The organism is Shimia sp. Alg240-R146, assembly GCF_947331465.1.
Classification (GTDB): Bacteria; Pseudomonadota; Alphaproteobacteria; order Rhodobacterales; family Rhodobacteraceae; genus Shimia.
The window spans coordinates 1-461373 of record NZ_CAMZOK010000002.1 but is presented as its reverse complement, the minus strand read 5'-3'; the positions used below and the strand labels follow the sequence as shown (position 1 = coordinate 461373).

Below are 461373 nucleotides of genomic sequence, written 5' to 3'. Positions count from 1 at the left end.
ACCAATCGCCTTCCTGCTCTGTCAGATTGGTGTCGCTCTGTGTCATTTTTCTGCTCTCCCGGCATACGGTCTTGATCGGTCTTTGCGCGCACCCTAAGACATGGTTCTAGTGATTACAAACGAGGCCCCAATGTCATTTTTATCCAAGACCCTGTCGCGCGTAAAACCGTCTCCCACTATTGCAGTCACGACATTGGCCGCCGAGCTGCGCGCCGCTGGCAAGGACGTGATCGCTCTTGGTGCGGGGGAGCCGGACTTCAACACGCCCGTCAACATCCGCGACGCGGGCAAAGCGGCAATTGACGCCGGCAAGACCCGCTACACGGCGCCCGATGGCATCCCGGAATTGAAACAGGCGATCTGCGCCAAATTCAAACGCGACAACGGGCTGGATTACACGCCTGCTCAGATCACCGTGAATTCCGGCGGCAAGCAAACGCTCTATAACGCCCTCATGGCCACCATGAACCCGGGCGACGAAGTCGTCATCCCTGCCCCCTATTGGGTGTCCTACCCTGACATGGTGCTTTTGGCGGGCGGCGAGCCTGTGGTTGTGAAGACCTCGATCCAGACCGGTTTCAAACTGACTGCAGACCAGCTTGAGGCCGCAATCACACCCAAAACCAAGTGGCTGATCTTTAACTCGCCGTCTAACCCCACCGGCGCAGGCTATTCCCGCGCCGAGCTCAAAGAAATCACGGACGTCCTGCTGCGCCACCCGCAGGTCTGGGTGATGACCGACGACATGTACGAACACCTCGCCTATGACGACTTTGAATTCTGCACCCCCGCAGAAGTCGAGCCACAGCTTTATGACCGCACCCTGACCTGCAACGGCGTGTCCAAAGCCTATGCAATGACCGGCTGGCGCATCGGCTATGCCGGCGGCCCGCAGGACTTGATCGCGGCCATGCGCAAAATTCAGTCGCAATCCACCTCAAACCCCTGCTCCGTCAGCCAATACGCAGCCCTTGAGGCCCTCAACGGCACGCAGGATTTTCTCGCACCGCACAACGAAATCTTCGTGCGTCGGCGCAATATGGTGGTGGAAAAGCTCAACGCGATTGACGGCATCAGTTGCCCGACACCCGAGGGCGCTTTTTATGTCTATCCCTCGATTGCCGGTCTGATTGGCAAAACGACACCCGACGGCGTGGTGATTGACAGCGACGAGACCTTCTGCACCCAGCTTTTGCAAAGCCACGGCGTCGCGGTAGTGTTTGGGGCCGCCTTCGGTCTTTCGCCCAACTTCCGCGTCAGCTACGCTACCTCAGACGACGCTCTGGCCGAAGCATGCGACCGCATCCGTGCTTTTTGTGAATCACTGAGCGCATAAAGACAAAGGGCAACAGGCAATGGGCGGCGATCTTCCAGAGTATTTTTTCCGTGTGCGTGAAAACGGCGCGATGGTGTTTCGCGTGGACACCCAAAACCAACAGCGCCGGATCGAGATGGATCAAATCGCAGTTGCGAACGTTAAAAACGGCGAAATCAAAGCCAATGGTGATCGCAAACTCACCGATGACGACATCGCAGAAATCAGCGCCTGGATGGAAGAGCGCCGCGCTGTGCTGGCGGACCGCGATATCGACGACATCCTGCGCACGGTGGATCACCTGAACCTGACGGCACAATGGGCGCAATCCAAGGCCGAGCCGGAACAGCTCGAAGAAATCACCGACACATTGCTTTTGGCCATGCACGATCTGCGCTCAGTGCTGGTGCGCAAAAAGGCCGACCGCTTGCTAAAGGGCAAATAAAATCAGGGCCAGCTCAAAGCGCTCAATGAACTTTGGCTCCGCCTCTCAGCTGATATCTAACAGACTTCGGTCAACCAACGCATAGCAGTCCGATCGTCTCAAATCTGCGCTATCTCACTTGGCTGGCACAACATCCATGCCGACGGCTCCAAGACTGGAAACAATCTGGAACTTGTAAGATCCGTGTGGGCCGGTCCAGATTTCTGTTTCCCTCCCAACAGCATTTTTCCGAATACTCTTTTTGTAGCCGTTTGTTTTCAACTCAGTGCGCAGCGCGTTCAGAACCTCATTGAACTCAGGCGATGATCTCTCAACCGCCAGTCGATTTGGAAGGGTCAGATGGAAGCCGCACCTCCGATAATCCTGATCACCGGATTTTTTGGCAACTGTAAAAAGGAAAGCCGTGGGTAAAAGCCCGCTCTGCTCCACCTTCTTAAAGAGGGTCCTCTTTTTGGTGCTACGATTGATTTCAAAACCCGATTTAGTAAGCGCAGTGGTCGCTTGTCCGCTTGCCAAAAATCCAAGGCAGGCTTTGGCCACGGCCTTACCATCCGATCTGTAATTAATTTCCGTTGTTCCAGAGGCATAAGTCGGGCCGCAGAAAAACACGAGGCCCAGCGAAGCAAGCCCAACGATGCTTGCACGAATTTTCAGTTTCACATTTTTCCTCCGCCAAAGAACGAGCATTTGCCCCATATGAAATTTCCAAAGACAATCAACTTCTGTCAAAAGGCTTTGACGTTCAAAAACCAGAACGAGATCGTTAGCTGAGCCGAGGAACGTTGCTTCAGTTCGCGGCAATTTTCAGCTCTCAAATGACTTTGGCACATAATCCTTGCCCATGCTACGCAAAGGGCGTGACTGGCGAAGATCAATCAATCCGGTTTTGCTGAAAACGCAGGACATGTTCAGATATGGTCACACGCCGGATCCTGTGCCGCCCAATTCCTTTAGGACGCGAATTTTTCCCGCAGCCGGCCCAAATTGGTCACCCAAAAGCGATACATCAACATCACCGCCGCCGCAGTCAGGCCCAATACCAGACCTAACCAAACGCCTTCGCCGCCAAACCCGAGGACAAACCCCAAAACGTAGCCCGACGGCACGCCAATCACCCAATAGCTGATCGCTGCGATCACCATTGGCCCACGCGTGTCCTGTACGCCCCGTAACAGGCCCAGCGCCATGATTTGCGCCCCGTCCACGAACTGAAACAAAGCCGCGACGTACAAAAGGCTCACGCCGGCTGCCAGAATGACCTCCCGCTGCGGCTCTTGCGGGTCGATAAACCCGCCCAGCAATTGCTCGGGAAACAACACAAACGCCAGCACAGCCGCGCAGGCAAACCCAAATGACATCGCAATCGCAACCTTGGCACCACGCGCCATGTGGTCCGCATCCTTGCGTCCCATGGCATTGCCCGCCCGTACGGTTGCCGCATTGGACAGCCCGAGATGCAACATGAACGCCAGACTTGCGAGTTGCAGCGCAATGCCATGCGCCGCCAGTTGGACCGTGCCCAGCCACCCCATCATCACAGATGACGCCGCAAACAGACCAACCTCGGCGAGGTTGGTCAGACCAATCGGCACCCCGAGGCGGAAGACACGCATGAAAACTTCCCAGTCAGGCCGCCAAATGCGCTGAAACAACGCGTGTTCCGGCAAGGCCCGTACAGCATAGGTGACAACACCAATCAGCGACACAAACTGCACAATGATCGACGCAATAGCCGCCCCTTTGACGCCCAACTCAGGCGCGCCCCAATTGCCAAAGATCAGCGCATAATTCACCAGCGCATTTACCGGCACAGCGGCGGCGGTGACCCAAAACACCACGCGTGTGTGCTCCAGCGCCGCCAGATAGGATTTCAACACCATCACCAGCAAAGCGGGAAGTAATCCGAGTCCCGCAATGCGCAAATACGCCTGCGCAAGTTCGGCCACTTCGACTTCTTGCTGAAGCGCCAACAAAATCGGCCCCGACATCAAAAACAGCGGCAGCGCCACGACCCCAAAGATCACCGACAGCCACAACCCCATACGCGTCACCCGCCGCAAAAGGACCTGATCGCCCTCCGCATCCGCTTGCGCCACCAGCGGCATCACCGCGATGGCAAAGCCCGAGCCGAGAATAAAGATCACAAAGAAAAACGTGCTGCCAATCACCACCGAGGCCAGCGCTTCGACGGAATACCAGCCCAGCATGATGGTGTCGGTCAACCCGATGCCAAATTGCGCGATATGCCCGCCGATCAATGGCAGGCCAATGCGCAGCAACGCACGCGCGTGTCCCGATGTGCTCATGACTGTGTCCATAACCCAGCCTTATGTCTGTTGAGGGAGGGCCACAATAGGCCCATCAAAGTTGAATGATCTTCTTGGTTTTGCCACCATATCCAAAGCACGTCTTTTTCACACCCTCAATCGAGGTATTTCCATGCCCTCAGAATTTTCCCGCCTGCTGCCCGACGCCCGTGCATTTTTTAATGAGCTGGCCCAAGACAACACCCGCGACTTCTTTCTTGCCCACAAGCCACGCTACGAAGCGGACCTGCGCGCGCCTGCGCTGGTCTTGCTCGACACCATCAGCGCCGATTTGCAGCGCGCCTATGGTGCGACGCCCACGCAAAAACTCTTTCGCCCCCACCGCGACGTGCGCTTTTCCAAAGACAAAACCCCTTATCACCTGCATCTGCACATGCTCTGGTCCACCCCTCCGGTGGGTTGGTTTCTTGGCATTGCCCGCGATTACCTTTCGGTCGGCGGTGGCGTCATGGGATTTGACAAAGACGGCCTGATAGACTGGCGCGAGGTCGTTGATGGTCCCAAAGGCGACACCCTCGCCGCGATCATCTCGGACCTCCAAAGCAAAGGGGCTCGTCTGGATGAACCGGACCTAAAACGTGTGCCCGCACCTTATGACAAGGACCACCCACAAGGCGACCTGCTGCGCCGCAAGTCCATGACGGTATGGTTTGATCTGTCCGACGCGGATGTGGCCAAACACGGACTGCACAGCGCAACATTGACGGCCTTTGAAAAGCTTAATCCGTTGCAGGAGGCCTTGCGAGACATCTTCTGATGCCCGCAAACGGCACCTCGCGCTCGCCCCTCTCAGCAAAAGAAAAACCCGCCGCCCCAAAACGGGGCGACGGGTCATTTCACTGTCCAATTGGCCAATCAGCCTTTGCGGGCTTCCGGATGCAGCGCGGTGCCCAAAATGTGCTCTGACTTGTGGATCACATGGCTCGCCTCATTCACAATCAGCGGATCGGGCGCTTTGATGGTCTTCACATCTTTGCCCGGATAATCCAGCGAATCCAGAAAGTGCAGCATGCAATTCAGACGCGCACGCTTTTTGTCGTCGGATTTGATCACCGTCCAAGGCGCATCTGCGGTGTCTGTATAAAAGAACATCGCCTCCTTGGCCTCGGTATAGTCGTCCCACTTGCTCAACGACGCCTTGTCGATCGGGCTCAGCTTCCACTGTTTCAGCGGATCATTGGCCCGGCTCTCAAAGCGGCGTTTCTGTTCTTCTTGGGTGACCGAGAACCAGTATTTGTACAGCCGCACGCCAGAGCGCACCAACATGCGTTCAAAATCCGGCGTCTGGCGCATGAATTCCAGATATTCCGCAGGTTCACAGAACCCCATGACCCGTTCCACTCCCGCGCGGTTATACCAGCTACGGTCATACAGCACCATTTCGCCCTCGGTAGGCAAATGCTGCACGTAGCGTTGGAAATACCACTGGCCCCGCTCTGACTCAGAGGGTTTGTTCAGCGCCACAACACGTGCCGCACGTGGGTTCAGATGTTCGGTAAACCGCTTGATCGTGCCGCCCTTGCCGGCCGCGTCGCGGCCTTCAAACAGCATCACAAATTTCTGACCGGTTTCCTGCGCCCACAGCTGCACTTTCAAAAGCTCAGCTTGAATTTGCGCTTTCTGGCGCTCGTAAACCCGGCGGGATAGTTTCACGTTATACGGATACTCACCCCGTTCAAAAGCCGCGCGAATAGCTTCCTTGGAGGGTTTCTTGGCGCGCGCAGGCGGCGTGAGCGGCGGCGCGTTTGGTCCTGAATGCAACCCACCGTTTTCCTTCTGCGTGTCCTCAGAATTGGCCATTCATGTCTCCTTTGATCCGCGATTTTCTCAAGGGCTACCTGCTTTCGCACGACGCCGCCTTGACACAGCGCAAACCCCGTTACCAATTTGTTACATTCCTCAGCTTGCCAGATTTCGAACCCTGCGTCACTTTCGCATCGCAAAGGTGCTTTTTCGATTTTTTTCGCTTTTACTTTGCGCCATGCAACAGGAGGACTTCTGATGACAAGAATGATGAGAGCTGCGCTTGTGTCTCTGACAATGGCAACACCCGTTCTGGCTGAAAACCGGATCGACCAAATTCGCCCCGACGCGCCAGAACTGGCAGCGCACGGCGACCACGTTGTGGGTGTAACCACCCGCACCTTTTCCAACCCCGACCAGATCGACGTGCTGAAATCGACCGCGGACGCACTGGCGACCTACACCCGCGATCTGACAGTCGAAATCTGGTATCCTGCGGCTGACGGCACCACACCTGGAGGCACCTATACCGCGCCGTTGCGTGACCCCTCCGTTCAGGTCACCCTGCACGGCCAGGCCGCGCGTGACGCAGACCCTGCATCTGGTGAGACTTTCCCGCTGGTAGTGATCTCCCACGGCTATCCCGGCAACCGCTTTTTGCTGAGCCATCTGGGCGAAAATCTCGCCTCCAAGGGCTACGTTGTGGCCTCGATTGACCACACCGACAGCACCTACTCCGATCAGGCGGCTTTTGGCTCCACGCTTCTGAACCGTCCGATCGACCAGAAATTCGTGATCGACAGCATGGCGGCTCTTGATGGCCCTATTGGCGCCATCACCGACGCCTCCACCACAGGCGTCATAGGTTATTCAATGGGTGGCTACGGCGCGCTGATCTTCGGCGGTGCCGGTCTTGTCGCTGGCGTCGAAGCCTCGCCCTTCGCCCCGCCAAAAGGCGCTCTGATCCACAACGTGGCAGGCACCGACACCCACGAAGCATTGGTGGATGAACGCGTCAAAGCGATGATTGTCATCGGTCCATGGGGCCGCAACTATGGCCTGTGGGACGACGCTGGCCTTGCCGGTTTGCGCAAACCCACAATGTTGATGGCGGGCTCTGTCGACGACGTGTCCGTCTATGACGCGATCCGCCAGATCTTCATCAACTCAACGGGCACTGACCGTCACTTGCTGACGTTTGAAAACGCCAACCACAACGCCGCAGCCCCCATGGCCTCTCCCGAAGAAGGTTGGGCAATTTCCGAGGCCCTCGGCTTCCCGGCGTTTGAACACTATGCCGATGCGGTTTGGGACAACACGCGGATGAACAACATCACGCAGCACTTCTCAACCGCGTTTTTGGATATTCACCTCAAGGCTGACGCGGACAAAGCCGCCTACCTGGATCTTGTTCCGTCCTCCAACGACGGCGTCTTCTCAGCCGAAGACAACGGCACTCTCAAAGACGACCACACCTATTGGGCAGGCTTCCCGGCCCGCACCGCGGTTGGTCTGAAATTTGAGACCTTGAAAAAAGGCGAATAATCCAACCTCCACAACGGGTTGCTTGAAACCGCACTAAAAACACCCCGACGGTTCGGGGTGTTTTTCCTTTCTTTGAACGCTTCCTTCAAAGCAAATTTTGCCCTTTCGACCAAATTAGATCGCCCGATGTCCCGCGGCTAAACATCTATTAACAAGTTGCGCCCTAGGTTTCTCCATCATTCAAAAGAGGAACCCTTATATGAAGTTTTTTACAGTCACTATGACAGCCGCGGCATTGGCCCTTCCGATCGGCACCGCACATGCTGAGACCCTGAAAATCATGGCGGCTGATCTGCCACCGATGGTCAATTCCGATGGCACGGGCCGCGAGGCAGAAGTTGTTAGCAGCGTCATGCAACACTGCGGCTACGACGTCAGTTTTGAGTTGCAGCCGTTCACCCGCCACTGGGCTTCATTTGACAGTGGCGAGGGCGACGCAGTGATGACGGTTCCCACAGGAATGCCGATGGCCGGCACACAAAGCAAAACCTATGTGTCTTACCAAAACGGCGTGTCCTTTCTGGCGGATTCGGGGCATAACATTGCCTCGCTTGCTGACCTAAATGGTATGAAAATTGCCGCCTTCGAAGGCGCATCCGGCATTTTGCCCGGCCTTTCGGAAACCGTGGACTCCTTTGCCTCCTATCGCGAGATGGCGGATCAGGAAACCCAGAGCAAATTGCTTTTGGGCAAGCGCGTCGACGGTATCCTTGGGGACGGCATGCTCTTTGCGGCCTACATGACCAACCTACGCGACGCCGGTGCGACAAGCGGTGTGGATGCCAACCAACCCGTTCAGTTCCGAGCGATTTTTGAGCCCTCCAACTATGCGATGAACTTCCGTGACGCTGAGATTGCAGCCAAGTTTGACCGATGCTTCTCCGAACTCGAAGCAGACGGCACGATTGCCAAAATCAACACAAAGTGGGTCGACAAATATCGCGACACTTTGGCGGACGACTACCTCTCCATGTAGTAAGCTATGATGCAAAGGCCGCGACCCGGCCTCCCAACAGGTCTGGCCACGCGCATCATTTCGCGTCCATCCTTTGCGCGCCCCTGCACACCCTGTGCAGCTTGGGCGCGCAGCCCTGCCTCTGGCAATTCCCGTTCTGACACACATATAGTGAGAGCGACGCCAGCCATATTTGCAGCCACGCGCGCCCTGATCCTCACATCAATGGAGCCCGTATGACCACTCAAAACACCGCAACCGCCGCCACTGAAAACGCCAGCCGCTATTTGCAGCAACTCTGCAAACACTGGTCGCACAAATGCGAAACCGAGTTTTCGCCTCAGGCCGGCACTGTCGTCTTCCCCGAAAACCGCGGAACGCTGTCAATGCAAGCCAGCGAAAGCAGTCTCACCATGACGATTTCCGTGCCCGACGCCGCCAATCTTGCCAAAATGCAGGACGTGGTCGACAAACACCTGCTGCGCTTTGCCTTCCGCGAAGATCTGGCGATCAACTGGGCCTAAGCCTGGTCCACAATCTCTCTGGCTGCTCTTTCCCGCGTATTGGTCGCGCTTCGCACTTCCCCCCCTCGCCGTCCCCTGCCATAATGTGCGCCAAACAACACCAATAAGAGCAGCCACAGCATGTCCAACGACCTTTTGGCCGACACCAAAACCAAAGAGTACGACGCCTCCTCTATTCAAGTTCTCGAAGACATGGAGCACGTGCGCCTGCGCCCGGGCATGTATATCGGCGGCAAGGACGACCGCGCGCTGCACCATATGGTGGCTGAAATTGTCGACAACTCCATGGACGAAGCCGTGGCAGGTCACGCCACGTGGATCGAAATCGAGCTGCACGAAAACGGCCACGTGTCCGTGCGCGACAACGGACGTGGTATTCCCACCGACCCGCACCCCAAAGACCCGCAAAAATCCGCGCTTGAGATCATCTTTTGCACGCTCAACGCGGGCGGCAAGTTTTCCGGCGACAGCTATGAAACCTCGGGCGGTCTGCACGGCGTTGGCTCCTCGGTTGTGAATGCGCTGTCAGACCACCTGCGTGTCGAAGTGGCCCGCAACAAGGAACTCTTCGCGATGGAGTTTTCCCGCGGCGTGCCGCAAGGCAAACTTGAGAAAATCGGCACCGCCCCCAACCGGCGCGGCACAGCGGTGACCTTCCATCCGGACGCCGAGATCTTCGGCTCTCTGAAACTCAAACCCGCGCGCCTTTTCAAGATGGCACGTTCCAAGGCCTATCTGTTCTCCGGCGTTGAAATCCGCTGGAAAACCGCGATCGCCGATGGCGACACCCCGATGGAGGCCAAGTTTCACTTCCCCGGCGGCCTTGCCGATTATCTTAACGAAACCCTGTCCGGCGCGACCACCTATGCCGACAACCCGTTCTGCGGCACCGTGTCGTTTGAGAAATTCAAAGCACCGGGTAAAGTCGAGTGGGCGATCAACTGGACCCCCTCGCGTGACGGCTTCATTCAGTCCTACTGCAACACCGTTCCCACCCCCGAGGGCGGCACGCATGAGGCCGGTTTCTGGGCCGCGATCCTCAAGGGCATCAAGGCTTATGGTGAGCTGGTCAACAACAAGAAAGCCGCCACCATCACCCGCGAGGACCTGACCACAGGCGCCGGCGCGCTGGTTTCGTGCTTCATCCGCGAGCCCGAATTTGTCGGCCAGACCAAAGACCGCCTCGCCACGGTTGATGCGCAGCGCATGGTGGAAAATTCCGTGCGCGATCACTTTGACAACTGGCTTGCGGCTGACAACAAATCCGCCGGTGCCATCCTCGACTTCCTTGTGCTGCGCGCCGAAGAACGCCTGCGCCGTCGTCAGGAAAAAGAGACCGCCCGCAAGACCGCGACCAAGAAACTCCGCCTACCGGGCAAGCTGGTGGATTGCTCCGCCACCAACCGCGACGGCACCGAACTCTTTATCGTGGAGGGCGACTCCGCGGGCGGCTCTGCCAAAATGGCCCGCAACCGCAAGACTCAGGCGCTGCTGCCCCTGCGCGGTAAAATCCTCAACGTTCTGGGCGCGGCCAGCTCCAAAATTGGCACCAATCAGGAAATCAACGACCTGACTCAAGCGCTTGGCGTTGGGCTTGGCACCAAATTCAACGTCGATGACCTGCGCTATGACAAGATCATCATCATGACCGACGCGGATGTCGACGGCGCCCACATCGCGGCCCTGTTGATGACCTTCTTCTACACCCAGATGCGCCCGATGATCGACGCGGGCCACCTTTATATGGCCTGCCCGCCGCTCTTCCGCCTGACCCAAGGTGCCAAGCGGGTCTATTGCGTGGATGAGGTCGAGAAAGACGCGTGGCTTGAAAAAGGCCTCGGCGGCAAAGGTCGCATCGATGTGTCCCGCTTTAAGGGTCTTGGGGAAATGGACGCCAAAGACCTGAAAGAGACCACAATGGACCCCGGCTCGCGCAAGCTGATCCGTGTGACGATTGACGAGGATGAGCCGGGTGAAACCGATGAATTGGTCAGTGACCTGATGGGCAAAAAGCCCGAGAAGCGGTACCAGTATATACAGGAAAACGCGCGGTTTGTGGAGGAGTTGGATGTTTAAGTTCAAAAAACGGCTCTACTATTTCACAGGGCCGAATTTTGCACTCGACGTCGTCTCGCGAAGGCACCTCAAGATCTCTTTCCCAAATGAGGTAAATGACCTTTTCGAAATGATGCCCTTTGATTTTGGCCAAGGGAAAAAGGCCAAAGACATGCGGTTAGACTGGCAAAATGCAATCGCTGTTCACTCCCAAGAATTTGGATTTATTTCTTTTTCGGAACGATGGGACGTGCCAAGCATGTGGGGCCACTACGCCGAAAGCTATGCGGGAGTTTGCCTGGGTTTCGACGTCACAGAGAAACTCACAAAAATGGTTTATGAATCTGACTTTAAGGAGTTTCCTTACGAAGACCTTGGAACAGAACATGGGAAAAAACAAATCTTTGCCTATGCTCAAGAGACAAAGAGCATCCATTGGCAATTCGAAGTAGAATGGAGACGATTTGTTCACCTGAGCGAAGACGAAATCGCTCTAAAAAAGAGAGGGGCACGACATTTTTTCACCCCTTTCGACCACAAGCTGGAATTGAAAGAAGTGTTGATCGGACCACGATCGAACCTAACTTCGAAACAATTCAGAAAAGCACTTGGTTCTTATGAAGGAGTGGACATTAAGACTGTTAGGGCGTCGTTTCGAAACTATAAGATGACCACGCAAAAGCTTAAGAAACTTCAGAAGTAACTAGAACAAACGCCCGATCCGAGGGCGGAAGCGAACGCGCCCGCCCGTGGGGCGGATCGGGCGCGTGCGTGATGCAAAGCATCACGCATTGGTTGCCAGCCACTCAAATACACTTCACAACTCCAGTATGAAAATCTACGCCCTCGCTCCCGCTCTAGCCCTGCTCGCTGCCTGCACCCAAACGCCGGAAACCTGCGTTCTCACCGACGACCCCGCCACACGCGCAACAGTAATTACCGCCCTGCGCCCGCTCATCGAATACGAGCACTCCGACGGTTACGTCAACACCATGGAAACCGAGCTCCAATCCCGCGACCTCAGCGTTGAGGATTGCGGCAAAACCTACCGCGCCAGTTTCACAATCCACCAGCGCAACTCGCCGGACGGCGTCCGCATCGGCAACGATTCGGTGTACGTGATTGCCAAATCCACAGGCAAAGTCTTGTCGGAAACACACGAGTAACCCTGTACTTGCTGTCCCCACGCGCCTACCTTCCCCCCCATGCGCCTCGCCCTCCTCCTCGTCCTCCTGCTCCCCGCAACGGACACCCTCGCCCAAGCCCGCAAGGACTCCGCGCGCCATCAAAACAACCACCTCTCCGTGCCGCTCAACAAACCGCGCCAAGCGCCCACACCCCGCCAATGGCCGCAAAACCAAGAGCGCACACAGCTTTTCTGCGACCAATACGCCCGCGCCGCCGCCTCAACCGGCGGCCGCATCCAAGGCGCGCAGACCGGCAACACCTTTGGCAAGCAAACCGGCTATGTCGCCACCGGTGACCGCAAACAGGCAGAGGCGCTTGGCATGATCGGCGGCACCGTCGGCTCCGCCGCGGGTGCCAAAATTGACAAGCGCTTTTACGACTTTCACTTCGGAGAATGCATAAACGGTGGCCGCCTGATCACCACGCCGAAATAACCACCGCCGCCGCGCCATTGCCGCTTGCCCCACGCAACCGCGATGCTACGCTCCGCCTATGCGCGCATCCCTTCTCCTTCTTTGCCTTCTGCTTATCTCTTGTGGCAGACCCCTGACCGAGACCGAGCGCGCCTTCATGGCCGATCTCGCAGGCGACACGTTTGACGCAGAAACCGTGCGCATCACCAAAAATGCCCCCTTGGGCGTCGCCACCTTCACCCGCCAAGCCCGCCCCCGTCTGGCCTGCCGCGAGCGTATTTTCCCGCCATCCAAGCCCGGCCCGGTGACCACCTCACCCGCTGGTGTCGTGCTCTGGAACCATCTTTACACGTCCAAAGACTGGTCGGTGCCAAACTACATGCCGCGCTATCCCGAGAAAATTCACCTCAATGCCGCGATGTATTTCGCCCACGAAATGGTGCACGTCTGGCAATGGCAGAACCGCGACCTGACCGGCTACTCCCCCTGGAAGGCCGCCGAGGAGCATCAGATCACCGACGATCCCTATCTGTTTGAGGTCACCAAAGACGCCACCTTCCTCGACTACGGCTATGAGCAGCAAGCCAGCGTTGTCGAAGAATATCTGTGCTGCTCGCTGCTCGATCCGGATGCGCCGCGCACAAGGCGGCTTGCCGAACTGGTCGGCGAAGTGTTCCCAACGCACGATCTGCCACAGCCCGACGAGGTCACCCTGCCGTGGGACAAGGCCGAAACCCGCGGTATTTGCCGCTAAAATCGCCCGATTTTCACACCGTCGCGATACAGTCGCGTTACCGACGCGATACCGACGTGCCTTTCGGTTGCTTTTCCCCGCCGCGCCCGCCAAGACTCTGGCAACAAAAAGACAGGGAGTCCCGCAATGACTGACGCGCAAACAGAGACCATGATCGCCGTGATCGGCGGCTCCGGCATCTATGACATCGACGGGCTAGAGGACGCCAAATGGCAAGCCGTCGACAGCCCCTTTGGCACACCCTCTGACGAGATCCTCACAGGCCGATTGGGCGGTGTGAAAATGGCCTTTTTGCCTCGTCACGGACGCGGCCATGTGCACACACCATCGTCGGTTCCCTACCGCGCCAACATCGACGCGCTGAAACGCCTTGGCGTGACCGATGTGATCTCTGTGTCGGCCACTGGATCGTTCCGCGAAGAGATGTCGCCAGGTGATTTTGTTGTTGTAGATCAATTCATTGACCGCACTTTTGCGCGTGAAAAATCTTTCTTCGGCCCCGGTCTCGTGGCCCATGTTTCGGTGGCACACCCAACCTGCCCGCGCCTTTCAGCGGCCTGTTTTACTGCTGCCACCGACGCGGGTATCACCGTGCACAACGGCGGCACTTATCTGGCAATGGAAGGGCCGCAATTTTCCACATTGGCAGAAAGCAAAATGTATCGCGAAAGCTGGGGGGCGGATGTGATCGGCATGACCAACATGCCCGAGGCCAAATTGGCACGCGAAGCCGAACTTTGCTATGCCTCAGTGGCGATGGTGACGGACTATGACAGCTGGCACCCCGATCACGGCGAAGTAGATGTGTCTGAAATCATTGCGATTTTGATGGGCAATGCCGACAAGGCCCGTGACATGGTACGCCGCCTTCCTGACCTTCTGGGTGCAGACCGCGCGCCCTGCGATCACGGCTGCGACCGCGCGCTGGAATTCGCAATCCTGACCGCACCGGACATGCGTGATCCAGCCATGGTGAACAAGCTCGACGCAGTCGCAGGTCGTGCCTTAACTGCCTAAGGGCTGGACGTTGCGCCAAAGCTGAGGCTTGGTAGGTCCTGCACATTCAATTCAGGCTTCCTTCTTATGTCCTTAGATCTCTGGCTGACCTTCGTTGCCGCCTCCACCGCGCTCTTGCTGATCCCTGGTCCAACTATCTTGTTGGTTCTCAGCTACGCCCTCACCCAAGGCCGCAAGGTGGCTGTGGCCACGGCCGCCGGTGTTGCGCTCGGGGATCTGATCGCCATGACCGCGTCCCTGCTAGGGCTGGGTGCTATTGTGCTGGCCTCTGCCACGGCCTTCACGGTGCTCAAATGGGTGGGTGCAATCTATCTCATCTGGCTCGGGATCAAGATGTTGCGAAGTGCCAATCAGGCCGCATTGGGGGATCTCGCGACTGCCGGATCCATGCCCGCGCGCGGGGTCTTTACCCATGCTGCCGCCGTGACGGCCCTGAACCCCAAAAGCATCGGGTTTTTCATCGCCTTCGTGCCACAGTTTATCCAGCCGACACAGCCTCTGTTGCCACAATTTTCGATCCTTATCAGTACCTTCGTAGCCTTGGCAGCACTGAATGCCTTTGCCTATGCGTTGCTTGCGGATCGGCTGCGGACGCGGATTTCACGCCCCGAGGTCATGCGCTGGCTGACACGTGTCGGCGGGGCCACATTGATCGGAATGGGCGTTCTGACAGCGACGCTGCGGCGCGCGATCTGAGGCAGAAAGCAAACGCAGGATCAGTCTTCCGCGTGTGTCTTCATGAAGCCGCGAATAAAGGCGCGGATCTCCCGCGCGGCGCTGGTGTCTAGATCCTTGCAGAGGTCAACAAAAGCATCGCGTTCTTCCTTATCCAGACGCAGCACCAACTGGCTGTCCTTCTTGGATTTACGCTTGGCCTTATCCTTAACTTTTTGTTTGGAGTCAGCCTTCACCTTGTTCGTGGCGACCTCGTCATTCTTTCCCAACAGTCGATCATCCTGCGCTTTTGTTAGATTTTCTGGACCTTTGTATATACACTGGATATACAAAGCAAAGCATAAGTAAACGGTAGCAGTTTAAAAGAGGACTTTCAAAATGAACTTACACACGGCCAAATCTCTGCTCGTTCGCGACCGAATGGACTGGCACAAACCACACGCAAACTGGTTGACACAAACCATGTACCGCCTGCGCCGCTTTCGCAGCCAGTAATTACCGTCACCTCTATCTACAGCCCCTTGCGCGTACGCCCCGCATTTGTCAAAGCTGCCCCGTAAACTTTTCTACGGGAAACAGCCATGCCCCAAAGCGCCAACGTCAAAGATTACATCCGCACCATCGTGGACTTTCCGCACGAAGGGATCATGTTTCGCGACGTGACCACGTTGTTCGCCAACCCGCGTGGGTTTCGGATGGCGATCGACCAGATGCTGCATCCCTACGCTGGCACGCGGATCGACAAAGTTGTTGGTCTCGAGGCGCGCGGCTTCATTCTCGGTGGCGCAATAGCGCACCAGCTTTCGGTTGGCTTTGTGCCAATCCGCAAGAAAGGCAAGCTGCCCGGCACGACCATCAGCCAAGAGTACAAACTCGAATATGGTGAAGCGATCGTTGAGTTACACGACGACGCGATTCAGCCAGGCGAACAAGTGCTTGTTGTGGATGACCTTTTGGCCACAGGAGGCACGGCAGAGGCAGGGATCAAGCTGATCGAACGCCTTGGTGGAGAGATCATCTCCTGTTCCTTCATTATTGATCTGCCAGAGTTAGGCGGCCGCAAGAAACTCGAAGACATGGGCATGGATGTGCATGTTCTGTGTGAGTTCGACGGCCTGTAAAGACGGGGGCCAGCCCCCTCTTCGCCTATGGCCAATTCACCCCCGGGGTATTTTGGTCAGAAAGAAGCCGCAACCGATCATAGGATAACACCCGGATTCATAATGCCATTTGGATCCAGCGCGGCCTTGATCGCGCGCATGGCGGCCAATCGGGTTGGATCACCATAAGCCCTAAGCGTCGCAACCTTCATGCGCCCCACGCCGTGCTCGGCGCTGAAAGACCCGCCGAATGCATGCACCAAATCGTAGATGGCGGCGCTTACAGCGTGCCGGCGGTCGTTGTAAGCATCACGGCTTTCACCTGTAGGCGGAAACACGTTGTAGTGTAGGTTGCCGTCCCCAAGGTGTCCGAAACAATTGATGCGATAAGGCCCCATGGCTGCGACCTGCTTCCCCGCCCGAGAGATGAATTCAGGAAGCTCGCTCAAAGGCAGCGAAATATCGTGGCTCGCCACAGACCCAATCGCTTTGTTTGCGATAGGAATGTGTTCGCGCAGACTCCACAGTGCTCTCCGTTGTGCTTCGCTCTGAGCGATCACACCGTCTTTGACCAGGTCGGCCTCCAAAGCCGCGCCAAACAGCGCCTCTAGCGCCGCATCTGCCCCCCGGCTCATACCCACTTCGATCAACACTGACCACTCTGGGATCGCCTCAAAGGGCAGTCGCACATCCGGCAGCGTGTCGCGCACAAACCGCATGCCCTGCCCGTGCAGCAACTCAAACGCGCTGACACTTTCGCCAGCCACATCGCGCGCCATTGCCAACAGTTCCAACGCCGCTTGCGGGGAGCCAACCACCATCACCGCTGTCGCCACAGACTGTGGTCGCGGGAACAGCTTCAACGCCGCCCCGGTAATCACCCCCAGCGTACCTTCGGCCCCGATCATCAAGTTGCGCAGATCATAACCCGTATTGTCCTTGCGCAGACGCGTCAGGCCATTCCAGATCTCTCCATTGGGCAGGACTGCCTCCAGCCCCAGACACAGGTCGCGCGCATTGCCGTAGCGCAGCACGTTCACGCCGCCGGCGTTGGTCGACAAGTTGCCGCCAATTCGTGCTGTCCCTTCTGCCCCCAAAGACAAAGGAAACAACCGCTCCGCGGTCTGCGCTGCCGTTTGCACATCCGCGAGCACACACCCTGCGTCGGCAACGATCACATTCTCCAGTGGATGGACCGCACGTACGTCTCTCATGCGCTCAAGCGACAGGATCACCGGTGTCGGACCGTCAGGCATCACCTGCGCCCCGACAAGGCCCGTACCGCCGCCATAGGGCACCACGGCCACACGCGCCGCGTTACAGGCCGCAATGATGGTCGCTACGTCTTCTGTCGATCTTGGCCGCGCCAAAAGGCCCCCTTGGCCAAAATACCGCCCACGCGGTTCTTGCAGGTATCCGTCGCTTGGTTGGCTCAGGGTCGCCTTGGGCAACTGCGCAGCAAGGCGCTCGGCAAACTCGGGGGTGGCTGCATTCAATGTCATGGCAACAGGGGTAATTGCCTCGCCTTGCAACGTCTAGGGGTCTTGCAAAAAGCGAGGATACAAAAGCTTTATTGTCGGCTGAGATGGCAAGGTTCTCAGTGACACCTCAAGGCTGTTGCCTTCTGAGCGGTCAATCACATATTCCTCGGACATACCGGTCAAAAAACTGGTCAACGTCCAGTCTTCAAACCAATGCATCGGGATCACAACCTGCGCCCGCAGGCGTTTCAGAACCCGCATCATGGTCGCCGTATCAAGGCTCATGCCGCCGTCCACCGCCGCCATCACCACATCTAGCCGCCCTAGCGCCGCATATTGCGCATCGTTTGGCTCATGATGCAGATGCCCAAGGTGCCCGATGCAAAGCCCCGCGACTTCAAAAACAAAGATCGAATTGCCCTTTTCCTCAACGCCGCCATAGCTGCGAATATCTGTGGACACGTTGCGAACCAACATACTGCCAAGATCCAAATGGTGGTCTATCCCTTGCCTGTAAGGCCCCCAACCGCGCAACACATGCGGGATCGCTGGATCGGGGCTTGTTGTCCAATGCGTGTCATGAGCGTGGTTCATTGTGACGACATCAGGCACCAAATCCGTCACGCCGATAAAACCGGTATAGTCGGTGACCACATTTATCCCGTCATCACTCTGGATCAGAAAAGACGCATGGCTCAGATAGCTGATCCGGACAGAGTGTTTTTCTACCTTGTCGCGATAAGACGCCTTGTGAATAAAACTCACACCGGGCGTTTGTGCCAGCGCGATACAATGGCTCGGCCTTCGGTCCTGCGCGGCCGCTGGCAATGAAATCGACAAACAAAGAAGTATCAAGACAAACCGCATCCGGCGCTCCTTCCTTTTTGTCAGGATAGCAGAAAGGATGCCAATTCGCGCACGCCGTTTTCAAAAGCCGTGTTGGTTTCGTCTGATTGGAAAGAAATTCGGTGTCTAAAAGCCTAGAACTAAGCGCGCAAACACCTCTAGACTTGCCCGGCCGTTGTGCGTCCACGACGGTCATTGCGCAGCGCGGCATATAAAACATGTGTGCGCCAGCGCCCGTTGATTTGAAGATAGCTCTGCGCCACGCCTTCATATTTGAACCCGGATTTCTCCAAGACACCTCGGCTTGCCACGTTCTCCGGCAAACAGGCGGCTTCGATCCGGCTCAACTCCATGCGTTGAAAGGCGTGATGCACTACCGCTTCAATGGCTTCGCTCATGTACCCGGACCGCGCAAAAGGTTCGCCAGTCCAGTAACCAAGCGTGCCCGCTTGCGCCGGCCCACGTCGAATATTGTCCAGAGTGATGGCCCCTAGGAGCCGGTTGTCTTCCCGGCGCACCAGAAATAGTGGCACCGCCGTATCGTTGGAAATGGAGCGTTGCGCCCAATAGACACGGTTGGTGAAACTCTTCCGGCTTAGGTGGCTGGCCGCCCAAATAGGCTCCCACGGGATCAGAAACTCTGCACTGACCGAACGTAGTTCAGCCCATTCGCGAAAATCCGAATGAACCGGCGGGCGCAGGATCATGCGCTCGGTGTCCAGTTTCACCTTTCGACGGTTGATCAACATCAGGCAGCGCGCCTTTGCTGCAGCGCCTCCAACGCCGGAGCATCCGCCACAGGGCCATAAAGCGCCAGCGCCGGTCGCGCCGCGACGGCCATATGCTCGGCAAACCGACGCACATCCGCATCTGTCACCGCATCAATACGCTCAACCGTTTCAGCCAGAGTCGGTACACGATCCCAGATTGCAATCATCCGTGCCTGCCGTTCCGCGCGGCTCGACGGGCTTTCAAGACCCATCAACAGGCCTGCTTTCATCTGAATACGGGCGCGAGCGATCTCGGCTTCGTTCATATCTTCCGCAGCGCGTTTCAACTCATCAATGGTGATCTGCGCCAGCTCTTCGATTTGATCGCCGCTAGTGCCAGCATAAATCGTGGTCATACCGGTGTCCGAATATGCGCCGGTCTGGGCATAGATCGAATAACACAGGCCCCGCTTTTCGCGCACTTCCTGAAACAGGCGGCTCGACATGCCGCCGCCCAACGCTGTCGAATAAATCTGCGCCGTATAGATGTCAGGGCTGCAATAGTCAGGGCTTTCCAGACCGAGCGCAAAATGCGCTTGCTCCAGAGTTTTTTCCGTCCGGTATTCGCCGCCCGCAAATCGCGCAGGCGCCAAGGTAATCGCAGGGCCGCGTTTCAGATGGCCAAACTGCGCTTCAGCCAGCTTGATGATCTCATCATGGTCAATGCCGCCAGCCGCCGACAGGACCATCCGGTCCGGCGCATAATGCTCGCCAACAAATCCCGCGAGGTCCTTTTTGCCGAACCCGCGTACATGGTCGCCTTCTCCCAAGATCGTCCGCCCCAAAGGCTGATCCGGGTAGGCGCGCTCTTGCAACCAGTCAAAGATCACGTCGTCCGGCGTATCCAGAGCCTGACCGATCTCTTGCAGGATCACGCCACGTTCAACCTCGATCTCATCGGGATCAAATACCGGATTGAGGACAATATCGCCCACCACATCCATCGCCAACGCCACATCGTCCTTGAGGACACGCGCGTAGTAGGCCGTCACCTCGCGGCTGGTGTAGGCGTTTATATAACCACCCACATCCTCGATCGCCTCGGCAATCTCAAGCGCGTTGCGCTTTTGAGTGCCCTTAAAGGCCATGTGTTCCAGAAAATGGGCTATGCCGTTTTGCTCGGGCCGCTCGTGGCGCCCGCCTGCATTGACCCAGATCCCGATAGCGGCAGATTCCAGACCGGGCATATGCTCGGTCACGATGCGAAATCCGTTAGAAAGTGTGTGCAGTTTAACAGTCAACGCTGTGCGATCCGTTCTTTGATAAGTGCCTCCAACGCGCCCAGATCATTGGGCACGCGGGTCACGCGTTCGTCTTTGTCCATCATATCCACCATGTGCGGCGGCAACCCGGGGCGCTCCCCCATCGCAGACTCCACAGCATCCGGGAACTTCGCCGGATGGGCGGTCGCAAGGGTGATCATGGGTGTGGCCGACAGGTGGTCATTGCCCACCTTTACCCCAACCGCGGAATGCGGGCAAAGCACTTCTCCACAAGCCTTAAATTCAGCCGCAATCGTGGCGCTGGTTTCCTCTTCCGACGCCCGACCGCTGTCGAAATGCGCGCGTAGGGTTTCCATCGCGCCTTGGCTAATTGAAAAGGTGCCGTCGTTCAGCTCGTCCATCAATTGCGCCACGGCCCCGCCATCACGGCCATAGGCATAAAACAACGCCCGCTCAAAGTTAGAGCTGACCTGAATGTCCATCGACGGGCTTATCGACGGCGTCACGCCTTCTTTGGTATAGGCGCCGCTTTCCATGGTGCGGTGCAGAATATCGTTCTGGTTGGTGGCAATCACCAAACGTTCAATCGGCAGCCCCATTTGCTTTGCAATAAAGCCCGCAAAAATATCGCCAAAGTTGCCGGTCGGCACGGTAAAGCTCACTTTGCGATGTGGCGCGCCAAGGCTCACGGCGGAGGTGAAGAAATATACCACCTGCGCCAATACCCGCGCCCAGTTGATCGAGTTCACACCGGCAAGCTTGACGCCGTCGCGGAAGTCAAAGTCGTTGAACATGTCCTTGAGACGGGCCTGACAGTCGTCAAAGTCGCCATCCAGCGCCAGCGCGTGCACGTTGGCATCTTCTGGCGTCGTCATTTGTTTGCGCTGAATGTCAGACACGCGACCATGCGGGAACAGGATGAAGACATCCACATTGTCCAGCCCACGGAAAGCTTCGATGGCGGCCGAGCCGGTGTCGCCAGAAGTGGCGCCGACGATGGTCACGCGCTCATTGCGGCGCGCCAGCGAGAACTGGAACAGCTGACCGATCAGTTGCATCGCGAAATCTTTGAACGCCAGCGTTGGGCCGTGAAACAGTTCAAGCAAATAGTGGTTCGGCGCCAGTTGCACCAGAGACGCGCGCGCCTCATGGCGGAAATTGGCATAGGCGCGTGCGATGATGCCTTTGAACTCTTCGTCGGTGAAGGCGTCGCCCACAAACGGGCGCATCACGATGAACGCGGCCTCCTCGTAACTCGCACCCGACAAGGCCGCGATGTCATCTGCGCTCAACGTAGGAATGGTTTCAGGCACATAAAGCCCGCCATCTCGGGCCAAGCCGGTCAGCATCGCTTCTTCAAAGCTCAGTTCCGGTGCATTTCCGCGGGTCGAGATATATTTCACGTCGCTCAAGCCTTCTTAGTTTTGCGCATCCGGCGCAGGTAATACAGGGTCATCGCCACCCAGACAATCGCTAGTCCGTACCAGGTGACCACATAACCCAAGTGATCATTGGGAATGCCTGACGTGTCGACCGGCAACGGCGTCACGCTTGGGCCGTTTTCCGACACATCGCTTGTGGCCTCACGGACCACAATCAACACCGGTTCAGTCTTGAGCACAACGGCCATGTCGCCGACATCGCGGGCAAACCAGATGTTCGCGTCGACATCATTTTCGGGGGTAAACCCGTCGCGTTCCTCAGGCCACTGCAAATTGCCGATCAGCGTCGTGGACTGCGGGGCACGTGAGACGTTCTTGTCTTCGGTTTTGATCCATCCACGATCCGCCAGAACGCGGCGCCCATCCTCGGTTTCAAACGCGGTGATCACCCGATAAATAGCACCCACATCCCGAGTGCTGGCCAGCACGTGGATTTCCTGATCGGTCAATTGACCAGACAGTGTGACGGGCAGATAGGTGTCGCTCTCAGGGTCAGGCTGTTCAGGCAAAGTCACCGGCGGCGCCACAATCCGCGCGTTGATATCCGCCAGCACGCCCTCTTTCCACGCCAACCGCTGCAACTGCCACGTGCCAAGCCACACCAGCACCACAGTGCCGAGGATGCCAAAGAACAGGGGCAGGATCAAACGTCGCAAAGAAGAGGCCCTTTCATAAGAAAATCGCGACGAGGGATGGCCCCGTCGCGATCAGCTTTAAATCTCAAAGGCCCCACGGGATCAACCGCTCATCAAGGCCATTTGGCGTCTTACTGACCCCAGATATAAATCGCTGCAAAGAGGAACAGCCAAACCACATCCACAAAGTGCCAGTACCAAGCCGCGGCTTCGAAACCGATGTGCTTTTCTTGGGTAAAGTGGCCCTTCATCAAGCGGATCAAGCAGACCAGCAGGAAGATTGTGCCGATCACTACGTGGAAGCCGTGGAAGCCCGTCGCCATAAAGAACGAGGCGCCATAGATGTTGCCAGCAAAGCCAAAGGCCGCGTGGCTGTATTCGTAGGCTTGGAAGTATGTGAACAGCAGACCCAGAAGAACAGCAATGATCAGACCGTGCTTCATGTCTTTACGGTTGTTCTCATGTGCCAGCGCATGGTGCGCCCAAGTTGCAGCACAGCCCGACAGCAGCAGGATAAGCGTGTTGATCAGCGGCAGGTGCCAAGGATCAAACGTCTCAATGCCCACGGGTGGCCAAACGCCATCCACAGCTGGGCTTTCCGGGCCCATCGGATACATGGCGTGTTTGAAGAAGGTCCAGAACCACGCGGCAAAGAACATAACTTCGGACATGATGAACAGGATCACGCCATAGCGCAGACCAATCTGCACCACCGGAGTGTGATCGCCAATCTGGCTTTCGGTAACGACGTCGGCCCACCACGCGAACATGATGTACAAAACGCCGACAAGGCCTATCAGGAACATCCACGGGCCACCAGGCAAGGTGATGTCCAGCCCCAGAAGACCAAGGATCGGCATTCCGCCGGTCATCCAGACAACCGCCCCAACCAACATGACAAAGCCAGCCAGTGCGCCAAAAACCGGGTGGGTCGACGGCTCTAGAATGTGATAATCGTGATTTTTAGCATGCGCCATGTTCAGTCCCTCGTTTCCCTCGTTGGAAGGCGTATTTTAGTTTACGTCTTTGTTGGTTGCTTGCGTCAAGGAGGCAGTCTCCTCGGGCAAGTCGATTTCATAAAATGTGTAGCCCAGCGTGATCACCTTGACGTATTTCGCGTCACGGTCATCCACGATCGCGGGATCCACATAAAAGCTTACGGGCATGGTCACCCGCTCACCCGGTTGCAGCACCTGCTCTTCAAAGCAGAAACAGTCGATCTTGGTGAAAAACCCACCCGCGTCATATGGCACAACGTTGTAGCTCGCGCTGCCTCCGATGGGTCGGTCGGTCGGGTTGTAGGCCTCGTAGAAGGCCAACCCGGTTTCACCAATGCGCACTTCCATTTCACGCTGCAGGGGTTTGAATTCCCAAGGCATGTTACGTTCTTTGGACGCGTCAAATCGGATCTTGATGGTCTTTTCCAGAATGGTATCGCTGCCAGCATCCGCAGAGTTCGTAACCCCACCAAAGCCGGTCACACGGCAGAACCAGTCATAAAACGGCACCGACGCCCATGCGAGCGCGCCCATCAGGACAACCACGCTCAGGGTCTGTGCCAACGTCTTATGTTTGGGATCCATCGCCATCAGCGTTCGACACTCGCGTTTTCCGGCTCATAGTCGCCACGTGTGATCTTCACATAGGTCAATCCGAACACGATGAAGATAAAGCTTGTCAGCACAAGCGCCACGCCAAGGTTGCGACCAAAGCGACGTTTGTGAAGCTCATGAGGTTCGCGAAAACTCATCTTACCAGCCTCCAAAGCCATATGGCGCCAACAGGGCTTCTGCCAGAATCGCGCCGAAATGTAGGAACAGATACACCAGCGACAGCGCAAAGAACGCTTTTTCACGTTTGTATCCGTCAGCTTCCGCGACCGTTTCATCGCGGCGCCAGATCGACACGGCGCCCAGAACGAACAAGCCGTTCAGCACCAGAGCCGTCGTTAGGTAAATCGGGCCACCCACGCCGGTGAACGCCATGCCAATAGCGATAGCGGCCAGCAAAAGCGTGTAAACCAGAATATGATTGCGGGTCACGCGGCGACCGTGGGTCACGTGCAACATTGGCACGCCCGCGTCCTTGTAGTCGGACTTCATGAACAGGCACAACGCCCAGAAGTGCGGCGGCGTCCACATGAAGGTCAACGTGAACATCAGCACCGATTCAATTGCGACGCCACCAGTGACAGCTGCCCAACCAATCATCGGAGGGAAAGCGCCCGCCGCGCCACCAATCACGATGTTCTGGGGCGTCCAGCGCTTGAGCCACATTGTGTAGATCACGGCGTAGAAAAAGATCGTAAAGGCCAGCAGTCCGGCAGCAACCCAGTTGGTCGCCAACCCGAGCATCACGACAGAGAAACCTGACAGTGCCACGCCAATCGCCAAAGCTTCGTCGCGCTGCACTTTGCCCGCCGGAATGGGCCGGCCCTTGGTGCGTGACATCATCTGGTCAATGTCGCTGTCAAACCACATATTCAACGCGCCAGAAGCACCACCGCCCACGGCAATAAACAGAATGGCGCAAAAGGCTTCAAACGGATGCAGGCTGCCCGGTGCAGCCAACAGGCCAACAGCAGCCGTGAACACCACCAATGACATCACGCGCGGCTTCAGCAAGGCGAAATAGTCGCCAAAGCTAGCTTCACCTGTGTTGGCTTGCGTATTGATGCTTGCGTCGCTCATGGTCTTCCTTGTCGCAAAGACGGGCTTATGCCCGTCCTTATCGTAAACTAGTGTACGGGGCCCGTGGCCCCGCCAATTTGTTAGTCAACCGCAGCCACTTTGACAGCCGGAAGCGTGGACATATCGCCCGCATACTCTTCAATCGCGCCTTTCAGCCACGCGTTGTATTTCTCTTCCGAGACAACTTCGACCGTGATCGGCATATAGGCGTGGTCCTTGCCGCAAAGTTCGGAACACTGACCAAAGTACACACCTTCACGCTCAGCACTAAACCAAAGCTGGGCGATGCGGCCAGGCACTGCGTCTTGCTTCACGCCAAATGATGGGATGGTCCAGCTGTGGATCACGTCCGCACCGGTCACGTCCATCACAACGGTTTTGCCAACTGGCACAACAACACGGGTGTCGGTCGCCAGCAGGTATTCGTCTTCGTTGTAGCCGTTCTCAGCCAGCTCTTCTTTCGCCAGCAGGAAGCTCTCGAATTCAAACTCGTGGTCAGTGTACTCATAGCCCCAGTACCACTGATAGCCAGTCACTTTGATATGCACTTCGCCCTCGGGGATTTCCTGTTGGTTGAACAGGACCGGCAGGCTGTTTGCGCCAATAAACAAAAGGATCACGATCGGCAGAACCGTCCAAGCGATTTCCAGCGACGTATGGTGTGTAAACTTGGAAGGATTTGGGTTGGTCCGACGGTTGTAGCGGATCATGACCCAGATCAGCAAACCGGTCACAAACACCACAATAAGGGTGATGATTACCAGAATCAGCCAGTCGAGGCGGTGGATTTGGGTGGCCAGTTCGGTGGCCGCGGGCTGGAACCCCATGCCCTTGGGCTCAGGTTTGCCGATGTGTTCGGCGGTCTGAGCGATGGCCGGTGCGGCGGTTACTGCTGCCATAAGGCCCAGGAATGTCGATAGAATTCGCATGTATCACCCTGATCGGTTGCGGTGTTGTTTTTGTTCAGATTCGCGCGATTGCCGACAGTCCGGCGGAATCCCGCTGTTGTTTCGCGCCTAGAAACCATATTCTTGCGCCTAGATAAAGATCGAAGCTTGCGGCGAACCGTCGCTTTTTTGATTTAGATCAAAACCTGAGTGAGCAAGGCCCCCATGACCCACACCCCATTTCGTCCGTTTGAAACCTCGATTGAAGAGGCCGCCGCCCTGCGTTTACTGCGTCAGGCCACTGATGGCGCCGAAGACGGCGACCTGTTCCTGGAACGCCGCAGTTCCGAAGCACTGGTGTTTGACGACGGACGCCTCAAAACATCCAGCTTTGATGCAGCACAGGGGTTTGGCCTGCGCGCAGTCAACGGCGAAGTCTCCGGCTTTGCACATTCCTCGGAAATTTCCGAGGCCGCCATCGCGCGGGCGGTTCAGACCACACGCCTCGCGATTGCCGACGGCGGCGGCACTTTGGCGGAGCCCCCCCAGCCCACCAACCGCAAACTCTATACCGATGCCGATCCGATCAATGGCGTGTCTTTTCCGGTAAAAATTGAAACACTCCGCGAGATTGATGCCTTCGCACGCGACCTTGATGCCCGTGTGGTGCAAGTCTCTGCCATGCTGGCCGCATCGCACCAAGAGATCGTGATTCTGCGCCCCGATGGCGCCCGCATAACCGACGTGCGCCCCATGACTCGTGTGAATGTATCGGTGATCGTCGAGCAAAACGGCCGTCGCGAATCCGGATCCGCCGGAGGTGGAGGCCGTATTGGCCTAGACGGTCTGTTGGATCCAATCGATTGGCAGGCCAAAGCCCGCGAAGCCCTGCGGATCGCGCTTGTGAACCTTGACGCTGTCCCCGCTCCGGCGGGCCCAATGGAAGTTGTGCTTGGCCCTGGCTGGCCTGGCATTTTGCTGCACGAGGCGGTGGGACATGGCCTTGAGGGTGACTTCAACCGCAAGGGAACCTCAAAATTCGCCAACCAGATCGGTCAGCAAGTCGCAGCGCGAGGCGTCACCGTGATTGATGACGGCACCATCCCCGACCGCCGCGGCAGCATCACCATTGATGACGAAGGGACACCGTCCGGTAAAAACACCTTGATCGAAGACGGCATCCTTGTCGGCTATATGCAAGACCGCCAAAATGCGCGCTTGATGGGCGTCGCGCCCACTGGAAACGGACGACGCGAAAGCTATGCGCACGCGCCGATGCCGCGCATGACCAACACGTACATGCAAGGCGGCACCTCCGATCCTGCCGACCTTGTTACATCGCTCAAGGACGGCATCTACGCGGTCGGCTTTGGTGGCGGACAGGTCGATATCACCAATGGCAAATTCGTATTCTCTTGCACCGAGGCCTATCGCGTTGAAAACGGCAAGGTCGGCGCGCCAGTGAAAGGCGCGACGCTGATTGGTGACGGCGCCACGGCGATGATGCAGATCAAAGGGCTGGGCAATGACATGGCGCTGGACCCTGGCATGGGCAATTGCGGCAAGGCTGGCCAATGGGTGCCGGTTGGGGTCGGACAACCCACGGTGCTGATGGATGGGCTGACGGTTGGCGGGTCGTCCACCTGAGCCCGAATTTCGCGGCGCGGCGCCCCTGCGCCGCGCACAAGCTTGGTTAACAAATCAAATACGTATTCTTGAAAACCCTCTTAAATTTACCTGTCATTAACCAGATTCGCCCTAACGTTGTATTGCAATGAGACGGAGCCAAGGATGACTGAGGATCACACTTCTTCCACTCACCCCCAACTCCCACCCACCATGGAAGATGAGAGATTTTTCCGGCTCCGCCTCTTGCGCTCCCGACGGGTTGGTCCCGTTACATTTCACCGTTTGCTGGCCGAACACGGCAGTGCCAAAGCTGCGCTTGAAGCTTTGCCAGAAGTGGCAATGGCCGCCGGTGTAAAAGACTACAGCCCCTGCACAAATGAGGTTGCCGCCCAGGAAATTGCAGCCGCGCGAGCGGTGGAGTCGCGCGCTGTATTCTTTGATGAGCCCGCCTACCCCGCCGGATTGGCAACCATTGCCGACGCGCCGCCAATGCTCTGGCTGCGGGGCAATGCGTCACTATTACAAAAACCGATGATCTCGCTTGTTGGTGCGCGCAACGCGTCAGCGTTGGGAACGCGCATGACCCGCGCGCTAAGCCGGGAACTCTCCGAGGCAGGCTTTGTAATTGTTTCGGGCTTTGCCCGAGGCATTGATGCCTCTGCGCACAGCGCGGCGCTCAAATCTGGCACCATCGCCGTCTTTGCCGGCGGCATCGACATAATGTATCCGGCCGAAAACGCCCAACTCGGGCAAGACATCATCGCAAAAGGCCTCTGCCTTTCCGAACACCCACCCGGTCTCGCACCGCGCGCGCGCCACTTCCCGGCCCGCAACCGAATTGTCTCGGGACTTGCCCGCGCGGTTGTCGTTGTCGAAGCGGCTGCCAAATCCGGTAGCCTGATAACCGCACGTACCGCGCTTGATCAGGGGCGTGACGTGTTGGCTGTGCCTGGCCATCCGTTTGATGCCCGCGCTTCGGGCTGTAACATCCTGATCCGCGATGGCGCGCCGTTGGTGCGCACCGCACAGGATGTGATCGAGGCACTCGGCCCAAGCGAAACCCAAACTCGGACGCAACAGCCCCTTCCGCTGGAAGTGTCTGCGCCCGCGACGCGCCCCAAACGCACGCTGCGCGAAACCCATGCAGTGCACATGATGATCCTCGACCGCCTTGGACCAACGCCCGTCGCAGAAGATCAGCTAATTCGCGACATCAAAGCTGAGGCCGCCGAGGTGACCCCCGCTTTGTTGGATCTTGAAATGGATGGACGCGTCACCCGTCAATCCGGCGGGCTTTTGTCAAAGCCGTAAGCGCGACACGGAGTAGAACTGCACCTAAATTCGCGCCACTTGCAGCCTGCCTGATCGGCTCAAATCAAAGTTTTTACAGCTTCTGCCCAGCGATTTTCCGCGATGCATTGACAATCCCCCCTTTCGCCCCACATTTTTCGCGGCCATATAGCTCGCTCTGAGTCGAGAGGAATTTTTATGCCAGTTGTCGTCGTCGAATCCCCGGCAAAAGCCAAGACTATCAACAAATATCTGGGCTCCGACTACACCGTTCTTGCCTCTTATGGCCACGTGCGGGACCTGCCTGCAAAAAACGGTTCGGTTGATCCTGACGCCGACTTCGACATGTTGTGGGAGGTGGGAAATGACTCCCGCAAACACGTCAAAGCCATCGCCGACGCACTTAAAGACGACAACGAACTGATCCTCGCAACCGACCCCGATCGCGAAGGAGAGGCTATCAGCTGGCACCTTGAAGAGGCGCTGCGAAAACGCCGAGCGATCAAGAAAGACACGCCCGTCAGCCGGGTGGTTTTTAACGCCATTACCAAAGCCGCTGTCACCGAGGCGATGCAAAACCCGCGCCAAGTGGACCAGCCGCTTGTGGACGCATACCTTGCCCGCCGCGCGCTGGACTATCTCGTAGGCTTTAACCTGTCGCCCGTTTTGTGGCGCAAACTGCCCGGTGCGCGCTCTGCAGGGCGTGTGCAATCGGTCTGCCTGCGACTGATCGTAGAACGCGAGACCGAGATCGAAGCCTTCAACGCCCGCGAATACTGGTCCGTCAAGGCTCTGCTGGCGACCCCACGCGGCAAGGAGTTCGAAGCCCGCCTCACAGTTCTGGGCGGCGAAAAGCTCGACAAATTCTCGCTTGAGAACTCCACCGCAGCCGAATTGGCGCAGCAGGCCATCCAAAGCCGCGCGCTTTCCGTGGCCCGGGTTGAGGCCAAACCCGCTTCGCGCAACCCGTCCGCGCCTTTCATGACTTCAACTCTGCAACAGGAAGCCAGCCGTAAATTCGGCATGGGCGCGAAACATTGCATGAGCACCGCGCAGCGCCTCTATGAAGCAGGCTACATCACCTATATGCGGACGGACGGCATCGACATGGCGCCCGAGGCCGTCGCCGAAGCGCGCGACACGATATCAGCACTCTATGGCCCTGAGTACGTTCCGGAAAAACCGCGTATCTACAAGAACAAAGCCAAGAATGCTCAAGAAGCACACGAATGTATCCGCCCCACAGAAATGATGCGAAAACCGGCTGACCTAAAGGTGTCCGAAGAGGATCAGCGCAAGCTTTATGATCTGATCTGGAAGCGCACGCTGGCCTGCCAGATGGAAGGCGCCCGCATGGAGCGTACAACCGTCGACATCGCCTCTGACGACGCCCAGATTGAACTGCGCGCCACCGGTCAGGTGGTGATGTTTGACGGCTTTATGCGCGTCTATGAAGAAGGCCGCGACGATCAGGTTGTGGATGACGACGACGGCAAACGCCTGCCCCAGATCATGCAGGGCGAAGCGATGGACAAACGGTCTGTCTCGCCCGAGCAACATTTCACCCAGCCGCCGCCCCGCTACACCGAGGCGACGCTGGTCAAACGCATGGAAGAACTCGGCATCGGCCGCCCGTCGACCTACGCGTCTGTGATCACCACCATCCAGGACCGCGAATACGTCCGCAAAGAGCAAAACCGCCTCTTCCCTGAGGACAAAGGCCGGATCGTCACGATTTTCCTGGTCAATTTCTTCCGCCAATATGTCGGCTACGAATTCACCGCCAACCTCGAAGAAGAGCTTGATGACGTCTCTGCGGGCGATCGAGACTACAAAACCGTTCTGTCGCGCTTCTGGAAAGATTTCTCTGCAGCGATTGCTGAAACCAGCGACCTTCGCATTTCCGAAGTGCTCGACATTCTGGATGACGCCCTTGCGCCGCAGCTGTATCCGGCACGTGAAGATGGCACAGACCCCCGCGTTTGTCCGAAGTGCGGCGCTGGTCAGTTGCACCTTAAAACCTCTCGCACGGGCGGCTTTGTCGGCTGCGGCAACTATCCGGAATGCAACTACACCCGCCCGATCTCGGGTGAAGGTGCTGAAGGATACGAAAAGGTTCTCGGAGAAGATGACGGCGACGAAATCCATCTGAAATCCGGTCGTTTTGGTCCGTATGTCCAACGCGGAGAAGCCACGCCGGAAAACAAGAAACCGCCACGTTCATCCCTGCCCAAACAAGGCAAGGAATTCCTGCCCGGTTGGGGACCCAACGAGGTCACGTTGGAACAGGCTGTCACCTTGCTGACCCTGCCCCGCGAAATCGGCATTCACCCTGATGGCGGTGCCATCGCGTCAAACTTGGGGCGCTTTGGTCCCTACGTCATGCACCAGCTGCCTGACGAGGAGAAACCGGTTTACGCCAACCTCAAGGAAACGCTCGACGTCTTTGAAATCGGCATGAACCGCGCGATGGAAATGATCACCGAAAAACGCAACAACCCCGGCCGGGGCCGCCGCGCCGCGGCCAAAGCCCTGCGCGAATTGGGGGAACACCCCGATGCAGGTGGTCCGGTCAACATCATGGATGGCCGCTATGGGGCCTATGTGAAGTGGGACAAAGTCAACGCCACGATCCCCAAAGAGGTCGAGGTCAAAGACGTGACCATGGAACAGGCTGTCGAGTGGATTGCGGAGAAATCCAAGAAAAAGCCGACACGCAAAGCCGCGGCCAAAAAGAAGCCCGCTGCCAAAAAGAAGGCTCCGGCCAAGAAAGCAGCAAGCAAATAGGCAATAATACGCGCAAATAGTGAGGTTTGGCCGCCCAAACCTCACCCTGCCGTTGTGTTCACTGCTACGTGAATTGCCCTTTGCCACCGCTGTCCGCAAACAGCTGCCAAAAGAGCAGTTACGGACATCAAAATGACCCAGAGAAAACTCCCACGTCGCGCCTTTCTGGCTGCGCTGCCCGCCTTGGCGCTTTCAACCCGTACGGGGTTGGCGCAAGAACCTACCCCGCAGCCCGCACCCGCCCGGCGCAACATCTCAAGCTTTTCAAAACAAGACTGGCGTGACCATTTCGACGAATTGGGCGTCGCGACAATCGTGGCCGACACCACTTCCCGAGCCCTGCATTTCTGGGGCGGCGATGGCGCGGATTACCGCGTCTACCCGACGTCGGTGCCGATGTCTGAGGACCTAACCAAACGCGGCTATACAAAAATCGTGCGCAAGCGTGTTGGTCCGGATTGGACACCGACCTCCAGCATGGTTGAGCGGAACCCAGACCTCAAATACATGCCACCCGGACCAGAAAACCCGCTGGGCACCCATGCGATGTATCTGGACTGGCCCGCCTATTTGATTCACGGCACCCATGACACGCGCAAAATCGGCCGGCGCAGCTCTGATGGCTGCATTGGCCTCTATAATCCATCCATCGAGGAACTCTTTGCCATAAGCCCCGTCGGCACGCAGGTGCGGATCATCTAACTGCCTCCCAAGCCACGCCCGTAGTAATACCTTGCCGCCGCCGTCAACATTGACTCGCGACTGCCCTGACGTCACAACTCGCGGCAATTCCGATATCAAGGGGAGAGATCCATGAAAAAGGTATATGCAAATGCCGCAGACGCGCTCGATGGCGTGCTCAGCGACGGCATGTTCATTGCCTCCGGCGGCTTCGGCCTCTGCGGCATTCCAGAGCTTCTGCTGGACGCCATCCGCGACAGCGGCGTCAAAGACCTGACTTTTGCCTCCAACAACGCGGGCGTCGATGACTTCGGCATCGGCATCCTGTTGCAGACCAAACAGGTCAAAAAGATGATCAGCTCCTATGTGGGCGAAAACGCCGAATTCATGCGCCAGTACCTGTCGGGCGAGCTTGAGCTTGAGTTCAACCCTCAAGGCACTTTGGCCGAGCGCATGCGCGCTGGCGGCGCAGGCATTCCTGGCTTTTTCACCAAGACTGGCGTTGGCACCGTGATTGCCGAAGGCAAGATGGAAAAACAGTTCCCCACGGGCCCCGATGGCGCGATGGAAGACTACATCATGGAAGAAGGCATGTTTGCCGATCTCGCGATTGTCAAAGCATGGAAAGCGGATGAAACCGGCAACCTCGTGTTCCGCAAAACCGCCCGCAACTTCAACGCACCTGCCGCGACGTGTGGTAAAATCTGCATCGCCGAGGTCGAGGAAATCGTGCCCACAGGTTCGCTGGACCCCGACGCAATCCACCTGCCCGGCATCTATGTGAACCGCATCATTCAGGGCGATCACGAGAAACGTATAGAGCAGCGCACCGTGCGTCAGCGCGCAGAAGCCTGACTACATATTCGCCTTTCCTCTGAGAATACCGGTGCCACTTTGAGTGGCACCCCTCATAGGCAGGTCCATCAAAGCAGACAGAATCGTTTTTTTCGATTTGAGATCTTGGTACAAAAACATGCTTATTCAGTCTTGGTACATTGTTGAAACTAGCGCTCGCGCTTGCTCTGGCGAACAGGTGACAGCGGCATCAAGTACATTTTTGTAATTTGCCAGATAGGACCCATGCAATGACGTCTCCTTACTCAAATCTGCCTTCAAAAGCGTTTTGGCGTTCAGCCGTAACCGACCGCCCTGCGCTTGAGCCCGGCGACCTTTACGAGCCCAAGATTAAGATTCGAAAGAGAATGACAAAGATCGTGACAGCGGGGTCCTGTTTTGCCCAACATGTTGGCCGGACCCTGGCCAACTCTGGGTTTAATGTTCTGGACGGAGAGCCCGTGCCACTACGTATGTCCGACGCCCTTGCCAACCGTTTTGGCTACAAGCTGTTCTCGGGTCGCTATGGCAATATCTACACCGTTCGACAGTTGGTCCAAATGATGGACGAAGCTGAAGGGTTGTTCCAACCCGCCACCCCCGTCTGGGAAAAGAACGGTCGCTACTATGACGCGATGCGCCCAAATGTCGAACCCGAGGGGCTGGAAAGCCCTGAACTGGTGATGAAGCAACGCAAAGAACACCTAAAAAAAGTGCTTGAGACCTACAAGCAGGCTGATCTGTTCGTGTTCACATTTGGGTTGACTGAGGCTTGGATTCACAAAGAAAGCGGGACGGTTTACCCAACGGCCCCTGGCACGATCGCCGGCAGTTTCGACCCTGAGCTTTACGAATTCAAAAATTTCGGTTTCACGGAAATCATGGCGGATTTTGTCAGCTTCAGGAAGCGAATGAAGAAGTACAACCCCGCCATGAAATTCTTGATAACCGTATCGCCGGTTCCGCTTACGGCAACAGCAAGCGGGAATCATGTGGAAGTGGCCACAAGTTATTCTAAATCTGTGCTACGCACGGTTTGCGGCACGTTGTATGACAAGTTCCGTGACGTGGACTATTTTCCCTCTTATGAAATCATCACTTCGCCCAACAACCGCGGTGTCTATTTTGAATCGAACAAGCGCTCGGTGTCGTCCAAAGGCGTAGCAACAGCCATGGGGCTGTTTCTGCAGGCCCACAACCCTGGCGATGATGCAGAAAAAGGCGGTGCTACAGCACAGAAAGCTAAGAAAAAAGGTCCCCAAAACGCGGATAAGGCAAAGGACGACGAAGACGCTGTCTGTGAAGACGCACTGTTGGAGGCTTTTGCACGATGACGACGCGTGTTCTTATCACCGGTTCATCTCATGTTGCTGCTCTGAAGCTCGGCTGGGATCAAATCTCAACTGAATTTCCGGATATTGAATGCATTTTCCTAGCTATAAGTGGCCCGCAGCTTTGGCGGTTTTCAACCAATGAAAAGAATGAGTTTGGAATTTTTGACTTTACGGATATGTCGTCCACGCTGAGAGACCATTTCGCTTCGATCGAATCCTCTGTGGATTTGAACACAATCGATACCGTTCTAGTGTCTGGATCAAAATGGGAATTTCAAGCGGTGCTCCGCGCGCTCACTAAATGCGATGTAGATGGGCTTTTTACAACAGATAGGGATGTGCCCAGCATATCTCTTCCAATGTTTGAAGCCTTTTGCGCCGAGGTGGCTGAAAGGGCCTATCGGAGCAACGACTATTGGGCGAAGCATTTTCAAAACGTGCCCTTATCGTTTATTCCGCAACCTCGTTTGTCTGAAGCGTCGCTGAACAACGAAGATCAGTGGCACAAATTGAAGTCCTACACGGCAAACACAGCCAAGGCCCTTAGCGCACTTGAAAAGAAATATCTGGATGTTGTCCGTGCGCATGACATCCGTATTTTCCCGCAACCAAGCTCGACCATAGCGGATAATGGCTTTACCAAAGCAGAATACTCCCGCAATTCGGTTCGGCTGGTAGGGGGCGATCAGCATCCAGAACAGGATACCGCCCATATGAATCAAGACTATGGCGAGATTGTTCTTAGAGAAATTCTGCCGAAAATGGTCAGTGAATTGGCCAGGCTATCCTAAATCCAAGACGAGAAGGAACACGACATGGCATGGGATCGTAACCAAATGGCGGCACGCGCCGCACAGGAACTGCAAGACGGCTGGTATGTGAACCTCGGCATCGGTATCCCGACGCTGGTGTCCAACTACATCCCCGAAGGTGTTGAAGTGACGCTGCAATCTGAAAACGGCATGCTCGGCATGGGCCCTTTCCCGATCGAAGGCGACGAAGACGCAGACCTGATCAACGCGGGCAAGCAGACCATCACCGAGCTGCCGCAAACCGCCTATTTTGACAGCGCGCAATCCTTCGCGATGATCCGCGGCGGCAAGATCGCCATGGCCATCCTTGGCGCGATGGAAGTGGCCGAAAACGGCGACCTCGCCAACTGGATGATCCCCGGCAAGCTGGTCAAGGGCATGGGCGGCGCGATGGATCTCGTGGCCGGCGTGGGCCGCGTGGTTGTGGTTATGGACCACGCCAACAAACACGGTGTGTCCAAAGTTCTCAAAGAATGCACCCTGCCCCTGACCGGCAAGGGCGTTGTTGATCGCATCATCACCAACCTTGGCGTGATGGACGTCGTTGACGGCGGCCTCAAGCTGGTCGAGCTGGCGGATGGCGTCACCGATGAGGAGTTCCGCACCGCGACCGAGGCCACTCTGATCAACTAAGCACTTGATTGAACTATCATGAAGCCCCGCAGCGTTTTGTGGGGCTTTTTTTGTGATCGCTCGGCAGTCACAATTTTTCGAGAATTCATGATGCATTCTCACTTTCTCGACCGATCGCGATAACACCTTCTTAGCATCTGCCAAGCATGGTCCGAGTTCTGAAATGAGCATTTAAGAAACGGACTGACATGAAGAAGACCACCATCGCAATCGCTGCGGCTCTTTCTGCCCTTGCCACGTTTGCAAACGCCGGGACAGTCAAGCTGACGACTCTGGAATGGCCCCCGTATGTGAACGCCGACGCAACTGGCACAAGCACCGACACGGTAACGGCGGCCTTCGCCGCTGCCGGCGCAACAGTCGAGGCCGAAGTATTCCCTTGGAACCGCGCTGTAAATCTTGCCGCGAAAGACCCTGCTTGGGTAGGTCTGTATCCGGAATACTATGATGCCAGCGCAGACGCCGAAAAAGCCGGAGACCGCTGCATCTATTCCGCCCCATTTGGCACCAGCCCGGTCGGTTTCGTGCACCGCACGGACAATGCCTTTGACTGGTCGTCCCACGAAGATCTGGCCAACTACCGCATCGGCGTCGTGCAGGGCTACATCAACGAAGCCAAATTTGACGGCATGGTGGCCGATGGCAGCCTCGAAGTAGACGCTGGCCCAACCGACGCCTCCAACGTCGAAAAAGTGGCCGCCGGCCGCATGGATGCCGCTGTGATCGACCGAAATGTGTTTGAAAACCTGATTGCAACAGAACCGCGTCTGGCAGAACACGCCGGCGACTTGGCATTCCACGCCAGCCCACTGGCGAACCACAACTTGCTGGTTTGTTTCGAAAACTCTGACCAAGGTCGCGCGGCCCGCGACATGTTCAACTCCGGCCTCTAAGCCATATCACATACTGACACTGAACGGCGCCCAAACAAGGCGCCGTTTTTCTTTGCGCCTTCCTCTTTTGAGCGCGCTGTGCCAAACACTTGACCCATGGACCAATACGCCCTCGCCTTTGACCACGCCCCTGTGGGTCTGATCCTTCTGGAAAACCGTGTGATCCGCCGCGCCAATCCGCGCTTTGGCGAAATGTTCGGCCTGACGCCGGAAGCATGCAAAGGCCTGCCCATCGCGGAAATCTACGCATCGGAGGAAGACTTCCAGACAATCGGCGCCAAGGTTTACGCGGCCATCCGTGACACAGGGCGCTATTCCGATGAACGGATCATGAAGCGCGCCGACGGATCACTCTTCTGGTGTCGCGTACGTGGTCAAGCCGCCGCCACCGACACACCTGACACCCCCTTCAGCACTTCGGTCTGGTCTTTTGCCGATCTCTCCGAAGACCGCCCCATCGTGGCGCTGACCCAAAGGGAACGCGAAGTCGCCATCCTCACGTGCCGTGGCCTGACGTCCAAAGAAATTGGCCTTGATCTGAACCTGTCTTATCGCACTGTCGAAGAATACCGCGCCCGACTGCTTCGCAAATTCGGCGCACGCAAACTTGCGGAACTGGTCGCTAAACTCTCCGGAATGCCACTTTAAACCCGCAACACTGGACATCTGCTGTTAGCGCCCCCAACTGTCATGCAGTTCGGCTTTCCTAAGGGCAGCTTTTGACCTATAAGCCCCCGTTAGGGAAAACCAAAAAGACTCAACCGCGAACCGCGTGCAGAGGATAGAAAACGGACAATGAGCAAAAAAAACCACGATTCCGACGTCGCCTTTATTCAGGCTCTGGCAGAACTGCTTCGTGAAAACGATCTGACCGAACTTGAGGTCATGCGTGAGTACGGCGAAGATGACAGCCTCAACGTGCGCGTTAGCCGCCAAATGCAGATCGCCGCAGCACCTGTGGCTGTCGCCGCAGCAGCGCCTGCAGCCGCACCCGTTGCGGCAGCAGCCCCGGCGCCGGCCGCAGCGCCTGCTCCAGACGCTGCAACCGATCCAGCCAGCCATCCCGGTGCGGTGACCTCGCCCATGGTTGGCACGGTCTACCTGCAGGCCGAACCCGGCGCGCCGTCCTTTGTGTCTGCCGGTCAGACCGTGTCTGAAGGCGACACCCTGCTGATCGTCGAAGCCATGAAGACCATGAACCATATTCCGGCGCCGAAGTCCGGCACTGTCACCCGAGTTCTGGTCGGAGACGGTGACACCGTCGAATATGGCGCACCTCTGGTTATCATCGAATAAGGCGCAGATATGTTTGACAAAATCCTGATCGCAAACCGTGGAGAGATCGCCTTGCGTGTGATCCGCGCGGCCCGCGAAATGGGCATCGGGTCGGTCGCCGTGCATTCCACCGCCGATTCCGATGCAATGCATGTGCGCATGGCGGATGAAGCGATCTGCATCGGTCCTGCACCGGGCACCGACAGCTATTTAAACAAGGCCGCGGTGATCGCGGCCTGCGAAGTCACTGGTGCTCAGGCAATCCATCCCGGCTATGGTTTTTTGTCGGAGAACGCAGAATTTGTGCAGATGGTCGAAGACCACGGTCTGACCTTCATCGGCCCGACCGCGCAACACATCCGCACGATGGGCGATAAAATCACGGCCAAAGAAACCATGATCAAGCTGGGTGTGCCTTGTGTGCCCGGCTCTGAGGGTGGCGTGCCCGATCTGGAAAGCGCCAAGAAGCTTGGCGAAGAGATGGGCTATCCGGTCATCATCAAGGCCACCGCCGGTGGTGGTGGGCGCGGCATGAAAGTGGCTCAAACTGCCGCAGACATGGAAAGCGCCTTTATGACCGCGCGCGCAGAAGGCAAATCCAATTTCGGCAACGACGAGGTCTATATTGAAAAATACCTGACCACGCCGCGTCACATTGAGATTCAGGTTTTTGGCGATGGCAAAGGCAACGCCGTGCATCTGGGCGAACGCGACTGCTCTTTGCAGCGCCGTCACCAGAAAGTGTTCGAAGAGGCCCCCGGCCCCTCAATCACACCTGAAGAACGTGCCAAAATCGGCAAGGTCTGTGCGGACGCCGTTGCCAAAATTAACTACATCGGCGCCGGAACAATCGAATTCCTCTACGAAAACGGCGAGTTCTATTTCATCGAGATGAACACCCGCCTGCAGGTGGAGCATCCGGTGACAGAAGCCATCTTTGGCGTCGATCTGGTGCGCGAACAAATCCGCGTGGCCGGTGGCCTGCCGATGTCCTTTGGGCAAGACGACCTTACCATCAATGGCCACGCCATTGAGGTTCGGATTAACGCTGAAAAGCTGCCGAACTTTACGCCTTGCCCTGGCAAAATCACCGCCTACCACGCCCCCGGCGGGCTGGGGGTGCGGATGGACAGCGCGCTGTATGACGGCTATTCGATACCGCCCTACTACGACAGCCTGATTGGCAAACTGATCGTGCACGGGCGGGATCGCCCCGAAGCGCTCGCGCGTCTCAACCGCGCTTTGGGTGAACTGATCGTGGACGGCATCGATACCACCACACCGCTGTTTCACGCTCTTTTGGCCGAAACTGACGTCCAAACCGGGGATTACAATATCCACTGGCTGGAGAAATGGCTCGACGCCAATATGGCCGAGGGCTGACCCATAGTGGGCGCGCATCATGGGTGAGTTGACACCCGAACTTTTGATGCGCGCCTATTCCATGGGCGTCTTTCCGATGTCCGAACATCGTGATGATCCCGACATCTTCTGGGTTGACCCGATCCGCCGTGGCATCTTCCCACTCGACAGTTTTCACATCTCCCGCAGTCTTGCCCGCGCCATTCGCCGCGAGGACCACGTCGTCACACTCAGCCAAGATTTTGAGGGCGTGCTGGACGCCTGCGCAGACCGATCAGAAACATGGATCAGCGCGGAAATTCATCGCCTTTACATGGCCTTGCATGCCGAAGGCAAAGCCCATTCTCTTGAAGTATGGCAAGACGGCATGCTGGCTGGTGGCGTCTATGGCGTCGTGCTCGGCGGCGCCTTTTTTGGCGAAAGCATGATGTCTCGTCGAACAAATGGATCCAAAATCGCGCTGGCCTATCTGATCACGCATCTGCGTCGCTCGGGCTTCACGCTGTTTGATACGCAGTTCATCACCGATCATCTCACCTCATTGGGTGCGATCGAAATTCCTCGTGCGGATTATCACAAGCTTCTGACTTGGGCGATCCGGCAAAACGCCGACATCTCCGCTCAGTCGCTGCCTTCAGCCTCGGAAGTACTCGCCGCGTCCTGAGCCGCCTCAGACGTTTTGCAACGCATCACCCACACATCATAGCGCGCATGATCCAGCGCCATCAGCGCGGGGCTCGAGGCAATCATCCACCCCTGAAACAGCGTATCCCCTTCGCCGCGGTCCGCGATGATCGTGAGATAGGCATAGGCCTCACCGGTGGCATTGTCCGCGGGGTGGCGACACTGCGCCATATCTACCCGCAGCGGGCCCATAAAGGTGGAGTACCCATTCTCCAGCTCGAAATCCACACGCTCGCCGGTCAGCTTGTCCAAGCCCCGCAACAACGCGCCTTCGGCAACCGTGGCGGCTACCACGGATTCGCTGGACACATCGCCCAATGTCTGTGGTGTGGACAGCGATTCAAATTCCAGCGGCGCGATCTCCAGCGTCTCGATCACAATGTCTTGTGCACTCACCGCCATTGGCATCAAGGACGCGCAGGTCACTGTCAGGAACCGGCGCATCATTCGTCTCCACCGCTGACAAATTTCAACAGCAACGACACCAGACTTACAGAACTCTGGGTATCTTCGATCTCGTCGCCTGCTTCAAAGTTGAACGGCGAGCCACCTGGCAGGATCTCAACGAAGTTGCCACCCAGCAGCCCTTCAGAGCTGATCACCACCGCGCTGTCATCAGGCAGTTCAACATCGCCAGCAACTGAAAACTCGGTCACTGCGCGAAATCTTGCTGGATCCAGGGTGATGTCCGTAACCGTGCCGATCTTCACACCGGCAAGACGCACGTCCGTTCCGACACTGACGCCTTCGACAGACCGGAAAGACGCCATCAACCCATAGCTGTCACCGACGCGATCACGATCGGTGAACTGGCTGGCGTAAACTAGGAAGCTTGCAGCGGCGGCCAGTACGGCGGCGCCAACAAGCGCTTCTGTGCGCACTGCCGACATCGGTTTACTCCGGGCTCCACGCCTCGTAGTCGCGGCGCTCTTGCGGTGCGCCACTCCCACGGATTGATCCAGCAGGCGCATAGGCCTCAGCCAAACCCGTCAGGTTTTCCTGATGCGGTTTTTCCCAGTCTTTATGCGGCAAGGTCTTTTCAGATGGCACATCTTTGAACGTGTGGTGCAACCAGCCATGCCACTCGGCACTGATGCGGCTGGCCTCAACTTCACCGTTGAACATCACCCAGCGCTTGCTGTCGTCAGCATTGCGATAATAGACGTTACCGGCGGAATCCTCACCGACCTTTACCCCTTTACGACGAGTATAAAGTTTGGTGTTCAGGGTTCCCCCGTTCCACCAAGTCAAAACGCCGTTGATAGTGTTCAGAATGCCCATGGGTGCCTCCGCAAATTCCCTCTCCATATGAACCATTTGCTGCCAAAGGTCCAGTGCAGGCAAAGCTCAAGCACCGTGACAAAACACCCAATTTTCGCAGACCGAGCGTCCCGGTCGCCAATCTGCGCGGCGCCGCGAACTGCGCAGGCCTGGCACAAAGATTCGCGTTCCTCATCAACTCCAAACGCTCTTCAGCGCGCCACAGCCCGCCCACGCACGAGAATAAACAATCCCGACACCACAATCAGTCCGCAGCCCAGCCAGGTCGCCCCGTCTAGCTTCTCCCCGAAAATCAATACCCCAAGCGCCACGCCAAACAGCAAACGCGAATACCGAAACGGAGTCACCGCCGATACTTCACCGGTCCGCATCGCCTTCATCAGCGCCGTGTAAGCAAACACGCCAGTGACAATCGCCGCACCAAGGGCAAGGCCGCTTGTGCCTTCCAGCCGTACAAAAGGCTGCTGCTCATAGACAGAATACATCGCCCCCGCCGCAATCACGGTCAAGAACCCGTAAAGACCCAACAAGATCGTGCTCAACTCTTTGGGCGCGGCGCGGCTCGCCAAATCCCGCCCCGCAAAGCCCAACATGCCAGCAACCGCCAACAAGGAAAGCGCCGAGAAGCTGTCACCACCCGGTCGGATGATCACCACCACGCCTGCCAGCCCGATGCCAATCGCCACCCACCGGCGCCAGCCAACGCGCTCGCCAAAAATCACCGCCGCCGCGCCAACAACCACCAAGGGTGTAGCTTGTAAAATGACCGTGGCCGAAGACAGTGGCGTCAAAGCCAAGGCGAGAAAGTAAAACAGGCGCCCGAAGACCTCAAAGAACACCCGCACCCGCACCGCAGGTGCCCGCGCTGCCGCGGGGAATAGGGCCAACCCCTGTGCTTTGGCCAGTGCCGCGAAAATCACGGCACCACCTGCGCCAAAGATCACAAGGATTTGGCTCATCGGAATGCCCTGTGCCGCGCCTTTGATCAACGCGTCTTCAACAGCAAAAAGCGCCATAGACGCCACCATCCAGAAGCTGCCCAGCAGGTTCGCCCGCCTGTCTGTTGCGATTTGGTTGACCACTTTAGCCTGAAACCCGCGCCGTAACCTCAATCTCGATCTTCATCGCCGCTTCCATCAGGTCCGCAATGATCATCGTCGCCGCAGGTTTCGCCTTGGCAAACACCTCGCTTGTCACCGGCCAGCATTTCTCAAAGTCGCTGCCGTCAGGCAGAATGTAGTTCACCCGCACCACATCATCGAGCGAGCTGCCCGCATCCTCCAAAGCTTTGCCAATGGTCGCCAGCGTGTTGCGACACTGTTCAGCTACATCCTCGGGCATGGTCATGGTCTCATAGTCGTAACCTGTGGTGCCGGCGACGAACACCCAGCCATCCGCCACAACCGCGCGGCTGTATCCGATCTTTTCTTCAAATGGCGATCCGGTGGAAATGTGACGCACAGACATGGCAAGGCTCCTGAAATGAATGGGCTAAGACATCTTCTGTGCGAACGGGAGTGTCAAGAACGCCAATGCCAAATCAATGGTTTGACAGCGCCCGAACCGCCCCGCGGGGTGGGCGCTTTGCTTCCACCAATCGGTTCGTGCGCGGTAGCCCCCATCACCGATTCTTGCGAAAGACATCTGCAGCGAAAGTCCAGAGGCAGCCCAAATTGGCGTATGCTGCTCAAAGCACAAGCGGCAGCTATGCGCAGGAAGCGACCTTTGCCCAGTAACTCGATGGGTCCACAGCAGACTTCCGCACCAAATGGGGATACTGCGGCGCACGCCGTCAAATCGGACTTTCACCCCAACCGGATGAACATGAATTATGTTAGTCGAGTGATCCTGAGTGGAGAGACTTGCAATTCTGGGTGCGCTCAAGTGTGGTCGGCTCTCGTGGGTTTCGGTCTCGCCAAAACATGACACCCAATTTGAGGTCTCGTGGCAATTCGCTTGGACGATGCCAGTGTATCATTCAGCGGCCTTTGCGGTGGTTCCGCCTAAGCCAATTGACGCGGGCAGCGGTTGGTCTACGTCGTTCAGATGGCGCAGAAGATTGGCAATTTCGCCGCGCAGCCAACGGTGGGCGGGCTCATCTGTTTGCCAACGATTCCACGCCACCCACAACAATGCAGGCTCCATCGGGAAAGGCATCGGATGTAACGCCAGACCAAACCGATCGGCGACCGCACGTGCAAGCGTGCCGGGCAGGACCGCTAGCAAATCGCTTCCGGCCACGGTTTCATAAAGATCTCGAAAACTGCCAACCGCCAGGGTTACACGTCTTGAACGTCCAAGCGTTGACAGGACCTGATCCTCATAGCTGGAGTGAAGCCCTTCCGAGGAAAAGACAACGTGGTCCATGTCGCAATAGAGGTCGATGGGGATGTCGCCCCCATCACCAATGCCTGCGCGGGCCAATCTGGGATGGCCGGTTCTGGATACTATTTGCCACGCCGACCAGAACATGGGCTCCGCGACGATATTCGCCGGGATGTCATGGGTGCACGGAAGGGCAATATCTACGTCCATACGCCCCATTTCGTGCAGATTGCCGGGGTGAATTAGATCGACGAAACTCAATTTGACCTTTGGTGCCGTACTACCCAGCCGCTGCATCAGCATAGGAAGCAGCATGACGGAGAAATAGTCGGATCCGGAAATCCGGAACGAGGCGTCGCAATCGGCGGGGTCGAAGGGTCCCGCGCCAGCCAGAGTTTGCTCCAGCCCGCTTAAATGTGCGCGGATCGGTTCGCGCAGCGAAGAGGCGAAATCTGTTGGCCGCAAAGCCGTGCCATCGCGCACGAAAAGAGGATCGTCCAAAGCCACGCGAAGCCGCCCCAAGGCCGCCGAGACCGCCGGTTGTGACAGACCAACGCGTGTGGCGGCCCGCGTTGTCGAGCCCTCGATCAACAGGGCATCAAGCACTTTCAGAAGATTGAGGTCAAAGGCTGCAAGGTTCACGATGGCCCCTCCTGATTGCCATAATGGACGCAAGGACAGCTTTTGTCACGCCGACCAACGACCCCAGCAAATGCCGCTGGACTGACAGCGCCCGATCCGTTCCGGAAAGCAGATCAAAGCACGTCATTTTCCTGCGGGCTGACGGTGAGCACCTGAGCCTTGGCCCGCGGTATTCATCTGTTCTATGCCGTGGCGGAAAATGACAACAGCAAACAGGACCATCGATAGCAAGGCCAGAACAGAGCCGAGTTTGGCAAGGGTTTCACCGCTTTCAGAGATGGCCAGAGCAATACCGGGTGTCAGGACAAGGACGGCCGCAATTGCAATCACAAAATGCACATTTGCCAGTCGGCTTGCCGCAGCTTTCGGGCTGAGAGCGTAATAGGTCCCAAAGACCGACATCGCGACAAAGCCAATCAGGTTAAGATGCCCATGCGCCGGTGACAGTGTGTGGTCATGACTGGCGGACATCTGGATCCCCCAAATCATGCCTATCAAACCGCAAAGGGCGGCTGTGAAAAAGAAGCGCGTTGCCAAGTTGGTCATTGTCCCGTCTCCTTGTTGTCGTCTTCAAGTGGTGGGCCGGTAAAGCTCATGTTGTGGCGCGCGGCACTTTCATTGATGGCGGCCATATCTGCTGGAATGGCTAAATTTGCGGCGGCCATTTCGGCAAAGAACCCTTCGAACCCGCCGGGGGTCAGGATCACCAAGTGTCGGCATGGCAGGTCACCGACGATGCGAAAAGTGTGTTCGGTTTCGCGGGGGATGAAGACGGTTTCCCCCGGTCCGCGAGTGAACCTTTCTCCGGCCAGCCAGAACTCTGCATCCCCGGTCAGGATCACAAAAGCTTCGTCGGCATTGTGGTGAATATGGCGCGGCGGCCCTGACCCCGCGGGAGAGACGGAATCGGTGATCGACATCGCCCCTTTGGTTTCGACCGTTGTCAGTGTGGTTCGATAGTGGGTGCCAAGCCATTCAAAGGCTCCCGGTCCCAAAACTGTATTTTTCATCGCTTCCTCCAGAATGGTGTTGGAAACGAAGGCGCCTTCGATACACCGACTGTAGTGCCGTGGTGCTTATATGATAAATCGATAGTTTGTATGCGCTGGATAAGCGTCGTAAATAACCTCGCGCTTTACCCATCGCAAACCCCCGAAACTGGCTGTTCCCGAAAGTATTTTCGACTGATCCTCATCTGTGCGAATGCAGACAACCGGGGGGAATTAGCATCTGAAAGTTTGGGGCTCTTAACGGCTCTGCGCTGCGGTCGAAACAAGTGTCTGCTTTGGGCTGGGAACTGCCGCTGGTTCAGGTTTGGCGAACAGCAGAAAAGTCCCGCATAGCAGCTATAGATCACCGCCAAAACAAAAAAGGCGCCCAGAATAGGACGCCCTTCTAATTCTCTTTCGCGGATCGGGTTACCCTGCAGACGCGGGCTCTTTTTCGGCATCGCCGTGGATCATCAACGGCGCGGCCGCGCGGCTCACAGCTTCCTCGTTGACCACAACCTCGGTCACGCTGTCCATGCCCGGAAGCTCGAACATCGTATCCAGAAGGATATCTTCCAGAATAGACCGCAGACCACGCGCGCCGGTCTTGCGTTCGATCGCTCGTTTGGCAATCGCGCTCAGTGCATCGTCCGTGAACGACAACTGCGCGTCTTCCAATTCAAAAAGACGTTGATACTGCTTCACCAGGGCGTTCTTCGGCGCGGTCAGAATGGTAACCAGAGCGTCCTCATCGAGATCTTCCAGCGTTGCCAGAACCGGCAAACGACCGACAAACTCCGGAATCAGACCAAATTTCAACAGATCTTCCGGCTCCAGATCCTGGAAAATCTCTCCAACGCCTCGTTCGTCGTTGTCACGTACATCCGCGCCAAAGCCCATTGCCGAGCCTTTGCCACGCTGCGCAATGATGCGATCCAGACCCGCAAAGGCCCCGCCGCAAATGAACAGAATATTGGTGGTGTCCACTTGCAGGAATTCCTGCTGCGGATGTTTGCGACCGCCCTGCGGCGGCACCGATGCAACAGTGCCTTCCATCAGCTTCAAGAGCGCCTGCTGCACGCCTTCGCCCGACACATCGCGGGTGATCGACGGGTTCTCAGACTTGCGAGTAATCTTATCAACTTCGTCAATATAGACGATACCACGCTGCGCGCGCTCAACGTTATATTCCGACGACTGCAAAAGCTTGAGGATGATGTTTTCCACATCCTCGCCTACATACCCGGCTTCGGTTAGCGTGGTCGCATCAGCCATCGTAAACGGTACGTCCAGAATACGCGCCAGCGTTTGTGCCAACAGCGTTTTGCCGCAGCCCGTCGGACCAATCAGCAGAATGTTGGACTTCGCCAGCTCGATGTCGCCGGTTTTTTGCGCATGGTTCAGGCGTTTGTAGTGGTTGTGCACCGCCACAGACAGCACCCGTTTCGCCATCGCCTGACCGATCACATAGTCATCCAGCACATCGCAAATCTCACGTGGTGCAGGCACCCCTTCCGAGGACTTCAGCCCGCTGGCTTTGGTCTCTTCTCGGATGATGTCCATACATAGCTCAACGCATTCATCACAAATGAACACCGTCGGACCCGCAATAAGCTTGCGCACCTCATGCTGGCTTTTTCCGCAAAAGCTGCAGTAAAGCGTATTTTTGCTGTCGGTGCCGGACGTATTCGACATGTCTTCCCTTTCAGGCCTGCTACCTGTCCCATCTCAGGGACACCCCGCGTTCAAATCAGCTTAAGTCAGCCATCAAACGGGTACAATGCGAAAGTGCCCGTCAAGGTTTACGACTCGACGGACACCTCAACTCTTAGCTCTCTTCGTCGTCGCCTTTGGCGCGATTTTCCACGATCTCGTCAATCAGACCCCAGTCTTTGGCCTCTTCGGGGCTCATGAAATTGTCGCGCTCAAGACCGGCCTCAACTTCTTCATAGGTGCGCCCGGTGTGTTTGACGTAAATCTCGTTCAGCCGCTTTTTCAGCTTCAGCGTCTCTTCGGCATGGATCATGATGTCCGTCGCCTGCCCCTGATACCCACCGGACGGCTGGTGCACCATCACGCGGGAGTTCGGCAAGCTGAAGCGCATGCCTGCCTCACCAGCGGTCAGCAGCAGCGAGCCCATTGAGGCCGCCTGACCAATCACCAGCGTCGAAACCTTCGGTTTGATGTATTGCATGGTGTCGTAAATCGACAGACCGGATGTCACAACGCCGCCGGGGCTGTTGATATACATGCTGATCTCTTTGGATGGATTTTCCGCCTCAAGGTGCAGAAGCTGCGCCACGATCAGGGACGACATGCCGTCGTGCACAGGACCGTTGAGGAAAATGATGCGCTCCTTCAACAGGCGCGAGAAGATATCATAAGCCCGCTCACCACGGCTGGTTTGTTCAACCACCATGGGCACGAGGGTGTTCATATAGGTCTCATACGGATCGTTCATATTCGCCTGCCTGTTGTCGCTTTGGTTGCAGCTATCCGGTTCCGCGCGCGAAACCTCTCCCACAGAGTCTTAGTGGTGGGTTCTGGGGGCTGCAAGGCCACCTAAGAGATTTTACGTTAAGGTCGGGTAAAGGCTGCGCGAGCACGACGCGGCGAGACATTCGAAGAAATTCCGGTGTCGCTTTGGTGCATCAGGTGATGATGACCCCGCCAAATAGCCAAATCTCCGATTAGGTAGCGCCCCTTTGGTCGACAAGGACTTGCAAAGCAAGGTCCCGAAAAGCGCACCGCCCCCGTCAAACCAAAGGTTTGCCGACGGCAAAACGCAGCCTCTTCGCTTCCCCCTCTGTTCGTGCGCGGAATAAGTTTGCCACCTCGCTTGATTTTTTCATCTGTGGAGGAGACCATGACCTGAGCTTGTGAAAGAATTCGACCTATGGCGCACGCAAACTTTTTTTCGGTCAGCAACGACACAAAATGGCTCGAACTCAGAGAGTGCGTGCTGTCTATGCCGTCAGGCGAAGCCCCCAAATTCCGCTCAAAAGCTTTTCCAAACGGGCATTTGTCCTATTGGGATAGTGATTGGTACTACCATTTTATTGAAGGGGGCTTTGCCGACATCGAATGGTTCGAGTTAGAATTCCCCAATGGCTTTCGAGAAAAATGGGCAAAGGCAATCGCGTCTATTGGGTTCGCAGGCGAGCCCACTCAAAACGGCTTACGGCTATTCGGATATGTTAAAAACGGCTCTGAGGCTCATAAGATCACTTGCGAGATCTTGAGAAGCATTGCCCCGCAATTGGTTCAGAAATGACAGCCAGTGGCGCGAATTCAAACCACTAAAACCCTAGCATTTAGCCACCGGTTGGCGACATACTCCGCCCAAAACATCGCAACAGGACCCACCTCATGCGCACTTTCGACGAAATCTTCGCTATTTCCGCCGACCGCAAAGGTGGTGCCGACGCGCTCAACGCCATGCTCGAGCCTCCCAAATCCGCTGCAGACCTCGCGGCAATCCCCGAAGACCGCTGGCTCGCACAATTCACCAAAGGTGTGTTTCAGGCAGGCTTTAACTGGAAAGTCATCGAGGCAAAATGGGACGGCTTTGAGGCCGCCTTTCACGGCTTTAACGTCGACCGCTGCGCCTTTATGCATGACGAAGACATGGACAGCCTGATGTCCAACACCGACATCGTGCGCAACGGTCCGAAAATCCGCACCGTCATCGAAAACGCCCATTTCCTCCAAGGCCTGCGCGACCAAGGCGGCGCGGGCAAAGTGCTCGGCGGCTGGGCCAGCACGGACTATGTCAACCAATTGGAATTCATGAAAAAAGGCGGCTCCCGCATCGGCGGAGCGACGGGCCAATATTCCCTACGTTTCCTTGGAAAAGACAGCTTCATCCTGTCCCGCGATGTTGTCGCGCGCCTGATCGCAGAAGGCGTGGTGGACAAACAGCCCACCTCCAAAGGAGCCATGAAAAAGGTGCAGGAGGCCTTCAACATCTGGATGGCGCAATCCGGCCGGTCTCTGACCGAAACCAGCCGCGTGCTGGCGATGAGCGTTTGAACACGCGCGCCTACTGCTGTTTGCTCTTCAGATAGGCCACCAAATCGGACACCGGCTTTGAAGTCATAACCGGCTGCCCGCTCGACGTTTTCATCGTCACATCAAACCCTTCAAAGAACCGGCCATAGACCGGCATCGGGCTGCCGTGACTCACCAACGGATCGCGCCCGTCAATGCGCTTGATCACCCGCACCAAGGGAAAAGTCCCGTCATTGTCCTGCGCCAACGCCCGCAACTCGGTTGGCTTGATGGTCAACACGCCCGCCATCGGTCCTTTTCCATCAAGGTCGAGCCCGTGACAGGTTGCACAATGATCAAGATAAAGCGCTGCGCCCTCATCAGCATCTTCCGCGAAACACCCGCCAGCCAGCATCATGGCGGCCAAAGCATAGCCAAATCTCTTCATCTCTCCGCACCCTCCGTTATTTTTGCAAACTTTCGACATAGGCCACCAGCGCGTCCATCGGAACCGCCTTACCACTCAGCGTCTGGGCAAATTCCGGCATCGCAGCGCTGAAATGTTCCCCGCGCCCCTGCCCCTCGATGACGTTGGCCACATAAAGCGCGGGATAGTCCCCGCCATTTTCGCGCGCCAGTATTGTCAAATCAGGCGGCAGACTCAGGAACTTATCCGCAAAGGGTCCATCTCCCTGCCCGCGCGGGCCATGACACGGCAAGCAGTTCTCATCATAAACTGCCTTGCCCGATTGAAATCCGCTCCCACAGGCCACCAACACCGCTGGCAGGCAAAGCCAAACTGCAAACCGCCACATAGGCGCACTCCTCTGTGTTCCCCTCGCCAACCTGCCACCATTGCGCCCACCGCGCTTTGATCCGGATCATATCGCGTGACATCTCCCGGTTGAGCGCACATGCTAGATCGACACCGAACCGGAGATCCCGAATGCCTCTCACCCCTGACGATGCCCAGACCCTGCTGGCCAAAGGCTTTGCCCCTTGGGTGCAGGCTCTCGATCTGACGATCACCGACATTTCGCCAACAGGTGCCACCCTGACCATGCCAATCACTGACGCGCTGGCCCGCTTTGGCGGCATCATTTCAGGGCAAGCACTGGCGGCCATGGCTGATACGGCGATGGTTTTTGCCTGCTTTGGCCACCTCGATGCGTTCACTCCGGTCGCCACCACCAATCTGGACACGCAATTCCTGCGCCCTGGCACTGGCGATCTGATCCGCTGCGACGCCGAGATTGTCCGCGCAGGCAAAGCTCTGATCTTTGCCCGCGCCACAATGGTCGCCTTGCCATCAGACAAAGCGGTCGCGACAGCAACCGCGACGTTCTTTGTTCCCTAAATCCAGAGCCCTAACCGCCCTCAGGCGTCCACTAGGACCCCGTCTTCCAGCTTAACCACGCGGTCCATCCGCGCCGCCAGCTCCATATTGTGCGTCGCCACCAAAGCCGAAAGACCCGTGTCCCGCACCAATTCCATCAACGCATCGAACACCTGATCTGCCGTCGCAGGATCAAGGTTGCCGGTTGGCTCATCCGCCAAAATTACGCGCGGCGTGTTTGCCAATGCCCGGCAAAATGCGACGCGCTGCTGTTCTCCACCAGACAAGGCCGCCGGTCGATGCCCGGCACGCTGCGCCACCCCCACGCGACCCAGAAGTTCCAATCCCCGCGCCTCCGCAACAGGTTTCGCCACCCCATTGGCCATTTGCGGCACAGCAATGTTCTCCAGTGCGGTAAACTCCGGCAGCAAATGGTGAAACTGATAGACAAATCCCACATCCCGCCGACGCGCGTTGGTGCGGCGCCGATCCGACCGCCCACTCAACACTTCGCCGCCCACCGACACGTCGCCGGCGTCCGGAGTGTCTAGCAGCCCCGCTATGTGCAACAACGTCGACTTGCCTGCGCCCGACGGCGCCACAAGCGCCACCATTTCGCCCGCTTCAAGCGACAAATCGACTCCGCGCAGCACATGCACCTCGTTGGACAACCCTTTGTTATAAATCTTTTCCACGCCGTTCAGGCGCAACACCACATCATTCATACCGCAGCGCCTCCACAGGGTTCATCCGTGCCGCCCGCCGCGCCGGGAAAATCGTCACCACAAACGACAAGCCCAACGACAGGCCCGTCGCGGTCATCACGTCACCAATCTCAAGCTTGGCAGGCAGATGGTAAATTCCGCGGATCGACGGATCCCAAACTCCGCCGCCCATCATCACGTTCACGAAACTAAAGATCGGATCGATATAGGCCGTAAACAGAACCCCCAGCACCACTCCCAAAAGTGTCCCCAATGCGCCGGTAAACGCCCCGCAAATAAAGAATACCCGCAACACGGACCCTTCGGTCAGCCCCACCGTGCGCAAAATCCCTATGTCGCGCCCTTTGTTTTTCACCAGCATGATCAAGCCCGACACGATGTTCATCGCCGCAATCAACACGAGGATCGACAAGATGATGAACATCACGTTGTCCTCCACTTCCAGCGCGCGCAGAAACCCGCCCGAGGCGTCCTTCCACGTCCACACCAGCGCGCGATCTCCCCCGGCCTGCATCAACGGCACCAGCATCTTCTCCACATCTTCAGGACGCGAAATCATCACTTCGATCTCATCCGCCACGCCTTCGCGGCTAAAAAAGCTCTGCGCCTCGGCAAACGGCAAATAGACCCTGGTGCGGTCAATGTCATAACGTCCCGCACTAAAGATATAGACCACCTCATAGGCGTTAATCCGTGGCGAGGTGCCAAAGGCTGTTTTCACCCCATTGGGCGAGATAATCTTGATCTTATCCCCCACCATCACGCCCAATTCCTGCGCCACACCAGAGCCAACCGCGATGCCTTCTTCAAACCGTGCGATGTCACCACGGCCCGTTTCCGGATCGGCAATTCGGGGCAGTTCCGCCAGATTTTCGGCCCGAATACCAAACACCTCAACGCCCGCATTGCGCGTGCGCAGGTTCGCCATCACTTGCCCTTTGATCAACGGCGCCGCGCGGATGACACCATCCACGTCACGCAGCCGCGCCGCCATTGCCTCATAATCCTGAATGCTGCGATCAATCTGGCCGCTAACCTCATTGACTTCACCGGTTTGATAGACCGTCACATGGGCATTCGCGCCCAAGATCGTATCGACAAATTCGGCCCTAAATCCAGCTCTTACGGCCATTGTCGCGATCAATGCGAACACGGCCAAAGTGATGCCGATCAAGCTAATCCAGGTCATCGTGCTGACCCCGCCTTCGGCTTTGCGCGCCCGCAAATACCGCCATGCGATCATCCATTCAAAACGTGAAAACGGCGCTGTTGTGCCTGCCATGACTGCTCCGGCTTGTTGTTTTCTCAGCTATACACGCAGCGACAGAAAACGCCAATCATCACAGCGTAACACAGCCCATATTCCGCTAATGCCACCGCCCGCGCTTTCGTCACTTGTAAACGACAGCCACCATCGCCTCATCAAGCGCGCCGTTTTGCCGATCGGTCGTGCAGACATCATAGGCCGCCACCACCCCCCATTTGCCCATCCAACTGACAGCATAGCTGCCCGCCATCAGACGTCCGCGAAAACAATGTTTGCCAAAATGCCAGAAATTGAACTTCCCGCCACTGGGTCGCCAGAACGTGCCAAGTCCATAGCGCGCCCCGCCGCCCAGCGCCGCATTGGCATGACGCGATGGTGCGCGTCCGATCTGGCTTGCGGCCCCGAAATTCTTGCTGTGAAAGGCCGCATATGACTCCACCGACATCTTCCAACCACCCCAGGGCGCAAATCCACCGGTCAAGGGCGAGGCATTACCGCCCGGCACGTATTTGCTGCACGCCTGTACGTAGCTCCGGCCGCTGCGCAACTCGATGATTTTGCCCAAAAACGCATAGTTCTCGTTGCTATAGAAATACCGCCCCGGCGATCCCTGCTGCTTTTTGCGCTGCGCCACGGTTTTTATCACCGCATCATGCCTTGGCTTTTTGGACCCGAGCCATTTGCCCATGTCGCGCTGCGTGCTGTCGGGCTTGAGACCGCTTGTGTGAGTCAACAGCTGCGCCACGCTCACCTGCGCCACCCGCGCATCCCTGAACGAGACGCTGTCGCCGAAAATCTGCCCCACAGTGTCGGAATATTTCACACGCCCCGCACTCACCAGACCAGCCACACACACGCCGGTTACTGCCTTGCTCAGGCTATGCATTTCAAAGGCTAGCGAGGCCCTGCCCCCCCGCCCGCTGCTGTGCACGACTTTGCCATTCTTAGTAACAACAAAGGCCCCCTTGCGTACCCCGACCTTATCGGCCCATTGCGTCCAGGCGGCCTCGAATTTGGCAATCATCTCCGCGTCATTGGCCCGCACCGGCCCGCCGAAGGACAGAAGACAAAGCGCGACTGAAAGTCCGGCCGCTTTCAAAAAATACATATCAATCCCCACCAAAATACGGGCGCACAGTCACACAACACAGCGTCAAAAGAAACAAACAGGTGCGCCATCAAAGGCTCAACCCGCACCAAACCCCAAAGGACAGGCCTGCGCCAACCGCGTTGCCACCACGTCGCGCAATTGGCCCAGCGCAACCATGCGGGCGTCAATTTCGTCCAGCTTCTCACGCAAAACCGCCTCAAGATCGCCCTGCGACATGCCGCTGCCCATGCCTCGCAACAAACTTCCAATCTCATTTAGCGAAAACCCCAGCCCCTGCGCTTGCCGGATCAAGCCCACAAGCGCGACAGTGTTTTCCGAATAATCCCGGTACCCATTGCCATGCCGCTCGGCCCGAATAAGTCCCTGACGCTCATAAAACCGCAACGCATCGCGGCTCACGCCTGTCACCTCCGACACTTGTCCAATCCGCACGCGATTTCTCCTTGACCCTGAACTTAACTCCAAGGTTTACACCAACAAGCATCCAATCACCAACCCAAAGGATGCACATATGTCCCCGCAAACTTTTCACCGCTTGTTCCGACTGTCGGCCTATTACGACATCGCCGTCACATGGCCCTATGCCACACCACTCACGCTGGCGATGATGTGGACGATGCTCGGTGGCACACAGTCCGCTCTCGGCCTGCCGCCCCTACCCGATCTGAATGCGTATACCACGCTGTTTGCCAACTTCTTCGGCACAGTCGTTCTGATCTGGTCAATTGTCCGCCTGCGTATGAACGACAGCCGCCTCGCCCGCTATGACGCCGCCGGCCGTTGGCTTTTCTCTGCATGGATGCTCAACGCGCTGCTCAATGGCGCAAGCCCGATCCTCTGGGTGTTTCTCGCCATCGAACTCACCTTTGCGGTGCTGCAATCTCTGCCAGTCCGCGCCCCAAGTGTCGCCTGACCTCTCTCAATGGGCCCAAATACCCGCGCCGCAGGCACAAAAAACCCTCGCACATAGCGAGGGTTTTTCTTTTTTAACAAACCAGCGCGCCGTAAGGCGCTCACGCAAGTCAGCTGCTCTTAAAAGCCCACAACCCGATGATCGGCGTAAATCTCAATCAGCTTGGCCACAGCCGCTTCCGGCGCCATTTCTTCGCTCTCGCCAGTCCGGCGCGAGGTGAGCTCAACCACACCGTTTTTCAACCCGCGTGGCCCCACTGTGATCCGCCACGGCAGACCAATCAAATCCATCGTCGCGAATTTGCCACCCGCGCGTTCCTTGCGATCATCATATAGCGGCTCAAGACCGGCCGCGACCAAAGCCGCCTCCAGTGCTTCACAAGCTGCATCCGCCTCGGCGTCCCCCTGTTTGAGGTTCACAATCCCCGCATGGAACGGAGTCACACCTTCGGGCCAAATGATGCCATTCTCGTCATGGCTGGCTTCAATGATCGCGCCCAAAAGGCGGCTCACGCCGATGCCGTGGCTGCCCATATGCACTGCAACCGGCTTACCATCCGGTCCCTGCACCGTCGCGCCCAGCGCGTCGGAGTACTTGGTGCCAAAATAGAAAATCTGACCAACTTCGATGCCACGCGCCGTGCGGCGGCGCTCTTCTGGGACGTCATTAAACAGCGCCTCGTCGTGCGTCTCATCCGTGCGCGCATATTTGGAGGTGAACTCTTCCAGCACCCCCTGACACTGCTCGACACTGTCGTAATCAATCTCACGATCTCCAAACGTCAGATCGGTCACAGCGCTGTCGTAGAACACTTCGCTCTCGCCCGTATCTGCCAGCACCAAGAACTCATGCGTGTCATCGCCGCCAATCGGGCCACTGTCCGCGCGCATCGGAATCGCCTGCAAACCCATTCGCTCATATGTGCGCAGATAGCTTACCAAATGGCGGTTATACGCATGCAGTGCGTCCTCTTTGGACAAATCAAAGTTATAGCCGTCCTTCATATAGAATTCACGACCCCGCATCACACCAAAGCGCGGACGGATCTCGTCGCGGAACTTCCACTGGATCTGATACATCGTCAGCGGCATGTCCTTGTAGGAACTGACATTGCTGCGGAAAATGTCGGTGATCAATTCTTCTGCCGTTGGCGTGTACAACATCTCACGATCGTGCCGGTCGGTTATGCGCAGCATCTCGTCGCCATAGGCATCATACCGTCCGCTTTCGCGCCACAGGTCCGCCGATTGCACGGTCGGCATCTGCATCGGAATGTGACCGGCGCGAATTTGTTCTTCGTGCACAATGTTTTCGATCTTGCGCAATACTTTGAAACCCAGCGGCAACCACGAATAAATCCCGGCAGAGGACTGTTTGATCATGCCGGCACGCAGCATCAAACGGTGGCTGACAATCTGCGCCTCAGAAGGCGTTTCTTTCAGTACAGGCAGGAAATAACGGGTCAGGCGCATCGACAAAACTCTCTCAGATGGTGGTGCCCACAGGGCACACAGTCATGTTGCCCCTTCGCTAGCCCAAAGCCCGCCGCGTGGCAAGCAACGCCTGCCAAAGGCCGCTGTGTCATGCCACATCCGCGTTCCTCAAGCCCGCACCGTTTGTTGCGATAATTCTAAACTGCGTTACAACACGAAAAACCGAGCGGGATCTAACGTGCACTATAGACAAGACATAGACGGGCTGCGCGCCATCGCAATTCTCGGCGTGGTTCTTTACCACGCAGGTCTGAAAGAGATGTCAGGCGGTTATGCTGGCGTTGATGTGTTCTTCGTCATCTCGGGCTTTCTGATTGGCGGACGCATTCTGGACGACCTCGATCGAGGCGACTTTTCGTTCAAGGATTTCTACCTGCGCCGCGCCCGCCGCATCTTGCCCGCCTTAGTCGCCATGGTGCTGGTCACAATGATAGTTGGCTGGTGGACCCTCATACCACATGATTATCGCTATATGGGCGGCGCGGCCGTCACGGCACTGCTGTCACTCTCTAACGTGTGGTTCCTGAACCGTATCGATTATTTCAATCCAGAAGCCACGCTTGATCCGCTGATCCACACTTGGTCGCTGGGCATCGAAGAACAGTTTTATGCCCTAATCCCACTGCTTTTGTTTCTCATCTGGCGGATCAACCGAAAAGCGGTTCTACCCACTTTGCTCGTCATCGCTGCCGCGAGTTTTTTGGTCGCAGTGGCAACGTCCGGCGAGTATCGCCTCTGGGCCTTTTATCTGTTGCACACGCGCGCGTGGGAACTTTTGGCCGGAGTATTAATTGCCTGGAGCCAACGCAATCGCGCGCTCCCTACACAGTTTCACACACCTGCGTATCTTATTGGCCTCCTCCTGGTGGTGTTTGGTCTATGGGCCGTGCCTCCCAACGCTCCTTGGCCGGGTGTTTGGACGCTCCCGGCGGTTGCAGGCACCGCGCTAGTGTTGGCGGCACCGCAAGCGGCGCACGGTTTGTCGGTCCTTTTGGCGAACCCGCTGATGCGCTTTATGGGACTGATTTCTTACTCGCTCTATCTCTGGCACCAGCCGGTTTTTGGCATTCTCAAAAAGACCTATCTCTGGCCACAGACTTTTTTCGGTGTCGTCCTGATTTGTGTTGCACTTCTCGTGATCTCGACGCTCAGTTGGCGCTTTGTCGAACAGCCGTTTCGCACACATCACAAATGGAACTGGCGCAAACGCACGCCCTTCTGGGTGGGTATTGCCGCCATCTGGGTCATTGCCATTGGCGGCGGTGTAACCGAGGGCTACCCGAAACGTATGCCTACTGAGGTGACCGAGACGCTGGCAATGCGAAGCAGCTACAGCCCGACCTACCGCCGCTGTCTGCTGGTTCGTGGTAAAGTGCCTGGCTATGACTTCGCCGACGCCTGTACCTTTGGCGACACAACTGCGGCGCCCACTGTGGCCCTACTTGGCGACAGTCACGCCGGTCGCGCCGCGCTGCCTCTGGGGAACATGCTAAAGGCCCAGGGCAAGGGATTGGTGGAGCTAACACTCTCGAGCTGCCTGCCCGTGGCTGGCTTGATCAACGACGGCCAAACCCGCGCCGCCCAATGCCCCGCTTTCAACGACTCAGTGCGCGCGTATCTGGACGCCCACCCAAAAATCACGCAGGTCGTCGTCTACGCCAACTGGCTCAACTACATGTTTGACACGTCCGGACCAAACATCTTTGGACATGACGCTGGCGCGATCACCATTCCCAGCCTGCCGGTTGATGGGCCTACGCCAACCACGACGGCTCAGCGGGAAGACGCTTTCGTTGCCGCATTAGCCGCACAATTGCGTTGGCTCGGGCAACACCGAGAGGTGGTTCTCGTGTCCTCAACCGGACACCTCCAAGTGGACATTCCCCGCTACTACGCCAACCGTCAGTGGTGGGGTACACCCCTGCCACGGGATGCACATTATCCTCGCAGTATCGAAGCAGTACGCGGCGATCGGATGCGTTCAATGTTTGTCGCAGCAATTGTGGCCGCAGGTCCGCTCCCCAACACAGTGAGCCTGCTAAACGCTGACGAAAGCTTCTGCACCGACGAACACTGTGACTTGATACGGGACGGCGCCATTTTGTTCAGTGACGTGAACCATCTGACGTTGCCTGCACTGGACATCCTAGCCCCCGAGATCGCTCGGTCTCTGGACACGACTGCAAACTCAAAACAGCCTTAAAACACACGCCGATTGTAAGCCGGATCTCGTCGGCACCGCACATAGTTTGACAAGCAGGCATTATGCGCGGACTTGCAACCCTCACCGCTATCAGCGATCAATTGACGCGACATATGAAAAACAGCGAGCTCTCATGGCGCTTTCACCGAAAAAACAATTGCAATTCTGGGGCATTTTCACAGTCCTCTTTGCCGTCATCCTTTACGCGCTGGGTGACGTGCTGTTGCCGTTTGTTTTAGGCGGGGCGGTGGCCTATTTCCTCGATCCCGTCGCCGACCGCCTCGAAGAGGCCGGCCTGTCGCGCGCCGCAGCAACCGCGCTGATCACCGTCGCAAGCGTGCTAATTTTCGTAGTCATCGTGCTTGCGGTGGTGCCGCAACTAATTGCGCAGGCCGTATCCCTGATTGATACGATGCCGCAATTGCTGCGCGACCTGCAAAGCTTTGTGAACACACGCTTCCCGAGCCTGATGCAAGAAAACGGCGTGGTGCACAACGCGCTCGTCGCAGCTGGCGAGTTCTTGCAGACAAAAGGACCGCAACTCTTTCAGGGCGCTCTGAACTCGGCCATGTCTCTGCTCAATGTGGTGATGTTGCTGGTGATTGTGCCGGTCGTGGCCTTCTATCTGCTGCTGGACTGGGACCGGATGGTGGCCGAAGTTGATGCTCTGCTGCCGCGCGATCATGTGCCAACAGTGCGCAAACTGGCCAAGCAGATCGACAACACACTGGCGTCTTTTGTACGTGGGATGGGAACTGTCTGTCTGATCCTTGGCTCTTATTACGCAGTCTCTCTGATGTTGGTTGGTCTGCAATTCGGCCTCGTTGTCGGCTTCATCGCCGGTCTGGTCACGTTCATTCCTTATCTTGGCGCGCTGATCGGTGGCGCCTTGGCCATCGGGCTGGCGCTGTTTCAATTCTGGGGCGACTGGCTGTCCATCGGACTGGTGGCCGTGATTTTTGCCATTGGGCAAATGGTAGAAGGCAACGTGCTGACACCAAAACTCGTGGGCAAATCCGTCGGCTTGCATCCGGTTTGGCTGCTTCTGGCGCTGACGATCTTTGGCGCATTGTTTGGGTTTATCGGCATGTTGGTCGCAGTACCGGTTGCCGCCGCGATCGGCGTACTTGCGCGTTTCGTTTCGGGGCAATACATGACATCTCTGCTTTATCTCGGGACATCAAATTGGCCCGAGTCAGAAATCGAGCAGAGCGCAACCGACGACAACGACGGATAATAAATGGCCCAGCAACTGAACTTTGACCTGCCCGTTCGGGCGGCTTTGGGACGTGAGGATTTCTTTGTCAGCCCCGCCAACGCCATGGCATTGGGGTTGGTGGATGGCTGGCCAAACTGGCCGGGCGCTAAGCTCGTGATCTCGGGACCGGCAGGCTCGGGAAAAACCCATCTCGCAAGGGTTTGGGCCAAAATTGCCGAGGCCTCTGTGATTTCGGCGACCGATCTGACCGACACTGCCGTTCCCGATTTGGCCCGCGGACCAGTCGCCGTAGAAGACGTGCACTTGATCGCCGGCAATCCCGTCGCGCAAACCGCGCTGTTTCACTTGCACAACCTGACGCTTGCCGAAGGCCATTCGCTCTTGCTGACTGGCATCGGCACCCCGCCACAATGGGGCCTCACTCTTCCCGATCTGCTGAGCCGCATGCAAGGCACCACCGTCGCCACAATGCAGGATCCGGACGACATGCTTCTGATGGCGGTTCTGGCCAAACAATTCGGCGACCGACAACTCACACCAAATCCGGAAACGTTGGCTTACCTCGCAAAACACATGGACCGCTCCTTCGCTGACGCCGCCCGCATTGTTCAGGCACTGGACGCCCTCAGTCTCAGCGAAAAACGCCCCATCACGCGCGCCTTGGCCAAACGGATTTTGGATCAGGACTAAGGCGCGTAAAACCGCCCGCGACAGCCCGTCTCAGGTCACCTGTCTGGACCCTCACTGCAATCCGCCATAAAGTCATCTTCTCGTTACCTGCCAATGGCAAGAGACCGGTATGACACAATCTGACTTTCTGAAATCCGACTTCCCCACCCCCACCGAGATGCCCGATCTGGACTTCTCCGGACCAAGCCGGTTTTACAACCGCGAGCTTAGCTGGCTGGGCTTTAACTGGCGCGTGCTGGAAGAAGCGGAAAACACCCGCGTGCCGCTGCTCGAACGTCTGCGCTTTTTGTCGATCTCGGCCACCAACCTGGACGAATTTTACACTGTCCGCGTTGCCGGTCTCCGGGAACTGGCTCGTGAAGGCAACACAACCCCGGCTCAGGATGGCCTGACCCCGGCCGAACAACTTATCCTCATCAACGAAGACGCCCGCAACCTGCTTCAGGAACAACAGCGCATGTTCAACGTGCTGCGCAGCGAAATGGAAGCGGTCAACATCCACATTCTGGACCGCCACGCGCTTTCTGACGAAGACCGCGAGTTCCTTGCCGACGTCTTCATGAATCGCGTGTTTCCGGTGCTGTCGCCGCTCGCCATCGATCCGGCCCACCCGTTCCCGTTTATCCCCAACACCGGATATTCGTTGGCCCTGCAACTCGAACGCACCAAGTCCAAACGCCCCCTTCTGGCGCTTCTGCCGATCCCGCATCAGATTGACCGCTTTGTGTTCCTGCCGAGTGAGCCCGGCACCACGCGTGCATTGCCGCTCGAAGAACTGCTGCTTCTGCATTTGGAAAGCCTTTTCCCTGGCTACCGCGAAAAAGGCCACTGCGCCTTCCGTGTTCTGCGCGACAGCGATCTTGAGGTCGAAGACGAAGCCGAAGACCTTGTGCGCGAATTCGAAGTGGCGCTCAAACGCCGCCGCCGTGGCGAAGTGGTGCGTATGAAGATCACCAAAGACGCGCCTAACGCGCTGCGCGGCCTGATCATGCGAGAGCTCGAAGTCACCAACGACGAAGTCGTCGACATTGATGGTATGATCGGCCTCGCCGATCTGTCCGAGCTGGTGCTGGATGAACGTCACGACCTGCTGTGGCCCGCCTTCACCCCGCGCGTTCCCGAACGTGTGCAGGATTTTGACGGCGACATGTTTGCCGCGATCCAGCAAAAAGACATGCTTCTACACCACCCCTACGAAACCTTCTCGATGGTGGTGCGTTTCCTGCAACAGGCCGCGCGGGACCCTGACGTAGTTGCGATCAAACAGACGTTGTACCGCACGTCCAAGAAATCCCCCATTGTCGAAGCCCTCTGCGAGGCCGCCGAAGACGGCAAATCGGTCACAGCGCTGGTGGAACTCAAAGCCCGCTTTGACGAAGCCGCCAACATCCGTCAGTCCCGCCGACTGGAACGTGCTGGTGCGCATGTGGTCTATGGCTTCACCGACTGGAAAACCCACGCCAAAATCTCCACCGTGGTGCGCCGCGAAGGCGACCGGCTGGTGACCTACACCCACTACGGCACCGGCAACTACCACCCGATCACCGCCAAAATTTACACCGACGTCAGCCTATTCACCTGCGACGCCGATCTGGGCCGCGACGCTACCAAAGTGTTCAATTACCTGTCGGGCTATGTGAAACCGGGCAAACTTGAAAACCTCGCAATCTCGCCGCTCAACCTCAAATCTTCACTGATCGAGAGTATCGAGACCGAAATTGCCCACGCCAAGGCCGGCAAACCCGCCGAAATCTGGGCCAAAATGAACTCGCTGATCGAACCCGAAGTCATCGACGCGCTCTACCGTGCCTCGCAGGCCGGTGTGAAAATTAGCCTCGTGATCCGCGGCATCTGCGGTCTGCGCCCCGGCGTCAAAGGCTTGTCAGACAACATCCGCGTGAAATCCATCGTCGGGCGCTTTCTGGAACACTCCCGCATTGTCTGCTTTGGCAACGGCGGTGGCCTGCCCTCCAAAAAGGCGCGGGTTTATATCTCGTCTGCCGACTGGATGGGCCGCAATCTCAACCGACGTGTGGAAACGCTGGTGGAAATCAAAAACGCCACCGTCAAAGCCCAGATCGTATCGCAAGTCATGGCCGCCAACCTTGCGGATGTGGCGCAGAGCTGGGTGATGAAGCCTGACGGCTCATTCAAACGCGAGCCGGTTCCCGAAGGTGAATTTGCCTTCAACTGCCACCGCTTCTTTATGGAAAACCCCTCACTGTCAGGGCGTGGGTCAGCCGGGGCTTCAGATGTTCCGAAATTGACGCACACCGAAGATTGACCCCGACGCCTCTCTGGCGCACATTTGGGAACCACCCTTCGGGACCGTCTTTTAGGGATGACAATGACGACCGACCTCACCGATCCTGTGGCACAGGAAAGCGGCCTCTTTAGCCGCCCGATATTTGAAGACCCCGAAGCGCGCGCCCTGTCGCGCGTCGGCGTGGTGGATGTGGGGTCAAACTCCGTGCGCCTTGTGGTGTTTGACGGTGCGGCGCGCAGCCCCGCCTATTTTTACAACGAAAAAATCATGTGTGCCTTGGGCGCAGGTCTGGCCCAAACCGGCCGCCTCAACCCCGAAGGACGCAAACGCGCGCTGGCCGCCATCGCACGCTTCCAACGACTGGCTGAGGGTATGCGACTATATGGCGTGACAGCCGTGGCCACAGCTGCCGTACGCGAAGCCATCGACGGCCCCGAGTTTTGCGAAGAGGTACGGCGAGAAACCGGCGTGCACATCCACATCATCGATGGCCGCGAAGAGGCCCGCCTGTCCGCGCAAGGCGTGCTGCTCGGCTGGCCAGGCGCCTACGGTTTGGTTTGCGACATCGGCGGCTCGTCGATGGAGCTCGCCGAAATCATCGATGGCGAAGTTGGCCGCCGTGTCACCTCCTCTCTTGGCCCGCTAAAACTGCGAGACGTGAAGGGCGGCAAAAAAGGGCGCAGGACCTTTATCAACGACACGTTGGACCGTTTGAGAGACGAGATGGGCCAACAGAAAAACCGGCTGTTCCTCGTCGGCGGCTCATGGCGCGCCATTGCCCGCATCGACATGCACCGGCGCGGCTATCCGCTGCACGTCTTGCACGAATACCGCATGTCGGCCTCCGCCATTCAAAAAACCGCCAACTATATCAAAGACCACGACCTCGAAGACCTTCGCCAGAAATGTGGTATCTCCAGCTCACGCATGGATCTCGTGCCTTTAGCCATAGAAGTTCTCAAGGGTGTGTTGCGCCGCTTTCAGCCGCGCGACATCGCGGTCAGTTCTTATGGCATCCGCGAAGGTATGCTTTATGAGCAAATGCCCGACCATGTGCGACGCCGCGACCCCCTGATCGAAGCCTGCCGGTTTTCCGAAGCCAAAGACGCCCGCATGCCAGGCTTTGGCCGCTCGCTCTACAAATTCATCCTACCGCTGTTCAAAACTGCCAAATACGAAAAACAACGCCTGCTCAAGGCCGCCTGTTTGTTACATGACGTCAGCTGGCGCGCGCATCCCGACTACCGCGCCGAGACATGTTTTGACACCACCACGCAGGCCAATCTCGGCGGCCTGCGCCACTCCGAGCGTGTGTTCATCGGCCTTGCGTTGCTGCACCGCTATCGCAACCGCCGCGAAGGCACGCGGTTTGAAAACCTCTACGGCCTGATCGACGACAAAGCCCAAAAAGACGCCGAGGTTCTGGGCAAAGCCATGCGTTTTGGGGCGATGCTCTGGATGCAGAACCGCGAGGACATGGGGGAACTTTATTGGCGGCCCAAGAAACGCGAACTGCACCTGAAATTGCCGCCCGCCACCGGCGCGCTTTACGGCGAGGTGGCCGAAGCGCGCTTCCATTCACTCTGTCGCGCGCTTGATGCGGATCCGGTGGTCAAAATCGGAAAGTAAGCCTGGCCTCGCCACTGAGCGCGTTCTGGCTAGGTTCTAAAGCTCCACCCCATCCGCTGCGTCCTCTTCGGGCGCGGCCATTTCCTCGGGTGTCTTTTTGCGCAGAATGATGTCGCCATTCTCCAGCATTTGGGGCGCGTGATAGCTGCTCCAATCCTCAACTTGTTCGACAATGCCGGCCATCGCAGGTCCCATCTGCATCAGGAAATCCTGCATCTTCGGGCCGATCTGTCCGGCCAGCTCCCGCATACCGTCAAGCGCAGGCGCCATCTCCTCCTGCAAGCCTTTGAAAAACAGGCGCGCGCCTTCTTCCATCAGGCTGCTGCTTGCATCCGGCGCCTCCTGTGGCTCCGTCTCATCGGCCCATACGGGCCCCGCCGCCAATGCGGCGCATAGGATCAAAACATGCTTCATAACACTTATATGGGCCCCCGCCCGCCTGTCTTCAAATGTCGATATCCAGCACCACCGGAAAGTGATCGCTCGCCGTAAGCAACGCATTGCGCAACTCGGGTCGCGCATAACAGCTGTGGTCCTCAAACGGATGCCAAATCCGCCACTTCGGGTTCGCATCACGCAGACCTTCGGACACAAACACGTAATCCAACAGCGCCTGCAAGTAACGGTCCTCATCCGAAATGAAGAACCGCGCCGAACTCGGCTGCGCGCCGATCCTCTGTCCCAACGCCATCCGTGCATGTGGGTCAAACAGCCGCGACGCGTCGCCAACGCCCATGACAATCTCAACTGACGAGCGCCCGAACAGATCCTCATATTCATCCAGACCCGGCCCATCGTTTAAATCACCGAGAACAATCAGGTCTTCGCCTGCCTGTAAATGCCCCTCAATCCGGCGCCTCATCCAAATCGCCTGCGCCAACTGTTTGCGCCGGTTGGCAATCGACAGGCGCATAACCTCGTCCCGCGACTTGGCACCATGAGGGGCTTTGGATTTAAGATGTGCCCCGATCATCCGCAGCGTGCGGCCCGCTTTCGTGCGCACTGCCAATTCTAGCGGAGGCTTGGAGAACACCACCTGATCCTCGGTCGCATCGACATCCAGATCAATCCTGAACACCCCGTCAAACCGCGGCGCATCTGTCGACGTGTTGTGTCCAACCGGATCGTGGTGGGCGTCCAGCGCATCAGGATCAAACAACAGCGCAATTTCCTGCTGGGTGTCATTGGAAAATCCCATGACCGCTTGCCGCGCCCGCAACCCAAAGACCTGCGCAAAATGCTCCAACGCCGTCACCGTGCGGCGCGTCCGTCCGTGATCCGGCGCTTCGATCACCATGACCGCATCCGCATCCAACGCAGCAAACACGATGCCCAGCGCTTCCGTCTGCTGTTCCCGCGTCACGTTCCACCTGCTAGACCAGCCGCCATCCATTACCAGTTGGTCTTGATCGTCAAACAACGACGAAAACCATTCGACGTTATAGGATACAATCCGCATCAAGCGGCCTCGTTGATCTGCTCCCAAGCGCGGTTCACGTCAATCAGACGTTTTTCCGCCAGCTTGATCGCTTCCTCGGGCACGCCACGCGCAAACATCGCGTCGGGGTGTGTGTCTCGCACCAACTGCCGCCAGACCTTGCGGATTGCCGCCATATCCATGTCTGGCGTGACGCCCAACACGGTGTAGGGATCGGCCTCTGCGTCGGGCACAAACCGTGCGCGCATCGCAACAAAGGCGCGCTCCTCCATACCCAAAATATCCGCCACCCGCATCAAAAAGACATCTTCATTGGGGTGATATTCCCCGTCCGCAACCGCGATATGAAACAACCCTTCCATAAGGTCGTCCGGCGTGCCCTTGATGGCTCCAAACAGGCCTTTAATGCGTTGCGCGTATTCCTCAAAACCCGCCACATCCTGCCGCGCCATGTTGAACACACGCGCTGCGTTGGCTTCGTCTTTGGCCTCAATTTGGAACACCTCGCGAAAGGCCGTGACCTCATCGCGCGTGACCAGCCCGTCCGCTTTGGCCATCTTGGCACCCAAAGCGATCACAGCAATGGTAAACGCCACTGACCGCTCTGGCGGCGAACGCAGATGGTCAAATACCGTGGAAAGAGGCTCACCCTGACTAAGGGAAGCAAGCGCCTGAGATATGCGGGTCCAAATCGACATGACGCTACCTTAACTTTTGCACACGCGAAATAAAACGCCGCATTACAGCATTTTCTGCATCAAAACCAAGTCCATCCAGCGTCCGAACTTGCGTCCCACCTCAGGCATCCGTGCCACCTGCGAAAATCCCATCTTTTCGTGAAATCCAAGGCCCGCAGTGTTTTCGCCGCTGATGCCAGCAACCAAAACATGCACGCCTGCCCTTCGTGCCCGATCCTCCAACGCTGCCAACAGCTGTCGCCCGGCTCCACGCCCCCGCGCCGATGGATCCAAGTGTATGGTGTATTCCATCGTTTGCGCATACCCCGGCCCACCGCGAAACTGGAAAAAGGTCGCAAACCCAAGCACCTCGTCTGCCTCTTCCGCCACCAAAAAAGCGTCGCCACGTGCAGCAATCTCCGCCTTAAGTGCACCGTCGCTCTTTTCCGCTGTGGTAAACGTCGACACCCCATCCCGAATCTCACGATTCCAAATGGCCGCCACCGCCGCCACATCGCCGCTTTGTGCTGTGCGCAAAATCATTGCAAAACCCGCTGCCCATGCGGCGTATCAAACGTCGCTCGCAACCCAGCCGCACCTTCGACATAGACCACCCGCGCATCGCGGACCGGCACAGCGTCATGCAATCTTGCAGCGTCCGGATGCGCCACTTCCAGCCGTACCAATGTGCACCCTGACGGCGCCAACAAGGTCGCCGGCGTGGGCGACACATCCCATTGCATCAATGCCGGAAAGCAATCTTCAAACGGCAACACGCCACTTTTGGGCACGGCCATCCGCCAGCGCAAACCTCCGCGGGTCAATTTCACAGGCTGGCCAACATCCAATTCAATCGCCGCGACATCCGCAACCAGATCATCGCTCCGGCAAATCCAGTTGCCGAGTTTGGGGACACCCTCAAAACGGTCAAGATCAAACCATCGCGCATAGGGCAATTCGCCGACAGCGGGATCCACTGCAATTGCCTCCAGATAGAGACCGTCTCCCAGCCCAATCAACTGATTGTGCGTGCCAAAATGCGCGTGTTGCCCGCCCGGCCCCATTGCCACACCTAGCGCCTCTTCTACATGCGCTACTGCCTCCTCAAGGCTCTCGCCTGCCACGGCCAGGTGATCCAATTCCAACATGCGCCACTCCTCTTTTCCGCCTCACAGGAAACCCCAAAGCGCCCGCCGCCACAACGTAAAAAGGGACGCCAAAGCGCCCCTTCCTTTGCCAAAAATATTCTGGAGATGTGGAGGCTGACCCCCACTCGCTCACCCCCGCGCCGCGCGGATCAGGCGCAGAATATCCTGTGCCGCTTCCGGAATATTTGTGCCCGGCCCAAAGATCGCCTTCACGCCGGCCTTTTGCAGGAATTCATAGTCCTGTTGCGGAATAACCCCGCCACAGATCACCAGAATCTCACCGGCATCTTTGTCCTTCAAGGCTTGAATCAACTGCGGTGCCAAGGTCTTGTGACCCGCCGCTTGCGACGAAATCCCGACCACATGCACGTCATTGTCCACCGCGTCCTGCGCCGCCTCATCCGGCGTCTGAAACAGCGGACCCACGTCGACATCAAACCCAATATCGGCAAAGGCCGTTGCGATAACTTTGGCGCCACGGTCGTGACCGTCCTGCCCCATTTTCACCACCAGCATACGCGGACGGCGTCCCTCCTCGTCGGCAAATTCCTCTACCGACTTCTGGATCGCGGCAAAGCCTTCGTCGCCTTCATAGGCTGCGCCATAAACACCGGCCAATGTCTTCACTTCCGCGCGGTGACGCCCGAACTCTTTCTCCATCGCCATGCTGATTTCTCCTACCGAGGCCCGCGCCCGTGCCGCTTCCACTGCGGCGGCCAACAGGTTGCCGCCCTCTTTTGACACGCGCGTCAGATTGGCCAACGCCGCCTCACACGCCGCACTGTCACGTTCCGCACGGATTTTCTCCAAACGCGCCACTTGGCTTTCGCGCACAGCCACGTTGTCCACGTCCAGGATGTCGATCGGATCTTCGCCGTTTTTGCGGTATTTGTTCACACCCACAATGACTTCGTCACCTTTGTCGATCATCGCCTGACGGGTCGCCGCGCTCTCTTCAATGCGCAGCTTGGGCATGCCGCTGGCCACAGCCTTGGTCATGCCGCCCATCTCCTCGACCTCTTCCATCAAGGCCCAGGCCTTCTGGATCAGATCATCCGTCAGCGCCTCGACATAGTAAGAGCCCGCCAGCGGGTCGACCACGTTTGTCACGCCAGTCTCTTCCTGCAGTACCAGCTGCGTATTGCGCGCAATCCGCGCCGAAAAATCGGTAGGCAGTGCAATCGCCTCGTCCAGCGCGTTGGTGTGCAACGACTGCGTGCCGCCAAGAACCGCCGACATCGCCTCATATGCAGTGCGGATCACGTTGTTATAGGGGTCCTGCTCCTGCAAGCTCACGCCCGAGGTCTGACAGTGGGTCCGCAGCATTTTGGAGCGCTCGTTCTTCGCGCCAAACTCGGTCATGACTTTGTGCCACAAGAACCGCGCCGCGCGCAGCTTGGCCGCTTCCATGAAGAAGTTCATGCCAATCGCAAAGAAGAAGCTCAGTCGGCCCGCGAATTTGTCCACATCCATGCCCGCGTTCATCGCCGCACGCACATATTCGCGCCCGTCCGCCAGCGTATAGGCCAGCTCCTGCACAAGGTTCGCGCCCGCTTCCTGCATGTGGTAGCCGGAAATCGAGATCGAGTTGAACTTCGGCATCTCGTTGGACGTATATTCAATGATATCCGAGATGATCCGCATCGATGGCTCGGGCGGATAGATATAGGTGTTGCGCACCATGAACTCTTTCAGAATGTCGTTCTGAATGGTGCCGGCCAGCAAGGCCTTGTCGTGGCCCTGCTCTTCGCCTGCGACGATGAAACTTGCCAAAATCGGCACCACGGCGCCGTTCATGGTCATCGACACCGACACTTTATCAAGCGGAATGCCGTCAAACAGGATCTTCATGTCCTCAACGCTGTCAATCGCCACGCCCGCCTTGCCGACGTCGCCGACTACCCGTTCGTGATCACTGTCATAGCCACGGTGCGTCGCCAGATCAAAAGCCACCGACACCCCCTGCTGACCAGCAGCAAGGTTACGACGGTAAAACGCGTTGGATTCTTCAGCGGTCGAAAACCCGGCATACTGACGGATTGTCCAAGGGCGCCCGGCATACATCGTGGCTTTCGGTCCGCGCGTGAACGGACCAAACCCCGGAAGCGACCCCATATGGTCCAAACCCTCGGTGTCCGCCTCGGTATAAAGCGGTTTTACATCAATGCCTTCCAACGTTTTCCACGTCAGATCATCCAATGGCCGACCACGCAGTTCTTTTTCTGCCAGCTCTTCCCACTTCTTGGTGTCGCTCATCGCTTTACCCTCTTTTTTGTCCCTTGGTCAGGTTCCCACCAACGGGCGTTTGCCCGCCAGCACTGGATCCTTTTCCTCAATCAAATACGCCAGACCGTCTGCGCCTGACCGCAGCCACTTCAAATCGGCTGCGTATATTTCTCTCAACGTCTCTATTTGAACTGCGTTGAACGGCTGCCAGCGGCCACTGCCATCTGGCAGGTCCTCTTCGTCCTCATACCGATCCAACAGCACTTCGCGCAGCGCGTTCAACTGCGGGATCTGCGGTCCCATGCCAACGCGCAGATTGGCCGGCGCACCAAAACGCCCCGCCACAGCAAATTCCACGACATCATCAGGCCTCTCGCCGACCCGCTCGAACGGTGCCACCAAAATTTCAGCTCCCGGCATCGCCGCCGCCAAATCGGTGATCACGCGTCGCCAACTCCGCGGCTGCGTCACCAGACGATCCAACTCCGATTGCAACGGCAAAGGAAATCCGTTTGTCACAGCATGCGCCAACGCCGCCGCCCAGTAATCCTCAAGCGCACGAATGTTGACAAACACCCGCTTCACCCGCCCCTCAAACGCATGCGCCATCCGCGCTCCGCGCTCACCCGCCGCCGGATAAAGCCGTTCTGTTGCGACATTGTCAGACACGCCGCCCAGAATGCCGGGGTCACAGACCAAAAGCTCTTTGGCACGCGCCTTTTCCAACGCCGCACACCGCAGCCGCACCCGACCGGCGCCGCGCATACGCCGCCGCTCCACCCCATGCAGGCCGGACCGCAAAGTCAGCCCGTCAAACAGCCCTTTGCGGGTGTCTGACACTGTCCAAAGCGCCAATCCGTGATCGCGCAGTTTTCGCCGGTTTCGTTCGAGGTAATAGGTCAACGAGGACACACCGGTCAGATGCGCCCCCACGTGCAAAATTACGTCCATGTTTCCATGCACCTTGTCAAAGGCCGCGCTGCCGCCTTGCGGCGTGGCATAAAACGGCTGGATATCCATCCCGTCCATCATGCTGCTACACCTGTGCATTTCCGGTTAATCTTTGCGAAATTGGCCACCTTGGTCTGATAGGTGGTCGCAATAGCTGCCAAAGCGCCTATATTGGTCCCAACAGGAGAGACCATGAAACACCGCTTAGCCTTTGTTCTGACAAGCTTTCTCGCCGCTTTTACGGCCCCGGTTCTGGCGGCAGAGGACGCAGCCGAACCGTCTTTGGTGCGCGCCGCCTCAGAGGTGGACCTGAGCGACTTTCTCTGGATCAACCGGCCCCTAGCTGTATTTGCGGACACCGACCGCGACCCGCGTTTCATACAGCAAATGGCCTTGATCGAGACCCTTGCCCACGAACTGGCCGAGCGCGACGTGGTGGTACTTGTAGACACCGACCCCGACAACCCGTCCGCTCTGCGCACAAAGCTGCGCCCGCGTGGCTTCATGCTCGTGTTGATCGGCAAAGACGGCAATCCGTACTTGCGCAAACCCTTCCCGTGGGACGTGCGCGAAATCTCTGCCTCCATCGACAAAATGCCGATGCGCCAGCAGGAATTACGCGACCGCAACCTCAACTGATCCTGAAACCTGATATGTCGGCACACGCAGCTCACGGCATTGGCACCCCGCGCGCGGCCACCAGAACGTCATACCAATCCTGACGGCTCAGCTTCACATCAAATGCCTGTGCCGACGCCCGAATGCGGTCCACGTTTTGCGTGCCAATCAAAGCAAACACATTGGCCGGATGGGCCAGCACCCACGCCAAAGCGACGTGATCCACGTCCACACCTTCACGTGTCGCAATCGCATCCAGCACCGAAAGAACCCGCGCCTCTTGCGTCCCCGCTTCCGGCTGATGCGCCGTCGTCAACCGCCCGCCGCCCAATGGCGACCAGGCCATCGTGGCCAAACCAAACTCTTGCGCCACATCCAACGTGCCATCTTCCAGCGGATCAATCGCCAGGGGCGAGAACTCCGGCTGCGTCGCCACCAACGGAAAATCCAGCTTGGCCTGCAGAGCGCGCAGTTGGGTGTGGCTGAAATTGCTGACGCCCGCTTCACGGATCTTGCCATCGCGCCGCAACTGCGCCAACGCTGCCGCCACTTCATCAAACGAGGCCAAAAGATCCGGTCGATGGATCAGAAATACGTCGATTGTGTCGGAGCGAAGCCGCGCGAGTGATCCCTCGCAGCTCTCGATCAGATTTGACGCGCGGCTGTCGTAGGGCACAGGTGGATGAATTCCCGCCTTGGTCACCAAAACCGTGCGTTCCCGCAACCCTTTGTGCGCGGCATACACCTCGCCCAACACGGCCTCCGCACCGCCAAATCCTTGCTGCCCAAAACCGTAGATCGCGGCCGTATCAAGCATAGTGGCGCCGATCTGCAACGCCGCGTCGATCTTGGCTGTCGCCTCCGGAACGGATGAGCCCGCAAACCGCCAACAGCCATACGCCAAACGGCCGACCTCAAACGGGCCGACTGTTCCGATTCTGGATATTTGCTGCGTCTCAGCCGTCATAATACTACCCACCAACGCGGTCTGTGACCGCGAAATTTTTGCGCCCCCACCCACGCAACAGGAGGGGGCAGCCCGGCGATGCCGGGCCCGTTACGTCAGGCGATCACTCAAACTCCATGATCACGTCATCCACCGCGAGGCTGTCACCAGCCGCCGCGTTGATCTTGGTGACCACGGTGGTTTTTTCCGCCCGAAGGATGTTTTCCATCTTCATGGCTTCCACCGTGCACAGCGCCTGACCTTCCTGCACTTCGTCGCCCACTTCCACGTCGACCTTCACGATCAGACCCGGCATTGGACAAAGCAGCATCTTGGAAGTGTCCGGCGCGACTTTCTCGGGCATCAGTTTCGCCAACTCCGCCTGACGCGGCGTGCGCACATGTACCGTCATATCCGCGCCACGGGTGCGCAACCGGAACCCGCCTGGAAGTTTGCCAACCTTCAGCACCAATGGCCCGTCAACGTCCACCTCGGCCAGCTGATCGCCCGGTGTCCAATCCGATGCCACTCGTAGCTTGCTGCCATCGTCAAACTTGATGGTCGAGCCATCTTTGTCCGCCTTCACCTTCACTGCAAAGTCCTGACCTTGCAGGCTCACAACCCATTTCTTGCCGACGCGACGCTCGTGGTTGTCCATCCGGCCCGACACCCGCGTGCGACGGATCTCAGCCACGCGGTACATCGCCGCCGCAGCCGCCGCCACGCGCTTTAGCTGCGCTTCCGGCAATGCAACACCGTCAAACCCATCGGGATACTGTTCCTCGATAAAGGCCGTGGTCATGTCCCCCGCCATAAAGATCGGATGATCCATAACCGCACTCAGGAACGGCAGGTTGTGGCCAATACCCTCAACCTCAAAGCTGTCCAACGCCACGCGCATCGCCTCTACGGCTTTGTCGCGGGTCGGCGCCCATGTGCAGAGTTTGGCGATCATCGGATCGTAATACATGCTGATCTCGCCGCCTTCATAGACACCGGTGTCATTGCGCACGACAACGTCACCAGCACCGCCCGGCTGTGTGCCCGGAGTGTAGGCTTTGGTCTCGGCAGGCGGGCGATAGCGCGTCAAACGACCAATCGACGGCAGGAAGTTGCGATAGGGATCTTCAGCATACAGACGGTTTTCAATCGCCCAGCCTTGCAGTTTCACATCGTCCTGAGTGATGCTCAGCGGCTCACCATTGGCGACACGGATCATCTGTTCAACAAGATCAACACCAGTGATCAGCTCGGTCACAGGGTGTTCCACCTGCAAACGTGTGTTCATCTCAAGGAAGTAGAAATTCTTGTCGCCATCAACGATGAATTCCACGGTGCCTGCGCTGGCATATCCAACCGCCTTGGCAAGCGCGACGGACTGCTCACCCATCGCCTTACGGGTCGCTTCGTCCAGAAACGGGCTCGGTGCCTCTTCGACAACTTTCTGGTTCCGGCGCTGGATCGAGCATTCGCGCTCGCCCAGATACACGCCATTGCCATGCGCGTCGCACAGCACCTGAATCTCGATGTGGCGCGGCTGGGTCACGAATTTCTCGATGAAAATCCGGTCATCCCCAAAGCTGTTGGCAGCTTCGTTCTTAGACGACTGAAACCCCTCTCGGGCTTCTTCGTCGTTCCACGCAATCCGCATGCCTTTACCGCCACCGCCGGCGGAGGCTTTGATCATCACCGGATAACCAACCTGGTTTGAAATCTTGACCGCATCTTCGGCGTCCTCAATCAGCCCCATATAACCGGGCACGGTCGACACTTTGGCCTCCTGCGCGATCTTTTTGGAGGTGATCTTGTCGCCCATCTTCTCGATGGCACCCACAGGCGGGCCAACAAACGCCACGCCTTCGGCGGCCAGCGCTTCGGCAAATTTAGAGTTCTCCGACAAGAAACCATAGCCCGGGTGCACCGCCTGTGCGCCGCTTTTGCGGATCGCGTCCATGACCTTGTCGATCACGATATAAGATTGGTTCGCGGGCGGCGGGCCAATATGAACGGCCTCATCCGCCATCTGCACGTGCAACGCCTGCTTGTCGGCGTCCGAATAAATCGCCACCGTTTTGATGCCCATCTTGCGGGCAGATTTGATCACACGACAAGCGATCTCGCCGCGGTTGGCAATCAGAATTTTGTCGAACATATCAGTGTCCTTCTTGGTCTTGAACTGCGGACGCGGCCGCAGACGTTGGCAACAAAAAAGCCACCGCCGCGCTTATGCACGTCGATGGCCTTGGGGTCGGGATCGACTGCGAAGCAGCCGAAAATATCAGATCAATACGTGTGGCGCAGGCGCGCTCAGCACTTGTTGGAGAATTCCTGACAATAAATGGCGTTGGCTGCGCCGCCAATGATGGCACCCGCTGCAAGGTTGCCGCCAACCACGGCTGCGGTCGCGGTGCCCGCGCCAGCGCCGATAAGCGCCTGTTCGCCAAGCGTGTCGCCGCAGGCCGCAAGGCCAAGCGCCGTTGCTCCTGCCAGTATGATTTTGTGAATCCGCATCTGTCCTGTCCTCTTGCCCGTCCGGCTCTTGTGACCGGTTCTTTCGCTGTTTGGCATTGCCGATGCCCTAGGTATCCACTTGAAAAAACGGGTGATTCTGCAGGGACGCCACAGAACCACCCGAAAGGGGAAGGGTAACGGAATACACTGTTACAAGAGCCAGCCGCTCCCGGCCGAGGCTCCATGTCCACCACTTTGGCACAGGTCGCGCAGCGCGCAATTGACAGTTTCTTAACAGCCACGAGATGAGCACCTTCCTGCTCATTCCGTAAACCTCTAGGCGAAATCATGCCCATTCCTCGCCCTTGCCGTTGAAGGCGTCCGGAAACGACGCCCGCGCAACGTTCACATCGATGCGCAGCAAGGCGTCATAGCTTGCCGGATCAAACGGGTCTTCGGCGGGTACAACTTCGCGGCCAAACAGCCAGCTCAACCGACCCGCGTCCAGATTGCCGCGCTCAAACGGCTCTTCGCCGAACTGCTCCCAAAGCGCTTGCATGAAACCGGCATCGGCACGCCGGTCAGGCGGCCTGCGGTCGCGAAACCGCTCGCGCTCCGTAAGCGCAGTCACGCCTTTGGGGTTGGCGCGTCGGATGACAAATTGAAAATCGGTGCCGGGAAGGCGTCCGGGGAAGCCGCGATGTTTGATCATGCCGCGCCTCCTTTCTGCAAAGGGGCGCTAATGCGCGCGGTATCTCGGGAAAATCTCTGAGCCTGTGTCAGAGGCTGGACAGGCCGTCCGGCCTGCCCATATCGCGTGTAACCGGAGTTACTTATATTTGCCGGTGTATTCCGGCTCAGTCGAAATCGGCGCTGGGTCGACCACGACGTATTCTTCGACTGGTGCGTTATCGGCGCAGGCGGCCACGACAGTGACCAAACCAACGGCGAGGAATGCTTTGATGCTCTTGGACATCTTTGTCTCCACGTATTGTTTTCAATTGTAGCAGGGCCATTCGACCCTGCCTGCCTCAACGCCACAGGTGTGTGGCATGGGCGCACAATAGAGGATTCATAAGCAAAAAGATACGGATAGCCCACCAAGCTAATGTGCTGTGGCCGCAATGTCGCAAATTTCCGCTCGTCCACAGGCTTGGCCGCTAGATATTGTGGTGTCATCAGAAACCCTCCCAGATGCAGGCCCCGTTTTCGATGCTAAACGCCTCAAAAAACTGGGTTGCCAGGGTGGTTGTGACGCCAAATTCGGTTTCACGATCCGCCATCGAGATGATCACCTGATCGACCTCCTTGGCCTCAACCGCGAGGTAGGGCACGGCGACACCGATACAAAGATGAAAGAAATCATCTTCGATCTGGTGAAACTCCAGACCTTGCCGGATCAACGGCATCACATAGCGAAACCGCGCGACCTGACTGCTGTCCTGACGGGTCTCGAAAATGATCTCCTGCAAGCGGATCTCATTTCCGGAAGGCACGGCCGGTGTCTCCTCCAAGGCCCCGGCCGTGGCCGCGCTCCATAAGGTCCCTCCAAGCGCGGCAGATGCTATAAGTGCGGCGCGGCCGATCATGCAACCGCCCTCCCGCGAGTGGCGTGACGCACCCAGCGCGCACGGCGCTTGGGGCAATCCAGAACGCCCTGAATTGTGCCTTCCACATGGGCTTTGGCAACCGCTCCGGCCACCTGCCCCCCTGCTCTCACATGCAATGCACCGCCCTCGCGGCGCACCTCAACTGCTGGTGCAAAGCCCCGCAGCCCCTGCAACGCCCGCCACATATCCTGCCGCACTTGATGTGCCACAGCCAACCGGCTGCCATCTGGCAACACAGTGGATGCCGACACGTCAAACCGCGCCAAGGCCAATCGGCTCAGCGTCAGCGTGTCATCCACGCATGTGATATGCCAGCGGGCTTTGCTCACTCGGGTGCATCCTCATCACTGGTGTCAAACTCAGCGGGGCTGATGATTTCGATCAGCTCCATATCATCCGAGTGGCGCACTTCACGGTGTTTGATGCCAGGCGGCTGCAACACACAAGACCCCTCGCGCAATACATGCTCGCCCTCGCCTTCGTATTCAAACACCACCCAGCCTTTGGTCACATAAACCATCTGAAACTCAAGATCATGGCTATGCCACGCCGCAGGGCTTTCCATGCCCGGCACCGCGCGAATGACATGCGCTCCGAACTTGCCACCCGAAGCGCCTTCGATTCCCAAATCGCGATACTCAAAGAACGCACGCAGGCCTTTGCCCACGAACTTGCCCTCGTCGGCATGGACAATCGTAAACGCTTGGGTGTTGAAAACGGTGCTCATGCTTAGACCTCTCTGATGACCCAAAACCGCGCTAGGACGTATCGCCCGCCGCTGACGCGGCGGGCCTTTGACTCACAACGGAATATTATCGTGCTTCTTCCACGGGTTCTCGAGTTTCTTGTTCCGTAGGCTCGCAAACGCGCGGCTCACCCGCATGCGGGTCGACTTCGGTTGGATCACCTCGTCGATAAAGCCGCGTTCCGCTGCCACAAATGGTGTCGCAAAGCGGTCTTCATAATCCTGCGCGTGGGCCGCGATCTTCTCAGGATCACCCAGATCCGCACGATGAATGATCTCCGTCGCGCCTTTGGCCCCCATCACCGCGATCTCCGCAGTTGGCCACGCATAGTTGAAATCGCCGCGCAGGTGCTTGGACGCCATCACGTCATACGCGCCACCATAAGCCTTACGGGTGATCACAGTCACCTTCGGCACCGTCGCCTCGCCATAAGCAAACAACAACTTCGCACCGTGTTTGATCACGCCACCGTATTCCTGGCTCGTCCCCGGCAGGAAGCCCGGCACATCCACCAGCGTCAGGATCGGAATTTCAAAACAGTCACAGAAGCGTACAAACCGCGCCGCCTTGCGTGAGCTGTCGATGTCCAGACAGCCCGCCAGCACCATCGGTTGGTTCGCCACCACGCCCACGGTCTGGCCTTCCAGACGGATAAATCCCGTCAGGATGTTTTTGGCGTAGTCTTCCTGAATTTCGTAGAAATCGCCTTCGTCCGCAATCTTCGCGATCAGCTCTTTCATGTCATACGGCGTGTTGGCGTTTTCCGGCACCAGCGTATCAAGGCTGGTTTCAATCCGGCCCGGCTCATCAAAGAACGGACGCACCGGCGGCTTCTCGCGGTTGTTGAGCGGCAGGAAGTCCACCAGACGGCGCACTTCCGCCATCGCTTCCACGTCGTTTTCAAACGCGCCATCCGCCACAGACGACTTCTTGGTGTGCGTCGACGCACCACCCAGCTCTTCTGCCGTAACAACCTCGTTGGTGACGGTTTTCACAACGTCAGGGCCGGTCACAAACATGTAAGACGTGTCTTTGACCATGAAGATAAAGTCGGTCATCGCGGGGCTATACACTGCGCCGCCCGCACATGGGCCCATGATCACGCTGATCTGCGGCACAACGCCCGAGGCCATGATATTGCGCTGGAACACTTCGGCATAGCCGGCCAGCGAATCCACGCCTTCCTGAATACGTGCGCCACCCGAGTCGTTCAGACCGATGATGGGCGCGCCGTTCTGCATCGCCATATCCTGAATTTTGCAAATCTTCTGAGCATGTGTTTCACTCAGCGAACCGCCAAATACAGTGAAATCCTGTGAGAACACATAGACCATCCGGCCATTGATTGTGCCCCAGCCGGTAATCACACCGTCACCCGCAGGCTTTTGATCTTCCATGCCAAATTCGGTGCAACGATGCGTTTTGAACATGTCAAACTCTTCAAAACTGCCTTCATCAAGCAAGAGTTCGATGCGCTCGCGGGCTGTCAGCTTGCCTTTGGCATGCTGGCTGTCGATGCGGCGCTGACCACCCCCCAAACGGGCTGTTTCGCGGCGCTCTTCCAGTTGTTGGAGGATATCTTTCATAGCAGGACCCCTGTAATTTGGGGCGACCATAGTCTGCGATGCTGCGCTGCAAAAGGATTTTCCGGCAAATTTGCAAATCGCACCATCAACCATCCTAGTAAATTGCAAACCTGCAAATATTTCACAGTTTAACCACCCCATGGACATTCCGGCCCCACAAGCCTAATTCTGACCTTATGAACGATCATTCACCCGCCCAATTTCTTGACCGCCAAAGTCCTCCGAACATCGCCACGCTGATCCTGCTGGCGGGTGTGTCGGCGCTGTGCATGAACATCTTCCTGCCCAGCCTGCCGTCGATGACAGCCTATTTTGACACCGACTATGGCGTCATGCAGCTGTCGATTGCGGTCTATCTCGCCGTGAATGCGGTGCTGCAAATTGTGGTCGGGCCGGTCTCGGATAAGTTTGGCCGCCGCCCGGTGATCTTGTGGGGTTTGTTCATCTTTCTCATCGCCACTCTGGGCTGCATCTATGCACCTAACGTCGCGCTGTTTCTGACTTTCCGCATGCTGCAAGCCGCCGTTGTCGTCGCTATGGTGCTCAGCCGCGCTGTGGTGCGCGACATGGTCCCCGCGGATCAGGCCGCCAGCATGATTGGCTACGTCACCATGGGCATGACCGTTGTGCCGATGCTTGGACCCGCGCTTGGCGGTGTGTTGGATCAATACTTCGGATGGCAATCCAGTTTCTGGATGTTATTTCTTGCCGGTCTTGCCATCTTTTGGCTGACGTGGCGCGATCTGGGCGAAACCAAATCATCTTCAGGTCTGACGCTGAAGCAACAGTTCAGCGAATATCCCGAGCTCTTCCTCAGCCCCCGTTTCTGGGGGTACAGTCTCGCCAATGGCCTCACGTCTGGCGCTTTCTTTGCCTACCTCGGCGGCGCACCGTTTGTGGCCACCGAACTCTTTGGCATGTCGTCCGCCGAAATGGGCATCTACTTTGGCGCACCTGCGGTTGGCTATTTTCTAGGCAACTTCTTGTCGGGCCGCTACTCCGCCCGTTTTGGTGTGAACCGCATGGTGCTTGCCGGCTGCGCGATCTGCGGCGTCGGCGTCGGCATGTCGCTTTCCCTCTTCGCAGCCGGCTATGGCTCTGCCGAGGTCTTCTTTGGCTTTATGACGCTTGTCGGCATCGGCAACGGCCTCGCGATCCCCAACGCCACCGCGGGTGCGCTGTCGGTACGGCCGCATCTTGCGGGCACCGCCTCTGGCCTCGCGGGCGCAATTATGATCGGCGGCGGCGCCGCGCTCTCCGCTTTGGCGGGCGCACTGCTAAACACCGACACGGGCGCCTTCCCGCTCCTGTGGCTGATGTTTGCCACCAGCATCGCCGGCGTGTCCGCAATTTCTCTGGTCATCTGGCGCGAGAAACACCTCGGCATCTGATCGCTGCCCTTCTGACCGTCTCAATTTCACTGCAACCAAGACGTTTCGCCGCAACCCGCGCGAAACACTGGCGCACATGACTTTGCAAAGTTATGTTTGCAGCTATGCAAACCGGAGACTCACATGCCCACGCAAAAGCTTTACGCCGGCGCAAAACTGCGTGAAATTCGCACGCGGCTCGATCTGACACAAAAAGATTTCGCCCAGAAACTTGGCGTCTCCCTGCCCTATTTGAACCAGATGGAAAACAACAACCGTCCGGTTTCAACCACGGTTGTCCTATCTCTCGCACAGGAATTTGGCCTCGACGTCACCGAGCTTTCCGCAGGAGACAGCGAACGCCTGGTCAGCGACATGCGCGAAGCTCTCGCCGACCCTGTGTTGGCCGAGGTCTCGGCCCCACTTGCCGACCTGCGCCTCACAGCCTCAAACGCCCCCGCACTGGCCCGCGCCTTTCTTGAATTGCACCGCGCTTATCGCCAAACCCACGAACGGCTAGCGTCCTTGGACGAGGCCCTTGGTCGCTCAGATGTGCAAGCCCAAGCCAGCCCGTGGGACGAAGTCCGCGACTTTTTTCACTATTGTGACAACTACATAGACGCGGTCGACCGCGCCGCCGAACACTTCGCAACCTCGTCAGCTCAAGCTGGCGGCATCCGCGCCGCCGCCATCGCTGCACTGCAGGCGCGCGGCATCACCGTGGCATTCACAGACATCGACGCGCTGCGCGACTTTGACGCCAAGGGCCAAACACTGCAGATTTCGCGCTACGCCCAGCCCGAAACCCAAACCTTCCAGCTGCTTCTGCAAGTGGCCCTGCTACAAAGCGACAAACTGCTCGAAGCCACCCTCGATTTCGCCCGCTTCCACACCGATGCAGCCCGCGCGATTGCCAAAATTGGCCTTGCCAATTACTTCGCCGGCGCAGCTCTCATGCCTTACGGCGAATTTCTGGCCGCCGCGCATGACACCCGCCACGATCTCGAGCTTCTGGCAAACCGGTTTGGCGCCTCCATCGAGCAGGTCGCGCATCGCCTCTCGACCATGCAACGCCCCGGAAACAAAGGCATCCCCTTCTTCTTTGTGCGTGTGGATCAGGCCGGCACCATCACCAAACGCCATTCCGCCACCCGTCTGCAATTCGCCCGTTTCGGCGGCGCCTGCCCGCTCTGGAACGTGCACCGCGCCTTTGAAACCCCGGGCCATTTCCTGCGCCAACTGGCCGAAACCCCGGACGGCGTACGCTATATTTCACTGGCCCGCGATGTATCCAAATCCGGCGGCCATTTCGGCGCGCCTGTGCGCCGTTACGCCATCGCCTTGGGCTGCGAAATCCGCCATGCTGACGCGCTGGTTTACGCCGACCATATGGAGCTTGATAACCCGCAAGCCTTTGAGCCCATTGGCATCTCCTGTCGCATCTGCGAACGCGCCGATTGTCACCAACGCTCTGTGCCACCGCTTGAACGCCGCCTGACCATCAACGAAAACGCCCGCGGCGTGCTGCCTTACGAGGTTGGCTGATGCGTCTCGCTTTCCGGCTGCTTTCATTGACGATCATGTTGGCCTTTGCCGCCGTGACGCTGGCGGGACCAGCCGAGCGCCTGCTGATCTATCCGTTTGACAAGACCCAAGTCACTCCCGCCGACGCTGGCCTCTCCGGCGTCACCGAACAGGCTTTCGATTTTGATGGCGAAACCCTCGTTGTCTGGACCGCACCGCCAAAACTGGGCCAACCAGTGATCTTCTACCTACATGGCAATGCCGGCAATCTCGCCAACCGCGCCGGGCGCTTTCGGCGTTTCATGGATCGCGGTTACGGCCTCATCGCGCTGGCTTACCCGGGCAGCAGTGGCAGCACCGAAGCCCCATCAGAGGACTCTCTCAAACGCTCCGCCAAGCTTGTTTGGCTGGAAAAACACGCTCTCTTGCCGCTCACCTTTCTCCCGCCTAGCAGTTCAAAAACCATAGTCTACGGCGAAAGCCTTGGCGCAGCCGTCGCTATTGGGCTCAACGCATCGGCCGCCTCAGACCACATGAAAGGCGTCGGTCCAGCCGATGCAATTATCCTCGAAGCTCCCTTCACCTCCATCAAAGCGCTGGCGCAACATCACTACCCCGCACTGACACCACTGCAAGTGTACACAGAAGGACAGTGGGACAGCCTGCGATGGGCGGCTCAACTTCGACATCCTTTGTTGGTCATCCACGGCACAAACGACAGTCTCATCTCCATAGAAATGGGGCGACAGATTTTCTCCGCCGCCCCCTCCGAATCCAAGACGTTCCTTGCCGTCAAAGGCGCCGGTCATACCGACCTATGGCGCTCTGACACTCTGCCGAAACTCTATGCTTTCATCGATCAGTTCGCCTTAAGATAGGCGTAGATCTCGTCTTTGAGCGCACCGCGCCGTTTGCGCAAATCCATCTCCGCCAGCTCCTCACGCGGCTGCACATTGGTTTCCGCAGCATGCACCTTGCGATTGAGGTCGTGATAGTCTTCGGCCAGTCTGGCAAAATGCTTGTCCGCTACCTTAAGCGAACTCATTTTTTCAATGAACTCGGGGAATTCGGCGGCCAACTCGTGGGGGGTGTTCGACATTTTTAGCGCTCCTCGTTGAAAGTCGCCCAATTGCTAGGCGGAATTTAGCGCCCGCACATTGACTCCGATCAAATACCCCCAACAAAACCATTTGCGTGACAGATCATCGCCCCCTCGTGTAGCCTCCATTCTGAAACAATTTCTTTCCAAGCCCTTGGACGCACGCCTTTATCGGGGAACACCATGCGCATTTTCAAACCGGCAACGGCCCTTTTTGCCCTCACCTTTCTCACCGGATGCTTCAGCGACGGCGACGTGGTGCCCGTCAATCTCGACTACGCCAAAACCAACTACGGCTACATCAACTCCGGCGACTTCAAAGCCGGTAGCTTTTTCCTGTGGGACAAGGGCGAGCACCGCATGGTGCATTTGTCCGACGTGCCGGGGTTTGAGGCGCCGCCAAATCCGCGCGATAAGACCGTGCAAGTTGCAGACTACACCAGCGGCGCATCGTTTGGCGTCGGCGGTCAGAAAGCTGCGATCAAAGCCAAGGCCGACGCGATGATGTCGGCGCGGTCCGCCTTTGAAATTTCCTATCCAAACTCCGTTGTCTTTGACAACACCATCACCCGCGTCACCCGCTATTTGGGCAACGACATCCGCGACGGCGGCGGCCTTTTGGATGAATGGGGGTTCCGCACCGCCGTCAACGATCCTGAACAATTTTACGTGCTCGTGCGCAAGGTAACCTATGGCGACGGCATCAGGCTCCTGGTCGACGGCGAGACCGAGGTCAACGGTGGCTTTTCCGTGATCATCAAAGGTGCCGACGTGAACGTGCGGGTCCAAGGCAAAGGGCTCAACGCCATTCAGGGCACCGACACAGAAGTCGCCTTTGATGTTTACGTCATGCGCCCGTTCTGGAAGCAAACCGGCGCAGCCCAAACGCCAAGCTTTGCTGTAGATCACTTCGTCAAAATTGACGGGCTGCCCGACCTTTTCCGCTCCACCTCACGGCGCGACGGTTAACGCTGCGCTGTTTGCCAGTCCGGATGGAACCAAGGCTCGGCATTTGACGCCGCAAGGCTTCGGCCCAGAATGTGGTCAGACGCCTTTTCACCGGTCATGATCGACGGCCCATTGAGGTTGCCGTTGGTGATGCGCGGAAAGATCGAGCTGTCCGCCACCCGCAACCCGTCAACGCCAATAACGCGACACTCGGGATCGACAACGGCGCTCGGATCGTCCGCCGCCCCCATCTTGCAGGTGCCACAAGGGTGATAGGCGCTTTCGGCATGCTCGCGGATAAAGCCGTCCAGTTCTGCATCGCTCTGCAACGCATCTCCTGGCTGGATTTCATGTTTCACGAATGGCTTCATCGCGTCTTGGGCAAAAATCTCCCGCGTCAGGCGCAGCGCCGCACGGAAATCCACCCAATCCTGCTCGGTCGACATATAGTTGAACAGAATATGCGGCGCCGCTTTCGGATCTGCAGAATTCAGCGTCACCGCGCCCCGTGAGGGCGAGCGCATCGGGCCAACATGGGCCTGAAATCCGTGGCCTTCGGCTGCCGCCTGCCCGTCATAGCGCACGGCAATCGGCAAGAAATGATACTGGATATCAGGGTACTGCACGCCGGCACGCGACCGTATGAAACCCGCACTTTCAAACTGGTTGGACGCGCCCAGTCCCGTTTTGGTGAACAGCCATTGCGCGCCCACCATCGCCTTGCCCAACAGGTTGAAATGTTTATACAAAGTGATCGGCTGCTTACATGCCACCTGCATGTAGACCTCAAGGTGATCCTGCAAATTCTGCCCGACCCCCGCACGATCTGCGACCACGTCAATGCCATGCTCCGCCAGATGCGCCGCAGGCCCGATACCCGACAGCATCAGCAATTTGGGGGAGTTGATCGAACTCGCTGCAAGGATCACTTCGGCATTGGCGCGAATGACTTGCACCTGCCCACCGCGTTCGATCTCGACACCCACCGCACGGCCATTTTCGATGACCACACGACGCGCCAACCCTTTGACCAGATCACAGTTCTCCCGTTTCAGCGCCGGTTTCAAATATGCATTCGCCGCCGACCACCGTCGGCCATTGTGCACCGTCATGTCCATCGGGCCAAAACCCTCTTGCTGCTGCCCGTTGTAGTCGCCGGTAACCGGATACCCAGCCTGACGACCGGACTCGACAAAGGCCGCATGCAACGGGTTGTCGCGCGGCCCGCGGCTCACATGCAGCGGACCATCGCTGCCGCGCCATTCAGCATCGCCGCCCTGCCCGCTTTCGTGCCAATGCTCCATGCGCTTGAAATACGGCAGCACATCAGCATAGCTCCATCCGGTCGCGCCGCTCTCCGCCCAATGCTCATAATCGCCCGCATGCCCGCGCACATAGACCATGCCGTTGATCGAGCTTGAGCCGCCAATCACTTTGCCACGCGGGCAAACCAGCTGACGACCGCCCAGATGCGGTTCCGGCGCACTCATATAGCCCCAGTCATACATCGACATGTTCATCGGATAGCTCAGCGCGGCCGGCATCTGAATAAGGGGGCCAACGTCGCTCCCACCATGCTCAATCACCAAGACGGACTTGCCCGCCTCACTCAGCCGATACGCCATCGCGCAACCTGCGCTGCCCGCGCCGACAATCACATAATCCGCCTGCATCAGACGCACCCTCTAAACATTTGGAATCCCGGCCTTTTGGCGGTCGGGGTGGGTGGGTGGGCGACCGTCAAAGGGCCGACCCACACCGCAAAACCGATCAAAACGGCGCCTCTACATCGCCCATGCGCACATAGACTGACTTTACTTGGCTATAATGGTTGATGGCTTCTTTGGAGTTTTCTCGCCCCACGCCGCTCATCTTCACCCCGCCAAATGGCGCCTCAACCGGCGCATCATTGTAGGAGTTGATGAAGCAGCTGCCCGCTTCCAGTTTGCCGATCACACGGTGTCCGCGGCTCAGGTCCGATGTGAACACACCCGCTGACAGGCCAAATTCGGTGGCATTGGCGCGCGCGATCACCTCTTCTTCTGTGTCAAAATCCAGCACCGACATTACGGGGCCAAATATCTCTTCGCGCGCGATCGTCATGTCATCGGTCACATCAGCAAACACTGTCGGCGCAAGGTAAAACCCGTCGCGCTCCAATCGCTCACCGCCATAAACCAGCCGCGCGCCTTCATCTTTTCCTTTGGCCATGTAACCGAGCACAATGTTCATTTGCCGCTCGCTCACCATCGGGCCAAAGCTTGTCGCCTCATCCAACGGATCACCAATCACCGCATCACCCAGACGCTCGGCCAGACGGGCAATGAACTTTTCCTTGATGCCCTTTTGAACAAACACGCGCGTGCCGTTGGAACACACCTGACCAGAGCTGTAAAAGTTGCCCAGAATGGCACCGCCAACAGCGTTCTCAACATCCGCATCGTCAAAGATAATCAGAGGCGATTTGCCCCCCAATTCCATCGTCACATGTTTCATGTGGCTGGCCGCCGCCGCGTAAACTTTTTTACCGGTCGGCACCGATCCAGTCAGGCTGACCTTGTCCACACGCGGGTCATTCACCAACGCGGCGCCAACCTCACCCATGCCCTGCACAACGTTGTAAACGCCTTTGGGCAACCCGGCCTCAAGCAAGATTTCCGCGACTTTCAGCGCACACATCGGCGTGGTCTCGGACGGTTTAAACACCATCGCGTTGCCGCAAGCCAACGCTGGCGCGCCTTTCCAGCAAGCGATCTGCGTTGGATAGTTCCATGCGCCGATACCGACGCACACGCCCAGTGGCTCGCGCACGGTGTAAACCCAATCTTCGCCCAGCGGGATATGCTCACCCGTCAGACTGGCAGCCAGACCACCAAAGAACTCCAGCGCATCCGCGCCGCTTGTGGCGTCCACCGCACTGGTTTCCTGATATGGCTTGCCGGTGTCATAGGTCTCAAGAACCGACAGCTCGTGATTGCGCTCCATGATCATCGCCGCAGCACGGGTCAAAATCCGACCGCGTTCACGTCCCGACATCGCCGCCCATACTTTTTGACCGGCTTTGGCGCTGTCCAAGGCACGCTCGATGATTGTGGGGGTCGCCGCAAAGACCTGTCCAATCACTTCGCCAGTGGCAGGATAGACGATGTCAATCGGCGCGCCACTGGGGTCCTCAACATATTCCCCGTCGATAAAATGGCTGGCAGTCGGTTGCAGCTGCATCGTGCGCTCCTAGCAATTCTGCGCCCCAATTGGGCGACCTAATTCCTCCGGATTCCCTCCGGCAGCAAAAACCCTAGCACCGCTTTTTCATTTTTTAAATGCTCATTTAAAAATTTTATTTGAATGACAATATTGCACCTGACGGCGGCTCGCTCCAAAGTGGCGCCATGGGCCGTACACGTATCCGCGACATTCGACACGAAGAGTTAATCCACGCCACGATTTCGGCTGTGCACAAACGCGGCTATGCGGCTGTGACCATGGCAGAAATAGCGGCCGAGGCCGGTGCGTCTGCAGCGTCTATCAACTACTACTTTGGCTCCAAGGAAAAGCTGATGGAGGCCACCATGCGCCGTCTGCTGACTCTGCTCAAGGAGGCGCAGCTTGAACGCTACGCTTCGGCCAAATCACCACTGGATCGTCTCATGGCGGTCATTGACGCCAACTTTGCCGACCGGCTTTATACCATCGAGCAATGTTCGATCTGGATGCAGTTTTGGGCCAACGCGCCATACGTCGACAGCCTTTCCCGACTGCACCGCATCAACCGCGCACGGGTGACGTCGCATTTCCGGTCCGAATTGCGCAGCCTATTGCCGGACGACCGGCGCGAGATCGTGCGCGAAGCGCTGCAAAGCTATATGGATGGAGTTTGGCTCGAGGCCGCTCAATCCAACGAAACGCTCGACCCCACTGCCGCACGCAAAGAAGCCAGACGGTTTGCAAAGCTGCTTTTGGACAACGCCGCCTAGCGGATCAAGGCCGCACGTAGATCACCTGTGCACCGTCACCGCCAACCAGCCGCACCCGCATTTGATCCGGCGTCACGGCGTCCAGATACAAACAGGCCGGCGTGTCCCATGGATTGGCCCAGGCAATCAGCACCGGCCCAGCCTCGGATGCACCATCACACGTCTGCGCCAGCTCCATCACATATTGGGATTGCTCCTGCCCGTCGACATACTCCGTTACCACCGATCCGCTGACATAGCTTTGGTAAGCAGGCGCCGACGCCGCCATCCACCGGCCTTGCAAGTATCCGCGAGTTTCGGCGAACCAGTCCAGATCGGGGTCGAGCTCAAAAGCGTGAATGGCGATATCCGCTGTGATGTCGCCCATCGACACGATATCCGCTTTCAGCATCAGCGGCGCATTCTGATAAAGCGTGCCAATCGCCTCCAAAACATAGCCCGGCGTTGGCGCGTCCATGCTGGCATAGAGTGTCGATCCGTTGGCGACAAAGCTGCAATAGGGATCTTCGGTCTCGAAAATGCATTCCTGCACAAGAACCATACCCTCGTACGGGTCCCCCTGCGATCCCATTTCGGCGCCAGTGTCCACCGACATATTTCCCGCCATCGCAACCGCCGGCCCCAACGCCGCCGCCAAAGCTACCAATTGAATTTTCATGATACCGCTCCCTCTCTTTTTGGACCCTAACCCATTGCCTTTTAAACACAAAGCCCGATTAGACCTTGGTTTGCCCTACCAAAGGCGTGACTTGTCGCCGCTTGATCACTGCTTCGCGCCACGTGATGAAACTGATCGCCGCAATGATTACGCCCGCGCCCACGATCACCCAGAAATCCGGCTGCTCGCCAAAGCCAATCCAGCCAAGCAAAACCGCCCAGACCATTTGCAAAAAACTCACCGGTTGGGTGACTGTGATCGGCGCCGCCGCAAAGGCCAGCGTCATGGTGTAATGCCCCGCCGTCGCAAAACATGCGACCGCGAACAGGATACCCAGTTCTCCCAATGTCGGCGTGACCCAAACCGCCGCTGCCAAAGGCGCCAACCCGATCGTGACCGTCACCGACAGCATGCCGACAACAACGGTCGCGCTGACCTCTTCGCTCAGCTTCTTGGCGATGATGTAGCCGCCTGCAAACGTCAGCGCGGTGATGAGCATGGCAAAGTGCCCGCTGCTCAACTCGCGAAATCCGGGACGCAGGATGATCAACACCCCGATCAGCGCCAGCACCACCGCCAGAATCCGCCGCGCCGCCAACTTCTCCCCAAGGAAAAGCGCAGCGCCGACTGTGACATAAACCGGCGACAAATAGTTCATCGCCGTGACTTCCGCGATCGGAATGCGCGCCATGGCAAAGAACCAAAGCACCACGCCCAACGTGTGCAAAACACCACGCGACGCAAACAGCCCCACCTGACGACGGGTCAGGTTGGCGTTCAATATCGGTTTGATCATCGGGATCAGAAAAACGATGCCCAGCGCATAGCGCAAAAACGCGGTCTCCGCGGCTGGCAAGCGTGGCCCGACCATCTTCACAAGTGCCGTCACCGCCACAAAACACAGCCCTGTGACCAGCATCCAAAAGACGCCTTTGACCGGATTATACCCTTGCTCTGTTGTCATGGCCGCAATGGACCATGGCCTTTGGGAAATGTCGAGATAGGAAACAGGTTAACTACCGAAGCTTTTATATGTCTTTGGCTGGCGCACACGCCACCATGCCTACGGCAACGGAATGAACTCGCCCGTGTCACCCGGCGGCAATTGAAACCGGCCATGTTCCCAGTCGCCGTCCGCCCAGGCCTGCTTTGCTTCTTCGATCTTTTCCTTGCTGGAACTGACGAAATTCCACCAGATGTGGCGCGGCCCGTTCATGGTCTCGCCACCCAACGCCATCAACCGCGCGCCCTGTGGCCCTGCCGTGACCGTAATCGCGTCACCGGGTCGAAACACCATCATACGACCTGCCTCAAAGGTCTCGCCCGCAATCACGACTGACCCCTCCGACACATAAAGCCCGCGATCCTCATGATCATCCGGCATCGGCAGCTTAGCCCCCGCCTGCAACAGCACATCGGCGTAAAACGTCTCCGACATCATCGTCACAGGCGCGCGTTCTCCCCATGCGTTGCCAAGGATCAACCGAACCTCCTTGCCCTCGCCCTCAAGCAACGGCAGCGCGTCTTTGCCGTGATGTTCAAACATCGCGGGGTCATCTTCGCGGTCTTCCGGCAACGCAATCCACGTCTGAATACCAAACAGGTTTGACGGCGCCTTGCGCGTCTCCTCGCTGGTGCGCTCCGAATGGGTCACACCATTGCCCGCCACCATCCAGTTCACCTCCCCCGGATAGATCATCTGATGTGTGCCAAGGCTGTCGCGGTGCTCAAACTCGCCTTTGTACAGATAGGTCACTGTGCCAAGGCCGATGTGAGGATGCGGTCGCACGTCTACGCCAGAGCCGGTGATAAACTCGGCAGGCCCCGCCTGATCAAAGAATATGAATGGCCCCACCATCTGTCGCCGTGGCGCGGGCAACGCGCGACGCACTTCAAAGCCGCCAAGATCCCGTGCTCGTGGCACGATCACGGTTTCAATGGCGTCCAGATTGGTGCTGTCTGGCAAAGTTGGGTCTAGGGCTGGGTTCCAACTCATGGCGCGGTCTCCTCAGATGCGTTTCCACACATTAAGGCACTCGGACCTACGCACAAAACACCCACATGGTCACACTCTATGTGCACCTATGCAGGGCCTCAGTGTGACCAGATAAGGCTCAGCGCAATAACCCACATGGTCACGCCGACCACCACATCCAGCACCCGCCACGCGGTTGCGCTTGTGAACACCGGCCGCAACAGCCGCGCCCCAAAGCCCAACATAAAGAAGAACACAAAGCTCGACACAACGGCCCCAAATCCAAAAGCCCAGCTTGGTGAGTATTGCGCAGATATTCCGCCCAAAAGCACAATCGTATCCAGATAGACATGCGGATTGGCCCACGTCAGCGTCAAACACGTCGCCAACGCTGCCCCAAGTGAGCCCGCCGTGCCGCCTTTGTCATCCAACTGGTCGCCCCCCTGAAAAGCGGCGCGGAAGTTCATCGCGCCATAGACAAACAGAAAGGCCGCCCCGCCCCAACGCACAATGTCCAAGGCCCAGGGGTTGGCCGCGATCAGGCCGCCAAATCCGGCCACGCCCGCAGTGATCAGGATCGCATCCGAGATTGCACAGGTCAGCACCAGTGGCAGCACGTATTGCCCGCGCAGCCCTTGGCGCAGCACAAATGCGTTTTGCGCGCCAATCGCCATGATCAACGAAAACCCCAGCGCAAATCCCGCGCCCGCTGCTTCTAACATCCTGTCTCTCCACCGTTTCCAAAGTTTGACTAAGCTGCTGGGTTGAATTACTCAAATTAAAAAACCTTGAGCAACATAAGGCTGGCTAATGCAACTCGATTACGCCCAACTCGCGGCCCTCGCCGCCATCTTACGCACCGGATCGTTTGAAGCCGCAGCCAGTGAACTTGGCGTCACCCAATCCGCAGTTTCCCAACGGCTCAAAGCGCTTGAAGACCGCGCCGGTACACCTCTGGTGCGCCGTGGACAGCCCTGTCACGGCACCGAAACCGGTCGCCGCCTTGCCGCGCACCTTGATCAGGTTGGCATGTTGGAAACCGCGCTGGCGCGCGACGTGGCGGCCCTGACACCGCGCTCAGCCCGTCTGCGCATAGCGGTGAACGCCGACAGCCTCGCCACATGGTTCCTGCCTGCCATCGCACAGGTGCCGGATTTGTTGTTCGATCTGGTGGTGGATGATCAGGACTTCTCCGCCGACTGGCTGCGCCGCGGCGAGGTGGTCGCCGCCGTCACCGCCCACGAAGCGCCTGTTGCGGGTTGCGACAGCACCCCGCTTGGCACGCTGGATTATGTCGCCTCCGCCAGCCCCGCCTTCATGGCGCGCCATTTTCCGGACGGCGTGACCGCCAAGGCCCTCGCGCGCGCGCCAATGCTGGTGTTTGACCCCAAGGACCGGCTGCAACAAATCTGGATGACGGAAAACCTCGGCAGTGCGCCAACGCCGCCGAGCCATCGGCTGCCCTCATCACAAGGTTTCGTCGATGCGTGTCTCTTGGGATTGGGTTGGGGCATGAATCCACTGGTCTCGATCAAACCACATCTGGAGGCGGGAACCCTTGTTCCACTTTTGCCCGACGCGCTCTACACGACGCCGCTCTATTGGCAATCTACCCGCCTGCTGCGACCCGCTTTGGACCCGCTAACGTCGGCAATCCGCAAAACCGCCCGCGCCGCCTTGCGCTAGGCCGACGCCTTGCGGCGCAAGGCAGCCGCCTTAGTTGCGCGATGCAGCCCCCACGGGATAGCCATAAAGACCGCCTGCGCCACCATCGCCGCGCCAAAGGCCTCTGCGGCCGACAGCGCAGGCAAAACATAGGCAAAAGCCGCAATCAAATAGACGTGGATCACAAACATCTGGATCGCCCAAACGCCACAATGCCGTAGCAACGACAGGCTGAAATACCAACGCAACACGCCGGTGACCCAACCTGTACCGCGTACCGATCGTGTCATCGCCACAGTGACAAACGCCACCACCGCCATGGTGCGCACGATATGCACCGGATGCAGATGCATCCTCGGCCAATTGTCCGCCACGCCCGCTGGCACTTCGGCAAACGGAGGATAGAAAAACGCCCAGCGCTGCCCCAAACACGCCACTGCCGTCACCACAAACACGGCCCAATAGCCACGCACGCTCAGCCCATTGATCCAGGCCAGAATCTCGCGAAACTTCAGACCGCAAAGATACGCAATGCAAAACAGGAATTGCCACGCCACCAGATCGAACACCAGATACCGCTGACCCCAGCCAAAAATCCCGCCGCCATAATCAAACAGGCTCGCCACATAAATTGCGCCTGACGGCACCAGCAGCCCCCACTGCGGCACCCACCGCAACAAAAAGCTGCCGGCCCAAAGCAGGGCGAAACAGACGATGTAGATCGGCAAAATATCGGAATACGCGCCGCCGTTTTGCAAAACAGCAACTTCGCCAAGGCCAAACAGATACTGCACCGGCCCCGCACCACTCATCAGCAACAGGATCAAAAACGGCCCGGCGGACAACATGTAATAGGCATAGATTTTGCTGATCCTCTGCCCAAGGAAATCCGCTAGTTTTTGGCGAGACTGAAATTTCAACGCATAGAGAATGCCAACCAGTAGACCGGACAAAAACACCAGAAACTCGGCATCCAAAAGCTGGATGATACGGGCGTGATGCACATCATAAAGATAGCCCATGCCCGGTTGCGCCGCCAAATGCGCCAGCATCATCATGAACAAAAGATGCCCGCGCACCCCATCCAAAAGATCAAACCGCATTGCCGCTCCGTTTGTGAAATTCCGTTAACCAAGAAATCTTGACGCGTTGTAAATCACGAAAATACGGCGAAACGAGGGCTTGAGTTGAGGTCACGTGACCATGCGGCCAGCCCTCTTTTGACCGCCGCCACAGAAATGAAATACCCTCAACAAAAAACCCGACCACTCAGGGCCGGGTTTCGCAAAGTCTCAAATGGACGGAACCGCTTAAAGCTGCTCCATCACCTCGTCAGAGGCTTCGAAGTTCGCGGTCACCCGCTGCACGTCGTCGTCATCCTCAAGCGCATCAATCAGCTTCATCAGCTTCTGCATCGCTTCCAGATCCATGTCCGTCGTCGTGGTCGGTTTCCACACCAGCTTGGTGCTCTCGGATTCGCCCAAAGCCGCCTCAAGCGCGTTTGAAACATCGTTCAGGTCCGTGTCTTCACACCAGATGATGTGACCATCTTCCGAGCTTTCAACGTCCTCTGCGCCAGCTTCGATGGCCGCTTCAAACACCGCATCCGCGTCACCCGCGCTCGCCGGATAGCTCACTTCGCCTTTGCGGTCGAACATGAACCCGACAGAACCGGTTTCGCCAAGGTTGCCGCCGTTTTTGGAAAACGTCGAGCGCACGGTCGACGCTGTCCGGTTGCGGTTGTCGGTCATCGCTTCAACGATCACAGCCACGCCATTGGGGCCATAGCCCTCATAGCGGATCTCTTCGTAATCATCGCCTTCGCCTGCGGTCGATTTCTTGATCGCGCGATCAATCACATCCTTAGGAACAGACTGGCTCTTGGCCTCTTTGACGGCCATGCGCAGACGCGGGTTTTTGTCCGGATCGGGGTCGCCCATCTTGGCGGCCACTGTGATCTCTTTGGAAAGTTTGGAAAACAGCTTGGAGCGCACAGCGTCCTGACGCCCTTTGCGGTGCTGAATATTTGCCCATTTACTATGGCCGGCCATGGATTGCCTCCGGTATATCTTGGCTTAATCGCGTGTCAGGGGTCTCTATACGTCAAGGTCCATCAAGGTCGCAACCCGCTTGCTTTCGCGGCCTGCCTGCGGTTTTCTCCCGACAACAAATTGAACAACAGGTTTTTTCGCATGACCACCGACCAGATCATCCTCTTCAGCCTCTTTGGACTGGTGTTTGCCATGCTGCTTTGGGGACGGTTTCGCTATGATCTTGTCGCCTTCTCGGCGCTGATGATTGGCGTTGTGCTGGGCGTTGTACCTACCAAAGACGCCTTTTCCGGCTTTGGTCATCCGGCAACGCTCATTGTGGCGCTGGTCTTGGTGGTGTCCGCCGGTTTGGTGCGCTCGGGCGCCGTTTTTCTGATCACCCGCACGCTGGTGGACAGCGCACGCTCGCTGGGCAGTCACATCACCATCATCGGCGCCATTGGCGCGGTGTTGTCTGCCTTCATGAACAACGTCGCCGCTCTGGCACTCCTAATGCCCGTCGACATCCAAACCGCCCGCAAGGCCGGTCGCAGCCCCGCCAAATCCCTGATGCCGCTCAGCTTTGCCACCATTTTGGGCGGCATGGCCACGCTGATTGGCACGCCCCCCAACATTATCATCGCCTCAATCCGAGAAGAAGCCACGGGTGAGCCTTTTGGGATGTTTGACTTTGCCCCCGTGGGCGGGATCACCGCAATTGTCGGCCTGCTGTTTGTTGCGCTGATCGGCTGGCGCCTGATCCCTGCCCGCGAAGACGCGGGTAAAAACGCCTCCGATTTGGGTCAGTACATTGCCGAGTTGACCGTGCCTGCCGACAGCAAACTGATTGGCAAACGCTTGGGCGAACTCGACACAGAGGCAGAAGACGCTGACGTGGCAATTCTCGGCCTGATGCGCGATGGCAAACGCCGCTATGGCGCGGCCCGCAATTCGGTGCTGCAGGAAGGCGACACACTGGTGCTTGAAGCCTCCCCTGACGCACTGGATGAGTTACGCGCAGCACTGTCGCTGAATTTCTCGGATGAAAAACGCGAAGGACATCTCAAAGCCGCAGGCGATGGCCTCGACATCATCGAAGTGGTGGTGCCGGAAACCGCCCGCATCGCTGGCAAAACAGCCGCAGCACTTGGGCTGGCGTGGCGACAGGGCGCTGTGTTGATGGGGATCTCTCGCGAGGGTCGCCAGATCCGCAGCCAGATCCGCAAAACCGAGGTTCAGCCCGGCGACATTCTTCTGGTTCTTGTACAAAAGGACCGAGGCGCTGACGTGACCGAATGGCTTGGCTGTCTCCCTCTTGCCGACCGCGGTCTCGTTGTCACCGCTGACAGCAAAATGTGGCTCGCCATCGGCCTTTTCATCGGCGCGGTCGCAGCCGCGTCGCTGGGACTGATCTATCTGCCCGTGGCCTTGGGGCTGGTGGTGGTCGCATACGTTCTGGCCAAGATCGTGCCAATTTCGGAACTCTACACCCACATCGAATGGCCGGTTGTCGTCCTTTTGGGTTCGATGATCCCCCTAGGCGCAGCACTCGACAGCTCGGGCGGCACATCGTTGATTGCAAACGCGCTGATCGACTTGACGGCGGGCCTGCCCGCTTGGGCGGTTTTGACGGTTCTGATGTTGGTCACGATGACGCTCTCGGATGTTCTCAACAACACCGCGACCACCATTGTCGCGGCCCCCGTCGGCATTCAGATGGCAAACACACTTGGCGTCTCTGCCGATCCTTTCCTGATGGCTGTGGCGGTTGCGGCAAGCTCGGCATTCCTCACGCCCATCGGGCACAAGAACAACACATTGATCCTCGGCCCCGGCGGCTACCGCTTTGGGGATTACTGGCGCATGGGTCTGCCGCTTGAAATTCTAGTGGTCGTGGTCTCGATCCCCGCCATTCTGGTGTTTTGGCCGATGTGATCGGGCTCCCCAAAATCCCGATTACACTCATGCAAAAGGGGCAGGTCTCAACCGAAACCTGCCCCTAAAAATGACGCCTACGCAATACCGACGCGATACCTACGCATTACAGCCTCTGAAAATCAGCCGTAAGTCGACACCGTTGTACCTGCCAGCGCCGAGATGTTCATCAAGCCGCGAACGGTGATCGACGGTGTTACAATGTGCGCTCGGTTGCCCATGCCCATCAGGATCGGCCCAACTTCCAGACCGTCAGAAACGGACTTCAGAATGTTGCGGGTGGCACCCGCCGCATCAGTGTTGGAATAGACCAACACATTGGCTTTGCCTGTTAGACGTCCATCAGGGAACAAGCGGTCGCGCAACTCTGGGTCCAAGGCAGCATCCGTGTGCATTTCGCCTTCATATTCAAAGTCATGCTCGTTCTGATCCAGCACATCCAGCGCCCCACGCATCACCCGGCCTGAATGGCTATCAAGGTTGCCAAACTGGCTTCCGGAACACAGTGCGATCTTGGGATCAACGCCAAACCGCCGCACATGCCGTGCGGCTGCAATCACAGTCTCCGCGACCTGCTCAGAGGTCGGCTCGATATGAATATGCGTGTCCGCAAGGAACAAGGGCCCCTTGTCCAGAATGATCAACGACAGCGAACCGACCGGGTGCAACTCTTTGTTTTGCAACACTTCCGTCACATACCTAAGGTGCCAGCGGTATTCACCGAATGTGCCACAGATCATGCTATCCGCATCCCCGCGCTCCACCGCAATTGCGGCAATCGCTGTGGTATTGGTGCGCAGAATGGCCCGCGCACTGTCAGGGCTCACGCCTTTGCGACGCAGCTTGTCGTGATAGGTGGTCCAATAATCGCGATACCGTTCGTCGTGCTCGGGGTTGATCAGTTCAAAATCAACACCGGCTTTGATCTTCAGACCAGCCTTATCCAAACGGTGCTGAACCACTTCAGGGCGCCCGATCAAGACCGGCGTATCAACAGTGTCCTCCAACATGGCCTGCGCCGTGCGCAGCACGCGTTCGTCTTCGCCCTCAGCAAACACAATTCTGCGCCGCGACATGCTGGCCGCCTCATAAACAGGTCGCATGATCATCGAGGACCTAAACACCTGCGCGCTGAGTTTCTCCTCATAGACCTGCAGATCGATGTCCTTTGTCGCCACACCAGACTCAATTGCCGCCCTGGCCACAGCCACAGCAATCGTCGGCAAGAGCCGCGGATCAAACGGTTTCGGGATCAGATATTCCGGCCCAAAGGCAAGCTTTTCTCCGCGATACGCAACGCCCACCTCGGCGCTGGTGGTTTCGCGCGCCAGACCGGCAATCGCTTCCACACAGGCAAGCTTCATCGCGTCGTTGATCTCTGTTGCGCCCACATCCAGCGCACCACGGAAGATGAACGGGAAACATAGCACGTTATTGACTTGGTTGGGATAATCCGACCGCCCCGTCGCGATCAACGCACCGGGGGCTGCCTCGCGGGCCAGTTCTGGCATGATCTCCGGCGTCGGGTTGGCCAGCGCAAAGATGATGGGATCATCTGCCATTTGCTCGACCATTTCTTTGGTCAGCAAGCCCGGACCGGACACACCCAAGAACAGGTCAGCGCCTTCCATGGCTTCCATGGTGGTGCGCTTGTCGGTGGGCTGCGCGAACTCGGATTTTTCTGGCGACAAATCGTTACGCTGGCTGTGCACCACGCCTTTGCTGTCCAGCATAAGAATGTTCTCGTGCTGCACACCCATCGTCATCAACATCTTCAGACATGCGATGCCGGCAGCGCCCGCGCCCAAGGCAACGACCTTGATGTCTTCAACGTTTTTCTTGGCCACGATCAACGCGTTAAAGGCTGCAGCGGCAGCAACAATTGCGGTGCCGTGCTGGTCATCGTGAAAGACCGGAATGTTCATCCGTTCCTTGCAAATCCGCTCCACCAGAAAGCAATCCGGCGCCTTGATGTCTTCCAGATTGACCGCGCCAAACGTCGGCTCCAGACGGCACACCAAATCAGCCAGCTTTTCCGGATCGGGCTCATTCACCTCAATGTCAAAGCAATCAATACCGGCGAACTTCTTGAACAGAACCGCTTTGCCTTCCATCACCGGCTTACTGGCCTGCGCGCCAATGTTGCCAAGCCCCAGAACGGCCGTACCGTTGGAAATCACTGCGACAAGGTTACCCTTGGCCGTGTAACGCGCTGCATCCGAAGGGTTTTTCTCAATCTCGACACAGGCCTCCGCCACACCGGGGCTATAAGCCCGGCTCAAATCCCGCCCTGTCGCCATCGGCTTGGTTGCGCGGATCTCAAGCTTGCCGGGCTTGGGAAACTCGTGATAATCCAGCGCCGCCTGACGGGCGCGATCCTGATCCTTGTTGGTCGTCATACTCTCTCTCCGAAATCCCCTCGCACGGCTTATCGCCGTCCCATTCTCTCAGCCATATCCAACATCCGGTTGGAAAAGCCCCATTCATTGTCATACCAGCCAAACACCCGCAGCAGGCCACCAACCGACACTGAAGTCTCCGGTCCGCTCAACACCAACGACTCAGGCCTTGCGCGCAAATCCGTGCTGACCAGCGGCTTTTCTGTCCAGCCAATCAAGGGCGCGCGGTTGGCCTCGGCCAAAAGCACGCTGTTCACGCCGTCCACAGACACTGGTTTTTCAGTCTGTATGGTCAAATCAATCGCTGACACCGAGGCCGTTGGTACGCGGATCGCCCGCGCTTCCACCCGGCCTTCAAGATGCGGCAATACTTTATCGATCAGGCGCTGCGCCGATGTGGTTGTCGGTACCATCGACAACGCCGCCGCCCGACTGCGGGCCAGATCGGCCCGCGGTTTGTCCACCGTTGGCTGGCTGCCGGTGTAGCAATGCACCGTCGTCATATGGCCGCTGATCAGACCAAATTCCTGATCCAGCACCCGCAACAGGGGTGCCAGCGCGTTTGTTGTGCAGGACGCGTTTGACACGATTTTCTGATCGCTCAACGCTTCTTCATTGGCGCCCATCACAATGGTGATATCCGCCTCATCGGACGGCCCGGAAATCAAAACCGCCCCCGCGCCTGCCGCCAATCCACGCTCGGCCACTGCCCGCGATCCAGCCATGCCCGTGCATTCCAACACCACATCAACGGCGCTCAAATCCATCGTGCTCAGGTCACGCTCTGCATGAAACGGAATGCGCAGTCCATCGACGATCAAGGCGGCGCTGTCCGTCGAGACCTCGCCCCGATAGGCACCAAACACGCTGTCATACTCAAAAAGATAGGCACAGGTCTGAATCGACTCGATGTCATTGATGCCAACGATTTCGATGTGCGAATGCGCGCCCTGCGCCAGAATGCGCAACACCGTCCGGCCAATCCGGCCAAACCCGTTGATAAAAATTCTGACAGGTTGCGCGCTCATGTCTCCGGTCCCTTCCTCAAAGGCCCATTGAAAGGTTTTGCCCCCAAAAGACCACCCTTAAAGGATGGTGAAATCGCCGCAGATTGCAGTGTTAGCGCAATCAATCGAAAAGAGTGGCACGAACTCAAAAAACCTTGCCGCGCGCGCTGACCGGCCACAGACATTCCACAACGCCGCCACGTACCCCGACGTAGTAGTCGTGCAGGTTGCACGTGGGGTCACAGTGACCGGGCACAAGCCGCAGCTTCTCATTGATAGAAAGCTGATCCTCAGGATCCGAAATCGTACCGTGCTCATCTGAGGCCTCGACATAGTCCAACGCCTCACGTTCAAAGACCAAAGGCAGGCCACTTTCCATGGACATCGCTTTGAGTCCCGCGTCGACAACAGCTTTACCCGATTGCGCTGTGCTCATCACCGAACTCAGCACAAAGAATGCGTTCTCCCATTGCCCTTGATCCAGTCGTGCACCATCTTCGTCCAAAACCCGGCCATAATCTGCGTCCATAAACGCATAAGAGCCACATTGCAGTTCCGTATAAATCTGCGACGCACTTTCAAATTCGAACGATCCTGTACCACCGCCCGTGACAAGCTCCGGCGTCAGGCCAGCCTCCGTCAACGCCGCTACGCTGGTACGCACAATCGCGTGCGCTGCTTCCGCAGCGGTCCGGCGATCTTCATATGTCGTCACATGCTGCATCGCCCCTTGATATGCCTGCAGTCCCGCATACCGCAGCCCGTCTGCATCAGACACAGCTTGCGCAATCGCCACTGCTTCTGCCGGACGCGCCACGCCGCAGCGACCAGCCCCGCAATCAAGCTCCACCAAAACGTCAAGCTGTGTGCCCTGCCGCATGGCTGCCTGCGACAGCTCCGCCACATTGGCGATGTCGTCCACACAAACGCTGACCCGCGCGCCCAAGACCGGCAACCGCGCCAGCCGGTCGATCATACGCGGGTTGCGCACCTCGTTGCTGACCAGAACGTCGGCAATGCCGCCCCGCACAAAGGCTTCGGCCTCACTCACCTTCTGACAGCAGACCCCCACAGCTCCGCCTACCCGCATTTGCAGCTTGGCCACATCCACCGATTTATGCATTTTACCGTGTACCCGATGGCGCATCCCATGCGCTTGCGCATAGACCCCCATCTTGGCGACATTGCGCTCCAACGCGTCCAGATCAAGCACCAAGGCGGGCGTCATGATCTCACTTTCCGTCATGCCGACCTGTGCCGGAATGTCGTAGCCCACGTCTAGCGCTTCATGATCCTGCATTTCCGTTCCCGCTTTTGATTTCGGGCACCTTAGCGCAGTTTCATGTGGCGGTTCACGTCCTTGTAAAGCAGGTAGCGGAACTTTGCCGGACCGCCCGCATAACAGGCCTGCGGGCAGAACGCGCGCAACCACATATAGTCGCCGGCCTCAACTTCGACCCAGTCCTGATTGAGACGGTATACCGCTTTGCCTTCAAGCACATAAAGCCCATGTTCCATCACATGGGTTTCCAGAAACGGGATCACGCCACCGGGTTCAAACGTCACAATATTAACGTGCATGTCGTGACGCATGTCATCCGGTTCGACAAAGCGAGTTGTCGCCCAGCGTCCCTCGGTATCGGGCATCGGCGTCGGGTCCACATCATGATCTGATGTAACAAAGGCCTCTGGCGCATCGATCCCCTCAACAGCCTCATAAACCTTGCGGATCCAGTGGAATTTCACCGGTGCGGTGCTTTCATTGGCCAGCCGCCAGTCTTGCCCTGCGGGTACATAAGCATAGCCCCCTTCGGTCAACTCATGACGCGCCTCACCAATCCAAACCACTGCGGCGCCTTCTACGACAAACAGCACGCTCTGCGCCTGCGCATCAAGTTCCGGCTTGTCGCTGCCGCCGCCTGGCGCAACTGCGGCGATGTAGTGCGAAAACGTCTCTGAGAACCCACTCATTGGACGCGCAATCACCCAGACGCGGGTGTCGGTCCAGAATGGCAGGTTGGACGTCACAATGTCCGTCATCGTGCCTTTGGGGATCACCGCAAAACTTTCGGTGAACATCGCCCGATCCGTCAAAAGCTGGGTCTGTGGCGGCAATCCACCTTGCGGGGCAAAATAGCTTGAACGGGCCATGGGAACTCTCCTAAAACAACGTAAGCCATCATCTCAGCCACAGGCATCCTCGCCAAGCTGTAAGCCGCCCGTTTGCCCCTGAAGGATTGTTGCGCATTTCTTGAAAATCGCGGATCCGACTTTTCGGCTTTCCAACAGATCAACCGTCAATCGGATCGATCAACTGCGCCCCCGACGCCCGATTGGAATTTACCGCGCGGTCCACCTGGTGAAACGACAAAAGGTCTTCTTCCGCCGCCTTCATCAATGTCGCCGCCCCGTGGCCCTCCTCGCCGAGCCACAGCCCCCAATCGGCCTCATCAATGACAACCGGCATCCGGTGATGCACTTTGGATATGGTTTCATTTGCGCCCGTGGTGACAACCGCACAGGTCGCCTGCCGCTCGCCCTCAGACCCCCATTCTTGCCAAACACCCGCCAATGCCAACGTCTCGGCGCCGTGAATATACCACGGCCAGCGCGCGCCTTCGTCATCTTTGGTCCACTCATAAAACCCGCTCACCGGTATCAAACACCGCCGCTCCCGACAGGCGGCGCGGAACGCCGGTTTCTCCGCAAGTGTTTCTGCACGCGCATTGATCAGCAACGGGCCATCCGTGGGGGATTTGTACCATTTCGGCAAAAAACCCCACCGCATCGACACCAACCGGCGCTCGGCCTCTGCCGCCCCCAAGACCACATGAACCTGAGTGGTCGGACAAACGTTGTAGTTGGGCACAGATGGCAAATTGTTGGCCGGAACCGCCGCAAACAACTGCGCCATCGCGTCAGGGGGAAGTGTGATTGCAAAACGTCCGCACATATGGTTTTTCTCAACCTCCAGAGGATAGCAATATCCAATTGCCGAATTGCCGCTCACTCGCGCAAATTGGCGCCGGCACAGAAAAAGGATACGCGGTTTGTCTCCATTGGAAAAAGCCCAAAAGCAACTCCAAGCGGGCAAATGGGCAGCCGCGTTAAAATCGGCACAAAGCGGCTTGAAAAAAGCTCAAACCGATTGGCGTCTAAGTGGTATCGCCGGCCAATCTCTTCTCAACTTGGGAAAACCAAAACAGGCCGCGATCTTTTTGGATCGATCGCGTAAATCCGGACCGGACGACAACGAGGCTCATACGTTGTTGGCGATGGCTTTGATCAGAGCCGATCGCCTCGAAGATGCCCTTCTGGTCTTGGAGAAAACGCCACTTACGCCCCGAAACGAGCTAAAAACCCAATTAATGATAGGGCACATCGCGATAGCTCGAAAAGACGCAGCCGCAGTCAGCGCCGCCGCAAAACGGGTTGAAGCAATTAACCCGGACCATCCGGAAAGCTTGATGCTCAGCGCGAATGCCTGCTCCCTGAATGGCTTTAACGAAGAAAGCGCCAAGTTTTTTGAAAAGGCCGCCGAAACCGGCGCGCTCGGGCTGGTGCCGTATCATGAAGCCGTGCGCCACTACATGCGTGCTGCGCAGACCGAAGCTTCTACCCGCGTCCTGAACGCTGTCCTCGAAATCGCACCTAACGATGGGGAAACTCTGTTGTTGGCTGCAAATGATGCGGCGCAGAATGGCCAAACCGACCTTGCTGTGGAAAGATATGAAAGACTCCTTCAGATAGCGCCCGCGCATGCCGAATCCTTGAAAAGCCTGGCACACACTTTAACCTCCGAGGCATTGCTGGAGCTCGAACCACGAATAGACAAGGCATTACAACACCACAAAAAACGCTCCAGCGAAGCTGCACTATTACACTTTGCAAAAGCGGAAGTGTTCAAACGCGCGCACGCCGACGACGAAGCGGCAGCTCAGTCCTTCGCCCGCGCAAATGAAATTGAGTTTGCGGCGAGACAACCGTTCATTAACAATCTGCAGTCTGAGTTCGACCTGCTGACATCCGCGCCTATTGATGATCCGGAAACCCCATCCAGCGCGAGCAATGTCACGCCGATCTTTGTGATAGGCCTGCCACGTTCCGGCACCACTCTGATTGAACAGATTCTGTCTGCGCACTCCAGTGTTGTGCCTTTTGGCGAGCAAAGTGCTATGCGCCAGGCCGTTAAATCTGTGTATGAAAACGCATCCTACCCTTCAGGGGAAACGATCAAGCAGGAATATCTCAAGCGCTTACCCAGCACCTGGAGCAAGACGCAGTTCTTTGTGGACAAACTGCCGGCGAACTACCGTTTTGTAAGGGCAATTTTCGCCGCATTTCCGAATGCCAAGATCATTTTGGCGGACCGAAATCCAGTTGACACTGCATGGTCTAGCTGGCGAAACGCATTTCCATCAGAGCATATGACCTACACTTTCGATCAAGCTTCAATGGCCGAGGAGTTCAACTTTTTCCGCAAATACACACAATTGTGGGGCCAACAATTTGGTGACCGGATTCTAACTTTGCCTTATGAAGACACTGTGACCGATTTAGAGGCCGCAACGAAAACTTTGGCGCAATATATTGGCTTTGACTGGGAAGAAGCCATGACCCGTCCGCAGGACGTTCAGCGTGCGATAACCACCGCCTCAGTTCATCAAGCACGCCAAGCGGTTTATCAAAGCTCGATCAATCTGGGTGATGCGCGCGCTCAAGAACTCAAGGACTTCATCGCCAACCTCGATCCCGACCTCTGGCCGGAACTCGATCTCTGACCACTACCGACCAGCCTTCTTTGCCAAATCAATCCGCGCTTCCATCATCGACATCACCTTAAGGATTTCCGAGCGTTTCGTGCGGTCACCGGTCTCACGCAACTCCTCGCGCAATTTGGCCAACTCGCGCGATAGCGCCACAAACTCAGGCACCGCACCACTTTCTTTGACCAACCGGCCAAACACTGCGTTTGCAGGATCATCGCAGCGCGGCAACGGCTTGCCCGTGCCCTCCAAGCTGTCAAATTCGCCAGCCTCCTCGGCCTGGCGAATTCTTTGCTCGATCAGATCAAACAGCGGATGCTCCATCATGCGCCTCAAAGAAAAACCCCCGCCAATTTTCCGGCGGGGGTCAATTACGTCAAGATGATCACCTTATTTTTTGGTGATGCGCCCATCCAGATACGGTGTCACCGGACCATTGGCCGCCATGAACTCGGCGGTCACATCTGCCAGATCGGGACCGTAGTCATAAGCGTTCTGCGCGTCGCGGAACATCTTGTAGCCATCGCCACCGTTGCGGACGTAGTTGTTGGACACAACGCCGTAAAGTTTGCCCAGCTCAATCGGCGCATCGCCAACCATGACGTCGCTGATACGGCTGCCAACCGGGCGGCTCACGTCAAACGCAAATGTCATACCGGCCACCTGAGGGAAGCGACCAGCGCCGTCCTCATACTGGCTCACGCCATTTTCCAGCGCGGACACGATGGTTTCGCCTGTCACCTGGAAGGTCGACAGCGTGTTCTGGAACGGCAGCACCGTCAGGACTTCGCCCATGGTCACCTCACCGGCGTCAATAGACGCGCGAATGCCGCCACCGTTCTGAATGGCAATCTGAACGCCTTGATCTTTCACTCGGTCCAGCATCGCGTCGGCAATGATATTGCCCATGGTGCATTCCGCCGCCCGACAAGAGCCGCGCTCGCCGTCAATCGCCTCAGCCGTTTCAGCCACAACCTTGCTACGGATTTCCTCAAGCGGCGCCGCTGCCTCAGCGATACGGGCCACTGTGGCTTCGTCCTCAGACACAGACGCGTCCATGATGATCGGCTCGCCAACGGTTTCCACGATTTCACCGGCATCATTGAATGTGACATTCAACTCACCCAGAAATTTGCCATAGGCATAAGCTGAAACAATCGCCGTCTTGCCAACCATTGTCGGATATGGACCTTCAGCACGATCAGAGGTGTTGGACAAATATGTGTTGGAGTGACCACCCACGATCACATCGACACCCGTAGTGTTGGCCGCAACACGTTGATCAACACCGTAGCCCGAGTGGCTCAGAACGATGATTTTGTTTACGCCCATCTCAGTCAGCTTGTCGACCTCGCCCTGCACCGCACCAACCGGATCGGTAAAGATAATGTTGGGACCAGGGCTTGCCAACTCGTCGGTGTCTTGTGGTGTCAGACCAATCAGGCCCAGCTTTTCGCCGCCACGCTCGATCACGGTCGACTTGGCCAAAGTGTCCGCCAACATGGCCTCGCCGCTCACGTCGGCATTGGACATCAGCACCGGAAAATCTACTGCGTCCATAAAGCCACGCAAGACTTCGGGACCATCGTCAAACTCGTGGTTGCCCACGGTCATGGCGTCATAGCCCATCTTGTTCATCATCTCGGCAGCAAGCTTGCCTTTGTAATAGGTGTAAAACAGCGTGCCCTGAAATTGGTCGCCGCCATCTACGAGAATTGCGTTGTTGGACCGTGCGCGTGCATCCGCCAGCGCGCTTACCAACCGGGCCGAACCGCCAAAACACTTGCCCTCGGCATTGCTGTCAGCGGAGCAGCCTGAATCGTATTTCGAAATCGGTTCAAAGCGCGCGTGGAAGTCGTTTGTGTGCAAAATGGTCAGCGAATAATCCGCAGCGGCCATACCGGCTGTCACCGTCAGGGCAGCAGCACCTGTCATCAATCTGGAAATCATTGGGAATCCCCCCTTCGTTTTTATCATTCAGTCAATATCGTGCAGTCTAAAGCCACTCGTTGTCAAAGGCATTACCTTGCCGACACAACTTGACGAGGAGGAAACTGCAAGGCATTTGGGCATCATGCTTATTTTTAAGATCTTCCGTGCCGACGAATGGGCGGCCCTGCGTGCTGACGGACAAACCGCTGGCGCGCCGATCGATGTGGCCGACGGCTACGTGCATTTTTCCACGGCTGAACAAGCCGCCGAAACCGCCGCCAAACACTTCGCGGGGGAGGAAAACCTTTTCCTTCTTGCCGTCGAAACCGAGGCGCTGGGCGAAGCGTTGAAATGGGAAGTCTCTCGCGGTGGCGCAAAATTCCCGCATCTTTATAGAGAGTTGCAGCTGTCAGACGTGCACTGGGCGCAACCATTGCCGCTTGAAAACGGCGCCCATCAATTCCCCGCAGGACTTTTCTGATGACGCTCATGCGAACTATGGAACAGCTCGGCATGCGCGCCCTGCGCTCGGTCGACCCCGAAGTCTCGCACACGCTTGCTATCAAAGCGCTGCAGATGGGCGTGGCCAACGCCCCCGGAGAGATCACCTCGTCCCGCCTGCGCACCAATGTCGCCCGTCTGGATCTGCCAAACCCGATTGGCATCGCCGCCGGGTTTGACAAGAACGCCACCGCGCTCAAAGGCCTGTCGGTGTCAGGCTTTGGGTTCATCGAAGTCGGCGCTGCTACGCCCCGCGCCCAACCCGGCAACCCCAAACCGCGCCTGTTTCGCCTGATGGAAGATCAAGCGGCGATCAACCGCTTTGGGTTTAACAACGACGGCATGGAGGCCATTGCCACCCGCCTCGCAAACCGCCCCGAGCAAGGTGTTTTTGGCCTCAATCTTGGCGCCAACAAAGACAGCGACGACCGCGCCGCCGATTTTGCCAAAGTGCTCGCCCATTGCGGCGCAAATCTGGATTTCGCCACCGTCAACGTCTCCAGCCCCAACACTGAAAAGCTCCGCGACCTTCAAGGCAAGGCTGCGCTGTCGGCGCTTCTTGCGGGCGTGACGCAGACCCGCGACGAACTTACCCGCAAAATTCCGGTGTTTCTGAAAATCGCTCCGGATCTGACAGATCAGGAACTGGCCGAGATCGCCGAAGTCGCCGTAGAAAGTGGCGTTGATGCGGTGATCGCTACCAACACAACCCTGTCACGTGACGGATTGAAAGACCCACAACAGAGCGAAGCCGGTGGTCTGTCCGGAAAACCGCTGTTTGAAAAATCCACCCGCGTGCTCGCACGTCTGAGCCAATTGACCGACGGCAAGATGCCGTTGATTGGCGTCGGCGGCGTCAGTTCTGCCGAAACCGCCTATGCCAAAATCTGCGCCGGCGCTTCGGCCGTTCAAGTCTATACGGCATTGGTTTTTGGCGGCTTTAGCCTTGGCGAAGACATCGTACGCGGTCTGGATACGCTTCTGGAACGCGACGGCTTTGCCAATGTGGCCGACGCAGTGGGCACAAAACGCGGGGACTGGCTGTGATCACCATCTGGCACAACCCGCGCTGCTCGAAATCGCGCCAAACTCTGGCGCTGATCGAAGGCAAAGGTGACATCACAGTGCGCCGCTATCTTGATGACGCACCGTCGCTGGAAGACATCAAAAAGGTGCAATCCCTGTTGGGCGTCAAAGCCATCGACATGATGCGCCCCAAGGAAGCCAGGTTTCGCGAACTGGGCCTCACCAAGTCCGCAGACGAGGCGACACTGCTGGCCGCAATGGCCGACAACCCCATCCTGATTGAGCGCCCGGTTGTGATCACCCCGAGCGCCGCCGCCATAGGGCGTCCGCCCGAGGCGGTATTGGACATTCTCTAAAGACGCGCCCTCCCGCCCCTAACGGGTTGGGCATGGCTCAAGCCTTTGGGCTTGTGCTTCAAGGGCCGTGCCCTGCCCTAGGCCTAATGCGCAGACGACGCGCCCCTGCGACGTATCCCCGCTTGCGTCGGGGCACCCAAGCGCTTAAACCGCCTCGGAACAAAAGACCAAGGGACAGACCATGCCCGTTCTCGTGATGAAATTCGGCGGCACATCCGTCGCCAACCTAGACCGCATCCGCCGCGCCGCGAAACGCGTCGGCGTAGAGGTCGCCAAAGGCTATGACGTGATCGTCATCGTCTCGGCGATGTCCGGCGAAACCAACAAGCTTGTCGGTCTCGTCGATGAAACTTCCCCGCTTTATGACGCCCGTGAATATGACGCGATCGTCAGCTCCGGCGAAAATGTCACCGCCGGCCTGATGGCGCTGACCTTGCAGGAAATGGACGTGCCTGCGCGCAGCTGGCAAGGCTGGCAGGTGCCGCTTTTGACCACGTCCGCGCATTCCCAAGCCCGGATCGAAGAAATCCCCACCGACAACCTGAACGCCAAATTCGGTGAAGGCATGCGGGTCGCTGTCGTGGCCGGTTTCCAAGGTCTCAGCCCCGAGGGCCGCATCACCACGCTGGGCCGCGGGGGTTCTGACACCACCGCCGTCGCTTTTGCCGCTGCCTTTGGCGCGGAACGCTGCGATATCTACACTGATGTCGACGGCGTTTACACCACCGACCCGCGTATCTCGCCCAAGGCGCGCAAGCTCGATAAAATATCGTTTGAGGAAATGCTGGAACTCGCCAGCCTCGGCGCGAAAGTCCTGCAAACCCGCTCGGTCGAACTGGCCATGCGTTTCAAGGTAAAACTGCGCGTACTCAGCTCTTTTGAAGAACAATCCGACGAGGCCGGCACGCTGGTCTGCGATGAGGAGGAAATCATGGAATCCAATGTTGTGGCCGGTGTGGCCTATTCGCGTGACGAAGCCAAAATGACGCTCTTGTCGGTAGCCGATCGCCCCGGCATCGCGTCAATCATCTTTGGCTGCCTGTCCGACGCCGGCGTCAACGTCGACATGATCGTGCAAAACATCTCCGAGGACGGGCGCACCGACATGACCTGCTCCCTGCCGACCGACCAGGTGGCGCGCGCCAAACAAGCGCTTGAACAGCTCAAAACTGACGGTGGCCTGAACTATGCCGAACTGGTGACCGACGATGATGTGGCAAAAGTCTCGGTTGTCGGCATCGGCATGCGCTCCCAGTCCGGTGTTGCCGCCAAGATGTTCAAAGTGCTCTCCGATGAGGGCGTCAACATCAAGGTGATCACCACCTCCGAGATCAAGATCTCGGTGCTGATCGACCGCAAATACATGGAACTGGCGGTGCAAGCCCTGCACGACGCGTTCGAGCTGGAAAAAGCCTGACCGCCGAGGTTTTTGCCCAAAACCTAAACAACATCACCCCCCGCCCCTCAGAGGTGGGGGTTTTGCATACCCTGCGCGGTGATCCCTTTTTGGGCGGCGTCCTAACCCATCGACAAAAGAACACCGTTTCACGCACCCCTTAGGCATTTTCCGTTTTTCTTTTCCGCTGCTTGTGTTCTATTCGACCAGCAGCAAGGACCCGAAACCCGTTATGGCCCAAGACACGCAAACCGAAAGCCGCAAACTGCTTCAGCGGTTGCGCGACGCGCTGGCCGAGGACAGCGCCGGTCAGGAGCGTCTGGACAAGATCACCCATTTGATCGCCACGTCCATGGGCACCGAGGTCTGCTCGATTTATCTGTTCCGGGATGATGACACGCTGGAACTTTGTGCCACCGAAGGCCTAAACCCCGAATCTGTGCACCAAACCCGCCTGCGCATTGGCGAAGGGCTTGTTGGCCGCGTTGCCAAGGCCTCCAAGGTTGTGAACACCGACGACGCGCCGTCTGCGCGCGGCTTCCGCTACATGCCGGAAACCGGCGAGGAAATCTTCTCCAGCTTCTGCGGCGTTCCGGTGCAACGACTGGGCGACAACCTCGGCGTTCTCGTTGTGCAATCCAAAGAAAAGCGCACCTTCTCGTTGGACGAGATCTATGCCCTCGAAGTTGTGGCCATGGTTCTGGCCGAGATGACCGAACTTGGCGCGTTTGTCGGCGAAGGCGCGGCCATGTCGGCGCTGCACCAGCAATCAGTGATGTTTCGCGGGGGCTGCGCACAGGAAGGCGCCGCCGAAGGCCATATCTGGTTGCACGAGCCGCGTGTTGTTGTCACCAACCCCGTGGCCGACGATCCCGAAGTTGAACTCAATCGCCTGTCTGAGGCCGTCGATGCCCTGCGCGTTGGCGTCGACAAGATGCTGGATGGCGCGGGCAACGGCGACAAAGAACAGCTTCAGGTGCTCGAAGCCTACCGGATGTTTGCCAACTCCAAAGGCTGGATGCGCCGGATGGAGCAGGACATCGCCCAGGGCCTGTCCGCAGAAGCCGCCGTTGAAAAAGAACAAAATGCCGCCCGCACCCGTATGGAGCAAGTCACCGACGCCTACCTGCGCGAGCGGCTGCACGATCTGGACGACCTGTCCAACCGCCTGCTGCGTATCCTAACGGGCCAAGGTGCCGAAACCGGCGCCGATATGCCGGCCGATCCTGTTTTGGTGGCGCGCAACATCGGTCCCGGCGAACTGCTGGAATATGGCCGCAACCTGCGCGGTATTGTGCTTGAAGAAGGCTCGGTTGGCAGCCACGCCGCAATCGTCGCGCGCGCACTGGCGATCCCGTTGGTGATCCACGCCGACCGCGTCACCACCGAGGCGCTCAATGGCGATCATGTGATGATCGACGGCGATCAGGGCATTGTCCATCTGCGCCCCGACGACACCGTTGTGACCGCCTTTCGGGACAAAATCGCGATGGAGGCCAAAGCGCAGGAACGCTACGCCTCGATCCGTGACAAGCCGGCAACGACGCTGGATGGCGAAACCGTACAGCTTACGATGAACGCCGGCCTGATGGCCGATTTGCCAAGCCTGGCGAACTCGGGCGCAGAAGGTGTCGGCCTGTTCCGTACCGAGCTTCAGTTCCTTGTGCGCAACCAAATGCCGCGCCGCACCGAATTGGCGCAGCTCTACTCGCGGGTGATGGATGCGGCCGATGGCAAACGCGTGGTCTTTCGCACGCTCGACATCGGCTCCGACAAAGTCCTGCCCTATATGGCGCCACAGGATGAGCCCAACCCGGCTCTTGGCTGGCGCGCCGTGCGCGTAGCGCTGGACAAACCCGGCGTGATGCGGATGCAACTTCAAGCGCTTCTGCGTGCGGCCAACGGACGGCCTTTGACAGTGATGTTCCCCTTCATTGCGCAGTTTGATGAATACCGCGCCGCGCGCGCCGAAATGGACAAAGCCTTGGAACGCGAACGCATTCTTGGCCACCCCCTGCCCGCCAACTTGGAAGTTGGCGCAATGCTGGAAACACCATCGCTGGGGTTTGCGCCCAAGAAGTTTTACGAAGACGTCGACTTTCTCTCGATTGGCGGCAACGACCTCAAACAGTTTTTCTTTGCGGCTGACCGCGAAAATGAACGCGTTAGGCGTCGATATGACACCCTGAACGTCAGCTTTCTGACCTTCCTCGAAGGCATCGTGAACCGCTGCATCGACACTGACACACCCCTGAGTTTCTGCGGCGAGGACGCCGGTCGGCCTATCGAAGCTGTTTGCTTGGCCGCAATCGGCCTGCGCAACCTGTCGATGCGTCCGGCCTCGATTGGTCCGGTCAAAAGCCTTTTGCGGCGGGTCAATCTGGCGGAGCTCAAAGCCGTGATTGATCAATCCCGCGTCAACGGAGATCAATCTGTGCGCCCCGCGGTCATGGCCTATCTGCGCAGTCAGGGATAATCGAGCCACCTAGGCGTCGCTTTTGCTGCCTTCCAATCGTTTCAACATGCCCGCCACCAGCTCGTCTGAGGGCACATCCGCGTCGATTGCCAACTTGCGCAGACCAAAATGCACGTGGGCAATGTCCTGATAATAGCTGGTGTAGGCATAGTTCGTCGCCGCCCCCATTGCGGCCCCGATCACCGGCACCGCTTGCGCCGCCAGTTTCTGTCCCAAGACCGGCGCCAAGCGCGGCACGATCACCGCCTTGATCCATCCGGCACCGCCCATGGCCAATCCCGCGCGCTGCTCCAACATTGACAGATCCGCGCCTTCGTCTGCGGTGAAAGGCCCGTTTGCCGCCAGAACCTGCAAACAATCAAACCGCACGCTGTCTTGGCTTGGGTCAAACCCATGCTGCACCGACACCGCTTGGATGGCGCGCAACAACACTGTGACGGTCACCGGCAATTCTGCCAAAGCAGACGTGACACCGCCAAACCCGCCCGCAGCGCCCAAAGCCGCCGTCAGAGACGCATTGACCCAATCGGGCTGGTCCTTGAGCACTCCACGCGAGCCATCCGCCAGTTTCACGGCTTGTGTCAACGCCATGCCAGTGCCGGAGCCCAAGCCATTTTGCACCTCTTTGGGCAACGAGGAAATCAACCCCGACACGGGCAAGCCGAGCAGGCCCAAAACCTTGATGCCAAGGCCCGACGCGCCCTGATAGCGTTTGGCCAATGCATCAAGCCTGGCCTCCACATCGACAACATCATGGGCATCGGCGGGCAATATTTCAAAATCATCCATAGGGAGAATCTAGGGCGCCGCGCGCCTATATCAACCTTACAAAACCGAGCGCACCTGACCACAAACCCCGGTCCACGCGTTTTCAAGCAAATCTCGCCCCAACACACGGTCGGGGTTTGTCGGCGGCGGCATCTCAACCCCGCGCAGCTTCTCAAAGCCGAATTTCTGGTAATACAGCGCGTCCCCAACCAGCATCACCCGCGCCCACCCGGTCTCTACGGCCCGCGCAAGGCTGTCCTCAATCAGCATCCGCCCCAAGCCCTCGCCCTGATGGGTCGGGTGAACAGCAATCGGGCCCAACAGCAAAGCGTTTGCGGTCCCAACGGTCACGGGCCAATACCGGATCGCCGCTGCCAGGATGCCTTCGCCATCGCGCGCCATAAGCGACAGATCCGCCACCGGATCAACACCGTCGCGCAGCCGATAAGAACTCAGCGCTTCACGCCCCAGCGCAAAGCAGAGATCGTAAAGCGCTTCGACCTCCCACCAGTCGTCCGCTGTTTCCTGTGCAACCGTGAACACGCGTCCTGCGCCCCTCTGCGCCTCTTTGTGGTCTTTTTGCTATTTCCTCGCCCCTAGCATGACGGTAGGTCTGGGCGCAAACCAATAGGAAACCCGCGATGTTTTATAAGCCCGCCGACGGCCATAACCTGCCACACAACCCGTTCAACGCGCTGATCACCCCACGCCCGATTGCGTGGGTATCGACGCAGGACGCAAACGGCGTGCGCAACCTCGCGCCTTATTCGTTTTTCAACGGCACCGCCTACACTCCGCCGCAGGTGATGTTTGCATCGACCGGCACCAAAGCCGACCAGACCGAAGGCAAAGACAGCCTCGCCAATATCCGCGAAACCGGCGTGTTCTGTGTCAACGTGGTTGAAGAGTCGATGCGCGACGCGATGAACGTCTCCACCGCCATTTTCGACAAGGATGTGGACGAATTTGACCGCGCCGGACTTGAGGCCGCGCAGTGCGACACCATCGCTTGCCCACGCCTTGTGGGGGCACCTGCCAGCATGGAATGCCGCATGACGCAGATCGTTGAACAGCTTGGTGAAAACAACTTTATCATCATGGGCGAAGTCACAGGCATCCACATGCGCGACGATTGTATGGTGGACGGAAAGTTTGACGTCACCACGTTCCGCCCATTGGCACGCCTTGGCTATCGCGACTATTCCGTGGTCGACAACACCTTCACGCTGGCCCGCCCTGACGAGTGATCCGATGCCCCTGCCCGCTTTCCCCACCGGAGGGCGCGGCGCACATCGCACCTTCTAAAACAGCACCGTTGCCACAGTAATCCAAATCGGCAAGCTTACGGCGCCCAGCAGCGTCGTCTGTGCGACCAATGTCGCCGCCAATTCGCGATCCGCGCCGAACCCCGCCGCCAGCACATGCGCCGCGCTCGCTGTCGGCAAGGCGGCCCAGATCACCAACACCACGGCAATGGCTGGCCCCACCCCAAGCACCAGAGACGCAGCCAATGCGGCCGCTGGCATCACCACCAGCTTGGTGGCACAGATATGTGCGCTAAATCGGTTAAGCCGCGCCAACGCCCCCCAGTTCATCGTCGCCCCGACCGAAATCAAGGCAATCGGAATCGCCGCTGCTGCCAGCATTTCCAAAGGCGCCAGAACCGGTGCGGGAATTTTGATCCCGCTCACGCCCACGATCACGCCACTCAATGACGCCAACAAAAACGGATTGAGCGCCACTTTCTTGACCGTGCCCCAAAGGCCCAGACTGCCGCCACGGGACAAGCCCGCCACCGCAAACACATTGGCCATCGGCACCGCCATCCCGATGCAAACCGCCATTACGCCAGCGTCTGCTTTGTCCGTTGTGGCAATGGCGATAAACGCCAGTGCCGTGTTGAACCGCCAGGATGTCTGCCACGCGCCTGCGAAATCCAAAAACCGCTCTGGCCCGTGTTTGCGCGCCAGATACCCGATGCCCAGACCCACCGCCAGCAGCCCCCAAACAATCGGCGCGATGGTGATGATCGCACCCACTTCGATTTCACGCTGACTCGCAGCCACAAACAAAAGCGCCGGAAACAGGATTTCAAAGTTCAGCTTGTCCAAACCCTGCCACGCATTCGCGCTCAGGCGGTTGCGCAGCAACCCGCCAAGACCCACCAACAGGAAGGAGGGCAAGAGCCCGATCAGAATTGCAAAGAAGGTCATGAAGCACGGTCCCAATATTCAGGAATGTGATGCGCCCATTGCTCTGAAAACACAAGCCAAACGGGCGGGGCCTGCCGCACAAACAAAAAGGGCCGGCCCCTCGGCCAGCCCTTCCCAAATCCTATCAGCGTTGGTCAGTGACCGCCGCCAAACACCCCGGTACGCACCGAATAATCCACCGCAACTTCGTATTCAGGATCATCATCACTGTCGACAATCAGGTTTCCGGCACGGCTCAGCAACTCGTGGCAATCCCGGCTCAAATGGCGCAGGACCAACTGCTTGCCAGCAGCTTCGTACTTGCCAGCCACAGCCTCAATCGCTTGCAACGCTGACTGATCCACCACGCGGGATCGGGCAAAATCCACAATCACATGCGCCGGATCGCTCTCGATCTCAAACAACTCACCAAAGCCATCGGCCGAACCAAAGAACAACGGTCCCTCGATCTCATAGACCTTCGCGCCCGGATCGCTTTCGCTTTCACGGGTGATCGCGTGAATGCGCCGCGCGTTCTGCCACGCATAGGCCAACGCACTGACGATCACGCCAACGACAACGGCCACCGCGAGGTCTTCAAGCACAGTCACCACGGTTACCAGCACGATCACAAAGGCGTCCATTGCCGGAACCTTGCGCATGATCTTAAAGCTGTTCCACGCAAATGTGCCGATCACCACCATGAACATCACGCCCACCAGCGCGGCCAGCGGGATCTGTTCAATCAGGCTGCTGGCCCAAAGGATAAACGCCAGCAAAAACAGCGCCGCCGCGATGCCTGCGATCCGCGTGCGGCCGCCGGATTTCACATTGATCATCGACTGACCGATCATCGCACAGCCACCCATGCCGCCAAAGAAGCCGGTCGCCACATTAGACGCGCCCTGCGCAATGCATTCCTGACTTGCGCCGCCACGCTTGCCCGTCATTTCCCCCACAAGGTTCAACGTCAGCAGGCTTTCAATCAGGCCAATCGCGGCCAAAATCACCGCATAGGGCAGGATGATGCTAAACGTTTCATATGTCAGCGGCACAGCCGGAATGTGGAACATCGGCAGCCCACCTTCGATCGACGCCATGTCGCCCACTCGTGGCACATCCAGTCCGAAGACAATCACAACGATGGCGGTAATCGCGATCCCGGCCAGCGGTGCGGGAAAGGCTTTTGTCACTTTAGGCATCAAATAAATGACAGCCATCGTCAGCCCGACAAGCCCCAGCATGACCATCATCTGCGACAGTTCCAACCATTCACCGCCGCTCATGCCATGGCCGTCACTGACCATACTGCCAGGTACTTTGAACTGGCTCATTTGCGCTAGGAAAATCACGATCGCAAGGCCATTCACAAAGCCCAACATCACCGGATGCGGCACAAGGCGAATGAATTTACCCCAATGCATCACACCCGCGATGACCTGCAAAATGCCCATCAGTACAACTGTGGCAAACAAGTATTCCACGCCATGCTGGGCAACCAAGGCCACCATAACCACCGCCAACGCACCGGTTGCGCCGGAAATCATCCCCGGACGCCCGCCAAAAATTGCGGTGATCAAGCCGACCATAAAGGCGGCATACAGACCCACCAGCGGGTGCACTCCGGCCACAAAGGCAAAAGCCACAGCTTCAGGCACCAAGGCCAGGGCCACGGTCAAACCGGAAAGCACTTCGGTCTTGACCCGTCCCACCGTCAGACCTTCGTCCTGCATGATCGACAAGTTGGGTGGGGAAATATTCTTAGCCAGCATGGCCAGCGCCGCGCGTCTCATATCGGATACCTGCGTCTGTAAGGAGTGTTCGCTTGTCGCGTCCCTAGCGGTTTTCCGCTGATCGCACAAGCGACGGCCCATTCGAACCAAACGTCAGAGCAAAACCCGTTGCGCAAAATCCCGTTTTCGCCTGCTTTCTAGGCTTCAAAAACGCCACCTACGCGATACCGTCGCAATACCGACGTTTTACCTATCTGACATTGCCGCACAAAAAAGGGGGCCAAAGCCCCCTTCTGTGCACCAATATTGGTTAACGTCACTTATAGCCAAATGCCGAATTCGGGATCAGCTGGCGTTTGCCACCCGGCGCTTTCCACTCCGATTCCAGACAGGCTGTGCCTTCTTTTTGGAAATAGACGGCTTTGAAATCATACCAGCCTGCGCTCGGGACTTTGATCTTTGGCCGCCCCGCGCTGGCACACGGTGAGATGCCGTTCAGCTTCGCCACCTGCTTGCCGTCGATCCAGATCTCGGAGCCATCATTGCTAAAGAATTCAAGGTCATAGGTGCCTGCAGCCGGAAATTTGATATAGCCGGAGATATCCGCCACAACCAATTCCGCAAGCCCCGAAGTCAGCACCTCAGCGCCGCGCCCTTTGTCGGGATAGTTGAACCCCGACAACGGCTTGCCCGGCTTGGCCTTGCTCAACCGCTGCTTGGCGTTGCTCACCGTCCGAACCGAGCGCTCACCTGTATAGTAAGACACTTTCAACCCGCTTTTCAGCCCACTTGGCTGCGGATTTGCAGGCGACACTTCGATCTCCGCCGCGCTCACAGCTCCGGCAACCATCAGCGAAAGAGCCGCCAAACCTTTGGCAAAAAAGGATTTCATGGAAAAATCTCCCAACTAAGTCACAGTTGAGCCTAGCCTAGAGACAATTGCCGCATGGGGGCAAGCGACGATTGCGTGACGAGCCGTAAGTTTAGGCGCCCTGCAAGGCATCATCGACGATTTTCGCAAAGGCGCCATAGTCGGAGAAAACATAGTCATGTGGCAACTCATCGACAGGTTTTTTCCGATACCCCTCTGTGAACAAAGCAAACTTCATTCTTAGCCCAGCTGCGGTCTCCGCATCGATTTCACTGTCACCGACATACAGCGCCGTCCCGCGACCCAAAGCGTCCCAAACTGCCTCAAGTGGCCGTGGATCAGGTTTGCGCCACGCCAGTGAATCGCCGCCAATGACCACTTCAAACATCTGGTCCCATCCCAAAAGCCGCAACACATGGCGCGCAGCGTCTTCGGGTTTGTTGGTACAGACACCCAAGCGGATACCCTGTGATTGAAGGCTCATCAGCGTTTCTGCCACCCCTTGATATGGTTTGGTCAATGACCCGTCCGCCGAATTGTAGACCGCTAGAACTTCATCGTGCATGCTTTGAAAATCCGCCTCATCGACGCCGCGAGCAGCCATCGCCAACCGGATCAAATTCGGCAACCCTTTCCCGACAAAGGAGATCACAGTTGGCAAATCAAAAGGCGAATATCCTCGCGCCTGCCAAACTCGATTTACCGCGTCCTGAATTTCCGGCGCACTGTCTACCAGCGTGCCGTCCAAATCAAAAATGACCGCTTTACCCATCAAACACCTTCATCAAATCAGCCCTAGCTGCGCGCCGCGTTAAACCAAGCCACAATCGCGCGACGTTCCTCTGACTCCATCCAGCTCACATTGGCCGGGGGCATGGCATCCGTGACACCGGAATGCAGATAGATCTGCTGCGCATAGGCCGCCACTTCTGACGGCGTTTCCAACAACACGTTCTTTGGCGCACGATGAATGCCGTCATACCCCGGCTCTCTCGCATGGCACATCGAACAACGACCCAGTACGATATCGGTCACATCTTCAAACCCGGCTGCATCCGCGTAAACCTGCTCTGTTGGTGTCAACGCCCGCGCCTCTTCTTCTTCCAGGTCACTCTGCGTCAATGGCGCGGTCGACAACCACATAATCGCAATGAACAACACCGCGGTAACTGCCCAAGTCCAATATGGCTTGCCTTTACGGGCGTGCATCGAATTGAAAAAATGCCGGATCGTAACTCCCATCAGGAAAACAAGCGCGGCGATCAACCAATTGTATTGGCTGGCAAATGCCAGCGGGTAGTGGTTGGACAACATCAGGAACACAACTGGCAGTGTCAGATAGTTATTGTGCGTAGACCGCAGCTTAGCGATCTTGCCGTATTTGGCATCCGGCGTGCGGCCTTCCTGCAAATCCTTCACGACGATCCGCTGATTTGGCATGATGATAAAGAACACATTGGCCGTCATAATCGTCGCGGTGAAGGCGCCCAGATGAAGCATCATAGCACGGCCTGTGAAGATCTCGTTGTAGCCGTACCCCATCGCAACAAGAAGCGCGAAAAGCAGCACCATCAGCGCTGTCGGATGCTCTCCCAAACGCGATTTACAAAGTCCGTCATAGACAATCCAGCCCACGGTCAAGGAGGCTGCAGAAATCGCGATGCCCTGCCAAAGCGCCAGGTCCGCTTTGGCCTGATCAATCAGGTACAGCTCGCCCCCGGCCCAATAGACAACCATCAAAAGCGCTGCGCCCGACAACCAGGTTGAGTAGCTCTCCCATTTAAACCAGGTCAGGTGATCAGGCATCTCTGCAGGCGCCACCAAGTACTTGCGCACGTGATAAAACCCGCCGCCATGCACCTGCCATTCTTCGCCATGCGCGCCCTTCGGCAAGTCCGGCGCCTGCCGCAATCCAAGGTCCAGTGCAATGAAATAGAAGGAAGAACCAATCCACGCGATTGCCGTAATCACATGTAGCCAGCGCACACCAAAGCCCAGCCAGTCCCAGATGATCGCTAAGTCCGCCATGTCGTGCTCCTTCAATCCGTTCCCTAAACGCTAGCGCAGGCTCGTTTTCTTCTCTATCGTGAAAAACTCCGAACAGCTTCAAAAATATCCTGAAGATGGCCAGCACATATTACCATGTCCTACTTTGACAACATCCGCACCTTTGTCCGTGTCTATGAACTCGGCAGCATGTCCGCCGCCGCCCGCGATCAGCGCATTTCTGCGGCGGTGGCATCCTCACGGATTTCGCAACTGGAGGACTATCTGAGCGTTCGGCTGTTTCACCGTACCACGCGGCAACTTAATCCGACGGAACAAGGCAACATCTTCTACGAGGGCGCCTGCAAAATTCTTGAATCCATTGACGAGGCGGAAGCGGCAGTGAATTCTATTACCCAAAGCCCTCGTGGCTTGCTGCATGTCGCCGCCCCGCTTGGTGTCGGGCGACGCCTGATTGCCCCGCTCATCCCTGAATTCAAAAAAGAGTACCCGCTGATCGATCTGCGTTTGCGACTTTCGGATCGCAAGCTTGATCTCACTGCCGAAGGCTTGGACGTCGCCTTTTTCTTAGGCTTGCCCGAAGACAGCACTCTGCGCATCAAGAAAATCGCCGACTGCACCCGCGTGCTTTGCGCCGCGCCGACCTATCTCTCCGAACGGGGTACCCCGGAGACCCCTACCCAACTGACAAATGGCACACATGACTGCCTCAACTTGCGGTATCCGGGCGCGCCTGAGTTTCAATGGCCGCTTGAAACCAGCAAAGGTGTGCAACGTTTTGCCGTCAAAGGCCCATTTGAGTCAGACGACGGCGACGTTCTAACCAACTGGGCTCTGGACGGGCTAGGAGTTACCCTCAAGCCAGTGTTTGAGATCGCCGAACACCTTGCGTCAGGGGCTTTGACGCCGGTTCTCACCGAAACGCCCCCGGTCTCAATCCAAATGGCGCTGCTTTACACGCATCGTCGCCATCAGGATCCCAAAACGCGTCTGTTCATCGACTGGATGACACCACGCGTTCAAGCCGAACTGAAGAAAAATCTTGTAACGGCAGCTGCTTAGCTGCCGCGATAAGTGGAATATCCGAACGGGGAGAGCAACAGCGGCACGTGGTAATGATCCTCTGCATCCATGCCAAACCGGATCGGCACGCTGTCCAAAAACAGGGTCTCGCCTTCGACCTGCCCCGTTTCGCGCAAATAGTCGCCGCAGAAGAAGATAAGCTCATAGCTGCCCGTCTTGAACTTGCCCTCCGGCAGTATCGGGCCGTCGGTACGCCCATCAGCGTTGGTAACGGCTTCGGCAATCTTACGATGCGAATTGCCCGATACGCGATAAAGCGCGATCTTGATGCCTTCTGCAGGCACCCCTCGCGCCGTGTCCAGTACATGAGTGGTAAGATAACCAGCCATCATTCGCCCCTTTTTCAATCACAACATGGTTTTAGCGCTCATTGCTGCGGCAAGTGCAGAGAGAGCGCTCCGATAGCTCTTTCAAAAATAATAAGAAAGTATTGCCCCGTTTTATCGGATAAAACAGAACAAACGCAAACAGGGCCACTTACGACTTATGGTGAACCGTTACACTCGTGACATGCGGGGCTACGGCCCCAACCCTCCGCACGCACAATGGCCGGACGGGGCCAAAGTCGCTGTTCAATTTGTTTTGAACTACGAAGAAGGCGGTGAAAACTGCGTGCTGCACGGCGACGCAGGATCAGAAGCTTTCCTATCTGACATCGCAGGTGCGGCTTCCTGGCCCGGACAGCGTCACTGGAACATGGAGTCGATCTATGAATACGGCGCCCGCGCCGGTTTTTGGCGCCTACATCGGCTTTTCACCGAAACTGCGATCCCCGTAACGATCTACGGAGTTGCCACGGCCCTCGCCCGCAGTCCGGAACAGGTCGCGGCGATGAAAGATGCCAATTGGGAAATCGCAAGCCACGGGCTCAAGTGGGTTGAACACAAAGACATGCCCGAGGACGAGGAGCGCGCAGCGATTGCCGATGCAATCCGGCTCCACACCGAGGTTGTCGGGGAACGTCCACGCGGCTGGTACACTGGGCGTTGCTCACAAAATACGGTCCGGCTGGTCGCCGAAGAAGGTGGTTTTGACTACGTGTCAGACACCTACGACGATGATCTGCCATATTGGTTGGAGGTCGGGGACCGTGATCAACTGATCATTCCTTACACGCTGGAAGCCAACGACATGCGGTTTGCCACCGCGCCGGGCTACATCACAGGCGAGCAGTTCTTCACCTATCTCAAAGACGCATTGGACGTACTTTATGAAGAAGGCAGCGAAGGCGCGCCAAAGATGATGTCGATCGGGCTGCATTGCCGCCTAATCGGGCGGCCGGGGAAATTGGCGGGCCTGAAGAAATTTATCAACTACATTAAAGGCTATGAGGACGTCTGGACGCCTCGCCGGATCGACGTTGCTGAACACTGGGCCAAGACCCATCCACATAAGCGCTTCTCACGCCCGAGCCAGATGAGCAGGTCCGGCTTTGTGGCTGCCTACGGCGGTATTTTTGAGCATTCCGAGTGGGTTGCAGAAGGCGCTTTTGATCTTGAACTTGGCCCCGCCCACGACAGCGCCGTCGGTTTGCACAACGCGCTCTGCCGCGCTTTCCGCACCGCCAGCCGCGCGGCACAGATGGATGTACTCACGGCCCACCCTGATCTCGCGGGCAAACTCGCTGCTGCGGGTCGCTTGACGGCCGAAAGCACTTCCGAGCAAGCCAGCGCAGGTCTTGATATGCTGACGGATGACGAACGCGACACCTTCACACGCCTCAATACCGAGTACGTCGCCAAACACGGCTTTCCTTTCATTATCGCTGTTCGTGACCACGACAAGAATTCAATCATGGCCGCGTTTAAGAAGCGCATTGGGCATGACAGCGACGCCGAATTCACCGAGGCCTGTAAGCAGGTCGAACGGATCGCCTATTTCCGTCTATTGGACGTGTTGCCGTGACCACAATCTTCATCAAACCGCTGACAACTCAGGATTTTGCGCCGTTTGGTGAGGTGATAACGCTTCGAAACTCCCCCGACAAACTCATCAACCAAGGCCTCTGCGGGCGGCATCACGACCTCGCGCAGATGGATTTCTCAAGCGGGCGGGCCGGAATTTCGATGTTTGACGCCGAACCCCGCAGTCTGCCCTACAACTTAACCATGATGGAGCGCCATCCCGAAGGCTCGCAAGCCTTCTTGCCGATGACGCAACACCCGTTTCTGGTGATCGTCGCACCTGACGACACTGGCCAACCGGGAACACCGCACGCCTTTCTTACAGCACCCGGTCAGGGCATCAATTTCCACCGCAACACGTGGCATGGGGTGCTGACACCTCTGCATGCGCCCGGGCTATTTGCCGTGATCGACCGGATCGGCGACGGCCCCAATCTCGAAGAATTCTGGTTCGACACGCCTTACAAGATTGTGTCTGCCTGAAGACCGCCGGGCACTGACCCGGCATCCACAAAGCTGCCAAACCAAAAAGAGCGGCGCCTCACACACTCAACAGGAGAAGAGTAATGGCTGACACATCAGCAAACACGGGACAGATATCAGATCCGAATTTCACACCCCCCTTAGGGCAAGCAATTCCCCTTGGGTTCCAACACGTTTTGGCAATGTTTGCCTCCAACGTCACACCATCAATCATCGTCGCGGGCGCGGCGGGGCTGGCCTTTGGCGGACCTGAACAGATCTATCTGATCCAGATGGCGATGCTGTTTGCCGGCATTGCGACACTGTTTCAAACCGTGGGTTTTGGCCCCGTAGGCGCGCGCCTGCCCATCATGCAGGGTACCAGCTTTGCCTTTGTTGGGGTTCTGGCCGGCGTTGCGGCAACACAAGGTCTCAGCGTGGCACTAACCGCCTGTATCATCGGCGGCGTGATCCATTTCGCGCTTGGCTCGGTCATCGGCAAATTGCGCTGGCTGTTCCCTCCCTTGGTCACCGGCCTCGTCATTCTGGCGATTGGTCTTTACCTGATCCCCGTTGCGATCAAATACGCAGCCGGCGGCGCTGCCAGTTTCCAAATGGAAGCCGAAAGCTTTGGCTCCCTCAAACATTGGTCAGTGGCCCTGACGGTTGTGATTGTTGCTCTCGTTCTCAAGTTCTTTACCAAAGGTGTTCTATCGAGCGCGGCCATTCTGGTGGGTTTGTTGGCAGGTTATGCACTCGCATTCATGCTGGGCATGGTCAGCTTTGCCTCGGTTGGCAAAGCAAGCTGGATCACCAACATCAGCCCACTACCATATGGCTTTGAATTCAGCCTCGGCGCTGTGATTGCGGTCACGCTGGTCTCCATCGTGTCGGCCATCGAAACTGTGGGCGATGCCTCAGCGACCGCCAAGGCCGGCGCAGGACGCGACGCCACTGACGAAGAAATCGCGGGCGCAACCTATGCTGACGGTCTGGGCACGGCAATTGCCGGTGTGTTCGGCGGCCTGCCGAATACATCCTTTAGCCAGAACGTGGGTATTGTCGGTATGACCGGCGTCATGAGCCGTCATGTCGTGACCATTGGCGGCATCGTGTTGATCGTCTGTGGCCTTGTACCCAAAATTGGCGCCGTGATCGCATCCATGCCTCTGCCGGTTCTTGGTGGTGGTGTGATTGTGATGTTTGGCATGGTGGCCTCCGCTGGCCTGAACGTGCTGAGCGAGGTAACGCTGAACCGCCGCAACATGGTGATCATCGCGATTTCATTGGCGGTTGGCCTGGGTCTGAACCTTGTTCCGACAGCCGTGCAGTACCTCCCGGGTGTTGTGAAAACGCTGATGACCTCGGCCGTTGCACCTACCGCGCTGTGCGCGATTGTGCTCAATCTGGTTCTGCCCCAAGAGGACTGATCCAAGTCACATTGCCAAATTTTCAAAGGGGCCTTCGGGCCCCTTTTTTTATGTTTGACGACTTTACCTAACGCAAACGTAAGCTTTTCCCTCAGCGCATGGGAGCCATGCGCGACAAAGGCTACCACAATAGTTTAATATTAAACTATAAGATTTCCCAACTTGGATTTCAGTGGAGGAGACGCCAGCATGGCGAATGAGATTCCCGATATCGACCCGACAGAATCCCAGGAATGGCAGGATGCCATCGAGGATGTGATTGCGCGGGACGGACCCGACCGGGCCCATTACCTGTTGGACAAAGCAGTACAACAGGCCAGAGCCGCCGGCGCCACGCTGCCCTTCTCGGCAACAACACCCTACCAGAACACCATCCCAACCGACGACCAGGAAGACTTCCCTGGCGATATGGACATGGAATGGCGCATCCGCACCATCAACCGCTGGAACGCGATGGCCACGGTGGTGCGTCGCAACAAAGAGAGCAGCGAATACGGCGGCCACATCGCCTCGTTCGCCTCCTCGGCGGTCATGTATGATATAGGGCTGAACCATTTCTGGCGCAGCAAGTCTGCAATTCATGGCGGCGACCTCGTTTTCTTTCAGGGCCACGTGATTCCAGGCATCTATGCGCGCTCCTTTATGGAAGGTCGCATTTCCGAGGAGCAACTCGAGAATTTCCGCTCAGAAGTGGCAGGCAACGGCCTCTCCTCTTACCCGCACCCATGGTTGATGCCGGATTATTGGCAGTTCCCAACCGTCTCTATGGGCCTTGGCCCGTTGATGGCGATCTATCAAGCGCGGTTCATGAAATACATGCACAACCGCGGCCTGATCGACATGTCAGACCGTAAAGTTTGGTGCTTCCTTGGTGACGGAGAGATGGACGAACCCGAAAGCCGGGGCGCCATCGACCTCGCTGCGCGCGAAGGGCTGGATAATCTTATCTTCGTGGTGAACTGCAACCTACAGCGTCTGGATGGGCCGGTCCGCGGTAACCACAAAATTGTACAGGAACTCGAAGGCGACTTCCGCGGAGCGGGATGGAACGTAATCAAACTCTTGTGGGGCAAAGGCTGGGATGCACTGCTGGAGAAAGATACCTCCGGCAAGCTGCGCCAGCTAATGAACGAGACCGTTGATGGCGACTATCAAACGTTCAAGTCCAAAGACGGCGCTTATATCCGTGAGCATTTCTTCGGCAAATACCCGGAAACCGCTGAGCTGGTTAAAGACTGGACCGATGACCAGATCTGGGCGCTGCGCCGCGGCGGGCATGATCCGCAAAAGGTCTATACTGCCTTCAAACGCGCCAGTGACACCAAAGGGCATCCAACCTGTTTGCTGGTGAAGACCGTCAAAGGATATGGCATGGGCTCAGCCGGTGAAGGCCAAAACACCACTCACCAGCAAAAGAAAATGGCCGAGGATCAACTGCGCGCCTTCCGCGACCGGTTTGAAATTCCCGTGAGCGACGAAGACCTGCCCAAGGCGCCGTTTGTCAAACTGAACAACGCGCAAAAGGCCTATCTCGCCGATCGCCGCAAGGAGCTTGGGGGCGAATTCCCCAAACGCGAAAGCCAATCTCCCAAGATGGACATCCCGGATCTCGACAAATTTGCTGCCCAACTCAAGGGCACTGGTGAGCGTGAGATTTCCACCACAATGGCCTTTGTTCGCATCCTGACCACGCTGCTGCGTGACAAGCAGATCGGCAAGAACGTGGTTCCGATTGTGCCAGACGAAAGCCGCACCTTTGGGATGGAAGGCCTGTTCCGCTCCGTTGGAATCTATAACCCCGAAGGGCAGAAATACACGCCTGAGGATGCGGATCAGATGATGTATTACAAGGAATCGACCAATGGTCAGGTTCTGCAGGAAGGCATCAACGAGGCCGGAGCCATGGCAGACTGGATTGCGGCAGCAACCGCTTACTCCAATCACGGCGTGCCGATGATCCCCTTCTTCATCTATTACTCAATGTTCGGCTTCCAGCGGATCGGCGACCTGGCCTGGGCCGCGGGCGACAGCCGCGCACGTGGCTTTATGCTCGGTGGCACCGCTGGGCGCACCACACTGAACGGCGAAGGTTTGCAGCACGAGGACGGCCACAGCCACATCCTTGCCAGCACCATTCCGAACTGCATCACTTATGACCCGACCTTCCAACACGAAGTTGCGGTCATCGTGCAGCACGGCCTGAAGCGCATGTATGAGGATCAGGAAGATGTGTTCTTCTACCTCACCCTGATGAACGAAAATTACACCCACCCCGAGATGCCAATGGGTGTAGAGAAGGAAATCATCAAGGGGCTCTACCGTTTCAAAGAGGTCAAGAAACCGACCAAGAAACACGTGACCCTGATGGGCTCCGGTACCATTCTGGTACAAGCCATCAAAGCAGCTGAAATGCTGGAAGCGGACTTTGGGGTGACCAGCGAAATCTGGTCGGCGACCAGCCTGAACGAGCTCGCACGGGATTGTCAGGACGTGGCGCGCCATAATCGCCTGAACCCATTGGCGGAGCCAAAAGTGTCGTTTGTAGCCGAGCAGCTAAGCAAGGCCAAAGGCCCTGTGATTGCCGCAACCGACTATATGAAGAACTACGCCGAACAAATCCGCACCTGTGTACCTAATCGTTACACAGTTCTGGGCACGGACGGCTTCGGCCGGTCCGACAGCCGCGTAAACCTGCGCCGTTTCTTTGAAGTGGATGCAAACCACATCGCCGCTGCGGCCATGGTGGATTTGTACCGTGAAGGCGGCATCACCAAAAAAGACCTTGAGGCCGCTTTGGCCAAATATGACATCGACGGCGCCAAGCCGAACCCGCGCCTGGTGTGATCGGGAAATCTGGAGGAATTTGATATGACAATCGAAGTTAAGGTTCCCGACATCGGAGATTTTTCTGATGTGCCAGTGGTTTCCGTGCTGGTTAGCGTCGGCGACTTGGTCGCCGAGGAAGACCCGCTGATCGAGGTGGAAAGCGACAAGGCAACAATGGAAGTGCCCTCACCGATGGCCGGGAAAGTCGTCGAGCTAAAGGTCGGAGAAGGTGATTCCGTGTCGGAAGGCACGTTGATCCTAACGCTTGAAGCAGAAAGTGGTGCGGCCTCCGAGACTGTCGAGGTCTCCTCACCCGCAGCAGCCCCCGCGCCTGCTTCGCCGTCGACACCTGCTGCACCAGCAGCAGCCCCTGCGGCAGTGACCGACGCCGGATTTGGCAAAGCTCACGCATCGCCGTCTGTACGGGCCTTTGCGCGTCAATTGGACGTGGATCTGGCCAAGGTGAATGGCTCGGGCCGCAAAGGACGCATACTGCGCGAAGACGTGACCGCGTTCCTGAAGTCCTCAACCGTCGCTGCGCCCGCTTCCGGGGCGGCACAAGGCGGCATGGGTATTCCCGCAATTCCCACAGTGGACTTCTCCAAATTCGGCCCGGTCGAAGATGTGGATATGCCGCGGATCAAAAAGCTCTCCGGCCCTGCCCTGCATCGTAGTTGGCTCAACATCCCACACGTCACCCACAATGACGAAGCTGACATCACCGACCTTGATAAATACCGCAAAGAAATGGACACGATGGCCAAAGAAGACGGCTATCGCGTGACGCTCCTGTCTTTTGTCATCAAGGCTTCTGTTTCGGCTCTCAAACAGCATTGGGAAGTCAATTCATCCATCCATCCGGATGGCGACAAGCTGATCAAAAAGGACTACTACAACATCGGTTTTGCGGCGGACACGCCAAACGGCCTGGTTGTGCCAGTGATCAAGGACGCAGATCGCAAAGGCATCGTCGAAATTTCCAAAGATCTCATGGAGTTGTCCGGAAAAGCGCGCGCAGGCGAGCTGAAAGGCCCAGACATGCAGGGCGCGACGTTTACAATCTCCTCGCTTGGAGGCATTGGTGGCACGTCTTTCACCCCAATTGTGAACGCACCCGAAGTGGCCATTCTTGGCCTGACCCGCAGCAAAATGGCACCGGTCTGGAATGGCGGGGAATTTGTACCCCGTCTGATGCAGCCATTGTCGTTGAGCTATGACCACCGCGCTATCGACGGGGCTTTGGCTGCACGGTTCACTGTGACGCTGAAAACCCTGATGGGTGACATGCGCAAGTTGATGTGGTGAGGAGAATGAGCATGGATGTCAAAGTACCTGATATTGGTGATTTTTCCGAGGTTCCAGTTGTCTCCATTCTGGTCTCCGTGGGCGACGCTGTTGCCGCCGAAGACCCGCTTCTTGAGCTGGAAAGCGACAAGGCCACAATGGAAGTGCCGTCGCCCGCAGCTGGCGTGGTGAAAGAGATCAAAGTCGCGGAAGGCGACTCTGTGTCCGAGGGCAGCCTGATTGTTGTGCTTGAAACCCAAGGTGGATCGACTTCGGAGGCCGTCGAGGCCCCCAAAGCCGAGGCACCCGCCGCGCCCCAAACGATCGCAGCCACTGGCACCGCATCGGGCGCGGGGGATGTGCACGCCGAGGTGGTTGTTCTGGGGTCCGGTCCGGGCGGCTATACAGCAGCCTTCCGCGCGGCAGATCTTGGCAAAAAGGTCGTGCTGATTGAGAAAGACAGCGCGCTAGGCGGTGTTTGCCTGAATGTCGGCTGTATCCCCTCGAAAGCCTTGTTGCATTCGGCCAAAGTCATCTCGGAAGCCGAAGATATGGGTGCGCATGGGGTGACCTTTACCAGACCTGAAGTCGATCTGGACAAGCTGCGCAACTGGAAAGATAGCGTTGTAAATCAACTGACTGGCGGTTTGGTTGGATTGGCCAAAGCCCGCAAAGTGCAGGTTGTGAATGGCTTTGGCACGTTCACTGGACCCAATATGATCGAGGTCAACAACGACGGCGACAAATCCACTGTCAGCTTTGATCAATGTGTGATCGCGGCTGGCTCAGAACCGGTCAGCCTGCCATTCATCCCGCATGAAGATCCGCGGGTGATCGACAGCACAGGTGCACTGGAATTGGAAGACGTTCCAGAGCGCCTGTTGGTGTTGGGCGGCGGTATCATCGGTTTGGAAATGGCCACTGTCTATGACGCATTGGGGTCCAAAGTGACCATCGTTGAGTTCATGGATCAGATCATTCCGGGCGCTGACAAAGACGTTGTTAAGCCGCTGCAAAAACGTATCGAAGGCCGCTATGACGCGATCTTGACCAAGACCAAAGTCACCGCTGTTGAGGCAACAGATGCCGGCATGAAAGTGACGATGGAAGGCCCGGACGGCGAAACCGTTGATACGTTCGACAAGGTTTTGGTAGCCGTTGGACGGCGTCCGAATGGTGCAAAGATCAACGGCGCCGCGGCCGGTGTTGCGGTAGATGAGCGCGGCTTTATTGCTGTGGACAGCCAGCAACGTACTGGTGTGCCTCATATTTTTGCCATCGGCGATGTTGTTGGTCAACCAATGCTGGCGCACAAGGCGGTGCATGAAGGCAAAGTCGCGGCCGAAGTCGCAGCCGGTCAAAAGCGCCACTTTGATGCGCGTGTGATCCCGTCGGTGGCTTATACCGATCCCGAAGTTGCTTGGGTCGGCATGACCGAAACACAGGCCAAGGCCGAAGGTCTAAAGGTTGGCAAAGGCGTTTTCCCGTGGGCCGCGTCTGGTCGGTCCTTGTCTTTGGGACGATCTGAGGGTTTGACCAAACTGATCTTTGATGAGCACGAGCGGGTGATTGGCGCCGGTATCGTTGGGCCAAACGCAGGTGATCTGATCGCCGAAGTTGCGCTGGCGATTGAGATGGGGGCCGATGCCGTTGATTTGGGACACACCATCCATCCCCACCCAACACTTAGCGAAACTGTGAACTTTGCTGCGGAAATGTTTGAAGGCACGATCACAGACCTGATGCCGCCGCGCAAAAAGAAGTGATTTCAACGCATTAAACTTTCCGAAGCGCCGTCCTTTGGGGCGGCGCTTCGCGTTTAGGGTCACATTCGGGTTAACGGGCATCTCAGGGCGATATTCGCGCTCGGCATCGCGGCGGTATGACGTCGGTATCGCGTCGGTGCTGTTGGCGAGGTGCCTCAAGTTGAACGATCTTAACACGCAGCGCGCGTGTTGCAGCGCGCAACGCCGTTAAGCTCAAGCCATGGGCTTGAGCCACGCCCAACCGTGCAAACGGGCGGGAGCGCCTTGCCTGAACCTAGGGCCTAGGGTTTCCAGTTGAGGAAGTTGCCGATCATGCGCAGGCCGATGTCCTGACTTTTCTCGGGGTGGAATTGCATGCCGACCATCGTGTCGCGCCCGATAATGGCCGTGACATCGCCGCCGTAACCCACGTGCGCCAGCCGTTCAGCGGGGTTGGCAACATGGAATTGGTAGCTGTGCACAAAGTAGGTGTGATCGCCGTCTTTGATCCCGTCCAATAGAGCGTGCGGATGGTCGATCACCAGATTGTTCCATCCCATATGCGGCACTTTCAAAGACGCGTCACTGGGCGCGATTTTGCGCACGTCGCCGGCGATCCAGCCGAGACCCGAGGTTTTCTTGTATTCGTGACCGGTCGTCGCCATCAGTTGCATGCCAACACAAATGCCCAAAAATGGTCGGCCTTTTTGTTCCACCGCTTCGACCATCGCGTCATAGATGCCTTTGTGGCCGCGCAACTCTTCGGCGCAGGCCGGAAAAGCCCCATCACCGGGCAGCACCAGCCGGTCGGCACGTGCCACCACGTCGGCATCCGATGTGACCACAACCTCGCCGCCGTCAACTTCGCGCGCCATGCGCTCAAACGCCTTTTCGGCGGAGTGCAAATTGCCGGATTCATAATCGATGATGGCTGTCAGCATGGCGCAGGGTGTCCCATAAAATCGTCTGCCCCTCACCTGACCCAGCGGGCGGCGGAGGTCAAGACTTTGGCGGCGTTCCAACACGATCCAGCAGCGCCATGACCTCCTCAAAAGGTCCATCTGCCACATCGGTTGGCATGATTTCCCCCAAATGGCCGCGCACAAACAACATGGTGTAGCCATGGATCAGTGACCAGACCTGAAACTCCACCACCTCAGGCTGCGTTCCGTCTGGAACGAAAGGCGCGCAGGCGTCGCGCAGGATCTGATAAGCGGAGCTGTCATCATGCTCGATCGGTTCCCGCTGCAGGTCAGACATTTCGATACCAAAGATCGTGTCCAACAACGCGCGGTGGGCAAGACCAAATTGCACATACCCGCGACAGATGCCTTTCAGACGCGCTTGCGGACTGTCGCCTTCCGATTGGGCGGCTTCCAACATGTGACGGGAAAAAACTGCGAAGGCCTCGCTGGCGATAGCGCCCTTTAATCCCGAAAGCCCGTCAAAGTGATGCGCGGGGGCTGCATGGCTGACTCCGGCACGAGCTGCACACTTGCGCAGGCTGAGCGCATCGATTCCCCCCTCTTCGAGAATTTCGATGCCTGCTTTGATCAACGCGTTGCGCAGATCGCCGTGGTGGTGGGATTTCTTGGGTGTTTTCAATGTCATGCAAACACAGTGCGATACTTGCTTGACAGCGTCAAGTTGACAGTGTCAAGTTGCACCAACTTTACACTGTCAAATTACACAAAAGGGAGAGACCCCGTGAAGGCTCTTTTGACTGTACGCACATTTTTCCTGTGGTTCTTTTGCATGGCCGTCGCCCTGTGGTCCTTGCGGTTTCTGTTGTTGGGGGTCGAGACGTCGATGGAATTTGTCGCATATCACGCCATTGAACGGCAGCTGGCATTCTTTGCCCATGTGGGGTTGGCGCCGGTGGCTTTGGCCTTGGTGCCGTTGCAGTTTTGGGCCGGATTGCGACTGCGCCGCCCTGCCCTGCATCGCTGGCTGGGACGCACGTATGCTGTGACGATATTAATTGCAGGCATTGGCGCCATTCTGATGGCGATTGGCACCAACGCGGGGCAGTTTGCGGCGGTGGGTTTTGCGCTGTTGGGATTTGCATGGATCGGCACAACTGCGGTGGCGGTATCCCACATCCGCAACAAACGAGTGGCCGAGCACAAGGCTTGGATGATCCGCAGCGCAGCGCTCACTTTTGCTGCGGTCACGTTGCGATTGGAACTGCCGATATTGGCGATGACGGTGGGGTTGGAAGACGGCTATCCGCTTGTGGCATGGTTGTGCTGGGTGCCCAACCTGCTGATCGCGGAGTGGATTGTGCGCCGCCCCACCCGAATGGGGGCAGCGCAGCCTGCTTAAAGCGCGCCTTTGGTCGAGGGCACGGCATCCGCTTTGCGCGGGTCCACCTCGACCGCCTCGCGCAGAGCGCGGGCCACGGCTTTGAACGTGGCCTCGGCGATGTGGTGGCTGTTGAAGCCGTGGATTTGGTCGACGTGCAGCGTGATGCCGCCATGGGTCGCAAAGCCTTGGAAGAATTCACGCACCAGTTCGGTGTCAAACGTGCCGATCTTTTGGGTCGGCATTTCGACGTTCCAGATCAGATATGGCCGCGCCGACAGATCCAGCGCCGCACGGACCTGCGCGTCATCCATTGGCAGGTGGCAGGCGGCATAACGGCGGATGCCGCGTTTGTCGCCAAGCGCTTGCGTCAGGGCCTGCCCCAGCGCGATGCCCACGTCCTCGACGGTGTGGTGGTCGTCGATGTGATAGTCACCTTTGGCACGCACGGTCATGTCAATCAGCGAGTGGCGCGACAGTTGGTCCAGCATGTGGTCAAAAAAGCCCACACCGGTTTGGTTGTCATATGTGCCTGAGCCGTCGAGGTTGATCTCGACGTTGATATCGGTTTCCGCAGTGGCGCGGGTGACGCTGGCTGTGCGCATCGGGATGTCCTTTGCAAGTCTTGTGCGCGCCCTTATAGGAGCGCCCATGTCGCGGGCCAAGAGGGCGTATTTCGGATTGTGCAGCGGGTGGCATTTGTGCCAGCTTAAGCGCGATCAACCAGCGCCAATCAGAAAAGAGGCCGCCCGATGACCACCTGTGTATTCATCCAGATCCGCTGCAAGCCAGGCACCACCTATCGCGTGGCCGAAGAGATTGCCTTGAAGGAAATTCATTCGGAGCTTTATTCGACCTCTGGCGATTTTGATTTGATGATGAAGCTCTACATCCCTGAGGACGCCGATGTGGGCAAATACATCAATGAGCATCTGCTGGATATTGAGGGAATTGAACGGTCCCTGACAACGCTGACGTTTAAGGCGTTTTAGACAGGGAACAGGAGGTGCGTCATGGGACTTGCGGAGAACAAAGCCAACGCGATGGCGTTTTACGACATGATGTTCAATCAATGTAAGCCGCGCGAGGCGATCGAGACTTACGTGGGCGACGTTTATATTCAGCACAACCCGCACGTTGGCGACGGCAAAGAGGCGTTCATCGACTATTTCGAGCGCATGGCCACAGAGTTTCCCGGCAAAACCGTGCATTTCAAACGCGCGATTGCCGAAGGCAACCATGTCGTTCTGCACTGTCATCAGGAATGGCCTGGCGACGAAGACTACGCCGGCATCGACATCTTCCGCTTTGATGACAACGGCAAAGTTGTGGAGCACTGGGATGTGCTGCAAACCATCCCTGTAAATTCCGCCAACAACAACGGGTTGTTCTGATCAGCCTTTGACGGGCTGACCGTTTATCCACGTTGCTTTGATGGCGCGGTCATCGCCCATCATGATGGTTGGGAAAATCGCTTCCCAGATGTCATTCGCACGGGAACTGCGCTGAGCAATGTCAGGCGTTGAGCTGAGATCCAGCACAACGATGTCGGCTTCCATGCCTGCAGCAAGGTTGCCGATCTTGTCTTCCATATGCAGGGAGCGTGCCGAACCTTGGGTGGCGAGCCACATCAATTGCGCGGCGTGAAGCGGTGTGTGGCGCAGCTGCGCAACTTCATAAGCCGCAGCCATGGTGCGCAACATCGAGAACGATGAGCCGCCGCCGGTGTCAGTGGCAAGGCCGACGCGCTGTCCCTCATCCATCAGCGATTGCATCTCAAACAGACCCGAGCCGATGAAAGTGTTGGAGGTTGGGCAATGGATCAGCCCCGCGCCGATTTCGCGCAGGCGAGCGCGTTCGCGGGGTTCGAGATGAATGGCGTGGCCGTAGAGGCCTTTTTCGCCAAGCAAACCAAAGGCCTCATAAGTGTCGAGATAATCGCGGGCTTCGGGGAACAGGCCCTGCACCCATTCGATTTCGTCGGTTTGTTCGCTGAGATGGGTTTGCATCAGGCAATCGGGGTGTTCGGCCCAGAGATCGCCCAGCGCGCGGAGTTGTTCTGGTGTGGAAGTTGGGGAAAACCGCGGGGTGATGGCATAATCCAGACGATCCACGCCGTGCCACTTGGCAATCAGGGCCTTGCTGTCGTCATAGGCAGATTGCGCGGTGTCGCGCAGCCCGTCGGGCGCGTTGCGATCCATACAGGTTTTGCCGGCCACGATGCGCTGGCCACGCATCTGCGCGGCGGTAAAAATCGCATCGACGCTTTCGGGGTGAATGGTGCAATAGCTGACCATGGTGGTGGTGCCGTGGTTGGCGGTCAGGTCCAGATAGGTGTTCGCGATCTGATCGGCATATGCCCGATCCCCAAAGCGCATTTCCTCAGGAAAGGTATAGCTGTTGAGCCAATCAATCAGGCGTTTGCCCCAGCTGGCGATGATGCCGGTTTGCGGATAGTGCACATGCGCGTCGACAAAACCTGCGCACAGCAAAGCGTCGCCATAGTCGGTGATCTCCGCTTGTGGGTGCGCAGCGCGCAGGGCATCAGAGGTGCCCACGGCGACAATGCGGCCATCCTTGATCAGCACCGCGCCACGCCGTTCATGGCGCGCGGCCTCTGCGGGGGCGGTTTCAAACGGGTTGCCCTCAAACGAGAGAGTTTGGCCCAGAAGCAATTTGGCAGCAGTCATTGTGGTCTCCCAACAGCGTAACGCGCTCTCCTATCGCGGCTTTTTTGGCGTGTAAATCGTCGTCTTTCGTTGAACTGTATCAACCGATTGGCCTATTGTCGCGTTAAGCTGGCGACGTCCGGTCAGCGGGTGCCAAAAAAGGGAGCGTCATGACAGAGCTTGATGATCAGACCGCCCCGGACCCGCAAACCGAAGATGACGCCTATACGCTGGACCGGCGGCTGGTGTCCGGCATCCTTTATTCGCTCGACGCCAAAGACCGTGACACGCTGCTGTCGCTGCTGGAGCCGCTCCACCCTGCCGACATCGCCGACATCATCGAGCAGATCAACCCGTATGACCGGCGGCGTCTGGTGGAGCTTTATGGCGAAGAGTTCGACGGCGATATCCTGCCCGAACTTGATGAAGGTCTGCGCGAAGAAATCCTCGCGATCCTGTCGCCTGACGTCTTGGCCGACGCGGTGCGCGAGTTGGAAAGCGATGACATCGTCGATCTGGTTGAGGATCTGGACGAGCCGCAGCAGGAAGCCATTCTTGACCAGCTTGAAGACGCCGACAGGGTGGCCGTTGAGCAGGCGCTGAGTTTTCCGGAAAACACCGCTGGTCGCTTGATGCAACGTGAGACTGTGTGGGTGCCAGAAGACTGGTCCGTCGGTCAGGCCATCGATCATCTGCGCAACGCACGGCAACTGCCGGAGCAGTTTTATCACGTGATCCTTGTTGATCCGCGCATGCGGCCCGTGGGCAACGTCACCCTGGGCAAGCTGATGTCGTCGGACCGCAGCGTGGCCTTGCATCAGATCGTGGAAGAGGAATTTCAAACCATCCCTGTCACGCAGGACGAAGAAGACGTAGCTTATGCGTTCAACCAGTATCACCTGATTTCTGCGCCCGTGGTGGACGCGGATGAGCGGCTGATCGGGATGATCACCATTGATGACGCCATGGTGGTGCTGGATGAAGAGCACGAAGAAGACATTCTGCGACTGGCCGGTGTGAGCGAAGAAACCAGCCTGTCGGACACGATTTTTGAGGCTGCCAAGGGCCGCGCGACATGGCTGTTTGTGAACCTGCTGACGGCCATTCTGGCCTCGCTGGTGATTGATATGTTCGCGGAGACCATCGATCAGATGGTGGCGCTGGCGGTGTTGATGCCAATTGTCGCCTCGATGGGTGGCAACGCGGGCACGCAGACCATGACGGTCACGGTGCGCGCATTGGCAACCAAGGATTTGACCGCGCAAAACGCGCTGCGTGTCGCACGGCGTGAACTGTCGGTGGGGGCCTTGAACGGCCTTCTGTTTGGCTTTGTCATGGCGCTGGTGGCGGGGGTCTGGTTCGGTGTGCCGATGTTGGCGGTGGTGATTGGCGTGGCCATGGTGGTGACGCAGATCGCGGCGGCTTTGGGCGGTGTTTTGATCCCGATGGCGTTGGACCGGGCCGGCATTGATCCGGCGCTGGCGTCGGGGCCGTTTGTGACCACCATCACTGACGTGATCGGGTTTTTCGCATTCCTTGGGTTGGCGGCCCATGTCCTGTTGTAGAGGCGCAAAATGGACCTGACAGCAATCAAGACAGCGGCGCGCAAAGCCGCGTTCGCGCGGCGCAAAGCAGCTTTTGACGCCGCTGGTCCCGGGCAATCGGCGCATCTGAGCGAGATTTTGGCAGGCTATCGCGGGGTGCCATTGGCGGGCTATATGCCGATCCGCACAGAGATCATCCCATTGGCCGCAATGGCGGAGGCCGCCGCCCACGGTCCTGTGGGCGTGCCGGTCATTCAGGGGGAAGCGCAGCCGCTGGAGTTTTCCCGATGGGAACCGGAAGGTGCGCTGCGCGACGGCCCGTTTGGGGCGCAAGTGCCTGTGGTGGATGACTATTTTGACCCTGAGATCGTGATTGTTCCACTGGTGGCGTTTGATCGCAACGGCGGGCGGTTGGGCTATGGCGGCGGGTTTTATGACCGCACGTTGGAGCGGCTGCGCGCGCGGCGGGGGACATTGGCGATTGGCTTTGCCTTTGACGCGCAAGAGGCCGACGATTTGCCGCTCGAGCCAACAGATCAGCCGCTGGACATGATGGTCACAGAGAGCCGGATTCTGGAGTTTTAATCGAGCCGCCTGTGGCGTTTGTTTGGAAATAGACAACGGCGTCCTCTTCGCCGCCGCCTTTGAATTTGCAGACGCCATAAACCGTGCCGTCTTCTTTTTGGCGGGCCTCATAACTGTGGCCACGGTTGGTGCAGTATTTGGCGGCATAGTTTCCCGAATAAGCCGGGTCATTGGCAAAGGCCGGATCAAACGGGCTGGACGCGGCGCAAGCCGACAACGTCAAAGTTCCAACCAAAAGGGCAGTCGTGAAGAATGGTTTCATCAAGGCACCTGTATCAGAATATCCCCTTACGATACGCCAAAGAAAGGGACCTGCAACAGTCTTGACTGGCGGAACCAAAAATCATGATGCGAAAGTGAAGGTTACTCTGGATTGTTGGCGCGGAAATACTCCCACTCGTCCACCTCGGAGCCGTCGGGTAGCACGCAGACGCCGGATTCGCTGCCGTCGGCCGCTTTGACAATCTCGGATGTGCCGCCTTGCTCGACGCAGTAGACCGACGCTGGATTGGCCATGCCGACCATTTCGTCTTGGCTGTCTTCAGCATTGCAGGCGGCGAGGGCTGCGACAATGGCGAGGGGAACAAACTGTTTCATTTTGGAGCTCCTGAAAAATACTCGGCAATACAAACTAAGATAAGGCAACTCTTAGCCTGAACAACGGATTGGGCAACGCCTTTGAGACTATGGGTCGCTTGCCGTCGGTTACCGCGCGACTTCCATTGGCCAAAAACACGCGCCCTCTCCATCTATGCTTGAGCTATCGCTCGAACGGGGATAGGCCATTGCGTTATGAAAATACTCTTTCTTGGTGATGTGATGGGCCGCGCGGGCCGGACGGCTGTGACAGAACGGCTGCCAAAGCTGCGCGAGGACTGGAAACTCGATTTTGTCGTGGTGAACGGCGAAAATGCCTCCAATGGCATGGGGCTTTCGGGCGCGCATGCCAAAGGCATTCTTGAGGCTGGCGCGGATTGCATCACACTGGGCGATCACGCCTTTGACCAGAAAGACATGATGCAGTTCATCCAGAGCGAGCCGCGCATCATCCGCCCGATGAACCTTGGCCGTGGCGATGTGCCGGGAAAAGGCCATCGCGTGTTTGAAGCACGTGGCGGGCGCAAGGTGCTGGTGGCGCAGGCGCTGGGTCAGGTGTTTATGAAACAGCCCTACGGCGATCCTTTCTCGGCCATGGATCAGGTGCTGCGCAGCCATCCGCGCGGCGGCATGGTGCAGGCCGCCATCATCGACATGCATTGTGAAGCCACATCCGAGAAGATGGGCATGGGTCATTTCTGTGATGGCCGCGCCAGCCTTGTGGTCGGCACCCATACGCACGTCCCCACGGCGGACACGCAAATCCTGCCCAAAGGCACCGCATTTCAGGCGGATGCGGGCATGTGCGGCGATTATAATTCTGTGATCGGTATGGAAAAAACCGAGCCCATGCGCCGGTTTGTGACCGGAATGCCCAAGGCACGGTTCACACCCGCCCTGGAAGAGGCCACGCTGTCGGGCGTTTATGTGGAAACCGATGACCGCACAGGTCAGGCCACGCGCATCGAGATGGTGCGTCAGGGTGGCCGTCTCAGCCAGTCCGGACCTCTCTGAAATGACCCGTTTGCGGTGGCTTGGCATCCTGCTGGCAATTGGCGCTGGCTGGGGATTGACGCAACCGCTGACCAAAATCGCGGTCTCGCAAGGGTATCAGCCATTAGGATTGATATTCTGGCAGTTGGCGATCGGCGCGGTATTTATGTTTGTGCTGCGCGTCGTTACAGGCAAGCCGATTGCGCTGCCCCCGCGCCTGTTGTGGTTCTTTCTGCTGATCGCTGCGCTTGGCACTGTGGTGCCCAACAGTTTCTCTTATCGCGCCGCCGCGCAATTGCCTGCTGGCATCATGTCACTGGTGATTTCCCTTGTGCCGATGTTGGCCTTTCCAGTGGCGTTGGCGCTGGGTGTCGACAGATTCAACTGGTTGCGGCTTGGCGGATTGGTTCTTGGGTTGTGCGGTGTGTATGTGCTGTCAGAGCCGGAAGCCCTGCCCGATCCGGCCATGCTGGCGTGGCTGCCAATCGCGGTCATTGCCCCGCTGTGCTACGCGTTTGAAGGCAATATTGTCAGCAAATGGGGCATGCACGGACTTGGCGCAGGGCATGTGCTGTATGGGGCCTCGGTTGTGGGAGCCATTGTGGCGTTGCCGTTGGCGGTGGCGTCCGGCCAGTTCATTGATCCGCGCACCGATTGGGCAGCGCCTGAGTACGCCTTGGTATTGTCGTCGATCATTCATGTGTCGGTTTACACGGCCTATGTCTGGCTGGTCACACGGGCGGGGTCGGTTTTTGCCGCGCAGGTCGCCTATGTGGTCACTGGATCCGGTGTGATCTGGTCAATGCTGTTGTTGGGAGAACGCTATTCGCTCTGGGTTTGGATGGCGATGGGGTTGATCCTGATGGGAATGTTTCTGGTGCAACCGCGCGACGAATGATCAGCGACCTCGCTGCAGGTGCAAAACTGCTTGCTCGAAAAGGGCTGCGTGGTACATCTGGGCCGATTGTGACACCGGAGCGCTGATGCAGCTTTTTGACCTATCACAGACCGTGCAGGCCATTTTGGCGCTCTGCACCGTCGCGACGATGTTTTTCCTGTTTCTGCGGGAGACCTTCCCGACCGAGGTGGTGGCCATCGGAGGCGTGGCGTTTCTGCTGCTCACGGGTGTCTTGCCGTACCAAGCGGCCTTGTCGGTGCTGTCCAACCCCGCACCCTGGACCATTGCGGCGATGTTCATCGTGATGGGTGCCTTGGTGCGCACCGGCGCGCTGAGTGCGTTCACCCATATGGCCGACAAGCAGGCGCGCACCAATCCGAAGCTGGCCATTATCATGCTTTTGGCCTTTGTGATTGTGGCCTCTGCCTTTGTGTCCAACACGCCTGTTGTGGTCGTGATGATCCCTGTGTTCACGCAATTGGCGCGCACCTTGGACAAACCTGCCTCAAAGTTTCTGATCCCGCTGAGTTACGCGGCCGTCATGGGAGGCACGCTGACGTTGATCGGGACCTCAACCAACTTGCTGGTGGATGGTGTGGCCCGCGCCGAAGGGTTGGAACCGTTCACCATTTTTGAGGTCACACCGCTGGGCCTGATCGTGGTCGGCTGGGGCATGTTGTATCTTTACCTGTTTGCCGACCGGTTGCTGCCGGAGCGCGCCAGCATGGCGGACATGCTGTCCGGATCAAACCGCAGCCAGATGAAATTCTTCACCGAAGCGGTGATCCCGCCGGAAAGCAACCTGATCGGGCGCGAGGTTGCGGGGGTGCAGCTGTTTAAGCGCGAGGGCGTGCGATTGATTGACGTCATCCGCGGCGATGAATCGCTGCGCCGAAATCTCAAGGGCGTTGAATTGCGGGTGGGTGATCGGGTTGTGCTGCGCACGCGCATGACCGAGTTGCTGAGCCTGCAGCGTGATAAATCACTGAAAAGGCTGGATCAGGTTGGCGCGGTGGAAACCACAACGGTTGAGGCGCTGATCACGCCGGGCTGTAAGATGGTCGGCCGCCGGCTTGGTGCGCTGCGATTGCGGCGCCGGTTCGGGGTTTATCCGCTCGCGGTGCACCGTCGAAACCAGAACATCGGTCAGCAATTGGATCAGTTGGTGGTGCGCGTCGGCGATACGCTGTTGCTGGAAGGCGCGCCCGAAGACATCCAGCGTCTGTCCGTCGAGATGGATATGGTCGATGTGTCCCACCCGTCCGAGCGTGAATACCGCCGCGGCCATGCGCCGATTGCGCTCGCTGCGATGGCCGGCGTTGTTGTGCTGGCTGGCTTCGGCGTCGCCCCGATTTTCCTTCTTTCGGTGCTGGCGGTGGCTGTTGTGCTTTTGACCCGCTGTATCGACGCAGACGAGGCGTTTTCCTTTATCGACGGGCGCTTGCTTGCGCTGATTTTTTCGATGCTGGCCATAGGTGCCGCATTGCAGAGTTCTGGAGCCGTGGCGATGATTGTTGACCGGCTTGCGCCGTTTATGCAGGGTTTGCCGCCGTTCTTCCTGATCTGGGCGATCTATTTGCTGACTTCGGTGCTGACCGAGCTGGTGTCCAACAACGCCGTGGCCGTGGTGGTCACGCCGATTGCTGTGGGCCTCGCGACCGCCATTGGCATAGACCCGCGGCCGCTGGTGATTGCGGTGATGATCGCCGCCTCGGCCAGCTTTGCCACCCCGATCGGCTATCAAACCAATATGTTGGTGTTTGGTCCGGGCGGCTATCGGTTCAGCGATTTCATGAAGATCGGTATTCCGCTGAACCTGTCGATTGGTCTGCTGACCTCCGCGGCGATCCCGCTGCTTTGGCCGCTGTAAAGCCGGTCAGGCCGCACGCAATGCAGACGGCGCCACGCCGTAGGTTTTGCGAAAAGCGCGGGTGAAGCTTTCGGGCGACGCATAAGCATAGCGGCGGGCGACCGCGTCGATGCGATCCCCTTTTCGCACGTCCTGATGGGCAAGGATCAAACGCCAACGGCGCAGATAGCCCATCGGGGTTTCGCCCACCATGTCCGAAAACAATTCCGAAAATCGCGACAGGGACAAGCCCGCGGCCTCGGCCAGATCAGCGTTGGTCCAGAGCCGGCCGGGATGGTCGTGCATCGCCACAATTGCGCGGGACAGGCGCGGATCAGCAAGGCCCGCGAGCAATCCAACCTCGGTGCGCCCCTCGCGCATCTGATCGCGCAGCAGGCGCACAATCAGTGCCTCCCCCAAGCGTGACATCACCGACTGCGCGCCGCAGCGCCCGCCGGTGGCCTCGGCATACATCAATTGGACCAGAGTTTGCGTGTCACCCTTATCGGCAAGGTCATAGTCAATCCGGTCGGGCAAGGCCGCCATCAGCGGATTGGAGGGCCCCGCCCAGTCGACACGGGCCGCAAACATCAACCGGTCCATGTCCGCCCAATCCGACACGCCACGCGTATAAAACCGCACCTCGCGCGGGGCGCCTTTGGCGTTGCAGATTGCGATCAGATTGGCCTCGCCATTTGGGGCGGGCTGAACGCTGAGGTGAAACTTTTCGATCAGGGTGGTGAGGCGATCCATGAGAGCTTTCGGTGTTGCGGTCAGATTATTCGGATTTATCATGTCAAAATCCTTGCAACAAGGGCACTCAACGAAAGATCACAAAATGTCCCGAAGGAGAAACGACATGCTGATGCCCCGCCAGAAAACACCCGGACTTGCCCTGCCCCTCGTTGGAGGTGGCAACTTTGATCTGGCCGCAGAAGGGTCAGAGCGCGGCACGTTGGTGTGCTTTTATCGCGGCCTGCACTGCCCGATCTGCGCCACCTACCTCAAGGAGCTGGACAAGCAAGCGCCTGCGTTTGCCGAGCGTGGCGTGAGTGTTCTGGCGGTGAGCTCGGACGATGAAGAGCGCGCAACTGCCATGCAGGAAAAAGTCGCGCCGGTGAACGGCATGCGTGTGGCCTATGGCCTGCAGCTGGATGCGGCGCGCGACTGGGGTCTCTATATTTCGACTTCGCGCGGTAAGACATCGATTGGCATCGAAGAGCCTGCGCTGTTTTCCGAGCCGGGCGTGTTCCTGGTGTCGCCAGATCAGTCGCTTTATTTCGGCTCGGTACAGACCATGCCGTTCATGCGTCCGCATTTCTCCGAACTGGTTGGTGCGCTCGACTTTGCGATTGCCAACAACTATCCGGCGCGTGGCGAATATACCGGCGCAGTCTGAAGTTAGCTGTTCTGCAAAAGAAACGGGCGCCTCGAGGGAGGCGCCCGAATGCATTCAAATAAAGCGTCGCTTACTTAAGGCGCGTCCAGTTCTGCGAGCGTTTGAACACAGCGACGTGGCCGGTGACCTTGAGCGTATTGCCGCTGAGGTTCATTGAGGAGCGATAGGTTTTGTCTGAGTCAGGCGCCCAGATTTTGCCATCGGAATACTCACCGCCGCCGTCAGCCTTCATGTCCCAAAGCATGCGTTTGCCCGCGTGTTCATAGTCGCCCACTTCGGCCCCATTTTCATCAATGGCTTTGGCGATTGTGCCGCAAATAGAGTCACCGCACGGGGCGATCGTCACGTGCAGATAACCACCGGTTTCGCCGGGCTGCGTTTTCCATGTGCCGGACACCGGATCAGCCGATGCTACACCAGCGCCAGCAAGGGTTAGCGCGGCGGCCAGAATATACTTTTTCATCAGAATTCCTCCCATTGGTTGTGCGCAGAGTGAGGCAGCGCCGGTTTTCGATCAACCCTGACTTTGGGGAAAGTTGCATTTCAGCCGGACACATGTCACATCGCTTTTGACTGTAGATATAGCGATGGAACGCCCCATGATCCTTTACCCTGCCATTGATCTAAAAGATGGAAACGCCGTGCGCCTGGTGCATGGGGACATGGCGCAGGAGACCGTTTTCAACGAAAACCCTGCCGCACAGGCGCTGGAATTTGTGAACGCCGGCTGCGCGTGGCTTCATCTGGTGGATCTTAATGGTGCCTTCGCCGGTGAGCCGGTGAATGCGGCCCCTGTCGAAGAGATCCTGAAGCAAACCAAAGTGCCCGCGCAACTGGGTGGCGGCATTCGTGACATGGATACAATTGCGCGCTGGATCCACCGCGGGTTGGCGCGGGTGATATTGGGCACCGTGGCGGTGGAGAACCCCGATCTGGTGCGCGAAGCCGCGCGGGAATTCCCCGGCAAAGTGGCCGTGGGTATCGATGCCCGAAATGGCAAGGTTGCCACCAAGGGCTGGGCCGAAGAGACCGAAGTGATGGTCACCGATCTGGCAAAATCCTTTGAGGACGCGGGCGTAGCGGCGATCATTTACACCGACATCATGCGCGACGGCGCGATGAAAGGCCCGAATGTGGAGGCCACGGCGGCGCTGGCAAACGCAGTGTCGATCCCGGTGATTGCCTCGGGCGGCGTCAGCTCACTGGACGATCTGCGGGCGTTAAAAGACTGCGGCGCGGACTTGAACGGCGCAATTTCGGGGCGGGCGCTTTATGATGGCGCGATTGATCTGGCCGAGGCGCTGGCGGTGATGAAGGCGTGAGCATCGCGCGCCGCATAACCCTGCTGGTTTTGCTGGCGATTATTCTGGCGTGTTTTGCACCGCTGGGAGCCTATTTCTGGTCCGAATGGGCGGCGGCGCGGTGGGAGTGCGATTTTGCCTCCCAACTGGCGCGGCAGAACGGCTGTATTGTGGATGGCGTGGACCGTGCGCCGGTGTTGGCGCGGGCCTACTCGGCGGTGGCGTTGTTGGTGGTGACCGTGCCAGTGGCCTTTGTGGCCGCCATTATCGGTGTGATCATTCTGGCACGCAAACCCAAAGGGTAAGGTCTGCCTGACTGTGACAATGGGACGGATTGATCCTCGCCCATTTGCCTCCCACCTTGAACCTGCGAACAGGACAAGGAATTGACCATGACTGTGACGACCTCCCCCCTCCCGCCATTCAGCGCGTTGCATGACCGTTTCTGCGCAGGTGATTTTGTTGACTGCTTCCGCGTCAGAAGCGACATGCCGCTGCGCGAAGCCGCTGACATTATCACCGACTTCCCAGGTTGGGCCAAGGCGCTCGTGGCGCTGCGCAATGTGATTGTGCTGCCCTTTGGGCTGACCGGTGCCCTGCCCTCCGATTTTGCGGGGCAGGAAAAGATCGGGATGTTCCCCTTGGAGAGTCAGACGGAGCGCGAAATCATTGCCGGTTTCAACGACAAACATCTGGATTTCCGGGTATCGGTGATGCGCGACGGCGACGACATTCTGCTGGCAACCTGGGTTCATCAGCACAACCTTTTGGGCCGCGCCTATCTCGCCACCATCATGCCGTTTCATGTCGCGATTGCCCGCGATGTGCTGCGCCGTGTTGCAAGCACTGGTCAAATGGCGGCTTAACACACTGGATTCAATCAGCGAAGCTGACGGGAAAGGATACGGGCGGCTTGCCATTTGGTCTTCCGATTTGGATAACGAGCCATCATCTTTGCCCAATCGAATGCATAAAACCCTCGCCTGCCTGACTTTAGCGCCCATTGCGATTTGGCTTATGTGCGCCGGCATCGTGACCTACCTGAACGAAATACATGGCTGCGAAATCTCCAGCATGGGACCTAGTCCATGTTTTGTTCTGGGCGTTGATATTGGCAGTACGGCGAGCGAGCTGGAGTTTTTGGCCGGTTGGGGCCTGATATTGTTCTTTTTGCCGTTTTCTCTGCTTTTTGGCGCGATTTGGCTTGTCTATTTGATAAGGGCATTGGTCGTGTATCTGGCCGCGCGGTCACGCAAAAAAACATGACCGCCGCTGCCAAATTGCTATCCTCTGGTCAAATGGCAGCTTAGGGCCTAGAACCGCTGGCGAGACTTGAAGGCGGACCAAGATGCTGAAAACCCGAGTGATCCCTTGCCTGGACGTGGCCGACGGGCGCGTTGTGAAAGGCGTGAATTTTGTTGGCCTGCGCGATGCCGGTGATCCGGTCGAGGCGGCGCGGGCCTATGATGCGGCTGGCGCGGATGAGATCTGCTTTCTGGACATTCACGCCACGCATGACAATCGCGGTGTGATGATCGACATGGTGCGGCGTACCGCCGAGCAGTGTTTTGTGCCCCTCACAGTCGGGGGCGGTGTGCGCACCGTGGCCGACGTGCGCAAGCTTCTGTTGGCGGGGGCTGACAAGGTGAGTTTCAATTCCGCCGCTGTGGCCAACCCCGACGTGATCGCCGAAGCCGCCGCACAGTTTGGCAGCCAGTGCATTGTCTGTGCGATTGACGCCAAGACCATCGGGCACGACGCAAACGGCGTGCCGAACAAATGGGGCATCTTCACCCATGGCGGCCGCAAAGAGGCGCTCGACAAAGACGGCAAGCCGATTGACGCCGTGGAATTTGCCAAGCTGGTGGTTGCGAAGGGCGCAGGTGAAATCTTGCTGACTTCGATGGACCGCGACGGCACCAAGGCTGGGTTCAACCTGCCTCTCACACGCGCGATTAGCGACGCAGTGAGCGTGCCGGTGATTGCCTCCGGCGGTGTTGGCACGTTGGATCATCTTGTAGAAGGTGTGACCGAGGGTGGCGCGAGCGCGGTTTTGGCAGCGTCAATTTTCCACTTTGGCGAATTCACTGTGCAAGAGGCCAAGCGGCACATGCAGGACGCTGGCATTCCGATGAGGCTGACATGAGTATTCTGAACGATCTGGCGGCAACCATTGCTGACCGTGCCAAGGCTGATCCCGACAGCAGCTGGACGGCAAAGCTGTTGGCTAAGGGGCCGGAAAAATGCGCCGAGAAGTTTGGCGAGGAGGCCATTGAGGCTGTCATCGAAGCCGTCAAAGGGGATCAGGAGAAGCTGACCTATGAGGCCGCCGATGTGCTCTACCACCTTCTGGTGATGCTGCAGGCCCGCGACGTGGCGCTTGACGATGTGTTGGCCGAGTTGGCGCGACGCCAAGGCTTGAGCGGGATTGCCGAAAAGGCCGCGCGCGATAGCTGAACTGTGACTTTGACGCGTGGCGTGCTGCGCCTATAGTCGAAGTGTTTTGATCCACAGGTCACCGAAATGACGCGAATTTTCAAACTGTTGGCCTGTTATGCCTTGCTTGCCCTGACGGCCTGCGCTGTGCCTAAGGCCGCGCAAACGCCTGACGTGGACGGTTTGCGGCATGCGCTTGTGGCGATGGGCGATTATGTGGCGGTTGATGAGGCCGACACCGTGGCCCGCCTGTCCTATACGTATTCGCTTCAGTTGCGCGCGGAGTATCAGGTGACGGACCCGCCGCTGATCCACAACGCCAAGGTCAATCAGGGCCGCAGGCCACGGGGGTTGTGTTGGCATTGGGCCGATGATCTGGAGGCACGACTGCGGCAGGAAGACCTGCAGACCTTCAGCATTTACCGGGCAATCGCCAATTCCGACAATTTGCTGATTGAGCACAGCACGGTGATCCTCGCCGAGCGTGGCGCACCAATGGAGAGCGGCATTGTGCTTGATCCGTGGCGCTATGGCGGCCATTTGTTTTGGGCACCTGTGGCCGAGGACACGCGGTATCGTTGGAAAAGCCGCGCGCAGGTGTTTCTCGACAAAGGCAATTGACCCTGCGTTTTTTATCCGCTGTTAAGAGTTTGTGTTGCATGACGTTTGGTGACCCGATTTTAGCCTCACTTTGAGCACTCCTGAACCAATGCCTCGACGCCTCATTTCAAAAACAAAATCCCGGCTGCTGCCATATTTTTGGCCGGCAAGGGCTTCGGAATCTACATTTTCCGGCGCGCGCAACCGGCTGGTTTGCAGCTTCTCCTTTGTCATTGGGGTTTGTGCAGTCCTGCACAACTTGCATTTGCAAACACTGGACACCGGCTTACCGCCAAGCGTCGCCGTGATTAGCTTTATACTATCATTTACCTATTTCCTGGTGCCCAGTGTGTTGCACAAAACCGGAAGCACGACCGCAGCCGGGCTCGTGCTCATTGTGTTATTGTCGGCCCATACCAACTTGGTGATGTATTTCGAAGATAGCCGAATCTGGCTACGCGAGGCGTTTCTGATTGGCCCGCCCGTGATCGCACTGCTGGTGCTTGGCACAGGGGCGGCTTGGATAGCGACAATTCTGACCTTTGCTAACTTGTTTCTGTTTACGGCCTTCAGCACCCTGCCCATCGAATCCGCTGGCGGCCTTTCAATGGTGATTTGTGCGTTAATTTGGGGATTGGCTTTGTTTAATGGGGAATTGGTTCGTGCCGAAGCCAAGCTGATAGAGCTCAAACACCAAGCCCAAGACGCCAATCACGCAAAATCCGAGTTTCTGGCCAACATGAGCCACGAGATCCGCACCCCAATGAATGGGCTTTCCGGTGTTCTGCAATTGCTGAACGAAACCGATCTAACGCCCCATCAGCGCGACTTGATCCGAATGGGGCAAGGGTCCGGCAACACGCTGCTGCGGCTGATCAACGATGTATTGGACTACTCTAAAATCGCGGCCCGCGGCGTGACCTTTGAGCGGATGACCTGCACCCCGGCCGATCTTGCGATGCCAGCTGTTCACGCCTTGACGGCGGATGCCGAAACCCAAGGCCTGACGCTTGACTACATTCAGGATCCCGATTTGCCGGAGTGGATCTCAGCCGATCCCGCGCGCATGCAGCAGGTGGTCAGCAATCTGGTGAGCAATGCCATAAAATTCTCCGGCAAAGGAGCCGTCGCGGTACATATGTCGCGACAGGACGACGTGATCCGCGTCGAAGTCATTGACCGCGGCATCGGTCTGACCGACAGCGCACAGAAGCGTGTGTTTCGCAAATTTGAACAGGCCACCAAGTCAACCAATCGAACCTACGGCGGAACCGGTCTCGGTCTGGCTATCTCCAAAGAACTTGTGGAACTGCAGGGCGGTGAAATCGGTGTGAACAGCACACCGGGTCAAGGCAGCACCTTCTGGTTCACCGTTCCGATACTGCTTGCCAATGCGCCGGCACAAACCGACGCACCGCTTGCGCAACAGCAAGTCGAGAAAGCGCAGACCCCGACGCGGTTTGACGGCGCGCAAATATTGGTCGCGGAAGACAACCGAACCAACCAAATCATCGCTGAGCGGTTCTTGCAGTCGATGGGCATTGAGCCCGTCACTGTCGAAAACGGGTTGGACGCGGTGCAGCGTTGCGAAAACACCAAATTCGACGTCATCTTGATGGACATTCAAATGCCTGGAATGGACGGGATCGAGGCCTGCGCCTTAATCAAAACGCATGGCGCGTTGAACGCAGACACCCCAATTGTGGCCCTGTCGGCCAATATCCTGCCGGAGCAGACCGCGAGCTACATCCGTGCTGGCATGATCGCGTGTTTGGGCAAGCCGTTTCGCAAACAGGAACTGGCCGACGTTCTGTCAAATCTTATTCCGCCACGAGCGGAACTCGCTGAAAGCGTTCAAAGCTTGGACGAAATCACCCCGGTCGCAAACCCGCCCATCCTGAGCTCGCCAAACAACCTCTGATATTCGATCTTGGGGCAGCGGTTCTGAATAACATCAACACCCTGCGCCTCGGCTTTGGAAGTTGCCTCTGCATGCTCGACGCCGATCTGCATCCAGATGGTCTTGAGATGAGGCAAATGTTCCAACGCAGCGTCTACAATCGGCGGCACTGCCTCGGAGCGGCGGAAGATGTCGACCATATCCACCGGCGCGTCAATCTCTGTCAGATCACCAACAATCGGTTCGCCAAACAGGATTTTGCCAACGTGCCCTGGGTTGACCGGTATCACGCGATATCCTTTGAGAGACAGATAGCGCGCCACATAATAGCTTGGCCGCACCGGATTCATGGAAACGCCAACAACCGCCACAACCTTGGTGCGGTTCAGGATGGTTTTCAGATGTGTATCAGAATAGGTCATGCCGCGACGCTAGCCTGAGTGCGCGCAAAAAAGAAGCGCCCAAACCATGTTTGGGCGCCAGTTCGGAACGAGGGACAGTGAAGCGAAACACAGGGTTCCATGTCTGCGTTTCTCACTAGTGTACGTAAGGTATGGCGCTGCGGATTAAAGAGGCATTCAAGCAGCTGTGATCCCCTAAGATCTCAAGTCAGTCGTCTGGGTCATAAAAATCAGCTCGATTTTAGTGAATTCATTAATACTTTATTGTTTATTTTCAGAGATTTAAATCAACCGACCGCGTCAGACCAGTTGCCAATCTTCGGCCTTTTCACGCCTGCTCCTTGGGCAACTTACCGCTTAGCGCCGAGCCTCAAATCGGCGAGATTTCGCAATATTGCACCGCAGCACACCCTAACAGGCCGCCGCGGTCCTCTGCTAAAATCTCAGATGCTAATGATATCAGCGCGGCAACGACGCATAGAGCGCCACGGCGGCAGCGTTGGAGACGTTTAGCGAGCCAAAGGCACCGGCAAAGTCGATTTTCACCAGTTGATCGACGGTCTCCTTGGTTTTTTCCCGCAACCCCGGCCCTTCGGCCCCCATGACAAGCGCAATGGGTTGGTCTTTGCGGCCTTCCAGCGCGGTTTCGATGGTCTGCTCTGCTTCACCGTCCAAGCCCAAAACCAGATAGCCCATGTTCTGCAATTCGGTGATGGCGTCCGCGAGGTTGCGCAGACGCAGGTATGGTTGACGCTCCAATGCGCCGCTGGCGGTTTTGGCCAGCGCGCCGGTCTCGGGCGCGGAATGGTGGCGGGTGCCGATCACGGCCAGCGCGCCGAACACTTCGGCGGAGCGCAAAATGGCGCCAACGTTATGCGGGTCGGTCACGCGATCCAGCAAAAGCAGGCGTTGTGGGCGGTCGTCATCAGCAATTGCGCGATCCGCCAGACGGCCCCATTCCAACGCTTTGACCTCAAGTGCCGCGCCTTGGTGCACAGACTGCGGATCAAGCGGCGCGGTGAACCTGCGCGGGTCTGCCATCTCGGGTGTCATGCCCGACTCGGCAATGGCGTCGGCCAGCTTGTCGGCGGCATTGCGTGTCACAATCAGGCGCAGTTTTTCACGGGCGGGATTCGCCAAAGCGTCGCGCACTGCATGCAGACCAAAAAGCCACACGGTTTCCGACGCGGCCTTGCGTTTTGCCTGCTCTTTTTCGACCACCCACTTCGGTTTTTTCACGGCCAACATCCCTTAAAAAGCTGAGGCCGCATCAATGCGCCGCCAAGCCGCCGTGTGCAAGGTATTTTCTTGTTGACGCCCTGAGCGCATCACAGTAATCAGCCCCTCACACCACGGTCGCAAGACCAAAGAAAGTGGGCGACAGGCCGCAAGGTGTGGCAGGGGACTGTAACTCCCTCGCGGAGACGCACGCCTGGTTCGATTCCAGGGTCGCCCACCACTTTCTCCCCAAAACCAGAGACACAAGTAACGCCACTGGGCGTGGTTTTGTGGCGACTCAAAGTCGCTTGAAGCTCAACGCGAAGCGGCTCCGCCTGCACAGATGTCAGCCACCTTTGATGTTACGTTCCATCAGGCGTTGAAACAGGCGCGGGCTGGCGCGGTTGATCAGCCAAGACAGCCGTGCAACGCGACCTACGGGGATCATCGGGGTGTCGCGCTTCAGGCCGTTCAGGATGATTTTGGCCGCGTTTTGCGGCGTCATGTAATCAATTCCGTCCGCTGCAGACCCGGGCCGCGCGATGCCGTCGGTCTGACGTTGATCGTTGCCGATATTGGTCGCCACAAATGACGGGGCCGCGATCAAGGTGGTGACGCCAAACGGAGATTCCTCAGAACGCAGCGAACCAAAGAAGCCTTCGAGCGCGTGCTTGGATGCGGCATAGGCCGCGCGTTGATAAAGCGGCGCAAATCCGGCGACCGAACTGATCGCGATGTGGGTGCCTTTGGCCTTGCGCAGCGGCACAAGGAACGCGCGCGCCATGGCCACGGCGGCAAAGTAGTTTACCTCAAACACCTTGCGGTGTGTGGCGTCCGGCGTGTCAGAGAAAGCGCCAATTTGGGTGATGCCCGCGTTATAGATCACAAGATCAATGGAGGCCGAGGACGCAAGGGTTTTATCAACTGCATCAGAGAGTTGCGCCGCGTCCGTCAAGTCGCATGAAATCGGCATCTGGGTGGCGGTTTCGACCAATGTCGACGTGTCCAGATCCAGCAAAACGCAGCGCCATCCTTCGGCCTGCAAAGCTGCGCTGAGCGCTTGGCCAAGTCCGCCTGCGCCTCCGGAAATTACAGCGGTTTTCATAAGCCCACGCTCTCTTTCCAATAGTCAAATACTTCGCGGCTGGTTTTTTGCGGAGTGTAGCCAAAAAGGTTTCTAAGCGCGGCGTTGTCCAAAACCGGTCGGTATTGCAAAAACCGCACCTGTTCCGGTCCATAACGGCTGAGACCAAGCGGACGCGCGATGCCCAGCGCGGCCTGCAACGCCCAAGCCGGAAGGCGCAGCACAGGTTTGCCAAGCGCGCTTGCGAGGTCATCGATCGCCATGGCCCCGTCCCCCGCCACATTGAAGATGCCTGCAGGCCCATCGGTGGCAGCGCGCGCAAGAATGCGGGCGAGGTCGTTGGTCCAGATGAACACAAAAGGGCTGTCGCATCCGGCAATCGCCAGCAAGCGGGGTTTGTGAAACAACGCTGTGATCTGGTTGTCGGTCCCCTGCCCCAACACGGTGCCAACCCGCAGAACCACCTGTTCCAGTTCAGGGTTGGTGTCGCGGGTCTCGGCGAGCATGTCTTCGACGAGGCGTTTGTGATGGGCGTAGGCGAATTCTGAGTTACCTCGCACCGGATCGCCCTCAGTAAGCGGGACCGGATTGTCAGCATGATAGCCATAAGCCGCGCCCGAGCTTGTAACCACAAGCCTTCGCGTGCCTGCCGCAAGTGCTGCGTCGATGACTCTGCGGGTGCCGGTGACATCCACCGCATAGGCAAAATCGCGGCTGCTGCCTTTGGGCGGGGTCACGATGGAAGCGAGGTGCACAATCACGTCCGGCGCGAAATCTTTGATAACGCGGGCCGGATCATCTGTGGTCACATCCATCCGCTCAAATCGGGCATTGACCGGCAAGTCCGGCGGCGCAGCAAGATCGGTGGCCACAACCGAGTGGTCGGTGTCGGCCAGAACATCCAACAGGGCCCGCCCGACCAGACCGGCGGCGCCAGTGATCAGAATAAGGCTCATCGTTGGGCCTCCGTCCGGTTCATGACTGCGGCCAATGCAATGCCGGAAATCGCGTGCCAGATGCCCCAGAAAGCCGCGACCACGGCCATGCCGCCCAACCCGCCAAAGAAGCCAAAGATCAGGATCAGGCCCAGGCCCGAGTTCTGTATGCCGGTTTCAATGGTGATGGCGCGGCGGTCAAACGGGCTGAGTTTGGCCAGAGTTGCAGTGACAAAACCGCCGCCCAGCGCCAGCGCGTTGTGAATGACCACCAAGGCTGCCACGGCGCCTGCAAAGCCTTTGAAATAGTCCCAGTTCGAACCCAATGCCGCGAGGATGAAGGCCACAAAGATCGCCATCGACAGATATTGCAGCGGCTTGCGCAGACGGGCGGTAAGTGCGGGGCGCAGCACGTTGAGGGTGATGCCAAGGATCAAGGGCAGCACCAGCATGAAGCCGACCGTGATAGCCACCGACACCGGATCAATCTGTGTGGCCTGCAAAATTTCTCGGGTGGGCGCATAAAGGTTGCCGTAAAATGCAATATTGAGTGGTGTAAGAAGGATAGCGCCAACCGTGGCGAAGGCCGTCATGCTGACCGACAAGGCAGCGTTGCCTCCGGCGCGATGGGTGATGAAGTTGGAGATGTTCCCCCCCGGACAGGCCGCCACAAGGATCAGGCCAAGTGCGATGGATGGTTGGGGCTGCGCCAAGACAACCAGCAAAAACGTCAGAACCGGCAGCACGATGAACTGCGAAAACAGTCCCGTGATCACCGGCTTGGGCGCTTTGGCGAGGCGTTTGAAATCGGCGGGCGTCAGGTCAATGGCGATGGAAAACATCACCACGGCCAGAATGCCGTTCAGCAGTGTCAAAGACCCGGCGCTGAAGTTCAGCACAACCTCGTCCAAACCAGCATATGCTGTCGTGTTCATGGTGTGCCCTCCCCGGCAAGTTTTTTGATCCAACCTGTGACCGCACCGCGATAGGTTGCTTTGTCGACGTAGTAGGCCATGCGGGCCAGATCGAGATACTGCATTCCGCCGGTGGCGCGTTCAAAGCCTTTGGCTTTCTCCGCCTTAAGCGTGCGAGCAGAGGCGGTATTGTTGCGCAGCCCTTTGACATAGCGCACCACCATCTCGGCCTGCTCATGGCGGCCTTGCCAACCCAGCCCCGTCGCCTCGATCATGCCAAGCACAAAGACATCGTCGCGCGTCGGGTGCATTGCATTCAGATAAAGATGCGGCGCGCTTCCTTGCCAGTTGAGCAAATCGGGCGCGATGAACGGGTAGTGCAGCTTGTAGCCGGTGGCGGCGAGGATCATGTCATAATCCGCGCTGCGGCCATCGGTGAAGGTCACGGTATTGCCTTGGATGTCCTTGATATCGCTCTGGATAGTCAAATCGCCATGGCCCGCGTGGTACAGAACCAGCGAGTTCACCACCGGATGGCTTTCGTAGAGTTTATAGTCAGGCTTGGGGAAGCCATATTTTTGCGGATCGCCAACGAACCAGCGCAGGATCAAACTGTCGATCGGCCGCTTGAGCCACATTGGCAGCTTGATCGCGCCGCCCATGGTGTCCGCGGGTTTGCCAAAGACGTATTTTGGCACAAAGTAGTAACCACGGCGCATCGACAGATCGCAGCTTTGGCCGTGGTGCACCGCGTCCACCGCGATGTCACAGCCCGAGTTGCCCGCCCCCACCACGAGCACCCGTTTTCCGGCAAACTGCTCGGGGTGGCGGTATTGGCTGGCGTGGATCAGTTCGCCGTCAAACTGACCGGGAAAGTCCGGCATGTTGGGTTCCGAGAGAGTGCCGTTGGCGATCATCACACCGGCGAACGTTTCCTCATGAGCGCCATCTGTGTCACGCCAGGCGACGCGCCAGCCCTCGCCATCCGCGCCCACAGGCGTGATTTCGGTGACTTCAGCGCCAAACCGATAATGACGACGCAGATCAAAGTGGTCAGCGAAGTCGCGGAAATAGCGGGCCATTTCGCGATGGGACGGGTATTCGGCGACGTCTTCGTCCATCGGGAAATCGGCAAATTCGGTCATCGTCTTGGACGAGATCAAATGCGCGCTTTCATACATTGTCGACTTCGGCGCCTCGATGTCCCAAAGGCCGCCGACGTCCGAATGTAGCTCAAATCCCTGAAAGGCGATCCCCTGTTCGGCCAACACTTTGGCCGTGGCCAACCCCATCGGTCCGGCCCCGATCAGGGCGTATTTTTCCGTTTGTGACTTCACGTCTTGCTCTCCTCTTCCCATTTTTAAATTGAACAAACGTACAAAATAAGGCAAGATAATTCGATGCAGCAGGATTTTTTACAGGAAAAACAACGGAAAAGGGCGCCTTCCCAACGCGCTCTGGCGACTCGCTCCAAGGTTTTGGACGCCGCCGAACTGGTGTTTTCACGTCATGGATTCGATGCGGCCTCGATGCGCGAGATCGCTCAGGAGGCCGGTGTGCAGGTGGCTTTGGTCACCCATCATGGCGGCTCCAAGGAAGAGCTGTTCTGGCGGGTTGTGGCGCGACGCGCAAATGATCTGTCCCAAGCCCGCATCGATGCGCTCGAGATGCGCCGCTTTCGCGGGCCTTTGACCGTGCATGCCATCGTGGAGTGCTTTTTTGCGCCCTATCTCGAAAAGGCGGAAACCGGCGGTGCGGGTTGGTTTGCCTATGCGCGTCTCGTGGCGATGGTGTCGGCTGATCCACGCTGGGAAGATCTGGCCAAGATCTGTTTTGACCCGACTGCCCAGGTGTTTGTCGATGAGTTGGTGCGGCTTTACCCCGCAGCCTCACAACGCGCGGCGGCGGCCGGGTTCGTCTATTCGGTATCTGCCCTTCTTGCGCTGCTGACCACGGAATGGCGGATGCAGGCGCTTGGCGATGCGCGGTCCTCATTGGCGGAGCGGTTTGAAGAACTCGTCTGCTTTTGCGCTGCAGGATTGGATGCCAGCCTCAGCGCGGATGGCGGTGTTTAAGGCAACAGAACAGCAGCGCGATCAAAAGAAACCACATCCGTTCCAAGATCATCGTAAAGAATGCTCACCTCAATAGTTTGCACGGATCCAAGCTCGCGACTGATATAGACCTGCGCGTCTTCGGGAATGGCCATGGCATTGGCGATGTCGGGGGGGCACTCCGGAATGGAGAACGCTTCCTGATCCCCGCCGTTGATCGAGTAGTGCACCTCGTAAAGTCCGCAGCGCCAGCTCATCAGATGGGTGAAATACACAAGATCCTGTCCGTTGAATTCACGCACCCCGATCCAGCTGGTTTTGGTGGCATCAAGGATCGGGCGCACCTCGGTGGCGGTCAGGAAGTTGCCGGTTGGCGTTTGATCCTCCGCCACCCGATGATCGTCGGCAAAAGCGGTGCTTGCGGCCAACCCGACGATGCAGGCAAATGTCGTCGTGATCTTCATATCAATCCCTCCGATTCAAAAAATTCAGCTTTTGCCGCCTTTTGCATGGCGCGTTCGCGGCCTATAGTCTTTGCAAAGATCGTGCAGGGCATCAGGCAAAATGGCAAGTAAAGCGCAAAAAAACGCGTCCTTTAACATCGTAGTGGTCGGGCAAAACGGCCGTCTGCAATATGAAGCCGTGTTGTTTGTCGCCTCGCTGCGGGCCAAGTCGCCTGCGTTTTCAGGGCGTGTTTTTGTGGCTGAACCTCAGCCCGGCGTGCGCTGGACCAAAGACCCGCGCATGTCCAATCCGGATGTTGTTGCCCTGCTCAAACAGATGGACGCGGAGATCCTGCCGTTTGAAAGCCGCCACTTTGGCGAGAGCTATCCCAATGGCAACAAAATCGAGCTTTTGCGTGAATTGCCCGCTGGCGAGCCGTTTGTGTTTTTTGACACCGACACGCTGATCACTGGCGACATCAGCAAGGTGCCGTTTGATTTTGACCGTCCCTCGGCCTCTCTCAAAGTCGAAGGCACATGGCCCGAGCCGCCGCTGTATGGACCGCAATACACTGCCATCTGGAAATCGCTGTACGACAAGTTCGACATCGAATTCGAGAGCACCTTGGATCTGAGCCAACCGGATGAATACTGGCGGCGCTATCTCTATTTTAACGCCGGTTTTTTCTATTACCGCTGCCCGCATGAATTTGGCGCGCGGTTTGAAAAATACGCCCTGCAAATCCGCACGGACCCGCCCGAGGAACTGGCCTGCCAATCCCTGGATCCGTGGCTTGATCAAGTGGTGCTGCCGCTGGTGATCCACGAGCTTGGCGGCGGGCGCGACGCGCTGCCGGACGGGTTTCTTGATGGTACGGTCAGCACACACTACCGCTTGATCCCGCTGATGTATGCGCGCGAAAGCGATCTGGCGGTAGAAACGCTCGAAGAGGTTGCGGCACCCAACAAAGTCAAGAAGGTGCTCAAGCAGTACGACCCATTTAAGCGCATGATCTATCAAGGGCGTGGGCACAAGGCGCGCGCGCTGTTTGATCAAGCGCACCTGCCGCGCCGCGAGCAAGTCATCCGCAACACCCTGCGACGCAACGGATACTGGCTGCGCTGAGCACGGCCAGTATCCAATTGCCTGGTTATTGCTGTGCAGTTTCCGCGGCGTAGAGTTCCGGCAGAAAATCCGCCAGATACCCCATCTCTTCGATGGCATGCTGCATCAGATCAACCCCGTCTTGATGGGAGACCAACAAACGGCGCGCAATCATGGTATTGCCCAACAGGCCTTGGAGTGACGGCACTTCGTCGTTGCCGTCGCGCTGCGCTACAAAGCCCACCCAAAACCGGCTGCGCATTTCGGCACCAAACTCGGTGTTGCGCACAATGTGACACATGCGAACGGCATTAAGCGGCTCTTCAAGCATGCCGGCACGGGCGCAGATGGCAACGTCGTCATCGTTCTCAAGAGGGTGCCCGAGGATGTCCTCGACGGGCACAAATTGAATCCGGGCCTTGTGCAATTCTGGGCCAATATATTCATGCACAAGATGGCTCGCGCCAATGATTTCACCCGGCTTCTTGTTCTCCCAATCCATCCAGACGTGCGCTTTGGGATGCCAGAGCTTGTAGTGGTCGGTTGTCTGCAAATAGTCGGCAAACCACCAATGTACCATCTCTGCGCTGACGCCGGGCATGCGGGTCAAGGCGCCGACTTCGATGATTCCGTTGGGATGGCGTTTCACGCCGGTTTCGAAATCGGAGTAGCCGGACGCATCGGCGTGATCCGGGGTTGGTGTGCCGGAAAAGGGCGGCGTTCCGAAGTAGGCGATACCAAGCCCAATAACGGCCGCGCCCAGAAAAAAGAGCTTCATTGTGTGGTCCTCAAAGTTTCTGCATCAATTATTCTATAGTCATAGAATAAATTAGGTGCTGGCCGCATCAACTTGAAACTATCTTTCTTTTGGCCGATGCAGAGGCAAGCACAGGAGACGCAAATGACAGACACTCCCAACCGCAAACGTGGCAGGCCTTCGTCCAAAGCATCGGACGATTTGAAACCTGCGCTGCTGAACGCGGCGGTAGACCTATTCGCGCGCGACGGGTTTGACGGGGTGTCGCTCAGTCAGGTTGCCGGAAGCGTGGGTGCGGACGTTGCTTTGATCCGGTATTATTTCGGCTCCAAAGCCGATCTTTGGGACGCCTCGATGCGACGCTTGTCAGAACAGTTCGCCAGCGATATCGCGCGTATTCTAAAGCCAAACGATGGCTCGGCAACGGGCGCTCTCAAGGCGATCATCCATGCCTTTGTCCACACATCCGCAAAATGGCCGCAAGTCAGTCGGGTTATCGTGTTTGACGGTGACAAAAATGATGCGCGGGGCGACGCTATCCACAACTATTTTGTTGCGCCTTTTTATGCAGGGTTGACCGATCTGATCGCAAAGGCCGTTGCGGAAGGCTGCATTGCAGATGTCTCTCCGCGCACAGTGTTTTTCATGATCACCCACGGAGGGTCTTTTCCAATGGCCCTGCCCGCGTTGACCAATCGTTTTGAAGGCGGCGACATTCTTTCGCATGACGCCATAGCCGCCCACGCAGACGCCATCATAGCCCTTCTGATCCGCGAAACCTGACGGCTTAGACAAAAAGGCGGACCGGCTTTCATTCTTCACATCTGGAAAAACGCGGGAAAGCGGTCCCTTTTGCACCAGCGCCGTTGCGCCCAACCCGCTCTGCCCCTAACACTTGTCCCCGACATTTTACGGGAGGATTTCCAATGACCGACGGCCCAACCTACGGTTTTGACACGCTGCAAATTCACGCGGGCGCACGCCCTGATCCGGCGACCGGTGCGCGGCAGACGCCGATTTACCAATCGACGGCTTATGTGTTTCGCGATGCCGAACACGCGGCGGCGCTGTTTAACTTGCAAGAGGTCGGCTACATCTACTCGCGCCTGACCAACCCGACCGTTGCAGTTCTGCAGGAACGCATTGCCACGCTCGAAGGCGGCGTTGGCGCGGTTTGCTGTTCATCCGGTCACGCGGCGCAGTTGATGGCGCTGTTCCCACTCATGCAGCCAGGCTGCAATGTGGTGGCCTCTACCCGTCTTTATGGCGGCACGATCACGCAGTTCAGCCAGACCATCAAACGCTTCGGCTGGTCCGCGACTTTTGTGGATTTTGACGATGAAGCCGCTGTCGCCGCTGCTATCGACGAAAACACCCGCGCGGTGTTTTGTGAATCTGTAGCCAACCCAGGTGGCTATATCACCGACATTCCTGCAATTGCGGCGATTGCCGACACCGCGGGCGTGCCACTGATCGTCGACAACACCTCGGCGACGCCATACCTGTGCAACCCGATTTCTCTGGGCGCTACGCTGGTTGTGCATTCCACCACCAAATACCTGACCGGCAACGGCACCGTCACCGGCGGCTGCGTTGTGGACTCGGGCAAATTTGACTGGTCTGCGTCGGACAAATTCCCGTCGCTGTCCCAGCCCGAGCCCGCCTATCACGGCCTCAAGTTCCACGAGACATTTGGCCCGTTGGCATTCACCTTCCACGGCATTGCCATTGGCCTGCGTGATCTTGGTATGACCATGAACCCGCAAGCGGCGCACTATACGCTGATGGGCACGGAAACTCTGTCGTTGCGTATGGAGCGTCATGTGCAAAACGCTGAAACCATTACGAAATGGCTGGAGAAGCACGCGCACGTCGACTACGTCACCTACGCCGGTCTGGACAGCTCGCCTTATAAAGCGCGGGTCGCATCTGTGTGTCCCAAAGGCGCGGGTGGCCTGTTCACCATTGCGCTTAAGGGCGGCTATGACGCCTGCATCAAATTTGTCGACAGCCTTGAGATTTTCAGCCACGTCGCCAACCTTGGCGATGCGCGTAGCCTCGTGATCCACTCGGCCTCCACCACCCACCGTCAGCTGACACCGGAGCAGCAGGAAGCGGCAGGAGCCGGACCAAATGTGGTGCGGGTTTCCATCGGCATCGAGAACAGCGAAGATCTGATTGCGGATCTGGACCGGGCGCTAAACGCCGCGCACAGCTGATCTCAGAACAATAAACGAAACGCGCCGCGATCCTGTCGCGGCGCGTTTTTCTTTGGGTGAAAGTCGTGATTTAGTCGGTCAGCTCAAGAACCATTGTGACATGCGCGGTCACCGACAGCTCACCTGGCGCCACTGGCACCGCATCAAAGCTTGCCATCGAAGCACGCATCATTTCCGGACGCGGCATTGCACTGCCGGACTCGGAGATGGACACCACGTTGCCCAAGCTGACGCCTGCTGCGTCGGCATAAAGCGCCGCTTTGGCCAGTGCATCGGCCACCGCGCTGCGCCGCGCGTCGTCTTGCGCGCGTTTCGGATCACGCAAACCAAAGGTGATGCCGCTGATGTCATTGGCGCCCGCCTTGACCAAGGTGCCCAATACGTCTCCTACAGTCTCAAGATCGCGGACTTTGACGCTCAGACGGTTGGAGGCCGAAAACCCGAGCAGCAGAGGCCGCTCATCTCCGTTGCGGTTTCGGTCATATACAGCGCGCAGGCTTAGGCCACTGGTTTGCATGTCGCGCGCTTCAATATCCGCGCCGGCCAAAGCCTCTAGCATGGCACGCGCCGTGTCGCTGACCACCTCCATCGCCATCTGTGCCGAGCTGGTTTGATGCGACACGCCGACCGAAATCACCGCCTGATCCGGTGCTTCGGTCACCACGCCTTCGCCAGTCACCGTGATGTGGCGACCTTCCGCGACGGCCACGCCCGCGCCAAGGCTGCTCCAAACCACCAATAAAATTGCTGCCAAACGCATCCGGTTCTCCCTTTTGTTCAATTCATGGAAACACCCTACGAGTAAACAGCACGTGCGCGGAATTTAGGAACGGCTTTTTCTTCCATGTCGGCAAGAACTTGCTATAAATTCTGCAATTCTAAGGGAAATGGGAAGTCCCGCCCGCCCGGATGCTAGGTCTAATACATGTCGCCAAGTCTCGCTTTGACACTTTCCTTCGAAGGCATCGGCCTTTTGACCCGCGTTGACGGCGGATGGCACTTGCTTGGCGAAGTGGGGCTGGACAGTGACGATCTGGCCGGCGAATTGGCTAAACTTCATGACTTGGCTGCGGTGCGGGTTGGTGTGGATTTCACCACGCTATTGGTGCTGCCCAATGATCAGATAAAGCTTCTGTCGTTGGATCTGGGGCGCATGCGTGCCAGCAAACAACAGGCTGAAATCACCCGCGTACTTGAGGAACAGACGCCCTACAAGGCCGACCAGCTGGTGTTTGATTCACGTGTTGTGAACGGCCAAACCCAAGTCGCCGCTGTTGCGCGCGAAACCCTTGCTGAGGCCGAGGCTTTTGCCGCGGAACATCAGTTCAATCCGGTGCGGTTTGCGGCGATGCCGGATCCTGTGATGTTTGACGGCACCCCGGATTTTGGCCCGACACAGGGTGCAAAGAACCAACATGTGGATCTGGACGGTGCCCCCATGGTTGTGGTGGGCTCAGGCCCTCTGCCTGAAAAACTCCCGATCCCGCCAGAGGATGTGATTCAACAGGACGTGATCGTGGCTGAGGCCGCTCCGGAGGCGCCTGCCCCGACAGAGCCGACACCCGAAGACACGGACGCTGCGCCAGAAGCGGCGCCTATGATGTCTTTCGCCAGCCGTCGTCAAGCCGACACCGCGGGCAATGCGCCGCAGCTTGGGGGCGCGTCGCGCGCCGCAAACGTCGCTGGCACCAATGCGCCGGAGGTGGCTGCAGCCCGCGTCACAACTGAACCGAAGTTGCGGTTCGATCCGGCCCGCGTCGTTGCCGGTCTTAAGGCGGACTCAGGGGAAGATGACCTAGGATCCGCTGAGAGCTCTGGCGAGGGTGCGGCAAGCGGTATGTTCCGGAGCCGCAACAAACAAGTCGGCGGCGGATCCAAAAAGAAGGCTGCCAAAAAAGACAAAGGCAAAAGGGCTGCGGTGGCGCCTTTGCCCGCAGCCCCCGAAGCACCTGCGGGCGCGTACGAAGCCAGCGACACGCTTGTTGCTGAATTGCCCGAGCCGGCCCGATCAAAACGCAGCGACCGGCGCAAGGTTGTCTCAGAAGAAAAAGAGAGCCTGACGGTCTTTGGCTCACGCAAAGACGAAGTGCGCGGCAAACCCAGACATCTGGGCCTGATCCTGATGACTGTTCTGTTGGCGTTTCTGGCCGCGGTGGCTGTCTGGGCGACCTATTTCCTTGATGACGGCGTGGCCGGATTGTTCGGCGACTCCGACGCCGATGTTGTGGTGCTGGAACCGCAGGCGTCACAACCTGTCGCCCCCGCCCCGACCCAAACCTCTGAGCCGGACACCACGACGGACGTTCCACAAGTCGACGTGCCACAGTCGCCCACGGACCTTGAGATTGCGGCGGTTGACCCGACCGACGGCGTCGACACCGAAGCTTTGCCGCCCACAACGCCTGAAACAATCACCGACAGTGCGGAAATCGAGGCCATGCTTGATGGCGTCGATCCGCTTGAATTGACAGAGGCCGAGGCAGAGGCCCGCTATGCGGTGACCGGAATCTGGCAAAGAGCGCCGTTGTCACCGCTGGATGTGCACAGCGAATCCGTTGACAGCATCTACACTCCCTCCATCGACGTCGACCTTGGTGCGTTGGACGCCATCGCGCTTCCGGCATTGGACGGGTTGAAAACCGACACCACCCCTGCCGCGCAAAGCAACCCGCCGGTTGCGGGGACACAGTTTGATTTTGACGCGCGTGGCCTGGTCATCGCCACGGCGGATGGCGCGCTAAGCCCCGATGGAATTCTGGTATTTGCCGGACGCCCTCAGGTCGAGCCGCCTGCCTATCCTAAACGTATCGTTGTCGCGACCGCACTGGCGGCGCAGACCGAGGAACGGCTTGCAACGCGTCGTCCGCGCCTGCGGCCCGCTGATTTGCTGGAAAGCAACCAACGCGCCACATTGGGGGGACTCACCCTCAATGAACTGGCGCGCATTCGCCCGACCCCGCGCCCGCAAAACGCAAAGGCCGAGGCTGAGGCTGACACGACGCCCACGGCGCTTGCCGTGACCACGTCTTTGCGCCCGCGCGCAAAGCCCGCCAATATTGCCCAGCTGGCGCATCGCGTGACCCCGTCGCTGACAACCTCTGTCGAGGCCGTTCCCGCTGCGGCGGCTGTTGCACCCTCTATCCCGACCACGGCCTCTGTTGCGCGGCAGGCCACAATTCAGAATGCAATCAACCTCAAGAAGGTTAATCTGATCGGCGTTTACGGAACCAGTTCCAACCGGCGCGCCCTCGTTCGGCTGAGCAATGGGCGCTACAAAAAGGTGCAAGTCGGCGATCGGATCGACGGCGGCAAAGTTGCGGCCATTGGCGAAGGCGAACTGCGCTATATCAAGTCCGGCAAGAACATCACGCTGAAGATGCCGAAAGGCTAAAACAGGATCACGCGCCTGAAGACCAATAGGCGCCGCTTGGCACGCTTTCCAATAGAAACCTGCGGCGTGGACGAAGTGGTGATCCTGTCCACCCTATCGGTGGAGGCTCGCGGCTTGGTGTCCAATGCCACCGAAGACAAAGCCTATAATCCCAATGCCTTTGGGCAGGCGTTTGCCAAAACCCATCTTGTTTGCAACGTGGGCAGCGACAATCATGAGGCGGATTGGACTGTGAGCGCCAGCAATGCCGCGCAGGGCAACATTCGAACCTATCGCATTCGCAACGCGACGCTGTTGCGCGGGCGCCAAACCGTGGACACGTCCGTGCAGCCGCATTGCCGCGTGACGGATGCGATTAATCTCTGGGACGAAATCGCTGCGTTGACGGTGAGCAAAGTGAAGCTGATTATCGAAGTTGTCCCGCCAAAGCTTTATCGGCGCACCTTCTCCGACAATTTCCTCGACTACTTGCGTGAGAACAATGTGACCATCCCAAGCCCCGTGACTGACGCCGAGAAAAAGGCGGAGAAAAAGGCCAAGGCCAAAAAGAAAGAGCAGGAGAAGACGGAAAAACCTCCCGCAAAGACGGCAAAAACTGAAAACGGGAAATAGTAAAAAACGCCGCCCACTAATGTGGACGGCGTCTCCCCTCGCTCCGTTGGACCGGATTTCTTATTGTTATTTCGGGATCACTCGGCGGCTTGGATTTCGCCGTTGTCGATCTGCTCTTGCTCGATGGATTCAAACAACGCTTTGAAATTGCCCTCGCCAAAGCCGTCGTCGCCCTTGCGCTGGATGAATTCAAAGAAGATCGGGCCAATCACGGTCTTGGAGAAAATCTGTAGCAAAATACGGGTTTCGCCGCCGTTCACCACGCCTTCGCCATCGATCAGGATGCCGTGTTTTTTCATCCGGTCCAGAGGTTCGTCATGGTCTACAACGCGGGTTTTGCTGAGGTCATAATACGCTTCCGGCGGACCGGGCATGAACTTGATGCCTTTGTCGGCAATCGCATCAGTCGAGGCATAAATGTCATCAGACCCAACTGCGATGTGCTGAATGCCTTCGCCGTTGTATTTCTTCAGGTAGCTGACGATCTGTCCCGTCTCGCCGCGGTCCTCGTTGATCGGGATGCGGATCTTGCCACAGGGCGATGTCAGGGCGCGCGACAGCAGGCCGGTGAATTTGCCTTCGATGTCAAAAAAGCGGATTTCACGGAAGTTGAACAGATCGCCGTAAAAGCGGAACCATTTGTCCATATTGCCCTTGAACACGTTGTGGGTCAGGTGATCGAGGTAGAAGAACCCGTCGCCTTCCGGCTTGGAGGTCACGATCCAGTCAAACTCGTCGTTAAACGGCGACGTGTCGAAATACTGGTCGGTGAAATAGATCAGCGAGCCACCGATGCCTTTGATCGCAGGCCAAGCCAGCGTCTTGTCATCCGCGTCATAAGATTCGGCGCCTTTGGAGATCGCGTGCTCATAGGCTTTTTGCGCATCCACAACGCGCCAGCCCATCGACGGCGCACAGGGGCCGTGCTCTTGGACAAACCGCATGCCAAAGCTGCCGGGTTCGTTGTTCAGGATATAGGTCACATCGCCCTGCTGCCACAGCTCGATGGCTTTGGTCTTGTGGTTGGCAACGTGCACATAGCCCATTTTCACAAACAGATCGCGCAGTTCCTGTGGCTCCGGATGGGCAAATTCCACAAATTCAAAACCGTCCGTACCGGCAGGGTTAAAGTCGGTAATCTCGGCGCGAGGGGCGTCGTGGGGGAATGGACCCATTGGGGGCGTCTCCTGATGTGAGTGAATTCGTTCGCTGAGCTAAGACTATACGCAAGCAGGCGCGGGTTTTCCGCAAAGTGACGTGCAATCCCCGCAATTTGCGCGTACGATTGGCAACAAATGACACTTCTATGCGAAAAACCCGCACATGCTTGATGACACCGATATGCGCCTGCTTTCGGCGCTCCAAAAAAACGCCCACCTGACCGCGCAGGAGTTGGGAGACATACTCAACCTGTCGGCCTCTCAGGCTGGTCGCCGTCGACAACGGCTCGAGGGCGAAGGCTATATTGAGAGCTACATCGCGCGGCTCAATCCCAATCGGCTGGGCCTGTCAGTACAGGCCTTTGTGCAGGTGCAGCTGGGCACACACGGTCCCGAACAGGCGCAAAGTTTCGCCACGCTAATCGACACCCGCCCCGAGATTGTCAGCGCCTGGACCATGACGGGGGATGCGGATTATCTTTTGCGCGCCTACTGCGACGATCTGAACGCGCTTAATCGCTTGATTCACGAGGTACTCTTGCCGCATCCAGCAGTCAGCCGCGTGCAAAGCCAGATCGTGATGGATCAACTGAAACGCGACGCGCCCCTGCCGACCTGAAGCCGCTAGGAAGACCATGGAACAAGCACTTTATACAGCCAGTATTTTTCTGCTGACAGCGGTGATTGCGGTGCCGATTTCCGCGCGACTTGGGCTCGGCTCGGTGCTGGGTTATTTGGCGGCTGGCATCCTGATCGGGCCAGTGTTGGGCCTTGTGGGAACCAACGAAGCGGGCGAATTGCTGCATTACGCCGAATTTGGCGTGGTGATGATGCTGTTCCTGATCGGGTTGGAACTTGACCCCCGCGCGCTTTGGGCGATGCGCGACAAACTGGTAGGCCTTGGCGGGTTGCAGATCGGCCTTACGGGGCTGGCGGTGTTGGTTTTGGTGATGGCCGTTGGCTATCCGATCAATATCGCCGTGGCTTGCGGCATGATTTTCGCGCTGAGTTCCACGGCTATTGTGCTGCAAACCCTGACAGAGAAGGGATTGATGCAAACCGGTGGAGGACGGAGCGCCTTTGCCGTCCTGCTGACACAGGATATCGCGGTCATCCCGATGTTGGTCATTCTGCCGCTGTTTGCAGACACAGCACTCACCAAAATTTCAGCGGACGGATCCATCAAGCTGTCTCAGGACCACGGCCACGAGGGGCTTTCGCTGGTACAGGGTTTGCCCGGATGGGGCGCGGCGCTTGTGACGTTGGGCATGGTGTTTGCGATTGTCATTGGCGGTCGCTATCTCACGCGTCCGGTATTTCGGTTTATCCACGCGGCACGTTTGCCGGAGATGTACACCGCACTGGCGCTTTTGATTGTGGTTGGCATCGCCTTCTTGATGTCCCTTGTGGGTCTGTCGGCCGCCCTTGGTACGTTTTTGGCAGGTATGCTTCTGGCCAACTCCGAGTTCCGCCACGAGTTAGAAAGTGATATTGCCCCGTTCAAGGGTCTTCTGCTCGGCCTGTTTTTCATCATCGTCGGTGCTCAGATCAACTTTGACGTTTTGCTGCGCGACCCAATGCGCATCGCCGAAATCGTTGTCGGCTTGATCGCTCTTAAGGCGTTGATCCTGTTCTTGATTGGTCGCGCCTTTGGCCTTCGGGGACGCAGCCAATGGCTCTTCACGCTGTCCCTAGCGCAGGCCGGCGAGTTTGGTTTTGTACTCATCACAACCGCGACCGCGCAAAATGTGATTCCGCAATGGATCGGCGAAGAACTTTTGCTGGTTGTGGCGCTCAGTATGCTGATCACTCCGCTCCTGTTCATCATTTACGATCTGATTTCCAAACGCATTGGTTACGGGGCGGACACCAAGAAGCATACACCCGACGAAATCGACGAGACCGGACCGGTGATCATTGCAGGCATTGGCCGTTTCGGGCAAATCGTGAACCGTCTGGTGCGCTCTGCCGGATTCAACACCGTGGTTCTGGATCATAACATGCAGGCCATCGAGACCATGCGCCGCTTTGGTGTCAAAGGCTTCTTCGGCGACCCGACACGACCAGAAATGTTGCACGCCGCCGGACTTGCCAAAGCGCACGTTCTGGTCGTGGCAATGGATGATCCCGAGGCGGCTATCAGGTTGGTGAGTTTTGTACGTCGCGAACGGCCAGATTTACACATCGTAGCGCGTGCACGAGATCGCACGCAGGTGTTCAGGCTTTATGATGCAGGCGCCAATGACATCGTACGCGAAATGTTTGACAGCTCTTTGCGGGCTGGCCGCTATGTGCTCGAAAACATCGGGCTCAGCGAATACGAGGCCGCGCAAGCAGAAAAAACCTTTTTCCACCACGATCGCGACGCGGTTCGGGAACTGGCACAACTGTGGAAAGACGGCGTGCCGTCGTCACAAAATCCGCCCTACATGGCCCGTGCCCGCGCGCTCGAAGACGAACTGCAAACCATGCTGATGGCGCAGCTTGACGAAGAAAAAGACGACGATCAGCAGGCCTGATGCGGCCTGCCTCAAGGTTTGCCGACGGCCTGATTTAACCGTCCGACACGCCAGCCTCAGCAAAAGTCGCCATGCCGGAATGGCAGGCCACAGCCGATTTCAGAATGTTGATCGCAACAGCCGCACCAGATCCCTCGCCCAAGCGCATGCCAAGGCTTAGCAACGGCTCTTTGCCCAGCTGGGCCAGCACGGCGCCATGCGCGGCTTCGGCGCTGACGTGGCCTGCGACCACGTGATCTAAAGCGCCAGCTGCTGCGCTTTGAAGCGTCGCTGCGGCGGCCGTGCAGATAAACCCGTCCATAATCACCGGTATACTCAGGCTACGCGCGCGCGCGATTGCCCCGGCCATAGCCGCCACTTCGCGCCCGCCAAGAGTGCGCAGCGCGTCCAGGCCTTGGGGTGTGCCATGCAAGGCCACGCCTTCGGCGACAACACGGGCTTTGTTCGTCAAGCCGGCGTCATCTACTCCGGTGCCTCGGCCCACCCAATCGGCCGCGTCACCGCCATAAAGTGCGTTGGCAATGGCGGCGGCACTTGTTGTGTTGCCGATGCCCATCTCGCCCACGACCAGCAGATCGCTTTGCGCATTCACGGCAGACCAGCCTGCCGCCAACGCCGCCACAACCTCGGCCTCGCTCATCGCTGCTGTTTGGGTGAAATCCGCAGTCGGTGTGTCCAATTCGAGCGCCACAACGTCCAGAGTCGCGCCCGCAGCTTTGGCGAGTTGGTTGATGGCCGCGCCGCCGTGCTGAAAGTTCAGCACCATCTGCTCGGTCACTTCAGCAGGGAAGGCTGAAACACCCTGCGCGGTCACGCCGTGGTTGCCGGCAAATACAATCACCTGCGGCGCTTCGATCGCCGGAAGGCCCGTGCCGCGCCAGCTGCCATACCAGATCGCCAGATCCTCCAATCGGCCCAAAGCGCCGGGGGGTTTGGTCAGTTGGCTGTTGCGCTCCTCGGCTTCGCCCAGCGCCTTTTGATCCGCGCCGGGGGCGGTTGCGAGCAACGCCTGAAACTCTGCCAAAGTGGTGAAATCTGCGGTCATGGACGAGGCTCCTGTTGTATTTTTGGCTTTCTGGTTGTTTACCTGAATGCCAGCCCCCGACAAGACAGGAAAGAGACATGGGCGCGTCCGGTTCCGACACGTTATTGATCCACCCCAATGACCCAGCCACCGCGCTGGCGTTGTTGACGCGCCTGCCGGTCAAAGCGCGGTTTGAGCGCAGCGCACAGGCTGCGTGGGCTTATCCGCTGGCCGGGGCCGTGCTCGCCAGTCTGGCCAGCCTGCCCATGCTGGCAGCCCTTTGGCTGGGCCTGCCCGATCTGATTGCCGCTGTGATCTTTGTCGCGGCCATGGTCATTCTGAGCGGCGCCATGCACGAAGACGGGCTGGCCGATACCGCAGATGGGCTGTGGGGCGGCTGGGACAAGGCGCGGCGCCTGGAGATCATGAAAGACAGCCACATCGGCGCTTTTGGCGTGATCGCGCTGTGTCTGTCGCTGGCCCTGCGCTGTTTGGCGGTTGCGGCATTGCTTAACGCGGAGTGGGCAGCGTTCTATCTCATCAGCGTTGCCATGCTGTCGCGTGCGGCGATGCCTTTGGTAATGACCGCCCTGCCCCATGCCCGTGCTGACGGCTTGTCACATGCGCAAGGCCGCGTACCGCGCAAAACAGCACTCGCAGGCTTGACGGTTGCCGCGGCCATTGCGTTTTTGATGATAAACTGGATGGCTCTGCCGCTTGCAGGGCTGTCTTTTGTCTGCGCGGCGCTTTGCGCGGCAACGGCACGGGTGAAGATCGGCGGGCAGACCGGCGACATACTTGGTGCAACGCAACAAGTGAGCGAAATCAGCCTGTTGATCGCACTCATCGCGCTTGTGGGCTGACGCTCAGGCGCCTTTGGTTTCAATCCGAACGACTTCACCGCAGTGTTTGCAGTGAACCGCGTCAGGATCATGCCGGGTCAAACCACACGCGTGACAGTCCGCAACCACCTTTTGCGGCATAAATATCGCTTGTGCCAACCGCACGAAAAGCGCGACGCCGACCACCATCACAAAGACCGAAAACAATTTGCCCGCAGGAGAGCCAAGTGTGATGTCGCCAAAACCAGTCGTGGTTAGCGTCGCCACCGTGAAGTAAAGCGCATCTACATAGGGGGTGTTTGTCAGCGTTTCGTCTATGAAATAGACCAGCGTCGTTGTGGTGGTGATGGCCACAAAAACAAACAGGTTGATGCAGGCGATCACTGCGTCTTCGTGCTGGCGAAACCAGCGGCTGTCCTGCCGCAAATCATACAATAGATGATAGGAATGGATGAGGCGCAAACCACGCAACACCCGCAAAAACGCGAGGTTCCCCTCCAGCAGCGGGTCAAGAAACAGGGTGGCTATCACAATGATGTCCGCCATCGTGTAAAACCGCGTCAGCAGAAACTTCCGGTCCTCAGACACCCACCACCTTGCTATCAGGTCCAGCAGGATCACAACGCCCGTCGCCCGGCTGATCAGCGTCAAAAACACTCCGTGCTCGACGTGGGCCGTGAGGATAAAAAACAGGATGGTTACGAAGTCAAAAACAATAAGTCCGTACCGAAACCGAACCGGTCCGCGTTCGTGACCGGTATAGAGTTCGGTCAATCGCGCCTTGAGATCATCCATCCAAAGTCCCCCGTTGTGTTTACTTAAGCAAAACAGGGCAATACGTGCAACGAAAAGGCCGCCCCGATTGGGACGGCCTGAAAAACATCAATGCAGATGAGCTTAGGCAGCAGCAGCGGCCCGCGACATCAAAACATCGCCAATCTGCTTGGCGGCGGCAACTTCGTCACCCCCCGCCACAGCGGACACTTCGCGTGTCAGACGCTCAAGCGCGGCTTCATAGAGCTGACGCTCAGAGTAGCTCTGCTCGCGCTGATCGTCGGTGCGGTGCAGGTCGCGCACCACTTCGGCGATGGCGATCAGATCGCCAGAGTTGATTTTTTGCTCATACTCTTGCGCACGACGCGACCACATCGCGCGTTTGACTTTGGCTTTGCCCTTAAGCGTTCTCAGGGCCTGGCTCACCACATCTGGCGAGCTGAGACCGCGCATGCCAATTTCGGTGGCCTTATTGGTGGGCACCCGCAGGGTCATCTTGTCTTTTTCAAACGAGATCACAAAGAGTTCCAGCTGCATTCCGGCAACTTCTTGTTCTTCGATGTTGATGATTTGACCGACGCCATGTGCAGGATAGACCACATAGTCATTCGGGCTGAATTCGTTCTTCTTGGCTTTGCTCATGCAAACTTTCCTAGGCTAAGCCCCCATGTCACCAGACAAAAACACACGCACGGGAAACGGAGGTTTCCCGTTCGCTGTGGCTCTGGCGTAAAAAACCACCCTTGGCATATTATGCGCAGGGATGGCTGCAGGCAGTTATCGGTATGTGACAAACGTATAACACAAAAAACGGCCCCTTAAAAGCGCTGCCCGCCCAAAGGTCCGTTTTGGCCCGTTTTCTCAACCGCTTATCAGCAATTTCCTGCTTTCTAGCCGTTGGATAACGGGCGAATCGGCTGATCAGCCGCCTTCGCCCGGTGCTTCGGAGAAGTATTTCTCCATTTTGCCGTCTTCACCATCGCGTTCATCCGCTTCGGGCAGAGGATCTTTCTTGGTGATGATCACCGGCCAAACCTCGGAATACTTGCGGTTGAACTCGACCCATTTTTCCATATCTGGCTCGGTGTCCGGACGGATCGCATCCGCAGGACATTCCGGCTCACACACACCACAGTCGATACACTCGTCGGGGTGAATCACCAGAAAGTTTTCACCTTCGTAGAAACAGTCCACAGGACAGACTTCGACGCAGTCGGTGTATTTGCAGGCTACACAGTTTTCGGTGACGACATAGGTCATGGGTTAGCTCATTAAATTTCGGATCACACGACTGACTAAATCAGCGCGGCTCAATCTTCAAGCCGCGACGTGCGCATAAGATCGAGATTGCGGCGGTCGCGTTTCGTGGGACGACCTTTTCCGTCTGCGCCCGGTCCGCGTGGGACAGGGTCCTCTTTTGGCGTCAAATCCTCGTATAACGTTTGCGCCTCCGTTGCCGGACCACGCCTGTCCCCCACCGCCAAGACCTTGATCACAAGGATTTTACGCGCTTGCGGGAACGTCAGTACATCGCCATTCGCAACCGAATGGCTGGATTTGGAAATCTTTTGACCGTTGACGCGCATATGCCCGCCGGTCACGACCTTGGCCGACAGGCTGCGGGTCTTAAAGAACCGCGCCTGCCATAGCCATTTGTCCACGCGCATTTTATCTGGCGCTGAGGAGGACGGGGCGGTCACGCCCTCAGTCCTTGTTTTTCAGCCCCATAAGCGCAGCGGCAAAGGGGTTGTCGGGGTCGATGGCCTTTTCCTTTTTGGGCGGACGGGCCTCGAACTTTTTGGCGCCGGTGTCGCGACGGGGACCGCCCTTGCCACCCGCTCTGCCCTGCGGCTTGCCACCTTTGCCACGCGGGCCACCTTGACCACCTTCGCGGTCGTTGCGGCGTTGACCGCCTTGCCCGCCGCGACGCTGGTTGCGGTTGCCGCCCTGACGGTTGCCCGCCCAGGTGAAGGTGTAAAAGACTTCGACTTCGGGCTCAGAAGCTTCCGCCGTGTCAGCGGTTTCGCCTGCATCTGCGGCCGTCGCTTCTGCCGCGGCCTCTTCAGCAACAACCTCCGCTGGCGCCGCCGGTTCGTCTGTAGCGGCATCTGGCGCGGCGGCATCGTCTGTCGCCGGCTCGCCCGATGTGTCAGCTTCTGTTGTATCAGCCGTTTCGACAACAACCTCTGGCTTCGCTTCAGCGTCAGCTTTGACCTTTGGACGCTCAGCCTTCTCGGCTTTGTAGCCAAGGCCCTGCATCAGGTCGGCGAATTGCTCCAGCGTCATGCCGGTGATTGACAGCATGTCCGCTTTGGCTTCGAACCCGCCACGGCTGTCTTCGGCACGCAGCATGTCGGCCAGGCGTTCCAGCATATCGATGCGGATCGCCCGCTCGCCTGCGGCGCGATAGCCCGCCATGGTGTGATAGCCACGCGGCGCACCTTCGCCCGACGGCACGGTGACCAGTCCGGGGGGCGGCGATTCCGGGAATTCCTGCAACCCTTGCGACAGAGACCACAGCACCAAACGCAAACGAGTTGGCGCGGGTTTGAGCAGCAAAGGCATAAAGATGGTGAACTGACCAAAGCGGATGCCGTGCTTGCGCAGCGCGCCACGGGCGTCCTGATCCAGCTCTTTAACCTCGGTGGCCACGTCGCCACGCGTGATAAGGCCAAGGTTCTCGACCATGCGGAAGGCGAAGCCTCGCGCCAGACCTGTCAATTCTTCGTCGCGGCTGAGGTTCAGCAGCGGCTCAAACAGCGCCGCGATCTTGCGATCCATAAAGTGCTGCAAACGGCGCTCAACCTTTTGCGCCACGTCGGCACCGGCTTCGTCGTCGACAAATACTTCGACCACAGGCTTCATAGGTTCCGCACCGGCCACCAATTTGCCAACTGCGTGTTCGCCCCACATCAGACCACCCTGTTCGGTAAAGTCGATCTCTGTGTCGGGCGCGTTGTAAAACCGGTCCGCGCGCAGATGGAACTGCGGCGCCAACGCCTGCAAGCTCGCAGCTTTCAGCGTCTTGGCTTCCTGCCCGCTGGCTTCCTTGTCCGCAATAAAACGGAACCCTTCGAGGCGACCAACGAATTCTCCTTCGACGGTCACGTCACCTTTGTCATTCACTTCGGCCAAAAGGGCCTCCTTCTGTTTGAGCCGGCGCAAAAGCACAGATGTGCGCCGGTCCACAAATCTTTGAGTCAGGCGCTCGTGTAGCGCATCCGACAGGCGATCTTCTACAGCGCGAGTCTCGCCACGCCAATGGTTTTCGTCACGTACCCAGCCTTTACGTTGTGCGACATAGGTCCACGTGCGGATAAATGCCAATCGCTTTGACAAAGCGTCGATATCACCGTCCGTTCGGTCGATGCGTTTGACCTGTCGGGCCAGCCAATCGTCGGGCACAGATCCGCTTTGATGCAAATAGCCAAAGATCTGCTCTACGAGATTGGCGTGTTCTGCGTGACTGATTCCCCGAAAATCGGGGATGCGGCAAACATCCCACAACAGTTTTACCGACGGTCCGTCGCTGGCCCTCGCTGTGACTTCGGCTTCGCGCGACACCATTTTCAACGCACCCAGATCGTCGGCCTCACGCGCTTTTACAAGCAATTCGTCGTCAGGGCTGACTTCAAGGCTGCGGATCAAGGCATCCACCGTGCCAAATTCCAGTTTGGAATTGCGCCAGTTGAGCTTTTTCACCGGCGTGAAGCGGTGCTCCATGATCGCTTCGGCCATTCCGTCGGGCAGCTCAGGTGCCTCACCGGTCACACCAAAGGTGCCATGGCTCATTCCGCGCCCGGCGCGGCCGGCGATCTGCGCCAGCTCATTTGGTGCAAGCGGACGCATCCGGCGTCCGTCAAACTTGGTCGTCGAGGAAAACGCCACATGGTCGATATCAAGGTTGAGCCCCATGCCGATGGCATCCGTGGCCACCAGAAAATCAACGTCACCGTTCTGATACATCTCAACTTGTGCATTGCGCGTGCGCGGGCTGAGCGCCCCCATCACCACAGCGGACCCGCCCTTTTGGCGGCGCAGAAGTTCGGCAATGGCGTAAACATTATCCACCGAGAAACCGACAATGGCGGAGCGCGGTTGCATCCGGCTGATCTTGCGACTGCCGGAGTAGCTGAGCGTGGACATGCGTTCGCGCCGCATGAATTGCGCCTCGGGCACCAATTCCGAAATGGTGCCGCGCATGGTGTCGCTGCCTAAAAACAAGGTTTCGTTTGTGCCACGCATTCGCAGCAACCGGTCGGTGAAAACATGGCCGCGTTCAGGATCGGCGCACAGCTGGATTTCGTCTATCGCGACAAAATCCGCGCCCAGCCCCTCAGGCATCGCCTCAACGGTGCAGACCCAATATTGGGTACGCGGCGGTACAATGCGTTCTTCGCCGGTGACCAAAGCCACCACCGACGGGCCACGCGCCGCTACAATCCGGTCATAAACCTCGCGCGCCAAAAGCCTGAGCGGCAGACCAATCACACCTGTGCGATAGCCCAGCATCCGCTCGATGGCGTAATGCGTCTTGCCCGTGTTGGTCGGGCCAAGCACGGCGGTGATTTGGCGATATGAGGACATCAAATGTGCTTGCTCAACAGGGCTCAGGTCTCGCGACCCAAAACCAGCCGTTCGAGTCTTTCCAATGCTTCTGTTAGGCCCGCCTGATGCGGATGTATAGCCTTGACCTGCATGTACGCCTCATAGGCATCGTCGGGTCGATCCATTTCATCAAGCATCAAAGCCAGCCCCATGAGCGCATCAAAGTGCTGCGGGTTCAGCGCCAGCACATGTTCAAGATCACCTATCGCGCGGCCATAAGAGTCGATCTCGAAAAACGCCCGCGCGCGCAACGCCCAACCGGCAGCAAAGTCCGGCGCGTGGTCCGTCAGCGCGGTCAGATGGTCAATCGCTTGGATGTATTCGCCTGCTTCCATCGCCTTTTCCGCACGCCGCAGCAGGAAATCCGCGCTGGCAGAGCCGGACTTCTCCCACTCACGCCGGATGCGATCCGCAAGTGTTTCAGCCAATCCCGCCTCAGCGTCACGCAGCTGCAACATCATGCTGTCAAGGTCCTGCGGAACCGGTGAGGCCTCCTGCGCCAAGGCAGGAGAGGTGAAAAAAACTGCTGCTGTGACCGTAAATGCCGCAACGACATGTTTGAGATGATGAGTGAAGTTGACCATAACGTAAACGAGTATACCCTGCGTATCAGCGAATCCCAAGATGCGCACAACAAGTTGAAGGATCAAACTGATGAGCGACATTATCAATACCGCAGTTGCAGCCCTGACAGAAAAACTGGGCGGCGATGCATTTGACGGTTCCGCGAAATTTGCCATCGAAGGCGAAGGCGCGATTGTGATTGACGGCGAAGGCGTGCGCGCAGGCGACGACGAAACCGACGTCACCATGACTGCGGACGTGGAAACCTTTCAGGCGATCCTCGCGGGTGAGTTGAACCCAACCGCAGCCTTCATGGGCGGCAAGCTGGCAATCGACGGCGACATGGGCGCCGCGATGAAGCTCGGCTCCGTACTGGGCTGATGGCTTTGCAATCCGCACCGTTTCATCAGGACGTGTCTGACGGGCCAACGGCGCTTGCCTACTGGCTGACCACGTCTGATGACGTGCGGATTCGGGTCGCACATTGGCCCAAAGAAAACAGCCGGGGGACGGTTCTTATGTTCCCCGGCCGCACCGAATATGTCGAGAAATATGGCCGCGCGGCGGCTGAATTTGCCGATATGGGTTATGAAACGCTGGGTATCGACTGGCGTGGACAGGGTCTTGCTGATCGGCTGATCGACAATCCGCGCGCCGGATATGTGCAAGACTTTCCCGACTATCAAAAAGACATTGCCGCCTTTGTCGCTGCTGCCGAAGAGCTGGACCTGCCAAAGCCGTGGTTCCTTGTGGCGCACTCCATGGGCGGCTGTATCGGTTTGCGGGCGGTGATGCAGGATCTGCCCGTCAACGGTGTGGTGTTCTCCGGCCCGATGTGGGGCATCAAAATGTCCCCTGCCGTCAAACCCGGCGCTTGGGTTTTGATGCGGCTGGCGTCGATCTTTGGCTTTGCTGAGAACTTTGCGCCCTCTACCAGCGCAGAAACCTATGTTGTGCAGCAGGAATTTGACGGCAACACGCTGACCAATGATCGCGACATGTATGACTATATGCGCGCGCAGGTCACCAGCTTTCCGGAATTGGCACTCGGTGGTCCGTCGCTGCATTGGCTGCGCGAAGCGATTGCCGAATGCAAACTTCTGGCCGCCAAACCCAGCCCCGACCTGCCTTGCCTGACATTCATGGGCAGTGACGAGCAGATCGTGACGCAACACGACATCACCGACCGCATGGCACGTTGGGAAACAGGAACGCTGAACATCATTCCCGGCGGACAACACGAAGTGCTGATGGAAGGCCCCGATGTGCGCGCCGATGTGAGCGCCAAAATCGCTGCCTTCTTTGATGCGAACCGCTGATTAGTCGGCCTGGTAAACCGCGCCAACTTCGGCCCGGATGATCCGCGCAATAAGGGCGCAATCCTCGACCGAAAACGTCAGCGGAATGCGCATGTCCAAAATTCCCTTAAGCACGCGATCCGTGGCTGGCATCGGCGTGCTTGGCGCATAGCGCCAACTGTCGTAGCGCGAGGTAAAGGCTACGGGCTCCGCCCCGCCGAACCATTTCAGTTCCACCCCGCGCGCACCGCACCGGCGGAGTACTTCGGCAATCTTTTCCTCAGACCAATCCAGCAGCAAAAACTGGATCGAACTGCCAACGTAGTCTTCTCCGTCAGGGCGCTCCACAACATTTAGACCCGGCGTGCCGCGCAGGCCCTCTAGCATAGCATCATGTCGTGCATTCCACGCTGCAACCTGTTGATCCAGCTTGCGCAATTGCGGTCGCAGGATTGCCGCGCGCAGGTTGTCCATACGGCCCGAGACGTTGGGCGTGTCGTATTTCACCCCTTCAAACACCTCCGGCGCAGGCGCCGCCGCATGGCGTTCATAAAGCATATATGAGCCCGACAGGATCACAGCGCGGGCCATCGCTTCCGCGTCATCAGAGATCAACAGACCACCCTCGCCCGAGTTCACGTGTTTGTAGGTCTGGGTCGAATAACACGCCATCACCCCATGACGACCTGAGGCGGCACCGCGCCAGCCCCCGCCCATAGTATGCGCGCAGTCCTCGATCACTTTGATGTTGTTGGCGTCACATACCGCCATCAGCGCATCCATATTGACGATATGCCCCCGCATGTGGCTGAGCATCAAAACCTCCGCCTGATCTGCCTTGGCGGCCAGATCGTCGAGATCAATCACCAGCCCTTCGGTCACACCCACAAACACCGGCACCGCGCCGACGCTGGCAATCGCCCCTGGCACCGGCGCCAATGTGAAGGCATTCGTCAGAACTTTGTCGCCGGGTTTGACCCCCAATGCGCGCAATGCGCATCCCATGGCATAGCCGCCCGAGGCCACTGCAAGACAGTATTTCGCACCGGTCATTGTCGCAAATTCCTGCTCGAGCAACGCCGCCTCTCCCAGCTCACCGGGCGCAACGTTGTAGCGGTGCAAACGGCCTGATTGCATCACCGATACTGCCGCCGCAATGGCGTCGTCTGGGATCGGCTCCTGCTGGGTGAAATTGCCGGTAAAAACTTCGCGGCTTGTGCTTTCGCTCATCACGCCCTCTGCGCTGTTTGTGACGCCCAAGCATTACGCCAGAGCCGCAAGCGCTGCAATCACCTGCTGCCCCCGGCGCCAAATACGACGCAAAAAGTCGGCTTCGGCCTCTTTTTGCACATAGCCTTTGTTAGGCTAAGGACATCAAACGCGGGAGGAAAAGATGGGCGACGCCATTGCCTTTGTGCACGACCTGACCTGGAGCGACCTGCCGGATGCCGCCCAGAAGCAGGTGGAACTCAGCCTGCTTGATCTGATCGGCGTCGGGGCTGGTGGGCTGGCCACACGTCTTTCGCAAATCATCCGCCAACACGCATACGAAGACTTCGGCGGCGCCATTCCGATGCTGTTTGATGGCCGGACGGTCTCCGCCACCGGGGCCGCCCTTGCGGCGGGCATGACGATTGATGCGCTGGATGCGCATGACGGTTTTAACCCTGCCAAAGGGCACATCGGTGCACCGATGTTTCCGGCGGCGTTGGCGCTCGGTCACGAAGCAGGCGTGTCAGGGCGTGCGTTTTTGGAAGCCATCGCAATGGGTTATGAGTTTGGCTCGCGCGCCTCTGTGGCGCAACACGCCACCGTGCCGGACTATCACACCAGCGGCAGCTGGGGGGCGGTAACAGCCGCTGCAGCAGGCGCGCGGCTTTTGGGAATCGACCGCGACGCAACCCGCCACGCGCTCGGCATCGCCGAATATCATGGCCCCCGCAGCCAGATGATGCGCTGCATAGACCACCCGACAATGGTCAAGGATGGTGCTGGTTGGGGTGCGATGACCGGTGTATCCGCCGTCAAATTGGCGCGATTGGGGTTCACCGGCGCACCTGCAATCACTGTGGAACGGGCGCCCGAATTCTGGGCCGATCTTGGCAGCCGCTGGTATGTGCAGGAGCAATATTACAAGCCCTACGCCGTTTGTCGCTGGGCGCAGCCGCCGATGGAGGCGGCCATCGCGCTACAAGCCAAACACGGATTTTCTGCAACCGAGATCACGTCCATCGATATCGAGACGTTCCACGAAAGTGTGCGGCTGGCGATGCCAAATCCGACCAACACCGAGGAGGCTCAATATTCAACGTCCTTTCCTGTGGCAATCGCGCTAAGCCGTGGAGCCGTCACGCCCGACGACATCTCGGACGCGGCCACGCAAGACGCTGACATTCAGGCGCTTTCCAACAAAATCACGATGAAAGAGCACGACACCGCCAACGCCGTCTTCCCGCAAAAACGGTTGGCACGGGTGCGCATCAAAACGCAGTCTGGTGGTGATTTTCATAGCGACTGGCACGAACCCAAATGGGATCATACAGCGCCACCTTCTGAGGCCGAACTACGTGCCAAATTCCACGCGTTGGCTGATCCCGTGTTGGGCAGGGTTGCCGCCGACCACATCGAAGACACGCTCGCAAACCTCATTGCTTTGCCGCTTACTGCGCTGTCTGATCAGCTGTTGCGCCCTATCAACGCCTCAACCACCAATGGCAACGCGCCGTAATCATCCAAAAGTGCTTCCGGCTCCAACGCCGCCATATCGTCGCCTGACGGACTAAATGTTACCAGAACCGAGGGCACACCGGCGGCTTTGGCGGTGTTTCGATCGGTGTCGCTGTCGCCAATCAACACGGTCATCGCTGGATCACCGCCCAAGCGCAGCACGGTTTCGCGCAAAGGCGCAGGATCGGGCTTGCGAACTGGCAACGTATCCGCCCCAACCAAAGCCCCAAACAAATCCCGCGCGCCCAGCGCTTGCATCAATTGCTCCGCCAGCGCTTCGGGTTTGTTGGTACAGATGCCGACGCCATAGCCAAGCGAGGCCAATTTCTCGACCGCATCCAATGCACCGGGGAAGAAATAGCTGTGTTCGGCAATCTGTGCGCCGTAGGCTTCAAGCAGAACGGGATAATAGCGATCAACCTCTGTCTCTTCAAAACGCCCCAAACGCGTCAGCCCTTCGGTCAACATCCGTCGACCGCCGCGCAGCGCCACACCGGCGTCGCTGCCGACATCAAGAACGTCACCGAACCCCATGTCCCGAAAACAATAATTGGCGGCCGCAATCAAGTCGCCGCTGGTGTCTGCCAAAGTCCCGTCGAGATCAAAAACCACCGTCCGCATTTGCTGCCTCACCTCCGGTATACGCGCTTATCCGCGCAATGCTGTTACAGGGCGCAATCAGTTTTGATGGCCCTTGGCCTTGCGCCCCTGCTGCACTCCGATAAAACGGGCGGAACCGAATTCAAAGAGAAAACATGATGAGCATTGCACTTGTCATCCTGGCCGCAGGCAAAGGCACCCGGATGAATTCTGATTTGCCGAAGGTTCTGCACCAGATCGCAAACGCACCGATGTTGGTGCACACGCTTCAGGCCGGAGCAGCGCTGAGCCCTGCGCATACCGTGGTTGTCGCCGGTCACGGCTTTGACGCAGTCAAGGCCGCCGTTGAGGAATATGACCCGGACGCCACTGTTGTGTTACAGCAAGAGCAAAACGGCACCGGCCACGCCACCAACATGGCGCGCGAGGCCTTGGCCGATTTTGACGGCGACGTGATTGTTCTGTTTGGCGACACTCCGTTTGTCACAGCCGAAACGCTGGAAAAAATGATCGTGGCACGGGACGAAAGCGCGGTCGTAGTCTTGGGCTTTGAAGCCGCAGACCCCGGCAAATACGGGCGTTTAATCATGCAGGGAGACAGCCTTGAAAAGATCGTTGAATTTGCTGACGCGTCAGATGAAGAGCGAGATGTAACCTTCTGTAATTCTGGCGTTATGCTGGCAAACCGCGAGGTAATGTTTGATCTCATTGACGCGCTGGATTCGCACAACGCACAGGGCGAGATTTATTTGACAGACATCGTCGGCATCGCCCGCGATCGAGACCTTGCTGTGACCGCTGTGACCTGTGATGAAGCCGAAACACTTGGCATCAATTCCCGCACACATTTGGCGCAGGCCGAGGCGGTCTTTCAAGATCGCGCCCGCGTCGAATTGATGGATTTGGGCGTGACCCTGCAACAGCCCGACACCGTAATGCTGTCCTTTGATACAGTGATTGGGCGCGACACGGTGGTGGAGCCGAACGTCTATTTCGGTCCCGGTGTGACGGTTGAATCCGGCACCCGCATCCGCGCATTTTCTCACCTCGAAGGCTGCCACGTGTCTCGCGGTTCAACAGTGGGTCCTTACGCCCGACTGCGCCCCGGAGCCGAGCTGTCTGAGAACGTGCACGTCGGAAACTTTGTCGAAATCAAAAACGCCGATGTCGGCGAAGGCACCAAGGTCAATCACCTCAGCTATGTGGGGGATGCGACCGTCGGCAAAGGCACCAACATCGGCGCGGGCACGATCACCTGTAACTATGATGGCGTCATGAAACATCACACAGAAATCGGCGACAGCGCCTTTATTGGATCGAACACCATGCTGGTCGCGCCCGTGCGGGTGGGCCATCAGGCAATGACCGGTTCTGGATCGGTGATCACCAAGAACGTTCCGGACGCGGCTTTGGCGCTGGCCCGCGCCGATCAGATCACGAAACCAGGTCTTGCTGTAAAATTGTTCGAAATTTTAAAGAAAAAGAAGCAAAAACGCGATCAGGAGAGCCAATAATGTGCGGAATTGTAGGGGTCCTTGGCGATCACGAAGTTGCTCCGATACTGGTAGAAGCCCTGAAACGGCTCGAATATCGCGGCTATGACAGCGCCGGCATTGCCACGGTGAACCAAGGCGATCTCGATCGCCGCCGCGCTGTTGGTAAACTGGTCAACTTGTCCGATCTTCTGGTGCACGAACCCCTTCGCGGCAAATCCGGCATCGGCCACACCCGCTGGGCCACCCACGGCGCACCCAATGTCGTAAACGCCCATCCGCATCGCGCGGGGCCGGTTGCGGTGGTCCACAACGGCATTATCGAGAACTTTCGCGAGTTGCGCGAAGAATTGGCCGACTCCGGCATCAGCTTTGTCACCGACACCGACACGGAAACCATCGCGCTGCTGACACAGCGCTACATTATGGATGGCATGTCGCCCGTCGACGCCGCCCTAAAAACCCTGTCCCGTCTGGACGGCGCCTTTGCTTTGGCGTTTCTGTTTGAGGGTGAAAACGACCTGATCGTGGCGGCCCGCAAAGGTTCACCGTTGGCCATTGGTCATGGCGACGGCGAGATGTTTGTGGGGTCCGACGCGATTGCTTTGGCGCCGCTGACGGACCGTATTACGTACCTCGAAGAAGGCGACAGCGCGGTTGTGACCCGCAACAGCCTGACCATCCGCGACGCAAACGGCGCGCTAGCCAACAGAGCGATCAAGCAGATCCGCGTCGACCAGACCCGCGTCGACAAAGGTGGCCATAAACACTTCATGGCAAAAGAAATTGCCGAACAGCCCACTGTTTTGGGAGAGGCCATTCGCCACTATTTGACCGCTGACGGCACCGACATTTCCCTGCCCGGCGAGGCCTTGGATTTCACCAAGATCAACCGCCTGACCATGGTGGCCTGCGGCACGGCCTACTACGCGTGTCTGACTGCCAAATACTGGTTCGAACAACTTGCCGGCGTGCCGGTCGAAGTCGACGTGGCCTCCGAATTCCGCTACCGCGACCCCCCCGTGACAGACGGCACCGTTGCGCTGTTTGTCAGCCAATCTGGCGAAACCGCCGATACGCTCGCGGCGCTACGCTATTGTGAGGGCAAGGCAGACAAGATCCTGTCGGTGGTTAATGTGCCCGAAAGCTCGATCGCGCGCGAAAGCGACATCGCCTTTCCGATCCTCGCAGGCACCGAAATCGGCGTGGCCTCGACCAAGGCCTTTACCTGTCAACTCACCGTGCTTTTGATGCTGGCGCTCAAGGCCGCCAAACAACGCGGCACAATGAATGATGCGCGCTTTTCTGAGCTGCTGACACTGCTCAGCGCTTTGCCGGGAATGGTCAACATCGCGCTTGAAGCAGAGCCACAAATGGCTGCCGCAGCACGCAAACTTGCCGAGGCGCGCGACATCTTGTTTCTGGGGCGCGGCCTGATGTATCCACTCGCGCTTGAAGGCGCTCTAAAACTAAAAGAAATCAGTTATATACACGCCGAAGCTTATGCATCAGGTGAACTCAAACACGGCCCCATTGCTTTGATTGACAAACACGTTCCAGTGGTGGTTTTGGCCCCTCGCGATGGGCTTTTTGATAAAACCGTTTCCAACATGCAGGAGGTCATGGCGCGCTCGGGCAAAGTGCTGTTGGTGTCTGATCCCTCCGGTTTGGATGTTGGCGCCGAAGGCACGTGGTTGACCATCCAGATGCCAACTGCCGATCCAGTCCTGACCCCGATCCTTTATGCGGTACCAGCCCAGCTTTTGGCCTATCACACCGCGATGGCCAAAGGCACCGATGTGGATCAACCACGCAACCTCGCCAAATCGGTTACGGTCGAATGACATTTGATGATGCCCTCGCCGCGTTGAAACAACACGTGGAGCCCGGTCGTGCCGAAGGCATGGCCTCCTATCACAAACAGACCCGCGAAGTTCTAGGCATTGCCAATCCTTCGCTCAATGATCTTACCAAAGCCTGGCGCCAAGACCTTAGCGTCGAGGACCGGGTGGCGCTTGCCGCTGACCTGTGGTCCAGCGACATCTTTGAAGCCCGTCTGGCTGCATCCAAACTGTTGACGCAGGCCCGAATCCGGCCAGATGACGCCGCTTGGGATTTGATCCAAAGCTGGGTGCCGGAGTTTGACAGCTGGGCGATTGCCGATCACGCCTGCATGGCGGGTCAAAAACGTCTGGTTGCTGACCCAACCCGCATTGATCAGGTTGAGGCCTGGACAACGTCCGAGCACATGTGGACCCGCCGCGCGGCCCTGGTGATCACCCTGCCCTGGACCAAACAAAACTTCCCCAAAGCTCAGGACCTAGAAATCCGCGACCGTGTGCTTGGGTGGGCCGCCAGCTATGCAACTGACCACACGTGGTTCATCCAGAAGGCCGTCGCGTGGTGGCTGCGAGATCTGTGCAAACATGACGCCGCCCGTGTCACCGCGTTTCTCGACGCACATGGCGACAGCATGAAGCCTTTTGCCGCAAAAGAAGCACGCAGATATCTGAAGTGACGCGCTATTGCGCGATCACTTCAACTTCGGTCAGTTCGGTCAACGGCAAACCCAACAGGTGCATCGCCTGAAGCGACATGCGGCTGCCCGCGCCGCTTGCGCCATCGATCGGGATTAACGTCACCGCCACCCATTTGCCCTTGTGGGTCACCCGCCCCGGGCGTGTCGTCGCCACCAACGGCGTCTTGAGCCAAGATCCAGCCTCTGCGGCGTCTCCTAGCGACACAACTGTACGCCCCAGCGATCCTGGTGCGGCCACGGCGCGGTCGGTTTCATCGCCCTCATCAGTTGTCTCTGGTCGCACAACAGGGCGCGTTTCCGACGTGTCCGACGGCACTGTGGATGCCGCCGTCTCTGGTTTGCGTTTCAGCACATCAGGCATAGCAAGGTCACACCCCGCCAAGGCCACACAAGTCAGCAATAATACAGAATACTTCATGCGACAGATCATGCACGTGAGCGTGATGATCTACAACCTTCGCAGCACTTGCCCCTGTGCCATTTCAAGACTAGCGTTTGGATATGACAGCTCCATTGATTGACCCATTTCAGCGCGCGATCTCCTATTTGCGCGTCTCGGTAACAGACCGCTGCGATTTCCGCTGCGTCTATTGCATGTCCGAAAATATGACTTTCCTGCCTAAAAAGGAGCTTCTGACGCTGGAAGAGTTGGACCGCATGTGTTCGACTTTTGTGCGTCTGGGCGTTCAAAAGCTTCGAATCACAGGCGGTGAACCTTTGGTGCGGCGCGACATCATGACCTTCTTTCGGTCGATGAAGCGGCATCTGGACAGCGGCGATCTGAAGGAGTTGACGTTAACCACAAACGGCAGCCAGTTGGAGCGCTTTGCCGGTGAGCTTGCCGACTGTGGCGTGAAACGCATCAATGTGTCTTTGGACACCAACGTTGAATCCAAATTCGCCGACATCACCCGTTGGGGTCGCCTGCCGCAAGTTTCGCGCGGGCTGGACGCAGCGCGTGAGGCGGGATTGCGCATCAAAATCAACGCTGTGGCCCTCAAGGACTTCAATGAGGACGAGCTGTTCTCGCTGGCGGAATGGTGCGACGAGCGCAACATGGACATGACTTGGATCGAGGTCATGCCAATGGGTGATCTCGGCAACGAAGACCGTCTGGACCAATACTGGCCCCTCAGCGACCTTCGCGCGCGACTGGCGGAACGCTACACGCTGACGGAACTGTCAGAAAGCACCGGCGGCCCTGCGCGCTATGTGCGCCTTGAGGAAACCGGCCAGAAAATCGGCTTTATCACGCCGCTCACGCATAATTTTTGCGAAAGCTGTAACCGCGTACGCATCACCTGCACGGGTCAGATTTACACCTGTCTGGGTCAGGAAGGCATGTCGGATCTGCGCGCACCACTGCGTGGCAGCGAGAGCGATGCCCCACTTGAAGAAGCCATTCGCGACGCAATTGCGCTCAAACCCAAGGGTCATGATTTTGATTATTCCCGTCAGGAAGTGGCAGGCCAAATGAGCCGCCACATGAGCCACACCGGCGGATAAAGTCGGTCATAACGGCATTTTGGGCCATCTTTGGCCAAAATGTAGAGCGGATCCTTGCGTAACATCGTCGTTAATGGATGGTGAACACCTTGCTGACATAGTCACAATGGACTGTGTTCGTTAAACAAGGGTCCTTGATTGGATGATTAGTAAAGCCATTTTTTTCTCGACCTCTCTTGTTGGTCGTTCCAAAGCCTATCTGCCTGTTCTATTTGCAACCCTTCTATTGCTGGCTTTTGCGATATATGCCGAGATTCAGGAAACCATTATCGCGAAGCAGGGACAGAGAAACTTCGTTCGAAGTGAAGCCAGTATTCTCCGCGCTCAGGTCGAAGGGCAGACAAACGGCGACATTTTCCTGCTAAAGGGGTTTGTGGCTGCCATTCGCGCCAACCCGGATATGTCCCAAGCCGAATATGAATTTCTCGCGGATCAGGTCATGGGCGGGCATGACGAATTCATCAACATCGCCGCAGCACCTGACCTTGTGATCAATCGGGTCTATCCTTATGAGCCAAACAAGCCTGCTCTGGGATTGGATTATCACAAAAATGAAGCGCAGCGCGAAGCCGTGTATCGCGTGCGGGACTCAGGCAAAATGGTTCTCGCCGGGCCTGTTAACCTGGTACAGGGCGGTGTCGGCTTTATCGCGCAATTTCCGATCTGGGCCGACATGGGCCACGAGAGTCAGTTTTGGGGGATCATCTCCGCCGTCATTGATGCCGACAAGCTGTATGCGCTCTCAGGCCTGACCGATCCGGACCTCACCATAGATCTCGCTTTGGTCGGACGAGACGGCACTGGCGCTCAGGGAGAAGTATTCTTTGGCGACCCTTCGGTGCTCGACGATGATCCGATCCTCATGGACATCCAGATCGACACAAGTATGTGGCAACTGGCTGTCCGTCCTAAAGACGGCTGGGTCACCAAAGCTGACAACTATTGGGGAACCCGTTTCTTTTTCCTTGCAATAGCAGTTTTTGTACTTGGCCCGATCTTTGCGGCCAGCCGCCTGTCATTGACCCGCCAAAGAATGATTGACCAGCTCGAACAGCGCGACGCCGAGCTCGAAAGATTGTCTCTCGTTGCAAAACACGCAACTGACAGCATCCTGGTCTACGATCCCCAAGGCAATATCTCCTGGGTGAATGATGGATTCTCGCGGTTAACCGGCTACTCCTTTGAGGAGGCCGTTGGCCGCCACCCCGGTACGTTGCTGAACGCACCGGAGACCTCTCAGGACGTCACAAACGCCATTCGTGAGCATCAGGAAAACGGCCTTCCCTATCAGAGTGAACTGCTCAACCGAACAAAATCCGGCGATCTCATTTGGGTTCACATCAACACTTTCCCAATCTTGGATGAGGATGGGAAACTGGTGATGTCGATTGGTATTGAACGTGAAATCACCGACATCAAACTGCACGAGGAAGAGCTGGCCCTTGCCAAGTTGAACGCCGAAGAAGCCGCCCGCGCGAAATCCGAGTTTCTGGCGAACATGAGCCACGAAATTCGCACGCCAATGAACGCGATTATCGGCATGGCAGACCTTCTCGCGGAGGAAGATCTTGGAGAGGAGAACAACCAATCCTTGAAAACCATCCGAAGCTCCGGTCAGGCGCTGCTAACGATTATCAACGACATTCTGGATCTGTCCCGGCTTGAGAGCGGAAAACTGGAAATCTCCAAGATTGATTTCAATCTTCGGAATTGCGTGAACAGCGTTGTCCATCTGCTAAAGCAGAAAGCGGATGAGAAAGGTATTGCGCTTGAGGTCTCTTATGCGGATGACCTGCCGGAAACGCTTCATGCAGACGATGGGCGCGTGCGTCAAATTCTGGTAAATCTGATCGGAAACGCTGTCAAATTCACCTCAAGTGGTGGCGTCTATGTACATGTCAGGTGCGACACTACCGACCCCTACACAATCTGCTTTGAGGTCAAAGACACAGGCATTGGTGTTAGCGACGCTCAGGCGGAACACATTTTTGAGCGGTTCTCACAAGCAGATACTGCCACGACACGTGCGTTTGGCGGCACCGGCCTCGGGTTGACGATTTCTTCTATGCTGGCAAATCGTATGGGCGGCGCAATTGCGCTCTGCTCCGACTACAAAGACGGCGCCTGCTTTGACGTCTCAATCCGCGGCTTTGCCCCAACCGGAGAAGTCAGCGCCGAGCCAGCCGCGGTCGAGGTTTCCCAAACAGCGCTGGATGGCATCACGATCCTTTTGGCCGAGGACAACAAAACCAACCGCCTGTTGATCCGAAAATTCCTCGCTGCACATCCGGTCACTTTGCTTGAGGCCCAAAACGGGCAGGAAGCAGTAGATTTATGCAAAGAAAATGAACCGGATATCGTGTTAATGGATATGGCTATGCCAGAGGTGGACGGCCTGCAAGCGGCGCGCCTCATACGTCAGCTGCCCATCCCACAACCGCCCATTATCGCGCTGACCGCCAACGCCTTTGCGTCGGACAAACAGGCCTGTCTGGATGCCGGGATGGATCTTTTCTTGTCAAAACCAGTGAGCAAGAACGCCCTGTTGGCGGCGATGGCTGCCAAATTGGGAACATCCGAACCACTGGAACAAGCCTAAAACGTCGCCAAATTAGTACCTTCCCCGCGCCCAAGACGCGGGGAAGGCTTTTTGAATTATGCCGCCGGCATGCGCTTTTCGACGATCTCAGCCCACCAGCTACAACCCGCTGGAATGGCTTCATCGTTAAAGTTGTATTCCGGATGGTGTACCATTGCGCCGTCTTCGCCGTTGCCCACAAGAATATAGGCGCCGGGACGTTCTTCGAGCATGAAAGCAAAGTCTTCGCCGCCCATCACCAGCGGCGCTTCTTCGCACTGCCCGCTGATCGATTTGGCCACTTCCGCAGCAAACTCGGTCTGCGTGTCAGTGTTGACCATCACCGGATAGCCGCGGTGATACTTCACCTCGACACTGCCACCAAAGGTCGCCGCAATGCCTTCGCAAATGCCGGCGATGCGCTGTTCAGCCAAATCCCGCATTCCTTTGGACATGGTGCGCACGGTGCCTTTGATGTGCACCCGTTGCGGGATCACATTAAAGGCTTTGGAGCTTGTCTCAAAGCTGGTGACCGAGACAACAACCTGATCGATGGGATCGGCGTTGCGGCTGGCAATTGTCTGCAGTGCCAGAACGGCCTGCGCGGACATGACTGTGGTGTCCACAGTGTCATGTGGTTTTGCAGCGTGGCCGCCCCGGCCTTCAAAATGGATTTCAAACTGGTCCGTCGCGGCAAAAAACGCACCCGAGCGGATTGCAAAATTGCCGACAGGTTGGCCGGGCCAGTTGTGCATCCCGTACACTTCCTGAATGCCCCAGCGGTCCATCATGCCGTCATCGCACATCTCTTTGCCGCCGCCGCCGCCTTCTTCGGCGGGCTGGAAGATCACCACAACGGTACCGTCAAAATTGCGAGTCTCGCTTAGGTATTTCGCGGCCCCCAACAGCATCGCTGTGTGACCGTCGTGACCGCAGGCATGCATCGCGCCGTCGGTCTTGGAGGCATACTCAAGCCCGGTCTGCTCGTGGATCGGAAGCGCGTCCATATCCGCGCGCAAGCCAATCACCTTGCCCGAGCCTGTGGCCTTACCCTTGATCACACCGACAACGCCGGTGCGGCCAATGCCGGTGACGATCTCGTCGCAGCCGAAGTCCTTGAGTTTTTCCGCCACCAACGCGCTGGTGCGGTGGGTTTCAAAAAGAATCTCGGGGTTTTCATGAATGTCGCGGCGCCATGCGGTGATTTCGTCCTGCAACTCGGCAAAGCGGTTTTTGGTCGGCATCGTAGTTCCTCACTTGGATAATTGGTCAGGCCGCAGGCATGCGGCGTTCGATCACTTCAGACAGATAGCTGGACCCATATGGAATGGCTTCATCGTTGAAGTTGTATTCCGGATGGTGCAGCGCGGCGCTGTCGCCGTTGCCCACCATGATGAAGGCTCCGGGGCGGGCTTGCAACATGTAGGAGAAGTCCTCGCCGCCCATCACAAGCGGAGCCTCGCCGCAATCGCCCGCCACCGCGGTGGCCACTGCTTCGGCAAACGCGGCCTGATCGTCGGCGTTGATGGTTGCCGGCGTGATGCGTTGATAATCCAGCGTCGCCGCGCCGCCAAAGCTCGCGGCCACCCCAGCCACCACGTCTGCCATCCGGGCTTGGACCATGTCCTGCGTGTCCGGCGCAAAGGTGCGCACAGTCCCTTTGAGCGTTGCGGTGTGCGGTATCACGTTGAAAACATCCGATCCCGTCTGGAAGCTCGTGACCGAAACAACAGCACGGTCAACCGGGTCCACATTGCGGCTGACAATGGATTGCAGCGCCGAATGGATTTGCGTGCCCATTATGGTGGGATCAATCGTCTGCTGCGGCATCGCGGCATGGCCGCCTTTGCCTTCGATCTCGATTGTGAAAAAGTCCACAGCGGCCAACATCGGTCCGCGACGCAAGGCAAATTCCCCGATCTGCAGATCGGGGTCATTGTGCATGCCGTAAACTTCCTGAATGCCGAACCGCTCCATCATGCCGTCTTCAACCATCGCAAGCGCGCCGTTGCCGCCCTCTTCGGCTGGCTGAAAAATCAAGGCCACCGCGCCATCAAAGTTGCGGGTCTCGCTGAGATATTTCGCGGCCCCTAACAACATCGCAGTGTGACCATCGTGACCGCAGGCATGCATCGCGCCCTCGTTTTTACTGGCGTACTCAAGCCCGGTCTGCTCTTGCATCGGCAGCGCATCCATATCCGCGCGCAGCCCGACTACATTGCCTTTGGTGTCGGTTTTGCCTTTGATAATGCCCACAACACCCGTGCGACCGATACCGGTTACCACCTCGTCGCAGCCAAACTCCTTCAGCTTTTCAGCCACCAGCGCACTGGTGCGGTGGGTTTCATACAGCACTTCGGGGTGGGCATGGATATCCCGCCGCCAAGCGGTGATTTCAGCGTGCAATTCGGCAAAGCGGTTCTTGACCGGCATATTGGATTTCTCCTGTTCGTCTCGTTATTTTGCGTCAATCGACGGCAGGCATCCGGCGCTCGACCAGCTCGGCAAACCAGCTGCATCCAACTGGAATGGCCTCGTCGTTGAAGTTGTATTCGGGGTGATGGCATTGGGCACTGTCGCCATTGCCAAGGAAGATATAGGCTCCGGGCCGTTCTTCCAGCATGAAGGAAAAGTCCTCCGCGGGCATGATCGGCTCGACGTTGGGCTCAACATTGGCCTCACCAACAACCGCTTGCGCCGCCTCAATTGCAAAGTCGGTTTCGGCCTCATGGTTGACCGTGACCGGATAGCCATCTTCCCACGTGACCTCGGCCGTGGCGCCAAATGCTAATGCCGTGTGCGTGGCAACCTCGCGAATGCGCTGCTCGACCAATGCGCGGTTGTTGTTGTCCAACGTGCGCACTGTTCCTTTCATGCGCACCCGATGGGCAATCACGTTGGAGGCATTGCTGTCAGTCTCAAGCGTGCCCACAGTTAGGACGACCCGTTCTATGGGTTTCACGTTCCGCGCCACAATGCTTTGTAAAGACACAAGAATTTGCGCCGCCACCAAAGTTGTGTCCACAGCTTCCTGCGGCTCGGCGGCATGGCCGCCCTTGCCGGTGACAACAATTTCAAACTCGTCAGCAGAGGCCAAAAGCGCACCGGGGCGAATGGCGAAAGTGCCAACGGGCAAGCCCGGAGCGTTGTGCAAGCCATAAACTTCCTGCACGCCCCAGCGATCCATCATCCCGTCACGACACATCTCGCGGCCACCGCCGCCGCCCTCTTCGGCAGGCTGAAAGATCAGCACCGCCGTGCCATCAAAGTTGCGGGTCTCCGCCAGATACTGCGCCGCACCCAGCAAAATCGACGTGTGGCCGTCATGCCCGCAAGCGTGCATCTTGCCGTCCACAGTTGACGCATAGTCCAACCCTGTCGCCTCATGGATCGGCAACGCATCCATATCGGCCCGCAGGCCAATCACACGCCCTTTGGTGTCGGTTTTGCCTTTGATCACAGCCACAACGCCGGTGCGCCCAATGCCGGGCGTGATCTCATCCACGCCAAATTCCTTGAGGCGCGTCTGCACAAATGCCGCCGTTTCATGCACGTCAAACATCAACTCCGGGTTCTCGTGCAGGTGGCGACGCCATCCTGTAATTTCGGAATGCATCTCGGCTAAACGGTTTCTGATCGGCATGGCGCAACTCCCCTGGCATGGCTCGACGCAAGACTGAACGATCATTCAGTTTAGCGCAAGAGGAGATTGTTCACAGGTTAAGCGCGACTGCCAATGCCCGCCACGGCGCAGCTTCAGATGATCGGGCCAAGCTCGATTCTTGCCCCATCAGCAAACCGGCCCAACCGAAAACGGCTTAGGTCGTGGCCAACTTCTCCGCCAGTCACCAAATCCGCCATAACGCGGCCAAAGGCGGGGCCGATTCCAAATCCATGCCCACACATACCGGTGCAAATGCTCAATCCCGGCAGAGTGTCAGCGCGGTCTACCACCGGCACAATATCGGGCATCGTGTCGATCATACCTGACCACGCCTTCCGAATCTTTGGCACGCCCAGCGCGGGGAAAAGCGCGCCGAAATTGGCCAACGCGGCCGCAATCGGTGCTTTTGGCGGCACGGGGTTGAGCACCCGCATCCGCTCAAACGGGCTTTCGGCATCCATTTGCCAATTGCGTTTTGTACCCCAGGCATCCGGATAGCTCGTCGGAGCCGCCACAGAAAAATAGGTCCCTGCCCAATCCGCGCGCAGCTGAGGCACATATTTGGGCAGAGCCCGAAAAGCATCCGGCCCGATATGCAGCTTGTGCCACCCACCAGGGACAAGAGTGAACCCACCATCTGCGCGCCGTCGCCACGCGAGTCCGCTCATCGCTGTGGCCGGCATGTCCAAGTCTGCCAGCGGGTGCGTGGCGATCACAGGCGCTTGCACCGAAAGTTGCGGAATATTCACGCCGTGGCGCCGCAAAAACAACGCGGACCAAGCGCCGCCCGCGACCACAACTTCCGGCGCCTTAAGCACGCCTTGCTCGGTAATAACGCCCGCCACACGTCCGGCCTCGGTGTCCAATCCCCGCACGGCGCAATTTTCCACGATCACCGCCCCTGCCCGCACGGCCGCCCGCGCCAGCGCGGGTACCGCAATCCACGGTTCTGCCTTCATGTCAGACGGTGTGATCAGCGCGCCGTCAAAGCGTTTGGTCACGCCAGGCAACACGTCGCCCACCTCAGATCCGGACAGCATCCGGCTGTCCAGACCAAATGGCGACGCGTCCTTTAGCCATCCTTCATATTCCGCCAGCTCTTTTTCAGACTCACCGAGATAGCAAATTCCAACGGTTTTCAGCCCAAGATCTTCGCCAATTTCGCCAGCCAGGTGTTTCCACAGCTGATGGGCTTCCATCATGATCGGCAATTCCGCCATGTCGCGACCTTGCTGCCGGATCCAACCCCAGTTGCGTGAACTCTGCTCCGCAGCCACACGGCCTTTCTCCAAAACAACGGGCCGAAGGCCTTTTTTGGCAAGGAAAAAGGCGGTCATCACGCCAATGATGCCGCCACCAACAATTGCCACATCTGCTTCCTTGGGAAGCGCCCCGCCATGTTCCACCGGCAGGTGCACGCCCAAAGGAAAATCGCTCATCCCGCCAGCTCCGTCAGCAAATCACGCATAAACCGTTCACCGGCTTCGAACTGCGCCACAGTCAGGAACTCATCCGGTTGGTGTGCTTGCGCGATGTCGCCGGGGCCACAGATCAACGTGGAATACCCACCGTCCTGAAAATGCCCACCTTCGGTGCCATAGCTGACAACGCGCGGGGCGTTGTCGCCGGTAATGCGCCGCACCAAAGCTTCGGCCTCTCCTGCCTCTTCCGGCATCAGGGCCGGCACGTAAAACATCTCTTCCAGATCAATGCGGGTTTCGGGCACAACCGCCTGCATTTCGGCTTCGACCTCGGCCACCTTGGCTTTGAACCGTGCCACCCAATCGTCGCTGCTTTCTCCCGGGACAAACCGGAAATCCAAACCAAACCGGCAATCCAGCGCGGTGATGTTGTGCGCAGTGCCGCCTTCGATCACGCCGACATGCACTGTCGTCCAGGGCGGCTCAAACGTTGCGTCCACCGCATCCGGCGTTTTGGCGCGATTCTCGACGTTCATCTCATTGGCCCATTCGATCAGCTTGGCACCATACATGATCGCGTTCACACCTGTGTGCATCAGCGAGCTGTGCACCTCAAAGCCACGCATATGCACCATGAAACCGGTGCCACCTTTGTGGCCGGTCACGGCCCCCATCATGGATGGCTCGCCCACGATGGTTGCGCTGCCCTTGGGCAAAACCTTGGTCATGGCCTCAATCAGCGGCGCCGCGCCGGTGCAGCCGATTTCCTCGTCATAGCTCAGCGCAATCTGCAATGGCCGCGTCAGATCACGATACTGCCCTTCGACCATCGCCCAGATCGCCAGAGCGTCAAAGCCCTTCATGTCACAGGTACCACGCCCGAAAAGCTTGCCGTCCTTTTCGACCACCTCAAACGGATCGGTCGACCACGGCTGCCCCTCGATCGGGACGACATCCGTGTGGCCGGACAACACAACGGCGCCCTCAACCTTTGGCCCCACATGAGCAAACAGTCCCGCCTTGGCGGGGTCGGTTTCATGCGGATGGCGAAAGGCTTCAATGCCATGACTGGCGAGATAGCCCTCAACCCAGTCAATCAGCGGCAAGTTGGTGTCGTGGCTTACGGTTGGAAACGACACCAGTTTGTCCAAAATTGCGCGGGGGCTGAGGCGCTCTACCATGATTTAGTACCCGCTGTCTGTGGTCAGAACAAAATGCTCGGGACCAACTTCTTCGTACTCCGACGGCGCAGCTTCATAATCCACTGGGTGGATCGGCGACGGAATTGGTTTGAAGTTCAGGTCTTTCTCAGACTTGCGCTGACGTGGGTCCGCAATCGGAACCGCTTTCATCAGGGCTTGGGTATAGGGGTGACGCGGGTCTTCAAACACTGCGCGGCGCGGTCCGATCTCTACGATCCGACCCAGATACATCACACCGACATAGTGGCTGACACGTTCGACCACGGCCATGTCGTGGCTAATGAACACATAAGAAATACCCAGCTCCGCCTGCAATTCCATCATCAGGTTCAAAACCTGCGCCTGCACTGACACATCCAGCGCCGAGACGGCCTCATCAGAAACAATGAGCTTGGGGTTCAATGCCAGTGCCCGCGCAATTGCGATCCGCTGACGTTGACCACCGGACAGTTCATGCGGATATCGGCGCATAAAGCTGCGCGGAAGCTCTACCCGGTCAAACAACATCTCAACGCGCTTTTGCAAATCAGCGCCGCTGTGGGTGCCATAATTGCGCATCGGCTCGCTGACTTGATCCATCAACATCATTTGCGGATTGAGCGACGCAAACGGATCCTGAAAGATCATCTGCATCTCTTGGCGCGCTTTGTGCATCTCTTTGGGGTTCAGGGAAATAATGTCCTGCCCGTCAAACTCCACATGCCCCGATGTCGGTTCGACCAGTCGCAGCAGTGATCGCCCCGCTGTGGATTTGCCGCAGCCGGATTCACCCACAAGGCTCAGGGTTTGGCCTTTGTTGACGGTAAAGGAAATGTCTTCAACCGCGTGCACATTGGCCACCGTGCGCCGCATCAAGCCACCTTTGACAGGAAAGCGGGTGACGAGGTTCTTTACCGTCAAAATCGGTTCATTGGTTCCGGGGATCGGATCGGTGCTGTGAGTGTCGTCGCCAAACAACTTCATCGGGCTCGGAATATCCGTTCCGGTCATCTCGCCCAACTTGGGCACTGCCGCCAGCAACGCCTTGGTGTAATCGTGCTGCGGGTTTTCAAAGATTTCCTCAACAGTGCCCTCTTCGACCTTGTTGCCGCGGAACATCACGATCACGCGGTCCGCCATCTGTGCAACAACAGCCATGTCATGCGTGATGAACATCACAGCCGTGCCGGTCTCGCGTTTCAGCCGGTCCATCAGCGCAAGGATTTCGGCTTGAATCGTCACATCGAGCGCCGTTGTGGGTTCGTCCGCAATCAACAGGCGCGGCTCGCAGGCCATCGCCATGGCGATCACCACCCGCTGGCGCATGCCACCAGACAATTCGTGCGGGTACTGATGCAGCCGCCGCTCGGGCTCCGGGATGCGCACTTCACGCAATAATTCGATTGCGCGCGCCTCAGCATCTGACTTTGATAGTTTTTTGTGCAGACGCAGCCCTTCGGTGAGCTGTTTACCCACGGTAAAGACCGGATTGAGCGCGGTCATCGGCTCCTGAAAGATCATTCCGATCTCGTTGCCGCGAATCGTGCGCATCAAATCTTTGTCGGTGGCACGCAGGTCAGCTTCGCCGAGGTCCTTGCGATCAAAAAGCAGGCGACCGCCCGTAATTTCACCGCCACCGAACTCAACCAGACGCATCAGCGAGAGGCTGGACACCGACTTCCCAGAGCCGGATTCTCCAACAATACAGACGGTTTCGCCGGGATTGACCTGAAAGGACACATCCTCGACGCCGACCACTGGTCCGTCTTTTGTCTGGAACTCGACCCGAAGGTTTTCAATCGAGGCGATGGCATTGTCCAACATCCCCACAACTCCCCATTTTTTTGTATTTTTTGTCGTTGAGGCCGACGCTACTGCCAAGGATTGCAAAGGTCAAACACACCCCGGATCGTCAATTTGCAGTTCACAATTCGCAACCTGACCAGAAGTTAGTTCCGAAACGAGCGCTTGCAATTTCCCGTTTGGTGGTCTGTGATATGACCAGTCGAGAGGGGATATGAATAATTGTTCAGCGTTGCATTCGAGCGATTCGATGCGCGTTCCCTTCCTGACAACCAACAAATGGGCAGAGCTAAATCTGCCTGAATTTCGCGGGTAACCGCGAGCAACATGGAGTGAGACATGAAGATTAAAACGTTGATGCTTGGCGCTGCGGCAGCCTTTGCAATGGCCCCTGCGGCCATGGCAGAGCGCGGCTCGGACGGCCACGTAAACATCATCTATTGGCAAGCGCCTTCCATCCTGAACCCCTACCTGTCGTCGGGCACAAAGGATGTAGAATCGGCATCGCTGACAGTTGAGCCGCTGGCACGCTATGACGAAACCGGCAAAATGGTGCCTTTCCTGGCTGCTGACATTCCAACCGTCAGCAATGGCGGTGTGTCCGAGGACCTGACCTCGATCACATGGACAATCGCTGACGGCATGATGTGGTCCGACGGCACGAAAGTGACCTCGGCTGACGTTGTGTTCACCGGCGAATACTGCATGCACCCCGAAGGCGGTTGCGCACAGGCAGCGTTCTTTGACGGTGTTGAAAACATCGAAGCACTGGACGAAATGACGGTCAAAGTGACCTTCAACCAGCCTAAGCCGAACCCATACGGCCCGTTCGTTGGCGGCCAGTCCCCGATCATCCAGAAAGCTCAGTTCGAAAACTGCATGGGCGCGAAAGCACCTGAGTGCACGGCTGAAAACTTTGGCCCAATCGGCACCGGCCCGTTTGTTGTGACGGATTTCCGCACAAATGACGTGATCCAGTACGAAGCCAACCCAAACTACCGTGATCCGGCCAAGCCTGCGTTCGCAACAGTGACCTTCAAAGGTGGCGGCGACGCAACCGGTGCTGGTCGTGCGGTTCTGGAAACCGGCGAATTTGACTACGCTTGGAACCTCCAGCTGGCACCCGATGTGATTGCCAAAATGGAAGAAGGCGGCAAAGGCAAAGCCATTGCAGGCTTTGGCCCATTGGTTGAGCGTTTGGAAATGAACATGACCAACCCGTCCTCCGACTTGCCTGAAGGCGAGCGTGCGACTGTTGCTCATCCTCACCCGTTCCTGTCCGACATGAACGTGCGTAAGGCACTGTCCATGGCGATCGACCGCGAACTGCTGGTTGAAATCGGTTACGGCAAAGCAGGTAAAGTGACCTGTGATCTGGTGCCTTCGCCTGACAACTACTCCGCCAAGAACGACTACTGCATGACGCAGGACATCGCTGGCGCCAACGCTCTGTTGGACGAAGCTGGCTGGGTTAAAGGTGCTGACGGCATCCGCGCCAAAGACGGCGTGAAAATCTCGATCCTGTACCAGACATCCACAAACGCCGTGCGTCAGGACTTCCAAGCCCTGATCAAACAGTGGTGGAGCGAAATCGGTGTTGAAACCGAACTGCGCAACCTGTCTGCATCCGTATTCTTCGGCGGTGACCCAGGTTCGCCTGACACTTTCCAGAAGTTCTATGCGGACGTGGAAATGTATGCCAACACCTTCAACGGCACAGACCCTCAGCAGTACCTCGCAGCTTACCGCTGTGGTGCAGAGCCGAAGCCTGACAGCCAGTGGCAGGGTGAAAACATCAACCGCTTCTGTGATCCGGCGTATGACGCTCTGATCGACGAACTGGCTGGTACCGGCGACATCGAGAAGCGCGGCGAGATCGCGATCAAGATGAACAACATGCTGACCAAAGACAGCTACACCATCGTGCCACTTGTGCACCGTGGTCGTGTGTCTGCACACGCCAACTCGCTCGGCGGCGTAATCCTGAACGTTTGGGACTCCGAGCTGTGGAACGTGGCTGACTGGCACCGCGTGAAGTAATCAGAGTTGCGAGGGCGGGCTTTCGGGTCCGCCCTCCTTCCTTTTCCAGCCCCGCGCAGGCAGGTCGCTGCGCCCATGGCTCAACAACAAAAACAGACGCATAAACAAAGGCGCCACTCATGCTGACCTTCACAATACGCCGGTTGATCCTCGCGATCCCGACGCTCTTATTTATCTCGCTGATCATCTTCCTGTTGCTGGAACTGGCACCAGGCGATCCGATGGCGCAGGTCCCTCTGACCGTGCCGCCGGAGGTCAAAGAAAAGATGCGCCAGGCCCTTGGTCTTGGCGAGCCGATGCACGTCCGCTACTGGAAGTGGCTGGTGCAATTCTTCTGGATCGAACCGCAGGTTCTGTTTGACCACTACTTCGGCACCGCCTTCTCCGAAGGCAAGCTGCGCGTGATCAGCTGGCAGCACCGCAGCCCCGTCATGGACGTGGTCGTGGAACGCTTGCCACAGACCCTTTGGGTGGTGGGCCTGTCCTACATCGTGGGCATCCTGATCGCGCTGCCGATTGGCATCTACTCTGCCTACAAGCAGTATTCGATCTTCGATCAGGCCGGTACTTTCATCACCATGATCGGCTATTCCATTCCGCCGTTTTTCACCGGCCCGCTGATCATCGTGCTGTTTTCGGTGCAACTGGGATGGTTCCCGTTCATCTATGACACCACACATGAGGTCACGGATTGGGACAGCTTTGTCTATCAACTGCGCCAGATGATCATGCCGGTGATGGTGCTTGCCATGCAGACCACTGCCCAGATCAGCCGCTACATGCGCGCCTCGATGCTGGACAACCTCAATCAGGACTATGTGCGCACCGCGCGTGCCAAAGGCCTGAGCGAGAAAGTGGTCGTGCTGGTGCACGTGCTGCGCAACTCGATGATCCCGGTTGTCACCGTGATTGCCCTTGGCCTGCCTGCGATCTTTGGCGGCGCCATCATCACCGAGCAAGTGTTCTCGGTGAACGGCATCGGTGGTCAACTGATCGGTGCCATTCAGGCCAACGACCTGCCCACCGTGCAGACGCTGACCTTTATGTTCGCCATCCTGATCGTGTTCTTCAACCTTATCGCAGACGTGCTCTACGGTATTCTTGATCCGAGGATCCGCTATGACTGATATGTCCAACACGGAACCCACCACCCCGCCGCACAGCCAATGGTATGACGTGTGGCACCAGTTCAAGGCGCACAAAGGCGCTATGCTGGGGGGTATCGTTTTCATTGTGATCATTCTGGGGGTCTTCATTGGCCCGTGGCTTTGGCCCTTTGATGCGAGCTACATCGACATCCGGTCCCGCAACCAGGGTCCGAGCTGGGCGCATCCCTTTGGCACCGATCAGTTGGGCCGCGATACAATGGCGCGCATGATGGCCGGCGGGCAGACCTCGATTGCCGTTGGCCTGACAGCAATGATGCTGGCGCTTGGTCTGGGCAGCTTGGTCGGCATCACGGCGGGCTATTTCAAACGGCTCGACGGAATTCTGATGCGCCTGACGGACCTGTTTCTGGCGCTGCCGGTTCTGCCTTTGCTGCTTGTCATGATGATGCTCTTCCGCGAGCCACTGTCAGCGGCCGTGGGTCCGGAACGCGGGATCTTTATTCTGATTGTTGTCGCGATTGGCATCACCTCGTGGATGCCGACAGCGCGCATCGTGCGCGGCGATGTGCTGGCTCTGAAAGAACGTGAATTTGTTCTGGCGGCCCGCTCGATCGGCACCTCCAACAAGAACATGATCGCGCGCCACATTCTGCCAAACGTGCTGTCACCAATCATGGTCTCGGCCACGCTGGGGATCGCCAACGCGATCATCACGGAAAGCGCGCTGTCGTTCTTGGGTCTGGGCTTCCCGCCGGACTTCCCGACATGGGGGCGCCTGCTGAACGATGCGACGCAATATCTGCAAGACTATCCGGAACGCGTATTCTGGCCCGGCCTGGCGATCTCGCTGACTGTGCTGAGTGTGAACTACCTCGGCGATGGTCTGCGAGACGCTTTGGATCCGCGTATTCGCGGCCGCTAAGGCCTGCATCAAAAAACGAAAAGGCCGGAGCCAACGCTCCGGCCTTTTTTTATTTAGGCGCACGTTGCCTAATGCATCCGCGCCTTGATCCGGCGCACCAGCCACCAGACGATCAACACCACCGGCAACGTGATTGCCGCCGTCATCACGCCCTTGCTGACGCCCAGTGGGCCGGCCAACGGATAGACCAGATACCCCGCCAAAGAGACCGCATAATAGCTGATCGCCACCACCGACAGGCCTTCGACGGTTTCTTGCAACCGCAACGCCAGATCCGCGCGGCGGTCCATGCTCTCAAGCAAGCTTTGGTTCTGCGCTGACCGCGCAACCTCGACCTTGGTGCGCAACAACTGCCCTGCCCGCCCTGCCCGATCTGCCAAAGACATCATCCGCGCCTTTGTAGACGCCACCGTGCGCATCGCAGGATCATACCGGCGTGACATGAACTCACCAAAGGTCTGGCGGCCCTCAAACCGCTCCTCGCGCAGCACCGTGATGCGCTGATGCACAATCGCCTCATAGGCTTCAGTTGCACCAAAACGGAACGACGTGTCGGCAATCAGCTTTTCCAGATCCCCAGACAGATCCAGAAGCCGCGCAAGCGTGCTGTCCGCATCCTCGTCGTCGCTGCGCAACTTGCCCATCAAGGTCGCCGCCTCAGCCTCTAGCGCCCCCAAATTGGCGGCAATCGCCTTGACGCGGAAATAACCCAGCATCGACATGGTCTTATAGGTCTCGATCTCGCACAGGCGCTGCACCACACGGCCAATTCGACGCGATCCTGTGGTCTTGTCGACAAAGACCGCCATGCACTGATGACCAGCTGCATTGATGCGGAAATCTGTCGCCACCAAACACGACCGGTCCAGCACGTAACACATGGCGATACTCTCAGGCACGAACCAAGACGATAGCTCCGCAAGCGCCTTTTGTGGCGCAGGCATGTGATCCACTCGTATCAAGGCCGAGGTAATGCGCTTGCCCGGCGAAGCCCCCAGCCAATCTTCAGGAAAGGCCTCGAAATCTGCCGGATCAAAAGGTCGTGCGCTCAGCCGGTCGGTGAACACCGTAAAGGTCACGAACTCGGCATGCATTTCCCATTTCAAAGTGTTGCGCCCGATGGAGCAGGTAAAATGCGTCGCGCCCGGTTGCGGATGTGGCGCACCAAACCGGTCCAGCAGATCCAGCAAATGCGCAAGCTCTGCATCACGCGATTGGCCAACCACATTTGCAGGCGTGCGCAACGCCAAAAACACCGCCGTACTGGGCGCAGCCAATGTTGGGAACGGACGCGCATGCAATTCGTTCGCCAGATTGTATCGCAACGGGTGATCTCTAATTCCGCTCATGACAAACGTCCGCCTACCTATGCATTTCGGATCAAACTACACAGGAAGTCAAATAAAGCCAGCGCGTTCAAGGTATGCAGCGGTACACTGGGTCAACAAAACAAGGGCAACGCGGGCCTTCAAGGCACAGGAGAGCGGCCGGAACCGCACCGCTCTCCCGTTTAATTATTCGCCAGCGAACTTCGCCGCCCACAGTGCCACCCGTGCACCATAATCTTTGGCCGAGGTCAGATCCCCTTCGCGCGGCCCCTCCTCTGGCGACGCATCCGACGGCGACGTCGACAACGCACCAGCGCTTCCGCCGGCCCAGTTGCGGTCCGCCGTGGTCGCGCCCATCGCGTTGGCTGGCATCTGGTCGAGGGCAATCCAATGCATACCGTGCTGCGCCGCGAGGGTCTGAAGCCACGCCATTGTCACGCCTTTGTCACCCACGGTGCTGGCCGAGTTTGTGAAACCGCCCGCCACTTTGTCGCTCCAGCTGCGCCCAAACCAGCGCTTGGAGCTTTCATCGGCAAAGCGCTTAAACTGCCATGCCGCGTTGCCCATATATGTTGGCGAGCCGAAGATCAGCGCGTCTGCGGCATCCGCCGCGTCCCACAGTGCTTCAGATGCAACACCGTCCTCTGGCAAGGCCCAAAGACGCGCGTTCCCAACGCTTTGCGCGCCTTCCAAAACGGCTTCTGCCTGCTTGGTTGTGTGGCCGTAGCCGGAGAAATAAATGATTTCGATCTGTGCCATGTTGCCTCCTTCATTTGACATGCAGAAGGGATTTGGGCGATACAGTTACAAAAAGTAAGTCATTACATTTTGGTAACCGATTACCGAAATGTAACCAGTTACCAGAAGGAAATCGAAATGGCTGATGCTGACAATCACACAAATTGCCCGATGGACCCGCTTTTGCGCGCTGTCACAGGGCGTTGGACCACCTACATCCTTTGGCGATTGGTGCAAGAAGGCTCCTTGCGGTTTGGCGAACTGATGGGGCTGGTGCCATCAATTTCCGCCAAAGTGCTAGCGGATCGTCTGCGCATGCTAGAGCGCAATGATCTGTTGATACGCACCCAGAAAGACACCATCCCACCCGAGGTAAGCTATGAGTTGACCGAAGACGGCAAGGCGCTTCATGCCTCGCTTAAGGGGCTGCATTTGATCGCTCTGGACTGGCGTGCGCGTGGGTGGCAATTGGACGAAGGTTTTCCTGAAACCACCGACTCCGGTGTGCGTGAACAAGAGCCAGCGTAACGGCGCGCTCAACAAAAAAGGCCCGCAAATGCGGGCCTTTTCCTTGATCATTTTTGCCGAGACCGATCAGTCGATCATGCCCAACAATTTGTCGAGGCTGGCTTTCGCATCACCATAGAACATGCGCGTGTTCTCTTTGAAGAACAGTGGGTTCTCGATGCCGGAATAGCCGGTACCCTGACCACGTTTGGACACAAACACCTGCTTGGCCTTCCAGCATTCCAGAACCGGCATGCCGGCGATGGGGCTGTTGGGGTCTTCTTGTGCGGCAGGGTTCACGATGTCGTTGGACCCAATCACGATGGCGACGTCCGTTTCCGGGAAGTCATCGTTGATCTCGTCCATTTCCAGCACGATGTCATATGGCACTTTGGCTTCCGCCAAGAGCACGTTCATGTGACCTGGCAGACGACCCGCAACAGGGTGGATCGCGAAACGCACGGTCTTGCCTTTGGCACGCAAACGACGTGTCAGTTCAGCCACGTTCTGCTGAGCCTGTGCCACCGCCATGCCGTAGCCCGGAATGATGACAACACTGTCCGCATCGTCCAGCGCCGAGGCCACACCGTCTGCTTCGATGGCGATCTGCTCGCCTTCGACTTCCATCGCGGGGCCCGTGGTGCCGCCGAAGCCGCCCAAGATCACTGAAACGAAAGACCGGTTCATCGCCTTACACATGATGTAGCTCAGGATCGCACCCGAAGAGCCCACCAGCGCGCCGACCACGATCAACAGATCGTTGCCCAGCGAGAAGCCAATCGCCGCTGCTGCCCAACCGGAGTAAGAGTTCAGCATCGAGACAACCACCGGCATGTCAGCCCCACCGATGCCCATGATCAGGTGATACCCGATAAAGAGCGCCGCCACAGTGAGGATCAACAGAGGCAGAATGCCACCCGTGTTCAGATACCAGATCAGACACACCAGCGAGAGCGCCGCAGCGCCTGCGTTCAACATGTGACCGCCAGGCAGTTTTTCTGCATTGGAGGACACTTTGCCGGACAACTTGCCATAAGCAATGACAGAACCCGTAAAGGTTACAGCACCGATCCAGACACCAAGCGAGAGCTCGACAAACAGGATGCTGATCTCAACGGCTGATTTCTTTGCAATCAACTGGCCAAACGAACCCAGCTCTTTGACCGCGTCCGCGCCCATAGCATTGGCCGCCGCCGCGTTGCCGATCTCAAAGTGCGCGTTGTAGCCAACGAACACAGCCGCCAAACCAACCAGCGCGTGCATGCCAGCCACCAGTTCCGGCATCTGGGTCATCTCGACCTTAGACGCCAATTGATACCCGATCAGGCCACCGGCCGCGATCAGAGGAATGGACAGAAGCCACAAACCCGACCCCGGGCCAATGAGCGTCGCAAACACCGCCAACGCCATGCCGGAAATGCCATACCACACAGCGCGTTTTGCGCTTTCCTGATTGTTCAGACCACCCAGAGAGAGGATGAAAAGGACAGCGGCAACAACATAGGCCGCAGTAGTGAATCCAATCATGTTTCTCTCCTCCTTAGGATTTCTGGAACATGGCGAGCATGCGCCGTGTCACGAGGAAGCCGCCGAAAATGTTGATCCCGGCCATAAAGACCGAAAGCGCGGCAAGCAGGATCACCAGGAACGATCCGGACCCGATTTGCATCAAGGCACCCAGAATGATGATCGACGAAATCGCGTTGGTCACAGCCATCAGCGGCGTGTGCAAGCTGTGTGCAACACCCCAGATCACCTGGAAGCCAACAAAGCAGGCCAAAACAAACACAATGAAGTGCTGCATAAAGCTCGCCGGCGCCACCAGACCCAACAAAAGGATCAAGGCACCACCACCTCCCAGCAGCATCACCTGCTGTTTGGTCTGCGCTTTGAACGCAGCCGTTTCGGCTGCAAGTTGTTCTTCGCGCGTCAGTTCCGGCACAACCTCTTTCGGTTTGGCAGCAATCGCGGCCACTTTCGGAGGCGGTGGCGGGAAAGTGATGTCACCTTCAAAGGTCACGGTCGCGCCACGGATCACGTCGTCTTCCATGTCGTGGTTGATCTGACCGTCTTTTTCAGGGGTCAAATCGGTCATCATGTGACGGATGTTGGTGGCATAAAGCGTCGACGCTTGCGAGGCCATACGGCTTGGGAAGTCGGTGTAGCCGATGATGGTCACGCCATTCTCGGTCACGATCTTCTCGTCCATGACCGTCAGCTTACAGTTGCCGCCTTTTTCCGCTGCCAGATCGACAATCACCGAGCCCGGCTTCATGGCCGCAACCATGTCTTCGGTCCACAGTTCCGGCGCTTCGCGGTTCGGAATAAGCGCCGTGGTGATCACGATGTCCACTTCCGGCGCCAGTTCGCGGAATTTGGCAAGCTGGGCTTCGCGGAACTCCGGGCTGGACACAGCGGCATAGCCACCGGTTGCCGCGCCGTCGGCCTGCTCTTCTTCAAAATCGAGATAGACGAACTCGGCGCCCATCGATTCAACCTGCTCGGCCACTTCGGGACGCACGTCAAACGCAAGCGTGATCGCACCCAACGACGTGGACGTACCAATCGCGGCCAGACCGGCCACGCCAGCACCCACGACCAGAACCTTTGCGGGCGGCACTTTGCCGGCTGCGGTGATCTGACCAGTGAAGAAGCGGCCAAAGTTGTTGCCTGCTTCGATGACAGCGCGGTAGCCCGCGATGTTTGCCATCGACGACAAAGCGTCCATCTTCTGTGCGCGCGAAATACGTGGCACCATTTCCATGGCGATCACGTTGGCTTTCTTGGCCTTCGCCGCAGACATGCCGTCGTCGTTGCCCGCAGGGTTGAAGAACGAAATCAGCGTCTTGTCTTTCGTAAGACGCTTAAGTTCCGCCGCATCCGGCTGGCGCACTTTGGCAACAATGTCGCTGGCTTTCCAAAGCGCGGCAGGGGTCTTGAGGACCTCAACGCCAGCAGCTTCATAAGCCGCATCCGTAAAGCCCGCATTGGCACCAGCGCCCGCCTCGACGGCGCACTCATAGCCCAGTTTCATGAGTTGTTTGGCAGAGTCAGGAGTCATCGCGACCCGGTTCTCTCCCTCAAACACCTCTTTTGGCGTTCCGATTTTCACCTTTCTTATCCCCCTCTGGTGTTGGAGTAATAATATTTCACGCAGACGATGCTGCACTTGCAGAAAGTTTTAACGACACCTGTCATGCTGCACAAGCAAACAGAGTGCTTCCCGTGTTTCTACGACGCAACGGCATCACAGCCAGCGCCTGACTTTTTCACTGTATTTGGCGAATTCCATACGAAACGTGCGGCGCAGGCGGTTTTCCTCGGGAATGACGAAGCGTCGCTCCAGAAGCCACAAAAACAGCGGCACCAGCGGCAAGGCCAGAACGGCGTCCCAATAAAGGATCATCCCAGCCAGAACCATCATATCACCCAGATAGATCGGATTGCGCGAGCGGCTGAAAATTCCGGATTGAACCAGCCGTGCGCTTTCGTGATGTGGGTGAAACGTGGTTTTCTGACGCCGCATTTCGTACACGGCCAGCGCCATCAAAACGATGCCGCCACCCACCAGCAACCCGCCAAGCAGGTCTGCCCAAACCGGACCAAACGACAATCCAAAAGAAAAATATTGCGCCTGAACCCAAGCCACAGCCAGCGCCAGAACAAGCCAAACAGGCGGCAAATCAAAAGGCCGACTCCGGGTCTCAGTCATGCACAGGCTCCTCTACTGGCTTGCGGCGCTTCGTGCACCTGTCGCGCCGCGTGGCGTCTCGACTGGTGTAACGATGTTTTAACCTGACGCAACGGCACAAAACGCCCCACACGCCAAAAAGGACAGAAAGACTGCGCTTTTGCATCGCATGGGACGCCGTTCGCAAACCAACCCAGCTGCGGAACGCAGGCAATGCAACAGAAAGTGACGGCGCGGCGTTTGCCTTAGGACCCGCTTGTCTCCTCTGCCCGTGCCGCCCATCCTGCACACAACAGAACAAGGGAGAACACCATGTCTTTGAACGGCAAACACGCATTGGTCACCGGCGGTGGCACAGGCATCGGTCTGGCAATCGCACAGGCGCTGGCGGCAGAAGGCGCACAAGTCACCATCACCGGCCGCCGCCTCGAGGTGTTGCAGGACGCCGCCACCGACAACATCCACCCGCTCGCGATGGATGTAGCCGAAGAGGCCTCGGTAGTGGACGGCGTCGCGGCAGCTGTGGCCGCCCGTGGTCCCATCCAGATCTGCGTCGCCAATGCCGGTATCGCCGAGGGCCGCGCCCTGCACAAAACCGACATGGCGTTTTGGCGCAAGATGATGTCGATCAACATCGACGGTGTGTATCTGACAATCCGTGAAAGCCTGAAATCGATGACCCAAACCGATTGGGGCCGCGTCATGGTGATCAGCTCCATCGCCGGTCTGCGTGGTCTCAAGGGCGCACCCGCCTATTCCACGTCCAAACACGCGGTCAACGGCATGATCAAATCGCTTGCGGCGGATTACGCGCGCAAACCGATCACGTTCAATTCGATCTGCCCGGCTTATGTTGAAACCAACATCATCGAGCAAAACATCGAAAGCATCATGGCACGCACAGGCTGCACGGAAGAGGAAGCCCGCCATATGATGGTTGGCGTGAACCCGCACGGCCGCCTGATCAAAGCCGAAGAAGTGGCACACACCGCGCTTTATCTCTGCTCTGATCTCGCGGACTCGGTCCGTGGCCAGACCCTGCAGGTTGCTGGCGGCGAAATGTAAACCTAACCAGGGCCCCATCGCCGAAATCGCGTTGGGGCTCTGCTCACTTTGTCAGCGTCTTTGCCACGCATTGGCACGACGCCCTTTTCTCTCCTCAGCTTCTTCCGTAGCAAGGCAGCACCCTTGCCGACCGCCTCGCGCCTGAAGGAGCCTACCCGTGTCGTCTGAAATTCGCACAATCGCCGACCGCAGCCTGTCTTACTCAGAAATGGCGCAAGCCAGCCGCACGGGCGATCCTCACCACTTGACCAACTGTGACCTGACAGACGTCGATCTGGCGCAGCTTGATTTTATCGACTGGTGTTTTGAAGCCTGCACCCTGACCGGTGCGTCATTTGCTGGCGCAACACTGGAAGAAGCCACTTTCAAGGCCTGTCGCGCCGGCGGCATCAACCTGCAAGGCGCAGATATGTCCGAAGCCAGCGTCTTGGGCGGCGACTTTAGTAATGCCAACCTGCGCGGCGCCAAGCTTACCCACGCCACAATCCGAAACTGCAAAATGACCGGCGCGAACCTCAGCGAAGTCCAAGCCATTGGCCTCACACTTGAAGAAGTGCTTTTCCGCCTCGCGGTCCTGCCAAGGTTTTCTTTCCGCAAGATGACCCTCACCCGCGTGGATTTCTCAGACGCCGACCTCAACCGGTGCGACTTTCGCGACGCTGTGTTGGATGACTGTTCGCTGCGCAACACACATCTGGTCGACAGCCGGTTTGAAAACGCCGACCTGCGCGGCGCCGATTTGGGCGGGGTTACATTGACCGACATGCGCCGATTTAAGGGGGCCACGATCTCCAAACAACAGGCCGCAATCCTTTTGGGCCAACTGGGTTTGCAAGTGTTCTAAGCGAACAACACGGCGGTTTGGCGACGTTGCAAAGCCTGCATTTTGGCACCGTCGCAAAACCGACGGGATACCTACGTGATACAGATCGTGGGTTTACGCCGACTTGAGCACCGACTCCGGTCGCGTCCCTTCGGCCCAAGCATGCACCGCCTGACCAAATGATTCAAACAACGGTCGACTCACCGGATCATTGGCCGCGTCCCACTCCGGATGCCATTGCACCGACAATGTGAACCCTGGCGCGCCCTCAATAAAGATCGCCTCCGGCGTGCCATCCGGTGCATGGCCATCGACCACCACGCGGCTGCCTGCGCGTTTGATGCCTTGGCCGTGCAACGTGTTGGTCATCACCTCCGACGCCCCAAACAGCTTGTGAAAAACCCCACCGTCAGAAAACGCCACCGTGTGGCGCAGCGCGAACTTCTCTTCCAGCGTGCCCTCAGGGGGCATGCGGTGGTTGTCGCGTCCCGGCAGATCGCGGATCTCAGGATATAGAGAGCCGCCCATCGCCACATTAACCTCTTGAAATCCTCTGCAAATTCCAAAGAAAGGCTGACCGCTTTCCACGCAGGCCCGCACCAGGGGCAGCACAATCGCATCCCGCGCCCGATCAAATGCACCGTGCGCCTCAGTGGCGGCCTCGCCGTATTCTTCGGGGTGTACGTTGGGACGTCCGCCGGTCAGCAGAAAGCCGTCGCAGGTCTGCATCAACTCATCAATCGACACAAACCGCGGATCGGCTGGAATTAGCAGCGGCATACAGCGCGAAACGCCTGAAATCGCTTCTGAATTCATCTCTCCGCCCGCGTGGGCGGGGTATTGATCGTTGATCAGATATTGGTTGCCGATGATACCGACGACGGGGCGCGTCATGAGAGCCTCTTTATTTGTTCGCCCGCCCAACATAGGCGTTGCGCGGACGATGAGAAAGCCCCCTCAGATTTCGCCGATCAATCCTGCGGCCTCGATGCCCGCCATTGCAGCAGTTGCATCATTTTCAGACGTATCGCCTGTTACGCCCACAGCCCCAATCACGACACCTTTTTTGTCTCGCAGCAAAACGCCGCCCGGCACCGGGATCACCTGCCCGCCATATGCGCCGTTCACTGCCGTCATGAAATAGGCCTGCGCCTCGGCCCGCGCCATTTGCGCTGTGCCAGCCATGCCGAGCATTACACTGCCATAGGCTTTGCCCTGTGCGATCGCGAACCGCCCCGGTGCCGCGCCATCTTCGCGTTCAAACGCCTGCACATGTCCACCAGCGTCCAGCACCACCACAGACAACGGCTTAAGATCCATTTCATGGCCTTTTTCCAATGCCTTACGAATAATCACACGCGCCTTGCGCAAAGAAATCGTCATGTCTTTCTCCTGAAAAATAAATGGGCCGGAGCACCGCTCCGACCCTGAATACTACGCTTGTGCCTTCAGTTCCAAACGCCGTGCATGCAGCACTGGCTCGGTATAGCCGGACGGTTGTACCCGCCCCTTGAAGACCAAATCACAGGCCGCCTGAAACGCCACCCCGCTAAAGTCCGGCGCCATGCGGTGATAGTTCGGATCGCTCGTGTTCTGGAAATCCACAACAGAGGCCATCTTCTGCATCGCAGCCATCACTTGCGCTTCGCTAACCACGCCATGGTGCAGCCAATTCGCCAAGCCTTGCGAGGAAATTCGACACGTCGCTCGATCCTCCATCAAGCCCACATCGTTGATGTCAGGCACCTTGGAACAGCCCACGCCATGGTCAATCCACCGCACCACATAGCCCAGAATGCCCTGTGCGTTGTTTTCAACCTCGGCCGCAATCTCGGCGTCTGACAGGTTCTGCCCATCCATCACCGGCACCGTCAGCAGGTCGTCCAATGTTCCGCGGGCACCACCAGCCTTGATCTCTTCCTGACGGGCCAAAACATCAACCTCATGGTAGTGTGTGGCGTGCAGTGTTGCCGCGGTGGGTGACGGCACCCACGCGCAGTTCGCGCCGGATTTGGGATGGCCGCTTTTCTGGTCCAGCATTGCCCCCATCAGATCGGGCATGGCCCACATGCCTTTGCCGATCTGCGCTTTGCCCTGCAGGCCACAGGCCAGACCGATGTCCACGTTGCGATCCTCATAGGACAGGATCCAAGGTGTTGTTTTCATTTCACCTTTACGCAGGAACGCGCCCGCTTCCATTGAGGTGTGGATCTCGTCGCCAGTGCGATCAAGGAAGCCCGTGTTGATAAAGGCCACCCGCCCTTTGGCGGCGCGGATGCACTCCTTGAGGTTCACGGAGGTGCGGCGTTCCTCGTCCATGATGCCCATTTTGACGGTGTTGCGCGGCAGGCCAAGAATATCCTCGACCTTGGCAAAAATGTCATCCGCAAAGGCGACTTCTTCCGGCCCATGCATTTTGGGTTTCACCACATAGACCGAGCCGTGTACCGAATTGCCGCTTTCGCGCGCCAGATCATGCATGGCGATCGCGACGGTGACCAAGGCATCCATCAGCCCTTCGCCGATTTCATTGCCTTCGCGGTCCAGCACAGCAGGGTTCGTCATCAAGTGGCCGACATTGCGCACCAACATCAGCGAACGACCCTTCAACGTGCTTGCTGCGCCGTCAGCCGCCGTAAAGGCAACGTCTTCGTTGAGCACCCGCGTGAAACTTTTGCCGCCTTTGCTGACCTCTTCTGCCAGGTCGCCTTTCATCAGCCCCAGCCAGTTGTTGTAAGCGACAACTTTGTCTTCGGCGTCGACACAGGCCACGGAATCTTCGCAGTCCATGATGGTCGACAGCGCGGACTCAAGCGTGATGTCGTTGATACCCGCTCTGTCTCCAGAGCCGATATTGCCTGAGGGGTCAATTTCCAGAATGACGTGCAGGCCATTGTTTTTGATCAAAATGCGGTCGGGATTTGCAGCCTCACCCACATGTCCGGCGAACCCGCTTGCGTCCTGAAGCGCGGGAACCAGAGCGCCATTCTGCACGGACAGCCCATCGACATCTGCCCAGCTGCCAACGGCCAAGGGCACTGAGCGGTCCAGGAACTCGCGGCCCCAAGCGATCACCCGCGCGCCACGTGCGGCGTCATAACCACCACTTTCAGGCAGATCACCCATCGCGTCCGTACCGTAAAGCGCGTCATAAAGACTGCCCCAGCGCGCGTTCGCCGCGTTCAACGCAAAGCGTGCATTGGTGATAGGCACCACAAGCTGCGGGCCGGGGATATTGGCAATTTCAGGATCCACGCTTGCGGTTTCGACCGAGAACTCAGGGCCTTCGGGAACCAAATAGCCGATCTCTTCTAGAAACGCCTTGTAGGCCACAGCATCATGCGGCTGCCCTTTGCGTGACGTATGCCACCCGTCGATAAGCTGTTGAATTTCTTCGCGTTTGGCAAGCAAGGCGCGGTTCTTGGGACCAAAGTCATGCGCCAGCACACTTAGGCCCGACCAAAACGTGTCCGCGCTCACGCCCGTTCCGGACAAAGCACGGTCTTCAATGAACGACACCAGCTCCGCTGCCACTTGCAGCCCCTGCTTCTCTACCCGTTCAGCCATCGTGCCTCTCCCTCGTTGATGTGATCTTGCATTTCCAATTAGAACATGAGTTTCCGATAGGCAACAAAATTGGTTCTTTTTCTTTACCAAAAGCATTTTCTTGGAAATCAGGAAAGCGCGCCGCCGCTTTCTTGTGCAACCAGACAATGCCACGCGTCCCCTTGCGGGTGCTGCTCGATCAGATACATCTTTGCAAACACTCGGCGAACCAACATGTGCCAATGTACAAGACGGAGCAAATGATGCAGGACGCGGCCCCCAAAACGATCTTTCTCAAAGATTACACGCCATTTGGCTGGATCATTGATGACGTGCACCTGACATTCCGGCTGCACCCATCGGCAACGCGTGTGATTTCGCGCATCCGGTTCCGTCCCAACCCTGACGCAACAGACCGCTCTTTCTTTTTGCACGGCGAAGCGTTGAAACCCATCTCGGCCAAAGTGGACGGCCATGAGGTCGCGTTGCGCCATGTGGATGGCGGCATTGAAGCCGACGTGCCCGACGCGCCCTTTAATTGGGAGGCCGAGGTCGAAATCAACCCAGAGGCCAACACAGCCCTTGAGGGGCTTTATATGTCGGGCGGCATGTATTGCACCCAATGCGAGGCCGAGGGGTTCCGCAAAATCACATGGTATCCCGACCGCCCCGACGTGATGGCGCAATTCACCGTGCGCATTGAAAGCGACGCAGACCATACGCCTGTCATGCTCTCAAACGGCAACGGGCTGTACTATCATCAGGACGGCACTCAGACCCCTGCCCCCAATGTCTCGATCTATGAGGATCCCTGGCCAAAACCGGCCTATCTCTTTGCCTTGGTCGCAGGCGATCTGGTGGCGCATGAGGACACGTTCACCACCATGTCTGGCCGTGACGTGGATCTAGCGATCTATGTGCGCCCCGGCGATGAACACAAATGCGCCTTCGGTATGGAGGCTTTGAAGAAGTCGATGAAATGGGACGAAGACGTCTATGGCCGTGAATACGATCTGGACGAGTTCAACATCGTTGCCGTCGACGATTTCAACATGGGTGCGATGGAAAACAAGGGTCTGAACATCTTCAACAGCTCCTGTGTGCTTGCCAGCCCCGAAACCTCGACTGACGGCAACTTCGAGCGCATCGAAGCCATCATCGCACACGAGTATTTCCACAACTGGACCGGCAACCGGATCACCTGCCGCGATTGGTTTCAGCTCTGCCTGAAAGAGGGTTTGACCGTGTTCCGCGACGCTCAGTTCACCGCCGACATGCGCTCTGAGCCGGTGAAACGCATTGATGATGTTCTGGCTCTGCGCGCGCGGCAGTTCCCGGAGGACCAAGGCCCGCTTAGCCACCCGGTGCGGCCCGAGAGCTTTCAGGAGATCAACAACTTCTATACGGCCACGGTTTACGAAAAAGGTGCCGAAGTCATTGGCATGCTTAAGACGCTTGTCGGCGATGCGGCCTACGCCAAAGCGCTTGATCTGTATTTTGACCGCCACGACGGTCAGGCGTGTACGATTGAGGACTGGATACAGGTGTTTGAGGACAGCACCGACCGCGATCTGAGCCAGTTCAAACTGTGGTACTCGCAATCTGGCACGCCCAAGGTCACAGTGCGCGAAGACTATCGAGACAACACCTTTACTCTGCATCTCAGCCAATCCAGTGCGCCGACGCCGGGACAAAGCGAAAAGCTGCCCCAGGTGATCCCGGTGGCCGTGGGCCTTTTGAACGACAATGGCGACGAGGTGATGCCAACCAAGGTGCTTGAGTTGACCGAAGCAGAGCAAAGCTTCTCTTTCGAAGGGCACGCCACCCGCCCCGTCCCGTCCATCCTGCGCGGATTTTCCGCGCCGGTGACGCTGGAGCAGGGCATCGACACCGCGCGGCGTTCCTTTTTGTTGTCGCACGACACCGATCCGTTCAACCGTTGGGAAGCCGGTCGGATGCTGGCGCGCGACTCGTTGTTGACGTCGATCCGTAAGGATGCCGCGCCCAATGCCGACTACTTGGAAGGTCTCAAAACGGTCTTGCGTGACGACACGCTGGATCCGGCCTATCGTGCCTTGATGTTGGCGCAACCCTCGCAATCCGAGCTCGCGGGCGTGCTGCATCAAGCAGGGGATATCCCTGATCCAGCGGCCATACATGCCGCCAGCGAAGCGATGCGCGACGCCAAGGCGCAAAGTTGGGCAGACATTCTGCCCGGCCTTTACGCCGCCAATCAAGTAGATGGCCCCTATGCGCCTGACGCCGAAGGGGCTGGCAAGCGTGACCTTGCGAACTCGGCTCTGGGCCTGTTGACCAGACTTGATGGCGGCGCGACCGCCGCCAAGCAATATGCCAAGGCCGACAACATGACCCTGCAACTCGCAGCGCTCAGCGCACTTTTGGACGCGGAAGCCGGAGACGACGCACTCGCCGCCTTTTATGAGCAGTGGCGCGACGACAGGCTGGTGATCGACAAATGGTTCTCTCTGCAGGTGATGCACGCCAAACCCGACGCGTTGGCGGAAACCACACAGCGGCTGACCAACCACATCGATTTTGACTGGAAAAATCCCAACCGGTTCCGCGCCGTGATGGGCATGCTTGCGGCGCATCACGCCGGTTTCCACCACGAAAGCGGTGCGGCTTACGAGCTTTTGACGGATTGGCTGATCAAACTTGATCCGGTGAACCCACAGACCACCGCCCGCATGTGCAGCGCCTTTCAAACATGGAAACGCTATGATGCGGACCGCCAGTCCCTAATCGCGACGCAACTGGGGCGCATCGCAGGCCAGCCGGATCTCAGCCGTGACACAAGCGAGATGATCACTCGCATACAAGGCGCTTAGGATATGCCCGAACCGTTGACGTTCACCCACTTCGGGCGCAACCGCCGCACGGTCATGGCGCTTGGGTTGGCCGTACTTGTGCTGGCGGGTCTCAAGGCTGTTGGCACAGTCACTTGGATTCTCGCCATTCTGGGCATCTTTGCAGTACCCGCGTTGATTGATGTGATGCTCAACCCGGTTTCAACATTCTCCTTAGCCGACGGCGTGCTGAGGTGGAAAAGCGCCACACAAGAGGCAGAAATGCGCACCGATCAAATCCGATCAGCCCGTTTTGACACCCGTCTGGACATTTCGGTCCGCGCAACTCTGCAGATGGTTGATGGCTCCAAGGTACGGATTCCAAACGATGTTTTGCCATCACCGGACCGTCTACAGGCCACGCTTGAGGCCTATGATATCCCGGTTGACCGCCATCATTTCCGGGTTATTTGACCATAGGTAAATTGGGCGCTGGCAAGGCCATCATGACCGCATGATTTCAACTTGGCGCCCAACTTTGGCCTAAGTGGGACTGCATCCTAGACGCAAGAACAGGAGCAGACCTTAATGAAATTCTTTTCGTTGGACAAAACGAACGTGTCTTCCGCGGCAGAGCCGACGCTGAAGAAATTGTCGCAGACCATTTATGGTAGCGACAAAGAAGGCGACTCCGACGTGCAAGCGGACGGCAACAAGACCGTTAAGGACCTGTTGCACCGCCTGCAAATCCCGATCAACACGACCACACCGGATCAGCTCGAAAGCGATCAGTCCCGGGATCAGGGCTTGTTTCTGGCCCGGCAGGAACGCTGGGGAGATCTTGAGGATCAGATCCGCACGTATGACCAGAATCGCACGACCACCTCGGCCGGAACGCCATTAGCTGAACTGATGCTGTTTGGCGCGCGTTCTGATGTTGTCCGCGCTGCTGAGCATGCCCTGTTGCATGGTCACCCCGCCCGAGGCGCGGATTTCTTTTCCGGCATCGAGGCGCTGGAATATATGCTCGAGGATCACCCTGACAGCTACCCGCTTGCGCTGATCGTGGCGCATATGCACATCGACATCGGTTGGGCATGGCGCGGCGCGGCGGCCAAAGAAGACGTGCGTGAACTGAACCGCGAAGCCTTTCATGCCCATTTTGAACGTGCAGAAGTCATTCTAAACCGCTTCTGCCCGACTGCGCACCATTCGCCTGCCCTGTCCGCGGCGCGCTGCGCTTTGCTGCCCGGCCAGACCAACCCTGCAGAAAAGTTGTGCGCTGAGTTTGAAGCGCTGATCGCTCTGGACCCAACTAATCCGCGCCATATGCGGGCGCTTGGCAACTATATGCTGCCCCGCTGGTATGGTGACTTTGACCAACTCGACCTGCATGCCCGCCGCATCGCTGCGCGCACTTATGATTTGTGGGGCGCAGGCGCCTATGCCTGGGTTTGGTTTGACGCGCTTCTGGTGGACCCACGCGGGCTAGAAATGGTTGAAATCGAATACTTTTTAGACGGTGTGGACGACGCACTCAGCCGTCGCGGCGATCAGCACTCCGCCAATCTGATGGCGGCGCATTTGTTCCGCAGCTGGCAACATGCACGCGAACAATACAGCGACACCGGCTTCCGCTCCGACCTGCCGCCGGCCCTGCGCGAAGGCTTTGACATGGTGGTGCACGACCACTTGCGCGAAATTCACCCTCTGATCTGGGGGCATGCCGAAATCGGATTTGAAAACACCTCGCGCATCATTTCGCGCGAGCGGCTTGCAGCCAAAGGCAAGGATATCGCGCTGCACGCAGTGGCTTTGCCCTTTATGACTGGCCTGCAAAACGGGCAGACCGTCTATTTCACGCCCGAAGGCATCACCCAGATTAACCCTTGATCGCACCAGAGAAGGGCGGGAAATCACCTGCCCTCTTGCTCCTCTGACGTGGCTGGCCTAGAACGCAGACCAGCCATAGATTCAAGGAGCCTGAGCGATGCTCGACCTGACATATGAGACCCCCAAGCCCAAAGTGATCGCGGGCGCCAAGCATGACTGGGAACTGGTCATCGGCATGGAGGTACACGCACAGGTTTCTTCCAATGCGAAACTCTTCTCCGGCGCGTCCACGAAATTTGGCAATGAGCCCAACTCAAACGTGGCGTTCGTTGACTCCGCAATGCCCGGAATGCTTCCTGTTATCAATGAGTTCTGTGTAGAGCAGGCGGTACGCACCGGCCTTGGCCTGAACGCGGAAATCCACTTGAAATCGGCGTTTGATCGCAAGAACTATTTCTATCCTGACCTGCCGCAGGGCTACCAGATCAGCCAGCTCTATGAACCCATCGTTGGCGAAGGCGAAATCCTCGTGGACATGGAACCTGGTGTCGCTCGCTTGGTGCGCGTGGAGCGCATCCACCTTGAGCAGGACGCAGGCAAATCGGTGCACGACATGGATCCGAACCTGTCGTTTGTCGATCTGAACCGGACCGGTGTGGCGCTGATGGAGATCGTCAGCCGCCCCGACATCCGCAGCCCCGAAGAGGCCGCGGCCTATGTTCTCAAGCTGCGCCAGATTCTGCGCTATCTCGGCACCTGTGATGGTAACATGCAAAACGGCAACCTGCGCGCGGATGTGAACGTTTCGATCTGCCGTCCGGGTCAGTACGAAAAATACATGGAAACCCAAGATTTTGATCACCTTGGCACCCGCTGCGAGATCAAGAACATGAACTCCATGCGCTTCATCCAGATGGCAATCATGGTCGAGGCCGAGCGCCAGATCAAAATCGTCGAGGGCGGTGGCAAAGTCGATCAGGAAACCCGCCTGTATGACGCGGACCGCAACGAAACACGGTCCATGCGCTCCAAGGAAGAAGCGCATGATTACCGCTACTTCCCCGACCCCGATCTGCTGCCGCTGGAGATCGAGCAAGGCTGGGTGGACGACATTGCCACCAACTTGCCCGAGCTGCCGGACCAGAAAAAGAACCGCTTTATCAGCGACTTCGGCCTGTCCGAATATGACGCATCGGTGCTGACGGCGGAAAAGGAGAATGCAGACTTCTTTGAGGCCGTGGCCGAAGGGCGCAACGGCAAGCTAGCTGCAAACTGGGTCATCAACGAGCTGTTTGGCCGTCTGAAAAAAGAAGAGCACGCGATCACCGAAAGCCCGATTTCACCCGCGCAATTGGGTGGCATTCTGGACCTCATCGGCTCTGACGCCATTTCCGGCAAGATCGCAAAAGACTTGTTTGAAATCGTCTACACCGAAGGCGGTGACCCCGCGCAGATCGTTGAAGAGCGTGGCATGAAGCAGGTGACGGACACTGGCGCGATCGAAACCGCGTTGGATGAGATCATCGCGGCCAACCCCGCGCAGGTTGAGAAGGCCAAAATCAACCCCAAACTTGCGGGCTGGTTTGTCGGTCAGGTTATGAAAGCCACCGGTGGCAAAGCCAATCCAAAGGCTGTGAATGAGCTGGTTGCGAAGAAACTAAACGACTGATTTTCGGCGGCTGTATCACGACTGTATTGCGTCGGCGTCAGAAATGGCGTCGACGTTTTAGATTGTGTCACTGCGGACTTGCGAAACATGCCATATCCGCCACGTCACAGAGCCATTTCAGCATTGCTCCTTCTGCCACGCGTTGGGCATAACCCTGCCAACTGAAAGGACAGACGATGAACCTAGACGCCCCGTTCACATCCACATGGATGGATATCGACAAATCATGGCTGGACTATAATGGCCATTTGAATATGGCGTTTTACAACGTGCTGTTTGATCGTGGTGTGGATCAGATCTGGCTTGAGATGGGTTTTGGCCCGGACTACCGCGAGCGTACGGGCAACACGACGTTCTCGGCAGAATTTCACCTTTGTTATCTGCGAGAGCTACATCTTGGGGACAAGGTGCGCGCCACGTTCCACCTGTTGGATTTTGACGAAAAGCGCCTGCATTTCTATCAGGAACTTTGGCACGAAGACGGCTGGCTGTCGGCCAGCGGTGAAGGCATCGGGTTGCACATAGACCAAAGTGGGCCGCGGGTGGCGCCTATGCCCGCCGATATTCTGGCCAACGTGAGCGCCCTTCACAAAGCGCATTCCGTTTTGCCCAAGCCCGAACGCGTCGGCCGTGTCATGGGCATTCCTAAAAAAGCTTGAGACTGCAGCGTAGGAAAGGGTATGAACCCACGTGCGCCAGCAAGGCCGCGATGGGTAAAGCGATTTCAAAATGATCTACGAGTACAAAGTGGTACCAGCCCCCTCCAAAGGGCAAAAGGCACGTGGCGTGCGCAGCTCAGAGGGACGGTTTGCCAACGCACTTGAAGCCGCGATGAACACACTGGCCGCAGACGGCTGGGAGTTTTTGCGCACCGAGACGCTGCCCAGCGAAGAGCGCAGCGGGCTGACGTCGACAGCCACGAAATACCGCAGCGTCATGGTCTTTCGCCGCCCGCGCGCCGACGACGCCAGCGCCTTTCAGCCCAAGGAACTGGAACACCCCAAGGCGGCAGAATTGCCCGCGCCTGCAGTCGGAGCCATTGCCGCTGCTGCCAGCGACCGTGAGCCGCCGCTCACCGAACCATCGCAGGAGCCTGATTCCGAAGTGTCGCCGGAACGCGCGGTGGACTCTCTCAGCGCAAGTGGGTCATCCGACGAAAGTGCCGATGTCACAGACATTGCTGATGCGATCAAGAAACGCTCGGAACCGGCGGATCCAACCTAGCGGATTTTTTATGTCGGCGGTGTCAGCGATCCGCTTCTTGCTCGGCCTGCCTGCGATGTTGGCCTAAAGGCGATTTTGCGCGCACGGGCGCAAACCCCAGAGATGAAATTATTGTGTCGGGCGGATTTCCACCCTTTTTTCTGCGTTCTGCCCCTTCAATCTCCCGTCGGTTTCGCTAATATCTCTTCTCCGAGTCGAATAGGTGCGCACATGACCAAATCAGATCCCTTCGGTTTCGATATGTCGGTTAAAACCGCAAAGAAGAAAAACCCGCGCGGCCGGCGCAGCATGTCAGGTGCGTCCGAGACCTCTGTGCGGGTGTGCGAACACGAGGGCTGCCAAGAGGACGGCAAGTACCGTGCACCGCGCGCGCCGGATGTTCTGGACGAATTCAAGTGGTTCTGCAAAGACCACGTGCGCGAGTATAACCTGAAATGGAATTTCTTTGACGGCCAGACCGAGGCCGAGGTCAATGCGCAGAATTCCAAAGACAAGGTCTGGGAGCGCGAAACCACCAAGTTCACCGACCCCGAGGCGCGTGCATGGGCACGACTTGGCATTGAGGATCCGCATCAGGTTCTGGGCGGCAACGCCACGCAAAACCCCGGCAAAAACGGCGGTGTGTCCAAACGTTTGCCGCCCACCGAGCGACGCGCCATCGACATCCTTGAGGCCAAGGACAGCTGGACCAAGGCCGAAGTGCGCAAGGCATACAAAAAGCTCATCAAAGTGCTGCACCCTGACATGAACGGCGGCGACCGCAGTCAGGAAGAACAGCTGCAAGAAGTGGTCTGGGCATGGGACCAGATCAAGGAAAGCCGCAACTTCAAATAACAGCGGCGCTTGCCAAGCCCCTGAAGATGTGCCCTTTTCCAATTGGGAAATAGGGCGGGACCAGTGGGATGGAACGCATCGGTAAAATCTTGATGACGCACCCGTCGTGGGTGTTGGGTCTGGTGTTTCTGGCGTTGCTGGGATTGCCGCTGGCGCTGTGGCAGGACATGGACGCCCTTAGCCATCGCGCAATGGAGCGTCAAAGCAGCAGCATGAACGCGGTGCTGACGGCGGTGCGGGGCTACTACGCTGAAAACGTCATCGACCGCATTTTGCACCACGACGGCAACACGCAGGCCTTGCACAATTATGCGCAAACTCCTGGTGCAGTGCCGATCCCCGCGACGTTGTCGTTGGAACTTGGCGCCAAACTGGCGGACGCGGATACCTCGGTCACCTACCGGTTTGTGTCCGATTTTCCGTTCACAAATCGCGCGCCCCACGAACTGACTGCGTTTGAGATCCACGCAATCGACACGTTTCGCGCCGCCCCCGAAATGGGCGAAATCATGAACGAGGAAGGTGGCAGTTTTCTAGATCATTCCGTTACAGTCGCCACCCCGATCCGCATGACAGAGGCCTGCGTGGCGTGTCACAACAGCCACCCCGAAAGCACCAAGATCGATTGGGCCGAGGGCGATGTGCGCGGCGTGCAGGTGGTGACCATCCATCAGCCGATCGCGCAAAACATCTGGGCGTTTCGCTGGTTGTTGACCTATCTGGTGCTGGCTGGCGGCGGCGGTATCCTGTTTGCGATGATGCAGTTCCGACTGGCGCGCAATTTCGCGACCATCAATGACGAGCTGAGCGCCAATAACAACTTTCTGGCGGATGTGTCGGCCAAAGTGTCCAAATATCTGGAACCGCAGGTCTATAAATCCATCTTTGCCGGCGAACGTGACGTGTCGCTGACCACGGAACGCAAAAAGCTGACGGTGTTCTTCTCCGACATCAAGGATTTCACTGCCACGACCGAGCGCATGCAGCCCGAAGAGCTGACGGCCCTGCTCAACGAGTATTTCACCGAGATGAGCCGCATCGCGCAAGATCACGGTGCCACCATCGACAAGTTCATCGGCGATGCCATTGTGGCGTTCTTTGGCGATCCAAGCACAAATGGCCCAGCCGAGGACGCACGCGCCTGTGTGCGCATGGCTTTGGCGATGCAGGATCGGCTGGAAGAGCTGGAAACCGTGTGGCGTCAGAACGGGCTGGAACACCCGTTTCGCGCGCGGATGGGTCTGAACACCGGCTATTGCAACGTCGGCAACTTTGGCTCTGACACGCGGATGGATTACACAATCATCGGGGCGGAGGCGAACCTTGCCGCGCGTCTTGAAAGCATCGCTGAACCTGGCGGCATTGTGATGAGCTATGAAACCTTTGCCCATGCCCATGATTTGATCGAGGCCGAACCGCTTGCGCCGCAACGGTTCAAGGGCATCTCGCGCGAGATCACCCCGTATCGGGTCATTCGCGAGCCCAAATCCAATGTTGCCATCAGCACGCACAAAGACGGCGACATGCTAGTTGTGGATTTACAGGGCATCGACACCAGCACGCGCGAGGCAATTGCCCGCGCCGTCAATGCCGAACTGGCACGGAAATCCGGCGACTAGCCAAAAATCGGCGCACCTTCGCTTGGCTGGAATTTGTCAGTGCGCACGGTTTATACATTTGGTTGAGCCGATTTTCTTGAAAACTGACGCAATCTGCGGTGATGTAGCGGTATGAACGAGACAAAGTATCTACACTTGGCCGCCCTGACCCGCGATTTTGTTCTTCATTTGCAGGGTCTCGGCTATAGCGAACACCAGCTTTTGGGCGGGACTGGCGTAACCCTTGCCGACATCACCCCATCCGAGGCCAGGGCACCGCTGACCGTCAGCGCCGAAGTCATGCGGCGGGCTGTGGCCCTGACAGGCGACGATCTGATACATTTCAAATGGGCGCAGGTTCGGCAGTTCAAACGTCTTGGCCTCATCGGCTATTTGGGCCGCAGTGCGCCCACGCTGCGCGATTTTCTGGAAAACATCGCCCGCTATCAACGGACCTTTTCAGATGCGGTGAATGTCGATGTGAGCGATCTGGACCGTCACGGGTTTTTTCGCTGGGATGCGCGGCTGCCGGCCAAAGTGGACAGCGGGTATGTCATGGAAGCACAGGCGGTCCAATTCGTCAGCGGTATCCGCAACATCTTGAAACGTTCTCCGCGCATTTTGGAGGTCACATTTTGCCACCATCGGGCCACGAACCAAGACGCCTTCACCTCGTTCCTGAATTGCCCCGTCCGATTTGATGCCCCGCACAACGAGTTGCGGCTTTATAAGGCGGACCTCGATCTTGAGCTGCAGACGGCGGACAATGCGCTTTATGCGATCTTGCGCAATCATTGCGATATGGTTCTGGCGCAAACCCCGCAAAACCGCGACGACATTCGTCTGCGCGTAGAGAAATCCATTGTTGATCGCCTCTCCAGCGGACAGGCCAACATTGAAACCGTCTCGCACGATCTGGGGATGAGCAGTCGCACTCTGGCCCGGCGTTTGGCCGACGTGGAAACCACCTATCAGAAAGTCCTGTCCAACCTGCGCAAATCGCTGGCGGAACGGTACCTGAAAGATGTCGCCATGAGCCAGACAGAGATCGCCTTTTTGCTGGGCTACTCGGATGTCAGCAGCTTTTCCTCGGCCTTCAAACGCTGGACCGGCCATGCACCAGGTGACCAAAGGCGACCTGTTTAACGCAGCTCTGATCGGTCTTTGACCCGCCGCCACAAGCCGCCCCCACCGCAGTTTGGCTTAAACTCACAAAACCCTGTCCGTTTCGCGCAATGCCACAATGGTTAACGCACTTAGATGAAGTGTGACCAAAAGGTTAAGCCGCCCAGCCCCGATTGGTCTACGTCACATTTCACTTGTGCGCCGCTTTTCGGAGGATTTCGCATGACCACATTGTCGCTTTCGGCCCCTCATCAGGGTCGCCCCATTGTCAAACCCGGTACGTTGCTCGCGCTCTGGACCGGACTACGTGCGCATTACGCGCGCCGCGCCTTGAAGCAGCGCGAAACCCGGTTCGATCACGCCATGGCAGACATCTATATGACCGCCACGACCGGAGGCACTCCGCAGCGTTCAGCGAGGGCCGCATAATGGCACAGATTGTTCTGGTGGACGGGGATCGCTCCACACTTGCGACCTTGAGCCGACTGTTGGAAAGCGACGGGCACCGCGTGCTCAGCTTTGTGGACGGCGACGTGGCCTTACGCGACATCTCCAATCCTTTGAATGCGCTTTTGGTGATGAATACGGACTTGCCCGGCACCAGTGGTCTCGACCTGCTGCGCCGGTTGCGCCAGGCCAACAACCTGCCGGTGATCCTGCTCAGCGATGCGCGGTCTGACACCGAAGAAGCCTATGGGCTACATTTGGGCGCCGATGACTACATCCGAAAACCCGGCGCGCCGCGCGTTGTATTGGAACGGGTGCGCGCTATTTTGCGGCGGGTTCGGCAATCGGCGACAGGCCCTGTGCTCACGTCCCGCATGATGCGCGGCCCACTGATGATGGACCGTGACAGCCATGAGGTGCGCTGGAACGGATGTGAAGTGGCGCTCACCGCTACCGAGTTCAATGTGCTTTGGACGTTGGCGGACCGCCCTGGAACCGTTCTCGAACGCGCGCGAATTCTTGATGCGGCCTACGGTACTGATCTGGGCGTCACTGACCGTTGTATTGACAGCCAAATCAAGAGATTGCGCATGAAACTGCGCAAAGCCGATCCCGATTTCGACAACATCGAAACGCTCTACGGTCTTGGTTACCGGTTTTCCCAACAGCAAAATCAAGTGGCCGCCTAAAAGGCTGCGGCAAATACGCCGGAAGCGGACGCAGGTTCAGCTTTCGGCCGGCTTGAACACCAAAGATACGCCGTTCAGGCAATGCCGCTTGCCGGTTGGTTTCGGACCATCGTTGAAAATATGCCCCAAATGGCTACCGCAGCGACGGCAATGGCATTCGGTGCGCACCCTTAGCAATTTGCGATCGTTTTTCGTGCCAATCGCGTTGTTGAGCGATTTGTAAAAACTTGGCCAGCCGGTGCCACTGTCATACTTGTGGCGCGAACTGTACAGCTTCAGATCGCAGCCGCGGCAGTGGTAGACACCTTTGTCATAAACCTTGTCCAGAGGCGAGGATCCTGCCCGTTCGGTGCTTTCCTTGCGCATGACTTTGTATTGCAGGGGCGTCAGCATGGCGCGCCATTCAGCGTCCGTACGGGTGACTTCGAATGCGGCGGCCAAAGCAAAATTTGGCAAGACAGTCAGCGCAGCAGCACCAAACAAAACATTGCGACGGCTCAGGGATACGGGCATCGTGTTTCTCCTTGTTTGAGACATTCTGCCCCCGCCACATGGCGCGTGCAATTAAACCCCGCGCACGGCTGCGTGAGTTTCATGACAACGCCGCGTATCTTTGGAGCAGATGCCCTTGCGATCAGCGCCGGATTGAGGCACCAATGGCCGGTGGATTTCGGCCTGATATTGCGCAGGCCAACAACAAGGACGACACACATGGCCGACGGTATGATCGAAGCGAACGCAAAACCCACCGAAGACATCGACGTGCGCGAGGTCTTCGGCATCGACAGCAACATGAAGATCAAAGGCTTTGCCGAGCGCACAGCCCGCGTGCCGGAGGTTGACCCAACCTACAAGTTTGATCCCGAGACCACGATGGCGATCCTTGCAGGCTTTGGCTACAACCGCCGCGTCATGATCCAAGGCTATCACGGCACCGGTAAATCGACCCACATCGAACAGGTTGCCGCCCGCCTGAACTGGCCCACCGTGCGTGTGAACCTCGACAGCCACATCAGCCGGATCGATCTGATCGGCAAAGACGCGATCAAACTGCGCGACGGCATGCAGGTCACCGAATTCCACGAAGGCATCCTACCTTGGGCACTGCGCAACCCGACCGCGATTGTGTTTGACGAATATGACGCCGGACGTGCCGACGTTATGTTTGTGATCCAGCGCGTGCTGGAGCATGACGGCAAGCTGACCCTGTTGGATCAGAACGAAGTCATCACGCCAAACCCGTATTTCCGCCTGTTTGCCACCGCCAACACTGTCGGTCTTGGCGACACAACAGGCCTGTATCACGGCACGCAACAGATCAACCAAGCCCAGATGGACCGCTGGTCTCTGGTGTCGACGCTGAACTACCTCAGCCACGATGCGGAATCCGCAATCGTGCTGTCTAAGGCGCCGCACTACAACACCGCCGAGGGTCGCAAGACCGTGGCGCAGATGGTGACCGTGGCCGACCTGACACGCACCGCGTTCATGAACGGCGATCTGTCGACCGTCATGAGCCCGCGGACCGTGATCAACTGGGCGGCCAACTCGGAAATCTTCCGCGATGTGGGCTATGCCTTCCGCCTGAGCTTCCTGAACAAATGTGACGAGCTGGAGCGCCAGACTGTTGCCGAGTTCTATCAGCGTTGTTTTGACGAAGAGCTGCCTGAGAGCGCTGCAAATGCGGCCCTTGGGTAATTGCAGATGCCATGAATGAAACGCGTTTCTGGTCATTGATTGAAAGAATCGAAGGCACCAAACGGCAAGATGAGTCGACAGACTTTGAGCCGCTGGTTGCTGAGCTTTCGAAACAGACCGAAGCTGACATTCATGGCTTCTTTGAGTATTTGGCCCAGAAAACTTATGCGCTGGACACAAGAAAACACTATCGCCGGTTTAGCTGGTTTCCCGGTTTATCAGATACTTTTCTCTACACCCGTTTGATGGTCGTAGCGCAAGGTAAACAAGACTATGAAGCTGTATTGAGGAACCCAAAGGCGTTTCCTAAACGCTCTACGAAGTGGCTTGAGGGTTTGCTGTATGTCGCGGATGAAGCGTATTCTACAGTCACCGGTCTGGAATTTCCGCGCGAGGCCACTGTGGATATAGAGAGCTTCTCCAACGAAGAAGGGTGGGCAAAATGAGTACCAAGTCCGACAACCCCGCAGATCCGTTCAAAAAGGCCCTCGCGGAAGCCACCAAAGTCATGGCCAACGACCCTGAACTGTCCATCACCTACACGGTGGACCCTTCAGGCGTGTCGGGCGATGCAATGCGCTTGCCGCAGGTCACCCGCCGTATGAGCCGCGACGAGGTTCTGCTGGCCCGTGGCACCGCGGACGCGCTGGCGATGCAGCGCAAGTATCACGACATCAACACCCACATGCGTTATGCCCCCGGACAGGGCATCGCGCGGGACCTTTATGAGGCAATGGAAACCGCGCGCTGCGAGGCCATGGGCGCGCGCGACATGCCGGGCACGGCTTCCAATATCGACGTGAAAATCAGCCACGAAGCCAACGGACGCGGTTATGGCGAAATGACCTCAACCGAGGACGCACCGCTGGCGGTGGCCGCCGGATATCTGGTGCGCCATCTGGCAACAGGCCGCGACCTGCCCCGCTCTGCCGCTAATGTCATGAACCTGTGGCGCGGCTATATCGAACAAAGCGCCGGAGACCATCTGGACGACATACAAGACCTGCTGAACGATCAACAGAGCTTTGCCAAATTCGCCCGTCAGATCATCGATGATCTCGGCTATGGCGACCAGCTTGGCGATGATCCGGACGAGATCGACGACGAGCAGGATGACGCAGAGGATCAGGCCGAAGAGCAGGAAGATCCCGACAGCCAGGGTCAGGACGACAGCGAAGACGAAGACGCCGAAGCCAGCCCCGAGCAGGCACAGGAAGAACAGCAGGACATGTCCGAGGCGCAAGTCACGATGGATGACATGGCCGACGAGGAAATGTCGGACGAGGCCGAAATGCCTGATGGCGAGGCTCCACTCGATCCCCCGCCCCCACCGCCGGTGTCGGACGCTGATCCCGACTATCTGGTGTATGACGGCGAAAACGACGAAGAAATTGCCGCCGAAGATCTGGCTGAACCAGCCGAATTGGAACGCCTGCGCGCCTATCTCGACCAGCAGCTAGAGCCGCTTAAGGGCGCGGTGAGCCGTTTGGCCAACAAGCTGCAACGCCGTCTTCAGGCGCAGCAAAACCGCAGTTGGGAGTTTGACCTAGAAGAAGGCATTCTGGACGCGGGCCGACTGGCGCGGGTTGTGGCCAACCCCACCACACCGCTGAGCTTCAAGATCGAGAAAGACACTGAATTCCGCGACACCGTTGTGACGCTGCTCTTGGACAACTCGGGATCGATGCGCGGACGTCCGATCTCGATCGCCGCAATTTGTGCCGACGTTCTGGCGCGCACCCTTGAGCGCTGCAACGTAAAGGTCGAAATTCTGGGCTTTACCACCAAGGCTTGGAAAGGCGGTTTGGCACGGGAAAAATGGCTGAACGAAGGTCGCCCCCAGCAACCCGGACGCCTGAACGATCTGCGCCACATCATCTACAAGAAAGCAGACGCACCTTGGCGTCGTGTGCGACCAAATCTCGGCCTGATGATGAAAGAAGGGCTGCTCAAGGAAAACATCGACGGTGAGGCGCTGGAATGGGCGCACCGCCGTATGGCTGCACGGCCTGAGCAACGCAAAATTCTGATGGTGATCTCGGATGGCGCGCCGGTGGACGACAGCACGCTGTCGGTGAACCCTGCGAACTATCTAGAAAAACACCTGCGCGATGTGATTGCGATGGTGGAAAAGCGCAAACAGGTTGAATTGCTGGCGATTGGGATCGGCCACGATGTGACCCGCTATTATGATCGCGCCGTCACCATCACCGACGTGGAACAGCTGGCCGGTGCGATGACAGAACAATTGGCGGCGCTGTTTGACAGCGATCCACGCGCGCGGGCGCGGGTCATGGGCATCAAAAGGGCGAGCTGATGCGCGCATTGCTGCAACGGGTGTCTGAGGCCTCCGTAACGGTAGATGGCGACGTCATCGGCCGCTCCGGTCCCGGGCTTTTGGTCCTAATCTGCGCGATGCAGGGCGACACCGAGGCGCAGGCCGACAAGCTGGCGGCCAAAGTTGCCAAATGCCGGATTTTTGAAGATGACGCGGGCAAGATGAACCGCTCGGTGCTCGACATTGGCGGCAGCGCGCTGGTGGTGTCACAGTTCACGCTTGCCGCGGACACACGCTCAGGCAATCGGCCGGGCTTTTCCTCAGCGGCGGCTCCGGAAGAGGGTGAACGGTTGTACGAGTATTTTGCCGCGCAACTGACCGCGCAAGGCGTGCCCGTGGAAACCGGCCGGTTTGGCGCGGACATGAAAGTTGCACTGGTAAACGACGGGCCGATCACGATCTGGATGGACATCTGACCCGATAGCGACGCGGCCGGCTTAGCTCTTTTTTACAAACTTGGTCAGGATCACAATCCGCTGGCTTTCGACGCGGCCTTCGATGTGTTCGGCATTGTCGGCAACCAGTGAAATGCCCCGCACGGATGTGCCCCGTTTCGCGGTAAACCCCGCGCCTTTGACCGGCAAATCCTTGATCAACACCACTGTGTCGCCGGCCGCCAAGATTGCACCGTTGCTGTCACGGTGCACCACATCGCTTTCTTCCGCCATGCCAGCCTCGGCCCACGCCAGAACCTCAGGCTCCAGATAAGCGATGTCGAGCAGATCCCGCGCCCAAGGCGCCTCGGTCAGCCCCTGCAACAGACGCCACGCCAGCACTTGAACCGCAGGCTCGGGCGACCAGATCGCATCATGCAGGCATTGCCAGTGCGGCGCATCGGTTGGCTTGTCGCTGGTGCCGCCCAAACAGGTGGCACAAACTGCCACCTCGTCGTCGCGCGGGTCCACAGCCACCGTATCCGTCGCTGCCGCTCCGCAGATTGCGCATGTGCTCATGTGGCCCTCTTTCCGGGCGCAACCGCCCTATTCTGTCATCGACAACGTTGCGTTGATCGCTTTCTTCCAGCCCGCATACCGCCGTTCGCGCCAGGCGTCATCGCGTTGGGGCGCAAACTGGCGATCCTTTTCCCAGCTCGCGGCGAATTCCTCCATGCCCGGATACACACCAATCTGCATACCCGCCAGCCATGCCGCGCCCTTGGCGGTACTTTCGGCCACCACCGGCCGATCAACCTCGGCCCCAAGCACATCCGCAAGGAACTGCATCGCCCAGCTGGAAGCCGTCATGCCGCCATCGACGCGCAACACCGTGTCGCCACCGAATTCAAAATCCGCGTGCATCGCTTCCAGCAGGTCGCGGGTTTGAAAGCCCACGCTTTCCAGCGCCGCCTTGGACATTTCCGCCGGACCGGAGTTGCGCGACAAACCAAAGACCGCGCCCCGTGCATTGGGGTTCCAATACGGCGCGCCAAGGCCGGTGAAGGCCGGCACAAGGATCAATTCCTGCCCCTCGTCAGCTGTCTTTGCCAGCGGTTCTGTTTCCGCGGCATCACGGATTATGCCCAGCCCGTCGCGCAGCCATTGCACCACCGCGCCCGCGATAAAGATCGCCCCCTCAAGCGCATAGGTCGGCTTGCCATCAAGCTGGTAGGCAATGGTGGTCAACAAGCGGTTTTGCGACGCCACAGGGGTTTCGCCCGTGTTCAAAAGCGCAAAACAGCCCGTTCCATAGGTCGATTTCAACATGCCCGGCGTAAAGCAGGCCTGACCAATCGTCGCTGCCTGCTGATCGCCGGCAACGCCGCGGATCGGGATAGCGACACCAAAGATACCGGCATCGGTTTCGCCAAAATCTGCGGCACAATCCTTGACCTCCGGGAGCATCGACATGGGAATGCCCAACAGCGCACAGATGTCGGCACACCATGCGCCTGCGTGAATGTCATAGATCAGCGTACGCGCCGCGTTGGTGGCGTCCGTGGCGTGCACCTTGCCGCCGGTGAGCTTCCAGATCAGATAACTGTCGACTGTTCCAAACAGCAGCTCGCCCGCTTCGGCCCGCGCGCGCGCGCCTTCGACATTGTCCAAAATCCATTTGATCTTGGTACCGGAGAAATACGGGTCCAACAAAAGCCCGGTGCGCGATTTCACCAGGTCCGCATGACCCGCGGCCCTGAGGTCTTCGCAAATGTTCGCTGTGCGCCGATCCTGCCAGACAATCGCGTTGTGCACCGGCTCACCGGTGGCTTTGTCCCACACGAGCGTGGTTTCGCGTTGGTTCGTTATGCCAATCGCCGAAATGTCGCGCGCCGTCAGATTGGCCCGCGCCAAAGCACCCGAGCAGGTTTCAATCGTTGTGACCCAGATGTCGGCGGGATCATGTTCGACCCAGCCGCTTTGCGGGAAATGCTGCTCAAACTCCAACTGGGCACTGGCTGTGGGGCGGATATCGCCATCAAATACAATGGCCCGGCTTGATGTGGTGCCTTGGTCAATCGCGAGAATATAGGTCACAGAATCCCCCCTGTCGTGCGTCTCGTAAGTTTGAGAAGCACACTAGGCCCGCCCTTTTGGGAGAACAACAAAGAAGGGCGCAGCTACCCGCCACGCCCTTCGTTTTTTTTCGCTTATGTGCGCGTCGCGCCTCAGGCGTCGACAGTTGCCGCGGCGTCCGCCCACTCCCACGGACGCACGAAGGCCCCCAGAACTTTGCCAACCTCTTCGTCGGTCGCATCGCCCGAAGCTGTCAGCTGGGCCACAAGACCGCGCTTTTTGTCGTCCAGAACCGAGGTCACCCGCGCTGGCACACCCTCTTTTTCCAAGGCGGCGTTGTAGATGCGGGTGATCGCGGATTTACGCAGGTCCGGCTTGAAGATTTTGCCCACCGCGGTTTTCGGCAGCTCCGGCATGATCTCAACGAACTTTGGATGCGCCGCGCGCTCGTGCACGTGCACCTTGGCGTGGTTCATCAGCTCTTCTTGCGTGACGCTGGCGCCTTCGACCAGCTCGACATAAGCACAAGGCACCTCGCCCGCGTGGGCGTCTGGCTGACCAATCGCGCCGGCAAAAGCGACGTCGTGGTGCGCCAGCAGTGCCTCTTCGATCTCGGCAGGATCAATGTTGTGACCGCCGCGGATGATCAGGTCTTTGGCACGGCCCGTGATCCACAGATACCCGTCCGCGTCGATGCGGCCCAAATCGCCGGTGCGCAGGTATTTGTCGTGGTGGTAAAGATCCACGTTCTTGTCAGCCTCGGTATAGGTGTTGCCCGCAAAGACACCGGGGTTGGAGATACAGATCTCGCCCACTTCGTCCGCGGCACATTCCACAGGCCCGTCCGCCGTGTCGGTGAAGATCCGCACATCGGTATATGGGAACGGAATACCGACCGAGCCAACTTTCTTGGCACCAGAGGGCGGATTGCACGACACAAGGCAGGTCGCCTCGGTCAGGCCATACCCTTCGACAATGGCGACGCCACAGGTGCTTTCAAATCGTTTGAAAAGCTCCATCGGCATTGGGGCGGAACCGGAAAACGCGGTTTTCACGGTTGAAATATCGGCGTCCACAGGACGCTGCATCAACGCGGAAACAGCAGTCGGCACAGTAATGATAAACGAGATTTTCCAACGCTCGATCAGCTTCCAGAAGTTGTCGAACACGCCGTCGCCGCGATAACCCTGCGGCGTCGGGAAAACCACATGCGCGCCGGATTTGATTGCAGCCTGCATGATAACGTGAACAGCGAACACGTGAAACAGCGGCAGCGGACACATGATGTTGTCTTCTTCCGAGAACAGCAACTCATGGCCAAGCCAGCCGTTGTAGATCATGCCGGAATAAAGGTGCTGCGCCACTTTGGGCATGCCCGTGGTGCCGCCAGTATGGAAATATGCTGCAACGCGATCCTTGCCACCATCAGCAAAATCCAGCGTCTTGTTCTGTTTGCGAACTTCTTTGGTGAAACTCTTGTAATCCGCGTGCGCCGGGCCTTGGACCTTGGGCCGGATCAGCGGCACAATCCAGGATTTTGGCGGGGTCAGATAGCGGTTCAGATCTACTTCAAGCACCGTGTTTACGTGTGGTGCGTGACGCACGGCCTCAGACACTTTTTGTGCGATGTCCGTCTTGGGGAAGGCCTTGAGCGTCACAACAACCTTGGCGTCGGTTTCGCGCAGGATCGCGCCGATCTGTTCCGGCTCCAGCAGCGGGTTGATCGGGTTCGCAATGCCCGCGATCATGCCGCCCAGCAACGTGGTCAGGGTTTCAGACGCGTTGGGAAGCACGTAAGCAACCGTATCCGTCTCACCCACCCCAAGATCGCGCAGCAGGTTCGCAACCTGAATGGACTGCTCAAACAGCTCCTTCCATGTCAGCGTTTCGGCCTTGTCGGTAGCACCAGACAAAAGCTGATAGCTTGACGCGGGGCGGTCCGGGAACTTTGCGGCTGTCTGCGACAGCATTTCATAGATCGTTACCGGCAGATCGCGGTCCGCGTATGGCATCTGCGCTTCAATCGTCCGCAGGTCTGCAGCCGTTTCAAAAGTCATGGATGTGTCTCCCCCCATCTCTCATTTCGATGTCTCGCATCCCAAGGTGAGGGCGCGGTCGGCGCACACATCACAATGGTCGATGCCCTTGACCAGACAAAACCTAAGGTCAACTTGGCCCAAACGTTACGTCAAAAAATGGCGCAAGAACACACCGAAGGATCAAGTTTTTAGCATTTTGCCTTTGCGATCAAACGTTACCGTCGGTGAACTGCAGTTTTGCCAATTTTGCATAAAGCCCGCCTGCGGCGACCAAATCATCATGCTTGCCTTGCGCCACAATGCGGCCTTCGTCCATCACGATGATGCGGTCGGCCTTTTTTACGGTCGCCAAACGGTGCGCCACGATAATGGTGGTGCGATCTTGCGCCAACTCATCAACGGCAGCCTGCACCAACCGTTCGCTTTCAGCGTCCAACGCGGATGTGGCCTCATCCAGCAACAACACAGGCGCGTCGCGCAGGATCGCACGGGCAATGGCGATGCGCTGTTTTTGGCCACCGGACACCATCACGCCACGCTCGCCCATCGGGCTGTCATAGCCTTCGGGCAATTTGGAAATGAAGTCATGCGCCGCTGCGGCTTTGGCAGCGGCTTCAACCTCTGCGTCAGTGGCATCGGGGCGACCAAAGCGAATGTTCTCTCGCGCGCTTTTGGCAAATATCACCGGATCCTGAGGCACCAGAGCAAGATGCTTGCGAAAGCTTTCCCGCGCCATCGTATCAAGCGCCACACCATCCAGCGTGACAGCACCAACCACCGGATCATAAAACCGCTGGATCATCTGAATGACGGTGGTTTTGCCTGCGCCCGACGGGCCCACCAGTGCGACGGTCTCGCCGGGTTGGATCGTCAGATCAACAGCATCAAGCGCGGATTGATTGGGGCGGGTCGGATAGTGGAACGACACGTTGTCAAACCGGATTTTACCGCGCACAGGCGTCGCCAGGCTTTCAGGATTCGCGGGGTCATGCACCGTGTCCTCGGAGTTCAGCAATTCCACCAGTCGTTCGGTGGCGCCAGCGGCACGTTGCAACTCGCTCCAGATTTCGCTCAGCGCGCCAACAGCACCAGCCACCATGACCGAATAAATCACGAATTGAACCAAGGCGCCGACGCTCATGCCGCCAGCCCGCACATCGCGCGCACCCATCCACAGAACGACGACGACGCCGGTGAAAATCAGGAAAATCACGATCATCGTCAGCAATGCGCGTGTGTTGACCCGACGCATGGCGGCACGCAGGCTCAGGTCAGTGACATCGCCAAAGGCCGCACGCGAGGGCGCCTCGTGCGTGAATGCCTGAACTGTCTGCACGCTCAGCAGCGCCTCAGAGGCATTGCCCGAACTTTCCGCGATCCAATCCTGGTTTTCGCGGCTCAAAATCCGCAAACGGCGGCCCAGAACCGCGATAGGCACGATCACCAGCGGCACGACCAGCAACACCATCAGCGTCAGTTTGGTCGAGGTCAGCAGCATCAAGGCGAGCCCGCCGACGAACAGCAACAGATTGCGCAGCGCAATCGACACAGATGAGCCGATCACCGACTGGATAACTGTGGTGTCCGTGGTGATGCGGCTGAGAACTTCGCCCGTCATCACGCCTTCAAAAAACGTCGGGCTCATGCCGATCATGCGGTTGAACACCGCTTTGCGGATGTCCGCGACAACCAGCTCTCCCAACCGTGTGACCAGCAGATATCGCAGCGCGGTGCCAACGGCGAGCATCGCGGCAAACCCCAATGCGGCGAGGAAATACTTGTCCAAAAGCGCGTCGCTTTTGGTGCCGAAGTTGTCGACCACGCGGCGCACAGCCACAGGCAGCATCAACGACACAGTTGCCGTCAACGTAAGCGCCATCAACGCAAGTAGAACCTGCACCCGATACGGCCGCATAAACGGAGCTAACCCACGCAGGGCGCTCATGTTCTTGCTTTTTTCCCGTTCCTGTTCGCTGTGCGTCGGCGTTGGCTGCTTGGCCATGAACTTCCCCCGTTCGGTGTTCCCACGTTAGTGGCAACGCACGCGGACTGGGTCAAGCAGACAGTTGTCGCAGGCGCGGCGTTGTTGGCGAAAAAACGCGCCGTGACCACACAGAGTGGCTTTGTAAAGTGACTGGGGATTTTACCTTGGAGCGGGTAGAGGGAATCGAACCCTCACCTTAAGCTTGGAAGGCTCTTATGATACCATTTCACCATACCCGCCCGAGGTTCAGTTGATGTATTTCAGCCCGCCGGAGAGGTCAAGTGGCTCAATCGGCTTTCTCCGCCGCAGCGCCAGTTTTTGCCGCACAGGGCGACATACTGTCAAAGCCACAGCCACTCAATCACCGACAACAGCACAAACACCGGTACTGCCACAACCGTCGCCACAAGTGCTGGCACGGCCCATGTCATTTTCGATGCTGGCGCGGTTTGGCCATATACTTGGGATTGTCCAGATTCTTTCATGACTTCATTAACCATGATTTAGGTTTCAGATGCGTTAATGGCACCATGTTTGATGCCTCTCCTCTTTTGCCATGGACTCCGCTGCATCAAAGCGGTGAATACGCGCGCGCGCTCACACAGCTTGATGCCAAAACCACCCGCCTTGCGGATGGCACTCTTGTGTCGCACCGCAGGATACGCGGCATTGAAACTGGAATGTTGCCCCGCGCCGAGATTTCGCAAGACAGTTTGCTGCCTTTGATCCGTGACGCGGGCATGCGTAAACATCTGTGGGTCGTAAGCCCCGATCACCCCGCGCCATGGCTGGCCGACTTGGGCGCCGTCGCAGTGATGAGCCCGGCCTATGTGGCGCAAGTTGACCTGGATGGGGACCTTGAAGTGCAGATGCAGCCAAAATGGCGCAACCGTCTCCGTGCGGCTGAGCGCCAGAACCTGCGCATCACCCGTCAGAACCTGCCCCTCAGACCAGACAACTGGATTTTGCAGCGCGACCGCGAACAGCAAAAGGCGCGCGGTTACAAACCTTGGAGGGACGCGGTGACGCTGGCCTATGCCAAAACCAATCGCGGCAATGCCAAACTGTTCACCGCCTTTGACGGCAAGGCCGAGGTGGCCGCGATGCTGTTTTTGCGCCACGGCGACAGCGCGACTTATCACATCGGGCATGCAACGGATCAGGGGCGCGCCAAAAACGCCCACAACCTGTTGCTTGGGCAAGCCATGGCATGGCTTGCCAGCAAAGGCGTCTCGCATCTGGAGTTAGGTCAGGTCGACACCGACACGTCGCCCGGTCTGGCACGGTTTAAACTGGGCGCAGGAGCCAAGCTGCGGCCACTGGGCGGCACCTGGCTTTGGTGGCCGCCTCTGGGCAAGGCATTGACGCCGCTTAAATATCTCGACCGTCGCGCAATGTCGGCCCGCTAACAGGCCCTAGGTCACGCGGCTTTTGACCTGATATTTCGGATCACGCCACAGCTCTTGCGTCATCACCTCTTCGATGATCTCAGCTGCCGCGACAATGTCAGCGTCGTCCAGATACAGCGGCGTAAAGCCAAAGCGCATGATGTTGGGCGCGCGGAAATCGCCAATCACGCCGTTATCAATCACCGCCTGCATCGCCGCATAGCCGTGCTCAAAAGCAAAACTCACTTGCGATCCCCGCGCGTCCGCGTCCCGCGGACTTGCCAATGTCACTTGCGGACAGCGGGCTTCGACCTCAGTGATGAACAGATCCGACAAACGCTGGGACGCTGCCCGCAAATCCGCCATGTCGACGCCTTCCCACGCCTTGAGTGCTTCTTGCAAAACCGCCAGTTGCAAGATCGGCGGTGTGCCCACGCGCATGCGTTCGGTCGCGTTTGCGGGACGGTAGTTCAGCTCCATCGCAAAGGGCGCATCATGGCCGAGCCAGCCAGACAACGCCGGTTCGATGTCGTCAACTATGTCGGGGCGCACATAGATGAACGCAGGCGCGCCCGGCCCGCCGTTGAGGTATTTGTAAGAACAGCCAACCGCGAATTCCGCGTTACATGCGGTCAATTCCACTGGCACTGCACCCGCTGAATGCGCCAGATCCCAGATCATCACCGCGCCAACATCATGCGCGCGCTTGGTGATCGCGGCCATGTCATGCAGTCGACCCGAGCGGTAATCCACCTGCGTCAGCATCACCACCGCGACGTCTTCAGTGATGGCCTCTGCCACATTCTCGGGCGCGGGCGTGCGCAATTCATATCCTTGATCCAGCGTGTTGATCAGCCCTTCGGCCATATAAAGGTCAGACGGGAAATTGCCATTGTCCGACAGGATCACACGCCGGTCAGGACGCATTTTTATCGCCGCTGCCAGTGCCTGATAGACCTTGATCGACAGGGTGTCGCCGGTGGCCACCGACCCTGCAGGTGCGCCGATCAATCCCGCCAAAGTGTCGCCCACAACTTGCGGCAAGGCCATCCATCCGGCGGTGTTCCACGCCTTGATCAACTGCCCGCCCCATTCTTCGGTGATGGTGCGGTGTGCCCGTTCGGCTGCGCCTTTGGGCAACACCCCCAACGAGTTGCCATCCAGATAAATTACGCCCTCAGGCACATCGAAAAGCTCTTTTCGAGGAAGTGCTACGCCCATGTCACAAGTCTCCGCGCAGGTGCCAAAGTTCGGGGAAAAGTTCCACATCCAGCATCCTGCGCAGATACTGAACGCCCGACGTGCCGCCGGTGCCCCTCTTAAAGCCGATCACCCGTTCCACCGTGGTGACATGATTGAACCGCCACCGGCGGAAGTAATCTTCCAGATCGACCAATTTCTCGCCAAGTTCATACAAACGCCAATGGGTGTCCACATCCTCATAGACCACTTTCCAACGTGCTTGCACCTCCGGCACGGCGCTATGGGGGCTCGTCATTTGCGGCGCAGGCAGATTGCGATCGTCCCCGTCCAGCGTGACAAACAAGTGCCGGATCACCTCGTCATAAAAGCTCGGCCGCGCCAGTTCGGCTTGCAACGCGGCCACCATATCAGGGCGGTGCGCGTGCGGTTTAAGCATGTTTGGATTGCGGTTTCCCAGCACGTATTCGATCAACCGGTATTGGTGGCTTTGAAACCCTGACGACGGGCCCAGCGCCTCACGAAACGTGGTGTAATCCGCTGGCGTCATGGTGCGCAGAACGTCCCAAGCAGAATTGAGCTGTTCAAAGATGCGGCTAACGCGGGCCATCATTTTGAACATATGGGTCAGATCCCCGGCAATCAGCGCATCCCGCGCCGCACTCAACTCATGCAACGCCAGTTTCATCCACAGCTCACTGGTCTGGTGCTGAATAATAAACAGCATTTCGTCATGCGCCGTGGATTGCGGATGCTGCTGGCCAAGGATGCCGTCCAGATGCAGATAGTCGCCATAAGACATGGCATCCGCATAAGACATCTTAGCGCCATCGCCCGCAGGATCATACGCGTCGGTCATCTATCGTTCCTCACTCTTGCGGGACAGCGCCCCGAATTCATCCGTGTCCAGCGCATCAACCAGCCGGTCCAGACGCAGGATCATACCCTCCACATCGTCAAGATTTAGGTTGCCCAACATCTCGTTGATCCAGCTTTCGTAAATCCGCGCAAGCACGGCAAAGGCGCCCTGCCCTTTCTCGGTCAGTTCCACCCGTGACGCGCGACGATCACCCGGCACCGCCACCCGCCGCGCCAAACCTTCCTCGGCCAACTTGTCCACGATGCCGGTGACATTGCCCGCCGACACCCGCAGCCGGTCCGAAATCTCACTCATCTTCAACCCGTCAGGCGCGGCCGCCAATTCCGCCATCACATCAAACCGTGGCAACGTGCTGTCGCAATCCCGCCGCAGACGCCGCCGAAGCTCGTCTTCAATGACTGACGCCGATTTTTGCAATTTTTGCCAAAGCGCAAGGCGTGTGCGCGACAGCGCAGCGTCTTGGTGCAAAGCCGTCTCGTCTGACGAATCCATGTCCTTCTCCCTGCCCTATGCGTAGCCACGCGATCCCTTTACTTCAAGCATGAAATTTCAAACTTAAAGCAATTAAAGCATGGACAGAAAAAAGGCGCCCCGATCCATTCGGAGCGCCCTTTGCCAGAAAGAGAGTGTGACTTAGTTGGAGCTAAGGTGCTCCTGCAGTTCGGATTTCGCCGAGGCGACACTGCTGCCGTTGCCCAGCGGAATATCTCCGTTGGCGGCCAGGTCGTCTACAACCTTGCGGTACTCATCCAAATAGCCTTCGGGCAAACGGTGCGCGATGCCCTGGTGACAATCGATACAGGTCTTGCCGTCGTCGATCGCTGTCTGGTGCTGCGCCGCTGCGCGATTTTCCTGAATGGTAAAGTCCATGTATTCAAACTTGTGACAGTTGCGGCATTCGCGGCTGTCACTCTGCTTCATTTTCTTCCAGCTCAAAGAGGCCATATGCAGGCGATATTCCTGATACTTCTCTTCGGTGTTAATGGTGCCGACAAGGTGGTGATAGACGTCTTTGGACGCCATAATCTTGGCCTTGATCTTGTGTTGCCATTCTTTGGGCACGTGGCAATCCGGACAGGTCGCGCGCACACCCGAGTGGTTGTTGTAGTGCACTGTGTCCTGATATTCGACGAAGTTGCGCTCCATCGAGTGGCAGGAAATACAGAATTTCTCGGTGTTGGTCAGTTCCAGCGCCCAGTGAAAGCTCCCCCAGAACAGAATGCCAGCCACAAAGCCACCAATCAGCAGCGTGCCCAGTGACCACGCAGACGTAGGCGAGCGCACGACGGCCCAGAGCCTGCGCAGAAAGCCCGGCTTCTTGCCGGTGTTGTTGTCTTGATCAGACATAATTCAAACCCTCCTTGGGACCGTCAGTTGGACGGGGTGAAATCGTTGTCGACCAGTGTCGGAGCATTGGCCTGCGGCACATGGCATTGATTGCAGAACCAGCGTGTGCCAGCCACCTGGTCCAACTGTTCGCCCTCTCGGCCCAGATAATGGGTCATTGACAGGGTTGGCGCGTTGCGATCACCCGCATTTGTCCAGTCATGGCAGGACAGACATTGGTTGGCGTTCAAATCGATTTGATATTGCGCAATCGAATGCGGGACCAGCGGCGGCTGCTGGCGATAATTGCGACCAAACCGGCTTGTGGTGTCCTGTTTCTGGACTTCGTCAATGATGTTGACTTCATCGATCGGAACGTCACGCAAACTCTGCGATCCGTTGTTTTGCTGTGCCACGACAAAGCTGCCGCTAATCACAACAGCAAACGCAGCCAATAGGCTGATAATATTTTGTTTTTTCATGTCTCTCTCCGATTCTGGCTCAGGCGGCTTCGCCGATCTTCTTATGTGTTTTGGGTTTCGTCCGCGCACGCCCGGGCGCGGGCGTCTCATCGAAACGATGGGTAAAATGGAAAACGGCAACCGAGCATACGTCGATGCAACGGCCGCAATTGGTGCAATCAGGCGACAAGATCAAAGCAGTGTCCTCGTCCTTCCCGCGCAAGGCGGGGGTGATCACCTGCATTTCAGGACACACCGCAAAGCAATCCATGCAATCATCACAGGCCGCACGTTTCTCGGCACTGACCCGCAACAGGCTTTTGCGGCCCAACAGCCCGTAAAAGGCGCCCACAGGGCAGATGTGGCTGCACCACCCCCGGCGTGACACGAATAGATCAAACAGGAACACCGCGACGACAAAGGTCCAGGCAAAGCCCACCCCAAAGATCAGGCCGCGATGCAGCATCGAAATGGGATTGACCACTTCCCAGGCAATGGCACCGGTTAGCATCGAGACCACCAGAACCATACCCAAAACATAAAACCTTGTTTCGCGTTTGGGCTGCCAGCCTTTGGGCAGGTCCAGCCGGCGGTGCGCCCACGCGGCCGTGTCGGTCACAGCGTTGATCGGGCAGACCCAGCTGCAATAGACGCGCCCACCAATCAGCGCATAAACAGCCGCCACGATCACCGCGCCAATGATGGCGGTCATTTCTGGCCAGTGTCCGGCCACCATGCCCTGAAGCAGGATAAACGGATCGGTCAGCGGCAGCACATTAAAGGTCAGCGACCCGCTCAGGTTGCCTTTGACCCACCAGATGCCGAACCACGGCCCCAACAGGAACAGGCTTAGGAAAAAGGCTTGGCTCAATCGACGCAGGATCAGGTATTTGTGGGCTTTGATCAGCCCCTTGTCGCGGATCGCCTCATGACCCACCGGCAGTGCGGTTTTCACGCTCATTGGCCCGCCCCCCCGACTGTCGGAAGCTTAAATGCCGGCTCAAACCCGCCCGGTGCAGCCAGATTGTCAGTTCCCGGTCCGGGCAAACGATCCGGTAGGTCGATGATTTCATCCACCAGCGGATTATTCTCTTCCCAGCCCAACCGGTAATGCTCGGCACTTTCTGCGCGCGCGGTGCGGATCGGCAGCACCTTGATGGCGGCCTCCCCCGGCAACACGCAGGATTTTTCACATTTGCCACAGCCCGTGCATTTGTCGGAATGCACCGTGGGCATAAACATCGCATGATGGCCCGAATTTTCGTTGTGACGCCGTTCCAGCGTGATCGCCTCGTCAATCAGCGGGCATACCCGATAACAAACGTCGCACCGCAGGCCCAGCGCGTTCAGGCAGGTCTCCTGATCGATCAAAACCGCGAGCCCCATACGGGCGTCGTCGATATCCGTCAGATCTTTGTCCAACGCGCCGGTCGGACAAGCCGCCACGCAGGGAATGTCGTCACACATCTCGCAAGGGATGTCGCGGGCATCAAAAAACGGCGTGCCAGTGGCGGCGCCGTCCACGCCCAATTCGGCAAGTACCAATGTGTCGTAAGGACAGTCGCGCACGCACAATCCGCACCGGATGCAAGACGCGAGGAAATCCGCCTCAGGCAAGGCGCCGGGCGGGCGAATGGCGCGCTCGGGCAGAGCGCGCGCATCCTGAACCATCCACATAAGGCCCATGCCCGCCACCGCACAGCCCGCCGTTCCGCGCGCCGCATCCTGAAGGAAGCGTCGGCGGGCCGGATCCATGGCTGATGTCTTTTTGGCGGACATTGGCTTGGCTTTCGTGTCAGAGCTGGCGGGCTGGGCGCTTACGCGCGCTCAACCTTACAGGCACACTTCTTGAAGTCCGTCTCTTTGGAGAGTGGGCAAGTGGCGTCCAAAGTCAGCTTGTTGATCAGCTGGCCTTCGTCAAACCACGGCACAAACACCACGCCCTTGGGCATCTTGTTGCGACCGCGGGTTTCGACCCGGCTGTGCATCTCACCGCGACGGGTGGAGATCACGATCTCCTGACCACGGCGCAGGCCTTTGGCTTTGGCGTCGTCGGGGTGCATGAACACCTGCGCAAACGGATAAGACCGGTGCAGCTCAGGCACACGACGGGTCATCGAGCCCGAGTGCCAATGCTCAAGCACACGACCGGTGACCATCCACAATGGATACTCATCGTCAGGCATTTCCGCCGGAGCTTCGTAAGGCGCAAAGATGATCTTGGCCTTGCCGTCTTTGTTGCCATAGAACCGGACGCCTTCGCCTTCAGGCACATAGGTGTCATAGCCTTCGCGGAAGCGATACAGCGTCTCTTTGCCGTCCACCACAGGCCAGCGCAGACCGCGCGCATTGTGATAAACGTCAAAGTCAGCCAGATCGTGCGCTTTGCCACGGCCAAATGATGCGTATTCCTCAAACAGGCCTTTTTGTACGTAGAAGCCAAAGTGCTCGGATTCGTCGTTGTTAAAGCCCTCTGCGGTGTCGCTCAGCGGGAACTTGTCCACCTGACCGTTGGCAAAAAGCACGTCAAACAGTGTTTTGCCTTTGAACTCGGGATTGGCATCCAGAATGTCAGCTGGCCAGACCTCGTCAGTGGTGAAGCGTTTGGAGAATTCCATCAGCTGCCACACGTCCGATTTGGCGTCACCTGGTGCATCCACTTGCTGACGCCAGAACTGGGTACGGCGCTCGGCGTTGCCATAGGCGCCCTCTTTTTCCACCCACATGGCTGTCGGCAAAATACAATCCGCCGCCAGCGTGGTCACGGTTGGATAGGGATCGGACACAACGATGAAGTTGTCCGGATTGCGATACCCCGGATAGCCTTCTTCATTCATGTTGGGCGCGGCTTGCATGTTGTTGTTGCACTGCACCCAATAGGCGTTGATTTTGCCGTCTTTTAGATCGCGGTTCTGTTGTACCGCATGCGATCCAACTTTGGCGTTCAGGATGCCAGAGGGCAATTTCCACTTCTTCTCGGAAATCGCGCGGTGCTCGTCGTTGGCAACAACCATATCGGCGGGCAGACGGTGCGCAAAAGTGCCCACCTCGCGCGCGGTGCCACAGGCAGACGGCTGACCCGTCAGCGAGAACGGCGAGTTGCCGGGTTCCGAGATTTTGCCGGTCAGAAGGTGCACATTGTACATCAGCCCGTTCACCCAGCTGCCCCGCGTGTGCTGGTTAAAGCCCATCGTCCAAAGCGACATAATTTTGCGGTTCGGGTCGGCATATTGCTTGGCCAGACGCAACAGCTTGCTTTCGGGCACACCGGACAGCTCGCTGGTTTTCTCCAGCGTGTATTCGCTGACGTGCTCTTTGAAAGCGTCGAAGTCGATCTGTTCGAGCGCGCCGCTGTTGGGATTTTCCGCTTCTTGCTGCAACGGGTGCTCGTCGCGCAGGCCATAGCCGATGTCGGTGGCGGCCTTGGTAAAGTTCACGTGTTTGTCGACAAAGTCCCAGTTCACGGCATCGTTTTCGATGATGTAGTTACAGATGTAATTCAGGATCGCCAAATCGGTCTGCGGCGTAAAGATCATACCGTTGTCCGCCAGCTCAAACGAGCGGTGCTCAAATGTGGACAACACGTGCACTTCTGCGCCGGGTTTGGTCAGGCGCGTGTCTGTCAAACGTGACCACAGGATCGGGTGCATCTCGGCCATGTTCGACCCCCAAAGCACAAACGTGTCTGCGTGCTCCAGATCGTCATAACAGCCCATTGGTTCATCGATGCCAAAGGCCCGCATAAAGCCGACCACGGCCGAGGCCATACAGTGACGCGCGTTGGGGTCGATGTTGTTGGACAGGAAACCCGCTTTCATCAGCTTGGCGGCGGCATAGCCTTCCCAAACGGTCCACTGACCGGAGCCGAACATGCCAATGCCTGTCGGACCTTTGTCTTTGAGCGCCGCTTTGAATTTGTCGGCCATCACGTCAAAGGCTTCGTCCCAGCTGACCGGGGTGAATTCACCCTCTTTGTCATAAACGCCGTCGGTTTTGCGCAGCAATGGCGTGGTGAGACGGTCTTTGCCGTACATGATCTTGGACAGGAAATAGCCCTTGATACAGTTCAAACCGCGGTTTACCGGCGCTTTGGGATCGCCCTGTGTGGCGACGACGCGGCCATCTTTGGTGCCCACAAGCACCGAGCAGCCGGTCCCACAGAAACGACATGGCGCTTTGTCCCAGCGGATATCAGGCGTGCCGGCCTGAGCTTTGGCGTCTTTGGGCATCGAAATGCCCGCAGCCGAGGCGGTTGCGGCGGCGGCGGTGGCCTTCAGAAAGGTACGGCGAGAAGTTGGCAAGGTCATAAGCTATTCTCCTTAAAGCGGTTGCGATGCGGTCGCATCCGCGCCGCTGGGTTCGAAATGATGATAAGTAAGCGTGACAGAGAGCACGCCGGGAATGTTGTGCATGTCCATGATCTGTTCCGAGGCCATTTTGTCCTCGGTGTCTTCAACGGTCACAACCATGCGCCCGTTTTCCTCGGCATGGACTTCGCCACCCTCGGTGGCATTGATGGCGGTCATCACGCCGTCGACCTTACTGGGCGACGCGTGTACCAGACATCCGCAAATATTCGTCATGGTCTGTTCTCGCTGGCTGTTGTGTGCTGGCGGCGGGTGAAGTTGCGTGGCTCTGAGTGGCCGCCAATGGCTTTTCAAAGCTGATTGCCCCGGATGGGCAGGCCGCTGCACAGGCCCCACAGCCGGTGCAGCTTTCGATATCGATCATGGGTTCAGACCGCCCGCCGGTGCGCAATTGAAACCGGATCGCTTGGTCATCGCAGGGATCTTCGCAGGCGCGGCAGGTGACGCCCTGCATTGACAGGCAAGTGTTATCCACCGTCGCGCGCCAGTCCCAGCCCTCTGAGGGCAGAATGGCTTTGGCGCCGCAAGCTTCGGCACAGGCGCCACAAAACGTGCACGCGCGCTTTGACAACTGAACGATGGGAAATCCTTCGTCGTCACCGGTGATAATGGCTTGCGGACAGGATGCGGCGCACTCGCCACAGCGGGTGCAGCTGTCTCCGAACAGGGTTTCTGACACAGCACCGGGCGGACGCATCGGCTGCGCAGCATCGAACCTGCCGCGAAGCAACGCCCTGCGTTCAGGCGAATGTACTGGTCTTACTGATGCGTCGACTTTCGGCAAACCCGCAGCTCCCAAATTCCCTGCTGCAAAAATAGTCAAAATGAAAACTTCCAACTTGATATGGATCATGCCCGAGAAGTTTTAATTCTCGAAGGGATTTTATGACCAAACCGCATATTGGTCCGAATGAAACATATTCAAAAAATTGATTTTAAACAGATGTTTGCACCCTGCCCAGCCGACAAAAACCCGGAACCTATATCGCAGATTTCTCTTTTTTTGCTGACGCATTCGCTGCGTGCTGCCCATCCTGTGTTCAGCCGGTTTTTCGCGCACCCTTTTGTGTATCGCGCGCACATCTTTCACAAAGAAAGTGTTACAGAAGTTGTCAATTGATGCATTTGAGGTAACTTATTTCTTGCAACGAATCGTCCGGCCAGTTAGCTCCGAATCATGGTCACCATTGCGAACGGGACCGCAGCACTGCCCCTGAGGAGGAAACATGAGCCAAGCTTTCATCTGTGACGCGACGCGTACACCCATCGGACGCTACGGCGGTTCGCTTTCATCTGTGCGCACAGATGATCTCGCAGCCCTGCCGATTGCCGCCCTGATGGCGCGCAACCCGGATGTGGATTGGGCCAGCCTCGATGACGTAATCTATGGCTCCGCCAACCAAGCCGGCGAAGACAACCGCAACGTAGCCCGCATGGCTGCGCTCTTGGCGGGTCTGCCGACCGATGTCCCCGGCGCCACAATCAACCGCCTTTGCGCCTCCGGCCTTGATGCGGTGGGCATGGCGTCGCGCGCCATCCGCGCGGGCGATCAGGACATGTTGATTGCAGGCGGCGTCGAAAGCATGAGCCGCGCGCCGTTCGTGATGGGCAAAGCCACCACCGCATTTTCCCGTGCCGCAGACGTCTTTGACACCACCATTGGCTGGCGCTTCATCAACAAAAAGATGAAGGCGATGTATGGCGTCGACAGCATGCCGCAGACCGCTGACAACGTCGCCGCTGATTGGAACATCAACCGCGCCGACCAAGACGCCTTTGCCGCCCGCAGCCAAGCCCGCTGGGCCGCCGCGCATGAGGCCGGCGTGTTTGCCGACGAAATCACCCCTGTGACAATCCCACAGCGCAAAGGTGACGATCTGGTTGTCGACACCGACGAACACCCCCGCCCCGGCACAGGCGCGGACAAGCTGGCCAAGCTGCGCGGAGTGAACGGATCCGACCTGACCGTAACGGCGGGCAACGCGTCGGGCGTCAACGACGGCGCTGCCGCGCTTTTGATCGCCAACGAAGCTGCTGCTGCCAAAAATGGCCTCACGCCAATGGCGCGCATTGTCGGCATGGCCGCCGCCGGTGTGGATCCCCGCGTGATGGGCATCGGCCCTGTGCCTGCCACCCGCAAGGCATTGGAACGCGCGGGTCTGAGCATCGAGCAGATGGATGTGGTAGAATTGAACGAGGCCTTTGCCGCACAAGGTCTGGCGTCGTTGCGCGATCTCGGCGTTGCCGATGATGCCGCGCACGTAAATCCCAACGGCGGCGCAATTGCGCTTGGCCACCCGCTTGGCATGTCCGGCGCACGTCTGGTGATGTCGGCCGCCTATCAACTCAAACGCACCGGCGGGCGCTATGCGCTTTGCACGATGTGTGTGGGCGTCGGCCAAGGCGCCGCCCTGATTTTGGAGCGGGTCTGACCCCGCAGCCTGAGGAGGAACCCAGTCATGTACGCACAGATGGTTAAGTCCGAAGCGACACAAGACGACCCTGAAAAGCTCGCCGCCTTTCAGGAGAAAATCGACGCAAACATCAAAGTCGAGCCACGCGACTGGATGCCTGAGGGCTATCGAAAAACCCTGATCCGCCAGATCGGGCAGCACGCGCACTCCGAAATCGTTGGCCAACTGCCCGAGGGCAACTGGATCACCCGCGCGCCCACGCTGGAACGCAAGATGATCCTTTTGGCCAAGGTACAGGATGAGGCCGGTCATGGTCTCTATCTTTACGCCGCCGCCGAAACGCTGGGCGTCAGCCGTGATGAGTTGACAGAGATGCTGCTGGACGGGCGGATGAAATACTCCTCCATCTTCAACTACCCAACCTTGAACTGGGCCGACATCGGCGCGGTGGGCTGGCTGGTGGATGGCGCGGCGATCATGAATCAGGTGCCGCTTCAACGTACCTCTTACGGGCCTTATTCGCGCGCGATGATCCGCATCTGCAAGGAAGAGAGCTTTCACCAGCGTCAAGGCTACGACATCATGATGAAGATGGCGCAAGGCACTGAAGCGCAAAAGAAAATGGCACAAGATGCGCTCAACCGTCTTTGGTATCCCTCGCTGATGATGTTTGGTCCCTCCGATGCGGCCTCGGTGCATTCCGAGCAATCGATGGGCTGGAAAATCAAGATCAACTCCAACGACGAGTTGCGCCAGAAATTTGTCGACCAGACCGTGCCACAGGCGAAATACCTTGGCCTGACGATCCCCGACGACAATCTGACTTGGAACGAGGACAAGGGCGGCTGGGACTATTCCGACCCCGACTGGACCGAGTTCTTTGACGTGCTCAAAGGCAACGGCCCCTGCAACACCGACCGCATGGAAGCCCGCAACAAGGCGTGGGACGACGGCGCATGGGTGCGCGACGGGTTGCTGGCCCACGCCGAAAAGAAACGCGCCGCCAAAACGGCTGCGGAATAAGGACACTACGATGAGCATGACAATGCAAATCTTTGCCGTCCCCGAGGACCAACTGTCCGCGGAGCAAGTGAACAATTTCCTCCGCGAAAACCTCTATGGCGAGGATGCTTTGGAACTCGAAAAAGAGTGGGCTGCTCTCGATCATATGTTGCCAAATTTTGGCCAAGGCGCGTTTTCGGCACTTAGAAGCGGCGCTCCAATCGGCGACGACTGGGGCTATGGTCCAGCTTTGGCACTAAATTCGGAAGGGGTGAAAGCCTTTCTGAAGCAGCTCCAGGCTGTTTCGAAGGACGAATTCGCTCAAAAATTCAGCTTCGACGATTTGGCACAAAACGACATCTATCCGGCCATTTGGGACCGCAAGGACCCGGATGACAAACACTTCGTTTTAGAAACCTACCAACAGCTTCGTGAGTTCACAAAAGCAGCCGCCGATCACGGCCAAGCCTTGCTCACCGTTATTTTGTAAGGAGACCCCACATGTCTAAAGAATGGCCCCTCTGGGAAATCTTCATTCGCGGCCAACACGGCCTGAGCCATCGTCACGTCGGCTCCCTGCACGCGCCGGACGCGGAAATGGCGATCAAGAACGCCCGCGATGTCTACACACGTCGCAACGAAGGCGTGTCGATCTGGGTGGTCGAAGCCAACAACATCGCAGCCTCTTCCCCGTCGGAAAAAGGCCCGCTCTATGAGCCGTCTGAGAGCAAGATTTACCGCCACCCGACGTTCTTCGACATCCCTGACGAAATTGGACATATGTGATGGCCGCCTCAGACAAGGACATGCTCGCGCAGTTCCTGCTGCGCATGGGCGACAACAGCCTGATCCTGGGCCACCGCGTCAGCGAATGGTGCGGCCACGCGCCGGTTCTGGAAGAAGACATCGCGCTGGCCAACACCGCGCTTGATCTGATTGGTCAGACGCAGTTCTGGCTGGGCTATGCCGCCGAGGTCATGGACGGCGACAAAACCGCTGACGACGTGGCCTTTCTGCGCGACGTCTGGGATTTCCGCAACATCCTGCTGGTGGAATTGCCCAACGGTGATTTTGGCCAAACCCTGATGCGCCAGTTCCTGTTTGACGCCTATCAGTCGATCCTGCTGCCACGCCTGATGAAATCCAGCGATCCCCGCGTGTCCGAAATTGCCGAGAAGGCCAGCAAGGAATGCGCCTATCATGTTGAGCGCTCAGCCGACACCGTGGTTGGCCTTGGCGACGGCACCGAGGAAAGCCACACCCGCATGCAGGCCGCGCTTGATCGGCTTTGGCCTTATGTGGGCGAGATGTTTGCCTCTGATGAGGTGGACGCAGCCATGGCCGCCGCCGGTATCGCACCCGACCCGGCCAGCCTGCGCGCAGAATATGACGCCTTGGTGGGCAAGGTCATGGCCGAGGCCACATTGACGATCCCACAAAGCGATTTCGCGCACAAAGGCGGGCGCAATGGTGCAACCCATACCGAACACCTCGGGCACCTGCTGACCCAGATGCAATGGCTGCAACGCGCTTATCCGGGGGCGTCGTGGTAAACGATGCGCAGCGCCCGACCGAGGGTGGGGGTGAAGCCCCCTCCCGTGGGGGAGGTCGGGGGCTGCCCGGCGTGCCGCCAGGCGAAACGTTTCGCCCCTCAACAGACACCGTCTGGACATGGCTCAACGCCGTGCCTGATCCCGAGATCCCCGTCATTTCGCTGACTGACCTCGGCATCATCCGCGACGTGGTTTACGAGGGCGACACGCTGATCGTAACTGTCACCCCGACCTATTCCGGCTGCCCCGCGACCAGCATTATCAATCTGGACATCGAAACCGCCCTGCGCGGCCACGGCGTCGAAAACCTCGAACTGCGCCGCCAACTCAGCCCCGCATGGACCACCGACTGGATGACCCAAAGCGGACGCGACAAGCTGGAAGCCTACGGCATCGCCCCGCCTCAACCGGCTGGCGGGCCGGACAAATGCCCACACTGCGGCAGTCAAGCCGTTGAGAAGATGAGCCAATTCGGCTCCACCCCCTGCAAGGCCCAATGGCGCTGCACCGCCTGCCTTGAACCCTTTGATTATTTCAAGTGCATCTGAGGAGACCCCACATGGCGCGCTTTCACGACCTAGAAGTTACCAACATCCACAAGACAATCCGCGACGCCGTGGTGGTGACATTGGCCCCCGTCAACGGCGCGGCCAAGGAATTTGACTTCACCCAAGGCCAATATCTGACGTTCAAGCGCGATTTTGACGGCGAGGAACTGCGCCGCTCATATTCGATCTGCGCGGGCAAGGACGACGGCATTCTTCAGGTCGGCATCAAACGCGTCGACGGCGGTGCGTTTTCGACCTGGGCCAACACCGAGCTTGCGGTGGGCGATACCGTGCAAGCCATGCCCCCGATGGGCGGCTTTTTCACCGAGCTAAACGCCGATGCGGACAAGACCTACCTCGGCTTTGCCGGTGGCTCCGGCATCACGCCAGTTCTGTCGCTGATCAAAACCACGCTCGCGCGTGAGCCGCAGTCGAGCTTCACCCTGATCTACGCCAACAAGGGCGTTTCCACGATCATGTTCCGCGAAGAACTCGACGACCTGAAAAACACCTACATGGGCCGCTTCAACGTGATCCACGTGCTGGAAACCGACGCGCAGGAAATCGACCTGTTCACCGGCATGGTAACCGAAGAAAAATGCGCACAGCTGTTTCAGACCGGCTGGATCGACATCGCCTCGGTCGACACAGCGTTCATCTGCGGCCCGGAACCGATGATGCTGGGCATCGCCAAGGCGCTCAAGGACCACGGCCTTGCGGAGGATCAAATCAAATTCGAACTCTTCGCCTCTGGCCAGCCGGGGCGCGCCAAACGCAAAGCCAGCAGCGCCAGTGCTTCAACCAAGGCCGTCACCGCCCGGATCACGCTGGACGGCGCCACGCAAACCATCGAGATGGATCGCGACACATCGGTGCTGGACGCGGCCCGCGCCAACACCATGGACGCGCCTTATGCCTGCAAGGCGGGCGTCTGTTCGACCTGCAAATGCCGCCTGATAGAGGGCGAAGTCGAAATGGCCGCCAACCATGCGCTGGAAGACTATGAGGTCGAAAAAGGCTTCATCCTGTCGTGCCAGTCATACCCGCTGACGGACAAGGTTGTGGTCGACTACGATCAGTAAGCCCTCAAGACCTCAGCCGCGCTATGGGCCTTAGATAGAGGGATCGGTCGGCCCCGGTCCCGGTCCCGGCCCCGTGGCTCCGGCGGGTGCGTCCACATTGCTGGTCAGCCCCAGCCCGATTCCGTAGTCCAGCTCGTTGGTAGAAAGATCAAGACCAAGGCTGAGATCAACGTAGAAATCCTCGTCCAGATAAGCGGCGCCGATGTTGGGCCGCCATGCCTTGCCGCGCAGCTTGTAGTCCAGGCCCAGCGCCAACGCGCCGCGTTCTGCCTCGTCATCAGAAAACACCCGAACGCCGATGGACACGTCTCCGCCAATAATAAAACTTATCCCAAAGCCAAAAGACGGGTCAGCTTTTGCTGCCACAGGCATCAGACTCAAAGCAGCAGCTGCCGCCATTCCTAAAACAGATCTATGAAACATTTTTCACCAATTGCTTTTTCAAATCCGGACAAATTAGCCGCGAACAATGATGCGTCAAAGCCTTTTTTCAGACCGAATTGGCCACATGGATCACGCACAGACTGCCATAGCCTCGATATCCGGCTTGCCATTCTCCCCTACAAACGCGACTAAACGGGGGTAATGCCCCTCACGCCCAAGGCCGCCTGACCATGCGCACACTTGCCGACCGCATCCGACATATGATCCTGTTTGAAGGCATCGCGCTTGCGCTTCTGGTGACAGGCGCGGCACTGTTTTCCGAATTCGACGTCCATATGTTTGGCGCCTTTGGCCTGATGATGAGCCTTTTGGCGATGCTTTGGAACCTGATCTACAATTGGCTGTTTGATCTCTGGGATCGCAAATACCGCAATTTTGCCCCGCGCGGCCCGATGATCCGCGCCATACACGCGGTGCTGTTTGAATCCGGCTTGCTGATCGTTGGCACGATTCTGGCGATGTGGTGGCTTGACCTCGCCTTCTGGCCCGCCTTTGTGCTCGATGTTGGCCTGTCGCTGTTCTTCGTGACCTATGCCTACGCCTTTAACTGGACCTATGACATCACATTCCCGCCGCCGCATGCGCGCGCAAAAAAGGCCGAAGTAACCCCTCCGGCCTAAGACATAGCACTTCAGATTGCTGGCTTTAAAGTCCGCGCACGCCACGCAACAGAATGTCGGTGACCAACAACGCATAGGTTTCTCGGTCCGTCCGCGTCGCAGCGTGTTCCCACATGTAATATGTGTTCAACATGCCAAAGATCGACATAGTGATGCCGCGCAGTTTTTCCTTATCGCCCGCAAACACACCCTGTGCATTGCGCTCCACAACCTTGCTGAGAAACTCAACCAGGTCACGCTGGTAGACCCGAAGAATGGCTTGCTGATCCCCGCTCAAGTTGCTCAAATTGGTGGTTTGCACGCGATGGATTTCATCCGAACCTTCATAGGCCATCAGGATTTCACGCACCACATGATACAGTGCTTCTTCCGGAGCCTCGGACTCCACATCCAACGCACAGACCCGATCACGCAAGTCGTGCAGATAGGTGTCCAACGCGTCAAACAGGATGGCCTCTTTGCTCGTGTAATAGTGATAAATCGTGGCCTTGGAGACCCCACAGGCTGCGGCCAACTTGGTCATCGACACACGATCATACCCTTCGGTGGCAAACTTCTTTGCCGCCGTGTCTAGGATATGGCTACGTTTCTGATCGTGGTCTTTTGCAATAGTTCGCGCCACAACTCACTCCTTGTCTCGGTTGTCGACGACTCGACGCGCCTTGCCTTGGCTGCGTTCGACATCGCCTGAGTCTCCTACGATGATTTCGGTGGAAACTCCTACGATATCTTTAATTCTCTTGGTCAACATGCGCGCAGAGGCATTTTTTGACAAATTATCGGCAGCATCCGGCGTCGCTTCAACCTTGACGCGCATTGCATCCATGTGACCCGACTTAAAGAGTTCGATCTGATAGTAGGGCGCGAGTCCCCCCGTCGCGAGGACCTGCTCCTCAATCTGACTCGGAAACACGTTCACGCCGCGCAAGATAATCATGTCGTCGCTGCGACCGGTGATCTTGGCCATTCGCCGCATCGATCGCGCTGTACCGGGCATAAGACGGGTCAGATCACGGGTGCGATAGCGGATCATCGGCAGACCTTCTTTGGTCAGCGTGGTAAACACCAGTTCACCCTCCTGCCCGTCCTCCACAACTTCACCCGTCACCGGATCAATAATCTCGGGATAGAAATGATCCTCCCAGATCACCGGCCCGTCTTTGGTTTCCACACATTCATTGGCAACCCCAGGCCCCATGATCTCGCTCAGCCCGTAAATATCCACCGCATGCATATCAAAGGCGTCCTCGACTTCCTTGCGCATGCTGTCCGTCCACGGCTCAGCACCAAAAACGCCAACCTTCAGCGAGCTTTCCCGCGGGTCCAGCCCCGCCTTGCGGAACGCCTCAAGGATGTTGAGCATATAAGACGGCGTGACCATAATTCCGTCAGGCTGGAAATCGGTGATCAGCCCGACCTGTTTGTCGGTCTGCCCGCCCGACATCGGCACCACCGTCGCGCCCAGCCGCTCAATGCCATAATGCGCGCCCAGACCGCCGGTGAACAGCCCATAGCCATAAGCGTTGTGCACCATGTCACCCGCCCGAAGCCCCGATGCCCGCAGGCTGCGCGCCATCAGGTCCGCCCAATTGTCGATGTCTTTTGCGGTATAACCCACCACGGTCGGCTTGCCCGTGGTTCCGGATGACGCATGCAGTCGCATGATCTGCTCGCGCGGCACAGCCAACAGGCCAAAGGGGTAATTCGCGCGCAGATCCTCTTTGTAGGTGAACGGGAATTTCGCCAGATCACTCAGAGACGTAAGATCATCTGGATGCACACCGGCCTCGTCAAAACGCGATTTGTACATTGGCACATTGTCATAGGCATGGTGCAGCGACCACTTCAGCCGCTCCAGTTGCAGCCCACGGATTTCATCCACAGATGCAATCTCAATCGGGTCCAGCTCTTCGGGCCGTGGTGACAGGTCTTTCATGATCGTTCTCCTCCGCACGAATGCGTCTTATTCTTCAAACAACTGTCCACGGATCGCGCGGGAGGCGCCACGGAATTCTGCAATCACCACGGCGTCTTGATTGGTCACGGTCACATCATAAAGCCCGCTGCGCCCGCTCAGCGAAACTTCGCGCGCCGTTGCCGTCAACACGTCTCCCTCGCGCCCCGGCGCGAGATAGCTGACCTGATTGTGCTGCGCCACAGTCGCCTGATTGCGGCTGTTGCACGCAAAGGCAAAGGCGCTGTCCGCCAGAGTAAACGTCAGACCGCCATGACATATGCCGTGTCCGTTACAAAACTCCGGCCGCACCGTCATCTGCAAGGTCGCTTGCCCCTCGCCCACCTCGACAATCTGCATGCCCAGATACTGACTTGCGCGGTCACTCTCCCACATCGCTTGCGCTGAGGCCTCCGCCCGCGCCTGTCCTGTCAAATTTGCCATGATATCCTCCCCAACATCGCGCACCGCCGCTTGCATTGACCGAACGGTTGGTCAATAAAAGGCGGAACACGGCGCAGCGTCAAGGGGAGAGCACGTTATGACCATTCAAAATGTATCCAGTTTTGCCAAAGGTGCGTGGGTTGCCCCCGGATCGGGCGCGCGCAACATCGCGTCGGCCATCACCGGCGACGTGATCGCTACTGCCGGCAACGACGCGCTGGATGTGCAGGGAATGCTGGCCTATGCGCGTGACGTGGGCGGCCCTGCATTGCGTCGCATGACCTTCCACGACCGCGCCCGCATGCTCAAAGCCTTGGCGCTGCATCTGCGCGAACACCGCGACGCTATGTATCAGCTCTCCTTTGACACCGGCGCCACGCAGGCCGATCACCTGATCGACATCGACGGCGGCATCGGCACCATGATGGTCTTTGCCTCCAAAGGCCGCAAAGAAATGCCGGATTCGCAGATCTATGTAGATGGCGAGATCGAACAGCTGTCGCGCAACGGCACTTTTCTGGGTCAACACATCTGCACCCCGTTGCAAGGCGTCGCAGTGCACATCAACGCCTTCAACTTTCCGGTTTGGGGCATGCTGGAAAAGCTCGCCCCCACCCTGCTCGCGGGGGTTCCGGCCATTGTAAAACCCGCCACGTCTTCCTGCTATGTCACCGAACTCGCCGTACGTATCATGGCGGAAAGCAATATCCTGCCCGACGGCGCGCTACAGCTTGTCGCCGGCGGTTTGGGCGACATGCTCGACCATCTCACTTGTCAGGATGCCGTGGCCTTCACAGGCTCCGCCGACACTGCGTTAAAACTGCGCTCAAACCCGCTGATCCTTGGAAATTCCGTGCGTTTCACAGCCGAAGCTGACAGCTTGAATTGCTCGATCCTTGGGCCCGACGCTCTACCTGGCACGCCGGAATTTGATCTTTTCATCAAAGAAGTCAGCCGCGAAATGACCACCAAAGCAGGTCAAAAATGCACCGCGATCCGCCGCATCATCACGCCCGAAGACGTCACCGAGGCGGTGATTGACGCACTTTCAGCCCGACTCGATAAAACCGTGATCGGTGATCCCCGCCTTGAAACCACCCGCATGGGGGCGCTTGTTTCTGCGAGCCAAAAGCGCGACGTGCTGGAAAAAGCCGCGCATCTCGCCACAGAGGCCACCCGCGTCTATGGCGATCCGGACGATTTTGCCGTGCAGGGTGCCGACGCCGACAAAGGCGCCTTCGTCCCACCGATGCTGTTTTTCTGCGATCAGCCCGACACCGCCACAGCCGTGCATGACACCGAAGCCTTCGGTCCTGTCTCAACCATCATGGGCTACCGCGATCTGGATCACGCCATCGCGCTGGCAAACCGCGGCCAAGGCTCGCTTGTGGCCTCCGTCATCACCCATGACACCGAGGTCGCCCGCGACGTCGCGCTTGGCGCAGGCGCCTTCCACGGTCGTCTCTACTTCAACAACCGCGACAGCATGGGCGAGAGCACCGGCCACGGGTCCCCGTTGCCGCACATGGTGCACGGTGGCCCGGGTCGCGCAGGCGGCGGTGAAGAGCTCGGCGGCATTCGCGCCGTGAAACACTTCATGCAACGCACCGCAATTCAGGGCAGCCCCGACATCCTTACCGGCGTGACTGGCCAATGGGTGGCCGGCGCCGCAGAAACATCCGCGGGCGCGCATCCATTCACCCGCAAATTTGGCGAACTGGCGGTTGGGGAAACCCTCAACAGCGCGCCGCGCACGGTGACACTGGACGACATTGAACACTTCGCCACCTTCACCGGCGATACCTTCTATGCCCACATGGACGACGCCGCCGCCAAGCGAAACCCGTTCTTCCCGGGCCGTGTGGCGCATGGCTATCTGCTACTGTCCTTCGCCGCGGGCCTGTTTGTCGAACCCAACGAGGGCCCCGTGCTGGCAAACACCGGCCTTGACGGTCTGCGGTTCATGAAACCGGTGTCCGCCGGTGACGCCATCAAAGTGCGCCTGACAGTCAAGAAAAAGACCAAACGTAATGAGGAGTATGGCGAAGTCCGCTGGCACGTGACCCTGACCAATCAGAACGACGAGCAAGTCGCCGAATATGAGCTGCTGACAATGGTGGCTTCCTGATCCGTTGGCCCGTGGCGCAAGCCCCGGGCCGCCCGCTCCCCTTGTCAACGGACAGCGCCTCTTTCCCACCACGCCCAAACCGACTACTCAGGTCACACCCTGACAACCGGACGCCCCCATGCCCCTCGCGCTGACCCAGCTTTCCGACCTCGCCTCTCTGCCGTTTGACGAGATCATCGACGTCCGCTCCCCGGCAGAATATGCCGAAGACCACATTCCCGGAGCCATATCACTGCCTGCGCTCAGCAACGAAGAACGCGCTCGCGTGGGCACGATCTATGTGCAGGACGACCCGTTCAAAGCCCGAAAAATTGGCGCCGCACTGGTCTCGCGCAACGTCGCAACCCATCTCGAAGGCCCGCTATCTGATCGCCTCGGCGGCTGGAAACCACTGGTCTATTGCTGGCGCGGCGGGCAACGCTCGGGCTCGGTTGCGATTATTCTCAAACAGATTGGCTGGCGCGCGGACACGGTCGAGGGCGGCTACCAATCTTACCGCCGCATGGTCTCCAAAGCACTTTATGACGCCGTGATGCCTTGCCCCGTTGTGGTCATCGACGGCGGCACAGGAACGGCCAAGACCCGCCTGTTGCATCACCTCGCCGAACAAGGCGCGCAGATGCTGGATCTTGAGGCCATGGCCGAACATCGCGGCTCTCTGTTTGGCCCAATGAGCGACACGCAGCCCAGCCAGAAAGCCTTCGAAAGCCGTCTGGCGATGGGCATGGCCAAACTGACACCCGATCGTCCAGTTTATGTCGAGGCTGAAAGCTCTAAAATCGGCCGCCTGATCATCCCGCCGGTGCTGTGGCAAGCCATGATCGCCGCGCCCAACCTGCGCGTGACCGCGCCGCTTGCGGCCCGAACCAGCCATCTGTTGACCGCCTATCCTGACATGATTGCCGACAGTGACCGGTTGACCGATATCCTTGGCCAACTCACGCGATATCATGGCCATGAACAGGTCGAGACTTGGAACGCGTTGGCACTCGCGGGCGACTATGAAACCTTGGCGCAACAGCTGATCGAAACCCACTATGATCCGCGCTACAGCCGCATCTCGCGCGCCCATGCGCCGGATGCGCAGCCGCTTGATTTGCCGGATCTGTCCGAGGACACCCTCGCTGCCACCGCCGCAAAAATCATTGCGTCAGAGTGATCGACGCCGCCCCCTCTTTGAGCCGCCCGATCACCGCCGCGTCATGCCCCAGACTGCGCAGCTGCGCCACCAACGCCGCCGCCTGATCGGCTGCGACAGCCGCCAACAAGCCACCCGCCGTCTGCGGATCGTGCAACAACGCCGACTTGGCGCTCTCCTCGCCAACAACCGGCGCGGCATCCACGTTGTTTTGATAGATCGTGCTGCGATGCCCCGCCGCTGCGAGCGCCTCCGCCCCCGCATAGATCGGCACCGCGTCCAGATCGACCTCTGCCGCCACGCCTGACGCGCGGCAGATCGCCATCAAATGCCCCGCCAGACCAAAGCCGGTCACATCGGTCTTCGCAGTTGCGCCTTGCAAGACATCCGCTGCGTCGCCTTGTGGCGTCGCCATGACCGCCAACATCGCCGCCACATCGCGCCCACGCGCCTTGCCCTGCATCTCCGCTGCCAAAACCGTGCCGGACCCGATCGGTCGCGTCAAAATCAGCGCATCTGTGGTCCGCGCGCCCGCGTTGGTGATGGCCGGCCCGTCCAACAAACCGGTGAGCGTCAGACCAATGCTCAACTCAGCGCCCATCGCGGAATGCCCCCCGACGATCTCGGCACCTGTTGCGCTCAACACCTCGCCAGCCCCACGCAAAATCTCCTCCATCGTGCGGGCCTGCAGCGGCTCTGCCATGTGCGGCAGGGTGATCGACATCAACGCCGCCTGCGGGACCGCGCCCATCGACCAGATATCGCCCAGCGCATGCACCGCCGCAATCCGCGCCATCAGGCCCGGATCTTCGATAAATCCGCGCAGATGATCGGTTGTTACCACCTGCTCTGCCCCGCCCACGCGCAACACCGCCGCGTCATCGCCTGGGCCTGCCAGCACATCAGCGCGGCCCTCGCGGGGCACTTGCATCAAAGCCTCTGACAAGGTGGCGGCGCCCACCTTAGAGCCACAGCCGCCACACAGCGGCTGCGTTGCCGCCTGCCCCAGCGCCACGTCGCGCGGCGGCTTGGGCACGGCCATCTGCGGCAGATTGACGAATTGGCGCATGAATTTGCGGTCGATGTGGTTTTTCCAGCGCCACAACGGCGCCTTCAGGCCGGTTCCGGCAAACGTCCGCCCCCACTTGGACACCAACGCCTTCTTGCCACCCAACGAAATCAGCTTGAGGTAATCTTCCTGTGGCTTGAACTTTTGCATCTTTGCGCCCGTCAACGCGGCCCGCAAATTCCGCGCCAGCGCCGGCGCGGCGCGCACCGCAAACACCCCTGCTTTGGGGCGCGGCGTGTCCACCAATTCGGCGCAGTCGCCTGCGGCAAACAAATCGTCAAACCCTTCGGCCAAAAGGCTGTGATCCACGCGCACAAAGCCGCCCTCGGTCAACGGCAAAGGCGCACGGGCCAACCAAGGGTGGGCAAATCCACCCGCCGCCGCCACTGTGAAATGGCTGGCTACACGGCGGCCGTCCGCCAAGATCACCGCATCTGAAGTGATTTCCGCCACCGCCGCGTGCGTCACCACTTTGACGCCCAACCGCGCCATCGCCTTGCGCAAGGGTGCCTCCGCGCCTGCCGTCTGGCGCGTGATCTGCTCAGACGCCTCGATCACGTGCACCTTGGGCACAGCGCCCTTGGCCTTGAGCGCATGTGCCATCGCCAACGCCAATTCCACGCCCGCCACGCCGCCGCCAATCACGGCGACATCAGGCGTGATCTCTCCAGATGCCTGATCAAGAAACGTCGCCCATTTCGCGGCATAAACATCCAGCGGTTTGGCCCCGACGCCATGTTCTGAAAATCCAGCGAGCGATGACATTTCCCCATGAATGCCCACATCCAACGAGGCCACATCATAAGAGATTTTGCCGCGCCCCGCGACGCTGATGGTTTTGGCCTCCGGATCAATACCCGTGGCCGGCGCCATGATCAGACGCGCGCCAGCAAACCGAGCCAACTGGACCAGATCAATCTCCAACTCGTCGCGTGAATAATGTCCGGCAATATGGCCCGGCAACATACCGGAATACGGCGCCGTTGGTCCCGGATTTATCAACGTCAGCCGCGCACCGGCCAAAGGCTTCATCCCCCACATGCGCAACACCAACGCATGGGTGTGGCCACCGCCCACAAGGACAAGATCTCGGGTCATGGGGAGCGGGGTGTGCATAATCAATGTCCGGCTAAACTGGGGTAGCTTTGCGATATCGTAATCCGCGTGCAATGGAAACGGGAGAGCTGCTCGGGTCATAACGCAGGCTTTATGCAACCGTGTCGTTTTCGGTATATCAGTTTTCCGCCCTCCGTGGTTTTCTCACGTCCAGCAGAACGCAAAGGACACAGCCATGACCCTGCCCACCACCATGAACGCGATGATTCTCACCGGCCACGGCGATCTGGACGCGTATGAATGGCGCACCGATTGGCCAGTGCCGACGCCCGCGGCCGGTCAGGTTCTGGTACGTGTCGGCGCATGCGGCATGAACAACACCGACGTGAACACACGCGCGGGCTGGTATTCCAAGGCCGTCACCGGCGCGACCGAAACCGCCACCGATGAAACGCCCGATGGTGATGACCCCAGCTGGGGCGGGGCACCGATCACCTTCCCTCGCATCCAGGGCGCGGATGTCTGCGGCACAATTGTTGCCGTTGGCGAAGGCGTCGATATGGCCCGCATCGGCGAGCGCATCATCACCGATTGCTGGATACGCGATCCCGATGACCTTCTGGACAAAAACAAAACCGGCTATTTCGGCTCCGAGATGGATGGCGGCTTTGCCCAGTTCACCGTCATGCCCGCCCGCAACGCGCTGGCTGTAAACTGCTCCCTGTCGGACGCGGAACTGGCGACATTCTCCTGCTCTTACTCTACCGCCGAAGGCATGCTGGAACGCGCGCACGTCACAGCAGCGGACACGGTGCTTGTGCCTGGCGCCTCCGGCGGGGTTGGCGGCGCGGTGATCCAGTTGGCCAAGCGGCGCGGCGCGCGGGTGATCGCGCTGGCATCAGAGGCAAAACACGCCGACGTCGCCGCCCTTGGCGCGGACGTCGTCCTGCCACGCGCACCCGACAACCTGCGCGCAGCCCTTGGCGATGAAAAGATCACCGTGCTGGCCGACGTGGTCGGTGGAGACTTCTGGCCAACTCTGGTGGACATGCTGGAACGCGGTGGTCGCTTGACCACATCGGGCGCCATTGCAGGCCCGATGGTCGAGCTTGATTTGCGCACGCTTTATCTGCGCGACCTGACGTTCACCGGATCCACTGTGATCGACCTGTCGGTCATGCCCAATCTGATCCGCTATATCGAGGCTGGCGACATTCGCCCGGCACTTGCCGCGTCCTATCCGTTGGCAGATCTCAAAGACGCGCAGTCGGCTTTCATCGACAAAAAGCACACCGGCAACATCGTTGTTCTGCCATGACCAAAACCGCAAACCCCCTGCCGACCCAGATCGCTCCGGCGTTTGCGGCGCTTCCAAAGGCGCCGCAGGATGGCATGCGGGTCTTGCGGGATTTGATTTGCGACACGGCCGCCGAAGCAGGTGCCTTGCCGATAGAGGAAAGTCTGAAATGGGGCCAACCCAGTTTTGCGCCGCCCAAGCGCGACGGCACTCCGATCCGCCTTGGCTGGTCCGCTGACACGCCAGATCGCATCGCCATGCTGGTGCATTGCCAGACAACCGTGGTCGAGGCGTGGCGTGAGCGGTTTGGCGATGCGTTCGCCTACGACGGCAATCGGGCGCTATATGTCCCACTGGATGCACCGCTCGATACAGACGCACTGCGTCACGCCATTGCCCTGGCCTTGACCTATCGCCGCTAAGCGGGTCGAAAACGGCACCGACGCGTTACAGTCGCAATACCGACGCGATACCGAACCTGTTTTTTCGAAGTTTCAGCTTGTTGCGTGCGCCACAACAGATGTGGCCGTCAAAACCGCCATCACCTCTGCCACCACCGCAGCTGCGATCACTTCGGGGCGCTTGTCACCGCTGCCCAAGGCGCCGATAGGGCAGACCAATGCCTGCGCGTCCAAGCTTTCCTGTGCTTTGGCAAAACTGGCAAATTTGCTGCGTTTCGTGGCCGATCCGATCATGCCGACATAGGCCGCATCCCCGCGCGCCAAAGCCTCAGCCGCCAATAGAAAATCAAGCGCGTGGTCATGGGTCAACACAATGAAAGCGCTGCCTTTTGGGGCTAAGCGCACCAAAGATTCTGGCAACGCTGTCAGGGATTTGGCCACATCAGCATGGCTCATGCCCAGCTCTTCTGAGCGGCTGTCCACCAGATGACACGCAACCGGCATGTGCTGAAACACATTGACCAAAGCCCGCCCCACATGCCCTGCGCCCAGCACATAAACATGCGGCAAAGCGGCGGCGTCTGCCGCAGCCCGCGCCGTTGCCGCGACCCGCGCATGCGCGCCCATCACGCTCAAGGATATCTCAACCCGACCACCGCAGCACTGGCCAATCTCCGGCCCGAGCGGCACATCCATCTTCGCAGCATTCTCGCAGGATTTCAGCAGCTTACGCGCCTCATCCAGCGCCATATACTCCAGCTGCCCGCCACCAATTGTGCCTGCCATACCTGAGCGCGACACATACATCACAGCACCTTCCTCACGTGGCGAAGACCCCCGCACACGCGTAAGCGACACTTCCACAACAGGGAGATCGATTTGCAAAAACGCTATGATATCTGCGGGTTTCACGCCTTCAACCGCTCCACCGCCATCAACACCCGTTCCGGCGTTGCCGGCGCATCCAGCCGCGGGCACTCACGATAGTCCGCCACCGACGCCACGGCCATGCCAAGCGCTTCAAACACGCAGATCGGCAACATGAACGGCGGCTCTCCCACCGCTTTGGATCGCTTGATCGTCAACTCACGGTTTTCGGACCAGTCCGCCAGTTTTACGTTGAATTCCCGTGGGATATCGCCCGCCAACGGAATCTTGTAGGTGCTTGGCGCATGGGTTCTAAGCCGCCCCTTGTCGTCCCAAACAAGTTCCTCAGACGTCAGCCAGCCCAAACCTTGCACAAAGGCACCTTCGACCTGCCCTTTGTCCAACACTGGGTTCAGCGACTTGCCAACGTCATGCAGCACATCCGCGCGATCCACACGGTATTCGCCGGTCAAAGTGTCCACCGACACTTCCGCCACAGCCGCGCCATACGCAAAATAGTAAAACGGCCGCCCCTGACCCTTTTCACGATCCCAATGGATTTTCGGGGTCTTGTAAAACCCGGCCGCCGATAGCTGCACACGCGCCATGTAAGCTTTTGAGATAAAGTCTTTAAACGCGATTTCCTGTTCGCCTACGCGCACGGCATTGGCGACAAAAACCACTGCATCCTCGGCCACATCCCACGCCTCAGCCGCCCACGACACCAGTCGCGCTTTGATCTGATCACAGGCATCCAGCGCGGCCATCCCATTCAGGTCCGTGCCCGATGAGGCCGCCGTGGCGGAGGTGTTCGGCACCTTCTCGGTTGTCGTCTTGGTGATCTTGATCCGGTCGATATCAACTTGAAACGCCTCGGCCACCACTTGGGCTATCTTGGTGTTCAGCCCCTGCCCCATCTCTGTGCCGCCGTGGTTGAGCATAATCGAGCCATCGTTATAGACATGCACCAACGCGCCCGCCTGATTGAACCACGTCGCCGTAAAGCTGATCCCGAATTTCACCGGCGTTAGAGAGATGCCTTTGCGAATGATGCCGCCCTTGGCGTTGTGATCCAATACCGCTTGGCGTCGTGCCTGATAGTCGGAACTCCGCTCAAGCTCATCCACCAGTCGCTCAATGACGTTGTCCTCAACCTCTTGATGGTAGGGCGTAATATTGCGGTCCGTGTCCCCATAGAAGTTCGCCTTGCGCACCTCCAACGGGTCTTTGCCCAAGGCATAGGCGATCTCTTCGATCATGCGCTCCGCGCCTACGACGCCCTGCGGCCCACCAAACCCGCGAAACGCCGTGTTGGACACGGTGTTGGTTTTCATCGGGCGACTTTTCAGCCGTACATGCGGGTAGAAATAGGCGTTGTCGGCATGAAACAGCGCCCGATCCGTGACAGGCCCCGACAGATCTGACGACCAGCCACAGCGCGCCGCAAATTGCGCGTCAACAGCTGTGATGCGGCCATCGTCTGCAAAGCCCACATCATAATCGACCACAAAATCATGCCGCTTGCCGGTGCTTTCCATGTCCTGATCGCGGTCAGGGCGGATTTTCACCGGCCTTTTCCATCGCTTGGCTGCCAAAGCTGCTGTGGCCGCGAACTGGTTCATTTGGCTTTCTTTGCCGCCGAACCCGCCGCCCATGCGCCGCACGTTCACCACCACAGCGTTGTTTGGTACGCCCAGAACATGCGCCACCATATGCTGTGCTTCGCTGGGATGCTGGGTGGAGCAATGCACCACCACATCGTCGTCTTCTCCGGGCATGGCAAAGGCGATGTGCCCCTCAAGGTACATATGGTCCTGCCCGCCAATCCGCATCTGCCCATTGATACGATGGGTCGCCTCGGCCTGCCCCTTGGCAATATCTCCGCGTTGCAGCGTCATGGGGGCGGTTACATCAGGATACCCTTTGGCAATGGCCTCGTCCGCTTCCGTGACATGCGCCAATGTCTCATAAGTGATCTGCGCCAAACTTGCCGCGCGTCGCGCTTCGTCCCGGCTTTCGGCGACAACCGCGAAGACCACTTGCCCCCAGAACTCGATAGTGTCTTTGGCAAAAAGCGGCTCGTCATGCCGGCCTGTTGGACTGACATCATTGACGCCGGGGACGTCCTCCGCAGTCAGCACGCCCACCACGCCGGGGGCCGCACGTACAGCGGCCAGGTCAACCGATGTGATCCGCGCATGCGCCACATCCGAGGTTCCGAAATAGGCGTGCAACGTGCCAATGGGCTCGGCTATGTCGTCGGTATAATCCGCCGCGCCTGTCACATGCTTGGCCGCGCTATCGTGGGCCATATCGCGGTGCACACCGCCTTTGATAGAATCAGTCTCAGACATCACAGACCCTCCGCCATCAGCTGCGCCTCAGCACGGGATTGCTCCAGCCAAAAGCGCTGGAATAGGTTCTGCGCCACCGTCATTCGATAAGCAGCCGAAGCCCGCATATCATCAAGCGGTTGGAAATCGTCAGGCAACTTCGCAGCGGCCGCCAGCAGTGTCGCCTCAGACCACGGCTGTCCGATCATCGCTGCCTCCGCCGCTGCGGCGCGCTTTGGCGTCGCCGCCATGCCGCCAAATGCCAGCACAGCTTCGGAGATCACGCCTGCATCGACTTGCACGGCCATACCCACCGCCACCGAAGAGATATCCTCCTCGCGCCGCTTGGAAATTTTATAGGCCGCGTGATGCCCATCGCGGATACGCGGCACTGTGATGCTCTCGACAAATTCACCGTCGGCGCGGTCCTGCTTGCCATAGGCCACAAAGAAATCTTCCAGCGGCAAAACCCGCCGCACATCGCCTTTACGCAGTGTGATCGACGCGCCCAAAGCAATCAAAACCGGTGGCGTGTCCCCAATCGGAGACCCATTGGCGATGTTGCCGCCAATTGTGCCCATGTTGCGCACCTGCCAGCCGGCGATGCGATCCCAGTAATCGCTTAGATGCGGATAATACTGCGCAATCACGTCCTGCGCCTCTGTATAAGTCACGCCCCCGCCAAACGTGATCGCGTCCTGCTGAACCTCCAAGGATTTCAGTCCTTCCAGATGGCCCACAAACACCGCCGGAGAAATTCGCTTGAGAAATTTGGTAACCCACAGCCCCACATCTGTGCTGCCAGCAACAATCGTCGCGTTTGGTTCAGCTTCCAGAACGACGGCCAAATCATCCACATCCGCAGGTAGGATCGCACGGTTACCCTCTTTCGCGACCTCGACCCGCGCACCGTCGCGCACAGCCTGCAACATGGTTGTCACTGTGTCTCGTTCCATCGTCAGATGCTCAGCAGTGGTGGTGCCGTACTCCGTCACCGCCTGCGCCGCACGAATGATTGGGGCATAGCCGGTGCAGCGACACAGGTTGCCCTGCAAGGCGACTTCCACCTGCGGCACGCTGGGCCGTTCATGTTCCATCCACAGGGCATAGAGCGACATCACGATGCCCGGCGTGCAAAACCCGCATTGGCTTCCGTGATGATCCACCATGGCTTGCTGTACCGGACTAAGCCGCCCGTTTGGTCCGCCGAGGTATTCAATTGTCACGACATGACAGCCGTCCAAGGAGGCCAGAAAGCGAATGCAAGCATTCACCACCTCATATCGCAGCCCCTCGGGCGTCAGTCGTCCCACCATCACCGTGCAAGCGCCGCAGTCCCCTTCGGCGCAGCCCTCTTTGGTCCCGGTCAGGCGCTGATCAATGCGCAGAAAATCCAGCAATGTATCATCAGCACCCACGTCCGACAGCCGCATCTGACGGCCATTAAGGACAAAACGGATCTCGGTGCGGACCTTTGCGCCCTGCGTCATTGGCTGTTCCCTGTTCTTAGGCTGGCATTCCGGCGGCACCAAGGGTGCCCTTGGAAGCAGTGTAAAACCCCTTGATAGGGGGATGATACGCGGGTTTTTGCAAATCTATTTCAATATTTGATTGAAAATGTATCCCTCTTTCACTGCTAGAATGCGTAAAATCGGGCAAGATGCCCGTGAAAACCGCTGCGGAGAGAGATCATGCCTTATCTAGAAAGCCTGCGCGTGTTCGTGCGTGTTGTGGAACTCGGATCCATCACATCAGGCGGACGCGATCTACGTCTGACGCCTGCGGTGGCCTCAAACCGCATCAAAGAATTGGAAGGCCGCCTCGGCGCGCGGTTGTTTAATCGCACAACCCGCAATCTTTCTCCCACAGAAGTGGGCAAGGTTTTTTACGATCATGCCCGCAAGGTGATCGAAGCCTTGGAGGAGGCCGAAGCGGTGGTTGCCGATTTCTCCGACCACCCGAGAGGCACCATTCGCGTGACCGCGCCGCTTGGCGTCGGTCGACGCATCATCGCACCATTGATCCCTGCGTTTTCAGAAGCCTACCCGGATGTGGACGTCCGCTTGCGGCTTTCTGACCGCAAAGTCGATCTACTGGAAGACGGGATGGACGTGGCCTTTGTTCTTGGTGAACTGAAAGACAGCAACTTCAAGCTGCGCAAGATCGCAGATTGTGACCGTGTACTTGTCGCCGCGCCCGACTATCTGGCCCGCGCCGGAATTCCGAAAACACCGGATGAACTTTTGAAAAGTCACAATTGCCTGCTGCTGCGGTTTCCCCGTTCACCCGAGTATTTTTGGACCCTGCAAACCGACAAAGGCCCGCGCAAGATCGAGGCTAAAGGCCGATTTGATGCGGATGACGGCGACGTTCTGACCCAGTGGGCTCTGGAAGGGGCTGGAATCGCCAACAAAGTGCGGTTTGACGTTGCGCAGCATTTGAACAGTGGTGACTTGGTCGAAGTACTGCCCGACACGCCGCCCCTGCCAGCCGCCTTCGGCTGTCTCTACCCGCATCGCAAGTTTCAGGATCCGAAAATCCGGTTGTTTGTGGATTACATGTCAGGCGAATGCCGCCAGCGTATCGCCCGTTAACCGGCCAACGGGCCGGATTCACGCATCTGCGGGTCAAACATGCGATACGTCGACCGCCCAGCGTGTTTGGAGGCATAGAGCGCTGTGTCCGCATCACTCAGCAACTGATCCATATCGGTTTCGCCGCAGCCGGCGTACATCGCAATGCCAACGCTGGCGGACACTTTGCAAACAGAATCGCGGAACGGCACAGGCTTTTCGATTTCCGAGATGATGCGCTCCGCAATGCGTCCCATGATCTCGACATCCGTGGTGCCGTGAAACACCAGTACAAATTCATCCCCGCCAACGCGCGCAACGCAATCTTCATCACGGCTGGATTCCACCAGAACCCGTGCCACATGTTGCAACACAGCGTCCCCAGCCGCGTGGCCAAGAGCATCATTCACCTGCTTAAAGAAATCCAGATCGACCTGCATCAGCCCAAAGGGGGTGCAATCCTTAACCATGCGCGGCAGGATATGCTCCAGCGCGCGGCGATTCTTCAAGCCGGTCAACGTGTCAGTGAAGGCTTGTTCTTCGGCGGCAATCATCGCCCCCTGCAAGCGCAGGTTCAGCTTGCGCGACGCTTCCATCGCGGCGGATTTTGCTTCCACCAAATACAGCATTTCAATTGTCAGATCGGTCGCGGCAAAATCCGCGGCATTCAGGTCATAGTCGCTCACCGCGTCCAAAATCGAAATGCCAAACCCGAGGTTCACCATCGCGCCGCCAATCGTAGGCATCGGCACCAGAACACCCTTGAGGCCGGTGAGTGGCTGCAAGCGCTTGCGCAGGTGCAATTTTTGTCCTGCCGTTGCAAGCAAGTCTTTCATATTCGTGATGCGCTTCGGGCGGCTCAACTCGAATACATCGAGAAAACTTTGCCCAGACAAAGCCAAATCCGGATACAGTTTTTGCAACGTCGGGCCCGCATGGGAAATCCGCCCGTCGACGTCCAATTGGACGTGCATTGGACATAAAACGTCCAACATCTGAAGCATGTCTTGCGTATCCGTCATACTCGTACCCTATTCCGCACGCGCGCCCAAATCGAACTCACGGCCACTGGCAAAGGCGGTTTCAATCAACGTTATATCAATAACCTCGACGCCATCTTTAACGCCACTGTGCTCAAGGAACACAAGCGCACCATAATCATCTGCCATCGTTCTGAGAACCCCGATGATGACGTGGCCAAATCCGATATAGTCATAGGAGCATCGCAGGCTGAACTTTTCCGGGCTGTGTTCTTCAAGCTCCAGTCCCGGCATGGTCAGGTCATCCACGGCCAATCTCGCACGCTCGGGCAAATCATCGAGCGAATGCAGGAATTCGACAAAGTTCACGCCGCCAAACCGCAACAGACGCCTCAGCGCCTCAACATTGGGATGCGACACAAGGTAAGTTCCCAGATCCTCAAGCACGGTTTCTTCGGGAACGCCCAACAACTTAGCAATAGAGGCAATCAACGCCTTTGTTGTGCTGTCCTCATAATGCAGCATCGCCTCGAAATCGATGATTTCAAGTTCCGCCAAACGGGTCACATCCACCCACCGGCGCTGTCCATAGCTGTCGCGCACAAAACACTGTATGGCTCTGTTGATCAGACCATGCATCTGTTCACCTCAATCGTTCTCGCAAGGATAAAGCCACAGCGAGGTTAAAAAAGTCCCAACACCGCTACTTGGCCGGTAATATTTCGAGATCGCCGATCCAAAGGGAATTAAGGCTGGAAGGGGCGACGCGGTACTCCCCGTCGACAAGCTTTTGGATATGTGCAGCCGTCAGGCTATCAACGCGTTCCCGACCCTGCAGTTCAACTGAGTCGGGATAGAGTGTCACCAGCCAGCGACGCCACTCAGACCGCCCGGAGATAGCTTGCAACAAAACACCCTGCCGCGCGTCACTGGTTGGATCAAAGTCGCCAAAAACCAAAACGCACCGCGCCTCAAGGGCTTCTCCACAGTCTGCCAAACTGTCCAACTTCCACATTCCCATATTGCTAATCTGTTCGGCGGTGATTGCTTCTCCCTCAGGCAGAACAACCAACACGTCCAACAATTGTTGGATTTTGTGAGCCTTCTGATCTTCGCGCCTTTGCTGCTGTCCATTTGCGGCCTCGTCCGCCGCTTTCGCCAGCACATCATTGTCAGAGGTTTGCAACACCGCAAACCCAGCCCGGCCGGCCTTGCCCCACTCATGCTGCATTTCCCAAAGCGGCGCTTGATCAGGGCGCACCGCACCACTTTCTGCCCGTGCCACCTGATTTGATGTGGAAATTCGCTCGGCATTCAAAGCTGGCGACATCCACGCCGCGATTGAAACTAGGGTCGCCCCCGCAATCCAGACATTGGCCCGACGCACCCGCGCCATCCAGCTGGCCCCCATCACTACGCACACCGGATAGGCCACCCCGTACAGCACTATGACAAACGCCACCGCCGCCGCCAACAAGCGTGTCGGCGTCCAGCCATATTGTGCAACCCGCAGCCAGATCGCGTAAACCGCAAGCGCCGCGATCACCGGCAAGAGCATCGCCAAAGCCGCCGTTGCCAGCCGCATCCAGCGTGGTTCAAGTGCATCCGCATCGCTGCGATCCAGCGCGATACTGATCAAGGAAATCATCACCAACGCGACCGCCAGAAGCGTCGCTGCACGGCTCAGGCTACCGAACAGCTGGTCAGGCCCTTGAAACAAAGCAGCCGCAGCAAAAACCGCCACCACAACCAGCACCACCGGCACCAGCATGCGCAACATCCGCAACAACAGGTAAGGCGACAAATATTGCCGCAGCTCGTGCACGACCGACAAGCCAAGCCCCAGTGAAAAACCAACAAATGCCCACAGGACTGGCTCGTGTTCCAAAAGATCTTCGATGATCGTGATGCCGACAATGTCCAACAAGGCATGGGACAAAAACGCCACGCCAAACAAAATGCCCGTAAACAACCAACCGGCTGAGTAGCGCACCATAATGCTCCAGCTAGTGTCAAACAGCCGGCCATAGTCCGTCAGGCTTTCGTGTTGCACCAATCTGACGGCTGCAAACGGTGTGGCAATACACAGAAACAAAGCCCATCCCGCAATGGGATGCCCCGCCTGGCCGATCTCGTCCAGTGTGCCAAACCGCAACCCCGACAACGTGATCAGAAGTGCGCCGACACCACCAAGCAGCAACGCAGGCAAAGCTGCACGTGCCACCCGATGCGGGCCGCTCAGCCCCAATAGAACTGCAAAAAAACCGGCAGCAAAGGACACCGTTGCCAGATACGCGTGCGGGTTCGTTACGATGTCGCGGCCCTTGTCCAACAGCGCCCACATCGCCAATCCCGCCACCGCACCAACGATGGCCATCTCAACGCGTCCCGCCATGGTTCGCCCGTCTTCGCTATACATGCCCGCCTCCACAGATTTGGCGGGATAGTACCGCAAAACTATGTGGAAAAACAACGTGGTAAATTGACTCAGAAATCTGTTGGTGCGCCGCCTTCTTCTTTGCGCCGCGCAACAAAGGCCGCCAACTCTTCGCGGATCGCCGCGTCCATCGGAGGCGCCTCAAAGGTGTTGATGATATCCTTGTAGATGTGATGCGCGCGTTCCGGCGTCCAGACGCCGCCTGCGGCCTCCCATGCCTCGTAATTGCGCCAATCACTGGCAAACGGCTGGTAGAACGCGGTGGTATATCGATCCTGTGTGTGCTGGATGCCAAAGAAGTGTCCGGTGCTGCCGACGTCTTTGATCGCATCAATCGCGATCTCCTCCGGCCCCGTGGCCCAGAGTTCCGGCTCCATATAGCGCTGTATCATCTGAAGAATTTCGCAATCCATGACAAATTTCTCAGGACTGGCAATCAGCCCGCCTTCAAGCCAGCCTGCCGCGTGGTAGACCATATTGGCGCCCGATTGCACCGCGCTCCAGAGGCTGTTTGAGGTCTCCCACATGGCTTGGCCGTCCGGAACATTGGCCGCGCAAACGCCGCTTGCCCGCATCGGCAGATCATAAAACCGCGCCATTTGGCCGGTCATTTGCGTGGCGCGCATGTACTCAGGCGTGCCAAAGGCCGGTGCGCCGGACTTCATGTCGACATTGGAGGTAAACGTGCCAATTGCGCAGGCCGCCCCTGGTCGGATGTATTGCGCCAAGGCCACAGCACAGAGCGCCTCCGCCAGCGATTGCGCCACAGCGCCCGACATGGTCACTGGCGCCATCGCACCCGCAAGCGTAAACGGCGTGACCACAAGGCCTTGGTTGCGCCGCGCCATACGCATCCACCCGTCCATCATCGGCTCATCGTGCTTCAGCGGCGAGGTGGAGTTGATGTTGGTGTAGAGCTTTGGGCTGGCCTCAAATTCCTCATCTGTCCAGCCACCCGAGATGCGCACCATCTCCATTGCATCCTCAACCCGCTCTTTGCCAAGACTATAAGTGTGAGCGACTTTGTCGGTCAGAGTGAGCTTGTCATAAAGCACGTCCAGATGGCGCACAGAGGCGTGAATGTCCTGCGGCTCCACCGGATAGCCGCCAACAAAGTGGATGCAGTTGAAATACTGGCTCAGCTTAAACAGGTTCGCACACATCTCGCGCGTGCCCGTGACTTTGCGGCCCAACTCCATATCCCAATAGTTGGGCGGGCTGGACACATTGCCAAATAGAATATGGTTTTCACCCATTGTGATCTGACGGTCCGGATTGCGCGGGGTCAACGTCCAGCTCGACGGCGCTTTGGCGACCATTTCCATCACGAAATCGCGCCCCATGCGCACCGTGTCCCCGTCTACAGAGCACCCGGCCTCCTTCAGGATGTCGCGGGCCTCTGTATTGAAAAACTCGATGCCAATCTCTTCAAGAATGCGCATCGACCCTTCATGGACGGCGTGCACACCCTCAGGGCTCAGAGGCTCGGTTGGGCGATCCATATTGACCGGCAGCCGCCATGGCATTTGCTCGATGACACCCGCTTTGCCGCGCCGCGCGGCCTTACCGGCCCGCCCACCGGCTCGTCCACCGGTCCGTCCGCCCTTGCGCTGCGCGCGCCCGTCTGTGTCCGCCATAAAAGCCTCCCGTCGTCACCTGCCCCAAGCAAAGCGCGGCTGGCAAGTGGAGTCTGCGCGATTGCGACAGAAGCTGTCGTTTTTTCGCCCTCAGTGCCGCAGCACGGCACACGAGCCAAGCGCTCCCGTCCTCTTCGGGGCCAAACGGCCCCTGCCAGAGGTTGGGCGTGGCCCGCGCGCTTGCGCGGGAAAACAGGAAAGGATCAGGTCGTTAGCCATCCGGGGATATGGCCGATGTCAGGCAAAACCACGTCGGCATAAGGCGCAAGCTCATTTTTCGGCGCCATGCCTGTCAGAACGCCAACTGTTTGCATGCCCGCGCGCCGACCCGCGATCAGATCATGGGTGCTGTCGCCCACCATAACGACCCGCTCCGGCGCCAGCGCCTGCTGATCAGCAAACGCCAACAACGGATCGGGATCAGGCTTGGCGCCATAACCGCTGTCAAATCCCGCAATAAAATCAAACAGGTCAGTCACGCCTGCGCTTTGCAATTGGGCCTTCGCCGAATAGGCGCTGTCATTGGTCATCACGCCAAGCTTAAGACCTTTGGCGCGCAAACCGCTCAGATAGGGCGCAAGCGGCACGGCTGGCGCAAGCGGCGCTTCGGCGGCATCAACCGCCAATTTACGCTCGATCGCATCCACATCGCTGCCCGCCACAACCGCAGCCACAGCCTCTGCAGCCTCGCGGTTGGTGCCCGCAATCACAAAGCTGTCGGCCCGAAAACTGCGCGCATCCATATCAAAGGCAAGTGCCTCGGCTATCTTCGCGGCCAGTCCTGCCTCGCCAGAAGCAAACTCTTGGATTGCGGTATATGCCCACGCGTTCCAAGTCGCCCCGAAATCAAAAAGCGTGCCGTCCTTGTCAAAGAGAACCCCATCCGCGCGCATCATATAATCCTGTTGTGGCAAGTCGTGTTGGCCGGACTTTGCCCCACCGATCAACGTCACACAAGCGCTTTCACCGACCCCGATTGGGTGTCAGGTCCAATGCATACGCGCCGTACCCAAAAGCACATGCGCCGCTATCAGAGGTTGATCGTAGCCACATCCCTTCTGATCACAGAACGCCACCACCCAGGTGTCATCCATGGTCAGAAACTCAAGAACCGATCCAAGGAAATCCGCCTCACCGGCACGGATGCGCAAATCTTCGACAGACGCCCCCGTCGCGCCAAGGAATACCGGCAATACCTCGTCGTTGGTCACCAGCCAACCCAGCGCATCCAAGGCAAGGGTTTCCGCTGCATCATGGGAAAGCGACATTTTTTCGTACTTTCGAAATCTTTTCTTAACCTTTGACTTGGCACTCTGATGGAAACCAGTTTGCCATTTTTCAGGTGTCGTTATGACAGGTCATCTTTTGATCGTCGATAGTATTGCTGCAAACCGATGCGTGCTCAAAGCACGGCTGGCAGGCAGTTTTATGGACACACGGCAAGCGGAAACCGCACAGGAAGCTCTAGAGATGATCCGGTCGGAACCGCCGGATCTGGTGATTTTGGGCGGCGACCTGACGGACATGGTGCGTGATGATTTCTGCCGTACTGTTAAAACGTCCGCCGACGGCGCGGCTCTGCCGATTATCGTGAACGGCAGCGACTTTTCCCGCAGCGACAGACTCGCTGCTCTGCGCGCTGGTGCCGATGATATCATCACCTCCCCTATCAGCGAGGGCCCGTTTCTTGCGCGTATCCGCTGTTTGCAACGCGCCCATGACACGGTACATGGTTTACGCCTGCAGGAAACGGCGAAGCGCATTCCCGGTCTTGCCGAAGACAGCAGCGCCTTTGACGCTCCCGCTGCGCTGGTGTTTGCCGCCTGTGACGGCGCGGACGCGCTGAAATGGTGTCGCCGTTTGAAACCTCTCGTGCCCTATCGTATGCGCGCCGACCCCATAAGCGATGCGGTCCGAACCATGTCACATTTTGCGGTGCCCGACGGCTTCGTCATTGGTGTGACCGCCGACACTCCCGAAGAAGGCCTGCGATTTCTCGCGGAGATCCGCGCCAGAGCCGCAACACGCCAAGCGGCCGTGTTGATGGTGCTGGACCGCGAAGATGACAGCGCGCGGGTGAATGCATTGGACTTAGGGGCCAACGACGTGATGGTTGGCAATTTTGACCCGGAAGAAGCGGCGCTGCGCCTTGCGGTCATCCTCAAACGCAAAAAGCTCACGGATCGCTTGTCGCGATCTCTTGAGGCCGGATTAAACGCAGCCGTGACTGATCCGCTCACCGGCCTCTACAACCGCCGCTATGCCTTGCCACAACTGGCGCGAACCGCGCACCAAGCCCGTCTACAGGGACAAGGTTTCGCCGTGATGGTGGCAGATCTTGATCACTTCAAGCTGGTGAACGACAAGTACGGCCACGCGGCTGGTGACATCGTGCTTGCAGAAGTGGCCCGCCGTCTTCGCGCGACCGTCAAGGCAGGTGATCTGATCGCGCGGATCGGAGGCGAAGAGTTCCTTATTGTGATGCAAAGAGCCACACCTGAAAGCGCCTCAGAGCTGGCGCATCATTTGCGTGATGTCGTCCGAAAAACACCAGTCTACTTGCGCGATCGCGACCTGCGCATTCCGGTCACCATCAGCATCGGGGTAACCATGGGCAGCGAGAGCGATTCAGACCACTTTCCGGCCGAAGCGATGCCGTCAAACGACGCCGCCGCCACGACATTGATCGACCTTGCAGACCAAGCGCTCTATGGCGCCAAAGCCTGTGGTCGCGACAATGTCACAATGGCGCGCCCCGCAGCCTGAACTGCGCGGCCGTCCAAGAGTTTCTTAAGGTTTTTTAGGTTTGCCCGGACGCTTTTGCGGACCACGTTGCAGCACTTCGTCCAGCCGGTCGGCATAAATCGCGCGTTCTTGAGGCGACATGCTTTCGATCCGCGCCACCAACTGATCGCGCGCCAAGGTCCGGCGCCCTTCGGCTGCGGTGTCAATCTCAGCCAACACCGCGCTGAGCGCCTGAGGATCAAAAGTTGGCGCACGCAACATCTCCAGCGTCTGCGCATACAGTGCTTTGTTTCCAATCACACCGATGCCTTCTTCGCGATAACTATTGCGGATGGCGCGTCCAACTTTACGGCGATCCTCGCGTGACAGGGCTTGCACATAGGGCGTTCCAAACCGCTCGCTTGCCTTGGGTCCATCGCCGTCAAAGCGCTTGTGGGACAAGACCGCGCCGCCCACAACGCCTGCCACCGCCAGGTTGACGGCCAGTGAGGCCACCAGCAATCCGCGCAAGGGTTTGCGTTGCTTTTTCTCTTGGGTCTGCGTCATCGTTGCGCCTTTCCGTGTCTCATCCTGCGTCCCCGTCAGTTGCCCAAAAAGGCAAAACTTGCGTCCAACGCAGAGAGATATGTTTCGTCAGTTGTTACCAGCAAGCTGGCTCCCAGATCGCTCTGCATCATGGCCGGTCCTGCGGCCACACCGATCCAGACCCCAGCCATTGTCGCCACCGCCAGTCCAGACACTGATGGCCAACCACCCAACATCGCCACCAATCGTATCAGCGGCCCGCTGCGCGGCGAAGGTGCTGCGACCAGTTCCGCCGCTGCCGGCTGAAGCGCTTCTGCCTCCGCCAACATGCGCGCCATGAAATCCGGCGATGGCTGGGCCGCAGGTGCGTCCTTGGCCACTGCAAAGAGCGACTCCAGCATGGCGTCGTCTCTCGCCGCCAATGGTGCAATTTCCGTTTTCTTCTCAGCCATCGGTGTACCCCAATGCATCGCGTTGTCCGGCCAAAGCCTGGGCCAGCGCCCGTTTTCCCCGCGCCGTCAGACTTTCCACAGCCTCGACGCTAATGTCCATAACCTCGGCAATCTCAGGATTTCCCAGACCTTCGATGTGACGCAGAACCACCGCTTCTTTCTGGCGATCCGGCAGCGTATTCAGTGCCGCATTCAACGCAGTCTGTCGTGCCTGATCCTGCATCGTCTCAGAGACCGGCTTGGCACCGTCCTCCGGTTCGGCGATGGCGTCCAGCGCCACACCGCGCGTGCGGCGCAACCGGTCCGTCGCCAGATTGGCCACCACACGATAAAGCCATGTGGTCACCTTGGCCTCGCCCTGACGCCACTCCGGTGCGATCTTCCACAACCGGATGAGTGCTTCTTGCGCAACGTCTTCGGCATCGGCCCGATTGCCCAGCATACGAAACGCATGGGCAAAGACCCGCGGCGTCAGACGCAATGTCAACGTCCGCGCAGCCCCATCATCCCCATTGGCATAAAGCACCAAAAGCGCCTCATCCGGGATGTCAGATTGCTGGTCATAGGGCATGGTCATGATCCCGATGGCTAGCCTGTGTTGTCACGTGTTGCAATCCTGTCAGTGCCTCCGGGCGACTGTGCCGCCCGGAGCGCGTCTCTGCTCAATTGTCTTGGACAGCTTGACCGGACCCGGGGCGTTTCTTGCCTTTGCGGGCATCGCGCATCACGTCTTTGGCAGCCTCGAACTCTTCCTTAGAGATCACGCCGTCGCCATCGGTGTCCAGCATCTCAAACATTTTTGCACGGCGTTCGCCACGCTTGCCTTCGCGCTCGACTTTGGCCGCTTCAAACTCGGCGGCGCTGATCTTGCCGTCGCCATCGGTGTCCATGCGCTCAATCATCTTGGCCGCACGATCGCCTTTGGGCGCCATCTCTTCCGCTGTCAGCTTGCCGTCACCATTGGCGTCCATCCGCGTGAACATCCGCTCCGCGTGCTTCGCAGCTTTTTCGCCGGCCCGCTCGCTGAACTTGGATTTCAACTCGTCAAGCGAGATCGTGCCGTCACCATCGGTATCCAGCTCCATGAACCGTGCCTGCGCGTGGGCCTGCATTTCTTCCAATGTGACAAAGCCGTCGCCATTGGCGTCCAGTTGTTCAAACGTGATCTGCATGCCGCGCTGGTGGCGGTGCTTACCGCCCTCTTTGGCCGACGCCGCAACCGCTGTCACGCTCAGGGCTGCAACAATCACACCGCCAATAAAATACGAACTCTTCATGTCTTCGGTCTCCTTTGAAAATGCGCGAGGGGAGCGCACCGACCCTGTGTCTATCGTGGGCCTGTTTCTGTGCCTGTTTCGTGATGGTAGAACGCGCGGCCCACACGTTTCCGTCGCCAAAAGGAAAAGTTTTTTCGCCTACGCCTTAGTTTTTTGCCTGTCCCGCACGCATCACCCCAATAACCAGACCTTTGCGACATGGCGCCGCAAGCGCATTTGCGCCCTTTTAACTTCCCGAGGTCACAGCCATCTTGGATGTGCGAACAGACCTAATCTTATTGAGTGTATTTCCGTGACCGACCAGTCCAGCCAAGCCTTGAACCACATCTCCGTTGACGAAGATCGCCCTCTAAAACCCGCGCTTAAACGAGGCTGGCGACGCAAATGTCCGAACTGCGGGACAGGCCCCATGCTCAAAGGCTATCTTAAGGTGCGTGACCACTGTTCGGTCTGCAAACAGGAATTGCATCACCACCGCGCCGATGACGGTCCGGCGTATCTGACGATTCTAATTGTGGGCCACTTGATGGCACCGCTTTTGCATATCGCGTTTGTTAAGTGGCGCCCTGAACCCCTCATTTTGTTCACGGTTTTTGCGGTTGGCTGTGTCGCGCTCTCGCTCTACCTTCTGCCGCGACTAAAGGGGTGTGTCGTTGCGTTTCAATGGGCACGAAGAATGCACGGATTTTAATATCCGTCATATACTGACCCCAAGACAAAAGGGGATCTTATGACCGACTCGCCGATCATCGACAAAACTGCAATCCGCAATGCCGCCACTGTGATCGTGCTGCGTGATCGCATTTCCGATCCGCACATCCTTATGGGACAGCGCGGCGCACAGGCGGCGTTTATGCCCAACAAATTTGTCTTCCCCGGCGGCGCTGTCGACGCAGCAGACGCCGAAATTGATTTGGCGACGCCCCTGCCCGGCATCTGTCAGGCCCGCCTCGGCGAACAATCTGATCCGGGCTTGGCCCATCCGCTCGCCGTGGCTGCTGTGCGCGAACTTTGGGAAGAAACCGGCCTGATCCTTGGCCAGCAAGGCGCGTGGCAGGCCACCCCGCCCGCAGATTGGCAGACCTACGCCGCAACCGGCCATTTGCCGACGGCCGACGCACTGCAATTTGTTTTCCGCGCCATTACGCCTCCGGGGCGCCCCCGCCGCTTTGACGCACGGTTTTTCTTGCTGGACGCTGCCGCCATCGCCACCGATCTGGATGATTTTTCCGCCGCCTGTGATGAGCTTTCACACTTGCAATGGGTGCCCCTCGCCAAAGCGCGGGAGTTTGACTTGCCGTTCATCACCGAAGTTGTTCTGGCCGAAGTCGAAGGACGTCTAGACACTCCCGAGCCGCCACAAAACGTGCCATTCTTCAACAACAACGACGAGGCGAGCCACTTCCTGCGCCTACGTGGTCACATGCCGGATTGGGACCGCGACTAAGCGAACAGGATCAGCCCAAGAATTGAGCCCGCCAAAAGCGCCATGCCAACAAACTCCCGGCGGCTAATCTTTTCACGAAACACCAAAACCGTCCCCAGAATGCCAAACACCAGCTCAACCTGACCAACGGCTTTGACGTAGGCGGCGGTCTGCAACGTGAACGCCGTGAACCAGCAAAACGTGCCGGCCATGCTGGTCAACCCGATGAACCCGGCGCTTTTCCATGCCGACAGCACGCGGCCCACTTCGCCGGGTTCGCGAAATCGCAACCACAGCCACATCGCCGCCATTTGCATCGCGGTCACCGCTGCCAGCGTCACCAAAGCCCGTGCCAGCGGGGCATCTAGCTCAACCGCGAGCGACGCGCCACGATACGCCACGGCCGACACCCCAAACAACGCCCCCGCCGTCAGCCCCAAGGCTGCCGACGGGCTGAGAATGCGCCGCCACCCGCTGCCCTTGGCCTCGATTGGGCCTGACAGAACCAGCACGCCAGCCACACCCAACGCGATTGCCGCAAATCCGACGGCAGACACGCCTTCAGCCAACAAGACGATGCCAATCAGCACGGTGAAAAACACTTCGCTTTTGATAAAGGCCATGCCCACAGCAAGGTTGCGCCGCCCAAAAAGCATGACCGTGCACACCGTCGCTGTGATCTGCGCCGCGCCGCCCAATGCGCCGAACGTCCAAAAGGCAACGCCCAGCGACGGCAGCCTAATCCAGTCGTTGGTGACGCATACCAAAAGGATCAGACAGGCAATCGGCGCGGAATACAGAAACCGCGCGAAAGTCGCGCCCGCCGCCGACAGCGACACCGCCGCCAGATGCTTCTGCAGCATAAAACGCACGGTCTGAAATGCGGCCGCAGCTACAGAGGCGATGATCCAAAGTTCCATGGCAGTATTGATGGCGCGGAACTTTAGGAATGTCACGCTCGCTGCGAAAATGCCCAGCGCTTCACGCTATTTGTCACTCCACATCGGATGCGGTACCGGATCTTTTCTGCGCCAGAAATACCGTCGGAACACCTCGCCATAGCTTTTGAAATAATACCCGTCGTTGCGCGCCAGATACCGCTCGCGGTTCTCGCGAAACAACACCGGCAGACGATACCACGGAACCCTCGGGTGCATATGGTGGACGACGTGCAGATTGTTGTTGAGAAAAATCCACGCCAGTGGCCCCTGATCGTCGATAATCACCGTTCGCCCTCGCGCCTTGGCATGGGCCTGATGCTCCAGAAACGTGCGGATTTTCAGCACCGACAAGGCCGCGTAGGCACTGAGCACATACGCCCAGACCGGCATCTGCCCAACAGCCGCCATCCACCAGACCACCAGCCCCACGGCGGGAACGTGCAGCAACCAACCCAGCAGAACAGCCGTATTGCCCTGCGCAATTTCGCGCAAGTCAGAGCGCATGAACGCCAGTTGCCCCAATACCGGCCCCACCAGCAGGCGCCCCAAAAGCGTGTTGTTAAAATCATGTACCAACCGCAACCATCGCGGCATTCGCGTCCAGCGCGCCGGGTCCAGAAAATTGGTTTCGGGATCGTCGTAAGGATCGGTCAGCACACTGTCCTGATGATGCGCCAGATGCGTGTCGCGAAACCGCATATACGGAATGAACAGCCCGATGGCCGGAAACACCAGCGCCTCGTTGGCCAGCCGCGCAGCAAAAGGATGTCCGTGCAAAACCTCGTGGCTTAACGACGAATGCAGCGCCAGCGCCAGGATCGTCAGCACCATGCCCAGCGGCAAAAACCACGCCGCCGCCCAGACGGCGCCAATAGCGTATGTCGCATAGCAAAGCACAAACAGGGCCAAGGTAGGCCACTCCACCTGCGTCGACTTGCGCAGATCAGCCATGCGCACGCCCCCAACCGATACCAGCCCAGATACGCTCATAAACAACGTACATGCTCAGGCCGAGTCCGGCATTGATCACAGCCATCTTGCCGCCCAACGCCAAAGACCCTGTCGCAACCAGCCCCACAACCGCCATGGTTGCCAAACCAATCACATTCCAAATCACTGCCTTCAGCACCGACCGTTGCCGTGTGTCCATTCCGTCCTCTTTCTGTGATACCAGTCCCTCACAAACGTGTTACCTGCCCCCAGCCATGTGCGGAATTCTGAATGTGATTAACAAAATTCAGCATCTGTGATATTTATCACCGCATGAGTGAAATTATCGACAAACGCCTGCGTGCCGACCGCTTTCGCCAGCGCCTTGGGTCCGCGATGAAAGACACGTCCATCACCCAGTCGGAACTCTCCCGGCGCATTGGTGTGGACCGGTCCACAATTTCGCAGCTTCTCAAGGACAAAGGCGCCCGACTGCCCAACGCGCAAGTGGTGGGGGAATGCGCTGCCGCGCTTGGTGTATCGGCAGACTGGCTATTGTCGCTGACGGATCTTCCGGAAAACACTGCCGCGATCCTCGCCAATGCAATGACCGTCACCGAGGCCCCCCGCGCGCTTGTGGATGAGCAAATTTTCGACTGGCACCAAGAAGCCGCAGGGTACAAGATCCGCCACGTGCCTGCTGGCCTGCCTGACATGCTCAAAACCGACGAGATGCTGGTCTGGGAATACTCCGCCCATCTGGGGCGTACCACCGAACAGGCGATCAACGCCTCGCGCGACCGCCTGAATTGGATGCGCTCCTCACATTCTGACTATGAAATCGCCCTGCCGCGCCACGAAATGCGCGCCTTTGCCACCGGCACCGGATACTACGAAGGCCTGCCCAGCCACATCCGCCAACGTCAGCTTGAACAGCTTGCCGACCTCACCGAGCAACTTTATCCCCGTATGCGGCTCTATCTGTTTGACGCGCACCGGCTGTTTTCCAGCCCGATAACGGTCTTCGGCCCCTTGCTGGCCGTGCTCTATCTTGGCCGCAACTATCTCGCTTTTCGTGACACGGAACGCGTCTCAGGCTTTACGGCACATTTTGACAATCTCGTGCGTCAGGCCGACGTCACCGCCCGACAATTCCCCGCACATGCCTCGTCTCTGGGTACACTGCTTTAAGTGCCCGTTTCTTTCTGGCCAAAATACCCTGGGGTAGCGCCAGTTTGCTGGCGCAGGGGCAAAGCCCCCTACACTTTGGGATCGGGGTTCACCGTAAACCCGTCAACGGCGATCACCTGCCCGCTTACCAACCGCGCCTTGTCTGAGGACAAAAACACCGCCATCTCGGCCACGTCGCGTCCTTCCACAAAGGACCCCATCGCGGTTCCCGATGCATAGCCGTCATAGACCGCATCCCGCGTCATACCCTTGGCCTCTGCTTCACGCGCCAACACACCTTCCATGCGCGGCCCTTCCACGGCGCCGGGGCAAATGACATTCGCCCGCACGCCAAACGGGCCCAACTCCATCGCCAGTGTTTTGGTCAAACCGATCACGGCCCACTTTGCGGCCGCATAAGGCGCGCGATACGGGTAGCCATACTGCCCCGCGGTCGACGACGTCACCACAATCGCGCCAGCGCCTTGCGCCTTCATCATCGGTGCGGCGTATTTTGCGGCTAAAAACGCACCCTCCAGATTGACCGCCACGCAGGCCTGCCAATCTTGCAGTTTTATATCTTCAATAGCCGCAGTTGGCCCCGCGATACCGGCATTTGCGCAAAGCGCGTCTACGCCGCCCCAATGTTCTAGAACATCATCAAACAAGGCATTTACCGCCACCTCATCGCTCACGTCGACCTTGGATCGGCGCCAGGTCGCGGGCGCAGCTTCCAAAGCCACGCCATCCATGTCCGCGATCCAAATCTGCCAGCCATCACGATGAAACGCGTCAGCCATCGCACGACCGACACCGGACGCGCCCGCTGTGATCAGGACGCGGTTCAACGGGGTTGCCCCACATAACGTCCTGCGCCTTCAGGTGCGGCCAAACCGGCCTGTGCTTCAGAAATCATTGCCAGATTGGCGGCAATCTCGGGGCTGAACGGCGCTGGCCTGCGTGTCGCAAGGCTCACGTGAATAAGGATATGTTCGCCTGTCGCCAATAGGGTCTCCCCCGCGTACATCTCATGGAACAGGTGCATCTTCTTGCCCTCGGCCATCAGAACCCGCGTACGCACCTCGATCACAGACCCGAGCTTGGTCTCGTCAATGTGGCGGATATGGGTCTCGGCGGTAAAGAACGACCCGCCCGTCGCGATATAGGCCTGATCGCAACCGATGATTTCCATCAGCCGATCAGAGGCATCAGCAAATGCCTGCAAATAGCGGCTCTCGGTCATGTGACCATTATAATCCAACCAGTCCACTGGCACCGCACGGCGTTGCGTCACAATTGGCAAACTGGGATCCGCAATATCACTTGCACGCCGCACCATGCCCGCCTCTGCCGAAAGCTTGACGTCATGTTTGTTGAGCACAGCACCAGATGCAAAATCCTGCGCCTTGAGCGCGCGCATCATCGACACAAGGTTATTGTCGCGAATGCGCTCCATCTCGCGGATGCTCATATGGCCCGATTGCGCGTCTGATTGACCCGCGATCAGATCGACCAACTCATCCGTGAACTCCGGCACATCCATCAATTTGGTCCATGGCCATTCCAGCGCCGGACCAAACTGCGCCATGAAATGCTTCATGCCTGCTTCGCCGCCCGCCACGCGATAGGTGTCAAACAGCCCCATCTGCGCCCAGCGAATGCCAAAGCCCATGCGGATGCTTTCATCAATCTCTTCGGTGGTGGCCACGCCGTCTTTGACCAGCCACAACGCCTCGCGCCACACCGCCTCAAGGAAACGATCCGCAATATGCGCATCAATCTCTTTGCGTACATGCAACGGAAACATGCCGACGTCCTTCAAGATCGCCTTGGCCCGTTCCACCATCTCCGGCGGGTTCTTTTCCGTCGGCACCAGTTCCACCAACGGCATCAGATACACAGGGTTGAACGGATGCGTCACCACGATCTGTTCGGGGCGGCTAGCACAGCCCTGCAATTCGCTTGGCTTGAACCCGCTGGTAGAACTGCCAAGGATCGCATCCGCCTCGCAATGCTCCTGCAAGGTCTGATAGACCTTCTGCTTCAGCTCCAACCGCTCCGGCACACTTTCCTGCACCCACGACGCGCCTTCGACGGCCTCAGACATCGTGTCGTGAAACGTCAACGCACCCTCAGCCGGCAGTGCAGTATCACTCAACCCCGGCAAGCTCACCCGCGCATTGTCGATCACTTCGCCAATTTTGCGCTGTGCTTCGGGATCGGGATCAAACACCCGCACATCCCAACCATTCAAAAGGAACCGTGCGGCCCATCCGCCGCCAATTACGCCACCGCCAATGATCGCTGCTGTTTTAGTCATGTCGTCCCTTTCCAAAACCCTGCCGGGCCGCTTCCTCTACTCAAAATGCCCGCACAACAATTCAGCCTTCTGACCTTCTGAAAGGATGGTCTGACCACAATAGTTGCCGTGCACGACCGGGGCGCAACGTGACGTTTCACCTAAACAGATGTTCGCCTCACACTGACTTGAGTCAGAGCAGCTTTTGCCGGCATCGCTGGCGGGCTTCTCGGGCAAGGTGCAAATCGGAACTTGCGCTTTCTTTCCCAACCGTCCGAAGGTGCCGCCTTGTGCTTGGCACGCCGCCGCCTTTTCGCGCTCTGCCGTGTTTCGGGGACCCGCGTCCTGACATCCGGTCACAAAAACCAAAGCGGCCCAAAAGCCCATCGCGGATTTCCCAAGCGTCATTTCCAAACTTTCTCCCAGCCGGACCGGCACCCATACTGCACCGTCGCGATACAGTCGCAATACCGACGCAATACAGCATGCCCCCTAAGGTCTTTTACGCACCCTTCGGTGCCCGCTTGACCAGCCCCAGTTTCTCGCGCACGGCCGCTGGCCCGATCACCCGCGCCCCCATGTTTTCGATGATGGTGCCTGCCCGTTCGACCAACTGCCAGTTCTCCGCCAGCACGCCTTTGTCGAGCCACAGATTGTCTTCCAACCCGACCCGCACGTTGCCACCGGCAAGCACAGATGCAGCCACATAAGCCATCTGGTTGCGCCCCAAACCAAAGGCGCTGAACGTCCAGTCATCCGGTACATTGTTGACCATCGCCATAAAAGTATTGAGGTCATCCGGCGCGCCCCAAGGCACCCCCATGCAGAGCTGCACAAGTGCGTCGGGTGCCAGAATCCCCTCTTTCACCAGTTGCTTAGCGAACCAAAGGTGGCCTGTGTCAAAAGCTTCAATCTCGGGCTTAACCCCCAGAACTGTCATCATTTTTCCCATAGCCCGAAGCATGCCTGGTGTGTTGGTCATGACGTAATCAGCTTCGGCAAAGTTCATCGTGCCGCAATCCAGCGTGCAGATTTCCGGCAGGCATTCGGCAACATGAGCAACCCGCTCTGTTGCCCCGACCATATCGGTTCCTGCCACCGGCGGCAGCGGACTCTCAACGCCGCCAAACACAATGTCACCGCCCATGCCGGCGGTCAGGTTCAAGACAACATCGGTGTCGCTGTCGCGGATCCGGTCCGTGACCTCCCGATACAGTCCCAGATCCCGGCTCGGTGCGCCGGTTTCCGGATCCCTTACGTGACAATGCACCACCGCAGCACCCGCTTTGGCCGCGGCGATCGCGCTGTTGGCAATTTGCTCAGGCGAGCGTGGTACGTGTGGACTTCGATCCTGCGTGCCGCCCGATCCGGTCACAGCACAAGTGATGAAAACCTCGCGGTTCATTTCCAAAGGCATGGCGATTCCCTTTTTTGCTTTGCGCCACTCTATCGCGATTGCACGACATCACTTTTGAATATACGTAATTTATGTGATGAAAACCGAAACACAGTCGATCTTCCAACCAAACCCCAAGCCGCTTTCAACAGCTATTCTTGTGCTGGATGACTGCAACACTCTCAGCTTCGCGGCAGCGGTTGACCCGATGCGGGCAGCCAACAGGCGCGCATCCAAATCATTGTTTGATTGGAGTTTTTTCACGTCAAACGGAGAGCAAGCCGCCCTTACCAGCGGATTGAAAATCACCGGGCCGGCGATTTCAAAGCTTTCCAAATGTGATCTTCTTTTGGTCGTCGCGGGCTTTCGCCTAGAAGAGCAGGCAACACCTTCATTGCTGGCCAGTTTGCGCCGGATCGCAAGCCAAGGCACCACAATCGCGGCAATCGACGGAGGCCCGTGGTTCTTGGCCCGCGCGGGGCTGTTGGACGGCCACAGCGCGACCACCCACTGGGAAGACCTGGAGGATTTTGCGACACGTTTTCCTCAGGTTAACACTCGGCGCGACCGGTTTTGTGTGTCAGGGCGTTTCGCCACTTCTGGTGGCGCGGCGCCGTGCATCGACATGATGCTGCACTTGATTGGCACCCGATTTGGAACCGATCTTGCCCGCAGGGTCGGCAGCGCGTTTCTATATGATCCATTGCCTGCAGGCAGCCCAACTCTCACTTCTGCGCCGCGCCCTGTGCGTCGCAATCCGCGTCTCGCCAGAGCGCTGGAGCGTATGGAGGCGACGATATCAGACCCGCTTCCAATCCCTCATATAGCCGCGCACGCCGGATTGTCACCGCGTGCACTGGAACTGCGTTTTAAGGCTCACTTGAGTCAATCGCCCAAAGCCACTTACCTGCAAATGCGTCTTGAAGAGGCTTTGCGGTTGGCGACCGATACGTCGCTTCCAGTTCGAGACGTGGCCCTCGCAACCGGTTTTCAGTCACCTGCGAACTTCGCACGGGCCTTCAAGATTGCCCACGGCCAATCCGTTCGTGACCTGAGAGCTCGCAGATCTTAACTGTTGATTTTACAATCATTTCTCTTGCAGAGAGGCTGTACTCTACCGTGCGATCGCCAATATTTCTGTGACGTCTAAATGCTCTTCAACATGGTCCGCCAAGCGATCCAGAACCGCCTCAACTGTTGCGTCATAACCCGCGTCCCCGATTGTCGCTCCCAGAGCTTTCAACCATGCCCTGCGAAATCCATCATCGCAAAACATCCCGTGCAGGTAGCTTCCGCTGACCCGCCCGTCGACTGACACGGCCCCTTCTTCCCGACCATCCACACGCGCAAACGGCCTCGCTCGATCGGTGCCTTCGGTGCGACCGATGTGGATTTCGTAGCCGCGAAACACCTCGCCGGAGGCAACGTGAACAGCGGCTGTTTCGGTCAGCCGTTTGTCAGGCGTCATCACGGTTTCCACATTCAGCAGTCCCAGGCCTTCGGTGTCGCCCTCTGGGCCTTCGATGCCTGCAGGGTCACGCACCCACTGACCAAGCATCTGATATCCACCGCAAATCCCGAGTACTTGCCCGCCGCGCCGCACATGTGCGACAAGGTCCACGTCCCACCCTTGCTCCTTCAGAAAAGCCAAATCACCCCGCGTGGATTTGCTGCCGGGAATAATGACAACATCCGTATCTCCGGGAATCGGCTCCCCCGCCCGAAGCATGGTCAGCGACACACCGGGTTCGTGTGCAAGCGGGTCCAGATCGTCGAAGTTTGCGATCCGCGATAATCCGAGACAGACAACTTTTAACCCGCCTTCGCGCGCAGCATTCTTGATGTCGAGCGCATCCTCGGCGGGCAATTTCCATGCCTCGTCAAAATACGGCAGCACGCCAAAGCCGCGCCAGCCTGTCGTCTCTTCGATCATCGCATAGCCGTCGTCAAACAGGCTTGGGTCCCCGCGAAATTTGTTCACCAAAAAGCCCGCAATCAAGCCCGCATCGTCCTCGGAAATCACCGCCTGCGTACCAACGATCTGAGCAATCACACCGCCACGATCGATATCGCCCGCCAGAACCACCGGCACATTGGCAGCCTGCGCAAAGCCCATGTTGGCAATATCGCCTTGCCGCAAATTGACCTCGGCAGGACTACCTGCCCCTTCGACAATCACCAAATCGCATTTTGATTTCAGACGGTTAAAGCTATCAAGCACCAGTTCCATTAACTGAGGTTTCAGCTTGCTGTATTCCCGCGCCTTCACCGTGGTCAGCCGCTTGCCCTGCACAACCACCTGCGACCCAACATCGGTTTCAGGTTTCAAGAGCACAGGATTCATGTCCACCACCAACGGCTTGCCACAGGCCAAAGCCTGCAAAGCTTGCGCGCGGCCAATCTCGCCGCCGTCGCTGGTCACCGCCGCATTATTGGACATATTTTGCGGCTTAAACGGCGCCACCGACAGCCCCCGCCGCGCCGCCGCGCGACACAGGCCAGCGACCAACATCGACTTACCGACATTGGACCCAGTGCCTTGGATCATCACAGCTTTGGTCATGTCAGTTCAACCATAGTTATTTCAGGCGGCGCTCCCCAACGCCATGGCAGGCCAGAGCACCCCAAACCGCGGGATACAACCAACCATCGGTCGTCCAGATTGTGCGCGCCATAGGCGAAGCGTGTACCGAACTTGGACGGCACATATATCGGTCGCCCAAACGGCAAAACTTGACCACCGTGTGTATGCCCCGACACAGTCAAATCAACATGCTTTGGAAGTGTGGCGAAGACGTCCGGCTCATGCGCCATCAAAATCGTAAAACGATCCGGATCGGTTTGCCGCAAGGTTTGGCCTAAATCGTCCCTTCCGGCAACAGGACGTCGGAACCTACGACAAAAGGCCATCTGAGATCCCAAACCGGCCAATGTGATTGGCGTTTGCCCATGCACGACGTCTATCGAAGAGTTTTCAAGCGTGCGTAAATCGGCACTTTCAAAAACGTTGTGCCAGACCGTCTGTTTCGTGTACCGGTCAGGGTCATTCCGCACCTGGCGCCAATCGTGATTTCCAAAAACGTTATACACCCCTAAGGGCGCTGAAAGCGCGGCAAGAACATTGGCGACCTCAGCCTCAGCGGGATTTTGGGAAAACGGGAGATGAGCCTCATAGTCACCCAGCAGCAGAATTAAGTCCGGCTGCTCTGCCTGCAAAACCTCGACCGCCTCCTGAAGAAACTCCAATGGACTCCATGGATGGCAAACGTGCGGATCTGCTAACAGACCGATCTGGAGTTGCTGCCCCCGAGGCCACCTTTGTGGCCGTATCGAATATTTTTGAACGTGAATATCAACGCTTGCCAAGAAATTACTCCATTTTCGGCAAGAACGCCTCGACCGCAGCGGAGGCGATAACCAACACGTTGCCATCGTCCGGATTGGTCACATTCATGCCGCCAAACACCGCTTTGACAGACGCTTTGCCACGCGGCAGATGTGCCACCAAGGCCACGCAGTCGACCTTGTCAGGTTCTTGAACGCCCACTGTGACCTGCACGCGCATCTCTTTGGGGTCTTTTCCCAAAGCCGCGAACATCGGGATAGATGAGTGGCGGATCGCGTCTTCGATCGCGCGAGCGCAAGCCTTGGTGTAATCCTGCCCGTATTGGCTGTTGCCCATACCCATTTCGATGATGAAGCGCTGATCGCTCATGCTGCATTCTCCACATCCATCGCCACAGAGATCGCGATATTGGCAATCACCGTTGGATTGCCGCCATCGTTCCTTGGCACATCCAACCCGCCTTTCACTGGATTTACAGTGACTTGGCCATAAGGAAAGATCGCGGCGATGGTCTCAACATCAATCTGCTCTGGCTGCTGTACGGCCACATCCACGGTGATGACCATCTCGGATTTGTCTTTGCCAAACAGCTCGGCAAGGTTGATCGAATTGTGCCACAGCGCGTCGCGCACAGCACGGCTCGCGGCCTCGGTATAATCCTGACGGCGCAGCGATGACCCCATACCAAATTCGGTCAAAAGGCGTTTGACTGTCATCAGAATTCCACCCCGGCCTGCGCCTTGATCCCATCGCGAAACGGGTGTTTCAGCAACGTCATCTCGGTAACCAGATCCGCAGCCTCGATCAATTCTTCCTTGGCATTGCGCCCCGTCAAAAGCACATGTGTCATCTCGGGTTTTTCGCTAAGCAAAAAATCCACCACATCGTCGATATCCAGATAATCGTTGCGCAGCGCGATGTTGATTTCGTCCAGCATAACAAACTGGTTGGCTGGATCACGGATCAGTTCTTTGGCCAACTCCCAGCCTGCTTCTGCTTTGGCAATGTCGCGTTCGCGATCCTGCGTTTCCCACGTAAAGCCTTCTCCGGACACGTGAAATTTCACCTCATCGGCAAAGTGCTCTTCCAGAAACGCTCGCTCTCCTGTCGCCATCGCACCTTTGATAAATTGCACCACAGCCACCGGCATCTCATGGGCGATGCAGCGCATGATCATGCCGAATCCCGACGACGATTTCCCTTTGCCCGGCCCCGTGTGCACCATGATCAGACCTTTTTCTTCGGTCTTGGTGGCCATCATCCGGTCGCGCGCGGCTTTGATTTTTGCCATTTTTGCCTTGTGGCGGTCGTTTTGGTCTGTGGTCTCTGACATAGATGCCTCTCCGTTCGCGCTTGACTCTGGTGTCATCATTGCCCATTCGGGATGACGCTGGTTCCTGTTCTTAGAGCAGGTGAAAAGGGAATGCGAAAGGGGTTGGATGACAACCCCGAAAACGCAGCCGCCCCCGCGACCGTGACCGGAGAGGTCCGCCACAGCCACTGGAGACATCCGGGAAGGCAGGGGGGCCGCAGACGCCAAAAGCGTCGAGATCCGCAAGCCGGGAGACCTGCCAGCGCGAGTGACATGAACCGGACGGGGTGTTTCGGTGTCGGGCTGTCCAACGGCTTCCCGCGCTTTCCCCGTCCCCAAAGAGGGACCGATTTTGATGGCTGACGCTTCTGCTCCAGTCGAATTGCTTGTCTGCACGACCTGCCGTGCCGGACGGCCAACCGACGCCGAAGGCCCCCGCCCCGGCACGCAGCTTTTTGATGCGCTTGCCGCGTCTGATCTGCCCGACAACGTGACCATCAAAGGCGTTGAGTGTTTCTCCAATTGCGACTTTGGCTGTTCCATCACTGTGCGCGGTGGTGACGAGCGCTGGACCTATGTCTATGGCAATTTCACAGGGTCTGAGGACGCCGAACTGGTCGCTGATGGCATCACCAAATATGCCGCAACCGCGGATGGTCTTGTGCCGTGGCGCGAACGCTCGACCCATTTCCGTAAAAACTGCATCGCCCGCATTCCCCCACTGGAGATCCCCGAATGAGCAACCTTGAAAAACTGCCTGTCACCGTCATCACTGGCTTTCTAGGCTCTGGCAAAACCACGCTGGTGCGCAATCTCATTCAGAACCCGCAAGGCAAGCGCCTCGCAGTGATTGTGAACGAATTTGGCGACGTCGGTGTGGATGGCGAAATCCTGAAATCCTGCGCGATCCCTGACTGCCCTGCCGAGAACATTCTCGAACTGGCAAACGGCTGCATTTGCTGTACCGTGGCGGATGATTTTATTCCGACGATCGAAGCGCTTATGCAGCTTGATCCCCGTCCCGAACATATCCTGATCGAGACCTCTGGATTGGCCCTGCCCAAACCCTTGCTCAAGGCCTTTGACTGGCCAGATATCCGCTCCAAAATCACCGTTGATGGCGTGATCGCACTGGCCGATGCGGAAGCCGTGGCCGATGGCCGCTTTGCCCCTAACGTAGCCGCAGTGGACGCCCAGCGCGAAGCCGATGAAGGTCTGGACCACGAAACACCCCTGTCAGAGGTGTTTGAAGATCAGATCAGCTGCGCCGACATTGTCTTGCTGACCAAGCCCGACCTTGCCGGCCCCGAGGGTGTGGCCAAAGCCAAAGAAATCGTACTGGCAGAAGCACCGCGCCCGCTGCCTGTGGTCGAAGTCGCCGAAGGCGAAGTGGACCCGCGCGTGATCCTTGGCCTTGAAGCCGCCGCCGAAGACGATATGGACGCGCGTCCAAGCCACCACGACGGCCATCACGACCATGAGCACGACGATTTCGAAAGCATCGTTGTGGATGTGCCGGAGCAATCCGACCCCGCTGCTTTTGCCGCGAAGATCGAGAAAATGGCGAAGGAACAGAACATCTTGCGCGTCAAAGGCTATGCGGCCGTGACTGGCAAACCTATGCGTTTGCTGGTGCAAGCCGTAGGCGCGCGCGTACGTCATCAGTTTGACCGCCCTTGGAAAGCCGAAGAAGCCCGTCAGGGCCGGATGGTCGTGATTGCGGAACATGACGACGTAAATGTCGAAGCGATCCGCGCGGCTCTGCTAGACTAAGCCGACATGCACGTAGTCTTTCGCGAAAGCCATGGCCTTGACGAGGCCGACACCCCGATCGATCTGGGACAGTCCCCGGCCGATCTTGTGGTGCTGTCATTTTCTGACAGCGATCTCGGGGCTTTCGCGGCGGGCTGGCATCGCAGCGACGGAGATTTGCCACCTCTGCGGCTTGCCAATCTTACTGCGCTCAAACATCCGCTGTCGGTGGACACCTATATCGAGCAAACCCTGGCTGGCGCCAAAGCCATCCTGATCCGTTTGATCGGCGGCATTTCTTACTGGCAATACGGCATCCAACAGGTGCAGGCTTTGGCCGCAGATAAAGGCATCGCGTTGGCGGTTCTGCCAGCGGATGGCCGCCCTGATGAGCGGCTGGATGAGGTTTCGACCCTGCCTGTCTCGACGCTGCACCGCCTGACACATCTGTGCGACACCGGCGGCGCGATTGCCGCCCAAGCCGCTCTGGCGCAACTGGCTTTGGCGGCGGGTCTTTATGCGCGGCCGGTTGTCGGTTCCAAAGCCCTGCCCGATCACGGTGGCTGGACACCGGAAAGTGGCCTTTGCGATCCAATCAAAGCGCGCGATACCGACAAGCCTTTGGTTGCGCTGACGTTTTACCGCGCCTACGTAAGCGCCGCTGACACCGCGCCAATCGAGGCTATGTTCACCGAGTTCCGCAGCCGCGGCTTTGACGTGGTTGGCCTGTTTGCGCCCTCGCTCAAAGTGCCCGCCTCGGCGACTTGGTTGGCCGAAATATTAGCATCCCTGCACCCTGCGGCCATCGTCAACGCCACCTCATTTTCCGGCAAAGGCGACGACGGCACATCCCCGCTCGACGCAACCGACGCGCCTGTATTTCAGGTCGCCTTGGCCACGTCGCGCAAAAAGGCATGGGCCGAAGCCGAACGCGGCCTCGCGCCAGCCGATCTCGCAATGCATGTGGTCCTGCCCGAAGTGGACGGGCGGCTGTTCGCGGGCGTCAGCTCCTTCAAGGAACCCGGTAAAAAAGACGACGCGCTGGAATATTCCCGCTTTGCGCACCGCGCTCTGCCAGACCGGATCACCGCCATCGCCGACAAGGTCGAAGGCTGGGTGCAACTTGCTGCCAAGCCAAACGCCGACAAACGCGTCGCCTGTGTGCTGTCCACCTATCCGGGCAAAGACTGGAACATGGCCCATGCGGTTGGTCTGGACCCGCTCGCGAGTGTTGATGCGTTGATGGATGATCTGACGCAGGCAGGCTTCACAACCAACCAACCAAAGCCACCTCTGGCTGAGGCGCTGGTGTCGGAAACGCTGACATACCCGCTTGCCGACTATCTTGCGGCTCTGGCCGACCTACCGCAATCTCTGCAAGACGATCTGGCCTCCGCTTGGGGCACGCCGCAAGACGACCCGGCATTCACAAACGGCGCGTTCCACTTCAAAGCCACGCACCACGGCAATGCGCTTGTCGCACTGCAACCCGAGCGGGGCAGTGATCAGCAACGTGAAGATGAATACCACGACCTGACCCGAGTGCCGCGCCACAGCTACGTCGCCTTTTACCTTTGGCTGCGCCACTCGCTTGGGTCTGACGCGATGATCCATGTCGGCGCGCACGGCACGCTTGAGTGGCTGCCGGGCAAATCTGTTGCCTTGTCTGACACTTGCTGGCCTGAAGCCCTGATTGGCGATCTGCCGGTGATCTATCCGTTCATCGTCAACGACCCCGGCGAGGCCGCGCAAGCCAAGCGCCGTATCAATGCGCTGACGCTGGGCCATGTGCCGCCGCCGCTCAAGACATCCGCGACGCCACAACGGTTTACACGTTTGGAAACGCTGTTGGATGAGTTTTCAAACGCTGACGGGCTTGATCCCAAGCGCCGTGACCGTCTGCAAAGCGACATCAAAGACGAAGCCGAAGCGCTTGATCTTCAGACCGAACTTGGACTGACTTCGGCGACCTCCTTAGCCGAAGCGATCACCCGCATCGACACCTTTGTGTGTGACATCAAAGAAAGCCAATTTGGCGACGGACTTCATATTTTTGGCCGCGCGCCTCAAACCGCAGGCAGCTTTGACGCGACCCCGTCTGCCAAAGCCGAAAGCGATGCGCTGTTGCGCGCACTGAGTGGCAAACGGATCGAGGCAGGCCCGTCCGGCTCGCCCTATCGCGGGCGTCACGACGTCCTGCCAACGGGCCGCAATCTTTATACCACCGACCCACGGTCTGTACCGTCGCGCTCGGCCTATGCCCAAGGCGTAAAACTGGCCGAAGAACTGGTGCGCCGCCATCTGCAAGAAGACGGTGACTACCCCAAGAACCTGATCGTCGACCTTTGGGGAAGTGCCACCATGCGCACCGCAGGCGAAGAATTCGCCATGGCCCTGCACCTGTTGGGCGCAAAGCCTGTATGGGACGAAGGGTCCGAGCGGGTGTCCGGCGTCGAAATCCTGCCCATCGCCTTGCTTGAACGCCCCCGCGTCGACGTGACTTTGCGTGTCTCGGGCCTGTTCCGCGACGTGTTCCCGACGCTATCCACCCTCTTTGGCCAAGCGGTCAAAGCCTTGGCTGAACGCGACGAAGCGCCGGATTGGAACCCGTTTGCTGGCCGTATCACCGCGCCGCGCGTCTATGGCCCTGCCCCCGGCAGCTATGGCCTTGGCATGGGACACGAGATTGAAAACTATTCTGACGAAGGCCGTCAAGCCGCGGGCGAGGCATGGCTCAACGCGTCTTCTTATGCGCTGGATGGCGAGAAAATCGCCAAAGACGCCGAGGGCATCCGCGCCCGCGTGGGTGCCGCCGACAGCTTTGTCCACCTGCAAGACCTACCTGAAACCGACGTGCTTGTGGCCTCGGACTACGCAGCTCATGAGGCCGGATTTGCCGCCGCACAAGCCGTGACAGGCGGCTCTGCCAACCTGTATCACGTGGACAACACCAACCCCGAAAATCCACGCGCCCGCAGCCTGACCGAAGAAATTGCGCGCGTGGTGCATGCCCGCGCCACCAACCCCGATTGGCTGGCTGGCATGATGCGCCACAGCTTCCGCGGTGGTGCCGAAATCGCCGCAACGCTGGATCACATGGCGGCATTTGCCAATCTCGCAGGCGCAGTGCCACCGCAGCTTTTTGATGCTTACTACGACGCAACCCTCGGCGATCGGGACATCATCGACTTTCTATCACGCGAAAACCCGCAGGCGCTTGAGGCGATGCGCGACCGGTTTGCTGCTCTTCATGCTGCCGGTCTTTGGGCCACACGGCGCAATTCGATCCTTGCGGAACTGGAGCAAACCGCATGACCCAAACTCCGCCTTCTCCGTCTGTCAAAGGTTGGTGCCCCGGCGCCTATCGCCCGATGATGTCGGGCGACGGATTGGTGGTACGTGTGCGTCCCGTATTGGCACGCCTCACGCGGGATCAAGTGTTTGGTCTTTGTGACACGGCTTTGGCGTTTGGCTCGGGACTGATTGATCTAACCAGCCGGTCCAACTTGCAAATACGAGGCGTGACGGAGGGCAATCACCAAGCTGTGCTCGACCGCCTGCAAGACATTGGCTTGCTGCCCGACGATCCTATTCTGGAGGGCCGCCGCAACATCCTGATTGCGCCGATGTTGTCCAAAGGTGACAACACCACGCGGCTTGCCACTGACCTCATGGCGCGGCTTGGCGACTTGCCAGAGCTGCCCGCCAAAATGGGCTACGCCATCGACACAGATATCGCGCCGCAGTTCACTCAGAACTCGGCGGACTTTCGGTTTGAACGCACGGCCACAGGCGATTTGATCCTGCGCGCGGACGGCATGTCCCGAGGCCGCGCAGTGACTGTCGACACAGCCATTGATGCGCTAATCGAAATGGCTGACTGGTTTGTCGCTACAGGCGGGCGCGAAAACCGCCGCATGGCGCGCCACACGATGCTGACAACCCTGCCCGCAGACTGGCAAGCCGTGCTACCCGCGGCCCCGGCCCAACCTTTGAAGCCTGGCCAAACCGCTCTTGGCGCCGTCTTTGGCGTGGCGTTTGGCCAGATCGAAGCAACCGCCCTAAAGACCTTGATGACCGCCACCGCTGCCAAAGCGCTGCGCGTCACCCCATGGCGGCTGTTCCTGATGGAAGGCGCCGAAATGGCCGAAACCGCCGCCTTTATCACCACCGCCACCGATCCGCTTTTGACCACCGACGCCTGCCCCGGCGCACCGCTGTGTGCCATCGCCACAGTGGAAACGCGCGAAATCGCCCGCTCCTTGGCTGGTCAGTTCACCGGCCCTCTGCATGTGTCGGGCTGTGCCAAAGGATGCGCCCGCCCGCGGGCTTGCGCCACCACGTTGGTGGGCCGCGACGGTGCGTTTGATCTTGTTCGAAACGGCACACCGTGGGATCAGCCCACAGAAACCGACCTCACGCCGGACAGTCTTGTTAAAGCCTTAGGAACGCATTGATGCCTTATGAGTACGAAAAGAACGGTCAAGCGATCTATGACGAGAGCTTTGCCACAATCCGGCGCGAGGCCAACCTAAGCGCGTTTGACCGCGACGAAGAACAAGTGGCCGTGCGTATGATCCATGCTGCCGGCATGATCGGGCTTGAAAAGCACGTCAAATTCTCGCCCGGCATGGTCGCCGCCGCTCGCAGCGCAATGGAGGCCGGTGCGCCGATCTTTTGCGACGCGCGTATGGTCAGCGAAGGCGTCACCCGCCCTCGTCTGCCCGCCGACAACGAGGTGATCTGCACACTGCACGCCGACGGAATCTATGAGCTGGCCAAAGAGATCGGCAACACGCGGTCTGCGGCTGCGCTTGAGCATTGGCGCGACAAGCTTGGGGGTGCAATTGTCGCCATCGGCAATGCCCCGACTGCGCTTTTCCACCTGCTCAACATGTTGGAAGATCCCGACTGTCCCCGCCCCGCCGCCATCATCGGCTGCCCCGTCGGCTTTATCGGCGCGATGGAAAGCAAAGACGCGCTTTGGGCCGACCAACCCGTGCCATGCATGATTGTTCAAGGCCGCCTTGGCGGTTCTGCCATGACTGTGGCCGCCATCAACGCCATTGCGAGCCGAAAAGAATGACCCAAACCGGAACCATCCACGGCGTGGGCCTTGGCCCGGGCGATCCCGATTTGATGAGTGTACGCGCGCACCGGTTGCTGACCGGCGCGAAACATGTCGCCTTTTTCCGCAAAGCTGGCCGAAAAGGCCAAGCGCGTCAAATTGTTGAAGGCCTTTTGCCTGACAGCGTCATCGAATTCCCTATGGAATACCCTGTCACCACGGAAATCCCTCTTTCGGATCCGCGCTACAATCAGATGCTTTCAGCCTTTTATGAAGACGTCACCCAACACCTCATCACATTGGCAAAAGGCGGCGAAGATGTGGTCGTGCTATGTGAGGGCGATCCGTTCTTTTACGGCTCTTTCATGCATCTTTATGCCCGTCTGCGCGACGTCGTGCCCGTGCAAGTCGTGCCTGCCATCACCGGCATGTCGGGCGCATGGACTGCCACCGAGGCGCCCATCACATGGGGCGACGATGTGTTGACAGTGTTGATGGGCACCCTGCCCCAAGACACGTTGTCGGACTATATTGCGCGCACGGATGCGCTGGTGATCATGAAAATTGGCACCAATTTTGACAAGGTGATCGCCGCTCTGAAATCGGGTGGCCGCTTTGATGACGCATGGATCGTGCAATACGCCACGATGGCCAAGCAAACCGTCACCAAGCTTAGCGAAATGACCGACGACGTGACGCCTTACTTCTCGATCATTGTGGTGCACGGCCAAGGACGCCGCCCATGAGCGGCTGGGTGCAAATCGTCGGCATCGGCCCCGGTGACGCGGCCCTCGTGACACCACAAGTCCAAGAGGCTTTGGCGCAGGCCACGGATGCGGTCGGCTATATTCCTTATGTCGAGCGCGTGTCTGACAACCCGAACCTTACGTTGCACCCTTCTGACAACCGCGTCGAACTCGACCGCTCGCGGCATGCGCTTGAAATGGCGGCAGACGGCAGGCGGGTTGTTGTGGTGTCGTCTGGCGACCCCGGCATCTTTGCAATGGCGGCTGCGGTCTATGAAGCGGTCGAACACGGCGACCCAATTTGGCGCGATCTCGACATCCGCGTGTTGCCCGGCATCACAGCTATGCTGGCGGCTTCGGCGGCTTGCGGCGCGCCCTTGGGCCATGATTTCTGCGCCATAAACCTCAGCGACAACATGAAGCCTTGGGAGCTGATCGACAAACGCCTACGTCTCGCAGCAGAAGCCGATTTCGCGATGGCGTTTTACAACCCGCGCTCCAAATCCCGCCCTGAAGGTTTTAAAAAGGCGCTCAAAACGCTCAAGGAAAGCTGCGGCGATAATCGCCCGATGATCTTTGCCCGCAATGTGTCACGCCCTGATCAAACCATCAAAATTGTGCCCTTACAGGATACCTCGCCGGACATGGCCGACATGCGCACCGTGGTTTTGCTTGGCTCAAGCCAGACCCGGATCATCGCAAGAGATGGCACGCCTATGGTTTACACGCCGCGATCGGTGGCAAAATGAACGTGGTCCGTCGGCCATACGAGTCAGGTGGTCGCCCAGTCCAAAACCGACTTTATCGTCGACATCTCCTGACGGGTAGGCACCTCGGGCCGATCAATCATTACCACTGGCACGCCCAATTCTCGGGCCGCGAACAGTTTGGCTTCGGCCCCGACGCCGCCACTGTTTTTACAAATCACCAGATCCACCCCATGCGATTGCATCAACGCACGGTCGCCGGCCACGTCAAACGGCCCACGCGACACAACTATGCTGTGCGAGGGCAAGTCGGGCGCAATCTGCGGTACATCCACCAGTCGAAGAATGTAGTGATGCTGCGGCTTGGAGGCAAAAGCAGACACGCTCTGTTTGCCCAGCGCCAGCAACACCCGCCTAGCCGGGCCTCTCAAGGTAGAAACTGCGCCGTCGATATTCGCAACATGTGTCCAATTATCGCCATCACCCGCAGTCCAGACCGGCCGGGAAAACGCAACAAGCGGAACGCCAGCGGCCTCGCATCCATGGTAGGCATTCCAACTCATCTGCGCGGCAAACGGATGCGTGGCGTCCACAACATGTGTGATGTTATGCTGCTGGATATAGTTCGCGAAACCGACAACGCCACCAAAGCCGCCGATCCGCGTCGGGACAGGTTGCGTTTTGGGTGCGGCGACGCGTCCGGCATAGGAAAACACCGCGTCCACGCCTCGATCCGCCACGGCACGGGCCAACAGGCTGGCCTCGGTGGTGCCGCCGAGAATAAGGAGTTTGGTCATCATGAAAGGTGATCCCCTGCTCACCGAGTGCTGGCTGACCATTGTCGGTCTGGGCGAAGATGGCCCAGATGGCCTGTCGCTCGCAAGCCGGAAAGCACTTGAACAGGCCGAGACCGTTATGGGCGCGGCACGACATCTGTCTTTGCTGCCGGAGTTGGCATGCGAAACCGTCACATGGCCAATACCTTTTGCTGAGGGGATCCCCAAATTGCTCGCGCGGCGTGGGCGCAAAACGGTTGTGCTCGCGTCTGGCGATCCCTTTTGGCATGGCGCAGGCGGCGCGTTAATGGCCCATCTAGACCCCGCAGAATGTCGGGTCTTGCCTGCGCCGTCCACAATGTCTTTGGCCGCTGCCAAACTCGGCTGGCCTCTGGAAAAAACCATTACTCTTGGATTGCATGCCGCACCATTTTCAAGCCTGCGTCGCCACGCGGCTGCGGGCCAAAATGCGATCGTCACCCTGCGCGACGGAACGGCGGTTGGCGATCTTGCCAATTGGCTGGTGGATCACGGTTTTGGTGCATCCGAGATGCACGTCATGGAGGCAATTGGCGGGCCGCGTGAACGAGTGAGACAGACAACCGCTGAAAGCTATGACTTGACCGATGTGGCGCACCCCGTGTGCGTCAGTCTGGTTTTTCATGGCTCAGGATTACCTTTGCCCACGACCTCTGGCATTGACGACGAATTCTTTGAACACGATGGTCAGATCACCAAGCGTCCGGTGCGGGCCTTAACACTGTCCGCACTCGCGCCGCGGCCCGGCGAACGGCTGTGGGACATCGGCGGGGGTTCTGGCTCCATTGCCATTGAGTGGCTGCTTTCGCACTCAACGACGCAGGCCGTCTCTGTTGAAGCGAACGCTGCGCGGGCAGCGCGTATCACCGGTAATGCCACCAATCTGGGCGTTGACCGACTGAGAGTGGTCACAGGCACTGCGCCCGCCGCTCTTAATAATCTGCTGACACCGGATGCGGTGTTCATTGGCGGTGGCATCACCTCGCAAATGCTTGAGGCAGTTTGGACGCAGATGCCGGACGGCGCTCGCCTTGTTGCCAATGCGGTCACTCTTGAGGCAGAGGTTTTGCTTGCTGATTGGCACGCAGAAAAAGGCGGCGACCTCTTGCGTATCGAACTGGCGCATGCAAATGCCTTGGGCCGCAAACGTGGCTGGAAATCCAGCTATCCTATCGTGCAATGGAGTGTGTCCAAATGATCGTTGCAGGGTTCGGCTTTCGCGCCGACGCCACCATTGACAGCCTTGAGAACGCATTGACGGCCACCGGTGCGCGCAAGATCACCGCGATCGCCGCGCCGGTGGACAAGGCTCAAAGCGAAGCGTTGCAAGAACTTGCAAGCGCTTTGGGCATGCCTGTGATCGAAATACCGGCCGAGTTGATGCAGTCCGCATCCACCATGACAGACTCAGCCAAGGTACGTGAAAAACGCGGCACAGGATCTGTTGCGGAAGCCTGCGCACTCGTTGCTGCTGGAGACGGAGCCACTCTCACCGGACCACGGGTGGTTTCCAAGGACCGGCTTGCCACCTGCGCAATTGCGCGTGGGGTGCGCTCATGACCGTACATTTCATTGGGGCCGGTCCAGGAGCTGCTGATTTGCTGACCCTGCGCGGGCGCGACCTGATCGCCGCTAGTCCGGTCTGTCTTTACGCAGGTTCGCTGGTGCCTGACACCGTTCTGTCGCACTGCCCTAAACACGCGCGCGTCATCAATACCGCGCCTTTGGATCTCGATGCCATCGTCGCTGAATGCAAAACAGCGCATGATGCGGGCCAAGACGTCGCCCGTCTGCACTCCGGCGACCTGTCGGTGTGGTCGGCAATGGGTGAACAAATCCGCCGGTTGCGTGCCGAGGGCATCCCGGTTTCTGTCACACCGGGCGTGCCCAGCTTCGCCGCAGCTGCCGCAGCACTGCAAACCGAGCTCACCTTGCCGGGCCTTGCACAATCTGTGGTGTTAACCCGCACACCGGGCCGCGCATCTACGATGCCAGAAGGCGAGACGCTAACCAATTTTGCGGCAACCGGCGCGACGTTGGCCATCCACTTGTCTATTGGCAACCTCGACCAGGTGATCGCTGACCTGACACCGGCCTATGGTGCGGATTGCCCAGTTGCCGTCGTTTATCGCGCCAGTTGGCCCGATCAACAGATCATCCGCAGCACTCTAAAAACACTAGCGCAGGCTGTGACCGCAAACATCACCCGCACAGCATTGATCCTTGTAGGGCCAGCGCTGGCTGGTGAAGGATTTGACGAAAGCTGCCTCTACGCCAGCGAATACGATCGCCGGTACCGACCACAAACGGCCAACAGCCAGTGGTCCGGTTGGCAACACGGAGATGACTGACATGACCACCCCGCCCCCCGGCATCCTGATCTCCGCGCCATCTTCCGGCACCGGCAAAACCACCGTTATGCTAGGGCTGCTGCGCGCATTGGCCGAAGACGGACTCAAGGTGCAACCATTCAAATCCGGCCCCGACTACATCGATCCGGCGTTTCACCACGCCGCTGCCCGCCGCCAGGCCTTTAACTTAGACACATGGGCGATGCCTTCCGAGCTTGCGGGCGGCATCGCCGAACAGGCCATGGGCGCCGACATCGTCGTGGCCGAAGGCTCAATGGGGCTGTTTGATGGCGTCGCAACACGCGGCGAAAATGGCTTTGGAAGCTCGGCAGAAACCGCATTGATGATGGGATGGCCGGTGGTTCTGGTAATTGACGTCGGCGGCCAAGCACAATCAGCGGCCGCGACTGCTTTGGGATTCAAAACATACAACCCAACACTGCCCTTCGCAGGTGTGATCCTGAACCGCTGCGCGTCGCCCCGTCACGAACGGCTAGCGCGCCTCGGTATGGATCAGGCGGGCATAAACGTGCTTGGCGTGCTGCCGCGTCGCGGGGACCTTGCCCTGCCTGAACGCCACCTTGGCCTCATTCAGGCGGTCGAACATCCCGATCTCGAAGAAGCTATCACCGGCTATGCAAAGTTCCTGCGGGATCATGTGGACCTTGCCGCCATCAAATCCGCAGCGCGCGCCGGAGACGCAAAAACCGGCACGTTGCCCAAACCGCCTGCTCAACGCATTGCGCTGGCCCGCGATGCGGCCTTCAGTTTTACCTATCCGCATTTGTTGACCGGATGGCGTAACGCTGGCGCGGAAATCTTACCGTTCTCACCGCTTGCAGACGAAGCCCCTGCCGGCGATGCCGACCTAGTGTGGTTGCCCGGCGGCTACCCAGAATTGCACGCGGGTCGTTTGGCTGCAAACAAGACCTACCTAAGCGGACTGCGCAAACACGCCGAAACCAAACCGGTGCACGGCGAGTGCGGTGGCTACATGGCGCTTGGCTCAAAGCTGATCGACAAGGACGGCATCGCCCATGAAATGGCAGGCCTTTTGGGGCTTGTGACCTCATATGAGAAACGCAAGTTTCACCTCGGCTACCGACAGGCCACTTTGCGGGCCCCAATGCTAGGGTTTGACTCGGGCGCACGTTTGCGTGGCCATGAGTTCCACTACACCACTATTCTGGACGAACCCGACGCACCGCTGGCGAATGTTGGTGATGCAGATGGCAATCCAGTACCAGAGACCGGCTCAATCAAAGGCCACGTCACAGGCACCTTTTTCCATTTGATCGCAGAGGCAGGCCAATGACCGGCTTTGTCAGCTTCGTAGGTTCCGGCCCCGGTGACCCTGAGCTTTTGACCCTTAAGGCTGTGGACCGGCTCCAAAATGCCGAGGCCGTGTTGTTTGACGATCTGTCGGCGGGCAGGATTCTTGAGCATGCCAAAACAGACGCCGACCTCGTGGGTGTTGGCAAACGCGCGGGTCGCCCCTCACCCAAACAGGACCATGTTAGCCAGTTGTTGGTGGATTACGCCAAAGGTGGTGCACGTGTAGTGCGATTGAAATCCGGTGACAGTGGCATTTTCGGCCGCCTTGAAGAGGAAATTGCAGCACTGCAAGAGGCCGGCATCGATTTTGAAATCGTGCCAGGTGTGACGTCCGCCAGCGCGGCGGCGGCCGCAGCTCGTATTCCGCTGACCCGCCGGCTTGTGGCACGGCGCGTGCAGTTTGTAACCGGCCACGATGTGGCTGGGGCCCTGCCCGATGACCTGCATCTTCAATCGCTGACTGACCCCGGTGCGACCACCGTGCTGTTTATGCCCAAACGCACGTTCCCTGAACTTGCGGAAAAACTTTTTAACGCCGGCCTGCGTCGAGACTGCCCTGCTCTTTTGGCCGAAAATGTCAGCCACCCAGACCAGACATTGACCCGCACAACCATGCAGGATCTCGCCACACAATTGGCCAAAGACATCTCTTCTGCGCCCGGCATCATATTGTTTGGTGAACTGGCGGAAAGCCCATGATCACGCTGTCGCTTGTCGGTATTGGCTCAGGCAACCCCGACCACCTTACCCGTGAGGCGATCAAGACTCTGGACAGTGCCGACGTGATCCTGTTGCCACGTAAAGGCGCGGAAAAATCGGACCTCGCCGACCTGCGCCGTATGATCGCAACCGAGATCCTGACCACGGCGCCGGAAATTATCGAATTCGACTACCCTGTGCGCGATGCGAATACTCCCAAATACCTTGATGGCGTCGACACCTGGCACGATGCCCTCGCCGGCATTTGGCAAAACCTGATCACAGACCACATCCAGCCTGACGGTCGCGTTGCCTTGATGGTTTGGGGCGACCCGTCGCTATATGACAGTACGTTGCGCATTTCGGATCGCTTGATCGCACGCGGGACACCTTTGCGGGTCAACGTCGTGCCTGGCATCACGTCACTTCAGATGTTGACTGCGGCGCACACCATACCACTCAACACGCTGGGCGCTCCGGTTTTGATCACCACAGGCCGAAATCTGCGCGACGCCGGATGGCCGCAGGAGGCTGACACAGTCGCGGTCATGCTGGATGGAGAGTGCTCTTTCTCTCATCTTGATCCGACGGGCATTCACATTTGGTGGGGCGCCTATGTTGGCATGCCACAACAGACTCTGATGTCTGGTCCGCTGGGCGAGGTCGGCGACAAAATCATCCAAGCCCGCGCAAATGCACGCGCCGAATCCGGTTGGATCATGGACATCTATATTCTGCGAAAAACCGACCACTAGGCTGACATTTTTAGCAGTCGACCTCACACTGTCGCACCCCAATTGAAGAAAATCAGTCCATTGGCCAACCGGCAAATACGTCGTTCTACGCAGACGATCACACGCCATTTCGGTGGCTTTTCCCCGCTCCCCCCCCGAAACCGACGCCAATCAGCGTCAGACTTTGGCAATTTTTTGACAATTATTCAAAAATTCTAATTGGTCCAGCTTTCGCCCCTTTCTCGACGCATTCCATCGGCACTTTAGCTCCAAAGGCTGACACACCCACGTCGGCCGTGCGTATGAAACGGTTTGGGTAGAACTTGGAATTTTTGCACCCAAGAAGGGGCTGAGAATGAAGATTTTGGCCGTCGACGACGACGAGAACATTTGCGCGCTGCTTACCGAAGCTGTGGCCGCCAAAACTAATCACGAATTGGTAACGGTGCCATCCGGACCAGAGGCTATTCGCGCCATAGCGCGTCAGACGACTCCGTTTGATTGCTTTCTATTGGACATCCAGATGCCGGTCATGGACGGCATCACGTTGGCTGAAAAAATCCGAAAAACTAAGGGGTATGCCCGCACGCCAATCATTATGCTGACGGCCATGTCTCAAAAACGGTATATCGACGGCGCCTTTGCCGCTGGTGCGACCGACTATATCACCAAGCCGTTCGACTTTCTCGAGCTGTTTAGCCGCATAGGCGTCGCTGACAAATTGGTTGGAGAACAGCAGCGGGTAATCGCATCGACCTCCGAGATGACCGCACTCAAGCGTGATCTTATACAGAGTACGACTCACAGCCTGAATGAGCCTGTCGAAATTATTGGTGTAACTCAGGTCGTTGGCTATGTGGCCTTTGAAAACTACATTATGCAACTTTCGCGTTCCAAGCTGCTACGTAGCTCTGTTTTTGCGGTGAAGATCGCCGGTGTGGAAAAGATATTTAATAAGTCAGACCCGATCATCTTCAGGCAAATGCTGACCGACATCTCAAGCGAGATCGTATCGGTACTGGCAGATAACGGGGCAATGGCCGCCTATCGCGGCAACGGCGTCTTTCTTTGCTTGCTGCCACGCAACAGCGGGTTTTCACACGTGAAGTACGAGCTCGATCTTAATACCCGGCTAGAATACTGCCCAGCGCTGCGCGACATCGAAACCCCAGCCAAGATCTGTGTTGGTGAGGCATTCAGTCTGCGTTCGTTAACACGGGCAGGTGCTCTCTTTTCTCTTCAGAAAGCGTCGGCAAGCGCCGAGGTGCGCGCCAAGAGCCAGAAAGAAGTTCTGGCCTTGTTGCGCAAATCTGTGCGCTTGGCTCCGCGTACTGGGTTTCAAACGGAAATGGAGCGCCGGGCGTACGAAGTTTTGCTGCAAGACGCATTGAAAGAAGACACTACGGGCGACGGCCGCGCGACGGCCTTCGGGTGAGTTCGAAACGCAACGGACCGGCTTTGAGCCGGTCCATTTTTTTGCCTGTGCAAGAATAAATTGGTCTAGTGCGGCACCGCAGTCAGATCCATCCGCGCGACTTGGACGCGGGCGCCGTCGATCACCATCACTGGCCCTGCCTTCTCCGCAACCAGCCCCAATCGACCAATCCAGCGCGACCATACTGCAGGTACCAAACCAAGAACCTGCCGTGCATTTAAGGCGCGGGACGTCTCGATCAACTGCATCATGAGTTGTGTTTGAACCTTAGTGCGCTGCTCCGCAGGCACAAGGTGGGACACAAAGACCCGACTGGATTCCCAGACGTCCGGATCCACCGGAGCTTCGAAATCCAGCAAATCAGACGGTATTGAATCCAACATGCCTTTTTGGGCATCCCGGATCATATAAGTGTACATCCCACATTTTGCTGTCGTGGGTGTCAAACGGATGCCGGCCAATATTTTGTCACCGTCATGGACAGCGATCCAGCGGCTGGCCGGCGTATCATACTGATCGTACTCCATGCCCTCAGCTTCGGGCAGGTCCCAGTTGTTCTGGACAATGAAAGACTGCTTTCGCGCTTTCAAAAGATTTACCATCAGTTCGCCATGCTGATGCATGTTTTCAAACGATAGGGTGGTCGCAAGCATTGCGCTTAGTCTCCGGAATTTAGTCGACACAAAGTGATCACTCACAAACACCGGACCGCGGCAAAGTAGATTGGGGACCCGGAACGCGTTACAAAACCAAAAAACCACGTACACCACAAAGAGGTCGGACCTTTGCCACACCCATCCCCAACGGCGCCAACGCTGTGGTACGTTTTCCACTTTCAATGGCAACGTGATCCACAAAAAACTCAAAAACGCATTCTGCGTTTGAAACGGGGCAACTGCTCGACCTCTCCAAGCAATTGACGCACACTTTGGTGTTCTTTCCAATATGTTTTTCTACCTTTCCGGCACTTCCGTTACGTCTGCCTCAACCTAGAAAAGGGTAGCGATGCACAAGTTCGCGGCAATGCCTCTATTTTATTGGGCATTTTGGGTCATTGATTGAGAATGGAAAAATTCTGAGGTTCGCAATGCCGATCTCATTTTTTTAGATCCCATAAATAGCCCAAGCTCACCACGAAATTGCCCACTTATTCATTCAGGTTGGAATCGTCGCTGCAATTTTCCGCGGCATTTTGAGTAATGAGAAAGCCAGCAATGCACCCATATTTCATGAATTTTCACGTCAAAGGTGAAGTCGCAGGCACGTTGCTTTTGAAGTCTGCGCAACCGAAACTCTTGGTGGATATCTCCCCTCAAGCCGCGGCACAAACACAGGCTCCGGGGTTTCGGTATCCCAAAAGGGTGTGCTTCACCATTCGAGAGGATCGTTTGATCCATCGCTTTCAAAGCGAAATCTCAATCGGGGACGTGATTGAGGCACATGGTGCTTTTGAGCAATCCGGATACCTCCCACATGGTAACAAGCACGTAGACACAACATTTGAGATGCGTAGCTTTCTGCTACGTGCCGGGAAACAACCCGATTTGTCCTACGCGGGACGCGTTTATCAAGTTGCGCCGCACACGCCTACGCACTGACGCCAAAGCGACCCAATCTCGGCACAGGCGATCCATTCTCCAGCCACATTTGCGCATTAAGACCGTGTAAACCATGCCGCGCATTGTGGCACTAAAACGTGGAAACGCAGATGATTGACGGCAAAACAAAGTCTTACCACTGGCTGCAAGTCTGGGCCTTCCGCTGGTCACGTCGACTACGGACGATGTTTCCTTCCGCGCGCATCTCTGTCGAAGAAGCGCGTCGCCTTAAGAAGCAAATGCATGACTTTGCCAGCGGTGGTCTGGCGCTTTTTTGGCAACGCCAAGGGATTTATGCCGGCGCCGCGATCCTCTGCGGGTTCTACTATTCGATACCAATTGCAGTGCTTTGTTATCTGCTCTGTCAGGCGACTGACCTTTTCGATAGCCTCATTTCCTTACGTGTCATCAACCGCAAAGATCACTCTTTCCGTCACAGTATTGTGCTGCTGAAATGGCTGTTCTTCTCAAATACTCTGAGCTCACTGGCGGTGGCGATTTTTACCCTGCTGATTGCCAAGCTTGAAGGCCCAACAGAGCATTTTTCATCCCTGTTCTTCTTGTTTGCTGCCGGTCTGTTTGCGGCGGTAAACAACCACCAATTGCCGCAGGTTCTGGCGGTGCGCTTGGTGATCTATGGCGGTTTGTTCATCTTCATTCCCGGCGCAGATATCTGGAACGAACATACTTCGTATCAATCCACAGCCTGGTTGCACTTTGCGACTGCATTGTTTGTTCTGTACTTCGTGCTGGAATGCTCCGTCATCTTCTTGAGACTCTATCAAAAAGGTCTGGATCAACTGGATGCGCTACGGGCCGAGCGGGACCGGGCACAAGAGAGTTATGAGGTGAAATCCCAGTTCGTATCGGTAGTGAGCCATGAATTACGCACGCCTTTGACGTCAATTAACGGTTCGCTCACTTTGCTGCGCGAAACCGATCTGGCGAAAAATCCGGACAGCGCGACCCGTATGCTCGACATTGCCCACAAAAACAGCCAGCGCCTAAGCAAGTTGATCAATGACTTGCTCGACATCCAGAAGATGGAGGCGCACAAGATGACCTACTTCTTCTCGGCAACTGATCTTGGCGAGTTGATTGAGGAAGCCGCACAGTCCGTCGCACCCTATGCAGATCAGTTTGAAACAGTGATCCGTGTCACGTGCCCCAAGCGCCCGATCACCATTCGCGCGGACCATGAACGTATGATGCAGGTTTTGGACAATCTTCTGTCCAATGCGGTAAAGTTTTCGCATCGTGGCTCCTACATTGAACTAAGCGCCAGCCTTGAAGACGACCACCCCGTACTCAAAGTACGCGATTTCGGAATTGGGATTCCGGACGACGCGCGAGACCTGGTGTTTGAGAAGTTTTCGCAGGTCGACAACTCAGACCGCCGAGACTTTGATGGCACGGGATTGGGGTTGTCTATTGTTCGCCAAATTGTCGATGATCATGGCGCCGAAATCGACTTTGAAAGCGCTCCGGGCGAAGGCACGTGTTTCTATGTGACATTCCCGCCGTCAAGTGGCGACACCAACGAATAACGATCAAAGGCTTTCACAGTGTTTCCACAAGAGCATCAAGAACAATTCGCAAAACTTCGCCAGCATTTTCTGGCTACGCTTCCTCAACGTGAAGCCGAAATCGAAGACATGGTTACAGTATTGATGGAGTCAGGCCCCAACCGGACGGTTTACGAAGACCTTTTCATTGCGACTCACAAATTGGCTGGCATTTCGGCTACATATGGCATGGCCGCGCTTGGTAGTCGCGCGGAGGCCGCCGAAGCTTTGGTCGATCAAGCGCGCAAGCGTCGCCCAGATGAATCTTCATTTTACGAAATTTTAGTCGCAACTGATCTGCTCACGGAAGAGCTACGGCGCGTTTCTGCGCTTGATTGACGCGACTAGCTCGCGCTCTTGGCAACCATTGATCGGATCTGATCAGGCAATGCCACTGGATCAAAAGGCTTTTGAATGGCACCGACAGCCAAGGTTCTGATTTCATCCTGATGTTCGGTAGCAATGTTTTTTGAGGTCATAAAAATTGCCGGGACCTCCTTTAAAGACGTCTGAGCACGGATTGCCACAATCGTTTCGACGCCGGTCATACCTGGCATCATCATGTCCAACAGAAATACGTCTGGCGAAAAAGCCTCTGCCTTTTCAATTGCTTCCATACCACTGGCGCATTGTAAGACTTCGAACCCTCCAAGTTCAGCCAGCGCCAAATAGGCAATCTCCCGAATGTCGGGATCATCCTCAACGTGCAAAATCTTACGAAAGTCGTTCATTGGCTTACGCCTTATTGCTCCATCCCGGAACAACTTTACCTTTACCGCCCCATTTTTTAAAGGTTACTGCGCGAAGACATACGGCGTCTGTGACTAATCTGCCCTGTGTCCTTAACGCTTTGTAACGTGGCGTTCGTGCCTTTTCTGCGCCTTTGCCTCGCATGAGTTCACCGCATAGTCTTTCCGCAACTGATAGGAGACCCCATGACCGAGAACGCGATCCTGCAAGAGCGGCGGGGCAATGCCCTTGTCCTGACCTTGAATGACCCGGCACGACTGAACCCGATTGGTGCCGGGACACGTCAGGCGCTGAGTGACGCCCTCCAAGAGGCCGAAGCCGACCCGACCCTGCGCGCGATTATCCTAACCGGGGCGGGCGGTAACTTTTCGTCCGGTGGAGACATTTCGACCATGGACGCCCCGCAACGTCTCAAACGCATCAACTTTGAGCAGGTCAAGCACTTGGCCAATCAGATGACCGGTGCCTCCGTTCCAGTCATCGCTGCAGTCGAGGGGTGGGCCGCCGGCGCAGGCCTAGCTTTGGCGATGTTGTGTGACACGGTGATCGCGGGCAAATCCGCTCGTTTCATGTCCGCATTCCCAAAGATCGGCTTGATGCCAGACTATGGCCTTCTGGGTTCCCTTCCCGCCCGCGTTGGCCAGGCCCGCGCACGCCAAATCATGCTTTACGCCAAACCCGTGAGCGCAGAGGACGGACATAGTTATGGGATGGTTGACGCGCTGTGCGACGACGGTCAGGCCGTGGCGGAGGCTTTGAGTCTCGCGGACCACATTGAAACTCTCGCCCCGGGCGCGCTTCGCGCGATCAAGGCATTCGACTCCGGCCGTTTGGACCGCGCCATCGATTATGAGCGCGACGTACAACCAGGCCTGTTGGACAGCGAGAATGCCAAAGAGGGCCGCGCCGCCTTTTTTGAAAAACGCCCACCAAACTTCAAGTCAGTCTAGGGTGCACAACAGTAAAAAGCCCCCGCGACCAGGCGGTTGCGGGGGCTTTTTCATTTCACCTTACACAAAGTCGATGTGCTTATAGAGTGGCAATTCGCGGATCCTCTGGCCTGTGGCCGCAAAGATCGCATTTGCCAAAGCCGGCGCCGCTGGAGGCACCGGAGGTTCGCCAATCCCGCGCACGCTTGTGCTATTCTCCAAACCTTTGACAAAGATCTCGGGGCATTGGTGCATGCGCATACCTTCCGCATCCCAATAGTTCGCTTGCTCCGCCATTCCATCGGAATAGGTGATCTCACTATTCATTGCATGACCAAGGCCAAAGATAACGCCACCTTGCACAAGGTTCTCAAAGTTAATCGGATCAACCACCGTGCCCACGTCAGCTGCGACCCAAACCTTGTTGATCCGGATGCCGTCTTCGGTGTTGGTGACTTCAATTACCTCCGCAGTCGGAACGCCGAAGCTTTCGACAAAGGCAACTCCGCGACCGGTGTTTGCGGGCAAGGCGCTGCCCCAATTCGACATCTCTCCAACCGCCTCAAGCACCTTTCGACTTACGTCGTGCTGCATAAGACGGATGCGTTCAGCCAACGGATCTGCGCCCGCTTCATGGATCAGCTCATCCAGCAAGCTGTCAAAGAAAAAACCCCCAGCCGATGCCCCAACGGAACGCCAGCTTGATGTTGGCGCAAGTTCCGGCACGCGGTAAGCCCGCATGCGGCTATTGGGAATGGAATAGGGGTTGTTCCAGGCACCTGCGGAAATCTGTGTGTCTGGCCCCGGCACTGACAAGCCAGCGCGACCCATTTGCGAATTTATCACCGACGGCATGGCCACTGACAAATCCACTGCAACAACTTTGCCATCTTGTACAGCTCCGCTGCCTCTGGCCATGCCGATGTGACGCGGGAAGTCGTGTGCGAAATCCTCTTCGCGCGAATAAGTCAATTTGACCGGAGTACCGCGCATTTGGTTGGCCACTTCAGCCGCCAATTTAACATGCTCGAATTCAAGGCGATGGCCAAAGCTACCGCCCATGAACTGGTTATGGAAATCAACTTGTTCCGGATCGTGGCCAGTGACCGCAGCTACCTGCTGTTGCAACATGCGCGGTATTTGATGACCGGTCCAAACTGTTACTTTGTCATCTTCCACCAAGACTGTCGCGTTCAGCGGCTCAAGTGGTGCGTGGGCAACGTAAGGCACGCGGTACTCCACATCGACAGCTTTGCCGCCAGCCAGGGCTTGATCCACATCGCCGTCGTGGCGCCACTCCTTGTCCAACCGGTCCTCGACAAATGATGCCGCCACCTCGGCCCAGTGGTCATCTTGCTCGGCGGGGTAAGGTGCTGGCCCCCAATCAAACTCAATGGCCTGCGCCGCCTGAATTGCGCGCCATGTGTTGTCGGCAACCACGGCCACGCCGCCAGACACATCGACAATTTTCTGAACTCCACGCATTTCCTTCGCCGCATCAGCATCGTAGCCATTCAAAGCCCCACCCTGACGCGGGTTGCACACGACAGCAGCGTGAACAGCGCCATCAACATCAACGTCAATGCCGTAATTCATTGTGCCGGTAGATTTCGACATGATATCAAGTCGCTGCATCGGTTTCCCGATCAGGCGCCACTCGCTGGGCTCCCGCAGTTTGATTTCCCGAACCGGATCCAATTTGGCTGCTTCACCCGCCAACGCGGTGTATGCAAGCTCCGATCCATCGGGCAAAACAACAGCCCCGTTGGCGGTCTTTAGGTCGCTGACAGGCACACCGCTGAGATTTGACGCGGCCAACTTCAGCGTTTCGCGGGCCATCGCACCTGCCTCACGCAGTTTGACAAAACTGTCAGGGATCGAACTTGATCCGCCTGTGCCTTGCATACCCAAGAGTTTCAGCAGCCCCCCCATGACCGTGCGCATGCTTTCCGCCGAAAAACTCTTGTCCGTGAACATGAACGGCACGCCATCATCAGCCATTGCACGGTTCCAATAGGCCTTGTCGGGCTTGCCGAAACTGGTTTCGAACTGCCCGAACTCGATGTCGAGCTCTTCGGCAATAAGCGCGGCTTGCGCGTGAGCAATGCCCTGCCCTTTGTCGCCATGTGGGCCGATCAACGTGACTTTTTCGCTGTCGATAATCACCCATGGGTTAAAAGTTGCGGATCCATCCGCAAGGTCATTTTCCAGCGGATTGTCAAAAGGAGTGCGGACTTTGTAGACGCCAAAAGCAACGCCACCGGCCACTGCGGCTGCGCCGATCAAAAACGTACGACGCGCGATTTTTCCAACTTTGTTCATGACTTACCCCTCCCGCAACTTAACGGCGGCTGTCTTTACCGCAGCACGAATGCGAGGATAGGTGCCACAGCGACACAAGTTGCCGGACATAGCATCATCAATATCTTCGTCTGTTGGGTTTGGTGTATCCGACAATAAGGACGCGGCCTGCATGATCTGGCCCGACTGACAATAGCCGCATTGAGCGACCTGATGCTCGACCCAGGCTTCTTGAACAGCATGCATCGCACCCGGCGCGCCCAGCCCGTTGATTGTGGTGACTTCGCCATCCACATCGGAGACCGACGTTTGACAAGACCGCACGGCTACCCCGTCAATATGCACGGTGCACGCCCCACATGCCGCGACTCCACAGCCGTATTTTACACCTTTGATGTTTAGCTCATCTCTCAAAACCCACAGAAGTGGCATGTCATCCTCGACATCCACTTCGTGGCGTTTCCCGTCCACGACCAGTTGCATATGCTGCCTCCCGAAAACTTGGATCCTGTTGCGTTGTTTTAGACAACTTAGTCAGGAATTCTCAGAAAACCACTCGCAGATTGCGCCAATCTCCATGCAAATTGTGACAACCCTTTGCGGGCGAGTGATCTTTGAATGCGTCACAATGCTATTTGGATATCTTTTTTGGAGACGCCAAGCGTTACCAGAAACTCGTCCCCAGAGACCCAGCAGGGCTGCCGCTCAATAGTCGACCGCCTACAGGAATACCTGTCTGCCAATTGATGTGTTCGACGGCGCCCTGAACGGCGATACCCCAATCACGGTACTCCCATATTTGATACTGCGCATGGGCGCTGACAATTCCGATGTCATCGATTGATAACAACTCGCGCAACGTGCCACGTAGCCCATAAAGGCCCACCAATGTCACGCCCAATTGCCACCAGTCCGGCGCGCTTCAAACGCCACTAAAAAACACGCATTATGGCGAGGAACCGGACGAGGTGTTGGTAAACCACGCGTGTTTGATCCTTTACACAGCTTCCCCGTGCCGCAGTTGCCTCGCGTCAAACATAAAACTGCTCGGCCGTTCATTTACGGAGTAAAAGCGGGCAACGTCGCCGGCTTCAGCTGAGTTGGCCGTAGAAAAAACACTGCCAAGGCCAATAGAAAACGCAACGAAACTTTTGAAAATTCGTTTCAGGACAAGCGCCCTGTTGTGAGAAGAATATTGCAGTCAGGTACAATAATGCGCTTACGCGCACGTCCACGTTGCCAAACAACTGGAACCAACCAAATACATCGGACGCCCAATTTGGTGCGAATCGAATGTGACTCCGTTCGGCAACATCCGAACTCGATCATGGTCGCATGACGTGCGGCGGCGTGCGGCAGAAGCCAAATGCGCCAATCTGTTAGCGCCACCGTGAGCGGCAACGGTGGATTTTATCGCTAACATACCGGATTTTCACGCATTCTTACCTTTCAGCGCAGCATTATGTTCCCTATAGGAAACCCAACTCAACCGATCCAATCCGAGAGACAGGAGAGCAGAATGACTGTCACCGTAGGCATCAACGGGTTTGGCCGTATTGGCCGTTCCACCCTCATGCACATCGCAGAAGAAGCCCGCCAAGATGTGCGCGTTGTCAAAGTCAACGCCACCGGCCCGCTGGAAACAGCTGCACACCTGATCCGTTATGACAGTGTACATGGCCGCTTCAAAAACGAGGTTATCTCCGGCAACGGCACAATGGATGTCGGTCAAGGCCCGATGCGCATGTATTCGACCTATGACATGGACGAATTGGATTGGGATGGCGTCGATGTGGTTCTGGAATGTACCGGCAATTTTAACGACGGTGAAAAAGCGAAGAAGCACCTTGAGCGCGGGGCCAAAAAAGTTCTGATCTCCGCGCCGGCCAAAAATGTGCAAAAGACCATTGTTTTTGGCGTGAACGACAGTGCTCTAGAAGCCAACGACAATATGATCTCAAATGGATCCTGCACTACAAACTGCTTAGCCCCCGTAGCCAAAGTTTTGAACAATGCCTTTGGTATCGAGCAGGGTATTATGACCACGATCCACGCCTACACCGGCGATCAGCCCACGCTCGACCGTCGCCACAGCGATCTCTACCGCGCACGTGCCGCTGCTATGTCGATGATCCCGACATCGACCGGTGCGGCCAAGGCTTTGGGTGAAGTGTTGCCGGAATTGAAAGGCAAGCTCGACGGTTCTGCCATTCGAGTTCCAACGCCGAACGTGTCCGCCGTAGACCTGACCTTCACCGCCTCCAAGGACGTGACACAGGCCGACGTAAACGCGGTTATGGCCGAAGCAGCGGCTGGCGAGATGAAAGGCGTGTTGGGCTACAACGACCTGCCGCTGGTCTCCGTGGATTTCAACCACACCACTGAAAGCTCGATCTTTGCGGCCGACCAAACCAAAGTCATCGGCGGTCGTTTGGTGCGCGTGCTAGCATGGTATGACAACGAATGGGGCTTTTCTGCTCGTATGGCGGATGTCGCCGCGAAAATGGGTCGCATCTAAACACGCAGACAGAGACGCAAATTCTTGCGCCCTTGCGGGTGGTCGGGCATACCTTAGCTGACCATCCAATGCAGGGGCGTTTTCACTTCATGACCAATCCAATCGCCGTGTTTCTGGTTTTATTGATCCTCACCGGACTGGGCGTGGATCTGATGTTTAACAGTGGCGACGCCACGCTGGTTATTGTGCGCAAATTTTTCGATTTGATTGAATGGGTCGCCTTTTGGCGATGACCTTTTTCTGAGCCGAGCTTTGCCGTTTTCCCCCACCTGCCCCATTGCACCGCGACGTCGCAAGCCGCTAGGCTGAGCCTGAGCAGCAAAGAGGTGCAAAATGCGCATCATCCGAATTCTTCTTGCGGTGGCCGTTGCCGCTGTCATTGGTCTGATCGCCTTGATCGCGATCCTGCCAGGTGAGAAAATCGCAGCCATCGCGGCGGATCAAGTCAAGGCCGCAACCGGGCGGGATCTCAATTTCGAAGGTGACGTCGGAATAAGCTGGTATCCGATTTTGGGAGTCTCCACCGGCAGGGTTGCTTTTGGGAATGCGCCCTGGTCCGAGAATGGTCCGATGTTTTCGGCCCAAAAGGCTGCCATCGGGGTCGATGTCCTCGCAGCACTTTCCGGCAATATACGCATCAAGAAAATCGAGCTGATCGGCCCTGATATCTTGCTGGAGCAAACTGCTGACGGTCGTGCGAATTGGGATATTGCATCTTCTTCCGCCCCAGTCGGAAGCGAACCCAGCACTGGTTCGACACTGGAGGGGTTCGCGCTTGAAAACATGGTGGTTCGCGACGCCCGACTGCGTTTCCTTGTCGAAGGCGAGACTCCTATCGAAATCACCCGACTGGGAGCCACTTTGGCGTGGGCGGACCGATCCGCCCCGGCCCAAATTACCCTTTCGGCGCAGCCAGCCAGCGCACCTGTGACGATCGACGCAACAGTGACTGATCTTGATGCTCTGCTTGCGGGTGCCCTCAGCGAGATAAGCGCAGTTCTTACAGCCGCCAAAGGTACAGTGCAATTTCAGGGCCGCGCAGGCCTTGCGCCAGAAGCCGCAGGCAGAATTTCTGCTGATGTGCCGGACGCTGATGCTTTTCTGGCCGCGCTCGGCCTAGGTGGCGGCCTGCCCGGCCCGGCAACCCTCAGCGGTGACATGACTTTGACCCGAGACTTGCAGCTAAGCCTGCGACAGGGTTCTGTGACTGCGTTTGGCAATTCCATAACAACACAAGCCGATGTCGCTTTGGGCGGCGCAAAGCCGGTGGTGAAGGCGCAAATTGCGGCGCAAAATCTGGACTTTACGACTTTGATGGACGGCGACAACTCCGATGACAGCGGAGAATCGTCTAACGGATCTAGTTGGTCCAAAACTGCAATCGATGCCAGCGCGCTTGGCTTGATCGACGGCACCATCAGCCTCGCCGCCGAAGCCATTGATCTGGGTGATTTTGACATTGGCCGCACAAGAGCAACGGTTACCATCGACAACTCCCGAGCCGTCGCAAAGCTAACGGAACTGCAGGCCTATGACGGCGCGATAACGGGACGGTTTGTAGCCAACAACCGCAACGGTCTATCAGTGCGTGCTGACCTGGACGTCGCTCAAATCGCCTTGCAACCATTTCTCTCCGCCACTGCCAACCTTGGCAGCTTTACCGGTAAGGCAGACCTTAAAACTTCCGTGCTTGGATCCGGACAGTCAATGTTTGCAATCATGAATTCTCTGAAGGGAGAGGGCTCGGTATCTGTTGGCCGCGGTACCATCGAGGGCATTGATCTGGACAAACTTTTGCGTGGAGACGTCTCGGGAGGCACCACAGTTTTTGACAGTATGACGGCCACATGGACAACCCTGAAGGGAGTGATGCGCAACGACGACCTACTAATGGAACTGCCTCGCCTGGCAGCCACAGGGGCAGGCACCATTGGCCTAGGCCTACGTACGATCAACTATGTGGTTTCGCCACAAATTCGGGGCGACGACGCGCCACTTTTAATTGTACCGGTCAAAATTGAAGGCAGTTGGGACAACCCCAGCATTGCACCCGACATGGATCAGGTGATCAAACAGAACCTGGATGAGGAGCGCAAAGCGCTTGAGCAAAAAGCCAAAGACAAACTGGCGAAGGAATTGGATATCGCTCCGGAAGAAAACCAATCCACAGAAGACGCCGTGAAAAAGAAGCTGGAAGAAGAAGCAAAGAAGGGCCTGTTAAAACTTCTTGGCACAGATTAACCACAGACCATGTTCCGCGCTGCCACCTCGCCTCCCAGCTTGACCACTCTGATTCTGCTCACCGCGTTTTCAGTGTTGTCACTCAATATGTTCCTGCCGTCGTTGGCGCATATAGCGGCCGATTTTCAAGTCGACTATGCGATGGCAAACTTATCGATTGCCGGCTACCTCGCGGTCACAGCGGTGTTGCAAGTCATTATGGGTCCGCTATCTGACCGTTTCGGTCGGCGCCCAGTCATGCTGAGCGGTCTCGGAATCTTTAGCTTCGCCTCCATTGGCTGCTTGCTTGCCACCGACATTTGGGTCTTTCTTGGCTTCCGCCTGCTTCAAGGCGCCCTTATATCCGGCATGGCGCTTTCGCGTTCGGCTGTGCGTGACCAACACTCCCCTCAGAAAGCCGCAAGCCTTCTGGGCTACATTTCGATGGCCATGGCCATCGCACCCATGACAGGGCCGTTGCTGGGTGGCATCCTCGATCAACTCTACGGTTGGCGCGCTACATTTGTCTTTTTTGTCGTCTGCGGCTTCCTACTCTGGTGGCTTACCTGGGCAGACATGGGGGAAACAAACCGGAACCGAAGCTCCACTATCAGAGATCAATTCCAAACCTACCCAGAGCTGCTGCGATCCCGGCGGTTTTGGGGATATGCCTTTTGTCTGACGTTTTCTCTTGGCGCATTTTACATTTACATCACCGGCGCGGCGTTGGTGGGCGGCACAATTTTCGACCTGACGACAACCGAAATCGGCGCAAGCGTCGGCATCATTACCTTGGGTTTTGCTGTCGGCAGCTTTTTGTCAGGCCGGTTTGCCAACCGAGTCCCATTGGTGAAAATGGTCATCGCTGGGCGTCTGGTGGCGGCCTGCGGACCAGCGCTTGGCCTGGCGTTTCTGTCATTTGGGCTTGTGCACCCCATCAGCTATTTTGGCGCGATAACCTTAGTTGGTTTGGGCAATGGCCTGACCATTCCGTCGGCCAATAGCGGTGTTATGTCCGTGCGCCCGCAACTTTCGGGTAGTGCCGCAGGGCTTTCCGGGGCAATGGCGGTGGCGAGCGGTGCAATATTGACCTCCTTCACTGGAGCCGTTCTTTCACCGGAAACCGGTGCTGTCGTTCTTATGCTCCTGATACTGGCGAGCGTGTTGCTCTCCTTGCTGGCCGGGCTATATGTGCGCTGGGTCGACATCCGCGATCCGTTGCCAGAATGAAGAAGTATTGACGCCGCGCATTGCGCATGGCACCAATCCGGCATGAAACCGACACGCCTCAACGCTTTCGTCTATTACCCTTCCTCCACATAGGTGGCGGGGCCTTAAACATGCACACCCGCCGCGTCGCGGGGGTTGCATCAGAGGCATCTCAATTGATCAGTTCCCGCTGGCGCGGTCTTTGAAAGGATACGCCCGTGGACCAGATCAGCTCTTCCAGTCGCAAACAGACGCTTGGCCTATTTGGGTTTGGCGCGTTTGGCAAACTCGTCGCCCGTGAATTGGCAACCCATTTTGAGATAACCGTGTGTGATCCGGCTTACGTTGGTGCAGTGCTGGATGACGGTCGCGCCCTTCAGATGCGCGGACTAAATGAAACTGCCCGTTGCGATGTTGTTGTACTTGCGGTTCCTGTTGCACGCCTCGCCCAGCTTTGTCAGCGTATCGCACCACATCTGCGGAGTGGTGCACTGGTACTGGATGTTGGTAGCGTCAAACTCCTCCCAATGCAGGTTATGGCGGATCATCTTCCTGACACCGTTCATATTCTTGGCACACACCCGCTTTTTGGTCCGCAATCTGCTCAAACCGGCATTCGAAACCGCAAAATTGCCCTTTGCCCCTTGCGCGGTAAGCGCACACGCCTTGTGATCAACTTCCTTCGTTCACTTGGATTGGAGGTCATGCTCACCACTCCAGAAGACCACGACCGAGATGCGGCCATGGTCCAAGGTCTCACCCATCTGATCGCCAAAGTTTTAAACGATTTCGGGCCCCTCCCTACTCGGCTCACCACAAAAAGTTTCGACCTACTTCGCGACGCTATTGGCATGGTAAAGGATGACCCGCCAACGGTGTTGCACGCCATAGAGGTTGCAAATCCCTTTTCGGCTGAAGTGCGAGATGCCTTTTTTGAAAAAGCAGATGCCTTACGAACCCAGTTCCAAGCCAAGTAGACACAGGACTTAGAAAGACCCTTTCTGGGTGAAAACAATCACTGCGCCGATTGCTGTTGCCACACCACATAAGAATGCCTGCGTGTTGACCTTCGAGCGCGCCGGTAGTTTCAAACGAACCGATAGGATTATTATGATGCCGCCAACCAGCGCCGTAGCCACTGAATGCGAAGGGCTATAAACCTCGATCCGGGTGCCGGCGTACCCGCCAGCAAACAATGCCAACACGAAAACCCAGCGCATCCATTCTTCGAACTTCTGAGCATACATGCGAAACAGGAACTTGTTCACACCGAAGAGGTGCAAAGTGAAAACGACGGCCGATGTTAAATATACGCCCTGCACATCTTGATTTAAGTGCACGACGGTAGCTCCGAGGAGCGCGCTATAGACCGAAAATGACAGCAAATTTAGGGCCAAACCAAACCGAGACGGTTTGGATGAATGCCTTTTGAATTCAACGAGGTAATACATCAAGAAGCCGAAGAGCATGAAAAAATAGAGTTGATGCTCGATCAACACGTGTACGTCAGGCGCACGCGACCGAATGCTTGTCGTCATGATGCCAATCTTTGGCAACAAATACAAAAACGCATAGCCGAGCCCTAATCCCGACGAGAAGTCTAGCAGCCATCGAGTGGTTCCGGGATACGCGCGAAACACACGAACGGCGCCAATGTGGGCCGTGCTGATGATCGCTAGGGTCAAGATTTCGTTGACGGTCAGAATGCCAAGCAACGACGCCTCCTTAGTTCCGGATACTCTTGAGCATTGCGCACAAAAAAGCCCCAAGGTTCAACTCCTTGGGGCTCCTTTATCGAATTTTTGCGGCTTAGCGCTTGCGATCACGCCGCGCGCTCATCGGTTGGAACGCCACGCCGACATGCGCTTCGCAATACGGTTTACCGGCTTGAACCGGAAGACCGCAGAACCAAAACTCGTCCGTGGCCGGATCGCCGACGGGCCATTTGCAAGTGCGTTCGGTCAACTCCATCAAAGACAGCTTCTTCGCTGACTTTTCAACTTCGTTCACCTTGGCCAGCGCTTCCGGGCTTATTTCGTTAGCCGAAGGCTGCGGAGGCAACGGTTGGCCTGCCGGAATGATCGCCTTACGCAGAGATTGCGCCGGCTTTGCTGCCACAGCTGGTTCCGTCTTTGGCTCAGGTTTGGCCTCAGGCTTGGGCGCTGCTTTTGGTTTGGGCGGCGCCTTGGGCTTGGCCGCCACCTTGGGCTTTGTTGCAGCTTTGGGCTTGGCGTCGGCTTTTGCGCCGCCGCCTGTGGATCGGTTGGACAACCCCAGTCGATGCACCTTGCCGATCACGGCATTGCGGGTCACACCGCCAAGTTCCTTGGCGATCTGGCTGGCCGACTGGCCCTCGCCCCACATTTTTTTCAACAGCTCAACGCGATCGTCGGTCCACGACATACCATATTTCCTCAGCTAAAAAGCGGCCCCCAAAAGGACCGCCCCGCATTTCTTGGTCAGGGGCCTATTCTAATCACCCCAGCCCGAGTTACAAGGCAGAGAATCAGTTTGCAGGCCAATCAGACGCGGGACATATCATGGATAAGCTGGAAATGGGCGTTCGTCGCTTCGGTCTTGTGAATTGGCTGGGGCTAAAAACCCTCGCAATGCGGGAAATTCTGCGTTTCACCACTGTGTGGACTCAAACACTTCTGGCGCCATTGGTGACCGCGGGCCTGTTCCTTCTGATTTTTTCAATTGCCATCGGGCCGGCCCGCGGGGATGTCATGGGCGTTTCCTTCATCACATTTCTTGCTCCCGGGATCATGATGATGACAGTGATCCAGAATGCCTTTGCCAACACCTCCTCCTCCATCGTGATTTCCAAAGTGCAGGGCAACATCGTCGACACTCTGATGCCTCCGATCTCACCGCTGGAAATGGTTTTGGGCTTTCTTGCTGGCGGGGTGGCGCGTGGCGTGGTCGTGGCAGGAGCTATACTTCTGGCTTTGGCTCTTTTTCTCGGCATCGTCCCTGTCTATCCGTTGTGGACGTTGACCTTTGTCGTAATGGGCGGCGCACTTTTGGGGGCGATTGGCTTAGTGGCAGGGATTATTGCGAACAAATTCGATCAGATGGCGGCAATCACCAATTTTATTGTCACGCCATTGGCGTTCCTTTCAGGCACGTTCTATTCCGTGGAAGCCTTGCCTACAGGTCTGCGCACCTTCACGCAGTTTAATCCGGTGTTCTACTTAATCGACGGAGCACGATACGGTGTTATCGGCACCTCCGACGGTACGCCGGAACTTGGCCTTGCGGTGGTGGGCTGCAGTACGTTTCTTGTTATTGCGGTCGCTTGGGCCATGATCAAAACCGGCTACCGGCTCAAGAACTGACCTCTGTCAGCTTCTCTAGTCGTGGATACCGCAAGCCCAACGTCACTCCTCGGGCCACAAAGCTTATCAACAGGGCCCCCCAAAGTCCGTGGTTGCCAAATTGTGGAACCAAAACTAGCACGGCACCCAAATAAATCAGCGCCGAAACGAACATCATATTGCGCATTTCACGCCCCAACGTGGCCCCAATAAAAATACCATCCAACATCCAAGCCGCCACCCCCAAAAGCGGCGCCAGAACCATCCAAACCAGATAGACACGCGCTTCCGTTCGCACATCGCTCGCGGTCGCCATCAGGTCGATGACCGCCCCACCGAACACGGCAAATATCAATGCCAATCCCACCACACAGATCACGCCCCAAAGGCTTGTAAGGAGCGACGCGCGCCGTACACCATCCTTGTCACGTGCGCCGAAAGCTTGCCCGACTAGGGCCTCCACGGAAAAAGCAAACCCGTCCAACGCATAGGCCGTGATGGACAAGAACTGTAATAGCACTTGATTTGCAGCAAGCGTCACGTCCCCAAAATCCGCACCCAGAAACAGAAAGCTGACAAAGATCGCCTGCAACATCAACGACCGCAAAAGGATGTCGCGGTTTACAGTGGCCATTTCGATCAACGCTGTACGCTCAAAAACACGGGCCCAATCCCGCCAGGACGGGCGCGCAAAAGCGTCTCGACACATCCAGAGCGCCAAAGCACAGCCCGTGACTTCTGCAATGACTGTTGCGGTTGCAACTCCGCCGACGCCCCAACCCAGCCCCAGCACAAACCATAGATCCAGCAAGATGTTCAGCCCGTTCATCCAGAGCTGAATCACCAGCACCGCTTTGCTGCGCTCAAGAGCTATCAACCAGCCCGTCAGCCCATAAATCGCTATCGCAGCAGGGGCGGACCAGATGCGGATTGCCAAATACTCTCGCGCCAGTGTTTCAACGTCTGGTGAGGCTGGTGAAAGCATAAAGGCACCACGAAACAACCAGACTTGCGAGGCCACAACCAAAAGTCCGCCGAAGAGGCCCACCATCATCGCGCGCGTTAGCATCGCGGCCACTTCGCCCTGGCGTCCCGCGCCGTGTGCCTTGGCTGTCAGCCCCGTGGTTCCCATTCGAAGAAAGCCAAACACCCAATAGATCGCGCTCAGAATGATCGCGCCGATGCCCACAGCCCCGATCGGTGCCGCCTGCCCCAATTGACCGACAACACCCGTGTCCACTGCACCCAAAATAGGCACTGTGGCATTGGCCAAAACAATTGGAAGTGCTGTTCGCAAAATCCGGCGGTGGGTGATTTCCCCAACGCCGCCTGCGGCCTCATTCATCGCGTGCAGGCATTAGGAAATGTCCGGCGGCCTGCGCGAACGGCTGGTCGCGCTGATCTTGCCATGCTTCGACCTGCACTGAAGCATACCGCCTCCCGGACCGCGTAACCCTGGCCCGCGCGTAAGCATCACGAGGCAAGCCGGAACGAAGGTAGTCCAATGTAAAATCAATGGTTTTTGGCAGACGCGGCAAGTGTCCGCGTGTCAGCTCTTCCATGTCAAACCGCCCCGCTTCGATGTCATCCCAAAGGCTCGCCCACGCAAGCCCAATCACGGCTGTGGTTTCTAGGAATCCCGCAGTGACGCCCCCATGGATCGCAGGAATCATCGGGTTGCCAATCAGCTTGTCATCATAGGGCAATATTGCGGTCAATTCATCTCCGCGGCGGTCGAATTCGATGCCTAGAAACTGGATGTAGGGCACGCCATGCACTAGAGCCGACAAAGCCGCATCGCGCCGCTGTTTGACCACCTGAACGGGATCAGGACGTGAACGCGGCATCCTACTTCCTCTCCACGGTAAATGCACCGGTCGCGGTAGCAACCGGCTGTTCGGTGTCGTCGTCCAGCGCCGTAGCGCGCACAAAGGCGACGGACCGGGTGATGTGATAGCATTCCGCGCGCGTCCGGATCGCCTGCCCTGGCGTTGCCGCGCGCATATAATCGATCCGCAAATCAATTGTCGCCGTGCCTGACGGTGAGGACGGGTGGCTCATCGCCGCTGCGCCACAACATGTGTCCATCAGGGCCGACACCGCCCCTCCGTGCACAACGCCTGTTTCGGGGTCTCCCACGATCTGCTCGCTATACGGCAATTCCATCTCCGCCATTCCATCACCAATGCCGGTCAACTTCATGCCAAGGGCCTGACAATGTGGGATTAGGTTTATGAACTGTTCGGCAAATTTTGACTTGTCGCCCTGCATTTCCGTCCTCGGGGTTGTGTATGTCAATTAAGATCGACATTTTGGCAAAGGAGCAAGGGGGGTGGTTGCCCTAGTCGGGCAAGATAACTAAGTTCCGCGCCAAGGAGATCTGCCAAATGACTGAAAATCGCCTGTCTTTCAAGGAAATGTGCACCCGATTCGATGTCACCCCTCGGACGTTGCGTTACTACGAGTACATCGAGCTTCTTCACCCGGAACGTTCTGGGCGCAGCCGCTATTTCGGGCCACGAGAAATCGCCCGGATGACATTGATCATGCGCGGTCGCCGTTTTGGCATCAAACTCGAAGACATCCGGCAATGGTTATTGATTTACGAACACGAGGGAACGTCCGCTCAAATGCAGGCCTTTGTGGATATGGCCGATCGTCAGTACGCCGAGCTTCTTGAACAGCGCGCGCAACTCGATGAGGCCATGAACGAGCTTAAGGAACTGCGGGACGAAACCGCAGGGTTTCTATCCAAAGCCTGAGATCAACGGAACAGTCCTACCGCCTCAGATTTTCCAACGGTTCCAGCAGGTGCGTCCGTATAAACTATTCATGTGGAACACATCGTTTTCCCGGTGTGCCTTTGGATTTTCCGCACGAAACAACACCGATCCGCGGGAAAACTCTGCTTTTGTCATGATACCATCGCGTAGGGTTTCTTCAGGTTGGTTAAGGACCTCAAAACCCTCAGCCCTCAGCCGTTCCTCTACGCTGTCCATCATCAGGCGCACAAAGGGTTGATCGCCATTGTCCAGAATGGGTTGCATCTGCATTGCGCGCCATTCGATGTCAAACAAGCTTTCGGAGCAAAACGCCTGCCACGCCAAAAATACCGGCTTATCCGTTACTCGTTTCAAAAGACGCGCACAATGCATCATCATCGAAGCATCGATGCCTTCCCAAAGCGTGTCAGCGATCACCGAGTCGCTCACATATTGCTTTGCATCATGACGCGTACTTGGAGTGGCAAACGCTCGGTAGTTGTTAAAAACAGGCGTAGGAAACATACCCATACCCACAAGCAAAAACGCATCGTAGATTTCCGGCTCAACACCACCATTTTTGCCGGATATCTTACAAAAAAAATCCGCCGCTTTGGTGTCGCGTGGGATCACCTTTCCGTCCACGACATCCAGGGTTGCCATGCCATCCGACAGGGCCCCAAAAAACGTCGGAACAAAGTCCTCTCGCGGCGCGTTCCCGTCTTCCCAACCGCCTTTGAGTGCGGCAACATGCGAATTCCCCATCACGCAAATTTGGCGGCTCATGTCTGAAATGCCTCCAACAAAACCTCTTCGCAAACCACGTCGCCGTTGTCGCCTTGTGATACACTGTCGATTTCGGGCTTTGCTTTCGACTTGCCGCCTTTTGGATCATGCTGCTCTAAAAATGCACCCATTGCCGTGTTCACACCGGTATCGGTAACGCTGCGCAAATTCGGTTCAAAAAACATCCCGCGCGTCGCCGGGGCAGTGATCAGCTCATAAGACGGGAAATAGTCCACGTCCCGATAAGTCTCAAACAGCTCACCTGCCACGCCACGCAACACAGATTTAGAATAGGTTGATGCGGCCAACACATGCTGTGCTGAGGCGGTTGCGGTAAGCGGAACAGGTGAAACAGTCACAATCGTTTTCAGAGGCTTGTCCCGCTCGCTGCGCAAGAGTTTCTTTAGCTTGACGAAATCGCTCAATACACGACCATGTCGGTGGTTTTGAAACTCATAAACGTTGGCGTCATAACTTCCGGCAATCGTGCCGGGTGCCGTCGGGAAGACAGTTCCACTTTCCTTATGCGCCCAGGTTTCCGTGAGGCCGAAAGTGAATACAAAGACATCCATTTCCAGCAACATCCGTTTCACTGAGGCCAAGTGCCCGGAACGGGCTCGCAATACCTGTTCTGCGGTTTCAAAACCGCCTGGCTCTACATTGGGCCGTTGCGCATCAAAAAACCGTCCATCCCGCTGCCACACGCGGTCGACCGGCTCTGCCACTCCAAAAGCTTCCCGCGCCAACTGCAGCATTTGCGCCGCAGTATAGATATTGCCATACCGGCACGTATAAATGCCGAATCCGTATTTCCTGGCAAGCTCCGCACTCATTCCCCGCGGCGCGGGTTCATATTGCAAAACGTTGAATTTTCGGGCCCTTAGGTGCCGTGCAATATGTTGCGCAAAACAGCTGCCAGCTGTGGCGATTGCATCGCGTCGCGAGATTCGGAATTTACGACGATAAAGCCCGTCAATCGCCAGCGGATCCTGCTGCGCCACACCCGACCGCCAAAACCCGCGCGTAGGTACGTCTTCATAAGGCGACGCCTCTTTGGATTTACCCATTGCCTGCACTCACTCTTGCTACTTTGATGCGTCCTCCGAGGAGGATCCTCAAGCATACCGACCCGTTCTGCGGTCTTTGAGCCGCAATTCTTACCAGAATCGCAAATACTTGCAGGGGTCGTCAACCATTTCCTCAAAACCTGCCTACCCCGCGATGCGCCCGCCCCCGAGAGACCCAAACAATTGCTGCACCAAATCTTCGAGCATGCAAATTTTAGGAAAAAGGACTTAACGTAAAAGGATCCTACGTCACATTTTTTGTGACGCAACGTCTCTCTTACGTTAACGTCAAGCAGTGCTGTAACCCTTCGGCAGTCACCCCATCTGTTCATTTGAGAAGAGAGCCAAGGAGGACCAATGAGCGAAGAACAAATGACGATCCGCGAGATGTGCGACGCCTATGACGTAACACCGCGCACCCTGCGTTTCTACGAATCCAAGGAACTGTTGTTCCCAATCCGCGAGGGCCAGAAGCGCCTGTTCACGAAACGGGATCGCGCCCGGCTGAAACTGATCTTGCGCGGCAAAAGGTTCGGGTTCTCGCTCGAAGAAATCCGTCAATTGCTCGATCTCTACGACATGGGCGATCAACAGGCGACCCAGCTGCAACGTACTTACGATGTGGCGCGTCAACGCCTGCAAGACATGGAAGAGCAGCGCGATGAGCTCAATGAAGCCATCGACGATCTGCGTGAACAACTGAAGTGGGGCGAGCAAATCATCGCCGACTTCGAAAAAGACCTCAAAGCTGCACAGTAAGTCCAAGGGAAGAGATACATGCCGACTTATACCGCCCCAGTAAAAGACATTCAGTTCGTCCTGCACGATGTCCTGAACGTGTCCAACTCTGACGTCCCCGGCTATTCCGAGCTGGAAGCCGATTTCACCAACGCCGTGCTCGAAGAAGCCGGCAAGCTGACCGGTGACGTTCTTGCGCCTCTCAACGTTGTGGGTGATCACGAAGGCTGCCGTCTTGAAAACGGTGTTGTCTACACGCCAACTGGCTTTAAAGCTGCTTTCGAGCAGGTCAAAGAAGGCGGCTGGACCGGTCTGGACATGCCCGAGGAATACGGCGGTCAGAACATGCCTTACGTGCTGGGCACGGCTGTGGGCGAGATGTTCTCATCTTCCAACCAGGCCTTCACCATGTACCAGGGTCTGACCCACGGTGCGGCTGCTGCGATCCTTGCCCACGGCACGGACGAGCAGAAAACCAAATGGCTGCCCAACATGGTCTCTTGCGAGTGGACCGGCACCATGAACCTGACCGAACCGCACTGCGGCACCGATCTGGGTCTGATGCGCACCAAAGCGGAACCACAGGACAACGGCTCCTACAAAATCTCCGGCCAGAAGATCTTTATCTCGGCGGGTGATCACGACATGGCCGACAACATTGTGCACCTCGTGCTGGCCAAAGTTCCCGGTGGCCCCGAGGGCATCAAAGGCGTGTCGCTCTTTATCGTTCCCAAGTTCCTAGTCGACGACGAAGGCAACATCGGCGCGCGCAACGGCGTGTCTGTTGGCAACATCGAAAAGAAAATGGGCATCCACGGCAACTCCACCTGCGTGCTGAACTACGACGAAGCCGAAGGGTATCTGCTGGGTGATCTGAACAAAGGCATGCGTGCCATGTTCACCATGATGAACGAAGCCCGTCTGGGTGTGGGCATGCAGGGTCTGGCAGCGGCTGAAGTCGCCTACCAGAACGCCGTGGACTACGCCAAAGACCGTTTGCAGGGCCGCGCCGTGACCGGTGTTGAAAACCCCGAAGGCCCAGCCGATCCGCTGATTGTGCATCCTGATATCCGTCGTTCGCTGATGGATCAGAAATCCTTCGCCGAAGGCGCCCGTGCCTTTATCCTCTGGGGCGCCCAGATGATCGACGAAGCGCACCGCAAAGAAGACAAAGACGCAGACGGCCTTGTGTCCCTGCTGACACCAATCATCAAGGGCTTCCTGACCGACGAAGGCTACGACATGACTGTCAAAGCCCAGCAAATCTATGGTGGCCACGGCTACATCGAAGAGCACGGCATGAGCCAGTTCACCCGCGACGCCCGCATCGCGATGATCTATGAAGGTGCCAACGGCGTTCAGGCACTTGACCTTGTGGGTCGCAAACTGGCGGTTGATGGCGGCAAACACGTGATGGCGTTCTTTGACCTTGTCAAAACCTTCTGCAAGGAAAACGGCGACGACGAAGATCTGAAAGACTTTGTTGAGCCTCTGAAAGCAGCGTCCAAGGATCTTCAGGCGGCTGGCATGTACTTCATGCAGACCGGCATGAAGAACCCCAACGATGCGCTGTCCGGTTCCAACGACTTCATGCACCTGTTTGGTCATGTCTGCTTGGGTCTGATGTGGGCACAAATGGCCAAAGCGGCCAACACAGCCCTTGCAAATGGCACAACGGATAAAGAGTTCTATGAGACCAAGCTGACAACCGGCCGCTACTACATGGCGCGTCGCTTGCCTGCGACTGGCATGCACTTGGCCCGCATCCAGACCGGTGGCGACACCGTTATGGCTCTGGCTGCCGAAAACTTCTGATCAGGATGGGCGGGGAAACCCGCCCTTTCTGCCACGTCCGGTTTATCTGAGGAGGACAGATGCCCAAACGTTTCCGCCTGACCCGCCGCTTCCCGGTCTCCATGACCGAGGATGGCTACCGCAAACTCAAAAGTTTCGCGGCAGAGGCCGGTCTGGACGAAGGCGAAGCACTGTCCTTTCTCTTTGAAAACTTTGACGCGGTCACAGACGAAGATTTACTGGCGCATCGTTTGCGCCAGTTCAACGCAACGTTGGACGCGAGAAAACGGTGACGGCGACGCTACCGGCAATGCCTAAGGGGAGAACGGCATGACGATCAAACTCTACTGTTTCGGTGAATCTGGACATTCCTACAAAGCCGCACTGGCGCTTGAGCTTTCGGGCCTCGCGTGGGAACCGGTCAAAGTTGACTTCTTTGCGGGCGAGACTCGCTCCGACGAGTACCGCCAAAATGTCAACGAAATGGGCGAAGCACCGGTTTTGGTGGATGGCGACGTAAGCCTTTCACAGGCGTCGGTTATTCAGGACTACATCTCCGAAAAATCCGGCAAATTTGCGGGCCAAAACGACGCCGAGCGCCGTGAAATCCTGCGCTGGCAGTTCTGGGACAACCACAAATTTTCTTCAGTGTCCGGCATGACCCGCTTCCTGATGAACTTCCTGCCCGAGGACAAGCAGCCCAAAGAGGTCATCGGCTTCAACCTCGGCCGCCTCAAAGGCGCCTATGACATTCTGAACAAGCACCTTGAGGGCCGCGACTGGATCGTGGGCGACAGCCTGACCAACGCCGACCTGACCTGCTGTTCGTACCTCTATTACCCAGAGCCGTTTGGCTTTGACCGCGCCGACTGGCCGAATATCGACCGTTGGCTGACCAACATTTCCGAAACACCAGGGTGGAAACACCCCTACGAATTGATGCCCGGCTCCCCCGCGGACCGCGCTTGATTTAGCCTGATAATAGGAGACCAAAATGACCGAAGCCTATATCTATGACGCCGTGCGCACGCCGCGTGGCAAGGGCCGCAAAGACGGCAGCCTGCACGAGGTGTCCTCGCTGTCGCTGTCCACAACGGTTCTGAACGCTCTGAAAGAGCGCAACAACCTCGAAGGCCACGCCGTCGAAGATGTGATCTGGGGCAACGTGACCCAAGTCAAAGAAAACGGCGGCTGCCTTGCGCGGACGGCTGTTCTGGCGTCTGATCTTGACGAACGCATCCCCGGTCTTGCGATCAACCGTTTCTGTGCATCCGGCATGGAAGCTGTGAACATCGCCGCCAACCAAGTCAAAGGTGGCGCAGGCAAAGCCTATATCGCTGGTGGCGTCGAAGCCATGAGCCGCGTTCCAATGGGTTCCGACGGTGCTGCAATGGCGGTTGACCCCTCGATCGCAATGGACATGTATTTTGTGCCCCAAGGCATCTCGGCCGACATCATCGCGACCGAATACGGCTTCACCCGCGATCAGGCTGACCAACTGGCCGTTGAATCCCAGCGCCGCGCCGCTGCTGCTTGGGAAGACAACCGTTTCAACAAATCCATCGTGGCCGTCAAAGACGTCAACGGTCTGACCATTCTGGACCAAGACGAATACATGCGCCCCGGCACTGACATGCAGTCGCTCGGCGGTCTGAAGCCTGCGTTCAAAGAACAGGGCGAAGTGATGCCCGGTTTCGACAAACTGGCGTTGATGAAGTACCCGCACCTCGAAAAGGTCAACCACATCCACCACGCCGGTAACTCGTCTGGCATCGTGGACGGCTCCGCGGGTGTTTTGGTCGGCAACAAGCAATTTGGCGAAGAATACGGCCTCAAGCCACGCGCCATCATCCGTCAGACTGCGAAAATCGGTCTGGACCCAACCATCATGCTGACCGGCCCCGTGCCCGCGACCCAGAAAATCCTTCAGGATTCCGGCATGGCGATCTCCGACATTGACCTCTTTGAAGTCAACGAAGCTTTCGCATCCGTGGTGCTGCGCTTCCAACAAGCCTTTGGCGTCGATCCCCAGCTGATCAACGTAAACGGCGGCTCGATTGCAATGGGTCACCCGCTGGGTGCCACAGGCGCGATCATCATCGGCACATTGCTCGACGAGCTGGAGCGTCAGGACAAAGAAGTGGGTCTGGCCACACTTTGTATTGCCTCCGGTATGGGCGCAGCCACCATCATCGAACGCGTGTAATCCGCCGATAACAGGATAAAAGACATGACTGATTTCACAATGAACGTCGGCGACAACGGTGTCGCCATCATCACTTGGGACGTGGCTGACAAATCCATGAACGTCCTGCGTCAGGAATCCTTCGGTGAGCTGGAAGCGCTGATCGACGAAGTTCTGGGCACCGAGTCCATCAAAGGCGCCGTGATCACCTCTGGCAAAGACACTTTTGCCGGCGGCATGGACCTCAACACGCTTGGCACGATCCGCGAAAACGCCGGTGACGAGCCAGCCAAAGCGCTGTTTGACTTTACCATGATGGGCCACACATTCCTGCGCAAAATCGAACGCGCTGGTATGGACCCAAAAACCAACAAAGGCGGCAAGCCAATTGCAGCTGCCCTGCCCGGCACCGCGCTTGGCATTGGTCTGGAACTGCCTTTGGCGACACACCGCATCTTTGCGGCTGACAACCCCAAAGCCAAAATCGGCCTGCCGGAAATCATGGTCGGCATCTTCCCGGGCATGGGCGGCACCACACGCTTTGTGCGCAAAATGGGCTTCATGGCCGCCTCGCAGTACCTGCTGCAAGGCAAAATGGTTGACCCCAAGAAAGCCAAAGCGGCTGGCATCATCGACGAAGTTGTGGCCGATCCGGTTGCGGCGGCGACCGAATGGGTGCTGGGCGCATCTGACGCGGATCTCGTGAAACCATGGGATGCCAAAGGCTACAAAATGCCCGGCGGTGACCCGTATCACCCACAAGGCTTCATGACCTACGTCGGCGCATCCGCCATGGTCAACGCCAACACTTGGGGCGTTTATCCTGCGGCCAAAGCGCTGCTGTCGGCATGTTACGAAGGCGCCTTGGTGCCTTTCGATACTGCTCTGAAAATCGAAGCCCGCTGGTTCACCAATGTTTTGATGAACCCATCGTCTTCGGCCATGATCCAGTCTTTGTTCATCAACAAAGAAGCCCTGGAAAAAGGCGCCAACCGTCCTGACGTACCAGACCAGACTGTCAAAAAAGTCGGCGTTCTTGGCGCAGGCATGATGGGTGCAGGCATCGCGCTTGTGTCGGCTCAGGCTGGCATGGACGTTGTGTTGATCGACACCAACCAAGAAGCGGCAGATCGCGGCAAAGCCTACACCGAGGCCCACCTCGACAAAGGCATGAAGCGCGGCAAAGTCACAGCCGAGAAGAAAGAAGCCATGCTGGGCCGCATCACTGCGACCACAGACCTCAACACGCTTTCGGACGTCGACCTGATCATCGAAGCCGTCTTTGAGGATGTGGGCGTGAAAGCCGAAATGACCAAAAAGGTCGAGGCGATCATCCCCGAGGACGCCATCTTTGCGTCCAACACTTCGACCCTGCCGATCACCGGTCTGGCCGAAGCCTCTGTGCGCAAAGATCAATTCATCGGCATCCACTTCTTCTCCCCTGTTGAGAAGATGGCACTGGTTGAGATCATCAAAGGCCAAGACACTGGGCCACGTGCGGTTGCCAAAGCGCTGGATTACGTTCGTCAGATCCGCAAGACACCAATCGTTGTGAACGACGAGCGTTTCTTCTACGCCAACCGCTGCATCATCCCATACATCAACGAAGGCGTGATGATGGCTGGCGAAGGTGTGGGGCGCCCCCTTCTGGACCACGCAGCACAACTGCTTGGCTTCCCAGTGGGTCCAATCCAGCTGGTAGACGAAACCTCCATGGATCTTGGCGCGAAAATCGCCAAAGCCACAATGGAAGCTATGGGCGACGACTATCCTGCGTCCATCGCGGACGATGTGACGTTCTGGATGGTCGACGAAGGCCGCCTTGGCCGCAAAGCCAAAGCCGGTTTCTTCAACTACGACGAAAAAGGCAAACGTCTGGATTACTGGGAAGGCTTCAACGACAAGTTCCCCCTTCTGGAAGAGCAGCCTGATGTTGTCGAAGTACAGCACCGCCTGATCTTCTCGCAGGTTCTGGAAGCTGTACGCGCGCTGGAAGCTGGTGTTCTGGAAGATATCCGCGAAGGCGACGTTGGCGCGATCCTCGGTTGGGGCTTCATGCCTTGGTCCGGTGGCCCGTTCAGCTGGCTCGACATCGTGGGTGCGCCTTGGGCCGCCGAGCGTTGCGACGAGCTGACCGCCAAGTTCGGCGAGCGCTTTTCCTGCCCGCCGTTGCTGCGCGACATGGCAGAGAAGGGTCAGACCTTCTACGGCCGCTTCGGCCCACAGGCTGAAAAAGCCGCATAAACGCAAAACGGGGGCTTCGGCCCCCGTTTTCTTTTGTCACCAATCGCGTTTGGTGATCTTGAGGCAATGAGTGCTTTGGGCATCGTCGATTACCTTTTCGGTCGAGAGCGCTCCATTGCCCCATTCTTCAGAAAACAACGTGAGCGGATTGCTTCACGGAAGGCCACTTCGCATCGCCTGCAAGCTAGCAATCAACATCTCTAGCCCGCCTTCATCAACAAAGAGATGCACGGTATGTCCCCCTTCCATGACGTCCTCGGGGCTCCGAATTTCTACACTCACCTTCACGACCAGTTCCTCAAAACAGTTTTCTGCGATGGCCACTGCAAGGTAGCTGATCTAACGCGGCTGGCCAGCTCTCAAATAAACGAAAACGCCCGCCGATCCCCCCGGCGGGCGTTTCCCTCTGACTTTGGAATGCAATTCAGGCGATCGCCTCGCCTTCGAATTCAGTCAGAAGCACTTCGACCAGCAACTTGCCGGCATTGACCGGTAACATGTTGTAATTCGACGCCACGCCGAAGCGAGGCATCAATCCGGCGCGGGTCCCCCAATGGGATTGGCAAAAGGTCAGCATGCCACCTGCTGCAAAAACCATATGATCCTCGGCAAACACCGGAAACACGATGTCCTGCACCGTCAACGGCGATACCCGTTCCACGCCAGGCAGAATCTCCAGTGCCGCGGCTGGAATCACCGCATATGGATCTCCCAGTGGGTCGGCAACGTCTTCGATTTCCAGCAAAATTCCCTGATGTGGCAGCATTAGCACGTCTTCGCGGTTTTCCAGCGCACCCGCAGGCACCCGTACAGGGCGAAGGCTTTCCGGCCAGCGAGTGCCCGCTCGGATCCGCTCTTCTCTCACCACGGCGCTTAAAGGTTGAAACCCCGCATCAAATGTCAAAACTTCGTCGCCACGCTCCAGTTCACCAGCGGCAATCCAGCCGTCTGGCGTGGCGACAGGCGTGTCTGCAAATAAACCAAACCCTGGCCCCGAATAGACTGGAGAGACCGCAGATTTGCGCGGCGCCATGTCATTCCACCAATTTTCACTCGTATCCATTTCATCTTCCCCAGGCGCATTATTTGTATGCCTTAGAAGACATTTTGCTAAGGTTTTGGGAACGATTTGGCCGCAAATCAGGAAAAAGTAAGGCACTGTCTACACGTCAGAAACACTCAACATGGTTAACTCGCATTAACCATGATCTGAGGCCAACTCACCCCTTAATCACCTTAATTGCGCCCTTGATGTCGCGGCGTTCGGGACATTTCTGACACCTTTTTACAGCTCAATCGGCGCAGGGTTAGCGGTCGCCAAACTGATTCTCCCGAAAAATTTCCCCGTAGAATTACCAACTTCCCAAGCCGGCATTCTATCGGCACAATCGCGCGACCATCACCAACTGGGAGGAGCGGCAATGGGCTGGATGTCTGATGAAACAGGGCTTGGCAAACGGGCTGCGAATTACGTGCCGTTGACACCCTTGTCGGGACTCAATCGCGCCCTAACTGTGTTCCCAAACCGGCTCGCCGTGGTGCATGGTGCCCATCGAAAGACCTATACTGAATATCATGCCCGTTGCTCACAACTGGCCTCCGCTCTAACAGATATGGGCGTCCAATCCGGCAACGTCGTTGCCACGCTTCTTCCGAATATCCCAGCGGCCGCCGAAGCGCATTTTGGCGTTCCCGCCTGTGGTGGGGTGCTCAACGCCATCAATATCCGCCTCGATGTGGCAACGGTCGCCTATATCTTGGACCACGGCGAGGCCAAAGTTATACTGGTCGATAGCGCCTTTTTGGATTTGGCTGAAGCTGCTTGCAAAGATATGCGCAAGCGCCCGCCCCAAATCATCGAGGTCGCGGCCCCCGATCATGGCGTCCCCGCCAGCGGCCGTCATCCGGAATACGAAGACGTACTTGCCTCCGGAGACGCTCATTTTGTTTGGAAGTTGCCTGAAGACGAGTGGGAGAGCCTCGCTCTCAACTATACCTCCGGCACCACCGGCCACCCCAAGGGCGTGGTCTACCATCATCGCGGCGCCTATCTGAACGCAATGGGCCAAGTGCTCAGCTGGAGAATGGTACTGCACCCCGTTTACCTGACAATTGTGCCACTGTTTCACTGCAACGGCTGGTGCCACACGTGGATGATGCCCATGGTGGGCGGCACCCTAGTCTGCTGCCGCGACATCACCGCCAAGAACATCTTTGACGCCATCGCAGACGAAGGCGTGACCCATTTTGGCGGTGCGCCCATCGTGCTCAATACATTGGTCAATGCCGCCGACGAAGACCGTCGCGCCTTTGACCATACCGTCGAAGTATTCACCGCCGGCGCGCCCCCCGCCGCCGCAACCTTGGAAAAAATTGAGCCCATGGGTTTTAACGTTACCCAGGTTTACGGCCTGACCGAAGTCTACGGCCCGGCTACGGAATGCCTTTGGGACCACGACAGATGGGATACGTTACCTCCGAAAGACCGCGCCGCTGTCAAAGCCCGCCAAGGCATCGCCATGCCCTTTATCGAAGACGTCACCGTGATGGACGAAACCATGACGCAGACTGAAATGGACGGAGACACACCTGGGGAGATCATGATACGCGGCAATGGCGTCATGAAAGGCTACTTCAAAAATTCCGAGGCCACCGACAAGGCCTTTGAGGGAGGGTATTTTCATTCCGGGGACATCGCCGTTCAGCACGCCGACACTTATGTGCAGATCACGGATCGCGCCAAGGACCTCATCATCTCCGGCGGCGAAAACATCTCTTCTGTCGAGGTCGAAGGTGTCCTGATGCACCATCCCGCTGTTTCACTCGCTGCCGTTGTGGCCAAACCCGATCAAAGATGGGGCGAGGTGCCCTGCGCCTTCCTTGAACTGCTCGAAGGTTGCAGCGCGACCGAGGACGAGATCATCGCTTTCGCCCGCACGCAATTGGCCGGGTTCAAAACTCCGAAGAAAGTTGTCTTTCGGGAGTTGCCTAAGACGTCCACCGGCAAGATTCAGAAATTTGAGCTCAGAACCCTAGCCCAAAATCTGGGTTGAAAACGCCGAGATACCCGAACACCCGGCACCTGCAGTCTGCCTCAAGCGCCATTGCCGGAGCCAATCCGCCTGTGATAAGCCAAAGAACAACAATAAAGGCAGAGCAGGCCTTCCATGAGCACAGCACTCCACAAGTACGACCGACTTGAGGCAACCGCGATCTGGCGCGAGTCCAAGGACGCCCAGCGCCGAGATGTAATTGTCTCTATCGGCGATGCCACGCTTGTGATTTCAGATCTTCGGGATAGGGCGCTGACTCATTGGTCTATCCCCGCGGTACGCCGTGCCAATCCTGGCGAGAGGCCCGCGATCTTTCATCCCGACGGCGACGCGGGCGAAACTCTCGAAGTTGGACAAGACGAAGTTGAGATGATTGAAGCGATCGAAAAACTCCGCACTGCCATCTCCCGCCGCCGCCCCCACCCCGGACGGCTGCGCTTTGGCATTTTCGGCGTCGGTCTGGTTGCACTTGCGGCACTGGCCGTCTTCTGGCTGCCTGGCGCCCTGCGCGAACACGCGCTGCGCGTGGCGCCCGACGCCATACGTCAGGACGTCGGCGCTTCATTGCTAAAGCACACCACGCGCGTCACCGGACAGGCCTGTGACGGCCCCCTCGGTGAGGCTGCCTTGCGCAAATTGGAGAAACGCCTCGGCGTTAAAAAGTTGATGATCGTGACCTCAGGTGTACGCGAAGCCACAGTTCTGCCGGGAGGCACCGTGCTTTTGAACCGCGCCACTGTTGAAGACTTTGAAGAACCTGATGTGGTGGCCGGATTTATCATCGCAGCCCGGCTTGCCACTGGAGACCCGCTGCGGCAATTGCTGGAAAACAACGGGATGCGCGCAAGCTTCCGCCTTCTGACCACGGGTGCTTTGCCTGATGATCTATTGCGCAGCCATATTGAAAACGTGGTTTTGGCGCAGCCCGAACGACCCAACAATGAGGCCTTGATCGATTCCTTCAAAACCCAAAAGGTCCGCATTAGCCCCTATGCTTTCGCACTGGATCCTTCCGGCGAAGACACATTGGCACTTATCGAAGCGGACCCCTTCGCAGTGACGCCGGAGCCTGTCCTGACTGACGGGGAATGGGTTGCGCTTCAAGGCATTTGCGACGGCTGAGGTCTGCCCCACCGCGCCATTGGGTGATCACGTAAATTCATCCGGTGTTATCGCCGCAAGAAAGCCCCTGTAAATCCAGCACTGTGTGCTATTGCAATCGCTTCCTCGACCGCTGTCCGATCTTTAAATGGACCGGCCAAAACCATACGCTGAACGATGCCTGCCTGCTCAAACTTGCCGATGCGAACAGGCAGTCCCAATTTGCGGATTTCCCTGGCTGCGGCCTGTGCCGCTCGCGCATCCGTAAATGTGGCCACTTGTACATAAGGCGTGCCCGCCAGCCGCAGGGCCTTTTCCGGAGAAACAGACTTGGTCGAAACCGTCGGCCCAGACGTCAGCGACGGCTCAATCGTGTTGCGGCGCGTCACAACAGGACCCTCGCCAATCTTTTGCGGCAACAGTTTGCGGGGTACTCGGCGGTCCCATATCCGGTCGCTCTGCGCTTTGCCTTCAAACGTCATCTCCGCGCGGCGAGAGTTCAGCCGACCGTCATCAAACGCCAACCGATAGCCATCCGGAATGGAGGTGGCCACGTTGTTCACCAAATTGGCTTCATAGACATGTTTTGGAACTACCCGAACATTGCGCGCCACCTCGCCCTCGCGTACGACTGTGCCTGGCGCCGGGCGCCGCAATGACGAATTCTGCTGATCAAAACGCATCTTTGGCGGCTGTGATGTTGGTCCACCTGTGCCAGGTGTATAGGGCAGTTCTGTCTGCGGCCCACAGCGCACTTTCATACCTTTGTGGGTCGCCGCCCCACCCCGACAATCAGACGCTGTACCTGCTGCACGTGGAGGTTGGTTTGTCGGTCGGCGAGTTGTCGTCTTGGGCGCGGGCGCCGCTGGTTTCGTCGTTGGTTGGGTCGCCGGCGGCACCGCTACCGGTGTCGTGAACAAGGGCTTTTTCTTAGTCGTAGGCCGAATGGGTTTCGGCGCTGGCTTTGTCGCGACGGTTGCGGGTTGCGCAGGGGCCACAGTTTTCACTTTGTCTGTGGGCGCGGCAACGGTCTTTTTCTTGGGCACACTGTTGGTCGAGCCAAAAATTGACTTGCTTTCCGTAGGCGCGGCCGCCGGCTTAATCTGAACCACATTGCTGTCAACTTTAGCTGGTGCGGCAGTGCCTGCCACCGGCTTGTCAAACGTGGGTTTGAAGCCACATATGACCTTTCGATCCCGCGACACACGCGGCACCCAGGTCACATTCCCGTCTATGCCTGCACGGATGTACACACACCCGCGGCTATCGACGTACTGTTTACCTTTATAGCTCGCCGGCGGGAATTCAGCCGGCGAGTCCATTGGCGAAAAGGACTGTGCGTGAACCACGCCTAAGCCCAAAGATGCCACGATCACATTGACCGCGATGACTCTGGTCAGTTTCATTTTGCCCCCACAAGATGTAGGGGCAACATTGCCGGAAATATCTAGATGAGTAAACCGCTGAAATCGTTAAATTTGCTTCACTGTGTGCCAAACATCCGGTCGCCTGCGTCCCCCAAACCGGGAAGGATATAGCCTTTCTCGTTCAGCCGCTCATCAAGTGACGCTGTGACAATAGGCACATCGGGGTGCGCCTCTTTCATACGTGCCACCCCCTCTGGCGCCGCAAGAAGACACAAGAAGCGGATATTTTTGGCGCCCTGCTCTTTGAGCAGGTCAATCGCCGCCGCAGAAGAATTGCCAGTGGCAAGCATCGGATCGACAGCAATCACTAACCGCTCATCAAGCTCACCGGGCGCCTTGAAGTAATACTGCACAGGCTCCAGCGTTTCCTCATCGCGGTATAATCCAACAAAGCCCACACGAGCCGACGGCACCAGCTCCAACATTCCGTCCAACAAACCGTTACCGGCTCGTAAGATTGACACCAGTGCGAGTTTGCGCCCCGCCAGCGTTGGTGCATTCATTTCAACCATTGGCGTTTGGACTTTTTTTGTGGTCATGGGCAGTTCGCGCGTGACCTCATAGGCCAACAGTTGACTGATTTCGCGCAGCAATCGGCGAAACTCGCCCGTCGAGGTGGCCTGATCGCGCATAATCGTCAACTTGTGCTGCACCAGCGGGTGATCCACAACTGTCAAATGATCCATCAGGCGTGCTCCAATCTTTTTGCTACTTTGGCTCTGGTATCTGCGTCGCAGAAAGCTGCGTCAAGCGCGGTTTGGTTCAGCTCGGCAAAATCGCTCGCGTCCCAACCAAAGGCCTTGGCCAGTTCTTCGTATTCCCGTCGCATGGTGGTGTGGAAAAACGGCGGGTCGTCCGTGCTGACCGTGACCTTCACCCCCTGATCGCGCAATCTCTGGATTGGGTGGCTGGCAAAGTCCGGAAACAGGCCCAACACCACGTTCGACCCAGGACAAACCTCCAACGTGATCTGGCGAGCTACAAGCTCCTTGATCAATGCTGGGTCTTCAATCGCACGAACGCCATGACCGATGCGCTCGACGTTCAAATCCCGGATTGCGTCCCAGACGCTCTCTGGCCCGCCAAACTCCCCGGCATGGGTTGTCAATTGCAAACCCGCCTCTTTGGCCTGCGCGAAGGCATAGCTAAAATCACCCTGCGTGAACTGGCCTTCGTCACCCCCCATGCCAAAGCCAGTAATGAAACCGCCCGCGGTTTCCGCAGCACAAAGCGAGGAAGCTTTGGATTTTTCGACCCCGAAGTGGCGCACAGCCGTGACCACGCCCCGCAGCGTGATGCCATGTTTGGCCTCTGCCGCATCGGCCGCTTCCTGAATGGCAGCAAGATATTCCCGCCACGCGCCAACGTCGCCGCCACCACAAAAATCCGGGCTGATAAAGCTCTCGGTATAAACCACACCATTGGCGGCACTTTCTTCAAGAATGGCTGTGGTCAGCCGCGCAAACTCCTCCGGTCCGGTCAGAACCGAACTTGCTGCCTCATAGACGCTTAGGAAATGCACGAAATTTTCAAAGGCATAGCCGCCGTCGGCCGCGAAAACCTTGCTCAAGTCGGCATTCTTTTCATGCGCCAACTGTTTGATGAATGCTGGTGGTGCCGCGCCTTCGTGGTGCAGGTGCAATTCAATTTTTGGCAGATCAGCTACGCTCACAAAAAAGTCCTTCCGCGTGGAGGGGTCACCCCCAGATGTGTGGCAATCGTGGCCGCGACATCGATGAAATCGACAATCCCAACCTCTTTGGTTCCGGCTCCGGCACATAGCACAGGAACGCGTTCGCGCGTGTGGTCGGTGCCGGTCCAACTCGGGTCATTGCCGTGATCCGCGGTCAGGATCAAGAGGTCACCTTCCCGCATTTTGTCCATAAATGTGCCGATCTGCACGTCAAACCACTCCAGCGCTCGCGCGTAGCCTGAAATATCGCGCCGGTGGCCATAAAGACTGTCAAACTCGACAAAATTTGCGAAAGTTAGGCTACCGTCTTCGGCCTCGTCCGCCCACTTGTGCAAGTCCTTCATTAGCTTGGAGTCCGCACCTTTGGTGCAGTCATCGATACCCGCCATAGTGAAAATATCACCTATTTTCCCAACGCCATGCACTTTGCGGCCTGCGTCCTGCACCCAGTTCGTCAAAACCGGTTCTGGTGGGGCGATGGCGTAGTCGCGACGGTTCGTTGTTCGCGTAAACCCGTTTTTGTCATCGCCCACAAAGGGGCGTGCAATCACCCGCCCAATCTTCATTGCATGCAATGTCGGTGCCAAATCCCGACACAGTTTCAACAGCTTCTCAAGCCCAAAGTGGTCTTCATGGGCTGCAATCTGAAAAACGCTGTCTGCCGAGGTGTAACAAATTGGGTACCCTATCCGAATATGCTCTTCCGCCATCTCATTTATGATCACCGTGCCGGAGGCATGGCAGTTACCTAGAATTCCGTCCGCATCAGCAAGGCGGCACACCTGTGCCACAAGATCCGTGTCAAAACACGGGGTCTCTACTGGAAAGTAGCCCCAATCCCACGGCACCGGCACACCTGCCAATTCCCAGTGGCCAGACGGCGTGTCTTTGCCCGGGCTATGCTCCGTCGCGGCTCCCCAAACACCGGAAGGTGCTGCGTCCAATCCCGGCACAGTGGTGCCACCCGACAACCGCGTCGCAGCACCAAGGCCCAGCGCATCAAGGTTTGGCACTTTCAATGGTCCAGACCGGCCCTCTTCGGCTTTGCCCGCTGCACAAGCCTGCGCGATGTGGGCCAGTGTGTTTGATCCCGTATCAGGCACCGAACCGTTAAAAAACTGCCCGGCATCGGGGGCCCCGCCGCAACCGACGGAATCCATCACCACCAAAAACGCCCGTGTCATTAGCGGTTCCTCTCATGCACAAGCGGTGGGATATCGGTTTTTTCATCATAAAGGGCAATCGCAGATAACACCGCTGCCTCAGCGGCATCCGCCTTGTCCTCGCGGCCGGCGTGCAATCGCAACAACGTATCCCCTGCCTCAACTCGAGTCCCTAACCGCACAACCTCGGAAAACCCGACAGCAGGGTCAATCACATCACTTTCTACTTGGCGCCCGCCACCTAGGCCAACAACGGCCAAGCCCAGCGCCTCGCCGTCAATCGCGCCAACATAGCCTGTACGGGGGGCTTTTACGGCTCGGATCACAGACGCTTCCGGCAGGAAGCGCCGCCATTCCTCAACAAATTTGACAGGCCCACCATGCGCAGCCACCATCCCTCCAAACGCCTCCGCGGCACGACCACTGGCCAACGCCTCAACCATCTGCGCTACGCCGGCCTCGACATCCGCCGCCAGCCCCGCATTCGCCAGCAACACGCCGCCTAACGACACGCTCAACTCGGCCACTGGCCCGCCTGTGTTGCCGGTCAGTACTTCCATACAAGTTGCGACTTCAAGCGCATTACCCAGTGCCGGCGCAAGCGGCTGGTTCATGTCCGAAATAACGGCGCTCGTCGGGCACCCCGCCAAATTGGCGGTACTCACCAACGACTCTGCCAACGCCTCTGCGTCTTCGAGTGTTTTCATAAACGCACCAGAGCCAACTTTCACGTCCAACACCAGTCCCTGCAACCCCGCGGCCAGTTTCTTGGACAAAATCGACGCCGTGATCAGGTCCAGGCTTTCTACCGTACCAGTCACATCCCGAATTGCATAAAGGCGCTTGTCCGCTGGTGCGATGTCGGCGGTCGCGCTGACAATAGACACGCCGCATTCCCGAACCACTTGGGTAAACCGCGTCTCATCCAATCCGGTCTGATAACCAGGAATGGCTTCCAATTTGTCCAACGTGCCGCCTGTGTGGCCAAGTCCGCGCCCAGAAACCATTGGCACATATGCGCCACACGCGGCCAAGGCAGGCGCCAGTACAAGACTGACGCAATCTCCGACGCCACCCGTGGAGTGTTTGTCCAACACCGGTCCGGGCAAATCCCAGGCCATCGTGTCTCCACTGTCGCGCATCGCCAATGTCAGCGCCACGCGGCCCTCTTCGCTCAGCCCGCGCAAACAAACGCCCATGGCGAAAGCCCCGGCCTGAGCATCACTAACCGCGCCGTCAGCAAGACCGCGAGCGAACCACGCCAACTCCTCGCTGCTAGGGGACTCACCTCGCCTCAACTCGGCAATAATCGCGCGCGCGTCCATTGTGGATCTCCTACTTTAATCCCGGTCTTTATGGTGGGCGTCCATATGATCTGCGCCAAAGGCGCCGGGCAACAACTCTGCCATGGTCATACTTACCCGCACACCATCCAGATTTGCCAACGTGACCACAGCAGTGCCATCGGCAAACTCCGCCAGCTTTTGTCTACAACCACCGCAGGGGCTAACGGGCTCTTTGCTGTCTGCGACCACAAACACCTCGGCAAGACGTGTTTCCCCTGCGGCGACCATTGCAGCGATTGCGCCGGCCTCCGCACACGTGCCTTCTGGATAAGCGATGTTCTCCACGTTGCAGCCGGAATAAACCACTCCACTGACGGAGCGCACGGCGGCCCCCACCTTGAAGTTTGAATACGGCGCATAAGCATGCTCACGTACCGCAAACGCTGCCTTGTCCAGTTGAATATCTGCACTCATTGATCTGTCACTTTCGTCTCAAACGCCCCGGGCAGCGTAACTTCGAGAAATTCGATGTCTGCGCTCGGCTCAGCGTAGCGGGTTTTCATTCCAGGCGGGATGACAAAGGCATCACCGGCTACCAAAGCAAAGGGATCACGCCCCTCGCCTTGCAAAATCATCGAGCCCTTCATCACAAAGGTAAAGTGGATATCAGCGTCATGCTGCGCCCACTGCGGTGTGCCTGTCCCGCGCCGGATCACCTGCACCCCGGCAACGTCTTTGGTGTTGGTTGCGATCGTCGTGTCGCGGCACTCAAAGCCTGGCAAACTGAAATCGCCCCACGCGGCCCCTTCGGCCAGATTGTGCACAAACCGCTGCCCGTCCCATTCCCGATCAGGTCTGTCGTGCGGCGTGGGCAAAGCCATCTCGTGATCAATTTCGGTCACATGATCGGCGGGAACCCCAATCTCAATCACCTGCAGATCGTCACTGGCCGCACAAACGCGGTGGCGGATTTCCGGCGGCTGAATAAAACAGTCGCCCGCATTCAAACGCCGAAGTCCACCTTGATCTTCGTACAGAACATCGACCCACCCGTTGACGCAAAAGATCAGCTGAAAACCAACTTTGTGATAATGCACCATGTCTGGCACGGGCCCACCGTCTGGAATTCGGATGTGGCTGGCAATCATTGCCCCGCCCAACCGGTCTGGCACCAGATCCCGGTAATGCATCCCTGCGCGACCAATCACCCACGGCGCCTGGTCGGCAAGACGCCTCACGACAAACGAATGCTGCACTTTCGGTAAAACCAGCGGCGGGTTGAGTTCGGCGATCTCCACATTTGTACCATTCGGCGCCGTCAATTGCCTCGCGCCCCCGGCAAATTCGCCTGGGTTATCTGTCAGGATACGGATACCTCCGGACCCCTCAGGCGCATTCTTCTCTATTCGCAACCGCAGTCCATGGCCGGAAAACACGGCCACAGTCGGGTCATCCGCCGGATAAATCATATCCATCCGCATTTTCAGCGTATTGGTGTAAAAAGGGATATCGTCCCGCAGCTCCTCGGTCGAGAGACGCACCTCCGCCTGTATGTCCAAATCCAACACTCCCTTACGTCATTCGACAAAGAATAAACCAAATGGTCAAATTAACAATATACTGCCGTTGCGTCAGGATTGCCCATTTTCACCGCTGCAAAACTAGTTTAAGGCTGAACTATCTCCAAAAATCCTGACCGAGGTATCTCGAATGTCCGACAACCGCACCCAATCTCTCCGCGATGCGGCCTTGTTCTACCACGCAAATCCCAAACCGGGTAAGCTTGAAATTCGCGCCACCAAACCATTGGCCAATGGCCGTGATCTGTCTCGCGCCTATTCCCCCGGCGTGGCCGAAGCCTGCCTTGAGATCAAAGAAGACCCCGCCAACGCAGCACTTTACACCTCACGCCAAAATTTGGTCGCTGTGGTCTCTAACGGCACCGCGGTACTGGGCCTAGGCAATATTGGCGCGCTGGCGTCCAAACCGGTGATGGAAGGAAAGGCGGTTCTGTTTAAAAAATTCGCCAATATCGACTGTTTTGACATCGAACTGGACGAAAAAGACCCCGAAAAGCTGGCAGACATTGTTTGCGCAATGGGACCAACCTTTGGCGCCATCAACCTCGAGGACATTAAGGCGCCGGACTGTTTTATCGTCGAAAAACTCTGCCGTGAACGTATGAACATCCCGGTCTTCCACGACGACCAACACGGCACTGCCATTGTGGTTGGCGCCGCCGCAACCAACGCACTACAGGTCGCAGGTAAGAAATTCGAAGACATCAAGATTGTCTCTACCGGCGGTGGCGCAGCGGGCATCGCCTGCCTGAACATGCTTCTCAAACTTGGTGTGAAACGCGAAAATGTATGGCTGTGTGACATTCACGGCCTGGTCCACGAAGGTCGGGTCGAAGACATGAACCCGCAAAAGGCGGAATTTGCCCAGAAAACCAATCTCCGAACACTTGATGACGTAGTGGACAACGCGGATATGTTCCTTGGTCTTTCTGGTCCCGGCGTTCTCAAGCCTGAACATGTAGCGCGGATGACGTCCCGCCCAATTGTCTTTGCATTGGCCAACCCCACGCCCGAAATCATGCCAGATGAGGCCCGCAAAGTCGCCCCTGATGCGATCATCGCCACTGGCCGATCCGATTTTCCAAATCAGGTCAACAACGTCCTCTGTTTTCCCTTTATCTTCCGCGGCGCGTTGGATGTGGGCGCAACTGAGATCAACGACGAGATGTGCGTCGCCTGCGTCAACGGTATTGCCGAATTGGCCCGCGCCACCACCTCTGCTGAAGCTGCCGCTGCCTACAAAGGCGAACAGCTCACATTTGGCGCTGACTATTTGATCCCAAAACCGTTTGATCCACGTCTCGTGGGTGTTGTTTCCGCCGCGGTTGCCAGCGCGGCCATGAAATCTGGCGTCGCCAAACGCCCGATCAAAGATCTTGACGCCTACACACACAAACTCAATCAATCCGTTTTTAAATCCGCGCTTCTTATGCGACCTGTTTTTGAAGCCGCACGCAACGCTGCACGCCGTATCGTTTTTGCCGAAGGTGAAGACGAACGTGTACTACGTGCGGCTCAGGCGATACTTGAAGAAACCACCGAAACACCAATTCTGATTGGCCGTCCTGAGGTGATTGCGGCCCGCTGCGAACGCGCCGGTCTCACCATCCGTCCCGGCACAGATTTGCAGATCGTGAACCCCGAAAATGACCCACGCTATTTTGACTATTGGAACAGCTATCACGAGCTGATGGAACGTGAAGGTGTCACACCCGATCTGGCCAAGGCCATCATGCGCACCAACACCACGGCGATCGGGGCGATCATGGTACACCGAGAAGAAGCGGACAGCCTGATCTGCGGCACTTTCGGCGAATATCGCTGGCACCTGAACTATGTGCAGCAAATGCTGGGCAACGCGCACCGCGCGCCGGATGGCGCATTGTCTCTGATGATCCTCGAAGATGGTCCGTTGTTCATCGCCGACACTCAAGTACACGAATTGCCTAGCCCCGAACATATTGCCCGTATTGTCGAAGGTGCTGCTCGCCATGTGCGCCGTTTTGGCCTGGAGCCTAACATTGCGCTCTGCTCGCAAAGCCAGTTCGGCAACCACCGTGAAGGCTCCGGAAAACGCCTGCGCGAGGCTCTGGCGATCCTCGACAGCCGTCCACGCGATTTCTCATATGAAGGCGAAATGAACGTCGACACCGCGCTTGACCCAGACCTGCGCGCCCGCATCTTTCCTCGTACACGTCTCGAGGGGGCGGCCAATGTGCTTGTCTTTGCCCATGCTGACGCTGCCTCTGCAGTGCGCAACATCCTGAAAATGCGTGCTGACGCTCTCGAAGTCGGTCCGATCCTGATGGGTATGGGCAATAAGGCCCACATTGTCAGCCAGTCCATAACCGCGCGTGGCTTGCTCAACATGGCTGCCATCGCCGGTACGCCGGTCACGCACTATGGCTAAAGCGCGAAACGCCCTCCCGATTATGTGGAGGGCGTCCAATCACCGGCAGTGACCTTGCGGCTATTTAGCAGGCTGTGGCCCGTCCATCTGCAAGTCTTCCCGCAGTTTTTTGTCTTTGCTTGGCCGCCAGATGAACTGATCCAACACATAGTGATGCATCTGGAAACCCAGCGTAAGCATCACATAAAACGCGATCCACGTGGTCCCGCCGATTTCAAGTTGATCACCCCAAACTGGCCCTGAAGAACAGACCTTGATCCGCCCTATCAGGCACCCAAGCCCCCAAACCGGCAGCGATATCGTGGCTATCGCAAAGGCCAAATAGATCCAGAAATTCCGCGACAACTTGGCCGCAAATCCATAGGTTTTCTCGGCCTTCTCCGGATTACTGCCATAGCGGTTCTCATTGTAAAACCACACGATCGCCAGATATTGCACGTCGTGATAAATCGTCACAATCATCGTGAACACCAAAAGGCCGGTGAACAGCAGGTGGTCGGAATAGCACATGTAAAGATGCAGCGGCAGAACAGCAGCCAAAAACGCAAGCTTGGGTAGTGCAATTCTTTCTCCGCGCATCACGCGCTGAACTTGCCTCAACGCGAACACACTCAGCAGCGCCACAACGATCAAAATCGTCGCCAGAACCACCCAAAGTTCCCATTGAAGCGCAGAGACATAGTCAAACCACCCCTGCCCGGCCTCACGATCCGGAAAAGTCAGACGACCCTCAAGTCCAACGCGTCGCCGCGCACCGCCATGTCGCGCCAAGAATGCAACAAACGGCACCAGCAAACAGCCATAGAGCACCCAACTGTCAATCCGCGCATCTTTGGTGCCGGTTTCGCCGTTCACTCGGTGATACAGGCGCAAAATACCATAATGTTGGCGCGTGACATGCCAATAGGCCCAAAGGCTGACCATGATCATGAAACCATACCACGGAGTTTTCCAGAACGGTGCGCCCAGCCCCTGCAGACCGTAGGACAAAATCAGTGCCGCCGGCCCAATCAAAAACACGCCAAGCGACAAGATCAACAGTCGCGGCATTTGTTTGCGAGCAGCCCTGTCCAGATAGGTTCGGCTGTAGGTGGCGAAGAAGTGCGGCGTGTCCAGCACGATCACCCAGATCAGCCAAACCAATATCATATTCCAGCCCATGACCAGATACATGCCAAACACAACCCAGCCCGCCAGAACCGAGCCAATTAAAAAAATAAGATCTCTCCGCGCACTGAACACCCAGTTCATTTTAAAAAACCGGCTGAGCCCAGCCCCGTGGATTGGTTGCAAATTGATGTCTGTCATAAGCCTTCCCCGAATTGCCCAAACAATGACGCGTGCGCCTTAAACCTGTCAACAGCGCGGCTCAGAATTTCGTGATGATTCGCACGGACACAACCACAGCATTTGCAACTTTGCAAAAACCCGCGGCGCGCTTTGCGCTCAAGCCCTACAACAGGGAGGTTTGCAAAACTTTGCAGGACAACATCGCAAACTCTGCAAATTTCCTGCGATAATCTGACACGGGGTCTCGTGCGCCTCTTGCCGCAACGGCACTCGCTCCCCTATGCCTAGAACAAGGAAGAGGAGGACAACCATGTCGTACAAAGACGTCTACCAGAGCTGGGAAAACGATCACGAGGGCTTTTGGCTTGAGGCCGCGAGCTACATTGATTGGGATAAAGCCCCCAGCAAGGCCCTGACCGACAAAGGCAACGGCCTGTACGAGTGGTTCTCCGACAGCATGGGCAACACCTGCCACAACGCCGTAGACCGGCACGTCGAGGCCGGGCGCGGCGATCAGACCGCGATCATCTACGACAGCCCGATCACCGGCAAAAAGGGCAACGTATCCTTTTCCGAGCTGCGCGATCAAGTGGCCTCTCTCGCAGGTGGCCTCGCCGCGAAAGGCGTGGCCAAAGGCGACCGCGTCATCATCTATATGCCGATGGTGCCGGAGGCGCTGGTCGCGATGCTGGCTTGCGCCCGCCTTGGCGCGATTCACTCTGTGGTGTTCGGCGGTTTTGCATCAAACGAACTGGCTGTGCGTATTGATGATGCCACCCCAAAGGCGATCATCGCCGCTTCCTGCGGGCTGGAGCCGGGTCGGGTTGTGCACTACAAGCCTCTTGTCGACGGCGCGATTGAACTTGCAACGCACAAGCCGGAACTCTGTGTGATCTTCCAACGCGACGAAGAGTACGCCGAACTGAACCAAAGCCGCGATGTTGACTGGCACGATTTCCAGAAACACACGCCCGAAGCCGACTGTGTTCCGGTCGAAGGAAACCACCCGCTCTATATCCTTTATACCTCCGGCACCACTGGCGCCCCCAAGGGTGTGATCCGCGCCTCTGCAGGCCATATGGTGGCCCTCTATTGGACGATGGAAAAGATTTACAACGTCAAGCCGGGCGATGTCTTCTGGGCAGCCTCTGATGTGGGCTGGGTCGTAGGTCACAGCTACATTTGCTACGGTCCGTTGCTTCACGGAAACACCACCATCGTATTCGAAGGCAAACCCGTGGGCACACCGGACGCCGGCACCTTCTGGCGTGTGATCGAAGAACACAAGGTGCGGAGCTTCTTTACCGCCCCCACGGCGATCCGCGCAGTAAAACGCGAAGATCCGACCGGCAACCTGATCAAGGACTACGATCTATCAAACCTCGGCGCTCTCTTCCTTGCGGGTGAACGCGCAGACCCAGATACCATCCAGTGGGCATTTGACCATCTGAAGGTGCCCGTGGTGGATCACTGGTGGCAGACCGAAACCGGCTTCGCCATCGCCGCGAACCCGCTAGGCGTCGAAGAGATTCCGGTCAAGATCGGTAGTCCCTCCAAACCCATGCCAGGCTATGACGTGCAGATTCTCGACGAAGGTGGCAACCAGATGGGTCCAAACGAACTTGGTGCCATTGCCATCAAACTACCGTTGCCACCCGGCACACTACCGGGCCTTTGGAACGCCGAAGACCGTTTCCGGAAAAGCTACCTCACCACTTTCCCCGGCTACTATGAAACCGGTGATGCCGGCATGATCGACGAAGACGGCTACCTTTACATCATGGCCCGCACCGACGATGTGATCAACGTCGCCGGCCACCGCCTATCTACAGGAGGAATGGAAGAGGTTCTGGCAGGCCACCCAGACGTGGCAGAATGCGCAGTGATTGGTGTCGCAGATCAGCTTAAAGGCCAGATGCCGGTGGGGTTCCTCTGCTTGAACGCGGGAGCCGACCGAGACCACGGCGATGTTGTGTCAGAAGTGGTGAAACTGGTGCGTGAGAAGATAGGACCCGTTGCGGCCTTCAAAATGGCAGTGGTCGTTGACCGGCTACCCAAGACCCGCTCCGGCAAAATCCTACGCGGCACGATGGTCAACATAGCCGATGGCACGAAATGGAAAATGCCGGCAACGATCGACGATCCTGCCATTTTGGACGAAATCACCGTGGCGTTGAAAAGCATCGGCTACGCAGGCGCCTAGTGCGGCAGTTCTCACTCTTCCAAGCTCATTGGGCGGCGTCTTTGATGCCGCCCAATGAGTCCGTCGTCGGTTGGCCGATGCCGTCAATCTCACCTGCGCCACGGTTTCAATCACAGCGTTGGGTCAGGCTACTCTCCTGGAAAGTCGGAGGAGCGCCAATAACAGTGCCACTCGGACAGGCTTCGTGCACTGGCCTTTGCGGAGCGTTCAGGTGGTGAAATCTGACAAAAATTCGGTCAAAACCATCGGCCATTAGCAAGGGCGTCTTGGTCGGCGCTTGAGCCTTGTTGAATTGACCAGACGTCCGACTCCGTAACTCTTGCAACTACAGTATCTTCCGGCCTCAAACGCCCTGTCAGTGGGCACATTCAGATCAGCCGTTTCCAATGGTTTCTCTCTTCACTCGGACCGGATCGCAACCGCATCGATGCCAGCCAGAGTGCGCGCACTCGCGCCACGATGCTCGCCGACAAAGGCCGAAAGCTCTTCTAGACTAGTATTTTCCTCAGAAAGAATAGCGGACATCATGTCTGCGGGATTGGCAAAGCTGCGCGCAATGCCCGCGGCTTCGGCCTCCACAAATGGAAACTCTATCGGCCACGTGTATGGGCCGACAAAAACCGGCTTTCCAACCGCCAAGGGCTCAATGATGTTGTGGGCTCCGCGCTCATTGTATCCACCACCAACAATAACTTTGTCGGCCAGCGAGAGGTAGAAATACATTTCTCCCAAGCTGTCCCCCAAAAGTACATCAATGTCCGAAGTCCACGAGTCCGGCAGACAGGCCAGGCCTTCTGGACTCGCAGTGAACGCCTCGGAGCGCCGGCAAACGTTTAACCCAGCGCGCTCTAGACCGTCTCCGACCCCATCAAACCTTTCCGGTGCGCGTGGCACGTAAACGAAAAGAGGCGCCGTCATGCCACTCCGCTGCGCCTGGTCTTTCAGGCTGAGGATCATTTCGCGGTAAAGGTCTTCTTCATCAGCCACACCGCTGGCGATCGTGACGACTTGGCGATCCGGCACCGGAAATGCCTGCCGTAAAGTCGAAGCCGCTTCGGTCAGGTCATGTGGAATCGGCTGATCGAAGCGCAGCTCTCCGGTTACAACAATATTCTGCAATCCGATGGACTCGAAGCGATCTTTTTGCACGTCAGATTTCACAAAAGCCCCCGCGCAGCTGGCAATAATTTTCTGCCTGACACGAAGCCCACGGTCATCACGCGCCATTGGCTGGAGACCGTATTGGGCGTTGCAGAGATAGAGCGGCACATTGGCCTTACGCATAGTGTCAATCATCGCTGGCCAGACTTCGACCTCCAGTGGCAGACAAATACGAGGATGACATGCCTTTATGAGCCGACGATGGCACCACCTCATGTCGAACGGCACCCAAATAACTGCAAGTTGGCCCGTCGCAATTTCCTTGGCGAACTGTTTTTCCGCGTCCCGACGTCCAGCCGGAGTGAAGTTGGTCACCAAAACCGTGTCGCCTCTTTCAAGTGCAGCACGGATCAAAGCAATGCCAGAGCGAACTTCGCCGAGGCTCACCGCGTGCACCCAGATCGGATTCTGCGGAAGGGCGGATTTATAGAACCCGAAACGTTGGGCAATGTTCTGTCTGTAAATCGGGTCTTTGCGTCCTCGCATATAGAGGTAGAGCAAAACCAAAGGCAACAAAGTGGCCCACAGAACCCTGTAAATCAGCATGAAAATCTTCAATATCATGGGGTTGGACCTATCAGAGAAAAAAGTTTGTCAGAAAGTGGGACAAGGGCTGCACGCGCCTCAGCAACGAGTTGCGCGGCATGTGAGTTTTCTTTCTTGTTTTGAACTGAATCGGAAGTGGCCTTCGCCACAAATTCTGCGATCAGCTCAGCAGCATCTTCACTTTCGGGAACCAGTCGGGTGACGCCTGCTTTTGCCAACTCTTGATAATCGGCGGCAAAGTTTTGAGTGGCCGGTCCATGCAAAACCGAGAGCCCGAAGCAAGCTGGCTCCCATGGGTTGTGCCCGCCTAGGCCACCGAACGAGGCGCCAACGAAAGCAATTTCCGCCTGCTGATACCAAAGCCCGAGTTCTCCAAAGGTGTCGGCAAGATAAACTGCCGTTTCTGGTGCCAGTTGCTCCCCTTTACTTCGCTGAACGCAACTCAAACCATTCGCACCGGCCATTTCAAGAATGGACACGGCGCGATCCGGCACGCGAGGAACCAAAACGAGCAACGGCGCGTCGCCTCCCATTTTCAACAACGCTTGAGCCGCAAGCACTTTCGCCTCGTCGGCCACGTGTGTCGAGGCCGCAACCCATATTTTCCGGGATCCAATGACGCTTCGGAAACGGCCCAATTCTACCTTGTCGACGCGAAGTGGTTCGGCCGCGGGTTTGAGCGATGTGGAAACCTGAGGCGCGGCGGCACCTAACAGAGCCAAATACTCAGCTGAATCGCGATCCTGAGCGGTGACGACGGCGAATTCAGGAAGCAGGGCGCGATAAATACCCTTCATTTTTCGACGGTTTGCATAGCTCTTTTTATTTATGCGCGCATTGATATAGGCCAATGGAATGCCTCTTCGCGCGGTGTCGTAAATCGCTCCGGGCCAAAAATCCTGCTCAGACCAGATCGAAAGAGATGGTCTCCAATGATCCAGAAAACGACCTACAAATTTGGGCCCATCCAAAGGCAGGAACTGATGTATTGCATTGGGGGGTAAGTTGTCGCCGATCACTTTGGCCGAAGACCGCGCGGTTGACGTTATTACAAAGTGGAGGTCGGGCGACCGTCGGTGCAACTCGTTCAGCAAAGGTCGCAAGGCAAGTACTTCGCCTAACCCGACGGCATGAACCCAAACAATGGTTCCATCCGGACGAGGCGCTTTTGTCTGACCAAACTTTTCGCCGCTTCGCGTGGCATCATCTTTGCCGCTCGCTATCCGACGGCGAACGATCAAACGCATCAAGGGCTGTAGTAAAGGTCGCAAGAGCAGATATGTTCCAAGCTGCGCGCCGGTTTTCATGCGTCGCGGCATCAATGCGTCGCCCACTTACTGGAGGCCGGAGGCCAAGAGCCAATGTTTGTGGTGATTTGTTGTGGATCAAGCTTTTTCGACCACCAGCCTTCCAGTCGGGCACAGCCCTCGCCTTCACCGTGGGAAGCAATCGCTTTTGCGTGGGTCACAGTTCGAAGAACGTGCAGAAACAGCCGCCTAACAATAACCGCATTTGAATCGCCAGAAGGGTTCGGTGCGCGTTGATCTGACTGCAATTCAGCCCCCCCCGGCAAGACCGCCTCACTCAAGATAGTAGTCAGTTTTTTGACGAGGCTTTGCGGCGAGAGCTTTGGCATTGCGTATTATCGTCCCTACAATTTGAATGTGGTGGTGGCCGTTATGAACTGACATCCGTTTTAGGACGCAGGCGGTAGAAATCATAGTGGTCGTCTGTTGAGTTGGGTGGTTAAGCAATCGCACTTGATGGGCCCCATCGTTAGGGCTCGGGTCGAATTCTCGGGACCAAGCATCGATCCTGCCCCCTGAGGTTGGACTGCCTTCAGGGCGAAATCTTGAGCCTACATGAAATGCCGGCCTGTGCTTCTCAAGGTCAAAATCACCGATGTGTATCGCCTATTTCGTGACATTCTCCATCTACGTCGAATTGCGACTGTATTCTTTCTCGGGGTCTAACGGCCGAATAGATTTCCAATAAAACTGCGCCAGACCTTAGTGATTGCCGGCAACAAACCCGACATTACGTCTGCATAAACCGCATCACCAAAATGCATTTGTTAACAAAATTAATCACTTACCCACGAAAACCTAACGCGCGCAAACTTTGCTGTTAACTTGGCCCGGTACTGCATAGTTTGTCAGAGTGAGGAGCCTCTGGTGTGAAAAACGAGCGAAGGGTGTGCGGACGGATGACAGAACCTAAAATCAAAAACATGGAAGAATTCGCCGCTGTCAGCGGTATTTCTCGCCCAACGCTATCCAAATATTTCAACGATCCTTCAAGCGTGCGTAGGTCGACAAGAACACGTATTGAAAGCGCTCTGGAAAAATTTGACTACCAACCGAATTTCTATGCCATGAACCAAAACCGCCGGCTGACCAAAAATATCGGCATAGTCATACCATATATGGCCGACCCGTTTTTTGCTGAAATTGCCCGCAACGTTGAAAACCTTGTTCTGGACGCCGGATATCGCCCGATTTTGCTCGGCTCACACGGTGATCCGGAGCAGGAAATCGAGAACCTTGAAAACTTGCGCGTGATAAAACCTGCTGGTGTCTTGTTGGCCCCCTTGGGGCGGGTTTCGGATCCGGATCGGCTGAGTGCTTTTTGCGCGGATGTGCCGACTGTGCTCTTTGACGCCAATATCGAAAACGTCGGCGAGGCCTTTGTCGGGTCTGATAACATGCAGAGTATCGGCCTGATGGTCGACTATCTTTGCGAGACTGGTGAGCCGCCAGCGTTTTTTGAAATGAAATCCCCCTCAAACCCAAACGCACTTAAGCGACGGAGCGCCTATGTGTATGCAATGGAGCGTCTTGGCCACGCGCCGCTTCTGCTTCAGGCACCCGGCGAAGGATGGGATTTCGAAGACATTGGTTTTCAAGAAGGTTCACGCGTTATCTCAGAGAGAAATCTGCCGTCTGACACCATTCTTTGCAGTAATGACCGTTTGGCCATCGGGTTTCTTTCTGCGGCCTATCAGCTTGGACTTCGGGTCGGATCGGGCGCGGAAAGCGCGCTGCGAGTGGCCGGTCACGACGACCATCCGTTCTCGCGATACACTTGCCCAACACTGACCACGATTGCGCAAGATTACGAGGCGATTGCGCGCAAAAGTGCGCAGACGCTTTTTGGGATGATCGAGTCGAATGCGCGGCCAGTTAGTCGAATCGAAACCGTGTTTGACGGAAATTTGGTGCGAAGAGGGTCCGCTTAGTCATTGATTTAGAAAGTAAATATTAATTAAGTTTACGCGCGTTAAATTTTGATTGACGCGAGGAGAGATTCGGCTGTAGCGTTTTAGGGCAACATCCAACCATTGGGAGGAAACGGATGTCCTTGAAGAATACAATTCGGGCGGCGACCGCTCTCTCGCTGATTTCAGCGGGCGGCGCATACGCTGAAAGCCTGACAATTGCGATTGTTAACAACGGTCACATGATCAACATGCAAAAAGTCGCTGAAGCCTATACTGCCGATACGGGTATTGAGCTTGAGTGGGTTTCGCTGGAAGAAGGTGTGCTACGCGAACAAGTCACATCAGACACTGCGACCGGTGGTGGTCAGTATGACATCATCAACATCGGCATGCAGGAAGCCCCAATTTGGGGTGCTGCAGGTTGGATCGAGCCACTGGAATTTGGCGCCGATTATGACATCGATGACATGCTGCCCGCGATGCGCAACGGCCTGTCCCACGAAGGCACGCTTTATGCGGCGCCATTTTATGGCGAAAGCTCGATGGTCATGTACCGCAAGGACCTGACCGATGCGGCCGGTGTTTCGATTGCAGACAACGACAGCTGGGACAACGTCAAAGCGGCAGCGGCGGCTATTCACAACCCAGACGCTGGTGTCTACGGCGCCTGCCTGCGCGGCAAGCCGGGCTGGGGCGACAACATGGCGTTCATCACCACTGTCGTGAACTCTTTCGGCGGCGCGTGGTTTGACGCAGATTACAAACCCACCATCAACAGCGACGAGTGGAAAGCAGCAATCAATTTCTATGTTGATCTGCTCGGCAACTATGGCCCCCCCGGTTCTGAGGGTAACTCGTTCAACGAAATCCTCGCGCTTTACAACGAAGGCAAATGCGGCATGTGGATTGACGCCACAATCGCGGCATCCTTCCTTGAAGTTGACGGTGTCGCCTACGCACAGTCGCCAAACGCAGGAAACCCTGTTGGTGCGAACTGGCTCTGGGCTTGGGCAATGGCTGTACCAGCGGGTTCGCCAAACTCCGAGGCAGCACATGCCTTTATCGAGTGGGCCACATCCAAGGCCTATATCAAAGCCGTTGCCGACCATCCGGACTTTGGCTGGGGCTCGGTTCCAACCGGCACACGTGCTTCGACCTACGCCTACCCTGAATTCCAGGCGGTTGCTGGTTTTGCCGCAGCTGAAATGGCTGCGATTGAATCTGCGGCACCTGCCGCAACAGACCTGAAGCCATACGTTGGCGTTCAGTTTGCGGCGATCCCAGAGTTCCCAGAAGTGGGCTCTGCCGTGGCACAGGAAATGGCAGCCGCGCTGTCTGGTGCGAAATCGGTAGACGATGCGCTTGCTGCTTCGCAAGCCGCAGCAGACGCGATCATGCGCGAAGCTGGCTACTACTGATCCCCCTTGGTGGGGCCCGTCACGACGGGCCTCACCATCCCGACCCTGCCCAAGACGCAGCGTCGCTTGTTTTACAAAGCCAATCTGGCAACACTCTTATCCGAACAACAGCAACTTACTTTGGACAGGCTGAACGGGACCCTCGTTTCGCCAGGAGGATAGACTTATGTCTAAGAGAACACTTCCGAGATTGTTGCAATCTCCCGCGGTCCTGCTGCTTCTGGTTTGGATGTTGGTCCCATTAGGGATGACGCTCTACTTTTCTTTCATCCGCTATGTACTGAACAGCTTGCGCCGTCCGGAATGGACCAAGCCAAGCCTCAGCAACTGGCGAGGCTTTGGTAACTATGAGTTCGTAATGAGCTCCAAGGATTTCTGGTTCGCCATTCAAAACAGTCTGTTCATCGTATGCAGCATTTTGTTTGCGACCGTCATTCTGGGTATTTTGATTGCCATCCTAATCAACAGAGTTTTCCCCGGTCGCGGCATCGTGCGGGTGCTGTTAATCTCCCCGTTTTTTGTCATGCCAGCGGTCAACGCAGTGTTGTGGATCAACATGATACTCGATCCGGTACTAGGCCTGAATGGGCTGGCCGTGGCGGGCATCAACGACCTTGTCGCAAGTTTGCAGAGTGCGCCGTTGGTGGGAGGATTCTTCTCCCTCTGGCCGGAATTTGAGCCCATCTCGTTCCGCGCTACTCAAACATCGGCCTATGCCGTGATCATGATGGTAACGTGGCAATGGACGCCTTTTGCGGTCCTGATCTTCATGACTTCACTACAATCTGAGGATCAGCAACAGAAAGAAGCCGCAGTGCTGGATGGTGCTGGCGTTTGGTCACAATTCCGGTTTCTGACGCTGCCACATCTTGGCCGCCCAATTGCGATTGTGGTCATGATTCAGGCGATTTTTCACCTGTCGCTTTACGCCGAAATCGAGATTGTCAGCCGCGGCAACGGCAACAAAAACTTGCCTTACCTAATTGGTGAATTCGCCAACAACAACATTGGCGCCGCCAGCGCCACCGGCATCTTTGCCGTCATTCTCGCCAACATCGTCGCGATCTTCTTGCTGCGCATGGTTGGCAAGACGTTGATGGAATAGAGGAGAAGATTATGGCCATTGTTGCACCTCCCTCAAAATTTGGAAAAGTTGGGCGCCCCGTGTTGGCGTGGGCTGTCGGGCTGATGTTCTTTTTCCCGATCTTCTGGATGATTTTGACAAGTTTCAAAACCGATGCAGACGCGGTGAAGCCAGAATTCCTGTTTGTTTTCAAACCAACGTTGGAAAACTACCTCAATATGACCGAGAACTACGACTATTGGCGCTTTGCCAAGAACTCGGTCATCACCGCTGTCGCCGCGACGCTGTTCACCTTGTTTATCGGCATTCCTTGCGCCTATGCGATGGCGTTCAATCCCAGCCGCGCGACCAAAGACGTGCTGATGTGGATGCTGTCGACCAAGATGCTGCCAGCCGCTGCTGTGCTCTATCCAATGACGTTTCTCACCAAGTCGCTCGGGCTGTTTGACACGCATTTTCTGGTGATCTTGGTACTGAGCCTCATCAACCTGCCAATTGTAGTGTGGATGCTATTTACCTACTTCAAGGAGATCCCCAAAGACATCATCGAGGCCGGTCAAATGGACGGCGTCAACACTTGGGGCGAATTCAAAGAAATCCTCGTGCCGCTGGCGTGGGGGGGCATCGTCTCTACTGCGCTGCTGTGCTTCATCTTCTGCTGGAACGAAGCCTATTGGACTGTCCGTCTCACCACCACTGATGCGGCGACACTCTCCAAGCTGATCGAAGGCAATCGTGCACCCGAAGGCTTGTTCTTTGGCCGGTTGTCTGCGGTTTCGGCCGCGGCTGTGGGCCCGATCATCATCCTCGGATGGTTCTGTCAGAAACAATTGGTCCAAGGCTTGACCTTTGGCGCTGTGAAATAAGGAAAAATCATGGGACGCATTGTGCTTGATAAGGTCAGCAAGAAATTTGGGGATGTCGAAGTCATCCCGCCGCTAGACCTGACAATTGAAGACGGAGAGTTTGCGGTATTTGTCGGCCCTTCTGGATGCGGAAAGTCCACGCTGCTGCGCCTGATTGCCGGACTCGAAGAAGTCACCTCCGGCGACGTGATCATTGACGAGGAAGTGGTTACACAGGTGCCCCCGTCCAAGCGGGGACTGGCGATGGTTTTCCAATCATACGCGCTCTACCCGCACATGTCGGTGCGCAAAAATATTGCCTTTCCGATGCGTATGGCCAAGGTTGACGCCGCTGAACAAGAACGCCGGATTGAAGCCGCTGCAAAGGCGCTAAACCTGACCGATTACCTAGATCGCAAACCCGGCCAACTGTCCGGCGGGCAACGCCAGCGGGTGGCCATCGGACGCGCGATTGTGCGCGACCCCTCGGCGTTTTTGTTTGACGAGCCGCTCTCCAATCTGGATGCCGCTCTCCGTGTCGGAATGCGCCTTGAAATCAGCGAAATGCACGAACGGCTGCAGACCACAATGATCTATGTGACCCACGACCAAATCGAAGCCATGACGATGGCCGACAAAATCGTGGTGTTGCAGGCCGGTGTGATCGAACAAGTCGGCAGCCCGCTTGAGCTTTACAATGCGCCTTGCAACCGGTTTGTCGCCGGCTTTATCGGCTCCCCCACCATGAACTTTTTAGAAGGCGCTGAGGCCGCAAAACATGGCGCACATTCCATTGGCGTTCGTCCAGAACACATTGCTATATCGACCACCGACGGCACATGGAAAGCCACTGTTGGCGTCGCCGAGCATCTGGGTTCCGACACGTTCTTGTATGTGCATCCAGACGGAGGCGGTGAAGCTATGACTGTGCGCGTGGATGGCGAGTTTGCAGCACGCCACGGCGACACTGTGTATCTCACGCCAACCGCGGAAAAAATCCACCGTTTTAACGACAACGGGCTGCGCATCACATGATAGCTATTACCCAAATCAAGGCGCAGGTTGGCCATGGCTAATCCACTGGACAATCCGACCGTTGGATCAACACCTGTTGCGCTCTCAAATGCGACGTTGGATTCTCTGCCTGCGGACGTGGCAAGGCCAACTTACGATCGAACCTCGCTAACGCCGGGCATCGTACATATCGGTGTGGGTAATTTTCACCGTGCTCATCAAGCATGGTATTTACATCGCCTGATGCAACAAGGGCTGGCGCTTGATTGGGCCATTATCGGCGCAGGAGTACGTCCTCAAGACGCGTCGATGCGCGAGCGTCTATTGGCACAGGATTGCTTGTCATCGCTGATCGAACTTGCCCCCCAAGGCACCTCCGCCGAAGTGATCGGATCGATGATCAACTTTTTGCCGATCGAGGAAGGCAACGGTGCGCTGATCTCCGCTATGGCTGACCCACGTATCCGGATTGTTTCGCTGACCGTGACCGAAGGTGGGTATTTCATTGATCCCGCCACTGGAGAATTTGACGCCGATCATGCCGACATACAACATGACGCCCGACATCCGGCTACGCCACGAACGGTTTTTGGTGCCATTGTCGCCGCCCTAAATCTTAGACGAGAGGCCGGGATTGGACCGTTTTCCGTGCAAAGCTGCGACAACCTCCAAGGTAACGGCATGATTTCACGCAAAGCCGTCACCACGCTGGCCGAACTTTCGAACCCCGCATTGGCACGATGGATTGAGACCGAAGGGTCGTTTCCCAACTCTATGGTCGACTGCATCGTGCCAGCAACTGGCCCCAAGGAGCTAGCCCTCGCGCAAAGTTTTGGCATCAACGACGCCGCGCCTGTGACCCATGAAAACTATCGCCAGTGGGTCATCGAAGACGATTTTTGCGCCGGTCGGCCGAATTGGGACAATGTCGGCGCGACGCTCACAAGCGACGTGCATAATTTTGAGGCGATGAAAATCCGCATCCTGAATGCCGGCCATCAAGTATTGGCCAATGCGGGTGAGCTTTTGTCGGTCAAAACAATCGCAGACTGCATGGGGCACCCTGTGATTTCCGCCTTTTTCAACAAGGTGCAATACAGCGAAATTGTGCCATATGTTTCTCCGGTGCCGGGCCTGCACCCTCAGGACTATGTCGCTAACATATCCACTCGTTTTTCTAACCCGCAAGTGCGGGACACAACCCGACGGGTGGCCTTTGACGGATCATCCAGACACACTGGTTTTGTTTTACCAACCCTACGGGATGCTTTAGCCGCCGGAGGTGCCATCGACGGGCTTAGCTTGGTCGAAGCCTTGTGGGCCCGCATGTGTATGGGGACACGCGAAGACGGAACTGAAATCACCCCCAATGACCCCTTCTGGACGGAGCTGACTGCGGTTGCCACAACTGCACGCGGATCGCCACAATCCTGGCTTAGACAAAGTCACATCTACGGCGATCTGGCTGAGAACCGACGATTTTCCAATGCTTTTGAATTCTGGCTCACCCAGATCTACAACTCCGGTAGCGAAACCGCGATCGCAGCATATTTAGAGGGCTCCTACAGCACGCATTGACTTTGTAAAATGCCATAGCGGCGGACGACCAACGATCGAAGACGGCAAAACATCTTCGAAACGGTTGAGGAGGCACAGGACCAAGCAACTGATTGGCTCCGGACTTACAACAATGAGCGGCCCAACATGGGCATTGGCGGCATGACATCTGCCATGAAAAGAAAACAACCGCGTAAATTCTACGACTGAGCCCCATTGGAAATGGAGGGATTACCCTTAAGCGCGAGACTCATAGCTAGAGTATTGCGGTTTCTGCGAGAGCATTGACGTCCAGAGGGCCAAGGTTTTCGCGACACAGTGTAGCGTTGGGCGAAAATACAAAGGAAACTCAAGTCCTGACAATCTTGAGCTTTGTTTTTAGGTCGGTGCGACAGAATGCATGCAAGAAGCAGGTCTGCTCTGAAATGTCCAACATCTCCTGAGCAGTCGCATCACTCTCACCGGTTTCCAGATAGACGTGTGTTTCAATTGGATCTGCTTCGCCCGCCTTACCGGTGCCGCCACTGGCCCCACCCAATGAAAAATGAGTGTCCTGAACGATACGATAGTCAGGCAAATCCAGCTTTAGCATCGATACAAATCGTCCGAACTGGGTCATAAAACAAAACCCAATACCGGCGCTGATCAAGGTATTTGCATCCGGCGCGCGGCCGTCCTCAGACGACAGGAACTTAAACGATGTTCCATAAGGCGAGTATTGCATCTGCTGGATCTCTTTGATCCCATCTTCGCGCAACACCGCAACAGCGCCAATATTGAGGCGCCGGTCCTGTTCATCCGACAGGCTGGACCCACCCGATGCGGTTCCCTTGGCGACTTCTTTTTTTGGTGTCAATCCTACTGGTTTCATAAGGATCAGATCACCCTCGTCTGGTCGGGCAACCGCAAAGTGATCGCCCGGATCTGGAAACAGTGGTGCGTCCAGTTCGGCCACCTTGGCGGTTGGCAACTCTGACCCGTTCTTGCCGAGCTTGAACAGGCTTTCAAGCTGCCCCCGCATCAACCCGTTCAGAGGCGAAGCAAAAGTGGCATTGATCAGAAACTCATTCAGCGCTGCGTCATCCAGATCGCAGTCGATCTCGACCTGCAGTTCAATGTTCTCGGCACCGCCAACCATCGTGCGCTTCGGCATCGAGCCTTTCATCGTATAGTAGTTGTCCTGGATCAGCTTGAGCTTGCGTATTTCGATACTTTGCTTGGCTGCCAAAGCAATGATTTCATTCATGAAACTTGCGACCATCCCGGTGGATAGAAACGCCAGAGGACAGGGCGCGGCGTCGTGCCCATTCAAATAGGGACCTTCGTCCGAAACAAGCCGCCAAGTGTCGCCGGTTTTGGCAGACCGGATAAGCGCTTCTTTTTGAAATCCACTGAAGGACCGCACCCAAGTCCTAAGCGCGTCGCCCTTGCGATTTATGGGTGCGTCAATGGAAACGTCACCTGCATTGGCAACTTTGAAAAATGGAGGCATCCCGCTGGTGCCGATGATGTCTTCGCCGAGTTTTGCCATAGTCAATTGTCCCAGTTGATGGTCAGGTCTTCGCGGAACGAAACACGTTCCAAGTGAGAATTGATAACGTGTTTGGGCTTGTCACAACCCCTATTGTTGTGCGCTTCAGCTGTGATCGCGAACGTATCGCCGGTCGCTTGCAACACGCCTGTTCCAAAGCCAAACGGTATTTTTTCGTCCAAGGGCGTGAACGCAAATTCAGTTTTGTGGCCGAAGTGTTTGCAAAGTTGCTGAAGGTAGCCACTCGCTTTGGTGGTTGCGATCTTGGTTGTGGATGTGAGCGTCATGCTGTTGGCCTTTCAGGCACAGGTCCGAGATTTACGATGTCGTATTTCTCGTTCAGCGCAGACATCTTGGCATCGTCGGCAAAATCCGCCTCGCTCATCGTTGCCAGTTCGGCAAGGTATTGATCAAATCCAGCCGGCTGATAGACCATCAACATACGAGCAGCCTCGCAACCATTTGCCATTACGCAAGCGTGCTCGATCCCCGGAGGCACATGCAGACAGGTGCCAGCTTTCGCCGTCATCCAGTCGCCATCCACGTAGAAGTCCACCAATCCCTCGAGGATGTAAAAAGTCTCTGCATGATGGCGATGTAGATGAAGGCCCAACCTGAAATTGGCTTTCAGATTGTCCTCCATCAATGTGTACTGACCGCCGGTGTCAGCGGCGGCAACCTTTACGAATGTATGGTCCGCCGACCAATCGTAATTCGGTCCACCGCCAGGCGGCACATAAGAATACCGCTTCGCCCCGGTCACAGGTTCACCTTGCCGCCATCAACATTAAGCGTCTGACCAGTTACAAAATTGCTGTCAGGTGTGATCAGATACATCAGCGACCCCAACAGATCTTCTGGCAACATCTCACGTTTGATCGACCGCGACGCAACGGTCGGTGCACGGGCAGGATCAAAACCGGCATGACCCTGCAACGCTTCGCTTTCAGTCAAACCAGGTGCAATAGCGTTGACCTGAATGTTTTTGTCTCCAAGTTCACGACCATGGCACCTGGTCAACGCGATCACAGCGCCTTTGGAGGCTGTATAATGCGACAAACCCGGTGGGCCGTAGTAGAACGTACCAGACGCGATGTTGACAATTTTGCCCTGCCCTGCCCGCATCATCGCCGGAACCACAGCTTTGGTGGTTTGATGAACGCCGCGTGCGTTCACCATCATCACTTTGTCAAACTCGTCATTGTCGATCTGCAAGAACGGCTTGGGTTGCAGCGCGGCGAAAATCGACGCGTTGTTCACCAGAATATCGAGGCTTCCGTATTCCTTTTCGGTTGTGGCGACCATGTCTGCGATGTTCCCATCAGACGTAACATCGACACTCAACCCAATGGCGGACCCGCCAGCGGATTTGATGTCGGCGACTGTCTCTGCAGTGTCCAGAACATCCGCGACAACAACCTTGGCGCCTTCTTCGGCCATGCGTTTTGCCATCACCGCGCCAATCCCGCGTGCGGCGCCTGTGATGACCGCAGTCTTTCCTTGCAAACGTCCCATGTGATCTCCTCCCACTTTAAACTTCAATCTCTAGTATTTTGGCAACCTCGGGCCAGCTTTTGGCACCGTTCTCACGCAAATCATTGGTCAGGTCTTCAGGTACCCAATCAATCAGGCAGGCCTTGAAATTCGGCAGCGCCTCGATACGGGTGAACCATTTTTCGACATTAGGCAGACGGCCGTTTTCCCACATGCCCCGCATCGACATCATCGCCAACCGGTTCACGTAAGGCGTCAGAGCTACATCCGCGATGGAGAACGCGTTTCCGACCAACCAATCCTTGCCCTCCAGTGCCTTTTCCATCTTGAAGAGGTAGCTGTCGTATAGCTTCACCTTCTCGGGCGCCCCCGGCGCGTCAAACCCGTAGCGAGTATAACCGTCCTTCAGGTCCTTCCAGTTCGATGTGACCGACATCGGCGGTGTTGAGGCGAGAAATTTTTTCACGCCTTCCTCGCCGAGGTTCTTAAGGACCGTGTGCCGGTGCGAGCAGACAAAAGTCATCGCTCCACACGCTGGGTGCAAGTCTTCGTCCACTGCCTTGGTCCAGTACCGCACCTGCGCGTAGTCTGCTGGATCGACGGGGTGAAGGCGCGTTTCCGGCGCAATTTGATCGAGGTATTCACAAATGACTGTGCTGTCGACAATGACGGACTCGTCATGCTTTAACGTCGGCACGACCGCCTTTGGGTTTAGCTTCATGTAGTCTGGGTCGAACTGCTCACCCTTCAGGATGTCGATGTAAACGCCATCCCATTCCATACCTTTTTCAGCCAGCGCAAAGCGCACCTTGGCTGCACACACCGAAGATCCGTGATGATAAAGCGTGAACGTCATAGCTGCACCGTGATCCATTTGAGTTCTGTCATTGCTTCCATGTCGGCGTCCGTACCTTCGCGCCCGACGCCGGATTCTCCGTTGCCGCCAAACGGCACATGCGCCTCATCGTGGATGGTCGGCCCGTTGATGTGACACATGCCCGCGTCAATACTACGGGCAAAATGGAAGGCTTTGTCGATGTCTTTTGTGAAGATGGCTGAGGACAAGCCAAAGTCGGTGTCGTTGGCTTTCTCCAAACCTTCTTCATAGCTGTCGATCGGATAGATCGATGTGACAGGGCCAAAAGTCTCGGCACGACACACCGTCATATCTTCGCTCACCCCTGTCAGCAGGGTCGGCTGACAGCGGTTGCCCTCCCATTCGCCGCCTGTAACAACGGTCGCGCCCTTGGCGACGGCGTCCGTAATGTGGTCGCGCACCCGAGCGCGTTGACGCTCTGAAATGATTGGTGCAATCACCGTATCGGGGCTGCGCAAGTCACCCATGCCAACTTTGCCAGCGATCATCGCGAACCGTTTTACGAACTCGTCAAATACCGGACGTTCGACATAAAACCTGCTAGTGCCGATACAGGCCTGCCCGCCAAACATGAATATGGAACGCGCTGCGAGCGGCACCGTTTTGTCCAGATCCGCATCAGCAAGGATAACGGTCGGGCTCTTTCCGCCCAATTCCAACGTGTTTGGTGTTTTGTTTTTTGCGCAAATTTCATTGATGTGCTGCCCGATCACAGACGAGCCGGTGAAGGTCACAAAATCCACATCTGCATGGCCCGTCAACTCATCTCCGATTTCAGCGCCCATACCGGTCACCACGTTGTATGCCCCTGCAGGGAACCCCGCCTCGGCAACGATGTCCGCAAACAAAACAGAAAGATGTGGCGCCATCTCTGAGGGCAAATGCACGACCGTGTTTCCAACTGCCAAAGCATTGGCCACCAACCGCGATGTTTTGATCAATGGTACATTGAACGGCGTGATCACTGCAACAACGCCCAGCGGTTCACGCACCGACATTGAGAATGTGCCAGGTCGATCTGACGGAATTGTTTCACCGCGCACATTGCGGCACAAACCGGCCGCCGCGCGCACCATCGTTAGCGCCTTTTCGAATTCAAACATTGCCTTTTGAAGCGGTGAGCCAATTTCGTCGATCAGACAATCAACCAGCTCTCCCTTTCGGGTCTCCATGATCTCGGCCACGCGCAATAACATACGCTCACGGTCTTTCGGCAAGCTGTCGCGATACCCTGAAAAACCCGCCTTTGCCGCTGCCACAGCCTTTTGTACATCAGCCGCAGAGCCCCGCGCCGCATGGCAATAAAGGCTATCGTCGAGCGGGTTGAGCACTTCAAATGTGGCGCCTTCCGCGGCCTCGGCCCAATCGCCTGCAATGAAATGCTGCAGCGTTCTAATTCTTGTTGTTTCGTTCATTTGAACACTCCTTTTGATGCTATCCGCCGACGACTTTTTCGGGCAGGAAAAGCGCAATTTGAGGGAAAAGGATAAGCAGACCGATCATCGCGACCATCGCGAACCAGAACGGCCAAATCCCGCGAAAAATCTCGCCCATCGGAACATCAGGCGCGATGGATTTAACGATAAAGACGTTGATGCCCACCGGCGGACTGATCATGCCCATTTCAAGTACAATCACGACGATGATGCCAAACCAAATCAGGTTCCAATCCAGCGCAATCGCGATCGGGATCACCACCGGAATGGTCAACACCAGCATTGCCATGGCCTCAAGGAACATACCCAGGAACATGTAAACAAAGACGATGATCAACAGGATGCCGACGTCGCCGATCGGCAGCGATGTCAGGATCGTAACCATCTGCGCTGGCAGCTCTGTCAGCGACATGAAGGGGATGAACACAAACGCACCGATGATGATCATAAAAACCGTGGCCGTTGCGTTCATGGTCTCAAGAATAACCGATTTGCTTGCATGCCAGTTCAGCGATTTGCGCATCACGGCGACAACGAACGTGAAGAACGCGCCGACAGCAGAGGCTTCGACCGGGGTAAAGAACCCAGTGTACATGCCGCCAATGGTGGCCAGAACAACACCGAGAATTGGCACGGCGCGCCACAGAGAGGCTATTTTCTCTCTGCGGTCAAAACGTTCGCCACTCGGCCCGGCTTCGGGGTTGCGCATCACAACCCAATAGATGGCGCCAATAAACAGAAACGTTAGGATGATCCCTGGAAACACACCCGCCATAAACAGGCGGCCAATGCTCTGTTCCGTCAATACGGCATAGATGATCATGCCGCCCGATGGCGGTATCAAGAACCCCAAGGTACCGCCTGCGGCAACCGACCCAGTCGCCAGACTGTCAGCATATTTGTAGCGTTTCATCTCCGGCAGAGCGACCCGCCCCATGGTAACAGCCGACGCCAGTGACGAGCCGGACAAAGCTGCAAAACCCGCGCAGGCCGCAATGGTGGCCGAGGCCAATCCACCGCGCAGATGTCCCATCCAGCGGTAGGCGGCCGCAAACAGGTCGTTAGACATGCCTGACACCCCCGCCAGATTGCCCATCAACACAAACATCGGGATGACCAGCAAGTTGTAGTTTGACGCGGCTTCAAATGTTTCGCCGGCCAAGTTGGAATAGGCAATCTTCAGACCACGGGCCCAGGCTTGATCTTCGGCCATGCCGACGGCCATGAATTTGTTGGCGTTGGCGATGATTGTTCCAACAAATCCAACACCAAGCATTGACAGTGCCACGGGCATGCGCAGCGCCAAAAGGGTGAACAAAGACAACAGGCCAAGCAGGCCGAGAAGGGTCATGCTGATCATAACGCGCCTCCCCCAATATGAAGGTAACGCACTCTGTCAGAACGCTGCATTTGCCAGATGTCGAGGACAAGCACGATGGCGTAAAGCGCCGCCGAGACCGACAACAAATAGTAGAACGGTTGATACGAGATCAGCAATTGCTGCGTCGTTTCGCCAAACTTCTGTGCCGTGTTACCAGCATGCCAAAGGCGCCAGGCCATCACCGACAGCAGCCCCACGCCGCCAAGTTTTACCACGACCAGTGACCACTTTGCGAAAGCTGCCGACATGCGCGATTCCAGCACTTCAATTTCGATGTGCGCGCCGGTGCGGGCCCCCAACGGGATCGACAAAGCCACGATCACAACAAGTGACAAGATCAGGAGATCTTCGGCGCCCAAAATCGGTGAGTTGAACGCCTTGCGCATCACCAGCACGTTCCAGACCGTATATCCGGTCATGAACACCAGCGTCGTTCCTCCAAAGATCAGGGAGATCCAAATCAAAGCCTTGTCCAGCATCCTGATCGGGCGAGGGATTTCATTGTTCATTTTCATTTTGCTTCTTCTTTTCCGGCGGCTCAAACTTTGGAAAAATCCGGGCACCATTTCAGTACGCCCGTCCGGTAGCTTTCCTTGTTTTTGAAAGCGGCGGCCCATCTCTTGATGTTGGGAAATGCCTCGAACGAATAGCCGCAACCGTCGATCACGAAAAACAGAGGGATCCACGAAATATCGGCTAGCGTGAACCGATCCCCCATGATCCAGTCCCGCCCCTCCAGCGTCACTTCCAACTTTGTGAAGCAAGCCCCCAATATGGCTTTGGCTTTTTCAAGATCGCTCGTGCTGAACCGGGCACTTCCGGCGTGTTTGGAGTGAAAGCTTTTCAGTTCGTCATTCTTTTGCAGCGCGTCGTATTTTTCTTGCTCTTGTGCGGTCTTCTGGATCTTTTTTGCGATCTTGGTCGCATAAACATACGGTTTGCATGCGGGCACATGGATTGCTGCCGCCAAATGCAGCCATTCCATCATTTCAGCATTGTTTTCTGCGCGCAACGAGGGGCCAGGATAGGTCTCGTCGAGGTAGTCAATGATGTCGTTGGATTCGACGTGTACCACGCCATTGTCAACGAGCGTCGGCACAAGCCCCTTTGGATTGATCCCAAAATATTCGTCGGTGATGTTCTCTTTCTTTTTCAGATCGATGTGGTGGCTGGTCCAGTCCAACCCCTTTTCAATCAACGTCATACGAACCCGCATCGAGCAGTTCGAGATCGCCCCGTGATACAGGTGCAGCCCCTCAAAGGCTTCGACGGATTTATTGGTAGGTGAGATGACGACCATCAAACACACTCCGGCAAAAATGGTGCAAACTTAGGTGATGCAATCACAGGCTCGGCTCTCAAAAGCAGGTAAGAACTGCAGACCCGAGCCTGTGAAATTAGGTGCTAAACGTCAGGGCAATGCGCCCCTTATTTATTAAGTGCGTTGTAGATGTCGCGAACGTTGGAAATGCCACGACCTTCGTAGTCAGCAAAGATCTCTTCCAGACCTGTTGCGACGGCCGCATCCATCTTTGCGCGCTCCGCATCAGACACAACAACCCACTCATAGTTCTTGCCTTCGGCATCCGCGATCAATTGCTTGGAGCGCTCATCTGCCCCATCAAATGACTTGGCGAGCTCAAGTGACATCGGAAGACCCGCGACTTCGTCGATAATCGCGCGGTGTTCGTCAGACAGTCCCATGTAACGTTCTTTGTTCATCACCGCATAGGTCACAGCAAAGGTCGCCGGTACATTTTCCACAATGTGGGTGGATACGTCCCAAAAGTTCCACGGCGCAGTGATGTTGTTATAGGACGCCGTTGTTGCGTCGATCGTGCCCGTCGACAGGCCCGTATACATCTCAGTTACCGGCATTTGCACAGGAACCGCACCCAAGGCTTCGATAATGGGGGTGGTCATGGCCGCAAACGGCACAATTTTTGCGCCTTTAAGACCTTCCATTGTAGACACGTCGCGCGTGGCCGCAAACAAGTTGCCAGCAACAGTGCCAACAGCCAGAACTTTCACATCTTTATACTCATCCGCGAGATGCTCATCGTAAACGCCCCAGATCGCCCGCGTGGATTGATCGGCGGTCTCTGAGGTGCCTGGCAGGATCCCCAACATGGTTTTCGGGAACAAAGCTGGCGTATAGGCCGAAACACCAAAAGTGATGTCTGCCACGCCTTCTACGGCACGCTTATATTGCTGAACCGGACCTGCGCCGAGTTGACCAGCAGGGTAGAGCTTCATGGTCAAAGAGCCGCCAGAGCGCTTTTCGATTTCCTCTGCGAACCAAGTGAACATACCTGTGTTGGTGTGGTGCTGGGGTGGCAAGAAGGTTGCGACCGAAAGCTCTTCGCCAATTGCGGCCTGTGCTGTCGCGGCAAGCCCAAGTGCAAGGGTTGCAGCCGCTGTGATACGTGTGAATTTCATTGTGTCCTCCCGTTAATAATCAAGGCCCTGAAATAGTGGGATCCCAAACCCGTCGATACGCTTTCAAAACCGTAAGACTCGCTCCGAGTCACCTACATTGAACGTCAATTTGGGATCCCATTTCAAGCATTAGTTCGCAAAAAATGCCAAATTAGTGCAAATATTGGGTTTTTTGGGATCCCAGATATACTTTGAGCCAAAGATTGCGCGACCCGAATGGTGGAAACGTTGACTTTGGGATCCCAAATGTGATTCATGAATCTATGGAATCGATTGATACAGAGCTCGCAGCCAAGATCCGCCAAGACATCATCTTGGGAAATTTCATTGAAGGAGAACGCCTTTCCGAAGCGCGTCTCTGCGATGAATACAACGTGTCCCGCACCCCGGTGCGACTGGCCTTGCGTATCCTTGAGCGCGAAAGGCTACTGCGGCGCGGAGAAGGCCGTGGATACACCGTTTTCGCACCCACGGTGCAGGACGTGTTACAAGCAGTCCAGGTACGCGGCCATCTTGAAAGCCTTGCAGCCAGACTCATGGCGCAAGCCACAGACCGCGCCAAGCACCTGCCCAACATGGCGCGCGCGATCAAGGATATCGACACGGTTTTGAACGCCGGTGAGTTTAACGACGACGCCAAAAGGCAAGCTCAGGCCGCCAACAAAGTCTTTCACACCACGATCTTAAACTCTTGCGGCAACGACTATGTCGGCTACGCCTGCGAGCAGATTAGCCATCTGCCGATGCTGTCGGCTGGCTCTATGGTGTTTGACCGCGCAACTACAGAATCGCCCGACCAAGGCGATCGCGGGTTGTTCCGGCTCCATCTCGGCAACGCACAGCATCAAGTTATCTTTGAGGCGATCGAAAAAGGCGATGCCGTCCGCGCCGAAGGTATGATGCGCGAACACTCTCACACGATGGTTGACTATATTCGCACCTTTGAGCGCAAGGACGACAGTCTAACGATTGCCGATCTCATCGCCTATTCCGGCAACGAATGAAGGAACAGCCACAACAAGCATCCAATCTTAGTACCAAAATGTGGCGTTGAAGTGATCGAACACCACCCCTGCAAAATTGATTTCCAGCACGCTTGTTAGACACTCCGCCAAAGACTATGCGCGCGCATAGTCTTTGCACTTGCGGCAGGGTCAATTACCCGGAACCGATCCCCTGATAGCCGGACAAGATAGGGCGCAACAACAAACTTCGGCACAGTCGCCTTCGAAGAGCTTCCTAAACCCACTGAGGTTGGCTCTCAAACCCTGCGCGAGAACCAGAAGCCACCGCGTTTCTGAGATGGCGCTAAATCCGGCCGCGCGCCCCTTGTCGGTTTGGGCGCGTCATCACTTGATCACCAAGCATCAACATATCCGCTACTGGGACTGCATGGCCCAGCCGTGGACAGCGCGCGTGTCAACACATCGCGAGTCTCATCCGGGTCAATCACCGCGTCGAATTCAAGCAGGCTCGCGGCATTGAGCGCCTTGCCCCGCTCGTAGAGCTGCGCCACCAGCCGTTGATATTCTTCCTCCCGCTCTACGGGATCGGCTATCGCCGCCAGCTGGTCACGATGGCCCAGCTTCACCGCGCCTTCAAGTCCCATGGCCCCTACTTCTCCGGTTGGCCACGCAGCACAGAAATGTGGGCGATCAAACCCGCCCCCTGCCATGGCCATCGCCCCCAACCCATAAGCTTTGCGCAAAACAATCGTAACCAACGGCTGGTCAAAATGCGCGCCCGCCAGAAACAGCCGCGAGACATGCGCCACCTGACCGGTTTCCTCAACCTCTGGGCCGACCATAAAGCCCGGCGTGTCACAAAAGGTCACAACCGCCACCCCCCACGCATCGCAGAGTTGCAGAAACCGCGCGCCTTTGTCTGCCGCCAGTGCGTCAATCGCGCCGCCCAAATGCAGAGGGTTGTTCGCCAGAATGCCAATCGGCCGCCCGTTAAGCCGGGCAAACCCCACAATCATGCCAATGCCAAAGCTTTGGCGCAGCTCCAGAAAACTGCCTGCGTCCACCACGCCGGAAATGGCGTCGCGCATGTTATAGGCGCGGGTGCGATCCGCGGGCACCACATCGCGCAGCCCCGGCGCAGTTTCCCTTGGCGGCTCAACTAGGCGATCCAGTGCCAAAAGTGTCTTGGTCACCTCAACGGCCTCGGCTTCTTGTGCCACCAAAAGGTCGATAACACCGTTCTTACTCTGGGTTGTGGCCGGACCAATATCGCTCGGCGCGACAACACCCAGACCGCCGCCTTCAATCATGGCGGGTCCACCCATACCGACATTGCTGTTCTCTGTGGCGATGCGCAGATCACAGACGCCAAACAGCGCCGCATTACCAGCAAAGCACATGCCCGCCGCGATGCCGATCTTGATCCCCTTGTGGGCCGCAAAATTCCGAAAGGAGGTCACGTTCAACCCCGCGGTCATCAAATTCGCCACGTCATGATCATTGGGGCGCCCGCCGCCGCCTTCGGCAAGAAGCACGATCGGCAAGCTATCACGGCGCGCCACCTCAATTAGCCGGTCCATCTTACGGTGATGATTGTAACCTTGCGTGCCGGCCATCACCATGAAATCCACCGCCATGGCCGCCACTGGCCGACCGCCCACGGTGCCGGTGCCACAGATGATACCATCGCCCTGAGTCCGCGCGTGCAGATCCTCAAGCGGCCTCGTGCTGCGCTGCGCGGCCACCGCCAGCGCGCCGTATTCGGTAAAAGAGCCCGTATCAAACAGGTCTTCGATGTTTTCGCGTGCAGTGCGCCCGCCGCTTTGATGTCGCCGGGCCACGGCGTTGGGTCGGGCCGCGTCGCGCAAAAGATGCATGCGGTCTTCGAACTCGGAAATGTCGCGCCGCGCCGTGTCCGTATCTGCCGCCTGCTGCGGCGCAACCTCGGCTGGCGTCAGCGTGATCAGCGGCTCGCCCCCTGCCAGCTCATCGCCAGCGCTCACATGCACCGCCTTGACGATGCCACCTTCGGGCGCACGGATCTCATGCTGCATCTTCATCAGTTCGGTGACCAACAAGACAGCGCCCGCCGCAACCCGGTCGCCGACGTTTACGCGGGTTTCGGCCACGATAGCCGCGCTCTCTGCTTTGAGTGTTTTCACGGCAGGGTTCCTTTGCATGGGTGTCTAAGCACAACCATACAAATTTTCGCCGCAGATGCGGGACGGCGCGGCGAATTTACCGCGACGTCATTTTGCACGGACCCACACGATGGTGAGCGACAGGTCCGGGGCGTGTAGAATGGCTTTGCTCGAGCAATCCGTGCCACACCCCGAAACAACCTCTCACAACCTGGCAGAAACGCCTATTTCCAAGGCATGACCAGATACTTCTCACCAGTTTTCATCGCGCGATACTCGGTGACGGCTTCCTTGGTCAGCATCTCTTCAAGGCTAACCCGTTTCTTGTAGTGGCTGGCAAACGTTGTCGTCAGGTTCTTCAGCACACGCTTGCGCATCCGTCCTACGGTTTCCATGCCCACCGATTGCATGAACGGGAACAAAAGCCATCCCGACAGGGTCCAGCCAAAGCCATAGCTTGGCGAAAGGAGCGTCGGACCAACGTCCAGACGCCCGTAGATGAACATGCGCTTTTGCCTGTTGGACCCATAGCGCGAATACTCGGTCATCTTTTTGACAGCGACCTGCTCCATGGCTTTAAAAACAGTGTCGACCGATTTTCCGCCGCCAATCGGATCAAACCCATAGAAGGCGTCGGTGTCGTCGATCGCTGAACGGAGATCGCTCATGAATGTGTCAGCCGCTGAGTTGACCACATGGGTCGAGCCGAGCTCCTTCAGCAATTTGGCCTGTTCTTCCTTGCGTACAAGGTTGACCAGCCCAATTCCGTCTTCGTTGCAAATTCGGGTCAACATTTGCCCCAAATTGGAGGCCCCAACCGTATGCAGTATGGAATTCTGCCCGTCCAATTTCGCCGTTTCCACAAACCCGAGCGCAGTCATGGGATTGACGAAGGCGCTGGCCCCATCCTCAGACGAGTAGTCCCCCAATGGCAGGCACATTTTGGCATCAGCGATGCAATACTGGCTATAGGCATTGCCCGGCACACAAGCGACACGTTGCCCCATCAGCGATTTGGCCATGTCCCCTTCCCCTGTCGCGACGACGGTTCCCGCACCTTCATTGCCCGCAGGAAGCTTTATCTCGTGACGCGCCTTGGATCCGGAATTGAATGGCTCAGGCATGGTGGCGACGTATTTACCAGACGTGTATTCGGCGTTTTCTAGATCGGCCGCACCTGTAAGAATGGCGAGATCCGATGGATTGATCGGTGCCGCTTCCATTTTTACAAGTACCTGGTTCCCGGTAGGATCGGGAAAGGTCACATCCTCGATCGCGACGGTGAGCCTGCCATTGCTTTCTAGCGTCGTGAATAACTGTTTGCCGGTGGTGCTCATGTCGAAATCTCCAAGTTTTTGATCAGGGTACAAGCGTGCGTTCGAAAAGAACCGGGACACAAAGCCTGAAAGGCCGGCTGGCGGCGTGGCTCTCTTTCGAACATATTAAGCGTCAAAAAGTACTATCACCGATACAGAACACTTCCGCCTCGTTTGGGGCAACCAAGTTCCGCTGAGCTGACGTTGCGTTCCAACCTTGTTGGCCAACAGCAGCTTGTGGTTGATAGAGGGGATATTTTTTACGGTTCATCAGGAATTGGTTTTGGAGGCCCTGTCGGGGCTCCTGCAGTTTCTTGGGCCGCCCCTGCGACAGCGGCTTTTTGATCTTCGGTCAGGTGTTCGCCGCCGTCGATTTCAACCTTGACGTTGCGCTCTGCCATCCGAATTCCGTTGGCTTCAAACACATCTCTGACTTTTTGATAGGCGTCGCGGCGGACCAGCCATTGTTCACCCGGTTTGGTCATGAACTTAACTCCGACCACCATGTTGAATTCTTCCATGCGGCGCACGCCTTGAGATTTAAGAGTGCTCAGGATGGATGGGCCGTAATGCTCATTTGCCTGCAGTTCGGCGCCCACCTTTTTAACCAGCTTTTTGACAAGTTGCAGATCCGTGTCAAATGGCACCCGGAACTCAAGCTTCATGATCACCCAATCGCGACTATGGTTTGTAAGACTTTTTAGTTCGCCGTAGGGTACGGTGTGTACTTTTCCACGGTGGTGGCGGATCCGCATTGATCGCACCGAAATGCTCTCGACCGTGCCCATAAGGTCGCCAACCTCGATGTACTCTCCAAGCCGAAATGCATCGTCGATGAGAAAGAAAATACCGGCCACAATATCGCGTACCAACGATTGGGTGCCAAAGCCGATGGCAATGCCCACAATACCAGCACCGGCAAGTATAGGCGCGATGTTCACGCCGGAGGCGCTGAGCACGCTCAGAACGACCATAATCAGAAGTGTTACCATCAGAATGGTGCGCAGAAGGGGGAGCAGCGTGATCATGCGGGCTTCGGGGCCTGGGGCTTGTCCGTCCACCGGCGGTTCGTAATCGGCGATCCGCTTGTCGATCACTGTCTTCGCCCATGTCCATACGAGATCAGCCAAGAGCAGTGCCACAATGCTGTCGATCAATACTTCGAGCGCACGCCCAACGAAGCTGCGGTCTGAGGACAGGTCAAAGATGTTAACGCCCCATGCATTTGAAAGCATCAGAACGGCCGCCATGATGAAGACGAAGCGTGCGGCACGTTGCACGATTGGGCGGGTGGCCACGTATGGATCGGCAAATTCAGGGACGTTGGGCTGGGGTTCCCCTTCCAATGTTTCGCCGGCGCCTTCGGCAGCCGCGAATTCATCCAGAGCTTTCTGAGCCTCTTCCATGTGTTGGGAGTGAAGGGCAGCAGTTGATTGATCAAAGAAATGATCAATCCAGCCTCGCAATAGCTTCAATCCTGGAACAGCAAGACCGATAACAAGCACGGCCCACATCAGGGCAAACAAACCAGCCAGCCAAAGTGCGAAGACAACGCCGGTCAGGATCAGAAGGAAGTTGCGCCAAAGCAGGACAGTTTTTGGGGGTGTCTGGAGATCGCACATTGACGGGATACGCTTGAATGCGACCCAAATGCAGGCCCAAACCACCAAGACAACAAACAGCGCCAATACGATGGTCTGCGCCAGTGCGACCGTGGCAAGGCTGCTGTCAATGTCCATACCATGCTGTTCAACTACCCGGTTCAACAAGAAGGACATCGCAAAGGCCAGCACAACGGCGAAAGACAGAATGCAAACCAGTCGATGCAGGAACATCGCGGCTTCGGTGCCATAGGGCACGAGCCTTAGTTCCGGGGCTCGCGGGGCCTGAAAAAACAGCGATATTGTTGTCAAAACTCGGAACATGAGCACAGCGACCAACAAGTCCAGCACGACACTTTCCAGCAGCGGGTGCCAGTCGAAACTGTCAAAGGCGCCGATGCTGCCGATGGCGAAGATACCGAGGCCCGCAAAAATGATCGCCGCCCGGATCGACGCACCGAGCAGTTTCTCGGAAGGGGCGTCTTTTGGGGACTGCTCCAGCCGCAAAAGCGGATAGCGCAGGAGCTGACGATACAGCCATTCAACCCCAAAGCCGATCAGCAGAAAGATCAGAATGTAGGTGACTGTTCTAACTTTTTGTCCATTGGACAGTTCAGTGTTCCAGACCTCAGCCAGCACAGCCGGCATTTGAGGCAATACTTCCCACGCCAGAACCAAAGATCGGGCGCGGGTGGCAATCCGTTCAAGCTGTGCGTCAACTTGTTCTCGTAATGTCAGGGCCGGTCCGACGTCGAGTGTTCCATCCGAGTTGGCGCTTTCGCTTATCCATGCCTGAATAATGGGGTCACCCAACAACCGAAGGAATTCTTTCACGTCATTGGGGGAGGGGTCGGGAACCGGGGCGGACTGGGAGCTGCCGGAGCTTGGCACAAATTGAGCGTGCCCGATTGTCGCGAAACCAAAGAGGACGAGAACAGAAAGTGCTATTCGAAGCCACCCCATCAAACTGTCCCCTCAGATTGCTCAAGGGGGCGTCGTTTCTCCGAATAGTCCAAATTCGAATAGTCCGGCTCAATGACCCGTTCGACCTCTAGTGGGCCACCTGTTGGCTTTATCTGACATGCCAACCGTTCGTTTGGTCCGGCGTTCCAGTGGGCCAGAACTTTGGCCTCCATATCCGTGGGCGGCGCAAGGTTCTCTGCCCCCGTGAACACAGTGACACGGCAGGTGCCGCAGCGGCCACGCCCGCGGCAGACGCTCGCGTGTGGCAGGTTGTTGTTCCTCGCCGCTTCAAGAAGGGTTAGTCCGGCCTCCGCTTCAAAAGTCTCAGTGCGCGCGCCTCTGTAGGTTACCCGTGCCACGCCTTTTTTCATGCTGCGCAAACGGAGCCAACGTGCGAGGAACGCCAAAGCGATAAAGCCCAGAGATAGGCGGGTTGCAAATTTCTGACGCTCATTTGCCTTATCAATGATTGCCTGGATCGCATCGGGCGCAGCCGTGGGGCCAGCTGCATTTGGGTCGGTCGTGAGAACAAAGCCCATTCCACCTTCGCTGACAGGAATAATCTGGCGACCTGCCTCAACATAACCCAGCATCGCGAGCGTCGGTAAAGCGACAACAAATGGATAAAAAAACCGCATTATCCGCGTTGATCCGTCCCGCGACTGAAGCCAGGTGTAAACTCCGATCGCGCCGTGTATCCATGCAACGACCAGCATGACCACCTGTTGCAATCCGTCAAAGGGCGAGACCACCCAGAATTGGCCGAGCACCAGCGCGTAAGTTGGCTCAAGACCAATTTCCTTCGCAGCCATCACGCCAAAAACGTGCTTTGCCAAAAGGGGGATGATTAGAATGCCTGCGATCATTTGGGCCATGTCATAGGCAGGAACACGCAGGGTGTTACGCCAATAAAGCGACAACAAGGCGAGCAGGAAGTGTAAAACCAAGGAGGCTTGTAGCAGAATTTTGAGCGGCAAAACGCTTGACCAGATGCCGCTAAGCGCCCATCGCCAATCTTCCATAACCTGAACCGAAACCAGCCCAAGGGCGAGGTTGGCAAGGTGCATTGTGATAAACACGAACATCACAAGACCTGTGGCGATCATTGCGCGCAACCTAAATGAAACGAGCCACGGGTTGACGTGAGCGGTACTGGCCATGATGGCATCCTCTGGTGTTCGCAGGATCAATCAATGCGATATTTCAGTGGTCGGGAGCTTCTATAGATTGAGCAATCCCGTCAACCCAAGCTGAGTGTTTGGATATGGCAGTTTTACCAATCTAAGTGCTCCTGTTTGCGCGCTTTCTTGGTCCAGAACCTGGGCAAGAGCAATGCCAAGAGACATCTCGTACGTTGTTCTCTTAGCGCAATACTGTGACTTATACTTAGAGGCTGCTCTGCGTGCTTTGGGATCCATTCCGATTGCGGCCCATACCGGACCTTCGTGCCGAACGCAGCTAACGGCGGGATTGAGCCCATGGTCGCCGTTCGAGCACCACGCCGAGAATGTCCGCTCTGAGCCCTTTGTTACCAATGCTGCGTTCAGAACGAACGGCAGCAGAGCAGTAAGCGGAATTCGCAAAGTTTGGGTGCTCTCTCTCAGCAACCTTAGGCTCAAACTACGGTGAGTTTTCATCCGGAGTCCCCCAAATCGGTGTGGGGCTTTTCGCAGTCGATACGCCAAATTCCTGAAAACTTCTTGTGCGAGCATGGTTTCCGCCTACTCTGAATGCAATCTAAGGGTTATTTTTGAACACGGGAGGTCCAACAATGTCGACGCATACTGGGTATCTGTTGATCGCTGATATCACCGGCTACACTCAATTCCTGACCTCCTCGGAAATGGATCATGCCAATCCTATTTTGCAATCCTTGCTGGGTGTTTTGCTTGAGCAAATTGGTGATCCGCTGAACTTTTGGAAAACCGAGGGCGACGCCGTATTGGCATACTCGACACGTCAGGACTTCCCGTCTGGCGAGACGTTCCTCACCATCTGCGAAACCATGTATAACGCATTTACGCATAGGCGGCAGGACATCATCGCCAATACGACTTGCCCGTGCCAAGCCTGCGCCAATGTCGGCAAACTGGACCTCAAGATCATCGCCCATCATGGCAGGTTCGATGAGATGCAACTTGGCCCCACCAAAGACATTTCCGGCCCCGATGTCATTTTAGTGCACCGAATGACCAAGACCGACGTCACCGAACGTACCGGTATTGGCAGCTATGCCCTGTTCAGTGAAGCCGCTGCAAAGGCAATGAATATCAGTGACATTATGGAGCCTTTTTCGCAGGACTTTGAGCACTTTGGCGAAGTCAAAATGAAGGTCTACGACTTGGCCAAGTCGTGGGAAAAGATGCGCGCCAGTCGCGACCGCGATTTTCTTGAAGAAGATGACGGCATTTGGACAATTCGATACCATTTCGACGCTCCAAAGGGAGTTGTTTGGGAAGCGCTTGTCGCACCCGAACTTAAAGTGAAGTGGACGGCCGGTGTCACGGATATCAAGATGGACAACCCGCTTGGACGCCTTGGCCCAGGCTCCGGCTACCATTGCGCACATGCAAAGGCCGATTTTTTCTTTCGTGTCACCGATTGGGAACCCTTTGACTACTTCTCGACGCAGATGCTCCACCCCATGCGGCCAGACATCAGCTTCCCGGACACGTACCATCTGACGGAGACCGATACGGGTACCGAGGTTCGCTATACCATAGGGATTGCGACTGATGCTGGTGGAGTCCGGTCGGAAGTTGCCGAACAAGAACTCTTGGCATTTGCCGCGGAATTCTGGGCTGTTTCATTTGCCGACCTGAAAGCGCAACTCGGCGCGTCCAAATAGGCCACCTATTTCAGAGCAACACGAAAGCGCTTTCACTGGGCAGAGCGACGTCAGTTTTGTGCAGCGTTGCCGACGCCCAGGTCGACTTGTGAATGTAAGCTCTGGTGTCGGGAGCCGACCTCCCGGCACCAATGCCAACTCCAGCGAGCGCATGACAAGCATCGAAGAGGTCCGCCAAGGTCGGCAATGCGCAGGGAGCGGACTTTGCAAAGTCCTGCGCTGGGCCAAAATCGGCCATTGGAAATTTTCGTCGCGAAAGGCTGCTCTTAGGTGCATAGCGGAGCGCGCTTGGCTCTTTACATCCAATGGAGCTTGTTGACCCTGCAAACTAACCTTGCGCCAACTGCATCCGCCTAAATTCCCGAGGTGATACACCCGTCCATGCTTTAAACGCGCGTGCGAAATTGGCGCTGTTTGCATATCCAAGCTTGCTGGCAATTGTGAAAACGGGAGCGTTAGAAGATCGAACCAGACGGAGGGCTTCGTTTTGCCTAACCTCGTCTTTGATGGCCAACACATTGGTGCCTTCGGCTGCTAGACCGGTTTGAAGTTTCCATTTTGACAAACCAATTGCGTCGGCCAGCTTCTGAATGTCCAAATTTGGGTCTGAAATCCGTTGCGTGATAGCAAGCCGCACACGGCTTTCCAAAGTAAGTTCTTTGGGCGTCGGGATTTGCACTTGGGTGGCAGTGTTTGTTTTCGACACTTCCGGCATGTCCAGGCTGAGACAGGTGGCGGGGAACCGCAACTTGAGGCCTACATCCCCTGACAGAACCGATGTCTGCGGCAAAAGCTCGGATGGAACCAAAGCGGGGTCACCGATCACAGCAATGCACTGACTTGGCGCCCAATCCAGATTGGCGGCGCGCTTCAAAACCTCAACAAAAAAGCCTGTTGCCATTGCATCAGCGAACACCGCGGCCTCACTTGCCCCCGTTGCGCGCATCAGTTTCCAAAGCGCGACAGGGCCTTCAACTTCTAATCGGTAGCTGGCCGCGCGGCCTTGTTTGGACGCGAGATGACTGAACCGTTGGAAAAAATCCCCCACCGTTTTTGCTTCCACCATCAGCGGCACAACCGGAGCCCAGTTGCCTTTGCCCATGTCCTGACCCACATGTGCGCAAAAATGTGGATCCTTTGATTGGGAGGTCGACCACGCGAGAAAGCCGTAAACTTTATTTGCGGGAATTGTCACTGCTGGATCCCGCAGCATCTGCAAGCTCAGATCAAGCTGAGCCGCCAACTGCTGTTCGGTCATGCCGCACCGCATAAGGCCGTCAAAAACTGGAAAGAGAAAGGCCACGCTCATGGTAGCAGGTGTTGTCTCAGGCATAGATGCTTTCCTAACACGTTCGGCCTCAAAAACAATCATCAGGACTGGAGCTTCATACGAGCGCCGATGAGATGACATGTTTTTTTGGTCACCTTGACGGTATTTACCGATACCCTCCACCCTAGATTGATTTGGAGGATTTCATGAAACCTACCGTATTTTTTGCCGTATTAGCGCTCGCCGCAACGGGGCTGCCCCACTCTGCGATGGCTGCAGACTATGATGTTGTTATTCTAAATGGCCGCGTCATGGATCCAGAAACAGGGTTTGACCAAGTGGCCAATGTGGGCATTGACAATGGATGGATCACCGAAATCACCAGCGACATGATTGAGGGTTCCGAAACCATTGACGCATCGGGCCACGTTGTCGCCGCCGGGTTCATTGACCTCGAGCAACATGGGCTAAGCCCCTTCGGGATTAAGCTAAACCTGCGCGATGGTGTGACCACACAGATGGATTTCGAAATTGGGGCCCTAAACATTTCGGAATGGTATGCCGAGCGAGAGGGCAACAGACAGGCCAATTTTGGTACTGTGGTTGGGCAGGAGTTTGCCCGCATGCGGGTCCATGACGGATTGACGCTCGAGGGTCCAAATGTGTCGATGCCGTATTTTTTCGACTACCGGATCGAGGCCGCCGAAGATGGCGTAGATGGCTGGTCGGTAACGCGCAGCTCTTTGGATCAAATGAACGATATCACGGCCATCCTGGACGAAGGGTTGCGGCAGGGCGCATTGGGTATTGGGTCAACCATCGGCTATGCCCGCGAGGGCATCACCACATATGAAATGTTTGAAGCACAGAAAATTGCTGCAAAATATGACCGCCTGACTGCAGCTCATCACCGGTTTCATCCGAGCGCCTCAACCCCAACTGAAACCGCGACAGGGGCCAACGAGTTGCTGTCCAACGCGATGGTGTTGGGCGCTTCGCTCCAGCTTCACCACACCAACGACTATGGGTGGTGGGAAATCGAAGAGAAGATGCAGCTTGCCCGCGCGCGTGGGTATAACGTCTGGTCGACGTGGTATCCTTGGACAGCAGGGTCCGGCAATTATGGTGCCTCGATCCTTGGGCCTGACAATTGGGAAGGCTCTATGGGCTACAAGTATGAGGAGACCATATTTGACCCGCAACTGGACCGTTATGTCACCAAAGAAGAGTTTCTAGAATTCAAAGAGAGCGAACCCGGCCGCACGGCAATTGCATTTAGTCCGCCGCGCGAACAGTGGATCAAAGACTGGATCAAGGTCCCCAACTTTATCATTTCAGGCGATGGCATGCCCAGTTTGAACGAAAAAGGAGAGCGGCTTGAATGGGACTCTCCGTATGAGGAGTATGCCGGCCATCCCCGCTCAGCAGGCTCGCATGCGGTCCTTCTTCGCCTTGCGCGTGAGAACGATGTTCCTTTGATGTTTACGCTGTCACAGCTCAGCTACTGGGCGGCCAAACAATTGGGCGACGCCGGCATTGAACCCATGAATGTGCGCGGCCGTATGCAGGAAGGCATGATTGCAGACATCACAATTTTCGATCCTGTAAATGTCACCGAAAACGCAACTTACACCAAAGGTAAAAACGGGCTGCCGTCGACAGGCATCCCCTATGTTTTGGTCAACGGGACCATTGTTGTGTCGGACAGTAAGGTTCTGAAGGATGTCAATCCAGGTCAGGCGATCCGCTACCCGGTTGAAGACAAAGGACGTTTTGAACCGTCCAACAAGGCGCAATGGCTGAAAATGTTCACGATTGATACTGGCGGTGCGCGTCCAACGCTTTATGACGACATATTGGACGACCAGTCCTCTTTGGAGCCGCCCCGCACTGAGCCAGCCGTGGATTTTCGCGTTGCCAAAGCTGCGCCGCAAACCTCAAAACGTCAGGATTGGTTCGCGCAAGTTAATGTGCCGGACGATTCAGAACTTTTCCTGTGTCGTGTCCACGGCGTTTGGGAGGATAAATCCAAGGCACAGCAAGACTGGGCGGCGGCTCTTACGGCCCGCAACTCACAGGCTTCGGCGTTTGATCCGCTACGGATTTCTGCAGCCAGTGACAACTGACGCAACATCAATGGATGTATTTCGGGTGGCCTGATGTCGGCCGAATTGAATAAGAAAGAGGCCCAAAGAAAGTCGCAGCGCGTTGATAGCGGTATATTTGTTGCTGTTCTTGACGGTCTCCGCACAGGCGCGAGGGATATTCGCATAAAATGCGTGCGAATGCGCTCGCCTCTAGGCCAATCGGAGAGATACGAAGGCTCTGCACGAAATCAGGTTCGTGAGGCCTCGAAAGCAGCCCACGCTTTTTCGAACGCTTCAAAATCAAACTCCTCGGAACGGGCGGGACCGAGGACGAGTTTTTCGGCTTGCAGAAGCTTTTCGATCGCGTTTTCAAGCAAGTGGACAACATCTGGCGGAATGACCAATGCGCCGTGGCGGTCCGCATGCACCAAGTCACCATCCGCAACTTGCATGCCAAAGATGTTCACGGGCGAGCCAACGTCGCGTACATGGACAAATCCATGACTTGGACCAATCGAGCCCGCCACAACGGGAAAGCCTTCGGGCAAATCGCCAAGATCGCGCATGACCCCGTTTGTCAGCGCTCCAGATACACCAAAACCCTTGTGGACAGTGGTGTTTATTTCCCCCCAATAGGCGCCGATGCAATCCGGAAAATCGACGTCCTCGACCACTGAAATTGCCGGGCGTGGCCCTTCGGACATATGACGATAATAGGCCATGCGCCGTTCCCGAATGATCTCTGCCGGTTCGTTAGGCGGAGCGATAGCAGCGATCTTCGCGGTTCGCGCGTAGCCGACGATGGCAGGCGCCTCAGGTGCGGAACACAACATGGTGCCGCGCGTGAATTGGTCAAAGCCACGTTTGCCTTGAGCGACCTCGATGGCATTGCAAACTGTGGGAGTGTCTACAGCGCGAAGCAGGTTTAACAGCGAAGGGGTCATAGTTTCTCCAGCCACCGCTTAAGTGCGGCATTGGTGGTTTCAGGTTGTTCTAGAGTTGGTAAGTGACCTGCATTCCGGATGATCTCCAGCTTTGCGTTCGGCAGCAGGTTCGCCATCAGTTCGTGGCGCGAAATCGGACAGAGCGTATCATCCTCTCCGCACATAACGAGAGTGGCCGAGCGGTAGTTTCGTAGCGTTTCCGTCTGGTCAACACGGTCTCGCAAAGCAATGGATTGATTGACAAAAACGCGATCACCGAGGTCAGTTGCCATCGCCATGCAGATGTCCAAAATCGCGCCTTGGTTTGGGCCATCCGCGAGATAGTTCGGCTTCATCTCCTCACGCATGACCTGTCGCAAGTTCCCAGCCTTTACGGCTTCTATCTGGGGGACGCGACGGGCTTTTACCTCATCGGACTCAGCCAGTGGGTTGGTATCCATCAAGGCCAGACCTGCGACGCGATCTGGCGCTTGTCGCACCATTTCCATTGCCACGATTCCGCCCATAGAAAGCCCAGCGAGAGCAAAGCGATCAGGTACGGCTGCAAGTACGCTTGAGGCCAATGCCTCAACTTTATCATGTCCGCCAATAGGGGCAGTCATCATCGCCCAGCTGCCAGAGAACGCTGCGAACTGCGGCGCAAAAAGGCGCGCGTCGCACATCATGCCCGGTAAGAGAACCAGTGGCAGGCTCATAGGTTTTTATTCACCAACGCCGCGCCTTCAGAAAGAGACGTGAGTTTGGCATAGGCAATGTCAGGATCGACCGCACCGAAGCCAGCAAATGTGCCAAACCCGCAATCGCTTCCTGCGATCACCCGGTCAGGACCAACAATTTCGACAAATCTTTCAATGCGTTGCCGCACCAGCTCTGGGTGTTCAACAAAGTTGGTCGTGGTGTCGACAACACCGGGGACAAGCACTTTGTCGTCGGGAATTTCCGCTTTTCGATCCCTAAACACCGCCCATTCATGCGCGTGACGGGGGTTGGATGTCTCAAACAACACATACCGTGACTTGGTCGACATCAGGGTGGGAAACACCGTGTCCATCGGGATGTCACAGCAATGCGGCCCCTCATAGTTGCCCCAACAGATGTGCACGCGCACGCGGTCTTGCGGAACGTTTTGCAGCGCGTGATTGAGTGCCTCGACATGCATGTTGGCGACCTTCACAAACTCAGCGTCGCTCAAATCCGTAAACAACATATGACGCGACAGCGCCAAGTCCGGGCAATCCAGTTGCAAATCCAATCCGTTGGCCACAATGGTTTCGTATTCTTCTTTCATCGCATCGGCCAAAGCTGCGAGATACGCCTCACGTGAAGTGTAGTGATCATTCTGCAAAAACAGAGAGATAACACCAGGTGATGCGGCATTCATAAAGCCACGTTCAACCCCATGTTTGGCCATTGCGGACTTGAGGTTGGTGATGTCTTTCATCAACTCTCCCTGCCCTTTGGAGTGCACTTCACCGGTGCATTTGGGGCGGGCGTATTGCGGTGTGCCGCCGTCATCGGCAAGACGTTGCAAAAAGCTGGGAAACATCTTCAGGTCCGCGGGCGCATTGCGTTCACTGTCGCCCGAAAAGCCCGTGTAGCGGTCTTTGACATAGGTGGCATAGGAAATTTTGCTCGTTTCCCCATCACTTACAATGTCGACGCCGGCGGCCACTTGTTTGCGGACTGTCTCGTCGACGGCCTCGGTCATGACCGCATCAAAGTCGGCCTGATCAAATGGCGTTTCATTTTCGCGGGCAAAGATGAAATCTACCACGGTTTGCGTGCGTGGCAGGCTACCAACGTGTGTTGTTAAAACTTTGCTCATCGTGCCAAATCTCCTGTCGGTATTACGTCTGTATTGCGTCGGTATCGCGGCAGTGGCGATTTCGACGCAAAGTGATTAACCTTTCCAAGTCAAACCGGCCGGATCACCCGTTCCAACGATTTGATACAGAGCCGCCTCACCGGTCATGGAGGGCGCGACACTGTGCGCCAGACCTTCGGGCACAGACATTGTGTCACCGGGCGCCAAGGTGGCTGCGCCGTCGTCCCACGTCACTTTCCAATGACCGGTGACTGGCATCAAGACAGAGGGGTGTTCAAACTGGGTCGGGCTGGCGCTTGCAGAGCCGCGGGTGATGAAGGTCACCTCAAACCCCGGCTTGTCGCGAAGCAACCCCGTTTCGCCTATGACCTTCACGGGCGCGCGGTCTGACAAAGCCACCATGTCCCAATACCGGGCCACGTGGTTTGGCAACACCTGTGCGGTTGTCGGCTCGCCGCGTTGGGCCAGTTCGTCGGCCTGCATCAGCGGCATCGGGTTCACGCCGTCGGGCAACGTTGCCCCTTCTTTGGTGTCATAAAGCTTGCCGGTTTCGGCCAGAACCAACCCATGGTCTGCCGCGTCTTCGATCACCTGCGGCGCCCACATTACGCCACCACCAGCGTCGTCACCGCCAAGGATCGCCATGATCATTCCGTAATTGGTGCCAATGTTTTCAAACCCGCGAAAAACGCCGGTTGGAATATTGAAAATGTCGCCCTTCTCAAGCACCACTTCGCCGGCATCGCCGTAGCGTCCCCAGAAAAACCGCCACCGGCCCGACAGCACAAAAAAGGCCTCGGCCGTGCGGTGGTCATGCAGGGAGTTGCGACATTTGGGTGGCTGGCCGGCAGCGCCAATGTTGAACCCATGCGGGATGGTGATGTGCACGTGCTGATCGGGGCTTTCCGACACACCACCACCGATGATGGTGAAATTCTCTTTTTGATCGCTGCCGGGGGTGTGGGCGTCGATAAAAGCGGTTTTGCAGGGTTGCAGATCGCCGTAGCGAACGATGCGGGCTTCGATGTCTTGTGGCGTCATTGGGGTCGTCCTTTGTTTGATGTGCTGTCGCGTGAGAAAAGAACGGCCGACCCCGGTGGACGGTTGTTCAAGCGACGGGCCCGCAAAGCCGCGCGATGCGCATGAAAACGCCGCGCGGCCTGAGAATGGCACAAAGGCAGATATGTCAGCGCGCAGCTCACCCCTGCCCCGTTTGCATCAGGATCTGTTTCCAGACCGATGTCTCGTCAAAAAGCGTGTATTCGCGGCGGACCTTTGGCTGATCCGAAACGAGCGCGCCAAAATCAGCATGACTGATACCCAGCACGTAGACCTCGGCTCCGGTGGGCGCGCCAAAAGCCCCCCAGCCTTCGTGCTTGCCCCAAAGGCTCCAGCGGAGTGCGGCGCGGGGCGGCATCATTGGGTCATCGCGTCCGATCTGATGTTCGATTTTAAAGATCGCATTGGGGAAGCTGGCGCGCAGGCTCATCCAGAAACGGTCGACTGCTTCCCAGCCGTGACCGGTGACACCCCCCACATATTCAGAGTGCACCGCGCGGTCATAGTCCGCCTCGATTGCGGCGATGTCTGCCCCCATTATGCGGGTCAGAATGTCGGCGTATCGCCCGCCCCATTCGTTGTCGTTGCCTGTGCCCTTGTAGGGGCCAGGCTGGTCGACGTTTGGCGTCAGCGGCTGCACGCAATTCGCAACGCCGCCTTCTGTTTCGATCAGGTTGGCGGCGTAGTCTTTGGGATCCCAGCCCATCTGACGCACGATAGCGCCTTGATCGCGGATCAGCCATTCATCGTTGATTTGATTGTTGATCGCGTGGCAGTCCGCGAGAATGCGATAGCGTAGTTGTTTACCAGAGGCCTTGCCGTACACGCCGTCGGCCATATGCGTTGCCGTTGACAGGATGCGGTGGCTGGACAGCATGCCCTCTTCAGGCGTTCCGGACCAGATCACGTCCTCTCCCAGAAGCTGTCGGTCGGGGAATTCGGCCAAAGTGGCCATTGTCGCGCCAATCACGTTTTGATTACCCAACACAACAGAACCGGGCGAGCGCACAACAATATCATCGCTGTAATAGTGGTGCAGCGTCGCGATACCACGATCTTCCCAAATCTCCTTGGTGATGCCGATGATATAGTCAGGAAAATCCTGAAATTTGGGATCAAAGCCTTGCATGGGGGTTATCCTTCTTGGGGAGGCCAGGTGTCGGGAACGCGGGCAGAACCGCGAATGATCAAGGGTGCAGGAATGGCGACCTGCCGTGTCGCAGCCTCCCTCGGGTTTCCAATATGTGCCAAAAGGGCATCAACGGTTTCCGCCACCATCAGGTTGGCACGCTGGCGCATGGTGGTCAGATCATAAGCCCGCCAGGCAGAGGGCGGAACATCGTCAAAGCCGACCACAGAAACGTCTTCTGGAATGCGCAGGCCAAGGCCAAAGCGCAACTCGTCCATGACCGCAAAGGCCATATGGTCGTTGGCGACAAAGACAGCATCCGGGCGATCATCGGGTTTGACCGAGAACATGGCGTTGGCGGCGGCACGGGCATGGTCGACGTCAAATTCCCCTACGCCGTGGGCAAACAAAGCGTGGCCCTGCTCGGCAAGACCCGCACGAAACCCGGCCTCGCGGTCGCGTTGGGTCGATGCGCCTTCCCAACCGGCGATATAGGCGATTTTCTGATGGCCGCCTGCGACAAGAAACTGAGCGAGTTCACGGCCGCCCGCGAAATTGTCCGACGTGACACTTGAGACACCGTGGCTGTCTTCGAACCGGTTGAAGTGCACAACAGGCACACCGGCCTGACGGCATGTCCGTGACAGATCAGAAGACATGGCAACCGAGGCGGTCACGATTCCATCCACCTGATAATCCAAGATTTCCTCGACCACAGCGTCGATGTTTCCGGCTGTCTGCGAGGCCATAAAAACCAATACGTGGTAGCCTTTTTCCTGAAGTTCGTTGGACAGGATTTCCAAGGCTTCGGGATAGAAATAGTTGTCCAGATAGGCCACGACGAGGCCGATAATACGGCTTTTGCCAGAGACCATTGCGCGGGCCAGCACATTGGGTCGATACCCGAGTTCAGCGGCAGCCTTGCGCACCTTGTCGACTGTTTTTTGGCTGACCGAGGCACCGGGCGTAAAGACGCGGCTGACCGCGGATTGGCTGACACCGGCGCGTTCGGCCACCTGCAGGGATGTGACTTTCTCTACCATCAGTCTGCTGTCCACCCGCCATCGATCAACATCGAGGTGCCCGTCACAAGCGCGCTGGCGTCGGAGGCCAGATAAAGAACGGCGCCCATGATGTCTTCGACTTCTCCGATGCGGCCAAGTTTGATTTTATCCTCGATCCACGCGCGGCGTTCGGGGTTTTCAAATGTGCTGGCTGTGAGAGGCGTTTTGATAAACGTCGGGCAAATCGTGTTAATGCGGATGCTTTGTTTGCCCCATTCGATGGCCATCGCTTTCACCATGCCTTCAAGCCCGTGTTTGGACGCGCAATAGACGGCGCGATCAACGCCGCCGACGTGGCCCATTTGACTGGAAATATGGATGATCGACCCTGCTTTTCCTTTTGTCATCATAGCCTTGGCCGCGTAAGCGGACAGAAAATAGGCCGCGCGTAGGTTAAGCCCCATCACCGCGTCGTAATCCGCAGGCGTGGTTTCGATGGCCGGTGCGTGACGCGCAAGCCCGGCCGAGTTGACCACGATGTCAAAGCTGCGGGCGCCAATAAGGTCTTCAACCGCTTCAAGATCGTTTTGGTCCAACGATACAGCTTCGGCACTTAGTCCTTTCGCGCCCAAGGCCGCGACGGTTTCGTTAAGTTTCTCAACCCCGCGTGCCGCGCAAACCACATGCGCCCCGGCCTCTGCCAATGCAACTGCACAGCCCTGACCGATGCCTGAAGAGGCGCCGGTGACAAGTGCGGTTTTGCCGGCAAGTGAGAAAGAAGGGATTCGGGGCAATTGGGTCATCTGCTCATTCCATCGGGGATATTCAAGCGCGCCATGCTGCGTGCCTTGTTGAATTCTCGCAATCGGGCAAAGACGTCCACACCTAATTGGCGGTATGCGTCCAGCAAATCAACAAGGACCCAGTTTTCGCGAATTTTGCCGTCTTCGACCCGCCAGAAATCCAAACTGCGCATGGTGATTTTCTTGCCAGCGGGCGCGATGCCCATCCAACCGTCATGCGTCACCGTCTGGATCATGTCAGGCCAGCCCGTCACAGCGGCATAATCCCCATCGCCAAAGAAATGATAGGTGATTTCATCCACGTATTGTCCGCGATCCGGCATGCCATTCAGGAACGGAATTTGGTGCCAGTTGCGAAAGCCCGAGATGCCACGAGCTGTGCCTATACCCGCAGGTCCGTACCAGCTCATGCGCTCGTGCCAGAACCGTTCCATCTCCATCGAATGCGGGTCAGGGTCGCCGGGGTGTTTTTTCAGATGGTCCAGCATGTCGACAATGTGCTGGCAGGTCGCCGCGCCTTTGGCCGCATCGTAAGGACCCGGGACAAGCCCATCCGATGTTGCAGGGCCGGGCACGTGCCATTCTCGGCCCAATGACGGCGCCATTGGCCAAGCGTTGGCCTGCATCATCACGTCAGGGATGTCCCACAGCGCCTGATACTCCACCACTTTGCCGTCAACAAAGCGGAAGAATTCGTGGTAGCGCATCGCGACCTGATGCCCGGTCGGGGGAATGTCGAGCCACGCACCAGTAAAGACACCGGTGTAGTAGCCGCCGCAACCGACCCAATCATTGCCGAATTCATCTGGCCCCGCCATGACGATATAGTCGCGGCGTTCCAGATCAGGCCAAGCGTCAAACAAAGAGGCATAAGCCTCGTCATAAAAGGCTTGTGGTCCGGTTATGTCGCCAAACGGATGACACAGACGGAACAAAGCATCCGGTGTGGCCAGTGCGCTCAGCGCTGCACGAACGCCTTCTTCGGAGAAGTTATACGTGGCCTTCCGAAATGATTTGATCTGTTCTTTGTGCTTTGTGTGTTTGTCCACTTTCAGATCACTCCGCCGCCTCGCGATAAGGTGCACCTTCTCCGTAAGGCACGTTGATCCCGCCGTAGCGGCGCACGCGCACATTGCATTGCTCTGCGTGTCCCACGAACCCCTCAAGCATGCAAAGCCGCGAGCCATACTCGCCGATCATGGTTGCGGCCTCATCCGTCAGGACCTTTTGATAGCTGTGTGTTTTCAGGAACTTGCCGACCCACAGCCCCCCTGTGTAGCGCCCCGCCTTTTTGGTGGGCAGAGTGTGATTTGTGCCAATCACCTTGTCGCCGTTGGACACATTGGTGCGCGGCCCCAAAAACAAGGCGCCGTAACACGTCATGTTTTCAAGGAACCAATCGTCGCGATCGGTCATCACCTGCACGTGCTCGGATGCGATATCGTCGGCCACGGCCAGCATCTCGTCATAGGTGTCGCACACGATGACTTCGCCATAGTCTTCCCAGCTGACAGAGGCTGTGTCGGCTGTGGGCAGGATTTTCAGGAGGCGGTCAATCTCGGACAGGGTGTCTTCGGCCAGTTTGCGCGAGTTGGTGAGCAACACACAGGGGCTGTTGTAGCCGTGTTCCGCCTGCCCGAGCAGATCCGTCGCACAAATTTCGGCATCCACGGTTTCGTCAGCAATCACCATGGTCTCGGTTGGTCCCGCGAACAAGTCGATGCCGACACGACCGAAGAGCTGGCGTTTGGCTTCGGCCACGAAGGCGTTGCCGGGGCCGACCAGCATATGCACCGGATCAATGGTTTCAGTGCCGAGCGCCATGGCGCCAATCGCCTGAATGCCCCCCATCACGTAAATCTCATGCGCGCCGCCAAGATGCATCGCGGCGATCACCGCCGGGTTTGGTTTGCCGTTAAACGGTGGGGTGCAGGCCACAATGCGCGGCACACCAGCGACGGAGGCAGTTGCCACCGACATATGAGCTGAGGCGACCATCGGGAATTTGCCGCCCGGCACATAGCAACCGACAGATTGCACCGGAATATTCTTGTGCCCCAAAATCACGCCCGGCAGCGTTTCCACTTCCAGATCCAGCATGGTGTCACGCTGTGCCTGCGCAAAATTGCGAACCTGAGCTTGTGCAAACTTAATGTCGGCCAACTCGCGGTCGGTCAGCTGGGCCATCAAAGCGTCGATGTCCTGCGGGCTTAGCTTGAAGGACTTGGGCGAATAGGCGTCAAACTTCTCCGACAGGCTGCGCACGGCGGCGTCGCCGTTGACTTCGATGTCTTTCAACGTGGCTTCGACCACGGCACGGGTTTTGGCATCATCTTCGGCCCGTTCAGCTTGGTCCTTGCCGCGTTTGAGATACTCAATCGTCATATTATTGTCCTCACAAATCGGGGCGCGGAGCGGTTTTCTCTCCGCGATCAAAGGCTTCCCAGCCTTCACCATTGAACAGGTCAACGCCCAACTGGGCGGCGACATGGGCAAAATCGACGTTCACCCAATTGTCGACGATCTTGCCGTCGACCACTTTCCAGAAATCCATATACCGGATCTCAATCCGCTTGCCGGTCGGGGCAATACCGAGGAATTCGCCACTGTGCGTGGCCTCCTGACGACCAAAGGCCGCAGCCCATTCGCCCATATACAGGCGGGCCTCATCGATGCAGGTCTTGTCCGAGAACGCGGCTTGAAATGGACGCTGCCAATTGTCCTGGAATTCTTGCAAGCCGGTTTTGGTGCCGCAACCTTGGTTGCCCATCCAGCGAAAGCCTTGGGAAAAGAAATCGCCGATGTCATCAATGCGGTGGTCGTTCAGACCGTCCACCATGGTTTCGATCACGCGACGTGTTTCATCGGTTTTGCTCATGTCCGTGTCACGACTTAGCACGGCTTGTTCGGGGCGGGACCCTTTCATCAGAGGTCTCCTTTCAGAATGCTGTATTGGGTTTCAGAAGAGGCGAGTGGCCCCTTCAATATGAAATCCCTTGGCAGTCTGTTGAGCGCCGGATGGCGCGCCATGGCGCTATGACGGGCAGAGGAACTCATCCCTTTACCGCCCCTGCGGTCAGGCCGGAAACGATCTGGCGCTGGAACACCATGACAAGGAAGAAAAGTGGCGCCGTGATGGATACCGCAGCGGCCACAGCGACAACCTGATCGGTGGTGGTGGTTTCGCGGTTGAACATGCCGGCGATGGCCGGAACCATCGTCTGGTTTTGCGCATCCAGCAGCAGTGAGGTCACGAGGAAGTCGTTGTAAGCCAACAGGAAACTGAACAGGCCCGTCGTGATAACGCCGGGCCACATGACCGGCATGATCACGCGGCGGAAAGCCTGAAAGTGGCTGCATCCGTCGACCCGTGCGGCCTCGTCAAGTTCGGCCGGGATATTTTGAAAGAAGCTGCGCAGCATCCAGATTGTGAAGGGCTGGTTGATCGCCACAAGCACGGCGATCACGGCAAACGGTTTGCCGTAAAGCGTCGGGGCGTTTTCGCCAAAGATCGGCGCCAGCCATTCCGATGACGAGATGAACACCGGCAAATAGCCCGCAACCAAAACAGAGTGCGGCAAGGCGCGGAAGATCAGCGCGATGATCAAGATCCAGAAAGCGAGTTTGCTGCCGGAGCGGGCAAGCCCGTAGCCCGCGAGCGTGCCGACGCTGAGCGAGATCGTCACAACACCGGCGGTGATCAGCAGCGAGTTCTGGAAGTTGCGGAAAAAGCCGCGCTCAACCCAGACCGTTTTGTAGTGCTCGGTCGTCAGACCGACAACATCGACCCCCAGCGGGCCGACCATTGGATTCAACACATCCGAAATCCAAGGCACCACACCAAACAACGCAACCACAGAGCCTATGCCAAGCGCCGAAGCCCCAATGATCCAGCCAAGCCATTGCAGCCCGCCATCCATTGAGCCGCGCACAAAGGAAGGAAGCGTGCGGCTTGCCAGCCGGATCGTCAGCCAGATCGCACCAACGCCAAGCAGGATCTGCAGCACCGACATGCCATGACCGCGTGCCAGCGTTTCGGGACCCAAGATCACATTCAGCGCATTGCTGTCATAGGCATCAACCGGCGTCTTGAAGCTCTGGACCATGATCCAAAAGATCGGAAATGCGGCGATCAGACACCACAAGGCCAAAAAGGCGTTGGAGGTCAGGCGCAACGGCAGCGGTTGTTGTAGAGCACGAGCAGCGGACATGGTCAGTGGCCTCCTTGATGGTCGCGCCATGTGCGGCGCAGTAGAGGCACAAGCAGGAGCGCAATGCCGATCATAGTGAGCATGGCCGAGGCCGAGGCGCGGGAAATAGAGCGGTTGCCCGCCTGATCCGGCACGAGGAAGTCATAAGTCAGCCATTGCAGAGAGATCACGTGACCTTGGCTTGAGAAGCCGACAATTTCTTCGAACACGCGATAGCTGTCCATCAGGTGGATCATCGAAATGAACACGATCAGCGGCATCAGGTGCGGAATGACGATGTATTTCAGGCGCTGCCAGCGCGAGGCACCATCGATGATCGCGCTTTCGAGGCTGTCTTGATTGACGGTTTGCAGGCCAGCGTAGAACACGATGGCGGCAAAGGGCGCGACGTGCCAGACACGGTAGAACATCATCAGGATTTCGATGGTCCAGGCTTGGGCAAACATGGCGATGTCACGTTGAAGATACCATTCCATCGCGGCGGTCAAAATACCGTCGCCACGAAACAGCCAGTTGATCGCAAGCGCGCCAATTACGGGCGTTATGATGAACGGCAAAAGCGAGATAAAGATCACCGGCCCACGCACAGATTTGGCGGCGCTGTTGATCATCACTGCGATGGCCAGACCTGCGCCAATCACCAGTGGCAAGGTGATCAAAGTGAAGCTCAGCGTGAAACGCAGGGCTTTCCAGAAATCAATAGCTTGGAACGCGGCCCAGCTGCCGGAAGAAACCGCATCCCAAGCACGACCCAGTTCCAGAACATTGCGATAGCTTTGCAAGCCGACGAATTCGGTTTGCGTGATGATCGCGCCCTCCTCGTCCAACTTGGGTACAGATTGCGTTTCGGTGACACAGGTTTGGGTCAAAAAACCGGGCGTGCAGGTTTCCACTTCAACCAAGTCATAGATCGGTTGCGTGATGTAAAAGCTCTGCTGGAACACACTCACCAAAGGGAATGCAATAAACAGGAGCATCATAAAGACAGAGGGGCCGATAAAGGCGGCAAACGTCTTGAACTTCATTGTTCTGCCTTTCTCATGGTCCTGTGAGGTGAGGAAAGTTTTTGAAAGTCGGGGAGGACTCCGCCCTCCCCGTTTGGATCGAAATCGGGTGTGGTTACTTGACCAAACCTGCTTCTTTTGCGGCCGTCATATAGGCGGCTTCGATGTCAGCCAGAGTGGTGGACGCATCTTTGGTGCCGTTCAGGTAATCGGCGATGCCGTTGCCCAAAACGGTGTGCATGATGCCCATCGGACCAGACGCAGGATAGGGTGCTGCGCCGTTCGCGGCCGTTGCGGCGGCACCTGCGGCCAGCTTGCCCGGGGTGTAGCCTTTGATCAGCCACACCGCAGCATCGTTGTTGGCGGAGACCATCTCGGCATCGATGCCTTCCATTGCGACTTGAAAGGCAGCGTCTGCTTCTTCGTCGGTCATGTTGGACGCGAAGACCATACCGTCCCACCACAACGAAGAGGCGGGAGCGGCGGAGCCGTTGGGGGCAGCGGCCATCACCACTTTGCCAACAACCTGGCTTTCAGCTTCGTCGTCCATCGCGGCGGCACGGCTTGCCCAGAGGTTTGCCATGGCGATTTTGCCTTGCTGGAACTGCTGCTGCACATAGGTTGAGTCAGAGACGAGATATTCCGGATCCATATAGGCGGTCATGGCCTTCATGGTTTCCAGCGCCGCAACACCCTGTGGGTTGTTGATCGCGGGCATGTTGCCTTCGCCGATAAAGCTGCCGCCCTCGCCTAAGTACATGTTCACGAACTCTTCGCCGAGGTTCCAACCGGTTTTGAAAGTGCCGCCCAGCGGATAATCCACAACGCCGGCTGCTTTGATTTTCTCAGCTGCGGCAAGCACTTCGCCCCAGGTTGTGGGTTCGGCAATGCCAAGGTCTGCAAGAATGTCAGAGCGATACATCATGTGCTGCGCGTTCACCATCATGGCAATCGCCATGACTTTGCCATCCACTTTGATCAGCTGGTTTGGCGTCAGGTTTTGACCGTACTTGGCAACGAGGTCGTCCAAAGGACGAATGCTGCCCGCGTTCAGCAGCGGGATCATAGTTGCGTTGGCAACGCCGCCAATCTGGTACAGCGATGGTTTCGCGGCAAAGGCCTCGGGCTGCTTTTCGCGGAATTCCTGATCAAGCGAGGCTTGGAAATTTCCGCATTCGCCCATGGCGTCAGTCACAGCTTTCCAAGCTTCAAAGCCCGCCGAAAGCGATTTTAGCGGCACCGAGTTTTCAACCGCACAGCCCGCAAATGCGGCTGTCGAGGACATGGCGACCACACCGGCCGCAAGAAGTGTCTTGAGTTTCATTCGCGTTTCTCCCTGTTGTCGGTCCGTCGTGCACGTCCGGACCGTTCGTTTGCCCTTTTGGGCTGTTGTTGAGGCTTCAGCCTCCCAATCGCGCACCGCTTTCAGCTTCAAAGAGGTGGCAGATTTCGTTTGGCACCGAATAGGAGACCATGTCTCCGATTTCGGCGCGGAATGACTTGTCGGCTTTGACCGAGACCAGCGCCCCGCCAACACGGATCGAGATCATCGTGGCGTCCCCCAAAAGCTCGAGCGTGTAGATGGGCGCGGTGATTTGCCCATTGCCTGCTTCGGCGATTGACGCGTCCTCGGCGCGGAACCCAAGGGTCAATGGCCCGTCGGGGGCAGAGAGACCGGGAATTTCTACGCTTTCGGTGCGGAAGGTGCCGCCGGACATTTCACCCTCCATCAAGTTCATGGCAGGCGAGCCGATGAAGCTTGCCACAAAGGTGTTGGCGGGCATGTCGTAGATGTCGGTCGGGCTGCCGACCTGTTGCACGATGCCCTGCTTCATCACGACCACACGGTCTGCGAGCGTCATGGCTTCGATCTGGTCATGGGTCACGTAGATCGTAGTGACAGCCAATTCGTGGCTCAGGTTTTTGATCTGTGCGCGGGTCGAAACGCGCAGCTTGGCGTCGAGGTTGGACAGAGGCTCGTCCATAAGAAACACATTGGGTTCACGCACAATCGCGCGCGCCAAAGCGACCCGCTGGCGCTGGCCTCCCGACAGTTCAGCAGGTTTGCGGTGCAGAAATTCGTCGAGCTCGACCATCGCCGAAGCGCGGCGGACGCGCTCATCATGCTCTTCTGGGGCAATGCCCCGCACTTTGAGTGGAAAGCGGATATTTTCGTAGACGTTCATGTTCGGATAAAGCGCATAGCTTTGGAACACCATCGCCACATCGCGATCCTTGGGCTCCAGATCATTGACCACTTTTCCGTCGATCAGGATCTCGCCGTCGGTGGCGTCTTCCAGCCCCGCGATCATGCGCATGGTGGTGGTCTTGCCGCAGCCGGAAGGCCCGAGAAGCACAAGGAATTCGCGATCCGCGATTGTCAGATCAAAATTGTCGACCCCGACAAAATTGCCCCACCGCTTGCCAACATTGCGTAGCTGGATTTCGGCCATCATGTCCCCCTAAGACGCGTTCCACATGCTGGGAATTGCGTTTTGCATACGTTTGCAAAAATCGTAGTGACGCGAGGGCAGTTTTGGCAAGACATTTTTGCATACGTATGCAAAAATATGCCAAACCGCCCTCGCTGGCTTTTCGATTATGGATCAAAAGCCCAATAAAATAGGAGTAAAACCCGATGACAACGCCGCAGGCCGCCAAGCAGATTGTGCGTAATTTTTATGCGGATCTTGATGCCGCACCCGCCGAATCGCTTGCCGCGGTCATGGCCGAGCACTGTTCGGCCGACCTCTCTTGGCGCGGCTTTCACCCGTTCAACGAGATTATGGGCGGAAACGAGGTTGCCGCAAAGTTCTGGGCCCCCTTGCGCCAAAGCCTCACGCGACTGCAGCGCCGAATGGATATTTTCTTTGCCGCCGAGAACCGGTTCGATGACCCGGGCGGCACTTGGGTGTGCTCTATGGGGCATCTGATGGGGCTGTTTGACAAACCTTGGTTGGGGATACGCCCCACCGGCAAAATGGCCTTTCTGCGCTATTGCGCGTTCCATCGCGTTGAAGACGACAGGATTGTCGAAACCGCGATGTATTTCGACATTCCTCACCTCATGATGCAAGCGGGTCTTGCGCCCTTCCCCGAACAAACCGCCGCACAATTGGTGCAACCGGGGCCGATGACACATGACGGCTTGCTGTTTGAAACCCAGCCCGAGTCTGAGGGTAAAAAAACTCTGGCTGCGATTGAGGCGATGATCACCGATCTTGGGCAATGGGACAGCGGGCTGACGTTGGAGGATGAATTGGCCCAAACGTGGCATGATGACATGATCTGGTGGGGGCCAAGCGGCATCGGCGCGACCTATACAATTGAACGCTATGCAAAACAGCATTCCGGCCCCTTCCGTGAAGGGTTTAGCGAACGTTCCAAGACAAAACACATCTGCCGCATGGCCGAAGGGCATTATGGTGGCTTCTTTGGCTGGCCGAATTTCACGGCCGTCCCTTCTGGCGGGTTCATGGGCATGCCGGCGACAGGCAAGACCGGAGAGTTTCGCGTGATCGACATCTATCGGCGCGACGGGGAAAAGCTGGCAGAAAACTGGATTTTCATCGACCTACTGCATTTTTGGAACCAGCAAGGTGTCGATGTTTTGGCGCGAACAACAGGAATTTCCGGCCATGAGAATTGATGCGCATCACCACCTGTGGGATCTGAAAGCGGTGCATTATCCGTGGCTGATGGCCAAGGGCGAGACGCGGTTTTTTGGTGATCCCGCCCCAATCCAACGCGACTTCTTGATCCAGGAATTTTGCTGCGATGCAAAGGCCGCAGGCTTTGAAGGATCTGTGCACATTCAAGTTGGTGCAGAAGACGGGTTGGCAGAAGCAGAATGGGTGCAGTCTGTGGCAGACGCACATCCACATTGGCCGATGAAGCAGGTGGTGTTCTGTGATCTCACCGCAGCCGACCTCTCGGCGAAACTGGACGCGTTTCAAGCCCTGCCAACGGTTTGTGGTGTGCGCCAAATTGTCGGCCGCGCGCCGGGAGAAGATGCAGTGACTGGCACCAATATGTTGCGTGATGACCCCTCTTTTGCGCGCGGGCTGCAAATGGCAGGCGATCGCGGAGTGTCGTTTGATTTACAATTGATACCCGAATTGATGGCAAAAACCGCTGCAGTGCTTTCCAATGCGCCAGACACGCAAGTCGCTCTTTGCCATGCAGGCAGTCCGCATAACAGAAGCCCAGAGGGATTGAGGCAATGGGCCGATGCACTCTCGGGCTTGTCCGCGCTGCCAAATGTGGTGTGCAAATTGTCCGGTTTTGGAATGTTTGCCCATGACTGGACCACCGAAAGCATACGTCCCATTGTCGAAGTATGCCTTGATCAATTCGGGCCTGACCGGTGCATGTTTGGGTCAAATTTTCCGGTCGATAGCCTGTACTCTGACTACGCCACCTTGGTGGAATCGATCACATCGTTGGTTCCGGCTGCAGCGCAAAAAGCTGTATTGGGCGATACCGCCGCGGCTTTTTACGGTTTTTCGGATCTATAGAAGGCGACGCTTCTCTGCGTTGCGAATAAAAGCCAGTTGCATTTCTATTGGTTGCATTTTGTATCGATTGGCGGCTTAAAGGTGCATGTTTGATGCCTGAACGAAATGCGCGGACTTGCAATTTGCTTTGTCTATTTTGGGCTGGTGACCTGCCCCCAATGCCAGGGATGCAATCGCGGCCTCTGTTGCGCGCACCAAACCTCGGCACCTACCGTAGCTAGTTGACCCATTTCGCTCAACCTACGGCGCCCCTCTTGTCTCGGCCTTTCGACCTAACCTCATCAAAATGCCCAAGGGGCCATGACGATTATCCGCTCGTTACTAGAGCGCATTCGCATTGTGCCCAACGATGCTGATCCTTTGGACATCGAATTGGTTGGCGAATTGGCAGGCTTGTTGAGTTTGAAAGTGCCTCAGAACGAACAAAGACACCCGAAGGTGGCTTGTTCTTCTACAGTAATGGTTGCGGGGGCTCGATGCCAACGATATTTACGGCCTCTTTTCTCTTGTTCTACATAGTCGCCTTCACAATCCACTTTCAGATGTGCTCGCAACTCGAGGCGATGAGTTTTCTGAAATCCAAGGTCCGCTTAGCGAACGGAGTCGACCCTGGCCCGGTTGACGCGAATTGGGGCGAACGGCCCGAAGCCGCCGTTCGATCGGGATGTCGGATGCCGCGGTGCGGCCCGTCAGACCTGCCATTCGCTGCGAGTGCGAAATCTGGGGAAGATCGAACTCACACAATGCGGGACAAACCGGTTTCTGGCGGCGTCTAAGAAAACAACTGGTTTCAGCCCATTGCGGCCATTCGCTGCTATCGCAAATACGGACGGGAATCGAACTCACAGCCTACGGACTGGCCGGGCATTCACTACCTTGTCGCGGATGCCTTGCAGACAAGGCGACTAGAAGAACGGCAGCTGGCAGAGCGTTGCCGGGTCACGAAACCCACCGCGTATGACATCGACCTTGTCTCCGACTGCCGCGCCTACGTTTACCAAAGCGAAGCCGATCATCGATTGCGCACGCGGCGACCACGCCCCGCAAGTCATGTGCCCGATGGGCTGACCATTCTGCTGGATGGCATGCCAGATCGCATGTCCCGGGCGGCGATCAGCGTCATCAAGTACGATCCCAAGCTGCTGGCGTTTGATCCCGTCCGTTTTGATCCGCCGCAGCGCCTTAATGCCAACCACATCATCGTCGAGGTCCAGATCAACGTATTTGCCTAATCGAACCTCAAAGGGGGTAGTCTGATCATCGGTATCACCTCCAAAGGATAAAAGCCCGCTTTCGATCCGCTCAATCGGGCTGGGATTGCCAGGACCGATGCCCCATGTCTGCCCCACCTCTTTGATGATGTTCCAAAGCTCGACACCGCGAGATCCGTCCCGCAGGTAAATTTCAAACCCGCCCTGTTTGGAATAGCCAGAGCGTTGAATAATAACGGGGATTCCGTTGATCTCAGCTGGAGCGAACCAGAAGTATTTCAGCGCCCTCACCCAATCACCAAAGGCCGCGGCAACAACGTCCTCTGCCTTGGGGCCCTGAACTGCCATCGGGGAAACGTCCGGTTCACAAATCGCGACATCTAGCCTGCGTTCAGCAGCAATCGCCCTTGCCCACATCAGGATGTTGTTGTCACCAATAGACAGCCAAAACATGCCGTCTTCGTGTTTCAGCACCACGGGGTCATTAATCAAAACACCGCGGTGATCACACATCGGCATGTATTTTCCTTTGCCGACGTCAATCTTGGAAAGGTCCCGCACGGACAAGAGTTGCACCAATTGGGCGGCATCCGGGCCTTTGATTTCCACTTGCCGCTCGACACTCACATCCCACTGCGACACACCGTTCATCAAACGGGTATATTCCCGGTCCGGATCCCCGTAGGAGACGGGCATGAGCATGTTGTTATAGGGAGAAAAGGCAGTGACGCCCTCCGCAATTGTCGCCTCGTAATAGGGCGATACGCGCAACCTGGTGTTGGGTCCAATCTCAGCCATCTTTTATGTGCCTCAGTCGTCAAGTTTTGCGGTGTGAAGGGCCGCTTTCTTCAGGAGTGCCGTAAGGGTTGCGCGTTCTTCGGCGTTAAGAGCCGCCAAGACCTCATCTTGCCTGCGACTTAAATAGCCGCTGATTTCGTCATGTAGGGCGCGGCCCTTCGGCGTGATCTTAAGCTTTGATTGCCGACCGTCTGCCGGATCAGGACTGCGCTCGAGGTAGCTTTCGTTAAGCATCCGATGCACTGCGCGGCTGATGGTATTGCGCGGACGCCGCGAGATGCGAGCGACCTCCTGCGCCGTCAGAACATCGAAATGCGACAAACAGGCCAGTAAAATGTATTCGGCACGCACAAGGCCAAAGTCCCGTTTGATCTCGCCGTAGGCCGGGAAAACAATCGCATTGGCCAGATAGGTGACGCGATACGCCTCCGGATACTCGATCGTGTCGAAGATCCGCGTCAAATCTGTGTCGTTTGATCTGTCCATGATCTGTTGCCCATTGCCAGTTGCGTAAATCGTAGCGCATATTGTTCCAAATGGAACAACAAATGCGACGATTCCATGGTCGCAAAGGACCCAAATGACCTCAACCCGCAAGAAACTGACACTGCCAGAGCTGGCCGCAAAGAAGGCGGCGGGCGATCGGCTGGTCATGGTTGCCGTTGGCGAAGTGCTGACAGCCACTTGGGCCGAACGCGCGGGCGTTGATATCGTCGGTGTCGGTGACAGCCTTGGCATGACGTTGCATGGCCATGAGAACACGCTGGCAATGACCGTTGAACAGATGATCATGCACACGCAGGCCGTCCGGCGCGGGGCACCGAATACGCTCTGCCTCGTCTCGATGCCCTATGGGTCCTACTCGACGCCGGAACTGGCGGTCACGAACGCGGTTCGGATGATGAAGGAAAGCGGGGCTGACGCTCTCAAGCTGCAATTGGGTCGCGAGGGTGCCCATATTATCCGCGCCGTCGCGGACACCGGTGTTCCGGTGATGAGCCACGTTGGCCTTCTGCCGCACAAAGTCCACCAGATGGGTGGCTTCAAGACGCAGGGCCGCACAGCCGAGGCCGCGATGGAGATTGTCGCCGATGCCCGCGCGATCGAAGCCGCTGGTGCCATCGGACTTGAGATCGAAGCGATGCCCTTTGAGGTCGGCAAAGCCGTGGATGCGGCAGTGGACATCTTCACCTTTTCTATCGGGGCCGGTGCGGCGGGCACCTGTCAGCTGCTTAACGGCTACGATTTGCTTGGTGCTTTCGATACGTTCAAACCCAAGTTCGCCAAGCGTTATGCCAACCTCGCGCAAGACGCGACCGAGGCCTTCGCGGCCTATGCCGATGATGTGCGATCGGGGCGCTTTCCGGACGCCGAACACTCTTACCAAATGAAACCCGAAGAGATCGAGCGTTTTGCAGCGCTTTTGAACAGGGAGGATGCACCATGAAACATGAAAGCCGGACCAACGGTCAGACGATCCCCAACGGGATGCTGGAAGACAACTACCCGCGCAACATGTGGTGGGTCGCTGCCCACCGCGACGAGGTCACGACCAAACCGCTGGCACGTTGGTTGCTGGAAACTCCCGTCGTTCTCTATCGGTTGGAAGATGGCACGCCAGCAGCTCTTTATGATCGCTGCCCGCATCGTTGGGCACCGCTCTCCGAAGGCCATGTGCGCGATGACAAGATAATCTGTCCCTACCACGGGATGGAGTTCAACACGGCTGGCCGCTGCACAAAGGCCCCCACCCAGCATATGAAACCCAAAACCGCCGAGATCCCGTCCTTTGCCGTGCGCGAGGCCGGGGCCTACATCTGGATCTGGATGGGGGACCAAGATGCCATTGACTGCGATCCGCCCGAAGTCGGCTATCAGATTGATCCTGACTGGACGCCAGTGCATGGGTATTATGAGGTTGCCGCCAACTGGGTTTTGATACGCGAAAATGTGCTGGACCTCACGCACATCGCGTTCCTGCACAAGAACACCTTCAAGCAGGACGATTGGATCACCGCGCCCGACACATACATGGAAGGTGAAGCCATCTGCTACGAGCAGGAATTCGACCTCGCGCCGCTCTCTCCACTGTTTTGTGCAGGTATGGGCCTCCCTGAGGACAAACCCATCAAGCGTGTTCAAAAGGGCCGGATGCCGTCGCTGGCGATTTCGTTTTCGGATTGGAATGTTCATGATCCTAATCCCGACGCGGGCAAACGGTCTGACTTTATCGTGCGCGGATGCCACATCGTGACGCCCGCGCAACGCGGCAAGACCCATTACTTCTGGATGGCTGCGTTTGACGTGCCGTCGCTAACCGACGAGGTGGCCGAAAAGACTCGCGCCAGCGTCACGGCTGCGTTTGACGAAGACAAACACCTGCTTGAAAAATTGCAGGAGAGCGTCGCCAACGATCCGCGTGGATTGGGTTTCCTAGAGGTGACACTCGGGGCGGATGGGGCCGGCATCAAGGTCCGACAAATCCTTAATAGGAAACTCAAGGCAGAGGGCCGGTCGCTCCAACGCGAATAGGTTTGCCAACGGCAATTGGAGATAGAGGGTGCGGCGGAGTCCGTTCCGCCGACCGGAGATTGCACTGGTGTTCCTAGTCAGCCGTTTCAGGCTACCTAGACCGAAACCGCCGTTCGCAATCTTACATTGATCTTGAAGGTCCGTGCAATTTTCCGTTGTTAGCTCGACCGTACTGCCCCAACAATAAGCGGCCCAAAGCAGTCAATTAATGTCGACATCGCGCGTAGATTTAGTGCCTTACTATTTGCGCGATAGGTCTTGAGCATCGAGACCCTGGACGAAGTGGCCTTGGGGTTGTTTTTCTTTTTAAAAACTGCTCTTGAAGTGCTCATGCAAGAGTTTCCAGCTTCTTGGGACGAGGATTTGAGCGGGTTGCAGCGTTTGATAGCGATCGCGCCAAAGGTTGAATTTGGGAGCGCGGCTCTTCAATTTCTTTCGGGCATAGCTCGCATTGAAAATTTTGGGGCCTACCACATCGCAGACTTGTCCCGTCCGAACCCAGCATTGTCGTTTTGGTCTGGGCGCATCACCAGTTACTGGTTTCAACGCGATGCCGCATTGATCCTTGGCTCAAAAGACGCCCAATCCCGGATCATCTCGCAGATACGGGAAGCGCGGTCAGATGGTGTCCATATCGACCGATGGCACCCTAAGCCGGGTAGCAAACGCGAAGAAATCTACAAACGAAACGGTGTGCTCGAACGCGTGGCCGTTTCGTCGAGAGACGGTCGCTCGGGGCTTCGGTCCTTCTATTTGCGCAGCGCAGCAGATGGATTGCTCGATGAAAATGAATATGAAGCGCTCTGCAAGGTTCTACCCATCGTCCACGGCCTTATCGGGCTCAGGCATCAGATCGTCGGTACCGCGCGTCATGGGATCGACGATGGGGCCAATGCCACTCGGCTGAGGGACAACAACGTAGGGGGATTTGCTGGCCTGACGCCGCGCGAAACAGAGGTTTGTGATCTTCTTCTAGACGGACGATCGATCGCCGCGTCGGCATTGCAGTTGGATGTTTCAGAAGCCACCATTCGAACGTTGCGGCAGCGAGCCTATCGCAAGCTAAAAGTTGGCTCGGCTCGCGAACTCATGGCTCTGTTTATTCAAACGCCACACGCCACCTAGCGGTTGCGAACGACGCTTCGATTGTCATACTTTTAGATGACAGACCCAGCATGGTGACCAGTGTAGCCTTGGATCGTGGTTCAGGGAGGACGCACCATGACAACGCAATCATTGCAGGACAAGATCGACGCGCACGGCAACCTTTGGTCGATGCTCTACGATGGGCCCGTCCATCGGTTCGAATTTCCAGTTAAGCCCGAGTTTTCGAATTGGGTGGACGAACAAATCGCGTGGCGCACGTCCGTGATCTTCCAGAATATGTCGCATCACATGACGGACGTCTTCCTGCGCGGACCTGATGTCCTCCGCCTGCTTTCGGATCTGGGGATCAACTCCTTCGCCGGGTTTGGCCCCATGCAAGCCAAGCAATATGTCGTATGCAATTACGATGGTCAGTTCATCGGCGACGCGGTGCTTTTCTGCGAAGAAGAAAACGCGGTCAGCATCGTGGGTAAGCCGATGGCAGCAAATTGGGTGCGATATCATGCGGAGACCGGTGATTATGACGTTGAAGTTGAGCTGATCGATCGCCCGTCTCCCAACCTGACGGATCGCAAGCGGTTTCGCTTTCAAGTTCAGGGCCCAAATGCGGACGCGCTTTTGGCAGAACTGAACGGAGGTGCTTTGCCCGATATACCGTTCTTTAAGATGGGCCGATTCAACATTGGACCGCACGAGGTTGTGGCCCTAAACCACCGCATGTCCGGCTTTCCCGGTTATGAATTTTGGGGGCCATCTGAGGTCGGCGATGAGGTCCGCGACCTTATCCTGAAGGCGGGCGAGGAATATGACATAACCCAGATCGGAGGGCGCACATATCCGGTGACAGCCGCTGTTTCAGGTTGGGTCGGCTCGATCCTTCCTGCGATCTACACGGGGGAAAAAATGCGACCGTATCGCGAATGGCTTCCTGCAGGCAGCGCCGAAGGACGGCAAGCGATCGGTGGTTCGCTGGCAACAGGCAACGTCGAGGACTTTTACCGAACACCTTACGATCTGGGTTATGGCTTCATGATCAAGTTCGATCATGACTTCATCGGGCGCGCCGCGCTTGAATCTATGGCGCCAGAAACAAAAGGCAAGAAGGTCCGATTGGTTTGGAACCAGCAGGACGTTGTCGACATCTACGCGAGCGCATTTTCCGACGGGGACCGGCATAAGAAAATCGAACTGCCGGTTGGTAACTACTCCGTGGCCCCGAGCGATCGAATTCTGCTCGGCGATGAAGACGTCGGTGTTTCGTATTATCCGGCCTACTCCGAGGCGGATCGTGCGTGCATCTCGCTGGCGTCTATCCGCTCCGACCTAGCTGTCGACGGGCAAGAGCTGACACTGATCTGGGGAGAACCCAACGGTGGGTCTGGCAAACCAACTGTAGAGCGACATGTGCAAAAGGCAGTTCGCGTGATAGTCGATTCAAAACCGATTAAGCGCCATTGAATCTATGGAGCCCCGCCGGAAATGACTGCCCCAATCTTTTCTAACCGCAAGCGCGCCTTTCATTTGGGTCCGTTCCCGCTCGAGCGGATGAAGCGCCAGCCGGGGCGCATCACTAATGACGTGTCACCGATGCAGCGCGTCGATTACGACAAAAGTGATCGCCCCAGTTCGCTCGTCAACGCACTCGGCGAATATCAGGCGATGCTGGATGCAATCCGAGACGGGTTTATCAGCAAGACCAAGGCGAAATGCCCAGAAGACCCGACTGAGCGCGCGCGCCACATCAAGTCTTTCGCCTATTTTCAGGACGCGCCGATGGTCGCCATTGCGCGCATGGACCCGTCGGCGCATCTGGCTGAGCCGATCCGAAATCCAGGGATTGGCCTCCTTGCCGAAGAATTGCGGACCAAGCAGGTCAAATCGCTGGCGGCAGGTATCGAAACGACGATGGCCGACCTCAAAGACAGCATGGAGGCGCCGCCAACTTCGATGGAGGGGCATCGCTACGCTATCGTGCTCCTCTATCCTTTCGGCCGAGATCCGGAACCCGATGAGGCGGGCTTCGTGTGGATGCAAGATGCGCAGGCGCATCGCGCCTCTGTGCGTGCCTCGGAAACCGCTGTGGTCGTGGCAAATTACCTGCGGGTTTTGGGGTTCGACGCGCGGGCCCACAGTGGGTCAGCTTCAGAAGTTGATCTGAACTGGCTGACTGTCGCCTCGGGTCTGGCCTCGGTTGAAAACGGTGATCTGGTTAACCCATTTGTCGGCGACAGGTTTCAGGTCTCCGTTGTCACAACGGATTTCGAGATCACGCCTGACGAACCTCTCGCGCCACTTTCAGACCAGCCTGCATCGCTGACAAAAGGCGCTGCTTGGTCCTTGGGGATCGGATCAGCGAAAAACGCGTTGACGCTCGATCCTTTCGCGAAGCGCCCCTATGCAAAAGGCCCGCATCCATTCGAGGCCCTAAAGCGCGTCGACAAGCCGACGACCTATATTGACGAAGACCGCGTCGCCCGCGTGCCCAAACGCGCAGACATGTTCGCGCGCTCAAAGTTCGGAGATATGGGCAAAGCCAATCAGGAAGCTTCGCGCGGCGGATATTTCGCCCAGAAATCCCCACTGGCGCAGGCGTTGCGGCGACCGCTTGGGGCATTTCTTATTCTGCAAGATGGTGACCATGCCGGGACGATCAGCCCTGATGCGCTGGAGGCTCAGGCCAATGCGAATGGCATCAAGGCAGTGGCTTACTTCTTAGGGGCAGATGCCGTCGGCATCTCGCGGTGTCCCGAATGGGTCTGGTATTCCCACGATGCGGATGGTGATCCAATCACGCCCGAACACCCCAATGCCATAAGTATGATCATTGATCAGGGATTTGACACAACCGAGGGGTCATCGGGGGACGACTGGATCGCCGTCGTGCAATCGATGCGGGCCTATTTGCGGTTTTCGCTCCTCGGCGGGATCGTTGCCAAACACATCCGCAACCTTGGGTATAAGGCCCAGGTCCATACAAATGTGCAAAGCGAGGTCGTGCATCCGCCGCTTCTGCTCTTGTCCGGCCTTGGCGAAGTCAGCCGCATTGGTGAGGTCATCGTGAACCCTTTTCTTGGGCCGCGCCTCAAGTCCGGCGTGATCACGACGGATATGCCCTTAGCGCACGACAAACCGATTGATTTCGGCATGCAGGCCTTTTGCGAAGCCTGCAACAAATGCGCCCGCGAATGTCCGTCTGGCGCAATCACGGCTGGGCCCAAATTGATGTTCAATGGCTACGAGATCTGGAAGTCAGACAGCCAGAAGTGCACGACCTATCGTCTTACGCAAAAAGGCGGTGCGATGTGTGGCCGCTGTATGAAAACCTGCCCATGGAATGTCGAAGGTCTACAGCACGAAAAACCTTTGCGCTGGATGGCGATGAATGTCCCCGCCATGGCGGGCATCCTCGCCAAACTGGACGATGTCGTTGGCCACGGCCAGATCAATCCCAAAAAACGCTGGTGGTGGGATCTGAAATGGGCGCCGGACGGCTCTTGCGAGATGATCAATACGCAAAAAGAACCGCCAAATTACCGACAACTTCAAACCGACCTGAAACTCGACTATGCGGACCAGACACTTGCCGTTTATCCCGCCGATCTTGCCCCGCCGCCCTGGCCATTCCCATTTCCAATGGACCGGGAAAAAGGGATCGAAGCTTATCAGGCGTTGATCACCGCCAAGGAATACCAGCGACGGCTGGACGCGGGCGACGCCGCGCCAACCAAACACCGCGTCAACCCGCCCGGTGTTGCCCCCGTAATCCGTGTCGAAGTGACAAAGGCCGAGAAAATGACGGACGGCGTCACCAAATACGAACTCTCGTCGCTTGACGGAGAACCATTGCCCGAATGGACCGCAGGCGCGCATTTGGACATTGTTGTGGCCCCCGAATATTTCCGCCAATACTCGCTTAGCGGGGATCCGGCGGATCGGACCAAATACCAGATTGGCGTGTTACGCGAGGATGAAGGTCGCGGTGGGTCCAAACTTTTGCACCGCATCTTCTCCGAAGGTCGCAAGATCTTCGTCTCAAAGCCGATCAACCATTTTCCGCTGGCCTCAGACGGCACAAAGCACTTCTTGATGGGCGGGGGGATCGGCGTCACGCCCATGATCGCCTTTGCCCATGAATGCCATGCAAAAGGCATCGACTTTGAATTGCATTATTCGGCATCCAAAGCCGTAGATGCAGGATTCATAAATGATTTGAAGGGTTTTGAGTGGGCCGACAAGGTCACATTCCATTTCTCGGATCAAAACACGCGGGCCGATCTGGATAGAATTCTGGCCACCTATCGCCCCGGCTGGCACGTCTATACCTGCGGACCTGACCGCTACATGAACGGTGTCATCGAAGCTGCTGAGCGTCAGGGATTTCTCGAAGAGGCGCGGCATCTGGAGTATTTCTCGGTGCCCGAACTGCCCGAGTATGAAAACCACGACTTCACGCTGCGGCTCTCCAAATCCGGTCGAGATTTATTGGTACCAGCCGACAAATCGGCCGCCGATGTATTGATCGAAAACGGGTATCCGATTGATCTGAAATGCTCCGACGGGATCTGTGGGGTCTGCAAATGCGGATTGAAATCCGGCGAGGTTGAACACCGCGATTTCGTTCTGTCGAATGCGCAGCGCCAAGACGCAATGATCTTGTGTCAATCGCGAGCGGCAAAACCGGGCGGGATTGTCGAAATCGACCTCTAGAAACGTCAAATGTAAAAGACGTCGAGGTCTTCGAGGATTCCTGCGTCGCCGCCAAATCGTGCCGCCAAATCCTCCAGCGCTTTTTGGTGCCCTTCCTCGCTGTCCATATGCACGCGGAAGTGACTGAGATAGAGCCGTTTGACGCCACCACTTCGCGCCATTTCCGCGACCTGAGCAGGATCAGGGCAGAACGCCTGTGTCGCCGGATGCAATTGCTCGCCCGATCCGCGGTAGCACCAATGAACAAGGAAGTCCGCGTCGCGGCTCAGGGCCGTGATGTCGTCGTTGATACCCGTATCGCCCGAATAAACGAACTTTTTGCCTGCTGATGTCACTGCGAATCCAAGGCAATCAAGGATCGGTTCCGCGTGAGTGGCCTGCGCAGATGACAGTGCCCAACCATCACCCTGATAGGTGAAGCCTGCTTCGATTTCGGTAACGATCGGTGCCGGCCATGGCCGGGGCAAGGTGCCGCCGCGGGCGACCCAGACTTGCTGGCTTTGTGGGAGTTCCGTGCGTGCGCGCAGATCGTTATTCAGCACTCCGTTTGGTCCAAAATACCCTTCAGTGATTGCGGCAAGCGGTTTGGGCCCAAAGACCTTTAGGGGCGGGGCGCCTTCGTCCCATGCAGCATGCACGAGCCGTGCATAATCCATCATGTGGTCAGTGTGGTAATGAGTGAAGAATAAATGGGTGATATCACGGGGAAGTCGGCCGGATCGAATGAGGTTGTCAAACACGCCTCCGCCGCAATCGAACAGGATGCGGTTCTGGCCGATCTCCAAGAGGAACCCGGACGATGCGCGGCGCACGTAGGCCTCTGGCGAACCCGATCCGAGGACAGTGAGCTTCATGTTTCAGGCGGGGGTGTTGCCCCCGGTGCGCCAAGTTTCAGTGCGGCTTCTTTGCCGCCGTAGCTTGCAATCATCGCGGCTTGATCCGCGAAGGCCAGGGCATTGACCGCTTCGGGGTCAATGATCTTGTGCAGTTCTGCAGTGAGATCGGCCATCACCGCCGCGTAATCCGGGTCGGCGGCAATATTGGTGGCCTCCTCCGGGTCTGCGACAAGATCAAACATCTCCGATTCAAACCCGATGTAGGTGTTCAGCTTGAAGCGCCCCTTGCGCAACATGTAGGCCGCCGAAACCGCCCCAAGTGCGTGGTATTCGCTAAAGACAACACGATCGGGGTCGTCGTCGCGGGCAGCTATTTCAGGCAGCGGTTCCCCTTCGCAATCGAACCCCAGCCCAAAATGAGCGGGGATCGTGGCCGAAATGTCCAGAAGGCTGACCGGTGTGTGACAAGTGCCGACAGGAAGCTCAGGTCCCGCCATAATCAACGGCACCGAAACGGATTCCTGATATAGATTGGACTTCCCCCACAGTCCGCGCGTGCCGACGTTGTCGCCATGGTCCGAGGAATAGATCACCGTGGTGTCATCCGACAAACCGGCGCTCTCAAGGGCAGCTATGATGCGCCCCACGTTGTAGTCCATCCAACTGACGAGCCCGTAATAGGCCGCGACAGCGTCCCATCGCTCTGCTTCGGATTCAAACCGCGATTCGCTGTCCATCTGGGCATTCTGCAACGCGACCCAAGGGTGACACACATAGCCGTCCTTTGGGTTCATCTTGGGCGCTGGCAGGCTGTCTGGTGGGTAGAGGTCAAAAAACTCTTGCGGAACGACCAACGGAAAGTGCGGCGCGACAAGCCCCACGTAAAGGCACCATGGTTGATCATCTTGCGCATGGTCGGCCAGCCAATCCACGGTTCGGTCGGTCACTGCCTGATCGTAATCGGTGTATTTGCTGTCGCCCGGCCCGATGTAGTCCCCCAACATCCGGGGGGCTGGCGTAAAACGTTCGCTCTCGGCCCTGATTGAGCCCCACACCATGCCGACACCGCCTGCGACGTGCATCGGGATATGTTCTCGATCAAAACCGGCGGTGTCACCAACTTTGCGGTAGTGCAGCTTGCCGATGCTCTCTACAGGAATACGCCCTTTTTGAAGGCAATGTCCCCAACCTGGAACTTGCCCATGATAGGGCATCGCATTGTCCCAAAGACGATTTTGGTGGGCGTATTGCCCGGTTGCGAAGCTCGCCCGTGCTGGGACGCAGATCGGGGACGGTGTGTAGGCATCAGTGAATCGTGTGCCGCGGGCGGCCAATGCGTCTAAATTCGGTGTTTTGACAAACGGATGACCGGCACAGCCCATAGCGCGGGCCTGATGTTCGTCAGACAGAATGACCAAGAGATTTGACGCCATCAGATGTCCACGTCCTCGGCCGCTGTTTCCAGAACCTCCAGCATCTGGCGCAGATGCTTTACATCATCGTCGCTTAGCTTTGATTGCAGCTGCCGCTGGCGTCTGCGCATCGTAGGAAGGGCCAAATCGAACACTTCTTTGCCTTTAGGCGTCAGGCTTAGCAGATGGACCCGACTGTCCTTGCTATCCCCGGACGACCGAACCAGCCCTTCCAGTATAAGAGATTTGACATTGCGGCTGACGAGGCCCTTGTCCATCGCTGTATATCGGACCAACTCGGATGCCGTGACGGTCTCCGCGCCGCCAATGAACGCAATCATGCGCCACTGGTTCAGCGTAACGCCAACTTTTGCGGCAAGGATCTTGGTGGCTTGTGCGTTGAGCTTTTGATGCAAACGGGAAATGCGGTACGTCAAGAAACCGCTGAGTTGCGTCAATTGGGGATTGAAGTCTTGTGGGGTCTTGTCGTTCATCTTCCACCTCTGGACTCAACCATCATGGGAACTTGACCGCTCGTCAACCGGTTAGTTGACCGGACAACTAATTTGTTGACGGGACAACTATCCTGTGGCTTCCTAAAGGAGAAATCTGGGAGGATTCTATGAAAAAGTTGTTTGTAGCCGCCGCTGCGGCCGTCTCTATCGCGGTATCTGCCGTGTCAGTTCAAGCGCAGGATTGGACGCCGCCTGGCCCAATCAAGCTGATGATTGCCTTTGCGGCAGGCGGTGGTGCCGATACTCAGGCCCGCTTGATCGCCGCTGAACTTGAGAACCGGTTAGGATGGGAATTCATTCCCGAACAGGTAACTGGAAAGGGCGGTGTGAACCTCTTGTTGGAAATGAAAGACGAGGCCAACGATGGCACAGTGATTGGCATGGTTGTCATGGAGTCGCTGGGCTACAACCTTTATACAGCCGACGTTGGACTGTCGCCTGAAGACTTCACCCCGATTACCACCACAGCCAGTGCGCAGATGGGAATTATCGCCGGTGCTGGAACGGGCTGGGGATCATTTGATGAAATGATCCAAGCTGGCAAAGCCGGCGAGGACATTCGCTTTGGCGTGATGAGCCAGCGTTTGGGCGAGCTTGCCTATCTGCTAGGAAAAGCGCAGGGCGTAGATTTCAACATCATTTCGGTTCAGGGCGGGCGGGCCGTGCTGAACGGCGTGACAGCCGGAGATATGGACGTTGGTTTCATGGCCGGCATTCAAGGTCCAGGTGTTGCAGCAGGTGATCTGACGATCCTTGCGTCTGCGATGTCAAAACCATTGAACCAAGACCCTAATGCGCCGCTCCTAAAGGACTTGGGCGTCGATTTTGATGGTGATGCAATCTTTATGTTTGCTGGGCCAGATGGCATGCCCGATGAAGCCCGCAATGCAATTGCTGCCGCGATTTCCGAGGTGACTTCGGATCCCTCTACCGAAGTCGGCGCACTTATCGAACGAGCTTTCGGCGGGTCTATGAACTTGCAAGGGGCCGACCTTGACGAGGTTGTCATGCGCAACTTCAACGACTCTCCGGTCCTGATCGAAGCAGCATCTCAGTAATAACAACGTTGCACGGGCGTCCTGAAAAGGGACGCCCGTCGTGCATTCAGAGGAATCTCACGTGCCCGAGAAGTCGCGATCTAACCTTTACGTCGGACTATTTTGCGTCGCGGTCGCGTTGGTGCTGATCTTTATATGGATCCCCTTGGACACAAAAACCGGGATCGTCGAGCGCGCGCGAGGCAAATTCGTCATCGGGGACGCATTGGCTCCTACCGTCGCTGCAGGATTTGTTCTTTTAGGCGGGCTATTGTTACTGGTTTTCGAACGCAATGCTGAAGATCAGCCGGCCTTGGGCCCAAGCAAGATCAAATTCGTCGCCAGCGTGGTAGCGGTGATTGGTGTCGGCTTTGCAATCATGCGGTTTGCGGGGCCCGCCGCCGTTGAAGTCGCCAACCTGTTTCGTGAAGACCCGCTGGAGTATCGCCTGTTGCGCGCTACGCCAGTGTGGAAGCACATCGGTTATGTTATGGGCGGCACGATCATGGTCAGCGGGATTATCGCCATCGTTGAGCGAAAGATGTCCCGCCGTGCCGTGCTGACAGGAATTGCCGCGGTCGTCGTGTTGATCGCCGTTTTTGATCTACCTTTCGACGACTTGTTGCTCCCACCCAACGGTGACGTTTGATGGACATTCTTGATTACATCTGGCTTGGCATCCAGGCTGTCTTTATGGGTCCGGAAGCCTTTAGCTTTTTGGGGGTTTCTGTATCGGTCACGATCATGATGGTTCTCGCCGGGTTCCTCTTCGGGATTGTTGTCGGCGCAACGCCGGGACTCGCCGGGCCATTTGCGATGGCGATTTCCTTGCCCATCCTGATCTCGATTTTCGGATACACACCCGACGCTCTGCTGCCGGTGATGGGTTTCCTGATCGGCATTATGAAGGGGGCCACGATTGGCGGTGCGGTTCCCGCCATTTTGTTCAACACCCCCGGCACACCTGATGCATTCATGACCACCCTGGACGGCTATCCGATGGCCCAGAAGGGTCAGGCGAAAAAGGCTCTGCGTATCGCGCATTTTTCCTCGGCGTCTGGCGACACGTTCTCCGACATTGTCCTTTTTGTCTGTGCGCCCTTCCTTGCAATCATAGTTGAGGCCTACTTGGATCTTCCGGAAAAGACAGGGCTTCTGATCCTCTCACTAAGCTTCATCGCGGCCGTCATTGGCGGGTCGGCCGGCAAAGGCCTGATCTCTATCGGCCTCGGGCTTTTGGCGGTCTATGTCGGCACGGGCGAGGACTTCTATCCGCGCATGTCTATGGGTGCAGAAGGCCTGTCGCGTGGGTTTCCGATCACCACCGCGGTGCTCGGCGTGTTGATTGTCGGGGCGGTTTTCAAGGAGCTGGAAGAGATTTGGCGCAGCACCGGAAGTGCAAAACCTGTCCATGCGCCCGCCGAAACCGGCGATCAAAAGCTTCACTGGGCGGACATCAAGAACTTGTTTCCGACCATCTTCCGCTCCGCGGCAATTGGGACAAGCATCGGTGCACTACCTGGGGTTGGGTCAACGCTGGCAGCGACCCTCGGATACACGGTCGGGCGAGCAAGGCACCAGAAGTCGAAATCCGATGATGCGCCGGATTTTGGAGATGGTGCGCCCGAAGGCGTCGCCGCGACCGAGGCCGCAAATAGCGCGGTCTCCGGCGCAAACCTGATCCCGGTGTTGTCTCTCGGCATTCCGGGAAATGCAGCGGCCGTATTCCTTATCCTTGCCGCTGAATCTATCGGCGGGTTTAACCCTGGCCCGGCCGTCTTCCGTTTTTCGCCCGACGTGGTGAACCCCGAATTGGTCATCGCATTCGGGATTTTCACATGCATGACCATCGCCAATGTCATTAACTGGACAATCGGCGGCGTGTTCATGCGGTCTATGGGGTTCATGATCAACATCCCTAAAACGCTTTTGCTCCCTGCCGTCCTGTTGCTGACCCTCACCGCGATCTATGTGCAGGAAACCCGTCTCGAAGCGATCTGGTTCGCGCTTGGTTTCGGCGTCCTCGGCTACATCATGCGTGTGCTGACCATCTCTCCGCTGCCCTTTGTGATTGCTTTCATTCTCGGGCGCAGCCTTGAGCAAACTGCTCGACAAGCCTATTCGGCCACAGGCAACGATCCATTCTTTTTATTCAACAGCCCTATCGCTTTGATTTTCATCCTCATGTCCGTCGCGGTCATCATCTTCTCGGGACGCAAATCCAAGGGAGCAGCAGCTTGAGCAGACCAAACATCCTCCTCATATCATCCGACCAGCATCGCGCCGATTTCATGGGGTTCAAAGGGCGCAACATCAAGACACCGCACCTTGACCAAATGGCGGCTGATGGAACGGTCTTTGATGCCTGTATCACCCCTTCGGTTGTCTGCCAGCCCGCACGTGCGTCGATCCTGACCGGCCAGCTCTGCCGCACGCATGGGGTGCATGACAACGGGATCGATTTGCCACCCGAGATTGGCGAAAAAGGCTTTGCGGGCTCCATGGCGACGGCGGGCTATCAAACCAGCTACTTTGGCAAGGCACATTTCTCGACCTATCACACCTATGAACCCACAGGTTCACCAGAATGCCTGCGCTCATCCGCCAATTATAGTGAGGATTGGTTCGGCCCCTACATGGGCTTTGATCATGTTGAGCTCATGTTGGTTGGGCACAACTGGTGGGCCCCCGAAAAACCACCCGCAGGCCAGCACTACGAACGCTTTTATCACATGGACGGTAAGGGGGACGAGCGCACCAAGCTGATGTGGGAGAATGCAGGCGACACCAAGGGCGCCGCACAGGTCTGGCATTCCAAACTCCCCGTTGCCTACCATAATACTCCGTGGACGACAGACCGTGCAATTGAGTGGCTACGGCACGGACGGGACGCGGAAAAACCATTCTGCACATGGGTCAGCTTTCCCGATCCACACCACCCCTTTGATTGCCCCGAACCGTGGTCGCGGTTGCATGATCCTGCGGAGGTCGACCTACCAGAGAACCGAACGCGGTCATATGAGGGCAAACCTTGGTGGCATGAAGCCGCGATGGAGGGCGAGCCAGCGGACCCGAAATTTGCCGACATTCGCAAAGCGTATAGCCGGATTCCTCCCCAAACCGACGAGCAACTGCGCGAGATTATCGCCAATACCTATGGCCAGATCGCGTTCATCGACCACCAGATCGGACGGATCATGAACACTTTGATGGAGGAAGGGCTCGATGAAGACACCATCGTCATCTACATTTCTGACCACGGCGACTGGATGGGGGATCATGGGCTGATCCTAAAGGGGCCCATGCACTACGAAGGGCTGTTGAAAGTCCCTATGATCGTCAAAGGACCCGGTGTCCCGGCTGGCAAAGTTGTAGATGAGCCCGTCTCGACCCTCGATTTGGGTCCCACCTTCTTTGACTATGGTTCTGCTGACCCACAAATAACCCAGCACGGCGAAAGCTTGCGGCCGCTTATTGAAGGGGACGCAACCCGCGACTTTGCGCGCAACGAATGGGGCCTATTGCCCGGGCGTGTTGGCGTGGCTTTGGAGTTGCGCACTGTGCGCACTAGAACCCATAAATTGACGATGGACCTGATTTCAGGAGCCGGCGAAATGTACGATCTTGAAGCGGACCCAGACGAAATGGTGAACCTGTTTGATTCGCCAGAGTCCGCAGAAACCCGAGCGCTTTTGCAGGGCTACATTGAGAGCCGTCCAACGGATATTCTCCCGGACCAAACGCCGGTCGGCACCGCGTGACCAGTCGAGCATTCGACCAAATTTTCGAACTCGCGATGAGACTTCTCGTAAACCCATATATCATATAGGAAAAAGGATGCTTGGCGACCAATAGAATTGTTCATGATTGGCTTTCTCACAGCTTCTCGTACTCATCCGAAAAACCGGCAATAGAACCCCAAAAACCACTTTTCCATGCAAAGTGTTACAGTTTCTTTCCAGCTCTGATTGCAATATGGTACGGGTGAAGGGACTCGCTCCCCCACGCCTCGGGGCGCCAGAACCTAAATCACATGATGTAGACATTAAAACAATCACTTAGCTTCCTGAGTTCACGGGACATATAGGAAACAAAGAGTGAAAGCGTGAAACACTTATTCCAGCCCCCTTGGCTTGGATCAGGGATCGCAGTTCGGTTTTCGTGACTTGGATCTATGGGCCTTTAGACCGGGCATCGTTATAGGCTTCGTCCGTCCGGCAAAGCTATCCGCCCGCCCCCGAAACGATCCGTCTTGTCCCCGAAAAACTCGGGCGCATCGATATCAATCATAACGGAGAGTTGGCAGGTTTGGTGACTTGGCAGCTCAAAAACCAATGGCACCCGAAATTGGCCTGTTCGACAACAATGGTTGCGGGAGCTTGTTGCCACCGAATTTTAATCACCGGCCATCCGCCAGTATGGGCGGAACCCGGGCATTCGCTGCAGATTGATCAGAAGTCTGCTTTGCAGAATACTGTCACCCAGATTCACTAAAGTCATAGGTGTTTAAGCTGCCTATCACCCTTGCGTTACCATACTGAACCATTGCTGCGCGTATCTGGAAAGGTGCTGATCGCGTGGTTTTTCAGCTGCAAAGTCACTGCCAGATTTCGCCGGCTTTTCAATCAGCATTGCGGCGCCAACACTGGTTCCGGTCTGTGATAACGCCGCTTCAACGTGCCCCTCGCGGAGCGAATTGAGCATGCCCAAGTAGTCTGAGTTTCTGGCAAATGGGCCTTCGACAATGGTCCTTCGTCCGCCACCAGTTAGGTCAAGGCAACACTCAGTCATCAATGCAAGGTAAAGGGAGAGCGCGTAGATGCGTTGACCATCCGTATCGGGCGGGACAGTCCATTGCATCTTCTGCCCAGGAAATGGTCCGCTTTCCGTTACCACAGACGGCAGCAACATTACCTTCTTCCTAATCACTTGCTGGCGATCTTCATACGTGGGGATCGCGTCTGAGCCGTTCCGTATGATTTCATACTCGCGCCCGCCCATGAACCGGGCGGATGGCACTGGTTCACCTAATGCATTCACATTGATCAGAGTGTCTCGCTTGGCATCCTGTTGCGGTGCTTGGTTACCGCCCAAGGTCATGCACACCACCCAAGTTCCCGTTGAAACAACCGAGATCGACTGGGAACTGTGATCGAGATAGGGAACCAATGAGGCGTTGCTGTCATGAATACCGCAAACGACCGGTGTATCAGGCGAAAGGCCCGTAATCTGGCTGACGGTTTTGTCCAAATCTCCCAGAATGTCAGAGGACTGCCGTGCCGGAGCAAGTTTCTGCGATATGCCCATCCGTGCGGCCAGAGACGATGGCTTCCCTTCCCATGGGTTCCAAAGATCAGTGTGGCATCCAAGGGATGTCACATCGCAGGCCAGTTTTCCGGTCAGCCGATAGCCCCAATATTGCGGGTAGGTGATGATGTGTTGGGTGCGGTCCAAAAGCGTAGGGTCGGTGTCAAAAAGCCAATGCAACTGCGCTCCGACATTGAGGCCGCCGGGCAGTCGAGGTGACCCGGTTTCCGAGAAATTCGGTCGCAGTTGATCGTAGGCTTCGGCCAAGTCGTCGGGGCCGAGAAACTCATAATCCAACATTGGACACGCCAGCGCGCCATCCTGTTCCAGTAGAACAACGGAGGCGCCATGCGTGGTCACAGAAATCGCGTCAACTCCATGTTGAGTATGAAACGCAGCAAGGTTTTCAAGAAAGAACGCCCAATGTCCATCCAGATCAAAATGCGGATAAGGCGGGCCCGCAAGAACTGTGTTGGGGCGGGTCACCACGGCCAACTCAGTCATAGTCGCGCTGTCGACCAACGCGAGCTTTGCGTTGGTCTTGCCAACATCGAGCACGGCAATGTGGCGTGGGGTCTTGCGCGAAGTGGTCATGGCATGTGGAACACTTGTTGGAGATCAACCGCAACGGGGCTGGTGTCCGGATGTGTGTCCATAAGATCGGCCATATACGCCCACCAGCGCTTCATCACCGGGTGATCTGCCAAGGCGTCCATCGTGTGGTCGTTGCGTCGCCACAATACGCCAAACAGCTGGCTGGTTTCTGCATGAAAGTGAATGGAGTAGTCCTCTACGCCAGCTTCCTTCAGAAGCGCTACAAGTTCAGGCCAGATTTCATCGTGACGTTTGCGGTATTCTTCCAGCTTGCCGGGGTGAAGCGTCATACAAAAAGCGTGCTTTTCCATCAGATCAACCCGCATTCTTGCGCCACATGGTCCAGAGTCTCGGCAGCGCAATGACCCCGATGAGCAAGAGGCCAATGAAGATCGACATCACAATGCCAGGCACATTGAGCAAACCAAGGCCAAACGTCACCAGCCCCATGACAAAGGCGGCGATGACCACCCCGGGAATGGAGCCTGAGCCGCCAAGGATATTGACGCCGCCCAAGACAACCATGGTGACCACCTCAAGCTCCATGCCCGAGGCAATCGAAGGTCGTGTGGATCCGAGCCTCGAAGTTAGACAGATGGCCGCCAAGCCGGACATCAAGCCCGTCAGCAAAAACAAGGTCATCTTGACGCGATCAACGCGCACGCCGGAAAACAGCGCACCGGTGGCGTTGTTACCTGTGGCATATACCATTCGGCCAAAGTTGGTTTTGTGCAGAACCACACCAAAGATCACCGCCAACAAAGCAAAGATGACAAATTCAACGGAGATCACCCAGAAAACATAGCCTTGCCCGAACCACGAAAATGAGCTGGGATAGCCACGAAACGCACCATCCCCGAGGATAATGTAACTGATGCCTCGAAACAGGCTCATGGTACCGATGGTAACGACGATTGACGGCAATCCCAGTTTGGTCACAAGCGCACCATTGAACGCGCCGCAAAGCACACCCGTGGTGAGGCCGACCAAGACTAACATTGGGGTGCCAGCGCCCATTTCCATGGCGACGCCCATGGCGGTTGAAGCCAAGGCAATTATGGCCGCCACTGACAGGTCAATTTCGCCGGAGATGATCAGCAAAGCCATCGCAAAGGCGATCATTGCTTTCTCCGTGAAATTGAAGGTGGCATCGGACAAGTTCCACGCATTGAGGAAGTAAGGCGAGGCCAGCGAGTTCACGATAAATATTGCAATTGCGACCGCCAACAAGAGGCTTTCCCAGCTGACCAGCTTGTCCTGCAACGGGGACCGCAGCCGGTCTGGAATGCGGCGAGGGGCGGTATCGGTCAAACTCATTGTGCATGCTCCGCAGATTTCAGAATGACGCGCCCCTTGGAGCGTCCGGATTGGGCGTTGAACGCGACCGCAATGATGATCGCCGCGCCGGATATTGCGAGCTGCCAGAATGGCGAGATGTCGACCACAGGCAGCGCGTTTTTGACAACGCCAAGAAACAGTGCGCCCAGAAGCGTTCCGACGACAGTGCCGGCTCCGCCAGCAATGGACACGCCGCCAATCACACAGGCCGCCACCACATCAAGCTCAAATCCTCCCGCGATGTCGACATAGGCCACGGAATATCGAGCCACCCAAAGATAGCCTGTCAAACCCGCCAGCATGCCGGAGATCACAAAAGCCGCGAATTGCGTCTTACCTACGTCGATGCCAGTATAGACTGCTGCATGAGGATTGCCGCCAACGGCGTATATGGACCGTCCCAAAGTAGTGCGTGCCATGACCACAAGCATCACAATAGACACCAGAACCGCGATCCACCCAAGGACTGGCATGCCCAATACGTCCGCCCGCGGAAACCCCGTGAACTGCGGGCTCATTTCATGCGCGTTGATCCATTTGCCTTCGGTCAGCAAGAAGATGATGCCGCGAAAAATGGTCATTGTGCCAAGGGTGACCACAATCGGGGGAATACTGAGTTTCCAAACCAAGATGCCATTGATCGCCCCCAACATCGCGCCCATTGCCAGCGAGACCGCCAGAATGACCGCAACGGGAAGATCGGGGGCCGCCACGTTGATCATTGCGCAAACCATGCCTGTTAGCGCCAAATTCGCTGCCACCGACAGATCGATACAGCGGGTCAGGATCACCGCCATCTGGCCCATCGCAAGGATCATCAGGGGGGATGTGTCTGTGAATACAGCGACAAGATTGCCGGGCGCGACAAATGCGGGAAACCGCGTCGCCACAACAAAGAGTAGACAAAGAATGGCGCCAAAGAGGATTGCCTCACGGGACTTAAGATGGCTCATGCTGCGTCTCCTTGTGCCTGAATGCCTACGGCGTGGCGCACCAATGTTTCAGGGCTTAGATCGTCGCCTTGAAGTTCGACAGCCATGCGACCTTCACGCATGACAATCACCCGATCTGACATACCGAGAATTTCGGGGATTTCAGAGCTGACCATAATTACTGACAGCCCCTGTGCTGCCAGTTCGGACATAAAGTCGTGCACCGCCGCCTTGGAACCAATGTCGATGCCTTTGGTTGGCTCATCGAGGATGATCACCCGCGGCTGGGTCGCGAGCCATTTGGCAATCACCACTTTCTGTTGGTTCCCGCCGGATAGAGCGCCCACGTTTGTGTCCAACGACGCCGCCCGTAGATCCAGTCGTTCTGTATACTCACGCGCCAGCGCAAATTCTTCGGCCAACCGGATGAACCCATCTCGCGATGTTTTGTGCAAAGAAGGCAAGGTTACGTTCTGAAAAATCGGCATGTCCAGAATGGCACCCTGTTTGCCGCGATCTTCGGGTACATAGACAATGCCGGCTTTGATGGCGTCGGCAGGGGAGCGGATCACACGCACCTTGTCGTCAATCCGCACCGCGCCCTTAGATGGGCGAGTGATGCCGATGAGCGATTGCATAAACTCGGATCGGCCAGCGCCGACAAGCCCGTAGAACCCAAGGATTTCGCCGCGACGAAGTGTGAAGTTTATGTCTTCAAATTCTGTTGGGTGGCTATAGCCAACGACTTTCAAAACCTCATCACCAACCTCCGCGTGGCGTTTCGGAAACAGTTGGTCGACGGCTCGCCCGACCATCATTTGGACCAACTCTGCCTCTTTGACGTCGCTCATTTTGCCCGCGCCTACGAATTGTCCGTCCCGAAACACGGTGTAGCGATCGGCAATTCTGAATATCTCGTCGAACTTGTGGGAAATGAACAGGATCGCCTTGCCCTGTGCCTTCAATGTATCGACCAGCTCATAGAGCTCCTCAATCTCGGTTTGGCTCAGCGCGGCAGTTGGTTCATCCATGATCACCACGCGCGCCTCAACGGATAGTGCGCGGGCGATGGCGACCAAGTGGCGCGATGCGATCCCCAAGTCTTTGAGTTTTACGCCGGCATCAATCGGAGCGCCGATCGAATTTAGAATCTCTGTGGTTTTGGCATGCATCGCCTTGGTGTCGATCAGGCCAAACCGGTTTTTGGGCGCGTGCCCGATATAAACATTTTCCGCAACGGTCAGTTCATCAAAAAGCACGGTTTCCTGATGAATGGCCGTGACCCCGGCATCTGCGGCATTCTGCGGGGTTGGGAATTGCACAGGCTGCCCATCGAGCATAATCCGGCCGCCATCGGGCTGATAGATACCGGTCAGCGTTTTAACAACTGTAGACTTTCCGGCTCCGTTTTCGCCAATCAGCGCAGTCACTTCGCCTGCGAATAGATGTAGTTCAACGCCATCCAACGCCTTCACACCTGGAAAAATTTTGGTGATATTGTCCAGAGACAGAACCGGAGTGATTGCCGGATCAGAACTCTGTTCGCTCGCCTGATAGGTCATTTGCGCATCCCCGCCGCAAGGCCCGCCAAGGGCACATCCTTCGTTTGAAAAAGGGCGACGCAAATGGAACGCCGCCCCTTTTCTCGGGAGTGATATTAGAAGATTTCTTTGAAATCATCGATGTTGCTGGAGTCATAGACAAACGGGTCGGCCATAGCCGCAGCATTTGTGTCGTCCAGCGTGATCGTGCCCATACGGCCAATAGAGATTTCCGCGCCCGGCCCGGCCGTGGCCGCTTCGGTTGCCAACTGATGCGCCAGCATGGTCGCGGAATAGCCCAAATCAATTGGGTTCCAGATCGCGAAGGACTTGGACGCACCGCTTTCAATGGCACCAGCCATTTCAGATGGCAGGCCCAGACCTGTCACGTTGACCTGGCCAATTTTCCCCGCATCCGCAACAGCTTGCGCTGCGGCCACGATACCAACAGACGTCGGCGCAATGATTGCGTCCAATTCGGGGTGGGACTGCATCAGGCCAGTTGCTTCACGGTAGGACTTGTCCGCAAGGTCGTCGCCATACACTGTGGAAACAACTTCGATTCCAGCGTAGTTCCCCATCACTTTGTTCATTTCTTCGATCCAGATATTCTGGTTCGTCGACGTGGTGGTTGCTGACAGAACTGCGACTTCGCCACCGTCCGGCAGGTGATCTGCGGCAAGTTTGATGATCATGTTGCCGATCAACGCATTGGATGATGGGTTCAAATGCGCCTGACGGCCATCTTCGGCCACGCCAGAGTCCCAAGACACAACTGTGATGCCGCGTTGCATTGCTTTCTTAAGGGTCGGCACAAGCGCGTCAGTGTCATTGGCGGACACGGCAATGGCATCCACTTTTTGAGCGATAAGCGAGTTGATCACCTCGATCTGGCCTTCGGCGGTGGTGTCCGTTGGGCCAGTGTAGATGATTTCAACACCACCGATTTCCTTGGCAGCTTCTTCTGCGCCCTCTGCGGCGGCTTCAAAGAAGCCGATGCCAAGTGCTTTCACAACCAACGCGATCCGCATGTCGTCTGCGGCCGCAGGTCCGGCGAACAAGCCCGCAGCTACCGCCACGGATGTCATGAGTTTGGTAAATTTCATTGGGTTTCCTCCCTGGTTCCCCTAAATTTACGGCTCGCCGTCCCCTCGCGGAGTACTACGACACCGCCTCCTCCTTCGAAGCGCCAACCGGCACCACAATCAGTTTGATGTCCGCCGATTCCACCATGGCGGCAGAGCGGTCACTGATCCCGTCGTCGGTGATCAGAACATCGATGTCTTTGAGCGGGCACAGCACGAGGCTGGAACGCTCTTCGAATTTCCCGGAATCGACCAGCAGGACCAGCTCGTCGGCCTGTCCAATCAGTTTTTGCTCGGCCTGAATGATCAACGGATCCGCTTCCATCACTCCCAGCGGGCCAACACCCTGCGCGCCCATAAACATCCGTCGCGCGTAGAAGTTACGCGTCACATCGTTGTCAAATGGCGACAACACAATGTTTTGCTCGCGATAGATCACGCCACCAGACATCAGAACTGTATTTTTGGAGTTCTTCAGAAGGTGCTCAGCAATCGGAAACGAGTTGGTGAAAACCTGACACCGGCGTGTCGCAAGTGGGTGCACCATTTGAAAGGTTGTGGTGCCGCCGTTGATGATAATCGGCTCCCCCTCCTCACAAAGCTCTACTGCTTTGCGTGCAATTGCTTGCTTTTGCGCGATGTTGATTGCTTCGTTGACTGCAAATGGCCGGCCAGCGAGGCCGGGCAGTTGATTTGGGTGCAGTGCCTCAACACCGCCGCGAACGCGGCGCAGTTTCTTGGCTTCGTGCAATGCGGAAATATCCCGGCGAATAGTCGCCTCGGACGCACCAGTCATACTACACAGGTCCAAAACCGTCACCACCGGACGGTCCTGTACTGCGGACAGTATGATCCTATTGCGTTCCTTTTCGTGCATTACTTTCCTCCCGTTGACAGTGACGATGCCGCAGACATCCAATCATTGTCAATCACTAATTGTCATTTTTCTTCATTTAACACTCAAATCTGATCATTTATGATTGTTTGTGATTGACATTCTGTCGCAACCCGCTCAACCTCTGATCAAATCTGATTGAACTATCTGTGGATCGGGAGGAGATCACAATGACAACCGAAGCAAACCGGCTTGTTTCTCAATGGGACGAGGCCAAGGCGGCCAGCATGAGCGAGCCTGAGAAACTTCTGTATCGCTCCAATTTGCTTGGGTCTGACAAGCGCGTCACCAATTATGGCGGCGGCAACACCTCCGCCAAAGTGTTCCAAGCTGATCCTCTTTCCGGCGATGACGCCGAGGTTCTGTGGGTCAAAGGCTCAGGTGGTGACGTCGGCTCCATTAAGATGGACGGGTTCTCGACGCTCTACATGGACAAATTGCGCGCACTGAAAGGCAAGTATCGCGGCGTTGCGTTCGAAGATGAGATGGTCGGCTACCTCCCCCACTGCACTTTCAACCTGAACCCGCGCGCGGCCTCAATCGACACGCCACTGCATGCCTATGTTCCGAAAGCGCATGTTGACCACATGCACCCAGATGCAATCATCGCCATTGCCGCGTCCGAAGACAGCAAGGCCATGACGCAAGAGATATTTGGCGACGACATTGGTTGGCTGCCGTGGAAAAAACCGGGCTATGAGCTGGGCCTGTGGCTGGAGAAGTTCTGTCTCGACAACCCGGACGCCAAAGGCGTGGTTCTGGAATCACACGGCCTCTTCACATGGGATGACGACGCCAAAACATGTTATGAGCTGACGTTGGACATCATCAACAAGGCCATCTCCTATTTTGACGCCAAAACAGCAGGCGTGCCCGCCTTTGGTGGGGCCATCCACGAAAGCCTTGGGTCCACGGAGCGTCGTGACATTGCGGCCAAACTTATGCCCGCTATTCGCGGATTTGTGTCCGGTCAGCAGCCCATGGTCGGCAACTTCGTCGACTCAGACACCGTTCTGGAATTCGTGAATGCCAAAGATATGCCCGCACTCGCGGCCTTGGGCACCTCATGTCCGGACCATTTCCTGCGCACAAAAATCTGCCCTCTGGTGGTAAATTTTGATCCAGACAAAAACAACATCGACGCGGTGTTGAAGGGCTTGGAGGCGCAGATCGCCACCTATCGCGAAGGCTATGCCGCCTACTACGAGCGTTGCAAACATGAGGACAGCCCCGCTCTGCGCGATCCAAACGCCGTGGTCTATCTCATTCCCGGTGTCGGCATGATCACCTTTGCCAAAGACCGTGCCACGGCGCGAATCTCAGGCGAATTCTACGTCAACGCGATCAATGTGATGCGCGGCGCCGCAGCAGTTTCTAAATATTGCGGCCTGCCCGAACAGGAAGCGTTCGACATTGAATACTGGTTGCTTGAAGAGGCCAAACTTCAACGTATGCCAAAACCCAAAAGCCTTGCCGGTCAGGTTGCTCTTGTCACAGGCGGCGCTGGCGGTATCGGTGCCGCCACAGCGGAGCGCTATCTGTCAGAAGGTGCCTGCGTGATGCTGGCGGACATCAATGAAAAAAGCTTGGCGGCAACTTACGATAATCTGACAAGTCGATATGGCGCGGATGTGGTGCGCACTGTCGTAATGAACGTTACCGATGAGGACGCCGTCGCCGCAGCTTATGCCGATACATCTGTAGAATTTGGAGGCGTGGACATTCTGGTCTCCAATGCCGGCATTGCATCTTCTGCTCCGGTCGAGGACACAACCCTCGATTTGTGGAACAAAAACATGGACATCCTGTCCACGGGTTACTTCCTTGTGTCGCGCGAAGCCTTCAAGGTTATGCGCGTACAGAACATGGGCGGCTCAATCGTTTTTGTAGCCTCCAAAAACGGCTTGGCGGCATCACCCAACGCATCAGCCTATTGCACGGCCAAAGCAAGCGAGATCCATTTGGCGCGGTGCCTCGCACTTGAAGGTGCCGAAGCTGGAATTCGCGTGAATGTTGTGAACCCCGACGCCGTGCTGCGCGGTTCCAAAATCTGGGAAGGCGAATGGCTTGATCAACGGGCCGACACTTATGGGACCGACAAAGAGGGCCTCGAGGAGATGTATCGCAACCGCTCCATGCTCAAACGATCAGTCCTGCCCGAAGACATTGCAGAAGCCGCCTATTTCTTTGCGTCCGACAAATCGGCAAAGTCGACTGGCAACATCATCAACGTCGACGCCGGCAACGTTCAGGCATTTACACGCTAAAACACCAGTCTGTGCCGCCTTGGGGATTAGGCGCGCAGACCCTTCGGGAGGATACTATGTTTGATCTTAAAGTGATCGAGGCCGAGAACACCAAACTTGAGCGTGATCTGGACAAAGACTTTGACAGCCTTGGCGAAAAGCTGGATCGGCGGGGCGTGGACATTCAAGCACTGGTGACCAAAGCGCAAGGTTTTGGCGTCGCTGTTCCCTCCTGGGGCACCGGCACCGGTGGCACCCGTTTTGCCCGCTTTCCCGGCGGCGGTGAGCCCGCCAACATCTTTGATAAACTGGACGACTGCGGTGTTATCCACGCGCTGACAAAAGCGGCGCCGTCTGTCTCACTACACATACCGTGGGACAAGGCCGACCCCGCCGATTTGCGCGCCAAAGCAGATCAACAAGGCCTGTCGTTTGATGCGATGAATTCTAACACGTTTCAGGATCAGGCAGATCAGGCGCATTCCTATAAGTTTGGCTCGATAACGCACACCGATGCGGCCACCCGCGCGCAAGCGGTTGAGCACAATTTGGAATGCATCGAGATCGGGAATGAGATTGGCTCAAAGGCGTTGACGGTCTGGATCGGGGATGGTGCAAACTTCCCAGGCCAAACCCACATGGGACGACAATTTGAGCGCTACCTCAGCTCCATGAAAGATATCTACGCCGGACTGCCGGATGACTGGCGCTTGTTCTCAGAGCACAAGATTTATGAACCTGCCTTCTATTCAACCGTAGTTCAGGATTGGGGCACTTCGCTGTTAACTGCGCGGGAACTTGGCGACAAAGCGATGTGTCTTGTCGATCTGGGCCATCACGCGCCCAACGTGAACATTGAGATGATTGTCTCCCGCCTGATCCATGCGGGTAAACTCGGCGGCTTTCACTTCAACGATAGCAAGTATGGCGACGATGATCTGGACAGCGGAACTATCGATCCCTACCGCCTCTTCCTTGTATGGAACGAACTGGTCGACGCCGAAGGCACGCCGGGTTTGGATTTGGCGCATATGATCGATCAGTCTCACAATGTGACCGACCCGATTGAAAGCCTGATGGTGTCGGCAATGGAAATTCAACGTGCATATATTCAAGCCAGCCTCGTTGATCGCGAAACTTTGGCGGAATATCAGTCCGACAATGATGCTCTCATGGCGTCAGCAACATTGCGCACTGCTTTCCGAACAGATGTGGAGCCAATTCTGGCCAAGGCCCGTCAGCTGTCAGACGGCGCAATTTCTCCGGTGATGGCCTTTCGTGCGTCCGGATATCGCGCGAGCGTGACTGCTCGCCGGCCAACAGCAGATGGAGCGGGCGGTGGTATCGTCTAAAACTGGGCGGGCATGAAAAAGGTTACTCTGATCGCCACTTCTGTGCGGCTCGCACGAGAAGTCGCATTTTGTTTCCCTGTGTTCGGCCAGTTCCTTTACGCCCGCCGAGACCACGGTGGCAGTCTGCAGAGGGAGCAGCCATTCGAATAGACTCCATTCAACGTCCGGTGTGAGCCGGAGTTTCTGTCACAAACGTTTCCCGAACCACATCCGGCGGATCAGGCCGTCACGCAGATAGAACTGGTGATAGGCCCAACCCGCGACATGCATGGCAATCAGGATCATCAGTAATGTCGCGATGACCCTATGCGCCAACCGCGCCGGGAAAACATCGAAATCAGCTGGTAGAGGCGCGCCGGTTTGACCAAAGGCGATTTCAAACAAGCCTGCCGAAATCGCGATGCCAATGCCGCTGGCGACCATGGCAAGGACAAGGACATAGAGGCCGAGATGGGCCGCCTTCGCGCCTGAGTTTAGCATTTCTTTTCCAGCATCCGCCGGGGGCGGATTGTTGGAGAGCAGCCGCATGGTCAATCGAACAAGCATGAACGCTCCGATGACTAGACCCCAGATCATGTGGCCTGTCAGTCCAAATAATTTGGTCGGGTCATCGTTTTCTAATGCAACCAATCCCGGGCCGCCAATGAACAAGGCGACAAGGATCATGGCCGCAACAAGCCAATGTAGACCAACAAGAACGGGATGGTAGCGGTTCATATCTCAACTCCTGAAGGGATCACGCCCGAGCGCGACGGGCCATTTGAGCTTTCTATATCAAGCCACATCTACACCTGATATGAAACAAATTGAACACCATGTTACATGAGAGAAACATGAGAACATTTGACTGGGAACTCCTACCTCACTTTCTTGCTGTAGCGCGCGCAGGAAGCCTACGGGCCGCCGCGCAGCTGATCGGCGCGAATTACGGCACAATCAACCGCAACATCCAGACCCTTGAGGCAAGCTATGGCGTGCGCCTGTTCCACCGCTCCAGACGTGGGTTTACGCTGACCGAGTTTGGTGAGGCACTCTTGCCAAAGGCTGAGGCTGCAGAACGCGAGGTCATCGCGGCCCGCAAGCATGTCGAAGGCTTGGATCGTAGCGAAACCGGCAAAATCCGCTTCTCACTGACCCCCACCTTGGCTTACGACATCGTCGCCCCCATGATCACGCGCTTCAGCGATCGGTATCCGGAGATCGACATCGAACTCCGCTTGACCTCGGACGTTGAGTCGATCCTGAACGATGAAACCGATGTATCTTTGCGGGCCGCCCGTGATGTGACAGATGACGTTGTTGCCCAAAAGGTCCTGCAACTCGATCTGGGCGTATATGCCAGTCAGGAGTATCTCGAACGGGTCGTTCCGCACGCCGGTCTTGATGGCGAAGGCCTGACATGGATTGGATTGCCAACCAGTGGTGCCGCATTTGGTGGAGTGTCGGCTGAGCCATTTCCAAATGCGACCACGCGCCACGAAGTCGCCGACGGCTACATGCGCACGCGCTTGGTGACACTTGGCCTCGGCATGGCCCATATGCCGGTTCTGTTCGAAACGGTATTTCCAAACTTGCGTCGCATGCCCGGAACAACCACCGCGCCAGGCCCATCTCTATGGATTTTGTTGCACTCAGACCTGAGAAAAACGGTCCGCGTTAGACGGTTTGTCGACTTCCTCGCGACAGAGTTGCGATCCCTGCGGAAACAAAGGTGACCTCAAGGTCCTCTTCGGTGAAGCCGCGCCGCAGCACAGGCGATTTCTGTGAATGGCAGCTTTGGGCCGTTAGCGGACATTGCAGTCTTGGTTTTGAGATCCGCATAGAAGTCAGGCACACCCTGCCAGCGCATCGCCATATGGTGTTTGGGCTTTGCCTTTACCTTGGGCAACACCTGAGCATCTTTGATGGCCGTCACTGGGTTCTCACCAGATCGAAACCCTTTTGACTTAGCAACATCCAGCACGATCTTGATACGTTGCGATAAACGTCGAGCCGTCTCGTGTTTTTCAGTCCATATCGGTGACAGGCACATCAACACTTCCGGTTGATCAATACTGTCGATGGGCATGCGGCCAATTTTGGGAAAGGCATAATCCCGCAGAGTGTTGATCCACTGTGCCCCATGTTTGGCATTCTTCCACGTCGGCATGCGATCAATATGGACCTGCTGCGCCACCTCCTCAAAAGTCGGCACCTCTTGGCGGGCATTAAAGCGTGGGTTTAGCCCCTGCTTTGCCATGCGGCGATATTCAAGCGCGCGTTCTCTCGCCTGATTGAGCGTCACAATATCTGCACCACCCAAACCAAAGTCCGTCCTCAGCGGTGCGCCCTTTTTGTTCCTTTGCCCTTTCACCACCACCCGCACGACCCAACGCCGCGCGCCAGACGGGTCCACAACAAGATAGAGACCATTGCCATCCCCGTGACGCCCAGCACCGAGGTTCTCGACCAACTTCTTTGTCAGCTTTCCAGAAAGTGCCATTCAGAATACCACATTTCATACCACCCAAGGAAACGATACGAGCATCATCGAAAGAAATCCAACAGAAAGCTCAGACACCCCTAAAAATATGAAAACAAATGAAAAAGGCCGCTCAAAGCGACCCATTCAAATCAAACAAAAATGTAGGATGGCGGAGAAGGTGGGATTCGAACCCACGGAGGGCGTTAACCCTCGTCGGTTTTCAAGACCGGTGCATTCGACCACTCTGCCACTTCTCCGACGCGACATCCCTAATCGCCTGTAAAATCAGACGCAACCCGTTTTCCTTCAATTTTCCGCTCGTCGCCGCCACGCACACTTTCCATAAAGCGCGCATCGGGCTACACTCTGCGCAAATGTTCGTTGATGGGGCGCACCCGCGCGCCAAAACAATGGCAAAAGCAAAAATCGATTGCAGGCGAGAGGCAGTTCATGGCGGATCAATCACCACAAACCGGCGCACGGCGGTTGTTGAAGACAGGCACGGCCATGTTGGCACTCAGCCTGCTCCTGAGCGCTTGTGAAGAGGGCGAAGGTTTCAGCTTTGGCAAAGGGCCGGACACGACGTCCAGCGAGCCCAGCACGGCAAACAGTTCGAACACCACAAAACTTGTCGAGCGTGACGTCGAGGCCCCTGAGGTCTTTGCGGTTTCCGAAGCCGGTCTTTGGGACGGTCGGCCATCGCTTGGCGGCGTTTGGGCGGCACACCCGGATGTGGCCTCTCCGGAACGGGTCATTATTCGCAATCAGGCGAATGGAAAATTCGTTATCGGCGCCTTGTTCCGCAGGGAACGCGAAATTCCCGGCCCGCGTATTCAAGTCTCATCTGACGCCGCAGAGGCGCTTGGCCTGCTTGCCGGGCAGCCAGTTGAACTGAACATGACCGCTCTGCGTCGCGAAGAAGTTGCCCCCGAACCAGAGGTGAGTGAAACCGAAGCGCCCGCCGAAGTGGCTGACGTTGAAGAAACACCACTTGAACCGATTGCGGCGGCATCTGCAGCCATCGCCGCGGCCGAGGCCAGCGCGACACCAGCCGCAACACCGGCTCCGGCGCCTGCGCCTGCGGCCCAGTCCGAGGTCGCGCCCAAGCCCACCTCAAGCTCGCTCAGCAAGCCTTATGTGCAAATCGGTATTTTTTCGGTGGAAGCCAACGCCAACAATGCGGCAAAGCAAATGAAAACCGCCGGCCTTACCCCGCTGATCAAGAAAACCACCTCAGGGTCCAAAACCTTCTGGCGCGTCATTGTGGGTCCGGCCACCACCAGGGCTGACCTCAAGTCGATGACCAAAACCGTGCACGGCACCGGCTTCACCGACGCCTACGCTGTGACCAACTGACAAAACTGCTTTAGGGAGCCACCCGCATGCGTCCTTTCCTGCCCCGACTGATGGCCGTTGGCCTGGCGCTTGTTTTGACCGCAGCCCAAGTGCACGCATTTGAAACGCGCGCCCGCGCGGCATTTGTGATGGATCAGACAACCGGCACCGTACTGCTAACCAAAAACGCCGATGAGGCACTACCACCTGCGTCCATGTCCAAACTAATGACGCTGTACATGGCGTTTGAGGCCGTGCGCGACGGGCGTCTGGCAATGCAAGAAGCCTTGCCAGTGTCGCAACACGCCATGAGCTACGGCGGCTCCACCATGTTTCTGGACACCACCGATCGCGTGACTGTCGAAGACCTGCTGCGAGGTATCATCGTTTTGTCGGGCAATGATGCCTGTGCGGTGATCGCAGAAACGCTCAGCCCGGACGGCACGGAATCCGGCTTTGCGCGCCTGATGACACGCCGCGCGCATCAGTTGGGCATGACAAACTCGACCTTCGCCAACTCCAACGGCTGGCCCGCCCCGGGACACCGAATGTCGATGCGGGATCTGGCGTTGCTGGCCAACCTGTTGATCACCGAGTTTCCCGAATTCTATCCGATGTTTTCTGAAACCGAATTTGCCTTTGACGGACGCGCGCCGTCCAATGTGCGCAATCGCAATCCGTTGTTGCGGCTCAACATTGGCGCAGACGGCCTCAAAACCGGCCACACCCAAGAAGCCGGTTTCGGCCTTGTGGGGTCCGCCAAGCAAGGCAAACGCCGTGTGATTTTTGCGTTCTCAGGCCTCGAAAGCGAAAAAGACCGCGCCGAAGTGGCCGAACAAATGGTCAGCTGGGCGTTCCGCCAATTCTCTGAAACCACCCTCGCCCGCGAAGGGGAGCGCATTGCGGAGGCCAACGTCTGGATGGGTAAATTTGCGCGTATCGGTCTGGTGCCCGCAGAAGACATCACCGTTCTGCTGCCGGTTCTGGCGCAGGGCAAAGTCAAAGGCGAAGTGATCTACAACGGCCCGATTCAAGCCCCCGTCGCCAAAGGTGCACCCTTGGCGGAACTGGTCCTGACACCCGAAGATCTGCCTGAAATGCGCATCCCACTTGTGGCCGAGGCCGACGTGCCCGAAGGCGGTTTCGGCGTACGGATCAGCACCGCAACCAGCGTGCTGGCCGCGCAATTCGGCATTGGCGGCTCCGCCCAAGCAGAGGCGACGCAGTGACAGCCAAGACAATCCCCGGCGGAACTTTCATCACATTTGAAGGCATCGACGGCTCCGGAAAATCCACGCAGGCCCGCCTGCTGGCCGACCATCTGCGCACGCAAGGCCATGACGTGGTGCTGACCCGCGAACCCGGCGGCTCAACCGGTGCCGAAGAAATTCGCGCCTTGGTGCTTGAGGGCGATCCAGACCGCTGGTCCGCCGAAACCGAAATCCTGCTCTTCACCGCAGCGCGTCGCGACCATCTGGAACGCACAATTCTGCCCGCCTTGGCGGCTGGCAAGATCGTGATCTGCGACCGATTTGCTGACAGCACCCGCATGTATCAGGGTCTGTCTCGCGGCGATCTGCGCGGCGTCGTGGATCAGTTACATGACCTCATGATAGGACGGGAGCCAGACCTTACGATCCTGATCGACATGGATCCCGCCGAGGGCCTTTCCCGCGCCAAATCCCGCCAGACATCAGAGGAACGGTTCGAGGACTTTGGTCAAGCGCTGCAAGACCAGATGCGCGCGGGCTTTCTTGCTTTGTCCCGTGAATTTGCCGACCGTTTCTGCGTCATCAACGGCACAGGCACACCCCAAGACGTGTCCCAACGTGTCAGCGACAGCGTGTCGGAGCACCTCTCGTGAGCGAGGACGCCACGCCAGAACCCGACCGCGTCCCGGGCGCACCTCACCCGCGCGAAACTCAGCACGTCTATGGCCAAACAAAAGCCGAGGACGACTTTCTCACCGCTGTAAACTCCAGTCGCCTGCATCACGGGTGGTTAATGACCGGCCCACAGGGCGTTGGCAAAGCCACGTTTGCATGGCGCATCGCCCGCTTTTTGCTGACCTTACCCGCTGACAATGGCGGCGGCTTGTTTGGAGAACCACAGCCGCACGACAGCCTTACCGTTGACCCCGACCATCCCGTCTGCCACCGCATTCTCGCCCTGTCCGAACCCGGCCTTTTCCTGCTCCGTCGCGGCTTTGCCGGCAGCACTGACAGCGCCCGCGAGAAATCTCGCCAAGACGGCAAGTTCGCCGCTGACATCCGCGTCAACGAAGTCCGCGAGATGGCATCCTTTCTGCACATGTCCGCTGCTGATGGCGGTCGCCGCGTAGTGATTGTCGACAGCGCAGATGAGATGAACGTCAACGCCGCCAACGCACTTCTAAAGATGTTGGAAGAGCCGCCCGAGCGCACAACGATGCTGCTGATTTCGCACCAACCCTCGCGGCTTTTGCCGACCATCCGTTCCCGCTGCCGCGAGCTGCGTTTTAACCCGCTCTCACCCGAGGACATGCACGCTGCAATGGAACAGGCTGGTCACGCCGCCGACGACACGCCCGCACTGTCTGAGCTGTCGGCCGGCTCCGTAGGCGAGGCCATGCGCGTCACCCAATTGGGCGGCCTCGCCATGTATCAAGAACTGGCGGCGCTCTTTGCGTCCATGCCGCAGTTTGATCGCCAACGTGCCCTCAAACTGGCCGAAGCCGCCGCCGCGCGTGGGGCCGATGCGCAATTTGACCTGCTGCTTACCTTGCTCGACGTCTTTGTCTCGCGCATTGCCCGCACCGGTGCGCTTGGCCAAGCCCCTGAAACCGAGATCGTGCCGGGTGAGGCTGACCTTTTGATGCGGCTCGCCCCAAATGCCCATAAAGCACGCGCTTGGGCCAATCTCGCGCAGGAAATCACCGACCGCACGCGTCACGGCAAGGCGGTCAACCTTGACCCTGCCGCGCTTGTGCTTGATACGGTTTTCAAGATTCAGAAAACCGCAAGCGCCTGAAACGCTGCGTGAGGTGCCCATGACCGACTACCCGCAAATCACAGACAGCCACTGCCACCTCGATTTTCCCGATTTCGATGGCCAGCTGGACGATTTCATCGCCCGCGCCGCCGACGTTGGTGTGACCCGCATGGTCACGATTTGCACACGCCTGAAGAACGAGCCTGCGGTTCGCGCCATTGCTGAAGCTCACGCGCCGGTTTTCTACGCCGCTGGCACCCATCCGATGAGCGCCGCAGAGGAGCCTCTGGCCACCGTAGACGAGCTGATTGCACTGGCGCAGCATCCCAAGTTTGTGGGCATTGGCGAAACCGGTCTGGATTATCACTACACCGCCGACAGCATGGAGATCCAACAAACCTCCCTGCGCATCCATTGCGAAGCTGCCAGAGAAACCGGCCTGCCGCTGATCATCCACAGCCGTGACGCCGATGACGACATGGCCGAAATCCTGACGGATGAATTTAACAAAGGCGCCTATTCCTGCGTCATGCATTGCTACAGTTCTGGTCCGGAACTGGCCCGCAAGATGCTCGACCTCGGCTTCTACCTGTCGATGTCCGGCATCGCCGCTTTCCCGCGCAGTCAGGAAGTGCGCGATATTTTCGCAGCAGCGCCCGTGGATCGCATTTTGGTGGAAACCGACGCACCCTACCTTGCGCCCCCACCCTATCGCGGCAAGCGAAATGAGCCGTCTTATGTCGAAAAAACCGCCCGCGTCGGGGCAGACGTATTTGGCATGGACTACGCCGATTTCGCGGCACAGACACAGGCCAACTTTGACCGGCTGTTTTCCAAAGCCAAATTGACGGCAGTCGCTGCATGAGCGCCAAGCTGACCTTCACCATCCTCGGCTGCGGCAGCTCCGGTGGCGTGCCGCGTCTTGGTGGCCATTGGGGCGATTGCGACCCTGAAAATCCAAAGAACCGCCGCCGCCGCTGCTCAATGCTGATCGAGCGTAAAACCGCTGAAGGCACCACAACTGTGCTTGTGGACACCTCACCTGACATGCGCGACCAGCTTCTAGGCGAAGGCACTGGCCGGCTTGATGCGGTGGTTTACACCCACAACCACGCCGACCATATCCACGGCATCGACGATCTTCGCATGATCGTGTTCAACATGCGCGCGCGTATTCCAATCTGGGCGGATGGGGCCACCCAAAACGATCTGATGAGCCGCTTCGGCTATGCCTTTGTGCAGCCCAAAGACAGCCCCTATCCGCCGATCCTGGAGATGCTGACGATCGACGAAAGCAAGGATTTCACCATTTCCGGCCCGGGCGGCGACATAACATTTACACCCATCCGTGTGGACCACGGCAGCATCGACGCGCTGGCGTTTCGAATAAACGATGTGGTCTATATGCCCGATGTGGCCGAAATCTATGACGAAGCCTGGCCCAAGCTTGACGGCATGAAGTGTTTTATTGTCGACGCGCTGCGCCGTACGCCGCATCCGACCCATGCACACCTTGAAAAAACGCTGGACTGGATCGACCGCACGAAACCCGAACGCGCTGTGCTGACAAACATGCACATCGATCTGGACTACGCCACGCTAGAGGCCGAAACTGCGGATCACATCACCCCTGCCTTTGACGGGATGAAAATCACCTACGATCTCTGACTGCCGGAGACCCACAGAAAGCACAGCCCCATGCAGACCCTGATCTCTGTGATCTTGCCGGTCTTCCTGATCATCGGCTTTGGCTACCTCGCCGCTTGGCGCGGCTTCTTTAGTCAATCCAACGTTGATGGGTTGATGCGCTACGCCACCAACTTTGCTGTGCCTGTCCTGCTGTTTCGCGCCATCTCGAATCTGGATCTCGCTGCGGAATTTAACATCGCCCTGATGGGCAGCTACTACGCCGCAGCTTTCCTGTGTTTTGCCACCGGCATGATCGGTGCCAAAGTCTTCTTTGGCCGCGATTGGGAAGACGCAACGGCCATCGGTTTCGTGTGCCTGTTCTCCAATTCCCTGCTGCTTGGTCTGGCAATCATGGAGCGTGCCTACGGCGCCGACAGCTTAACAGGGAACTACGCCATCATCTCGATCCACGCCCCTTTCTGCTACGGTCTTGGGATTGCCGTGATGGAAGTCATGCGCGCGCGCCACACATCAAAAGCCAAAATCGTACCAACTGTGCTCAAGGCGATGTTCTCCAATGCGCTGATCCTTGGCATCGGCCTTGGGTTTATTGTGAACCTCGGCAACATTCCGGTGCCCGACCCCGTCACCCATGCCGTGAATCTGCTGGCCTCCTCGGCGCTGCCTGCCGCGCTCTTTGGCATGGGCGGCGTGCTTTATCGCTATCGCCCCGAGGGCGATATGCGCACAATTCTGTTTTGCTGCTTTGTGTCTCTCGGCCTGCACCCTGCCCTGACCTTTGCCTTTGGCACGTGGTCCGAAATTTCGGTGGACAACATGCGCTCCGCCATCGTGACCGCCTCCATGGCACCCGGAATCAATGCCTATCTTTTTGCCAATATGTATGGCCGTGCGATGCGCGTTGCGGCATCCACTGTGCTGATCGGCACCGCCTTTTCTGTGGTCACGGTCTGGATGTGGCTCGGCGTTCTGCCCTAAATGGATGCTGCTGCATGTGACCTCGCGGAACGGTGACTTGCGTGCCCTCTCGGGACACCCCATCTTGGCACCTCATGCGCCACAGGAGCCGCCCCATGTCCCAAGATCCCATCCGCGTCGACATTGTCTCAGACGTCGTCTGCCCTTGGTGCATAATCGGCTACCGTCAGCTTCTCAAGGCTTCCGAGGCGACCGGCATCGCGGTTGAAACTTTCTGGCATCCGTTTGAGTTGAACCCAGACATGGAGCCGGAAGGCGAAAATATCCGCGACCATATCATGCGCAAATATGGCTCCTCAGCCGAGCAATCCGCACAAGCCCGCACAAGGCTTTCCGATTTGGGCGAAGACCTCGGCTTCACCTTCTCGTGGTCCGACGACAGCCGCATCTACAACACCTTTGCCGCCCACCAGCTGATCCACTGGGCCAGCGAGACCGGCAAGGCACAGGATCTGAAACTCGCGCTTTTTGACGCGTATTTCACCGATGGACGCGATGTCAGCGACTCCGACATTCTTATTGAGGTCGCAGCCGACATCGGTTTGGACAAAGGCGAAGCGCGGGCGGTTCTGGCCGACGGGCGTTTTGCCGAAACCGTGCGCGAAAAAGAAACCTTCTGGACGTCTCGCGGCGTCTCCGGTGTGCCGACAATGGTATTTGACGCGCAGCAGGCAACATCCGGTGCGCAGGGCGTCGATGTTTTCTCGCAGGTCTTACGCCACATGGCCGCACAACCCCGCCAGGTCCCCGCCAGTTAAGCGGCTTGGTCAGGCCACCGGCTTAGCGCCGTTTCCCAAACAACACAGCCTCACAGCTGGGCGCGTCAAAGATTCGCGCGCCGTTAGTTTCCCCTACGTCATCGCGGGAAAAAGGTGAGCTAATTGCGCCGCCGCTCAGCAACCAGCACCACTCCACGCTGGGGAACGCACGCGGCATACACGCCTAAATTATTCATTATTTTCAATTGCAAGCGACCAACTCTTGCCATCCCGCGTGATCGGTAACGCGGTGTTAAGGGAGAATGCCTAGGTTCCAAAAAGAAGCTCGAATTTTGCAAGTGAATGTGACCCAACATGTCCTCACCAAACCCACCCACGACAGCAGGTCAAATTGATCTGCCAAAGACCCTAGACCATTCCCACGCAGCGGCCTTGCGTCCCCTGATCGAGGCGCTTCGCGGCCAACCCGTCAGCCTGAACGCACAGGGCTGCAATCACCTTGGCGGCGCCGGCGCTGAACTCCTTTTGGCCGCCCACGCCGAATGGACTGACGCGGACATTCCTTTCGCCGTTCAAAATATGTCTGAAAAATTTGTTGCCGGTCTGTCCTGCCTGGGCCTGCAACAGACCGCACTCTTCCAAGAGGGAACAACAGAATGACAAAAATCTTGGCAATTGATGATTCCCGCACCATGCGGGCGATGCTGGAAACAGCCCTGACCGAAGCAGGGATGGATGTGGATCTGGCCGAGGACGGGGTCGAAGGCCTCGAAGTCCTTCCAGATGCCGCACCTGACCTCGTGATCACCGATATCAACATGCCGCGCCTTGACGGGTTTGGCCTGATCGAAGGGGTCCGCGAAAAGCCGGAATACGCCTCCTTGCCGATCCTCGTGCTGACCACTGAAAACGGCGACGCGCTGAAACAACGCGCACGTGACGCCGGTGCCACGGGTTGGATCGTAAAACCCTTTGATGCCGATAAACTTGTGGCGGTGATCAACCGCCTGGTTGTCTGAAAGGAGACCTTTGATGTCCGATCTCCGTGATATGTTCTTTGAGGAATGCGACGACCTGATGGAGGTTCTCTCCACAGGTCTGGACGACCTCCAGAACGGCAATGGCGACGCCGAAACGATCAACGCAATGTTCCGCTCGGTCCACTCGATTAAGGGTGGCGGTGGCGCCTTTGGGCTGGATCGGCTCATCAACTTTGCGCATGCTTTTGAAAATGTGCTCGAAGACCTGCGGTCTGAAAAAATTGAGGCCGACCCGGGGCTTATCGCCCTGATGTTCTCCTCGTTTGACCACCTGAGCGATCTGGTCGACGCTGCGCGCGACGACAACGACATCGCTGAAGACGCCGGTGCCTCTATTCTCGCAGACCTGAAACAGGTCTCCCCGCCCGAAGATGGCGGAGCTGAGGAAGCCGAAGTTGATTCCGCAGACTTTATGCCGCTCACGCTCGACATTGGCGGGGACAACGATTTTGGCCCCCTACCCGACTTCGATCTGCCTCCGTCACTGGACCTGGACACAGACCCTGCCCCGCTTGACGACCTGCCGGGCAGCGACGGTGTCAGCGCCTTCGCAATTGAATTTTCCGCGGACCCCGGCCTCTACACCCGCGGCCATGACCCCGCGCTGCTGTTCCGCGCCCTCGCGGATCTCGGCGACGTAACCGTTACCGCCGACACCAGCAACGTTCTCACTCTGGCCGAAGCCGGCGACGCCCTCGCGGCCCTGAACTGGACCTTGCAGCTGATCCCGAACGACGGCGTCCAAGAAGACGACATCCGCGAAGTCTTCGAATTTGTCGAAAGCCAATGCGTATTGGAAGTCTCGACCACAGTCGTGGAAAAAGCTGCGGACATTGATCTACCCGAGCTCCCGACCTTGACCGACGAGGTGCCAGCGCCTGATGAGGCTGATACAGCGGCCGACGTAACGGCGCCGACCACTCCTGAACCCGCAGCCAAACCCGCCATAAAAGTGGTGGAGGCGAAACCTGTCGCCGGAAAAAAGTCTGAACCGCGCAACAGCACGATCCGCGTTGATCTGGACCGTGTCGACCGTCTTATCAACCTCGTTGGGGAGCTGGTGATCAGCGAAGCCATGTTGCGCCAATCGATGAACGAACTGCCGGTCTCCGCCAACAGCTCTGTGAGCGAGGCCATCGGCCAGCTCAAGACCCTGTCCGGCGTGTTGCAGGAAAGCGTTATGGCCATTCGCGCGCAACCTGTGCGCGGCCTGTTCCAACGCATGTCACGCATCGTGCGGGAATCATCTCGCACCGCCGGCAAAGAGGCGCGCCTCCTGATGATCGGGGACAGCACCGAGGTCGACAAGACCGTGACCGAACGTTTGGTCGAACCGCTGACCCACATGATCCGCAACTCGGTCGACCACGGTCTGGAAACAGCCGAAGACCGCATCAAGGCGGGCAAACCGGCGCAGGGCACGATCAAACTCGAAGCGGCTCACCGCTCCGGTCGGGTGGTGATCTCTCTGTCGGACGACGGCGCGGGCATCAATCGCGAAAAGGTCCGCAAGATTGCGGAGAGCAAGGGTCTTGTGCGTCCTGAGGACGACCTGACCGACTCCGACATCGACAACCTTTTGTTCCGCCCCGGTTTTTCCACCGCCGACTCCATTTCCGAACTGTCGGGTCGTGGTGTTGGTCTGGACGTGGTGCGCAGTGAAATTCAAGCCCTTGGGGGTCGCATCAACCTGCAATCCGAGCCGGGCAAAGGCACGCTGATGACCATCTCGCTGCCTCTGACACTGGCGGTGATGGAGGGCATGCTTGTCACTATCGAAGGTGAATCGCTTGTGGTGCCCACCGTGGCCCTGCGCGAAACCCTGCAGCCCGGTCAGGCCAACGTACATGAATTTTGCGAAGGCGACCGCGGCCTGTCGATGGGTGGTGAAATCCTTCCTATCGTCGATCTGGGCGAAGCACTCGGCTTCCGCCGTCAGCTGTCCGATCTGGACAATCAGGCGCTCTTGCTCATCGAAGGCGAAAGCGGCCGTCGTTCGGCGCTGGCCGTGGACAACATTATCGAACAACGCGAGGTCGTGATCAAAGGGCTGGAACAAAACTATCAATCCATCCCCGGCATCGCCGCCGCCACCATTCTCGGCAACGGTAAAATTGCCCTGATTGTCGACACAGACCAAATGATCCCTGCCGCAGGCAAGAGCCAGCTGAGCTTGCTCAAGGGTCAAGAACACGCAGAGGTAGCCTGACATGTCTGACCAAACCAACGAAGAACAGACCGAAGATCGCATCGAGATCGTTTCCTTTACCATTGGTGAGCAGGCCTTCTGCCTCAACATCGGTCATGTTCTCGAAATTCGCGGCTGGACCAGCACCACCACCCTGCCCCACGCACCTGACTATGTTGTGGGCATGATGAACCTACGCGGCGCTGTGCTGCCGGTGATGGACCTGTCCATGCGCCTGGGCCTCGGCAAAACCGTGCCGGAATCGCGCTCGGTGATCATCATCGCCCATATCGACAAGAAAAGCGTCGGCTTCCTCGTCGATGCAGTCAGCAACATTCTGACCGTGAACCAAGCAGACATGCAGCCCACACCCGAAGTCTCTTCGGCGCGGACCGCTGCCTTCATCCGGGGCGTTTACACAATGGACGACACGATCGTGCGCGCCATCGACGTTCACCAAATTATGCCACAGGACAACTTGGTCGCAGCATGACACAAACCAAAGGGCACACACTGGACGACGGGACTATCAGTGACGGGGATTTCGCCCGCATTGCCAGCCTTGTTCGCGAAATGACAGGAATCGACCTGCAACCGCACAAACGTGCCATGGTTGCGGCGCGCCTTGCCAAACGCATGCGCGCCACTGGGATGACCTCGATTTCAGATTATTGCAAACGCCTCGAAGACGGCACCGCCGGCGAGGAAACCAAGCAGTTTGTCACCGCCTACACTACCAACATGACGCGTTTTAACCGCGAGGAGCATCACTTCGATCATCTCGCAAGCGAGGCGCTGCCGAAATTGGTGAATGCGGCGAAGCGCGGCGCGAGAGTACGGATCTGGTCGGCTGGCTGCTCCAGCGGTGAGGAACCCTACGGGCTGGCGTTCCACATCTTGGACTTGTGTCCCGAAGCGCCCACGCTGGATTTGAAAATTCTGGCGTCCGACATCGACTTGGAAATTCTCGCGCGTGCCAAACGCGGCATCTATTCCAGTGCCGGCATCAAAACGCTGCCCGATCATCAGGCGAAGAAGTACTTTCAGCCGGTTTCAGGAGAGTCTGACCAAATGTCGGTCAACCAGGCCGCCCGCGATCTGATCGCATTCCGTCAGTTGAACCTGCACGGCCCTTGGCCCTTCACGGGCGCGTTTGACGTGATCATCTGCCGCAATGTGGCAATCTATTTCGACGTGCCCACCCAAAGCACGCTCTGGCGCCGGTTCGCCGAGAACCTGAGCACGCAGGGCCTGCTTTATATCGGACACTCCGAAGGCCTCGATGCGGACAATGCACGACGCTTTAACACTGTGGGTCGCGGCGTCTTCCAAGTGACACCTGCCCACCAAAAAACAGCCAAAAACGGCACATCCACTAAATTGGGGAACGCAGTATGAGCCTGAAAGACAAACTTCACGTCCTGGTCGTTGACGACATGTCCACCAGCCGCGGCCTGATCACCCAAGCCTTGGATGAAATCGGCGTCGTGAACTACCGTACTGAAAATAATGGCAAATCCGCATGGAGCAGCCTTGCAGCCAAACCGGTTCATCTGGTGCTGTCCGATTACAACATGCCGGAAATGGACGGGCTGCAGCTGTTGCACGCGATCCGCTCGCACAAGCCCATCGCCCGCACTGGCTTTATCCTGATTACAGGCCGTGCCGATCCGGCGACCATCAACCAGGGCGCTCAGCTTGGTATGAACAACTTCATCAAGAAGCCGTTCCAGACCGCCCAACTCAAAGCCTGTATCGAAAAAGTAGTGGGCGCGCTCTAAGCGACGCCCGGGGACGAAGAATGACCATAAGATCCACCTCCGATTTGTTGGTGACCATCGCCGAGGACGTCTCTGAGATGGCCACGGTTGCGCATGCGCTTGATGCTCTGACCAGCCAACTCGACCTGACGCATACGGACCAATCCAAAATCCGTGATTTACAACGGGTGGATGCTCTTTTTCAGCACTTGGACGACGTGTCAGTGCTTTTACGGAAAATGGCAACAATGATTGGCACCGGCCCCGAACTCGACACCCGCGATCTCAGCGACACCATTAAACTGGACTATCTGAAGTCGCGTATGACCAACGCTGCAGCCGTGTCTGTCACGCCCGACGTGTCCGGCGAAGTAAACCTGTTTTGACCGATTTGACTCTGGAGACAGACATGAACGCGATTTCCAAAATCACTCCTGCCCGTGGATCCGAAGAACGGTCTGTTCCGCGCGAGGCAGTCCTAACCTCTGCCACCGATCCGCGCGGCGTTATTACATTTGCCGGGTCCGATTTCTGCGACATCGCGGAATACTCGGCTGATCAGTTGCTCAACGCGCCCCACAAAATCGTGCGCCATGACGACATGCCCAAAGGCGTGTTCTACCTCATGTGGGACACACTCAAAGCCGGCAAGCCGATCTGTGCCTATGTGAAAAACCGCACCGCCAATGACAATTACTATTGGGTATTGGCAAACGTCACACTGACCGAGAACGGCTATATTTCGGCCCGTATCCATCCCGAAACTAAATACTTTGATCTTGCCAAAAGCCTGTACGAAGAAATGCTGGCGATGGAATCGGGCGGAAAGTCCCCCGAGGACAGCGCCAATTGGCTCCTGACACAGCTGCAGGAAAAAGGCATTCCCAACATCGAAACCTTCAGCGCGCTTCTGCTGGACAGCGAATTCAAAAACCGCGGCATCGTCACACCACAAAACGAAGCCATATTCGCCCTGATGGATGAGATCACTGGGTTGGTCACTGACATGCAGAAGTTGGCTAAAAACATCGAGACCGGCTTCAAACGAGTGCGTGGCGAGCCAGTGAACTTGCGAATTCTGGCGGGCCGCCTTGAAGGCGCCGGTGCCGCGCTTGGCACCATCTCGCAGAACTACGACGCCATGGCGCAGGAAATGTACGAGCTTTTGGGGCGTCTTTATGGCGAAGATACCGGTGCCCTTGCCGATATGTTTAAGGCGCTATCTCACGGCCGCTCGGCCCAGCAGTTTGCCCAACTTCTGGGCGAAGCGATCGCGCATGAAAACGACAGCCCGACCGAGGGCAGCCAAATCGACGTGCTGATTAATCAACACGCCCGCCTCGAAGCCGTGTGCGAACAGCGTATTCGCGAGATTTCTGTGGCCGGAAAATCAATTCCCGACATCTGCCGCAGCCTGCGCCGCCGCATCAACGGGCTCGACGTGGTCAAACTGCTTTGCAAAGTGGAAAGCGGCCGCATGCGCGAAGTTGACAGTGGTCTGGACGGTATCATCGAACGCCTGCAGGCGTTCCATGACAACACCGACACAAGCCTCGCGGAGCTCTCCGCCAAGGCGTCTCAAATCCAACAGAAAATGAGCGCCTTCTAGCTGGAAAAGCCCTGTCCGCTTAACCCAACGCTCATAAGCCCCTGTCACAAGTGGCCTGCAGGCGTCTATGACGCCGCGGCCAATGTGACCTCTGATACTGAACGGAAACCGTAATGTCCGACTCCAAAACTCCTCGTGCCCGATTCTCCAATTTTGGAATCCAGACAAAACTCGCCTTCTTGGTTGGGGCAATTGTCGTATTTGCCGTCGCTGTCGGTTTCCTTGGTCAATACAAGCAGCGCGTCGAAAGCCTCAAACATGCACAGGCCGAAATCGCCGAACTGATGTCGCGTGCGGTTGGCGGGCAAATCTCAGATCTGGTTACAGCCGGTGACAGCGTCGCGCTCCAAGCCGCCCTGACAGCCGGCCTTCCCCGGTATCCCGACATTCAAGCGGTGTCCGTTTACGGCGCTTCCAACGAAGAGTTCGTCACGGTTTTTGCGGATGGCGCATCAGTGGCCTCCCTCACACCGCTTTTGAAAACTTTCCAGTCTAAGCTCGCAAACGACGGGTCCAGCATGCTGGAGAGAACCTCCGAATACGCTCTGCACGGGACGGCCCTAGCTGGTCTGGGGAGGGTGCAAACACCCGGCTCAATTGCAATCGCTTGGGATATGGCTCCACTTTTTGCCACCGCATTGCGCGAACAATTAATGGCAGCGGTTGCAAGCTTTATCGCCGGGTCTTTGGCAATGGTTCTGTTGCTTTGGCTTGTGGGGCGCTTGGCCATCAAGCCGATGCTGGCAATAAGCGAAGCAATGGACAAAGTCGCCAACCACGACTTTGACACGGAAATCCCCAATCACGAGCGCGGGGACGAAGTTGGTGCAATGGCGCTGCGTCTCACTGTGTTCCGTGACCGCCTGGCCGACGAGGAACTCCAGCGAAGCGCACGTGAAAAAGCCGACGCCGAACGCAATGAGATGTACCGCGCGCTTGCAGCAGGTCTGGCCGATCTGGCCGATGGCCGCGTCGACCGCACGATTGACGCCGCACAATTTGGCCGCGGAGACAAAGACCAAACCGAGATCATCAATGACTTCAACCAGGTCGTCACCAATCTGCGCCAAATTCTGACCACGGCAACATCGACTGCGGAAAGTGTGCGCAACAGTTCGGAAGAAATTGCGGAAGTTGTAATCGACCAATCCAAACGGTCTGAAGCGCAGGCCGTCACCCTCGAAGAATCCGCGGCGGCCATCGAAACATTGTCCAACTCGGTTGAAAACACGGCCGAACGCGCGGCAGACGCCAACAAGCGCATCCTGGAAAACCGTGAACAGGCCCAGGCCGGGGGCAACGTGGTCGATCAAACCGTCGATGCCATGAAAAATATCGAGGCCTCCTCCGAGCAGATCCGCGCCATCATCGGCGTGATTGACGACATCGCCTTCCAGACCAACCTCCTGGCGCTCAATGCCGGTGTCGAAGCCGCCCGGGCAGGCGAAGCAGGTCGTGGCTTTGCGGTTGTGGCCTCCGAGGTCCGCGCGCTTGCACAACGTGCCTCCTCCAGCGCCAATGAAATCAAGGAACTGATCACCCGCTCCGGTGAGCAGGTGACCAACGGCAGCCGACTTGTCCACGAAGCAGGCAGCGCTCTGCATGAGATCATCGAAGGCATCAACCACGCCTCTGAACTGGTGTCCCAGATTGCCACAGGCTCTCGCGATCAGGCCAACAATCTGGTCGAGATCAAGGAGAACGTGACCGAACTGGACCGCGTCACACAGCGCAATGCCGCCATGATCGAAGAATCCTCCGCCGCCAGCCGCACCCTCAGCGAAGAGGCCGGTCGTTTGACCCAAACGCTGGCGTCTTTCACACTAAGCGATGCCGACGTCAAAACCGCAGTCCAAAGCTGGGACGAAGACCTCGCCGCGGATGCCCCCGCCGACACAGGGGTCTCGGACGACACCGCGTTCACACCCGACGCTGATGGCTTTGAGGATACCGAATTCACAGCCGACTCCGCGATCACGGACTTCACCCCGACTGATAAGCCCGAGACACTGGGCGTCGCACCTGCGCTTGGCGAAGTTGATCTCTTCGAGGCAACACCTGAAGAAGAGACCCAAGCCAAGCCAGCACTCGAATTCGCCTCGCGCAATTCGCGTAGTCAAGTCGCCTACGACGCCGACAGCTGGTCGGACTTCTGATGATGGCCGCAACGTGCCACCGATCTCCCTTTTCTGCAGCACAGGCAAGCACCCGTACTGCAGACTCCACCCCGCTGAAACGAGTGTGACCCCATGAGCCAGAACGACTCCCACGCCCTCAAGGGGTTTCGCACACAGGCGCTGCTGCAAGGGGATGTGCATGTCTCGACAGATCAGGACCTTGTTCTGACCACGATGCTCGGCAGCTGCGTCGCTGCCTGCATGTGGGACGAAGTAGCCGGCATCGGCGGCATGAACCATTTCCTTTTGCCCGGAGCGGATCCCAATTCGCGCGGTGCGGTTCAGGAAGGTGTGCACGCCATGGAGTTGTTGGTGAACGGTCTGATCCAGTCCGGTGCCAGCCGTGACCGGATTCAGGTCAAGCTGCTCGGCGGCTCCAAGATGTTCAACAGCCGCATCGATATCGGCGCCAAAAACGCCGAATTCGCAATGTGGTTTGTCCGCAATGAGGGATTCAATTTGGTGGATTGCTGTCTTGGCGGACAGCGCGGCCGCAACATCCGCTTCTGGCCCTCCGGCGGCCGCATTCAGCGCCGTTTTATGAACGAGACCAGCGTTGTTATGGACGAAACCAGCCGTGCTTCCGAACGCCGCCGCGCGGTTCAACGCGAAGAGCATTCCGGCGACGTTCAACTGTTCTGACACACACTTTCGCGGCTTTTGGTTCGGGTCCTCGCCTCGTATAAGCAGCATCTGTCAAGAATGGGCGGATTGCAGACCTTAGCTGCAGGTGCAAATTTTTCATTCAGCACTCAGAGGAACGGAAATTTTAGTGTACTCGATCAGGCGGGAAACTCTCCGGTGCGGGGTGGCTGCGCTGAATGCTCTGGGACCTTCACTAATGCCCCCGATTGTGTCCGGCTCCGGCTCATCGGCCCAGCATCGCTTCTGAACAGAAAAGACAGGCTTCGCGGGTAAACGGTTTGTCAAACCTATTTCCGCATATTCGGGTTGAACGCCCTGCTAGCAAGAATCCGATTCCAATGCCAATCGCCACATACTTACGTTTCAGCCTTCTGACACTCTGCCTCGCGGCGTCCGGTGCGCAGGCCAACAATCTCTCACTAATCAAGAACGGTTTCTTTGTGGAGCGCGCCTCCCTTAGTGATTCCTCCCCCATTTTGCCGCACCAACCTGCTCGCGTGCTGCCTTCCGGCGTCGAGGTCAGCCGCGGAGCGGTGGCGTTGCGTCCTGGGGCCGCCAGCCTTTTCCGCGGCCGCGCCAACGGCACCCTCTTTGCGCCAGTGCAGGTCCTACCGTCGGCCGCCAAACAACTTATGACGCTGATAGCGGGAGCCGAAGCGGGCAAGGCCGGCTATGATGCCGTGCAACACGGCGCTCGAGTTAGGCCGACGAAACGGCCGACCGAGATGACGGTAGCCGAAATCTATCAATGGATAGAAGACACCCCCGGACAGCCCCACGCGATCGGGCGCTATCAGCTTATCCCCGCCACCTTGCGCCGTCTCGTCCGCCATCAGGAAGTGCCGCACAGCAAGCGCTTTAGTCCTGAGCTGCAAGACAAGCTGGCACACCAGCTGTTGGAAGAAGCCGGATTCAGCGATTTTCTGTCCACCGACATGCCGCGCGCGGACTTTATGCTCAATCTTGCCAAGATCTGGGCCGGTTTGCCCACGTCGAACGGCAGCTCTTACTACGAAGGCTATGCTGGCAATAGCGCGGTCTATACATGGGACGATTTCGACGCCCACTTCAGAAAGATCTTTCCGGGCTAGCGGCTCTTTCGGGTTAGAAGGGTGCGTTGCCCTAACAGACCGGATATCCGAGTAAAAGGCGTGACAAATGCCTCTTTGTATGAATGCGGCCAGAGGCCATGGCGCTGATATCGCTCCAAATTTTCTAGGGACCGCCGACCGTGCCGACGCTTTGCCTGTACGCCGCAGCAACAAAGTTAAGCCTTAGGGACTTCCATATCCCACCCAGCGTTAATCGTTTCCTTGAGAAAATTTGTTTTTGGCGGTGTCGAAACCTTTAAGTCAAAAGTCAAAACAGTTTGAGCTGCCTTTCAACCCAGAGGCCGCAATCGGCTACTGCTGCCGCGAACCGTGCAGGCGATCAAGCTGTCGCACTCCGCCACTCAATCGAGAATCCGAAAAGTGGACTGCAATCACAAAATGTGAGAGCCGCGTTTAAGGTCTGCTCTGGGCCGGTCTTGTCGACCCGACACACTTGGCGCCCCGACTTTGCAAAGGTGACTAACTGCGCACAGCTGCCTTCGGTGCTAAACCCGTCTAACGGCGGCTCGCAGCCCAAAGCGGACGTGACGGGTCTACACCTCGGGCGGGGAGGTGTGAATTCGCCGCTCTGCAGCGAGGATCACAAGAACCCATCAAAGCGGACCTTCAATCCCGGGAATAGGAAGCGGTCCCGGTTGACCTGCCGTCTTTCGTGCAGTCGGCAGGGAACAGCGGGCTGGAGCCTGGTTTTCAAATTGTAGCGGCGCATCCGGCTTCGGCTTTGTTGAACATGCGCCCCACAAAAGTTGATCCCTTTTGAAATGACTCTTCACGCGACAACGCTATCATTTTGCATAGGCTAGCTCCGGCAGAAAAGTTGCGATAGCTGGGATGAACATGATCATAATCAATGTGATGACCTCCACCTGTAGGAACCACCAGATGCCGCCAAAAATCTCTTTCAAAGAGAAAGTCGGCGCGACACCTTTCAACACGAATGCATTCAGCCCGACAGGCGGGGTGATCAACCCGATCTCCAGTGTTTTGACGATCACAATCGCCAACCAGATCGGATGCGCGCCAAGTTCGATCAGCGGCGGCACGAAAATCGGCACCGTCAAGAACATCACGGAAACCGGGTCCACCATGCAGCCCAGAACCAGCAGTAAAAGCACATAGATGCAAACGATCCCCATCATCGACATATCGAGGCCGACGATATACTCGGACACCGCCCCAGACGCGCCACTTACCGCAAGGTAAGACGAGAAGATTAGAGCACCAACGAGAATGATGAAGATAACTGATGTCGTTTGCGCCGTGTCGAGAAAGACTTCCTTTAAGACCGCGAAAGACAACCTGTTGCGGACCAAAGCGATTAGAAAGGACCCGATGGCTCCAATAGCACCGGCCTCTGTTGGCGTGATGATCCCGGCGTAAATGCCGCCGATCACGATGCCGCCGAGGGTCAGAAAACTCCAAACGCCTTTTAGGGATTCGACCCGCTCCGCAATACTCGCCTTAGGAAGAGCCGGAGCCATCTCCGGATCACGGCTGACGCGGATGTAGATCATGACAAGGTAAGCAAACGCCGTCAGCAATCCGGGAATAATCCCTGCAATCAGCAGCTTAGGAATGGATTCCCGCGCGATGATGCCATAGACGATCAGGTTGATACTTGGCGGGATCATTCCTGCCAGCGTGCCGACGGTGGCCACACAACCTGCGGCCAGCTTTCGGTTGACCTTTAGACGCAGCATTTCGGGGATCGCAACGCGCCCAAATACGGCCGTCGATGACGTGGTTGAACCTGAACAGGCCGCAAAACCAACGGCTGCAACCGTTGTCGCAATCACGACGCTGCCTTTTAGGTGACCGAGCCAAGCCCGCGCGGCGCGATAAATGTCCTGCGTGATACCGGCCTTGGAGGCGACATGCCCCATCAGCAAGAACAGAGGAATTGCGCTCAGTGCGTAACCTGACCCGATGTCAAAGAACCGACCTCCGAGTGCATCAAAAGTGATCGACACTCCGCGGATCAATGCAAATCCTGTGGCACCCGCAAACAGAAGGGAAATCCCGACCGGTACGCGCATGATCATCAAAAATCCAACCATCCCGATCACGAGTGGCAATTGAAGCGATTCCATCATTGTTTTATCTCTTCTTCATCGGTGTCTTGAGGCGGGAATTCTCTGATTGCGCCCTCTTCAGGCAACACATCATCTGTGATCAGGCGGCCAAATTGGATCAGGAATCTCAGTGAGAACAGGGCAAGCCCAACTGGAATCCCCGCCCGTGCCCACCATGTTTTGACCTCAATAATACCAAGTACCGTGTCGCCCATGACAAAGTTGGTCCAAGCTGACACACCGGTGGTCCAGGTCAGCACTGCAAAGAAGACAAAGGCAACCAAGAGGTAAACACCTTGAATGATCTTTCTGCCACCGCGCGGCAGGTAATCATATAGAATGCCCACCGTAATATGCGCGTCGCGTCTCTGTGAATACCCCAGTCCCAAGTAGATCAGGTAGACAAACATCAGGCTGACGTATTCGTAAGCGCCTGGCATACTTTTGGTAAAAAGCGCCCGCGCTCCGACTTCAGCCACGGTTAGGAGCATCATAATTGCGACAGCCATAGCCGAAGCATAGCAGGCGAATTCCTCTAACTTTTCTTGTACCCCTATGAGCCGGCGTGTAAAAATAGCCATCAAGGCATCCCTCCCTCAAACCGCTAAACTTCGTATATTCAGCGCGTCTTGCACCCTACATAAAGCTCGCGGCATCAACACTTTTTGAGTGCTTCGGTAATGATGCGCCGCCCGCAACCTATTGGGTTGGATCGGGCGGCGCATTTGTGATCAGACTTATGTCGTCCTGCAGATGAATTATTAGCCGCCGTGCTTCTCGAGAAGCTTCAGGAAGTCGTCGAGAACGGCTTGACCTGGAAGACCATCTGCTTCGCGTGCATCCACCCAATTCTGCCATGCGCCATTGCGCACATCCATCATCTTCTGCCATTCGGCGGCGTCGAGTTTTACAACTTCGGTCTGCTCGTGGAGAGCGGCATCAGCTTCAACTTCTGCTTCTTCCAAAAGTGTACGCGCCTTCTCGACGGTTTCGTCGCGAACTTCGTTGATTACAGCCTTCACATCGTCTGGAAGCGCGTTCCACGTGTCCAAGTTAATCGAGACCGGCAGCGGGAAGTAGAACCAGTCTACATCATCCCAGTAGCTGAAGATCTCACCAAACCCAAAGGCGAAAGCATCTGCTGGCGCGCCAATAATTGCAGCGGTCACAACTTTACGTTCAGCGGCTGCTGGCAGCTCACCCCATGGAATACCATAAACTTGAACGCCGAGTTCCTTCAGGATTTCAGCTGCGCCGCCATGTGCGCGAACTTTAGCAGACTTCAGGTCATCGATCGAGCGGATCGGGTCATGCGACAACATCTGGATGGAGCCCCACTGGCCTGGATACAGGTACTTTTGGTTCATCGCAGTGAACTCGGCTTCAACAGCCGGTGTCTGGAACAGCTCATGTGCAGCTTGCACGTGCGCCAATGGGTTATCCGTCATGAACGGAAGCGACGTCACATTGGCCAGCGGAAAAAGGCCAGGGTTATAAACAGGCGAGAAGTCTCCCAAGTCAAATGCGCCCACTTTGATGTTTTCTGGCTGACCGGAAAGCTTGCCGAGTGTGCCGCCATAAATTCGGGTAAAGTCCACCTTACCTTCAGAGCGTTTTTCCACTTCGTCCATGAACCAACGGGTCGCCAGATTTGATGGCCCTTTGCCCGTAAATGCATGGTACTTTAGGTCGATTTCCTGTGCTGCGGACTGCGTGGGCAGTGTCAGTGATGCTGCAACCAACGCGCTCGCACATATCGTCTTAACTAAACTCATGTTTTTTCCTCTCCCTTTTGCTTCACCGCCGCTGCAAACGCATAGCGGTTTCCCTTAGCAGCGATCAAATTTCATTTCGACATTTTCCTAACTGCCGAAACTGCCTGATTGGCTTCGTCGCTTAATCTCTGTTTAACGCTGTTTTGAATGAGGCCGCACGGGGGATCGCGCCATGACTTTGCGGGAACCCGCACCGAGAACGGGCACATCCGCGTAGCCGATTAGTGACGCTGGCCATCCGTCACTTTCGCACCCAGCTTTCCTGAATTTCGCAGCCTGCTCTGCGCAGCAAAACCGACACTGGGCACTTCTCGCCAACGACATCCGCCAGCTTTGCGATCTGCACGTCATCTGCGTCGGTGTCCAAAACAACCTTAAGTTCAATCACCGGAAACGGCGTGCCAATTTCTGCCTTACCGAATACCCCACGGGTGTCAAAGTGGCCACAAACATCAAACTCCATGCTTCGCACGTCCATCTTGAGAAGACCCGCGACATAATTAGCGATGACATTTGTACAGCCAAGCAAGGCGGATAGCATCGTTTCGAGCGGCGTTGCAAACAGATCAGTTCCGCCACGCTCTAGTGGTTCGTCTGTTGTGACCACCTTGCCGCGCGCAACCATTTCAGTGCGCGCATGCGTAACCGCATGACCGGAAACATCAATCTTAAATAGGTCGGGCATCACATGTGCCATTGTATTCTCCTGTAGTGAAACAACTTCGTTGTTGCGAGATCCGGATCGTTCTGGCCGAAGAAATCAAGCCTTCGGCCAGAAGACGTCAAAACAGCGGGAGGCCTGGTGTTTTGACGTTAATCCGGTACAGCGATGTGGATGAGGTCACGTAAAGATCAGTCAAATCAACGCCGCCCCATGCAAAGTTGGCGGTAAATTCTGCGGTTCGGATCACCCCCAAAGTTTCACCGGCCCGCGTGATAACATGAATCCCTCCGGGCCCCGTGCAATAGACATTGCCTTTGCTGTCGACCTTCATACCGTCGGGATGGCCTTCGCCTTCGCCCACAGTAACCTCGACCCAAACTTCGCCACCCGTTGCAGATCCATCTTCGGCAATATCGAATTTCCGGATGTGCTTATGCTCAGTGTCGTTCACATAAAGCGTGCTGTGATCGAGCGAGAAACACAGGCCGTTTGGCTGTGCAAAATCATCGGCAAGACGGGTGATGGTCTTGCCATCGGGCGTCACGCAATAGACCCCCTGAGCACCCATTTCAAGTTCACGCTCGACGCCAAAATAGTCCAGTCGACCATATGTCGGGTCGGTGAAATAGATCAGCCCGTCGTTGCGTACCACAACATCATTCGGGCTGTTCAGCTCTTTGCCGTCAAAGTGTGTGGCCAGCTCCGTGATCGATCCGTCCGCCTCGGTCCGTGTGACTGAACTGCTCGCGTGCTGACAGGTCAACATACGCCCCTGCGCATCATATGTATTGCCATTGCCCATATTGCTTGGCTTGCGAAAAGACACAACTTTGCCGTCTGGGCCCAGTCGAAACAATTCGTTGCCCGGGATGTCGGAAAAGGTCAGGTGTTTTTCCACCGGATGCCAAATCGGACCTTCAGTGAACAGGAAACCGCCCGCTACTTTTTCAAGGGTCGCGTTGGCATCGACAATGTCATTCATACCATCGGCACGAACTTCAACGGTCATGATTTCGCCCTCAGCTCTTTGACTCGAACGCCACCAGAGAACCAATCGGTTTCATCGATTTCATCAAAGGTAACCCAAACATTCTCGGCCGGAATTCCGGCGGCTTCTGCCAACGAAGCCGTGACATCGGCCTGCACCTTGGCCTTAATGCCCTCGGGATCCTTTTCTATAACTTGTTTCACGATGCGAATATTCACAAACGGCATCTCGCCTCTCCCATTCTTTCCAGTTTCGGTTCAAATCCAAAACAGCCAGTTATCTGGAAAGATGATTAGAAGAGATGCCGCCCCTCGTATGCGTCAGGTCGCGCATCATATATGCGGGAACCCGCAGATCATCAGAGCGCGTGAATTAGGCCGAGGATCGTGACATCCACGCTTGAAGTTTTTCCTCTTCGCGGCGCAACGCATCCGCATTCAAAATACCCTGGGTCAACGCCAGAGAAATTGCCCGCGTGCGCGAATTGAAACTCGCGCCCCATTCGCCCGATGGAATGTCGTCCTTATCCAGTCCGAGCTTCTGGTAAAGGCTTTGCAATCTGCTCTGTGCGCTGCGTAAGGACACATTCCTCCGGGCTGCCATCGCTTTGTCTGTTAGGCCCAAACAAAGGTCCGCAAGTGCTTCGAATTCCAGTTCGCTCAACCCCGATAAACGGTTATCTGCTCTTCGCTGTACGCCGCGCACCTCTCGGTCAATAACGCATTGCTCAGCCACAAAGACGCCTTGAAGCGCGAGTTTCAGCTGCTCGTCAGGCGCCGATTTGAGAATATAGCCGTAAACCGCCGCGTCTGGCACAATCTTTGTGATGCCGCGAACATAAGCTTCTTCCGTGTAATTGGACCAAAACAGAATTTTGGTTGTGGGTGCTTTGGCCCAGATGGTTTTTGCAACATCGACACCGGTTATTTTGGGCATCTGCAGGTCCAAAAGAACGCAATCGTATTTTCCAGACCTGAATGCCTCGATGGCACCAGCGCCGTCGCTTGTCAGCGTCAATTCTTCTAAACCATCGAAGGTGTGTCGCACCAAACGCTCAAGAAAGCTACGATGCAGTTTGTCGTCTTCGGCAATCAATAGTCGCATGCAGTTTCTCGCTTCAAAAGGTTACGCAAAGTCACATTCGACATTTTCTGTATCCATCGGGACCACAATCATAACGCGTGTTCCAGCAGCGCCATCCAAACGTTCGAAAAACACCTGAGCAGAAATGAGATCCGTTCGGGTCTTGATGTTGCTTATGCCGCTTCTTGACTGCAAATCAGTGTCCTGAATACCCGTACCATTGTCGTCAATCGTCACTGTCAAATTAGAGTTTGATTGCGCAATCCGCACGTCAATCCGGCTGCACTCTCCGTGCTTCAGCGCATTGTTAACTGCCTCTTGGACAATACGGTAAACAGCAGTGCGCACAGTGTCTTCTAAGTCGTCCATCTTACCATTGGAGGTATCTTCAACATGCATCTCGATCCGACGCTTCATGTTCTTGAGGCATCGCTGCAAATGCGCTTCTACGGCCTCGGAAAACCCGAAAAGTTGCAGCACACCGGGCTTCATATCCTCTACGATACCGCGGACCTCGTCCAGACAGTGGTCCAATTCATTCAGAATAGCCGCGATTTCGTCCATAGCGGCTTTCGGCCCCCCCTCAACCCGCGACATACGACGACGTATGCGGGAGAGATCGGCCAGTGTCTGGTCGTGAAGGTCCATTCCCAGCCGCTGACGTTCGCGCTCCATACCCTCGGTCAGCCGTAATGCGCCGATACGCAATGTGCGCTCGCGCCCTGTCGCCTCAAGTTCTGCAACTGCAGAATCTTTCGCCTCCTTGCCGCGCTCCAATGCAAACAGATAGGCGGCCACGAGATCTGCAGCCCCCTGCGCGAGCACTATTAGGTCTTCACTATAAAAGTTCTTTTTGTGGCTCGAAATCGCAAGCGAGCCTATCAATTCGCCTTGCACACGCAATGGCACAACGATGCGACTTCTCAGGTCGGCTTCAAAGATCGGTTTGCTATCTGAACCTTCGAAATGAAAAACCGGATCCGTCCATGCATCGTCGGTGAGAATATGCGCCACATCGCCGCGTAACACATCACGGATCGGACTTTCTTCAGTCGGTGTTGCGAGTTTTTGTGTATGGCTCCACGACGTGTGCATGCGGGCTTCGTAACAGATCTGGGTCCCCTTCGGATGCAAAAGCACGATGTCGAGGTGGTCGTGTGCAATCAACGCACGCAGGCGATTTGCAAAATTCTCAAGTACCAGTTCGTAATCTGTTGGGCCGGCAATCGCCTGTGCAATCGAAAGGTAGCAATCCAAAGCTTCCGCCGCATTTGGCATATGAGCGTGCCCCCCCTCGCCAGACGTATTCAGTTGATCACACTCCGACTTTTTTATCAACGTAACCTCTTACTTTCCTGCCGGACCTGGGCCTTAAACGGGTTCCGGCTCTTGCACAAAATTTTTGGCCAATGGGCGCAAGCCGTCAATAATGGCCTGAGCACCATTATAAACCGTCGACCTGATATCGAATGCGCCTAGAGCAGTCTTATATAGCCGCGCGTTTTCTTGATCTCCGATGATGACGACATCGTCTGCGCGCCACATTTCACGCAGCGCAGCAATTTCAGTGCCAATCAAAAGCCCCGAAAGATGCGCCTTAAGCACCTCATTCGGTGTGCCGTTCAGCAGCGTTCTTGGACGGGAGGTGAATAGTTGGGCCGTCAACCTGTCAGGGTTTGACATTGCCGCTTTGATCCCCGCAAGAAACGCATCATCGTCCCACCCGGAACTTGCCGTGCTAAGGCGCAAAACCGAATGTTTTGTCAGCAAGCTAAACAATTCACCGGTCATGAATGTCGTGAAATTGCGAATTTCCCCATTCGCAACCCGCGCCCATTTTGAATGGGTTCCCGGCAAACAAAAGACGCCATCGAAATTCGGGTTTTTGGCAAGATATCCAGCAATCTGCGTTTCCTCGCCTCGCATCACATCCTCAGGTTGACGCTGACAGACCCCCGGAACGATGCGGACAGACAAACGCGGATCACTTGTTGGAACACAAACGGTTGTATTTCGATCAACCGGCAAACACGGCGCGTCGGAATATCCCGCGTCACGCCAGCCCTCATGTGCGCCGACCATGCCGCAGGCCAATACCGGCGCTACCCGATCCGCATGAAGCCAGTGACCGATCACGTCCACCAAGGTCGACTCGAATTCATTGGAAGTCAGCTGAGACATGCCCATGTCGTTATGAACTTGATCCACAATCATGCCGTCCGCGCCAACTGCATAAGCGCTAAGATTAGTCGTTCCCCAATCAAGGGCCACCCATTGAATTTCCATTTTTACTCCTGCGTATGACTAAGCTAGTACCGAGGCCGCGCTCTCATATTTCCATAGCCCTATCAAAGGCTTGCACAATGGTGCGCGCCTTTGCTCTCACACTTTCGGCGCTGTCTCCGGCTTTGTAGATCGCCGTTCCGATCCCAAAACCGGCTACTCCAGCGCCAAGCCAATCGGCAAAGTTTTCAGCATTTACCCCGCCGACCGCATAACAATCCGTGCCCGACGGCAAGACCGCCGAAACCGCTTTAAACCCATCAACACCCAACAGAGAGGACGGAAAAAGTTTAAGGCCGTCTGCGCCATGACGCAGTGCGGTAAAACATTCGGATGGCGTCGCAACGCCCGGATAAGATTCCATGCTGTTGCTTTTCGTCGCTTCAATCACGTCAGGATTACAATCCGGCGACACGATTATTTTACCACCCGCATCCGCTACTGCCGTAACATCATCGCGCGTCAACACAGTTCCCGCCCCGATTTTCGCGTCAGCGCCAAAGGCAGCTGCGAGCTTCGAGACAGACAGCAACGGATCAGGCGAATTCAACGGAACCTCAAGTATCGAGATACCTTCAGCCAAAATGACCTCGCCGATCGCCTCGACTTCATCCGGCTTCACCCCTCTTAGGATTGCGATGACATTCCGTATCATGATATCTCGTCTTAAATTACTGTGACCAAAGCGCTATTCCCTGGTGGTCATAAACTGTGCAGGTCAATTTGGGAGCTGCGATACCCGCAGGGAACTTGCGGGAACCCGCAATACCGTTTTGTCATCCTGACGCCTTGAAATCTTGTCGACTTTTGCGTCGCCGAAACGCGATGGCCAGCTCATCAGCAACATATTTTAGGCGATCCACGATGTAGAAGATGGACACGCTGGAGTCCCGCAAACATGAACTAGAAGCCGACCTCGCCAATGCGGAGCCTTCTGCGCCCGTCATGCTACATCCTAACCTGTCCGATGTTTATCGAGATAAGGTCGCAAATCTCAAGTCAGCGCTGAACGATCCAGCCACCAAGGCAGAGGCCACGACGATCATCCGCTCTTTGCTCGAGAGCATTCGCCTTATGCCCAACGATGCTGGTGCTTTGGACATTGAATTGGTTGGAGAACTGGCAGGATTGCTGAGCCTGGGGGTGTCCCAAAACAAACAAAGCCACCCGGAGGCGGCTTGTTGTTCGACAGTAATGGTTGCGGGGGTAGGATTTGAACCTACGACCTTCAGGTTATGAGCCTGACGAGCTACCGGGCTGCTCCACCCCGCGACACGCGATCATACTGACCGCAAACTCCATCATCTGTGATAGAGGCAAACAACATCGTTGAGAGATACGTTTACGAGGTCGTTTACTAGGTCTGGCGATGACCTACTCTCCCACACCTTAAGATGCA

Annotated in this window: 447 protein-coding genes, 4 tRNA genes, 1 pseudogene and 1 riboswitch (1 of these 453 only partly in view); of the genes and pseudogenes, 212 read left to right on the top strand and 240 right to left on the bottom strand. The window is 57.3% G+C overall.

The window, feature by feature from the left end; translation table 11 throughout:
- Nucleotides 1-46, bottom strand: the beginning of a protein-coding gene (locus PG871_RS11470) for a helix-turn-helix domain-containing protein (protein WP_270729465.1). Its footprint begins 362 nt before the window's first position; the window shows 46 of its 408 coding nt (coding positions 1-46); it begins with the start codon at nucleotides 44-46; its stop codon lies off the left edge, out of view.
- A gap of 84 nt (nucleotides 47-130) precedes the next feature.
- Between PG871_RS11470 and PG871_RS11465 the strand changes: the two genes are divergently transcribed.
- Complete coding sequence (locus PG871_RS11465) at nucleotides 131-1336, top strand: pyridoxal phosphate-dependent aminotransferase (protein WP_270729463.1); 1206 nt, start codon at nucleotides 131-133, stop codon at nucleotides 1334-1336.
- Nucleotides 1337-1355: 19 nt separating this feature from the next.
- Entirely contained in the window at nucleotides 1356-1760 is a 405-nt protein-coding gene (locus PG871_RS11460; protein WP_270729461.1) for a hypothetical protein, read from the top strand.
- 114 nt (nucleotides 1761-1874) lie between these two features.
- Here PG871_RS11460 and PG871_RS11455 read toward each other — a convergent pair whose 3' ends face one another.
- Together PG871_RS11455 and PG871_RS11450 are read right to left on the bottom strand one after the other, a co-directional pair.
- Nucleotides 1875-2561, bottom strand: coding sequence for a hypothetical protein (locus PG871_RS11455; protein WP_270729460.1), 687 nt, complete (start codon nucleotides 2559-2561; stop codon nucleotides 1875-1877).
- Nucleotides 2562-2710: 149 nt separating this feature from the next.
- A complete protein-coding gene (locus PG871_RS11450; protein ID WP_270729458.1) occupies nucleotides 2711-4066 on the bottom strand; it encodes an MATE family efflux transporter in 1356 nt (451 codons plus the stop codon).
- Nucleotides 4067-4199: 133 nt separating this feature from the next.
- Here PG871_RS11450 and PG871_RS11445 point away from each other — a divergent pair, with 133 nt between their 5' ends.
- Nucleotides 4200-4844: a TIGR02453 family protein gene (locus PG871_RS11445; RefSeq protein WP_270729456.1), complete on the top strand. Its 645-nt coding sequence runs from the start codon at nucleotides 4200-4202 to the stop codon at nucleotides 4842-4844.
- 98 nt (nucleotides 4845-4942) lie between these two features.
- Here the strand turns inward: PG871_RS11445 and ppk2 are convergent, their stop codons facing one another.
- Nucleotides 4943-5887 (bottom strand): polyphosphate kinase 2, encoded by a 945-nt coding sequence (gene ppk2, locus PG871_RS11440; RefSeq protein ID WP_270729454.1) that lies wholly within the window; start codon nucleotides 5885-5887, stop codon nucleotides 4943-4945.
- Nucleotides 5888-6088: 201 nt separating this feature from the next.
- Here ppk2 and PG871_RS11435 point away from each other — a divergent pair, with 201 nt between their 5' ends.
- From PG871_RS11435 to PG871_RS11390, 10 genes are all read left to right on the top strand, one after another.
- Nucleotides 6089-7375: an alpha/beta hydrolase family protein gene (locus tag PG871_RS11435; RefSeq protein WP_270729452.1), complete on the top strand. Its 1287-nt coding sequence runs from the start codon at nucleotides 6089-6091 to the stop codon at nucleotides 7373-7375.
- Nucleotides 7376-7574: 199 nt separating this feature from the next.
- Nucleotides 7575-8351 (top strand): substrate-binding periplasmic protein, encoded by a 777-nt coding sequence (locus PG871_RS11430; protein ID WP_270729451.1) that lies wholly within the window; start codon nucleotides 7575-7577, stop codon nucleotides 8349-8351.
- 215 nt (nucleotides 8352-8566) lie between these two features.
- Nucleotides 8567-8854, top strand: coding sequence for a DUF2218 domain-containing protein (locus PG871_RS11425; RefSeq protein ID WP_270729449.1), 288 nt, complete (start codon nucleotides 8567-8569; stop codon nucleotides 8852-8854).
- 120 nt (nucleotides 8855-8974) lie between these two features.
- On the top strand, nucleotides 8975-10930 hold the full coding sequence (gene parE, locus PG871_RS11420; protein WP_270729447.1) for a DNA topoisomerase IV subunit B: 1956 nt from the start codon (nucleotides 8975-8977) through the stop codon (nucleotides 10928-10930).
- Nucleotides 10923-11612: a DUF2971 domain-containing protein gene (locus PG871_RS11415; RefSeq protein WP_270729445.1), complete on the top strand. Its 690-nt coding sequence runs from the start codon at nucleotides 10923-10925 to the stop codon at nucleotides 11610-11612. Before parE ends, PG871_RS11415 begins: the two co-directional genes overlap by 8 nt.
- A gap of 127 nt (nucleotides 11613-11739) precedes the next feature.
- The gene (locus tag PG871_RS11410; protein ID WP_270729443.1) at nucleotides 11740-12075 is read left to right on the top strand and encodes a hypothetical protein; all 336 of its coding nucleotides are present in this window, start codon (nucleotides 11740-11742) and stop codon (nucleotides 12073-12075) included.
- Nucleotides 12076-12114: 39 nt separating this feature from the next.
- Entirely contained in the window at nucleotides 12115-12531 is a 417-nt protein-coding gene (locus tag PG871_RS11405; protein WP_270729441.1) for a hypothetical protein, read from the top strand.
- 136 nt (nucleotides 12532-12667) lie between these two features.
- Complete coding sequence (locus PG871_RS11400) at nucleotides 12668-13264, top strand: hypothetical protein (RefSeq protein WP_333559670.1); 597 nt, start codon at nucleotides 12668-12670, stop codon at nucleotides 13262-13264.
- A 126-nt stretch (nucleotides 13265-13390) separates the two neighbouring features.
- Nucleotides 13391-14281 (top strand): S-methyl-5'-thioadenosine phosphorylase, encoded by an 891-nt coding sequence (locus PG871_RS11395; protein ID WP_270729438.1) that lies wholly within the window; start codon nucleotides 13391-13393, stop codon nucleotides 14279-14281.
- Between the two features lie 66 nt (nucleotides 14282-14347).
- Nucleotides 14348-14977: a LysE family translocator gene (locus PG871_RS11390; protein ID WP_270729436.1), complete on the top strand. Its 630-nt coding sequence runs from the start codon at nucleotides 14348-14350 to the stop codon at nucleotides 14975-14977.
- Nucleotides 14978-14997: 20 nt separating this feature from the next.
- Here the strand turns inward: PG871_RS11390 and PG871_RS11385 are convergent, their stop codons facing one another.
- Complete coding sequence (locus tag PG871_RS11385; RefSeq protein ID WP_270729434.1) at nucleotides 14998-15225, bottom strand: hypothetical protein; 228 nt, start codon at nucleotides 15223-15225, stop codon at nucleotides 14998-15000.
- A 312-nt stretch (nucleotides 15226-15537) separates the two neighbouring features.
- Here PG871_RS11385 and PG871_RS11380 point away from each other — a divergent pair, with 312 nt between their 5' ends.
- On the top strand, nucleotides 15538-16077 hold the full coding sequence (locus PG871_RS11380) for an adenine phosphoribosyltransferase (RefSeq protein WP_270729432.1): 540 nt from the start codon (nucleotides 15538-15540) through the stop codon (nucleotides 16075-16077).
- Nucleotides 16078-16154: 77 nt separating this feature from the next.
- On the opposite strand, the gene PG871_RS11375 is transcribed toward PG871_RS11380, so the two are convergent.
- The 11 genes from PG871_RS11375 to coxB all read right to left on the bottom strand — a co-directional run bounded on the left by PG871_RS11375 (nucleotide 16155) and on the right by coxB (nucleotide 26042).
- Complete coding sequence (locus tag PG871_RS11375) at nucleotides 16155-17558, bottom strand: FAD-binding oxidoreductase (protein ID WP_270729430.1); 1404 nt, start codon at nucleotides 17556-17558, stop codon at nucleotides 16155-16157.
- A 33-nt stretch (nucleotides 17559-17591) separates the two neighbouring features.
- Entirely contained in the window at nucleotides 17592-18404 is an 813-nt protein-coding gene (locus PG871_RS11370) for an MBL fold metallo-hydrolase (protein ID WP_270729428.1), read from the bottom strand.
- A gap of 137 nt (nucleotides 18405-18541) precedes the next feature.
- A complete protein-coding gene (locus PG871_RS11365; protein ID WP_270729425.1) occupies nucleotides 18542-19132 on the bottom strand; it encodes a GNAT family N-acetyltransferase in 591 nt (196 codons plus the stop codon).
- On the bottom strand, nucleotides 19132-20394 hold the full coding sequence (locus PG871_RS11360) for a M16 family metallopeptidase (protein ID WP_270729424.1): 1263 nt from the start codon (nucleotides 20392-20394) through the stop codon (nucleotides 19132-19134). Before PG871_RS11360 ends, PG871_RS11365 begins: the two co-directional genes overlap by 1 nt.
- Complete coding sequence (gene thrC / locus PG871_RS11355; RefSeq protein ID WP_270730873.1) at nucleotides 20391-21779, bottom strand: threonine synthase; 1389 nt, start codon at nucleotides 21777-21779, stop codon at nucleotides 20391-20393. Before thrC ends, PG871_RS11360 begins: the two co-directional genes overlap by 4 nt.
- 5 nt (nucleotides 21780-21784) lie before the next feature.
- Nucleotides 21785-22474, bottom strand: a complete 690-nt coding sequence (locus PG871_RS11350; protein WP_270729422.1) for an SURF1 family protein — start codon at nucleotides 22472-22474, stop codon at nucleotides 21785-21787.
- Nucleotides 22475-22584: 110 nt separating this feature from the next.
- Complete coding sequence (locus tag PG871_RS11345) at nucleotides 22585-23430, bottom strand: cytochrome c oxidase subunit 3 (protein WP_270729420.1); 846 nt, start codon at nucleotides 23428-23430, stop codon at nucleotides 22585-22587.
- A 36-nt stretch (nucleotides 23431-23466) separates the two neighbouring features.
- On the bottom strand, nucleotides 23467-24042 hold the full coding sequence (locus tag PG871_RS11340) for a cytochrome c oxidase assembly protein (RefSeq protein ID WP_270729418.1): 576 nt from the start codon (nucleotides 24040-24042) through the stop codon (nucleotides 23467-23469).
- Nucleotides 24042-24203, bottom strand: coding sequence for a hypothetical protein (locus tag PG871_RS11335; protein ID WP_193749886.1), 162 nt, complete (start codon nucleotides 24201-24203; stop codon nucleotides 24042-24044). The genes PG871_RS11340 and PG871_RS11335 overlap by 1 nt, the downstream gene beginning before the upstream one ends.
- Before the next feature lies 1 nt (nucleotide 24204).
- Complete coding sequence (cyoE, locus tag PG871_RS11330; RefSeq protein WP_270729413.1) at nucleotides 24205-25143, bottom strand: heme o synthase; 939 nt, start codon at nucleotides 25141-25143, stop codon at nucleotides 24205-24207.
- A gap of 80 nt (nucleotides 25144-25223) precedes the next feature.
- Nucleotides 25224-26042 carry a cytochrome c oxidase subunit II gene (coxB, locus tag PG871_RS11325; RefSeq protein WP_270729411.1) on the bottom strand — a complete coding sequence of 273 codons (819 nt, stop codon included), beginning with the start codon at nucleotides 26040-26042 and terminating at the stop codon, nucleotides 25224-25226.
- 213 nt (nucleotides 26043-26255) lie between these two features.
- Here coxB and tldD point away from each other — a divergent pair, with 213 nt between their 5' ends.
- From tldD to aat, 13 genes are all read left to right on the top strand, one after another.
- Nucleotides 26256-27677, top strand: coding sequence for a metalloprotease TldD (tldD, locus tag PG871_RS11320; protein WP_270729409.1), 1422 nt, complete (start codon nucleotides 26256-26258; stop codon nucleotides 27675-27677).
- A gap of 144 nt (nucleotides 27678-27821) precedes the next feature.
- Entirely contained in the window at nucleotides 27822-28970 is a 1149-nt protein-coding gene (dprA, locus tag PG871_RS11315; RefSeq protein WP_270729408.1) for a DNA-processing protein DprA, read from the top strand.
- Between the two features lie 177 nt (nucleotides 28971-29147).
- On the top strand, nucleotides 29148-31736 hold the full coding sequence (gene topA, locus PG871_RS11310; RefSeq protein ID WP_270729406.1) for a type I DNA topoisomerase: 2589 nt from the start codon (nucleotides 29148-29150) through the stop codon (nucleotides 31734-31736).
- A 132-nt stretch (nucleotides 31737-31868) separates the two neighbouring features.
- Entirely contained in the window at nucleotides 31869-32438 is a 570-nt protein-coding gene (locus PG871_RS11305) for a L,D-transpeptidase (protein ID WP_270729404.1), read from the top strand.
- A 111-nt stretch (nucleotides 32439-32549) separates the two neighbouring features.
- Complete coding sequence (locus PG871_RS11300) at nucleotides 32550-33272, top strand: CoA transferase subunit A (protein ID WP_270729402.1); 723 nt, start codon at nucleotides 32550-32552, stop codon at nucleotides 33270-33272.
- A 230-nt stretch (nucleotides 33273-33502) separates the two neighbouring features.
- Nucleotides 33503-34585 carry a GSCFA domain-containing protein gene (locus PG871_RS11295; protein ID WP_333559669.1) on the top strand — a complete coding sequence of 361 codons (1083 nt, stop codon included), beginning with the start codon at nucleotides 33503-33505 and terminating at the stop codon, nucleotides 34583-34585.
- Entirely contained in the window at nucleotides 34582-35376 is a 795-nt protein-coding gene (locus PG871_RS11290) for a hypothetical protein (RefSeq protein ID WP_270729398.1), read from the top strand. Before PG871_RS11295 ends, PG871_RS11290 begins: the two co-directional genes overlap by 4 nt.
- Nucleotides 35377-35400: 24 nt before the next feature.
- The gene (locus PG871_RS11285) at nucleotides 35401-36030 is read left to right on the top strand and encodes a 3-oxoacid CoA-transferase subunit B (RefSeq protein ID WP_270729396.1); all 630 of its coding nucleotides are present in this window, start codon (nucleotides 35401-35403) and stop codon (nucleotides 36028-36030) included.
- Nucleotides 36031-36218: 188 nt separating this feature from the next.
- Complete coding sequence (locus tag PG871_RS11280) at nucleotides 36219-36923, top strand: substrate-binding periplasmic protein (RefSeq protein WP_270729394.1); 705 nt, start codon at nucleotides 36219-36221, stop codon at nucleotides 36921-36923.
- 96 nt (nucleotides 36924-37019) lie between these two features.
- Nucleotides 37020-37571 (top strand): LuxR C-terminal-related transcriptional regulator, encoded by a 552-nt coding sequence (locus PG871_RS11275; protein ID WP_270729392.1) that lies wholly within the window; start codon nucleotides 37020-37022, stop codon nucleotides 37569-37571.
- 147 nt (nucleotides 37572-37718) lie between these two features.
- Nucleotides 37719-38219: an acetyl-CoA carboxylase biotin carboxyl carrier protein gene (accB, locus tag PG871_RS11270; RefSeq protein WP_270729390.1), complete on the top strand. Its 501-nt coding sequence runs from the start codon at nucleotides 37719-37721 to the stop codon at nucleotides 38217-38219.
- A gap of 9 nt (nucleotides 38220-38228) precedes the next feature.
- Nucleotides 38229-39581 (top strand): acetyl-CoA carboxylase biotin carboxylase subunit, encoded by a 1353-nt coding sequence (accC, locus tag PG871_RS11265; RefSeq protein ID WP_270729389.1) that lies wholly within the window; start codon nucleotides 38229-38231, stop codon nucleotides 39579-39581.
- 19 nt (nucleotides 39582-39600) lie between these two features.
- Entirely contained in the window at nucleotides 39601-40224 is a 624-nt protein-coding gene (aat, locus tag PG871_RS11260; RefSeq protein WP_270729388.1) for a leucyl/phenylalanyl-tRNA--protein transferase, read from the top strand.
- Here the strand turns inward: aat and PG871_RS11255 are convergent.
- The 10 genes from PG871_RS11255 to PG871_RS11210 form a co-directional block, all read right to left on the bottom strand.
- Complete coding sequence (locus PG871_RS11255; protein ID WP_270729387.1) at nucleotides 40182-40691, bottom strand: DUF2155 domain-containing protein; 510 nt, start codon at nucleotides 40689-40691, stop codon at nucleotides 40182-40184. The genes aat and PG871_RS11255 overlap by 43 nt on opposite strands.
- Nucleotides 40688-41134 (bottom strand): outer membrane lipid asymmetry maintenance protein MlaD, encoded by a 447-nt coding sequence (gene mlaD / locus PG871_RS11250; protein WP_270729385.1) that lies wholly within the window; start codon nucleotides 41132-41134, stop codon nucleotides 40688-40690. The genes PG871_RS11255 and mlaD overlap by 4 nt, the downstream gene beginning before the upstream one ends.
- A 4-nt stretch (nucleotides 41135-41138) precedes the next feature.
- Complete coding sequence (locus tag PG871_RS11245; protein ID WP_270729383.1) at nucleotides 41139-41525, bottom strand: NADH:ubiquinone oxidoreductase subunit NDUFA12; 387 nt, start codon at nucleotides 41523-41525, stop codon at nucleotides 41139-41141.
- Nucleotides 41526-41716: 191 nt separating this feature from the next.
- Entirely contained in the window at nucleotides 41717-42607 is an 891-nt protein-coding gene (locus PG871_RS11240) for a DMT family transporter (protein ID WP_270729381.1), read from the bottom strand.
- 1 nt (nucleotide 42608) lies between these two features.
- The gene (locus PG871_RS11235; protein ID WP_270729380.1) at nucleotides 42609-42992 is read right to left on the bottom strand and encodes a RidA family protein; all 384 of its coding nucleotides are present in this window, start codon (nucleotides 42990-42992) and stop codon (nucleotides 42609-42611) included.
- A 507-nt stretch (nucleotides 42993-43499) separates the two neighbouring features.
- Nucleotides 43500-44492 (bottom strand): LysR family transcriptional regulator, encoded by a 993-nt coding sequence (locus tag PG871_RS11230; RefSeq protein ID WP_270729378.1) that lies wholly within the window; start codon nucleotides 44490-44492, stop codon nucleotides 43500-43502.
- Nucleotides 44493-44615: 123 nt separating this feature from the next.
- On the bottom strand, nucleotides 44616-45038 hold the full coding sequence (locus PG871_RS11225) for a hypothetical protein (protein ID WP_270729375.1): 423 nt from the start codon (nucleotides 45036-45038) through the stop codon (nucleotides 44616-44618).
- Complete coding sequence (locus PG871_RS11220) at nucleotides 45035-45502, bottom strand: cupin domain-containing protein (protein WP_270729373.1); 468 nt, start codon at nucleotides 45500-45502, stop codon at nucleotides 45035-45037. The genes PG871_RS11225 and PG871_RS11220 overlap by 4 nt, the downstream gene beginning before the upstream one ends.
- 408 nt (nucleotides 45503-45910) lie before the next feature.
- Nucleotides 45911-47176, bottom strand: coding sequence for an ATP-dependent Clp protease ATP-binding subunit ClpX (gene clpX / locus PG871_RS11215; protein WP_270729372.1), 1266 nt, complete (start codon nucleotides 47174-47176; stop codon nucleotides 45911-45913).
- Between the two features lie 133 nt (nucleotides 47177-47309).
- Nucleotides 47310-47942 carry an ATP-dependent Clp protease proteolytic subunit gene (locus PG871_RS11210; RefSeq protein WP_270729371.1) on the bottom strand — a complete coding sequence of 211 codons (633 nt, stop codon included), beginning with the start codon at nucleotides 47940-47942 and terminating at the stop codon, nucleotides 47310-47312.
- Between the two features lie 435 nt (nucleotides 47943-48377).
- Here PG871_RS11210 and PG871_RS11205 point away from each other — a divergent pair, with 435 nt between their 5' ends.
- Together PG871_RS11205 and PG871_RS11200 are read left to right on the top strand one after the other, a co-directional pair.
- Nucleotides 48378-48755 (top strand): DUF6678 family protein, encoded by a 378-nt coding sequence (locus PG871_RS11205; protein ID WP_270729369.1) that lies wholly within the window; start codon nucleotides 48378-48380, stop codon nucleotides 48753-48755.
- A 95-nt stretch (nucleotides 48756-48850) separates the two neighbouring features.
- Nucleotides 48851-49513 carry a DNA-3-methyladenine glycosylase I gene (locus PG871_RS11200; protein ID WP_270729367.1) on the top strand — a complete coding sequence of 221 codons (663 nt, stop codon included), beginning with the start codon at nucleotides 48851-48853 and terminating at the stop codon, nucleotides 49511-49513.
- Nucleotides 49514-49523: 10 nt separating this feature from the next.
- Here PG871_RS11200 and PG871_RS11195 read toward each other — a convergent pair whose 3' ends face one another.
- A complete protein-coding gene (locus PG871_RS11195) occupies nucleotides 49524-49919 on the bottom strand; it encodes a c-type cytochrome (RefSeq protein ID WP_270729365.1) in 396 nt (131 codons plus the stop codon).
- 16 nt (nucleotides 49920-49935) lie between these two features.
- Nucleotides 49936-50286, bottom strand: a complete 351-nt coding sequence (locus PG871_RS11190) for a c-type cytochrome (RefSeq protein ID WP_270729363.1) — start codon at nucleotides 50284-50286, stop codon at nucleotides 49936-49938.
- A gap of 131 nt (nucleotides 50287-50417) precedes the next feature.
- On the opposite strand from PG871_RS11190, the gene PG871_RS11185 reads away from it, so the two are divergent.
- The gene (locus PG871_RS11185) at nucleotides 50418-50828 is read left to right on the top strand and encodes a PaaI family thioesterase (protein WP_270729361.1); all 411 of its coding nucleotides are present in this window, start codon (nucleotides 50418-50420) and stop codon (nucleotides 50826-50828) included.
- A 20-nt stretch (nucleotides 50829-50848) separates the two neighbouring features.
- Here the strand turns inward: PG871_RS11185 and PG871_RS11180 are convergent, their stop codons facing one another.
- The 4 genes from PG871_RS11180 to PG871_RS11165 all read right to left on the bottom strand — a co-directional run bounded on the left by PG871_RS11180 (nucleotide 50849) and on the right by PG871_RS11165 (nucleotide 54342).
- Nucleotides 50849-51532 carry an ABC transporter ATP-binding protein gene (locus tag PG871_RS11180; RefSeq protein ID WP_270729359.1) on the bottom strand — a complete coding sequence of 228 codons (684 nt, stop codon included), beginning with the start codon at nucleotides 51530-51532 and terminating at the stop codon, nucleotides 50849-50851.
- Complete coding sequence (locus tag PG871_RS11175) at nucleotides 51525-52814, bottom strand: lipoprotein-releasing ABC transporter permease subunit (RefSeq protein ID WP_270729357.1); 1290 nt, start codon at nucleotides 52812-52814, stop codon at nucleotides 51525-51527. The genes PG871_RS11180 and PG871_RS11175 overlap by 8 nt, the downstream gene beginning before the upstream one ends.
- A 109-nt stretch (nucleotides 52815-52923) precedes the next feature.
- Nucleotides 52924-53907, bottom strand: coding sequence for a serine hydrolase domain-containing protein (locus PG871_RS11170; protein WP_270729355.1), 984 nt, complete (start codon nucleotides 53905-53907; stop codon nucleotides 52924-52926).
- Between the two features lie 78 nt (nucleotides 53908-53985).
- Nucleotides 53986-54342, bottom strand: a complete 357-nt coding sequence (locus PG871_RS11165; RefSeq protein WP_270729353.1) for a MerR family transcriptional regulator — start codon at nucleotides 54340-54342, stop codon at nucleotides 53986-53988.
- Between the two features lie 79 nt (nucleotides 54343-54421).
- Here PG871_RS11165 and PG871_RS11160 point away from each other — a divergent pair, with 79 nt between their 5' ends.
- Nucleotides 54422-54823 (top strand): hypothetical protein, encoded by a 402-nt coding sequence (locus PG871_RS11160; protein ID WP_270729351.1) that lies wholly within the window; start codon nucleotides 54422-54424, stop codon nucleotides 54821-54823.
- Between the two features lie 119 nt (nucleotides 54824-54942).
- On the opposite strand, the gene proS is transcribed toward PG871_RS11160, so the two are convergent.
- The gene (gene proS, locus PG871_RS11155; RefSeq protein WP_054002070.1) at nucleotides 54943-56295 is read right to left on the bottom strand and encodes a proline--tRNA ligase; all 1353 of its coding nucleotides are present in this window, start codon (nucleotides 56293-56295) and stop codon (nucleotides 54943-54945) included.
- A 199-nt stretch (nucleotides 56296-56494) separates the two neighbouring features.
- On the opposite strand from proS, the gene PG871_RS11150 reads away from it, so the two are divergent.
- The 5 genes from PG871_RS11150 (at nucleotide 56495) to PG871_RS11130 (ending at nucleotide 64323) form a co-directional block, all read left to right on the top strand.
- On the top strand, nucleotides 56495-58519 hold the full coding sequence (locus PG871_RS11150) for an acyltransferase family protein (protein WP_270729349.1): 2025 nt from the start codon (nucleotides 56495-56497) through the stop codon (nucleotides 58517-58519).
- 133 nt (nucleotides 58520-58652) lie between these two features.
- Nucleotides 58653-59756 carry an AI-2E family transporter gene (locus PG871_RS11145; RefSeq protein ID WP_270729347.1) on the top strand — a complete coding sequence of 368 codons (1104 nt, stop codon included), beginning with the start codon at nucleotides 58653-58655 and terminating at the stop codon, nucleotides 59754-59756.
- A gap of 3 nt (nucleotides 59757-59759) precedes the next feature.
- Complete coding sequence (locus tag PG871_RS11140; RefSeq protein ID WP_270729345.1) at nucleotides 59760-60428, top strand: HdaA/DnaA family protein; 669 nt, start codon at nucleotides 59760-59762, stop codon at nucleotides 60426-60428.
- 109 nt (nucleotides 60429-60537) lie between these two features.
- The gene (locus tag PG871_RS11135) at nucleotides 60538-62712 is read left to right on the top strand and encodes an RNA degradosome polyphosphate kinase (RefSeq protein WP_270729343.1); all 2175 of its coding nucleotides are present in this window, start codon (nucleotides 60538-60540) and stop codon (nucleotides 62710-62712) included.
- A gap of 63 nt (nucleotides 62713-62775) precedes the next feature.
- Nucleotides 62776-64323, top strand: a complete 1548-nt coding sequence (locus PG871_RS11130) for a Ppx/GppA family phosphatase (protein ID WP_270729342.1) — start codon at nucleotides 62776-62778, stop codon at nucleotides 64321-64323.
- Between the two features lie 36 nt (nucleotides 64324-64359).
- On the opposite strand, the gene PG871_RS11125 is transcribed toward PG871_RS11130, so the two are convergent.
- From PG871_RS11125 to PG871_RS11095, 7 genes are all read right to left on the bottom strand, one after another.
- Nucleotides 64360-64737, bottom strand: a complete 378-nt coding sequence (locus PG871_RS11125) for a hypothetical protein (protein WP_270729340.1) — start codon at nucleotides 64735-64737, stop codon at nucleotides 64360-64362.
- A 31-nt stretch (nucleotides 64738-64768) separates the two neighbouring features.
- Nucleotides 64769-65782, bottom strand: a complete 1014-nt coding sequence (locus PG871_RS11120; RefSeq protein ID WP_270729338.1) for an endonuclease/exonuclease/phosphatase family protein — start codon at nucleotides 65780-65782, stop codon at nucleotides 64769-64771.
- The gene (locus PG871_RS11115) at nucleotides 65782-66459 is read right to left on the bottom strand and encodes a molecular chaperone DjiA (RefSeq protein WP_270729336.1); all 678 of its coding nucleotides are present in this window, start codon (nucleotides 66457-66459) and stop codon (nucleotides 65782-65784) included. Before PG871_RS11115 ends, PG871_RS11120 begins: the two co-directional genes overlap by 1 nt.
- A gap of 42 nt (nucleotides 66460-66501) precedes the next feature.
- Nucleotides 66502-66981, bottom strand: a complete 480-nt coding sequence (locus PG871_RS11110) for a GNAT family N-acetyltransferase (protein ID WP_270729334.1) — start codon at nucleotides 66979-66981, stop codon at nucleotides 66502-66504.
- The gene (locus tag PG871_RS11105) at nucleotides 66978-67583 is read right to left on the bottom strand and encodes a VOC family protein (protein WP_270730872.1); all 606 of its coding nucleotides are present in this window, start codon (nucleotides 67581-67583) and stop codon (nucleotides 66978-66980) included. Before PG871_RS11105 ends, PG871_RS11110 begins: the two co-directional genes overlap by 4 nt.
- A gap of 132 nt (nucleotides 67584-67715) precedes the next feature.
- Nucleotides 67716-69842, bottom strand: coding sequence for a methylmalonyl-CoA mutase (gene scpA, locus PG871_RS11100; protein ID WP_270729333.1), 2127 nt, complete (start codon nucleotides 69840-69842; stop codon nucleotides 67716-67718).
- Nucleotides 69843-69869: 27 nt separating this feature from the next.
- Nucleotides 69870-70844, bottom strand: a complete 975-nt coding sequence (locus tag PG871_RS11095; RefSeq protein WP_270729331.1) for a hypothetical protein — start codon at nucleotides 70842-70844, stop codon at nucleotides 69870-69872.
- Between the two features lie 111 nt (nucleotides 70845-70955).
- On the opposite strand from PG871_RS11095, the gene PG871_RS11090 reads away from it, so the two are divergent.
- On the top strand, nucleotides 70956-71402 hold the full coding sequence (locus PG871_RS11090; protein WP_270729329.1) for a DUF4174 domain-containing protein: 447 nt from the start codon (nucleotides 70956-70958) through the stop codon (nucleotides 71400-71402).
- Nucleotides 71403-71433: 31 nt separating this feature from the next.
- Here the strand turns inward: PG871_RS11090 and PG871_RS11085 are convergent, their stop codons facing one another.
- The 9 genes from PG871_RS11085 to PG871_RS11045 form a co-directional block, all read right to left on the bottom strand.
- A complete protein-coding gene (locus tag PG871_RS11085) occupies nucleotides 71434-72348 on the bottom strand; it encodes an aldo/keto reductase (RefSeq protein ID WP_270729328.1) in 915 nt (304 codons plus the stop codon).
- A 103-nt stretch (nucleotides 72349-72451) separates the two neighbouring features.
- Entirely contained in the window at nucleotides 72452-74479 is a 2028-nt protein-coding gene (locus PG871_RS11080; RefSeq protein WP_270729326.1) for an acetyl-CoA carboxylase biotin carboxylase subunit, read from the bottom strand.
- 155 nt (nucleotides 74480-74634) lie between these two features.
- Nucleotides 74635-74838, bottom strand: coding sequence for a hypothetical protein (locus tag PG871_RS11075; protein WP_270729324.1), 204 nt, complete (start codon nucleotides 74836-74838; stop codon nucleotides 74635-74637).
- Between the two features lie 286 nt (nucleotides 74839-75124).
- Complete coding sequence (locus PG871_RS11070) at nucleotides 75125-75490, bottom strand: hypothetical protein (protein WP_270729322.1); 366 nt, start codon at nucleotides 75488-75490, stop codon at nucleotides 75125-75127.
- A 117-nt stretch (nucleotides 75491-75607) separates the two neighbouring features.
- On the bottom strand, nucleotides 75608-75754 hold the full coding sequence (locus tag PG871_RS11065; RefSeq protein WP_270729320.1) for a hypothetical protein: 147 nt from the start codon (nucleotides 75752-75754) through the stop codon (nucleotides 75608-75610).
- Between the two features lie 202 nt (nucleotides 75755-75956).
- Nucleotides 75957-76367, bottom strand: a complete 411-nt coding sequence (locus PG871_RS11060) for a DUF6497 family protein (RefSeq protein WP_270729318.1) — start codon at nucleotides 76365-76367, stop codon at nucleotides 75957-75959.
- A complete protein-coding gene (locus PG871_RS11055) occupies nucleotides 76364-76717 on the bottom strand; it encodes a hypothetical protein (RefSeq protein ID WP_270729316.1) in 354 nt (117 codons plus the stop codon). The genes PG871_RS11060 and PG871_RS11055 overlap by 4 nt, the downstream gene beginning before the upstream one ends.
- Nucleotides 76714-77115, bottom strand: coding sequence for a cupin domain-containing protein (locus tag PG871_RS11050; protein ID WP_270729315.1), 402 nt, complete (start codon nucleotides 77113-77115; stop codon nucleotides 76714-76716). The genes PG871_RS11055 and PG871_RS11050 overlap by 4 nt, the downstream gene beginning before the upstream one ends.
- Nucleotides 77116-77187: 72 nt before the next feature.
- On the bottom strand, nucleotides 77188-78720 hold the full coding sequence (locus PG871_RS11045; RefSeq protein ID WP_270729313.1) for an acyl-CoA carboxylase subunit beta: 1533 nt from the start codon (nucleotides 78718-78720) through the stop codon (nucleotides 77188-77190).
- A gap of 176 nt (nucleotides 78721-78896) precedes the next feature.
- Between PG871_RS11045 and PG871_RS11040 the strand changes: the two genes are divergently transcribed.
- From PG871_RS11040 to PG871_RS11030, 3 genes are all read left to right on the top strand, one after another.
- Complete coding sequence (locus PG871_RS11040) at nucleotides 78897-80111, top strand: multidrug effflux MFS transporter (RefSeq protein ID WP_270729311.1); 1215 nt, start codon at nucleotides 78897-78899, stop codon at nucleotides 80109-80111.
- A 123-nt stretch (nucleotides 80112-80234) separates the two neighbouring features.
- Nucleotides 80235-81635, top strand: coding sequence for a helix-turn-helix domain-containing protein (locus PG871_RS11035; protein ID WP_270729309.1), 1401 nt, complete (start codon nucleotides 80235-80237; stop codon nucleotides 81633-81635).
- Nucleotides 81635-82492: an alpha/beta hydrolase gene (locus PG871_RS11030; protein WP_270729307.1), complete on the top strand. Its 858-nt coding sequence runs from the start codon at nucleotides 81635-81637 to the stop codon at nucleotides 82490-82492. Before PG871_RS11035 ends, PG871_RS11030 begins: the two co-directional genes overlap by 1 nt.
- Here PG871_RS11030 and PG871_RS11025 read toward each other — a convergent pair.
- The gene (locus PG871_RS11025) at nucleotides 82474-82713 is read right to left on the bottom strand and encodes a YdcH family protein (protein WP_270729305.1); all 240 of its coding nucleotides are present in this window, start codon (nucleotides 82711-82713) and stop codon (nucleotides 82474-82476) included. The two genes, PG871_RS11030 and PG871_RS11025, sit on opposite strands and share 19 nt — an antisense overlap.
- Nucleotides 82714-82896: 183 nt before the next feature.
- Here PG871_RS11025 and PG871_RS11020 point away from each other — a divergent pair, with 183 nt between their 5' ends.
- Complete coding sequence (locus PG871_RS11020; protein WP_270729303.1) at nucleotides 82897-83682, top strand: hypothetical protein; 786 nt, start codon at nucleotides 82897-82899, stop codon at nucleotides 83680-83682.
- Here PG871_RS11020 and betA read toward each other — a convergent pair.
- Both betA and betB read right to left on the bottom strand, forming a co-directional pair.
- A complete protein-coding gene (gene betA, locus PG871_RS11015) occupies nucleotides 83679-85334 on the bottom strand; it encodes a choline dehydrogenase (RefSeq protein ID WP_270729301.1) in 1656 nt (551 codons plus the stop codon). The genes PG871_RS11020 and betA overlap by 4 nt on opposite strands.
- Nucleotides 85335-85431: 97 nt before the next feature.
- Entirely contained in the window at nucleotides 85432-86883 is a 1452-nt protein-coding gene (gene betB / locus PG871_RS11010; protein WP_270729299.1) for a betaine-aldehyde dehydrogenase, read from the bottom strand.
- A gap of 167 nt (nucleotides 86884-87050) precedes the next feature.
- Here betB and betI point away from each other — a divergent pair, with 167 nt between their 5' ends.
- Nucleotides 87051-87635 carry a choline-binding transcriptional repressor BetI gene (gene betI / locus PG871_RS11005; protein WP_270729297.1) on the top strand — a complete coding sequence of 195 codons (585 nt, stop codon included), beginning with the start codon at nucleotides 87051-87053 and terminating at the stop codon, nucleotides 87633-87635.
- A gap of 4 nt (nucleotides 87636-87639) precedes the next feature.
- Here betI and PG871_RS11000 read toward each other — a convergent pair whose 3' ends face one another.
- The 4 genes from PG871_RS11000 to PG871_RS10985 all read right to left on the bottom strand — a co-directional run bounded on the left by PG871_RS11000 (nucleotide 87640) and on the right by PG871_RS10985 (nucleotide 90990).
- Entirely contained in the window at nucleotides 87640-88293 is a 654-nt protein-coding gene (locus tag PG871_RS11000; protein WP_270729295.1) for a hypothetical protein, read from the bottom strand.
- A gap of 58 nt (nucleotides 88294-88351) precedes the next feature.
- On the bottom strand, nucleotides 88352-89257 hold the full coding sequence (locus PG871_RS10995; protein WP_270729294.1) for a DMT family transporter: 906 nt from the start codon (nucleotides 89255-89257) through the stop codon (nucleotides 88352-88354).
- Nucleotides 89258-89356: 99 nt separating this feature from the next.
- Entirely contained in the window at nucleotides 89357-90289 is a 933-nt protein-coding gene (locus PG871_RS10990; protein WP_270729293.1) for a pirin family protein, read from the bottom strand.
- 98 nt (nucleotides 90290-90387) lie between these two features.
- The gene (locus PG871_RS10985) at nucleotides 90388-90990 is read right to left on the bottom strand and encodes a LysE/ArgO family amino acid transporter (protein WP_270729292.1); all 603 of its coding nucleotides are present in this window, start codon (nucleotides 90988-90990) and stop codon (nucleotides 90388-90390) included.
- A gap of 88 nt (nucleotides 90991-91078) precedes the next feature.
- Here PG871_RS10985 and PG871_RS10980 point away from each other — a divergent pair, with 88 nt between their 5' ends.
- Nucleotides 91079-91954, top strand: a complete 876-nt coding sequence (locus PG871_RS10980; protein WP_270729291.1) for a LysR family transcriptional regulator ArgP — start codon at nucleotides 91079-91081, stop codon at nucleotides 91952-91954.
- Here the strand turns inward: PG871_RS10980 and opgC are convergent.
- Together opgC and PG871_RS10970 are read right to left on the bottom strand one after the other, a co-directional pair.
- Complete coding sequence (gene opgC / locus PG871_RS10975; protein ID WP_270729289.1) at nucleotides 91951-93036, bottom strand: OpgC domain-containing protein; 1086 nt, start codon at nucleotides 93034-93036, stop codon at nucleotides 91951-91953. The genes PG871_RS10980 and opgC overlap by 4 nt on opposite strands.
- 207 nt (nucleotides 93037-93243) lie before the next feature.
- A complete protein-coding gene (locus tag PG871_RS10970) occupies nucleotides 93244-93984 on the bottom strand; it encodes a YebC/PmpR family DNA-binding transcriptional regulator (protein ID WP_270729288.1) in 741 nt (246 codons plus the stop codon).
- Nucleotides 93985-94125: 141 nt separating this feature from the next.
- Between PG871_RS10970 and PG871_RS10965 the strand changes: the two genes are divergently transcribed.
- Nucleotides 94126-95898 (top strand): SLC13 family permease, encoded by a 1773-nt coding sequence (locus PG871_RS10965; RefSeq protein ID WP_270729287.1) that lies wholly within the window; start codon nucleotides 94126-94128, stop codon nucleotides 95896-95898.
- 122 nt (nucleotides 95899-96020) lie between these two features.
- Here the strand turns inward: PG871_RS10965 and PG871_RS10960 are convergent, their stop codons facing one another.
- The 5 genes from PG871_RS10960 to PG871_RS10940 all read right to left on the bottom strand — a co-directional run bounded on the left by PG871_RS10960 (nucleotide 96021) and on the right by PG871_RS10940 (nucleotide 102257).
- The gene (locus PG871_RS10960; RefSeq protein ID WP_270729286.1) at nucleotides 96021-98297 is read right to left on the bottom strand and encodes an NADP-dependent malic enzyme; all 2277 of its coding nucleotides are present in this window, start codon (nucleotides 98295-98297) and stop codon (nucleotides 96021-96023) included.
- 29 nt (nucleotides 98298-98326) lie between these two features.
- On the bottom strand, nucleotides 98327-99325 hold the full coding sequence (locus PG871_RS10955) for a type I glyceraldehyde-3-phosphate dehydrogenase (RefSeq protein ID WP_270729285.1): 999 nt from the start codon (nucleotides 99323-99325) through the stop codon (nucleotides 98327-98329).
- A gap of 124 nt (nucleotides 99326-99449) precedes the next feature.
- Complete coding sequence (locus PG871_RS10950) at nucleotides 99450-100604, bottom strand: DSD1 family PLP-dependent enzyme (RefSeq protein ID WP_270729284.1); 1155 nt, start codon at nucleotides 100602-100604, stop codon at nucleotides 99450-99452.
- Between the two features lie 29 nt (nucleotides 100605-100633).
- The gene (locus PG871_RS10945) at nucleotides 100634-101455 is read right to left on the bottom strand and encodes a bifunctional allantoicase/(S)-ureidoglycine aminohydrolase (RefSeq protein ID WP_270729283.1); all 822 of its coding nucleotides are present in this window, start codon (nucleotides 101453-101455) and stop codon (nucleotides 100634-100636) included.
- A gap of 139 nt (nucleotides 101456-101594) precedes the next feature.
- Nucleotides 101595-102257 (bottom strand): SOS response-associated peptidase, encoded by a 663-nt coding sequence (locus tag PG871_RS10940; protein ID WP_270729282.1) that lies wholly within the window; start codon nucleotides 102255-102257, stop codon nucleotides 101595-101597.
- Nucleotides 102258-102354: 97 nt separating this feature from the next.
- On the opposite strand from PG871_RS10940, the gene PG871_RS10935 reads away from it, so the two are divergent.
- A complete protein-coding gene (locus tag PG871_RS10935; protein WP_270729281.1) occupies nucleotides 102355-104085 on the top strand; it encodes a tetratricopeptide repeat-containing sulfotransferase family protein in 1731 nt (576 codons plus the stop codon).
- A 3-nt stretch (nucleotides 104086-104088) separates the two neighbouring features.
- On the opposite strand, the gene PG871_RS10930 is transcribed toward PG871_RS10935, so the two are convergent.
- Nucleotides 104089-104394, bottom strand: a complete 306-nt coding sequence (locus PG871_RS10930) for a J-domain-containing protein (protein WP_270730870.1) — start codon at nucleotides 104392-104394, stop codon at nucleotides 104089-104091.
- 66 nt (nucleotides 104395-104460) lie between these two features.
- Nucleotides 104461-106020 (bottom strand): bifunctional metallophosphatase/5'-nucleotidase, encoded by a 1560-nt coding sequence (locus PG871_RS10925; RefSeq protein ID WP_270729280.1) that lies wholly within the window; start codon nucleotides 106018-106020, stop codon nucleotides 104461-104463.
- Between the two features lie 124 nt (nucleotides 106021-106144).
- Here PG871_RS10925 and PG871_RS10920 point away from each other — a divergent pair, with 124 nt between their 5' ends.
- The 5 genes from PG871_RS10920 (at nucleotide 106145) to ptsP (ending at nucleotide 111757) form a co-directional block, all read left to right on the top strand.
- A complete protein-coding gene (locus tag PG871_RS10920; protein WP_270729279.1) occupies nucleotides 106145-106483 on the top strand; it encodes a DUF952 domain-containing protein in 339 nt (112 codons plus the stop codon).
- An 8-nt stretch (nucleotides 106484-106491) separates the two neighbouring features.
- Nucleotides 106492-107550, top strand: coding sequence for a quinone-dependent dihydroorotate dehydrogenase (locus PG871_RS10915; protein WP_270730868.1), 1059 nt, complete (start codon nucleotides 106492-106494; stop codon nucleotides 107548-107550).
- Nucleotides 107547-107885 carry an arsenate reductase (glutaredoxin) gene (gene arsC / locus PG871_RS10910; RefSeq protein WP_270729277.1) on the top strand — a complete coding sequence of 113 codons (339 nt, stop codon included), beginning with the start codon at nucleotides 107547-107549 and terminating at the stop codon, nucleotides 107883-107885. The genes PG871_RS10915 and arsC overlap by 4 nt, the downstream gene beginning before the upstream one ends.
- Before the next feature lie 181 nt (nucleotides 107886-108066).
- Nucleotides 108067-109302 carry an aspartate kinase gene (locus tag PG871_RS10905; protein ID WP_270729276.1) on the top strand — a complete coding sequence of 412 codons (1236 nt, stop codon included), beginning with the start codon at nucleotides 108067-108069 and terminating at the stop codon, nucleotides 109300-109302.
- Nucleotides 109303-109513: 211 nt separating this feature from the next.
- Nucleotides 109514-111757, top strand: a complete 2244-nt coding sequence (ptsP, locus tag PG871_RS10900) for a phosphoenolpyruvate--protein phosphotransferase (protein ID WP_270729274.1) — start codon at nucleotides 109514-109516, stop codon at nucleotides 111755-111757.
- 9 nt (nucleotides 111758-111766) lie between these two features.
- On the opposite strand, the gene PG871_RS10895 is transcribed toward ptsP, so the two are convergent.
- Together PG871_RS10895 and PG871_RS10890 are read right to left on the bottom strand one after the other, a co-directional pair.
- A complete protein-coding gene (locus PG871_RS10895) occupies nucleotides 111767-112546 on the bottom strand; it encodes an EcsC family protein (RefSeq protein WP_270729272.1) in 780 nt (259 codons plus the stop codon).
- Between the two features lie 36 nt (nucleotides 112547-112582).
- Nucleotides 112583-113068 carry a GNAT family N-acetyltransferase gene (locus tag PG871_RS10890; protein WP_270729270.1) on the bottom strand — a complete coding sequence of 162 codons (486 nt, stop codon included), beginning with the start codon at nucleotides 113066-113068 and terminating at the stop codon, nucleotides 112583-112585.
- A 98-nt stretch (nucleotides 113069-113166) separates the two neighbouring features.
- Between PG871_RS10890 and PG871_RS10885 the strand changes: the two genes are divergently transcribed.
- Nucleotides 113167-113772 (top strand): flavin reductase family protein, encoded by a 606-nt coding sequence (locus PG871_RS10885; RefSeq protein ID WP_270729269.1) that lies wholly within the window; start codon nucleotides 113167-113169, stop codon nucleotides 113770-113772.
- Nucleotides 113773-113826: 54 nt separating this feature from the next.
- Here PG871_RS10885 and PG871_RS10880 read toward each other — a convergent pair whose 3' ends face one another.
- The 5 genes from PG871_RS10880 to PG871_RS10860 form a co-directional block, all read right to left on the bottom strand.
- Nucleotides 113827-114738: an AEC family transporter gene (locus PG871_RS10880; RefSeq protein ID WP_270729268.1), complete on the bottom strand. Its 912-nt coding sequence runs from the start codon at nucleotides 114736-114738 to the stop codon at nucleotides 113827-113829.
- A 134-nt stretch (nucleotides 114739-114872) separates the two neighbouring features.
- Nucleotides 114873-116510, bottom strand: a complete 1638-nt coding sequence (locus PG871_RS10875) for a SulP family inorganic anion transporter (RefSeq protein ID WP_270729267.1) — start codon at nucleotides 116508-116510, stop codon at nucleotides 114873-114875.
- Between the two features lie 256 nt (nucleotides 116511-116766).
- A complete protein-coding gene (locus tag PG871_RS10870) occupies nucleotides 116767-117342 on the bottom strand; it encodes a PA14 domain-containing protein (RefSeq protein WP_270729266.1) in 576 nt (191 codons plus the stop codon).
- Between the two features lie 91 nt (nucleotides 117343-117433).
- Nucleotides 117434-118093 carry a phosphoglycolate phosphatase gene (gene gph / locus PG871_RS10865; protein ID WP_270729264.1) on the bottom strand — a complete coding sequence of 220 codons (660 nt, stop codon included), beginning with the start codon at nucleotides 118091-118093 and terminating at the stop codon, nucleotides 117434-117436.
- A gap of 23 nt (nucleotides 118094-118116) precedes the next feature.
- On the bottom strand, nucleotides 118117-119349 hold the full coding sequence (locus PG871_RS10860; RefSeq protein ID WP_270729263.1) for a urate hydroxylase PuuD: 1233 nt from the start codon (nucleotides 119347-119349) through the stop codon (nucleotides 118117-118119).
- Between the two features lie 114 nt (nucleotides 119350-119463).
- Between PG871_RS10860 and PG871_RS10855 the strand changes: the two genes are divergently transcribed.
- Complete coding sequence (locus PG871_RS10855; protein WP_270729261.1) at nucleotides 119464-120390, top strand: LysR family transcriptional regulator; 927 nt, start codon at nucleotides 119464-119466, stop codon at nucleotides 120388-120390.
- On the opposite strand, the gene uraH is transcribed toward PG871_RS10855, so the two are convergent.
- A complete protein-coding gene (uraH, locus tag PG871_RS10850) occupies nucleotides 120387-120740 on the bottom strand; it encodes a hydroxyisourate hydrolase (RefSeq protein WP_270729260.1) in 354 nt (117 codons plus the stop codon). The two genes, PG871_RS10855 and uraH, sit on opposite strands and share 4 nt — an antisense overlap.
- 160 nt (nucleotides 120741-120900) lie before the next feature.
- On the opposite strand from uraH, the gene puuE reads away from it, so the two are divergent.
- The 6 genes from puuE to lpdA all read left to right on the top strand — a co-directional run bounded on the left by puuE (nucleotide 120901) and on the right by lpdA (nucleotide 130083).
- Nucleotides 120901-122316, top strand: a complete 1416-nt coding sequence (gene puuE, locus PG871_RS10845) for an allantoinase PuuE (protein WP_270729259.1) — start codon at nucleotides 120901-120903, stop codon at nucleotides 122314-122316.
- The gene (locus tag PG871_RS10840) at nucleotides 122313-122798 is read left to right on the top strand and encodes an ureidoglycolate lyase (RefSeq protein WP_270729257.1); all 486 of its coding nucleotides are present in this window, start codon (nucleotides 122313-122315) and stop codon (nucleotides 122796-122798) included. Before puuE ends, PG871_RS10840 begins: the two co-directional genes overlap by 4 nt.
- An 83-nt stretch (nucleotides 122799-122881) precedes the next feature.
- Complete coding sequence (locus tag PG871_RS10835; protein WP_270729255.1) at nucleotides 122882-124207, top strand: uracil-xanthine permease family protein; 1326 nt, start codon at nucleotides 122882-122884, stop codon at nucleotides 124205-124207.
- 189 nt (nucleotides 124208-124396) lie between these two features.
- Complete coding sequence (aceE, locus tag PG871_RS10830) at nucleotides 124397-127051, top strand: pyruvate dehydrogenase (acetyl-transferring), homodimeric type (RefSeq protein ID WP_270729254.1); 2655 nt, start codon at nucleotides 124397-124399, stop codon at nucleotides 127049-127051.
- A 24-nt stretch (nucleotides 127052-127075) separates the two neighbouring features.
- Nucleotides 127076-128338, top strand: a complete 1263-nt coding sequence (locus PG871_RS10825; RefSeq protein ID WP_270729253.1) for a 2-oxo acid dehydrogenase subunit E2 — start codon at nucleotides 127076-127078, stop codon at nucleotides 128336-128338.
- Nucleotides 128339-128349: 11 nt separating this feature from the next.
- Complete coding sequence (gene lpdA, locus PG871_RS10820) at nucleotides 128350-130083, top strand: dihydrolipoyl dehydrogenase (protein WP_270729251.1); 1734 nt, start codon at nucleotides 128350-128352, stop codon at nucleotides 130081-130083.
- A gap of 281 nt (nucleotides 130084-130364) precedes the next feature.
- Here lpdA and hisH read toward each other — a convergent pair whose 3' ends face one another.
- Both hisH and PG871_RS10810 read right to left on the bottom strand, forming a co-directional pair.
- Nucleotides 130365-131003 (bottom strand): imidazole glycerol phosphate synthase subunit HisH, encoded by a 639-nt coding sequence (gene hisH, locus PG871_RS10815; protein WP_270729250.1) that lies wholly within the window; start codon nucleotides 131001-131003, stop codon nucleotides 130365-130367.
- Nucleotides 131004-131061: 58 nt separating this feature from the next.
- Nucleotides 131062-131673 carry a TetR/AcrR family transcriptional regulator gene (locus PG871_RS10810; RefSeq protein WP_270729249.1) on the bottom strand — a complete coding sequence of 204 codons (612 nt, stop codon included), beginning with the start codon at nucleotides 131671-131673 and terminating at the stop codon, nucleotides 131062-131064.
- A gap of 96 nt (nucleotides 131674-131769) precedes the next feature.
- Here PG871_RS10810 and PG871_RS10805 point away from each other — a divergent pair, with 96 nt between their 5' ends.
- Complete coding sequence (locus tag PG871_RS10805; RefSeq protein WP_270729248.1) at nucleotides 131770-132387, top strand: DUF2306 domain-containing protein; 618 nt, start codon at nucleotides 131770-131772, stop codon at nucleotides 132385-132387.
- On the opposite strand, the gene hisB is transcribed toward PG871_RS10805, so the two are convergent.
- Nucleotides 132384-132971, bottom strand: a complete 588-nt coding sequence (gene hisB, locus PG871_RS10800) for an imidazoleglycerol-phosphate dehydratase HisB (RefSeq protein ID WP_054002416.1) — start codon at nucleotides 132969-132971, stop codon at nucleotides 132384-132386. The two genes, PG871_RS10805 and hisB, sit on opposite strands and share 4 nt — an antisense overlap.
- Before the next feature lie 147 nt (nucleotides 132972-133118).
- On the opposite strand from hisB, the gene PG871_RS10795 reads away from it, so the two are divergent.
- Nucleotides 133119-133358, top strand: a complete 240-nt coding sequence (locus PG871_RS10795; RefSeq protein ID WP_054002415.1) for an Lrp/AsnC ligand binding domain-containing protein — start codon at nucleotides 133119-133121, stop codon at nucleotides 133356-133358.
- 21 nt (nucleotides 133359-133379) lie between these two features.
- Nucleotides 133380-133760 carry a nuclear transport factor 2 family protein gene (locus tag PG871_RS10790; protein WP_270729247.1) on the top strand — a complete coding sequence of 127 codons (381 nt, stop codon included), beginning with the start codon at nucleotides 133380-133382 and terminating at the stop codon, nucleotides 133758-133760.
- On the opposite strand, the gene guaD is transcribed toward PG871_RS10790, so the two are convergent.
- A complete protein-coding gene (gene guaD / locus PG871_RS10785; RefSeq protein WP_270729246.1) occupies nucleotides 133761-135056 on the bottom strand; it encodes a guanine deaminase in 1296 nt (431 codons plus the stop codon).
- Nucleotides 135057-135205: 149 nt separating this feature from the next.
- Between guaD and mgtE the strand changes: the two genes are divergently transcribed.
- A complete protein-coding gene (gene mgtE, locus PG871_RS10780; protein ID WP_270729245.1) occupies nucleotides 135206-136600 on the top strand; it encodes a magnesium transporter in 1395 nt (464 codons plus the stop codon).
- 9 nt (nucleotides 136601-136609) lie between these two features.
- On the top strand, nucleotides 136610-137164 hold the full coding sequence (locus PG871_RS10775) for a 5-formyltetrahydrofolate cyclo-ligase (RefSeq protein ID WP_270729244.1): 555 nt from the start codon (nucleotides 136610-136612) through the stop codon (nucleotides 137162-137164).
- Here PG871_RS10775 and PG871_RS10770 read toward each other — a convergent pair.
- Together PG871_RS10770 and PG871_RS10765 are read right to left on the bottom strand one after the other, a co-directional pair.
- Nucleotides 137136-137426, bottom strand: coding sequence for a putative hemolysin (locus tag PG871_RS10770; RefSeq protein ID WP_270729243.1), 291 nt, complete (start codon nucleotides 137424-137426; stop codon nucleotides 137136-137138). The two genes, PG871_RS10775 and PG871_RS10770, sit on opposite strands and share 29 nt — an antisense overlap.
- 101 nt (nucleotides 137427-137527) lie before the next feature.
- Entirely contained in the window at nucleotides 137528-137761 is a 234-nt protein-coding gene (locus PG871_RS10765) for a putative hemolysin (RefSeq protein WP_270729241.1), read from the bottom strand.
- A gap of 195 nt (nucleotides 137762-137956) precedes the next feature.
- Between PG871_RS10765 and PG871_RS10760 the strand changes: the two genes are divergently transcribed.
- From PG871_RS10760 to PG871_RS10750, 3 genes are all read left to right on the top strand, one after another.
- Nucleotides 137957-138775 (top strand): TIGR00282 family metallophosphoesterase, encoded by an 819-nt coding sequence (locus PG871_RS10760; RefSeq protein WP_270729238.1) that lies wholly within the window; start codon nucleotides 137957-137959, stop codon nucleotides 138773-138775.
- A gap of 1 nt (nucleotide 138776) precedes the next feature.
- Entirely contained in the window at nucleotides 138777-139652 is an 876-nt protein-coding gene (locus tag PG871_RS10755) for a DMT family transporter (protein WP_270729237.1), read from the top strand.
- A gap of 85 nt (nucleotides 139653-139737) precedes the next feature.
- Complete coding sequence (locus PG871_RS10750; RefSeq protein ID WP_270729235.1) at nucleotides 139738-141522, top strand: SLC13 family permease; 1785 nt, start codon at nucleotides 139738-139740, stop codon at nucleotides 141520-141522.
- Nucleotides 141523-141528: 6 nt separating this feature from the next.
- Here the strand turns inward: PG871_RS10750 and PG871_RS10745 are convergent, their stop codons facing one another.
- Nucleotides 141529-142296, bottom strand: coding sequence for an AraC family transcriptional regulator (locus tag PG871_RS10745; RefSeq protein WP_333559668.1), 768 nt, complete (start codon nucleotides 142294-142296; stop codon nucleotides 141529-141531).
- Between the two features lie 64 nt (nucleotides 142297-142360).
- On the opposite strand from PG871_RS10745, the gene PG871_RS10740 reads away from it, so the two are divergent.
- Nucleotides 142361-142900: a peroxiredoxin-like family protein gene (locus PG871_RS10740; RefSeq protein ID WP_270729233.1), complete on the top strand. Its 540-nt coding sequence runs from the start codon at nucleotides 142361-142363 to the stop codon at nucleotides 142898-142900.
- 70 nt (nucleotides 142901-142970) lie between these two features.
- Here the strand turns inward: PG871_RS10740 and PG871_RS10735 are convergent, their stop codons facing one another.
- Nucleotides 142971-143363 carry a DUF2147 domain-containing protein gene (locus tag PG871_RS10735; RefSeq protein ID WP_270729232.1) on the bottom strand — a complete coding sequence of 131 codons (393 nt, stop codon included), beginning with the start codon at nucleotides 143361-143363 and terminating at the stop codon, nucleotides 142971-142973.
- A 136-nt stretch (nucleotides 143364-143499) separates the two neighbouring features.
- Here PG871_RS10735 and hisA point away from each other — a divergent pair, with 136 nt between their 5' ends.
- From hisA to PG871_RS10695, 8 genes are all read left to right on the top strand, one after another.
- Nucleotides 143500-144222 (top strand): 1-(5-phosphoribosyl)-5-[(5-phosphoribosylamino)methylideneamino]imidazole-4-carboxamide isomerase, encoded by a 723-nt coding sequence (hisA, locus tag PG871_RS10730; protein WP_270729231.1) that lies wholly within the window; start codon nucleotides 143500-143502, stop codon nucleotides 144220-144222.
- Nucleotides 144219-144506, top strand: coding sequence for a hypothetical protein (locus tag PG871_RS10725; protein WP_270729230.1), 288 nt, complete (start codon nucleotides 144219-144221; stop codon nucleotides 144504-144506). Before hisA ends, PG871_RS10725 begins: the two co-directional genes overlap by 4 nt.
- A gap of 87 nt (nucleotides 144507-144593) precedes the next feature.
- Nucleotides 144594-145067, top strand: a complete 474-nt coding sequence (locus PG871_RS10720) for a DUF2867 domain-containing protein (RefSeq protein WP_270729229.1) — start codon at nucleotides 144594-144596, stop codon at nucleotides 145065-145067.
- Entirely contained in the window at nucleotides 145039-145467 is a 429-nt protein-coding gene (locus PG871_RS10715; RefSeq protein WP_270729228.1) for a hypothetical protein, read from the top strand. The genes PG871_RS10720 and PG871_RS10715 overlap by 29 nt, the downstream gene beginning before the upstream one ends.
- 82 nt (nucleotides 145468-145549) lie before the next feature.
- On the top strand, nucleotides 145550-146347 hold the full coding sequence (gene hisF, locus PG871_RS10710) for an imidazole glycerol phosphate synthase subunit HisF (RefSeq protein WP_270729226.1): 798 nt from the start codon (nucleotides 145550-145552) through the stop codon (nucleotides 146345-146347).
- Nucleotides 146344-146658 carry a phosphoribosyl-ATP diphosphatase gene (locus PG871_RS10705; protein WP_270729224.1) on the top strand — a complete coding sequence of 105 codons (315 nt, stop codon included), beginning with the start codon at nucleotides 146344-146346 and terminating at the stop codon, nucleotides 146656-146658. Before hisF ends, PG871_RS10705 begins: the two co-directional genes overlap by 4 nt.
- A gap of 66 nt (nucleotides 146659-146724) precedes the next feature.
- On the top strand, nucleotides 146725-147258 hold the full coding sequence (locus tag PG871_RS10700) for a hypothetical protein (protein ID WP_270729222.1): 534 nt from the start codon (nucleotides 146725-146727) through the stop codon (nucleotides 147256-147258).
- A gap of 367 nt (nucleotides 147259-147625) precedes the next feature.
- Nucleotides 147626-149158, top strand: a complete 1533-nt coding sequence (locus tag PG871_RS10695; RefSeq protein ID WP_270729220.1) for an ATP-binding protein — start codon at nucleotides 147626-147628, stop codon at nucleotides 149156-149158.
- Here the strand turns inward: PG871_RS10695 and PG871_RS10690 are convergent.
- A complete protein-coding gene (locus tag PG871_RS10690; RefSeq protein WP_270729218.1) occupies nucleotides 149092-149559 on the bottom strand; it encodes a CoA-binding protein in 468 nt (155 codons plus the stop codon). The two genes, PG871_RS10695 and PG871_RS10690, sit on opposite strands and share 67 nt — an antisense overlap.
- A 438-nt stretch (nucleotides 149560-149997) precedes the next feature.
- A complete protein-coding gene (rlmB, locus tag PG871_RS10685) occupies nucleotides 149998-150786 on the bottom strand; it encodes a 23S rRNA (guanosine(2251)-2'-O)-methyltransferase RlmB (RefSeq protein ID WP_270729216.1) in 789 nt (262 codons plus the stop codon).
- A gap of 127 nt (nucleotides 150787-150913) precedes the next feature.
- On the opposite strand from rlmB, the gene PG871_RS10680 reads away from it, so the two are divergent.
- Nucleotides 150914-150997: transfer RNA gene (locus PG871_RS10680), tRNA-Tyr, on the top strand.
- Nucleotides 150998-151102: 105 nt separating this feature from the next.
- On the opposite strand, the gene PG871_RS10675 is transcribed toward PG871_RS10680, so the two are convergent.
- The 4 genes from PG871_RS10675 to PG871_RS10660 are packed head-to-tail and all read right to left on the bottom strand — an operon-like array spanning nucleotide 151103 to nucleotide 155026.
- Nucleotides 151103-151861, bottom strand: coding sequence for an SDR family NAD(P)-dependent oxidoreductase (locus PG871_RS10675; protein WP_270729214.1), 759 nt, complete (start codon nucleotides 151859-151861; stop codon nucleotides 151103-151105).
- Nucleotides 151858-152796, bottom strand: coding sequence for an SDR family oxidoreductase (locus tag PG871_RS10670; protein ID WP_270729213.1), 939 nt, complete (start codon nucleotides 152794-152796; stop codon nucleotides 151858-151860). Before PG871_RS10670 ends, PG871_RS10675 begins: the two co-directional genes overlap by 4 nt.
- Nucleotides 152793-153710: a bile acid:sodium symporter family protein gene (locus tag PG871_RS10665; protein WP_270729212.1), complete on the bottom strand. Its 918-nt coding sequence runs from the start codon at nucleotides 153708-153710 to the stop codon at nucleotides 152793-152795. The genes PG871_RS10670 and PG871_RS10665 overlap by 4 nt, the downstream gene beginning before the upstream one ends.
- Nucleotides 153707-155026, bottom strand: coding sequence for a flavin-containing monooxygenase (locus PG871_RS10660; RefSeq protein ID WP_270729211.1), 1320 nt, complete (start codon nucleotides 155024-155026; stop codon nucleotides 153707-153709). Before PG871_RS10660 ends, PG871_RS10665 begins: the two co-directional genes overlap by 4 nt.
- A 63-nt stretch (nucleotides 155027-155089) precedes the next feature.
- Here PG871_RS10660 and PG871_RS10655 point away from each other — a divergent pair, with 63 nt between their 5' ends.
- Nucleotides 155090-155764, top strand: a complete 675-nt coding sequence (locus PG871_RS10655) for a TetR/AcrR family transcriptional regulator (protein WP_270729210.1) — start codon at nucleotides 155090-155092, stop codon at nucleotides 155762-155764.
- On the opposite strand, the gene PG871_RS10650 is transcribed toward PG871_RS10655, so the two are convergent.
- The gene (locus tag PG871_RS10650) at nucleotides 155761-156207 is read right to left on the bottom strand and encodes a hypothetical protein (RefSeq protein WP_270729209.1); all 447 of its coding nucleotides are present in this window, start codon (nucleotides 156205-156207) and stop codon (nucleotides 155761-155763) included. The genes PG871_RS10655 and PG871_RS10650 overlap by 4 nt on opposite strands.
- Nucleotides 156208-156307: 100 nt before the next feature.
- Between PG871_RS10650 and PG871_RS10645 the strand changes: the two genes are divergently transcribed.
- Nucleotides 156308-157312, top strand: a complete 1005-nt coding sequence (locus PG871_RS10645; RefSeq protein WP_270729208.1) for a hypothetical protein — start codon at nucleotides 156308-156310, stop codon at nucleotides 157310-157312.
- Nucleotides 157313-157337: 25 nt separating this feature from the next.
- Here PG871_RS10645 and PG871_RS10640 read toward each other — a convergent pair whose 3' ends face one another.
- The gene (locus PG871_RS10640) at nucleotides 157338-158069 is read right to left on the bottom strand and encodes a DAPG hydrolase family protein (protein WP_270729207.1); all 732 of its coding nucleotides are present in this window, start codon (nucleotides 158067-158069) and stop codon (nucleotides 157338-157340) included.
- A 123-nt stretch (nucleotides 158070-158192) separates the two neighbouring features.
- Here PG871_RS10640 and PG871_RS10635 point away from each other — a divergent pair, with 123 nt between their 5' ends.
- Both PG871_RS10635 and PG871_RS10630 read left to right on the top strand, forming a co-directional pair.
- Nucleotides 158193-158831: a TetR/AcrR family transcriptional regulator gene (locus PG871_RS10635; RefSeq protein ID WP_270729206.1), complete on the top strand. Its 639-nt coding sequence runs from the start codon at nucleotides 158193-158195 to the stop codon at nucleotides 158829-158831.
- 143 nt (nucleotides 158832-158974) lie between these two features.
- Entirely contained in the window at nucleotides 158975-160267 is a 1293-nt protein-coding gene (locus tag PG871_RS10630; protein WP_270729205.1) for an O-acetylhomoserine aminocarboxypropyltransferase/cysteine synthase family protein, read from the top strand.
- Between the two features lie 70 nt (nucleotides 160268-160337).
- Here the strand turns inward: PG871_RS10630 and PG871_RS10625 are convergent, their stop codons facing one another.
- Nucleotides 160338-161027, bottom strand: coding sequence for an SIMPL domain-containing protein (locus PG871_RS10625; protein ID WP_270729203.1), 690 nt, complete (start codon nucleotides 161025-161027; stop codon nucleotides 160338-160340).
- Between the two features lie 165 nt (nucleotides 161028-161192).
- Between PG871_RS10625 and PG871_RS10620 the strand changes: the two genes are divergently transcribed.
- A complete protein-coding gene (locus PG871_RS10620; RefSeq protein WP_270729202.1) occupies nucleotides 161193-163658 on the top strand; it encodes a hypothetical protein in 2466 nt (821 codons plus the stop codon).
- A 36-nt stretch (nucleotides 163659-163694) separates the two neighbouring features.
- Nucleotides 163695-164270: a hypothetical protein gene (locus tag PG871_RS10615; RefSeq protein WP_270729200.1), complete on the top strand. Its 576-nt coding sequence runs from the start codon at nucleotides 163695-163697 to the stop codon at nucleotides 164268-164270.
- Between the two features lie 77 nt (nucleotides 164271-164347).
- Here the strand turns inward: PG871_RS10615 and hppD are convergent, their stop codons facing one another.
- The gene (gene hppD / locus PG871_RS10610) at nucleotides 164348-165445 is read right to left on the bottom strand and encodes a 4-hydroxyphenylpyruvate dioxygenase (protein ID WP_270729199.1); all 1098 of its coding nucleotides are present in this window, start codon (nucleotides 165443-165445) and stop codon (nucleotides 164348-164350) included.
- Between the two features lie 148 nt (nucleotides 165446-165593).
- On the opposite strand from hppD, the gene PG871_RS10605 reads away from it, so the two are divergent.
- The gene (locus PG871_RS10605) at nucleotides 165594-166049 is read left to right on the top strand and encodes an Lrp/AsnC family transcriptional regulator (protein ID WP_270729197.1); all 456 of its coding nucleotides are present in this window, start codon (nucleotides 165594-165596) and stop codon (nucleotides 166047-166049) included.
- Between the two features lie 16 nt (nucleotides 166050-166065).
- Nucleotides 166066-167949, top strand: coding sequence for a cation:proton antiporter domain-containing protein (locus PG871_RS10600; RefSeq protein WP_270729195.1), 1884 nt, complete (start codon nucleotides 166066-166068; stop codon nucleotides 167947-167949).
- Between the two features lie 34 nt (nucleotides 167950-167983).
- Here PG871_RS10600 and cobT (PG871_RS10595) read toward each other — a convergent pair whose 3' ends face one another.
- Nucleotides 167984-168994 carry a nicotinate-nucleotide--dimethylbenzimidazole phosphoribosyltransferase gene (cobT, locus tag PG871_RS10595; protein WP_270729194.1) on the bottom strand — a complete coding sequence of 337 codons (1011 nt, stop codon included), beginning with the start codon at nucleotides 168992-168994 and terminating at the stop codon, nucleotides 167984-167986.
- A 77-nt stretch (nucleotides 168995-169071) separates the two neighbouring features.
- Between cobT (PG871_RS10595) and cobS (PG871_RS10590) the strand changes: the two genes are divergently transcribed.
- Nucleotides 169072-169836 carry an adenosylcobinamide-GDP ribazoletransferase gene (cobS, locus tag PG871_RS10590; RefSeq protein ID WP_270729193.1) on the top strand — a complete coding sequence of 255 codons (765 nt, stop codon included), beginning with the start codon at nucleotides 169072-169074 and terminating at the stop codon, nucleotides 169834-169836.
- A gap of 3 nt (nucleotides 169837-169839) precedes the next feature.
- On the opposite strand, the gene PG871_RS10585 is transcribed toward cobS (PG871_RS10590), so the two are convergent.
- The 6 genes from PG871_RS10585 to PG871_RS10560 form a co-directional block, all read right to left on the bottom strand.
- Nucleotides 169840-170610, bottom strand: a complete 771-nt coding sequence (locus PG871_RS10585) for a potassium channel family protein (RefSeq protein ID WP_270729192.1) — start codon at nucleotides 170608-170610, stop codon at nucleotides 169840-169842.
- 102 nt (nucleotides 170611-170712) lie between these two features.
- Entirely contained in the window at nucleotides 170713-171231 is a 519-nt protein-coding gene (locus PG871_RS10580; RefSeq protein ID WP_270729190.1) for a CarD family transcriptional regulator, read from the bottom strand.
- A 279-nt stretch (nucleotides 171232-171510) separates the two neighbouring features.
- Nucleotides 171511-171849: a ferredoxin FdxA gene (fdxA, locus tag PG871_RS10575; RefSeq protein WP_270729188.1), complete on the bottom strand. Its 339-nt coding sequence runs from the start codon at nucleotides 171847-171849 to the stop codon at nucleotides 171511-171513.
- A 50-nt stretch (nucleotides 171850-171899) separates the two neighbouring features.
- Nucleotides 171900-172256, bottom strand: coding sequence for an RNA-binding S4 domain-containing protein (locus tag PG871_RS10570; protein ID WP_270730865.1), 357 nt, complete (start codon nucleotides 172254-172256; stop codon nucleotides 171900-171902).
- Between the two features lie 37 nt (nucleotides 172257-172293).
- Nucleotides 172294-175176 (bottom strand): helicase-related protein, encoded by a 2883-nt coding sequence (locus tag PG871_RS10565; RefSeq protein ID WP_270729186.1) that lies wholly within the window; start codon nucleotides 175174-175176, stop codon nucleotides 172294-172296.
- 23 nt (nucleotides 175177-175199) lie between these two features.
- The gene (locus PG871_RS10560) at nucleotides 175200-175847 is read right to left on the bottom strand and encodes a hypothetical protein (RefSeq protein ID WP_270729185.1); all 648 of its coding nucleotides are present in this window, start codon (nucleotides 175845-175847) and stop codon (nucleotides 175200-175202) included.
- A gap of 4 nt (nucleotides 175848-175851) precedes the next feature.
- Between PG871_RS10560 and PG871_RS10555 the strand changes: the two genes are divergently transcribed.
- Entirely contained in the window at nucleotides 175852-176142 is a 291-nt protein-coding gene (locus PG871_RS10555) for an SCP2 sterol-binding domain-containing protein (RefSeq protein WP_054002373.1), read from the top strand.
- Nucleotides 176142-177080 carry an alpha/beta hydrolase gene (locus PG871_RS10550; RefSeq protein WP_270729182.1) on the top strand — a complete coding sequence of 313 codons (939 nt, stop codon included), beginning with the start codon at nucleotides 176142-176144 and terminating at the stop codon, nucleotides 177078-177080. The genes PG871_RS10555 and PG871_RS10550 overlap by 1 nt, the downstream gene beginning before the upstream one ends.
- On the opposite strand, the gene PG871_RS10545 is transcribed toward PG871_RS10550, so the two are convergent.
- A complete protein-coding gene (locus tag PG871_RS10545; protein ID WP_270729181.1) occupies nucleotides 177081-178289 on the bottom strand; it encodes a DegT/DnrJ/EryC1/StrS family aminotransferase in 1209 nt (402 codons plus the stop codon).
- A gap of 163 nt (nucleotides 178290-178452) precedes the next feature.
- Here PG871_RS10545 and PG871_RS10540 point away from each other — a divergent pair, with 163 nt between their 5' ends.
- Complete coding sequence (locus tag PG871_RS10540; protein ID WP_270729180.1) at nucleotides 178453-179787, top strand: MmgE/PrpD family protein; 1335 nt, start codon at nucleotides 178453-178455, stop codon at nucleotides 179785-179787.
- Here the strand turns inward: PG871_RS10540 and PG871_RS10535 are convergent.
- Nucleotides 179736-180407: an HAD-IA family hydrolase gene (locus tag PG871_RS10535; RefSeq protein ID WP_270729179.1), complete on the bottom strand. Its 672-nt coding sequence runs from the start codon at nucleotides 180405-180407 to the stop codon at nucleotides 179736-179738. The two genes, PG871_RS10540 and PG871_RS10535, sit on opposite strands and share 52 nt — an antisense overlap.
- A 137-nt stretch (nucleotides 180408-180544) precedes the next feature.
- Between PG871_RS10535 and glmU the strand changes: the two genes are divergently transcribed.
- Genes glmU through PG871_RS10520 form a run of 3 tightly spaced genes read left to right on the top strand, consistent with a single transcriptional unit; the run spans nucleotide 180545 to nucleotide 184397 of the window.
- The gene (glmU, locus tag PG871_RS10530) at nucleotides 180545-181900 is read left to right on the top strand and encodes a bifunctional UDP-N-acetylglucosamine diphosphorylase/glucosamine-1-phosphate N-acetyltransferase GlmU (RefSeq protein ID WP_270729177.1); all 1356 of its coding nucleotides are present in this window, start codon (nucleotides 180545-180547) and stop codon (nucleotides 181898-181900) included.
- Nucleotides 181900-183723, top strand: a complete 1824-nt coding sequence (gene glmS / locus PG871_RS10525) for a glutamine--fructose-6-phosphate transaminase (isomerizing) (protein WP_270729175.1) — start codon at nucleotides 181900-181902, stop codon at nucleotides 183721-183723. The genes glmU and glmS overlap by 1 nt, the downstream gene beginning before the upstream one ends.
- The gene (locus PG871_RS10520) at nucleotides 183720-184397 is read left to right on the top strand and encodes a DNA alkylation repair protein (protein ID WP_270729174.1); all 678 of its coding nucleotides are present in this window, start codon (nucleotides 183720-183722) and stop codon (nucleotides 184395-184397) included. Before glmS ends, PG871_RS10520 begins: the two co-directional genes overlap by 4 nt.
- 4 nt (nucleotides 184398-184401) lie before the next feature.
- On the opposite strand, the gene PG871_RS10515 is transcribed toward PG871_RS10520, so the two are convergent.
- Entirely contained in the window at nucleotides 184402-184836 is a 435-nt protein-coding gene (locus PG871_RS10515; protein WP_270729173.1) for a hypothetical protein, read from the bottom strand.
- 83 nt (nucleotides 184837-184919) lie between these two features.
- Between PG871_RS10515 and moaA the strand changes: the two genes are divergently transcribed.
- Nucleotides 184920-185924: a GTP 3',8-cyclase MoaA gene (gene moaA, locus PG871_RS10510; RefSeq protein WP_270729172.1), complete on the top strand. Its 1005-nt coding sequence runs from the start codon at nucleotides 184920-184922 to the stop codon at nucleotides 185922-185924.
- Nucleotides 185925-186066: 142 nt separating this feature from the next.
- Nucleotides 186067-188523 carry a response regulator gene (locus PG871_RS10505; RefSeq protein WP_270729170.1) on the top strand — a complete coding sequence of 819 codons (2457 nt, stop codon included), beginning with the start codon at nucleotides 186067-186069 and terminating at the stop codon, nucleotides 188521-188523.
- A 56-nt stretch (nucleotides 188524-188579) separates the two neighbouring features.
- Here PG871_RS10505 and PG871_RS10500 read toward each other — a convergent pair whose 3' ends face one another.
- The 6 genes from PG871_RS10500 to PG871_RS10475 form a co-directional block, all read right to left on the bottom strand.
- A complete protein-coding gene (locus PG871_RS10500; RefSeq protein WP_270729168.1) occupies nucleotides 188580-189746 on the bottom strand; it encodes a M20 aminoacylase family protein in 1167 nt (388 codons plus the stop codon).
- Between the two features lie 25 nt (nucleotides 189747-189771).
- A complete protein-coding gene (locus PG871_RS10495; protein ID WP_270729166.1) occupies nucleotides 189772-190935 on the bottom strand; it encodes a M20 aminoacylase family protein in 1164 nt (387 codons plus the stop codon).
- Nucleotides 190936-190969: 34 nt separating this feature from the next.
- Complete coding sequence (locus PG871_RS10490; protein ID WP_270729165.1) at nucleotides 190970-192145, bottom strand: M20 aminoacylase family protein; 1176 nt, start codon at nucleotides 192143-192145, stop codon at nucleotides 190970-190972.
- 113 nt (nucleotides 192146-192258) lie between these two features.
- On the bottom strand, nucleotides 192259-193605 hold the full coding sequence (locus PG871_RS10485) for an NAD(P)/FAD-dependent oxidoreductase (RefSeq protein ID WP_270729162.1): 1347 nt from the start codon (nucleotides 193603-193605) through the stop codon (nucleotides 192259-192261).
- On the bottom strand, nucleotides 193602-194768 hold the full coding sequence (gene argE, locus PG871_RS10480) for an acetylornithine deacetylase (RefSeq protein WP_270729161.1): 1167 nt from the start codon (nucleotides 194766-194768) through the stop codon (nucleotides 193602-193604). Before argE ends, PG871_RS10485 begins: the two co-directional genes overlap by 4 nt.
- A 3-nt stretch (nucleotides 194769-194771) precedes the next feature.
- Nucleotides 194772-196592 carry an ABC transporter ATP-binding protein gene (locus PG871_RS10475; protein WP_270729160.1) on the bottom strand — a complete coding sequence of 607 codons (1821 nt, stop codon included), beginning with the start codon at nucleotides 196590-196592 and terminating at the stop codon, nucleotides 194772-194774.
- 318 nt (nucleotides 196593-196910) lie between these two features.
- Here PG871_RS10475 and PG871_RS10470 point away from each other — a divergent pair, with 318 nt between their 5' ends.
- The 3 genes from PG871_RS10470 to PG871_RS10460 all read left to right on the top strand — a co-directional run bounded on the left by PG871_RS10470 (nucleotide 196911) and on the right by PG871_RS10460 (nucleotide 200642).
- A complete protein-coding gene (locus PG871_RS10470; protein WP_270729158.1) occupies nucleotides 196911-198611 on the top strand; it encodes a peptide ABC transporter substrate-binding protein in 1701 nt (566 codons plus the stop codon).
- Between the two features lie 119 nt (nucleotides 198612-198730).
- Nucleotides 198731-199738 carry an ABC transporter permease gene (locus tag PG871_RS10465; RefSeq protein ID WP_270729155.1) on the top strand — a complete coding sequence of 336 codons (1008 nt, stop codon included), beginning with the start codon at nucleotides 198731-198733 and terminating at the stop codon, nucleotides 199736-199738.
- Nucleotides 199731-200642, top strand: coding sequence for an ABC transporter permease (locus tag PG871_RS10460; RefSeq protein WP_270729154.1), 912 nt, complete (start codon nucleotides 199731-199733; stop codon nucleotides 200640-200642). Before PG871_RS10465 ends, PG871_RS10460 begins: the two co-directional genes overlap by 8 nt.
- 68 nt (nucleotides 200643-200710) lie before the next feature.
- Here the strand turns inward: PG871_RS10460 and PG871_RS10455 are convergent, their stop codons facing one another.
- Together PG871_RS10455 and PG871_RS10450 are read right to left on the bottom strand one after the other, a co-directional pair.
- Nucleotides 200711-201991, bottom strand: coding sequence for a DUF3422 family protein (locus PG871_RS10455; protein WP_270729152.1), 1281 nt, complete (start codon nucleotides 201989-201991; stop codon nucleotides 200711-200713).
- 165 nt (nucleotides 201992-202156) lie between these two features.
- A complete protein-coding gene (locus PG871_RS10450) occupies nucleotides 202157-202729 on the bottom strand; it encodes a flavodoxin family protein (RefSeq protein WP_270729150.1) in 573 nt (190 codons plus the stop codon).
- Between the two features lie 117 nt (nucleotides 202730-202846).
- On the opposite strand from PG871_RS10450, the gene PG871_RS10445 reads away from it, so the two are divergent.
- Nucleotides 202847-203236: a winged helix-turn-helix transcriptional regulator gene (locus PG871_RS10445; RefSeq protein ID WP_270729148.1), complete on the top strand. Its 390-nt coding sequence runs from the start codon at nucleotides 202847-202849 to the stop codon at nucleotides 203234-203236.
- 66 nt (nucleotides 203237-203302) lie between these two features.
- On the opposite strand, the gene PG871_RS10440 is transcribed toward PG871_RS10445, so the two are convergent.
- From PG871_RS10440 to PG871_RS10430, 3 genes are all read right to left on the bottom strand, one after another.
- The gene (locus PG871_RS10440; RefSeq protein ID WP_270729146.1) at nucleotides 203303-204742 is read right to left on the bottom strand and encodes an NAD(P)(+) transhydrogenase (Re/Si-specific) subunit beta; all 1440 of its coding nucleotides are present in this window, start codon (nucleotides 204740-204742) and stop codon (nucleotides 203303-203305) included.
- Between the two features lie 13 nt (nucleotides 204743-204755).
- Nucleotides 204756-206327: a Re/Si-specific NAD(P)(+) transhydrogenase subunit alpha gene (locus PG871_RS10435; RefSeq protein ID WP_270729144.1), complete on the bottom strand. Its 1572-nt coding sequence runs from the start codon at nucleotides 206325-206327 to the stop codon at nucleotides 204756-204758.
- A gap of 135 nt (nucleotides 206328-206462) precedes the next feature.
- Complete coding sequence (locus PG871_RS10430) at nucleotides 206463-206927, bottom strand: methyltransferase family protein (RefSeq protein ID WP_270729142.1); 465 nt, start codon at nucleotides 206925-206927, stop codon at nucleotides 206463-206465.
- Between the two features lie 291 nt (nucleotides 206928-207218).
- Here PG871_RS10430 and PG871_RS10425 point away from each other — a divergent pair, with 291 nt between their 5' ends.
- Together PG871_RS10425 and PG871_RS10420 are read left to right on the top strand one after the other, a co-directional pair.
- Nucleotides 207219-207971 (top strand): SDR family NAD(P)-dependent oxidoreductase, encoded by a 753-nt coding sequence (locus tag PG871_RS10425; protein WP_270729140.1) that lies wholly within the window; start codon nucleotides 207219-207221, stop codon nucleotides 207969-207971.
- 157 nt (nucleotides 207972-208128) lie between these two features.
- Nucleotides 208129-208815, top strand: a complete 687-nt coding sequence (locus PG871_RS10420; protein WP_270729139.1) for a pentapeptide repeat-containing protein — start codon at nucleotides 208129-208131, stop codon at nucleotides 208813-208815.
- A 93-nt stretch (nucleotides 208816-208908) separates the two neighbouring features.
- Here the strand turns inward: PG871_RS10420 and PG871_RS10415 are convergent, their stop codons facing one another.
- The 3 genes from PG871_RS10415 to PG871_RS10405 all read right to left on the bottom strand — a co-directional run bounded on the left by PG871_RS10415 (nucleotide 208909) and on the right by PG871_RS10405 (nucleotide 212361).
- On the bottom strand, nucleotides 208909-209688 hold the full coding sequence (locus PG871_RS10415) for a gamma-glutamyl-gamma-aminobutyrate hydrolase family protein (RefSeq protein ID WP_270729137.1): 780 nt from the start codon (nucleotides 209686-209688) through the stop codon (nucleotides 208909-208911).
- A 63-nt stretch (nucleotides 209689-209751) separates the two neighbouring features.
- On the bottom strand, nucleotides 209752-210177 hold the full coding sequence (locus PG871_RS10410; RefSeq protein WP_270729136.1) for a GlcG/HbpS family heme-binding protein: 426 nt from the start codon (nucleotides 210175-210177) through the stop codon (nucleotides 209752-209754).
- Between the two features lie 51 nt (nucleotides 210178-210228).
- The gene (locus tag PG871_RS10405; RefSeq protein WP_270729135.1) at nucleotides 210229-212361 is read right to left on the bottom strand and encodes a malate synthase G; all 2133 of its coding nucleotides are present in this window, start codon (nucleotides 212359-212361) and stop codon (nucleotides 210229-210231) included.
- Between the two features lie 242 nt (nucleotides 212362-212603).
- Between PG871_RS10405 and pepN the strand changes: the two genes are divergently transcribed.
- The 11 genes from pepN to PG871_RS10350 all read left to right on the top strand — a co-directional run bounded on the left by pepN (nucleotide 212604) and on the right by PG871_RS10350 (nucleotide 224566).
- A complete protein-coding gene (gene pepN, locus PG871_RS10400; RefSeq protein WP_270730864.1) occupies nucleotides 212604-215189 on the top strand; it encodes an aminopeptidase N in 2586 nt (861 codons plus the stop codon).
- A 3-nt stretch (nucleotides 215190-215192) separates the two neighbouring features.
- On the top strand, nucleotides 215193-215621 hold the full coding sequence (locus PG871_RS10395; protein WP_152926501.1) for a hypothetical protein: 429 nt from the start codon (nucleotides 215193-215195) through the stop codon (nucleotides 215619-215621).
- A gap of 114 nt (nucleotides 215622-215735) precedes the next feature.
- Nucleotides 215736-217040, top strand: coding sequence for a hypothetical protein (locus tag PG871_RS10390; protein WP_270729133.1), 1305 nt, complete (start codon nucleotides 215736-215738; stop codon nucleotides 217038-217040).
- Nucleotides 217041-217137: 97 nt separating this feature from the next.
- Nucleotides 217138-218649: an Asp-tRNA(Asn)/Glu-tRNA(Gln) amidotransferase subunit GatB gene (gene gatB / locus PG871_RS10385; RefSeq protein ID WP_270729131.1), complete on the top strand. Its 1512-nt coding sequence runs from the start codon at nucleotides 217138-217140 to the stop codon at nucleotides 218647-218649.
- Nucleotides 218650-218825: 176 nt separating this feature from the next.
- Complete coding sequence (locus PG871_RS10380) at nucleotides 218826-219308, top strand: thioesterase family protein (protein ID WP_270729129.1); 483 nt, start codon at nucleotides 218826-218828, stop codon at nucleotides 219306-219308.
- Nucleotides 219309-219378: 70 nt separating this feature from the next.
- Nucleotides 219379-219873, top strand: coding sequence for a DUF4177 domain-containing protein (locus tag PG871_RS10375; protein WP_270729127.1), 495 nt, complete (start codon nucleotides 219379-219381; stop codon nucleotides 219871-219873).
- Between the two features lie 210 nt (nucleotides 219874-220083).
- On the top strand, nucleotides 220084-220707 hold the full coding sequence (locus tag PG871_RS10370; protein WP_270729126.1) for a DnaJ domain-containing protein: 624 nt from the start codon (nucleotides 220084-220086) through the stop codon (nucleotides 220705-220707).
- A gap of 68 nt (nucleotides 220708-220775) precedes the next feature.
- Entirely contained in the window at nucleotides 220776-222326 is a 1551-nt protein-coding gene (locus tag PG871_RS10365; protein ID WP_270729125.1) for an adenylate/guanylate cyclase domain-containing protein, read from the top strand.
- Between the two features lie 111 nt (nucleotides 222327-222437).
- Nucleotides 222438-223451, top strand: a complete 1014-nt coding sequence (locus PG871_RS10360) for an AraC family transcriptional regulator (RefSeq protein ID WP_270729124.1) — start codon at nucleotides 222438-222440, stop codon at nucleotides 223449-223451.
- 201 nt (nucleotides 223452-223652) lie between these two features.
- Complete coding sequence (locus tag PG871_RS10355; RefSeq protein WP_270729121.1) at nucleotides 223653-223859, top strand: hypothetical protein; 207 nt, start codon at nucleotides 223653-223655, stop codon at nucleotides 223857-223859.
- Nucleotides 223859-224566: a response regulator transcription factor gene (locus tag PG871_RS10350; RefSeq protein WP_270729120.1), complete on the top strand. Its 708-nt coding sequence runs from the start codon at nucleotides 223859-223861 to the stop codon at nucleotides 224564-224566. Before PG871_RS10355 ends, PG871_RS10350 begins: the two co-directional genes overlap by 1 nt.
- A 36-nt stretch (nucleotides 224567-224602) precedes the next feature.
- On the opposite strand, the gene msrB is transcribed toward PG871_RS10350, so the two are convergent.
- Complete coding sequence (gene msrB, locus PG871_RS10345; RefSeq protein ID WP_443020503.1) at nucleotides 224603-225067, bottom strand: peptide-methionine (R)-S-oxide reductase MsrB; 465 nt, start codon at nucleotides 225065-225067, stop codon at nucleotides 224603-224605.
- Nucleotides 225068-225277: 210 nt separating this feature from the next.
- Between msrB and cobS (PG871_RS10340) the strand changes: the two genes are divergently transcribed.
- Genes cobS (PG871_RS10340) through dtd form a run of 4 tightly spaced genes read left to right on the top strand, consistent with a single transcriptional unit; the run spans nucleotide 225278 to nucleotide 229018 of the window.
- Complete coding sequence (gene cobS / locus PG871_RS10340) at nucleotides 225278-226264, top strand: cobaltochelatase subunit CobS (protein ID WP_270729117.1); 987 nt, start codon at nucleotides 225278-225280, stop codon at nucleotides 226262-226264.
- 11 nt (nucleotides 226265-226275) lie between these two features.
- On the top strand, nucleotides 226276-226710 hold the full coding sequence (locus PG871_RS10335; RefSeq protein WP_270729116.1) for a DUF4240 domain-containing protein: 435 nt from the start codon (nucleotides 226276-226278) through the stop codon (nucleotides 226708-226710).
- Entirely contained in the window at nucleotides 226707-228581 is a 1875-nt protein-coding gene (gene cobT / locus PG871_RS10330) for a cobaltochelatase subunit CobT (protein ID WP_270729115.1), read from the top strand. Before PG871_RS10335 ends, cobT (PG871_RS10330) begins: the two co-directional genes overlap by 4 nt.
- Nucleotides 228581-229018, top strand: coding sequence for a D-aminoacyl-tRNA deacylase (gene dtd, locus PG871_RS10325; RefSeq protein ID WP_270729113.1), 438 nt, complete (start codon nucleotides 228581-228583; stop codon nucleotides 229016-229018). Before cobT (PG871_RS10330) ends, dtd begins: the two co-directional genes overlap by 1 nt.
- Nucleotides 229019-229039: 21 nt before the next feature.
- On the opposite strand, the gene PG871_RS10320 is transcribed toward dtd, so the two are convergent.
- The 6 genes from PG871_RS10320 to PG871_RS10295 all read right to left on the bottom strand — a co-directional run bounded on the left by PG871_RS10320 (nucleotide 229040) and on the right by PG871_RS10295 (nucleotide 235560).
- Entirely contained in the window at nucleotides 229040-229555 is a 516-nt protein-coding gene (locus tag PG871_RS10320) for an alkylphosphonate utilization protein (RefSeq protein ID WP_270729112.1), read from the bottom strand.
- 27 nt (nucleotides 229556-229582) lie between these two features.
- Entirely contained in the window at nucleotides 229583-231073 is a 1491-nt protein-coding gene (gene glpK, locus PG871_RS10315; RefSeq protein ID WP_270729111.1) for a glycerol kinase GlpK, read from the bottom strand.
- Between the two features lie 131 nt (nucleotides 231074-231204).
- Nucleotides 231205-233109 (bottom strand): acyl-CoA synthetase, encoded by a 1905-nt coding sequence (locus PG871_RS10310; protein ID WP_270729110.1) that lies wholly within the window; start codon nucleotides 233107-233109, stop codon nucleotides 231205-231207.
- A gap of 190 nt (nucleotides 233110-233299) precedes the next feature.
- A complete protein-coding gene (locus tag PG871_RS10305) occupies nucleotides 233300-235093 on the bottom strand; it encodes an ABC transporter transmembrane domain-containing protein (RefSeq protein WP_270729108.1) in 1794 nt (597 codons plus the stop codon).
- 147 nt (nucleotides 235094-235240) lie between these two features.
- A tRNA-Gly gene (locus PG871_RS10300) sits at nucleotides 235241-235314 on the bottom strand.
- A 102-nt stretch (nucleotides 235315-235416) separates the two neighbouring features.
- Entirely contained in the window at nucleotides 235417-235560 is a 144-nt protein-coding gene (locus PG871_RS10295) for a hypothetical protein (RefSeq protein WP_270729106.1), read from the bottom strand.
- 66 nt (nucleotides 235561-235626) lie between these two features.
- Here PG871_RS10295 and PG871_RS10290 point away from each other — a divergent pair, with 66 nt between their 5' ends.
- Entirely contained in the window at nucleotides 235627-236484 is an 858-nt protein-coding gene (locus PG871_RS10290) for a GNAT family N-acetyltransferase (protein WP_270729104.1), read from the top strand.
- A gap of 6 nt (nucleotides 236485-236490) precedes the next feature.
- Here PG871_RS10290 and kynU read toward each other — a convergent pair whose 3' ends face one another.
- The 10 genes from kynU to napF all read right to left on the bottom strand — a co-directional run bounded on the left by kynU (nucleotide 236491) and on the right by napF (nucleotide 245550).
- Nucleotides 236491-237684: a kynureninase gene (gene kynU / locus PG871_RS10285; RefSeq protein ID WP_270730863.1), complete on the bottom strand. Its 1194-nt coding sequence runs from the start codon at nucleotides 237682-237684 to the stop codon at nucleotides 236491-236493.
- A gap of 1 nt (nucleotide 237685) precedes the next feature.
- Nucleotides 237686-238522 carry a tryptophan 2,3-dioxygenase gene (locus PG871_RS10280; protein ID WP_270729102.1) on the bottom strand — a complete coding sequence of 279 codons (837 nt, stop codon included), beginning with the start codon at nucleotides 238520-238522 and terminating at the stop codon, nucleotides 237686-237688.
- On the bottom strand, nucleotides 238523-239035 hold the full coding sequence (locus tag PG871_RS10275) for a MarR family winged helix-turn-helix transcriptional regulator (RefSeq protein WP_054002321.1): 513 nt from the start codon (nucleotides 239033-239035) through the stop codon (nucleotides 238523-238525).
- Nucleotides 239036-239176: 141 nt separating this feature from the next.
- On the bottom strand, nucleotides 239177-239890 hold the full coding sequence (locus tag PG871_RS10270) for a NapC/NirT family cytochrome c (RefSeq protein WP_270729101.1): 714 nt from the start codon (nucleotides 239888-239890) through the stop codon (nucleotides 239177-239179).
- Between the two features lie 23 nt (nucleotides 239891-239913).
- Entirely contained in the window at nucleotides 239914-240351 is a 438-nt protein-coding gene (locus PG871_RS10265) for a nitrate reductase cytochrome c-type subunit (RefSeq protein ID WP_270729100.1), read from the bottom strand.
- A gap of 19 nt (nucleotides 240352-240370) precedes the next feature.
- The gene (napH, locus tag PG871_RS10260) at nucleotides 240371-241291 is read right to left on the bottom strand and encodes a quinol dehydrogenase ferredoxin subunit NapH (RefSeq protein WP_270729098.1); all 921 of its coding nucleotides are present in this window, start codon (nucleotides 241289-241291) and stop codon (nucleotides 240371-240373) included.
- Nucleotides 241288-242109, bottom strand: coding sequence for a ferredoxin-type protein NapG (napG, locus tag PG871_RS10255; RefSeq protein ID WP_270729097.1), 822 nt, complete (start codon nucleotides 242107-242109; stop codon nucleotides 241288-241290). The genes napH and napG overlap by 4 nt, the downstream gene beginning before the upstream one ends.
- Before the next feature lie 38 nt (nucleotides 242110-242147).
- Nucleotides 242148-244637, bottom strand: a complete 2490-nt coding sequence (napA, locus tag PG871_RS10250; RefSeq protein WP_270729095.1) for a nitrate reductase catalytic subunit NapA — start codon at nucleotides 244635-244637, stop codon at nucleotides 242148-242150.
- A gap of 12 nt (nucleotides 244638-244649) precedes the next feature.
- The gene (locus PG871_RS10245) at nucleotides 244650-244856 is read right to left on the bottom strand and encodes a chaperone NapD (RefSeq protein ID WP_270729093.1); all 207 of its coding nucleotides are present in this window, start codon (nucleotides 244854-244856) and stop codon (nucleotides 244650-244652) included.
- Nucleotides 244857-244869: 13 nt separating this feature from the next.
- Nucleotides 244870-245550, bottom strand: coding sequence for a ferredoxin-type protein NapF (gene napF / locus PG871_RS10240; RefSeq protein ID WP_270729091.1), 681 nt, complete (start codon nucleotides 245548-245550; stop codon nucleotides 244870-244872).
- 57 nt (nucleotides 245551-245607) lie between these two features.
- Between napF and PG871_RS10235 the strand changes: the two genes are divergently transcribed.
- The 8 genes from PG871_RS10235 to PG871_RS10200 all read left to right on the top strand — a co-directional run bounded on the left by PG871_RS10235 (nucleotide 245608) and on the right by PG871_RS10200 (nucleotide 251296).
- Complete coding sequence (locus PG871_RS10235) at nucleotides 245608-245817, top strand: hypothetical protein (RefSeq protein WP_270729089.1); 210 nt, start codon at nucleotides 245608-245610, stop codon at nucleotides 245815-245817.
- Between the two features lie 106 nt (nucleotides 245818-245923).
- On the top strand, nucleotides 245924-247129 hold the full coding sequence (pcaF, locus tag PG871_RS10230; RefSeq protein WP_270729087.1) for a 3-oxoadipyl-CoA thiolase: 1206 nt from the start codon (nucleotides 245924-245926) through the stop codon (nucleotides 247127-247129).
- A gap of 27 nt (nucleotides 247130-247156) precedes the next feature.
- On the top strand, nucleotides 247157-248134 hold the full coding sequence (paaA, locus tag PG871_RS10225; RefSeq protein WP_270729086.1) for a 1,2-phenylacetyl-CoA epoxidase subunit PaaA: 978 nt from the start codon (nucleotides 247157-247159) through the stop codon (nucleotides 248132-248134).
- 10 nt (nucleotides 248135-248144) lie between these two features.
- The gene (locus PG871_RS10220; RefSeq protein WP_270729085.1) at nucleotides 248145-248603 is read left to right on the top strand and encodes a YfbM family protein; all 459 of its coding nucleotides are present in this window, start codon (nucleotides 248145-248147) and stop codon (nucleotides 248601-248603) included.
- A gap of 11 nt (nucleotides 248604-248614) precedes the next feature.
- Nucleotides 248615-248899 carry a 1,2-phenylacetyl-CoA epoxidase subunit PaaB gene (paaB, locus tag PG871_RS10215; protein ID WP_270729083.1) on the top strand — a complete coding sequence of 95 codons (285 nt, stop codon included), beginning with the start codon at nucleotides 248615-248617 and terminating at the stop codon, nucleotides 248897-248899.
- Nucleotides 248899-249666, top strand: a complete 768-nt coding sequence (gene paaC, locus PG871_RS10210) for a 1,2-phenylacetyl-CoA epoxidase subunit PaaC (protein WP_270729082.1) — start codon at nucleotides 248899-248901, stop codon at nucleotides 249664-249666. Before paaB ends, paaC begins: the two co-directional genes overlap by 1 nt.
- Before the next feature lie 71 nt (nucleotides 249667-249737).
- A complete protein-coding gene (gene paaD / locus PG871_RS10205) occupies nucleotides 249738-250214 on the top strand; it encodes a 1,2-phenylacetyl-CoA epoxidase subunit PaaD (RefSeq protein WP_270729081.1) in 477 nt (158 codons plus the stop codon).
- An 11-nt stretch (nucleotides 250215-250225) separates the two neighbouring features.
- Nucleotides 250226-251296: a 2Fe-2S iron-sulfur cluster-binding protein gene (locus tag PG871_RS10200; RefSeq protein ID WP_270729080.1), complete on the top strand. Its 1071-nt coding sequence runs from the start codon at nucleotides 250226-250228 to the stop codon at nucleotides 251294-251296.
- Between the two features lie 30 nt (nucleotides 251297-251326).
- Here the strand turns inward: PG871_RS10200 and PG871_RS10195 are convergent, their stop codons facing one another.
- The gene (locus PG871_RS10195) at nucleotides 251327-251719 is read right to left on the bottom strand and encodes a hypothetical protein (RefSeq protein WP_270729079.1); all 393 of its coding nucleotides are present in this window, start codon (nucleotides 251717-251719) and stop codon (nucleotides 251327-251329) included.
- 191 nt (nucleotides 251720-251910) lie between these two features.
- Between PG871_RS10195 and PG871_RS10190 the strand changes: the two genes are divergently transcribed.
- Nucleotides 251911-252360 carry a PACE efflux transporter gene (locus tag PG871_RS10190; RefSeq protein ID WP_270729077.1) on the top strand — a complete coding sequence of 150 codons (450 nt, stop codon included), beginning with the start codon at nucleotides 251911-251913 and terminating at the stop codon, nucleotides 252358-252360.
- Between the two features lie 25 nt (nucleotides 252361-252385).
- Here PG871_RS10190 and PG871_RS10185 read toward each other — a convergent pair whose 3' ends face one another.
- The 3 genes from PG871_RS10185 to paaI are packed head-to-tail and all read right to left on the bottom strand — an operon-like array spanning nucleotide 252386 to nucleotide 254749.
- Nucleotides 252386-252982: a TetR/AcrR family transcriptional regulator gene (locus tag PG871_RS10185; protein WP_270729076.1), complete on the bottom strand. Its 597-nt coding sequence runs from the start codon at nucleotides 252980-252982 to the stop codon at nucleotides 252386-252388.
- Between the two features lie 3 nt (nucleotides 252983-252985).
- On the bottom strand, nucleotides 252986-254296 hold the full coding sequence (gene paaK, locus PG871_RS10180; RefSeq protein ID WP_270729075.1) for a phenylacetate--CoA ligase PaaK: 1311 nt from the start codon (nucleotides 254294-254296) through the stop codon (nucleotides 252986-252988).
- Nucleotides 254297-254323: 27 nt separating this feature from the next.
- Nucleotides 254324-254749 carry a hydroxyphenylacetyl-CoA thioesterase PaaI gene (paaI, locus tag PG871_RS10175; RefSeq protein WP_270730861.1) on the bottom strand — a complete coding sequence of 142 codons (426 nt, stop codon included), beginning with the start codon at nucleotides 254747-254749 and terminating at the stop codon, nucleotides 254324-254326.
- Nucleotides 254750-254855: 106 nt separating this feature from the next.
- On the opposite strand from paaI, the gene paaZ reads away from it, so the two are divergent.
- Together paaZ and mnmH are read left to right on the top strand one after the other, a co-directional pair.
- Entirely contained in the window at nucleotides 254856-256886 is a 2031-nt protein-coding gene (paaZ, locus tag PG871_RS10170; RefSeq protein ID WP_270729074.1) for a phenylacetic acid degradation bifunctional protein PaaZ, read from the top strand.
- A 118-nt stretch (nucleotides 256887-257004) separates the two neighbouring features.
- A complete protein-coding gene (gene mnmH, locus PG871_RS10165; RefSeq protein WP_270729073.1) occupies nucleotides 257005-258045 on the top strand; it encodes a tRNA 2-selenouridine(34) synthase MnmH in 1041 nt (346 codons plus the stop codon).
- On the opposite strand, the gene selD is transcribed toward mnmH, so the two are convergent.
- A complete protein-coding gene (gene selD, locus PG871_RS10160; RefSeq protein WP_270729072.1) occupies nucleotides 258029-260191 on the bottom strand; it encodes a selenide, water dikinase SelD in 2163 nt (720 codons plus the stop codon). The genes mnmH and selD overlap by 17 nt on opposite strands.
- A 193-nt stretch (nucleotides 260192-260384) precedes the next feature.
- Here selD and PG871_RS10155 point away from each other — a divergent pair, with 193 nt between their 5' ends.
- Complete coding sequence (locus tag PG871_RS10155; RefSeq protein WP_270729070.1) at nucleotides 260385-261467, top strand: alcohol dehydrogenase family protein; 1083 nt, start codon at nucleotides 260385-260387, stop codon at nucleotides 261465-261467.
- Nucleotides 261464-261868, top strand: coding sequence for a DUF1801 domain-containing protein (locus PG871_RS10150; protein ID WP_270729069.1), 405 nt, complete (start codon nucleotides 261464-261466; stop codon nucleotides 261866-261868). Before PG871_RS10155 ends, PG871_RS10150 begins: the two co-directional genes overlap by 4 nt.
- A gap of 72 nt (nucleotides 261869-261940) precedes the next feature.
- Here the strand turns inward: PG871_RS10150 and xdhC are convergent, their stop codons facing one another.
- The 3 genes from xdhC to xdhA are packed head-to-tail and all read right to left on the bottom strand — an operon-like array spanning nucleotide 261941 to nucleotide 266537.
- Nucleotides 261941-262732 carry a xanthine dehydrogenase accessory protein XdhC gene (gene xdhC / locus PG871_RS10145; RefSeq protein WP_270729068.1) on the bottom strand — a complete coding sequence of 264 codons (792 nt, stop codon included), beginning with the start codon at nucleotides 262730-262732 and terminating at the stop codon, nucleotides 261941-261943.
- 23 nt (nucleotides 262733-262755) lie between these two features.
- Complete coding sequence (gene xdhB, locus PG871_RS10140) at nucleotides 262756-265068, bottom strand: xanthine dehydrogenase molybdopterin binding subunit (RefSeq protein ID WP_270729066.1); 2313 nt, start codon at nucleotides 265066-265068, stop codon at nucleotides 262756-262758.
- The gene (gene xdhA / locus PG871_RS10135) at nucleotides 265068-266537 is read right to left on the bottom strand and encodes a xanthine dehydrogenase small subunit (protein ID WP_270729064.1); all 1470 of its coding nucleotides are present in this window, start codon (nucleotides 266535-266537) and stop codon (nucleotides 265068-265070) included. The genes xdhB and xdhA overlap by 1 nt, the downstream gene beginning before the upstream one ends.
- Nucleotides 266538-266738: 201 nt before the next feature.
- Between xdhA and PG871_RS10130 the strand changes: the two genes are divergently transcribed.
- On the top strand, nucleotides 266739-267641 hold the full coding sequence (locus PG871_RS10130; RefSeq protein ID WP_270729063.1) for a LysR family transcriptional regulator: 903 nt from the start codon (nucleotides 266739-266741) through the stop codon (nucleotides 267639-267641).
- On the opposite strand, the gene PG871_RS10125 is transcribed toward PG871_RS10130, so the two are convergent.
- The 6 genes from PG871_RS10125 to PG871_RS10100 all read right to left on the bottom strand — a co-directional run bounded on the left by PG871_RS10125 (nucleotide 267638) and on the right by PG871_RS10100 (nucleotide 273942).
- Complete coding sequence (locus PG871_RS10125; protein ID WP_270729061.1) at nucleotides 267638-268642, bottom strand: diguanylate cyclase; 1005 nt, start codon at nucleotides 268640-268642, stop codon at nucleotides 267638-267640. The genes PG871_RS10130 and PG871_RS10125 overlap by 4 nt on opposite strands.
- 9 nt (nucleotides 268643-268651) lie before the next feature.
- Nucleotides 268652-269239: a heme NO-binding domain-containing protein gene (locus PG871_RS10120; protein ID WP_270729059.1), complete on the bottom strand. Its 588-nt coding sequence runs from the start codon at nucleotides 269237-269239 to the stop codon at nucleotides 268652-268654.
- A 64-nt stretch (nucleotides 269240-269303) separates the two neighbouring features.
- Nucleotides 269304-271019 carry a DUF4153 domain-containing protein gene (locus PG871_RS10115; RefSeq protein ID WP_270729058.1) on the bottom strand — a complete coding sequence of 572 codons (1716 nt, stop codon included), beginning with the start codon at nucleotides 271017-271019 and terminating at the stop codon, nucleotides 269304-269306.
- 68 nt (nucleotides 271020-271087) lie between these two features.
- Complete coding sequence (locus tag PG871_RS10110) at nucleotides 271088-272674, bottom strand: trimethylamine methyltransferase family protein (protein WP_270729057.1); 1587 nt, start codon at nucleotides 272672-272674, stop codon at nucleotides 271088-271090.
- 203 nt (nucleotides 272675-272877) lie between these two features.
- Nucleotides 272878-273570 carry an HAD family hydrolase gene (locus PG871_RS10105; protein ID WP_270730859.1) on the bottom strand — a complete coding sequence of 231 codons (693 nt, stop codon included), beginning with the start codon at nucleotides 273568-273570 and terminating at the stop codon, nucleotides 272878-272880.
- 87 nt (nucleotides 273571-273657) lie between these two features.
- Nucleotides 273658-273942, bottom strand: a complete 285-nt coding sequence (locus PG871_RS10100; RefSeq protein WP_270729055.1) for a DUF3572 domain-containing protein — start codon at nucleotides 273940-273942, stop codon at nucleotides 273658-273660.
- Between the two features lie 82 nt (nucleotides 273943-274024).
- Here PG871_RS10100 and PG871_RS10095 point away from each other — a divergent pair, with 82 nt between their 5' ends.
- Nucleotides 274025-275440: a diguanylate cyclase gene (locus PG871_RS10095; RefSeq protein ID WP_270729053.1), complete on the top strand. Its 1416-nt coding sequence runs from the start codon at nucleotides 274025-274027 to the stop codon at nucleotides 275438-275440.
- Nucleotides 275441-275464: 24 nt separating this feature from the next.
- Here the strand turns inward: PG871_RS10095 and PG871_RS10090 are convergent, their stop codons facing one another.
- The 4 genes from PG871_RS10090 to PG871_RS10075 form a co-directional block, all read right to left on the bottom strand.
- Nucleotides 275465-275965 (bottom strand): periplasmic heavy metal sensor, encoded by a 501-nt coding sequence (locus PG871_RS10090; protein ID WP_270729052.1) that lies wholly within the window; start codon nucleotides 275963-275965, stop codon nucleotides 275465-275467.
- Nucleotides 275966-276000: 35 nt separating this feature from the next.
- Nucleotides 276001-276396, bottom strand: coding sequence for a hypothetical protein (locus PG871_RS10085; RefSeq protein ID WP_270729050.1), 396 nt, complete (start codon nucleotides 276394-276396; stop codon nucleotides 276001-276003).
- Nucleotides 276389-276973, bottom strand: a complete 585-nt coding sequence (locus PG871_RS10080; protein ID WP_270729048.1) for an RNA polymerase sigma factor — start codon at nucleotides 276971-276973, stop codon at nucleotides 276389-276391. Before PG871_RS10080 ends, PG871_RS10085 begins: the two co-directional genes overlap by 8 nt.
- Before the next feature lie 85 nt (nucleotides 276974-277058).
- Nucleotides 277059-277673, bottom strand: coding sequence for an EF-hand domain-containing protein (locus PG871_RS10075; protein WP_270729047.1), 615 nt, complete (start codon nucleotides 277671-277673; stop codon nucleotides 277059-277061).
- A 316-nt stretch (nucleotides 277674-277989) separates the two neighbouring features.
- Between PG871_RS10075 and PG871_RS10070 the strand changes: the two genes are divergently transcribed.
- Nucleotides 277990-278364, top strand: coding sequence for a DUF983 domain-containing protein (locus PG871_RS10070; RefSeq protein WP_443020502.1), 375 nt, complete (start codon nucleotides 277990-277992; stop codon nucleotides 278362-278364).
- A 39-nt stretch (nucleotides 278365-278403) separates the two neighbouring features.
- Complete coding sequence (locus PG871_RS10065) at nucleotides 278404-279120, top strand: NUDIX hydrolase (protein ID WP_270729044.1); 717 nt, start codon at nucleotides 278404-278406, stop codon at nucleotides 279118-279120.
- On the opposite strand, the gene PG871_RS10060 is transcribed toward PG871_RS10065, so the two are convergent.
- From PG871_RS10060 to PG871_RS10050, 3 genes are all read right to left on the bottom strand, one after another.
- Entirely contained in the window at nucleotides 279117-280019 is a 903-nt protein-coding gene (locus PG871_RS10060) for a DMT family transporter (RefSeq protein WP_270730857.1), read from the bottom strand. The genes PG871_RS10065 and PG871_RS10060 overlap by 4 nt on opposite strands.
- 66 nt (nucleotides 280020-280085) lie before the next feature.
- Nucleotides 280086-280991, bottom strand: a complete 906-nt coding sequence (locus tag PG871_RS10055; RefSeq protein ID WP_270729043.1) for a fatty acid desaturase — start codon at nucleotides 280989-280991, stop codon at nucleotides 280086-280088.
- The gene (locus PG871_RS10050; protein ID WP_270729041.1) at nucleotides 280984-281190 is read right to left on the bottom strand and encodes a DUF2061 domain-containing protein; all 207 of its coding nucleotides are present in this window, start codon (nucleotides 281188-281190) and stop codon (nucleotides 280984-280986) included. The genes PG871_RS10055 and PG871_RS10050 overlap by 8 nt, the downstream gene beginning before the upstream one ends.
- A gap of 113 nt (nucleotides 281191-281303) precedes the next feature.
- Between PG871_RS10050 and PG871_RS10045 the strand changes: the two genes are divergently transcribed.
- The gene (locus PG871_RS10045; RefSeq protein ID WP_270729039.1) at nucleotides 281304-282161 is read left to right on the top strand and encodes a helix-turn-helix domain-containing protein; all 858 of its coding nucleotides are present in this window, start codon (nucleotides 281304-281306) and stop codon (nucleotides 282159-282161) included.
- Between the two features lie 68 nt (nucleotides 282162-282229).
- Here the strand turns inward: PG871_RS10045 and PG871_RS10040 are convergent, their stop codons facing one another.
- The 3 genes from PG871_RS10040 to PG871_RS10030 form a co-directional block, all read right to left on the bottom strand.
- Nucleotides 282230-282988: an SDR family oxidoreductase gene (locus tag PG871_RS10040; protein ID WP_270729037.1), complete on the bottom strand. Its 759-nt coding sequence runs from the start codon at nucleotides 282986-282988 to the stop codon at nucleotides 282230-282232.
- Nucleotides 282985-284460, bottom strand: a complete 1476-nt coding sequence (locus PG871_RS10035; protein ID WP_270729036.1) for a carnitine 3-dehydrogenase — start codon at nucleotides 284458-284460, stop codon at nucleotides 282985-282987. Before PG871_RS10035 ends, PG871_RS10040 begins: the two co-directional genes overlap by 4 nt.
- Before the next feature lie 481 nt (nucleotides 284461-284941).
- On the bottom strand, nucleotides 284942-285856 hold the full coding sequence (locus PG871_RS10030) for a 3-keto-5-aminohexanoate cleavage protein (RefSeq protein ID WP_270729035.1): 915 nt from the start codon (nucleotides 285854-285856) through the stop codon (nucleotides 284942-284944).
- Between the two features lie 76 nt (nucleotides 285857-285932).
- On the opposite strand from PG871_RS10030, the gene PG871_RS10025 reads away from it, so the two are divergent.
- Nucleotides 285933-286907 carry a GlxA family transcriptional regulator gene (locus tag PG871_RS10025; protein WP_270729034.1) on the top strand — a complete coding sequence of 325 codons (975 nt, stop codon included), beginning with the start codon at nucleotides 285933-285935 and terminating at the stop codon, nucleotides 286905-286907.
- 42 nt (nucleotides 286908-286949) lie between these two features.
- Here the strand turns inward: PG871_RS10025 and PG871_RS10020 are convergent, their stop codons facing one another.
- Genes PG871_RS10020 through cobO form a run of 5 tightly spaced genes read right to left on the bottom strand, consistent with a single transcriptional unit; the run spans nucleotide 286950 to nucleotide 290514 of the window.
- Nucleotides 286950-288398 (bottom strand): cobyric acid synthase, encoded by a 1449-nt coding sequence (locus tag PG871_RS10020; RefSeq protein WP_270729032.1) that lies wholly within the window; start codon nucleotides 288396-288398, stop codon nucleotides 286950-286952.
- On the bottom strand, nucleotides 288395-289201 hold the full coding sequence (locus PG871_RS10015; protein WP_270729031.1) for a metallophosphoesterase: 807 nt from the start codon (nucleotides 289199-289201) through the stop codon (nucleotides 288395-288397). Before PG871_RS10015 ends, PG871_RS10020 begins: the two co-directional genes overlap by 4 nt.
- A 4-nt stretch (nucleotides 289202-289205) precedes the next feature.
- Nucleotides 289206-289550, bottom strand: a complete 345-nt coding sequence (locus tag PG871_RS10010; RefSeq protein WP_270729029.1) for a Lin0512 family protein — start codon at nucleotides 289548-289550, stop codon at nucleotides 289206-289208.
- Nucleotides 289547-289897, bottom strand: a complete 351-nt coding sequence (locus PG871_RS10005; protein WP_270729027.1) for a Lin0512 family protein — start codon at nucleotides 289895-289897, stop codon at nucleotides 289547-289549. Before PG871_RS10005 ends, PG871_RS10010 begins: the two co-directional genes overlap by 4 nt.
- Nucleotides 289897-290514: a cob(I)yrinic acid a,c-diamide adenosyltransferase gene (cobO, locus tag PG871_RS10000; protein WP_270729026.1), complete on the bottom strand. Its 618-nt coding sequence runs from the start codon at nucleotides 290512-290514 to the stop codon at nucleotides 289897-289899. The genes PG871_RS10005 and cobO overlap by 1 nt, the downstream gene beginning before the upstream one ends.
- Before the next feature lie 41 nt (nucleotides 290515-290555).
- Nucleotides 290556-290771: riboswitch (cobalamin riboswitch) on the top strand.
- Between the two features lie 77 nt (nucleotides 290772-290848).
- Here cobO and PG871_RS09995 point away from each other — a divergent pair.
- From PG871_RS09995 to cobJ, 7 genes are read left to right on the top strand one after another with little or no spacing between them, the layout of a single operon-like run.
- Nucleotides 290849-291232 carry a DUF1636 domain-containing protein gene (locus PG871_RS09995; protein ID WP_270729024.1) on the top strand — a complete coding sequence of 128 codons (384 nt, stop codon included), beginning with the start codon at nucleotides 290849-290851 and terminating at the stop codon, nucleotides 291230-291232.
- On the top strand, nucleotides 291229-292266 hold the full coding sequence (gene cobW / locus PG871_RS09990; RefSeq protein WP_270729022.1) for a cobalamin biosynthesis protein CobW: 1038 nt from the start codon (nucleotides 291229-291231) through the stop codon (nucleotides 292264-292266). The genes PG871_RS09995 and cobW overlap by 4 nt, the downstream gene beginning before the upstream one ends.
- 6 nt (nucleotides 292267-292272) lie before the next feature.
- The gene (cobN, locus tag PG871_RS09985; protein WP_270729021.1) at nucleotides 292273-295560 is read left to right on the top strand and encodes a cobaltochelatase subunit CobN; all 3288 of its coding nucleotides are present in this window, start codon (nucleotides 292273-292275) and stop codon (nucleotides 295558-295560) included.
- The gene (locus PG871_RS09980; RefSeq protein ID WP_270729019.1) at nucleotides 295557-296702 is read left to right on the top strand and encodes a cobalamin biosynthesis protein CobG; all 1146 of its coding nucleotides are present in this window, start codon (nucleotides 295557-295559) and stop codon (nucleotides 296700-296702) included. The genes cobN and PG871_RS09980 overlap by 4 nt, the downstream gene beginning before the upstream one ends.
- Nucleotides 296702-297331 carry a precorrin-8X methylmutase gene (locus tag PG871_RS09975; protein WP_270729017.1) on the top strand — a complete coding sequence of 210 codons (630 nt, stop codon included), beginning with the start codon at nucleotides 296702-296704 and terminating at the stop codon, nucleotides 297329-297331. The genes PG871_RS09980 and PG871_RS09975 overlap by 1 nt, the downstream gene beginning before the upstream one ends.
- On the top strand, nucleotides 297328-298059 hold the full coding sequence (cobI, locus tag PG871_RS09970; RefSeq protein WP_270729015.1) for a precorrin-2 C(20)-methyltransferase: 732 nt from the start codon (nucleotides 297328-297330) through the stop codon (nucleotides 298057-298059). Before PG871_RS09975 ends, cobI begins: the two co-directional genes overlap by 4 nt.
- Complete coding sequence (gene cobJ, locus PG871_RS09965) at nucleotides 298056-298808, top strand: precorrin-3B C(17)-methyltransferase (protein WP_270729013.1); 753 nt, start codon at nucleotides 298056-298058, stop codon at nucleotides 298806-298808. The genes cobI and cobJ overlap by 4 nt, the downstream gene beginning before the upstream one ends.
- Before the next feature lie 23 nt (nucleotides 298809-298831).
- On the opposite strand, the gene PG871_RS09960 is transcribed toward cobJ, so the two are convergent.
- Nucleotides 298832-299563 carry a cobalt-precorrin-6A reductase gene (locus tag PG871_RS09960; RefSeq protein ID WP_270730856.1) on the bottom strand — a complete coding sequence of 244 codons (732 nt, stop codon included), beginning with the start codon at nucleotides 299561-299563 and terminating at the stop codon, nucleotides 298832-298834.
- Between the two features lies 1 nt (nucleotide 299564).
- Between PG871_RS09960 and cbiE the strand changes: the two genes are divergently transcribed.
- The 7 genes from cbiE to PG871_RS09925 all read left to right on the top strand — a co-directional run bounded on the left by cbiE (nucleotide 299565) and on the right by PG871_RS09925 (nucleotide 306135).
- Complete coding sequence (gene cbiE, locus PG871_RS09955; protein WP_270729012.1) at nucleotides 299565-300779, top strand: precorrin-6y C5,15-methyltransferase (decarboxylating) subunit CbiE; 1215 nt, start codon at nucleotides 299565-299567, stop codon at nucleotides 300777-300779.
- Complete coding sequence (locus PG871_RS09950) at nucleotides 300776-301141, top strand: cobalamin biosynthesis protein (protein WP_270729011.1); 366 nt, start codon at nucleotides 300776-300778, stop codon at nucleotides 301139-301141. The genes cbiE and PG871_RS09950 overlap by 4 nt, the downstream gene beginning before the upstream one ends.
- Entirely contained in the window at nucleotides 301138-301932 is a 795-nt protein-coding gene (gene cobM / locus PG871_RS09945) for a precorrin-4 C(11)-methyltransferase (RefSeq protein WP_270729010.1), read from the top strand. Before PG871_RS09950 ends, cobM begins: the two co-directional genes overlap by 4 nt.
- Nucleotides 301925-303247, top strand: a complete 1323-nt coding sequence (locus PG871_RS09940) for a cobyrinate a,c-diamide synthase (protein ID WP_443020486.1) — start codon at nucleotides 301925-301927, stop codon at nucleotides 303245-303247. The genes cobM and PG871_RS09940 overlap by 8 nt, the downstream gene beginning before the upstream one ends.
- Nucleotides 303244-303966, top strand: coding sequence for a uroporphyrinogen-III C-methyltransferase (cobA, locus tag PG871_RS09935; RefSeq protein ID WP_270729008.1), 723 nt, complete (start codon nucleotides 303244-303246; stop codon nucleotides 303964-303966). The genes PG871_RS09940 and cobA overlap by 4 nt, the downstream gene beginning before the upstream one ends.
- Nucleotides 303963-304721 carry a precorrin-6A synthase (deacetylating) gene (gene cobF / locus PG871_RS09930; RefSeq protein ID WP_270729006.1) on the top strand — a complete coding sequence of 253 codons (759 nt, stop codon included), beginning with the start codon at nucleotides 303963-303965 and terminating at the stop codon, nucleotides 304719-304721. The genes cobA and cobF overlap by 4 nt, the downstream gene beginning before the upstream one ends.
- A 334-nt stretch (nucleotides 304722-305055) precedes the next feature.
- Complete coding sequence (locus PG871_RS09925; RefSeq protein ID WP_270729004.1) at nucleotides 305056-306135, top strand: response regulator; 1080 nt, start codon at nucleotides 305056-305058, stop codon at nucleotides 306133-306135.
- 65 nt (nucleotides 306136-306200) lie between these two features.
- Here the strand turns inward: PG871_RS09925 and PG871_RS09920 are convergent, their stop codons facing one another.
- A complete protein-coding gene (locus tag PG871_RS09920; RefSeq protein WP_270729003.1) occupies nucleotides 306201-306788 on the bottom strand; it encodes an acyl-homoserine-lactone synthase in 588 nt (195 codons plus the stop codon).
- A 576-nt stretch (nucleotides 306789-307364) separates the two neighbouring features.
- On the opposite strand from PG871_RS09920, the gene PG871_RS09915 reads away from it, so the two are divergent.
- The 3 genes from PG871_RS09915 to PG871_RS09905 all read left to right on the top strand — a co-directional run bounded on the left by PG871_RS09915 (nucleotide 307365) and on the right by PG871_RS09905 (nucleotide 309637).
- Entirely contained in the window at nucleotides 307365-307733 is a 369-nt protein-coding gene (locus PG871_RS09915) for a hypothetical protein (RefSeq protein WP_270729001.1), read from the top strand.
- Nucleotides 307734-307843: 110 nt separating this feature from the next.
- Entirely contained in the window at nucleotides 307844-309280 is a 1437-nt protein-coding gene (locus tag PG871_RS09910) for a sensor histidine kinase (protein WP_270728999.1), read from the top strand.
- Between the two features lie 18 nt (nucleotides 309281-309298).
- Nucleotides 309299-309637, top strand: coding sequence for an Hpt domain-containing protein (locus tag PG871_RS09905; protein ID WP_270728998.1), 339 nt, complete (start codon nucleotides 309299-309301; stop codon nucleotides 309635-309637).
- Nucleotides 309638-309642: 5 nt separating this feature from the next.
- Here the strand turns inward: PG871_RS09905 and PG871_RS09900 are convergent, their stop codons facing one another.
- A complete protein-coding gene (locus PG871_RS09900; protein ID WP_270728997.1) occupies nucleotides 309643-310029 on the bottom strand; it encodes a response regulator in 387 nt (128 codons plus the stop codon).
- Nucleotides 310030-310233: 204 nt separating this feature from the next.
- Between PG871_RS09900 and PG871_RS09895 the strand changes: the two genes are divergently transcribed.
- Nucleotides 310234-310998: an enoyl-CoA hydratase/isomerase family protein gene (locus tag PG871_RS09895; RefSeq protein WP_270728996.1), complete on the top strand. Its 765-nt coding sequence runs from the start codon at nucleotides 310234-310236 to the stop codon at nucleotides 310996-310998.
- 60 nt (nucleotides 310999-311058) lie between these two features.
- Here the strand turns inward: PG871_RS09895 and PG871_RS09890 are convergent, their stop codons facing one another.
- From PG871_RS09890 to PG871_RS09880, 3 genes are all read right to left on the bottom strand, one after another.
- On the bottom strand, nucleotides 311059-313299 hold the full coding sequence (locus PG871_RS09890; protein WP_270728995.1) for a xanthine dehydrogenase family protein molybdopterin-binding subunit: 2241 nt from the start codon (nucleotides 313297-313299) through the stop codon (nucleotides 311059-311061).
- A 3-nt stretch (nucleotides 313300-313302) separates the two neighbouring features.
- Complete coding sequence (locus PG871_RS09885; RefSeq protein ID WP_270728994.1) at nucleotides 313303-313761, bottom strand: (2Fe-2S)-binding protein; 459 nt, start codon at nucleotides 313759-313761, stop codon at nucleotides 313303-313305.
- A 181-nt stretch (nucleotides 313762-313942) separates the two neighbouring features.
- Complete coding sequence (locus tag PG871_RS09880; protein WP_270728993.1) at nucleotides 313943-314173, bottom strand: hypothetical protein; 231 nt, start codon at nucleotides 314171-314173, stop codon at nucleotides 313943-313945.
- 624 nt (nucleotides 314174-314797) lie between these two features.
- Here PG871_RS09880 and gap point away from each other — a divergent pair.
- The 5 genes from gap to PG871_RS09855 all read left to right on the top strand — a co-directional run bounded on the left by gap (nucleotide 314798) and on the right by PG871_RS09855 (nucleotide 320202).
- Nucleotides 314798-315796: a type I glyceraldehyde-3-phosphate dehydrogenase gene (gap, locus tag PG871_RS09875; protein WP_270728992.1), complete on the top strand. Its 999-nt coding sequence runs from the start codon at nucleotides 314798-314800 to the stop codon at nucleotides 315794-315796.
- 89 nt (nucleotides 315797-315885) lie between these two features.
- Nucleotides 315886-316029: a hypothetical protein gene (locus tag PG871_RS09870; protein WP_270728989.1), complete on the top strand. Its 144-nt coding sequence runs from the start codon at nucleotides 315886-315888 to the stop codon at nucleotides 316027-316029.
- A gap of 100 nt (nucleotides 316030-316129) precedes the next feature.
- A complete protein-coding gene (locus PG871_RS09865) occupies nucleotides 316130-318037 on the top strand; it encodes an AsmA family protein (protein WP_270728988.1) in 1908 nt (635 codons plus the stop codon).
- A gap of 39 nt (nucleotides 318038-318076) precedes the next feature.
- Nucleotides 318077-319246 carry a multidrug effflux MFS transporter gene (locus PG871_RS09860; protein ID WP_333559665.1) on the top strand — a complete coding sequence of 390 codons (1170 nt, stop codon included), beginning with the start codon at nucleotides 318077-318079 and terminating at the stop codon, nucleotides 319244-319246.
- Between the two features lie 305 nt (nucleotides 319247-319551).
- Nucleotides 319552-320202, top strand: coding sequence for a prephenate dehydrogenase (locus PG871_RS09855; RefSeq protein ID WP_270728985.1), 651 nt, complete (start codon nucleotides 319552-319554; stop codon nucleotides 320200-320202).
- 9 nt (nucleotides 320203-320211) lie between these two features.
- On the opposite strand, the gene PG871_RS09850 is transcribed toward PG871_RS09855, so the two are convergent.
- Complete coding sequence (locus tag PG871_RS09850) at nucleotides 320212-320940, bottom strand: hypothetical protein (protein ID WP_270728984.1); 729 nt, start codon at nucleotides 320938-320940, stop codon at nucleotides 320212-320214.
- Nucleotides 320941-321034: 94 nt separating this feature from the next.
- On the bottom strand, nucleotides 321035-321628 hold the full coding sequence (locus PG871_RS09845; RefSeq protein WP_270728983.1) for a GcrA family cell cycle regulator: 594 nt from the start codon (nucleotides 321626-321628) through the stop codon (nucleotides 321035-321037).
- Between the two features lie 137 nt (nucleotides 321629-321765).
- Here PG871_RS09845 and PG871_RS09840 point away from each other — a divergent pair, with 137 nt between their 5' ends.
- Entirely contained in the window at nucleotides 321766-322566 is an 801-nt protein-coding gene (locus tag PG871_RS09840) for an ABC transporter permease (protein ID WP_270728981.1), read from the top strand.
- On the opposite strand, the gene PG871_RS09835 is transcribed toward PG871_RS09840, so the two are convergent.
- Genes PG871_RS09835 through PG871_RS09825 form a run of 3 tightly spaced genes read right to left on the bottom strand, consistent with a single transcriptional unit; the run spans nucleotide 322556 to nucleotide 324816 of the window.
- A complete protein-coding gene (locus PG871_RS09835) occupies nucleotides 322556-323890 on the bottom strand; it encodes an MATE family efflux transporter (protein ID WP_270728980.1) in 1335 nt (444 codons plus the stop codon). The two genes, PG871_RS09840 and PG871_RS09835, sit on opposite strands and share 11 nt — an antisense overlap.
- Nucleotides 323883-324392: a PaaI family thioesterase gene (locus tag PG871_RS09830; RefSeq protein ID WP_270728979.1), complete on the bottom strand. Its 510-nt coding sequence runs from the start codon at nucleotides 324390-324392 to the stop codon at nucleotides 323883-323885. The genes PG871_RS09835 and PG871_RS09830 overlap by 8 nt, the downstream gene beginning before the upstream one ends.
- A 1-nt stretch (nucleotide 324393) precedes the next feature.
- Nucleotides 324394-324816 carry a PaaI family thioesterase gene (locus tag PG871_RS09825; protein WP_270730854.1) on the bottom strand — a complete coding sequence of 141 codons (423 nt, stop codon included), beginning with the start codon at nucleotides 324814-324816 and terminating at the stop codon, nucleotides 324394-324396.
- Nucleotides 324817-324932: 116 nt separating this feature from the next.
- Here PG871_RS09825 and PG871_RS09820 point away from each other — a divergent pair, with 116 nt between their 5' ends.
- Nucleotides 324933-325307: a MerR family transcriptional regulator gene (locus tag PG871_RS09820; protein ID WP_054002236.1), complete on the top strand. Its 375-nt coding sequence runs from the start codon at nucleotides 324933-324935 to the stop codon at nucleotides 325305-325307.
- Nucleotides 325308-325331: 24 nt separating this feature from the next.
- On the opposite strand, the gene PG871_RS09815 is transcribed toward PG871_RS09820, so the two are convergent.
- Complete coding sequence (locus PG871_RS09815; protein ID WP_270728975.1) at nucleotides 325332-326093, bottom strand: hypothetical protein; 762 nt, start codon at nucleotides 326091-326093, stop codon at nucleotides 325332-325334.
- Complete coding sequence (locus tag PG871_RS09810) at nucleotides 326090-327160, bottom strand: GSCFA domain-containing protein (protein WP_270728974.1); 1071 nt, start codon at nucleotides 327158-327160, stop codon at nucleotides 326090-326092. The genes PG871_RS09815 and PG871_RS09810 overlap by 4 nt, the downstream gene beginning before the upstream one ends.
- A gap of 357 nt (nucleotides 327161-327517) precedes the next feature.
- Between PG871_RS09810 and PG871_RS09805 the strand changes: the two genes are divergently transcribed.
- Genes PG871_RS09805 through PG871_RS09780 form a run of 6 tightly spaced genes read left to right on the top strand, consistent with a single transcriptional unit; the run spans nucleotide 327518 to nucleotide 334121 of the window.
- The gene (locus PG871_RS09805; RefSeq protein ID WP_270728972.1) at nucleotides 327518-327919 is read left to right on the top strand and encodes a MerR family transcriptional regulator; all 402 of its coding nucleotides are present in this window, start codon (nucleotides 327518-327520) and stop codon (nucleotides 327917-327919) included.
- Between the two features lie 18 nt (nucleotides 327920-327937).
- The gene (locus PG871_RS09800) at nucleotides 327938-329713 is read left to right on the top strand and encodes an acyl-CoA dehydrogenase C-terminal domain-containing protein (RefSeq protein WP_270728971.1); all 1776 of its coding nucleotides are present in this window, start codon (nucleotides 327938-327940) and stop codon (nucleotides 329711-329713) included.
- Nucleotides 329714-329772: 59 nt separating this feature from the next.
- On the top strand, nucleotides 329773-329985 hold the full coding sequence (locus PG871_RS09795) for a hypothetical protein (protein WP_132860191.1): 213 nt from the start codon (nucleotides 329773-329775) through the stop codon (nucleotides 329983-329985).
- A gap of 37 nt (nucleotides 329986-330022) precedes the next feature.
- Entirely contained in the window at nucleotides 330023-330661 is a 639-nt protein-coding gene (locus PG871_RS09790) for a glutathione S-transferase family protein (protein WP_270728969.1), read from the top strand.
- Between the two features lie 25 nt (nucleotides 330662-330686).
- Entirely contained in the window at nucleotides 330687-331898 is a 1212-nt protein-coding gene (locus tag PG871_RS09785; RefSeq protein ID WP_270728967.1) for an acetyl-CoA C-acetyltransferase, read from the top strand.
- Between the two features lie 24 nt (nucleotides 331899-331922).
- On the top strand, nucleotides 331923-334121 hold the full coding sequence (locus PG871_RS09780; protein WP_270728965.1) for a 3-hydroxyacyl-CoA dehydrogenase NAD-binding domain-containing protein: 2199 nt from the start codon (nucleotides 331923-331925) through the stop codon (nucleotides 334119-334121).
- A 424-nt stretch (nucleotides 334122-334545) separates the two neighbouring features.
- Here the strand turns inward: PG871_RS09780 and PG871_RS09775 are convergent, their stop codons facing one another.
- Nucleotides 334546-335184, bottom strand: coding sequence for a Hint domain-containing protein (locus PG871_RS09775; RefSeq protein WP_270728963.1), 639 nt, complete (start codon nucleotides 335182-335184; stop codon nucleotides 334546-334548).
- A 358-nt stretch (nucleotides 335185-335542) separates the two neighbouring features.
- Here PG871_RS09775 and PG871_RS09770 point away from each other — a divergent pair, with 358 nt between their 5' ends.
- Both PG871_RS09770 and PG871_RS09765 read left to right on the top strand, forming a co-directional pair.
- Nucleotides 335543-337174: an AMP-binding protein gene (locus PG871_RS09770; RefSeq protein ID WP_270728962.1), complete on the top strand. Its 1632-nt coding sequence runs from the start codon at nucleotides 335543-335545 to the stop codon at nucleotides 337172-337174.
- 114 nt (nucleotides 337175-337288) lie between these two features.
- Nucleotides 337289-338296 carry a hypothetical protein gene (locus tag PG871_RS09765; protein ID WP_270728961.1) on the top strand — a complete coding sequence of 336 codons (1008 nt, stop codon included), beginning with the start codon at nucleotides 337289-337291 and terminating at the stop codon, nucleotides 338294-338296.
- 47 nt (nucleotides 338297-338343) lie between these two features.
- On the opposite strand, the gene PG871_RS09760 is transcribed toward PG871_RS09765, so the two are convergent.
- The 7 genes from PG871_RS09760 to PG871_RS09730 all read right to left on the bottom strand — a co-directional run bounded on the left by PG871_RS09760 (nucleotide 338344) and on the right by PG871_RS09730 (nucleotide 345403).
- A complete protein-coding gene (locus PG871_RS09760; RefSeq protein WP_270728959.1) occupies nucleotides 338344-338958 on the bottom strand; it encodes an SPOR domain-containing protein in 615 nt (204 codons plus the stop codon).
- An 800-nt stretch (nucleotides 338959-339758) separates the two neighbouring features.
- Nucleotides 339759-340391 (bottom strand): uracil phosphoribosyltransferase, encoded by a 633-nt coding sequence (gene upp / locus PG871_RS09755; RefSeq protein ID WP_270730852.1) that lies wholly within the window; start codon nucleotides 340389-340391, stop codon nucleotides 339759-339761.
- Nucleotides 340388-341374, bottom strand: a complete 987-nt coding sequence (locus tag PG871_RS09750) for an adenosine deaminase (protein ID WP_270728944.1) — start codon at nucleotides 341372-341374, stop codon at nucleotides 340388-340390. The genes upp and PG871_RS09750 overlap by 4 nt, the downstream gene beginning before the upstream one ends.
- On the bottom strand, nucleotides 341371-342579 hold the full coding sequence (locus PG871_RS09745) for a phosphopentomutase (protein WP_270728943.1): 1209 nt from the start codon (nucleotides 342577-342579) through the stop codon (nucleotides 341371-341373). Before PG871_RS09745 ends, PG871_RS09750 begins: the two co-directional genes overlap by 4 nt.
- Entirely contained in the window at nucleotides 342579-343883 is a 1305-nt protein-coding gene (locus tag PG871_RS09740) for a thymidine phosphorylase (protein WP_270728942.1), read from the bottom strand. Before PG871_RS09740 ends, PG871_RS09745 begins: the two co-directional genes overlap by 1 nt.
- Nucleotides 343884-343898: 15 nt before the next feature.
- Entirely contained in the window at nucleotides 343899-344306 is a 408-nt protein-coding gene (locus tag PG871_RS09735; protein WP_270730851.1) for a cytidine deaminase, read from the bottom strand.
- Nucleotides 344307-344314: 8 nt separating this feature from the next.
- Nucleotides 344315-345403, bottom strand: coding sequence for a cupin domain-containing protein (locus tag PG871_RS09730; RefSeq protein ID WP_270728941.1), 1089 nt, complete (start codon nucleotides 345401-345403; stop codon nucleotides 344315-344317).
- Nucleotides 345404-345554: 151 nt separating this feature from the next.
- Between PG871_RS09730 and PG871_RS09725 the strand changes: the two genes are divergently transcribed.
- A complete protein-coding gene (locus PG871_RS09725; protein ID WP_270728940.1) occupies nucleotides 345555-347834 on the top strand; it encodes an NADP-dependent malic enzyme in 2280 nt (759 codons plus the stop codon).
- Nucleotides 347835-347894: 60 nt separating this feature from the next.
- Here the strand turns inward: PG871_RS09725 and PG871_RS09720 are convergent, their stop codons facing one another.
- On the bottom strand, nucleotides 347895-349142 hold the full coding sequence (locus PG871_RS09720; RefSeq protein ID WP_270728939.1) for a hypothetical protein: 1248 nt from the start codon (nucleotides 349140-349142) through the stop codon (nucleotides 347895-347897).
- 292 nt (nucleotides 349143-349434) lie between these two features.
- Here PG871_RS09720 and prpE point away from each other — a divergent pair, with 292 nt between their 5' ends.
- A complete protein-coding gene (gene prpE / locus PG871_RS09715) occupies nucleotides 349435-351327 on the top strand; it encodes a propionate-CoA ligase PrpE (protein ID WP_270728938.1) in 1893 nt (630 codons plus the stop codon).
- 399 nt (nucleotides 351328-351726) lie between these two features.
- On the opposite strand, the gene PG871_RS09710 is transcribed toward prpE, so the two are convergent.
- Both PG871_RS09710 and PG871_RS09705 read right to left on the bottom strand, forming a co-directional pair.
- Complete coding sequence (locus PG871_RS09710) at nucleotides 351727-353052, bottom strand: 3-deoxy-D-manno-octulosonic acid transferase (protein ID WP_270728937.1); 1326 nt, start codon at nucleotides 353050-353052, stop codon at nucleotides 351727-351729.
- Nucleotides 353049-354281, bottom strand: a complete 1233-nt coding sequence (locus tag PG871_RS09705) for a 3-deoxy-D-manno-octulosonic acid transferase (protein WP_270728935.1) — start codon at nucleotides 354279-354281, stop codon at nucleotides 353049-353051. The genes PG871_RS09710 and PG871_RS09705 overlap by 4 nt, the downstream gene beginning before the upstream one ends.
- A 959-nt stretch (nucleotides 354282-355240) precedes the next feature.
- Here PG871_RS09705 and PG871_RS09700 point away from each other — a divergent pair.
- The 7 genes and pseudogenes from PG871_RS09700 to PG871_RS09670 all read left to right on the top strand — a co-directional run.
- Nucleotides 355241-356272: a LacI family DNA-binding transcriptional regulator gene (locus tag PG871_RS09700; protein ID WP_270728934.1), complete on the top strand. Its 1032-nt coding sequence runs from the start codon at nucleotides 355241-355243 to the stop codon at nucleotides 356270-356272.
- A 116-nt stretch (nucleotides 356273-356388) separates the two neighbouring features.
- The gene (locus PG871_RS09695; RefSeq protein WP_270728933.1) at nucleotides 356389-357672 is read left to right on the top strand and encodes an ABC transporter substrate-binding protein; all 1284 of its coding nucleotides are present in this window, start codon (nucleotides 356389-356391) and stop codon (nucleotides 357670-357672) included.
- A 229-nt stretch (nucleotides 357673-357901) separates the two neighbouring features.
- Entirely contained in the window at nucleotides 357902-358777 is an 876-nt protein-coding gene (locus PG871_RS09690) for a carbohydrate ABC transporter permease (RefSeq protein WP_443020485.1), read from the top strand.
- An 11-nt stretch (nucleotides 358778-358788) separates the two neighbouring features.
- Nucleotides 358789-359622, top strand: coding sequence for a carbohydrate ABC transporter permease (locus PG871_RS09685; RefSeq protein ID WP_270728931.1), 834 nt, complete (start codon nucleotides 358789-358791; stop codon nucleotides 359620-359622).
- Nucleotides 359623-359631: 9 nt separating this feature from the next.
- Nucleotides 359632-360636, top strand: coding sequence for an ABC transporter ATP-binding protein (locus PG871_RS09680; protein ID WP_270728930.1), 1005 nt, complete (start codon nucleotides 359632-359634; stop codon nucleotides 360634-360636).
- Between the two features lie 33 nt (nucleotides 360637-360669).
- Nucleotides 360670-362193 carry a mannitol dehydrogenase family protein gene (locus PG871_RS09675; RefSeq protein WP_270728929.1) on the top strand — a complete coding sequence of 508 codons (1524 nt, stop codon included), beginning with the start codon at nucleotides 360670-360672 and terminating at the stop codon, nucleotides 362191-362193.
- A 45-nt stretch (nucleotides 362194-362238) separates the two neighbouring features.
- Nucleotides 362239-362382, top strand: a pseudogene (locus PG871_RS09670) (integrase core domain-containing protein); the annotation flags it as partial.
- A gap of 139 nt (nucleotides 362383-362521) precedes the next feature.
- Here the strand turns inward: PG871_RS09670 and PG871_RS09665 are convergent.
- The 10 genes from PG871_RS09665 to PG871_RS09620 all read right to left on the bottom strand — a co-directional run bounded on the left by PG871_RS09665 (nucleotide 362522) and on the right by PG871_RS09620 (nucleotide 371330).
- Nucleotides 362522-363703, bottom strand: a complete 1182-nt coding sequence (locus tag PG871_RS09665) for an OsmC family protein (protein ID WP_270728928.1) — start codon at nucleotides 363701-363703, stop codon at nucleotides 362522-362524.
- 2 nt (nucleotides 363704-363705) lie between these two features.
- A complete protein-coding gene (locus PG871_RS09660) occupies nucleotides 363706-363990 on the bottom strand; it encodes a DUF2218 domain-containing protein (protein ID WP_270728927.1) in 285 nt (94 codons plus the stop codon).
- Nucleotides 363987-364466 (bottom strand): cupin domain-containing protein, encoded by a 480-nt coding sequence (locus tag PG871_RS09655; RefSeq protein WP_270728925.1) that lies wholly within the window; start codon nucleotides 364464-364466, stop codon nucleotides 363987-363989. The genes PG871_RS09660 and PG871_RS09655 overlap by 4 nt, the downstream gene beginning before the upstream one ends.
- A complete protein-coding gene (locus PG871_RS09650) occupies nucleotides 364463-365218 on the bottom strand; it encodes an SDR family NAD(P)-dependent oxidoreductase (protein ID WP_270728924.1) in 756 nt (251 codons plus the stop codon). The genes PG871_RS09655 and PG871_RS09650 overlap by 4 nt, the downstream gene beginning before the upstream one ends.
- Nucleotides 365219-365234: 16 nt before the next feature.
- Nucleotides 365235-366053: a glutathione S-transferase family protein gene (locus PG871_RS09645; RefSeq protein ID WP_270728923.1), complete on the bottom strand. Its 819-nt coding sequence runs from the start codon at nucleotides 366051-366053 to the stop codon at nucleotides 365235-365237.
- A complete protein-coding gene (locus tag PG871_RS09640; protein WP_270728922.1) occupies nucleotides 366050-367489 on the bottom strand; it encodes an aldehyde dehydrogenase family protein in 1440 nt (479 codons plus the stop codon). The genes PG871_RS09645 and PG871_RS09640 overlap by 4 nt, the downstream gene beginning before the upstream one ends.
- Before the next feature lie 19 nt (nucleotides 367490-367508).
- Nucleotides 367509-368870: a TRAP transporter large permease gene (locus PG871_RS09635; RefSeq protein WP_270728921.1), complete on the bottom strand. Its 1362-nt coding sequence runs from the start codon at nucleotides 368868-368870 to the stop codon at nucleotides 367509-367511.
- A complete protein-coding gene (locus tag PG871_RS09630) occupies nucleotides 368867-369400 on the bottom strand; it encodes a TRAP transporter small permease (RefSeq protein WP_270728920.1) in 534 nt (177 codons plus the stop codon). The genes PG871_RS09635 and PG871_RS09630 overlap by 4 nt, the downstream gene beginning before the upstream one ends.
- A 29-nt stretch (nucleotides 369401-369429) precedes the next feature.
- Entirely contained in the window at nucleotides 369430-370191 is a 762-nt protein-coding gene (locus PG871_RS09625) for a glutathione S-transferase family protein (RefSeq protein ID WP_270728919.1), read from the bottom strand.
- Nucleotides 370192-370319: 128 nt separating this feature from the next.
- Nucleotides 370320-371330 carry a TRAP transporter substrate-binding protein gene (locus PG871_RS09620; RefSeq protein WP_270728918.1) on the bottom strand — a complete coding sequence of 337 codons (1011 nt, stop codon included), beginning with the start codon at nucleotides 371328-371330 and terminating at the stop codon, nucleotides 370320-370322.
- Nucleotides 371331-371578: 248 nt separating this feature from the next.
- On the opposite strand from PG871_RS09620, the gene PG871_RS09615 reads away from it, so the two are divergent.
- Nucleotides 371579-372334: a GntR family transcriptional regulator gene (locus tag PG871_RS09615; RefSeq protein ID WP_270728917.1), complete on the top strand. Its 756-nt coding sequence runs from the start codon at nucleotides 371579-371581 to the stop codon at nucleotides 372332-372334.
- A 353-nt stretch (nucleotides 372335-372687) separates the two neighbouring features.
- On the opposite strand, the gene PG871_RS09610 is transcribed toward PG871_RS09615, so the two are convergent.
- The 4 genes from PG871_RS09610 to PG871_RS09595 form a co-directional block, all read right to left on the bottom strand.
- Nucleotides 372688-374457 carry a carboxyl transferase domain-containing protein gene (locus tag PG871_RS09610; protein WP_270728916.1) on the bottom strand — a complete coding sequence of 590 codons (1770 nt, stop codon included), beginning with the start codon at nucleotides 374455-374457 and terminating at the stop codon, nucleotides 372688-372690.
- A gap of 203 nt (nucleotides 374458-374660) precedes the next feature.
- The gene (locus PG871_RS09605) at nucleotides 374661-375773 is read right to left on the bottom strand and encodes a zinc-binding dehydrogenase (protein WP_270728915.1); all 1113 of its coding nucleotides are present in this window, start codon (nucleotides 375771-375773) and stop codon (nucleotides 374661-374663) included.
- Nucleotides 375774-376012: 239 nt separating this feature from the next.
- The gene (locus tag PG871_RS09600; RefSeq protein ID WP_270728913.1) at nucleotides 376013-378187 is read right to left on the bottom strand and encodes a mechanosensitive ion channel family protein; all 2175 of its coding nucleotides are present in this window, start codon (nucleotides 378185-378187) and stop codon (nucleotides 376013-376015) included.
- A 128-nt stretch (nucleotides 378188-378315) separates the two neighbouring features.
- On the bottom strand, nucleotides 378316-379476 hold the full coding sequence (locus PG871_RS09595) for a 2Fe-2S iron-sulfur cluster-binding protein (RefSeq protein ID WP_270728912.1): 1161 nt from the start codon (nucleotides 379474-379476) through the stop codon (nucleotides 378316-378318).
- A gap of 611 nt (nucleotides 379477-380087) precedes the next feature.
- Between PG871_RS09595 and PG871_RS09590 the strand changes: the two genes are divergently transcribed.
- Entirely contained in the window at nucleotides 380088-381164 is a 1077-nt protein-coding gene (locus PG871_RS09590) for a DUF2652 domain-containing protein (protein ID WP_270728910.1), read from the top strand.
- Between the two features lie 328 nt (nucleotides 381165-381492).
- Here the strand turns inward: PG871_RS09590 and PG871_RS09585 are convergent, their stop codons facing one another.
- Nucleotides 381493-382497, bottom strand: a complete 1005-nt coding sequence (locus PG871_RS09585) for an AraC family transcriptional regulator (protein ID WP_270728908.1) — start codon at nucleotides 382495-382497, stop codon at nucleotides 381493-381495.
- Between the two features lie 143 nt (nucleotides 382498-382640).
- Here PG871_RS09585 and PG871_RS09580 point away from each other — a divergent pair, with 143 nt between their 5' ends.
- Complete coding sequence (locus PG871_RS09580; RefSeq protein WP_270728907.1) at nucleotides 382641-384560, top strand: amidohydrolase family protein; 1920 nt, start codon at nucleotides 382641-382643, stop codon at nucleotides 384558-384560.
- 209 nt (nucleotides 384561-384769) lie between these two features.
- On the opposite strand, the gene PG871_RS09575 is transcribed toward PG871_RS09580, so the two are convergent.
- From PG871_RS09575 to PG871_RS09510, 14 genes are all read right to left on the bottom strand, one after another.
- Complete coding sequence (locus PG871_RS09575) at nucleotides 384770-385465, bottom strand: RraA family protein (protein WP_270728905.1); 696 nt, start codon at nucleotides 385463-385465, stop codon at nucleotides 384770-384772.
- Complete coding sequence (locus PG871_RS09570; RefSeq protein ID WP_270728903.1) at nucleotides 385462-386160, bottom strand: alpha/beta fold hydrolase; 699 nt, start codon at nucleotides 386158-386160, stop codon at nucleotides 385462-385464. Before PG871_RS09570 ends, PG871_RS09575 begins: the two co-directional genes overlap by 4 nt.
- Nucleotides 386157-387290, bottom strand: a complete 1134-nt coding sequence (locus tag PG871_RS09565; protein ID WP_270728901.1) for a cobalamin-independent methionine synthase II family protein — start codon at nucleotides 387288-387290, stop codon at nucleotides 386157-386159. Before PG871_RS09565 ends, PG871_RS09570 begins: the two co-directional genes overlap by 4 nt.
- A gap of 75 nt (nucleotides 387291-387365) precedes the next feature.
- Nucleotides 387366-388331: a cupin domain-containing protein gene (locus PG871_RS09560; RefSeq protein WP_270728899.1), complete on the bottom strand. Its 966-nt coding sequence runs from the start codon at nucleotides 388329-388331 to the stop codon at nucleotides 387366-387368.
- Nucleotides 388332-388488: 157 nt separating this feature from the next.
- The gene (locus PG871_RS09555) at nucleotides 388489-389478 is read right to left on the bottom strand and encodes a nuclear transport factor 2 family protein (protein ID WP_270728898.1); all 990 of its coding nucleotides are present in this window, start codon (nucleotides 389476-389478) and stop codon (nucleotides 388489-388491) included.
- A 5-nt stretch (nucleotides 389479-389483) separates the two neighbouring features.
- A complete protein-coding gene (locus PG871_RS09550) occupies nucleotides 389484-390521 on the bottom strand; it encodes a LacI family DNA-binding transcriptional regulator (protein ID WP_443020484.1) in 1038 nt (345 codons plus the stop codon).
- Complete coding sequence (locus PG871_RS09545; protein WP_270728896.1) at nucleotides 390521-391285, bottom strand: SDR family NAD(P)-dependent oxidoreductase; 765 nt, start codon at nucleotides 391283-391285, stop codon at nucleotides 390521-390523. Before PG871_RS09545 ends, PG871_RS09550 begins: the two co-directional genes overlap by 1 nt.
- Nucleotides 391282-392334: an ester cyclase gene (locus PG871_RS09540; RefSeq protein WP_270728895.1), complete on the bottom strand. Its 1053-nt coding sequence runs from the start codon at nucleotides 392332-392334 to the stop codon at nucleotides 391282-391284. Before PG871_RS09540 ends, PG871_RS09545 begins: the two co-directional genes overlap by 4 nt.
- Before the next feature lie 7 nt (nucleotides 392335-392341).
- Entirely contained in the window at nucleotides 392342-393670 is a 1329-nt protein-coding gene (gene hisD, locus PG871_RS09535) for a histidinol dehydrogenase (RefSeq protein WP_270728894.1), read from the bottom strand.
- A 10-nt stretch (nucleotides 393671-393680) separates the two neighbouring features.
- The gene (locus tag PG871_RS09530) at nucleotides 393681-394211 is read right to left on the bottom strand and encodes an ester cyclase (protein ID WP_270728893.1); all 531 of its coding nucleotides are present in this window, start codon (nucleotides 394209-394211) and stop codon (nucleotides 393681-393683) included.
- A gap of 127 nt (nucleotides 394212-394338) precedes the next feature.
- Entirely contained in the window at nucleotides 394339-395496 is a 1158-nt protein-coding gene (locus tag PG871_RS09525; RefSeq protein WP_270728891.1) for a carbohydrate ABC transporter permease, read from the bottom strand.
- A gap of 2 nt (nucleotides 395497-395498) precedes the next feature.
- Entirely contained in the window at nucleotides 395499-396521 is a 1023-nt protein-coding gene (locus PG871_RS09520; RefSeq protein WP_270728890.1) for a carbohydrate ABC transporter permease, read from the bottom strand.
- A 94-nt stretch (nucleotides 396522-396615) separates the two neighbouring features.
- Nucleotides 396616-397824, bottom strand: a complete 1209-nt coding sequence (locus PG871_RS09515; RefSeq protein WP_270728889.1) for an ABC transporter substrate-binding protein — start codon at nucleotides 397822-397824, stop codon at nucleotides 396616-396618.
- A 76-nt stretch (nucleotides 397825-397900) separates the two neighbouring features.
- Nucleotides 397901-398953: an ABC transporter ATP-binding protein gene (locus PG871_RS09510; protein WP_270730846.1), complete on the bottom strand. Its 1053-nt coding sequence runs from the start codon at nucleotides 398951-398953 to the stop codon at nucleotides 397901-397903.
- Between the two features lie 185 nt (nucleotides 398954-399138).
- Here PG871_RS09510 and PG871_RS09505 point away from each other — a divergent pair, with 185 nt between their 5' ends.
- Together PG871_RS09505 and PG871_RS09500 are read left to right on the top strand one after the other, a co-directional pair.
- On the top strand, nucleotides 399139-400149 hold the full coding sequence (locus PG871_RS09505) for an ester cyclase (RefSeq protein ID WP_270728887.1): 1011 nt from the start codon (nucleotides 399139-399141) through the stop codon (nucleotides 400147-400149).
- Entirely contained in the window at nucleotides 400139-401017 is an 879-nt protein-coding gene (locus PG871_RS09500; protein WP_270728885.1) for an amidohydrolase family protein, read from the top strand. The genes PG871_RS09505 and PG871_RS09500 overlap by 11 nt, the downstream gene beginning before the upstream one ends.
- A gap of 905 nt (nucleotides 401018-401922) precedes the next feature.
- Here PG871_RS09500 and PG871_RS09495 read toward each other — a convergent pair.
- Entirely contained in the window at nucleotides 401923-403026 is a 1104-nt protein-coding gene (locus tag PG871_RS09495; protein ID WP_270728884.1) for a glycine cleavage T C-terminal barrel domain-containing protein, read from the bottom strand.
- Between the two features lie 12 nt (nucleotides 403027-403038).
- Nucleotides 403039-403512, bottom strand: a complete 474-nt coding sequence (locus PG871_RS09490; RefSeq protein WP_270728883.1) for a MarR family winged helix-turn-helix transcriptional regulator — start codon at nucleotides 403510-403512, stop codon at nucleotides 403039-403041.
- A 94-nt stretch (nucleotides 403513-403606) separates the two neighbouring features.
- On the opposite strand from PG871_RS09490, the gene panB reads away from it, so the two are divergent.
- The 5 genes from panB to PG871_RS09465 all read left to right on the top strand — a co-directional run bounded on the left by panB (nucleotide 403607) and on the right by PG871_RS09465 (nucleotide 411372).
- On the top strand, nucleotides 403607-404473 hold the full coding sequence (panB, locus tag PG871_RS09485) for a 3-methyl-2-oxobutanoate hydroxymethyltransferase (protein WP_270728882.1): 867 nt from the start codon (nucleotides 403607-403609) through the stop codon (nucleotides 404471-404473).
- Entirely contained in the window at nucleotides 404470-405558 is a 1089-nt protein-coding gene (locus PG871_RS09480) for an aromatic ring-hydroxylating dioxygenase subunit alpha (protein WP_270728880.1), read from the top strand. Before panB ends, PG871_RS09480 begins: the two co-directional genes overlap by 4 nt.
- A 258-nt stretch (nucleotides 405559-405816) precedes the next feature.
- Nucleotides 405817-406683 (top strand): helix-turn-helix transcriptional regulator, encoded by an 867-nt coding sequence (locus PG871_RS09475; protein WP_270728879.1) that lies wholly within the window; start codon nucleotides 405817-405819, stop codon nucleotides 406681-406683.
- Nucleotides 406684-406779: 96 nt separating this feature from the next.
- Nucleotides 406780-408123: an aminomethyl transferase family protein gene (locus PG871_RS09470; RefSeq protein ID WP_270728877.1), complete on the top strand. Its 1344-nt coding sequence runs from the start codon at nucleotides 406780-406782 to the stop codon at nucleotides 408121-408123.
- A gap of 21 nt (nucleotides 408124-408144) precedes the next feature.
- Entirely contained in the window at nucleotides 408145-411372 is a 3228-nt protein-coding gene (locus PG871_RS09465) for a reductive dehalogenase (RefSeq protein WP_270728876.1), read from the top strand.
- A gap of 5 nt (nucleotides 411373-411377) precedes the next feature.
- Here PG871_RS09465 and PG871_RS09460 read toward each other — a convergent pair whose 3' ends face one another.
- The 3 genes from PG871_RS09460 to PG871_RS09450 are packed head-to-tail and all read right to left on the bottom strand — an operon-like array spanning nucleotide 411378 to nucleotide 414114.
- Complete coding sequence (locus tag PG871_RS09460) at nucleotides 411378-412226, bottom strand: MBL fold metallo-hydrolase (RefSeq protein WP_270728874.1); 849 nt, start codon at nucleotides 412224-412226, stop codon at nucleotides 411378-411380.
- Entirely contained in the window at nucleotides 412223-413641 is a 1419-nt protein-coding gene (locus PG871_RS09455; protein ID WP_270728872.1) for a sulfatase-like hydrolase/transferase, read from the bottom strand. Before PG871_RS09455 ends, PG871_RS09460 begins: the two co-directional genes overlap by 4 nt.
- A complete protein-coding gene (locus PG871_RS09450; protein ID WP_270728870.1) occupies nucleotides 413641-414114 on the bottom strand; it encodes a MarR family winged helix-turn-helix transcriptional regulator in 474 nt (157 codons plus the stop codon). Before PG871_RS09450 ends, PG871_RS09455 begins: the two co-directional genes overlap by 1 nt.
- A 128-nt stretch (nucleotides 414115-414242) precedes the next feature.
- Here PG871_RS09450 and PG871_RS09445 point away from each other — a divergent pair, with 128 nt between their 5' ends.
- The 4 genes from PG871_RS09445 to PG871_RS09430 all read left to right on the top strand — a co-directional run bounded on the left by PG871_RS09445 (nucleotide 414243) and on the right by PG871_RS09430 (nucleotide 418933).
- Nucleotides 414243-415193 (top strand): tripartite tricarboxylate transporter substrate-binding protein, encoded by a 951-nt coding sequence (locus tag PG871_RS09445; protein ID WP_270728869.1) that lies wholly within the window; start codon nucleotides 414243-414245, stop codon nucleotides 415191-415193.
- Between the two features lie 118 nt (nucleotides 415194-415311).
- On the top strand, nucleotides 415312-415821 hold the full coding sequence (locus tag PG871_RS09440; RefSeq protein WP_270728867.1) for a hypothetical protein: 510 nt from the start codon (nucleotides 415312-415314) through the stop codon (nucleotides 415819-415821).
- Nucleotides 415821-417413 (top strand): tripartite tricarboxylate transporter permease, encoded by a 1593-nt coding sequence (locus PG871_RS09435; protein ID WP_270728866.1) that lies wholly within the window; start codon nucleotides 415821-415823, stop codon nucleotides 417411-417413. Before PG871_RS09440 ends, PG871_RS09435 begins: the two co-directional genes overlap by 1 nt.
- Nucleotides 417410-418933, top strand: a complete 1524-nt coding sequence (locus tag PG871_RS09430) for a sulfatase-like hydrolase/transferase (protein WP_270728864.1) — start codon at nucleotides 417410-417412, stop codon at nucleotides 418931-418933. Before PG871_RS09435 ends, PG871_RS09430 begins: the two co-directional genes overlap by 4 nt.
- Before the next feature lie 757 nt (nucleotides 418934-419690).
- On the opposite strand, the gene PG871_RS09425 is transcribed toward PG871_RS09430, so the two are convergent.
- The 7 genes from PG871_RS09425 to PG871_RS09395 all read right to left on the bottom strand — a co-directional run bounded on the left by PG871_RS09425 (nucleotide 419691) and on the right by PG871_RS09395 (nucleotide 426846).
- Nucleotides 419691-421073, bottom strand: coding sequence for an FGGY-family carbohydrate kinase (locus tag PG871_RS09425; protein WP_270728863.1), 1383 nt, complete (start codon nucleotides 421071-421073; stop codon nucleotides 419691-419693).
- The gene (rhaM, locus tag PG871_RS09420) at nucleotides 421070-421384 is read right to left on the bottom strand and encodes an L-rhamnose mutarotase (RefSeq protein WP_270728861.1); all 315 of its coding nucleotides are present in this window, start codon (nucleotides 421382-421384) and stop codon (nucleotides 421070-421072) included. Before rhaM ends, PG871_RS09425 begins: the two co-directional genes overlap by 4 nt.
- A gap of 4 nt (nucleotides 421385-421388) precedes the next feature.
- The gene (locus PG871_RS09415; RefSeq protein WP_270728860.1) at nucleotides 421389-422390 is read right to left on the bottom strand and encodes an ABC transporter permease; all 1002 of its coding nucleotides are present in this window, start codon (nucleotides 422388-422390) and stop codon (nucleotides 421389-421391) included.
- Complete coding sequence (locus PG871_RS09410; protein ID WP_270728859.1) at nucleotides 422387-423364, bottom strand: ABC transporter permease; 978 nt, start codon at nucleotides 423362-423364, stop codon at nucleotides 422387-422389. The genes PG871_RS09415 and PG871_RS09410 overlap by 4 nt, the downstream gene beginning before the upstream one ends.
- Complete coding sequence (locus PG871_RS09405; RefSeq protein WP_270728858.1) at nucleotides 423361-424905, bottom strand: sugar ABC transporter ATP-binding protein; 1545 nt, start codon at nucleotides 424903-424905, stop codon at nucleotides 423361-423363. The genes PG871_RS09410 and PG871_RS09405 overlap by 4 nt, the downstream gene beginning before the upstream one ends.
- A gap of 95 nt (nucleotides 424906-425000) precedes the next feature.
- Complete coding sequence (gene rhaS / locus PG871_RS09400; RefSeq protein WP_270728856.1) at nucleotides 425001-425990, bottom strand: rhamnose ABC transporter substrate-binding protein; 990 nt, start codon at nucleotides 425988-425990, stop codon at nucleotides 425001-425003.
- A gap of 55 nt (nucleotides 425991-426045) precedes the next feature.
- On the bottom strand, nucleotides 426046-426846 hold the full coding sequence (locus PG871_RS09395) for a DeoR/GlpR family DNA-binding transcription regulator (protein WP_164646914.1): 801 nt from the start codon (nucleotides 426844-426846) through the stop codon (nucleotides 426046-426048).
- A gap of 188 nt (nucleotides 426847-427034) precedes the next feature.
- Between PG871_RS09395 and PG871_RS09390 the strand changes: the two genes are divergently transcribed.
- A complete protein-coding gene (locus PG871_RS09390) occupies nucleotides 427035-429131 on the top strand; it encodes a bifunctional rhamnulose-1-phosphate aldolase/short-chain dehydrogenase (RefSeq protein WP_270728855.1) in 2097 nt (698 codons plus the stop codon).
- Between the two features lie 56 nt (nucleotides 429132-429187).
- The gene (gene rhaI, locus PG871_RS09385; protein ID WP_270728854.1) at nucleotides 429188-430462 is read left to right on the top strand and encodes an L-rhamnose catabolism isomerase; all 1275 of its coding nucleotides are present in this window, start codon (nucleotides 429188-429190) and stop codon (nucleotides 430460-430462) included.
- A 186-nt stretch (nucleotides 430463-430648) separates the two neighbouring features.
- Here rhaI and PG871_RS09380 read toward each other — a convergent pair whose 3' ends face one another.
- On the bottom strand, nucleotides 430649-431179 hold the full coding sequence (locus tag PG871_RS09380) for a cytochrome b (RefSeq protein ID WP_270728851.1): 531 nt from the start codon (nucleotides 431177-431179) through the stop codon (nucleotides 430649-430651).
- A 116-nt stretch (nucleotides 431180-431295) separates the two neighbouring features.
- Between PG871_RS09380 and PG871_RS09375 the strand changes: the two genes are divergently transcribed.
- Complete coding sequence (locus tag PG871_RS09375; protein ID WP_270728850.1) at nucleotides 431296-432177, top strand: LysR family transcriptional regulator; 882 nt, start codon at nucleotides 431296-431298, stop codon at nucleotides 432175-432177.
- A gap of 2 nt (nucleotides 432178-432179) precedes the next feature.
- Here the strand turns inward: PG871_RS09375 and PG871_RS09370 are convergent, their stop codons facing one another.
- A complete protein-coding gene (locus PG871_RS09370; RefSeq protein ID WP_270728848.1) occupies nucleotides 432180-432944 on the bottom strand; it encodes a tyrosine-type recombinase/integrase in 765 nt (254 codons plus the stop codon).
- A gap of 149 nt (nucleotides 432945-433093) precedes the next feature.
- A tRNA-Ser gene (locus PG871_RS09365) sits at nucleotides 433094-433183 on the bottom strand.
- Between the two features lie 193 nt (nucleotides 433184-433376).
- Here PG871_RS09365 and PG871_RS09360 point away from each other — a divergent pair.
- From PG871_RS09360 to PG871_RS09270, 19 genes are all read left to right on the top strand, one after another.
- Entirely contained in the window at nucleotides 433377-434282 is a 906-nt protein-coding gene (locus tag PG871_RS09360) for an SPOR domain-containing protein (RefSeq protein ID WP_270728846.1), read from the top strand.
- Between the two features lie 26 nt (nucleotides 434283-434308).
- Nucleotides 434309-435490 carry a D-alanyl-D-alanine carboxypeptidase family protein gene (locus PG871_RS09355; protein WP_270728843.1) on the top strand — a complete coding sequence of 394 codons (1182 nt, stop codon included), beginning with the start codon at nucleotides 434309-434311 and terminating at the stop codon, nucleotides 435488-435490.
- Nucleotides 435487-436125, top strand: coding sequence for a dTMP kinase (gene tmk, locus PG871_RS09350; RefSeq protein ID WP_270728841.1), 639 nt, complete (start codon nucleotides 435487-435489; stop codon nucleotides 436123-436125). The genes PG871_RS09355 and tmk overlap by 4 nt, the downstream gene beginning before the upstream one ends.
- The gene (locus tag PG871_RS09345) at nucleotides 436122-437270 is read left to right on the top strand and encodes a DNA polymerase III subunit delta' (RefSeq protein WP_270728840.1); all 1149 of its coding nucleotides are present in this window, start codon (nucleotides 436122-436124) and stop codon (nucleotides 437268-437270) included. Before tmk ends, PG871_RS09345 begins: the two co-directional genes overlap by 4 nt.
- Before the next feature lie 19 nt (nucleotides 437271-437289).
- The gene (locus tag PG871_RS09340) at nucleotides 437290-438096 is read left to right on the top strand and encodes a TatD family hydrolase (RefSeq protein ID WP_270728837.1); all 807 of its coding nucleotides are present in this window, start codon (nucleotides 437290-437292) and stop codon (nucleotides 438094-438096) included.
- Nucleotides 438093-438899 (top strand): MBL fold metallo-hydrolase, encoded by an 807-nt coding sequence (locus PG871_RS09335; RefSeq protein WP_270728835.1) that lies wholly within the window; start codon nucleotides 438093-438095, stop codon nucleotides 438897-438899. The genes PG871_RS09340 and PG871_RS09335 overlap by 4 nt, the downstream gene beginning before the upstream one ends.
- A gap of 30 nt (nucleotides 438900-438929) precedes the next feature.
- The gene (locus PG871_RS09330; protein WP_270728833.1) at nucleotides 438930-439859 is read left to right on the top strand and encodes an AEC family transporter; all 930 of its coding nucleotides are present in this window, start codon (nucleotides 438930-438932) and stop codon (nucleotides 439857-439859) included.
- 95 nt (nucleotides 439860-439954) lie between these two features.
- Nucleotides 439955-440617 carry a DsbA family oxidoreductase gene (locus tag PG871_RS09325; RefSeq protein WP_270728831.1) on the top strand — a complete coding sequence of 221 codons (663 nt, stop codon included), beginning with the start codon at nucleotides 439955-439957 and terminating at the stop codon, nucleotides 440615-440617.
- 315 nt (nucleotides 440618-440932) lie between these two features.
- The gene (locus PG871_RS09320; RefSeq protein ID WP_270728830.1) at nucleotides 440933-441238 is read left to right on the top strand and encodes an STAS domain-containing protein; all 306 of its coding nucleotides are present in this window, start codon (nucleotides 440933-440935) and stop codon (nucleotides 441236-441238) included.
- The gene (locus PG871_RS09315; RefSeq protein WP_270728829.1) at nucleotides 441235-441597 is read left to right on the top strand and encodes a response regulator; all 363 of its coding nucleotides are present in this window, start codon (nucleotides 441235-441237) and stop codon (nucleotides 441595-441597) included. The genes PG871_RS09320 and PG871_RS09315 overlap by 4 nt, the downstream gene beginning before the upstream one ends.
- Before the next feature lie 13 nt (nucleotides 441598-441610).
- Complete coding sequence (locus PG871_RS09310) at nucleotides 441611-443827, top strand: chemotaxis protein CheA (RefSeq protein WP_270728827.1); 2217 nt, start codon at nucleotides 441611-441613, stop codon at nucleotides 443825-443827.
- Nucleotide 443828: 1 nt separating this feature from the next.
- Nucleotides 443829-444299 (top strand): chemotaxis protein CheW, encoded by a 471-nt coding sequence (locus tag PG871_RS09305; RefSeq protein WP_270728826.1) that lies wholly within the window; start codon nucleotides 443829-443831, stop codon nucleotides 444297-444299.
- Entirely contained in the window at nucleotides 444296-445204 is a 909-nt protein-coding gene (locus tag PG871_RS09300) for a CheR family methyltransferase (RefSeq protein ID WP_270728825.1), read from the top strand. Before PG871_RS09305 ends, PG871_RS09300 begins: the two co-directional genes overlap by 4 nt.
- A complete protein-coding gene (locus PG871_RS09295) occupies nucleotides 445201-445587 on the top strand; it encodes a response regulator (protein WP_270728823.1) in 387 nt (128 codons plus the stop codon). The genes PG871_RS09300 and PG871_RS09295 overlap by 4 nt, the downstream gene beginning before the upstream one ends.
- 20 nt (nucleotides 445588-445607) lie before the next feature.
- Nucleotides 445608-445952, top strand: a complete 345-nt coding sequence (locus PG871_RS09290; protein WP_270728820.1) for a hypothetical protein — start codon at nucleotides 445608-445610, stop codon at nucleotides 445950-445952.
- A 23-nt stretch (nucleotides 445953-445975) separates the two neighbouring features.
- Nucleotides 445976-447175, top strand: coding sequence for a PAS domain-containing protein (locus PG871_RS09285; protein ID WP_270728818.1), 1200 nt, complete (start codon nucleotides 445976-445978; stop codon nucleotides 447173-447175).
- Between the two features lie 113 nt (nucleotides 447176-447288).
- Nucleotides 447289-449331: a methyl-accepting chemotaxis protein gene (locus PG871_RS09280; RefSeq protein ID WP_270728816.1), complete on the top strand. Its 2043-nt coding sequence runs from the start codon at nucleotides 447289-447291 to the stop codon at nucleotides 449329-449331.
- A gap of 93 nt (nucleotides 449332-449424) precedes the next feature.
- Nucleotides 449425-449994: a chemotaxis protein CheD gene (locus PG871_RS09275; protein ID WP_270728813.1), complete on the top strand. Its 570-nt coding sequence runs from the start codon at nucleotides 449425-449427 to the stop codon at nucleotides 449992-449994.
- Nucleotides 449995-450275: 281 nt separating this feature from the next.
- Nucleotides 450276-451088 carry a hypothetical protein gene (locus tag PG871_RS09270; protein WP_333559662.1) on the top strand — a complete coding sequence of 271 codons (813 nt, stop codon included), beginning with the start codon at nucleotides 450276-450278 and terminating at the stop codon, nucleotides 451086-451088.
- 806 nt (nucleotides 451089-451894) lie between these two features.
- Here the strand turns inward: PG871_RS09270 and PG871_RS09265 are convergent.
- The 11 genes from PG871_RS09265 to PG871_RS09215 all read right to left on the bottom strand — a co-directional run bounded on the left by PG871_RS09265 (nucleotide 451895) and on the right by PG871_RS09215 (nucleotide 461246).
- Complete coding sequence (locus tag PG871_RS09265) at nucleotides 451895-453202, bottom strand: TRAP transporter large permease (protein WP_270728811.1); 1308 nt, start codon at nucleotides 453200-453202, stop codon at nucleotides 451895-451897.
- Entirely contained in the window at nucleotides 453199-453762 is a 564-nt protein-coding gene (locus PG871_RS09260; RefSeq protein WP_270728809.1) for a TRAP transporter small permease, read from the bottom strand. Before PG871_RS09260 ends, PG871_RS09265 begins: the two co-directional genes overlap by 4 nt.
- A 180-nt stretch (nucleotides 453763-453942) precedes the next feature.
- Nucleotides 453943-454956: a TRAP transporter substrate-binding protein gene (locus PG871_RS09255; protein ID WP_270728806.1), complete on the bottom strand. Its 1014-nt coding sequence runs from the start codon at nucleotides 454954-454956 to the stop codon at nucleotides 453943-453945.
- Between the two features lie 241 nt (nucleotides 454957-455197).
- Nucleotides 455198-455641, bottom strand: a complete 444-nt coding sequence (locus PG871_RS09250) for an OsmC family protein (RefSeq protein WP_270728804.1) — start codon at nucleotides 455639-455641, stop codon at nucleotides 455198-455200.
- Nucleotides 455642-455738: 97 nt separating this feature from the next.
- Complete coding sequence (locus tag PG871_RS09245) at nucleotides 455739-456629, bottom strand: SMP-30/gluconolactonase/LRE family protein (protein WP_270728802.1); 891 nt, start codon at nucleotides 456627-456629, stop codon at nucleotides 455739-455741.
- Nucleotides 456626-456835, bottom strand: a complete 210-nt coding sequence (locus tag PG871_RS09240; protein ID WP_270728800.1) for a tautomerase family protein — start codon at nucleotides 456833-456835, stop codon at nucleotides 456626-456628. The genes PG871_RS09245 and PG871_RS09240 overlap by 4 nt, the downstream gene beginning before the upstream one ends.
- 145 nt (nucleotides 456836-456980) lie before the next feature.
- Nucleotides 456981-457712 carry a response regulator transcription factor gene (locus PG871_RS09235; protein ID WP_270728798.1) on the bottom strand — a complete coding sequence of 244 codons (732 nt, stop codon included), beginning with the start codon at nucleotides 457710-457712 and terminating at the stop codon, nucleotides 456981-456983.
- Between the two features lie 21 nt (nucleotides 457713-457733).
- Nucleotides 457734-458969, bottom strand: coding sequence for a GAF domain-containing sensor histidine kinase (locus tag PG871_RS09230; RefSeq protein ID WP_270728796.1), 1236 nt, complete (start codon nucleotides 458967-458969; stop codon nucleotides 457734-457736).
- 93 nt (nucleotides 458970-459062) lie between these two features.
- Entirely contained in the window at nucleotides 459063-459977 is a 915-nt protein-coding gene (locus tag PG871_RS09225) for a 2-dehydro-3-deoxygalactonokinase (RefSeq protein ID WP_270728792.1), read from the bottom strand.
- 43 nt (nucleotides 459978-460020) lie between these two features.
- Nucleotides 460021-460629: a 2-dehydro-3-deoxy-6-phosphogalactonate aldolase gene (locus PG871_RS09220; protein WP_270728791.1), complete on the bottom strand. Its 609-nt coding sequence runs from the start codon at nucleotides 460627-460629 to the stop codon at nucleotides 460021-460023.
- Between the two features lie 540 nt (nucleotides 460630-461169).
- Nucleotides 461170-461246 (bottom strand) — tRNA-Met (locus PG871_RS09215).
- Nucleotides 461247-461373 lie beyond the last annotated feature (127 nt).

Coding starts and splice junctions, on each gene's coding strand:
- PG871_RS11465 (WP_270729463.1), top strand. CDS start 131: ATGTCATTTTTATCCAAGACCCTGTCGCGCGTAAAACCGTCTCCCACT.
- PG871_RS11460 (WP_270729461.1), top strand. CDS start 1,356: ATGGGCGGCGATCTTCCAGAGTATTTTTTCCGTGTGCGTGAAAACGGC.
- PG871_RS11450 (WP_270729458.1), bottom strand. CDS start 4,066: ATGAGCACATCGGGACACGCGCGTGCGTTGCTGCGCATTGGCCTGCCA.
- PG871_RS11445 (WP_270729456.1), top strand. CDS start 4,200: ATGCCCTCAGAATTTTCCCGCCTGCTGCCCGACGCCCGTGCATTTTTT.
- ppk2 (WP_270729454.1), bottom strand. CDS start 5,887: ATGGCCAATTCTGAGGACACGCAGAAGGAAAACGGTGGGTTGCATTCA.
- PG871_RS11435 (WP_270729452.1), top strand. CDS start 6,089: ATGACAAGAATGATGAGAGCTGCGCTTGTGTCTCTGACAATGGCAACA.
- PG871_RS11430 (WP_270729451.1), top strand. CDS start 7,575: ATGAAGTTTTTTACAGTCACTATGACAGCCGCGGCATTGGCCCTTCCG.
- PG871_RS11425 (WP_270729449.1), top strand. CDS start 8,567: ATGACCACTCAAAACACCGCAACCGCCGCCACTGAAAACGCCAGCCGC.
- parE (WP_270729447.1), top strand. CDS start 8,975: ATGTCCAACGACCTTTTGGCCGACACCAAAACCAAAGAGTACGACGCC.
- PG871_RS11415 (WP_270729445.1), top strand. CDS start 10,923: ATGTTTAAGTTCAAAAAACGGCTCTACTATTTCACAGGGCCGAATTTT.
- PG871_RS11410 (WP_270729443.1), top strand. CDS start 11,740: ATGAAAATCTACGCCCTCGCTCCCGCTCTAGCCCTGCTCGCTGCCTGC.
- PG871_RS11405 (WP_270729441.1), top strand. CDS start 12,115: ATGCGCCTCGCCCTCCTCCTCGTCCTCCTGCTCCCCGCAACGGACACC.
- PG871_RS11400 (WP_333559670.1), top strand. CDS start 12,668: ATGGCCGATCTCGCAGGCGACACGTTTGACGCAGAAACCGTGCGCATC.
- PG871_RS11395 (WP_270729438.1), top strand. CDS start 13,391: ATGACTGACGCGCAAACAGAGACCATGATCGCCGTGATCGGCGGCTCC.
- PG871_RS11390 (WP_270729436.1), top strand. CDS start 14,348: ATGTCCTTAGATCTCTGGCTGACCTTCGTTGCCGCCTCCACCGCGCTC.
- PG871_RS11380 (WP_270729432.1), top strand. CDS start 15,538: ATGCCCCAAAGCGCCAACGTCAAAGATTACATCCGCACCATCGTGGAC.
- PG871_RS11375 (WP_270729430.1), bottom strand. CDS start 17,558: ATGACATTGAATGCAGCCACCCCCGAGTTTGCCGAGCGCCTTGCTGCG.
- PG871_RS11370 (WP_270729428.1), bottom strand. CDS start 18,404: ATGCGGTTTGTCTTGATACTTCTTTGTTTGTCGATTTCATTGCCAGCG.
- PG871_RS11365 (WP_270729425.1), bottom strand. CDS start 19,132: ATGTTGATCAACCGTCGAAAGGTGAAACTGGACACCGAGCGCATGATC.
- PG871_RS11345 (WP_270729420.1), bottom strand. CDS start 23,430: ATGGCGCATGCTAAAAATCACGATTATCACATTCTAGAGCCGTCGACC.
- PG871_RS11340 (WP_270729418.1), bottom strand. CDS start 24,042: ATGGCGATGGATCCCAAACATAAGACGTTGGCACAGACCCTGAGCGTG.
- PG871_RS11335 (WP_193749886.1), bottom strand. CDS start 24,203: ATGAGTTTTCGCGAACCTCATGAGCTTCACAAACGTCGCTTTGGTCGC.
- cyoE (WP_270729413.1), bottom strand. CDS start 25,143: ATGAGCGACGCAAGCATCAATACGCAAGCCAACACAGGTGAAGCTAGC.
- coxB (WP_270729411.1), bottom strand. CDS start 26,042: ATGGCAGCAGTAACCGCCGCACCGGCCATCGCTCAGACCGCCGAACAC.
- tldD (WP_270729409.1), top strand. CDS start 26,256: ATGACCCACACCCCATTTCGTCCGTTTGAAACCTCGATTGAAGAGGCC.
- dprA (WP_270729408.1), top strand. CDS start 27,822: ATGACTGAGGATCACACTTCTTCCACTCACCCCCAACTCCCACCCACC.
- topA (WP_270729406.1), top strand. CDS start 29,148: ATGCCAGTTGTCGTCGTCGAATCCCCGGCAAAAGCCAAGACTATCAAC.
- PG871_RS11305 (WP_270729404.1), top strand. CDS start 31,869: ATGACCCAGAGAAAACTCCCACGTCGCGCCTTTCTGGCTGCGCTGCCC.
- PG871_RS11300 (WP_270729402.1), top strand. CDS start 32,550: ATGAAAAAGGTATATGCAAATGCCGCAGACGCGCTCGATGGCGTGCTC.
- PG871_RS11295 (WP_333559669.1), top strand. CDS start 33,503: ATGACGTCTCCTTACTCAAATCTGCCTTCAAAAGCGTTTTGGCGTTCA.
- PG871_RS11290 (WP_270729398.1), top strand. CDS start 34,582: ATGACGACGCGTGTTCTTATCACCGGTTCATCTCATGTTGCTGCTCTG.
- PG871_RS11285 (WP_270729396.1), top strand. CDS start 35,401: ATGGCATGGGATCGTAACCAAATGGCGGCACGCGCCGCACAGGAACTG.
- PG871_RS11280 (WP_270729394.1), top strand. CDS start 36,219: ATGAAGAAGACCACCATCGCAATCGCTGCGGCTCTTTCTGCCCTTGCC.
- PG871_RS11275 (WP_270729392.1), top strand. CDS start 37,020: ATGGACCAATACGCCCTCGCCTTTGACCACGCCCCTGTGGGTCTGATC.
- accB (WP_270729390.1), top strand. CDS start 37,719: ATGAGCAAAAAAAACCACGATTCCGACGTCGCCTTTATTCAGGCTCTG.
- accC (WP_270729389.1), top strand. CDS start 38,229: ATGTTTGACAAAATCCTGATCGCAAACCGTGGAGAGATCGCCTTGCGT.
- aat (WP_270729388.1), top strand. CDS start 39,601: ATGGGTGAGTTGACACCCGAACTTTTGATGCGCGCCTATTCCATGGGC.
- PG871_RS11255 (WP_270729387.1), bottom strand. CDS start 40,691: ATGATGCGCCGGTTCCTGACAGTGACCTGCGCGTCCTTGATGCCAATG.
- mlaD (WP_270729385.1), bottom strand. CDS start 41,134: ATGTCGGCAGTGCGCACAGAAGCGCTTGTTGGCGCCGCCGTACTGGCC.
- PG871_RS11245 (WP_270729383.1), bottom strand. CDS start 41,525: ATGGGCATTCTGAACACTATCAACGGCGTTTTGACTTGGTGGAACGGG.
- PG871_RS11235 (WP_270729380.1), bottom strand. CDS start 42,992: ATGTCTGTGCGTCACATTTCCACCGGATCGCCATTTGAAGAAAAGATC.
- PG871_RS11225 (WP_270729375.1), bottom strand. CDS start 45,038: ATGACCAACTTGGCAACGCGCTTCTTTTTCACAGCCGCCCTTTGCGGT.
- PG871_RS11220 (WP_270729373.1), bottom strand. CDS start 45,502: ATGAAAAATACAGTTTTGGGACCGGGAGCCTTTGAATGGCTTGGCACC.
- clpX (WP_270729372.1), bottom strand. CDS start 47,176: ATGTCGAATACGTCCGGCACCGACAGCAAAAATACGCTTTACTGCAGC.
- PG871_RS11210 (WP_270729371.1), bottom strand. CDS start 47,942: ATGAACGATCCGTATGAGACCTATATGAACACCCTCGTGCCCATGGTG.
- PG871_RS11205 (WP_270729369.1), top strand. CDS start 48,378: ATGGCGCACGCAAACTTTTTTTCGGTCAGCAACGACACAAAATGGCTC.
- PG871_RS11200 (WP_270729367.1), top strand. CDS start 48,851: ATGCGCACTTTCGACGAAATCTTCGCTATTTCCGCCGACCGCAAAGGT.
- PG871_RS11195 (WP_270729365.1), bottom strand. CDS start 49,919: ATGAAGAGATTTGGCTATGCTTTGGCCGCCATGATGCTGGCTGGCGGG.
- PG871_RS11190 (WP_270729363.1), bottom strand. CDS start 50,286: ATGTGGCGGTTTGCAGTTTGGCTTTGCCTGCCAGCGGTGTTGGTGGCC.
- PG871_RS11185 (WP_270729361.1), top strand. CDS start 50,418: ATGCCTCTCACCCCTGACGATGCCCAGACCCTGCTGGCCAAAGGCTTT.
- PG871_RS11180 (WP_270729359.1), bottom strand. CDS start 51,532: ATGAATGATGTGGTGTTGCGCCTGAACGGCGTGGAAAAGATTTATAAC.
- PG871_RS11175 (WP_270729357.1), bottom strand. CDS start 52,814: ATGGCAGGCACAACAGCGCCGTTTTCACGTTTTGAATGGATGATCGCA.
- PG871_RS11170 (WP_270729355.1), bottom strand. CDS start 53,907: ATGTATTTTTTGAAAGCGGCCGGACTTTCAGTCGCGCTTTGTCTTCTG.
- PG871_RS11160 (WP_270729351.1), top strand. CDS start 54,422: ATGTCCCCGCAAACTTTTCACCGCTTGTTCCGACTGTCGGCCTATTAC.
- proS (WP_054002070.1), bottom strand. CDS start 56,295: ATGCGCCTGACCCGTTATTTCCTGCCTGTACTGAAAGAAACGCCTTCT.
- PG871_RS11145 (WP_270729347.1), top strand. CDS start 58,653: ATGGCGCTTTCACCGAAAAAACAATTGCAATTCTGGGGCATTTTCACA.
- PG871_RS11140 (WP_270729345.1), top strand. CDS start 59,760: ATGGCCCAGCAACTGAACTTTGACCTGCCCGTTCGGGCGGCTTTGGGA.
- PG871_RS11135 (WP_270729343.1), top strand. CDS start 60,538: ATGACACAATCTGACTTTCTGAAATCCGACTTCCCCACCCCCACCGAG.
- PG871_RS11130 (WP_270729342.1), top strand. CDS start 62,776: ATGACGACCGACCTCACCGATCCTGTGGCACAGGAAAGCGGCCTCTTT.
- PG871_RS11125 (WP_270729340.1), bottom strand. CDS start 64,737: ATGAAGCATGTTTTGATCCTATGCGCCGCATTGGCGGCGGGGCCCGTA.
- PG871_RS11120 (WP_270729338.1), bottom strand. CDS start 65,782: ATGCGGATTGTATCCTATAACGTCGAATGGTTTTCGTCGTTGTTTGAC.
- PG871_RS11115 (WP_270729336.1), bottom strand. CDS start 66,459: ATGTCGATTTGGACCCGCATATCTCAGGCGCTTGCTTCCCTTAGTCAG.
- PG871_RS11110 (WP_270729334.1), bottom strand. CDS start 66,981: ATGATTTTGCGCACAGCACAAAGCGGCGATGTGGCGGCGGTGGCGGCC.
- scpA (WP_270729333.1), bottom strand. CDS start 69,842: ATGAGCGACACCAAGAAGTGGGAAGAGCTGGCAGAAAAAGAACTGCGT.
- PG871_RS11095 (WP_270729331.1), bottom strand. CDS start 70,844: ATGATGGACGGGATGGATATCCAGCCGTTTTATGCCACGCCGCAAGGC.
- PG871_RS11090 (WP_270729329.1), top strand. CDS start 70,956: ATGAAACACCGCTTAGCCTTTGTTCTGACAAGCTTTCTCGCCGCTTTT.
- PG871_RS11085 (WP_270729328.1), bottom strand. CDS start 72,348: ATGACGGCTGAGACGCAGCAAATATCCAGAATCGGAACAGTCGGCCCG.
- PG871_RS11080 (WP_270729326.1), bottom strand. CDS start 74,479: ATGTTCGACAAAATTCTGATTGCCAACCGCGGCGAGATCGCTTGTCGT.
- PG871_RS11075 (WP_270729324.1), bottom strand. CDS start 74,838: ATGCGGATTCACAAAATCATACTGGCAGGAGCAACGGCGCTTGGCCTT.
- PG871_RS11070 (WP_270729322.1), bottom strand. CDS start 75,490: ATGATCAAACATCGCGGCTTCCCCGGACGCCTTCCCGGCACCGATTTT.
- PG871_RS11065 (WP_270729320.1), bottom strand. CDS start 75,754: ATGTCCAAGAGCATCAAAGCATTCCTCGCCGTTGGTTTGGTCACTGTC.
- PG871_RS11060 (WP_270729318.1), bottom strand. CDS start 76,367: ATGATCGGCCGCGCCGCACTTATAGCATCTGCCGCGCTTGGAGGGACC.
- PG871_RS11050 (WP_270729315.1), bottom strand. CDS start 77,115: ATGAGCACCGTTTTCAACACCCAAGCGTTTACGATTGTCCATGCCGAC.
- PG871_RS11045 (WP_270729313.1), bottom strand. CDS start 78,720: ATGAAAGATATCCTCCAACAACTGGAAGAGCGCCGCGAAACAGCCCGT.
- PG871_RS11040 (WP_270729311.1), top strand. CDS start 78,897: ATGAACGATCATTCACCCGCCCAATTTCTTGACCGCCAAAGTCCTCCG.
- PG871_RS11035 (WP_270729309.1), top strand. CDS start 80,235: ATGCCCACGCAAAAGCTTTACGCCGGCGCAAAACTGCGTGAAATTCGC.
- PG871_RS11030 (WP_270729307.1), top strand. CDS start 81,635: ATGCGTCTCGCTTTCCGGCTGCTTTCATTGACGATCATGTTGGCCTTT.
- PG871_RS11025 (WP_270729305.1), bottom strand. CDS start 82,713: ATGTCGAACACCCCCCACGAGTTGGCCGCCGAATTCCCCGAGTTCATT.
- PG871_RS11020 (WP_270729303.1), top strand. CDS start 82,897: ATGCGCATTTTCAAACCGGCAACGGCCCTTTTTGCCCTCACCTTTCTC.
- betA (WP_270729301.1), bottom strand. CDS start 85,334: ATGCAGGCGGATTATGTGATTGTCGGCGCGGGCAGCGCAGGTTGCGCG.
- betB (WP_270729299.1), bottom strand. CDS start 86,883: ATGCAGCTGCAACCGACTGCCAGCCATTTTATCGACGGGGAATATGTT.
- betI (WP_270729297.1), top strand. CDS start 87,051: ATGGGCCGTACACGTATCCGCGACATTCGACACGAAGAGTTAATCCAC.
- PG871_RS11000 (WP_270729295.1), bottom strand. CDS start 88,293: ATGAAAATTCAATTGGTAGCTTTGGCGGCGGCGTTGGGGCCGGCGGTT.
- PG871_RS10995 (WP_270729294.1), bottom strand. CDS start 89,257: ATGACAACAGAGCAAGGGTATAATCCGGTCAAAGGCGTCTTTTGGATG.
- PG871_RS10990 (WP_270729293.1), bottom strand. CDS start 90,289: ATGAGTTGGAACCCAGCCCTAGACCCAACTTTGCCAGACAGCACCAAT.
- PG871_RS10985 (WP_270729292.1), bottom strand. CDS start 90,990: ATGTTAGAAGCAGCGGGCGCGGGATTTGCGCTGGGGTTTTCGTTGATC.
- PG871_RS10980 (WP_270729291.1), top strand. CDS start 91,079: ATGCAACTCGATTACGCCCAACTCGCGGCCCTCGCCGCCATCTTACGC.
- opgC (WP_270729289.1), bottom strand. CDS start 93,036: ATGCGGTTTGATCTTTTGGATGGGGTGCGCGGGCATCTTTTGTTCATG.
- PG871_RS10970 (WP_270729288.1), bottom strand. CDS start 93,984: ATGGCCGGCCATAGTAAATGGGCAAATATTCAGCACCGCAAAGGGCGT.
- PG871_RS10965 (WP_270729287.1), top strand. CDS start 94,126: ATGACCACCGACCAGATCATCCTCTTCAGCCTCTTTGGACTGGTGTTT.
- PG871_RS10960 (WP_270729286.1), bottom strand. CDS start 98,297: ATGACGACCAACAAGGATCAGGATCGCGCCCGTCAGGCGGCGCTGGAT.
- PG871_RS10955 (WP_270729285.1), bottom strand. CDS start 99,325: ATGAGCGCGCAACCTGTCAGAATTTTTATCAACGGGTTTGGCCGGATT.
- PG871_RS10950 (WP_270729284.1), bottom strand. CDS start 100,604: ATGCAGGATCATGAAGCGCTAGACGTGGGCTACGACATTCCGGCACAG.
- PG871_RS10945 (WP_270729283.1), bottom strand. CDS start 101,455: ATGGCCCGTTCAAGCTATTTTGCCCCGCAAGGTGGATTGCCGCCACAG.
- PG871_RS10940 (WP_270729282.1), bottom strand. CDS start 102,257: ATGTGCGGACGTTTTGCAATCACACTTCCCCCTGACGCGATGGCGCAG.
- PG871_RS10930 (WP_270730870.1), bottom strand. CDS start 104,394: ATGGAGCATCCGCTGTTTGATCTGATCGAGCAAAGAATTCGCCAGGCC.
- PG871_RS10925 (WP_270729280.1), bottom strand. CDS start 106,020: ATGATTTCCAGATTGATGACAGGTGCTGCTGCCCTGACGGTGACAGCC.
- PG871_RS10920 (WP_270729279.1), top strand. CDS start 106,145: ATGCTTATTTTTAAGATCTTCCGTGCCGACGAATGGGCGGCCCTGCGT.
- PG871_RS10915 (WP_270730868.1), top strand. CDS start 106,492: ATGCGAACTATGGAACAGCTCGGCATGCGCGCCCTGCGCTCGGTCGAC.
- PG871_RS10905 (WP_270729276.1), top strand. CDS start 108,067: ATGCCCGTTCTCGTGATGAAATTCGGCGGCACATCCGTCGCCAACCTA.
- ptsP (WP_270729274.1), top strand. CDS start 109,514: ATGGCCCAAGACACGCAAACCGAAAGCCGCAAACTGCTTCAGCGGTTG.
- PG871_RS10895 (WP_270729272.1), bottom strand. CDS start 112,546: ATGGATGATTTTGAAATATTGCCCGCCGATGCCCATGATGTTGTCGAT.
- PG871_RS10885 (WP_270729269.1), top strand. CDS start 113,167: ATGTTTTATAAGCCCGCCGACGGCCATAACCTGCCACACAACCCGTTC.
- PG871_RS10880 (WP_270729268.1), bottom strand. CDS start 114,738: ATGACCTTCTTTGCAATTCTGATCGGGCTCTTGCCCTCCTTCCTGTTG.
- PG871_RS10875 (WP_270729267.1), bottom strand. CDS start 116,510: ATGAGACGCGCGGCGCTGGCCATGCTGGCTAAGAATATTTCCCCACCC.
- PG871_RS10870 (WP_270729266.1), bottom strand. CDS start 117,342: ATGAAATCCTTTTTTGCCAAAGGTTTGGCGGCTCTTTCGCTGATGGTT.
- gph (WP_270729264.1), bottom strand. CDS start 118,093: ATGGGTAAAGCGGTCATTTTTGATTTGGACGGCACGCTGGTAGACAGT.
- PG871_RS10860 (WP_270729263.1), bottom strand. CDS start 119,349: ATGGCGGACTTAGCGATCATCTGGGACTGGCTGGGCTTTGGTGTGCGC.
- PG871_RS10855 (WP_270729261.1), top strand. CDS start 119,464: ATGTCCTACTTTGACAACATCCGCACCTTTGTCCGTGTCTATGAACTC.
- uraH (WP_270729260.1), bottom strand. CDS start 120,740: ATGGCTGGTTATCTTACCACTCATGTACTGGACACGGCGCGAGGGGTG.
- PG871_RS10835 (WP_270729255.1), top strand. CDS start 122,882: ATGGCTGACACATCAGCAAACACGGGACAGATATCAGATCCGAATTTC.
- aceE (WP_270729254.1), top strand. CDS start 124,397: ATGGCGAATGAGATTCCCGATATCGACCCGACAGAATCCCAGGAATGG.
- PG871_RS10825 (WP_270729253.1), top strand. CDS start 127,076: ATGACAATCGAAGTTAAGGTTCCCGACATCGGAGATTTTTCTGATGTG.
- lpdA (WP_270729251.1), top strand. CDS start 128,350: ATGGATGTCAAAGTACCTGATATTGGTGATTTTTCCGAGGTTCCAGTT.
- hisH (WP_270729250.1), bottom strand. CDS start 131,003: ATGCTGACAGCCATCATCGATTATGAATCCGGCAATTTGCACTCCGCC.
- PG871_RS10810 (WP_270729249.1), bottom strand. CDS start 131,673: ATGACATTGAAAACACCCAAGAAATCCCACCACCACGGCGATCTGCGC.
- hisB (WP_054002416.1), bottom strand. CDS start 132,971: ATGCGCACAGCCAGCGTCACCCGCGCCACTGCGGAAACCGATATCAAC.
- PG871_RS10795 (WP_054002415.1), top strand. CDS start 133,119: ATGACCACCTGTGTATTCATCCAGATCCGCTGCAAGCCAGGCACCACC.
- PG871_RS10790 (WP_270729247.1), top strand. CDS start 133,380: ATGGGACTTGCGGAGAACAAAGCCAACGCGATGGCGTTTTACGACATG.
- guaD (WP_270729246.1), bottom strand. CDS start 135,056: ATGACTGCTGCCAAATTGCTTCTGGGCCAAACTCTCTCGTTTGAGGGC.
- mgtE (WP_270729245.1), top strand. CDS start 135,206: ATGACAGAGCTTGATGATCAGACCGCCCCGGACCCGCAAACCGAAGAT.
- PG871_RS10775 (WP_270729244.1), top strand. CDS start 136,610: ATGGACCTGACAGCAATCAAGACAGCGGCGCGCAAAGCCGCGTTCGCG.
- PG871_RS10770 (WP_270729243.1), bottom strand. CDS start 137,426: ATGAAACCATTCTTCACGACTGCCCTTTTGGTTGGAACTTTGACGTTG.
- PG871_RS10765 (WP_270729241.1), bottom strand. CDS start 137,761: ATGAAACAGTTTGTTCCCCTCGCCATTGTCGCAGCCCTCGCCGCCTGC.
- PG871_RS10760 (WP_270729238.1), top strand. CDS start 137,957: ATGAAAATACTCTTTCTTGGTGATGTGATGGGCCGCGCGGGCCGGACG.
- PG871_RS10755 (WP_270729237.1), top strand. CDS start 138,777: ATGACCCGTTTGCGGTGGCTTGGCATCCTGCTGGCAATTGGCGCTGGC.
- PG871_RS10750 (WP_270729235.1), top strand. CDS start 139,738: ATGCAGCTTTTTGACCTATCACAGACCGTGCAGGCCATTTTGGCGCTC.
- PG871_RS10745 (WP_333559668.1), bottom strand. CDS start 142,296: ATGATAAATCCGAATAATCTGACCGCAACACCGAAAGCTCTCATGGAT.
- PG871_RS10740 (WP_270729233.1), top strand. CDS start 142,361: ATGCTGATGCCCCGCCAGAAAACACCCGGACTTGCCCTGCCCCTCGTT.
- PG871_RS10735 (WP_270729232.1), bottom strand. CDS start 143,363: ATGAAAAAGTATATTCTGGCCGCCGCGCTAACCCTTGCTGGCGCTGGT.
- hisA (WP_270729231.1), top strand. CDS start 143,500: ATGATCCTTTACCCTGCCATTGATCTAAAAGATGGAAACGCCGTGCGC.
- PG871_RS10720 (WP_270729229.1), top strand. CDS start 144,594: ATGACTGTGACGACCTCCCCCCTCCCGCCATTCAGCGCGTTGCATGAC.
- hisF (WP_270729226.1), top strand. CDS start 145,550: ATGCTGAAAACCCGAGTGATCCCTTGCCTGGACGTGGCCGACGGGCGC.
- PG871_RS10705 (WP_270729224.1), top strand. CDS start 146,344: ATGAGTATTCTGAACGATCTGGCGGCAACCATTGCTGACCGTGCCAAG.
- PG871_RS10700 (WP_270729222.1), top strand. CDS start 146,725: ATGACGCGAATTTTCAAACTGTTGGCCTGTTATGCCTTGCTTGCCCTG.
- PG871_RS10690 (WP_270729218.1), bottom strand. CDS start 149,559: ATGACCTATTCTGATACACATCTGAAAACCATCCTGAACCGCACCAAG.
- rlmB (WP_270729216.1), bottom strand. CDS start 150,786: ATGTTGGCCGTGAAAAAACCGAAGTGGGTGGTCGAAAAAGAGCAGGCA.
- PG871_RS10675 (WP_270729214.1), bottom strand. CDS start 151,861: ATGAAAACCGCTGTAATTTCCGGAGGCGCAGGCGGACTTGGCCAAGCG.
- PG871_RS10670 (WP_270729213.1), bottom strand. CDS start 152,796: ATGAGCCTTATTCTGATCACTGGCGCCGCCGGTCTGGTCGGGCGGGCC.
- PG871_RS10665 (WP_270729212.1), bottom strand. CDS start 153,710: ATGAACACGACAGCATATGCTGGTTTGGACGAGGTTGTGCTGAACTTC.
- PG871_RS10655 (WP_270729210.1), top strand. CDS start 155,090: ATGCAGCAGGATTTTTTACAGGAAAAACAACGGAAAAGGGCGCCTTCC.
- PG871_RS10650 (WP_270729209.1), bottom strand. CDS start 156,207: ATGAAGATCACGACGACATTTGCCTGCATCGTCGGGTTGGCCGCAAGC.
- PG871_RS10645 (WP_270729208.1), top strand. CDS start 156,308: ATGGCAAGTAAAGCGCAAAAAAACGCGTCCTTTAACATCGTAGTGGTC.
- PG871_RS10640 (WP_270729207.1), bottom strand. CDS start 158,069: ATGAAGCTCTTTTTTCTGGGCGCGGCCGTTATTGGGCTTGGTATCGCC.
- PG871_RS10635 (WP_270729206.1), top strand. CDS start 158,193: ATGACAGACACTCCCAACCGCAAACGTGGCAGGCCTTCGTCCAAAGCA.
- PG871_RS10630 (WP_270729205.1), top strand. CDS start 158,975: ATGACCGACGGCCCAACCTACGGTTTTGACACGCTGCAAATTCACGCG.
- PG871_RS10625 (WP_270729203.1), bottom strand. CDS start 161,027: ATGCGTTTGGCAGCAATTTTATTGGTGGTTTGGAGCAGCCTTGGCGCG.
- PG871_RS10620 (WP_270729202.1), top strand. CDS start 161,193: ATGTCGCCAAGTCTCGCTTTGACACTTTCCTTCGAAGGCATCGGCCTT.
- hppD (WP_270729199.1), bottom strand. CDS start 165,445: ATGGGTCCATTCCCCCACGACGCCCCTCGCGCCGAGATTACCGACTTT.
- PG871_RS10605 (WP_270729197.1), top strand. CDS start 165,594: ATGCTTGATGACACCGATATGCGCCTGCTTTCGGCGCTCCAAAAAAAC.
- PG871_RS10600 (WP_270729195.1), top strand. CDS start 166,066: ATGGAACAAGCACTTTATACAGCCAGTATTTTTCTGCTGACAGCGGTG.
- cobT (WP_270729194.1), bottom strand. CDS start 168,994: ATGACCGCAGATTTCACCACTTTGGCAGAGTTTCAGGCGTTGCTCGCA.
- cobS (WP_270729193.1), top strand. CDS start 169,072: ATGGGCGCGTCCGGTTCCGACACGTTATTGATCCACCCCAATGACCCA.
- PG871_RS10585 (WP_270729192.1), bottom strand. CDS start 170,610: ATGGATGATCTCAAGGCGCGATTGACCGAACTCTATACCGGTCACGAA.
- PG871_RS10580 (WP_270729190.1), bottom strand. CDS start 171,231: ATGAGCAAAGCCAAGAAGAACGAATTCAGCCCGAATGACTATGTGGTC.
- fdxA (WP_270729188.1), bottom strand. CDS start 171,849: ATGACCTATGTCGTCACCGAAAACTGTGTAGCCTGCAAATACACCGAC.
- PG871_RS10570 (WP_270730865.1), bottom strand. CDS start 172,256: ATGCGCGTGGACAAATGGCTATGGCAGGCGCGGTTCTTTAAGACCCGC.
- PG871_RS10565 (WP_270729186.1), bottom strand. CDS start 175,176: ATGTCCTCATATCGCCAAATCACCGCCGTGCTTGGCCCGACCAACACG.
- PG871_RS10555 (WP_054002373.1), top strand. CDS start 175,852: ATGAGCGACATTATCAATACCGCAGTTGCAGCCCTGACAGAAAAACTG.
- PG871_RS10550 (WP_270729182.1), top strand. CDS start 176,142: ATGGCTTTGCAATCCGCACCGTTTCATCAGGACGTGTCTGACGGGCCA.
- PG871_RS10545 (WP_270729181.1), bottom strand. CDS start 178,289: ATGAGCGAAAGCACAAGCCGCGAAGTTTTTACCGGCAATTTCACCCAG.
- PG871_RS10540 (WP_270729180.1), top strand. CDS start 178,453: ATGGGCGACGCCATTGCCTTTGTGCACGACCTGACCTGGAGCGACCTG.
- PG871_RS10535 (WP_270729179.1), bottom strand. CDS start 180,407: ATGCGGACGGTGGTTTTTGATCTCGACGGGACTTTGGCAGACACCAGC.
- glmU (WP_270729177.1), top strand. CDS start 180,545: ATGAGCATTGCACTTGTCATCCTGGCCGCAGGCAAAGGCACCCGGATG.
- glmS (WP_270729175.1), top strand. CDS start 181,900: ATGTGCGGAATTGTAGGGGTCCTTGGCGATCACGAAGTTGCTCCGATA.
- PG871_RS10520 (WP_270729174.1), top strand. CDS start 183,720: ATGACATTTGATGATGCCCTCGCCGCGTTGAAACAACACGTGGAGCCC.
- PG871_RS10515 (WP_270729173.1), bottom strand. CDS start 184,836: ATGAAGTATTCTGTATTATTGCTGACTTGTGTGGCCTTGGCGGGGTGT.
- moaA (WP_270729172.1), top strand. CDS start 184,920: ATGACAGCTCCATTGATTGACCCATTTCAGCGCGCGATCTCCTATTTG.
- PG871_RS10505 (WP_270729170.1), top strand. CDS start 186,067: ATGATTAGTAAAGCCATTTTTTTCTCGACCTCTCTTGTTGGTCGTTCC.
- PG871_RS10500 (WP_270729168.1), bottom strand. CDS start 189,746: ATGCCGACCAAAAACCGCTTTGCCGAGTTGCAGGACGAAATCACCGCA.
- PG871_RS10495 (WP_270729166.1), bottom strand. CDS start 190,935: ATGCCGGTCAAGAACCGCTTTGCCGAATTGCACGCTGAAATCACCGCT.
- PG871_RS10490 (WP_270729165.1), bottom strand. CDS start 192,145: ATGCCGATCAGAAACCGTTTAGCCGAGATGCATTCCGAAATTACAGGA.
- PG871_RS10485 (WP_270729162.1), bottom strand. CDS start 193,605: ATGAGCGATTTTCCTTTGGGCGTGCACCTGCCGGTGGAACATGGCGGG.
- argE (WP_270729161.1), bottom strand. CDS start 194,768: ATGGTAGAGCGCCTCAGCCCCCGCGCAATTTTGGACAAACTGGTGTCG.
- PG871_RS10475 (WP_270729160.1), bottom strand. CDS start 196,592: ATGTTGGACAATGCCATCGCCTCGATTGAAAACCTTCGGGTCGAGTTC.
- PG871_RS10470 (WP_270729158.1), top strand. CDS start 196,911: ATGAAGATTAAAACGTTGATGCTTGGCGCTGCGGCAGCCTTTGCAATG.
- PG871_RS10465 (WP_270729155.1), top strand. CDS start 198,731: ATGCTGACCTTCACAATACGCCGGTTGATCCTCGCGATCCCGACGCTC.
- PG871_RS10460 (WP_270729154.1), top strand. CDS start 199,731: ATGACTGATATGTCCAACACGGAACCCACCACCCCGCCGCACAGCCAA.
- PG871_RS10455 (WP_270729152.1), bottom strand. CDS start 201,991: ATGAGCGGAATTAGAGATCACCCGTTGCGATACAATCTGGCGAACGAA.
- PG871_RS10450 (WP_270729150.1), bottom strand. CDS start 202,729: ATGGCACAGATCGAAATCATTTATTTCTCCGGCTACGGCCACACAACC.
- PG871_RS10445 (WP_270729148.1), top strand. CDS start 202,847: ATGGCTGATGCTGACAATCACACAAATTGCCCGATGGACCCGCTTTTG.
- PG871_RS10440 (WP_270729146.1), bottom strand. CDS start 204,742: ATGATTGGATTCACTACTGCGGCCTATGTTGTTGCCGCTGTCCTTTTC.
- PG871_RS10430 (WP_270729142.1), bottom strand. CDS start 206,927: ATGACTGAGACCCGGAGTCGGCCTTTTGATTTGCCGCCTGTTTGGCTT.
- PG871_RS10425 (WP_270729140.1), top strand. CDS start 207,219: ATGTCTTTGAACGGCAAACACGCATTGGTCACCGGCGGTGGCACAGGC.
- PG871_RS10415 (WP_270729137.1), bottom strand. CDS start 209,688: ATGACGCGCCCCGTCGTCGGTATCATCGGCAACCAATATCTGATCAAC.
- PG871_RS10410 (WP_270729136.1), bottom strand. CDS start 210,177: ATGACGATTTCTTTGCGCAAGGCGCGTGTGATTATTCGTAAGGCATTG.
- PG871_RS10405 (WP_270729135.1), bottom strand. CDS start 212,361: ATGGCTGAACGGGTAGAGAAGCAGGGGCTGCAAGTGGCAGCGGAGCTG.
- pepN (WP_270730864.1), top strand. CDS start 212,604: ATGCAGGACGCGGCCCCCAAAACGATCTTTCTCAAAGATTACACGCCA.
- PG871_RS10395 (WP_152926501.1), top strand. CDS start 215,193: ATGCCCGAACCGTTGACGTTCACCCACTTCGGGCGCAACCGCCGCACG.
- PG871_RS10390 (WP_270729133.1), top strand. CDS start 215,736: ATGAAATTCTTTTCGTTGGACAAAACGAACGTGTCTTCCGCGGCAGAG.
- gatB (WP_270729131.1), top strand. CDS start 217,138: ATGCTCGACCTGACATATGAGACCCCCAAGCCCAAAGTGATCGCGGGC.
- PG871_RS10380 (WP_270729129.1), top strand. CDS start 218,826: ATGAACCTAGACGCCCCGTTCACATCCACATGGATGGATATCGACAAA.
- PG871_RS10375 (WP_270729127.1), top strand. CDS start 219,379: ATGATCTACGAGTACAAAGTGGTACCAGCCCCCTCCAAAGGGCAAAAG.
- PG871_RS10370 (WP_270729126.1), top strand. CDS start 220,084: ATGACCAAATCAGATCCCTTCGGTTTCGATATGTCGGTTAAAACCGCA.
- PG871_RS10365 (WP_270729125.1), top strand. CDS start 220,776: ATGGAACGCATCGGTAAAATCTTGATGACGCACCCGTCGTGGGTGTTG.
- PG871_RS10360 (WP_270729124.1), top strand. CDS start 222,438: ATGAACGAGACAAAGTATCTACACTTGGCCGCCCTGACCCGCGATTTT.
- PG871_RS10355 (WP_270729121.1), top strand. CDS start 223,653: ATGACCACATTGTCGCTTTCGGCCCCTCATCAGGGTCGCCCCATTGTC.
- PG871_RS10350 (WP_270729120.1), top strand. CDS start 223,859: ATGGCACAGATTGTTCTGGTGGACGGGGATCGCTCCACACTTGCGACC.
- cobS (WP_270729117.1), top strand. CDS start 225,278: ATGGCCGACGGTATGATCGAAGCGAACGCAAAACCCACCGAAGACATC.
- PG871_RS10335 (WP_270729116.1), top strand. CDS start 226,276: ATGAATGAAACGCGTTTCTGGTCATTGATTGAAAGAATCGAAGGCACC.
- cobT (WP_270729115.1), top strand. CDS start 226,707: ATGAGTACCAAGTCCGACAACCCCGCAGATCCGTTCAAAAAGGCCCTC.
- dtd (WP_270729113.1), top strand. CDS start 228,581: ATGCGCGCATTGCTGCAACGGGTGTCTGAGGCCTCCGTAACGGTAGAT.
- PG871_RS10320 (WP_270729112.1), bottom strand. CDS start 229,555: ATGAGCACATGCGCAATCTGCGGAGCGGCAGCGACGGATACGGTGGCT.
- PG871_RS10310 (WP_270729110.1), bottom strand. CDS start 233,109: ATGACTTTTGAAACGGCTGCAGACCTGCGGACGATTGAAGCGCAGATG.
- PG871_RS10305 (WP_270729108.1), bottom strand. CDS start 235,093: ATGGCCAAGCAGCCAACGCCGACGCACAGCGAACAGGAACGGGAAAAA.
- PG871_RS10295 (WP_270729106.1), bottom strand. CDS start 235,560: ATGAAAGAATCTGGACAATCCCAAGTATATGGCCAAACCGCGCCAGCA.
- kynU (WP_270730863.1), bottom strand. CDS start 237,684: ATGGGCGTAGCACTTCCTCGAAAAGAGCTTTTCGATGTGCCTGAGGGC.
- PG871_RS10280 (WP_270729102.1), bottom strand. CDS start 238,522: ATGACCGACGCGTATGATCCTGCGGGCGATGGCGCTAAGATGTCTTAT.
- PG871_RS10275 (WP_054002321.1), bottom strand. CDS start 239,035: ATGGATTCGTCAGACGAGACGGCTTTGCACCAAGACGCTGCGCTGTCG.
- PG871_RS10270 (WP_270729101.1), bottom strand. CDS start 239,890: ATGTCTGATCAAGACAACAACACCGGCAAGAAGCCGGGCTTTCTGCGC.
- PG871_RS10265 (WP_270729100.1), bottom strand. CDS start 240,351: ATGAAAAAACAAAATATTATCAGCCTATTGGCTGCGTTTGCTGTTGTG.
- napH (WP_270729098.1), bottom strand. CDS start 241,291: ATGAGCGTGAAAACCGCACTGCCGGTGGGTCATGAGGCGATCCGCGAC.
- napG (WP_270729097.1), bottom strand. CDS start 242,109: ATGTCCGCCAAAAAGACATCAGCCATGGATCCGGCCCGCCGACGCTTC.
- napA (WP_270729095.1), bottom strand. CDS start 244,637: ATGACCTTGCCAACTTCTCGCCGTACCTTTCTGAAGGCCACCGCCGCC.
- PG871_RS10245 (WP_270729093.1), bottom strand. CDS start 244,856: ATGACCGCCATCAATGCCACCGAGGGTGGCGAAGTCCATGCCGAGGAA.
- napF (WP_270729091.1), bottom strand. CDS start 245,550: ATGATCCATATCAAGTTGGAAGTTTTCATTTTGACTATTTTTGCAGCA.
- PG871_RS10235 (WP_270729089.1), top strand. CDS start 245,608: ATGAAACATATTCAAAAAATTGATTTTAAACAGATGTTTGCACCCTGC.
- pcaF (WP_270729087.1), top strand. CDS start 245,924: ATGAGCCAAGCTTTCATCTGTGACGCGACGCGTACACCCATCGGACGC.
- paaA (WP_270729086.1), top strand. CDS start 247,157: ATGTACGCACAGATGGTTAAGTCCGAAGCGACACAAGACGACCCTGAA.
- PG871_RS10220 (WP_270729085.1), top strand. CDS start 248,145: ATGAGCATGACAATGCAAATCTTTGCCGTCCCCGAGGACCAACTGTCC.
- paaB (WP_270729083.1), top strand. CDS start 248,615: ATGTCTAAAGAATGGCCCCTCTGGGAAATCTTCATTCGCGGCCAACAC.
- paaC (WP_270729082.1), top strand. CDS start 248,899: ATGGCCGCCTCAGACAAGGACATGCTCGCGCAGTTCCTGCTGCGCATG.
- PG871_RS10200 (WP_270729080.1), top strand. CDS start 250,226: ATGGCGCGCTTTCACGACCTAGAAGTTACCAACATCCACAAGACAATC.
- PG871_RS10195 (WP_270729079.1), bottom strand. CDS start 251,719: ATGTTTCATAGATCTGTTTTAGGAATGGCGGCAGCTGCTGCTTTGAGT.
- PG871_RS10190 (WP_270729077.1), top strand. CDS start 251,911: ATGCGCACACTTGCCGACCGCATCCGACATATGATCCTGTTTGAAGGC.
- paaK (WP_270729075.1), bottom strand. CDS start 254,296: ATGAAAGACCTGTCACCACGGCCCGAAGAGCTGGACCCGATTGAGATT.
- paaZ (WP_270729074.1), top strand. CDS start 254,856: ATGACCATTCAAAATGTATCCAGTTTTGCCAAAGGTGCGTGGGTTGCC.
- mnmH (WP_270729073.1), top strand. CDS start 257,005: ATGCCCCTCGCGCTGACCCAGCTTTCCGACCTCGCCTCTCTGCCGTTT.
- selD (WP_270729072.1), bottom strand. CDS start 260,191: ATGACCCGAGATCTTGTCCTTGTGGGCGGTGGCCACACCCATGCGTTG.
- PG871_RS10155 (WP_270729070.1), top strand. CDS start 260,385: ATGACCCTGCCCACCACCATGAACGCGATGATTCTCACCGGCCACGGC.
- PG871_RS10150 (WP_270729069.1), top strand. CDS start 261,464: ATGACCAAAACCGCAAACCCCCTGCCGACCCAGATCGCTCCGGCGTTT.
- xdhB (WP_270729066.1), bottom strand. CDS start 265,068: ATGTCTGAGACTGATTCTATCAAAGGCGGTGTGCACCGCGATATGGCC.
- xdhA (WP_270729064.1), bottom strand. CDS start 266,537: ATGACGCAGGGCGCAAAGGTCCGCACCGAGATCCGTTTTGTCCTTAAT.
- PG871_RS10130 (WP_270729063.1), top strand. CDS start 266,739: ATGCCTTATCTAGAAAGCCTGCGCGTGTTCGTGCGTGTTGTGGAACTC.
- PG871_RS10125 (WP_270729061.1), bottom strand. CDS start 268,642: ATGACGGATACGCAAGACATGCTTCAGATGTTGGACGTTTTATGTCCA.
- PG871_RS10120 (WP_270729059.1), bottom strand. CDS start 269,239: ATGCATGGTCTGATCAACAGAGCCATACAGTGTTTTGTGCGCGACAGC.
- PG871_RS10115 (WP_270729058.1), bottom strand. CDS start 271,019: ATGTATAGCGAAGACGGGCGAACCATGGCGGGACGCGTTGAGATGGCC.
- PG871_RS10110 (WP_270729057.1), bottom strand. CDS start 272,674: ATGGCGGACACAGACGGGCGCGCGCAGCGCAAGGGCGGACGGACCGGT.
- PG871_RS10105 (WP_270730859.1), bottom strand. CDS start 273,570: ATGATGCGCGCGGATGGGGTTCTCTTTGACAAGGACGGCACGCTTTTT.
- PG871_RS10100 (WP_270729055.1), bottom strand. CDS start 273,942: ATGTCGCTTTCCCATGATGCAGCGGAAACCCTTGCCTTGGATGCGCTG.
- PG871_RS10095 (WP_270729053.1), top strand. CDS start 274,025: ATGACAGGTCATCTTTTGATCGTCGATAGTATTGCTGCAAACCGATGC.
- PG871_RS10090 (WP_270729052.1), bottom strand. CDS start 275,965: ATGACGCAGACCCAAGAGAAAAAGCAACGCAAACCCTTGCGCGGATTG.
- PG871_RS10085 (WP_270729050.1), bottom strand. CDS start 276,396: ATGGCTGAGAAGAAAACGGAAATTGCACCATTGGCGGCGAGAGACGAC.
- PG871_RS10080 (WP_270729048.1), bottom strand. CDS start 276,973: ATGACCATGCCCTATGACCAGCAATCTGACATCCCGGATGAGGCGCTT.
- PG871_RS10075 (WP_270729047.1), bottom strand. CDS start 277,673: ATGAAGAGTTCGTATTTTATTGGCGGTGTGATTGTTGCAGCCCTGAGC.
- PG871_RS10065 (WP_270729044.1), top strand. CDS start 278,404: ATGACCGACTCGCCGATCATCGACAAAACTGCAATCCGCAATGCCGCC.
- PG871_RS10060 (WP_270730857.1), bottom strand. CDS start 280,019: ATGGAACTTTGGATCATCGCCTCTGTAGCTGCGGCCGCATTTCAGACC.
- PG871_RS10055 (WP_270729043.1), bottom strand. CDS start 280,991: ATGGCTGATCTGCGCAAGTCGACGCAGGTGGAGTGGCCTACCTTGGCC.
- PG871_RS10050 (WP_270729041.1), bottom strand. CDS start 281,190: ATGGACACACGGCAACGGTCGGTGCTGAAGGCAGTGATTTGGAATGTG.
- PG871_RS10045 (WP_270729039.1), top strand. CDS start 281,304: ATGAGTGAAATTATCGACAAACGCCTGCGTGCCGACCGCTTTCGCCAG.
- PG871_RS10035 (WP_270729036.1), bottom strand. CDS start 284,460: ATGACTAAAACAGCAGCGATCATTGGCGGTGGCGTAATTGGCGGCGGA.
- PG871_RS10030 (WP_270729035.1), bottom strand. CDS start 285,856: ATGCCTTTGGAAATGAACCGCGAGGTTTTCATCACTTGTGCTGTGACC.
- PG871_RS10025 (WP_270729034.1), top strand. CDS start 285,933: ATGAAAACCGAAACACAGTCGATCTTCCAACCAAACCCCAAGCCGCTT.
- PG871_RS10020 (WP_270729032.1), bottom strand. CDS start 288,398: ATGACCAAAGCTGTGATGATCCAAGGCACTGGGTCCAATGTCGGTAAG.
- PG871_RS10010 (WP_270729029.1), bottom strand. CDS start 289,550: ATGAGCGATCAGCGCTTCATCATCGAAATGGGTATGGGCAACAGCCAA.
- PG871_RS10005 (WP_270729027.1), bottom strand. CDS start 289,897: ATGACAGTCAAACGCCTTTTGACCGAATTTGGTATGGGGTCATCGCTG.
- cobO (WP_270729026.1), bottom strand. CDS start 290,514: ATGTCAGAGACCACAGACCAAAACGACCGCCACAAGGCAAAAATGGCA.
- PG871_RS09995 (WP_270729024.1), top strand. CDS start 290,849: ATGGCTGACGCTTCTGCTCCAGTCGAATTGCTTGTCTGCACGACCTGC.
- cobW (WP_270729022.1), top strand. CDS start 291,229: ATGAGCAACCTTGAAAAACTGCCTGTCACCGTCATCACTGGCTTTCTA.
- cobN (WP_270729021.1), top strand. CDS start 292,273: ATGCACGTAGTCTTTCGCGAAAGCCATGGCCTTGACGAGGCCGACACC.
- PG871_RS09980 (WP_270729019.1), top strand. CDS start 295,557: ATGACCCAAACTCCGCCTTCTCCGTCTGTCAAAGGTTGGTGCCCCGGC.
- PG871_RS09975 (WP_270729017.1), top strand. CDS start 296,702: ATGCCTTATGAGTACGAAAAGAACGGTCAAGCGATCTATGACGAGAGC.
- cobI (WP_270729015.1), top strand. CDS start 297,328: ATGACCCAAACCGGAACCATCCACGGCGTGGGCCTTGGCCCGGGCGAT.
- cobJ (WP_270729013.1), top strand. CDS start 298,056: ATGAGCGGCTGGGTGCAAATCGTCGGCATCGGCCCCGGTGACGCGGCC.
- PG871_RS09960 (WP_270730856.1), bottom strand. CDS start 299,563: ATGACCAAACTCCTTATTCTCGGCGGCACCACCGAGGCCAGCCTGTTG.
- cbiE (WP_270729012.1), top strand. CDS start 299,565: ATGAAAGGTGATCCCCTGCTCACCGAGTGCTGGCTGACCATTGTCGGT.
- PG871_RS09950 (WP_270729011.1), top strand. CDS start 300,776: ATGATCGTTGCAGGGTTCGGCTTTCGCGCCGACGCCACCATTGACAGC.
- cobM (WP_270729010.1), top strand. CDS start 301,138: ATGACCGTACATTTCATTGGGGCCGGTCCAGGAGCTGCTGATTTGCTG.
- PG871_RS09940 (WP_443020486.1), top strand. CDS start 301,925: ATGACTGACATGACCACCCCGCCCCCCGGCATCCTGATCTCCGCGCCA.
- cobA (WP_270729008.1), top strand. CDS start 303,244: ATGACCGGCTTTGTCAGCTTCGTAGGTTCCGGCCCCGGTGACCCTGAG.
- cobF (WP_270729006.1), top strand. CDS start 303,963: ATGATCACGCTGTCGCTTGTCGGTATTGGCTCAGGCAACCCCGACCAC.
- PG871_RS09925 (WP_270729004.1), top strand. CDS start 305,056: ATGAAGATTTTGGCCGTCGACGACGACGAGAACATTTGCGCGCTGCTT.
- PG871_RS09920 (WP_270729003.1), bottom strand. CDS start 306,788: ATGCTTGCGACCACCCTATCGTTTGAAAACATGCATCAGCATGGCGAA.
- PG871_RS09915 (WP_270729001.1), top strand. CDS start 307,365: ATGAATTTTCACGTCAAAGGTGAAGTCGCAGGCACGTTGCTTTTGAAG.
- PG871_RS09910 (WP_270728999.1), top strand. CDS start 307,844: ATGATTGACGGCAAAACAAAGTCTTACCACTGGCTGCAAGTCTGGGCC.
- PG871_RS09900 (WP_270728997.1), bottom strand. CDS start 310,029: ATGAACGACTTTCGTAAGATTTTGCACGTTGAGGATGATCCCGACATT.
- PG871_RS09895 (WP_270728996.1), top strand. CDS start 310,234: ATGACCGAGAACGCGATCCTGCAAGAGCGGCGGGGCAATGCCCTTGTC.
- PG871_RS09890 (WP_270728995.1), bottom strand. CDS start 313,299: ATGAACAAAGTTGGAAAAATCGCGCGTCGTACGTTTTTGATCGGCGCA.
- PG871_RS09885 (WP_270728994.1), bottom strand. CDS start 313,761: ATGCAACTGGTCGTGGACGGGAAACGCCACGAAGTGGATGTCGAGGAT.
- gap (WP_270728992.1), top strand. CDS start 314,798: ATGACTGTCACCGTAGGCATCAACGGGTTTGGCCGTATTGGCCGTTCC.
- PG871_RS09870 (WP_270728989.1), top strand. CDS start 315,886: ATGACCAATCCAATCGCCGTGTTTCTGGTTTTATTGATCCTCACCGGA.
- PG871_RS09865 (WP_270728988.1), top strand. CDS start 316,130: ATGCGCATCATCCGAATTCTTCTTGCGGTGGCCGTTGCCGCTGTCATT.
- PG871_RS09845 (WP_270728983.1), bottom strand. CDS start 321,628: ATGTCGTGGACCGACGATCGCGTTGAGCTGTTGAAAAAAATGTGGGGC.
- PG871_RS09840 (WP_270728981.1), top strand. CDS start 321,766: ATGGATAAGCTGGAAATGGGCGTTCGTCGCTTCGGTCTTGTGAATTGG.
- PG871_RS09835 (WP_270728980.1), bottom strand. CDS start 323,890: ATGAATGAGGCCGCAGGCGGCGTTGGGGAAATCACCCACCGCCGGATT.
- PG871_RS09830 (WP_270728979.1), bottom strand. CDS start 324,392: ATGCCGCGTTCACGTCCTGATCCCGTTCAGGTGGTCAAACAGCGGCGC.
- PG871_RS09825 (WP_270730854.1), bottom strand. CDS start 324,816: ATGCAGGGCGACAAGTCAAAATTTGCCGAACAGTTCATAAACCTAATC.
- PG871_RS09820 (WP_054002236.1), top strand. CDS start 324,933: ATGACTGAAAATCGCCTGTCTTTCAAGGAAATGTGCACCCGATTCGAT.
- PG871_RS09815 (WP_270728975.1), bottom strand. CDS start 326,093: ATGAGCCGCCAAATTTGCGTGATGGGGAATTCGCATGTTGCCGCACTC.
- PG871_RS09810 (WP_270728974.1), bottom strand. CDS start 327,160: ATGGGTAAATCCAAAGAGGCGTCGCCTTATGAAGACGTACCTACGCGC.
- PG871_RS09805 (WP_270728972.1), top strand. CDS start 327,518: ATGAGCGAAGAACAAATGACGATCCGCGAGATGTGCGACGCCTATGAC.
- PG871_RS09800 (WP_270728971.1), top strand. CDS start 327,938: ATGCCGACTTATACCGCCCCAGTAAAAGACATTCAGTTCGTCCTGCAC.
- PG871_RS09795 (WP_132860191.1), top strand. CDS start 329,773: ATGCCCAAACGTTTCCGCCTGACCCGCCGCTTCCCGGTCTCCATGACC.
- PG871_RS09790 (WP_270728969.1), top strand. CDS start 330,023: ATGACGATCAAACTCTACTGTTTCGGTGAATCTGGACATTCCTACAAA.
- PG871_RS09785 (WP_270728967.1), top strand. CDS start 330,687: ATGACCGAAGCCTATATCTATGACGCCGTGCGCACGCCGCGTGGCAAG.
- PG871_RS09780 (WP_270728965.1), top strand. CDS start 331,923: ATGACTGATTTCACAATGAACGTCGGCGACAACGGTGTCGCCATCATC.
- PG871_RS09775 (WP_270728963.1), bottom strand. CDS start 335,184: ATGGATACGAGTGAAAATTGGTGGAATGACATGGCGCCGCGCAAATCT.
- PG871_RS09770 (WP_270728962.1), top strand. CDS start 335,543: ATGGGCTGGATGTCTGATGAAACAGGGCTTGGCAAACGGGCTGCGAAT.
- PG871_RS09765 (WP_270728961.1), top strand. CDS start 337,289: ATGAGCACAGCACTCCACAAGTACGACCGACTTGAGGCAACCGCGATC.
- PG871_RS09760 (WP_270728959.1), bottom strand. CDS start 338,958: ATGCGTTTTGATCAGCAGAATTCGTCATTGCGGCGCCCGGCGCCAGGC.
- PG871_RS09745 (WP_270728943.1), bottom strand. CDS start 342,579: ATGACACGGGCGTTTTTGGTGGTGATGGATTCCGTCGGTTGCGGCGGG.
- PG871_RS09740 (WP_270728942.1), bottom strand. CDS start 343,883: ATGGACGCGCGCGCGATTATTGCCGAGTTGAGGCGAGGTGAGTCCCCT.
- PG871_RS09725 (WP_270728940.1), top strand. CDS start 345,555: ATGTCCGACAACCGCACCCAATCTCTCCGCGATGCGGCCTTGTTCTAC.
- PG871_RS09720 (WP_270728939.1), bottom strand. CDS start 349,142: ATGACAGACATCAATTTGCAACCAATCCACGGGGCTGGGCTCAGCCGG.
- prpE (WP_270728938.1), top strand. CDS start 349,435: ATGTCGTACAAAGACGTCTACCAGAGCTGGGAAAACGATCACGAGGGC.
- PG871_RS09710 (WP_270728937.1), bottom strand. CDS start 353,052: ATGATATTGAAGATTTTCATGCTGATTTACAGGGTTCTGTGGGCCACT.
- PG871_RS09705 (WP_270728935.1), bottom strand. CDS start 354,281: ATGCGTTTGATCGTTCGCCGTCGGATAGCGAGCGGCAAAGATGATGCC.
- PG871_RS09700 (WP_270728934.1), top strand. CDS start 355,241: ATGACAGAACCTAAAATCAAAAACATGGAAGAATTCGCCGCTGTCAGC.
- PG871_RS09695 (WP_270728933.1), top strand. CDS start 356,389: ATGTCCTTGAAGAATACAATTCGGGCGGCGACCGCTCTCTCGCTGATT.
- PG871_RS09690 (WP_443020485.1), top strand. CDS start 357,902: ATGTTGGTCCCATTAGGGATGACGCTCTACTTTTCTTTCATCCGCTAT.
- PG871_RS09685 (WP_270728931.1), top strand. CDS start 358,789: ATGGCCATTGTTGCACCTCCCTCAAAATTTGGAAAAGTTGGGCGCCCC.
- PG871_RS09680 (WP_270728930.1), top strand. CDS start 359,632: ATGGGACGCATTGTGCTTGATAAGGTCAGCAAGAAATTTGGGGATGTC.
- PG871_RS09675 (WP_270728929.1), top strand. CDS start 360,670: ATGGCTAATCCACTGGACAATCCGACCGTTGGATCAACACCTGTTGCG.
- PG871_RS09665 (WP_270728928.1), bottom strand. CDS start 363,703: ATGGCAAAACTCGGCGAAGACATCATCGGCACCAGCGGGATGCCTCCA.
- PG871_RS09660 (WP_270728927.1), bottom strand. CDS start 363,990: ATGACGCTCACATCCACAACCAAGATCGCAACCACCAAAGCGAGTGGC.
- PG871_RS09650 (WP_270728924.1), bottom strand. CDS start 365,218: ATGGGACGTTTGCAAGGAAAGACTGCGGTCATCACAGGCGCCGCACGC.
- PG871_RS09645 (WP_270728923.1), bottom strand. CDS start 366,053: ATGACGTTCACGCTTTATCATCACGGATCTTCGGTGTGTGCAGCCAAG.
- PG871_RS09640 (WP_270728922.1), bottom strand. CDS start 367,489: ATGAACGAAACAACAAGAATTAGAACGCTGCAGCATTTCATTGCAGGC.
- PG871_RS09635 (WP_270728921.1), bottom strand. CDS start 368,870: ATGATCAGCATGACCCTTCTCGGCCTGCTTGGCCTGTTGTCTTTGTTC.
- PG871_RS09630 (WP_270728920.1), bottom strand. CDS start 369,400: ATGAACAATGAAATCCCTCGCCCGATCAGGATGCTGGACAAGGCTTTG.
- PG871_RS09625 (WP_270728919.1), bottom strand. CDS start 370,191: ATGGTCGTCATCTCACCTACCAATAAATCCGTCGAAGCCTTTGAGGGG.
- PG871_RS09620 (WP_270728918.1), bottom strand. CDS start 371,330: ATGAAATTCACACGTATCACAGCGGCTGCAACCCTTGCACTTGGGCTT.
- PG871_RS09605 (WP_270728915.1), bottom strand. CDS start 375,773: ATGAGCACCACCGGCAAACAGTTATTCACGACGCTAGAAAGCAATGGC.
- PG871_RS09595 (WP_270728912.1), bottom strand. CDS start 379,476: ATGGCCAGTACCGCTCACGTCAACCCGTGGCTCGTTTCATTTAGGTTG.
- PG871_RS09590 (WP_270728910.1), top strand. CDS start 380,088: ATGTCGACGCATACTGGGTATCTGTTGATCGCTGATATCACCGGCTAC.
- PG871_RS09585 (WP_270728908.1), bottom strand. CDS start 382,497: ATGCCTGAGACAACACCTGCTACCATGAGCGTGGCCTTTCTCTTTCCA.
- PG871_RS09580 (WP_270728907.1), top strand. CDS start 382,641: ATGAAACCTACCGTATTTTTTGCCGTATTAGCGCTCGCCGCAACGGGG.
- PG871_RS09575 (WP_270728905.1), bottom strand. CDS start 385,465: ATGACCCCTTCGCTGTTAAACCTGCTTCGCGCTGTAGACACTCCCACA.
- PG871_RS09570 (WP_270728903.1), bottom strand. CDS start 386,160: ATGAGCCTGCCACTGGTTCTCTTACCGGGCATGATGTGCGACGCGCGC.
- PG871_RS09565 (WP_270728901.1), bottom strand. CDS start 387,290: ATGAGCAAAGTTTTAACAACACACGTTGGTAGCCTGCCACGCACGCAA.
- PG871_RS09560 (WP_270728899.1), bottom strand. CDS start 388,331: ATGACGCCACAAGACATCGAAGCCCGCATCGTTCGCTACGGCGATCTG.
- PG871_RS09555 (WP_270728898.1), bottom strand. CDS start 389,478: ATGCAAGGCTTTGATCCCAAATTTCAGGATTTTCCTGACTATATCATC.
- PG871_RS09550 (WP_443020484.1), bottom strand. CDS start 390,521: ATGGTAGAGAAAGTCACATCCCTGCAGGTGGCCGAACGCGCCGGTGTC.
- PG871_RS09545 (WP_270728896.1), bottom strand. CDS start 391,285: ATGACCCAATTGCCCCGAATCCCTTCTTTCTCACTTGCCGGCAAAACC.
- hisD (WP_270728894.1), bottom strand. CDS start 393,670: ATGACGATTGAGTATCTCAAACGCGGCAAGGACCAAGCTGAACGGGCC.
- PG871_RS09530 (WP_270728893.1), bottom strand. CDS start 394,211: ATGAAAGGGTCCCGCCCCGAACAAGCCGTGCTAAGTCGTGACACGGAC.
- PG871_RS09525 (WP_270728891.1), bottom strand. CDS start 395,496: ATGTCCGCTGCTCGTGCTCTACAACAACCGCTGCCGTTGCGCCTGACC.
- PG871_RS09520 (WP_270728890.1), bottom strand. CDS start 396,521: ATGAAGTTCAAGACGTTTGCCGCCTTTATCGGCCCCTCTGTCTTTATG.
- PG871_RS09515 (WP_270728889.1), bottom strand. CDS start 397,824: ATGAAACTCAAGACACTTCTTGCGGCCGGTGTGGTCGCCATGTCCTCG.
- PG871_RS09510 (WP_270730846.1), bottom strand. CDS start 398,953: ATGGCCGAAATCCAGCTACGCAATGTTGGCAAGCGGTGGGGCAATTTT.
- PG871_RS09505 (WP_270728887.1), top strand. CDS start 399,139: ATGACAACGCCGCAGGCCGCCAAGCAGATTGTGCGTAATTTTTATGCG.
- PG871_RS09500 (WP_270728885.1), top strand. CDS start 400,139: ATGAGAATTGATGCGCATCACCACCTGTGGGATCTGAAAGCGGTGCAT.
- PG871_RS09495 (WP_270728884.1), bottom strand. CDS start 403,026: ATGGCTGAGATTGGACCCAACACCAGGTTGCGCGTATCGCCCTATTAC.
- PG871_RS09490 (WP_270728883.1), bottom strand. CDS start 403,512: ATGGACAGATCAAACGACACAGATTTGACGCGGATCTTCGACACGATC.
- panB (WP_270728882.1), top strand. CDS start 403,607: ATGACCTCAACCCGCAAGAAACTGACACTGCCAGAGCTGGCCGCAAAG.
- PG871_RS09480 (WP_270728880.1), top strand. CDS start 404,470: ATGAAACATGAAAGCCGGACCAACGGTCAGACGATCCCCAACGGGATG.
- PG871_RS09470 (WP_270728877.1), top strand. CDS start 406,780: ATGACAACGCAATCATTGCAGGACAAGATCGACGCGCACGGCAACCTT.
- PG871_RS09465 (WP_270728876.1), top strand. CDS start 408,145: ATGACTGCCCCAATCTTTTCTAACCGCAAGCGCGCCTTTCATTTGGGT.
- PG871_RS09460 (WP_270728874.1), bottom strand. CDS start 412,226: ATGAAGCTCACTGTCCTCGGATCGGGTTCGCCAGAGGCCTACGTGCGC.
- PG871_RS09455 (WP_270728872.1), bottom strand. CDS start 413,641: ATGGCGTCAAATCTCTTGGTCATTCTGTCTGACGAACATCAGGCCCGC.
- PG871_RS09450 (WP_270728870.1), bottom strand. CDS start 414,114: ATGAACGACAAGACCCCACAAGACTTCAATCCCCAATTGACGCAACTC.
- PG871_RS09445 (WP_270728869.1), top strand. CDS start 414,243: ATGAAAAAGTTGTTTGTAGCCGCCGCTGCGGCCGTCTCTATCGCGGTA.
- PG871_RS09435 (WP_270728866.1), top strand. CDS start 415,821: ATGGACATTCTTGATTACATCTGGCTTGGCATCCAGGCTGTCTTTATG.
- PG871_RS09425 (WP_270728863.1), bottom strand. CDS start 421,073: ATGACCACTTCGCGCAAGACCCCACGCCACATTGCCGTGCTCGATGTT.
- rhaM (WP_270728861.1), bottom strand. CDS start 421,384: ATGGAAAAGCACGCTTTTTGTATGACGCTTCACCCCGGCAAGCTGGAA.
- PG871_RS09415 (WP_270728860.1), bottom strand. CDS start 422,390: ATGAGTTTGACCGATACCGCCCCTCGCCGCATTCCAGACCGGCTGCGG.
- PG871_RS09410 (WP_270728859.1), bottom strand. CDS start 423,364: ATGAGCCATCTTAAGTCCCGTGAGGCAATCCTCTTTGGCGCCATTCTT.
- PG871_RS09405 (WP_270728858.1), bottom strand. CDS start 424,905: ATGACCTATCAGGCGAGCGAACAGAGTTCTGATCCGGCAATCACTCCG.
- rhaS (WP_270728856.1), bottom strand. CDS start 425,990: ATGAAATTTACCAAACTCATGACATCCGTGGCGGTAGCTGCGGGCTTG.
- PG871_RS09395 (WP_164646914.1), bottom strand. CDS start 426,846: ATGCACGAAAAGGAACGCAATAGGATCATACTGTCCGCAGTACAGGAC.
- PG871_RS09390 (WP_270728855.1), top strand. CDS start 427,035: ATGACAACCGAAGCAAACCGGCTTGTTTCTCAATGGGACGAGGCCAAG.
- rhaI (WP_270728854.1), top strand. CDS start 429,188: ATGTTTGATCTTAAAGTGATCGAGGCCGAGAACACCAAACTTGAGCGT.
- PG871_RS09380 (WP_270728851.1), bottom strand. CDS start 431,179: ATGAACCGCTACCATCCCGTTCTTGTTGGTCTACATTGGCTTGTTGCG.
- PG871_RS09375 (WP_270728850.1), top strand. CDS start 431,296: ATGAGAACATTTGACTGGGAACTCCTACCTCACTTTCTTGCTGTAGCG.
- PG871_RS09370 (WP_270728848.1), bottom strand. CDS start 432,944: ATGGCACTTTCTGGAAAGCTGACAAAGAAGTTGGTCGAGAACCTCGGT.
- PG871_RS09360 (WP_270728846.1), top strand. CDS start 433,377: ATGGCGGATCAATCACCACAAACCGGCGCACGGCGGTTGTTGAAGACA.
- PG871_RS09355 (WP_270728843.1), top strand. CDS start 434,309: ATGCGTCCTTTCCTGCCCCGACTGATGGCCGTTGGCCTGGCGCTTGTT.
- PG871_RS09340 (WP_270728837.1), top strand. CDS start 437,290: ATGACCGACTACCCGCAAATCACAGACAGCCACTGCCACCTCGATTTT.
- PG871_RS09335 (WP_270728835.1), top strand. CDS start 438,093: ATGAGCGCCAAGCTGACCTTCACCATCCTCGGCTGCGGCAGCTCCGGT.
- PG871_RS09330 (WP_270728833.1), top strand. CDS start 438,930: ATGCAGACCCTGATCTCTGTGATCTTGCCGGTCTTCCTGATCATCGGC.
- PG871_RS09325 (WP_270728831.1), top strand. CDS start 439,955: ATGTCCCAAGATCCCATCCGCGTCGACATTGTCTCAGACGTCGTCTGC.
- PG871_RS09320 (WP_270728830.1), top strand. CDS start 440,933: ATGTCCTCACCAAACCCACCCACGACAGCAGGTCAAATTGATCTGCCA.
- PG871_RS09315 (WP_270728829.1), top strand. CDS start 441,235: ATGACAAAAATCTTGGCAATTGATGATTCCCGCACCATGCGGGCGATG.
- PG871_RS09310 (WP_270728827.1), top strand. CDS start 441,611: ATGTCCGATCTCCGTGATATGTTCTTTGAGGAATGCGACGACCTGATG.
- PG871_RS09305 (WP_270728826.1), top strand. CDS start 443,829: ATGTCTGACCAAACCAACGAAGAACAGACCGAAGATCGCATCGAGATC.
- PG871_RS09300 (WP_270728825.1), top strand. CDS start 444,296: ATGACACAAACCAAAGGGCACACACTGGACGACGGGACTATCAGTGAC.
- PG871_RS09295 (WP_270728823.1), top strand. CDS start 445,201: ATGAGCCTGAAAGACAAACTTCACGTCCTGGTCGTTGACGACATGTCC.
- PG871_RS09290 (WP_270728820.1), top strand. CDS start 445,608: ATGACCATAAGATCCACCTCCGATTTGTTGGTGACCATCGCCGAGGAC.
- PG871_RS09285 (WP_270728818.1), top strand. CDS start 445,976: ATGAACGCGATTTCCAAAATCACTCCTGCCCGTGGATCCGAAGAACGG.
- PG871_RS09280 (WP_270728816.1), top strand. CDS start 447,289: ATGTCCGACTCCAAAACTCCTCGTGCCCGATTCTCCAATTTTGGAATC.
- PG871_RS09275 (WP_270728813.1), top strand. CDS start 449,425: ATGAGCCAGAACGACTCCCACGCCCTCAAGGGGTTTCGCACACAGGCG.
- PG871_RS09265 (WP_270728811.1), bottom strand. CDS start 453,202: ATGATGGAATCGCTTCAATTGCCACTCGTGATCGGGATGGTTGGATTT.
- PG871_RS09260 (WP_270728809.1), bottom strand. CDS start 453,762: ATGGCTATTTTTACACGCCGGCTCATAGGGGTACAAGAAAAGTTAGAG.
- PG871_RS09255 (WP_270728806.1), bottom strand. CDS start 454,956: ATGAGTTTAGTTAAGACGATATGTGCGAGCGCGTTGGTTGCAGCATCA.
- PG871_RS09250 (WP_270728804.1), bottom strand. CDS start 455,641: ATGCCCGACCTATTTAAGATTGATGTTTCCGGTCATGCGGTTACGCAT.
- PG871_RS09245 (WP_270728802.1), bottom strand. CDS start 456,629: ATGACCGTTGAAGTTCGTGCCGATGGTATGAATGACATTGTCGATGCC.
- PG871_RS09240 (WP_270728800.1), bottom strand. CDS start 456,835: ATGCCGTTTGTGAATATTCGCATCGTGAAACAAGTTATAGAAAAGGAT.
- PG871_RS09235 (WP_270728798.1), bottom strand. CDS start 457,712: ATGCGACTATTGATTGCCGAAGACGACAAACTGCATCGTAGCTTTCTT.
- PG871_RS09230 (WP_270728796.1), bottom strand. CDS start 458,969: ATGCCAAATGCGGCGGAAGCTTTGGATTGCTACCTTTCGATTGCACAG.
- PG871_RS09225 (WP_270728792.1), bottom strand. CDS start 459,977: ATGGAAATTCAATGGGTGGCCCTTGATTGGGGAACGACTAATCTTAGC.
- PG871_RS09220 (WP_270728791.1), bottom strand. CDS start 460,629: ATGATACGGAATGTCATCGCAATCCTAAGAGGGGTGAAGCCGGATGAA.